The 452,302-nt window shown below is 70.7% G+C and carries 418 protein-coding genes (2 of these 418 running past the window's edge); 257 read left to right on the top strand and 161 right to left on the bottom strand.

Translation table 11 applies throughout. The features are described 5' to 3' along the window. Positions 1-371, bottom strand: partial view of a DUF58 domain-containing protein gene (locus tag AC3B5L_RS00550; RefSeq protein WP_490096051.1) — the 5' portion only. 517 nt of this gene lie to the left of the window's left edge; the window shows 371 of its 888 coding nt (coding positions 1-371); its start codon is at positions 369-371; its stop codon lies off the left edge, out of view. 31 nt (positions 372-402) lie between these two features. Next, positions 403-1,491 (bottom strand): AAA family ATPase, encoded by a 1,089-nt coding sequence (locus AC3B5L_RS00555; RefSeq protein WP_259954114.1) that lies wholly within the window; start codon positions 1,489-1,491, stop codon positions 403-405. Positions 1,492-1,810: 319 nt separating this feature from the next. Here AC3B5L_RS00555 and AC3B5L_RS00560 point away from each other — a divergent pair, with 319 nt between their 5' ends. After that, the gene (locus AC3B5L_RS00560) at positions 1,811-2,929 is read left to right on the top strand and encodes a HesA/MoeB/ThiF family protein (protein WP_366237188.1); all 1,119 of its coding nucleotides are present in this window, start codon (positions 1,811-1,813) and stop codon (positions 2,927-2,929) included. After that, positions 2,926-4,191: an MFS transporter gene (locus AC3B5L_RS00565; protein ID WP_259954111.1), complete on the top strand. Its 1,266-nt coding sequence runs from the start codon at positions 2,926-2,928 to the stop codon at positions 4,189-4,191. Before AC3B5L_RS00560 ends, AC3B5L_RS00565 begins: the two co-directional genes overlap by 4 nt. Here AC3B5L_RS00565 and AC3B5L_RS00570 read toward each other — a convergent pair. Then, positions 4,118-5,092 carry a DMT family transporter gene (locus AC3B5L_RS00570; RefSeq protein WP_280565873.1) on the bottom strand — a complete coding sequence of 325 codons (975 nt, stop codon included), beginning with the start codon at positions 5,090-5,092 and terminating at the stop codon, positions 4,118-4,120. The genes AC3B5L_RS00565 and AC3B5L_RS00570 overlap by 74 nt on opposite strands. A 214-nt stretch (positions 5,093-5,306) precedes the next feature. Here AC3B5L_RS00570 and AC3B5L_RS00575 point away from each other — a divergent pair, with 214 nt between their 5' ends. Next, positions 5,307-6,668, top strand: a complete 1,362-nt coding sequence (locus AC3B5L_RS00575; protein ID WP_259954108.1) for a trimethylamine monooxygenase — start codon at positions 5,307-5,309, stop codon at positions 6,666-6,668. Positions 6,669-6,747: 79 nt separating this feature from the next. On the opposite strand, the gene AC3B5L_RS00580 is transcribed toward AC3B5L_RS00575, so the two are convergent. Both AC3B5L_RS00580 and AC3B5L_RS00585 read right to left on the bottom strand, forming a co-directional pair. Beyond that, a complete protein-coding gene (locus tag AC3B5L_RS00580) occupies positions 6,748-7,431 on the bottom strand; it encodes a Pr6Pr family membrane protein (protein ID WP_490096052.1) in 684 nt (227 codons plus the stop codon). A 314-nt stretch (positions 7,432-7,745) separates the two neighbouring features. After that, positions 7,746-7,940 (bottom strand): hypothetical protein, encoded by a 195-nt coding sequence (locus AC3B5L_RS00585; protein ID WP_490096053.1) that lies wholly within the window; start codon positions 7,938-7,940, stop codon positions 7,746-7,748. A gap of 132 nt (positions 7,941-8,072) precedes the next feature. Between AC3B5L_RS00585 and AC3B5L_RS00590 the strand changes: the two genes are divergently transcribed. The 12 genes from AC3B5L_RS00590 to AC3B5L_RS00645 all read left to right on the top strand — a co-directional run bounded on the left by AC3B5L_RS00590 (position 8,073) and on the right by AC3B5L_RS00645 (position 20,332). Beyond that, the gene (locus AC3B5L_RS00590) at positions 8,073-8,759 is read left to right on the top strand and encodes a hypothetical protein (protein WP_490096054.1); all 687 of its coding nucleotides are present in this window, start codon (positions 8,073-8,075) and stop codon (positions 8,757-8,759) included. A 129-nt stretch (positions 8,760-8,888) separates the two neighbouring features. Beyond that, entirely contained in the window at positions 8,889-10,004 is a 1,116-nt protein-coding gene (locus AC3B5L_RS00595; protein ID WP_490096055.1) for a hypothetical protein, read from the top strand. Between the two features lie 221 nt (positions 10,005-10,225). After that, positions 10,226-11,512 carry an adenylosuccinate synthase gene (locus tag AC3B5L_RS00600; RefSeq protein WP_060922320.1) on the top strand — a complete coding sequence of 429 codons (1,287 nt, stop codon included), beginning with the start codon at positions 10,226-10,228 and terminating at the stop codon, positions 11,510-11,512. 5 nt (positions 11,513-11,517) lie between these two features. After that, positions 11,518-12,621, top strand: coding sequence for a lactonase family protein (locus AC3B5L_RS00605; RefSeq protein WP_280565881.1), 1,104 nt, complete (start codon positions 11,518-11,520; stop codon positions 12,619-12,621). A gap of 67 nt (positions 12,622-12,688) precedes the next feature. Continuing rightward, positions 12,689-14,080, top strand: a complete 1,392-nt coding sequence (locus AC3B5L_RS00610; protein WP_280565882.1) for an MFS transporter — start codon at positions 12,689-12,691, stop codon at positions 14,078-14,080. A gap of 75 nt (positions 14,081-14,155) precedes the next feature. Further along, positions 14,156-14,734, top strand: a complete 579-nt coding sequence (locus tag AC3B5L_RS00615) for a biotin transporter BioY (protein WP_280565884.1) — start codon at positions 14,156-14,158, stop codon at positions 14,732-14,734. A gap of 460 nt (positions 14,735-15,194) precedes the next feature. After that, entirely contained in the window at positions 15,195-16,631 is a 1,437-nt protein-coding gene (locus tag AC3B5L_RS00620) for a dihydrolipoyl dehydrogenase family protein (RefSeq protein WP_490096056.1), read from the top strand. 135 nt (positions 16,632-16,766) lie between these two features. After that, positions 16,767-17,069, top strand: coding sequence for a DUF427 domain-containing protein (locus AC3B5L_RS00625; RefSeq protein WP_060922325.1), 303 nt, complete (start codon positions 16,767-16,769; stop codon positions 17,067-17,069). Between the two features lie 51 nt (positions 17,070-17,120). Further along, positions 17,121-17,981, top strand: coding sequence for an ABC transporter ATP-binding protein (locus AC3B5L_RS00630; protein ID WP_259954095.1), 861 nt, complete (start codon positions 17,121-17,123; stop codon positions 17,979-17,981). After that, positions 17,978-18,661 (top strand): ABC transporter permease, encoded by a 684-nt coding sequence (locus tag AC3B5L_RS00635; RefSeq protein ID WP_025104210.1) that lies wholly within the window; start codon positions 17,978-17,980, stop codon positions 18,659-18,661. The genes AC3B5L_RS00630 and AC3B5L_RS00635 overlap by 4 nt, the downstream gene beginning before the upstream one ends. Next, positions 18,658-19,377: an ABC transporter permease gene (locus tag AC3B5L_RS00640; protein WP_025104209.1), complete on the top strand. Its 720-nt coding sequence runs from the start codon at positions 18,658-18,660 to the stop codon at positions 19,375-19,377. The genes AC3B5L_RS00635 and AC3B5L_RS00640 overlap by 4 nt, the downstream gene beginning before the upstream one ends. Positions 19,378-19,411: 34 nt before the next feature. After that, the gene (locus tag AC3B5L_RS00645; RefSeq protein ID WP_490096057.1) at positions 19,412-20,332 is read left to right on the top strand and encodes an ABC transporter substrate-binding protein; all 921 of its coding nucleotides are present in this window, start codon (positions 19,412-19,414) and stop codon (positions 20,330-20,332) included. A 157-nt stretch (positions 20,333-20,489) separates the two neighbouring features. Here AC3B5L_RS00645 and AC3B5L_RS00650 read toward each other — a convergent pair whose 3' ends face one another. Beyond that, entirely contained in the window at positions 20,490-21,725 is a 1,236-nt protein-coding gene (locus AC3B5L_RS00650) for an AI-2E family transporter (protein ID WP_490096058.1), read from the bottom strand. 62 nt (positions 21,726-21,787) lie between these two features. Between AC3B5L_RS00650 and AC3B5L_RS00655 the strand changes: the two genes are divergently transcribed. Beyond that, a complete protein-coding gene (locus AC3B5L_RS00655; protein WP_025104206.1) occupies positions 21,788-22,087 on the top strand; it encodes a chorismate mutase in 300 nt (99 codons plus the stop codon). Between the two features lie 9 nt (positions 22,088-22,096). Here the strand turns inward: AC3B5L_RS00655 and AC3B5L_RS00660 are convergent, their stop codons facing one another. From AC3B5L_RS00660 to AC3B5L_RS00675, 4 genes are all read right to left on the bottom strand, one after another. Further along, a complete protein-coding gene (locus AC3B5L_RS00660) occupies positions 22,097-23,803 on the bottom strand; it encodes a long-chain-fatty-acid--CoA ligase (protein WP_490096059.1) in 1,707 nt (568 codons plus the stop codon). A gap of 66 nt (positions 23,804-23,869) precedes the next feature. Beyond that, positions 23,870-24,412 (bottom strand): GNAT family N-acetyltransferase, encoded by a 543-nt coding sequence (locus AC3B5L_RS00665; protein ID WP_187662869.1) that lies wholly within the window; start codon positions 24,410-24,412, stop codon positions 23,870-23,872. Then, positions 24,412-25,005: a short chain dehydrogenase gene (locus tag AC3B5L_RS00670; protein ID WP_187662870.1), complete on the bottom strand. Its 594-nt coding sequence runs from the start codon at positions 25,003-25,005 to the stop codon at positions 24,412-24,414. The genes AC3B5L_RS00665 and AC3B5L_RS00670 overlap by 1 nt, the downstream gene beginning before the upstream one ends. Before the next feature lie 105 nt (positions 25,006-25,110). After that, positions 25,111-26,208: an ROK family transcriptional regulator gene (locus tag AC3B5L_RS00675; RefSeq protein ID WP_490096060.1), complete on the bottom strand. Its 1,098-nt coding sequence runs from the start codon at positions 26,206-26,208 to the stop codon at positions 25,111-25,113. 122 nt (positions 26,209-26,330) lie between these two features. Here AC3B5L_RS00675 and AC3B5L_RS00680 point away from each other — a divergent pair, with 122 nt between their 5' ends. Then, positions 26,331-27,494 (top strand): ROK family protein, encoded by a 1,164-nt coding sequence (locus AC3B5L_RS00680; protein WP_490096061.1) that lies wholly within the window; start codon positions 26,331-26,333, stop codon positions 27,492-27,494. A gap of 138 nt (positions 27,495-27,632) precedes the next feature. On the opposite strand, the gene AC3B5L_RS00685 is transcribed toward AC3B5L_RS00680, so the two are convergent. The 3 genes from AC3B5L_RS00685 to AC3B5L_RS00695 are packed head-to-tail and all read right to left on the bottom strand — an operon-like array spanning position 27,633 to position 30,814. After that, positions 27,633-28,559 (bottom strand): carbohydrate ABC transporter permease, encoded by a 927-nt coding sequence (locus AC3B5L_RS00685; protein WP_025104200.1) that lies wholly within the window; start codon positions 28,557-28,559, stop codon positions 27,633-27,635. A 2-nt stretch (positions 28,560-28,561) separates the two neighbouring features. Beyond that, entirely contained in the window at positions 28,562-29,533 is a 972-nt protein-coding gene (locus AC3B5L_RS00690; protein ID WP_490096062.1) for a carbohydrate ABC transporter permease, read from the bottom strand. A gap of 30 nt (positions 29,534-29,563) precedes the next feature. Continuing rightward, complete coding sequence (locus tag AC3B5L_RS00695; RefSeq protein ID WP_490096063.1) at positions 29,564-30,814, bottom strand: extracellular solute-binding protein; 1,251 nt, start codon at positions 30,812-30,814, stop codon at positions 29,564-29,566. Between the two features lie 276 nt (positions 30,815-31,090). Here AC3B5L_RS00695 and AC3B5L_RS00700 point away from each other — a divergent pair, with 276 nt between their 5' ends. The 5 genes from AC3B5L_RS00700 to AC3B5L_RS00720 are packed head-to-tail and all read left to right on the top strand — an operon-like array spanning position 31,091 to position 35,648. Next, positions 31,091-31,990 carry an SIS domain-containing protein gene (locus tag AC3B5L_RS00700; RefSeq protein ID WP_366237203.1) on the top strand — a complete coding sequence of 300 codons (900 nt, stop codon included), beginning with the start codon at positions 31,091-31,093 and terminating at the stop codon, positions 31,988-31,990. 25 nt (positions 31,991-32,015) lie between these two features. After that, on the top strand, positions 32,016-33,008 hold the full coding sequence (locus tag AC3B5L_RS00705; RefSeq protein ID WP_315636832.1) for an ROK family protein: 993 nt from the start codon (positions 32,016-32,018) through the stop codon (positions 33,006-33,008). Then, positions 33,005-33,946 (top strand): 1-phosphofructokinase family hexose kinase, encoded by a 942-nt coding sequence (locus AC3B5L_RS00710; RefSeq protein ID WP_490096064.1) that lies wholly within the window; start codon positions 33,005-33,007, stop codon positions 33,944-33,946. Before AC3B5L_RS00705 ends, AC3B5L_RS00710 begins: the two co-directional genes overlap by 4 nt. Then, positions 33,943-34,875, top strand: a complete 933-nt coding sequence (locus AC3B5L_RS00715) for a class II fructose-bisphosphate aldolase (protein ID WP_490096065.1) — start codon at positions 33,943-33,945, stop codon at positions 34,873-34,875. Before AC3B5L_RS00710 ends, AC3B5L_RS00715 begins: the two co-directional genes overlap by 4 nt. Then, on the top strand, positions 34,872-35,648 hold the full coding sequence (locus AC3B5L_RS00720; protein ID WP_490096066.1) for a DeoR/GlpR family DNA-binding transcription regulator: 777 nt from the start codon (positions 34,872-34,874) through the stop codon (positions 35,646-35,648). The genes AC3B5L_RS00715 and AC3B5L_RS00720 overlap by 4 nt, the downstream gene beginning before the upstream one ends. 256 nt (positions 35,649-35,904) lie before the next feature. Here the strand turns inward: AC3B5L_RS00720 and AC3B5L_RS00725 are convergent, their stop codons facing one another. The 3 genes from AC3B5L_RS00725 to AC3B5L_RS00735 are packed head-to-tail and all read right to left on the bottom strand — an operon-like array spanning position 35,905 to position 41,099. After that, entirely contained in the window at positions 35,905-38,349 is a 2,445-nt protein-coding gene (locus AC3B5L_RS00725) for a CHAT domain-containing protein (protein WP_365756764.1), read from the bottom strand. 48 nt (positions 38,350-38,397) lie between these two features. After that, positions 38,398-39,969, bottom strand: coding sequence for a S8 family peptidase (locus tag AC3B5L_RS00730; RefSeq protein WP_268777541.1), 1,572 nt, complete (start codon positions 39,967-39,969; stop codon positions 38,398-38,400). Between the two features lie 50 nt (positions 39,970-40,019). Further along, on the bottom strand, positions 40,020-41,099 hold the full coding sequence (locus AC3B5L_RS00735) for an RNA polymerase sigma factor (protein WP_490096067.1): 1,080 nt from the start codon (positions 41,097-41,099) through the stop codon (positions 40,020-40,022). 119 nt (positions 41,100-41,218) lie between these two features. Between AC3B5L_RS00735 and AC3B5L_RS00740 the strand changes: the two genes are divergently transcribed. Beyond that, a complete protein-coding gene (locus AC3B5L_RS00740; RefSeq protein ID WP_490096068.1) occupies positions 41,219-41,437 on the top strand; it encodes an SCO4848 family membrane protein in 219 nt (72 codons plus the stop codon). Between the two features lie 16 nt (positions 41,438-41,453). On the opposite strand, the gene AC3B5L_RS00745 is transcribed toward AC3B5L_RS00740, so the two are convergent. Next, the gene (locus tag AC3B5L_RS00745; RefSeq protein WP_490096069.1) at positions 41,454-42,752 is read right to left on the bottom strand and encodes an MFS transporter; all 1,299 of its coding nucleotides are present in this window, start codon (positions 42,750-42,752) and stop codon (positions 41,454-41,456) included. Positions 42,753-42,822: 70 nt separating this feature from the next. Here AC3B5L_RS00745 and AC3B5L_RS00750 point away from each other — a divergent pair, with 70 nt between their 5' ends. Further along, complete coding sequence (locus tag AC3B5L_RS00750) at positions 42,823-43,413, top strand: ArsR/SmtB family transcription factor (protein WP_187662885.1); 591 nt, start codon at positions 42,823-42,825, stop codon at positions 43,411-43,413. Between the two features lies 1 nt (position 43,414). Here the strand turns inward: AC3B5L_RS00750 and AC3B5L_RS00755 are convergent, their stop codons facing one another. The 4 genes from AC3B5L_RS00755 to AC3B5L_RS00770 form a co-directional block, all read right to left on the bottom strand. Then, positions 43,415-44,533, bottom strand: coding sequence for an FUSC family protein (locus AC3B5L_RS00755; RefSeq protein WP_268777538.1), 1,119 nt, complete (start codon positions 44,531-44,533; stop codon positions 43,415-43,417). Between the two features lie 173 nt (positions 44,534-44,706). Continuing rightward, the gene (locus AC3B5L_RS00760; RefSeq protein WP_187662887.1) at positions 44,707-45,393 is read right to left on the bottom strand and encodes a hypothetical protein; all 687 of its coding nucleotides are present in this window, start codon (positions 45,391-45,393) and stop codon (positions 44,707-44,709) included. Beyond that, entirely contained in the window at positions 45,393-46,310 is a 918-nt protein-coding gene (locus tag AC3B5L_RS00765; RefSeq protein ID WP_187662888.1) for an ABC transporter ATP-binding protein, read from the bottom strand. The genes AC3B5L_RS00760 and AC3B5L_RS00765 overlap by 1 nt, the downstream gene beginning before the upstream one ends. Beyond that, entirely contained in the window at positions 46,307-46,696 is a 390-nt protein-coding gene (locus tag AC3B5L_RS00770) for a GntR family transcriptional regulator (RefSeq protein WP_025104181.1), read from the bottom strand. Before AC3B5L_RS00770 ends, AC3B5L_RS00765 begins: the two co-directional genes overlap by 4 nt. A gap of 201 nt (positions 46,697-46,897) precedes the next feature. Between AC3B5L_RS00770 and AC3B5L_RS00775 the strand changes: the two genes are divergently transcribed. The 8 genes from AC3B5L_RS00775 to AC3B5L_RS00810 all read left to right on the top strand — a co-directional run bounded on the left by AC3B5L_RS00775 (position 46,898) and on the right by AC3B5L_RS00810 (position 55,865). Continuing rightward, complete coding sequence (locus AC3B5L_RS00775) at positions 46,898-48,091, top strand: class I SAM-dependent methyltransferase (RefSeq protein WP_280565820.1); 1,194 nt, start codon at positions 46,898-46,900, stop codon at positions 48,089-48,091. 331 nt (positions 48,092-48,422) lie between these two features. Next, positions 48,423-49,766 carry a quaternary amine ABC transporter ATP-binding protein gene (locus tag AC3B5L_RS00780; RefSeq protein WP_232089145.1) on the top strand — a complete coding sequence of 448 codons (1,344 nt, stop codon included), beginning with the start codon at positions 48,423-48,425 and terminating at the stop codon, positions 49,764-49,766. Next, positions 49,766-50,725 carry an ABC transporter permease gene (locus tag AC3B5L_RS00785; RefSeq protein WP_259951736.1) on the top strand — a complete coding sequence of 320 codons (960 nt, stop codon included), beginning with the start codon at positions 49,766-49,768 and terminating at the stop codon, positions 50,723-50,725. The genes AC3B5L_RS00780 and AC3B5L_RS00785 overlap by 1 nt, the downstream gene beginning before the upstream one ends. A 170-nt stretch (positions 50,726-50,895) precedes the next feature. Continuing rightward, entirely contained in the window at positions 50,896-51,804 is a 909-nt protein-coding gene (locus AC3B5L_RS00790; protein WP_259951737.1) for a glycine betaine ABC transporter substrate-binding protein, read from the top strand. A 221-nt stretch (positions 51,805-52,025) separates the two neighbouring features. Continuing rightward, entirely contained in the window at positions 52,026-52,721 is a 696-nt protein-coding gene (locus tag AC3B5L_RS00795) for a hypothetical protein (protein ID WP_268777533.1), read from the top strand. 182 nt (positions 52,722-52,903) lie between these two features. Then, positions 52,904-53,182, top strand: coding sequence for a hypothetical protein (locus AC3B5L_RS00800; RefSeq protein ID WP_268777532.1), 279 nt, complete (start codon positions 52,904-52,906; stop codon positions 53,180-53,182). A gap of 146 nt (positions 53,183-53,328) precedes the next feature. Beyond that, positions 53,329-54,306, top strand: a complete 978-nt coding sequence (bsh, locus tag AC3B5L_RS00805; protein ID WP_490096070.1) for a choloylglycine hydrolase — start codon at positions 53,329-53,331, stop codon at positions 54,304-54,306. A gap of 56 nt (positions 54,307-54,362) precedes the next feature. Further along, positions 54,363-55,865 carry a lipase maturation factor family protein gene (locus AC3B5L_RS00810; RefSeq protein WP_490096071.1) on the top strand — a complete coding sequence of 501 codons (1,503 nt, stop codon included), beginning with the start codon at positions 54,363-54,365 and terminating at the stop codon, positions 55,863-55,865. Positions 55,866-56,045: 180 nt separating this feature from the next. Here AC3B5L_RS00810 and AC3B5L_RS00815 read toward each other — a convergent pair whose 3' ends face one another. From AC3B5L_RS00815 to AC3B5L_RS00845, 7 genes are all read right to left on the bottom strand, one after another. Next, positions 56,046-56,813 carry an ABC transporter permease gene (locus tag AC3B5L_RS00815; RefSeq protein ID WP_187662895.1) on the bottom strand — a complete coding sequence of 256 codons (768 nt, stop codon included), beginning with the start codon at positions 56,811-56,813 and terminating at the stop codon, positions 56,046-56,048. Beyond that, the gene (locus AC3B5L_RS00820) at positions 56,810-57,649 is read right to left on the bottom strand and encodes an ABC transporter ATP-binding protein (protein ID WP_490096072.1); all 840 of its coding nucleotides are present in this window, start codon (positions 57,647-57,649) and stop codon (positions 56,810-56,812) included. The genes AC3B5L_RS00815 and AC3B5L_RS00820 overlap by 4 nt, the downstream gene beginning before the upstream one ends. Continuing rightward, positions 57,646-58,017: a DUF1048 domain-containing protein gene (locus AC3B5L_RS00825; protein WP_363588551.1), complete on the bottom strand. Its 372-nt coding sequence runs from the start codon at positions 58,015-58,017 to the stop codon at positions 57,646-57,648. Before AC3B5L_RS00825 ends, AC3B5L_RS00820 begins: the two co-directional genes overlap by 4 nt. Positions 58,018-58,019: 2 nt before the next feature. Continuing rightward, a complete protein-coding gene (locus AC3B5L_RS00830) occupies positions 58,020-58,364 on the bottom strand; it encodes a PadR family transcriptional regulator (RefSeq protein WP_187662898.1) in 345 nt (114 codons plus the stop codon). A gap of 250 nt (positions 58,365-58,614) precedes the next feature. Next, entirely contained in the window at positions 58,615-59,385 is a 771-nt protein-coding gene (locus AC3B5L_RS00835; RefSeq protein ID WP_259951746.1) for a LysM peptidoglycan-binding domain-containing protein, read from the bottom strand. A gap of 47 nt (positions 59,386-59,432) precedes the next feature. Beyond that, positions 59,433-60,071 carry a response regulator transcription factor gene (locus AC3B5L_RS00840; RefSeq protein ID WP_187662900.1) on the bottom strand — a complete coding sequence of 213 codons (639 nt, stop codon included), beginning with the start codon at positions 60,069-60,071 and terminating at the stop codon, positions 59,433-59,435. Further along, entirely contained in the window at positions 60,059-61,303 is a 1,245-nt protein-coding gene (locus AC3B5L_RS00845) for a sensor histidine kinase (protein WP_490096073.1), read from the bottom strand. The genes AC3B5L_RS00840 and AC3B5L_RS00845 overlap by 13 nt, the downstream gene beginning before the upstream one ends. 108 nt (positions 61,304-61,411) lie before the next feature. Between AC3B5L_RS00845 and AC3B5L_RS00850 the strand changes: the two genes are divergently transcribed. From AC3B5L_RS00850 to AC3B5L_RS00860, 3 genes are all read left to right on the top strand, one after another. Next, positions 61,412-62,179, top strand: a complete 768-nt coding sequence (locus AC3B5L_RS00850) for an ABC transporter ATP-binding protein (RefSeq protein WP_370428154.1) — start codon at positions 61,412-61,414, stop codon at positions 62,177-62,179. Then, entirely contained in the window at positions 62,179-64,683 is a 2,505-nt protein-coding gene (locus AC3B5L_RS00855) for an FtsX-like permease family protein (RefSeq protein WP_490096074.1), read from the top strand. The genes AC3B5L_RS00850 and AC3B5L_RS00855 overlap by 1 nt, the downstream gene beginning before the upstream one ends. A 239-nt stretch (positions 64,684-64,922) precedes the next feature. Next, complete coding sequence (locus AC3B5L_RS00860; RefSeq protein ID WP_490096075.1) at positions 64,923-70,121, top strand: DUF7927 domain-containing protein; 5,199 nt, start codon at positions 64,923-64,925, stop codon at positions 70,119-70,121. 50 nt (positions 70,122-70,171) lie between these two features. Here AC3B5L_RS00860 and AC3B5L_RS00865 read toward each other — a convergent pair whose 3' ends face one another. Further along, positions 70,172-72,712 carry a LuxR C-terminal-related transcriptional regulator gene (locus AC3B5L_RS00865; RefSeq protein WP_490096076.1) on the bottom strand — a complete coding sequence of 847 codons (2,541 nt, stop codon included), beginning with the start codon at positions 72,710-72,712 and terminating at the stop codon, positions 70,172-70,174. A gap of 122 nt (positions 72,713-72,834) precedes the next feature. Here AC3B5L_RS00865 and AC3B5L_RS00870 point away from each other — a divergent pair, with 122 nt between their 5' ends. From AC3B5L_RS00870 to AC3B5L_RS00885, 4 genes are all read left to right on the top strand, one after another. Continuing rightward, a complete protein-coding gene (locus AC3B5L_RS00870; RefSeq protein ID WP_363445202.1) occupies positions 72,835-73,365 on the top strand; it encodes an ECF transporter S component in 531 nt (176 codons plus the stop codon). A gap of 38 nt (positions 73,366-73,403) precedes the next feature. Further along, entirely contained in the window at positions 73,404-73,799 is a 396-nt protein-coding gene (locus AC3B5L_RS00875; protein WP_187662906.1) for a DUF6153 family protein, read from the top strand. Positions 73,800-73,867: 68 nt separating this feature from the next. Continuing rightward, positions 73,868-74,461, top strand: coding sequence for a DUF305 domain-containing protein (locus AC3B5L_RS00880; RefSeq protein WP_490096077.1), 594 nt, complete (start codon positions 73,868-73,870; stop codon positions 74,459-74,461). Positions 74,462-74,481: 20 nt separating this feature from the next. Further along, positions 74,482-74,661 carry a type II toxin-antitoxin system RelE family toxin gene (locus AC3B5L_RS00885; RefSeq protein ID WP_311198664.1) on the top strand — a complete coding sequence of 60 codons (180 nt, stop codon included), beginning with the start codon at positions 74,482-74,484 and terminating at the stop codon, positions 74,659-74,661. Here AC3B5L_RS00885 and AC3B5L_RS00890 read toward each other — a convergent pair. From AC3B5L_RS00890 to AC3B5L_RS00905, 4 genes are all read right to left on the bottom strand, one after another. Further along, complete coding sequence (locus tag AC3B5L_RS00890; RefSeq protein WP_187662908.1) at positions 74,658-75,992, bottom strand: threonine/serine exporter family protein; 1,335 nt, start codon at positions 75,990-75,992, stop codon at positions 74,658-74,660. The two genes, AC3B5L_RS00885 and AC3B5L_RS00890, sit on opposite strands and share 4 nt — an antisense overlap. 1 nt (position 75,993) lies before the next feature. After that, complete coding sequence (locus AC3B5L_RS00895) at positions 75,994-77,349, bottom strand: anaerobic C4-dicarboxylate transporter family protein (protein WP_187662909.1); 1,356 nt, start codon at positions 77,347-77,349, stop codon at positions 75,994-75,996. After that, positions 77,346-78,086: a Type 1 glutamine amidotransferase-like domain-containing protein gene (locus AC3B5L_RS00900; RefSeq protein WP_187662910.1), complete on the bottom strand. Its 741-nt coding sequence runs from the start codon at positions 78,084-78,086 to the stop codon at positions 77,346-77,348. Before AC3B5L_RS00900 ends, AC3B5L_RS00895 begins: the two co-directional genes overlap by 4 nt. A 97-nt stretch (positions 78,087-78,183) precedes the next feature. After that, complete coding sequence (locus tag AC3B5L_RS00905) at positions 78,184-78,921, bottom strand: SGNH/GDSL hydrolase family protein (RefSeq protein WP_187662911.1); 738 nt, start codon at positions 78,919-78,921, stop codon at positions 78,184-78,186. A 498-nt stretch (positions 78,922-79,419) separates the two neighbouring features. On the opposite strand from AC3B5L_RS00905, the gene AC3B5L_RS00910 reads away from it, so the two are divergent. The 9 genes from AC3B5L_RS00910 to AC3B5L_RS00950 all read left to right on the top strand — a co-directional run bounded on the left by AC3B5L_RS00910 (position 79,420) and on the right by AC3B5L_RS00950 (position 90,631). Continuing rightward, the gene (locus AC3B5L_RS00910; protein WP_490096078.1) at positions 79,420-80,982 is read left to right on the top strand and encodes a DUF5979 domain-containing protein; all 1,563 of its coding nucleotides are present in this window, start codon (positions 79,420-79,422) and stop codon (positions 80,980-80,982) included. A 119-nt stretch (positions 80,983-81,101) separates the two neighbouring features. Continuing rightward, positions 81,102-82,523: a sigma-70 family RNA polymerase sigma factor gene (locus AC3B5L_RS00915; RefSeq protein WP_490096079.1), complete on the top strand. Its 1,422-nt coding sequence runs from the start codon at positions 81,102-81,104 to the stop codon at positions 82,521-82,523. Positions 82,524-82,626: 103 nt separating this feature from the next. Continuing rightward, a complete protein-coding gene (locus tag AC3B5L_RS00920) occupies positions 82,627-84,723 on the top strand; it encodes a DUF11 domain-containing protein (RefSeq protein WP_490096080.1) in 2,097 nt (698 codons plus the stop codon). Positions 84,724-84,833: 110 nt separating this feature from the next. Beyond that, positions 84,834-85,931, top strand: coding sequence for a non-hydrolyzing UDP-N-acetylglucosamine 2-epimerase (gene wecB / locus AC3B5L_RS00925; protein ID WP_490096081.1), 1,098 nt, complete (start codon positions 84,834-84,836; stop codon positions 85,929-85,931). Beyond that, the gene (locus AC3B5L_RS00930) at positions 85,931-86,155 is read left to right on the top strand and encodes an LPXTG cell wall anchor domain-containing protein (protein ID WP_490096082.1); all 225 of its coding nucleotides are present in this window, start codon (positions 85,931-85,933) and stop codon (positions 86,153-86,155) included. The genes wecB and AC3B5L_RS00930 overlap by 1 nt, the downstream gene beginning before the upstream one ends. Continuing rightward, positions 86,155-87,513 (top strand): XrtP-associated glycosyltransferase, encoded by a 1,359-nt coding sequence (locus AC3B5L_RS00935; RefSeq protein ID WP_490096083.1) that lies wholly within the window; start codon positions 86,155-86,157, stop codon positions 87,511-87,513. Before AC3B5L_RS00930 ends, AC3B5L_RS00935 begins: the two co-directional genes overlap by 1 nt. Beyond that, entirely contained in the window at positions 87,513-88,106 is a 594-nt protein-coding gene (locus AC3B5L_RS00940) for an exosortase/archaeosortase family protein (RefSeq protein WP_187662918.1), read from the top strand. The genes AC3B5L_RS00935 and AC3B5L_RS00940 overlap by 1 nt, the downstream gene beginning before the upstream one ends. Before the next feature lie 76 nt (positions 88,107-88,182). After that, a complete protein-coding gene (locus AC3B5L_RS00945; RefSeq protein ID WP_187662919.1) occupies positions 88,183-88,854 on the top strand; it encodes a hypothetical protein in 672 nt (223 codons plus the stop codon). Between the two features lie 34 nt (positions 88,855-88,888). Continuing rightward, positions 88,889-90,631 carry a DUF7927 domain-containing protein gene (locus AC3B5L_RS00950; RefSeq protein ID WP_490096084.1) on the top strand — a complete coding sequence of 581 codons (1,743 nt, stop codon included), beginning with the start codon at positions 88,889-88,891 and terminating at the stop codon, positions 90,629-90,631. An 89-nt stretch (positions 90,632-90,720) separates the two neighbouring features. Here AC3B5L_RS00950 and AC3B5L_RS00955 read toward each other — a convergent pair whose 3' ends face one another. Continuing rightward, positions 90,721-91,248 carry a cytochrome C5 gene (locus tag AC3B5L_RS00955; protein ID WP_259951761.1) on the bottom strand — a complete coding sequence of 176 codons (528 nt, stop codon included), beginning with the start codon at positions 91,246-91,248 and terminating at the stop codon, positions 90,721-90,723. 153 nt (positions 91,249-91,401) lie between these two features. Between AC3B5L_RS00955 and AC3B5L_RS00960 the strand changes: the two genes are divergently transcribed. Beyond that, entirely contained in the window at positions 91,402-91,524 is a 123-nt protein-coding gene (locus AC3B5L_RS00960) for a hypothetical protein (protein ID WP_490096085.1), read from the top strand. An 8-nt stretch (positions 91,525-91,532) separates the two neighbouring features. Beyond that, positions 91,533-93,581: a S8 family peptidase gene (locus tag AC3B5L_RS00965; RefSeq protein WP_490096086.1), complete on the top strand. Its 2,049-nt coding sequence runs from the start codon at positions 91,533-91,535 to the stop codon at positions 93,579-93,581. A 69-nt stretch (positions 93,582-93,650) separates the two neighbouring features. Here AC3B5L_RS00965 and corA read toward each other — a convergent pair whose 3' ends face one another. The 5 genes from corA to AC3B5L_RS00990 all read right to left on the bottom strand — a co-directional run bounded on the left by corA (position 93,651) and on the right by AC3B5L_RS00990 (position 99,248). Next, positions 93,651-94,652, bottom strand: coding sequence for a magnesium/cobalt transporter CorA (corA, locus tag AC3B5L_RS00970; protein ID WP_187662923.1), 1,002 nt, complete (start codon positions 94,650-94,652; stop codon positions 93,651-93,653). A 290-nt stretch (positions 94,653-94,942) separates the two neighbouring features. Continuing rightward, the gene (locus AC3B5L_RS00975) at positions 94,943-95,737 is read right to left on the bottom strand and encodes an SDR family NAD(P)-dependent oxidoreductase (RefSeq protein ID WP_490096087.1); all 795 of its coding nucleotides are present in this window, start codon (positions 95,735-95,737) and stop codon (positions 94,943-94,945) included. A gap of 306 nt (positions 95,738-96,043) precedes the next feature. Beyond that, positions 96,044-97,066, bottom strand: a complete 1,023-nt coding sequence (locus AC3B5L_RS00980) for a Gfo/Idh/MocA family protein (RefSeq protein WP_490096088.1) — start codon at positions 97,064-97,066, stop codon at positions 96,044-96,046. After that, a complete protein-coding gene (locus tag AC3B5L_RS00985; protein ID WP_490096089.1) occupies positions 97,063-98,082 on the bottom strand; it encodes a Gfo/Idh/MocA family protein in 1,020 nt (339 codons plus the stop codon). The genes AC3B5L_RS00980 and AC3B5L_RS00985 overlap by 4 nt, the downstream gene beginning before the upstream one ends. Next, complete coding sequence (locus AC3B5L_RS00990) at positions 98,079-99,248, bottom strand: ROK family transcriptional regulator (RefSeq protein WP_268777504.1); 1,170 nt, start codon at positions 99,246-99,248, stop codon at positions 98,079-98,081. The genes AC3B5L_RS00985 and AC3B5L_RS00990 overlap by 4 nt, the downstream gene beginning before the upstream one ends. Positions 99,249-99,434: 186 nt before the next feature. Here AC3B5L_RS00990 and AC3B5L_RS00995 point away from each other — a divergent pair, with 186 nt between their 5' ends. The 8 genes from AC3B5L_RS00995 (at position 99,435) to AC3B5L_RS01030 (ending at position 108,883) form a co-directional block, all read left to right on the top strand. Further along, entirely contained in the window at positions 99,435-100,676 is a 1,242-nt protein-coding gene (locus tag AC3B5L_RS00995; protein ID WP_268777503.1) for an ABC transporter substrate-binding protein, read from the top strand. Positions 100,677-100,743: 67 nt separating this feature from the next. Continuing rightward, the gene (locus AC3B5L_RS01000) at positions 100,744-101,649 is read left to right on the top strand and encodes a carbohydrate ABC transporter permease (protein ID WP_101847765.1); all 906 of its coding nucleotides are present in this window, start codon (positions 100,744-100,746) and stop codon (positions 101,647-101,649) included. After that, positions 101,646-102,551, top strand: coding sequence for a carbohydrate ABC transporter permease (locus AC3B5L_RS01005; RefSeq protein ID WP_187662930.1), 906 nt, complete (start codon positions 101,646-101,648; stop codon positions 102,549-102,551). Before AC3B5L_RS01000 ends, AC3B5L_RS01005 begins: the two co-directional genes overlap by 4 nt. A 21-nt stretch (positions 102,552-102,572) precedes the next feature. Further along, positions 102,573-103,607: an NAD-dependent epimerase/dehydratase family protein gene (locus AC3B5L_RS01010; RefSeq protein WP_490096090.1), complete on the top strand. Its 1,035-nt coding sequence runs from the start codon at positions 102,573-102,575 to the stop codon at positions 103,605-103,607. Next, entirely contained in the window at positions 103,607-104,692 is a 1,086-nt protein-coding gene (locus tag AC3B5L_RS01015; RefSeq protein WP_490096091.1) for a dihydrodipicolinate synthase family protein, read from the top strand. The genes AC3B5L_RS01010 and AC3B5L_RS01015 overlap by 1 nt, the downstream gene beginning before the upstream one ends. Continuing rightward, positions 104,689-105,702 carry a hydroxyacid dehydrogenase gene (locus AC3B5L_RS01020; protein WP_490096092.1) on the top strand — a complete coding sequence of 338 codons (1,014 nt, stop codon included), beginning with the start codon at positions 104,689-104,691 and terminating at the stop codon, positions 105,700-105,702. The genes AC3B5L_RS01015 and AC3B5L_RS01020 overlap by 4 nt, the downstream gene beginning before the upstream one ends. After that, complete coding sequence (locus tag AC3B5L_RS01025) at positions 105,699-106,625, top strand: GNAT family N-acetyltransferase (protein ID WP_490096093.1); 927 nt, start codon at positions 105,699-105,701, stop codon at positions 106,623-106,625. Before AC3B5L_RS01020 ends, AC3B5L_RS01025 begins: the two co-directional genes overlap by 4 nt. Before the next feature lie 104 nt (positions 106,626-106,729). Then, positions 106,730-108,883, top strand: coding sequence for a peptidase C14 (locus AC3B5L_RS01030; protein ID WP_490096094.1), 2,154 nt, complete (start codon positions 106,730-106,732; stop codon positions 108,881-108,883). A 135-nt stretch (positions 108,884-109,018) separates the two neighbouring features. Here the strand turns inward: AC3B5L_RS01030 and AC3B5L_RS01035 are convergent, their stop codons facing one another. Further along, the gene (locus tag AC3B5L_RS01035) at positions 109,019-109,861 is read right to left on the bottom strand and encodes an SDR family NAD(P)-dependent oxidoreductase (protein ID WP_490096095.1); all 843 of its coding nucleotides are present in this window, start codon (positions 109,859-109,861) and stop codon (positions 109,019-109,021) included. 8 nt (positions 109,862-109,869) lie between these two features. After that, entirely contained in the window at positions 109,870-110,520 is a 651-nt protein-coding gene (locus AC3B5L_RS01040; RefSeq protein WP_060922906.1) for a GntR family transcriptional regulator, read from the bottom strand. A gap of 151 nt (positions 110,521-110,671) precedes the next feature. Here AC3B5L_RS01040 and AC3B5L_RS01045 point away from each other — a divergent pair, with 151 nt between their 5' ends. The 11 genes from AC3B5L_RS01045 (at position 110,672) to dinB (ending at position 124,904) form a co-directional block, all read left to right on the top strand. Next, a complete protein-coding gene (locus tag AC3B5L_RS01045) occupies positions 110,672-112,033 on the top strand; it encodes an MFS transporter (RefSeq protein ID WP_259951772.1) in 1,362 nt (453 codons plus the stop codon). A 132-nt stretch (positions 112,034-112,165) separates the two neighbouring features. Beyond that, complete coding sequence (locus tag AC3B5L_RS01050; RefSeq protein ID WP_187662938.1) at positions 112,166-113,701, top strand: ABC transporter substrate-binding protein; 1,536 nt, start codon at positions 112,166-112,168, stop codon at positions 113,699-113,701. 1 nt (position 113,702) lies between these two features. Beyond that, on the top strand, positions 113,703-114,665 hold the full coding sequence (locus tag AC3B5L_RS01055) for an ABC transporter permease (RefSeq protein WP_025104137.1): 963 nt from the start codon (positions 113,703-113,705) through the stop codon (positions 114,663-114,665). Then, entirely contained in the window at positions 114,658-115,506 is an 849-nt protein-coding gene (locus AC3B5L_RS01060; RefSeq protein WP_216353864.1) for an ABC transporter permease, read from the top strand. The genes AC3B5L_RS01055 and AC3B5L_RS01060 overlap by 8 nt, the downstream gene beginning before the upstream one ends. Next, a complete protein-coding gene (locus tag AC3B5L_RS01065; RefSeq protein ID WP_490096096.1) occupies positions 115,503-117,266 on the top strand; it encodes a dipeptide ABC transporter ATP-binding protein in 1,764 nt (587 codons plus the stop codon). The genes AC3B5L_RS01060 and AC3B5L_RS01065 overlap by 4 nt, the downstream gene beginning before the upstream one ends. Continuing rightward, a complete protein-coding gene (locus AC3B5L_RS01070; protein WP_259962652.1) occupies positions 117,263-119,479 on the top strand; it encodes a peptidase C14 in 2,217 nt (738 codons plus the stop codon). Before AC3B5L_RS01065 ends, AC3B5L_RS01070 begins: the two co-directional genes overlap by 4 nt. A 34-nt stretch (positions 119,480-119,513) precedes the next feature. Beyond that, positions 119,514-120,902 (top strand): hypothetical protein, encoded by a 1,389-nt coding sequence (locus tag AC3B5L_RS01075; RefSeq protein WP_259951776.1) that lies wholly within the window; start codon positions 119,514-119,516, stop codon positions 120,900-120,902. A 108-nt stretch (positions 120,903-121,010) separates the two neighbouring features. Next, positions 121,011-121,769, top strand: coding sequence for an SDR family NAD(P)-dependent oxidoreductase (locus AC3B5L_RS01080; protein ID WP_259951777.1), 759 nt, complete (start codon positions 121,011-121,013; stop codon positions 121,767-121,769). Then, positions 121,766-122,842: an enolase C-terminal domain-like protein gene (locus AC3B5L_RS01085; RefSeq protein ID WP_187662943.1), complete on the top strand. Its 1,077-nt coding sequence runs from the start codon at positions 121,766-121,768 to the stop codon at positions 122,840-122,842. Before AC3B5L_RS01080 ends, AC3B5L_RS01085 begins: the two co-directional genes overlap by 4 nt. A gap of 1 nt (position 122,843) precedes the next feature. Then, positions 122,844-123,647 (top strand): SDR family NAD(P)-dependent oxidoreductase, encoded by an 804-nt coding sequence (locus AC3B5L_RS01090; protein ID WP_259951778.1) that lies wholly within the window; start codon positions 122,844-122,846, stop codon positions 123,645-123,647. 60 nt (positions 123,648-123,707) lie between these two features. Then, on the top strand, positions 123,708-124,904 hold the full coding sequence (gene dinB / locus AC3B5L_RS01095) for a DNA polymerase IV (RefSeq protein ID WP_259951779.1): 1,197 nt from the start codon (positions 123,708-123,710) through the stop codon (positions 124,902-124,904). A 69-nt stretch (positions 124,905-124,973) separates the two neighbouring features. On the opposite strand, the gene AC3B5L_RS01100 is transcribed toward dinB, so the two are convergent. After that, the gene (locus tag AC3B5L_RS01100) at positions 124,974-125,324 is read right to left on the bottom strand and encodes a nuclear transport factor 2 family protein (protein ID WP_187662946.1); all 351 of its coding nucleotides are present in this window, start codon (positions 125,322-125,324) and stop codon (positions 124,974-124,976) included. Then, positions 125,317-126,066, bottom strand: a complete 750-nt coding sequence (locus tag AC3B5L_RS01105) for an SDR family NAD(P)-dependent oxidoreductase (RefSeq protein WP_259951780.1) — start codon at positions 126,064-126,066, stop codon at positions 125,317-125,319. Before AC3B5L_RS01105 ends, AC3B5L_RS01100 begins: the two co-directional genes overlap by 8 nt. A 77-nt stretch (positions 126,067-126,143) precedes the next feature. Between AC3B5L_RS01105 and AC3B5L_RS01110 the strand changes: the two genes are divergently transcribed. Continuing rightward, positions 126,144-127,118 (top strand): C-terminal binding protein, encoded by a 975-nt coding sequence (locus tag AC3B5L_RS01110; RefSeq protein ID WP_259951781.1) that lies wholly within the window; start codon positions 126,144-126,146, stop codon positions 127,116-127,118. Between the two features lie 10 nt (positions 127,119-127,128). Continuing rightward, positions 127,129-127,986 carry a fumarylacetoacetate hydrolase family protein gene (locus AC3B5L_RS01115; protein WP_259951782.1) on the top strand — a complete coding sequence of 286 codons (858 nt, stop codon included), beginning with the start codon at positions 127,129-127,131 and terminating at the stop codon, positions 127,984-127,986. A 261-nt stretch (positions 127,987-128,247) separates the two neighbouring features. On the opposite strand, the gene AC3B5L_RS01120 is transcribed toward AC3B5L_RS01115, so the two are convergent. Together AC3B5L_RS01120 and AC3B5L_RS01125 are read right to left on the bottom strand one after the other, a co-directional pair. Beyond that, entirely contained in the window at positions 128,248-129,096 is an 849-nt protein-coding gene (locus tag AC3B5L_RS01120; RefSeq protein ID WP_259951783.1) for an SMP-30/gluconolactonase/LRE family protein, read from the bottom strand. Then, complete coding sequence (locus tag AC3B5L_RS01125; RefSeq protein WP_187662951.1) at positions 129,093-129,914, bottom strand: hypothetical protein; 822 nt, start codon at positions 129,912-129,914, stop codon at positions 129,093-129,095. Before AC3B5L_RS01125 ends, AC3B5L_RS01120 begins: the two co-directional genes overlap by 4 nt. 65 nt (positions 129,915-129,979) lie before the next feature. Between AC3B5L_RS01125 and AC3B5L_RS01130 the strand changes: the two genes are divergently transcribed. The 6 genes from AC3B5L_RS01130 to AC3B5L_RS01155 all read left to right on the top strand — a co-directional run bounded on the left by AC3B5L_RS01130 (position 129,980) and on the right by AC3B5L_RS01155 (position 134,904). Continuing rightward, the gene (locus AC3B5L_RS01130) at positions 129,980-130,828 is read left to right on the top strand and encodes a Gfo/Idh/MocA family oxidoreductase (RefSeq protein ID WP_259951784.1); all 849 of its coding nucleotides are present in this window, start codon (positions 129,980-129,982) and stop codon (positions 130,826-130,828) included. A gap of 91 nt (positions 130,829-130,919) precedes the next feature. Further along, positions 130,920-131,864 carry a phosphate/phosphite/phosphonate ABC transporter substrate-binding protein gene (locus AC3B5L_RS01135; RefSeq protein WP_232089150.1) on the top strand — a complete coding sequence of 315 codons (945 nt, stop codon included), beginning with the start codon at positions 130,920-130,922 and terminating at the stop codon, positions 131,862-131,864. 5 nt (positions 131,865-131,869) lie between these two features. After that, positions 131,870-132,700, top strand: a complete 831-nt coding sequence (locus tag AC3B5L_RS01140) for a phosphonate ABC transporter ATP-binding protein (protein ID WP_259951785.1) — start codon at positions 131,870-131,872, stop codon at positions 132,698-132,700. Then, entirely contained in the window at positions 132,684-133,523 is an 840-nt protein-coding gene (gene phnE / locus AC3B5L_RS01145; RefSeq protein WP_187662954.1) for a phosphonate ABC transporter, permease protein PhnE, read from the top strand. The genes AC3B5L_RS01140 and phnE overlap by 17 nt, the downstream gene beginning before the upstream one ends. Then, complete coding sequence (locus tag AC3B5L_RS01150; protein WP_259951786.1) at positions 133,520-134,287, top strand: tyrosine-protein phosphatase; 768 nt, start codon at positions 133,520-133,522, stop codon at positions 134,285-134,287. The genes phnE and AC3B5L_RS01150 overlap by 4 nt, the downstream gene beginning before the upstream one ends. After that, positions 134,284-134,904, top strand: a complete 621-nt coding sequence (locus AC3B5L_RS01155; RefSeq protein ID WP_259951787.1) for a TetR/AcrR family transcriptional regulator — start codon at positions 134,284-134,286, stop codon at positions 134,902-134,904. Before AC3B5L_RS01150 ends, AC3B5L_RS01155 begins: the two co-directional genes overlap by 4 nt. A gap of 123 nt (positions 134,905-135,027) precedes the next feature. Here the strand turns inward: AC3B5L_RS01155 and AC3B5L_RS01160 are convergent, their stop codons facing one another. The 3 genes from AC3B5L_RS01160 to AC3B5L_RS01170 all read right to left on the bottom strand — a co-directional run bounded on the left by AC3B5L_RS01160 (position 135,028) and on the right by AC3B5L_RS01170 (position 138,594). Continuing rightward, entirely contained in the window at positions 135,028-135,465 is a 438-nt protein-coding gene (locus AC3B5L_RS01160) for a VOC family protein (RefSeq protein WP_187662957.1), read from the bottom strand. A gap of 21 nt (positions 135,466-135,486) precedes the next feature. Next, the gene (locus AC3B5L_RS01165) at positions 135,487-135,831 is read right to left on the bottom strand and encodes a TraR/DksA family transcriptional regulator (protein ID WP_490096097.1); all 345 of its coding nucleotides are present in this window, start codon (positions 135,829-135,831) and stop codon (positions 135,487-135,489) included. 228 nt (positions 135,832-136,059) lie between these two features. Next, a complete protein-coding gene (locus tag AC3B5L_RS01170; RefSeq protein ID WP_490096098.1) occupies positions 136,060-138,594 on the bottom strand; it encodes an MMPL family transporter in 2,535 nt (844 codons plus the stop codon). Positions 138,595-138,662: 68 nt separating this feature from the next. On the opposite strand from AC3B5L_RS01170, the gene AC3B5L_RS01175 reads away from it, so the two are divergent. Then, positions 138,663-139,235 carry a TetR/AcrR family transcriptional regulator gene (locus tag AC3B5L_RS01175; RefSeq protein ID WP_025104106.1) on the top strand — a complete coding sequence of 191 codons (573 nt, stop codon included), beginning with the start codon at positions 138,663-138,665 and terminating at the stop codon, positions 139,233-139,235. Between the two features lie 79 nt (positions 139,236-139,314). Here the strand turns inward: AC3B5L_RS01175 and AC3B5L_RS01180 are convergent, their stop codons facing one another. The 5 genes from AC3B5L_RS01180 to AC3B5L_RS01200 all read right to left on the bottom strand — a co-directional run bounded on the left by AC3B5L_RS01180 (position 139,315) and on the right by AC3B5L_RS01200 (position 143,625). After that, positions 139,315-139,458, bottom strand: a complete 144-nt coding sequence (locus AC3B5L_RS01180) for a hypothetical protein (RefSeq protein WP_187662960.1) — start codon at positions 139,456-139,458, stop codon at positions 139,315-139,317. Continuing rightward, a complete protein-coding gene (gene purL / locus AC3B5L_RS01185; RefSeq protein ID WP_187662961.1) occupies positions 139,458-141,785 on the bottom strand; it encodes a phosphoribosylformylglycinamidine synthase subunit PurL in 2,328 nt (775 codons plus the stop codon). Before purL ends, AC3B5L_RS01180 begins: the two co-directional genes overlap by 1 nt. Positions 141,786-141,894: 109 nt before the next feature. Beyond that, positions 141,895-142,275, bottom strand: a complete 381-nt coding sequence (locus AC3B5L_RS01190) for a PIN domain-containing protein (protein WP_280569560.1) — start codon at positions 142,273-142,275, stop codon at positions 141,895-141,897. Beyond that, complete coding sequence (locus AC3B5L_RS01195; protein ID WP_490096099.1) at positions 142,272-142,535, bottom strand: type II toxin-antitoxin system Phd/YefM family antitoxin; 264 nt, start codon at positions 142,533-142,535, stop codon at positions 142,272-142,274. The genes AC3B5L_RS01190 and AC3B5L_RS01195 overlap by 4 nt, the downstream gene beginning before the upstream one ends. Before the next feature lie 4 nt (positions 142,536-142,539). After that, positions 142,540-143,625 carry a helix-turn-helix transcriptional regulator gene (locus AC3B5L_RS01200; protein ID WP_490096100.1) on the bottom strand — a complete coding sequence of 362 codons (1,086 nt, stop codon included), beginning with the start codon at positions 143,623-143,625 and terminating at the stop codon, positions 142,540-142,542. Positions 143,626-143,724: 99 nt separating this feature from the next. Between AC3B5L_RS01200 and AC3B5L_RS01205 the strand changes: the two genes are divergently transcribed. The 4 genes from AC3B5L_RS01205 to AC3B5L_RS01220 all read left to right on the top strand — a co-directional run bounded on the left by AC3B5L_RS01205 (position 143,725) and on the right by AC3B5L_RS01220 (position 145,700). Beyond that, the gene (locus AC3B5L_RS01205; RefSeq protein WP_490096101.1) at positions 143,725-144,165 is read left to right on the top strand and encodes a VOC family protein; all 441 of its coding nucleotides are present in this window, start codon (positions 143,725-143,727) and stop codon (positions 144,163-144,165) included. 264 nt (positions 144,166-144,429) lie between these two features. Further along, a complete protein-coding gene (locus tag AC3B5L_RS01210) occupies positions 144,430-144,657 on the top strand; it encodes a hypothetical protein (RefSeq protein ID WP_187662965.1) in 228 nt (75 codons plus the stop codon). A gap of 7 nt (positions 144,658-144,664) precedes the next feature. Next, positions 144,665-145,387, top strand: coding sequence for a 3-keto-5-aminohexanoate cleavage protein (locus AC3B5L_RS01215; RefSeq protein WP_268777471.1), 723 nt, complete (start codon positions 144,665-144,667; stop codon positions 145,385-145,387). A 148-nt stretch (positions 145,388-145,535) separates the two neighbouring features. Continuing rightward, a complete protein-coding gene (locus AC3B5L_RS01220) occupies positions 145,536-145,700 on the top strand; it encodes a hypothetical protein (RefSeq protein ID WP_187662967.1) in 165 nt (54 codons plus the stop codon). Between the two features lie 324 nt (positions 145,701-146,024). Here the strand turns inward: AC3B5L_RS01220 and AC3B5L_RS01225 are convergent, their stop codons facing one another. Together AC3B5L_RS01225 and AC3B5L_RS01230 are read right to left on the bottom strand one after the other, a co-directional pair. After that, a complete protein-coding gene (locus tag AC3B5L_RS01225) occupies positions 146,025-146,402 on the bottom strand; it encodes a VOC family protein (RefSeq protein ID WP_490096102.1) in 378 nt (125 codons plus the stop codon). Positions 146,403-146,460: 58 nt separating this feature from the next. Further along, the gene (locus AC3B5L_RS01230) at positions 146,461-147,165 is read right to left on the bottom strand and encodes a helix-turn-helix transcriptional regulator (protein ID WP_490096103.1); all 705 of its coding nucleotides are present in this window, start codon (positions 147,163-147,165) and stop codon (positions 146,461-146,463) included. 82 nt (positions 147,166-147,247) lie between these two features. Here AC3B5L_RS01230 and AC3B5L_RS01235 point away from each other — a divergent pair, with 82 nt between their 5' ends. Both AC3B5L_RS01235 and AC3B5L_RS01240 read left to right on the top strand, forming a co-directional pair. Beyond that, positions 147,248-148,117: an NmrA family NAD(P)-binding protein gene (locus AC3B5L_RS01235; protein WP_490096104.1), complete on the top strand. Its 870-nt coding sequence runs from the start codon at positions 147,248-147,250 to the stop codon at positions 148,115-148,117. Between the two features lie 43 nt (positions 148,118-148,160). Next, on the top strand, positions 148,161-148,493 hold the full coding sequence (locus tag AC3B5L_RS01240) for a hypothetical protein (RefSeq protein WP_490096105.1): 333 nt from the start codon (positions 148,161-148,163) through the stop codon (positions 148,491-148,493). A 62-nt stretch (positions 148,494-148,555) separates the two neighbouring features. Here the strand turns inward: AC3B5L_RS01240 and AC3B5L_RS01245 are convergent, their stop codons facing one another. Next, entirely contained in the window at positions 148,556-149,557 is a 1,002-nt protein-coding gene (locus AC3B5L_RS01245; RefSeq protein WP_490096106.1) for an SDR family NAD(P)-dependent oxidoreductase, read from the bottom strand. A 75-nt stretch (positions 149,558-149,632) separates the two neighbouring features. On the opposite strand from AC3B5L_RS01245, the gene AC3B5L_RS01250 reads away from it, so the two are divergent. The 3 genes from AC3B5L_RS01250 (at position 149,633) to AC3B5L_RS01260 (ending at position 151,457) form a co-directional block, all read left to right on the top strand. Then, positions 149,633-150,205 carry a TetR/AcrR family transcriptional regulator gene (locus AC3B5L_RS01250; protein WP_268777466.1) on the top strand — a complete coding sequence of 191 codons (573 nt, stop codon included), beginning with the start codon at positions 149,633-149,635 and terminating at the stop codon, positions 150,203-150,205. Positions 150,206-150,321: 116 nt separating this feature from the next. Next, positions 150,322-151,188: a hypothetical protein gene (locus tag AC3B5L_RS01255; RefSeq protein WP_490096107.1), complete on the top strand. Its 867-nt coding sequence runs from the start codon at positions 150,322-150,324 to the stop codon at positions 151,186-151,188. Next, positions 151,170-151,457, top strand: a complete 288-nt coding sequence (locus AC3B5L_RS01260; RefSeq protein WP_363332254.1) for a hypothetical protein — start codon at positions 151,170-151,172, stop codon at positions 151,455-151,457. Before AC3B5L_RS01255 ends, AC3B5L_RS01260 begins: the two co-directional genes overlap by 19 nt. 20 nt (positions 151,458-151,477) lie before the next feature. Here the strand turns inward: AC3B5L_RS01260 and AC3B5L_RS01265 are convergent, their stop codons facing one another. The 7 genes from AC3B5L_RS01265 to AC3B5L_RS01295 form a co-directional block, all read right to left on the bottom strand. Beyond that, positions 151,478-151,663: a hypothetical protein gene (locus tag AC3B5L_RS01265; RefSeq protein WP_259951805.1), complete on the bottom strand. Its 186-nt coding sequence runs from the start codon at positions 151,661-151,663 to the stop codon at positions 151,478-151,480. 32 nt (positions 151,664-151,695) lie between these two features. Then, positions 151,696-151,851, bottom strand: coding sequence for a DUF2599 domain-containing protein (locus AC3B5L_RS01270; protein ID WP_363332252.1), 156 nt, complete (start codon positions 151,849-151,851; stop codon positions 151,696-151,698). Next, positions 151,848-153,149, bottom strand: coding sequence for an RNA polymerase sigma factor (locus AC3B5L_RS01275; RefSeq protein ID WP_292795953.1), 1,302 nt, complete (start codon positions 153,147-153,149; stop codon positions 151,848-151,850). Before AC3B5L_RS01275 ends, AC3B5L_RS01270 begins: the two co-directional genes overlap by 4 nt. Beyond that, positions 153,146-153,337: a YciI family protein gene (locus AC3B5L_RS01280; RefSeq protein ID WP_490096108.1), complete on the bottom strand. Its 192-nt coding sequence runs from the start codon at positions 153,335-153,337 to the stop codon at positions 153,146-153,148. The genes AC3B5L_RS01275 and AC3B5L_RS01280 overlap by 4 nt, the downstream gene beginning before the upstream one ends. Positions 153,338-153,642: 305 nt before the next feature. Then, the gene (locus AC3B5L_RS01285; RefSeq protein WP_490096109.1) at positions 153,643-154,476 is read right to left on the bottom strand and encodes a hypothetical protein; all 834 of its coding nucleotides are present in this window, start codon (positions 154,474-154,476) and stop codon (positions 153,643-153,645) included. Between the two features lie 299 nt (positions 154,477-154,775). Beyond that, positions 154,776-155,009 carry a hypothetical protein gene (locus AC3B5L_RS01290; protein WP_490096110.1) on the bottom strand — a complete coding sequence of 78 codons (234 nt, stop codon included), beginning with the start codon at positions 155,007-155,009 and terminating at the stop codon, positions 154,776-154,778. A gap of 10 nt (positions 155,010-155,019) precedes the next feature. Next, entirely contained in the window at positions 155,020-156,018 is a 999-nt protein-coding gene (locus tag AC3B5L_RS01295; RefSeq protein ID WP_490096111.1) for a hypothetical protein, read from the bottom strand. Between the two features lie 116 nt (positions 156,019-156,134). Between AC3B5L_RS01295 and AC3B5L_RS01300 the strand changes: the two genes are divergently transcribed. Beyond that, positions 156,135-156,308 carry a hypothetical protein gene (locus tag AC3B5L_RS01300; protein WP_187662976.1) on the top strand — a complete coding sequence of 58 codons (174 nt, stop codon included), beginning with the start codon at positions 156,135-156,137 and terminating at the stop codon, positions 156,306-156,308. A 12-nt stretch (positions 156,309-156,320) separates the two neighbouring features. On the opposite strand, the gene AC3B5L_RS01305 is transcribed toward AC3B5L_RS01300, so the two are convergent. Continuing rightward, positions 156,321-156,839, bottom strand: a complete 519-nt coding sequence (locus AC3B5L_RS01305; RefSeq protein ID WP_490096112.1) for a DUF4188 domain-containing protein — start codon at positions 156,837-156,839, stop codon at positions 156,321-156,323. A 70-nt stretch (positions 156,840-156,909) separates the two neighbouring features. Here AC3B5L_RS01305 and AC3B5L_RS01310 point away from each other — a divergent pair, with 70 nt between their 5' ends. Beyond that, positions 156,910-157,521: a MerR family transcriptional regulator gene (locus AC3B5L_RS01310; protein ID WP_490096113.1), complete on the top strand. Its 612-nt coding sequence runs from the start codon at positions 156,910-156,912 to the stop codon at positions 157,519-157,521. Positions 157,522-158,091: 570 nt separating this feature from the next. Here AC3B5L_RS01310 and AC3B5L_RS01315 read toward each other — a convergent pair. Both AC3B5L_RS01315 and AC3B5L_RS01320 read right to left on the bottom strand, forming a co-directional pair. Next, complete coding sequence (locus AC3B5L_RS01315; protein WP_490096114.1) at positions 158,092-159,831, bottom strand: DNA/RNA helicase domain-containing protein; 1,740 nt, start codon at positions 159,829-159,831, stop codon at positions 158,092-158,094. Continuing rightward, positions 159,828-160,163: a nucleotide pyrophosphohydrolase gene (locus tag AC3B5L_RS01320; protein WP_105949076.1), complete on the bottom strand. Its 336-nt coding sequence runs from the start codon at positions 160,161-160,163 to the stop codon at positions 159,828-159,830. Before AC3B5L_RS01320 ends, AC3B5L_RS01315 begins: the two co-directional genes overlap by 4 nt. A 67-nt stretch (positions 160,164-160,230) precedes the next feature. Here AC3B5L_RS01320 and AC3B5L_RS01325 point away from each other — a divergent pair, with 67 nt between their 5' ends. Beyond that, a complete protein-coding gene (locus AC3B5L_RS01325) occupies positions 160,231-160,644 on the top strand; it encodes a (deoxy)nucleoside triphosphate pyrophosphohydrolase (RefSeq protein WP_490096115.1) in 414 nt (137 codons plus the stop codon). Here AC3B5L_RS01325 and AC3B5L_RS01330 read toward each other — a convergent pair. The 3 genes from AC3B5L_RS01330 to AC3B5L_RS01340 form a co-directional block, all read right to left on the bottom strand. Continuing rightward, positions 160,634-161,716, bottom strand: coding sequence for an SRA domain-containing endonuclease (locus tag AC3B5L_RS01330; RefSeq protein ID WP_490096116.1), 1,083 nt, complete (start codon positions 161,714-161,716; stop codon positions 160,634-160,636). The genes AC3B5L_RS01325 and AC3B5L_RS01330 overlap by 11 nt on opposite strands. A gap of 500 nt (positions 161,717-162,216) precedes the next feature. After that, positions 162,217-163,719 carry a SulP family inorganic anion transporter gene (locus AC3B5L_RS01335; protein WP_490096117.1) on the bottom strand — a complete coding sequence of 501 codons (1,503 nt, stop codon included), beginning with the start codon at positions 163,717-163,719 and terminating at the stop codon, positions 162,217-162,219. Between the two features lie 46 nt (positions 163,720-163,765). Further along, complete coding sequence (locus AC3B5L_RS01340) at positions 163,766-164,206, bottom strand: hypothetical protein (protein ID WP_490096118.1); 441 nt, start codon at positions 164,204-164,206, stop codon at positions 163,766-163,768. Positions 164,207-164,307: 101 nt separating this feature from the next. Here AC3B5L_RS01340 and AC3B5L_RS01345 point away from each other — a divergent pair, with 101 nt between their 5' ends. Together AC3B5L_RS01345 and AC3B5L_RS01350 are read left to right on the top strand one after the other, a co-directional pair. Then, positions 164,308-164,922, top strand: coding sequence for a hypothetical protein (locus AC3B5L_RS01345; RefSeq protein ID WP_490096119.1), 615 nt, complete (start codon positions 164,308-164,310; stop codon positions 164,920-164,922). Between the two features lie 79 nt (positions 164,923-165,001). Continuing rightward, positions 165,002-165,514 (top strand): hypothetical protein, encoded by a 513-nt coding sequence (locus tag AC3B5L_RS01350; RefSeq protein ID WP_490096120.1) that lies wholly within the window; start codon positions 165,002-165,004, stop codon positions 165,512-165,514. Positions 165,515-165,518: 4 nt separating this feature from the next. Here AC3B5L_RS01350 and AC3B5L_RS01355 read toward each other — a convergent pair whose 3' ends face one another. The 5 genes from AC3B5L_RS01355 to AC3B5L_RS01375 form a co-directional block, all read right to left on the bottom strand. Beyond that, positions 165,519-166,397 (bottom strand): metallophosphoesterase, encoded by an 879-nt coding sequence (locus tag AC3B5L_RS01355; RefSeq protein ID WP_490096121.1) that lies wholly within the window; start codon positions 166,395-166,397, stop codon positions 165,519-165,521. A gap of 42 nt (positions 166,398-166,439) precedes the next feature. Next, on the bottom strand, positions 166,440-167,462 hold the full coding sequence (locus tag AC3B5L_RS01360) for a LacI family DNA-binding transcriptional regulator (protein WP_490096122.1): 1,023 nt from the start codon (positions 167,460-167,462) through the stop codon (positions 166,440-166,442). Continuing rightward, positions 167,459-169,168, bottom strand: a complete 1,710-nt coding sequence (locus tag AC3B5L_RS01365; protein ID WP_490096419.1) for an ABC transporter permease — start codon at positions 169,166-169,168, stop codon at positions 167,459-167,461. Before AC3B5L_RS01365 ends, AC3B5L_RS01360 begins: the two co-directional genes overlap by 4 nt. Positions 169,169-169,319: 151 nt before the next feature. Beyond that, positions 169,320-170,336, bottom strand: coding sequence for an ABC transporter ATP-binding protein (locus AC3B5L_RS01370; RefSeq protein WP_490096123.1), 1,017 nt, complete (start codon positions 170,334-170,336; stop codon positions 169,320-169,322). A gap of 38 nt (positions 170,337-170,374) precedes the next feature. Next, the gene (locus AC3B5L_RS01375; protein ID WP_490096124.1) at positions 170,375-171,448 is read right to left on the bottom strand and encodes an extracellular solute-binding protein; all 1,074 of its coding nucleotides are present in this window, start codon (positions 171,446-171,448) and stop codon (positions 170,375-170,377) included. Between the two features lie 216 nt (positions 171,449-171,664). Here AC3B5L_RS01375 and AC3B5L_RS01380 point away from each other — a divergent pair, with 216 nt between their 5' ends. Both AC3B5L_RS01380 and AC3B5L_RS01385 read left to right on the top strand, forming a co-directional pair. Beyond that, positions 171,665-172,318, top strand: a complete 654-nt coding sequence (locus AC3B5L_RS01380; protein WP_490096125.1) for a hypothetical protein — start codon at positions 171,665-171,667, stop codon at positions 172,316-172,318. Between the two features lie 412 nt (positions 172,319-172,730). Then, positions 172,731-174,074, top strand: coding sequence for an HNH endonuclease signature motif containing protein (locus tag AC3B5L_RS01385; RefSeq protein WP_490096126.1), 1,344 nt, complete (start codon positions 172,731-172,733; stop codon positions 174,072-174,074). A 67-nt stretch (positions 174,075-174,141) separates the two neighbouring features. Here the strand turns inward: AC3B5L_RS01385 and AC3B5L_RS01390 are convergent, their stop codons facing one another. The 3 genes from AC3B5L_RS01390 to AC3B5L_RS01400 all read right to left on the bottom strand — a co-directional run bounded on the left by AC3B5L_RS01390 (position 174,142) and on the right by AC3B5L_RS01400 (position 178,142). After that, the gene (locus tag AC3B5L_RS01390; protein WP_490096127.1) at positions 174,142-175,743 is read right to left on the bottom strand and encodes a glycosyltransferase family 2 protein; all 1,602 of its coding nucleotides are present in this window, start codon (positions 175,741-175,743) and stop codon (positions 174,142-174,144) included. Between the two features lie 129 nt (positions 175,744-175,872). Then, on the bottom strand, positions 175,873-177,375 hold the full coding sequence (locus AC3B5L_RS01395) for a DUF4127 family protein (RefSeq protein ID WP_490096128.1): 1,503 nt from the start codon (positions 177,373-177,375) through the stop codon (positions 175,873-175,875). 50 nt (positions 177,376-177,425) lie between these two features. Then, complete coding sequence (locus AC3B5L_RS01400) at positions 177,426-178,142, bottom strand: GntR family transcriptional regulator (protein ID WP_259951856.1); 717 nt, start codon at positions 178,140-178,142, stop codon at positions 177,426-177,428. Between the two features lie 127 nt (positions 178,143-178,269). Here AC3B5L_RS01400 and AC3B5L_RS01405 point away from each other — a divergent pair, with 127 nt between their 5' ends. From AC3B5L_RS01405 to AC3B5L_RS01440, 8 genes are all read left to right on the top strand, one after another. Then, positions 178,270-179,559, top strand: a complete 1,290-nt coding sequence (locus AC3B5L_RS01405; protein ID WP_490096129.1) for an ABC transporter substrate-binding protein — start codon at positions 178,270-178,272, stop codon at positions 179,557-179,559. Positions 179,560-179,569: 10 nt separating this feature from the next. After that, positions 179,570-180,538: a carbohydrate ABC transporter permease gene (locus AC3B5L_RS01410; protein ID WP_292793505.1), complete on the top strand. Its 969-nt coding sequence runs from the start codon at positions 179,570-179,572 to the stop codon at positions 180,536-180,538. Further along, on the top strand, positions 180,525-181,391 hold the full coding sequence (locus AC3B5L_RS01415) for a carbohydrate ABC transporter permease (RefSeq protein WP_085604539.1): 867 nt from the start codon (positions 180,525-180,527) through the stop codon (positions 181,389-181,391). Before AC3B5L_RS01410 ends, AC3B5L_RS01415 begins: the two co-directional genes overlap by 14 nt. Beyond that, the gene (locus AC3B5L_RS01420; protein WP_292793500.1) at positions 181,388-182,071 is read left to right on the top strand and encodes an N-acetylmannosamine-6-phosphate 2-epimerase; all 684 of its coding nucleotides are present in this window, start codon (positions 181,388-181,390) and stop codon (positions 182,069-182,071) included. The genes AC3B5L_RS01415 and AC3B5L_RS01420 overlap by 4 nt, the downstream gene beginning before the upstream one ends. Beyond that, on the top strand, positions 182,068-182,979 hold the full coding sequence (locus AC3B5L_RS01425) for an ROK family protein (RefSeq protein WP_259951866.1): 912 nt from the start codon (positions 182,068-182,070) through the stop codon (positions 182,977-182,979). The genes AC3B5L_RS01420 and AC3B5L_RS01425 overlap by 4 nt, the downstream gene beginning before the upstream one ends. Positions 182,980-183,050: 71 nt before the next feature. Further along, positions 183,051-183,674 carry a PadR family transcriptional regulator gene (locus tag AC3B5L_RS01430; RefSeq protein ID WP_187663001.1) on the top strand — a complete coding sequence of 208 codons (624 nt, stop codon included), beginning with the start codon at positions 183,051-183,053 and terminating at the stop codon, positions 183,672-183,674. A 45-nt stretch (positions 183,675-183,719) separates the two neighbouring features. Beyond that, positions 183,720-185,489: an ABC1 kinase family protein gene (locus tag AC3B5L_RS01435; protein WP_259951869.1), complete on the top strand. Its 1,770-nt coding sequence runs from the start codon at positions 183,720-183,722 to the stop codon at positions 185,487-185,489. 136 nt (positions 185,490-185,625) lie between these two features. Next, on the top strand, positions 185,626-187,584 hold the full coding sequence (locus tag AC3B5L_RS01440) for a BCCT family transporter (RefSeq protein ID WP_259951870.1): 1,959 nt from the start codon (positions 185,626-185,628) through the stop codon (positions 187,582-187,584). Between the two features lie 18 nt (positions 187,585-187,602). On the opposite strand, the gene AC3B5L_RS01445 is transcribed toward AC3B5L_RS01440, so the two are convergent. After that, positions 187,603-189,186, bottom strand: coding sequence for an SDR family oxidoreductase (locus AC3B5L_RS01445; protein ID WP_259951871.1), 1,584 nt, complete (start codon positions 189,184-189,186; stop codon positions 187,603-187,605). Between the two features lie 118 nt (positions 189,187-189,304). On the opposite strand from AC3B5L_RS01445, the gene AC3B5L_RS01450 reads away from it, so the two are divergent. Beyond that, positions 189,305-190,528, top strand: a complete 1,224-nt coding sequence (locus AC3B5L_RS01450) for an MFS transporter (protein ID WP_232089260.1) — start codon at positions 189,305-189,307, stop codon at positions 190,526-190,528. Here the strand turns inward: AC3B5L_RS01450 and AC3B5L_RS01455 are convergent. Together AC3B5L_RS01455 and AC3B5L_RS01460 are read right to left on the bottom strand one after the other, a co-directional pair. Further along, positions 190,525-191,070 carry a MarR family winged helix-turn-helix transcriptional regulator gene (locus AC3B5L_RS01455; RefSeq protein ID WP_232089158.1) on the bottom strand — a complete coding sequence of 182 codons (546 nt, stop codon included), beginning with the start codon at positions 191,068-191,070 and terminating at the stop codon, positions 190,525-190,527. The genes AC3B5L_RS01450 and AC3B5L_RS01455 overlap by 4 nt on opposite strands. Beyond that, on the bottom strand, positions 191,067-191,303 hold the full coding sequence (locus AC3B5L_RS01460) for a hypothetical protein (RefSeq protein ID WP_187663005.1): 237 nt from the start codon (positions 191,301-191,303) through the stop codon (positions 191,067-191,069). Before AC3B5L_RS01460 ends, AC3B5L_RS01455 begins: the two co-directional genes overlap by 4 nt. A gap of 128 nt (positions 191,304-191,431) precedes the next feature. Here AC3B5L_RS01460 and AC3B5L_RS01465 point away from each other — a divergent pair, with 128 nt between their 5' ends. Beyond that, complete coding sequence (locus AC3B5L_RS01465) at positions 191,432-191,878, top strand: MarR family winged helix-turn-helix transcriptional regulator (RefSeq protein WP_187663006.1); 447 nt, start codon at positions 191,432-191,434, stop codon at positions 191,876-191,878. Positions 191,879-191,947: 69 nt separating this feature from the next. Further along, on the top strand, positions 191,948-192,274 hold the full coding sequence (locus AC3B5L_RS01470) for a DUF7882 family protein (protein WP_187663007.1): 327 nt from the start codon (positions 191,948-191,950) through the stop codon (positions 192,272-192,274). A gap of 169 nt (positions 192,275-192,443) precedes the next feature. Here AC3B5L_RS01470 and AC3B5L_RS01475 read toward each other — a convergent pair whose 3' ends face one another. Then, positions 192,444-193,196 (bottom strand): SDR family NAD(P)-dependent oxidoreductase, encoded by a 753-nt coding sequence (locus tag AC3B5L_RS01475; RefSeq protein WP_187663008.1) that lies wholly within the window; start codon positions 193,194-193,196, stop codon positions 192,444-192,446. Between the two features lie 192 nt (positions 193,197-193,388). On the opposite strand from AC3B5L_RS01475, the gene AC3B5L_RS01480 reads away from it, so the two are divergent. The 4 genes from AC3B5L_RS01480 to AC3B5L_RS01495 all read left to right on the top strand — a co-directional run bounded on the left by AC3B5L_RS01480 (position 193,389) and on the right by AC3B5L_RS01495 (position 197,209). Beyond that, positions 193,389-194,324, top strand: coding sequence for a GrpB family protein (locus AC3B5L_RS01480; protein ID WP_490096130.1), 936 nt, complete (start codon positions 193,389-193,391; stop codon positions 194,322-194,324). 53 nt (positions 194,325-194,377) lie between these two features. Beyond that, the gene (locus AC3B5L_RS01485) at positions 194,378-194,782 is read left to right on the top strand and encodes an ArsR/SmtB family transcription factor (RefSeq protein ID WP_259951877.1); all 405 of its coding nucleotides are present in this window, start codon (positions 194,378-194,380) and stop codon (positions 194,780-194,782) included. Position 194,783: 1 nt separating this feature from the next. Then, positions 194,784-195,761: an SRPBCC family protein gene (locus AC3B5L_RS01490; RefSeq protein WP_259951878.1), complete on the top strand. Its 978-nt coding sequence runs from the start codon at positions 194,784-194,786 to the stop codon at positions 195,759-195,761. 95 nt (positions 195,762-195,856) lie between these two features. After that, positions 195,857-197,209: a flavin monoamine oxidase family protein gene (locus AC3B5L_RS01495; RefSeq protein WP_259951881.1), complete on the top strand. Its 1,353-nt coding sequence runs from the start codon at positions 195,857-195,859 to the stop codon at positions 197,207-197,209. Here AC3B5L_RS01495 and AC3B5L_RS01500 read toward each other — a convergent pair. The 7 genes from AC3B5L_RS01500 to AC3B5L_RS01530 form a co-directional block, all read right to left on the bottom strand. Continuing rightward, positions 197,200-197,898: a Pr6Pr family membrane protein gene (locus tag AC3B5L_RS01500; protein ID WP_259951882.1), complete on the bottom strand. Its 699-nt coding sequence runs from the start codon at positions 197,896-197,898 to the stop codon at positions 197,200-197,202. The genes AC3B5L_RS01495 and AC3B5L_RS01500 overlap by 10 nt on opposite strands. Before the next feature lie 139 nt (positions 197,899-198,037). Next, a complete protein-coding gene (locus tag AC3B5L_RS01505; protein ID WP_259951884.1) occupies positions 198,038-198,424 on the bottom strand; it encodes a DoxX family protein in 387 nt (128 codons plus the stop codon). A gap of 28 nt (positions 198,425-198,452) precedes the next feature. After that, the gene (locus AC3B5L_RS01510; protein WP_259951886.1) at positions 198,453-199,205 is read right to left on the bottom strand and encodes a ribonuclease H family protein; all 753 of its coding nucleotides are present in this window, start codon (positions 199,203-199,205) and stop codon (positions 198,453-198,455) included. 102 nt (positions 199,206-199,307) lie between these two features. Next, on the bottom strand, positions 199,308-199,529 hold the full coding sequence (locus AC3B5L_RS01515) for a hypothetical protein (protein WP_259951888.1): 222 nt from the start codon (positions 199,527-199,529) through the stop codon (positions 199,308-199,310). 104 nt (positions 199,530-199,633) lie between these two features. Then, on the bottom strand, positions 199,634-199,945 hold the full coding sequence (locus AC3B5L_RS01520; protein WP_187663015.1) for a protealysin inhibitor emfourin: 312 nt from the start codon (positions 199,943-199,945) through the stop codon (positions 199,634-199,636). Continuing rightward, positions 199,920-200,990 (bottom strand): M4 family metallopeptidase, encoded by a 1,071-nt coding sequence (locus AC3B5L_RS01525; protein ID WP_259951891.1) that lies wholly within the window; start codon positions 200,988-200,990, stop codon positions 199,920-199,922. Before AC3B5L_RS01525 ends, AC3B5L_RS01520 begins: the two co-directional genes overlap by 26 nt. A 94-nt stretch (positions 200,991-201,084) precedes the next feature. Then, positions 201,085-201,300, bottom strand: coding sequence for a hypothetical protein (locus AC3B5L_RS01530; protein ID WP_259951893.1), 216 nt, complete (start codon positions 201,298-201,300; stop codon positions 201,085-201,087). A gap of 93 nt (positions 201,301-201,393) precedes the next feature. Here AC3B5L_RS01530 and AC3B5L_RS01535 point away from each other — a divergent pair, with 93 nt between their 5' ends. Further along, positions 201,394-202,911, top strand: coding sequence for an SDR family NAD(P)-dependent oxidoreductase (locus AC3B5L_RS01535; RefSeq protein WP_187663018.1), 1,518 nt, complete (start codon positions 201,394-201,396; stop codon positions 202,909-202,911). 82 nt (positions 202,912-202,993) lie between these two features. Here AC3B5L_RS01535 and AC3B5L_RS01540 read toward each other — a convergent pair whose 3' ends face one another. Together AC3B5L_RS01540 and AC3B5L_RS01545 are read right to left on the bottom strand one after the other, a co-directional pair. Beyond that, on the bottom strand, positions 202,994-204,067 hold the full coding sequence (locus AC3B5L_RS01540; RefSeq protein WP_187663019.1) for a sensor histidine kinase: 1,074 nt from the start codon (positions 204,065-204,067) through the stop codon (positions 202,994-202,996). Between the two features lie 10 nt (positions 204,068-204,077). Continuing rightward, positions 204,078-204,749, bottom strand: coding sequence for a response regulator transcription factor (locus AC3B5L_RS01545; protein WP_259951898.1), 672 nt, complete (start codon positions 204,747-204,749; stop codon positions 204,078-204,080). A gap of 87 nt (positions 204,750-204,836) precedes the next feature. On the opposite strand from AC3B5L_RS01545, the gene AC3B5L_RS01550 reads away from it, so the two are divergent. Genes AC3B5L_RS01550 through AC3B5L_RS01565 form a run of 4 tightly spaced genes read left to right on the top strand, consistent with a single transcriptional unit; the run spans position 204,837 to position 208,017 of the window. Next, positions 204,837-205,520, top strand: a complete 684-nt coding sequence (locus AC3B5L_RS01550; RefSeq protein WP_490096131.1) for a M15 family metallopeptidase — start codon at positions 204,837-204,839, stop codon at positions 205,518-205,520. Beyond that, positions 205,517-206,638 (top strand): alanine racemase, encoded by a 1,122-nt coding sequence (gene alr / locus AC3B5L_RS01555; protein WP_363445019.1) that lies wholly within the window; start codon positions 205,517-205,519, stop codon positions 206,636-206,638. The genes AC3B5L_RS01550 and alr overlap by 4 nt, the downstream gene beginning before the upstream one ends. Further along, positions 206,635-207,585, top strand: coding sequence for a D-alanine--D-alanine ligase family protein (locus AC3B5L_RS01560; protein WP_313366513.1), 951 nt, complete (start codon positions 206,635-206,637; stop codon positions 207,583-207,585). The genes alr and AC3B5L_RS01560 overlap by 4 nt, the downstream gene beginning before the upstream one ends. 42 nt (positions 207,586-207,627) lie before the next feature. After that, the gene (locus tag AC3B5L_RS01565) at positions 207,628-208,017 is read left to right on the top strand and encodes a VOC family protein (RefSeq protein ID WP_101847682.1); all 390 of its coding nucleotides are present in this window, start codon (positions 207,628-207,630) and stop codon (positions 208,015-208,017) included. 15 nt (positions 208,018-208,032) lie between these two features. Here the strand turns inward: AC3B5L_RS01565 and AC3B5L_RS01570 are convergent, their stop codons facing one another. From AC3B5L_RS01570 to AC3B5L_RS01600, 7 genes are all read right to left on the bottom strand, one after another. Next, the gene (locus AC3B5L_RS01570; RefSeq protein WP_490096132.1) at positions 208,033-210,663 is read right to left on the bottom strand and encodes a DEAD/DEAH box helicase; all 2,631 of its coding nucleotides are present in this window, start codon (positions 210,661-210,663) and stop codon (positions 208,033-208,035) included. Positions 210,664-210,687: 24 nt separating this feature from the next. Next, the gene (locus AC3B5L_RS01575) at positions 210,688-211,188 is read right to left on the bottom strand and encodes a roadblock/LC7 domain-containing protein (protein WP_187663025.1); all 501 of its coding nucleotides are present in this window, start codon (positions 211,186-211,188) and stop codon (positions 210,688-210,690) included. Continuing rightward, positions 211,185-211,748 carry a GTP-binding protein gene (locus tag AC3B5L_RS01580; RefSeq protein ID WP_187663026.1) on the bottom strand — a complete coding sequence of 188 codons (564 nt, stop codon included), beginning with the start codon at positions 211,746-211,748 and terminating at the stop codon, positions 211,185-211,187. The genes AC3B5L_RS01575 and AC3B5L_RS01580 overlap by 4 nt, the downstream gene beginning before the upstream one ends. Positions 211,749-211,816: 68 nt before the next feature. Beyond that, positions 211,817-212,188: a roadblock/LC7 domain-containing protein gene (locus tag AC3B5L_RS01585; RefSeq protein ID WP_187663027.1), complete on the bottom strand. Its 372-nt coding sequence runs from the start codon at positions 212,186-212,188 to the stop codon at positions 211,817-211,819. 110 nt (positions 212,189-212,298) lie between these two features. Continuing rightward, entirely contained in the window at positions 212,299-213,012 is a 714-nt protein-coding gene (deoD, locus tag AC3B5L_RS01590; protein ID WP_490096133.1) for a purine-nucleoside phosphorylase, read from the bottom strand. Between the two features lie 13 nt (positions 213,013-213,025). Continuing rightward, entirely contained in the window at positions 213,026-213,685 is a 660-nt protein-coding gene (locus AC3B5L_RS01595; protein ID WP_187663029.1) for a DNA alkylation repair protein, read from the bottom strand. 102 nt (positions 213,686-213,787) lie between these two features. Continuing rightward, positions 213,788-214,825 carry an FUSC family protein gene (locus AC3B5L_RS01600; protein ID WP_187663030.1) on the bottom strand — a complete coding sequence of 346 codons (1,038 nt, stop codon included), beginning with the start codon at positions 214,823-214,825 and terminating at the stop codon, positions 213,788-213,790. A 101-nt stretch (positions 214,826-214,926) separates the two neighbouring features. On the opposite strand from AC3B5L_RS01600, the gene AC3B5L_RS01605 reads away from it, so the two are divergent. From AC3B5L_RS01605 to AC3B5L_RS01665, 13 genes are all read left to right on the top strand, one after another. Continuing rightward, positions 214,927-215,382 carry an SRPBCC family protein gene (locus AC3B5L_RS01605; protein ID WP_187663031.1) on the top strand — a complete coding sequence of 152 codons (456 nt, stop codon included), beginning with the start codon at positions 214,927-214,929 and terminating at the stop codon, positions 215,380-215,382. A 94-nt stretch (positions 215,383-215,476) separates the two neighbouring features. Beyond that, on the top strand, positions 215,477-216,565 hold the full coding sequence (locus tag AC3B5L_RS01610; RefSeq protein WP_490096134.1) for a hypothetical protein: 1,089 nt from the start codon (positions 215,477-215,479) through the stop codon (positions 216,563-216,565). Positions 216,566-216,697: 132 nt separating this feature from the next. Beyond that, a complete protein-coding gene (locus tag AC3B5L_RS01615) occupies positions 216,698-216,916 on the top strand; it encodes a hypothetical protein (RefSeq protein ID WP_187663032.1) in 219 nt (72 codons plus the stop codon). A gap of 65 nt (positions 216,917-216,981) precedes the next feature. Further along, a complete protein-coding gene (locus AC3B5L_RS01620; RefSeq protein WP_490096135.1) occupies positions 216,982-219,846 on the top strand; it encodes a helix-turn-helix transcriptional regulator in 2,865 nt (954 codons plus the stop codon). Between the two features lie 73 nt (positions 219,847-219,919). Continuing rightward, positions 219,920-220,123 carry a cold-shock protein gene (locus tag AC3B5L_RS01625; protein ID WP_025104028.1) on the top strand — a complete coding sequence of 68 codons (204 nt, stop codon included), beginning with the start codon at positions 219,920-219,922 and terminating at the stop codon, positions 220,121-220,123. A 234-nt stretch (positions 220,124-220,357) separates the two neighbouring features. Continuing rightward, positions 220,358-221,383 carry an iron-siderophore ABC transporter substrate-binding protein gene (locus AC3B5L_RS01630; protein ID WP_490096136.1) on the top strand — a complete coding sequence of 342 codons (1,026 nt, stop codon included), beginning with the start codon at positions 220,358-220,360 and terminating at the stop codon, positions 221,381-221,383. Positions 221,384-221,415: 32 nt separating this feature from the next. Continuing rightward, a complete protein-coding gene (locus AC3B5L_RS01635; protein WP_363445000.1) occupies positions 221,416-222,459 on the top strand; it encodes a FecCD family ABC transporter permease in 1,044 nt (347 codons plus the stop codon). Then, complete coding sequence (locus AC3B5L_RS01640; protein ID WP_490096137.1) at positions 222,456-223,529, top strand: FecCD family ABC transporter permease; 1,074 nt, start codon at positions 222,456-222,458, stop codon at positions 223,527-223,529. Before AC3B5L_RS01635 ends, AC3B5L_RS01640 begins: the two co-directional genes overlap by 4 nt. Next, a complete protein-coding gene (locus AC3B5L_RS01645; protein WP_136051913.1) occupies positions 223,526-224,326 on the top strand; it encodes an ABC transporter ATP-binding protein in 801 nt (266 codons plus the stop codon). Before AC3B5L_RS01640 ends, AC3B5L_RS01645 begins: the two co-directional genes overlap by 4 nt. Next, a complete protein-coding gene (locus tag AC3B5L_RS01650; RefSeq protein WP_490096138.1) occupies positions 224,316-225,272 on the top strand; it encodes a siderophore-interacting protein in 957 nt (318 codons plus the stop codon). Before AC3B5L_RS01645 ends, AC3B5L_RS01650 begins: the two co-directional genes overlap by 11 nt. A gap of 1 nt (position 225,273) precedes the next feature. Continuing rightward, positions 225,274-226,113: an ABC transporter ATP-binding protein gene (locus tag AC3B5L_RS01655; protein WP_259954923.1), complete on the top strand. Its 840-nt coding sequence runs from the start codon at positions 225,274-225,276 to the stop codon at positions 226,111-226,113. A 24-nt stretch (positions 226,114-226,137) separates the two neighbouring features. Further along, entirely contained in the window at positions 226,138-227,169 is a 1,032-nt protein-coding gene (locus tag AC3B5L_RS01660) for an ABC transporter substrate-binding protein (protein ID WP_187663039.1), read from the top strand. Next, entirely contained in the window at positions 227,166-229,244 is a 2,079-nt protein-coding gene (locus tag AC3B5L_RS01665; RefSeq protein WP_187663040.1) for an iron ABC transporter permease, read from the top strand. The genes AC3B5L_RS01660 and AC3B5L_RS01665 overlap by 4 nt, the downstream gene beginning before the upstream one ends. A gap of 70 nt (positions 229,245-229,314) precedes the next feature. On the opposite strand, the gene AC3B5L_RS01670 is transcribed toward AC3B5L_RS01665, so the two are convergent. Beyond that, positions 229,315-230,157, bottom strand: coding sequence for an alpha/beta fold hydrolase (locus AC3B5L_RS01670; RefSeq protein WP_187663041.1), 843 nt, complete (start codon positions 230,155-230,157; stop codon positions 229,315-229,317). A gap of 95 nt (positions 230,158-230,252) precedes the next feature. On the opposite strand from AC3B5L_RS01670, the gene AC3B5L_RS01675 reads away from it, so the two are divergent. Both AC3B5L_RS01675 and AC3B5L_RS01680 read left to right on the top strand, forming a co-directional pair. Beyond that, a complete protein-coding gene (locus AC3B5L_RS01675) occupies positions 230,253-230,819 on the top strand; it encodes a TetR/AcrR family transcriptional regulator (protein WP_187663042.1) in 567 nt (188 codons plus the stop codon). 87 nt (positions 230,820-230,906) lie between these two features. Continuing rightward, entirely contained in the window at positions 230,907-231,722 is an 816-nt protein-coding gene (locus AC3B5L_RS01680; RefSeq protein WP_259954928.1) for a TspO/MBR family protein, read from the top strand. Here the strand turns inward: AC3B5L_RS01680 and AC3B5L_RS01685 are convergent. Genes AC3B5L_RS01685 through AC3B5L_RS01710 form a run of 6 tightly spaced genes read right to left on the bottom strand, consistent with a single transcriptional unit; the run spans position 231,719 to position 239,579 of the window. Further along, positions 231,719-232,390: a response regulator gene (locus tag AC3B5L_RS01685; RefSeq protein WP_187663044.1), complete on the bottom strand. Its 672-nt coding sequence runs from the start codon at positions 232,388-232,390 to the stop codon at positions 231,719-231,721. The two genes, AC3B5L_RS01680 and AC3B5L_RS01685, sit on opposite strands and share 4 nt — an antisense overlap. Continuing rightward, the gene (locus AC3B5L_RS01690) at positions 232,387-234,948 is read right to left on the bottom strand and encodes an ATP-binding protein (protein WP_268777409.1); all 2,562 of its coding nucleotides are present in this window, start codon (positions 234,946-234,948) and stop codon (positions 232,387-232,389) included. Before AC3B5L_RS01690 ends, AC3B5L_RS01685 begins: the two co-directional genes overlap by 4 nt. After that, positions 234,945-235,550, bottom strand: a complete 606-nt coding sequence (gene kdpC / locus AC3B5L_RS01695; protein WP_187663046.1) for a potassium-transporting ATPase subunit KdpC — start codon at positions 235,548-235,550, stop codon at positions 234,945-234,947. Before kdpC ends, AC3B5L_RS01690 begins: the two co-directional genes overlap by 4 nt. 20 nt (positions 235,551-235,570) lie before the next feature. Further along, entirely contained in the window at positions 235,571-237,811 is a 2,241-nt protein-coding gene (kdpB, locus tag AC3B5L_RS01700) for a potassium-transporting ATPase subunit KdpB (RefSeq protein ID WP_490096139.1), read from the bottom strand. A 2-nt stretch (positions 237,812-237,813) separates the two neighbouring features. Then, the gene (gene kdpA, locus AC3B5L_RS01705) at positions 237,814-239,490 is read right to left on the bottom strand and encodes a potassium-transporting ATPase subunit KdpA (RefSeq protein WP_268777407.1); all 1,677 of its coding nucleotides are present in this window, start codon (positions 239,488-239,490) and stop codon (positions 237,814-237,816) included. Next, positions 239,490-239,579 carry a potassium-transporting ATPase subunit F gene (locus AC3B5L_RS01710; RefSeq protein WP_036292752.1) on the bottom strand — a complete coding sequence of 30 codons (90 nt, stop codon included), beginning with the start codon at positions 239,577-239,579 and terminating at the stop codon, positions 239,490-239,492. Before AC3B5L_RS01710 ends, kdpA begins: the two co-directional genes overlap by 1 nt. Before the next feature lie 281 nt (positions 239,580-239,860). Between AC3B5L_RS01710 and AC3B5L_RS01715 the strand changes: the two genes are divergently transcribed. Further along, positions 239,861-241,009 (top strand): SLC13 family permease, encoded by a 1,149-nt coding sequence (locus AC3B5L_RS01715; RefSeq protein WP_268777597.1) that lies wholly within the window; start codon positions 239,861-239,863, stop codon positions 241,007-241,009. Between the two features lie 71 nt (positions 241,010-241,080). On the opposite strand, the gene AC3B5L_RS01720 is transcribed toward AC3B5L_RS01715, so the two are convergent. Continuing rightward, the gene (locus AC3B5L_RS01720; RefSeq protein WP_268777406.1) at positions 241,081-241,674 is read right to left on the bottom strand and encodes an FMN-binding negative transcriptional regulator; all 594 of its coding nucleotides are present in this window, start codon (positions 241,672-241,674) and stop codon (positions 241,081-241,083) included. Further along, on the bottom strand, positions 241,647-242,627 hold the full coding sequence (locus AC3B5L_RS01725) for a DMT family transporter (RefSeq protein WP_490096140.1): 981 nt from the start codon (positions 242,625-242,627) through the stop codon (positions 241,647-241,649). Before AC3B5L_RS01725 ends, AC3B5L_RS01720 begins: the two co-directional genes overlap by 28 nt. On the opposite strand from AC3B5L_RS01725, the gene AC3B5L_RS01730 reads away from it, so the two are divergent. Continuing rightward, the gene (locus tag AC3B5L_RS01730) at positions 242,626-244,032 is read left to right on the top strand and encodes an aminotransferase-like domain-containing protein (RefSeq protein WP_490096141.1); all 1,407 of its coding nucleotides are present in this window, start codon (positions 242,626-242,628) and stop codon (positions 244,030-244,032) included. The two genes, AC3B5L_RS01725 and AC3B5L_RS01730, sit on opposite strands and share 2 nt — an antisense overlap. A 9-nt stretch (positions 244,033-244,041) precedes the next feature. Here AC3B5L_RS01730 and AC3B5L_RS01735 read toward each other — a convergent pair whose 3' ends face one another. Beyond that, positions 244,042-245,991, bottom strand: a complete 1,950-nt coding sequence (locus AC3B5L_RS01735; RefSeq protein ID WP_490096420.1) for an APC family permease — start codon at positions 245,989-245,991, stop codon at positions 244,042-244,044. Positions 245,992-246,215: 224 nt separating this feature from the next. Here AC3B5L_RS01735 and AC3B5L_RS01740 point away from each other — a divergent pair, with 224 nt between their 5' ends. From AC3B5L_RS01740 to AC3B5L_RS01755, 4 genes are read left to right on the top strand one after another with little or no spacing between them, the layout of a single operon-like run. Continuing rightward, complete coding sequence (locus AC3B5L_RS01740; RefSeq protein WP_490096142.1) at positions 246,216-247,277, top strand: VanZ family protein; 1,062 nt, start codon at positions 246,216-246,218, stop codon at positions 247,275-247,277. Positions 247,278-247,310: 33 nt separating this feature from the next. Beyond that, positions 247,311-247,571 carry a type II toxin-antitoxin system prevent-host-death family antitoxin gene (locus tag AC3B5L_RS01745; RefSeq protein ID WP_085604709.1) on the top strand — a complete coding sequence of 87 codons (261 nt, stop codon included), beginning with the start codon at positions 247,311-247,313 and terminating at the stop codon, positions 247,569-247,571. Continuing rightward, a complete protein-coding gene (locus AC3B5L_RS01750; RefSeq protein ID WP_187663053.1) occupies positions 247,568-247,831 on the top strand; it encodes a type II toxin-antitoxin system RelE family toxin in 264 nt (87 codons plus the stop codon). The genes AC3B5L_RS01745 and AC3B5L_RS01750 overlap by 4 nt, the downstream gene beginning before the upstream one ends. A 53-nt stretch (positions 247,832-247,884) precedes the next feature. Continuing rightward, entirely contained in the window at positions 247,885-248,589 is a 705-nt protein-coding gene (locus AC3B5L_RS01755; RefSeq protein WP_259954947.1) for a GTP pyrophosphokinase, read from the top strand. Positions 248,590-248,599: 10 nt separating this feature from the next. On the opposite strand, the gene AC3B5L_RS01760 is transcribed toward AC3B5L_RS01755, so the two are convergent. Together AC3B5L_RS01760 and AC3B5L_RS01765 are read right to left on the bottom strand one after the other, a co-directional pair. After that, a complete protein-coding gene (locus AC3B5L_RS01760; protein WP_490096143.1) occupies positions 248,600-249,943 on the bottom strand; it encodes an amidohydrolase in 1,344 nt (447 codons plus the stop codon). A 22-nt stretch (positions 249,944-249,965) separates the two neighbouring features. Continuing rightward, entirely contained in the window at positions 249,966-250,610 is a 645-nt protein-coding gene (locus AC3B5L_RS01765; RefSeq protein ID WP_187663056.1) for a TetR/AcrR family transcriptional regulator, read from the bottom strand. Between the two features lie 152 nt (positions 250,611-250,762). Between AC3B5L_RS01765 and AC3B5L_RS01770 the strand changes: the two genes are divergently transcribed. The 10 genes from AC3B5L_RS01770 to AC3B5L_RS01815 all read left to right on the top strand — a co-directional run bounded on the left by AC3B5L_RS01770 (position 250,763) and on the right by AC3B5L_RS01815 (position 261,738). Beyond that, entirely contained in the window at positions 250,763-252,427 is a 1,665-nt protein-coding gene (locus tag AC3B5L_RS01770; RefSeq protein ID WP_490096144.1) for an ABC transporter substrate-binding protein, read from the top strand. Between the two features lie 195 nt (positions 252,428-252,622). Next, positions 252,623-253,447 (top strand): ABC transporter ATP-binding protein, encoded by an 825-nt coding sequence (locus AC3B5L_RS01775; protein WP_490096145.1) that lies wholly within the window; start codon positions 252,623-252,625, stop codon positions 253,445-253,447. Then, a complete protein-coding gene (locus AC3B5L_RS01780) occupies positions 253,444-254,250 on the top strand; it encodes an ABC transporter ATP-binding protein (RefSeq protein WP_259954957.1) in 807 nt (268 codons plus the stop codon). The genes AC3B5L_RS01775 and AC3B5L_RS01780 overlap by 4 nt, the downstream gene beginning before the upstream one ends. Further along, positions 254,247-255,335 (top strand): ABC transporter permease, encoded by a 1,089-nt coding sequence (locus tag AC3B5L_RS01785; protein WP_280565244.1) that lies wholly within the window; start codon positions 254,247-254,249, stop codon positions 255,333-255,335. Before AC3B5L_RS01780 ends, AC3B5L_RS01785 begins: the two co-directional genes overlap by 4 nt. A 1-nt stretch (position 255,336) precedes the next feature. Continuing rightward, entirely contained in the window at positions 255,337-256,476 is a 1,140-nt protein-coding gene (locus tag AC3B5L_RS01790) for an ABC transporter permease (RefSeq protein WP_490096146.1), read from the top strand. Further along, complete coding sequence (locus AC3B5L_RS01795; protein ID WP_490096147.1) at positions 256,476-258,728, top strand: exo-beta-d-1,3/1,6-glucosidase; 2,253 nt, start codon at positions 256,476-256,478, stop codon at positions 258,726-258,728. The genes AC3B5L_RS01790 and AC3B5L_RS01795 overlap by 1 nt, the downstream gene beginning before the upstream one ends. Before the next feature lie 155 nt (positions 258,729-258,883). Beyond that, entirely contained in the window at positions 258,884-259,210 is a 327-nt protein-coding gene (gene fdxA / locus AC3B5L_RS01800; RefSeq protein WP_025103996.1) for a ferredoxin, read from the top strand. Further along, positions 259,207-260,556, top strand: coding sequence for an FAD-dependent oxidoreductase (locus AC3B5L_RS01805; RefSeq protein WP_197971864.1), 1,350 nt, complete (start codon positions 259,207-259,209; stop codon positions 260,554-260,556). Before fdxA ends, AC3B5L_RS01805 begins: the two co-directional genes overlap by 4 nt. Beyond that, positions 260,553-261,089, top strand: a complete 537-nt coding sequence (locus tag AC3B5L_RS01810; protein ID WP_187663063.1) for a flavin reductase family protein — start codon at positions 260,553-260,555, stop codon at positions 261,087-261,089. The genes AC3B5L_RS01805 and AC3B5L_RS01810 overlap by 4 nt, the downstream gene beginning before the upstream one ends. Before the next feature lie 22 nt (positions 261,090-261,111). Next, the gene (locus AC3B5L_RS01815; RefSeq protein WP_490096148.1) at positions 261,112-261,738 is read left to right on the top strand and encodes a superoxide dismutase; all 627 of its coding nucleotides are present in this window, start codon (positions 261,112-261,114) and stop codon (positions 261,736-261,738) included. A gap of 93 nt (positions 261,739-261,831) precedes the next feature. On the opposite strand, the gene AC3B5L_RS01820 is transcribed toward AC3B5L_RS01815, so the two are convergent. Beyond that, positions 261,832-262,098 (bottom strand): metal-sensitive transcriptional regulator, encoded by a 267-nt coding sequence (locus AC3B5L_RS01820; RefSeq protein WP_187663064.1) that lies wholly within the window; start codon positions 262,096-262,098, stop codon positions 261,832-261,834. Between the two features lie 93 nt (positions 262,099-262,191). Here AC3B5L_RS01820 and AC3B5L_RS01825 point away from each other — a divergent pair, with 93 nt between their 5' ends. From AC3B5L_RS01825 to AC3B5L_RS01835, 3 genes are read left to right on the top strand one after another with little or no spacing between them, the layout of a single operon-like run. Beyond that, on the top strand, positions 262,192-262,356 hold the full coding sequence (locus AC3B5L_RS01825; protein ID WP_280565228.1) for a DUF8730 family Cys-rich protein: 165 nt from the start codon (positions 262,192-262,194) through the stop codon (positions 262,354-262,356). Further along, positions 262,353-263,018, top strand: coding sequence for an NAD(P)/FAD-dependent oxidoreductase (locus AC3B5L_RS01830; protein ID WP_490096149.1), 666 nt, complete (start codon positions 262,353-262,355; stop codon positions 263,016-263,018). Before AC3B5L_RS01825 ends, AC3B5L_RS01830 begins: the two co-directional genes overlap by 4 nt. Then, positions 262,973-263,986, top strand: a complete 1,014-nt coding sequence (locus AC3B5L_RS01835; protein WP_490096150.1) for a rhodanese-like domain-containing protein — start codon at positions 262,973-262,975, stop codon at positions 263,984-263,986. The genes AC3B5L_RS01830 and AC3B5L_RS01835 overlap by 46 nt, the downstream gene beginning before the upstream one ends. Positions 263,987-264,090: 104 nt before the next feature. Here the strand turns inward: AC3B5L_RS01835 and AC3B5L_RS01840 are convergent, their stop codons facing one another. The 3 genes from AC3B5L_RS01840 to AC3B5L_RS01850 all read right to left on the bottom strand — a co-directional run bounded on the left by AC3B5L_RS01840 (position 264,091) and on the right by AC3B5L_RS01850 (position 267,898). Beyond that, positions 264,091-265,098 carry a LacI family DNA-binding transcriptional regulator gene (locus tag AC3B5L_RS01840; protein ID WP_187663066.1) on the bottom strand — a complete coding sequence of 336 codons (1,008 nt, stop codon included), beginning with the start codon at positions 265,096-265,098 and terminating at the stop codon, positions 264,091-264,093. A 68-nt stretch (positions 265,099-265,166) separates the two neighbouring features. Beyond that, entirely contained in the window at positions 265,167-266,828 is a 1,662-nt protein-coding gene (locus AC3B5L_RS01845) for a glycoside hydrolase family 13 protein (RefSeq protein ID WP_187663067.1), read from the bottom strand. Positions 266,829-267,001: 173 nt separating this feature from the next. Further along, positions 267,002-267,898, bottom strand: coding sequence for an SDR family oxidoreductase (locus AC3B5L_RS01850; protein ID WP_060923499.1), 897 nt, complete (start codon positions 267,896-267,898; stop codon positions 267,002-267,004). A 215-nt stretch (positions 267,899-268,113) separates the two neighbouring features. Between AC3B5L_RS01850 and AC3B5L_RS01855 the strand changes: the two genes are divergently transcribed. After that, positions 268,114-269,370 (top strand): YyaL domain-containing protein, encoded by a 1,257-nt coding sequence (locus AC3B5L_RS01855; protein WP_370429068.1) that lies wholly within the window; start codon positions 268,114-268,116, stop codon positions 269,368-269,370. 97 nt (positions 269,371-269,467) lie between these two features. On the opposite strand, the gene purQ is transcribed toward AC3B5L_RS01855, so the two are convergent. From purQ to AC3B5L_RS01870, 3 genes are all read right to left on the bottom strand, one after another. Further along, positions 269,468-270,175 (bottom strand): phosphoribosylformylglycinamidine synthase subunit PurQ, encoded by a 708-nt coding sequence (gene purQ, locus AC3B5L_RS01860; RefSeq protein WP_187663069.1) that lies wholly within the window; start codon positions 270,173-270,175, stop codon positions 269,468-269,470. Next, complete coding sequence (gene purS / locus AC3B5L_RS01865; RefSeq protein ID WP_050304938.1) at positions 270,172-270,420, bottom strand: phosphoribosylformylglycinamidine synthase subunit PurS; 249 nt, start codon at positions 270,418-270,420, stop codon at positions 270,172-270,174. Before purS ends, purQ begins: the two co-directional genes overlap by 4 nt. Positions 270,421-270,573: 153 nt before the next feature. Then, positions 270,574-271,104 carry an adenine phosphoribosyltransferase gene (locus tag AC3B5L_RS01870; protein ID WP_490096151.1) on the bottom strand — a complete coding sequence of 177 codons (531 nt, stop codon included), beginning with the start codon at positions 271,102-271,104 and terminating at the stop codon, positions 270,574-270,576. A 233-nt stretch (positions 271,105-271,337) separates the two neighbouring features. Here AC3B5L_RS01870 and AC3B5L_RS01875 point away from each other — a divergent pair, with 233 nt between their 5' ends. The 5 genes from AC3B5L_RS01875 to AC3B5L_RS01895 all read left to right on the top strand — a co-directional run bounded on the left by AC3B5L_RS01875 (position 271,338) and on the right by AC3B5L_RS01895 (position 277,338). Next, positions 271,338-272,654: an ABC transporter substrate-binding protein gene (locus tag AC3B5L_RS01875; RefSeq protein ID WP_259952930.1), complete on the top strand. Its 1,317-nt coding sequence runs from the start codon at positions 271,338-271,340 to the stop codon at positions 272,652-272,654. Positions 272,655-272,849: 195 nt separating this feature from the next. Next, entirely contained in the window at positions 272,850-273,890 is a 1,041-nt protein-coding gene (locus AC3B5L_RS01880) for a carbohydrate ABC transporter permease (RefSeq protein ID WP_187663072.1), read from the top strand. Beyond that, complete coding sequence (locus tag AC3B5L_RS01885) at positions 273,887-274,777, top strand: carbohydrate ABC transporter permease (RefSeq protein WP_259952927.1); 891 nt, start codon at positions 273,887-273,889, stop codon at positions 274,775-274,777. Before AC3B5L_RS01880 ends, AC3B5L_RS01885 begins: the two co-directional genes overlap by 4 nt. 5 nt (positions 274,778-274,782) lie before the next feature. After that, on the top strand, positions 274,783-276,213 hold the full coding sequence (locus AC3B5L_RS01890; protein ID WP_490096152.1) for a GH1 family beta-glucosidase: 1,431 nt from the start codon (positions 274,783-274,785) through the stop codon (positions 276,211-276,213). Positions 276,214-276,342: 129 nt separating this feature from the next. After that, positions 276,343-277,338, top strand: a complete 996-nt coding sequence (locus AC3B5L_RS01895) for a LacI family DNA-binding transcriptional regulator (RefSeq protein WP_490096421.1) — start codon at positions 276,343-276,345, stop codon at positions 277,336-277,338. An 82-nt stretch (positions 277,339-277,420) separates the two neighbouring features. Here the strand turns inward: AC3B5L_RS01895 and AC3B5L_RS01900 are convergent, their stop codons facing one another. Both AC3B5L_RS01900 and AC3B5L_RS01905 read right to left on the bottom strand, forming a co-directional pair. Beyond that, positions 277,421-278,230, bottom strand: coding sequence for a M57 family metalloprotease (locus AC3B5L_RS01900; protein WP_268777720.1), 810 nt, complete (start codon positions 278,228-278,230; stop codon positions 277,421-277,423). Positions 278,231-278,395: 165 nt separating this feature from the next. Then, the gene (locus AC3B5L_RS01905) at positions 278,396-278,536 is read right to left on the bottom strand and encodes a hypothetical protein (protein ID WP_490096153.1); all 141 of its coding nucleotides are present in this window, start codon (positions 278,534-278,536) and stop codon (positions 278,396-278,398) included. Positions 278,537-278,701: 165 nt separating this feature from the next. Here AC3B5L_RS01905 and AC3B5L_RS01910 point away from each other — a divergent pair, with 165 nt between their 5' ends. After that, entirely contained in the window at positions 278,702-279,373 is a 672-nt protein-coding gene (locus AC3B5L_RS01910) for a TetR/AcrR family transcriptional regulator (RefSeq protein WP_490096154.1), read from the top strand. A 14-nt stretch (positions 279,374-279,387) separates the two neighbouring features. On the opposite strand, the gene AC3B5L_RS01915 is transcribed toward AC3B5L_RS01910, so the two are convergent. Next, on the bottom strand, positions 279,388-280,044 hold the full coding sequence (locus tag AC3B5L_RS01915; RefSeq protein ID WP_490096155.1) for a GntR family transcriptional regulator: 657 nt from the start codon (positions 280,042-280,044) through the stop codon (positions 279,388-279,390). 150 nt (positions 280,045-280,194) lie between these two features. On the opposite strand from AC3B5L_RS01915, the gene AC3B5L_RS01920 reads away from it, so the two are divergent. The 5 genes from AC3B5L_RS01920 to AC3B5L_RS01940 are packed head-to-tail and all read left to right on the top strand — an operon-like array spanning position 280,195 to position 286,305. Next, positions 280,195-281,472, top strand: a complete 1,278-nt coding sequence (locus tag AC3B5L_RS01920) for an NRAMP family divalent metal transporter (protein ID WP_259952916.1) — start codon at positions 280,195-280,197, stop codon at positions 281,470-281,472. Between the two features lies 1 nt (position 281,473). After that, complete coding sequence (locus AC3B5L_RS01925) at positions 281,474-282,238, top strand: LamB/YcsF family protein (RefSeq protein ID WP_268777718.1); 765 nt, start codon at positions 281,474-281,476, stop codon at positions 282,236-282,238. 1 nt (position 282,239) lies between these two features. Further along, complete coding sequence (locus AC3B5L_RS01930; protein ID WP_187663080.1) at positions 282,240-283,040, top strand: putative hydro-lyase; 801 nt, start codon at positions 282,240-282,242, stop codon at positions 283,038-283,040. After that, positions 283,040-284,593 (top strand): 5-oxoprolinase subunit B/C family protein, encoded by a 1,554-nt coding sequence (locus AC3B5L_RS01935; protein WP_490096156.1) that lies wholly within the window; start codon positions 283,040-283,042, stop codon positions 284,591-284,593. Before AC3B5L_RS01930 ends, AC3B5L_RS01935 begins: the two co-directional genes overlap by 1 nt. Further along, on the top strand, positions 284,590-286,305 hold the full coding sequence (locus tag AC3B5L_RS01940; protein ID WP_490096157.1) for an acetyl/propionyl/methylcrotonyl-CoA carboxylase subunit alpha: 1,716 nt from the start codon (positions 284,590-284,592) through the stop codon (positions 286,303-286,305). Before AC3B5L_RS01935 ends, AC3B5L_RS01940 begins: the two co-directional genes overlap by 4 nt. 492 nt (positions 286,306-286,797) lie before the next feature. On the opposite strand, the gene AC3B5L_RS01945 is transcribed toward AC3B5L_RS01940, so the two are convergent. Together AC3B5L_RS01945 and AC3B5L_RS01950 are read right to left on the bottom strand one after the other, a co-directional pair. Beyond that, positions 286,798-288,153: a uracil-xanthine permease family protein gene (locus AC3B5L_RS01945; protein ID WP_062766125.1), complete on the bottom strand. Its 1,356-nt coding sequence runs from the start codon at positions 288,151-288,153 to the stop codon at positions 286,798-286,800. 100 nt (positions 288,154-288,253) lie between these two features. After that, entirely contained in the window at positions 288,254-289,129 is an 876-nt protein-coding gene (locus tag AC3B5L_RS01950; protein WP_370429073.1) for a phosphoribosylaminoimidazolesuccinocarboxamide synthase, read from the bottom strand. A 189-nt stretch (positions 289,130-289,318) separates the two neighbouring features. Here AC3B5L_RS01950 and AC3B5L_RS01955 point away from each other — a divergent pair, with 189 nt between their 5' ends. The 4 genes from AC3B5L_RS01955 to AC3B5L_RS01970 all read left to right on the top strand — a co-directional run bounded on the left by AC3B5L_RS01955 (position 289,319) and on the right by AC3B5L_RS01970 (position 293,838). Further along, positions 289,319-289,951: a PadR family transcriptional regulator gene (locus AC3B5L_RS01955; RefSeq protein WP_313362741.1), complete on the top strand. Its 633-nt coding sequence runs from the start codon at positions 289,319-289,321 to the stop codon at positions 289,949-289,951. Further along, positions 289,948-291,480, top strand: a complete 1,533-nt coding sequence (locus AC3B5L_RS01960; RefSeq protein WP_490096158.1) for a DHA2 family efflux MFS transporter permease subunit — start codon at positions 289,948-289,950, stop codon at positions 291,478-291,480. The genes AC3B5L_RS01955 and AC3B5L_RS01960 overlap by 4 nt, the downstream gene beginning before the upstream one ends. Before the next feature lie 148 nt (positions 291,481-291,628). Next, a complete protein-coding gene (locus AC3B5L_RS01965) occupies positions 291,629-293,113 on the top strand; it encodes an amino acid ABC transporter substrate-binding protein/permease (RefSeq protein ID WP_144881453.1) in 1,485 nt (494 codons plus the stop codon). Then, complete coding sequence (locus AC3B5L_RS01970; protein WP_060922441.1) at positions 293,110-293,838, top strand: amino acid ABC transporter ATP-binding protein; 729 nt, start codon at positions 293,110-293,112, stop codon at positions 293,836-293,838. Before AC3B5L_RS01965 ends, AC3B5L_RS01970 begins: the two co-directional genes overlap by 4 nt. A 70-nt stretch (positions 293,839-293,908) precedes the next feature. Here the strand turns inward: AC3B5L_RS01970 and purD are convergent, their stop codons facing one another. Together purD and AC3B5L_RS01980 are read right to left on the bottom strand one after the other, a co-directional pair. Beyond that, positions 293,909-295,186, bottom strand: coding sequence for a phosphoribosylamine--glycine ligase (purD, locus tag AC3B5L_RS01975; RefSeq protein WP_259952904.1), 1,278 nt, complete (start codon positions 295,184-295,186; stop codon positions 293,909-293,911). Positions 295,187-295,333: 147 nt separating this feature from the next. Further along, the gene (locus AC3B5L_RS01980) at positions 295,334-296,008 is read right to left on the bottom strand and encodes an NUDIX hydrolase (RefSeq protein ID WP_490096159.1); all 675 of its coding nucleotides are present in this window, start codon (positions 296,006-296,008) and stop codon (positions 295,334-295,336) included. Positions 296,009-296,057: 49 nt separating this feature from the next. Here AC3B5L_RS01980 and AC3B5L_RS01985 point away from each other — a divergent pair, with 49 nt between their 5' ends. Then, positions 296,058-296,426, top strand: a complete 369-nt coding sequence (locus tag AC3B5L_RS01985; RefSeq protein ID WP_187663089.1) for a sterol carrier family protein — start codon at positions 296,058-296,060, stop codon at positions 296,424-296,426. Here the strand turns inward: AC3B5L_RS01985 and AC3B5L_RS01990 are convergent. Genes AC3B5L_RS01990 through AC3B5L_RS02000 form a run of 3 tightly spaced genes read right to left on the bottom strand, consistent with a single transcriptional unit; the run spans position 296,423 to position 299,369 of the window. After that, positions 296,423-297,196 (bottom strand): heme ABC transporter ATP-binding protein, encoded by a 774-nt coding sequence (locus tag AC3B5L_RS01990; RefSeq protein ID WP_292793304.1) that lies wholly within the window; start codon positions 297,194-297,196, stop codon positions 296,423-296,425. The two genes, AC3B5L_RS01985 and AC3B5L_RS01990, sit on opposite strands and share 4 nt — an antisense overlap. After that, positions 297,193-298,266, bottom strand: a complete 1,074-nt coding sequence (locus AC3B5L_RS01995) for a FecCD family ABC transporter permease (protein WP_268777708.1) — start codon at positions 298,264-298,266, stop codon at positions 297,193-297,195. Before AC3B5L_RS01995 ends, AC3B5L_RS01990 begins: the two co-directional genes overlap by 4 nt. Next, positions 298,263-299,369 carry a heme/hemin ABC transporter substrate-binding protein gene (locus AC3B5L_RS02000; RefSeq protein ID WP_490096160.1) on the bottom strand — a complete coding sequence of 369 codons (1,107 nt, stop codon included), beginning with the start codon at positions 299,367-299,369 and terminating at the stop codon, positions 298,263-298,265. The genes AC3B5L_RS01995 and AC3B5L_RS02000 overlap by 4 nt, the downstream gene beginning before the upstream one ends. Before the next feature lie 162 nt (positions 299,370-299,531). On the opposite strand from AC3B5L_RS02000, the gene AC3B5L_RS02005 reads away from it, so the two are divergent. Then, entirely contained in the window at positions 299,532-302,981 is a 3,450-nt protein-coding gene (locus AC3B5L_RS02005) for an HtaA domain-containing protein (protein WP_490096161.1), read from the top strand. A gap of 95 nt (positions 302,982-303,076) precedes the next feature. After that, positions 303,077-303,406, top strand: coding sequence for a potassium transporter Trk (locus tag AC3B5L_RS02010; protein WP_187663094.1), 330 nt, complete (start codon positions 303,077-303,079; stop codon positions 303,404-303,406). Here the strand turns inward: AC3B5L_RS02010 and AC3B5L_RS02015 are convergent. Beyond that, positions 303,403-304,008, bottom strand: a complete 606-nt coding sequence (locus AC3B5L_RS02015) for a zinc-binding alcohol dehydrogenase (RefSeq protein ID WP_187663095.1) — start codon at positions 304,006-304,008, stop codon at positions 303,403-303,405. The genes AC3B5L_RS02010 and AC3B5L_RS02015 overlap by 4 nt on opposite strands. Before the next feature lie 151 nt (positions 304,009-304,159). Between AC3B5L_RS02015 and AC3B5L_RS02020 the strand changes: the two genes are divergently transcribed. From AC3B5L_RS02020 to AC3B5L_RS02030, 3 genes are read left to right on the top strand one after another with little or no spacing between them, the layout of a single operon-like run. Then, complete coding sequence (locus tag AC3B5L_RS02020) at positions 304,160-305,038, top strand: hypothetical protein (RefSeq protein WP_490096162.1); 879 nt, start codon at positions 304,160-304,162, stop codon at positions 305,036-305,038. Then, a complete protein-coding gene (locus AC3B5L_RS02025; protein ID WP_187663097.1) occupies positions 305,035-305,457 on the top strand; it encodes a phage holin family protein in 423 nt (140 codons plus the stop codon). Before AC3B5L_RS02020 ends, AC3B5L_RS02025 begins: the two co-directional genes overlap by 4 nt. Further along, positions 305,454-306,020: a DUF3618 domain-containing protein gene (locus AC3B5L_RS02030; protein ID WP_187663098.1), complete on the top strand. Its 567-nt coding sequence runs from the start codon at positions 305,454-305,456 to the stop codon at positions 306,018-306,020. The genes AC3B5L_RS02025 and AC3B5L_RS02030 overlap by 4 nt, the downstream gene beginning before the upstream one ends. 72 nt (positions 306,021-306,092) lie before the next feature. Here AC3B5L_RS02030 and AC3B5L_RS02035 read toward each other — a convergent pair whose 3' ends face one another. After that, positions 306,093-307,595 carry a DUF5979 domain-containing protein gene (locus AC3B5L_RS02035; protein ID WP_490096163.1) on the bottom strand — a complete coding sequence of 501 codons (1,503 nt, stop codon included), beginning with the start codon at positions 307,593-307,595 and terminating at the stop codon, positions 306,093-306,095. Positions 307,596-307,830: 235 nt separating this feature from the next. Between AC3B5L_RS02035 and purM the strand changes: the two genes are divergently transcribed. The 4 genes from purM (at position 307,831) to AC3B5L_RS02055 (ending at position 312,196) form a co-directional block, all read left to right on the top strand. Next, positions 307,831-308,943: a phosphoribosylformylglycinamidine cyclo-ligase gene (purM, locus tag AC3B5L_RS02040; protein ID WP_490096164.1), complete on the top strand. Its 1,113-nt coding sequence runs from the start codon at positions 307,831-307,833 to the stop codon at positions 308,941-308,943. A 6-nt stretch (positions 308,944-308,949) separates the two neighbouring features. Continuing rightward, positions 308,950-310,422, top strand: coding sequence for an amidophosphoribosyltransferase (gene purF / locus AC3B5L_RS02045; protein ID WP_259952892.1), 1,473 nt, complete (start codon positions 308,950-308,952; stop codon positions 310,420-310,422). Continuing rightward, complete coding sequence (locus AC3B5L_RS02050; RefSeq protein WP_187663102.1) at positions 310,422-311,744, top strand: MFS transporter; 1,323 nt, start codon at positions 310,422-310,424, stop codon at positions 311,742-311,744. The genes purF and AC3B5L_RS02050 overlap by 1 nt, the downstream gene beginning before the upstream one ends. A 215-nt stretch (positions 311,745-311,959) precedes the next feature. Continuing rightward, positions 311,960-312,196, top strand: a complete 237-nt coding sequence (locus AC3B5L_RS02055) for a hypothetical protein (protein WP_490096165.1) — start codon at positions 311,960-311,962, stop codon at positions 312,194-312,196. Here the strand turns inward: AC3B5L_RS02055 and AC3B5L_RS02060 are convergent. After that, positions 312,156-313,220, bottom strand: coding sequence for a LacI family DNA-binding transcriptional regulator (locus AC3B5L_RS02060; RefSeq protein WP_187663103.1), 1,065 nt, complete (start codon positions 313,218-313,220; stop codon positions 312,156-312,158). The two genes, AC3B5L_RS02055 and AC3B5L_RS02060, sit on opposite strands and share 41 nt — an antisense overlap. 93 nt (positions 313,221-313,313) lie before the next feature. On the opposite strand from AC3B5L_RS02060, the gene AC3B5L_RS02065 reads away from it, so the two are divergent. Then, entirely contained in the window at positions 313,314-315,131 is a 1,818-nt protein-coding gene (locus AC3B5L_RS02065; RefSeq protein ID WP_490096166.1) for a glycoside hydrolase family 35 protein, read from the top strand. Positions 315,132-315,316: 185 nt separating this feature from the next. Then, on the top strand, positions 315,317-320,500 hold the full coding sequence (locus AC3B5L_RS02070) for an endo-alpha-N-acetylgalactosaminidase family protein (RefSeq protein ID WP_490096167.1): 5,184 nt from the start codon (positions 315,317-315,319) through the stop codon (positions 320,498-320,500). A 443-nt stretch (positions 320,501-320,943) separates the two neighbouring features. Here the strand turns inward: AC3B5L_RS02070 and AC3B5L_RS02075 are convergent, their stop codons facing one another. From AC3B5L_RS02075 to AC3B5L_RS02090, 4 genes are all read right to left on the bottom strand, one after another. Beyond that, on the bottom strand, positions 320,944-321,864 hold the full coding sequence (locus tag AC3B5L_RS02075; RefSeq protein ID WP_259983445.1) for a carbohydrate ABC transporter permease: 921 nt from the start codon (positions 321,862-321,864) through the stop codon (positions 320,944-320,946). After that, positions 321,861-322,835: a carbohydrate ABC transporter permease gene (locus AC3B5L_RS02080; protein WP_490096168.1), complete on the bottom strand. Its 975-nt coding sequence runs from the start codon at positions 322,833-322,835 to the stop codon at positions 321,861-321,863. The genes AC3B5L_RS02075 and AC3B5L_RS02080 overlap by 4 nt, the downstream gene beginning before the upstream one ends. 89 nt (positions 322,836-322,924) lie before the next feature. Continuing rightward, positions 322,925-324,238 (bottom strand): ABC transporter substrate-binding protein, encoded by a 1,314-nt coding sequence (locus tag AC3B5L_RS02085; RefSeq protein ID WP_490096169.1) that lies wholly within the window; start codon positions 324,236-324,238, stop codon positions 322,925-322,927. Between the two features lie 290 nt (positions 324,239-324,528). Further along, positions 324,529-324,720, bottom strand: coding sequence for a DUF3073 domain-containing protein (locus AC3B5L_RS02090; protein WP_025104705.1), 192 nt, complete (start codon positions 324,718-324,720; stop codon positions 324,529-324,531). A 149-nt stretch (positions 324,721-324,869) separates the two neighbouring features. On the opposite strand from AC3B5L_RS02090, the gene AC3B5L_RS02095 reads away from it, so the two are divergent. Continuing rightward, complete coding sequence (locus tag AC3B5L_RS02095; protein WP_187663109.1) at positions 324,870-325,412, top strand: universal stress protein; 543 nt, start codon at positions 324,870-324,872, stop codon at positions 325,410-325,412. Positions 325,413-325,474: 62 nt separating this feature from the next. Here AC3B5L_RS02095 and AC3B5L_RS02100 read toward each other — a convergent pair whose 3' ends face one another. Then, positions 325,475-326,101, bottom strand: a complete 627-nt coding sequence (locus tag AC3B5L_RS02100) for a PadR family transcriptional regulator (RefSeq protein WP_187663110.1) — start codon at positions 326,099-326,101, stop codon at positions 325,475-325,477. Continuing rightward, entirely contained in the window at positions 326,098-326,937 is an 840-nt protein-coding gene (locus tag AC3B5L_RS02105; protein WP_187663111.1) for a DUF4097 family beta strand repeat-containing protein, read from the bottom strand. The genes AC3B5L_RS02100 and AC3B5L_RS02105 overlap by 4 nt, the downstream gene beginning before the upstream one ends. A 219-nt stretch (positions 326,938-327,156) precedes the next feature. Here AC3B5L_RS02105 and AC3B5L_RS02110 point away from each other — a divergent pair, with 219 nt between their 5' ends. The 3 genes from AC3B5L_RS02110 to AC3B5L_RS02120 all read left to right on the top strand — a co-directional run bounded on the left by AC3B5L_RS02110 (position 327,157) and on the right by AC3B5L_RS02120 (position 329,382). After that, complete coding sequence (locus AC3B5L_RS02110) at positions 327,157-328,074, top strand: MerR family transcriptional regulator (protein WP_490096170.1); 918 nt, start codon at positions 327,157-327,159, stop codon at positions 328,072-328,074. Positions 328,075-328,187: 113 nt separating this feature from the next. After that, complete coding sequence (locus AC3B5L_RS02115; RefSeq protein ID WP_187663113.1) at positions 328,188-328,571, top strand: hypothetical protein; 384 nt, start codon at positions 328,188-328,190, stop codon at positions 328,569-328,571. A gap of 4 nt (positions 328,572-328,575) precedes the next feature. Continuing rightward, positions 328,576-329,382, top strand: coding sequence for a nitroreductase family protein (locus tag AC3B5L_RS02120; RefSeq protein ID WP_187663114.1), 807 nt, complete (start codon positions 328,576-328,578; stop codon positions 329,380-329,382). A 1-nt stretch (position 329,383) separates the two neighbouring features. Here AC3B5L_RS02120 and AC3B5L_RS02125 read toward each other — a convergent pair whose 3' ends face one another. Further along, a complete protein-coding gene (locus AC3B5L_RS02125; protein WP_187663115.1) occupies positions 329,384-330,913 on the bottom strand; it encodes an FAD-dependent oxidoreductase in 1,530 nt (509 codons plus the stop codon). An 86-nt stretch (positions 330,914-330,999) separates the two neighbouring features. Here AC3B5L_RS02125 and AC3B5L_RS02130 point away from each other — a divergent pair, with 86 nt between their 5' ends. From AC3B5L_RS02130 to AC3B5L_RS02170, 9 genes are all read left to right on the top strand, one after another. Further along, a complete protein-coding gene (locus AC3B5L_RS02130; protein WP_232089161.1) occupies positions 331,000-331,374 on the top strand; it encodes a FluC/FEX family fluoride channel in 375 nt (124 codons plus the stop codon). Next, positions 331,371-331,730, top strand: a complete 360-nt coding sequence (locus AC3B5L_RS02135) for a fluoride efflux transporter FluC (RefSeq protein WP_187663117.1) — start codon at positions 331,371-331,373, stop codon at positions 331,728-331,730. The genes AC3B5L_RS02130 and AC3B5L_RS02135 overlap by 4 nt, the downstream gene beginning before the upstream one ends. Positions 331,731-331,842: 112 nt before the next feature. Next, on the top strand, positions 331,843-333,105 hold the full coding sequence (locus AC3B5L_RS02140; protein ID WP_187663118.1) for an ABC transporter substrate-binding protein: 1,263 nt from the start codon (positions 331,843-331,845) through the stop codon (positions 333,103-333,105). A gap of 4 nt (positions 333,106-333,109) precedes the next feature. Beyond that, positions 333,110-334,072: a carbohydrate ABC transporter permease gene (locus AC3B5L_RS02145; protein WP_187663119.1), complete on the top strand. Its 963-nt coding sequence runs from the start codon at positions 333,110-333,112 to the stop codon at positions 334,070-334,072. Further along, the gene (locus AC3B5L_RS02150) at positions 334,065-334,955 is read left to right on the top strand and encodes a carbohydrate ABC transporter permease (RefSeq protein WP_259952855.1); all 891 of its coding nucleotides are present in this window, start codon (positions 334,065-334,067) and stop codon (positions 334,953-334,955) included. The genes AC3B5L_RS02145 and AC3B5L_RS02150 overlap by 8 nt, the downstream gene beginning before the upstream one ends. A gap of 3 nt (positions 334,956-334,958) precedes the next feature. Continuing rightward, complete coding sequence (locus AC3B5L_RS02155; protein ID WP_187663121.1) at positions 334,959-336,014, top strand: LacI family DNA-binding transcriptional regulator; 1,056 nt, start codon at positions 334,959-334,961, stop codon at positions 336,012-336,014. 40 nt (positions 336,015-336,054) lie between these two features. Further along, on the top strand, positions 336,055-337,251 hold the full coding sequence (locus tag AC3B5L_RS02160; RefSeq protein WP_197971865.1) for a Gfo/Idh/MocA family protein: 1,197 nt from the start codon (positions 336,055-336,057) through the stop codon (positions 337,249-337,251). 211 nt (positions 337,252-337,462) lie between these two features. After that, entirely contained in the window at positions 337,463-338,050 is a 588-nt protein-coding gene (locus AC3B5L_RS02165) for a TetR/AcrR family transcriptional regulator (RefSeq protein WP_490096171.1), read from the top strand. 16 nt (positions 338,051-338,066) lie between these two features. Continuing rightward, positions 338,067-341,207 (top strand): efflux RND transporter permease subunit, encoded by a 3,141-nt coding sequence (locus AC3B5L_RS02170; RefSeq protein WP_490096172.1) that lies wholly within the window; start codon positions 338,067-338,069, stop codon positions 341,205-341,207. 96 nt (positions 341,208-341,303) lie between these two features. On the opposite strand, the gene AC3B5L_RS02175 is transcribed toward AC3B5L_RS02170, so the two are convergent. Further along, positions 341,304-342,200 (bottom strand): aldose 1-epimerase family protein, encoded by an 897-nt coding sequence (locus tag AC3B5L_RS02175; protein ID WP_187663124.1) that lies wholly within the window; start codon positions 342,198-342,200, stop codon positions 341,304-341,306. A gap of 273 nt (positions 342,201-342,473) precedes the next feature. Between AC3B5L_RS02175 and AC3B5L_RS02180 the strand changes: the two genes are divergently transcribed. Continuing rightward, positions 342,474-344,540 carry a DEAD/DEAH box helicase gene (locus AC3B5L_RS02180; RefSeq protein WP_268777687.1) on the top strand — a complete coding sequence of 689 codons (2,067 nt, stop codon included), beginning with the start codon at positions 342,474-342,476 and terminating at the stop codon, positions 344,538-344,540. Positions 344,541-344,629: 89 nt separating this feature from the next. Here AC3B5L_RS02180 and AC3B5L_RS02185 read toward each other — a convergent pair whose 3' ends face one another. After that, positions 344,630-345,169, bottom strand: coding sequence for a YaeQ family protein (locus AC3B5L_RS02185; protein WP_490096173.1), 540 nt, complete (start codon positions 345,167-345,169; stop codon positions 344,630-344,632). Between the two features lie 43 nt (positions 345,170-345,212). Further along, on the bottom strand, positions 345,213-346,304 hold the full coding sequence (locus AC3B5L_RS02190; RefSeq protein ID WP_363444870.1) for an Rv2578c family radical SAM protein: 1,092 nt from the start codon (positions 346,302-346,304) through the stop codon (positions 345,213-345,215). A gap of 74 nt (positions 346,305-346,378) precedes the next feature. Here AC3B5L_RS02190 and AC3B5L_RS02195 point away from each other — a divergent pair, with 74 nt between their 5' ends. The 10 genes from AC3B5L_RS02195 (at position 346,379) to AC3B5L_RS02240 (ending at position 356,965) form a co-directional block, all read left to right on the top strand. Further along, the gene (locus AC3B5L_RS02195; protein WP_490096174.1) at positions 346,379-347,308 is read left to right on the top strand and encodes a M15 family metallopeptidase; all 930 of its coding nucleotides are present in this window, start codon (positions 346,379-346,381) and stop codon (positions 347,306-347,308) included. A gap of 163 nt (positions 347,309-347,471) precedes the next feature. Next, complete coding sequence (locus tag AC3B5L_RS02200; RefSeq protein WP_187663129.1) at positions 347,472-348,635, top strand: acyl-CoA dehydrogenase family protein; 1,164 nt, start codon at positions 347,472-347,474, stop codon at positions 348,633-348,635. A gap of 340 nt (positions 348,636-348,975) precedes the next feature. Further along, a complete protein-coding gene (locus AC3B5L_RS02205) occupies positions 348,976-349,791 on the top strand; it encodes a GntR family transcriptional regulator (RefSeq protein WP_161973074.1) in 816 nt (271 codons plus the stop codon). A gap of 36 nt (positions 349,792-349,827) precedes the next feature. Then, positions 349,828-350,847, top strand: a complete 1,020-nt coding sequence (locus tag AC3B5L_RS02210) for an NAD(P)-dependent oxidoreductase (protein ID WP_259952825.1) — start codon at positions 349,828-349,830, stop codon at positions 350,845-350,847. Further along, the gene (locus tag AC3B5L_RS02215; protein ID WP_490096175.1) at positions 350,835-352,439 is read left to right on the top strand and encodes an FGGY family carbohydrate kinase; all 1,605 of its coding nucleotides are present in this window, start codon (positions 350,835-350,837) and stop codon (positions 352,437-352,439) included. The genes AC3B5L_RS02210 and AC3B5L_RS02215 overlap by 13 nt, the downstream gene beginning before the upstream one ends. A 22-nt stretch (positions 352,440-352,461) precedes the next feature. Beyond that, positions 352,462-353,352 carry a 3-hydroxy-5-phosphonooxypentane-2,4-dione thiolase gene (gene lsrF, locus AC3B5L_RS02220; protein WP_280569097.1) on the top strand — a complete coding sequence of 297 codons (891 nt, stop codon included), beginning with the start codon at positions 352,462-352,464 and terminating at the stop codon, positions 353,350-353,352. Then, positions 353,349-353,723, top strand: a complete 375-nt coding sequence (locus AC3B5L_RS02225; protein WP_259952815.1) for a cupin domain-containing protein — start codon at positions 353,349-353,351, stop codon at positions 353,721-353,723. The genes lsrF and AC3B5L_RS02225 overlap by 4 nt, the downstream gene beginning before the upstream one ends. Positions 353,724-353,766: 43 nt before the next feature. Further along, a complete protein-coding gene (locus tag AC3B5L_RS02230; protein WP_280569093.1) occupies positions 353,767-355,092 on the top strand; it encodes an ABC transporter substrate-binding protein in 1,326 nt (441 codons plus the stop codon). Positions 355,093-355,121: 29 nt separating this feature from the next. After that, the gene (locus AC3B5L_RS02235; protein WP_280569090.1) at positions 355,122-356,027 is read left to right on the top strand and encodes a carbohydrate ABC transporter permease; all 906 of its coding nucleotides are present in this window, start codon (positions 355,122-355,124) and stop codon (positions 356,025-356,027) included. 2 nt (positions 356,028-356,029) lie between these two features. Beyond that, positions 356,030-356,965 carry a carbohydrate ABC transporter permease gene (locus AC3B5L_RS02240; protein WP_280569088.1) on the top strand — a complete coding sequence of 312 codons (936 nt, stop codon included), beginning with the start codon at positions 356,030-356,032 and terminating at the stop codon, positions 356,963-356,965. A gap of 133 nt (positions 356,966-357,098) precedes the next feature. Here the strand turns inward: AC3B5L_RS02240 and AC3B5L_RS02245 are convergent, their stop codons facing one another. The 4 genes from AC3B5L_RS02245 to AC3B5L_RS02260 all read right to left on the bottom strand — a co-directional run bounded on the left by AC3B5L_RS02245 (position 357,099) and on the right by AC3B5L_RS02260 (position 361,093). Continuing rightward, positions 357,099-357,974 (bottom strand): siderophore-interacting protein, encoded by an 876-nt coding sequence (locus AC3B5L_RS02245; protein WP_259952807.1) that lies wholly within the window; start codon positions 357,972-357,974, stop codon positions 357,099-357,101. Between the two features lie 10 nt (positions 357,975-357,984). Further along, entirely contained in the window at positions 357,985-358,797 is an 813-nt protein-coding gene (locus tag AC3B5L_RS02250) for an energy-coupling factor transporter transmembrane component T (protein WP_490096422.1), read from the bottom strand. Between the two features lie 2 nt (positions 358,798-358,799). Further along, entirely contained in the window at positions 358,800-360,467 is a 1,668-nt protein-coding gene (locus AC3B5L_RS02255; protein ID WP_490096176.1) for an ABC transporter ATP-binding protein, read from the bottom strand. A gap of 80 nt (positions 360,468-360,547) precedes the next feature. Continuing rightward, entirely contained in the window at positions 360,548-361,093 is a 546-nt protein-coding gene (locus tag AC3B5L_RS02260) for an ECF transporter S component (protein ID WP_187663132.1), read from the bottom strand. Between the two features lie 176 nt (positions 361,094-361,269). Here AC3B5L_RS02260 and AC3B5L_RS02265 point away from each other — a divergent pair, with 176 nt between their 5' ends. The 7 genes from AC3B5L_RS02265 (at position 361,270) to AC3B5L_RS02295 (ending at position 371,095) form a co-directional block, all read left to right on the top strand. Beyond that, on the top strand, positions 361,270-364,455 hold the full coding sequence (locus AC3B5L_RS02265) for a S8 family peptidase (RefSeq protein WP_490096177.1): 3,186 nt from the start codon (positions 361,270-361,272) through the stop codon (positions 364,453-364,455). A gap of 224 nt (positions 364,456-364,679) precedes the next feature. Beyond that, positions 364,680-366,965, top strand: coding sequence for a carbon starvation CstA family protein (locus tag AC3B5L_RS02270; RefSeq protein WP_187663134.1), 2,286 nt, complete (start codon positions 364,680-364,682; stop codon positions 366,963-366,965). Position 366,966: 1 nt separating this feature from the next. Continuing rightward, positions 366,967-367,212, top strand: coding sequence for a YbdD/YjiX family protein (locus AC3B5L_RS02275; protein WP_490096178.1), 246 nt, complete (start codon positions 366,967-366,969; stop codon positions 367,210-367,212). A gap of 148 nt (positions 367,213-367,360) precedes the next feature. Further along, on the top strand, positions 367,361-368,542 hold the full coding sequence (locus AC3B5L_RS02280; RefSeq protein WP_490096179.1) for a sensor histidine kinase: 1,182 nt from the start codon (positions 367,361-367,363) through the stop codon (positions 368,540-368,542). Between the two features lie 8 nt (positions 368,543-368,550). Further along, a complete protein-coding gene (locus tag AC3B5L_RS02285) occupies positions 368,551-369,270 on the top strand; it encodes a LytR/AlgR family response regulator transcription factor (protein WP_490096180.1) in 720 nt (239 codons plus the stop codon). Further along, a complete protein-coding gene (locus tag AC3B5L_RS02290) occupies positions 369,267-369,641 on the top strand; it encodes a heavy metal transporter (protein ID WP_490096181.1) in 375 nt (124 codons plus the stop codon). Before AC3B5L_RS02285 ends, AC3B5L_RS02290 begins: the two co-directional genes overlap by 4 nt. After that, positions 369,638-371,095 (top strand): sodium/solute symporter, encoded by a 1,458-nt coding sequence (locus AC3B5L_RS02295; RefSeq protein WP_490096182.1) that lies wholly within the window; start codon positions 369,638-369,640, stop codon positions 371,093-371,095. Before AC3B5L_RS02290 ends, AC3B5L_RS02295 begins: the two co-directional genes overlap by 4 nt. Positions 371,096-371,335: 240 nt before the next feature. Here AC3B5L_RS02295 and AC3B5L_RS02300 read toward each other — a convergent pair whose 3' ends face one another. Next, the gene (locus AC3B5L_RS02300; RefSeq protein WP_268777678.1) at positions 371,336-372,253 is read right to left on the bottom strand and encodes a pirin family protein; all 918 of its coding nucleotides are present in this window, start codon (positions 372,251-372,253) and stop codon (positions 371,336-371,338) included. After that, positions 372,250-372,618 carry a GNAT family N-acetyltransferase gene (locus tag AC3B5L_RS02305; protein ID WP_490096183.1) on the bottom strand — a complete coding sequence of 123 codons (369 nt, stop codon included), beginning with the start codon at positions 372,616-372,618 and terminating at the stop codon, positions 372,250-372,252. Before AC3B5L_RS02305 ends, AC3B5L_RS02300 begins: the two co-directional genes overlap by 4 nt. Before the next feature lie 105 nt (positions 372,619-372,723). Between AC3B5L_RS02305 and recQ the strand changes: the two genes are divergently transcribed. The 13 genes from recQ to AC3B5L_RS02370 all read left to right on the top strand — a co-directional run bounded on the left by recQ (position 372,724) and on the right by AC3B5L_RS02370 (position 395,122). Beyond that, complete coding sequence (recQ, locus tag AC3B5L_RS02310) at positions 372,724-374,751, top strand: DNA helicase RecQ (RefSeq protein WP_490096184.1); 2,028 nt, start codon at positions 372,724-372,726, stop codon at positions 374,749-374,751. Positions 374,752-374,977: 226 nt separating this feature from the next. Next, the gene (locus AC3B5L_RS02315; RefSeq protein WP_259952778.1) at positions 374,978-377,041 is read left to right on the top strand and encodes an acyl-CoA dehydrogenase family protein; all 2,064 of its coding nucleotides are present in this window, start codon (positions 374,978-374,980) and stop codon (positions 377,039-377,041) included. 100 nt (positions 377,042-377,141) lie between these two features. Beyond that, positions 377,142-378,188 carry an NAD(P)-dependent alcohol dehydrogenase gene (locus tag AC3B5L_RS02320; protein WP_259952776.1) on the top strand — a complete coding sequence of 349 codons (1,047 nt, stop codon included), beginning with the start codon at positions 377,142-377,144 and terminating at the stop codon, positions 378,186-378,188. Positions 378,189-378,820: 632 nt separating this feature from the next. Beyond that, complete coding sequence (locus AC3B5L_RS02325; RefSeq protein WP_490096185.1) at positions 378,821-379,390, top strand: DNA-3-methyladenine glycosylase I; 570 nt, start codon at positions 378,821-378,823, stop codon at positions 379,388-379,390. Positions 379,391-379,520: 130 nt separating this feature from the next. Then, entirely contained in the window at positions 379,521-380,654 is a 1,134-nt protein-coding gene (locus AC3B5L_RS02330; protein WP_363444843.1) for a serine/threonine-protein kinase, read from the top strand. Beyond that, positions 380,654-386,572, top strand: a complete 5,919-nt coding sequence (locus tag AC3B5L_RS02335) for an Ig-like domain-containing protein (protein ID WP_490096186.1) — start codon at positions 380,654-380,656, stop codon at positions 386,570-386,572. Before AC3B5L_RS02330 ends, AC3B5L_RS02335 begins: the two co-directional genes overlap by 1 nt. A 34-nt stretch (positions 386,573-386,606) precedes the next feature. Beyond that, a complete protein-coding gene (locus tag AC3B5L_RS02340) occupies positions 386,607-387,596 on the top strand; it encodes an AAA family ATPase (protein WP_490096187.1) in 990 nt (329 codons plus the stop codon). Beyond that, positions 387,593-388,963 carry a DUF58 domain-containing protein gene (locus AC3B5L_RS02345; protein WP_490096188.1) on the top strand — a complete coding sequence of 457 codons (1,371 nt, stop codon included), beginning with the start codon at positions 387,593-387,595 and terminating at the stop codon, positions 388,961-388,963. The genes AC3B5L_RS02340 and AC3B5L_RS02345 overlap by 4 nt, the downstream gene beginning before the upstream one ends. Continuing rightward, on the top strand, positions 388,960-391,509 hold the full coding sequence (locus AC3B5L_RS02350) for a transglutaminase domain-containing protein (protein ID WP_490096189.1): 2,550 nt from the start codon (positions 388,960-388,962) through the stop codon (positions 391,507-391,509). The genes AC3B5L_RS02345 and AC3B5L_RS02350 overlap by 4 nt, the downstream gene beginning before the upstream one ends. After that, entirely contained in the window at positions 391,506-393,107 is a 1,602-nt protein-coding gene (locus AC3B5L_RS02355; protein ID WP_187663149.1) for a DUF5684 domain-containing protein, read from the top strand. The genes AC3B5L_RS02350 and AC3B5L_RS02355 overlap by 4 nt, the downstream gene beginning before the upstream one ends. Further along, the gene (locus AC3B5L_RS02360; RefSeq protein ID WP_280568940.1) at positions 393,104-393,931 is read left to right on the top strand and encodes a PP2C family protein-serine/threonine phosphatase; all 828 of its coding nucleotides are present in this window, start codon (positions 393,104-393,106) and stop codon (positions 393,929-393,931) included. The genes AC3B5L_RS02355 and AC3B5L_RS02360 overlap by 4 nt, the downstream gene beginning before the upstream one ends. After that, positions 393,928-394,602, top strand: coding sequence for a hypothetical protein (locus tag AC3B5L_RS02365; RefSeq protein ID WP_490096190.1), 675 nt, complete (start codon positions 393,928-393,930; stop codon positions 394,600-394,602). The genes AC3B5L_RS02360 and AC3B5L_RS02365 overlap by 4 nt, the downstream gene beginning before the upstream one ends. 58 nt (positions 394,603-394,660) lie before the next feature. Continuing rightward, a complete protein-coding gene (locus AC3B5L_RS02370; protein WP_363444833.1) occupies positions 394,661-395,122 on the top strand; it encodes a hypothetical protein in 462 nt (153 codons plus the stop codon). 15 nt (positions 395,123-395,137) lie between these two features. On the opposite strand, the gene AC3B5L_RS02375 is transcribed toward AC3B5L_RS02370, so the two are convergent. Genes AC3B5L_RS02375 through eccD form a run of 3 tightly spaced genes read right to left on the bottom strand, consistent with a single transcriptional unit; the run spans position 395,138 to position 399,141 of the window. After that, complete coding sequence (locus tag AC3B5L_RS02375) at positions 395,138-396,448, bottom strand: S8 family serine peptidase (protein ID WP_363444831.1); 1,311 nt, start codon at positions 396,446-396,448, stop codon at positions 395,138-395,140. Continuing rightward, the gene (gene eccB / locus AC3B5L_RS02380) at positions 396,448-397,803 is read right to left on the bottom strand and encodes a type VII secretion protein EccB (protein ID WP_280568932.1); all 1,356 of its coding nucleotides are present in this window, start codon (positions 397,801-397,803) and stop codon (positions 396,448-396,450) included. Before eccB ends, AC3B5L_RS02375 begins: the two co-directional genes overlap by 1 nt. 3 nt (positions 397,804-397,806) lie before the next feature. After that, positions 397,807-399,141, bottom strand: coding sequence for a type VII secretion integral membrane protein EccD (eccD, locus tag AC3B5L_RS02385; RefSeq protein ID WP_259952760.1), 1,335 nt, complete (start codon positions 399,139-399,141; stop codon positions 397,807-397,809). A gap of 155 nt (positions 399,142-399,296) precedes the next feature. On the opposite strand from eccD, the gene AC3B5L_RS02390 reads away from it, so the two are divergent. The 23 genes from AC3B5L_RS02390 to AC3B5L_RS02500 all read left to right on the top strand — a co-directional run bounded on the left by AC3B5L_RS02390 (position 399,297) and on the right by AC3B5L_RS02500 (position 420,066). Next, on the top strand, positions 399,297-399,593 hold the full coding sequence (locus AC3B5L_RS02390; RefSeq protein ID WP_259952759.1) for a WXG100 family type VII secretion target: 297 nt from the start codon (positions 399,297-399,299) through the stop codon (positions 399,591-399,593). Beyond that, positions 399,590-400,246: a hypothetical protein gene (locus AC3B5L_RS02395; RefSeq protein WP_259952757.1), complete on the top strand. Its 657-nt coding sequence runs from the start codon at positions 399,590-399,592 to the stop codon at positions 400,244-400,246. The genes AC3B5L_RS02390 and AC3B5L_RS02395 overlap by 4 nt, the downstream gene beginning before the upstream one ends. A gap of 35 nt (positions 400,247-400,281) precedes the next feature. Then, positions 400,282-400,593, top strand: a complete 312-nt coding sequence (locus AC3B5L_RS02400; RefSeq protein ID WP_490096191.1) for a hypothetical protein — start codon at positions 400,282-400,284, stop codon at positions 400,591-400,593. 24 nt (positions 400,594-400,617) lie between these two features. Beyond that, positions 400,618-401,388, top strand: coding sequence for a hypothetical protein (locus AC3B5L_RS02405; RefSeq protein ID WP_187663159.1), 771 nt, complete (start codon positions 400,618-400,620; stop codon positions 401,386-401,388). Between the two features lie 7 nt (positions 401,389-401,395). Then, positions 401,396-402,127: a hypothetical protein gene (locus tag AC3B5L_RS02410; RefSeq protein WP_259952754.1), complete on the top strand. Its 732-nt coding sequence runs from the start codon at positions 401,396-401,398 to the stop codon at positions 402,125-402,127. Positions 402,128-402,319: 192 nt separating this feature from the next. Continuing rightward, on the top strand, positions 402,320-402,634 hold the full coding sequence (locus tag AC3B5L_RS02415) for a WXG100 family type VII secretion target (RefSeq protein WP_187663161.1): 315 nt from the start codon (positions 402,320-402,322) through the stop codon (positions 402,632-402,634). A gap of 41 nt (positions 402,635-402,675) precedes the next feature. Next, positions 402,676-402,957, top strand: coding sequence for a WXG100 family type VII secretion target (locus AC3B5L_RS02420; protein WP_136052373.1), 282 nt, complete (start codon positions 402,676-402,678; stop codon positions 402,955-402,957). A gap of 124 nt (positions 402,958-403,081) precedes the next feature. Continuing rightward, positions 403,082-403,477 (top strand): hypothetical protein, encoded by a 396-nt coding sequence (locus AC3B5L_RS02425; RefSeq protein ID WP_187663162.1) that lies wholly within the window; start codon positions 403,082-403,084, stop codon positions 403,475-403,477. Beyond that, positions 403,477-404,838, top strand: a complete 1,362-nt coding sequence (locus tag AC3B5L_RS02430) for a S8 family peptidase (protein ID WP_259952750.1) — start codon at positions 403,477-403,479, stop codon at positions 404,836-404,838. The genes AC3B5L_RS02425 and AC3B5L_RS02430 overlap by 1 nt, the downstream gene beginning before the upstream one ends. Then, on the top strand, positions 404,835-406,223 hold the full coding sequence (locus tag AC3B5L_RS02435; protein WP_259952749.1) for a hypothetical protein: 1,389 nt from the start codon (positions 404,835-404,837) through the stop codon (positions 406,221-406,223). The genes AC3B5L_RS02430 and AC3B5L_RS02435 overlap by 4 nt, the downstream gene beginning before the upstream one ends. A 188-nt stretch (positions 406,224-406,411) precedes the next feature. After that, positions 406,412-407,713, top strand: a complete 1,302-nt coding sequence (locus tag AC3B5L_RS02440) for a S8 family peptidase (RefSeq protein WP_259952747.1) — start codon at positions 406,412-406,414, stop codon at positions 407,711-407,713. Positions 407,714-407,800: 87 nt separating this feature from the next. After that, on the top strand, positions 407,801-408,166 hold the full coding sequence (locus AC3B5L_RS02445) for a YbaB/EbfC family nucleoid-associated protein (protein WP_187663166.1): 366 nt from the start codon (positions 407,801-407,803) through the stop codon (positions 408,164-408,166). Beyond that, positions 408,166-408,456: a WXG100 family type VII secretion target gene (locus AC3B5L_RS02450; RefSeq protein ID WP_187663167.1), complete on the top strand. Its 291-nt coding sequence runs from the start codon at positions 408,166-408,168 to the stop codon at positions 408,454-408,456. Before AC3B5L_RS02445 ends, AC3B5L_RS02450 begins: the two co-directional genes overlap by 1 nt. A gap of 29 nt (positions 408,457-408,485) precedes the next feature. Continuing rightward, positions 408,486-408,818 carry a hypothetical protein gene (locus tag AC3B5L_RS02455; protein WP_187663168.1) on the top strand — a complete coding sequence of 111 codons (333 nt, stop codon included), beginning with the start codon at positions 408,486-408,488 and terminating at the stop codon, positions 408,816-408,818. Then, the gene (locus AC3B5L_RS02460; RefSeq protein WP_259952738.1) at positions 408,815-410,386 is read left to right on the top strand and encodes an alpha/beta hydrolase; all 1,572 of its coding nucleotides are present in this window, start codon (positions 408,815-408,817) and stop codon (positions 410,384-410,386) included. The genes AC3B5L_RS02455 and AC3B5L_RS02460 overlap by 4 nt, the downstream gene beginning before the upstream one ends. Then, a complete protein-coding gene (locus tag AC3B5L_RS02465; RefSeq protein WP_232089166.1) occupies positions 410,383-410,841 on the top strand; it encodes a hypothetical protein in 459 nt (152 codons plus the stop codon). Before AC3B5L_RS02460 ends, AC3B5L_RS02465 begins: the two co-directional genes overlap by 4 nt. A gap of 64 nt (positions 410,842-410,905) precedes the next feature. Then, positions 410,906-412,270 (top strand): hypothetical protein, encoded by a 1,365-nt coding sequence (locus AC3B5L_RS02470; protein WP_370428947.1) that lies wholly within the window; start codon positions 410,906-410,908, stop codon positions 412,268-412,270. Between the two features lie 50 nt (positions 412,271-412,320). After that, positions 412,321-413,508, top strand: a complete 1,188-nt coding sequence (locus AC3B5L_RS02475; RefSeq protein WP_490096192.1) for an FHA domain-containing protein — start codon at positions 412,321-412,323, stop codon at positions 413,506-413,508. Beyond that, complete coding sequence (eccCa, locus tag AC3B5L_RS02480; protein WP_259952736.1) at positions 413,505-417,482, top strand: type VII secretion protein EccCa; 3,978 nt, start codon at positions 413,505-413,507, stop codon at positions 417,480-417,482. The genes AC3B5L_RS02475 and eccCa overlap by 4 nt, the downstream gene beginning before the upstream one ends. A 19-nt stretch (positions 417,483-417,501) precedes the next feature. Then, positions 417,502-417,804 carry an SAV_915 family protein gene (locus AC3B5L_RS02485; protein ID WP_490096193.1) on the top strand — a complete coding sequence of 101 codons (303 nt, stop codon included), beginning with the start codon at positions 417,502-417,504 and terminating at the stop codon, positions 417,802-417,804. After that, a complete protein-coding gene (locus AC3B5L_RS02490) occupies positions 417,801-418,097 on the top strand; it encodes a hypothetical protein (protein WP_259952734.1) in 297 nt (98 codons plus the stop codon). The genes AC3B5L_RS02485 and AC3B5L_RS02490 overlap by 4 nt, the downstream gene beginning before the upstream one ends. Continuing rightward, positions 418,097-419,308, top strand: a complete 1,212-nt coding sequence (locus AC3B5L_RS02495; RefSeq protein WP_187663174.1) for a hypothetical protein — start codon at positions 418,097-418,099, stop codon at positions 419,306-419,308. The genes AC3B5L_RS02490 and AC3B5L_RS02495 overlap by 1 nt, the downstream gene beginning before the upstream one ends. Beyond that, a complete protein-coding gene (locus AC3B5L_RS02500) occupies positions 419,305-420,066 on the top strand; it encodes a hypothetical protein (protein WP_490096194.1) in 762 nt (253 codons plus the stop codon). The genes AC3B5L_RS02495 and AC3B5L_RS02500 overlap by 4 nt, the downstream gene beginning before the upstream one ends. Positions 420,067-420,075: 9 nt before the next feature. On the opposite strand, the gene AC3B5L_RS02505 is transcribed toward AC3B5L_RS02500, so the two are convergent. Together AC3B5L_RS02505 and AC3B5L_RS02510 are read right to left on the bottom strand one after the other, a co-directional pair. Further along, positions 420,076-420,552, bottom strand: coding sequence for a recombinase family protein (locus tag AC3B5L_RS02505; RefSeq protein WP_490096195.1), 477 nt, complete (start codon positions 420,550-420,552; stop codon positions 420,076-420,078). Between the two features lie 53 nt (positions 420,553-420,605). Further along, the gene (locus AC3B5L_RS02510; protein ID WP_187663176.1) at positions 420,606-421,595 is read right to left on the bottom strand and encodes a malate dehydrogenase; all 990 of its coding nucleotides are present in this window, start codon (positions 421,593-421,595) and stop codon (positions 420,606-420,608) included. Positions 421,596-421,646: 51 nt separating this feature from the next. On the opposite strand from AC3B5L_RS02510, the gene ypfJ reads away from it, so the two are divergent. Both ypfJ and pip read left to right on the top strand, forming a co-directional pair. Then, positions 421,647-422,528, top strand: coding sequence for a KPN_02809 family neutral zinc metallopeptidase (ypfJ, locus tag AC3B5L_RS02515; RefSeq protein WP_268777667.1), 882 nt, complete (start codon positions 421,647-421,649; stop codon positions 422,526-422,528). A gap of 70 nt (positions 422,529-422,598) precedes the next feature. After that, complete coding sequence (gene pip, locus AC3B5L_RS02520) at positions 422,599-423,570, top strand: prolyl aminopeptidase (RefSeq protein ID WP_370428943.1); 972 nt, start codon at positions 422,599-422,601, stop codon at positions 423,568-423,570. Between the two features lie 9 nt (positions 423,571-423,579). Here the strand turns inward: pip and AC3B5L_RS02525 are convergent, their stop codons facing one another. The 5 genes from AC3B5L_RS02525 to AC3B5L_RS02545 form a co-directional block, all read right to left on the bottom strand. Beyond that, the gene (locus AC3B5L_RS02525; protein ID WP_268777665.1) at positions 423,580-425,343 is read right to left on the bottom strand and encodes an aldehyde dehydrogenase family protein; all 1,764 of its coding nucleotides are present in this window, start codon (positions 425,341-425,343) and stop codon (positions 423,580-423,582) included. Positions 425,344-425,410: 67 nt separating this feature from the next. Continuing rightward, entirely contained in the window at positions 425,411-425,674 is a 264-nt protein-coding gene (locus tag AC3B5L_RS02530; protein WP_071327714.1) for a glutaredoxin family protein, read from the bottom strand. Positions 425,675-425,683: 9 nt separating this feature from the next. Then, positions 425,684-426,589 (bottom strand): alpha/beta fold hydrolase, encoded by a 906-nt coding sequence (locus AC3B5L_RS02535; RefSeq protein WP_187663180.1) that lies wholly within the window; start codon positions 426,587-426,589, stop codon positions 425,684-425,686. Next, positions 426,586-427,563: a cation efflux transmembrane domain-containing protein gene (locus AC3B5L_RS02540; RefSeq protein ID WP_187663181.1), complete on the bottom strand. Its 978-nt coding sequence runs from the start codon at positions 427,561-427,563 to the stop codon at positions 426,586-426,588. Before AC3B5L_RS02540 ends, AC3B5L_RS02535 begins: the two co-directional genes overlap by 4 nt. Continuing rightward, positions 427,560-428,060: a type 2 periplasmic-binding domain-containing protein gene (locus AC3B5L_RS02545; protein ID WP_259953546.1), complete on the bottom strand. Its 501-nt coding sequence runs from the start codon at positions 428,058-428,060 to the stop codon at positions 427,560-427,562. The genes AC3B5L_RS02540 and AC3B5L_RS02545 overlap by 4 nt, the downstream gene beginning before the upstream one ends. A gap of 107 nt (positions 428,061-428,167) precedes the next feature. Here AC3B5L_RS02545 and AC3B5L_RS02550 point away from each other — a divergent pair, with 107 nt between their 5' ends. Further along, positions 428,168-428,560, top strand: a complete 393-nt coding sequence (locus AC3B5L_RS02550; RefSeq protein WP_187663182.1) for an SIP domain-containing protein — start codon at positions 428,168-428,170, stop codon at positions 428,558-428,560. Positions 428,561-428,572: 12 nt separating this feature from the next. Here the strand turns inward: AC3B5L_RS02550 and AC3B5L_RS02555 are convergent, their stop codons facing one another. Continuing rightward, positions 428,573-429,028 (bottom strand): FAD synthase family protein, encoded by a 456-nt coding sequence (locus AC3B5L_RS02555; protein WP_187663183.1) that lies wholly within the window; start codon positions 429,026-429,028, stop codon positions 428,573-428,575. A 166-nt stretch (positions 429,029-429,194) separates the two neighbouring features. Between AC3B5L_RS02555 and AC3B5L_RS02560 the strand changes: the two genes are divergently transcribed. Then, positions 429,195-430,373: a glycosyltransferase gene (locus AC3B5L_RS02560; RefSeq protein ID WP_232089168.1), complete on the top strand. Its 1,179-nt coding sequence runs from the start codon at positions 429,195-429,197 to the stop codon at positions 430,371-430,373. Here AC3B5L_RS02560 and AC3B5L_RS02565 read toward each other — a convergent pair. Genes AC3B5L_RS02565 through rfbA form a run of 3 tightly spaced genes read right to left on the bottom strand, consistent with a single transcriptional unit; the run spans position 430,370 to position 433,655 of the window. Beyond that, positions 430,370-431,788: a bifunctional dTDP-4-dehydrorhamnose 3,5-epimerase family protein/NAD(P)-dependent oxidoreductase gene (locus AC3B5L_RS02565; RefSeq protein WP_259953547.1), complete on the bottom strand. Its 1,419-nt coding sequence runs from the start codon at positions 431,786-431,788 to the stop codon at positions 430,370-430,372. The two genes, AC3B5L_RS02560 and AC3B5L_RS02565, sit on opposite strands and share 4 nt — an antisense overlap. Beyond that, the gene (gene rfbB / locus AC3B5L_RS02570) at positions 431,788-432,786 is read right to left on the bottom strand and encodes a dTDP-glucose 4,6-dehydratase (protein WP_187663185.1); all 999 of its coding nucleotides are present in this window, start codon (positions 432,784-432,786) and stop codon (positions 431,788-431,790) included. The genes AC3B5L_RS02565 and rfbB overlap by 1 nt, the downstream gene beginning before the upstream one ends. Then, positions 432,783-433,655, bottom strand: a complete 873-nt coding sequence (rfbA, locus tag AC3B5L_RS02575; protein WP_187663186.1) for a glucose-1-phosphate thymidylyltransferase RfbA — start codon at positions 433,653-433,655, stop codon at positions 432,783-432,785. The genes rfbB and rfbA overlap by 4 nt, the downstream gene beginning before the upstream one ends. Before the next feature lie 152 nt (positions 433,656-433,807). On the opposite strand from rfbA, the gene AC3B5L_RS02580 reads away from it, so the two are divergent. After that, entirely contained in the window at positions 433,808-434,827 is a 1,020-nt protein-coding gene (locus AC3B5L_RS02580) for a glycosyltransferase family 4 protein (RefSeq protein ID WP_259953553.1), read from the top strand. A 9-nt stretch (positions 434,828-434,836) separates the two neighbouring features. On the opposite strand, the gene AC3B5L_RS02585 is transcribed toward AC3B5L_RS02580, so the two are convergent. Next, positions 434,837-436,177 carry a phenylacetate--CoA ligase family protein gene (locus AC3B5L_RS02585; protein WP_268777664.1) on the bottom strand — a complete coding sequence of 447 codons (1,341 nt, stop codon included), beginning with the start codon at positions 436,175-436,177 and terminating at the stop codon, positions 434,837-434,839. Positions 436,178-436,220: 43 nt separating this feature from the next. After that, entirely contained in the window at positions 436,221-438,218 is a 1,998-nt protein-coding gene (locus AC3B5L_RS02590) for a glycosyltransferase (protein WP_259953556.1), read from the bottom strand. Positions 438,219-438,405: 187 nt separating this feature from the next. Here AC3B5L_RS02590 and AC3B5L_RS02595 point away from each other — a divergent pair, with 187 nt between their 5' ends. The 9 genes from AC3B5L_RS02595 to AC3B5L_RS02635 form a co-directional block, all read left to right on the top strand. Continuing rightward, positions 438,406-439,359 carry a glycosyltransferase family 2 protein gene (locus tag AC3B5L_RS02595; RefSeq protein WP_232089170.1) on the top strand — a complete coding sequence of 318 codons (954 nt, stop codon included), beginning with the start codon at positions 438,406-438,408 and terminating at the stop codon, positions 439,357-439,359. Then, a complete protein-coding gene (locus tag AC3B5L_RS02600; RefSeq protein WP_259953558.1) occupies positions 439,350-440,069 on the top strand; it encodes a CDP-alcohol phosphatidyltransferase family protein in 720 nt (239 codons plus the stop codon). Before AC3B5L_RS02595 ends, AC3B5L_RS02600 begins: the two co-directional genes overlap by 10 nt. Further along, a complete protein-coding gene (locus AC3B5L_RS02605) occupies positions 440,066-440,683 on the top strand; it encodes an arsenate reductase/protein-tyrosine-phosphatase family protein (RefSeq protein WP_259953559.1) in 618 nt (205 codons plus the stop codon). The genes AC3B5L_RS02600 and AC3B5L_RS02605 overlap by 4 nt, the downstream gene beginning before the upstream one ends. Positions 440,684-440,880: 197 nt before the next feature. Continuing rightward, positions 440,881-441,414, top strand: coding sequence for a DUF4352 domain-containing protein (locus tag AC3B5L_RS02610; protein ID WP_187663191.1), 534 nt, complete (start codon positions 440,881-440,883; stop codon positions 441,412-441,414). Between the two features lie 75 nt (positions 441,415-441,489). Further along, positions 441,490-446,211: a PKD domain-containing protein gene (locus AC3B5L_RS02615; RefSeq protein ID WP_490096196.1), complete on the top strand. Its 4,722-nt coding sequence runs from the start codon at positions 441,490-441,492 to the stop codon at positions 446,209-446,211. A gap of 11 nt (positions 446,212-446,222) precedes the next feature. Continuing rightward, the gene (locus AC3B5L_RS02620) at positions 446,223-447,530 is read left to right on the top strand and encodes a hypothetical protein (RefSeq protein WP_187663192.1); all 1,308 of its coding nucleotides are present in this window, start codon (positions 446,223-446,225) and stop codon (positions 447,528-447,530) included. A 55-nt stretch (positions 447,531-447,585) separates the two neighbouring features. Then, on the top strand, positions 447,586-448,938 hold the full coding sequence (locus AC3B5L_RS02625; RefSeq protein WP_187663193.1) for a tyrosine-protein kinase domain-containing protein: 1,353 nt from the start codon (positions 447,586-447,588) through the stop codon (positions 448,936-448,938). A gap of 184 nt (positions 448,939-449,122) precedes the next feature. Continuing rightward, on the top strand, positions 449,123-451,747 hold the full coding sequence (locus AC3B5L_RS02630) for a right-handed parallel beta-helix repeat-containing protein (protein WP_259953562.1): 2,625 nt from the start codon (positions 449,123-449,125) through the stop codon (positions 451,745-451,747). A 10-nt stretch (positions 451,748-451,757) separates the two neighbouring features. After that, positions 451,758-452,302, top strand: the start of a protein-coding gene (locus tag AC3B5L_RS02635) for an MATE family efflux transporter (protein WP_187663194.1). The gene runs 766 nt beyond the window's last position; 545 of the gene's 1,311 nt are visible here — the first part of the coding sequence; its start codon is at positions 451,758-451,760; its stop codon lies beyond the right edge, outside the window.

The raw sequence follows: 452,302 nt of genomic DNA on the forward strand, positions 1-452,302 counted from the left end.
TAGACGACCGTGAAGTCGTCGCCGTGCCGGAGCGTCAGCACGCCGAGGGCTCCGGTCGCCAGGATCGCCAGGTCCTTCTTCGAGCGCTCGTCCGCGGCGAGAGCGGTCATCGAGCGTCCCGTGTCGACGACGAACATCACCGTGTGCATGCGCGTGGCCCGTGACCGCTTGACCAACGGGGTGCCGAGGCGGGCGGTCGCGCGCCAGTCGATGTCGCGCACCTGGTCGCCGTACTCGTACTTGCGCAGGTCCTCGAAGTCGAGGCTCCGCCCGTGCAGCAACGACGCGTAGGCGCCGTCGAGCGCGTGCAGCGACTTGCGGTTCGAGTGGATGAAGAGCTTGCTCTTCACCTGCGTGATGAGGCTGGGCATCTGGCGCGGGATCCGTGAACGTGTCGACGGGTCAGGGGGTGGGCACGGCGGCGAAGATCTGGTCGATGATCTCCTCGCTGCGGATGCCCTCGGCGTCAGCCTCGAACGTCAGCAGCACGCGGTGCCGCAGCACGAGGTGTCGCAGGGCGCGGATGTCCTCGGGAAGGACGTGGGTCCGGCCGCTGAGGAGGGCGAGGGCGCGCGAGGCCTGGAGGAAGGCGATGCTGGCCCGCGGGCTCGCGCCGTACTTGATGAAGCGGGCGCGCTCGTCCCCGATGTACGGCGCGGGATTCCGGGTCACGTACGCGATCGACACGATGTAGTTGCGGATCGCGGGGTCGACGTAGATGCGGCTCGCGACGTCCTGCAGCAGGTGCACGTCGTCCAGCGTGACGGCGCTGTGCACGTGCCGGTCGGGGTCGAGCACGCCCGAGTCGATGCGGCTGAGGATCTCGAACTCCTCCGCCGGGCTCGGGTACTCCACGATCTCCTTGAGGAGGAACCGGTCCATCTGCGCTTCGGGCAGCTCGTACGTGCCCTCCTGCTCGATGGGGTTCTGCGTCGCGATCACGAGGAACGGCTTCGGCAGCGGGTGGATCTCGCCGCCGACGGTGGTCTGGTGCTCCTGCATCGCCTCGAGCATGGCGCTCTGGGTCTTGGCGCTGGAGCGGTTGATCTCGTCGAGCAGCACGAAGTTCGCGTGCACGGGGCCGAGCACCGTCCGGAAGCTGCCCGTCGCGGCGTCGTAGATCTGGTTGCCCGTGATGTCGCTCGGCAGGAGGTCGGGCGTGCACTGGATGCGCTTGAACTTCGCCTTCACGGTGTCCGCGAGCGTGCTGGCGGCAGTGGTCTTGGCGAGGCCGGGCACGCTCTCGAGGAGGATGTGACCGCCGGCGATGAGCGCCACGAGCAGGCTGGTGCGCAGGCGCTCCTGGCCCACCATCTTCGCGGAGTACGCGTCGGAGATCGTCTGCAGCACGGAACCGGCGCGCGCCATCTCGGCGTCGGTCGGAGCGGCGGAAGCAGCGGCGGGTGCCGGGGCGGCGGTTGGCGCGGCGGACGCGGGGGGCGGCGGGGGTGCGGAGATCGTCGGCGGGGTCGGCGCGTCGGCGTCGGTCATCGGTCTTCGTCTCCCTCGGTCACACGCGGGCCCGCACGGCGCGCCCCTCCGCCGACCAGCGTAATCGCAACCTGCGCGGAGGTCGCCGCTAAGCGGCCGGATGAGTCTGCTCCAACGCCTCCATTGACATGCAACGTTTTACCCGCTGATACTTGGCTCGTTCGATACCGACCCGACTATGCGAGAGGAGGAGCTATGTCGTTCACAGTTCGGGCAACCAAGGAACGTGACATCAGCTGGGGTGTTCTCTGAGAACGCGCACGCCACCCCGTATCGCTCGGCCTCCTCGGTCGAGCGATACGGGGCCGGAAGGAACTTCATGCGACCGCAGATCAAAAGAGCGCTACCCATCTATTGGCTCGCTGACGATGTCGTCCGCATCGGCGCGCAGCAGGGGATCACGAAGGAGCTCACCGACCCGCAGGGCCAATTGCGCGTCCTGTTACCGCTGCTCGACGGCAGGCGTGAGTACCGCGACGTCCTTCGAGAGGCGTGCCAAGCCCTCGGCGACCTGTCTGAAGACGACGTGCGCGAGGGGATCCAGTATCTCGACGCAAGCGGCCTCATCGAGGACGCGTGCTCTTACGACAGCCTGCCCGTTCGGCTGGAGGCCAATCAGACGTTCTTTGCGGCCGCCGCCGAGAATACGCAGGCAGCGGCGAATCGTGCCCAGCACGTTCTCCGCGAGTCTCATGTCGTTCTGCTCGGGCTCGGAGGGGGCGGAAGCGCAAGCCTCCCGCAGCTTCTGGCGTGCGGCCTCCGTAAGCTCACCATCCTGGACTACGACGTCGTAGATGAGAGCAACCTCAACCGGCAGACTCTGTTCCGGACGAGTGATATCGGGCGGAAGAAGACCGACGTAAGCGCAGAGTATTGTCGAGCGTTCGCTCCGGACGTCGATGTCGAGGTGTTCGATCTGAAGGTCGCCTCGGTGGACGACATCGTTCGGGTCGCGCGGGGAGCCGACGTCATCATCTGCGCCATCGATGAGCCTCGGTTCATTGCCCAACGCCGTGCGAACGCCGCGGCGGTGCGACTCGGAATCCCCGTCGTCATCATGCTCACTCAGCACACCAGCGGCCGCTTCTTCTCGGTGGTTCCGCGAGAGTCCGGCTGCCTCGATTGCTTGCACATCTTCGACGAACTCAACACGGATGGCTTCCTGCGGCAGTTCCATGCACTGATGTCGCCGGCGAGAGACGCGGCGACCGCGGCGATTGCGCCGCACATTCAGAGGCTCACGTCCTTCGGCGTGGACGAGGCGATGCGCCTGATCACCGGATACGCGGCCCCTTTGGGTCTCGGCCGACAGGTCGAGGTGAACTACATCTCAGGAGCGCTCCGCATCATCATGAACTGGGATCGACACCCGGGCTGCCCGACGTGCGGATCGGGCGACTCCCAGTTCGACTACATCTTCGATGCCGACCCGCTGTGAATCCGCCTCGGCTGGGTCTCTGGCGCGTCCGCGACTATCGGGCGTGGTTCGCCGGTGACACGCTCACCCAAGTCGGCCTGAGCATCGGGGCCTTCGCCTTCACTCTTCTCGGCTACTACGTCACATCCGACGCCTTTCTCGCAGGGCTGATCGGCACTGTCTCGGCCGTCGCGCGGGCGGTGTCGACCCTTCCTGGTGGCGTTCTCGCCGACAGGTTCGACGCCCGAAGGCTGATGATCTGGTCGGGCGCGTCCGCGTTCGCAATCTACGGAGGGCTGTCGGCGATGTACGTCACGGGCACGCTGACGACAGCTGCGCTCATCGTGATCGCGGCAGGAGAGGGGCTCGTCGTGGGGCTCTTCTTCACGGTCACGGACGTCGCGCTCCCGCGCATCGTCGGGAAGCGATTCCTGGCCGAGGCATCCGCAGCCAACCAGTCTCGCGACGCAGCCATCCGGCTTGCGGCGGCACCGGTATCGGGGCTGCTCTTCGGTGTGCACCCTTCGTTGCCGCTGATCGTCTCGGCGGTCGCTCGGCTCGGAGAAGTCGGATCCGCCCTCGCGATACGCAAGGACCTCAGCCCCGAGGGCCTCGGTGACGAAGCGGGGGTGCGATCGCTCGCCGCAGGTCGTCGTTGGCTGGCGGTGTGGCGTCAACCGCGAACCCTCATCGGTCTGATCGTGCTGGTCAACTTCTGCCTTGGTGCCTGTGGAATGACCATCGTGCTCAGCCAGCAACAGACAGGCACCCCCGCGTGGCAGATCGGAACCATCCAGACCATGCAGGGCGCAGGCGTGCTCGCAGGTGGAGCCGTCGCGGGATGGATACTCCGCCGATACAGCGGGCGCGCGATCGTGCGCCTATCGATCTGCATGATCACTCTGGCGTTCACCGCTCTTCTCGTTACTCAGAGCGTTCCCGCTGTGGCGGTCATCGGCTTCGTCGCCTCGATGCCGTTGATACCTCTCAACGCCGTGCAGGGGTCGTACCTCGCGTTGATCATCCCCGACCAGATCCGCGGTCGCGTGCTGTCGCTTTCGTCCTTGCTCGGAGCGCTCGCCGGCGGTGCGGCGCCTCTGCTGGCCGGAGCGCTTCTGGAGTACGCCGGTTACTACCTTGCGGTCGGGGTGCCTCTCGCCATCCTCGCGGGGACGGCGGTGGCCGCTGCGCTCTCCAGGGCGGTCGGAGCTATTCCCCGGAGGAGCGAGTTCGACCAGGTCGAACCGCTTCCCCTGTCCGCGGGTGCCATCGCAGACGCGTGATGAGCACGCCGAGCAGGCACAGCGCGCCGCCCACGAACATGAGCGGGGTGGGCACCTCCCCGAGGATCAGCCAGGACAGCAGGATCGCGAGGGCCGGGACCACGTACGTCGTCGCGGAGGTCTTCCCCGCGGTGCTGCGCTGCAGCACGTACGCCCAGGTGGTGAAGGCGATCGCGGTGGGGAAGATACCGAGGTAGACCACCCATAGCGTTGCGTCGAGGGGCGCCGTCTGCACGTCGGCGATCAGGGCGCCGAGCCAGGGAAGCAGGGCGATCGTGCCGGCGGCCGCCCCGAGCCAGGTCAGCGTGGTGGCGTCGACCCCTGAGGTGAGCAGGTTTTTCTGCAGCAGGGTGCACCCCGCGTACATGACCGCGGCGAGAAGGGCCAGCAGGAGGCCCGTGAGGTCGGGGCCGGTGCTGCTGGTGGAGTTCATGCCGATGAGGACCACCCCGAGGAAGGCGATGGGAGCGCCGATCACGAGGGGTCGGGGGAATCCCTCCCGGAGGAAGAGACCGCTGAAGACGACGACCATGAGCGGCGCCAGGTTCACGACCATCGCGGCGGTCCCGGCGTCGAGGGTGCGTTCGGCGCTGTTGAGGGCAAGGTTGTAGATGCAGAACCATCCGACGCCCCACACGGCGATCAGCAGCCAGTGGCGGCGCTCCGGGAGACGGATGCCGTGCCGGAGCGCGATGATCGTCAGCACGAGGGTGCCCACGGCCATGCGCAGCAGCGCCAAGGCCCCGGGGTCGTAGTGCGGCCCCGCGCCACGGATCCCGATGAAAGCCGACGCCCAGAGTACGACGGTCACGCCGGCTGCGAGCAGCACGAGGGCGCCGCGCGATCGCGCCGGCGAGCCCTGCGGGTCGAGCCGCTCCGATGCCCTGATGTCCTGTCGCACCGTCCGATCCTGGCACCGGCCGCCGACATCGGCGATGCGCGGAAGCGACAGCCGTCGTCGCATTCCCGCCAGCGTCGCCGCGGGGCACTGCTAACGTCGAAGAGCAGCCACTGTCCGGGCGGGTCGAGCGTTCCGCTCCCACCGGGGAAGAACTGTCCTCCTCTCCCGGATACGGCTGCGCCCGATACATGACGGAAGAGTTTGAGGACGATACGTGACGAACAGTGAACGAGTAGCGATCATCGGCGCCGGCCCCTCGGGGATGGCGCAGCTGCGGGCCTTCGAGTCCGCGGCCCGTGCGGGGGCGGAGATCCCCGAACTGGTCTGCTTCGAGAAGCAGGCCGACTGGGGCGGCCAGTGGAACTACACCTGGCGCACCGGGCTGGACGAGTACGGCGAGCCCGTGCACTCCAGCATGTACCGCAACCTGTGGTCGAACGGCCCGAAGGAGGCCCTGGAGTTCGCCGACTACACCTTCGACGAGCACTTCGGACGGCCGATCTCGTCGTACCCGCCGCGTCCGGTGCTGTGGGACTACATCGCCGGGCGTCTCGCGAAGACGCAGGTGCGCGACCTCATCCGTTTCGAGACCGCGGTGCGCTGGGTGGAGTTCGACGAGGAGCGTGAGGTGTTCCGCCTCACCAGCGAGCACCTGCCCACCGGGCGCACCACCACGGAGGAGTTCGACCGGGTCGTCGTGGCCAGCGGTCACTTCTCCTTCCCGAACGTGCCGCACTTCGACGGCATCGAGACCTTCCCCGGATCCGTCGCCCACGCGCACGACTTCCGGGGCGCGGAGGCCCTCGCCGGGCGGGACGTGCTCGTGATCGGGTCGAGCTACTCGGCGGAGGACATCGGCAGCCAGGCGTTCAAGATGGGCGCCCGCTCGGTCACCGCGAGCTACCGGACCGCGCCGATGGGCTATGACTGGCCGGAGGGCTTCGAGGAGCGTCCGTGCGTCGAGCGCTTCGAGGGCCGTACCGTGCACTTCGCCGACGGCACCTCGAAGGAGGTGGACGCGGTCATCCTCTGCACCGGCTACCTGCACAAGTACCCGTTCCTGCCCGCGGAGCTCGCCCTGTCCTCGCCGAACAACGTCTACCCCGACGGGCTGTACCGGGGGGTGCTCTGGCAGGGCAACCCGCGCCTCGCCTACCTCGGCGCGCAGGACCAGTGGTTCACGTTCAACATGTTCGACGCGCAGGCCTGGTTCGTGCGCGACGTCATCCTCGGCCGGATCGCCCTCCCCGACGAGGCCGAGCGTGCCGCGTCCATCGCCGCGTGGCGGAAGCGGTTCGCCGAGATCGACTCGGCGGCGACGGAGATCCGCTTCCAGGCCGACTACATCCGCGACCTGCTGGAGTGCACCGACTATCCGGCGTTCGACCTCGATCGCGTCGTGGAGATCTTCCTCGCCTGGAAGCACGACAAGAAGGCCGACATCATGGGCTACCGCGACCGCGTGTACCCCTCGGTCATGACCGGGACGCTCGCCGCCGCACACCACACCCCGTGGCTGGACGAGCTCGACGACTCCCTCGAGCGCTATCTCGAGGCCGACGCGCTCCTCGTCTGATCGCCGACCCACCCCCTTCCGGCCGTCCCACCCCTTTTCGCACGTTCGCAAGGGGGTGGGGCGCACGGGAAGGGGTGGGTCACCGCCTGGCCCGACGCCGCCCGATCCCCACGACGACCGTGGCAGTGGCGAGGATGATCGCGGCGATGAGGAGCACCCAGAGTGCGACACCGCCGTAGCCGCCGTTCAACGAGGGATCGAGGAAGGGGTACGGGTACCACCACGGGTTCCCGGTCGCGGGTGCGGTCACGAGGTTCGCGCGGAGCAGTGTGTATATCACCCACACGATCGGGAAGATCGCGGCGATCCCCACGGCGCCCCAGCCGAGCGCACGACGACGCGGCGCGAACAGCACGTCGGCGAGCAGGACGAGCGGGATGACGACGTGCAGCACCTCGTTCGACCAGGCGACCGTGGCTCCCTGCGGCAGCGCGATCCCCCGGAGCAGCGTGTTGTAGACGACGCCCGTGACGATCATGTAGGTGCTCGCGCACACGAGCAGCGTCGCCAGCCACGTCGGCTCGACCCGGGCATCTCGGTGGATCAGCCCCCAGATCCCGCCGACGGCCAGCACCACCGCTGCAAGCACGTTGGAGAGGATCGTGAAGAAGCTGAAGAAGTTCGCGAACACGGTGGGCAGATGCGCGCCCCACGCGGTGTCTGCGGTGAGGGCGATCTCCAGGGTGCGCACGAGCTGCGCGACGATCGCCGCCACCGCGAGCGCCGCCGCCGCGAGTCGGATGTAAGGCCACCACCGCGTCATCGCCACCTCCGTCGCCACTGTAGCGGGATCGAAACCGTGCCTCCGCCCCGGGTGTGGGATCGAAACCGTGCCTCCGGCGACTCGGGGAGGAGCGTATCCCGTCCCGTATCGCGCTTCCCCGGCGGACAAGCTTCGGGAATGATGGTCGAGATGGCGTCACGAAGGCCACGGACCCGCCGGAGGTAGTCATGTCGTACGACATCGAAGTGTATGGAAAGCTCCGGCTCGCATCGTCCGTGGTGCAGACCGGGGCGGGTCCAGTCACAGCGAGCGAGATCCCTGGCGATGGACTCGTCCAGGTCTGCACTCATGATTCAGGGGAGTACTGCTTCATCGTCGACGGGCCCCACGACGTCGGCGGCGAGGACATGGACAGTGTTCCCACCGGTCTCCCCGGCAACGTGCGCTTCCGGTACAGAGTCGTCGTCGAAGGTTCTGCGCAGCCGCATATCGGACACGCGCTGCGTTTCGCGGATGAGCTTGCCGGGGCGGTGGGAGGGGTCGTGCACGATCCACAGGTCGTCGTGGAGGAGACGTCCGACCCTCGATACGTGTCACGGAGGACCGGGCCCAGCCGCGAGAAGTTCCTGCACGTCGAGTGGTTCCGGTGCTTCGACGAGGAAAGCCCTTCGCTTGCTCAGATGTATCTCGAGTCAGCGAAGGAGCATCTTCCGGCCGCACTGCCCACCGTGTTCGGGGTCAGCGAGCCACTACGAGGAAAGCTCGCCGAGGACGGGGTGGAAGGGGCCGACCGCATCTACCGCGAAGATAGTCACCAAAGCAGACTGGTCCTCCGGGGGCGAAAGCCCCTCATCTCGGGATTCCTGGATTCGTGGTCCGATCAGTTCGTCGCTGAACACCAGTCCGCACACCTACTCTTCGACGCGGCGGCGCTCTCCAAGCCTCGATTCGTCAGCGCCTTCGAGAGCTTCTTCGTCGATTTCGCACAGCGTTCGAGCAGCTTCTTCTCGTACGCCGAGGTCACGCAGTCCCGCTTCTCACCGACGATGGCGCTGCCGCAATGGGGTGAGTGGCCGGGGCTGCCGCAGAGCCCTCCGTGGCTGAGCTGGTTCTCCACGGAGTACGCCGACCTCGTCCGCCCGCATCTGACCGCGGGTGCGCATCGCGAGCTGAGCGGCGGCATGGTCTATCGCTCGAACATGCCCGCGACGAGCGTCAGCGCTTCATGGACGGAGCCGGGGGCCTGGGTCCCCTTCGAGTTCGTTCCTGTTCAGGCGGATCCTGACAATCACCGCAAATCGACGGCTCGCGCGAGCGAGATGCCCATCGCGCTCCTGTCATCGGACTACTTCGTCAAGGTCCGGTGACTGCGATTACTCGCACGATAGCGTCGGTGGGGCCGCTCGGAGGGCAAGCTTCCTGGCCAGTGCGAGGGGAGAAGACAGGTGTCATACGATCTTGACGTTTTCGGGAGCGTGAGATTGAGCCCTCGTGAGTTGGCGAAGATCGCCGCGCCACCGGGAATGCGCCTGAAGCGCGCCCTCGGCTGGGGGGCGAAAGACGTCAGGGCCCTCGATTCCTCGGGCGAAGTGGCGTTTTCTGTGGAAGGCCCGATGCGCGTGGAGCGTGACGACCTTCCTCTGGTCGTGGCCCGCACCCTCCCCGGATCGACGTGCGTCTATCACGTTCGCGTGCCGTACGACGTGAAGTCCGTGGGCGACGAGTTCCGTGCCGAGCCCAACGATCACCATCTTGGCGCGGCGAAGGAGTATGCGGAGGATCTCGCCACCGCGGTCGGCGGGCAGGTGGTCGATCCTCAGGTGATCTCCTCACCTGAGGACGAGGAAGCCGACCCTTCACAGCGGACGGCGGAGAAGCTCTACGTTCACCTCCGGTGGTTCCGAAGGTTTGGCGAACTCGCGGACGCCACTGCGCTTGCCGAACGGTACCTCCAAGCGGTCCGGGAGAGCTTCCCGCTCGCTGTGCCTGTTCGCTTCGGGTCGCATGAACCCTTTCAAGGACGCCTTCCCCGCGACGGTGGCGCCGCCTTCGATGCCCTGTACCGGGCGGAATGTCGCGCCGACAGCCTTGCCATGACGAGCAAGGACTTCATCTCGGCGAGCATCTCTCCATGGACCCCGATCGGTGGCGACTATCAGACGATCTCGATCGATTTCGAGCTCGACCACTTGGTGGAGTCGGACGCGTTAGGCGCAGTCGCGGGGTTCCTCGTGGATGTGGCACGTCGCGTCGGCAGCTTCTTCGCCTTCGCCGAGCTCAACGACACTCGGTTCGCGACGGCGCGTCCGCGCGGTTTCGACGGAGCGTGGGGAGGGCTGCCGGTCGACCCTCAGTGGGCCACCTGGTACGACGCGGAGTACTCCACGCTGGTCCGGCCCCGTCTCCGAGGTGGCGAGATCCAGGAGTTCCCGGAGGGGCTCATGCACCGATGGTCCACCACACCGGCAAGGGCAGACGCGATACGCCGGGGGCTCAGCACCACATGGCCGCCACCCGATCTCGTGGGCTCGGTCCACACCACACCAGGCGGTCCCCGTGGGATCGCACAGGCGAAGGTCGTGCCGGAATCGCTACGAGTCCCTTCCTCGTGAGCGGAAGTGCTGGTCCTCGGTGAGCCTTCGTCGACGAACGCGCGCCGCCGCCCGGTGCGGGATCGAAACTGCGCCTCCAGGGCCTCGGGCCGGTGTGTATTCCGTCCCGTATCGCGCTTCCGAGGGCTGTCGGAGGCCTGCCGATAGGATGGGAGAGCCCGATCGGGCCAGCTCATCCGCCGGTGGAATCCCGGCGAGAGGCATCATCCAGGGGGTTACCCATGCCAGGAATCGTGATCGTCGGCGTGCAGTGGGGCGACGAAGGAAAGGGCAAGGCCACCGATCTGCTCGGTGAGCGCACCGACTGGGTGGTGAAGTTCAACGGCGGCAACAACGCCGGGCACACCGTCGTCGTCGGCGACGAGAAGTACGCCCTCCACCTGCTGCCCTCCGGCATCCTGTCGCCCGGCGTGAACCCGGTCATCGGCAACGGCGTGGTCATCGACCTCGAAGTCCTCTTCTCCGAGCTGGAGGCCCTGTCCGCCCGAGGCATCGACGTTTCGCGGCTCAAGGTCAGCGCCAACGCGCACATCATCACGCAGTACCACCGCACGCTCGACAAGGTCACGGAGCGCTTCCTCGGCAAGCGCAACATCGGCACCACGGGCCGCGGCATCGGCCCGGCCTACGCCGACAAGATCAACCGCGTCGGCATCCGCGTTCAGGACCTCTTCGACGAGAACATCCTGCGCCAGAAGGTCGAGGGCGCCCTCGACCAGAAGAACCACCTCCTGGTGAAGGTCTTCAACCGCCGCGCCGTCACCTGCGACGAGATCGTCGACGACCTGCTCTCCTACGCCGAGCGTCTGCGTCCGATGGTCGCCGACACCGGCTACCTCATCGACCAGGCACTGAGCCGCGGCGAGGTCGTCGTGTTCGAGGGTGGCCAGGCCACGATGCTCGACATCGACCACGGCACCTACCCGTTCGTCACGTCGTCCTCGGCCACGGCCGGCGGCGCCTCGACCGGGTCCGGCGTCGGTCCCGGCGCACTCGACCGCATCGTCGGCATCGTCAAGGCCTACACGACCCGCGTCGGCTCCGGCCCGTTCCCGACCGAGCTGTTCGACGAGCAGGGCGACTGGCTGCGCAAGCAGGGCTTCGAGTTCGGCACCACGACCGGGCGCCCGCGCCGCGTCGGCTGGTACGACGCCCCCATCACCCGCTACGCCACGCGCATCAACGGCATCACCGACCTCGTGCTGACCAAGCTCGACATCCTCACCGGGCTCGAGAAGATCCCCGTGTGCGTGGCCTACGACGTCGACGGGGAGCGCTTCGACGAGGTGCCGGTGAACCAGACCGACTTCCACCACGCGAAGCCGATCCTGGAGTACTTCCCCGGGTGGAGCGAGGACATCTCGACCGCGCGCACCTTCGAGGATCTTCCGCAGACGGCGCAGGACTACGTGCTCGCGCTGGAGGAGATGAGCAACACCCGCATCTCGGTGATCGGCGTCGGCCCGGAGCGCGATCAGGTGATCGTGCGTCACGACCTGCTCGACTGATCGGCATGACACGGTTCTGGCTCGGGGGCTACGGCCCGGCGATGGAAGGCTCCGCCGAGGGGATCGGCGTGCTGGCCGGTGACGAGGGCCGTGAGGCCACGACGCTCGCCTACCGCGGACCCGTGACGCAGACGCCGTCGCCGTCGTGGTTGGCGGCGCATCCGTCCCTCGACGTCGTGTACGCGGCGCTGGAGGGCGATGCCGCCGTGCAGGCGTTCGTGCGCACGGGCGATATGGCGCTGTCCCCGCTGGGCGATCCGGTGCCGACGGGGGACGGCGTCTGCCATCTCGCGGTGTCGCCGAACGGCCAGACGCTCGTCGCCAGCTGTTACGGCGACGGGCGGGTCGTCCGCTTCGGGCTCGCCGCCGATGGCCAGCTTGTCCCGGCGAAGGAGGATGCAGCCGCGGCCCTGCGTGCCGCCCTGTTCGGCGACGGCGATCCGGACGCGGCTCCCGTCACTCCCGCCGGCGATGGCATCGCCGCGGTCGATCCGTACGGCGCCGCGGACCGCGCATCCCACGCGCACGCCGCCGCCTTCCTCCCGGACGGCCGCGTGGTGACGACCGATCTCGGGTTCGATCTCGTCCGGTTCTGGCGCCTGCAGGGTGGTGGGCTCGCCCTCGATCAGGAGGTCGTGCTCCCGCGCGGCACCGGCCCGCGGCACATGGTCGTGCATCCGAGTGGCCACCTGCACATCGTGACGGAGTACTCGTGCGAGGTCTTCACGCTCGCAGCGGCCGCCGACGGCACCTGGAGCGTCGTCTCCTCGGCTCCGGCGAGCCCCATCGCACAGGTCGGCGTGGACTTCCCCGCCGAGCTCGCCCGCACCAAGGACGGTCAGTTCCTCTACACCGCTCTGCGCGGCAGCAACACCATCGCGGCACTGCGGGTGCGTGGCAGCGGCGAGGCTCTGGAGCCCGTCGCGCTCGCCGATTCCGGTGTCGACTGGCCGCGGCATCACCTCGTCTACCAGGGCAAGCTCCTCGTCGCAGGGCAACGTTCCGACACCGTGACGCTGCTCGACCTCGATGACCGCACGGGAGCCCCGCTCGGAGTTCGGCACGAGGCGCAGGCTCCCGCACCGACGAGCATCCTCCCGCTCCGCTGAGCCTGTGCGGGGCTGCGCGTACCCCGGGCTTGACCTCAACCATTCTTGAGGTTCTAGCGTCGTCCTCATGACGACCGAGACCGGGCGCGCTGCGCCGTCCACGCCCGCCCCGCCCCGCATCCTCGGTGGCGAGTACGTCTGGATCACGATCGGCGCCTGCGCCCTCGTGTTCCTCGGCGCCTTCGAATCACTGGCGGTCACCACGGTGATGCCCGCGGTCAGCGCCGACCTCGACGGAGAGCGGCTGTACGCGCTCGCCTTCGCCGGGCCGCTCGCGACGAGCGTGATCGGCATGGTCGCGGCCGGAAACTGGTCGGACCGGCGGGGTCCCGTGGTGCCGTTGTATGCGTCCGTCGTCCTGTTCACGGTAGGGCTGCTCGTCGCGGGGCTCGCGTCGAGCATGGAGGTGCTCGTCGCCGGGCGCTTCGCCCAGGGGCTCGGCAACGGCGGGCTCATGGTGGCGCTCTACGTCGTGGTCGCCCGGGTGTATCCGACGTCGCTGCACCCGGCGATCTTCGCGGGGTTCGCCGCCGCGTGGGTCATCCCCTCCCTCATCGGTCCGACGATCGCAGGAGCGGTCACGGAGGTGTGGAGCTGGCACTGGGTCTTCCTCGGGGTCGTGGTCCTCGTCGTGCTCGCACTGCTGATGGTCGTCCCGGCTCTCCGGGGACTCGCCCGCAGCAGGGACGCGAACACGCCCTGGGCGCTCGGACGGCTGGGATGGTCGGTGCTCGCCGCCGTCGCGGTGCTCGCCCTCGACCTCGTGGGAGAGGTCCCGGTCGCCGGTCCGTTCCTTTCGGCGGTGGCGGTGGTGGTCGCGGTCGCGGCGGTGCGCCCACTCGTTCCTCGGGGCACCCTCGTCGCCCATAGGGGGCTGCCGTCGGTGATCCTGGTCCGCGGTCTGGGGGCGGCGGCGTTCTTCGGGACGCAGATCTACCTGCCGTACCTGCTCACGGATCGATACCTGCTGTCGCCGACCCTCGCCGGGCTCGCGCTGACCGGGGGTGCGCTCGCCTGGTCGGCGGCGGCGACCGTCCAAGGGCGGATGGGCGAGCGCCTGTCGAGCGTGACGGCCGTGCGGGTGGGGACGATCCTCGTGGTCGTCGGGATCGCGCTCGTCCTGGTGATCACCGTGATGCAGGCGCCCGCGCTGCTCGCCGCGTTCGCCTGGATCGTCGCCGGCGCCGGGATGGGGTTGATGAGCCCGCGCACGAGCGCTCTCGTCCTGGCGATGTCGTCCCCCGCGGAACAGGGGTTCAACAGTGGCGCCATGACCGTGGCTGACTCGTTCGGCAGTGCGCTCGCCCTCGCCGTCACGGGCTCGCTCTTCGTCGCCCTCGGGGCTGCGGCAGGGGTGGATCCGTTCGCCGGGGTGTTCGCCCTCGCCGCCGTGGTCGGGGCGGGAGCGGCCGTCCTCGCTCCGCGGACGAGGGGTGTCGACCCGGCCGCCGCGGGGTGATTTGCGCCCCGCGTGGCCCGCCCTCTAGCCTGATGAACGGTGTTCAGGTGAACACCGTTCAGGAAGGATTGACCGATGACCCCCACGACCCGCGACACCTCGGCGACCCTCGGCCGCGTCGCCGTCTTCGCCGCGCTCATCATCGTGCTCGGCACGGTCGTCGTCCCGCTGCCCGGCGGGGTGCCCATCACCGGACAGACACTCGCCGTCATGCTGGCGGGTCTCGTCCTCGGACCGCGTGTCGCGCCATGGTCGGTCGCACTCGTCCTCGTGCTCGCGGCGATCGGTCTCCCGGTGCTCGCGGGCGGGCGTGGCGGACTCGGGGTCTTCGTCGGCCCCACGGCGGGATATCTGCTCGGGTGGGTCGCCGGTGTCGTCGTCATCGGACTCCTGATGCGCACCGGCCGCCCGACCTGGTGGCGCGCCGCGATCGCGGCGTTCGTCGGCGGCGTCCTCGTCGTCTACGCCTTCGGCATCCCCGTGCAGGCCCTCGTCACCGGCGTCCCGCTCGACCTCACGGCCCTCTCGACCCTGGCCTTCCTTCCCGGCGACCTCATCAAGGTGACCGCGGCCACCCTCATCGTCATGGCCCTCCGTCGCGCCTATCCCCGGGCCTTCGCCGACCCCCGCCGCGTCCCCTCCGTCGTCGCCTGACTCTCGGGCCGCCCTTTCCGGTCCCGTCGACTCCGTCCGTTCCGTCGACTCCGTCCGTCCCGTCGACTCCGTCCGTCCTGTTCCAGATGCACGACCGTGGCACGTCTGCCGGAGGATCGCCCCGTCCGGATCGAGCGACCGTCCCCACGTCGTGCATCCGGAACCTCGGACCCGGCTCGCCGACCGGAATCCGGACCCGTACCCCGCCGGGACGAGTCCCTGGTTCCTGGTCCGGATGCACGACCAGGTCACGTCTGCCGGCGGATCGGTCCCGTCCGAGTCGCGCAGCCGCACTCGGATCGTGCACCCGGAACGTCGTCGGAAGGAACGTCGTGCATCCGGGACGGGGACCCCCGGGGAAGACGGGCATATCGGCCGACGGGAACAACTCACCCGTGACTCGACGTTCCTCATGAGCGAGACTGGGCCACGGACCGATGCGGCCACGAGAGGGGCGAGCATGACTGCTGCCGAGAAGACCGACGAATACGACCTCATCGTGCTGGGCGGTGGTCCGGTCGGGGAGAACGTGGCGGACCGTGCCGTGCAGGGCGGTCTCAGTGCGATCATCGTGGAGAGCGAGCTCGTCGGCGGGGAGTGCTCGTACTGGGCCTGCATGCCGTCGAAGGCCCTGCTCCGTTCGGCCCAGGCGCTCCGTGCCGCGCAGCACGTCGCCGGCGCCGCGCAGGCCGTCACCGGCACCCTCGACGTGCGGGCGGTGTTCGAGCGCCGCGACTCCTTCACGAGCAACTGGTCCGACGACGGACAGGTGAAGTGGCTCGAGTCCGCCCACATCGACCTCGCCCGAGGCCACGGCCGGCTGACCGGGGAGCGCGAGGTGACCGTGACCGGCCAGGACGGCGGCACCCGCGTGCTGCGCGCCCGTCACGCGGTCGCCATCAGCACCGGCTCGGACGCGGTCATCCCGCCGATCGAGGGTCTGCGGGAGGCTTCGCCGTGGACGAGTCGCGAGGCGACCAGTGCCGAGGAGCTGCCCGAGAGCCTCGCCGTGATCGGCGGCGGCGTGGTCGCGGTCGAGATGGCCACCGCGTACGCCGCGCTCGGCTCGTCGGTGACGCTCCTCGCGCGCAGCGGGCTGCTGGGCGGGATGGAGCCCTTCGCCGGGGAGCGGGTGGCCGACGGCCTGCGTGAGCTCGGCGTCGACGTCCGCACCGACACCGGCACGACCGCAGTGCACCGCGACGGCGACCGGGTGACGATCACGCTCGACGGCGGGGAGACCGTGACCGCCGCCGAGGTGCTCGTGGCGACCGGACGCTCTCCGCGCAGCGCCGACATCGGCCTCGACGTTGTCGGACTCGAACCGGGCCGCTGGATCGAGACCGACGACACCCTCCGCGTCCCCGGACACGACTGGCTCTACGCCGTGGGCGACGTCAACGGCCGTGTGCTGCTGACCCACCAGGGCAAGTACCAGGCGCGCGCGGCGGGCGACGTCATCGCCGCCCGCGCGAAGGGCGACGGCGTCGACGACGCCCCCTGGGGGCGTCACGCCGCCACGGCCGATCACGCCGCGGTGCCCCAGGTCACCTTCTCGATCCCGGAGGTCGGATCGGTCGGACTCACCGAGGCGGCGGCCCGCGAGGCCGGCACCGCCGTCCGGGCCGTCGACTACGACCTCGGCTGGGTGGCGGGCGCGAGCCTGTACGAGGACGGCTTCGCCGGGCAGGCGCGCCTGGTCGTCGACACCGACCGCGACGTCGTGATCGGGGCGACCTTCGTCGGCCCGGAGGTCGCCGAGCTCGTCCACGCCGCGACCATCGCGATCGTCGGGGAGGTCCCGATCGCCCGACTCTGGCACGCGGTGCCCTCCTACCCCACGATCAGCGAGATCTGGCTGCGGCTGCTGGAGGGCTACGGCCGCGACTCGGCCTGAGCCGGGCAATCCGATTCCGGACGCGTGACGAACAGAACGCGCAATATGTCCCAGATTGACGACCCCGCGCACAACCCGGTGCCGGATGTCGCACCCGTCTTATACGCTCGAACCCACATCCGAGGAGGCAGGACCATGAAGGCTGTACTCGCAGGAAACGTCATCGCCGAGGCCGACCAGGACGACCTCATCCGCATCGAGGGGAACTGGTACTTCCCGCCGGCATCCGTCGCGCCGGACGCCCTCGTCGAGAGCCCCACCCCGTACACGTGTCCGTGGAAGGGCGAGTGCCAGTACTACTCCGTCCAGGTCGACGGAGAGCTGCACAAGGATCTCGCGTGGTCGTACCCGCATCCGTACCCGTCGGCGTTCGACCGGGTCGGCAAGGACTTCTCCGGCTACGTCGCCTTCGCCCCGGGCGTCGAGGTCTCGGCCTAGTCCCGCACGACGCACGACCGCACGTCCGAACGACCGTCGGAGAGACACCTCATGATCGAGTTCCGCAACGTCACGAAGCGCTTCCCCGACGGGACGCTCGCCGTGGACGACTTCAGCCTCGTGCTGCCCTCCCGCAAGACCACCGTGTTCGTCGGATCCTCCGGCTGCGGGAAGACCACCCTGCTGCGGATGATCAACCGCATGGTCGAGCCGACGTCGGGGGAGGTCGAGATCGACGGGGAGAGCGTGCTCTCGGGCGACCCGGTCGCCCTGCGCCGGCGCATCGGCTATGTGATGCAGAACTCCGGGCTCATGCCGCACTTCACCGTCATCGACAACGTGGCCACCGTGCTGCGGTTGAACGGGGTGAAGCGCACACAGGCGCATGAGCGTGCTCGCGAGCTGCTCACGACCGTCGGCCTCGACCAGGCGCTCGCCGAGCGGTACCCGAGCCAGTTGTCAGGCGGTCAGCAGCAGCGCGTCGGGGTGGCCCGCGGGCTCGCCGCCGATCCGAACATCCTCCTCATGGACGAGCCGTTCGGAGCGGTCGACCCCATCGTGCGCGCCGACCTCCAGCAGGAGACCCTGCGGCTGCAGCACGAGCTCGACAAGACGGTCGTGTTCGTCACGCACGACATCGACGAGGCGTTCCTCCTCGGCGACCAGGTCGTCATCCTCGACAAGGGCGCCCGGATCGTGCAGGTCGGCAGCCCGAGCGAGATCATCGAGAACCCGGCCGACGACTTCGTCTCCTCGTTCATCGGAGCCGACCGCGGCCGCCGCGCGCTGCATCTCAAGCAGACCCCGCGCGGGACCGTGGTCGTCGACTCCGAGGGCCGCACGCAGGGAGCGATCGTCGATGCGCCGGAGGGCGTGGTCGACGGAGCAGATGCGATGAAGGCGGCCCCGTGAACTGGGTCGGCGACAACCTCGGGCTGATCCTCGAGCTCACCGCGGTGCACCTGCAGCAGAGCGCGATCGCGATCGTGCTCGGTTTCGTGCTGGCGCTCCCACTGGGGTGGGTGGCCTGGCGATATCAGCTCGTGAAGGGTCCGGTCATCGTCCTGACAGGGCTGCTCTACACGATCCCCTCCCTCGCCCTCCTGATCTTGCTGCCGTCCGTGGCGGGCTACCCGGCGCGCAGCCCGGCCAACCTCGTCATCGGCCTGACGATCTACGCGATCGCGATCCTCGTCCGCGCGGTGTCCGACGGCCTGGACTCGGTCGACCCCGCGATCCGGCAGTCCGCGGTCGCGATGGGCTACGGCGGGTTCCGCCGCTTCTGGACGGTCGACTTCCCGCTCGCAGGGCCGGTCATCCTCGCGGGCCTCCGCGTGGCGGCGGTGAGCACCATCTCGCTCGCGACGGTCGGCATCCTCGTCGGCGTCACGAACCTCGGCTACCTGTTCACGAACGGCCTCCAGCGCCGCATCCTCGCCGAGGTCTTCACCGGCATCGTCGCCGTCGTCGTCATCGCTCTGGTCATCGACCTCCTGCTCGTGCTCCTCGGGCGTGCACTCATGCCGTGGACGCGGGCGGCGGCCACCCCCGCCGCCGCGCGTCGGACGATCACGTTGAGGACGGCCGCATGAACGTGTTCACCGAGGCCTTCGCCTGGCTGTTCTCCCCCGACCGCTGGGTCGGGACGTACTCCCTCCCCGTCCTGTTCGGCCAGCATGTCTTCTACACGGTGGTCTCCGTGCTGATCGCCGCGGTGATCGCCGTACCGCTCGGCTGGCTCATCGGGCACACCGGGAAGGGGCGGGAGATCGCGGTCGCCGTCTCCGGAGCGGCCCGCGCCATCCCGTCCTTCGGACTCATGGTCCTCCTGGTGCTTCTGCTGGGCGTGCTGCGCACGCCGCTGGCGGCGATCATCACCTTCGTCGTCCTGGCGATCCCGTCCCTGCTGGCCGGCGCCTACACGGGCCTGGAGGCAGTCGATCGCCGAACCATCGATGCGGCGCGGGCGATGGGGATGACCGGCTGGCAGGTGTTCTGGAAGGTCGAGGTGCCGCTCGGCATGCCGCTGCTGGTCGGCGGCCTCCGTTCGGCGCTGCTGCAGGTGATCGCCACGGTGACGATCGCGGCCTACGTGAACCTCGGCGGCCTCGGCTGGCCGATCATCCAGGGCATCCCGCTCCGCCGTTTCGACCAGGTGCTCGGCGGCGCGATCCTCGTCGCGGTGCTCGCGCTCCTCGTCGACCTCCTGCTCGCGCTCGCCCAGCACGCCGCGGTGCCCCGCGGTGTGCGCACCCGTCCGCAACGCCGCCGCGCCCGGGCGACCGCCCCCGCGGCCGCACCCGCCTGACCCACAGCATCGTCCCCCAGAGAAGAGGAAGTCCATGTTCACCGCACGAAAGTCCCGCCTCGCCCTTGCCGGCGGCGTCGCGCTCGCCGCCGCCCTCGCCCTCTCCGGCTGCGCCAACAGCAACCCCCTGGACGCGCCCACCGACGACTCCGGCGACGGTGGGGGCAGCGACACCATCGTCATCGGCTCGCAGGCCTACTACTCGAACGAGATCATCGCCGAGATCTACGCGCAGGCGCTCGAGGCCGCCGACTTCGACGTCGACCGTCAGTTCAGCATCGGCCAGCGCGACGCCTACATGCCGGACGTCGAGTCCGGGGCGATCGACCTGTTCCCGGAGTACACGGGCAACCTGCTCGAGTACCTGGACAAGGATGCGACCGCCACGAGCCCGGACGACGTCTACGCCGCGCTGAAGGACGCGCTCCCGGACGGCCTCACCGCGCTCGACTACGCCGAGGCGTCCGACCAGGACACCTACACGGTGCTCAAGAGCTTCGCCGAGGAGAACGACCTCACCTCGATCGCCGACCTCGCGGACGTGACCACCCCGGTCACGATCGGTGCGGCACCCGAGTTCGAGCAGCGCCCGTACGGTCCGGCTGCGGCCAAGAAGGTCTACGGCGTCGACCTGGCGTTCTCGGCCACCGGTCCCACGACGCTGGAGTCGCTGCTCGCCGGCGAGATCCAGGTGGCGGACATCTACTCCGCCGACCCCGCATTCCAGACCGAGGACATCGTGGCGCTGGAGGACCCGGAGAACATCATCCTGGCCTCCAACGTCGTGCCGATCGCGTCCAGCGACGTGGCCGACGAGATCGCCGACGTCATCAACGGCATCAGCGCCAAGCTGACCGCCGAGGAGCTCGTCGCCCTCAACGTGCAGAGCACGGTCGACCAGAAGTCGGCGGAGGACATCGCGAAGCAGTGGCTCACGGACAACGACCTCATCTGAGTCGTTCCCGCGAAGCGCCCGGCCCTCAGGGCCCGGGCGCTTCGTCGTTCTCGCCCGCCGGCGTGCACAACTCCGGAGATCTCGCCCGACACGCCGCGGAGGACCCCCGGCCGACGGCGTGTCGCCCCGAATCTCCGGAGTTGTGCACGGGGCGGGGTCAGGTCCGAGCGTCCTGCTTCGGCACGACCACCTGCTTGACGATGATGAGGATCGAGGCGGTGACGGGCACGGCCACCAGAGCGCCGAGCAGGCCGAGGAGCGTGCCGCCGGCGAGAGCGCCGATGACGACGAGCGAGCCCGGCACCGCGACGGCCTTGTTCATGACCCGCGGCGTGAGCACATACGCCTCGATCTGCATGTAGACGAGGTAGATCGCGGCGAAGATCAGGGCGGCGATCGGGTTCGTGAACAGCGCGAGGATGGTGCCGATCATCCAGAACAGCACCGAGCCGACCAGCGGGATGAGCGTGACGCAGAAGGCGATGGCGGCCATGAGCGGCGGGAACGGCAGACCGAGGACGGTGTAGAGGATGAGGGCGAGGGTCGCGTTGCAGAAGGCGAGGACCACCATCCCCATCACGTAACCACCCACGGAGTCGGTGATCTGCTGGGAGATGTCGTCCGCGCGGCCGCGGTCGCGGGCCGGGACGAGGCGCAGCAGCCCCTGGCGCATGGCCGGGAGCGTCGCGACGAAGTACAGGGTCAGTACGAGCACGACGATCGCGCCCGAGATGCCGCTCGCGATGGACGCACCGACCTGCAGCGCGCCTCCGCCGATCGTCGCGAGGTTGCCGAAGTCCGACAGGAACTTCTCCACCTCCGATACGAGGTCCTGGAACTGGTCGCCGAACTGGTCGTTGAGGGTGGCGTAGATGTCGGACTTCGTGAAGTCCCGGATCATGCCGGGGACCGACTTCACGAAGCCCGCGATCTGCTCGACGACGATGGGAACGATCATCCAGAGGACGAGGCCGACGACGACGATGAGGGCGAGGATCGTCACCACGACGGAGAGCGCGCGGGACAGCCCGCGGCGTTCCAGGAAGCGGACGGCCGGGTCGAGGCCGAGCGCGGCGAACAGCGCGAGCGCGATGTAGATGAGCACGGTGGAGAGGTTGTAGAGCGCGCTGCCGATCACGAGCGCCCCGAGGCCGCCGAGCGTCACGAGGAACCCGAAGACGAACGGCCGATCGATCCGCGTCCAGAACGAGCGGCTCGGCGTGGTCGGCTCGATCACCACGGGCCGGGGCGGGCTGGGCGCCATCGGCGTGTTTCCCGGCGCCTCCACCGCGGCGCCGACGAGCGCGGCATCGACGGGGGAGGGGGCGGATTCCGGGGCGCGGCTGCCCTGGTCATCCTGCGGAGCGGAGGCCGGCGACTGGTCGTTGCTCATGAGCACACGATAGCGGTGCCCCTCGTCGGGGGCAGGGTGATCTGCGGCTCTAGAGTAGGGGCATGACTGCCGCTGAGGATCCGAAGGCCGAACTGCTCCGGCTGCGTGCGAGCATCGACAACATCGACGCGGCCCTGATCTTCCTGCTCGCGGAGCGGTTCCGCGCCACACAGCAGGTGGGACACCTGAAGGCCGAGCACGCGATGCCGCCGTCCGACCCGAACCGCGAGGAGCAGCAGGTCGCCCGGCTCCGGGCGCTCGCCGAAGACGCCCACCTCGACCCGGAGTTCGCGGAGAAGTGGTTCAACTTCGTCGTCGCCGAGGTCATCCGGCACCACACCGAGGCCGCCGAGGGACGCTGACTCCGCTCGTCAGGCCCCGCGCGCCGCGAGCAGCCGATCGCGCACCTCGCGCCGCAGCACCTTGCCGATGAGCGACCGCGGGAGGTCGTCGACGGCGGTGATGCGCCGCGGCACCTTGTAGGCGGTCAGCCGCGTACGGCAGAAGTCGCGGAGCCCCTCCATGTCCTCGGCGGCACCCTCACGGAGTACCACGGCCGCCGCGACCTCTTCGCCGCCGCTCGACCGGGGCAGCCCGACGACGGCCGCCGCCACGACGTCCGGGTGGGCTTCGAGCGCGTTCTCCACCTCGCTGGGCGCGACGTTGAAGCCGCCGGTGATGATGAGCTCCTTCCGGCGTTCGACGATGGTGACGAATCCGTCCGGTGAGACCTCCGCGATGTCGCCGGTACGGAGCCAGCCGTCCGGCAACAGGGCCTCGGCGGTCTCCCCCGGCCGACCCCAGTAGCCCTGGAAAACCTGCGGTCCGCGCAGCAGCAGCTCGCCGGGCTCGCCCGTGGGCACGTCGGCGTCGGGGTCGTCGGGATCGACGACGCGGATCTCGGTGCTCGGGAACGGCACTCCCACCGTGCCGGGCCGCCGGGTCGGACCCATCGGGTTGCCGAGCGCGACGGGGGAGGCCTCGGTCATCCCATAGCCTTCGACGAGCAGCCCCCCGGTCGCCTCCTCCCAGCGCCGCACGGTCTCGACGGGGAGGCTCATGGCCCCGGAGATCGCGAACCGGACGCTCGCCAGGTCGACGGTGCCGCGTCCCGCCGCCCGTGCCAGCTGATCGTAGATCGGCGGGACGGCGGGGAGGAAGGTCGGCGGGCTCGTGCGGGCGGCGTCGGTCACGAGGCCCAGGTCGAACGTCGGGAACAGCACGACCTTGGCCCCGATGCTCAGGGCGAACGTGAGGCACAGGGTGAGGCCGTACGCGTGGAAGAGCGGAAGCACGGCGTAGAAGGTCTCCTCGCCGTCGCGGAGCCCGGGCACCCAGGCCCGCCCCTGCATCGCGTTGGCCCGCAGGTTCGCATGGGTGAGGATGGCCCCCTTGGGAATCCCTGTCGTGCCGCTCGTGTACTGCAGGACGGCGGTGTCGCCGAGCGACGGCGCGGGCGTCCGTCGGGGAAGCCGCCGGTGGGACACGAGCTTCTTCCACGGCGTCAGGTGCCGCGCGCGCGGCGTGCCGGTCAGCTTCGCCCGGGACGCCCGGGCCTTCGGGACCGGGAGTCGCAGCAGGAGGCGCTTCGACAGGGGCATCGCCGCCGTGAGGTCGACGCTCACGATGTGGTCGACCCGGAGATCGTCCGGGAATCCCGCCACGGTGTCGGCGACCTTGTCCCACACGATCGCGACCCGGGCCCCGTGGTCCTCGAACTGGTGGCGCAGCTCTCGCGCCGTGTAGAGCGGGTTGTGCTCGACGACGATCGCGCCGAGACGCAGGACCGCGTAGAAGGCGACGACATGCTGCGGGCAGTTCGGCAGCACCAGCGCCACCCGGTCGCCCTTCGTGACCCCGAGGTGGCGGAGTCCTTCCGCAGCGCGGTCGATCTGCTCACCGAGGTCCCGGTAGCTCGTGACGGCGCCGAAGAACTCGAGGGCGGGCCGCCGCGCGTACTGCCGGATGCCGGCGGCCAGCATCTCCGGCAGCGTCTGCGTCGGCTCCTCGATGTCGGCCGGCACGCCCTCGGCATAGGAGCGGAGCCAGGGACGGGAGGACAGCGGCGCGTCGGTCATACCCTCATCCTCCGACACGGACCTGTGCTCCGCCTCCCCCTTGCGCTCACCGCCGTTCGGCGGCAGTCACCCGTCCGCGAGCATGCCCATGACGATCGCGTCGACCCATTCGCCGTCCCAGCGCAGCGCCTCCCGGCGCCGGCCTTCGACGACGAACCCGGCCTTCTCGTAGGCGCGCTGTGCCCGCGGGTTGAACGCGTACACCTCGAGCTCCACACGATGCAGCCCCACCGCGTCGAAGGCGTGACGGAGCACCGCGCGCGTGGCCTCCGTCCCGTATCCGGCGCCGAACCACCGCGGACCCGCGAGCGCGATGCGGAACCCTGCGGAGAGGTTCTCCTCGTCCAGGTCGCTGAGGACCACCTCGCCGATGTGCGCGCCGTCGTCGCGACGGAGGATCGCCCAATCCGCCCGGTCCTCCCGGTCGGCGAGCGACCGGAGCCAGGTCTCCACGCCCTCGCGCGTGAAGCGCGCGTGGGTGCCGGTCAACCGCAGCACCTCGGGCTCCTGCAGCGCCGCCCAGGTGCCGTCGAGATGCTCGGGTCCGAGCGGCACGAGGTCCAGTCGCTCGGTGGACAGCGCGGGGACGGGAGTGAGAGAGAGCGCCATCAGACGGTGAGCACCCGCCCCGTGACGATGCCCTCGACCGCGCGCACGTACGCCTGGCCGACCTCGTCGTCGGTGACCGGGCGGTGGCCGGGGAAGGTCGAGAAGTACCCGGGGGAGTTCGCCAGCACGTCGGGGGAGACCGCGTTGATGCGGATCCCCCGCGGGGCCTCGGCTGCCGCCGTGATCACGAACGACTCCAGGGCGCCGTTGGCCATCGCCGCCGCCGCTCCCGACGCGATCGGCTCTCGCGCGAGCACGCCGCTGGTGAGGGTGATCGAGCCGCCGTCGGTCACGTGGTCGAGGGCGATCCGCACGACGTCGAGCTGCGCGAGGGTCTTCCCGGTGAAGGCGGACAGGTAGTCGTCGCGGTCGAGATCGGTGAGCGGCTTGAAGGGCACGGAACCCACGGCGACCACGACGGCATCGACCGGGCCGACCCGCTCGAAGAGGCTGCGGATGGAGGCGGGATCGGTCACGTCCACGCTCTGCTCGCCGGAGCGGGACGCCCGCACGACCTCGTGTCCGCGGACGTCGAGGGTGGCGGCGACGACCCCGCCGATGCTGCCGGTCGCGCCGATCACGAGTGCCTTCATGCGGATTCCTCTCCCAGGACGGATCGAGGCGACGGACCGGCCGCCCCGCGGGATCGAGTCTCCCATCCCTTCCGGGCGGGAGGGGACGGATGACGGGCGCGTCCGTCAGCGAGGGCTGAACTCGGCGGCCACCACGCGGGTCGCCGCACCCAGCAGGACGGCGTCTTCGACCGCGCTCGGCACCACGGTGGGCCCGAGAGAGGGGTGCGAGGCGGCTCGGACCGCGGTGGCCGTCGCGTCGACCAGTGCGGCTCCGACGATCTCGTCGGGACCGCTCAGCACGATCGTCGGCAGGTCGACGGCGGCGGCGATGACCGAGAGCGACGTGCCGAGCCGCGCACCCGCGGCGGCGAGCACCTGCGTGCGGTCCGCTCCCGAGGCGTCCAGGCGCCGGGCGATGGCGGGAGCCGCGGCCCACGCGTGGACGCAGCCGTCGCGTCCGCACAGGCAGACCTCGCCGGGGTCGCCGCCCGCACCGACGTGCGCGAGCTCACGGGCCCCGATGGATCGTTCGACCGGGGCGCCGTCGTCGCCGACGACGCGGATCGCGGTGCCGATGCGGGTGCCGAGGCGGACGAGGAGGAAGTCGGTGCCGACGGAGCCGAACCGCTGCTCGGCGTCGGCCACGAGATCGGCGTCGTCGAAGAGGTGCACGGGGGCGTCGAGGATCTCCGCGAGTCGTGGCCCGAGACCGAGCAGCGCGGAGGAGCCGGTGGGCACACCGATGCCGATGCCGAGCGCGGGACCGTCGGCGAGGCTCCGCAGCTCCGCGACGAGACCGGCGACGGCTTCCGCGGCGTCCGGGGTGCGCGGCCGGTGGAGGCGGTGCGAGAGGCGACCGTCGGGCGAGGCCAGCGCCCCGATGACCTCACCGGGCACGGAGAGGTCGAGCGCGATGACCTGCACGACGCGCTGGTCGAACTCGAGCATCACGGCGGGCTTTCCCGGCCGGGACTCCTGACTGGGTCCGCTCTCCCGGATCACGCCGTCGGCGAGCAGGTCGCGCACGACGTCCGACACGGTGGGGCGGGCGAGACCGGTGAGCCGGGAGAGATCCGCGCGGCTGAGAGCCGACTGCTCCATGAGCGTGCGCAGGACGAGCGCGCGGTTGCGTTCCCGGATGCCGCGAGCGTGGCCGTTGGACGACGTCTGCGCGTCTCGTGTCCGATCGGCGGCGCGCTCTAGGATCTGGGGGTAGCGCATGATGCTCCTCCCGATCGACGCTCGGGCTGACTAAGTTCAATGAATAAACTAACGGACCGAGCGTACGGAGCGGTACGCGCGCTGTCAATCGACGGACCTCGGCCCCGAGAAGGAACTCGCAGATGTTCACCCACGACGACGCGCTGGACACCCAGGCGGCGGTTCGGCGAGCGAACCTGCGGCGGGCGCTCCAACTCGTCTTCCAGGCGTCCGGTTCGCAGACGCGCGCGGGGATCGCGCGGGCGACCGGCCTCACAGCGGCGACCGCGTCGTCCCTCGTCGCGGAACTCATCGATCACCGGCTCATCGCGGAGGGCGAGCAGGCGGTGAGCACGGGGGGCAAACGCGCGACCACGCTCAGCATCGACGCGGAGCATCATCTGATCCTCGTGCTCGTCGTGCAGCCGACCAGTGCGTACCTGGCGCTCGTCGCCCTCGACGGCTCCGAGGTCGCCCGCCGCAGCGTCTCCTACACGACGCAGACCCGCGACCGGGTGCTGGACGAGACCGTCGCCGAGGTGGTGGCCGCCTACGGCGCGCGGCTGCTCGCGATCGGCGTGCAGGTCCCGGGAACGACCGACGGGCGCACGGTGCTGGAGAGCGTGCAGCTGGAGTGGCACGAGGTGCCGCTGGCCGAGCGCTTCGAGACCATTGCGGGCGTCCCGGTCCTCCTCGTCAACGACGTGGACGCCGAGGCCATCGCGGAGGCCGGTCTCGACGCCGCCCCGTCGGGATACCGGCTGTTCATCCACAGCGGCGGCGGCATCGGCGCCGCGGTCACCCTCGACGGAGAGCTCGCGCCGGGGCCTCGCGACCGTGCGGGGGAGATCGGGCATGTGCAGGTAGTGTTCGGCGAGGCCGCGCGTCCGTGCCGCTGCGGACGCCGCGGCTGTCTGGAGTCGGCGGCCGCGATGGGACCGATGCTGGGGGAGGAGTTCTCGGACGCGCTGGACGTGCCGGCCGTCCGCACCCTCGTCTCCCGTGCGGATCAGACGCTGATCGACGACGGCGCGCGGGCCCTGGCCCGTGCCATCAAGCTCATCGGGGCGCTGCTCGATCCGATCGAGGTCGTCATCGGCGGTCCCGCGACGGAGCTCGGTCCCCGGTTCCTGGAGCGTGTCCGCGCCGAGAGCGGATATCCCGCCCGCGGCACCGCTGACGTGCCGATCCGGTATGCCGATCCCCGCGTCGCTCCTTCCGCCGGGGCCGCGCAGGCCGCCCTCACCGCGGTCCTCGGCGTGCGATGGAGCCCCGAGCAGCTCCGCGCCGGCGGCCCCCGCCCCTGACCTCTGCCGACGGATGTTCCGGCTGCACGACCCGGGTACGTTCGCACGACCGGATCCGTCCGGAACCCCTGCACGCGCGCCGCGGTCGTGCAGGTGTGCCGGACGGGAACCCGGGGGGTGGACCGGAAGCCGGGTGGTCTACTTCACGCTGCCGGCGGTGAGGCCGCCGACGAGACGCTTCTCGATGAGCATGAACAGGATGATGACGGGCAGGATCGCGACGATCGAGACGCCGAACACGTACTGCCAGCTCGTCTCGTACTGACCGACGAACTTCGTGAGCGCGACCGACAGCGGCTGGTTCTTGTCCGTCGACAGGATCACCAGCGAGGCGGCGAACTCGTTCCAGCAGGCCACGAACGTGAACACGATCGCGGTGACGATGCCCGGCCAGACGAGCGGGAGGTTGATCCGGAACAGGACCGTGAGGCGCCCGGCGCCGTCGATCTGCGCGGCCTCGTCGACCTCCTTCGGGATGCCGGCGAAGAACGAGTGCATGATCCACACCGCGAACGAGAGGTTGAAGGCCGCGTTGATGAAGATCATCGCGGTCCAGGTGTCGCCGAGGCCGAGGACGGTGAACTGCCGGAACAGGCCCGAGGTGAGCACGGCCGGCTGCAGCATCTGCGTCACGATCACGAGGAACAGGAACACCATGCGGCCGGGGAAGCGGAACCGGGCCGTGTAATACGCCGCCGGGAGCGACACGAGCAGCACCAGGAGCGTCGCGAACACGGAGATGACGATGGTCGAGACGAGGTTGTACGGCAGTGGCGTCTCGGGCGTCGACCACATCGTGAGGTAGTTCTCCCAGTGCCACTCCACCGGGAGGTAGGTCGGGTCGACCGAGCGGATCTGCGCCTTCGTCTTCACCGAACCGAAGAACATGATGAGGTACGGCAGCACGAAGATCGCGAGCACGAGGAACCCGGCGGCGGTGCGCAGGATCACCCGGGGCAGAGTCACCTGGTCGGCGGTGTAGCGGCGCCGACGGCCGGGGATCGGCGGGGTGCGTCGTCCGCGGGAGTCGGCGGTGGTCACGAGGGCGGTCTCGGTCACGGTCATGATCAGACCTCCTTCATGGGCTTGACGATCTTGACGTAGGCCGCGACGATCGCGATCACGATGAGGAAGGCGACGACCGACAGCGCGCTCGCGACGTCGACCTTCTTCTGCAGCTCGATGTACTTGAAGATCAGGGTCATGATCGTGTCGGCGCCGTAGCCCGGGATGGACCCGGTCATCACCTTGAGGATCGGCAGCGAGTTGAAGACGTTGATGATGTTGATGAGGATCGCCACGGCGAGGGCGCTGCGCAGCTGCGGCAGGATGATCGACCAGTAGGTCCTGGCGGCGCCGGCGCCGTCCATCTTCGCGGCCTCGATCGCGTCGGCGGGGACCGCCTGAAGCCCCGCGAGGATCGTGTAGGTCGTGAAGGGCAGCGACACGAACACCGCGATGACGATGGACCAGGCGAACGCCGTCGTCGGGTTCTTCGTCCAGCCGTAGCCCACCGCGTCGTGGGAGAGCCCGATGTCGTAGAGGAACTTGTTGAACACCCCGAAGTACGGTTCGAGGCTGTAGTAGAAGACCATCGTGGTCATCACCACCGACGCGGCCCACGGCACGATGACCGCCATCCGCACGAGCTGGCGACCCGGGAACGCCTTGTTGAGGATCTGTGCGAGGCCGAGCGAGATGACGACCGTGAACAGCACCACCGACACGACCCAGACGATCGTGCGGACGAAGATCGGCCAGAACTCCGGGAACGTGAAGACGGTCACGAAGTTGTCGAAGCCGACCGAGCCCTTGTCCAGACCCGAGAGCGAGATGTCCCGCGTGGAGTTGAAGAACATGACGCCGGCGGGGAACAGCACCACGCCGATGATGAGCACCAGTGCGGGGGCGATCCAGGGCAGCGCCTGGAGGAGGTCCCGGCCGCCGGGGCGACCGCGCACGGCCGTCCCGGCGTCCGGGGTGCGGGGGCGGCCGGTGGCCGCCCCCGCGAGGTTCGAGGATTCTGTCGTCTGGCTCATGGGGATTCCCGAACCTCTCCGTTCCGCGGGTCAGCCCGCGTCCACCTGGTCCTGGATCTGCTTCAGCACATCGGCCGCCGGCTGGTCCTGGATCTGTCCGAACAGCGACTTGAAGGCGCCGTCCGCGGCCGACCACTTCGGGTTGGTCGACGGGTAGAACTGCGCGTCGGGCAGCACGTCGAGGAACGGCTTGAGGGCCTCCTCGCCGGACAGCTCCTCGGCGCCGGACTTCGTGACGGGGAGGAAGCCCTCCGCCTGCACCCACGGCACGTAGACCTCGGGCGAGTAGAAGTAGTCGAGGAACTTCGTGACCGCCTCCTGCTTGTCGCCGTCGTTCTCGAACGCCATCAGCTGGTCCATGACGCCGAGGGTGAACGGCGAGCCGTCCTTCGTCGGGATCGGGACGATGGAGTAGTCGAGCTCCGGGTTGTTCTCGGCGATCTGACCGACCGTCGGCGGCAGGCCGACCTGCATGCCGATCTTGCCCTGGATGAAGATGTCCATCAGCGGGGAGCGCTGCGTGGAGCCGGGGTCGGCCTGGGTCGCCCCGGCGTCGATCATCTTCTTGATCTGCTCGGCGCCGACGAGGTTCTCCGGGGTGTCGATGGTGATCTCCGATGCGTCGCCGAAGGATCCGCCGCCGCCCCAGAGCCACACGGCGGCCTCGGCCTGTGCCTCCTCCGAGCCGAGCGGCATGCCGTAGCCCGCGACGCCGCCGCCGAGCCCGGACACCTTGGTCGCCGCGTCGAGCAGGGAGTCCCAGTCGGTCGGCGCCTCGACGCCCGCCTGGGAGAGGAGGTCGTTGTTGACGAACAGGGCGCGCGCGGAGGCGATCATCGGCAGCGCGTAGGCGGTGCCGTCGACCTCGGCGTTGGCGAGGAAGGAGTCCTGGAAGTCGGAGTAGACGTCGTCGGACACGACCTCCTCGACGGGGTAGAGCAGCTCGTCCTCGACGAAGCCCGCGAAGGGGCCGCCGTTGTAGATGTCGGGCGCCTCGCCGGCCTGGACCTTCGTGGAAATGACCTTCTCGAGGTTGTCCCACGACTGCACCTCGAGGTTGACCTTGATGTCGGGGTTCTCTGAGGTGAACCCGTCGATGACGTCTTCCCAGAGACCCTTCGTGGCGTCGGAGTAGCTGGGGACGAGCAGGTCGAGCGTACTGGCGTCGTCGCCGCCGCCGCTGTCTCCTCCCGATCCACCGAAACCGCAGGATGCGAGCGACAGCGTGGCGACGGCCGCGACCGCTGCGGCCCCGTATCGCCGTGACTTGTTCATGGGCATTGCATTCCTCACTGTGGGTGCTGCTCCAGCGGGCGGGATCCGCTCTCCGGAGAGGGGGGTGGTGCACAGTCGCAGAACACTCCACGCGACGGTGCGTGATGATCGCGCCGCCTGCGCGGTCGTGATCGTCCGAGCGGGGGCTCGGGGGAACTCGTCCTGATTATTTGTCAGGCAAACAAACAAATCAAGATGTTGCTCTCCTGGGACGAAATACTATGATCGGATAACGCCCGAAACAATCACAAGTACGCAACATCTCGTCCGAAAGGCCTCTTCATGACCGCTTCGCTGCCCGGCGCACACATGCGCGCAGAGCTCCGCTCCCAGCCGGAGATGTGGGCCACCGCCGCCGAACTCACCGCCGAGCAGGCTCTGCTGCCGGCCCGGGGTGCACGGGTCGCGGTCGTCGGCTGCGGCACCTCGTGGTTCATGGCGCAGTCCTACGCCGCGCTGCGCGAGTCGTCCGGCCACGGCGAGACCGACGCGTTCGCGGCCTCCGAGGCCTTCGTCGACCGCGGCTACGACGCCGTCGTCGCCCTCACCCGCTCCGGCACCACCACCGAGGTGCTGGAGCTCGTCGACCGCATCAAGGGGCGCACCCGCACGATCGGCGTGATCGGCGACCCCGACTCCCCGCTCGTCTCCCTCGTCGACGATGCCGTGCTGCTGCCGTTCGCCGACGAGCAGTCGGTGGTGCAGACGCGCTTCGCCACGACCGCGCTCGCCCTCTTCCGGGCGTCGCTGGGTGAGGACCTCTCCGGAGCCATCGCCGACGCGTCGGCCGTGCTCGCCGAAGACGGGGACGACATCGAGCTGCGCGATGCCGAGCAGTACACGTTCCTCGGGCGGGGCTGGACGATCGGCCTGGCCCACGAGGCCGCGCTGAAGCTGCGCGAGTCGTCGCAGTCGTGGACCGAGGCGTATCCGTCGATGGACTACCGTCACGGTCCGATCGCCATCGCCGCCCCGGGCCGGGTGACGTGGCAGTTCGGAGAGGCACCGGAAGGACTGGCCGCGGAGGTGCGCGGCACGGGCGCCCGTTTCGAGCACCGCGCGATCGACCCGCTCGCCGATCTCGTGCGCCTGCACCGGACAGCCCTCGACCGTGCCGTGGCCCGCGGGCTCGACCCCGACCAGCCGCGCAACCTCACGCGATCCGTCATCCTGGATGCATGACGCCAGCGATCCCCGGAGCCGAGCGATGACCCCGAACGACGCCGCGGACGCGATCCCCGACGTCGCGAGGGACGAGGCCGGCGAGAAGCTCGCCGCGGTGCGCACGCTCGGCGCCGGGTCGCCCGTCCTGGCCTTCGACGTCGGAGGGACGGACATCAAGTCGGCGCTGTTCGATGCGGACGGGCGGGCGCTCGGTCTCCGCCGCACGCCCACCCCCACGGCCGACGGCGACCGCACCCCCGCGCTGCTCGACCGGCTGCAGGTGCTCGCCGCGCAGCTCCGCGATGAGCATCCCGACGTGACGCCGCGCGCCGCCGGGCTCGTGGTGCCGGGGATCGTCGACGCGGCCGCCGGGATCGGAGTGTTCGCGAGCAACATGGGCTGGCGGGACGCACCGCTGCGCGCGCTCGCCGCCGAGCGACTCGGCCTCCCCGTCGCGTTCGACCACGACGTGCGCGCCGCGAGTTGGGCCGAGCACGAGCTGGGCGGCGCGCGGGCCTACGACGACGCGGTGATCCTCGTGATCGGCACCGGCATCGCCGGGGCCCTGCTCGTCGGCGGCCACCCCTACACGGCCGGAGGCTACGCCGGCGAGATCGGGCACTCCCCGATCGCCGACGGACCGGTGTGCCCGTGCGGTGCCCGTGGCTGTCTGGAGGCCGTGGCCTCAGCGGGCGCCATCGCGCGCCGCTACCGGGAGGCCACGGGGACGACCCCGGACGGTGCCAAGGACGTCATCGCCCGCGCGGCCGCCGGGGACCGGGTCGCCGCCGACATCTGGGACTCGGCGCTGGACGCGCTCACCCTGTCGCTCGCGCAGCTGACCGCCGTGGTCGCCCCCGAGGCCGTGGTGATCGGCGGCGGACTGTCGCGGGCGGGCGGCGCGCTCTTCGACGAGTTGCGGTCCCGTCTCGCCGCCCGCCTCAGCTTCCACCGCCTCCCCGCGCTCGTCCCCGCCGAGCTGTCCGGCAACGCGGGCCTGATCGGCGCCGCCCTCCGTGCCAGGGAGCTCGCATGATCCTCACCGTCACCCCGAACCCGGCCCTGGACCTCACCTGGCGGGTCGATCGCCTCGTCGCAGGCGGGACGCACCGTGCCGAGACCGGGGCGTCCCGCGCCGGCGGCAAGGGCCTCAACGTCGCCAGGGTCGCGCACGCCGAGGGGGCGTCCGTCCTCGCGCTGACCACGGCCGGCGGTCCGGTCGGCGCGGAGTTCGCCGCGGAGCTCACGGCCAGCGGCGTGCCCCATGTGCTCGTGCCCGTCGCGGCCGACACCCGTCGCAGCATCGCCCTCGTCGACGAGGCCGCGGGCGACACCACGATCGTCAACGAACGAGGGGTGAACCCCACCGATGCCGAGTGGGGCGGGCTTCTCGCGGAGATCGTCGACCGGCTTCCCGGCGCGGTCCTCGTCGTCTCCGGGAGCCTCCCCCCGGGAGCGCCGGAATCGCTCGTGCCGATGCTCGTCGCGGTGGGCGCCGACGCCCGGGTCCCGGTGATCGTGGACACCTCGGGCCCGGCCCTCCTGCGCGCCGCCGACGCCGGAGCCACCGTGCTCAAACCCAATGCCGCGGAGCTCGCCGAAGCCACCGGCATCGACGACCCCGTCGAGGGGGCTCGGTCGCTGCTGGCCCGGGGCGCCGAGCTCGTGCTCCTGTCGCTCGGGGCCGACGGCATGCTCGCGGTGACCGCGACCGATCTCCTGCACGCCCGACTCGACGAGCCGCTCTCCGGCAACCCGACCGGTGCGGGAGACGCCGCGGTCGCGGCCTGCGCCGTGCTCTCCGCGGAGGGCGAGCGTGATCCCGAGGTCATCCTCCGTCGCGCGACCGCGTGGTCGGCGGCCGCCGTGCTCATGCCGCTCGCCGGCGACATCTCTCCCCGCTGGCGCGCGCTCGAGGAGCAGCTCCGCGTGTCCCGCCCCGCCCCCGCCTCCTTCCGGAAGGACCCTTCGTGACCCTCGTCTCCGCCCGGGAGCTCGTCTCCGCGGCTGCCACCGCCGGCACCGGCATCGGTGCCTTCAACGTCATCCACCTGGAGACCGCGGAGGGCCTCGTGCGGGCCTCCGCACTCGCACAGCTCCCCGTGATCCTGCAGATCTCGCAGAACTGCGCCGACTATCACGGCGGTCTGGAGCCGATCGCCCTCGCGACGCTCGCCGCGGCACGACGCGCGGAGACCCCGGTGGCAGTGCACCTCGACCACGCGGAGCGACCGGAGCTCGTCGACGAGGCGGTGGCCCTCGGCTTCGGCTCGGTCATGTTCGACGGCGGCGCGCTGCCCTACGACGAGAACGTGGCGGTGACCGCCGAGGTCGCCGCCCGGGCGCGCGCGGCAGGGGTCTACGTGGAGGGCGAGCTCGGCGAGGTGGCCGGGAAGGACGGCGCCCATGCCCCCGGCGTGCGCACCGATCCGGACGAGGCGCGGGCGTTCGTCGCCGCGACCGGCGTGGACGCGCTCGCCGTGGCCGTGGGGTCGTCGCACGCCATGACCGACCGCACCGCCTCCCTCGACCTCGACCTCATCGCCCGGCTGCGGGGGGCCCTGCGCGGTGCCGCCTCCGACGGGACCGATGTGCCTCTCGTGCTGCACGGCTCCTCCGGGGTTGCCGACGCCGTGATCGCCGACGCCGTGCGCGCCGGGATGACGAAGGTCAACGTCTCCACCCACCTCAACGGCTTCTTCACGCGGGCGGTCCGCGAGGTGCTCGCCGCCGACGAGCGTCTCGTCGACTCCCGCAAGTACCTCGCTCCCGCCCGCGCCGCCCTCGCGGACGAAGCCGCCCGGATGCTGCGACTGTTCGCCCTGCTGCCGTCGCAGAATCCCGCTCCGGTCGCAGAGGTTCCCGGCATGGCTGCGACCTCGACGCGAAACGACGACCGGTGAAGCGCGCGGCCCGACTGCACGCGATCCTCGACCTCCTCGCGGCGGACGGGGAGGTGACGGTGGAGGAGCTGGTGGAGCGGTTCGGAGCCTCTCCGGCCACCACCCGCCGCGACCTCGACTCCCTCGCCGAGCAGCGGCTGCTCACCCGCACGCACGGCGGCGCCGTGGCGCAGACCGTCGCCTACGAGCTGCCCCTCCGCTACAAGAGCCATCTCCGCACCCACGAGAAGGAGAGCATCGCACAGACCGCGGCGGCGCTCGTGACCCCCGGTATGGTGGTCGGCCTCTCCGGCGGCACGACGACCACGGCCATCGCGGCCGCGCTCGCCGCCCGCGAGGGTCTGGCGGCGGAGGGCGGGATCACGGTGGTCACGAACGCGGTGAACATCGCCGCACAGCTCGCCACCCGGCCGGAGATCAAGGTGGTCGTCACGGGCGGTGTCATCCACTCGCGCACGTACGAGCTCGTGGGCCCGTTCGTCGAGCAGCTTCTCCGCGGGGTGCGGCTGGACCTCGCCTTCATCGGTGTGAACGGGATGGACGCGGCAGCCGGGGCGACCACGCAGGACGAGCGCGAGGCGGCGGTGAACCGGATGATGGCGGAGCGTGCGCGGCGCGCCGTCGTCGTGACCGACGGCAGCAAGCTCGGGGTCGAGGCGTTCTCCACGGTCGGCGGGCCGGAGCTCTTCGCCACCGTCATCACGGATCGAGGAGCCGACGGCGCCGCGGTCGATGCGCTGCGCGCCGCGGGGTACAGCGTCCTCCTCGCCTGAGGCGCTCCGGCCGCCCGCGGACACCCCGAGGGCCTCGGCGTCCCCAGATCGCCGAGGCCCTGCGAGAGCGTCGCGGCTGCATACCGCGACGCTCCCGAGCAGATGGTGTCCGTCTCGTCTTCCCGCTCCCCAGCGGCGTTTCCCCAGAACCGACGGCGCCTCCCTCGGGCCTCTCCCTTCGAGGCCTGTCGCTCGACACCTTCCGAAGAACAGGAGAGGGTGGGTGCGATTCTGATACCTCGGTCCGGCAAAAAAGTCAGAATCCGTTGCCGTGACACTGGAATGGGGCGGAAACCCCCGTCGTCAGCGCGGCGCTCGCCAGGGCGTCGGCGGGAGAAGCGCCGGTCGAGAGGCCGTCGTGGACCGCGGTGAGGAGCTCGCAGGCGTCGTCGTCCGGCACCGTGACCGGGGCCGCGATCACCGAGTCCGCGCCCGCGTGCAGCCAGACCCGCGTCATGCCCAGGGCCTCCTCTCCCCAGCGCACGGAGGAGCGCCCCAGCTCGCACGCCGAGAGGATCACGGTCCGCGGCACCCGGGGGATGAGGTCGACGTCGTAGCCGAAGAGCACCCCGTCGGCGAGCTCGAAGCCGGAGAACAGAGGATTGTCGACCGCATGGCGTCCGTGCGCGGCGATGTGGAGCACATCGACGGAAGCGGCCAGTGCCGTGGCGGCGGTCACGGTCGCCTCGGTGCCCTGCAGCAGGCGGGTCGCCCCCCGCGTCGTCCATGAATCCGCCGCGCGCCGGACCTCTTCCGCCGCCCGCGGTACCCGTGGTCCCGCCGCGAAGCCCACGCTCGGGGTCGAGGCGGCGGCCGTCGTGCCGTGAAACCAGCGCGAGACCGAGGTCGCGAGGGTGAACGGCACGCCGTGCATGCTGGGGAGCATGGCCCACGGCACCCCGCCGAGGATCCCGGGAACGGTGACGACGAACCGCTCGGCGCCCGCGGCGGCCCGGCGCATCGGCCCGAGCAGCTCGTCGTCCAGGACTGCGAGGCGTGCCGTCAGAGCGCGCGCGGTCACCGGCCCCATCGCGCCGCCCCGCGTGAGCGCGGCCATGTCGAGGTCGGCGCGCAGGCCGTCGAGAGCGGTCCGTACCCGCGACCACGACAGGTCGACGACGGTCGCGCCGTCCGGCCGCACCACTACCCCGTGCAGGCCGGTGCCGGTGTAGACGTAGGCCAGCACCGCCGTATCGGACGGCAGGAGCGCGGAGGTCTCGGCGAGCGTCCGGCGCTCCCTCGTCGCTCCCGAGCCGGTGGCGGACCACTGCCGCTCCCGCACCCGGTCGCGGAGCGCGCGGACGGTGGGGTCGGTCGTCCAGTCCGCCCCCGCGAGGTCGGCGCGCAGCATCCGCAGTTCTGCGAGGTCGGCGGCGAGGGCGTCGTCGTGCGGGGGGCGGACGGGGGCGACCTGCTGGCTGAGGTGCCGGGCGCGCTCGGACCACTCGAAGAGCGTCGCAGGGTCGCGGCGGCGGACCGCGGCGGCGAGCCCGGTGAACACGAGGTCGCTGGCGTGCATGGCGACGGAGGCCTGCAGGTCGAGGGCGCCGAACGACCGCTGCCACACCGACAGCAGGTCGAGCCCGGCGGCCGCGGCGCGCAGCGCCTCCCCGTCACGGCCGCGTCCGGCGGCGCGGGCCGCACGGACCTCCTGCGCACGGAGCCGCAGCGGCGTCGGGGCCGAGGCGGGGACGCGGGGGAGGCGGCCGGTGCCGTCGCGGCGGGCGCTCAGCCGCAGGGCCGTGGCCTCGGTGCGGAAGCCGCTCCGGTCGAGCTCCTGCGCCACGCGTTCCCACGCGTCCGCATCGAGGGGGCGGTCGGGCCGGATCCGCTGCCGCGCCTCCAGCTGCACCGCGGCGGCTCTGGCCGCCCAGCCGCTGCTGCCGAGGGCGGTGAAGCGTCGGGCGGCGGTGCGGGCGGCGCGCTCGGCCGCCCGAGGGTCGTGCCGGACGAGCGAGCGGGCGAGGTGGAACTCGGCCTCACCACGGGCCTGGCGCATCCGCTGTGCACCGAACTGCACGGCCACGCGGCCGAGCAGCGCCTCCGCCTCGGTGGTCAGGCCCGCGTCGCGGAGCACCTCGGCGCGGTCGAGGTCGCTGATGGCGGTGGCCAGGGCGCTGGTGGCCGCGAACGTCGACCGGGACGCGGCCATCAGGCGCAGCGCCGACACGAGGTCCCCGCCGAGCAGCGCGGCATAGCCGAGGTTGTGCGTGGCCTCGGCGAGGGAGTCCCGTTCCTCGTGCGCCTCGTAGATCGCGATCGCGCGCCGGAGGTCGGCCATGCAGGTGTCCAGACGATGGCGCTGCATCCGCACCACCGACCGGTTCATCAGACAGTTCGCGAGCGCGGTGGTCTCGGCACCGGCAGCGGTGAGGGCGTCGATCGCGGCGGTCAGGCTCGCCTCGGCCTCCTCCATCCGTCCGCCGTGCATGAGGAGGGCGCCGAGCTGCCCGCCGAGGAGGGCGACCGTCTCGGCCTGCAGTCCGTCCCTGGCCAGGGCCTCCCGGCACAGCGCCTCCGCCGCCGCGGGCTCGCCGGTCTGCGCGAGCACGTAGGCGGCCGTCCCGTCGATGCGGGCGCGGAGGTCGGCGTCGTCGGTGCGGGCGGCGGCCTTCTCCAGTTCCCGCCGGGCGCGGGTGAACTGCCGGGCGTTGGCCGCCTCGACGCCGCGTCGGTGCAGCGCGCTCGCGGACAGGGGCATCCGTCCAGGATGCCGTGCCGGAGCGGTCGTGCGGAAGGGTGAGAGGCGTCAGGACCTCTCGTGCGGCGTCGGCAGCGACGTCAGGACGGCGGCGACGGCCTTCGCGGCGACGGCGGGCTTCACACCCTGGGTCGGGACGGCGCCGAGCTGGGCGGCGACCCGTCCGGCGATGTACGGAGCCGCGAAGGAGGTGCCGCTCCACACCGCGAAGCCGCCTCGGTAGTCGTCCGGGTCGAGCGTCTCGCGCGGCAGCCCGTCGACGTCTGCGCGGGTCGCGGCCTGCGCGCCGCCGACGAAGGCCGGCGAGGTGCTGACCACCGCGGCGCCCGGGGCGTACACCTGCACCCACGGGCCGACGTTCGAGAACAGGGCCACGGAGTGCGCCGACGGGTTCAGGGCGCCGACGGAGACGTGCGGAGCCCCGTCGTCGGACCGCAGCCCGTTGTCGGCGCCGGGCCACGGCCACAGCGACGCGGGGAAGGAGGGGCGGTCGATCGCGTCGTTGCCGGCCGAGCAGACGACCACGCAGCCGAGTTCCCTGGCCTTCGCGAGCAGCTCGTACAGCGTCGTGCTGAAGAGCCCGTCGGTCGGGGTCTCGTGGTAGTAGCTGAGGGAGAGGTTCAGCACGTCGATCGGGAAGCCCGTCGTCGGATCCTCCCGATGCCGCCGGAGCAGCTCCACGACCTGCGCCACGGTCTCGAGGAGCGTGCTCTCGTCCACCACCCCGAGCGCGCCGGCGACACGGATCGACAGGATGTCGGCGTCCGGAGCGGCCTGACGCACGAGGCCCGCGATGAAGGTGCCGTGCCCGGCCACCGCGTCGATCTCGCCGTCGAGCTGCCCGTAGAGGTCGGGGTAGCGCTCCGGGTCGGCGTCGTCCGTGAAGCCCACGGGGACGCCGTCGAGCTCCACGTGCCGGGTGACGATGTCGGACGGCAGCCAGGCGTGCTCGCCGCACCCGGTGTCGAGGACCGCCACGACCGGTCGTCGTCCGCGCTTCGGAGCGGCGGCGCGGGCCGGGGCGGGACCGAGCCAGGTGACCGGCTGCCGCGCCCCGCGTCCGGGCTCCAGGTAGTCGTCGCTGCCGCCTCCGCCGGGTGCCGCACCGCGGACGGGGTTCGTCCGGGTGAACGGGTTGGTCCGGGTGAACGGGTTCGTCCGGGTGAACGGGTTGAGTCCGACCGGATCGATCGAGAGCACGTGCTCGAGGCTGGTCCGCGGCATCGTCGAGCGCGACAGACGACGCGCGCGTTGCAGCACCCGCCAGGCATCGGGTGCCACGGGGGACTCGCCCCTGGTCGGCTCATCCGGCGTGGTCAAGCGCGCCCGCAGGAACCCCGCGACACCCGGCACGAGCTCGCCGTTCCCGATCTCCCGCTCCGGCGACTCCAGCTCCAGCCGCCAGCCGAAGGAGTCGGCGGCATCCCTCAGGGCGCGCAGCTCGCGGTCGTACGCCTCCTGCTCGTCGAGGGCACGCGTGATCAGCAGGCGCTCCGGCAGGTACGCGGTGGGGAACGCTCGGATCCCGTCCACCGGTTCGGTGCTGGGGTCGAGGGCGGTCCCGCGGCGGATCGATCCCTCCGCGCGGTCCTGCCAGGTCCATCCCTGGGGCTGCTCCATCGGTCATCCTCTCCGTGGGCATCGACGGCGACGGTGCCGGCGATGCGGGGTCACAACTCGAACTGCGGGGTCTCCAGGGTGCGGGTCTCGTCGCCGACCGTCGCGGTCAGGCGCACGCGGCTGAGCCCCGACGGCACCTCGTCGAACATGAATCGGCCGGTCTCCGCCGGGGTCGTGCGGCGTTCGCGCTCGCCCTGCAGCAACACGATCTCCGCAGCGGCGGTGTCCACCCAGCCGTCGATCCGTCGTCGTCCGGACGCGGTCGTCGTGACGTGGAGGAGGATGCTCGTGCTGCCGTCGCTGAACTGGAGGGTGAGGGCGTCGGTCTCGCCGCGGACCGTGCCGAGCTGGCCCTCCACGAGGGTGAGCAGCGCGTACTCGCGGTTGAGTCCGTCCGCCGCGACCGCGGCGACCATCCGGTCGATCAGCCCGGCAGGGACCGGATCGACCTCTCCCCAGAGGCTGCGCAGGCGGGCGAAGAGCCGGGCGTCGTCCTCATCGCTCATGATCGTCCGTCCGTCCGTCCGACGGGCCGGGGCGTCGAGGAGGTCGCGGAGCTTCGCGAGGCAGCGGTTGCGGGTCGGCCCGATGCTGCCGACCGGCATGGACAGGTCGCGGGCGAGGCGCGCGTAGTCAGGGCGGTCCTCGAAGGCGATCACCCGGAGGAGACGCTGGCAGCGCTCGGCGAGGCGGCGGACCGCGGCCCAGAGCCGTCGGTTCTCGTCGTCCAGCGTGGCGTGCTCCTCGGCGGACGCCTGCTCCGGAAGGAGGGCGTCCAGGTCGTCGGCTTCCGCGGTGTCGACGCGACCGTTCGCCTTGCCGACCTTCCAGGCCTCGCGGCGGGCGGTGGTCGTGAGCCACGCGGAGACGGCCCGCGGGTCGGCGATGGCACCGTGGCCGCGCACGAGCTGGAGCCAGGTCGTCTGCACGACGTCTTCCGCGAGGGTGCGTTCGAGGCCGTAGGCGCGCACGACGTGCCACAGCACCGGCGTCATCAGCCGCACCAGGTCGTCCATCGAGCGGCCGTCGCCATCGCGCCACGCATCGAACAGGTCCGCGGCACGTTCCCAGCGTGCGCGCCCGTCGTCGGATGCCGGATCGAAGGCGGCGCCGGGGGCACCGTCGATCATGAAGCCCATTGTGATCACACCTACCAGGAGCACGGCAAGGGCTCGGTGATACATGTCGCGGTCCAAGAATTCCGACGCCCGAATCCGTGGGGCGACGACACCCTCGATAGCGTGGAGGGGTGATCGCTCTCGTCGTCGTGCTGTTCCTCAATGCCGGCTTCAACGTGCTCGTCTGGCCGCGGTTCTACAGGCGGGTCGCGAACGATCCGCGCGCCAGGGACGAGAACGGCAAGGCCGCCCCGTTCCTCCGCGTGCACGTCATCCTCATCGCGATCGCGCTGGCGCTCGCCGTAGCCTCCGCGGCGGCGGGGATCACCGTGCTCGCGGTCGCGCTCTAGCGCCCGATCCTCCGCCTCAGTCCGCCTCGTACTGGGCGGCGTGCGCGGCCCACCGAGACTCGACGGGGAGGCTGCGGAGGGCGCGATTCCCGATCGCGAGGGCGGCGGCCAGCACGCACAGGGCTGCGCAGATCAGGATGGTGCCCTGGCGTCCCGCCCACGCGAGGCCGAAGCCGGCGATGAGGGGGGCGAGCGGCATGGCTCCCATCGCAAGCACGCCGATGGCGCTGTTCGCGCGCCCCAGCAGTCGGGAGGGCGTGGCCACCATGAAGTAGCCCATCATCCCCGCGTTCAGGGCGGGGAGAAGGAGCACCGAGGCACCGAGGACGACCGCGACGGCCCACGGCGCGGACACGAACGACAGCACCACGGCGCAGAGGGCGACGACCGTGAGTCCGCCGATCGTCAGCACCCCCGCCGGGATCCGGGGCACGAGGAACGGGGCGACGACCGCGCCGACGAGCATCACGGCGCCGACCGCCGCGCTGACCGTGCCGATGAGCAGTTCGGAGTGCCCCGCCTGCTGCAGGGCGTAGACGACGGTGGTGATCGCGGCGTTGAAGCCGAGGTTGATGATCGTCATGATGAGCATGACGCCGCCGAGGTCGGGGCGGGACAGCAGCCAGCCGAATCCCTCCCGGAACTCCCGCCAGGCGTTCGGGCGGGTGGTGGGCGCGTCGAGGTCCGCGTCCTCCTCGGCACCGGTGTCGGCGATGCCCGCTCGCCTGGTCTGACGGCCGAGCGACCCGGCGGTCACGGCCGCGACGAGGTGGCAGAGGGTCATGACGGCACCGACGAGCCAGCCGCCCACGCCGAGCAACAGCCCGCCCAGGGGCCCGCCCGCGAGCTGGAGGGCGGCGTCGCGCCCCTGGTTCGCGGCCTGCGCCCGCCCCATCGCGTCATCCGGGACGATCTCCTTCAATGCGCTCTCGCCGGCGACGTCGAAGAGGCCGCTCCGTGCGGCCAACAGCACGTCGATCACGAGGAGGGTCGCGAAGGTGAGAGCGCCGCCGAGGGCGAGGAGCGTGAAGGCTCCGGCGAGCACGATCCCCAGGATCGAGCCGACGAGCATGAGCACGATGCGCCGGTGCCGGTCCGCCAGGATGCCGCCGACCAGCGTGAGCAGCAGGCGGGCCACCATGCCCGCACCTGCGATGACGCCGGCCTGCGCGGGGTCGTTCGTGATGATCAGCGCGAGCAGCGGCACGGCGAATCCGAACAGGGCAGACGCCAGGCCTTTGCTCGTGTCGCTGATGAGCCAGGTGAGGTAACGCGTGTTCCGCGACAGGCGGTGGGGGGTGGGCGTCATCGTCATGGCTCGACGATAGTTGCGCAAGACTAATTGCGCAACTATTCGTGCGGAAATGCGTGACTAGGATCGGGGAATGGCCGACGACGCGGAAACGACCTCCCGGGAGGACGCCGCCTTCATGACGTCGGCCATGCTCAAGGCCTACTCGCACCCGTTGCGCCGGCAGATCCTGCGTCTCATCGCCCGGCGGGGATTCCTGCGCGCGGCGGACATCGCGGGCGAGCTCGATGTGCCCGCCAACAGCGCCAGCTTCCACCTGCGAGTGCTCGCCGAGGCGGGGCTCATCGAGGAGGCGCCGGAGCAGGCCAGAGACCGCCGCGACCGCGTGTGGACGGGCCGCAAAGGGGCCCTCAACGTCGGCGGTCCGGAGAACCCCGTGCCCGACGAGGCGCTCGGCGGGGCCGTCGTGGCGGCGCTCGCCGAAGACCACCAGGACCTCGTGCGGCGGGTGATGGCCTGGACGCCGGAGTACGTTTCCGGCCGCACGGCCGAGGTGCACGCGTCATTCGTGCAGCGCACCATCCGCCTCACGGAGGCCGAGTTCGACGACGTGATGCACAACATCAACGACGTGCTCTCCGCCGCCGACGCCGCGCACGACGACACCGACCCGACCGGCCGGTACTGGCAGATGGACATCGTCGTCGCCGACGACACCATCTGAGTCACTCGTCGTCGTCGTCGGGGCGCTCGCCGCTGAGGATGAGGATGCGGCGGAGGTGCATCGCCGTCAGCACGCCCGGTCCCATCGAACTGCGGACGTCGAACGTGCGGTCGTCGACGCGCTCCAGCAGGAGCCGGATCGCCCGCGCCGCCTCGCCGCGACGGCGGTGCGCCGCGCTCGAGGCGGGGTCGTCCTCGGCGATGACGTCGGCGACGGCGTGGCAGGCCGCGGACAACGGCTCGGGCAGCGCGGGGTCGAGGGGCATGCCGGCGGGGCGCTCCCAGATCGTGTCGGCCGTCGCGTCGGCGATGTCGCGGATGAGGTGCGCGATCCGGTCCAGGGTGGAGAGCTGCTCGTGGATGTGGGCGGTTCCCGCGTGCCGACGGCGCGCTCGGGGGTTGTAGCGCACGCTCTCGTCGGCTTCGGCCAGGGCCGCACGGAGGTCGGCAGTGGTCTCGGCGAGCGCGGCGGCGTCGTCCGCCCACTGCGCGGTCTCCGGCGGCCAGGATTCGGAGACCGCGGAGCCGATGTCGTGCAGGTGTCCCGCGAGCTGTCGTCGGAACTGCTCCACCCGCGCCTCCGCCGATCCGATGAGCGGTGCGGGTGCGAAGAGAAGGTTCACCACCAGGCCGATCACGACTCCGACCCCCATCTGGGCCAGGTAGCCGACGGAGTAGTCGTCCGCGTTCTGACCGCCGATGATGAGCACGAACAGCGCCGCCATCGGGACGTACTCCTTCCCGACGCCGAACCAGCCGGTGCCGGAGACGAGGACGCCGAGGCCGACGACGAGGGGGATCGTCCACCACGTCGGTCCGACGGTGAGCACGATCACCGCGGCCAGACCGATACCGGTGGCCAGGCCGAACAGGGTCTGCAGGCTCGACCGCATGGACCCCATGAGCGTCGGATACATGCTCACGAGCGCGCCGAGGGGTGCGTAGTACGGATACTCGTCGGTGACTCCCGGCATGTGCGGCGCGATGGTCCACGCGAGCCCCACGGCGAGCGCCGTCTTGACGACGAGGAGCAGGCGGGCGGGTCGGACCGCCTCGCGAATGGTGCGGGCGAGGTACGAGCGGCGCTCGCGGACGCGCAGGCGGGAAAGGTCAGGCGTCACGTCATCCTCTCCTCGCGGCGGTCGGGTGGTCCTCTCTGGCGAGGATAGGGCCGAGGGCCGCCTGCGGCCACCGGGTTGCCCCGGCTCGGGCCGCCGGGTAGAGGCGGTAGGACGCGGATGCCGCGACCGCGCGGGGTGCGCAGCCGCGGCATCCGCGGATTCGGATCCTTGCGTCAGGGCGTGGCCCGACGGAACGCGAGGAACGAGATGACGCTGAGGACGGCCACGACCACGAGCCCCCAGAGCGCGAGGCCCACGGCGCCGAGGTCGAGGATGCCGAGCCACACGTCGCCCCACAGCTCGAGCCGTGTCACCAGGTACACGACCCCCACGAGGAGGAGCGCCAGGGCGACGCCGACGATGGTGAGGACCATCGGACCCCAGCTCTTGTAGATGGTCGCGCCGGTGAACCCGACCACGAAGAAGAACAGGGCGAGGGTGAAGTAGACGACGAAGGCGCCGAGCGGGCCGGCCTCCCACAGCCACGGCAGGTGGAACACCCAGCCGTTCACGCCGTAGCCGTTGGTGGCGAGCTCGATCGCACCGCCCAGGAGGAACAGCACCCCGAGCAGTGCGCTCCCGAGGATCGCGGTCAGCAGCGTCCCGATGAAGAACTCGCGCCGGGTGACGCTCATGGCCTGCGAGAACGGGAAGGTCAGCGTCATGGCCGACAGGCCGATCGCGAAGAAGTACCACAGCGGCGCCTGGCCGCCTCCGCCGTATTTGGGGGCATCGCCCGGGATCATCGCGTAGATGAGGACCGAGATCACGACGGCGGAGCCGAGGATGATCAGGGGGACCCAGACGAAGGTCTGCCGGTTGATGAGCTGCAGCCGGATGACGTTGAGTGTGCGTCGCATCAGCGGACTCCTTCCGTGGTGGCATCGGCTCTCGTGGCGCCGCGGCTCTCGGCCTTCTGGGTGAGGCGGACGATGAGCTGCTGCAGCGAGACGGGGGCGAGGTCGAGACCCGCGGCCCGCACGTCGGCGCGGTCGTCGGCGGTGAGGGTGCCGAGCACGGTGACCGAGGCGACGCGGCCGAGCTCATCCCGGTGCAGCACCTCGCGGCCGGCGGTCCAGGCGTCGACCTTGGCGGCGTCGCCGACGACGGTCACGGCGCGGTCGCGGACGGCATCGGTGTCCTCGTTCAGGAGGATCTGGCCGTTGTCGATCACGATGACCTTCTCGATGAGGTTCGCGACCTCGTCGATCAGGTGCGAGGAGAGGATGATCGTGCGCGGGTGCTCCGCGTAGTCCTCGACGAGCCGGTCGTAGAAGATCTGTCGGGCGACGGCGTCGAGCCCCAGGTAGGGCTCGTCGAAGAACGTGATCTCGGCGCGGGAGGCCAGGCCGATGATGACGCCGACCGCGGAGAGCTGCCCGCGGGAGAGCTTCTTGATGGTCTGCTTCATCGGCAGCTGGAACTCCGCGATGAGCTCGTCCGCGAGGTCCTGGTCCCAGTGCGGGAAGAACAGGCGCGCGGCGGCGAACGCGTGCCGCGGGGTCGCGTCGTCCGGGTACTTCTGGCTCTCCCGGACGAAGCAGATCCGGCCGAGCACGTGGGCGTTCTCGTACGGGTGCTCGCCGAACACCTTCACAGTGCCGGAGGACTCGAAGTTCTGCGCCGTGAGGATCGACATGAGTGTCGTCTTCCCGGCACCGTTGCGGCCGAGGAGCCCGTAGATTGAGCCTCCCTCGAGCGAGAGCGACACGTTGTCGAGCGCCCTCTTCTCCTTGTAGCGCTTGGTGAGGTTCTGCACCTCGATGACGGCGGTCATGCGGGGTTCTTCCCTTCTGGGGTGGGGGCGGATGCGGCGCGCTGCCGGAGCAGGTCCGCGAGGTCTTCCGCGCCGAGACCCAGCGTGCGGGCCTCCGCGAGGAGCGGGTCGATGTAGCGGTCGGCGAAGGCCGCGCGGCGCTCGCCGAGGAGCAGTTCCCTGGCGCCTTCCGAGACGAACATGCCGATGCCTCGGCGCTTGTGGAGCACTCCCTTGTCGGTGAGCATGGCGACTCCCTTCGCAGCGGTGGCGGGGTTGATGCGGTAGAACGCGGCGAGCTCGTTCGTCGAAGGGGCCTGCGCCTCCTCGGCCAGCGAGCCGTCGAGGATGGAGTCCTCGATCTGCTCGGCGATCTGGAGGAAGAGCGGCTTGCCTTCTTCGATCACGAGTCCTCCGTGGTTGCTGGGTTACTTACTTGACTAAGTAACCATGGGACCCGGTTCCGTGTCAACCCTCTCCTTCGCGGGCAGGCACAGCTTCGGAGATCTCGGTCGACACGCCGCCAGACGGGCGGTCCGGGCGGCGTGCCGGCCGTCAGCTCCGAAGTTGTGCACGGGGGGGCGAGGCGGGCCGCGTACAGTGGGCTGGTGCCGGAGTTCCCCTACAGTCGTCTGCGTCGCTGGCCCGACGTCGAGGCGGACAACCTCCAGGCCCACGATGCGACCGATCTGCTGCTCGTGGAGCGGACGCTCGCCCTCGACGTGCCAGGGTCCGAGACGGTCGTGATCGGAGACGAGTACGGCGCGATCTCGCTCGCTCTCACGGCGGCCGGGAGGCGCGGGATCCGTGTGCACCAGGACCTCGCGACCGGACGCCGCGCGCTCGCCCGCAATGCGGAGGAGCTCAGGATCGGTGGGTTCACCCCGCACGAACTCGACGAGAGCCTGCTCGCCGGTGCGCAACTGGTGCTGCTGCAGCTCCCGAAGGCCCTCGCCGAACTGGAGGAGATCGCGGATGCGGTCGCCCGGTGGGCTGCGCCTGACGTGGTGCTCGTCGCAGGCGGTCGGGTGAAGCACATGACTCTGGCGCAGAACGAGGTGCTGGGGCGGAGCTTCGCCCGGGTACAGGCGCAGCGCGCCGAGCGGAAGTCGCGGCTGCTCGTCGCCTCCGAGCCGCTCCCGGTGCCCGAGTCGCCGCCGTTCCCGGTCACCGCGCGGCACGGCGACCTCGTCCTCGTGGCCCACGGCGGCGCCTTCGCCGGGTCCCGCCTCGATATCGGCACCCGGGTCCTGCTCGAGGTGCTCGACCTCGACGGTTCACAACTCAGGAGAACAGAGGTGACACGCGCCGAGAACGAGCGGAACGGCGGCGAGAGCGGCCGTTCTTCCGGAGTTGTGAACGGCGGACGCCGCGTGCTCGACCTCGGCTGCGGGACCGGAGCGCTCGCCGTGTCCTGGGCGCTCGCCCACCCGCAGGACCGCGTCGTCGCCACAGACCGTTCGGCCGCCGCCGTCGCCTCCGCCCGTGCCACCGCGTCGGCGAACGGCGTGGCCTACCGGGTCGAGGTCACGCACGACGACGCGGGTTCGGCGCTCGCCGCGGGGAGCTTCGACACGGCGCTCTTGAATCCGCCGTTCCACCTCGGCGCCAGCGTGCACACCGGCGCCGCGACCCGCCTGTTCGAGGCCACCGCGCGTCTGCTCCGACCGGACGGGGAGCTGTTCACGGTGTACAACTCGAGCCTCGGCCACCGGGCCGAGATGAGCCGTCTGATCGGCCCCACCGATCAGCTCCGGCGCACCCCGAAGTTCACCGTGACGCGCACCGTCCGGCGCCCGTGAGTACGCCGCCCCGAGATTGCTAGACGCTCGTACTATCCCCCGGTCAGCGGCGGAAACCCGGGTACGTCCGTGGAGCAGGATTTGCCGCTGACCGGCCATTTCGTTACGTTGGTCTGCGGGCCTGACGGCCCATAGACCAGTCCGCGGTCACGTCCTTCCTTCGATGAGCTGTGCGGCGAAGAGGCGTGGGCGTACGGTCGATCCCCTCTGCGGCGGATCCGAAATCCGCCGCCTGTGCCGCCACAGCGAAGACGTCGAACGGCCTCGTGAGGATCACCCGGGCGTAACCGAAGCAGGCTCAGCCACCCGAAGGCCGAGCCGCAGGGGAAACGTGTCCGAAACAGCACTCGAAGCGCGCCATCTGTACAAGGTGTTCGGGAGGAATCCGAGCGCCGCCGTCCGCCGACTGAAGGCCGGGGAGAGCCGCACGGCCGTCGCCGACGCGGGGACCGCCGCGGTCATCGACGCCAGCTTCACCGTCAACCGCGGTGAGATCTTCGTCATCATGGGCCTGTCCGGATCGGGCAAGTCGACCATCATCCGCATGCTCAACGGCCTGCACGACATCACCGCCGGCACCGTCACCGTGGGCGGCGACCCGATCACGGGGATCCCGGCCGCGCGCCTGCGCGAGATCCGCCGCGACCGCATCTCGATGGTGTTCCAGCACTTCGCGCTGCTGCCGCACCGCACGGTCGCCGCGAACGTCGCCTACCCGCTCGAGCTCAAGGGGGTCGGCAAGGCCGAGCGCCAGGCCAAGGCCGAGGAGATCCTCGCCCTCGTCGGACTCGAGGGCCAGGGAGACAAGCTGCCCTCCGAGCTCTCCGGCGGCATGCAGCAGCGCGTCGGCATCGCCCGCGCCCTCGCCGCCGACAGCGACATCCTGCTCATGGACGAGGCCTTCAGCGCGCTCGACCCGCTGATCCGCCGCGAGATGCAGGAGCAGCTTCTGGAGCTGCAGCAGAAGCTCCAGAAGACCATCGTCTTCATCACGCACGACCTCAACGAGGCCATGTTCCTCGGCGACCGCATCGCCGTCATGCGCGACGGGCGCATCGTGCAGATCGGCACGCCGGAGGACATCCTCATGGACCCGGCGAACGACTACGTCGAGCAGTTCGTGCAGGACGTCGACCGCGCGCGCGTGCTCACCGCCGCGAACGTCATGGAGCGTCCGCGCCCCGTCGTCGCCGAGTCGGCCGGTCCCCGCACCGCGCTCCGCCAGATGCGGGACGCCTACATGTCGGCGACCTACGTGGTCGGCAAGGATCGCCAGCTGGTCGGCGTCGTCACCGACCGCGACGCCGTGAAGCTCGTCCGTCAGGGCGCCACGCGCCTCGACTCGATCATCAAGCCGGTGCTGCAGAGCGTCCGCGAGGACGACGTCCTCATGAACCTGTTCGTCCCCGCCGTCGAGTCGCCGCTGCCCCTCGCGGTGACGGATGCCGACGGCCGCCTCGCGGGCGTGATCCCGCGCGTCACCCTGCTCGCGGCGCTCGGTCCCGGGCCCGGAGCGACCGAGGAGATCCTGCTGCCGATGACCCCCATGCCCCAGGCTGAGATCGACGCCGTGCTCGACGACGGATGGACGGCCGAGCCCGGCCCTTCGACGAGCTCAGGGACCCAGGGTGGGTTCGGCTCAGAGGCCCAGGTCGACACGGAGGAGGTGCGCTGATGGACGGTTTCCGCATTCCTGTGGGCGACTGGGTCGCCGCCGGCGTCGACTGGATCACCGCCAACCTCGACGGCCTGCTCGACGCGGTCTCGTTCGTGGTGAGCTTCCTCGTCGACGGCCTGACCCGCCTGCTCCTCACCCCGCACTTCGCGGTCATCATCGTGATCGCCGCGCTGATCGCCTGGGTCGTGCGGTCGTGGCAGCTCGCGATCGGCACGATCCTGTCGTTCGGGCTCATCGTCGCCATGGACCTCTGGGTCCCGGCGATGCAGACGCTCGCGCTGGTCCTCGTCGCCGCCGTCGTGGCCGTGCTGATCGCGGTGCCACTGGGCATCTGGTCGGCGCGCAATGCGACGGTGCGCGCGACGTTGAAGCCGGTGCTCGACTTCATGCAGACCATGCCGGCCTTCGTGTACCTGATCCCGGCGATCGTGTTCTTCGGCATCGGTGTGGTGCCCGGACTCGTCGCCACCGTGATCTTCGCGCTGCCTCCCGGCGTGCGCCTGACCGAGCTGGGCATCCGCGGTGTCGACGCCGAGACCGTCGAGGCCGGACACGCCTTCGGAGCGACGCCGAGTCAGATCCTCCGCGGGATCCAGCTGCCGCTCGCGATGCCGACCATCATGGCCGGCGTGAACCAGGTCATCATGCTCGCGCTGTCGATGGCGGTCATCGCCGGTATGGCCGGAGCCGACGGGCTCGGGAAGATGGTCGTCGAGGCGATCTCGACGATCAACATCCCCAAGGGTGTCGAGGCGGGACTGGGCGTCGTGCTCATCGCCGTGTTCCTCGACCGGGTGACCGCCGCTCTGGGCGCGCCCGGCGAGAACCGCTCCTCGCTCCTCGGCATGCTGAAGCGTCGCGGTTCGTCCCGGCCTTCCGCTCCCGTGGCGTCGGAGCCCGCAGCCTCCGCGCCCGCCGACTCCGCCCCGACCGAGTCCGAGCTCGCCCGCGCCTGAGCGCCCCGCCCCGCGCCCCCGTCTCCGTCCCCCACCCCCTTTCGTCCGGTGCGGGATGGAAAACGGGCGCCGGGGCGCGGCTCCCGGCACGGTTTCGATCCCGGCACAGCTGTCCCGCGGCCTCGTCCGCACCTCCTGAATCACATACGGAACGCAAGAGAGAGAGTCACATGAAGAAGAAGATCCTGACCATCACCGCCCTCGGTGCAGCCGCAGCGCTCACCCTCGCCGGATGCAGCGGCGACGGCGCCGGCGGCACGAGCGGCGGCGGCGACGGTGCCGAGGACAAGGGCACCATCACCCTCGGGTTCCTGCCCTCCTGGACCGACGGCCTCAGCACCGCCTACCTCCTGCAGGACCAGCTCGAGAAGATCGGCTACACGGTCGAGATGAAGACGCTCACCGAGGCCGGCCCGCTCTACACCGGACTCGCGCAGGGCGACGTCGACATGTACCCGTCGGCGTGGCCGGAACTCACCCACGCCTCCTACATGGACACCTACGGCGACGACATCGAAGACCTCGGCACGTACTACAAGAACGCGAAGCTGACCCTCGCGGTGCCGGAGTACTCCGAGCTCACCTCGATCGAGGACCTCGCGGGCAAGGGCGCCGACTTCGACGGCAAGATCTACGGCATCGAGCCGGGTGCGGGCCTGACCGCCCAGACCCAGAAGATGATGCCCGAGTACGGCCTCGACGGCGAGTACGAGCTCGTCACCTCGTCGACCGCGGCGATGCTCACCGAGCTGAAGACCGCGACCGACAAGAAGGAGGACATCGTCGTCACGCTGTGGCGTCCGTTCTGGGCGAACGACGCCTTCCCCGTGAAGGACCTCGAGGACCCGAAGGGTGCCATGGGCGAGGCCGAGGGCCTGCACTTCCTGGGCACCACGGGCTTCGCGGACGAGTTCCCCGAGGCGGCCGAGCTGATCAAGAAGATCAAGCTGGACGACGAGCAGTACGGCGCGCTCGAAGACCTCGTGGTCAACGAGTACGGCGAGGGCAAGGAAGCCGACGCGGTCGACGCGTGGCTCGAGGAGTACGGCGACCAGTTCGACTGGACCGTCACCAGCTGACACCCGTCGCACGTCTCGAAGGAGGGTCTCCCACAGCGGGAGGCCCTCCTTCGTCGTGGGCGACCCTTTTCGCTCGCGGTCACGGTCATGGTCGCGCTCAGCTATTCCGATCGTCCGGTCTGATCGCGCTGTCCCCCGAAGGGGGGACAGCGCGCCTACGACAGCCCGGGTACTGTCCTGTACAGGCGGGATGTTGAACTCGATACAAGAAGAGGTATCTGATGAATCGACAGAACCGATTCCCGCGCGTCGGTATCGCGAGCGTCGTGATAGTCGCCATGCTCGCTTCCTCCGGGGGTGTGGCAGCGAACGCGTTTGAAATCGACGGTACGGAGGAAGCCGTGGATGTCGTCTCGTCCGCCGCGGAGATCCATCCGCAGGCAGATGAAGTGACGCAGGTGCCGTTGCAGCCTCTGAACGGAGCGCTCGTCTCAGCCGGGGAGGACGCAACCGTATCCGTGCCTCGCGCCTTCTCGGACCCGATTGAAATCTCGCCGGCCGGTACGTGGGGAGGGGAGCTGACGGGCCTCACGATCGGTCTGCCTGAGCAGGTTCAAAGCGCTGAGGTGTCCGTTGCACAGGACGGGAGCGCGGTGGGCGAGGGGTCAGAGGTGACCGGGGTGATTCAGGCACTTGAGGGTGGTTTGCGCATTAGCACGGTCATCACCGGCCCGGATGCGCCCGGACGCTTGTCGTATGCGCTGCCCGACGATGTGGATATCGCGATCAACGAGGACGGCTCGGCTTCATTGAGCAGAACTGCCGTGGACGACGGCACTGGGGTACTCACCGCAATGATCGGAAGGATTGGCACACCGTGGGCTACGGATGCGAGAGGCCAGCGCATCGCGACGCACTACGAAGTCTCCGGCAGCAAGCTCGTCCAGGTTGTCGATCACCATCAGGGTGGCGGTTAACGTCACATCCTTGGCAGGCGCGCTCCTTGGCTTCGGTGCGGCACTCCTTAATGTCTGCAACATCAAGAGCCGTGGTGTTTGGGTAGGGCACACCTGGGTGACTGGAGTTCTGCCCTTCGCCCCTACGGTGATGCGGTCCGGCTACTTCTGCGTGCCCAATTAGCGTGAAAGGGTCTCCTGCGGTGGAGAAAACCATGACCAATATGTTGTTAGCGGCGCTGATGGTTTTGTCCACGGGCGCCTTGATGTCGACCGACCTTCGCCATATACGAGTGGTGCACGTAACGCTGTGGGGGCTCATGCTCTCAGAAGTCGCCCTCCTCGCTCTGCTGGTCTTCGTCGATGGAGCGAGTGCTGCGGGGTGGGTGCCGCTGATCCTCTGCATCGTCGCGGGAGTGAACGTCACATTGTGGATCGGAGCTATCGTCCGGTCGTCGGGAGGAGCCGGTAGCGAGATCTGACACCCGTCGCACGTCTCGAAGGAGGGTCTCCCGCAGCGGGAGGCCCTCCTTCGTCGTGGGTGAGCCCCCTTATGCTCACGCCCGGAAGGTGGAAGCATGGCCCGCACTCGCCGACCCGCCCGGGTCGCGGAGGGGGGAAGAGACCGATGTGCACAGGACTGAGCTTCACGACCGCCGACCACTACTTCGGGAGGAACCTCGATCTGGAGTTCTCCTACAACGAGACGGTGACCGTCACGCCGCGGAACTTCCCGTTCCCGTTCCACCGGCTGCCGTCGTTGCCGACGCATCACGCGATCATCGGGATCGCCACGATCGCCGACGGCTACCCGCTCTACTACGACGCCGTCAACGAGAAGGGGCTCGGCATGGCCGGGCTCAACTTCCCGGACAACGCGCACTATCCGGCACCGGGGTCGGGGGACACCGAGGTCACGCCGTTCGAGTTCATCCCCTGGGTTCTCGGACAGTTCGAGACCGTGGCCGAGGTGAAAGAGGCCCTGCGGTCGGTGAGTCTCGTGGACATCAACTTCAGCCCGGAGTTCCCGCTGTCGCCGCTGCACTGGATCATCGCTGACAAGAGCGCGTCGATCACGGTCGAGAGCGTGCGCGACGGCCTCAGGGTGTATGACAACCCGTGGGGCGTGCTCACGAACAATCCCACGTTCGACATCCAGAGCTTCCGGCTCAACGACTATCAGCACCTCTCGAAGCGGCAGCCGGAGAACACGTTCGCCTCGGACGTGCCGATGGACCTCTACAGTCGCGGCATGGGAGGGATCGGGCTGCCGGGCGACCTGTCGTCGTCGTCGCGGTTCGTGAAGGCGGTGTTCACGCGGATGAACTCGGTGTGCGGGACGTCGGAGTCGGAGTCGATCAGCCAGTTCTTCCAGATCCTCGGCTCTGTCGCCCAGCAGCGTGGGTGCGTGCAGGTCGGCGACGAGGAGAAGTACGAGATCACCATCTACTCGTCGTGCGTCAACACCGCGACGGGCGTGTACTACTACACGACCTACGAGAACAGCCAGATCACGGGTGTGGACATGCACAAGGAGGATCTCGACGGCTCCGAGCTCGCGGCGTATCCGCTCGTGAAGGGCCAGCAGATCGCGATGCAGAACTGATCTCCGGAACGCGCAACCCCCTCATCGGCCGGCGGGTCGCGGCGTAGCCTGTGGCCGTGGACGGGTTCGCGGCGGTCGACTTCGGGTTCGCCCGCGAGGTCCTGCAGCGGGGCATCGCGGCGCTGTACCTCGTCGCGTTCGTCTCGACGCTGAACCAGTTCCGTCCGCTCCTCGGCGAGCATGGGCTCCTGCCCGCGCCCGTGCTGCTCGACTGGGTGACGCAGAAGCGCGAGCGCCGGAAGCTGCTGCACCCCACGCTCTTCACCCGCGTCCGCTACACCGACCGGCGCCTGGTGGCCCTGTCCTGGGCGGGGATCGTCGTCGCCGCGCTGCTCGTCGTCGGGGTTCCCCAGCTCGGACCGCCGTGGGTGCCGATGCTCGCGTTCCTCGCCCTGTGGTTCGGCTACATGTCGGTGGTGAGCGTGGGGCAGACGTTCTACTCGTTCGGGTGGGAGATGCTGCTGCTGGAGGCGGGGTTCCTCGCGGCGTTCCTCGGCTCGAACGACCAGCCGCCGCCGACTGTGGTGATCGTGCTGTTCTGGTGGCTGCTGTTCCGGCTGGAGTTCGGCGCCGGGATGATCAAGATCCGCGGCGGACGCGAGTGGCGCGACCTCACCGCGATGACCTTCCACCACGAGACCCAGCCGATGCCCGGGCCGCTGAGCCGCCAGGCGCATCTGCTGCCGCGGTGGTTCCACAAGCTCGAGGTGGTCGGCAACCACGTCGCGCAGCTCGTCGTGCCGTTCTCCCTCTTCGCGCCGATCCTGTCCCTCTGGCTCCCCGACAGCGCTGGCTGGGTCCCTGAGCCTGTCGAAGGGGCCGCGTGGGTCGGTGCCGTCGCCGGGGGGATCGTGATCGCGACGCAGCTGTGGCTCGTGCTCACCGGGAACTTCGCGTGGCTGAACTGGGCCACGATCGTGCTCGGGTTCTCCGCGATCGGCCTCCCCGGCATCGGGACTCCGGAGCGGACGCCGGAGACCTCGCTGCCGTGGACGGTGTCGGGCATGCCGCTGTGGTGGGTCGTGGCGACCTCGGCGGTCGGGGTGCTCTTCGTCGTGCTGAGCGTGCCCGCGGTGCGCAACCTCTTCGCGCGACGGCAGCTCATGAACGCGAGCTTCAACCGCTGGCAGCTCGCCAACGCCTACGGAGCCTTCGGCACGGTCACGCGGGAGCGGGTCGAGATCGTCGTCGAGGGGGCGGACGACGAGGAGGGCCGGCACTGGCGCGAGTACGAGTTCCGGGGGAAGCCGGGGGACGTGCGGCGGATCCCGCGGCAGTTCGCTCCGTATCATCTGCGGCTGGACTGGCTGATGTGGTTCCTGCCGCTCGGGCACTCGCTGGACGACTGGTTCTCCGTGTTCCTCGTGCGGCTGCTGGAGGCTGATGCCCCGACGCTGCGGATGCTGCGCGTCGACCCCTTCCACGGCGAGCGGCCGCGGTGGGTGCGAGCCGTGTCCTACCGCTACCGCTTCACGACCCGCGCCGAGCACCGTGCCGACGGCGCGATCTGGGTCCGGACGGGTCGCCGTGTGGTGCTCGGTCCGGTCGGCCTCCGCTGAGGTCGCAGATCCGCACGAGGTCGCACGGATTCCGGGCGAAGCTGCGACCTCAGCGAGAATCTGCGACCTTACGCAACCCGACGCGACGGAACGCGGCCGGGAGAACACGCGCCGAGCGCGGCGAAACGCCCCGGCCGGGGAGAGTCCCCGGTCGGAGCGTTCCGTCTCGCTGGACGTCGATCAGCTGACCTTCTTCCGGTAGGAGATGATCGCGAAGACGTAGGCGACCGCGAGGATCCCGACGCACCAGGCGAGCGCGACCCAGATGTCGGACCCGACCGGCTCCCCCGCGAACAACGCCTGGATGGAGTTGACGATCGAGGTCACCGGCTGGTTCTCCGCGAACCACTGCACCGGAGCCGGCATGGTGTCGGTCGGCACGAACGCCGAGCTGATGAACGGGAGGAAGATCAGCGGATACGAGAAGGCGCTCGCCCCGTCGACGGTCTTGGCGTTCAGGCCCGCGATGATCGCCAGCCAGGTGAGCGCCAGGGTGAACAGCATCAGGATGCCGATCACTCCGAGCCAGGCCCAGACGCTCGCCCCGGTGCGGAAGCCCATCAGGAACCCGACGCCGAAGATGATCGCGAGGGTGATCGCGTTCGCCGTGAGGGACGTGAGCACGTGGGCCCACAAGACGCTCGACCGGGCGATCGGCATGGAGTGGAACCGCTCGAAGATGCCGCTCTGCATATCGGTGAACAGCCGGAACGCCGTGTAGGCGATGCCCGACGCGATCGCGATGAGCAGGATGCCCGGCAGCAGGTAGTTCACGTAGTTCTCGGCGCCGGTGCTCTGCTGGAGCGCGCCGCCGAAGACGTACACGAACAGGAGCATCAGGGCGATCGGGGTGACCGCGGTGGTGATGATCGTGTCGGGGCTGCGGAAGATGTGCCGCATCGAGCGGCCGGTGAGCGTCGCCGTGTCGGCGGCGAAGTGCGTGGTCATGCTGCATCTCCTCTCTGGACTCGGGTCCCTGAGCCCGTCGAAGGGTGGGTCCCCGAGCCCGTCGAAGGGTGGGTCCCTGAGCCCGTCGAAGGGCCGATGAGGGTGAGGAAGATCTCCTCGAGGGTGGGCTGCTTCTCGACGTACTCGACCTTCGCGGGCGGAAGGAGCCGCTTCAGTCCGGCGAGGGTGTCGTTCGCGATGATGCGGCCCTCGTGCAGGATCGCGATGCGGTCGGCGAGCTGCTCCGCCTCATCGAGGTACTGCGTGGTGAGCAGCACGGTCGTGCCGCCGCTCGCGAGTTCCTTCACGACGTCCCACACCTCGATGCGCGACTCGGGGTCGAGGCCCGTGGTCGGCTCGTCGAGGTAGATGACCTCGGGGTCGCCGACCAGGCTCATCGCGATGTCGAGCCGGCGTCGCATCCCGCCGGAGTACGTGCCGACCTTGCGGCCCCCGGCCTCGGTGAGCCGGAAGCGTGCGAGGAGCCGGTCGGCCACCGCACCCGGGTCGGGCAGGTGCCGCAGCTTCGCGACGAGCACGAGGTTCTCGCGTCCGGTGAGGATCTCGTCGACCGCGGCGAACTGCCCGGTGAGGCTGATCCTCTCCCGCACGCCGAGCGGGTCCGCCGCGACGTCGATGCCCTGCACCGACGCGGCGCCGGCATCCGCCTTCAGCAGCGTGGAGAGGATCCGGACCATCGTGGTCTTGCCCGCGCCGTTCGACCCGAGGAGGGCGAAGATCGATCCCCGCTCCGCCTCGAAGTCGACGCCGCGCAGCACGTGCAGGTCCTTGTACGACTTCTCGATGCCGCGGACGGAGATCGCAGGCGTCGTCATGATTCCTCCTCCTTCTTCTTCGCGTCGTCGAACGCCTTGATGAGGCGTGCGCGCTCCTTGTCGATCCACTGGCGACCGCCGTACGCCGCGGCGTAGTTCTCGGCGAACTCGACCGGGTCGTCGCCGACGATCGCGCTGACCGGGGTGCCGTCGATCGCGGCGCGCTCCCACATGTCGGCGATGTCGAGGAACATCTTCACGATGGTGTCGCCGTCGGTGAGGCCCCCGTAGTAAAGGTTGTAGCGCTGCTGGGCCTTCGCCATCTCCCGGTACGGTTCGGGGAGGGCGTTGATGCGGGCCTGCGCCTGCTTGTACAGCTTCTTCTCTTCGAGTGATCCGGTGATCGCTTCGATCCACTTCGCGGCCATGCTCAGTTCTCCTTGTTCTCGGTGTCGCGCTTTTCCAGCTGTTCGATGTGCGTCTTGAGGAAGCTCCAGGTGGTCCAGAACTCCTCGAGCTCCTGTCGGCCCTGGGCGTTCAGGGTGTACACCTTCCGGGGTGGGCCCTTCTCGCTCGGCACCTTCTCGACGTCGACGAGGTTCTTCTGCTCGATGCGCACCAGGAGTGCGTAGATCGTGCCCTCGGCGATGTCGGTGAACCCGTGGTCTCGGATCCGTGCGGTGATCTCGTATCCGTAGGCAGGCTGCTCGGCGAGGAGGGCCAGCACGATGCCCTCCAGGGTGCCCTTGAGCATCTCGGTCATCTGCTTGCCCATCGGTACCCTCCTCTCGTTCCTGTGTCTTCTGTTCGGTACTCAGTGTTGCTGGGTACCGGTACAAAGTAACACTGAGTACTGGTACTTAGCATCACCGAATACTGAACTTTCTCCTCCCTCTTTTCGCCGAGACCCCGGGTACGCGGCGAGACCCCCGCGTGGCGACGCGAAGACCCCGGGGTCTCGACGACAACCCGGGGTCTCAGCGGGACGGGGGGAGCGGGACGGGGAGGGGGACGGGGGGAGGGGGCTAGGGGAAGAGGCGGCGGAGGAGGGGGAGGTCGTCGTCGTGGAGCGCTTGCGAGATCACGGCGGCCGTCTCGGGAGGCATGTCCTTCTCCAGGCGCTGCCACAGCCACCTCGCGGCGCCCAGGTCGGCGGTGGCGACGGCGGTCGAGAACGCCGCCACTCCGTCGTAGTACGCGATCGTGGAGGAGCCGGGCGCGGCGTTGTACGGCCCGTAGATGTCGACGAACGGAAGAGTCGGGTCCGGACGGAGGTAGAGGACGTCGCCGGGTGCGATCGGCTCGAAGCCGCGCACATGGTTGAAGCTGCCGACAGTGACGTAGTCGACGCAGAAGCGCTCGCCGATCGCGATCAGACTGTCGCCGGACTGCACCTCGTACGAGAAGATCCGCCCGTCCGCATCCAGGGTGACGGGTCCGCCCGCGAGCTCCGACGCGCCCATGTCCACGAGCTCGCCGAGGAGCTTCGCGTGCATCGGGGAGCCGTCGTCGCTGCCGATGGTGATGAACGCGTTGGTGGTGCAGTCCCCCGGTCCGCCGGCGGGAACGCTGATGCCGTCACCCAGGTCGACGAGTTCGTCCTCGGCCGTGTCCTCGGCTTTCAGGGCCGCCGGGCTGGGGGTCGGCGACGGTTCGACGGCGAAGCGCTCCGACGCCCACGAGGTGACGTCGAACACGGCGGACGCGGCGCTGACCACGACAGGAGCGGCCGCGACGATCAAGCCGGCGACGGCGACGGCGACGACGGCGGCGGTGATCGTGGTGGAGCGCTTCATCCCGGTCAGCATGGCATCGAAGCGCGCCGAGCACCAGGGCGGAAGCGTCAGCCGCGGAGATAGGCGAGGACGGCGAGGACGCGGCGGTGGCCGCTGTCACTGGCGGCCAGCCCGAGCTTGGCGAAGATGTTGCCGATGTGCTTGCTCACTGCGGTCTCCGTTACGAACAGGCGTGCGGCGATGGTGGTGTTGTCGAGGCCCTCGGCCATGAGCCCGAGCACCTCACGCTCCCGCGGAGTGAGGGTCTGCACGGGGTCGTCGGCGCGACGCCGGCTCATGAGCTGCGAGATGACCTCGGGGTCCATCACGGTCCCCCCGGCGGCCACCCGGCGCAGGGCGTCGACGAACGCGGCGACCTTGCCCACGCGCTCCTTCAACAGGTAGCCGAGGCCGTCCGCCCCCGCCGCGAGGAGCTCCCCCGCGTAACGGTCCTCCACATACGCCGAGAGCACGAGCACCGGGAAGCCCGGGCGGCGGGCTCTCGCCTCGGCCGCGGCCTTGAGCCCCTCGCTGGTGAAGGTCGGCGGCATCCGCACGTCGACCACCGCCGCATCGGCCTCGTCGAGGAGGGCGAGGAAGCCCTCCGCGTCCGGCACGGCGCCGATCACGTCGAAGCCCTCACTGCGCAACAGGAGCGCGAGGCCCTCCCGCAGCAGGGTGTCGTCCTCCGCGATCACGATCCGCATGGCAGCTCCGTTCGCAGGATGGTGGGTCCCCCGGCGGGACTCGACAGGTCCATCGTGCCCTCGAACGCCTCCACCCGGCGTCGGATCCCTGCGAAACCTCCGCCCGGACGCTCGACCGCGCCGCCGACCCCGTCGTCCTCCACCGCGATGAGGAGCAGCTCGCCCTCTCGCTCGACCCGCACCGTGGCGCGGGTCGCGGCGCTGTACTTGTTCACGTTGGTCAGCGCCTCCGCGACCACGAAGTACGAGGCCGACTCGACCGCTGCCGGCACCCGACCGACGTCCGCGGCGTCGAGCGTGCACGGGACGACGCTGCGCCCGGCGAGCGAGGCGAGCGCCCCCTCGAGACCCAGTTCGTCGAGGATCGGCGGACAGATGTCGTGCACCGTGCGGCGGAGGCCGGCGAGGGCATCGGTCGCCGCGTCCTGCGCGCGCCGCAACGGCTCGAGCACGTCGCCACCCGTCTCCTGGGCGCGCTCCGCGATCCCCAGCATCATCACGACGTTCACCAGGCGGTTCTGGGCGCCGTCGTGCAGGTCGCGCTCGATGCGACGGAGCTCGGCGGCATGGGCGTCGAGGGCGGCCGCGCGGCTGAGAGTCAGCGCGTCGACGCGGGCGGCGAGGCGCGACTTCTGCGGCGTCGCGAGGAGCTTCGCCGAGACGAACGCCACCAGCCGGGCGACCACCGGCACGAGGAACAGCGCGGCCACCGCATAGGCGAGGGCGACGAGCGGCATGGTCCACGCCAGCTCCCACGACGTGACCGGGTACGGTGAGCCCACCGGGTCGTCGGCCGGGGCGAACTGCCAGTACCAGGTGACGGCGAGGCTGTTGACGGCGGACAGGGGCAGCGCGAGCGTCAGCAGCGACAGCCACATCACCGGGAAGGCGTGCACCGTGAGCCACAGCGCGTCTCGGGCGGTGGCGCGGGAGAAGGCGTAGCGGAGCCGTTCGTCGATCGTCGCGCCGCGCGGCAGCGTGCGCGTGAGCGGGGGGAGGTCCTCCCCGCGCCGGCGTCCGATCCGGCGGCGCGCCCGGTCGCTCCAGGCATGCAGCACCTGCACGACCTGCGGGAGCAGCAGCACCCCGCCCGTGATGAGCATGAGCGGCAGCAGCACGAGGATGACGCAGAACAGCGCGAGGGACACGACGGAGGCCCCGAGTTCGACGGCGAGGAACCGCGCATCGGGCAGCCATCCACGCAGCCAGCGGCGCATCCATCCGTCGTTCACCCTGCAAGTCTGCCCGAGCGCCCCGCGGCCCGCGGTAGAGCCAGCTCCACCATCGATGCGGCACCGTGCGGGATGGGAGCCGTCGCGCGGCTTTCCTACCGTCGAAGCATGACCTCCCTCTCCTCTGCGCCGCTCGTCGAAGCGGCCCCCGCCGAGGCCCTGCGCCTCAGCGGCCTCGTCAAGACTTACGGTTCCGGCAGCACCCGGGTGACCGCACTCCGAGGCATCGACCTCGCCATCGCGCGGGGCTCGTTCACCGCGATCATGGGGCCGTCCGGTTCCGGCAAGAGCACACTGCTGCACAGTGCCGCTGGTCTCGACCGCCCGACCAGTGGCACGGTGCACCTGGGCGGCACCGAGATCTCCGCGCTCACGCCCCGGCAGCTCACGGCCTTCCGCCGCGACCATGTGGGCTTCGTCTTCCAGGCCTACAACCTGCTGCCGGCGCTGAGCGTGGAGGACAACATCACCCTCCCGCTGCGCCTCGGCCGCCGCCCCCTCGATCACGGCCGGCTCGAGACGCTGCTCGACGCGGTGGGGCTCACCGACCGTCGCCACCGTCGCCCTGCCGAGCTCTCCGGCGGACAGCAGCAGCGCGTCGCGATCGCCCGAGCCCTCATCACCCGCCCGCACGTCGTGTTCGGCGACGAGCCCACCGGGGCTCTGGACTCCCGCACCGGGAAGCAGGTGCTCGACCTCCTCGCGCACACCGCGAAGGAGCTGCATCAGACCGTGATCGTCGTCACCCACGATCCCGTGGTGGCGTCCCACGCCGACCGGGTGATCTTCCTCGCCGACGGGGCGTTCGCCGGACATCTCGACGGCGGCACCCCGCAGCAGATCACGGATCGCATGAGCACGCTGGGGGAGTGGTGATGTCGGCCGCGCCGCTCGGGCTCGGACGGATCGTCCGCGCCGACCTCCGTCATCATCGCCGCAGTCTGGCCGGGGTCTTCGTCGCCATCTTCGTCGCGAGTGCGCTCGTCACCGGACTCGGCGTGCTCGTCGAGTCCGGCATCCGCGGCGGCCTCGCCCCGCAGCGCTACACGGCGGCCGAGGTGGTCGTCGGGGCGGTGCAGCAGGTCGACGTGCCGGAGGACCTGCCGGTGCCGCTGCGTGAGCGCGCTTCCGTCCCCGCCGACGCCGCGCGCGAGATCGCTGCGCTTCCGGGCGTCGAGGCCGTGGTCGCCGACGTGACCGTGCCTCTGTCGGTGCCCGGCGGGACGGCCCCTGCCGTGGTCGAGGCGCACCCCTGGTCCGCGACGGCACTCACCGGCTTCACGCCCGCGGAGGGGCGGGAGCCCGCCGCCGACGACGAGGTCGTGGTGGTCTCCGGAGCCGGGCACGCCGTGGGCGACTCCCTTGCGCTCGCCCACGGCGGCATCGCGGCGACGTACACGGTCGTCGGTGTGGTCTCGGCGGAGAGCCTGCCGGAGCGCGCGGTGTCGGTGTTCCTGACGGACGAGCGCATCCGCGACCTCGACCCGCACGACGGGGCCCCGCAGGCGCTCGGCGTGTTCGTCGACGGGGACCCCGAGCGCACGGCGGTCGCGATCCGCGAGGCGTTCCCGGATCTGGTCGCCCGGACCGGAGACGCCAGAGGAGACGTGGAGTTCCTCGACTCGGCGGCGGCGCGCACCCTGCTCATCGCTATCGGCAGCGCGTTCGTCGGCACCTGCATCCTCGTCGCCCTCTTCATCGTCGCCGGCACGCTGTCGCTGTCGGTCCAGGCGCGTCGCCGCGAGTATGCCCTGCTCCGCGCGGTGGGGGCGACCCCGTCGCAGGTGCACGCCCTCATCGCGCGGGAGACGCTCGCGGTCGCCGTCGTCGCCGCGCTGCTCGGGATCGCCCCGGGGTGCCTGCTGTCCTCCGCACTGCAGGCGGCGTTCGTGGCCGGAGGAGTCATCCCCGGCGACTTCGCCCTCGCGCTGAGCCCGTTCCCGGCGCTGAGCGCACTGGTGCTGGTGCTCGGAGCGGCCTGGGGAGCGGCGCGCATCGCGGCCCGGCGGCCCGCCCGCCTCGATCCGATCGAGGCGCTGCGCGAGTCCTCGACGGGCCAGGGCCCGATCGGCCTGCCCCGCATCATCACCGGCATCGTGTTCGCCGCCGCCGGCGTCTCGGTCTCGACCGTCCCGCTGATGCTCCGCGGCGACGCAGCGGTCGGCGCCTCCGCCGGTGCCGCGATCATGCTCATCGTGGCGCTCGCGCTCCTGGGACCGTGGCTCGTCGCCCTGTGCGTGCGCCTCGTCGGGCCGGTGCTGCGTCGTTCGTCGGCCGCGGGCTTCCTCGCCGCCGCCCACACCACCGCGGGCAGTCGGCGGATGGCGGCCGCGATCCTCCCGATCGCCCTCGGCATCGGGTTGGGTCTCGTGCAGATCGGCGGGCCGGCGATCGTCGCGGACGAGGCCGCGACCCAGGCCCGGGCCGGGGTCACCGCCGACCTGCGTGTGGCCGCTCCGGCCGGGCTCTCCCCCGACGCCGTCGGCGCGCTGCGCGACGAGCCGGGGGTGACGGCAGCGACCGGCGTGGTCGTCAGCACCGCGGTGCTCGACTCGCTCGACATCGAAGGTCAGATCGAGCGCACGGAGTACGTGCTCCAGGGCGTGGACCCGACGACCGCGGACGGCCTGCTCGACCTGCGGGTGCAGGAGGGGTCCCTCACCGCCCTCGACGGCGGTGCGACCATCGCGGTGAGCGCCGATGCGGCGCACACGCTCGGCCTCGACGTCGGAGACCCGGTGACGGGCGTCCTCGGCGACGGGGCGCCGCTGGAGGCGACCGTGGTCGGCATCTACGAGCGCGGTCTCGGGTTCGGCGATCTCACCATGGCGGTCGACCACGTCCGCGCGCACACCTCCGCAGCGCTCGACTCGTTCGCCCTCGTGTCGGTGGACGGTGACGCGCCGGCCGACGTCTTCGCCGCCGACGGTCTGCAGGTGGCCCCCGGCTCGGGTCAGAAGCCCAGCATGACCGGGGCCGTGTCGCAGCAGGGCTGGGTGAGCCTCATCGGTCTGCTGGTCATCCTCGGGTACATCGCGATCGCCGTCGTGAACACGCTCGTCATGGCGACGGGGGAGCGGTCCCGGGAGTTCGCCCTGCTGCAGCTCATCGGCGCCTCCCGGGGACAGGTGCGCGCCACGATGCGCACCGAGGCGATCCTGATCGCCGCCCTCGCGATGGTCTTCGGCGTGCTGGTGGCGATCCCGCCGCTGATGGGGATGAGCTACGGCATCTCCGGGCAGCCGCTCCCGGCGATGCCCGTGCTCGGCTCCCTCGCGATCGTCGGCGGCATGGGCGCACTCGCCCTCGTCGCGCTGCGGGTCGCGACAGGGGCCGCGCTGCGCCGCCGCCCGATCGAGGAGATCGGCTCTCGCGAGTAGGCCCGCGACCACCGGAGGGCGCATCGGGACCCCGGTGCGCCCTCCGGCGTGCGCCCGGGGTGAAAAGGAGGGGTGAATTCCCCCGGTTCGGTCGGGGGCCTCCGCGGCAGCCGGGCAGGCTGGCGGAGGCCCGGACCGAGTCCACCCTGCCCGAAAGGGTGCTCGGCGGTCGCCTGAGGGGGCGGGGGCTTCCGTGTGCGCGGATGCGTGCCGGAACGCGATGAATGGGGAGAGCAGTCATGGGATTCCGTGTTGCCCGCAAGGACCGCACGTCCGATGGCCTTCCGCCGGAGCGGCGCAGCCGCTGGCGGGGCCGGACGAAGAGGCTGATCGGCGGTGCCGTGAGCACGGCGCTCGTCGCGTCGTCGATGATCGTCGTCGGCGGGACGCTGACCGCCGCGCCTGCCGCCGCGGCAGAGCCGTTCCTCTGCACGCCGGGAGCGGTGTACGTGCAGAGCGCCACCGAGGTGCGCGAGTTCGCCGTGAACGAGCAGGGCGGAGCGCCAGGCGACGGCGGCACGCTCAGCTCCATCAACCTCGGCGCGAACCACTCCAACAACGCCCTCGGCCTCTCGTCGACCGGACGGTACGCCTACACGGTCACCAACGCCGCCGGTACCAAGACGCTGGCCAAGCACGACCGCGTCACCGACACGACGGCGCAGACGACGTTCACGCTGAACTCCTCGGTGCTGCGCGGCGCCGTGCACCCCGTGACGGGCGTCTACTACTTCGCCAGCGGCACGGTGAACGGCGCCATCAACCTCTACGCGTGGAACGAGAACGTCACGCCGCAGAACTACGTGCAGGTCGGAACCCTCCGTCCGACCGCGGGCAGCAGCGCGTTCGGCGCCAACGGCGACATGGCCTTCAGCGCCTCCGGCCAGCTCGTGCTCGTCGCCGACAACTTCATCTACTCCTCCGACCTCCCGGCCACGCTCGAACCGAGTACCGCGACGATCGATGCCAAGCAGGTGCACGACATGGGTGCCGGCGTGCAGGGCAACGGCATCGCGTTCGGCAACCTCGGCCACATCTTCGTCTCGGTCTCCGGTGGTGGCAACCGCATCATCGAGGTCGACCTGCCCCGCGGGCAGACGGTCAACACGACCCAGCTCGGCACCTTCTCGCCCACCGACATGGCGAGCTGCACGTTCCCGAACACGCTGACCCTGAAGAAGGATCTCCCCGAAGGCCGTCACGCCGGGACCGACCAGTTCGGGCTCCGCGTGCAGTCGCCGGTCGGCTACCAGGTCGCCCAGACCGACGCCGTCACCCGTGGCGACCGCTCCGGTCTGCAGCCGGACTACGTCGGCCCCGTGTTCACCAACCAGGGGGACACCTTCCGGCTGTCCGAGTCGGCGGCGGGCTCGACCGACCTCACGAAGTACGACGCCTCCCTCGTCTGCCTGCAGGTGAACGCCGACGGCTCGACCACCCCGGTGGCCGTCACCGCCGACGGACAGGTCACCCAGCCGTCCGGCCCGCTCGGCACCGACGTCACGTGCACCTACACGAACGTCCGCCTCGCGCCGGACCTCGCTCTCCGCAAGACCTCCGACCCCGCCGACGGCACCGCCGTGCAGCCCGGCCAGCGACTGACCTACACGGTGCAGGCCGAGAACACCGGCAACACCCGCCTCGACCCGGTCACCGTGACCGACGACCTGTCGGGTGTGCTCGCCAACGCCGAGTACCAGGGCGACGTGGCCACGGCGATCGACGGCGACCCGGTGTCGTCCGGCGCCGCCACCGTCACGGGCGACGACCTCGCCTGGACCGGTGCCCTCGAGCCCGGGCAGGTGCTCACGATCACGTACTCCGTCGTCGTCGACGAGGGCGTGGAGGGCGAGCGCATCGCCAACCGCGTCACCGCATCCGGCACCCCGCCCGGGGGGCTGCCTCCGATCACCCCTCCGGCCGTCACCACCGAGCACCCCGTCGCCGGCTTCGAGGTCGCGAAGACCTCCGATCCCGCCGCGGGCACCGTGGTGGAGCCGGGCCAGACCATCGAGTACACCGTCACGGGCACGAACACCGGGGCGACCGTCCTGAACCCGGCGACCGTCACCGACGATCTCTCCGGCGTGCTCGCGAGCGCCGCCTTCAACGACGACATCACGACCACGGTCGGCGGCACCACCGTCACCACGGGCGGCGCGACCCTGACCGGGAGCGCCCTCGCCTGGACCGGAACGCTTCAGCCCGGACAGACCGTGACGATCACGTATTCGGTGACCGTGGGCGACGACACCTCCGGCGAGATCCTGCGCAACAGCGTGACCGGATCGGGCACTCCCACCACCCCGAACCCGGGCGACCCGACCGGGCCGCAGGTTCCGGGTGACCCCATCGTCCCGCCGACGGTCACCACCGAGCACCCCGTGATCGGCTCCGGCTTCACGATCTCGAAGTCGGCCGACCCCGCCTCCGGCACGGCCGTGTCCGCCGGTGACACGATCACCTACACGATTACCGGCACCAACACGGGCGACACCGACCTCGATCCCGCGGAGATCGTCGACGACCTGTCGGGCGTGCTCGGCTCCGCCGGCTACAACGACGACGTCACGGCCGACCGCGGCTCCGTGCGGGTCGCCGACGCCACCCTCACCTGGACCGGCGCTATCCCGCGCGGGGAATCGGTCACGATCCGCTACACCGTGACGGTGGACGCGGGTGTCGAGAAGGCCCTGCTGCACAACGTCGTCACCGGATCGGCCACGCCGCAGATCCCGACCGACCCCGCCGACCCCTCCGGGGCGAAGACCCCGGGGACCCCGATCGTCCCGCCGGCGGCGGAGACGGAGCACCCCGTCGTCGACACGGGCTTCGAGGTCACGAAGTCGGCTGACCCGGCCTCCGGCACCGCCGTCCGCGCGGGTGACACGATCACCTACACGGTCTCGGGCGTCAACACCGGCAACACGGTCCTCGACCCCGCGACGATCGTCGACGACCTCTCGGCCGTCCTCGCGAACGCGGAGTACGGCGGCGACGCGAAGGCCTCGTCCGGATCCGTCACGCTCTCCGGCACCACCCTCACCTGGACCGGGACGCTCGCTCCCGGCGACCGCGTCGACATCACCTACACGGTGACCGTGGACGAGGATGCGACGGGCGTGCTGCTCCGCAACACGGTGTCCGGTGAGGGCACCCCGCTGATCCCGACCGACCCGACCGACCCGGAGAGTCCGACGACGCCGGGCACCCCGGTCGAGACCCCGCCGGCGACGACGGAGCACCCCGTCGCGACCCCCGGGTTCACCGTCACCAAGACGGCGGACCCGGCGACGGGCACGCGCGTCGACCCCGGCACCGTGATCACCTATACCGTGACCGGCCGCAACACGGGCGACACCGTCCTCGACCCCGTCGAGATCGGCGACGACCTGCGCGCGGCGCTGGCCCACGCGTCGTACAACGACGACGTGTCCGCCACCCGCGGCGATGTCCGCGTGGCCGACGGCGCCCTGTCGTGGAACGGCGTGCTGCGCCCCGGCCAGGACGTCGTGATCACCTACTCGGTGACCGTCGACTCCACCGCCGGCGGCGAGACCATCGCGAACACGGCGACCGGAGAGGCGACCCCGCTGATCCCCGCCGACCCGAGCGACCCGGAGAGCCCCACGACTCCCGGCACGCCGATCACGCCGCCGCCGTCGAGCACGGAGCACCCCGTGAACGAGCCCGGCTTCGCGTTCGCCAAGACCGTTGACCCCGCCGCCGGTACCGCTGTCGATCCCGGTGACGTGCTCACCTACACGCTGACGGCCGCCAACACGGGCCAGACGTCGCTCGACCCGGTGACGATCACCGACGACCTGTCCGGCGTGCTGCCGTACGCGACGTTCAATGCGGACGCCGTGGCGAGCATCGCGGGTGCCGCTGCGGCTCCCGCGACCCTGGACGGCACCGAGCTGTCGTGGACGGGGGCGCTCGCGGTCGGCCAGACCGTGACCGTCACCTACTCCGTGACCGTGAGCGCCGACGGCGTCGGCACCGTGATCGAGAACGCGGCGTCCGCGACGGCGACCCCGCCGGGAGGATCCACGATCACGCCGCCGCCCGGTGTCACGACCAACCCGGTCAACGAGCCCGGATTCTCGGTCTCGAAGAGCGTCGACCCGGCTGCGGGCACGGCGGTCGACCCGGGCAGTGTCCTCACCTACACGGTGACCGGCGTGAACACGGGGGAGACGGCTCTCGACCCTGTCACCGTCACCGATGACCTCTCCGGTGTCCTGGCGCACGCCGAGTACAACGACGATGCGACCGCGACGATCGGCGGCACGGTGACCACCGCGCCGACGGTGGCCGAGGAGGGGCTGTCGTGGACGGGTGCGCTGCAGGTCGGCGAGACCGTCACGATCACCTACTCGGTGACTGTGCGGGCGGATGCCGGCGGGTCCGTGATCGAGAACTCGGCCTCCGGCTCGGCGACCCCGCCCGGTGGCGTGCCGCCCATCGAGACGCCGCCGGCGACGACCGAGAACCCCGTGAACGAGCCGGGCTTCGAGCTGCACAAGTTCGCCGACCCCGCCTCCGGCACGCGTGTCGACCCGGGCAGCGTCGTCACCTACACGGTGACCGGCGTGAACACGGGGGAGACGGCGCTGGCTCCGGTCCGCATCGTCGACGACCTTTCGGGTGTGCTCGCCCACGCCGCCTACAACGGCGACGCGACGGCGACCCTGAGCGACGGCACCGCCGCGACACCCGTCGTCGCGGGAGATGAGCTCACCTGGACCGGTGACCTCGCGGTCGGCGAGCGCGTCACGATCACCTACTCGGTGACCGTGCACGGCGACGCCGGCGGCGTGATCATCGCGAACACCGTCGAGGGCACGGCGACGCCTCCGGGTGGCGCCGAGCTGACCCCGCCGCCGGTGACGACGGAGAACCCCGTCGGCACCCCGGGCTTCGCGTTCGTCAAGACGTCCGACCCCGCATCCGGCTCCGCCGTCGCGACGGGCAGCGTCGTGACCTACACCCTCACCGGCACCAACACCGGCGAGACGGGTCTGGACGAGGTCGTCGTCACGGACGACCTGGCCGGAGTGCTGCGGCACGCCGACCTCCGCGGCTCGGCGACCGCCACGGTGGGTGACCGTGCGGTGGCCGCGCCGACGATCGACGGCACGACGCTGCGCTGGACCGGCAGCCTCGCGGAAGGGGAGCGCGTCGTGATCACCTATGCGGTGACCGTGCACGCCGACGCGGCGGGAGCGACGCTGCGGAACGCGGCCACGGCGTCGGCCACGCCTCCCGGCGGGGAGACGATCACGCCCCCGACGAGCACGACCGAGAACCCGGTGCTGACGCCGCTCGCCCTCACGGGTGGACAGCTGGCGCCGTGGGTCCTCGGGCTCGCGATCGCCCTCCTGATCGGCGGTGCCGTGCTGCTGCTGGTGCGCCGACGCCGCCTGCAGAGCTAGCGGTTCCGCCGGAGAGCCCCGCCCGTCGTCTGCGACGGGCGGGGCTCTCGTCATCCGCGGAGGAGGCCGTGCCGGGCGGCCTGTTCGAGCGCCTCCGTACGGTTGGCCGCGTCGAGCTTGCGGTAGATGCTGCGGAGCTGCGTCTTCAGGGTGTTCGGCGAGACCTGGAGCTCCGCGGCGATCTCGGGCAGCGGCGCCCCGGTGGTGAGCGCGTGCAGCACCACCTGCTCCCGCGAGGACAGCCTCGGGCGGGCGGCGAACGACGGCAACGCGGATCGGGCGGGCAGCGGCGCGCCGCCGATCGGAGCGAGGTCGGCGCGGACGGCGGCGAAATCCTCGGCGCTGAGCAGCGCCAGCGGGGTGCGCAGTCCGCGGTCGGCGAGCTGGGCGTTCAGCGCCTCGGTCACGGCCTGCGCGGCGGCGGGACTGACCCGGTGGAGGGCGGCACTCTGCACCGCCGCGGCCTCCGCGCGCTCGCGTGAGGTCGTCGGCTCGAGGCGCGTGTGAGAGAGGAGCCGCGCCGCCTCGGGCGCGCGACCGTCGATCAGGGCGACCCTGGCCCGTTCCAGAAGGGTGCCGAAGCGGTCCGCCCCGGCGTCGCGCTGCTTGATGCCGCGCGCGGCGCGGATGTCGCCGAGGGCGAGGTGGAGCAGGATCCGCGGGCGGCTCAGCGCCTGGCGGGCCGGCGGAGAGCCGGCCTCGCGTCCGCGCAGTCGGGCGAACGACTCCAGTCGCTCCAGTCCGCCCGCGGCATCGCCCTCATGCAGCGCGATCCAGGCTTCGACCGTCGCCATCGTCGTCCAGTGCTCGCTCGTCGCCCGGTGCGGGAGGAAGGCGCGCGCGTGGTGCTTGGCTGCGGCGAGGTCGCCGTCCTCGACCGCCAGCATCGCCTCGGCGACGCGGTAGAACGTGCCGCGGTAGCCGTCCAGCTGCGCGGGATCCCACGAGCCGTCGCGGATGATCTCGACATAGTGCCGGGCCTCCGGCAGATCGCCGTTGAGGGCGTGGATCCCGCCGAGGAGGCTGACGGCGTGGAACGCCTTCCCGCTGCCCTGCGACGCCGCGAGGGCGGCGGCCTCGTCGAACAGGCGCACGGCCTGTTCCCGACGGCCGCCGTAGTAGAGCGAGATGCCGAGGTGCGTGCAGAGCAGCGGCATCTCCATCGCGTACTGCTCCCACTGGGACTCGGGTGTCTCGGTGAACAGAGCCAGCGCGCGGGCGGCCACCTGCCCCGCCCTGTCGGGCATCCCGATCACGCGCAGCGCCGCACTCTCGGCAGTCCAGATGAACAGGCGCTCCGTCGGAGAGAGCGTGTTCCGACGGGCGTTCGCGGCGGAGATCGCCATCCGCAGCAGCTGCAGTCCGCGCACCCGCCGGAGCCGGTTGGCATTGAGGCAGATGCCCAGGAGCATGGCCACCAGCGGCTCCTGCTTCAGCCGGGCGAGAGGCAGGTCGCCCAGCAGCGCCACGACCCGGCGACCGTCGTGGTCCAGGAGGTGGCTCCACCCGGACATGATGACGTGGGCCGCGAGGTGGAGGTCGTCCTCCTCCATCGCGAGGCGCAGTCCTTCGAAGGGGGCGCCGCGGCGCAGGGCGCCCTCGATCGCGAGGCGTCGGAGCACGCGGATCTCGGCGGGGAACCGCCGCAGGAGGTCGTGACGCAGCAGGGTGCGGGCCGGCGCGGCGATCGTGAAGGTCCGGCGCCCGGAGTCCGTCGACCATCGGCCGAAGCCGAACGCCTCGGCCTCGTCGAGGGCCGTGCCGATGTCCGGATCGCTGCTGAGGGCCTGCGCCAACGGCAGGTCGACCGTGTCCGTGATGCTGATCCGGATAAGACCCTCCAGGACGCCGGCGCCGAACGTGCCCTCCTCCATGCGGCTGCGGAGGTAGTCGTCGACCGCCGCCGTCGCGACCTCCACGATCGTCGTGCCGTCGGGGGCACGGCCGCGGAGAGCGACGGCACGCACGACCGCCGCGAATCCCTCGGTGGCCGCCCGCACGGCGACGGCGATGTCCTCGTCCACGTCGAGAGCGCGGCGGATCTCGTCGGTGTCGAACGCGAGGTCTTCCGGAGAGATCAGCGCGGTGTCGATCACGAGGCCGATGCCGTCGCTGTCGAAGGGACTGGGGCGATTCGTGGCGACGATCAGGCGGACGTGCGACGGGACGGCGACCGTGCGGCAGAGGTCGAAGACCGCATCCCGGTCGAGCGCGGCGGCGTCGTCCAGGACGATGACGACAGGCTCCTCGTGATCGCACAGGTAGTGCCCGACGGCGGGCCAGCCGTCCCCGGTGGCCGGATCGGTGCTGCCTGCGCCCGTGTCCGTGTCCGTGCCGCGCAGCACCCGCAGCAGCGCAGATGCCAGTGCCGGGCTCGTCGCCAGGGCCGGTGTGACCGTGAGCCACACGACCCGGGCGGAGCAGGTGAAGGCCCAGCCGACCAGGGCGGTGGTCTTCCCGGAGCCCGCGGCGCCGCGCAGCAGCGTGAGCGGAGCCCCGGCATCCAGCACCGCGTTCAGCCGCGGACGCCCGATCACGTGCGCGGAAACCCGCGGAAACCTCGTGTCCCCTTGCGCGCCGAAAGTCGGCATCGTCCCTCCCCAGGTACGCATCCCCACCCCTACGATATCCAAACCCGCACGGTGCAGGACGCTGCGGAGCGAGGGGCGCCGGGAGTTCTAGGCTCGGAGGAGTGAGTGGTCCGATATCGCCCGTGTCCCGCCGTGTGCCGACCAGCGCCCTGCTCGTGAGCGCAGCCCTCGGCGCGGTTCAGGCCCTCGTCTTCCTGGCTGTCGTCCCGGTCACGAGCGTGCTGGCCGCCGCCTCCCCTCCCGCGTATGCCCTGGTCGCGGCCGTGCACACCGCACTGCCCTTCCTCGCCCGCGTCGTCACCCGGGTCCCTGGCATGGCGACGCTGGCCGCCTTCGTGACCGGGGTGCTGACGCTCGCGGTGTCCCCCATCGGGCTGCTCGGGGTGGTGCCGCTCGTCCTCGGCGGCGCGGTCCTCGACCTCGCGCTGCCGTTCCGGCGCGACGCCGCGGTCCGCCCGGGTCGTGTCCTGCTCGCCGGCGCCGTGACCGGGGTGGTGCTCTTCCTCGTGGCCCTCCCGGTGTTCTCCCCGGAGCACCTCGTCCCGCCGGTGCTCATCGCCACGCTGCTCGGCCGGGTGCTCGGGGAGCTCGCGGTGGCGGGAGTCGTCCTCGCCGTCCGCCGGCTGCTGCGTCGCGCCGGCGTCGCCCGCTGACTGCGGTCCACTATACCCCCACCGGGTATAGTGGACCCATGGCCGGTCGTCGCGTGCTCCAGAGGGCGCTGCTCGTCGTCCTCCTCGTGGGCGGCATCGTGCTCGGGCTCCTCGGCATGCACGCGCTCGACACGCACGGCACCCCCGGAGCGCACGCGATGGCGGGCCACGCGGCACCGGTGCCCGCGCACCCCTCGGCGTCGGCGGCGCATGCGGTGTCCGTCGCCGAGGCGGCCGTCGCCCCCGACGACTCCGCGGGGGATGGCGGCGCGGCCTGCGTCCTCGCGCTCCTCGGCGGACTGCTCCTGGTGCTGCGCCCCATTCGCGCGGCCGTGATCGCTCCCCTGCTGCGCGCCCTCCGCGTGCGCGCGGGAACCGCCGCCGCCCCTCTCCGTCCCCCCTCACTCCACGTCCTCTGCATCAGTCGGACCTGATCGGCGCTGGTGAGCGCCCGGGCTCCGCGACCGCGGACGCCCTTCCGACAGACAGAGATGAGAGAGAAATGAAGAATCGAACCGCTGCCGCCGCCGCCCTCGTGCTGGTCGGAACCCTCGCCCTCGCGGGATGCGCCTCGGCCGCACCTGCGGGACCGGCTGACCACTCCGGTATGGATCACTCCACCTCGGACGCCCCGCTGGCCGGAGCGAATGAGGCCGATGCGATGTTCGCGTCCATGATGATCGTCCATCACGAGCAGGCCGTCGAGATGTCGGACATCGTGCTCGCGAAGGATGACGTCGACCCACGGGTGACCGACCTCGCCGAACGCATCACGGCCGCTCAGGGCCCGGAGATCGAGCAGCTGCAGGGATGGCTCGACGACTGGGGTGCCGAGGCGGGTGACCCCGCCGAGATGGACCACGGTGACGGCATGATGAGCGACGACGACCTCGCCGCGCTCGAAGCCGCCGCGGGCCCGGAGGCGTCCCGGCTGTTCCTGGAGCAGATGATCGCCCACCACGAGGGCGCGGCCGAGATGGCCGAGACGGAGGTCGCGGACGGCGAGAACGCCGACGCGGTCGCCCTTGCGCAGGACATCGTCGACGCGCAGACCGCGGAGATCGCGGAGATGAAGGAGATCCTCGCCACGCTCTGATCGGCACCGGGTCCCGACGTATCCAGGCCGTCATCGAGCTCCTCTCCGAAGACCCGCGGCCCCCCGCAGCACGCAAGCTCACCGGCCGACCGGAGTGGCGGGTGCGGACGGGGGACTACGGGGTGCTCTACCGGATCGAGGACGGGATCCTGACGGTCGTCGTCGTGCACGCCGGCCACCGTCGCGAGGTGTACCGCTAGCGATCGCGGCGGCGCAGGCGGCGCAGCGGGGCAGACAGGCGGTGCCAGAGCGTCGGCGCGGGCTCTTCGTCCTCCGCGGGCGGCGGGGCGACGGCGAACTGGACGAACTCCTCCGCGCCGTGGTGCACGACGCGGTAGAGCGCCGTGCCGATGAGCACACCCAGGGCGATCGACATGACGGAGACGAGGGCGGCGGTGAAGTCGGCGAGACCGTTGTCGGTCGCCACCGCCTCGGTGAGTCCCACCAGCCCGGCCGCTCCCGGCACCAGCAGCCAGAACGCGGGGAGGAACGTGAGCTGCGACGGGGCCCCGTGGCGCAGCCCGGCGATCCAGAACACGACCGGCGTGACGGCGACCGCGCCGACGAAGCCGCCGACCGCCGGGTCGATGAACTCCGTTCCCGCCCATTGGCCGAGGTAGGCGACGACCAGGGCGAGCAGCACCCACCCGAATGTGGACGGCGGGGAGGAGAAGTGCAGGTAGTTGCCGAGTGCGAACACGAGGATGCCCAGCAGCGGCACCCACCAGGGCAGGTAGGACGAGGAGGCGTCGAGCGCCTCGTACGAGTCGCTCGAGACGCCCACCACCGCGCCCGCGGCGAGGATGCCGAAGGCGAGGAGGGCGAGCTGCACGAACCCGTAGATGAGGCGGGACGCACCGGAGATCATCTGCCCGGCTGCGAGCTCGACCGTCGCCGTGGTGAGCACGCCGCCGGGGAGGAAGGTCACCAGCGGCGCGATCAGCAGCCGGATCGGGTCGCCGATCTCGATCACCTCCGCGAGCAGGAACACCGCGGCCGCGCACACGAAGGCCGCGGCGATGGGCATGACCAGCTGCAGCGTGGGGGAGCGCACGAGCTTGAGCAGGCCGATCCCGAACCCGAGCACGAAGGCGACGAGCGCGCCCTGCCAGGTCGGCGCGAGCAGGAGCGCGAGGCCGGTCGTGAGGATGGCATGCCCGAGCGTGCGGGTGAACCAGCCGAGCCGCGGGCGCATCGCGCCGATCTCGTTGAGCCGCCGGATGCCGTCCAGCGGGTCCACGGCGCCGGTCTTCGCCTGCGCGATGAGGTCGTACAGCGCGGCGATCTGGTCGAAGCGGAACGAGGCGTTCGTGGCCGACCGGAACGCGACCCGCTGCTCCTCCGCGTCCCCCGTCTCCACGATGATGATCGTCGGCAGGACGACGAAGTCGGCGCCGTCTCCCCCCGATGCCGTGGCCACCTCGGCGATCGTGTCCCGGATGCGGTCGACGGACTCCGCCGATGCATTCATGCCCTGAGCCAGTCCCAGGAGGAACTGCCGCAGCGCCGACCGGTCGACGACGTCGGTCATGTCACGTGAACAGGAACGACAGCGCCACCCCGACGACGATCGCCGTGCCGACGTAGACGAGGTTCGGCAGCTGGAACGAGTGGTCGATGACGAACTTGCCCATCTTCGTCGTTCCGGTCTGGTCGAACGCGACCGTCGCCACCTGGCTGCCGTTGGCGGGCAGCGTGTAGATGCCCATCGCCGCCGGCCACAGCCCCACCAGCAGGGAGGCGGGCAGACCGATCGTGATGCCGATCGGGACGATCGCGTTCGTGGCGCTCGATTGGCTGGTCGTGAGCATGGCGACAGCGAAGAGCGCCAGCGCGAACAGCAGAGCGCCGAGGAAGGCGGACGATCCGGAGACGACCGAGCCCAGCCCGTCGACGATGAGGGTCTGGTTCGCGGCGACGAACGTGTTGGCGAGCCAGGCGATGCCGAACAGGGCGATGGCCCCGACGATGCCCGCGGGGAACGTGGACTGCTTCGGCACGTCGGCGGCCTTGACCTTGCAGAACACGAAGATCAGCGCGGCGATGATGCCCATGACGACCTCGATGATCACCGTGACGCTCAGGCGGAGCGGGTCGCCGTCGTCATCGGTGCCGATGACCGGACGGAGGTTCTCGAACAGGCCGAAGAAGACGATCACCGCGACGCCCGCGAGGAACAGCGAGGCCGAGAGCACGGCGGTCGGCGGGAGCTTGTTCTCGTGCGCGTCGACGGTGGGCGGCTTGATCTGCCCCTCCGCCAGGCGCTTCTGGTACTCCGGGTCGTCCTCGAGGTCCTTGCCGTGACGCATCATGACCAGGGCGGCGACGAGCAGGCCCGCGATCGAGGCCGGCCACATGATGAGGAGCAGGCCGCCGAGGTCGACGCCCTGCGGCGCGAGCAGCACGACCATCGATGCGGTGGCCGCGGAGACCGGCGAGCACAGGATGCCGACCTGCGAGGCGACGGCCGAGACCGACAGCGCCCGCTCCGGCCGGATCTTCTGCTGGTAGGAGACGTCGTAGATCACGGGCAGCAGCGGGTAGAAGATGTTGCCGGTCCCCGCGCCGACCGTGAAGAGGAACGACATGGCCGGCGCGAGGAAGACGACGGACTTCGGGCGTTTGCGGATGACCTTCGCGGCCACCGACACCATCCAGTCGATGCCGCCGGCGGCCTGCATGGTCGAGGCCGCGGTGATGACCGTGATGACGATGAACACCGCGTCGACGGGGGCGTTGCCGGGGGCCTCCCCGAACACGAACACGAGCACCGCGACGCCGACGAGGCCCCACACGCCCAGGCCGATCCCGCTCGTGCGGGTGCCCATGAAGATCGCCAGGACGACGACGATGAGCTCGGCGACGAGGATCCAGACGCTGTCGTTCACGACGACGGCCCCTTCACGATCGGCGCCGCCCCGGTGAGGACCTGCACCGGCAGCTCGGTCTCGACGATATTCCCGTCGGCCGCCTCGACCTTCAGCGCCAACGCGTTCTCGACCGGGCTGACCGCCGTGACGAACTCGCTGTTCTCGAAGTGCAACGACTGCAGGTTGCCCACCGCATACCCGGTGGAGAGCTCGCCGCTGAGCAGGGAGGCGTGGAAGAGCGGCCGTCGCTGGTCCTCGGCGTCGTAGTGCGGACAGAAGCTGCCGTGCAGGAACCCGAGACCCTCGGGGAGCACCTGCAGCGTGGGCCCGTAGCTGTCGGTCGTGCCGCCCTCGAACCAGCAGATGCCGCCCGCGCTGCCTCCCGTGAACACGACGTTCGACGAGGGGTCCTCCCACATCTCGCGCATGATCTCGTCGAGGCCCTGACGCTTCCAGACGTCGAGCATGTTGGCGGTGTTCCCGCCGCCGACGTGGATGACGTCGAAGCCCTTCACGAACCCGGCCAGGTCGTCGACGGCGCGATGGAACAGCGGCAGGTGGTGCGGCGCGCATCTGTCGGAGTCGTACGTGGAGTAGAAGCTCACGATGTAGGCGGTGTCATCGCCGGTCGCGGTGCCGACGAAGAGGACCCGAGGCCGCTCCTTGCCGGTGAGCTTCAGGATGTACTCGTGCGTCGGATCGTTCCGACGTTCCATCATGGCCTTGCCGGCCCCGGTTGCGACGACGTGCGACATGCCCCCACCTCACTGTCGAGTGTGAATGCGCTCAACCTAGCGTCGCGCCGTCACCGCCGTCCAGAGCGGTCACCCTGGCCGGGTGAATCCGCGCCTCTCAGCCGAAGACGCGAGCCGTGCCGACCATGCCTTCCAGGAGGGCGGCTGTGCGGGCGCGCGGTCCCTCCGGCGCGATGCCGAGGACGCGGGCGAGCTCCAGGGCGAGAGCGGCGTGTCCGGCGGCGCTGGGGTGGAAGGGGTCGTTCATGAGGCCCCACGGCATCCCGCCACCGCCCAGCTCTGCGAAGTGCGCGTACTGGTCGACGAGGATCACGTCCTCCGCGGACGCGACCCGACGGACGGCCTCGGCGAAGTCGGCGATCCGCGCCCGCTCCGGCGCGTTGCGGACGTCGATGGCGGGCGGCGTCTGGAGCACCGGGATGGCGCCGATTTCGCGCACCCGGCTCACGAAGTCATGCAGGGAGGCGGCGTAGTCGTCCGGCGAGATCACCGGTCGGGGCCCGCCGTCCGAGGCGTCGTTGGTGCCGACCATGAGGGTGACGACATCCGGCTGCCAGCCCGCGACCCGACGCTCCCAGTCGTCGAGGATGTCGACGATCCGGTTGCCGCTGATCGCGGTGTTGAGCACGATGTCGCGGACGCGCTCGAGCTCGCCCCTGATCAGCTCGTGGAGGTGCTCCTGGTAGCTGCGCCCGCCCTGGGTGTGCACCAGGCCGTGGGTGATCGAGTCGCCGGTGATGACCCAGTTCAGCGGTGCCGGGTCGCGGAGCGCGTCGGCGAGGCGGCGGAGGTCGTCGTCGGCGGTGGCAGGGGAGGCGGAGGGGGCGATCGGCACGTTTCCGAGCTTATCCGGCGTAATGCTCAGGGGCCGTTCCCGTCCTGTTTGCCGAGGGGCGAGGCTGGGCATGTGAGCGCGGACGGGATCCGTGGCCCAGGACGTCGTCGAATCCCCAACCCGACGACGTGGAGAAATCGAGTCCCTCGTGCGGCGGGCTGCTCCCCCGGCCCGCCGCACAGCCCCGGTCTCGGGGCGTTCCGTCGGCCCATTCCGGAACGCCGATATACGCGCGGCTGCGAACACCTGCGATGCGCCGCATGAGGGGTACCGTCGTTGGCGGCCTGTGCGAGGGAGGGGAACCTTGCGGGCCGGGGGAGAGCTCCGCGGCATCGCCGCGGGCGGAGAGAGTGCGACGCCGCGCGGCGTGGAGACACGTGCGGCGTGCATCGTCGCGTTCCGCAATCCTGCGGAACGCGCGTAGTACGTCGGGCCCCGCCGTGTCTCATCTTCGACCGTGCCCACGTCGCGTGTGCGCGGCTGTCACCGGAGGAACACATGCTGACCCATTCGCCACCCGTCCGACCCCGCTCGGGACGGAGCCGCATCGCCCGCCGCGTCGCCGCCGTCGCCATGATCGTCGGCGGATTCGTCGGAGCCCTGCTCGTCCCCGTCGCGGCGACCGCGGCCCCGCCGTACACGACCGGCGCGACGGTCGAGTCCCTGGCCTTCACGGAGACGGCCGTCGCCAGCGGCACGAAGGCCGAGCTGACCGGCACCTGGTCCCTGCCGGACAACCCGGTCGCACCTGCCGGCTTCGTCGTCGAGCTCCCCGAGGGCCTCCGTGGGCTGCCGGACACCTTCCCGTTGCTCGACGCGACGGGAGCTGAGGCGGGACGCTGCGTGACGACCGCCGCGCAGCTCGTCTGCGACATCGACAGCGCTTACCTCGAGGAGCACCCCGTCGGTCTCTCCGGAGGCTTCTCCTTCTGGGCGACGGTGACCACCGAGGTGAGCGAGACCACCACGGTCACCTACGACTTCGGTGACGTCACCGCTTCCGTCGATGTGAAGCCGGACCCTTTCATCTGCACGACCGACTGTGACTTCCGAGGCCGCGCGGACTTCAAGAGCGGGGAGTACCAGAACACCTCGGACACCATCGCGTGGGACGTCGCCGTCGGGGCGGGAGCGAAGGGCATGGCCGCGGGTCAGGAAGTCGTCGTCACCGACGTCATCGGCTCCGACCAGGAGCTCCTGCGCGAATCCGCCGCCGGGGAACGCTACCCGTCGCTGTGGGTCGCCACCGGTCTGCAGACCCTCCCCAGCGGTCTCGTCGTCCCGGGGCCGGTCACCGAGGTCGCTGCCGCCGACTACACCGTCTCCGCCGACGGGACCACCGTCACCTTCACCGCCGTCGAGGGCGGCTTCTACAACGTGCACTACCTCTCGCGGGTGACCGACGACGGTGCGGCCGGCACCTACCGCAACGCCGCCGAGATCCGGGTCGGCACCGAGACATCGTCGACGGTCACGTCGGAGGTCACCCGCCACGGCGGCTCGGGGACGGGGAACGGTACGCGCGTCGGGCGCTTCACGGCGCTGAAGACCCTCAGCGGTCCGGCGGCCGCGACCGAGCGGATCCCCGCCGGGACCCGGTACGTGCTGGAGTACACGTACCCGGCGGGGCCGGGCTTCCCGGCGGGCTCGGGGGTGCTCGATCTCGAGGCCGGATCGCCGGTGACGAGCCCGGCGCTGCCTGCCGGCGCGGAGGTCAGGGTCCGCGAGCGGGCGCCGGAGCCCGTGGCCGGCACCGCCTGGGGCACGCCGGTGATCAGCCCGGAGCGGTTCACGGTGGGGGACGAGACCGTCACCGTGAGCGTGCAGAACCCGGTGGCCGTCGTGCCCCCGCCGCCCGTTCCAGCCACGCCGAGCACGCCGGCGACGCCGAGCACGCCGGCCACGCCGAGCACGCCGAGCACGCCGGCGGGCACTCCCGGGGGCTCGCTGGCCACGACCGGCGGGGGGATCGCGACAGCGGGTCTGCTCGCCGGGGTGCTGCTTCTGGGGATGGGAGGCGCGCTGGCGGCCGCGCGACGCGCACGCCGCGGGAACCGCTGATCGCACGCGCCGGGCGGGGTGCGGCCGACATCCGCCGGGCCGTGCCCCGCGTCGGCGTGAGAACGCACGGGTGAGGTCTGTCACCTCACCGACACAGGCCCTCGGGGGAAGGGAACACCATGAGCGACGAACGCAGAGACGAGGAAAGGGAACGCGACGCGGACCTGCTGGACCGGGTCCGCGGGGGTGACGAGCAGGCCTATGCGGAGCTGTGGGAGCGCTACGCACCCGCGGCGGCGGCCGTGGCCCGCAGCTACTGGTGGTCAGCCGATGCCGACGACCTCGTCGCAGAGTCCTTCACCCGCATCTATCAGGCGATCCAGGCCGGGAAGGGGCCGACGGCCGCGTTCAAGCCGTACCTGTTCGCCACGATGCGCAATCTCGCCATCAGCTGGGGCCGCGCCCGTCGCGAGGTGCCCATCGAGTACATCGAGGCGGTGGAGGACCCGAACAGCACGGATGCCGCGGCCGACGCCGATTTCGACGCCTCGCTCGTCTCGCAGGCCATCCTGGCCCTGCCGGAGCGCTGGCAGGATGTGCTGTGGTTCGGCGAGGTCGAGCACCTCTCCATGCACGAGATCGGCAAGCGCCTCGACATCAGCGAGCGCGCGGCCGCGGTCCTCGCCTTCCGTGCCAGGGAGGGGCTCCGGCAGGCCTGGATCACCGCGCACGTCGCGGCCCGCCCGCCGGCCTCCCGGGAGTGTCAGTGGACGATGGGGAAGCTGGGCGCACACGCCCGCCAGCGCCTCACGCCCCGGGACACGGCCCGTGTGCACGCCCACCTCGACGAGTGCGCCGACTGCCGCGCCAAGGCCGAGGAGGCGCGTCACGCCAGCTCGCGCATGCTGTCCGTCCTCTTCCCCGCCGGCATCACGGTGGGGGCCGGTGCGCAGATCTGGCAGTCGCTGACATCTGCCGGACTGTCCGCCAGCGCCGCCCCGCTGCCGCCCGCGATCGCCGCTCCGGTCGCGGGTATCGCTGCGGCGAAGGCCACCATCGGTATCGTGGCCGCGGTCGCCGCGAGGACCCTCGCGGCGACCGTCGCCGCCACGGTGGTCGGGGGCACCGCCGTGGTCGCGGCGCCCGCCGCCACGGAGGTCGTGACGTGGAGCGTACCCACCCCGGCCCCATCCCCGGAGGCGACATCCGCCCCGGCGGCGACGCCGGTCGCGAGCCCTCCGCCGTCGGCCGCGCCGGAGCCGTCCGCTCCGGCAGCGCCGCCGCCGGAGCCGGAGCCGGAACCCGTCCCCGAGGCGAGCGTGCCGAGCGCTCCTGTCCTCATCGACGTGCCAGGACAGGTCTCACGCACCGAGCTGCTGTCCGTGACCGTGGCGTGCGAGGTCGGTGCCGACCTTACGGTGTCCGCCTACGGCGCCACCCTGGCGGCGGGGACGTGCGCGGCGAACGAGCGATGGCAGGCGAGCTTCCGCGTCGACGCCTATCCGGTGCCCGCCGGGACCGCAGTGACCCTGAGTTTCGCGCAGTCCAACATCGCCGGGATCTCCGGCGCGGCGAGCGCGGAGGTGGTCATCGTGGATTGATTTCGGAACCGCGCGTAATCACCCCCGCGGATCGCTGTCCTGTAGGAGTCCGCCATCTCCGGATACCAGCGGATGAAGAGATCGAGATTGGAACCACATCGCCATGAGGAAACGATCGGGCGCCTTCGTGCTCGGATTGCTGCTCGCCCTGGGCGCCGTCGCTGCCGCGGCACCCGCTGACGCCGCGACGGGAGCCGCGACCATCGTCGACGCGAACACCGGCCGGTTCACGCTGCCGGACGGCACGATCGCCACCGCCACACTCGCCGGCGGCTCCCGCATCTTCGGCGGCGAGGGTAAGACGCTGAGCTCCTGGAGCGGCACGGACGCCATGTACGCGGCCGGTGTCTCGGCGAAGGACCTCGCGACGCTCGACGTCCACTCGAACGCGAACTGCGGGACGTCGTCGCGCTGCGGCGAGGGGCAGCTCACGATCACGTTCGATCGCCCGGTCGACGATCCCGCGATCCACATCGCCGAGTTCGGCGCCGGGACCGGCGGTACCGTGCTCGGCGGGATCTCGGTCGCAGACGGCATCCGTTTCGCCTCCGCCGACGGCGGCGCCACCCGTGCGGTCGTCTCCGACGGCGCCACTTTCGTGGACGGAGGCGACGGCTACTCCCGCGGCGACATGAGGATCTCCTGCACCGCGGCCTCGCGCCCCGGCGGCTGCGGAAGCTTCACCGTCCCGGGCACCAAGATCACCCGGATCGTCTTCGATGTCGCCCGCTTCGCCCTCGGCGGCACGCAGACCGCAGCGCTGGACGGCTACGCCCTCGGGGTGACCGCCACCGCCACGCCGGACCCGAAGGTCGCCGGACTCTCGATCGCCAAGGTCGTCGACAAGGCCGCGGCCGCACCGGGCGACGTCCTCGACTACACCATCACCGTCCGGAACACCGGCGAGGCGGAGGCCCGACAGGTGCCCGTGACCGACACGCTCCCTGCCGGACTGCGCGATGCGACGGCCGATCAGGGCGGCGTGGTCGCCGACGGCGCGGTCGCCTGGACGATCGACGCCCTTCCCGCCGGCGGCACGAGCACCCTGCACGTCTCCGGGACCGTCGACCGCGCAGGCGCGGGCACCACCCTCGTCAACCGCGCCGTGGTGGAGAACCCCGCCGGTGTCCCGGCCGAGACGCCGGCGCCCACGTCCTCCACGCCGTGTGCGGACGACGCGAGTGTCGCCTGCGCCTCCACGGTCGTCGCCGCCCTGCCGGCGTTGTCGCTCGCGAAGACCGTCGACAAGCAGGTCGCCGGCCATGACGAAGCGCTGTCGTACACCCTGGTCGTCGGCAACGCCGGGACCGCCCCGGCGACCGATGTCCCCGTGACCGATGTCCTTCCGCCCGCCTTGACCGCGGTCTCTGCCGATCAGGGCGGCGTGGTCGCCGACGGCGCCGTCCACTGGACGCTCCCCGAGGTCCCGGCCGGCGGCGAGGTCGTGCTGCACGTGACCGGCACGACGCCGGGAGGGCTCGACGAGGCCCAGCTCGTGAACCGCGCCACCGTGCAGAACTCCGCCGCTGCGCCGAACGGGACGCCCGCGCCGACGGTGACCACCCCGTGTCCTGACGACCCGCAGCAGGCATGCGCCCTGACCGCGGTGGCCCCGCTCGCCTCGTTGGAGATCGACAAGACCGTGGCGCAGTCCGCCGCGCCGGCCGGGTCCATCCTCGACTACACGATCACCGTGTCGAACGTCGGCCCCGGTGCCGCGACGCAGATCCCCGTCGTCGACGACCTGCCCGACGGTGCGCGGTTCATCGCCGCCTCGACCGGGGGCGTCGCCGTGCAGGACAGGGTGGGCTGGGTGGTGCCGGAGCTCGGCCCCGGGGAGTCGGCCACGATGACCCTCCGCGCGCAGCTGCCGCGGGACGCCGAGGGCACCGTCGTCAACCGCGCCACCGTCGCCTATGACGAGTCGATGATCGCCGGCCTGCGGGCAGCGGCTGTCCAGGCCGGGATCGCCGTTCCGGACGACCTGTCCGGCCTGCCCGCGCTGCCGCCGCTGTCGGCGACGCACGCCTGCGCGGACGACGCGCAGTGGTCGTGCGCGGCGACCGTCGTCCGTGCCCCTGCCGCTGCAGGGCTCGCGCAGACGGGCGGCACGCCGCTCTCCGTCCTCCCCGCGATCGCGCTGCTGGCGGGTGGAGCTCTGCTCCTCATCGTCTCCGCGCGTCGCGCGACCCACCGATAACCACTGATCGCGTCAGCCACGGGGGACCTGCCTCCGGGGGCTGATCGAGGTACCCAGAAATGCACTTCTCACAGTCCACTTCGTCCGTTCCGCTGCCGAAAGGCTCCGTCATGATCGTCTTCGGGACCCGTCCCGAGATCATCAAGCTCGCTCCGCTCGTCCGCGAACTGGGAGATGCCGCCTTCGTCGTCCATACCGGGCAGCACTACGACCCGGGGATGTCCCGGGTGTTCCTCCGGTCCTGCGGGATCGAGCGCGTCGATCTCCAGCTGCATGTCGGCGGTCTCCCGCGCGCGGCGCAGATCGGGCGCGCCGCCGAGCAGATCGCCGAGGCCATCACCCGCTTCGAGCCGCGGTACGTCGTGGTCCAGGGCGACACGAACGCGACGTTCGCCGCCGCTCTCGCCGCGAATGCCGCAGGGGTGCGCCTCGGGCACGTCGAGGCGGGACTGCGGGCGCACGATCGCCGGATGCCCGAGGAGCACAACCGGGTGATGGTCGACCACATCGCCGACGACCTGTTCGCGGCGACGGCGGCGAACCGTGCCAACCTCCTCGCCGAGGGCATCGACGAGGAGCGCATCCGCGTCACCGGCAATCCGGTGGTGGAGGCGGTGCGCGCCCAGCGTGCGGGCGCGGCCGGCGATGCGGACGAGCTCGCGCGGCTCGGATTGACGCCTGCCGGCTTCGTCCTCGCCACCCTGCACCGTCAGGAGAACGTGGACACTCCGGAGAACCTCCTGGCCACCCTCCGCGCGTTCAACGCGATCGCGGCGTCGGGGTGGCCCGTCGTGTTCCCCGTGCACCCGCGCACCAGGGCGATGCTCACCACGTTGGACGCCACGCACCTCCTGGACGCGCTGATCGCCGAGGAACCGCTTCCCTACGAGCGGTTCCTGGCGCTCGCCGCCCACGCCGCTCTGCTGGTCTCCGACTCCGGCGGCATCCAGGAGGAGGCGACGGTGATCGGCCGCCCCGTCCTCGTCGTGCGGGACTCGACCGAGCGCCCCGAGGCGCTGGGCGCCTTCACCCGGCTCGTCACCCCGCAGGAGCTCGCTCCGGCCGCCTCCGCTCTGCTCGGCGCGGTGGAGCCGACCCTCGCCCGACTCGCCACCCTGCCGTCCCCCTTCGGCGACGGGCAGGCCACCGCGCGCATCGCGGCGCACATCCGCAGCACCGTCGCCTCGACCCGCACTGAGGAGTCCTGATGTACAGCAACGCCCTGACCACCCCGCTTGCCACGGTCGGCGCCCTCGCCGTCACAGGTCCGGAATCGATGACCACCTGGGTCATGGCGGCGGGCATCGCGGTCACCGTGGGGGCGGGGCTGCTCCTGCGCACCCGCCTGCTGCGGCGGTCGGCACCGGCTCCCCGCCCGATCCGTCGGTCCGTCGCGCCGGAAGAGGACCCCGCGCCGGAGAGGACACCCTGATGTTCCCGGTGCTCAACGCGTTCACGGTCCTGCTCGGCGTCGCGTTCGTCACGTACGTCCTGTTCATCCTCATCCCCTATCTCCGTTATCCGAAGACCACCCCGGGCGATCCGGCGAGCTTCGAATGGCACTTCTTCATCCCGTGCCGGGACGAGGAGGCGGTGATCGATACGACCGTGTCGCGGGCGCGGCGGGATTTCCCCGGCGCCCACGTCTGGGTGATCGACGACGACAGCGAGGACGCCACGGCGTCGATCGTCACCCGATGGGCCGAGGCCGACGGGCACGTGCATCTCGTTCAGCGCCGTCGCCCCGAGGCGCGGACCGGCAAGGGCGACGCACTCAATGCCGCCCATCATCAGCTCCTGGCTTGGCTCCCCGCAGACGCCGACCACGATCGGATCGTCGTCGTCGTCATCGACGCGGACGGCGAGATGGAGCCCAACGCCCTCGAGATCTGCGCCGCCGACGACATCTTCGGCGACGAGAGCGTGGGGGCAGCGCAGATCGCGGTCTGGATGAAGAACCGCGACGACCCGAAGCCCTACCCGCACGGCGGGCGGTTCGCCAACACGTTCGCGCGGTTCTTGCTGCGGATGCAGGATCTCGAGTTCCGCACCACCATCGCCGCGATGCAGTCGCTCCGGGCGAAGACCGGGACCGTGGGGCTGGGCGGCAACGGCCAGTTCACCCGGCTCTCCGTGCTCGATGCGATCGGCGACACCTTCGGCGAACCGTGGCACGGCGCCCTGCTCGAGGACTACGAGCTGGGCGTCCATGTCGTGCTGGCGGGCTACCAGGTCCGCCACGTCTACGACACGCACGTGAACCAGGAGGCGCTGCCCTCGATCCGCCGTCTGCTCACGCAGCGCACCCGGTGGGCGCAGGGGAACATCCAGTGCGTCAAGTACATCCGCGAAGTGGTGAAGTCGCCGTACGTCGACAACGCCGGGGTCATCGAGACCGTGTACTACCTCGTGCTGCCCTTCCTCCAGATGCTCGGAGGGCTCTCGTTCCTCATCCTGTTCGGCGCCCAGGTCGGGTACTGGGTGCAGCAGCCGGAGCTCTTCCAGGTCGCGCTCGGCGACACCCTCGGCGTCCTCGGGCTGCTGTTCGCCTTCTCCGTCGCCCCGTTCGCCGTCTGGGGGTTCGTCTACAAGATCCGCTGCGAACCCCAGGCGAGCTGGCTGACGGCGCTGGGGTGGGGGCTCGGGGTGTGGCTCTACGTCTATTACATGTACATCTGCATCGCGCGGGCGTTCCTGCGCATCGTCCGGGGCAAGAACGGATGGGCCAAGACACGCCGCAATGCGGAGGCCCACGTCGTCGTCAACGGATCCGTCGCCGTGGAGGCCTGATGACCACCGTCACCGAAACCCTGCCCGCCCTCCGCGCCCGTCGACTGGATCGGGTGTCGCCGCCGAACCGTGCCGCGCGGGTGGTCGTGGCCCTGCTGATGCTCGCCGCGGGCGGAGCGCTCCTGGCGGTCAACACCTCCTTCCGCGCCGTCGAGGCGGTCGTCGCGACGTGGCTGCTCTCGCCGTTCGTCGAGGGCCAGCGCGCGGCGATCGGCGAGCACTATCTCGTCTGGACCCCGACCGGAGACCTGATCGCTCTGCAGATCACGGTCGAGTGCACAGCACTCCTGATCGGGCTCCCGCTCACCGTGGTCGCCGCGGTGATCCTCGCCTTCACCCGCGTGCGGTGGAGCCGGCTGTTCGGCGGGCTCGCAGCCATGTGGGGCATCGTCTTCGCGGTCAACATGCTGCGGCTCGTCCTGATCGGCTGGGCCACCCAGACCTGGGGTCTCGATCCGGGCTACAAGGTGAGCCACGTGTTCGTGGGTTCCCTCGTCGGCGTCCTGGGGTACGTCGTCGGACTCGTCGTGATGCTCCTGATCATCGGCGTCCGTGCCCCGCAGCGCCGGAATACTCGCCGTCCGCGGGCGTAATCGACCCCCGTCCCCACCGTCTCATTCGCGGCGAAGCACTCTGCTCGTCGTGTCCACATCAAGAAAGAGGCTCATCATGAAGAGCATCCTCAAGACCGCGTGCAGCGCCGGTGTCGGCCTGCTGATCGTCGGGGGCTCGCTCCTCGGCGCGCAGGGGGCCATGGCCGCCGACCAGCCCGACTCCACCGACGGCGCATCGAGCGGCGGCATCTCCTCGGTCCGCAGCACGGAAGACGTCGACGGTCAGGCCTCGACCCGCGGCTACCTGGGTCGAGCCACCCAGACGGCCGCGACGGGCGTGACGCCGGGGTCGGAGATCAAGGAGGGCGCGATCGTGCAGCTCGTCAACGACGAGCAGATCGACGGCGTCTACAAGGTGATCCTGCCCGTGCCGGCGCACACGACCTTCGCGTCGGCGACCAGCGGCGGTCAGCTCGTCGGCGGGAACGTCGTCTGGACGTTCAACGTCACGCACGACGGCGGCACCAGCATCGTCACCCCGATGGCGACGTTCACCGTCGACGCCGACTACTGGGGTCCGCAGATCACCAACAGCGCCAAGGTGCTCTACACCGGCGGCGTCTTCACCGACGACCACCGCTTCACCTACAACTACAGCCACACCTTCGCCGAGCGTCCGCCGGTGCCGGTGGCCGATCCTGCCGTCGGACTCGCGGGTGCCGGTGTGATCGCCGTCGGTGCTGCCGGCGCGTTCGCGCTGCGTCGTCGTCCCTCGGCGACCCGGTGACGGGCGCCGGACAGACACGGAGGAACAGAGACCTGTGAAGAAGACATCCTTTCTTCGGGGTGCGCTGACCGTGGGGGTGCTCACCGCTCTGGCGGCGGGCGCCCTCGCGGGTGCCCCCGCCGCCTCGGCGGCCGACGTCAACGGCTGGAGCGGATCGGGAGACACCCGCACCGCGTCGGCCGCCGGAGCGACGGCCCGCATCACCACCACCGACAAGGTGCAGATCAAGAGCTCCGGTGACGTCGTCAATCTCGCCACCGTGCGCGACGGCGGGGAGCTCGGGCTCAACGTGATCGGCCTCAACGAGGGCTACCCCTGCAAGAACGGCATCGAGTGCGTCCGCGGGAACGTCGTGGTCGACTTCGGCCAGCAGGTGACGAACCCGAAGATCACCCTCGCCAACCTCGGCGGTGACGTGTACTCCATCGGCGGCGTCGTGCAGTCCTCGGCGAAGTACACGCTGAAGACCTCCGGGGTGAGCCTCAGCGCCGTGAGCGGCAACCTGGACGTGACGTCGAACACGATCACCTCGACCTCCTTCGCCGCCAAGACCGGCACGGTGCAGGTCAACGGCACCGTCTCGAAGGTGGAGTTCCAGCTCAGCATGCGCTCGAAGGGCGCGTTCCTCGGGCTCGTGCCGACCTGGACGAAGGTGCCGAGCGACCTGCACAGCATCGACATCGACGTGGACACGCCGACGGCGCCCGCGCTGACGGTGGACAAGAACGATCACCGCGACAGCGCCGTGATCGGCGACCAGCTCTCGTACGACATCGTGGTGCGCAACACCGGCACCGCTGCGGCGAGCAACGTCGTCGTCAGCGACGACCTGCCGGCCGGGCTCACCGGTATCACCGCCTCGTACACCGCTGGCACGACCGGTCAGGTGTCGGTCACCGGGCAGCGCGCCCAGGGCACGATCCCATCGCTCGCTCCTGGCGCGTCCTCGACGATCACCGTGAAGGCGACCGTCGGGGCATCCACGCCGATCGGGAACCTGCGCAACAACGCCTGCGCCGTGGGAACCGCCACGAACCAGGCCTGCGACTGGGACGACACCACCATCACCAAGAAGACCACGCCCGTGCTGACGATCAGCAAGGACGACGGTCAGGGTGATGTGAAGCTCGGACAGGACCTGACGTACGACATCGTCGTGCGGAACACCGGCGACGGTGCGGCCACGAACGTCGTGGTCAGCGACCGGCTCCCGGCCGGTCTCGACTTCGTCTCGGGCAGCGGCCCGTCGGGTGTGACGGTGAGCGCCTCCGGGCGCACCGTGACCGCCAACCTCGGCACACTCGAGGCAGGGCAGTCGGTCACGCTGAAGGTGAACGCCAAGGTCAACCAGTCGGCTCCTCCCGGGGCGCTGACCAACCAGGCCTGCGCGGTCGCCGGTAACGCGGCGAACGTCTGCGCGACCGACACCGACACCGTCAAGCGTGAGTTCTTCCAGTACACGTTCAACTCGAACCCGACCGACCCGACGCCGGGCCAGGCCGTGACGTACCGGATGGAGTTCGGCAACAACGGCAACGTCGACTCGGCGAACGCGGAGATCGCATACACGCTGGCGGGCATCCTCGACGATTCCAGCTGGAACCCGTCGAGCGTGACGGCCAACCGCGGCACCGTCACCGTGAGCGGCGACAGCATCGACTGGAAGGGACCCCTCGCCTCGGGTGAGACGGTCGTGATCACCTTCACCGGTGTCTGGAACGGGAACGGCGACGGTTTCGCCTTCCCCAACGTCACCTACTACGGCAGCGCGCGCTAGCCGGAACTCAGGCGAACGCGCGGGTGCAGGCCCATTCCTCTGGGGTGGCCTGTGCTCGCGTGTTCGCCTGTTTCCGCGCGTCGGCGGGGTCAGTCGCGGTCGGCGCGGCTGATGAGGTCCATCAGCTCGTCGAGCGTGTCGACGTCGATGACCTCGGTGCCGTCGGGCTCGCGCACCTCGATGCCGTCGACCTCCAGCTCCTCATCGAGCTGCACGAGGATGCGCGACTCCGGGAACTGCCGGGGGGCGACGAACGCGAGCAGCACGGCGTCCGCGAACACCACGACCGACGTGGCCTCGAGGTCGTCCCGCAGGTCGACCTGCTCGACCACCGGCTCCTCGTCCACCGCATCCTCGATGTCGAGCGCGACCTCCTCGACGATCGCCCGCCACCGCTTCTCGCTCATCGAGAGCACGCGCGCGATGGCCGCCACGAGCTCGTCCGGATCCATGTCCTCCGCGCTCTCGTCGCCGTCGAGCTCGGGGTCCACGTTCACGTTCACGACGGTGCCGGCGGCGTCCAGGCTCGCCCGTCCGTAGACGAGACCGTTCTCGGAGACGGGGTCTTCGAGCAGACCGCTCTCGACGATGCGGGACAGGAGGATTTCGAGCGCCATGCTTCCAGTCTCGCGCATCCTGCCTTCCGCGGCCCCTGGTTCTTCCGCGACCTCGGCCCAGGGTCGCGCGTAATCGAACACCCCTTCGCGCCTCTTGTTCACTGGACCATCCCGACTCGACGGCCCAGGGCCGCGTTCGAAAGGCAGGCTGCTGTGATCCGTCCCCTCTCCCGCGGCATCGGCGTGGCGCTCGCCGTCGGTGTCGCTCTCGCCCTCGCGATCCCGTCATCCCCGCTCCCGGCGGCTGCGGAGGTCGCCCCCGACACCCCGCCCTGAACTGGGTCGTGAACACCGCCCCCGGCGGTCCGAGCGAGGAGACGCTGCGTGCGGCCATCGCCGACGCGGGAGGGACGTTCCTGATCTCGTACCCGGAGATCGGGGTCACCGTCGTCCGGGCGCCCGAGGGCGGGTTCGCCGCGCAGCTCCGCGACCTCCCGTGGGTGCAGTCCGTCGGTCCCACCCGCACGTCGACCACGCCCGACCGCCTCCCCGACCCCGCCGAGTCCGCGGCAGGCGTCACGGAGGAACCCGAGGCGATGCCTGCCGAGGGCACCGCGTGGGACACGGTCGCCGTCGGCGCGACGACCCCGGGCGGCGCAGGTGTGGTCGTCGGGGTCGCGGACAACGGCATCGATGCGGGGCACCCCGACCTCGCCGACCGCATCGACCCCGCTCTCTCGGTCGGCTGTGGCATCAACGGCGTCCCGGACACCCGACCGGCGGCGTGGGCTCCGGAAGCGGGACTCTCCGGGGCCCACGGAACCCACGTGGCAGGCAGCATCGCGGGCGCTGCCGACGGCGCCGGCATCCGGGGGATCGCCCCGGACGCGCGCGTCGCGGCCATCAAGGTCGACAACCAGACAGGGCACATCTACCCGGAGGCCAGCATCTGCGCCACGATGTGGGCGGTCCGGCACGACATCCCGGTCGTGAACCACAGCTACTACGTCGACCCCTGGTACGTCTGGTGCGCCGGCGACGAGACGCAGTCCGCCGCGCTCGAAGCCCTTCGGCGCACGTATGCGTACGCGCATGAGCAGGGCGTCGTCAGCGTCGCCGCCGTGGGCAACGAGGCGCAGGACCTCGCCACCATGACCACCGACGTCGTCAGCCCCAATGACGGTGCACCCGAGCCGCGGCCGGTCGACGCCTCCTGCCTGAAGGCCCCGGCCGGGCTGCCCGACGTGATCTCGGTCGCCGCCGCCGACCAGGACGAGACCAGCGGCGCCGTCGTCATGGCCCGATTCTCCAACTACGGAGCGGGCACGGTCACCGTCACCGCGCCCGGCGTCGTCTGGTCTGCGGTGACCCGTCAGGACGACGGCTCGATCTACGCGCTGTTCCCCGGCACCTCCATGGCCTCTCCGCACGTCGCGGGGCTCGCTGCGCGGCTGCTCGCGGCCGACCCGACGCTCACCCCGGACGAGGTCACGCGCCGTATCACGGAAACGGCCGACGGGGTCGCGGACGAAGGGCCGGACCGGATGGGCGCAGGCCTCATGGACGCCGACATCGGCGCCTCCGTCCCCGCTGTCGGCGTCTACTCCCGTGTCGCCCTCACCGGCCAGCCGTTCCGGGTGACGGGCAGCGGGTATCCGCCGCGGAGCCGTGTGGAGCTTCGCGTGGGCACGGCCACCATGCCGGTGCAGACCGACGGGCAGGGACGGTTCGCGACCGTGTTCCCCATCCCGGCGGATGCCCCTGCGGGCGTGAGCACTCTGACCGCCGGCGCGGCCCGTGCGCCCATCGTCATCCGCACTTCTCCGGCTGCGCCGACCATCCTCACCCCGAAGGCCGGAGCCACGGTCGCGGCGACCACCACGACGATCTCGGGTACCGGCGTCCCGGGCTCGCGCGTCCGCGTGCACGTGCGCGACGGGGAGCTCACGCCGTTCCTGCGGTTCGTGACCGTGCGCGACGACGGCACCTGGACGGTGGACGCGCCGCTGACGCAGGGGACCTACGAGGTCGTGGCGAGGACGATCATGGGTACCGACACCTCGGCCACCACCGCGCCGATCCGGTTCTCGGTGCACACGAAGTCGGCGATCGGCTACTCGGTCGAGCTGTCCCCGCAGCCGGGAGCCGCGCAGGACACGCTGATCGTCCTGGACCTCGCCAACGCCGGGGCGGTGGGAGGACGGGCTGTCGTGGACATCGATCTGACGGCGTTCGCGGATGTCGAGGTCCCCGTGCCGCCGGTGGGCGAGGTCGAGCGGACGGCTCGGGGGCTGCGGTGGACCCTCACGCTGGACTCGGCGCAGAAGGCCCAGCTGCAGATCTCCGCGACCTCCGGCGACGACCCGGCGTTCCCCGTGATCGCTGTTCGATGAGACAGGCGGTCACGCCGGTTCAGGCGCTTTCCGGAAGCGATGGCCTGAATCGGCGTGACAGCCTGCGCGTCACAACCACTTCTTGTACTTGAACACCCCGAACAGGCCGACGGCGAAGGCAAGCATCGCCCCGATCGCCATCGGATAGCCGAACGCCCAGTGCAGCTCGGGCATCACGTCGAAGTTCATGCCGTAGACGGTGCCGACGAGCGTGGGTGCGAAGATGATGGCCGCCCACGAGGAGATCTTCTTGATCTCATCGTTCTGGGCCAAACCCGCCTCCGAATGCCGCCGGGCGACGAGGGCCGACTGCACCGTGAGGGCGTTCTCCAGGATCGCCCGGAACGAGTCCACGCGCTCGTTGACGCGGATCGTGTGGTCGAGCACGTCGCGGAGCGAGCGCTGCAGCTCCTCGTCGATCCGGTACTTCTCCGACCCGCGGCGCAGCCACTCCAGCATGCCGCTCAGGGGGTGCACGGCGCGCTGGAAGTTGATGACCTCCCGGGAGAGCTCGTAGATGCGGCGGGAGAGGGCGTCGTCGTCGCTGTCGCCGAAGAGCTGGTCCTCGATCTCGTCGATGTCGTTCTCGAGGCCGGCGACGACGGGCTCGTACTCGTCCACGACCTCGTCGAGGATCGCGTAGAACACCGCCTCCGGTCCCATCGCGAGCAGCTCCGGGTTCGCCTCCATCCGGCGGCGGACCGCGGCGAGGTTCGGCGACTCGGCGTGGCGGATCGTCACCACGAAGTCGGGGCCGATGAACAGGTGCAGCTCCCCGAACTCGATCGACTCCTCCTTGTCGCGGTACCGGGCGGGGCGCAGCACGGCGAAGAGGGTGTCGCCGTAGCGCTCCACCTTCGAGCGCTGATGCCCCGAGAGCGCGTCCTCGACGGCGAGCGGATGCAGATCGAACTCCCTGGCGACCGAGGCGACCTCCTCGGGACTCGGTCGATACAGACCGATCCACGCGATCCCGCCGGCGGCATCCAGCATCCGGTAGGTCTCGTCCAGGTTCTTCGGGGTCTCCACGCGACGTCCGTGGACGTACACGCCGTTGTCGATGAGCGCCATGATGCGGCTCCGTTCTCGCGGGTGCACGCAGACCAGGGTCTGCGTGCGGATTCGTCAGGGGGCGGGAGACGCCGCCGATGACTGCGAGGCGAGAGGCACGGACGCGGAGCGGGAGCTCAACGCGCAGATGCAGGGAAGCGCGACGCAGCGAGGGCGGCGTCGTTACTATCGTCGGACATCGCCATCACCGCCTCTCCGTGCTTCTCCGGGGGCCAGCTTACCCCTCCGTTTCGAATCGCCCGAATGGCCCATTCCGACCGGAGATGCCGCCACGTGCGCGATTCGAAGGATCAGGGGATGATGGCGTCGATGTAACCGCCGTCGACGCGGACCGCGGCGCCCGTCGTCGCCGAGGCGAGCGGGGACGCGAGGTACGCGACCATGTTCGCGATCTCCTCCGGCTCGATGAGCCGCTGCAGCAGGGACTGGGGGCGGTGCACGCGCATGAACTCACGCTGCGCCTCCTCCCACGGCAGCTGCGGATCCACGAGCGAGTACACGAAGTCCTCCACGCCGCCGGTGTGGGTCGGGCCCGCGAGCACCGAGTTCACTGTCACGCCCGTGCCGGCCGCCTCCTTCGCGAAACCCCGGGACACCGCGAGCAGCGCGGTCTTCGACATCCCGTAGTGGATCATCTCGGCGGGGATCACGACCGCGGAGTCGCTGGCGATGTCGAGCACCCGACCCCAGCCGCGCTCGGTCATGCCGGGCAGGGTCGCGCGGATGAGCCGGACGGCGGCGAGCACGTTCACCTCGAAATACCGCCGCCACTCGTCGTCGGAGATGTCGAGCGCGGGGGTCGCTCCGAAGATGCCGAGGTTGTTGACGAGGATGTCCACGTCTCCGGTGGCGGCGAGGACCGCAGCGGCCCCGTCCTCCGTGGTGACGTCGCCCGGCGCTGGGACGAGGTTCCGGTCCGGATCCTCCTCCTGCAGCGTGGCGATGACCGACGACACGGTCTCGGGGTTCCGGCCGTTGACCGCGACCCGCGCTCCCGTGTCGGCGAGGGTCGTGGCGATGGCGAGTCCGATGCCCTGAGTGGAACCCGTGACGAGGGCGGTTCTCCCGGCGAGGTCGATGCGCATGATGTCTCCTTCGTGTCGCTGCGGCCTCCGGTGCAACACCCGCGGTGCCGGATACATGCCCCTCCGCCGGCACCCCGGTCCGGGAGAGGCGGTACTCGACCATGCGCGCACCGTCTCCGTGCGGGACGAGAAGCGCACCCGCGGGTCCCGAGTCAGGTGCGGGACGGGAAACGGGCCGGGGACGAGAGCGGGAGGCGCGGGTTTGATCTCGCACGGGGGACTCGGGGGGGGGTGCGGGATGGGAACCGTGCCGGGGGCGCGTGCGGGAGGGGCGTTTTCGATCCCGCACGTGCGCACGCCCCGGGGCTAGAGGGGGATGGGGGTGCCGGCGCGGGACGCGGACTCCTGGGCGGCCTTCACGATCTCGACGGTGCGGATGCCGACACCGGCGTCGGGCTGAGGCTGACGGCCCCCGCGGACGGCCTGCACGAACTCCTCGAGCAGCAGGGCGTCGAGGTCGGCCCCGACCGGGGTCCAGGTCTCTCCGTGGGCATCGTGCCCGGCCACGCCCTTCGCGAAGGGGCTCACGGTCACGGTCCCGCGCTCTGCCACGACCTCGAGGGTGAGGCCGCCCCAGGTCGCCGAGCTCATCGGCCAGCTCCACGAGCAGTCGATCGTGGCGACCACGCCGCTCGGATACTGGATCGTCACGAGGCCCCCCGTCTCGACCGCGAGGTCGCGCTCCCCGTGCAGGATGCTGTTCGACACCGCGCGGACGGTCTGCGCGCGCTCTCCCAAGAGCTCGTCGAGGAGGTCGGCGCAGTGCACGACGTGGTCGACCAGGGCACCGCCGCCGGCGAGCTCGGGGTCGGTGAACCAGGTCCGGTCCTGCGGCAGCTTGCCGTTGTTGATGCCGGTGACGCCGAGGATCGCCCCGAGGCGTCCGCTGCGCAGCTCGGCGACCGCATCACGCACCGCGGGGGAGAAGCGCACCGGGTACGCCACCATGAGCAGCACGCCCGCCCGGTTGCAGGCGTCGCGCATCGCGATCGCGTCCTCGACGGTCGTCGCGAGCGGCTTCTCGCACAGCACGTGCACGCCGGCCGCGGCGGCCTGCTCGACGAGGGCGCGGTGACGGGAGTTCTCGGCGGCCACCACGACCGCGTCGGGGCCCCACGCGAAGGCGTCCTCGTAGGTCTCGACGTAGGCGACCCCGAGCTCCGCGGCCAGAGCGGCGCCGCGCGGAGCGTCGTCCGGGGCGGAGGCGCCGTCGGGGTCGGCGGCGATCAGCTCGACGTCGGGCATCTGCTGCAGCGCGTGCACGTAGCTGAGGGCGTGCGTGTGCGCGAAGGACAGCACGGCGATCCGCAGCGGGCGGGGAGCGGTCATCGGGTGGCCTCCTCGGCGACGGCGACGGCGGGGGACGAAGCGGGGAGGGCGACCGGGGCTCTTGAGGCGATCGAGGCGTAGGCGGCCTCGGCGACCGCGACCGCCCGGATCCCGTCCTCCGGGGTGACGGCGGCGTCGCGTCCCTCCGCGATCGCGGCCACGAAGTCGGCGATCTCCGCGTAGTACGGGCTCTCCTCCGGTGACATCGGCGGCAGGTAGTCGGTCGCGCCCTCGACGAGCACGGCGTCGGTGCGCAGCGTGTGGTCCTCGGCGCTGTCGTAGCGCAGGCGCCCCTCGGATCCGGCGACCTCGACGCTCGTGCGGAAGGGCATGCCGGGCTGCACCCAGCTCGCGTGCACGTGGCTGATGACCCCGTTGCGATGGGTCAGCACGACGTGCGCCGTGACCGGGGCCGGCACACGGTCGTCGACCGTCGGCGGGTTCTGCACGGCGTAGACGCTGTCGACCGGGCCGGCGAACCACAGCGCCTGATCGATGTCGTGGATCATGAGGTCGCGGATGACGCCGCCCCCGGCGCGCTCCGAGAAGAACCACGGGGCCTGGGGCGCGGCGCCGAGGCGACGGAAGCGCTGCACGGCAGGGGTGCCGATCTGCCCGGCGTCGATGCCGGCCTTGATCCGGGCGTACTCCCCCATGTAGCGCACGACGTGGGCGGGGAACAGCCGCACTCCCGCGGCGGCTGCGGCGGCGGTCACCTCGGCGGCGGCCTCCGCGGTCGCGGCGAGCGGCTTCTCGCAGATCACGTCGAGCTTGCGGGCGATCGCGCGCAGGGCGAAGTCGGCGTGGGTGCTGCTGGGGGTGACGATGTCGACGACGTCGACCTTCTCGAGGAGCGCGTCGACGTCGGCCACGACCTCGAAGCCGTACTCGGCGGCGATCTCCTCGGCGCCCTCCTTCGAGGTGACGAAGCCCTGCACGCCGAGCGCCCGCCAGGCGTCGGCGTGCACGCGGGAGATCCCGCCCGCGCCGATGAGTCCGACCTTCAACGTGCTCACTGCTTCTCCTCGGGGTCGTCGCCGGCCGCGGGGTCGTGCGGCAGGGGGGTGATCGGTGGGGCGGGCATGTCCTCGATGCCGTAGATGTCGCCCGGATGCCGCTGGAACGCGTGCACGACGGCGCCGTGGGCGGCGGCTTCCGCTCCCAGCCGTGCCTCCGCGACGGGCACCTGGAACGGCAGTCCGAGGTGGCCGGGCAGAGCGGCGCGCAGGGGGTCGAGCAGCTGTTCGTGCGCGGCCGAGAGTCCGCCGCCGATCACGACCATGGCGGGGTCGACCGTCATGATCAGGGTCGCGATCCCATGGGCGAGTTCATCGATGAAGCCGTCGAGCTCCTCCTGGGCGGCCTGCTCTCCGGTGCGCGCCAGGGCGAACACCTCGGCGGCCGTCGGGGCGGTGCGCCACGAGATCTGCCCGGTCTCGGTGTTCAGGCCACGGAACGCCAGGCGGCCGATGTCTCCCGCCGCGTTGTGGATGCCGCGTCGGGGACGGCCCCCGAGGATGAGGCCCATGGCGATGCGGTTGCCGACGGACAGGTAGATGACGTCGTCGACGAGCTGCGCGACGCCGAGGTGGTGCTCCGCGACGGCCGCGAGTCGCACGCCGTTGTCGACGGCCACGGGGCAGCCGAACGCCTGACGCAGCTGCGAGCCGATGTCGATGCCGGACCACTCCGGGATGACGACCGAGGTGGTGACCCGTCCGTCGTCGTCGACGATGCCGGGCAGGGAGACGCCGATCGCCCGCAGACCGGTCCGCGGCAGCGAGAGCGGGGCGAGAGTGCCGCGGACGTCGTCGATCACCGCGGCGAGCTTGGCCGGGCCGTCCGGCTGCTCCGCGACGCCGGGGAACGCCCGCTGGGCGATGACCACGCCCGCGAGATCCGCGACGACGACCCGCACGCTCGCGACCCCGATGTCCACGCCCACCACCACACCGGCCGCGGCGTGGAAGGAGTAGCGGCGGGCCGGGCGCCCCGCGCCGCCGCCGTTCTGCGCGGGAGCGTCGACGAGGAGTCCGGAGTCGGAGAGCACCGCCACGGCGTTCTCCACGGAGGTGCGAGAGACCTCGAGCGAGCGGGAGAGGTCGCTGACGGTCGCCGGCCCGGCGTCCCGCAGCCGGAGTGCGGACCGCGCCACGATCGAGAGCGGACTGGTCGCGCCCATCGGGTCCCTCCTTCGTCTCCGCCGTTGGTGCGATCAAATTAGCACACCCGATTCTCAGATCGGGGATTGTTGTTCACGGCCGAGAAACACGGCCGAAACAAGGCTCTGAGAACTTGTGCTTGACGAATTATCCAAAGCCAATGTCATAATGAACCGTACTCAGCACGGTTTACGCAAAGGAGCACCATGCGCGTCAGCAAGATCACCGGCGTCGTCGCGGGAGTCGCGGCCGCCACCCTGTTGGCCGGATGTTCGGCCGGCGGAGGCAACACCGCAGAGGGCGAGCAGGACATCACGGTCTGGCTCTACCCCGTCATCGCCGACGAGGCGATGCACAAGGACTTCTGGGACTCGACCATCGAGGCGTTCGAGAAGGAGAACGAGAACGTCAACGTGAAGTACGAGATCTTCCCGTGGGCGAACCGCGACGAGGCCCTGCAGACGGCGATCGCCGCCGGGAAGGGACCGGACGTCGTCTACCTCATCCCCGACCAGCTCGCGGCGTACCAGAAGTCGATCGCGCCGCTGAACGACCTGCTCAGCGAGGAGCGCCAGGGCGACCTGCTCCCCAACGTCAAGGAGTCGGTCACGCTCGGCGGCGACATCCTCGGCGCCCCGATCCTCACCAGCGCGCAGCCCCTCATCTGCAACGCGGCCGCGTTCGAGGCCGCCGGCGTGACCGAGTACCCGGAGACCTGGGACGACATCGCCGAGATGGCCCCGGCCTTCGTCGACAAGGGCATGTACGCCCTCAACTACCCGGCGTCGGCCGAGAACACCCTCAACCTCACCTACTACCCGCTGCTCTGGCAGGCCGGCGGGGAGGTCTACACCGAGGACGGCGAGGTCGGCTTCGACAGCAAGGCCGGCGAAGAGGCGCTCACCTTCCTGACCGACCTGGCCGAGGAGGGCGCGCTCGACCCGGAGGCACTCACGACCAACGTCCCGCTGGAGCAGACCGCCATCGCCCAGGGCAAGGTCGCCTGCACCTGGAACAACGCCGTGACCGAGGTCGCGCCGTTCTGGGGCGAGGAGAACGTCAAGGTCCTCGCGCCGCTGACCGATGAGGAGTCCGTCGCCTACGGCACCGTCGGCTCGCTGTCCGTGCTCAAGGGCTCGAAGGCCCCCGAGGCCGCAGCCGCGTTCGCCGAGTTCGCGACCGGCGCCGACGTCGTCGAGCCGTACCTCAAGGCCGCCGGCTACTTCTCGGCCCTCAGCACCACCGAGCCGCTGTACGCCGACGACCCGCTCCTCGGCGAGGTCGAGAAGTACGTCCCCGACACCACGGTGGGCGAGCTCGACGCCAGCTCCCGTGCGCTCATGGGCGTGCTCTCGCCGGAGATCCAGGCCGCCCTGCTCGGCCAGAAGTCCCCGGCCGACGCCCTGAAGGACGCCGCGGCCGCCGCAGCCCCGCTGCTGCAGAAGTGACACCCCGGGGGCGTGCGGGTACCCGCCGCACGCCCCCTCTCTCCGCCCCCCACGTGAGGAATCGACAATGACGACGGCCACCACGGCGCCGAAGCCCGCAGGACGGGTCGCCCGGGTGCTCGCCCGACGGGAAGCGCGCGTCGCATTCCTGTTCGTGCTCCCCGCCTTCCTGCTGTTCATCGCCTTCCGCTTCGGCCCGAGCATCGCGGGTGTGGCGCTGAGCTTCTTCGACTACGACATCTCCGGCGAGATCGCCTGGCGCGGCCTCGACCACTTCCAGCGCCTCGTCGCCGACCCGCTGTTCTGGCGGGCGCTGGGGACCACCCTCATCTACACGGTCTTCGCCGTGCCGATCGCGCTCGTGCTGTCGACGATCATGGCCCTCGGCGTGCGCCGCGCCTTCCGCGGCGCCCGGTTCTTCCGCTCGATCTTCTTCCTCCCCGTCATCACCTCGCTCGTGCTGGCCGGCTCGATCTTCGTCTGGATCTTCTCCGCCAACGGTCCGTGGTCCGCCCTGATGACCCCGCTCGGCCTCGGCGGCTCCTGGCTCGGCAGCACCGTGCTCGTGATCCCCGCGATCGTCGTCGTCGGCGTCTGGTCCCGGTTCGGCTACGGGATGATGATCCTCATCGCCGCCCTGCAGGACGTGCCGCGCGAGCTGGAGGAGGCGGCGCTGGTCGACGGCGCGAACGCCTGGCAGCGCTTCCGGTGGATCATCCTCCCGCACCTGCGCCCGACGTTCTTCTTCCTCGCGGTGATCGAGACGACCGCCGCCTTCCAGGTCTTCGACGTCATCTACGTGATGACCCAGGGCGGCCCGGCGAACGCCAGCTACTCGCTCGTCTACATGCTCTACGACCAGGGCTTCCGCTACTTCGACTACGGCTACGCGGCCGCGGTGGGCGTGGCCCTGTTCATCATGACCCTCGTGGTCGCCCTCATCCAGCGCCTCGTGATCGGAAAGCAGAAATGACCGCCCTCCTGCAGCCGCCGACGCAGACGACGCCACCCGCGACGCGTCCCGCCGCGCGCAAGCGCCGCTCGTTCCGCGCGCTCGAGCCGACCGGCTGGGGCATCGCCGTCCGCTGGATCTGGCTGAGTCTCGCCGGCATCCTCAGCTTCTTCCCCTTCTATGCGATGGTCGTGCTGAGCCTGAAGCCGGGCATGGTCGTCGAGCTGCCCGGCTCGCTGATCCCCTGGAACGACATCTCCTTCGAGGCGTACGAGCAGGTGCTCGGCGGACAGAACATCCTCGTCTGGCTCTTCAACACGCTCGTCTACTCGCTCGTGTCGGTCGTGGCGGTGCTGTTCCTCTCCGCGCTCGCCGGCTATGCCTTCGCCAAGAAGCGCTTCCGCGGCAAGGAGGTCATGTTCTGGTCGTTCCTGGCGATGGTCATGGTGCCGTTCCACGTGACGCTGATCCCGACGTTCATCCTCATGGCGAACCTCGGCGGCATCGACACCTACTGGGGCCTCATCCTGCCGACGCTCGCGAACGCGCAGGCCGTGTTTTTGATGCGCCAGTTCATCCAGGGCCTGCCGGACGAGCTGTTCGAGGCCGCCCGCATCGACGGCGCCGGCGAGTTCCGCATCTTCCTGCGGATCGTGCTGCCGCTGTGCAAGCCGATCCTCGCGACGCTCGGGATCTTCGTCTTCCTCTGGCACTGGAACGACTTCCTCTGGCCGCTCATCATCGCCAAGTCCAACTCGATGTTCACGCTCACCGTGGGCATCTCGTCGCTGCAGCAGCAGGATGTGCCGCTCAGCACCATGCTCGCCGGCTCCGTCGTGGCGCTGCTGCCGATCTTCCTCGCGTACCTCATCGCTCAGCGGTACGTGCAGGAGGGCGTCACCGGCACCGGGATCAAGGGCTGAGAAGAAGGGAACCGCACCACCATGACGCAGTACGCATTCGCCTCCGAGGCCGAGCTCGAGGAGGCGCTCGCCACCCCGAGCGAGGGGCTCGTGGCCGACCTCGCTAAGGGCTCCGGAGACCTCGTGATCCTCGGCGCCGGCGGCAAGATGGGCCCGACCCTGGCGATGCTCGCCCGGCGCGGCCTGGACGCCGCCGGCCGCACCGACGACGCGGTGTACGCGGTCTCCCGCTTCGGCGACGCCGCCATCCGCGAGCGCCTGGAGGCCGCGGGGGTGCGCGTCGTGCCGTTCGACCTCATCGAGAACGACGACCTCTCCGGTCTCCCCGATGCCCCGAACGTGGTGTTCATGGTGGGCGCGAAGTTCGGCGCCGCGACCAACGCCTCCTGGGCCTGGGAGGTCAACGCGGCTCTGCCCGACCGCATCGCCCGCCGCTACCGCGACAGCGCGATCTCCGTGCTCTCCACCGGGAACGTGTACCCGTTCGTCCCCGCCTCCTCCGGCGGCGCCGACGAGGAGACCACGCCCGCGCCGATCGGCGAGTACGCGCAGTCCTGCCTCGGACGGGAGCGCGTGTTCGAGTTCGGGGCGCAGGAGCGCGGCACCAAGGTCGCGATCATCCGCCTGAACTACGCCGTCGACCTCCGCTACGGGGTGCTCGCCGACATCGGCAGCGCCGTGCACGCGGGGGAGCCGGTCTCGGTCGCCACCGCCAACGTCAACGTGATCTGGCAGGGCTACGCGAACGAGGTCGTGCTGCGGAGCCTCGTGCACGCCTCCACCGGCCCCTTCGTGATCAACCTCACGGGACCGGAGCTGCTCAGCGTCTCCTCGATCGCCCACCGTTTCGGCGCCCTGTTCGAGCGGGAGGTCGAGATCGTGGACGAGCCGATGCCGACCGCGCTGCTCAGCGACGCCCGGCGCTGCATGGCCCTGTTCGGCTACCCGTCCGTCTCCGCCGAGGAGCTCATCCGCATGCAGGCCGGCTGGATCCGCGACGGACTGCCGATGATCGCCAAGCCCACCAAGTGGGCCGTGCGGGACGGGAAGTTCTGATGACCGACGCCGCTGCGCACACGGCGACCGTGCCGTCGCTGCGCCCTGAGGCCGCTGCGACCCTGGCCCGCGGCGCCGTGATCCCGGCCCATCCGCTCGCCCTCACCGCCGAGCGCACGCTCGACGAGCGGCGGCAGCGGGCGCTGTCCCGCTACTACCTCGACGCCGGGGCCGGCGGCCTCGCCGTCGGCGTGCACACGACGCAGTTCGAGATCCGCGACCCGGAGCACGCGCTCTTCGAGCCGGTGCTCGCACTGGCCGCGCAGGAGATGGACGCCCGCGGCGACGCGACCCTCGTGCGCATCGCCGGAGTGGCGGGCGACACCGCGCAGGCGGTCGCCGAGGCGGAGCTCGCCCGCTCCCTCGGCTACGACGCCGTGCTGGTGAGTCCCCGCGTCGCGGGTGCGGACGAGCGTGCCCTGCTCGACCGCGCCCGCGCCGTCGGCGAGGTGCTGCCGCTGGTCGGCTTCTATCTGCAGACCGCGATCGGCGGGCCCGTGCTCGACCGCGAGTTCTGGCGGGAGTTCGCCGCGATCCCGTCCGTCGTCGCCGTGAAGGCGGCGCCCTTCGACCGCTATCGCACGCTGGAGCTCGTGCGCGGCGTGGCCGCCTCGGGACGCGCCGACGAGATCGCGCTGTACACCGGCAACGACGACGCGATCGTCGCCGACCTGCTCTCCGAGTTCCATGTCGACTCCCCGTCCGGGCGGCGCACCCTCCGGTTCGTCGGCGGGCTGCTGGGCCAGTGGGCCGTCGGCACGCATGCGGCCGTCGCGCTGCTGGAGCGTGTGCACCGAGCCCTCGCGGGAGACGCGGAGGCCTACCGGGAGGTGGGACGCCGTGCCTCGGACATGGTGGACGTGAATCAGGCCGTTTTCGATCCGGGCAACGACTTCCACGGGGTCATCGCCGGGGTGCACGAGATGCTCCGCCAGCAGGGCCTCCTCGAGGGCATCTGGTGCCTCGACCCGGCCGAGGGCCTCTCCCCGGGGCAGGCGGAGGAGATCGCCCGTGTCCGGCAGGCGTACCCGGAGCTCAACGACGACGCGTTCATCGCCGAGAACCTCGAGGCCTGGCTGCGATGACCGCCGCCACGAGCGCTCCGACCGTGGTCGCGGTCGTCTCCGCGGAGCTGTTCGCCGAGTTCTTCTCGCCCGAGGACGCGGCCCGGCTGGAGACTGTCGCGGCGCGGCTCGGCGGGACGTTCGCGCGGGTGGACCGGCTCGCGGATGCGGTGCTCGACGAGGCGCGCGTCGTGGTGACGAGCTGGGGCGTGAGTCCTTTCGACCACGCGGTGCTCGCCACGCTCCCGAAGCTCGAGCTCATCGCGCACACTGGGGCCACGATCAAGCCCTTCGCGACCGACGCGCTGTTCGACCGCGGCGTGCGGGTGACGCAGGCCGGGGCGGGGATGGCCCGGTCGGTGGCGGAGGTCTCGCTGACCTTCACGCTCGCCCTGCTGCACCGGGTGCCGGAGATGCACGACGCGCTGCGCGCCGGCGACGGCTGGTGGGACGCGGAGGCCGTCGGGGTGCAGCACGAGATCCTCGGCGCGCCCATCGCGGTCATCGGCGCCTCCCGGACCGGGCGGGCGTACCTCGACCTGCTCCGTGCCCTGGGCGCCGAACCGCTGCTCGTCGACCCCACGCTCGACGCGGCCGAGGCGTCGTCCCTCGGGGCGGAGCTCGTGACGCTCGACGAGGCGCTCCGCCGTGCGCAGATCGTCGCCGTGCACGCCCCGACTTTGCCGGAGACGCATCACCTCCTCGGAGCGCGTGAGCTCGCGCTGATGCCGGACGGTGCGGGCCTGGTCAACACGGCGCGTTCCTGGCTGGTCGACGAGGCCGCCCTGCTCGCCGAACTGCGCCGTGGCCGGTTGAGTGCCGCGATCGACGTGTTCGACGAGGAGCCGCTGTCCGCGGAGAGTCCCTTCCGCTCGGCGCCGCGCGTGCTGCTCACCCCGCACCGCGCGGCCGGGACCAGGGAGGGCCGGCTGCGGCAGGGACGGATCGTCGCCGACGAGCTCGACGCCTTCGCCGCGGGGCGGCCGCTCGAACACGCCGTCGACCGCGCCCAGCTCTCCTCGATGGCATGAGCGCCGTGGTCGTGCGGTCGGCGCGTGCGGAGGACCAGCCCGCCCTCGCGGCACTGTGGGCGGCCGCCTTCACGCCGCCCCTCGCGCCGGACCAGTGGCTCGTGGACGACGAGAGGCTGAGCCACACGCTCGTCGCGGAAGACGACGAGGGCGTGTGCGGGTCGATCTACGGACTGCCGAAGCGCCTGCGGGAGTCGGACGGCGGGGTGGCGCGGGTGCACGCGATCGGCAGCGTCGCGGTCGCCGAGCGGGCTCGCGGTCGGGGACTGGCCCGCCGGCTCGTGGCCGCCACCCTCGACGCCGCCGGCGACGCCGACTGGGCCCTGCTGTTCACCGGAACCCCCGAGGTGTACCGGTCGAGCGGCTTCACGACCTTCTCGATGCCCCGCACGATGTCCGGGCCGTGGGCGGCGTCGGCGACGGCCGTGGAGCCCGCCTCGGTCGCGCAAGGGTCCGTGGGACTCGGTGTCCTCGGCCCGCTGCGCGAGGTCTACGAGCGCTCCCGCACCGGTGGGGTCGTGCTCGCCCCGGTGCGCGGCGACCGCGACTGGACGATGGCGGAGGTGCGGCTGCGGGGCGCGACGCTGTACCGGCTTGCGGAGGCGGAGGCGACGGTCGGCTACGCGGTGGCGGAGGTGCGCGACGGCGTCGGGCTGCTGCACGAGAGCGCGACCGATCCCGCCGTGGCCGATCCGGACGCGGGGCGTCGCGCGGTGCTGGAGGCCGTGGCCGCGGACTGGGCCGCGGCGGGCGTCCGCACCTGCGAGCTGGCCGTCCCCGCGCTCGCCGCAGAGGAGCGCGCCGTCCGCGCGTTCGCTCCGGCGGCCGTGTGGCAGGACGACCGCACCGGGATGATCCGCCCGCTGCGCCGCGAGGCCCGGGTGGACGGCATCCGCCACTTCACGGCGGGCGACTACTTCTGAGCATCCGCTCGGAGAGCGCTGGGGATCGGGGACTGATCGGTGACCGCGATCCGGCCGAGGGCCGGACGCCTGACCGCGGCGAGGACGCCGCAAGGAGGATGAGCATGACCCAGCTGGACACCACCACCGAGACCGCGGCGATGCGCAGTCGACGGATGCTGCTCGCCGGTTTCGGCGCCGCCGCCCTGGGCGGGGTCGCCGCGATCGGCGCGCCCGCCGCCGCCCAGGCCGCGGGACCCGCCGTGCCGCAGGAGTCGTCGGGCTCGAAGAACGTCGCGCATGGAGGCGTCGCCACCGCCCTCGCGACGCGCAAGGGCAAGGACGGCGACCTCGTGCGCACGAGCGGCTACGCGACCCCCGGAGACGGCGGCGACGGGCTCTACCGCTTCGTGAAGAAGGACGCCCCCGCGGCCAACGGCGGCACGGTGCTCGCGGGTCCCAAGGGCGGCGCCTGGGTGCTCGTGCACGACGGCACGGTCGACTTCCGGAAGTTCGGCATCATGGACGCCTCGGCGCCCGCGGACGACGCGCTCGACGCGATGGTGGGCGACGCCCGGGTGCGGCGCGTGGAGGCGCACACCGACCTCAACTTCGTGCGTCGTCATAAGTTCTCCCGGTCGAACATCGCCTTCGACTTCGGGCACCACCTCATGACGACCGAGGGCATCGAGAACGCCGGGAAGGACGACCCCTTCGCGGCCGTCATGTTCTTCCGCGGCGAGGTGACCGACGCGGTGCAGGAGGCGAAGCTCGGTGAGGACGTGCCCGACCTCGCCGACATCTTCCCCGTCGCCGACTCGTCGTTCTTCGCGGTCGGGGAGTGGTACGCCGCCGAGGTCAACGCGCTGTCTGGTCGCTGGGAGCGCGAGCTGCAGCGGCTGGTCCAGGTGACCCAGATCGTCGACGGTCGGCACATCCGCGTGAACTACAAGAACGGCTGGCCGCTCGGCAAGGACCGCACGATGACGTGGCGGCACGTGAAGCCGGTGCAGGACGTGACGGTGTCCAACCTGAAGTTCCTCGGCAAGGGGACGGACGAGTACACGGGGTCGCACCCGCTGGCCTTCGAGTACGCGGTGCGCTGCGACGTGGACCACATCGACGGCACGGCGACCTTCTGGCCGCTGATCCAGCGCCGGTGGAACACGTACTTCACCACGGAGAGCTGCACCCTGAAGAACCCGACCTCCGTCACGTGGGGTGGCGCCGGCTACCTGACGCAGCAGATCTACTGCCTGTACGGATACGTCGCCAACTGCCACACCGCCAACGCCCGGCACCTCAACGACTTCACCGCGAGCGCCTACTGCCTCGTGGAGAACTGCCACGGCGACGGCGACGACCAGGGTCCGTTCGTCACGCACGGCCAGTACGAGCACGACCTCACCTACACGGGCAACTCCGGTCTCATGACGTTCGCGAACTCCGGGGCGGCGTGGGGATCGGCGGCCAAGCGCATCACCGTCCGCAAGCACGTGTGCTCGTGGTTCGTCGCGCGGGTGCGCATCACCGACCTGACGCTGGAGGACGTGCAGGTGATCGGCAAGCCCTCGCTCTCGGGCTCCGGGATGCTGTGGATCAACGCGGACGGTGCGCAGCTGCGCGGCTGCACCGCCTCGGACACGCTCATCATCACCCAGGCCTCCGACAACTCCGCCCGGCCGACCGTGATCGCCGACTCGCACTTCACGTTCGTCGCTCCCGGCGAGCTCACCAACGCGACGGTGAAGACGCCCGTGACCTTCGTCGATACCGTGCTCGACCGGGTGGGCGGCATGAAGATCAACGGGCCGGGTGCGGTCACCTTCCGTGGCTCGACCCTCACCGCGCCGGACGACGCCGCCCCCATCTCCTCGGCGACGGCGAAGCTGCGCATCGAAGGCTCGACGCTCCGCAACGCCCGCATCGCGGCGACCTCGAAGGACCGTCAGGCCGTCGAGATCGCGGGATCCGAGGTGTCGGCGAAGGGCGGGACGACGGTATCGCGGTCGGGTGCGGGCGAGCTGCACCTGACGCTCGCCGACAGCACGTTCCGGGCCGAGGGGTCGACCACGCACGTCGCCGTGACGAGCGGCGCGACCCATTACCGCGCGGTCGGCAACCGGTTCGAGGGCGGCGCCCTGGAGCTCCGCGACGACGCGTTCGGGGCCGGCTCGACGCTGCTGCACACCGGCAACGTGGAGGCCGGCGTCACCCGCACGGCGTTCCCCGGCGAGGGCGACCGCGTCGTCGACACCGCCAACCTCGTCGTCGGCTGACCCGCCGGGCACGACTTCGGAGCTGCGGCGCGACCCGCCGCCTCCCCGGCCCCGCCTACGGCGTGTCGTCGGGGATCTCCGAAGTCGTGCCCGGGCGGTGCCGGGGGCTGTCCGGGTTCAGCGGGACTGACCTCCTCAGGCCTCGGACACACCCACGAGCTCGGCGCTGCGCTGCCAGAGGGCCTCGGCGAGAGCGGGATTGTTCACCTGCGGGTTCACGCGGGTGCTGAGGACGCGCTCGTCGTAGTAGCCGCCGGAGATCCAGGTCTCGCCGGGCGTGCCCTCCAGGAACCAGCGCAGCGTCGCGCCGCCGCGGTCGCTGCCGATGAGGACGAGGCGGCGCAGCGGGGTGCGGTAGACGAGGCGCATGATGCTCGACGACTCGGCGGCGAAGTTCGTCGCCACGGTGCCGGGGTGGAAGGCCACGGCGCTGAGCCTCTGCGCATGGAACTTCCCGTGCAGGCTCTTCGCCATCAGGACGTTGGCGAGCTTGGCGTCGCCATACGCCTTGTTCGGGGAGTACCGGCGGGTGTTGTCGAGATCGTCGACGTCGAGATGCCCGAAGAGGCGATGGGCGACGCTGGAGGTGTTCACGACCGCGCCGCGGGCGGCGAGGAGCTGCGGGAGCAGGAGGTTCGTCAGCAGGAACGGGGCGAGGTGGTTCACCTGCATGGTCTTCTCGTGCCCGTCGACCGTGGGGGTGCGGTCGCCGAAGATGCCGCCGGCGTTGTTGGCCAGCATATCGATGCCCGCCGCTCCCACGGCCTCCGCGAGCTGCGCGGCGAGCGCACGCACGTCGTCGAGGCGCGCGAAGTCCGCGGTGAACCACTCCGCGCCGGTCTCCTCCGCCACGGCCCGCATCTTGTCGGGCGAGCGGCCCACGAGGAGCAGGCGGTGCGGGGACCCGGCGAGCTGGCGGGCGGCGGCGGCGCCGATCCCGTCCGACGCTCCGGTCAGCACGATGGTGCGTGCGGCCACGGCGGCGCTCACTCGGCCGACGGCGTGATGCGGCGGACGGCCCTGGTCACGTGCTCGGCGATCACCGCGCGCGCCTGCTCCGGATCGCCGGTCGCGATGGCGTCGACGATCTGCTGGTGGCTGCGCACGTGCTCCTCCTGCTCGGCGGGGTCGAGGGCGGAGTTGGCCGCCTGGATGAACCCGGCGATGCGGCCGCGGAGCTGGGCGCTGAGCTCGTCGAGGAACCGGTGCTCGGCGAGGTCGGCGAGGGTCTCGTGGAAGAGGCGGTCCTGGCGCAGGACCTCGGCCACATCGCCCGGAGCCGCAGCCGCCATCGCCTGGATGATGGCTTCCAGCCGCGCCGCCGACTCGTCGTTCCACCGCTCCTGCACCCGGATCGCCATGAACTGCTCCAACACGATCCGCAGGCTCGAGATCTCCTCCAGGTCCTGCGCGCTGAGCTGGGCGACGCGGGCGCCGCGGCGGGGCTCGCGGGTGATGAGGCGCTCCTCGGCGAGCCGGGTCAGGGCCTCGCGCACGGGGATGTGGCTGACGCCGAGACGGTCGGCGAGCTTGCGCTCCACGAGGCGCTCGCCCGGGGCGAGCTCTCCGGAGTGGATCGCCGCCCGGAGCTCGTCCGTGACCTGCTCGGCGATGTTCTGATCCGACACGCTGCGCATCCGGGGCCCTTCTCGATCTCGCGCGGCCCGGTGCTCGTCGAGCGGGGCTCCTTCGCTCGGTCGATGCTATGGCATGAGTCCGGGACTGGACAGGAGCCGCGCGGTGCTAGATGCTATAGCAAAACCCGAAAACGATGACGAAGGAGTTGTCATGTCCGGCAGAGAGACGCTCGCGCAGGCGCGCGCCGCGGAGGACGCGGTGGGAGCCGCCGCCATGAAGAAGGCGATCTGGAGGCTGGGTCCGTTCCTCGGACTGCTCTACCTCGTCGCCTACATCGACCGGAACAACGCGGGCTTCGCGAAGCTGGAGATGACCGCCGCCCTCCAGATCACTGAGGCCGCCTTCGGCTTCGCGGCGGGCATCTTCTTCATCGGCTACCTGCTGTTCGAGGTGCCGAGCAACCTGCTGCTGGAGAAGTTCGGCGCCCGCAAGTGGATCGCGCGCATCATGATCTCGTGGGGCATCGTCGCCGCGCTGACCGCCTTCGTGCAGGACGCGACGCAGTTCGCGATCGCGCGCTTCATCCTCGGGATCGCGGAGGCCGGATTCTTCCCCGGCGTGCTGCTCTACCTCACGCTGTGGTTCCCGCGGCAGTACCGCACGCAGGTGCTCGCCGTCTTCGTGCTCTCGAACCCGATCGCCAACGCGGTCGCCGCGCCGCTGTCCGGCTGGATGCTGGAGCTGCACGGGCTGTGGGGGCTCGAGGGCTGGCAGCTCGTCTTCCTGCTGCAGGGCGTCCCGGCCGTGCTCCTCGCGTTCGTCGTGTTCTTCTGGCTCCCCGACCGCCCCCAGGACGCGCGCTGGCTGAACCCCGCCGAGCAGCGCTGGATCACCGACACGCTCGCCGCCGAGACCCAGGCGACCGAGCAGCGGCACGGACGTCTTCGTCTCGGCGAGGTCTTCCGCAACGGGCGCCTCTGGACGCTCATCGTGCTCTTCTTCGGTGTCGTGTTCGGTGCGTACGGGCTGGGGATGTGGCTGCCGACCATCGTGAAGAGCATGGGCGACTTCTCGAACTCCACCACGGGGTGGCTCGTGGCGCTGCCGAACCTGTGCGCGGCCCTCGTGATGCTGCCGTGGGAGCGCGCCGCCCGGAAGCAGGGCAACATCCCGCTGCAGATCGGCATCACGCTCAGCATCACCGCCCTCTCGCTCATCGCAGCGGTCGCGGCGCAGGGCACGCCGGTGCTCGCGCTCGCAGCGCTGTGCGTCGGGATGTCGGCGCTCTTCTCGACCACCCCGCTGTTCTGGAGCCTGCCGCCCATGGTGCTCACCGGCACGGCGGCCGCGGCCGGCCTCGCCTTCATCAACTCGGTCGGCAACCTCGCCGGCTTCGCGGGACCCTACGCGATCGGCTGGATCAGCGAGACCACGGGGTCGGCGGTGTGGGGCCTGCTCCTCATCTCGGGGCTCACGCTGCTCGGGGCGACGATCGCCTTCGTGCTCAGCCGCCGCACGGACTTCACGACGGCGCCCGACCTCGCCGTCGAGGCGTCCACGGCCCGGCGATGACCGGGCCGGGTCGGCGGTCGTGACGAGAACGTGACCCCGCCGGCCCGGTTCGCTCTAGACGCCTCTCCGCTTTTGCTACATGCTATAGCGCAACACCCTTACCCGAAGCACCACCCGACCTTGGAGGCACCCATGTCGCGTCGTCGTGTTCGGCTCGGCGGAGCAGCAGTGCTGCTGACCGCCGCGCTCATCACCGCTGGTTGCAGCACCTCATCCACCCCCGACGGCCAGGCGCAGGAGGGCGGCACGCTCACCGTCGCCGCCGCGCAGGGCATCCCGCAGCTCAATCCCGCCATCCGTACGTTCGCGTGGGAGGAGGTGCTGTTCCCGCTGCTGTGGAACGGCCTCACCACGACCGACGAGTCCGGCGAGGTCGTCGGCGATCTCGCCGAGAGCTGGGAGGCCTCCGATGACCAGAAGACCTGGACGTTCACCCTCCGCGACGGCGTGACGTTCTCGAACGGTGAGGACTTCACCGCCGACGACGCCGTGGCCGCCTTCGACTACTACCTCGACCCGGAGACGGCGACGCAGGAGAAGAACAAGATCTCGATGGTCACCGACGTCGCCGCGCCGGACGAGAAGACCGTCGTGGTGACGCTGTCCGAGCCCATCGCGACCTTCCCCGCGGGCATCGTCTGGGTGAAGATGATCGACGTCGACGCGCTCGACACGATCGACAAGGAGCCCATCGGCACCGGGCCGTACGTCGTGGACGCCTTCACGCCCGACGACAGCCTCACCCTCGTCCCCAACCCGGAGTACTTCGGCGAGGCGCCGGCGCTCGACGAGATCACGATCGTGAAGGCCGCCGAGTCCACCGCCGCCGTCACCGGCCTCCGCTCCGGCGACATCGACGTGCTGTGGTCGGTGCCGCAGGGGGATGTGGCGGGTCTGGAGGGCGGCGACATCGCCCTGGTGAAGCCCGAGAACCCGAGCCAGTGGCCCTCGTGGGAGATCGACACGACCTCGCCGCCCTTCGACGACGTGCGCGCCCGGCAGGCCCTGGCCTACGCGATCGACCGCGAGGCCATCCTCGACGCCGCCTACTACGGCCAGGGCACGGTCTCGCCGACGAACAACGCGCTCGGCGAGGTGAACCCGTGGTTCGGGGGCGAGCTGACCGACTACTCCTACGACCTGGACAAGGCGAAGGAGCTGTTCGCCGAGGCCGGGGTGACCGAGGGCAGCACGCTCACCTGGTGGGGCGTGGCCGGACAGTACCCGGAGTGGAACACGAGCGGCGAGATCCTGCAGGCGAGCCTCAAGGAGATCGGCATCACGCTGAAGATCGACAACAACGACATCGGCACCTGGGTCGACGCGTTCTACCCCGCGGGCAAGAGCTATCCCGGGTACATCGTGCCGAACTTCCAGTCCACCCCGCCCGAGCCGGCCTACTCGCTGAACTTCTACCTGGAGGGGCGGTGCGAGTGCAACTGGGTCGACCCCGACTTCCAGACGGCGTTCGCCGACGCCGTCGCCGAGCCGGACGAGACCGCGCGGGCCGAGAAGTGGGGCACGGTGCAGACCATCATCAACGAGCAGGTGCCGCTCATCGTGCCGCTGCAGTCGACGGTCGTCACCGCCACCAGCACGGCGGTCGACGGTGTGTGGGTCGAGGGCGGCGGACAGCTGCACCTCGAGGGCGCGCAGCTGAAGGGCTGACGTGGTCCTCTCCGTCCTCCGGCGGGTGGCGATCAGCATCGCGATGCTGATCGCCACCTCGCTCCTCGTCTTCGTCGTGCTCCGGCTGCTGCCGGGCGACCCCGTCATCACCCGCCTCGGCTCGACGCCGGGCGTGGATGCCGAGACCATCGCCCGGCTCCGGGAGGAGGCCGGCCTCGACGCCCCCGTCATCGAGCAGTACCTGCGGTGGATCGGCGGCGTCTTCACGGGCGACTTCGGTCAGTCCTACTTCAACCAGTACTCGGTGACGGAGCTCATCGCGCAGCGCCTGCCCGCGACGCTGGAGCTCACGCTCATCGGGGTGCTGCTGGCCGTGCTCATCGCCACCCCGGCTGCCGTGTTCGCCTCACTGCGTCCGCTCGGCGTGGTCGACAGGGTGCTCACCGCGATCTCGACCGCGGGCATGGCCCTTCCGCAGTTCCTCATCGGCATCGTGCTCATCGTCGTGTTCGCCGTGCAGCTCAAGGTGCTGCCGGCCCGCGGCTACACGCCGTTCGCGGAGGACCCAGCCGAGAACCTCGTGCGCATGATCCTCCCCGGCCTCACCCTCGCCTTCGCGGCGGCGCCGCTGCTCATGCGGTTCCTCCGGGCCTCGATGGTCGAGGTGCTGGACGCCCCCTACATCCGCACCGCGAAGGGCAAGGGACAGTCGGCGAGTGGCGTGGTGCTCGGCCACGCGCTCCGCAACGCCCTGATCCCCGGACTCACCATGCTCGGCCTGATCGTCGGCTACACCCTGGGCGGCGTGGTGATCGTGGAGTACGTGTTCGGCGTCCCCGGACTCGGCTCGCTCGCGATCGACGCGGTCTTCAAGCGGGACTACGCGGTGCTGCAGTCGGTCGTGCTGCTGATCTCCGCGATGTTCATCCTCACCACGCTCATCGTCGACCTCCTCTACGGGGTGCTCGATCCGCGTCTTCGTGCAAGGAGCAGCCGTGGCTGACACCCTCACCCTCGCGCTGCGCTCCGCGCGTCCCCGCCGACGGGTCGCCGTCGCCTCCTGGATCCCGCTGGGGCTGCTGGCGATCATCGTCCTCGCCTGCGTGCTCGCCCCGCTCCTGGCCCCGTACGACCCCGCGGCCCAGTCGTCCGACCGGTTCGCCGGTCCCTCGGCCGCGCACCTCTTCGGGACCGACGAGCTGGGCCGCGACCTCTTCAGCCGCGTGCTCTACGGCGGCCAGCTCACCGTGTTCATCGCCGGGGGCGCGACGCTCGTGGCCATGGTCCTCGGGATCGCCTGGGGTATGGCGGCGGCGTTCGGACGCGGCTGGGTCGATGAGATCCTCATGCGTCTCGCCGACACGGTCATGGCGATCCCGCAGATCCTGTTCGCGCTCGTCTTCATCTCCGCGTTCGGCGCCGACCCCGTCAAGCTCGCCGTCATCATCGGGGTGCTCCTCACGCCGACCACCGCGCGGCTCGTGCGGTCGTCGGTGCTCAGCGAACTGCAGGAGGACTACTTCACGGCCGCTGTGGCGTTCGGCTCGACCCGGCGCCGTCTGCTCTTCGCCGAGGTGCTGCCGAACGCCAAGGGGCCGATCGTCGTGCAGGCGGCCATCAACGCCGCCAACGCGATCCTCCTGGAGGCGTCGATGAGCTTCGTCGGGCTCGGCATCGCGCCGCCCGAGGCCACCTGGGGCACGCTCGTGCAGCAGGGCTACCAGAAGATGTACCAGTCCATCGGGTACGTGCTGTTCCCCGCCCTGTTCATCTTCGTCACCATCTGGCTGCTCAACGTGCTCGCCGACCAGTTCGGCGGCGATCGGAAGGGGAGGGGCCGATGACCGACCTCACGCCCGTCCTGCAGGTGCAGGATCTCACCGTCTCCTACGGCGACGTCATGCCCGTCCAGGGCATCACGTTCGCGGTGCGGCCCGGTGAGCGCATCGGCCTCGTCGGCGAATCCGGCTCCGGCAAGTCGCTCACGGCGCTGTCGATCATGCGGCTGAACGACGGGGCGACCCTCGGCGGCAGCATCCGGCTGCGCGACCGCGAACTGCTCACGCTGAGCCCGCGGGAGATGACCCGCGTGCGCGGAGGCGAGATCGCGATGGTCTATCAGGACCCGATGTCGTCGCTGAACCCGGTCCGCACGATCGGGCACCAGCTCGTGGAGGCGATCCGGCTGCACGACCGGGTCTCGGCGGCGGCCGCCCGCGCGCGGGCCGTCGAGCTGCTGACCGAGGTCGGGGTGCCGCTGCCCGAGGAGCGTCTGGGCCAGTACCCGCACGAGTTCTCCGGCGGGATGCGGCAGCGCGTCATGATCGCGATGGCCATGTCCTCCCGGCCCGCCGTGCTCATCGCGGACGAGCCGACCACGGCCCTCGACGTGACGACGCAGTCCCGGATCATCGACCTCCTCGATCGGCTCGCGGAGGACCACGGGACCGCGGTCGTGCTCATCACGCACGACCTCGGCGTCGCCGCTGGGTTCTGCGAGCGCATCCACGTGATGCGGCACGGGCGCGTGGTCGAGGAGGGGCCGGTCGACCGCATCTACACGGCCCCGGAGCATCCGTACACGCAGGCGCTGCTCGGCGCGGTCGTCGACCTCACGGTGGACGTGCAGCAGCCCATCCGCACCGCCGCGGAGGTGCTCGAACGCGGGACGGAGCCGCTCGCCGAGGCCGGGTCGATCAGCGCCGTGGATCGGGCGCGGGAGTCCAGCGACGTGCTGGTGGACGTGCAGGGCGTCTCGAAGGTGTTCACGCTCGGCTCCGGGCGTCGGGTGACCGCGGTCGACGACGTGTCGTTCCAGATCCGGCGCGGCGAGACGGTCGGGCTCGTCGGCGAGTCGGGCTCCGGCAAGTCGACCGTGTCGAAGGCCGTGCTCGCGCTCGGCGGCATCGACGGAGGCACGGTCGTCTTCGACGGGCAGCGCCCGCACGACCTCCGCGGCGAGGAGCTGCGGCGGCTGCGCAAGCGCATGCAGATGGTGTTCCAGGACCCGTTCTCGGCCCTGAACCGGCGGCAGACCGTCGCGCAGATCATCGAGGCGCCACTGCGCGCCCACGGCATCGGCACCCGGGCCTCCCGCGCCGAGAAGGTGCGCGAGACCATGCACCGCGTGCGTCTGGACGAGGAGTTCGCGCACCGGCTGCCGCGCTCGATGTCCGGCGGGCAGTGCCAGCGCGTGTCCATCGCCCGGTCGCTCGTGCTGGAGCCGGAGTTCCTCGTGCTCGACGAATCGGTGTCGGCGCTCGACGTGTCGATCCAGGCGCAGGTGCTCAACCTGCTCCGGGAGCTGCAGACGGAGCTCGGCCTCACCTACCTCTTCATCAGCCACGACCTGGCGGTGATCCGGTACATGTCCTCGACGGTCGCCGTGATGCAGCAGGGCCGCATCGTCGAGATCGGGGCGCGCGACGCGCTCTTCGCGAACCCGCAGCACGAGTACACGCGCGGGCTCATGGCGGCGATCCCCATCGCCGACCCGGTCCTCGAGCGCCGACGGCGCGCGGAGGCCGCGGCGCTCTGGCAGGCCCAGGGCGGGCAGACGGGCGCGGTCCCTGCCGCGCTCGCAGGACGAGGAGGACGACGATGATCACCATGGATCAGGAGACGGGGCCCTCGACGGACGCCGCGGGCGCCGGCGCGGCGGTGCGGTCGACCGGCCGCCGCGCGCTCATGGCCGGGCTCGGCGCGGTCGCGCTCGGCACGGCGGGCGTTCTCGCGAGCACCGCACCGGCGCAGGCCGCGCCGGTCGCCGCCGGCGCCAAGGACGTCACGCGAGCGGAGTCCGTCGCCGACCTGGCCCGTCTCCGCGCCCGCGACGGCGAGGTGGCGGTCGTCGCCGGGTACCGGAAGCCCGGCGACGCCGGACTGCTCGTGTACGTGGGCAGCGAGAACGCGAAGACCAAGGTCAACGGCGGCACCGTGATCGCGGGGAAGCACGACACCCGGTGGGTGCTGCAGCACGACGGCACCGTCGACTTCCGGGTCTTCGGTATTACAGGACCGGAGAAGCCGGCCGACGATGCGCTCGCGGCGATGGTGAACGATCCCCGCATCCGCCGGATCGAGGCGAGCACCGACCTCCTGTTCCGGCGTCGGCATCGCTTCACCCGGTCGTACGTCGAGATCGACTTCGGCGGACACGTCATCACGACGGACGGCATCGAGAAGAACACCCACGACAACCCGTTCGGTGCCGTGATGTTCTTCACCGGAGTGCCGAAGGACGTCACGGTCGAGCACGCGCTGGCCGAGGCCTGGCCGGAGTTGACCGACGCGGTCGCCGTGCCGGACGCGTCCCGGTTCCCCGTGGACTCGTGGTGGGCGGTGCAGTGCGACCCCGTCGCCGGAGGAGGGGCTGATGAGCGCGAGCTGCAGCGGTTCGTGCAGGTGACGCAGCAGATCGACGGCACCCACATCCGCATCGATTACCTCAACGGCTGGCCGCTCGACACGGGGCGGAAGCTCATCTGGCGGCAGATGGCACCGGTCGCGGGCGTGCGGATCGCGAACATGCGGTTCCTCGGTGCCGGTCCCTTCGACGGTCCCACCGACGGCTCCTTCCCCGACTCTCGCGAGCTCACCGGCTCCCACCCGATCGCCTTCGAGTACGCGATCCACTGCGACGTCGCCGACGTGCACGCGAGCCGCACCTGGTGGCCCGTGATCATGCGGCGCTGGAACACGCACTTCACGACGGAGCGCTGCTCGGTCGAGAACCCGCCGACCGTGTTCTACGGCGGTGCGGGGTACCTGACGCAGCAGATCTACAGCCTCTACGGCCGGGTGAGCGACTGCACGTCGTCGAACGCCCGGCACCTGAACGACCTCACCGCCAGCGCCTACTGCCTCGTCGAGAACTGTCATGGCGACGGCGACGACCAGGGCGGCAATCCCTTCACCACGCACGGCCAGTACGAGCACGACCTCACCTTCATCGGCAACTCGGGGCTGATGGACATCGCCAACTCCGGCGCGCAGTGGGGCACGGCCGCCAAGCGCGTCACGGTGCGCGATCACGTCTGCTCCTGGTTCGTCGCCGGGACGAAGATCAGCGATCTGACGCTGGAGAACGTGCGCGTCATCGGCCGCTCGACCTTCGATCCGCAGGCGACCATGACCATCAACGCCGACGGTGCGCAGGTGCGCGGGTGCACCGCGGGACTTCTGGCGATCGGACAGCGGTCGCAGCGCTCATCGCGGCCGACCGTCATCCAGGACTCCACCTTTGCGCTGCCCAAGGATCAGGTGCTCGTGCAGACCCCGGTCACGGCTCCCGTCCGCTTCGTGGACTGCACGATCACCGGGATCGACGGGGTCAAGGCGCGCGGGTCTGGGCCGGTCGAGTTCGTGGACTGTCGTCTCAGCGGCCCGGCGGCCGGCGCCCCGTTCGAGGTCGGCGCATCGAAGGTGACGATCCGCGGCGGATCCGTGCGCGACGTGCGCCTGACCGCGACAGCGGTGCGGGATCAGCTCATCGCTCTGGACGGGGTAGAGCTGTCCACGGAGCGCGCGGACGGCGCTCTGCTCAGCAGGGCCGCAGGCGCCGGCGTCGTCACCTGGCGGGTGAGCGGGGTGACCTCGACGGTGCCGAAGGGCGCTGCCCACCTCGACATCGGCGCGGGCGTCAATCACGCCCGCGTCACCGGCAGCCAGTTCGTCGGCGGACGACTGCGGCTGGCGAACGGTTTCGCCGAGCCGTCGACGCTGCTCTACAGCGACACCGTCGAGCGCGGCGTCGAGACCGCACTGCCGGAGGCCGGACCGCGCGTCGTCATCGCCGACGTGCTGACGAGCGCGTGACGGACGGCATCATGGACATCAGGGAGGACCACGCGTGAACGACACGGCAGCGGCGACGCACCTCGGAGACCGCATCCGCATCCCCCGCACGCAGGCGCGCATCGGCGTCGCCCGGCGCGACATCACGCCGCCCGTCGGCATCCGCGCCAAGAACTGGGGACCGGCCGACTGGGAGCGCTCCGAGGGGGCGCACCGGCCGTTCGAGCTGACCGCGCTCGCCGTGGTCGCCTCGGACGAGCGGCCGCGGGTGCTGCTCGCGGTGGACGGCACGTGGTGGCGCCGGGTCGCCGATGAGCAGGGCGTGCGCGGGGCGATCCTCGACGGTCTGGGCCTCGAGCCCGATCAGCTGATGCTCTCCCTCTCGCACACCCACGCGGGGGCCGTGCTGTGCGCCGCGGACGCGCATCTGCCGGGCGGCGAGCTCATCCCCGGGTACCTGGAGGCGCTGTCCGCCGCGGGAATCGCGGCAGGGCGGGAAGCGCTGGAGACCGCGCGACCGGGACTGATCGAGTGGACCACGGGCACCTGCACCCTCGCGGCGGAGCGGGAGCTCGACCTCGACGGCCGCGCTCTCGTCGGCTACAACCCTCAGGGCACCGCCGACGACACCGTGACGATCGGCCGGATCAGCATCGACGGGGAGGTGCGGGCGACGCTGGTGAACTACGCCTGCCATCCGACGACCCTGGCCTGGCAGAACCGCGAGGTGTCGCCGGACTACGTCGGCGCGATGCGCGAGGTCGTGGAGGCGGCCACCGGTGCACCGTGCCTGTTCGTGCAGGGAGCCTCGGGCGAGCTGGCCCCGCGGGAGCAGTACACCGGCGACGCCGCGGTGGCCGACCGGCACGGACGTTCGCTCGGGCACGCGGTGCTCGCGGCGCTGGACGGCTTGCCTGTGCCCGGTGAGGAGCTGACGCTGGACGGGGTCGTGGAGTCGGGTGCTCCGCTCGCGATCTGGACCGGGACTCCGGCGGACGGCGGCGAGGAGGCGGCGGGAGTCGTCTCGGCGGTCGAGCTGCCGCTGCGCGACCTGCCCACCCTGGACGAGCTCGCCGAGGAGTGGAAGGACATCGACCCCCGGTCGCGGGAGGAGCGTCTCGGACGGGCCCGGAACCTCCGCGACGGCTACATCGAGGGGCCGACGGTGTCGCATCCGGTGTGGGCCTGGCGGCTCGGTGACGCCGTGATCCTGGGGCATCCGGGCGAGGCGTATTCCCGGCTGCAGACGACACTGCGGGAGCGGTTCCCGGAGACGCCGATCGTGGTCATGAACCTCACGAACGGTCCGGGCTTCGTGTACCTCCCGACCCGCGAGGCCTACGACCGCGGTGCCTATCAGTCGTGGCAGACGCCCCTGGCCCCCGGTGCCCTGGAGCTCCTGGAGTCCCACGCCGTGTCGTTGGTGGCCGGACTGCGGGGGTAGCCCCTTTCGAATCGCCCACTTTGCTCCATTTCCGGCCGAAATCGAACCAGTTGCGCGATTCGAACCGGATAGAGTTGCTATAGCAAATCCCCGAGGTAGAGGAGAGACATGACCGCGCGCCCCGTCGCCATCGTCACCGGAGGCTCGGCCGGCATCGGCTGGGAGATCGGACAGCGACTCTCCGCGGACGGCTACCTCGTCGTCGCGACCGACCGCGTCCCCGGGCTCACCGCGGGTGAGAACCCCGCCGAGATCCTGTGGCGGGAGCTCGACGTCACCGACCACGCCGCCGTCGACCGGGTCTTCGGCGAGATCGAGGCGGAGCTCGGGCCCATCGAGGTGCTCGTGAACAACGCCGGGATCCAGCGTCATCGCGGGATCGAAGACCTCACGTGGGATGAGTGGTCCGCGGTCGTGGACGTGAACCTGCACGGGGTGTTCTCCGCGCTCCAAGCTGCAGGGAAGCGGATGCTCGACCGGGGTGAAGGCCGCATCGTCAACATCTCCTCCATCTCCTCGCGGGGCTCCGCGGGGCGGGCGCCGTATGCCACGACCAAGGCCGCCGTCATCGGCCTCACCTCCACGGCCGGAGCGGAGTGGGCGTCGCGGGGTGTGCGCGTCAACGCGGTGGCCCCGGGCTATGTCGACACCGGGGTGTTCCGGCAGGGCGTCGAACAGGGGACGCTGAGCCTCGACACGATCCTGTCCCGCATCCCCGCGAAGCGCCTGGCCGACGCGAGTGAGATCGCCGCGGCCGTGAGCTTCCTCGTGTCGGACCAGTCGCGCTACATGAACGGTCAGACGCTGTACGTCGACGGCGGCTTCATGGTGGACTACGGCGTGCCCCTCGCGAAGAAGCCCGAATGACCACCGTCGCCCGGATCGACACGGCCACGGCGGTCCTCCCCCTTCCGGCACCGCTGCAGCTCGGTGCGATGACGGTCACGCGACGGGAGTATTCCGCGGTGCAGGTGACGGCGGACGACGGCACCACCGGGGTCTCCTACTGCCTATCGCGCGAGGCCCCGATGGCGGAGATCCTCGAGCGCCTGGTGGCTCCGCACGCAGTGGGGCTCGACGCCGACGACCCGGCGGCCGCGTGGGACCGGATGCTCCGCGGCAGTGCGATCGTCGGACGGGTGGGGCTCGTGCGGCGGGCGATCGGTCTCGTCGACATCGCCCTGTGGGACATCGCGGCCCGTCGTGCCGGCGTGCCGCTGTGGACCCTGCTCGGCACCGGTGACGCCCCGCGGGAGGGGATGCTCGTCGCCGCGTATCCCTCTCCGCAGCGGACGCCGCGGGAGGTCGCCGATGAGGTGCTCGCGCAGGCGGACGGCTGGGCGCAGGTGAAGATCTCCCGCATTCCCGATCCGGCATACATGCGCGAACTGCTCGCGATCCTCGGCGCCGAGCTGCCGTCCGCGACCGGTCTCGTCGTGGACGTGGGCTTCGGCTGGCCCGATGCGGAGGCTGCCGTGGCGGAGGTCGCGCAGTGGGGCGACCCGCGCCTGGCCTGGCTGGAGGACCCGCTGCTCCCCGAGGACGCGGCCGGCGTGGCCCGGATCCGCCGGGAGACCGGATTGCCGGTGGCGGTGGGCGACGAGGTGACGGACCCCGCCGTGCTCCGGGCTCTCGTGGAGGTCGGCGAGGTCGATGCCCTCCGCCTCGACGTCGTCGCGATCGGCGGCATCACGCCCGCCAGGGAACTCATCTCCTGGGCGGCAGAGCGCGGCGTCCCGGTGTCCGGACACGTATACCCCGAGGTCACGGCGCACCTCGGCATCCAGGTGGAGACCTTCGCCCGCGGGGTGAACCCCTACGACCCCGCGCCCTCGTTCGTGACGGGCGGTCCGGAGTTCGCCGGGACCGTGACGCCGCCTGCAGCTCCCGGGCTCGGCTTCGGCCTCGATCCTGCCGTCTTCCGATTCGAGAGGGACTGACATGACACCTTCCCCGCGTAGCGTCGTGGTGACCGGCAGCGGCAAGGGCATCGGGCGCGCGGTCGCCGAGCGGCTCACCGCCGACGGCTGGATCGTGGTCGGGCTCGAACGCTCGCCCGGCTCCGGCACCGTCGAGGACGGCATCGTCGCCGAGGTGGTGCTCGGCGACGCCTCCGACCGCACGGCTCATCAGCAGGCGGCCGCCGCGGCGCGCGCCAGGGCTCCGCTGGCCGGCTGGGTCAACAACGCCGGCATCACGAAGCGCACGCCGCTGCACGAGCTCGACGAGACGGTCGTGCGCGAGATCGTCGACATCAACGGCTTCGGCTACCTCTGGGGCTGCTCGACGGCCGTGTCCGCGTTCCTCGATCAGGGCGTGGCGGGCGCGATCGTGAACATCGGGTCGATCCACGGTCGATCGAGCTTCGTGGACCACGCGGCCTACGAGTTCACGAAGGGTGGCATCGACGCCCTGAGCCGCAGCGTCGCGGTGACATATGGCGGATTGGGCATACGGGCGAACACCGTCGCGCCGGGCGGCGTGCGCACTCCGCATCTGGAGGCACAGATCGCCAGGGCCGCCGACCCCGAGGCGGAGGAGCGGCTGCTCGCGGAGGGCCCGCCGATGGGACGCATCGCCCGCGCGGAGGAGGTCGCCGCGGTGACGGCGTTCCTCCTCTCCGACGAGGCCCCCTACCTCTCCGGCCAGTCCATCGCCGTCGACGGAGCCTGGACCGCGTCGTTCGGGGACATCGCGCTCGACCCCGCGCTGCGGGAGCGGTTCAAGGCGCCGCCGGCTTCCTGAGCGCGCCCACGCCGATGTCCCCGGTCCGTGCGACGATCCGCTCGTCGACGGGAGAACGGGATGCGCGGGGAAGCGACGGTTCTGCACGCCGATCTCGATGCGTTCTACGCCTCGGTCGAGCAGCGTGATGCGCCGGAGCTCCGCGGGCGCCCGGTGATCGTCGGCGGCGGGGTCGTGCTGGCCGCGAGCTATGAGGCGAAGGCACGCGGCGTCCGCACGGCGATGGGCGGACGGCAGGCACGAGAGCTGTGCCCCGACGCCGTCGTCGTGCCGCCGCGGATGGAGGCCTACTCCGCCGCCAGCAAGGACGTCTTCCGCATCTTCCGCGACACCACCCCGCTCGTGGAGGGTCTCTCGATCGACGAGGCGTTCCTCGAGGTCGGCGGTCTGCGTCGCATCGCCGGCACTCCCGAGGCCATCGCCGTCCGGCTGCGGGAGCGGGTGCGCGCCGAGGCGGGCCTGGCCATCTCGGTCGGCGTCGCCCGCACGAAGTTCCTCGCCAAGGTCGCGAGTGCGGTCAGCAAGCCCGACGGACTCCTCATCGTCGAGCCCGACCGGGAGGAGGAGTTCCTGCTGCCGCTTCCCGTCGAGCGGCTGTGGGGCGTCGGCGCCGTGACGGCGGAGAAGCTGCACCGGTACGGCATCCGCACGGTCGGCCAGCTCGCGGAGCTCGAGGCGGCGACGGCGGAGCGGATGCTCGGGAAGGCGACCGGAGCGCACGTCCATGCTCTCGCCCGCCTGCGGGATCCGCGCCCCGTGGACACGACGCGGCGCCGCGGGTCGATCGGGTCGCAGCGCGCGCTCGGGACCCGTCCCCGGTCGGCCGACGAGCTCGACGTCATCCTCACCCAGATCGTCGACCGGCTCGCGCGGCGTCTCCGCGACGGCGGCCGCGTGTGCCGGACGGTCGTGCTGCGGCTGCGCTTCGGCGACTTCACGAAGGCCACCCGCTCGCGGTCGCTTCGGGCGCCGACCGACCGCACCGCCCTGCTGCTCGCCGTCGCCCGCACGCTCCTCGCCGCGGCGCAGCCCGAGATCAGCGGTCGCGGGCTCACCCTGCTCGGCCTCTCGTTCACCCAGCTCGATGCCGCGGACAGCGTCCCGCCCGAGCTGCCGATCGACTGGGGCGACGAGTCCCGTCTGGACACCGTGCTCGACACGCTCCGTGACCGCTACGGCTCCGCCTCGGTCTCCCGCGCCGCCCACCTCGGCCGCGACCCCGGTTGGTCGTCCCCGGTGCTCCCGGAGCACCACTGACCCCTTTCGAATCGCCTGAATGGTCCCATTTCGGCCGGAGATACAGCCGATCGGGCGATTCGAAGCGGGTCAGGCCTTGAGCATCGACGCCCGCGAGATCACGCCGTCGACCACGTCGAAGGTCGCGATGGTCTCCGTGGCGACGCCGGCGTTGATGACCTGCTCCTGCGCGACGACCCAGCGGGAGCCGAACAGGACGCTCGTGTCGATCACGCAGGAGAGCTCCGGGTTCTGCAGCCGCGGCTCATAGAAGGCGCGGATGGCGGCCGATCCGACGAGAGGCTCCGGCGCCACCCCGGTGACCACGGCATCGTCGGCATATGTCGCGACGAAGGCGTCGAGGTCGTGCGCGTTGAAGGCGTCCAGCTGCGCCTGCACGGTGTCGAGAGCGGAACGGTCGAGGGTGGTGCGGTCAGTCAATGCGAACTCCTCCGTTGACGTCGTAGGTGGCTCCGGTGATGAAGCGGGCGCGCTCCGAGGCGAGCGAGGCGATGATCCAGGCGACGTCCTCCGGCTGACCGAAGGCGCCGAGGGGGATGCCCGACTCGAGCTTCGCGCGGCCTTCACCCTGGAGCTGATCGGTGATCGCGCTGGCGACCGGTCCGGGGGTGACGGCGTTGACGCGGATGCCCTCGGCGGCGAGGTGCCGGGCGAAGCTGCGGGTGATCGCGAGGATCGCCCCCTTGCTGGCCGCGTAGTGGATGCCCGTCTGGAGTGCGCCGACCTGCCCGGCGATCGAGGCGATGTTGATGACCGAGCGGTCGCCGTCGGCAGCCCGGAGCAGGGGGAGCGCCGCGCGGGTGAGCAGGAAGGTCCCGCGGGCGTTCGTCTCCAGGACGAAGTCCCACTCCTCGATGTCGATCTCGGGATACGGCGTGTACGGGCACACGCCGCCGTTGTTGACGAGGACGTGCAGGTCGCCCCAGGCGTCCGTGATCTCGGCGATGAGCGCGGCGATGGAGTCCGGTTCGCGGAGGTCGAGGCGCGACACGTGGACGTCCGGGGAGCCCGCCGCGCGGCACTCCTCCGCCACGCGGACGGCTTCGGCCTCGCGTCCGGCGTAGGTGATCCAGAGGGCGACGCCCTCGCGGGCGAGTTCGAGGGCGGCGGCGGTTCCGATGCCGGAACTGGCGCCCGTGACGAGTGCGCGGCGAACAGTCATGCCTAAACGCTATAGCAAGAAGCGGTCTCGCGACAGCGGCTGTACGCGAGCTTGCTAGATGCTATAGCATCGCATCCATGACCGCGCCGCTCATCCTCGTCACCGACTGCGACCTCCCGGGAATCGTCATCGAAGACACCCTCCGCGCCGCTGGCCTCCGTGCCGAACGGGCCGCCTCCGGGAGCCCGGACGACATCGCCGCCGCCGGAGCCGACGCCGAGGCGCTGGTCGTGCAGTGGGCGCGCATCGACGGCCCCCTCATGGACCGCCTGCCGAACCTCCGTTTCATCAGCCGGGTCGGCATCGGCTACGACATGATCGACGTCGAGGCCGCCACGGCCCGCGGCATCGCCGTCGCGAACACGCCGAGCTACTGCATCGAAGAGGTCGCCGCGCACACCGTCGCGATGATCATGACCCAGGCCCGCGGCCTCTCCGCCTACGACCGGGCCGTGCGCGACGGCGTCTGGAAGGCCGTCGACGCCCGGCCGCTCGCCGTGAGGCCGTCCTCCACCACTGTGTCGGTGCTCGGGTTCGGGCGCATCGGATCGATCGTCGCCCGCGGATGCCGGGCGCTCGGCTTCCGCGTGCTCGTCGCCGACCCGTACGCTCCCGACGACGCCGTGCGCGACGCTGGCTGCGAGCCCGTCGACATCCCCTCGGCGATCGCCCGCGCCGACATCCTCACGCTGCACGTGCCGCTGACGGACGAGACCCGCCACCTGATCGACGCCGCGGCCCTGGCGACGATGAAGCGCGACGCCGTGATCGTGAACACCTGCCGCGGCCCGCTCATCGACGAGGACGCCCTGGCCGCGGCGCTCCGCGACGGGCGGCTCGCCGGTGCCGCCCTCGACGTCTTCGCGGAGGAGCCCCTCCCCGCGACCTCCCCGCTGCGGGCGCTCGACACCGTGCTCCTCACGCCGCACGCCGCCTGGTACTCCCCGGAGGCCCTGGCGGATCTTCCCGTGCACGCCGCCGAGAACGTGATCCGCTCGCTCGCCGGCGAGGCCGTGCCCATCGTCAACCCGGCCTTCGCCGCCGCGCGCTGAGAGGACTCCCATGGAACTGCTGCGACTCGGCGAGATCGGCCACGAGCGCCCCTACGTCCGCGATGACGAGGGCGTGGTGCGCGATCTCGGATCCCTGACCCGCGACATCGACGGCGCCTTCCTCGCCGCGGACGGCATCGCCCGCGTGCGGGCGGCGCTCGCGGACGGCTCGCTGCCGCAAGCGGAGACGACGGGACTGCGCGTCGGCGCCCCCGTGGCGCGGCCGACCGCCGTGATCTGCATCGGACAGAACTACGCGGCGCACGCGGCGGAGTCCGGCGCCGAGCCGCCCGCGCACCCGGTGGTGTTCTTCAAGCACCCGAACACGGTCGTGGGGCCGGACGACGTCGTGCTCCTGCCGCCGGGCGCCGAGAAGGTCGACTGGGAGGTCGAGCTCGCGGTCGTCATCGGCCGCACGGCGCGGTATCTGCCCTCCGTCGAGGCCGCGCGCGACGTGATCGCCGGCTACACCATCTCGAACGACGTGTCCGAGCGCGCGTATCAGCTCGAGGTCTCCGGCGGACAGTGGTCGAAGGGGAAGTGCTCCGAGACGTTCAACCCCCTCGGCCCCGCGCTGGTGCCCACCGACGAGGTCGACCCCCAGGCGCTGCGCCTGCGGTCCTTCGTGAACGGCGAGCCGCGGCAGGACTCCTCCACCGCCGACATGATCTTCCCCGTGCTGCAGCTCGTGCACGAGCTCAGCCACTACCTCGTGCTCGAACCAGGAGACGTCATCAACACCGGCACCCCGCAGGGCGTCGCGCTGTCCGGGCGCTTCCCCTATCTGCAGGACGGCGACGAGATGACCATCGAGATCGAGCGGCTCGGCCGTCAGCACCAGCGCACGGAGCGGGTCCGGCTCGGGTGAGGCCTGTGCCCGGGGCACGGTTCCTTTCGCTGAGTGCAACCGTGTCCCGGGTAGAGGCCTCTCCCGGGCACCCCGCGGCCACAGGCATCCGCGCCGGCTCAGGCGGGTGGAGGGGAAAGGCGCCTGATCTCGCGCGAGCGCCTGTTGCCGCGAGCGCCCGCGGGCTCAGGCGTACGCGTGGGCTCAGGCATCCGCGCCGGCTCAGGCGGGTGGAGGGGAAAGGTGCCTGATGTCGCGCGAGCGCCTGTTGCCGCGAGCGGGTCAGCCGGCGAAGGGGAGGACCGGGAGGCCGTGCACCCCGGGACGCACCGCGAAGACCGACCCCGCGGCAGTGCCGTGATCGGGCAGCAGGCCCTGCGCGGAGGTCGTGATGAAGAGCGTGCCGAGGTCGTCGCCGCCGAACGTGCAGGCACTGACCTGGGGCACCGGCAGCACGATGTCCTCGCGCACGGCCCCGGACGGCTCGAACCCGCGCACACGGCTCCCGCCCCACAGCGCGACCCAGACACTGCCGTCCGCGGCGACCGTGAGGCCGTCGGGCACGCCGTCGTCTTCGGGGATGTGCGCGAACACCCGGCGTCCGCGGAGGTCGCCCTCGGCCACGTCGAACACGTCGATCCGGCCGGTGTCGGTGTCCACGTAGTAGACGCGGCGGCCGTCCGGGGAGTAGCTGACCCCGTTGGACGAGGTCACGCGGGGGAGCACCGTGGTCACGTCGAGCGCGGCGTCGATGCGCAGCACGGTCCCTGCACCTTCGGTGGAGTCCGTGGACATCGATCCGGCCAGGAGTCGTCCTCGCGGGTCGCAGCAGCCGTCGTTCATGCGCACCGCGCCGTCGTCGAGGAGGGTCGCGGCGGGACGGGCCTCCGCGTCGGGGCCGTCGGCGAGGTACAGGGTACGCGCGCCCACCGCCACGAAGCCGCCGGACGTCCGCGGACGGAAGAACGCGAGGTACTCGTCGTCGACGTGCTGGCGGACGATGTCGTCGCCGCGGAGGGTGAGCAGGTCGCCCGCGTCTCCGTCGACCCAGCGCAGCCCGCCCCACCCGGGCCACCAGACCGGGGCTTCCGCGTGGACGGCGACCGGGCCGGTCACGTTCTCGGGAGTCATGCGCCCTCCGCCGTCCGCCGCGGGTCGGTCACGGGCAGCGGCTCCGGAACGGGGCCGTCATGATCTGCCGCTGCGGCACGGGCGGACGGAAGCTCCTTCGCGACCTGCTTCTCGAGCACGGTCACGGCCTCGTCGGAGAGCAGGATGAGGCCGTCGAGCTCCTCGCGCACCCGCTTGTACGCGATGTTCCGCTCGGACTGCGTCGCCGACTCGTCCACGGCGACCTTGAGGAGCTGCTGCGCACGGTCGAGGCGCTTGCGCTCGGCCTCGGTGAACGTCGAGTCGCGCAGCCGACGGGCGTCCTTCTCCGCGATCTCGAACGCGACGGCGTAGTCGCCGACGGCCTGCAGGTACTCCGCGATCTGCTGCTCCGAGAGCGTCGCGTCGGCGGAGGCCGGACGCAGCGCGTCCGCGGTCTTCTTCGCGCGGAGGAAGGCGGCCGTCAGCGGCTGGCGGCCGTCGCTCATCGCGGGGAAGGCGATCAACTTGGCGACGTCGAGCTCGTAGTCGAGCCAGCGCGCGGTGATCTCGTCATGCTCGGCGAAGAGGCGGGCGAGCAGGTCGTCGGGCGCCACCGACGCGGTCGTGTCGACCACGGTAGGACCCTGGCGCTTCGCCTGCCGTCCGGCCGCGCGCGCCTCGATCTCGGCCGTCTTCAGCTGCGCCTTCATACGCAGCGTCTCCAGCCGGCGCTCGTGCCGACGCTTGGAGCTGCGCTCCCAGGCCTTGGCGGCGCCGCCGGCCATGCCCATGATCGGGAAGATGAGCCACCAGTAGTCACCCGCGAAGTTCCAGAAGCCCCGGATGAACTCGTCCATGATGGGTTCAGCCTACTGCGCGACGGCGGGTCGCCGGGGGCCCGCACGAGAGGGAGGGCGGCCGCATGAAGAGCGTCGGCATCGTCGGGATCGAGAACAGCCACGCCGCGGAGATCGTCCGCTTCCTCAACGTCGAGGCCCCGGACGTGCCCGTGCGGATCACGGCCCTCGTGGCCGGGGAGCCGGAGCGCACGCGGGAACTGGCCGCGCTCGGCGGCATCGAACGCGTCGTCGACGAGGCGGGCGCGCTCCTCGGCACGGTGGATGCGCTCATCGTGACCGCCCGCGACGGTGTCGATCATCGCGCCATCGCCGTCCCCTTCCTGGAAGCCGGGGTGCCGGTCTGGGTCGACAAGCCCCTCGCAGCAGCGGTCGCCGATGCCGACGCGATCCTCGCCGCCGCGCAGGGTGGGCAGGCGCCCGTCACCTCATCGTCCACGCTCCGCTGGCTCGCCGACACCGCGGAGCTCGTGGCGGAGGCCGGCCGCATCGGGGAGGTCCAGGCGGTCACCGTCACAGGGCCTGCCGATCCGGACAGCCCGTACAGCGGCATCTTCTTCTACGGCATCCACATCGCCGATCTCGCCCAGGTTCTGCGGCGCGGCATCGCGGAGGACGTCGAGGTGCAGTTCCTGCCCGCGGGTGTCGTCGCCCGCTACCGGGTCGACGGGGTGCCCGTCACGCTGGAGTTCGTGCGGCCGGACGGCGATCGCCAGGTGCCGTTCCGGGCGACCGTCGTCGGCCGACGGGGCATCGCCAGCCGGGAGATCCCGATCGGTCCCGGGTACGTGCAGCCCGGCGTCCGTGCCTTCGCCCGGATGCTCGAGACCGGTGAGCCGCCGGTTCCCGCGTCCGAGATGCGCGCTCCGATCGCCGTGCTCGACCAGATCGCCGAGGTCCTCGCCTCCCGCTGACCCGGGCGGCGACACCATCCGTTCACGAAGCGTTCGGATACGGGTACGGCGGTCTCGTAATTCCCCGTCACCTTCGGGAGTTGGAATACCGATGGTCTCGGAATCCCGGGGCCTCACCTCCCGAAAGGTCATCATGCGCCGCTTCACCCTGCCCGCCGTCGGCCTCCTGGGCGTGGCCGCCCTCGCCCTCACCGGATGCCAGACCCCCACCGCCGATGCGGCCCCCGCCGACCCGGACGCCCCGATCACGATCGCGACCATCCCCGTCGGCGACGACCCTACGGCCGAGAACCCCATCGAGGTGTTTGGCGCGCTGCTGGAGGAGGCCACGGGCCGCGAGGTCGAGATCACCGACGTGCCCGACTACCTCAGCGTGGTGGAGGCCATCCGCGCCGACCACGTCGACATCGGGATCATGAGTGGATTCCCGTCCGCGCTCGCCGTGAACACCGGCGAGGTCGATGCCCTCGTCGCGTTCGAGGGCGACGGCAAGCCCGTATCCACCTGCGTCGTGCTCGCGGACTCGCCCGTGCAGACGCTCGAGGACCTCGCGGGGAAGACCGTCGCGTTCGCGGATCAGGCCTCCAGCTCCGGATACTTCATGCCGGTCTACATGCTGCACGAGGCCGGGTTGGAGCAGGGCGACGACTACGAGGCCATCTTCGCGGGCGGCCATGAGGGCAGCTTCGCGGCCCTGGAGCAGGGGCAGGTGGATGCCGCGTGCACCGCCGTCATGCTCACCGAGCTCGGCGCGCCGATGTTCCCCTTCGCGGACGGCGAGTGGCGCGCGGTCGGCGAGAGCCCGGCCATGGACGTCGCTGGCGCCGTCCTCGGTCGTCCCTCGCTCGACGCCGCGACACGCAAGGCCATCCAGGACGGTATCGCCGCCGTGTTCACCCCCGAGAACGCTGAGAAGCTGGGCGCCTTCGGGTCGTTCGCAGCCGCCCCGCAGACGGTCGACCCGGACGACAGCGCGTTCGAGTCCTTCGCCGAGATCGCGGCCGTCGCGGGCGTCGAGCTGAAGGACCTCCAGTGACGGGCATGAGCGTCGCCGTGGCTGCCCGGCACCAGGACGACGGGCGCACGCCGACGGCCGAGGTGCGCCAGGCGCTGCCGCTCGTCAGCGTCCGCGGTCTGCGCGTCGCCTACGACACCACGACGGTGCTCGACCGCGTCGATCTCGACCTCTTCCCCGGCGAGATGGTCGCGCTGCTGGGAGCGTCGGGCTCAGGGAAGTCGACGCTGATGAGGAGCCTCACCGGATTCGCGCCCATCGCCGCGGCCTCCGCGCGGGTCGCCGGACACGACGTCACGAATCTGGCGCGCGGCGAGCTGCGCACGCTGCGGTCCGAGGTGGGGCAGGTCTTCCAGCAGTTCAACCTCATCCCGCGCCTCAGCGTCCTCACCAACGTGCTGACCGGGGCGCTGCACACCGCGGGACCGCTCAATCTCGTCGGCGGATTCACGAGCGCGGATCGCCGCCGGGCCCTCGACCTGCTCGACCGTGTCGGGATCGCGCACAAGGCGGCGGCGCCGGCGCGGTCGCTGTCCGGCGGCCAGCAGCAGCGCGTGGCGATCGCCCGCGCGCTCATGCAGCGCCCGAAGCTGATCCTCGCCGACGAGCCGGTCGCCTCGCTCGACCCGAAGCTCGCCGACTCCGTGCTCGGACTGCTCCGCGAGATCGCGGTGCAGGACGGGATCCCGGTGCTCGTGAGCCTGCACGTGCTGCCGCTCGCCCTCGCGCACAGCGACCGCATCGTCGGTCTGCGGCACGGAGAGATGCTCGTCTCCGGCGTCACGTCGCAGCTGGACGTGGCCGCACTGGAGGCCCTGTACGACGACGAGGAGCACGCCGATGACCACGACCGTTGAGCGCCAGGACCGGACCGTACGCCCCCAGCTCGAACCGGCGGAGCGCGCCCGGCTCGAGAGCGCCTTCCGCGTCCCCCGCGCCCGCTTCCTTCTCGGCATCCCGGTCGCGGCCCTTCTGCTGATCTGGTCCTTCGCCGGGGCGGGTTTCGACTTCGTGAAGCTCGGCGACGGGGCCGTCAACATGGGGGAGTTCCTGTCCCGGCTGTTCCCGCCAGACTTCTCGAAGATCGGCACCATCCTCGCGCTGCTGCTGGAGACGTTCCAGATGGCCGTCGTCGGCACGGTCCTCGGTGCGGTGCTGTCCCTGATCGTCGCGTTCGGGGCGACGTCCACCCTCGCACCACGGTGGCTGTACTACCCGACGCGCTGGATCATGAACATCATCCGCTCCGTGCCCGACCTCGTCTTCGCCCTGATGTTCGTCTCGGCGGTCGGACTGGGGCCCTTCGCCGGCATCCTCGCCATGACGCTCGGCTCCATCGGGTCGATCGGCAAGATCTTCGCGGAGGCCATGGAACAGGTCGACCGCGGTCCCGTCGTCGCGATGGAGGCGGTCGGCGCCTCGAAGCGTCAGGTGATCCAATACGCGGTGCTCCCCCAGGCCGCACCCCTGCTCACCTCGTACACGCTGCTGCTGTTCGAGGGGAACGTCCGCGGCGCGACGATCCTCGGTCTCGTCGGCGCCGGCGGCATCGGCCTGGAGCTGACGACCGCCATGCGCATGTACGACTACGGCCACCTCAGCGCCATCATCCTCTGCATCATCGTGCTCGTCACGCTGATCGACCAGGGCAGTGCCCTCATCCGAAGGAGAATCACATGACCACGATCGACACCGGTCTCATCCTCAGCGCGCCGGTCAACCTGCGCGACCTCGGCGGCATCGCCATCGACGGCGGGGTGCTCCGTCCGGGTCTGGCCATCCGTACCGACGACCTCGCCTATGTGACCGCGGAGGTCGCGGACGAGCTCCTCGCAGGCGGGCTGACGGCCATCATCGACCTGCGCTCGCCGCTCGAGGTCGCGGTCACCGGCCGCGGTCCGCTCGGCGAGCACCCGGTCGCGTACCACCACCTCCCGCTGATCGCCGATGTCGGCGCATCGATGGACCGGGAGCAGCCCGCGCTGACGCACGAGGCCATGGGGCTGATGTACCTGCGCATGGTGGAGGGCGCCGCGCCGCAGCTCGTGACCGCGCTCAACGTCATCGCGCACACCCCGGGAGCGACGGCGTTCCACTGTGCGGCGGGGCGCGACCGCACGGGAGTCCTCGCAGCGATGCTGCTGCTCGCCCTCGGGGCTGGGGACGACGACATCGTGGCCGACTACGCGCGCACCGGCGACAACATGGTCGCGATCATGGCCCGCACCGCTCCGGTCATGGGGGCGATGTGGAAAGCGCTCGGCTTCGACCTCGACGCGCGGGACGCGTCGTCGGCGCTGCTGGAGGGATCGATGGACGTGTCCATGCGCAGCCTCCTCGACACGCTCCGGGCTCAGCACGGCGACCCGCTGGCCCCGCTCCGCGCGGCCGGGCTGTCCGACGCGACCATCGTCCGGTTGCGCGAGCGGGCGCTCGGGGCATGACCGTCGTGACGCCTTCGGGCGTGGGGCGCCGCCGCCCCGGACGTCCGCGCGACGAGGACATCGATGCACAGATCGTCGCTGCCACGCTGGACATCATCGATGCGGGCGAGGATGTGACGGTCGCGCGGGTCGTCGCCCGGAGCGGCGTGAGCCGGGCGGCGCTGTACCGGCGCTGGCCGTCACTCACGACGCTGATCGCTGCGGCGCTCGACGTGGGCCGGGAGGTTCCGCCGGAGTACCCGATCGATGCCGACCTGCGCGAGATCCTCCTCACCGGCCTCGGGCTCGGCGCGGAGGGCGTGGCCCCGTCCGCGCCCGGCTATTCCGAGGAGCGGTTCCGTCAGCGCATCCGTCTCGTCATGTCCGATCGGGGTCTGCAGAAGGCCTACTGGGAGTCGCACGTCTCCCGCCGTCGGGTTCCGCTGCAGAACGCGCTGCGCGCCGGTGTTGTGCGCGGCGAGCTCCGGGCGGATCTCGACGTCGAGGCCTGCTTCGACGCGGTGGCCGGTGTCGCGTACTACCAGCTGGTCGTCCGCGGCGACCGCATCAGCGACCCGGCCGTCGTGGCTCGCCTGCGCGCCGCCATCGAGGTGATCTGGCGCGGCATGGTGGCCTGACGGCGACCCACGCGCGGTCCCGAGAGGCACAGCTTCGGAGATCCGGGCCGACACGCCGTCGACAGGTTCCGTTCGACGGCGTGTCGCCTGCGGTCTCCGAAGCTGTGCCCGGCCGACGCGGGTTCAGGCCTGCGTGAGGTCCTGCGCGAGCATGAGGATGATGCCGCTGGGGCCGCGGAGGTAGGTCAGTCGGTAGATGTCCCGGTAGTTCGCGACGCCGCGCAGGGGATGGAACCCGTGCCGCGCGGCGATGGCGAGGGAGGCGTCGATGTCGTCGACGGAGAAGGCGATCCGGTGCATGCCGATCTCGTTCGGCCTCGTCGGCTCCGTCTCGATCGCGTCCGGATGGATGTACTCGAAGAGCTCGATCTGCCCGCGCCCGTCCGGGGTCTGCAGCACGGCGATCCGCGCGTGGTTCCCGTCGAGTCCGACCGCGGTGGACGCCCACTCGCCGCTGACCTCGTCCCGTCCGACCACGGACAGCCCCAGGTCGGTGAAGAAGGCGATGGTGGCGTCGAGGTCGCGCACGGCGATCCCGATGTTCTCGAGGGCGATGGCCATGCCCGCGATGCTACTCCGGCGTCAGCGACCGAGCTTCTCGGCGCAGGCCACGCAGTATTCCGCGAACGGCCGTACCTCCAGGCGCTCCGGCGGGATGGGCTTGCCGCAGTGCGCGCAGATGCCGTAGATCCCGGCGTCCATCCGCATCAGCGCCTCGTCCACCTGGCGGAGCTCCGCCTGCGCCGCCTCGGCGAGCCCCGACAGCCGGGACCACTCCGACGAGAGCGTCACCCCCTCCGGGTCGTGCTCGTCGTCGTCGTTCGAGCCCTCGCGATCGTGCATGAGCTCCGCGAGGGTGGCCGCCGTCGCCGTGACGCGAGCCGCGGCCTCGGCGCGACGCTCTTCCAACAGCGCTCGCAGATCCATCCGCCCACTCTAGGCCCGGCGACGCTCGCGTCGTCGCGGGTCCAGGCGTCCGCGCCGATTCAGGCGCCACCGGCAGCAGGCGCCTGAACTCCCGCGCCTGCCTGTCCTCTCCTGAACGCCTGCGCCCGCGACGGCGCGCGCAGGGTCAGGCATCCGCGCGGCATCAGGCGACACCAACAGCAGGTGCCTGAATCCGCGCGAACGCCTGAACCCGCGCGTGACCGCGATTCAGCCGCGGGTGCGCGGAGCCTCCACGGTGGGCACGGAGTCGGTGCGCACGCTGGGGTGATCCCGCTCCAGCGCCGCGCCCTCCATGTCGACGTTCGGGATGATGCGGTCGAGCCACTTCGGCAGCCACCAGGCCGAGCGTCCGAGCAGGTGCATGAGCGCGGGCATCAGCAGCATCCGCACGACAAACGCGTCGAGCAGCACGCCGAACGCGAGGCCGAACCCGATGGACCGGATGATGGTCGACTCCGAGAACACGAACCCGCCGAACACCGACACCATGATGAGCGCGGCCGCGATGACCACCGAGCGCCCGGCCCGGAACCCCTGCGCCACGGCATCGCGCGCGGAGGCACCGTGCACATAGGCCTCGCGCATCCCCGACGCGAGGAAGAGCTGGTAGTCCATCGCCAACCCGAACAGGATGCCGACGAGGATCACCGGCAGGAAGCTCAGGATCGGACCGGTGCTGTGCAACCCGATGAGGTCGGCGCCCCACCCCCACTGGAACACCGCGACGATGAGCCCGTACGTCGCGAACAGCGACAGCACGAACCCTCCCGTGGCGATGAGCGGCACGAGCAGTGAGCGGAACACGACGATCATGATGAGCAGCGACAGTCCCACGACGACCACGAGGTACAGCGGGAGCACGCTCGCCAGGGCCTCGGAGATGTCGATGTTCGTGGCAGCCTGCCCGGCGACGCCGAGGGTGATGCCGCCGTCGATCTCGGGGAGACCTCGCAGATCCTGCACCAGTTTCTCGGTGGAGGCGCTGTTCGGGCCCTCGGCAGGAAGCACCTGGAAGGCGAGGAGCGTGTTGTCGTCGGAGGTGGCGATGGGGGCGACCGCCACCACGTCGTCCTGCTCCGCGATCTTCTCGGCCACGGTCACCTGGGTGGCCAGCAGGTCGTCGTCGCTCACGGCGTCGTCGAGGGTCGCGGTCACCAGCAGCGGCCCGTTCGCGCCCTCGCCGAACTGCTCGTCGACGGTCTGGAACGCGCGGTAGCTGGTGGAGTCGGCGGGTTCGCTCGACCCGTCCGGGAGGCCGAGGCGCATCGACATCGCGGGGATCGCGATCACGAGCAGCGCGACGACGCTGACGAGCGCGGTGACGACGGCGCGCAGCGTCGACATCCGGCGCACGGGCTTCCCGGCCGCGTGCTCCTGGCCGATGGTTGCCCGCGCCTTGCGACCGAGCAGGCGGGTGCCGACGAGGCCGAGGATCGCCGGGGCGAGGGTCACGGCCACGAGCACGGCGACGGCGACGCAGACGGCGCCCACCGTGCCCATGAGGCCGAGGAACGGCACGCCCGTCACGTTGAGGGCGAGGAGCGCGACGATGACGGTTGTCCCCGCGAACACCACCGCGGTCCCGGAGGTGCCGGTGGCCAGACCGATGGACTCGCGCACGGGCGACCCGGCCAGCAGCTGCTTGCGGTGCCGGTTCACGATGAAGAGGGAGTAGTCGATGCCGACCGCGAGCCCCAGCATCACGCCGAGGACGGGAGTGACCGAGGCCATGTCGACGACGCCGGAGAACGCCAGGGACGCCGTGACGCCCACCCCGACGCCGACCACGGCGGTGACGATGGGCAGGGCCGCACCGATCAGCGAACCCAGCATCACGATGAGCACGACGGCGGCGAACGCGAGACCGATGGCCTCGCCGACGCCGAAGATCTCCGGCACGCCCTGGGCGATGTCGGTGCCGAAGTCGACCGTGACGCCGTCGATCTCCTCGTCCTGGAAGTGGGCGATGGTGCTCTGCTTGGTCTCTTCGGCGAGCTCCAGGCGCGGGTCGACGAAGGAGACGTTGACGATGGCCGTGGAGCCGTCCTCCGAGACGACGCCGATGCCGTCCGCGAGGTCGAGGAGGGTTGTACCGAGCTCCAGCTGCTCCGCGTTGTCGGCGAGCTCGTCGCGGTTCGCGTCGATGGTGGCCTGCTGGGCCTCGAGCTGCGCGAGCTGGGCGTTCAGCTCCGCGAGCTGCGCGTCGAGCGCGGCGGTCTGCTCGGGCGGCGCGCCGGCGGCCTCGGCCTGAGCCCGCGCGCCTTCGAGCTGGGTGATCCCGGCGTCGAGTTGTGCCCGGCCATCGTCGAGCTGGGCCTGGCCGGCGTCGAGCTGGGCCTGCCCGTTCTCGAGCTGGGTCCGGCCGTCGGTCAGCTCCTTCGCCTGCTCATCCTGCTGCCGCTGGGCGTCGAACGGGTCGACGACGGAGGCGACGCCGTCGAGGTCTTCCGCGCTCGCGGCGAGGTCGGAGATCGCCTGCTTCTGCTCGTCGGTGAAGGGCTCGCCGTCGTCCGTCCGATAGACGACCGTCCCGGTGCCGCCGGCGGTGTCCGGCAGCTTGTCGGCGAGCTGATCGGTGACCTCGCCGGAGGCGGTGCCGGGGATGTCGAAGCTGTTGCTCAGCGTGCCGCCGAAGGTGAGGAAGGCGCCGACGCCGAGCCCGAGGATGACCACCCAGGAGACGATCACCGTCCACGCCCTGCGCGCAGCGAAAGAACCCAGACGGAACAGCAGTGAGGCCACGTGATCTCCTTCAGACGAAAAGAGCATACGGCACGTCTCGTCTAGGGATCTGTGGCTATCCTGAACGCATGGTGAACGAGCATCGCAGCGGCCCTGTGCGCAGCACCGCGGCCCGCGAGGCGATCCTCGACGCGACGGCCCGGCTCTTCCACAATCAGGGGTACGACCGGCTCACGATCGAGGGCATCGCCAAGGAGGCCAAGGTCGGCAAGCAGACCATCTACCGCTGGTGGCCGTCGCGCGGTGCCCTCATCGGGGAGTGCCTGGCCGAGGGACGCCTCATCCCCGTGGACTTCGTCGTGCCCGACACCGGAGACCTCTCCGCCGACGTGGAGACCTGGCTGCGGAGCGTGCTCTCCATTCTCGAGAAGCCGCAGGGCGGGGTGCTGCTGCGATCACTCGTGGCCGCGGCGACCGAGGACGCCTCGGTCGGCGCGCACCTCGGGGAGAGCCTCGGGGTGGAGAAGTACCTGTCGGAGCGCCTCCGCGGGGGCATCCGCGACGGTCAGCTGCCGGAGGACGCCCCAGTCGAGCAGCTCGGTCGCGCGATCCTCGGGGCCATCATCGTGGAGTCCCTCGGCCGCGAGGCCCACGATCCGGGTTCCGTCGTCGCCCTGACCCGCTACCTCTTCGCCCGCTGAGGTCGCGGATCCGCACGAGGTCGCATGGGTTCCTGGAATCTCTGCGACCCGGGTGCGAATCTGCGACGTAACGCCCGGATCAGCCGAGGAGGATGGTGAGCACGGTCGCGCCGCCGCCACCGAGGATCAGTGCCACGATGACGGTCCACGCGATGATGCGGATGCGCCGGTTGCGCTTCTCGCCGAGGTCGCCGTAGTCCTCGCTGAGGCCGTCGCCGCTCATCAGGCCACCGGCTCCGTGACGGTCGGACCGAAGTACGACGGCAGCGTGGCCTGCGAGCGCTCGCGGAGCTCGGCGGCCGAGACGGTGAAGACATCCTGCACCTCGAGCTGTGGCTCACTGTCCGTGACGCCGATGCGGGCGACCGGGTAGCCGCGGCCCTCGCAGAGACCGCGGAACTTCACGTCGTCCTCGCGGGGGACGGTCACGAGCACGCGGCCGGTCGACTCGGAGAACAGGGCGGTCGCGGCGTCCACGCCGTCGCGCTCGATGATCTCGTTCAGCCAGACGCGGGCACCGACGCCGAAGCGCATGACACCCTCGGCCAGGGCCTGCGCGAGACCACCCTCCGAGAGGTCGTGCGCCGAGGAGATGAGCCACTCGTCACGGGCCGCAGCGAGCAGGCCGGCCAGGCGCTTCTCGCCCGCGAGGTCGACCTTCGGCGGGCGGCCGCCGAGGTGCTGGTGCACGACGTCGGCCCACGCGGAGCCGGAGAGCTCGGTCGAAGTCGTGCCGAGCAGGTAGATGTTCTGCCCCTCGTCCTGCCAGCCGGACGGGATGCGGCGGGAGACGTCGTCGATGATGCCCAGCACGCCGACGAGCGGCGTCGGGTGGATCGGCACGTCGCCGGTCTGGTTGTAGAACGAGACGTTACCGCCCGTGACCGGGGTGCCCAGCTCGTAGCAGCCGTCCGCGAGGCCGTCGACGGTCTGCCCGAACTGCCACATGACCTCGGGGTTCTCGGGGGAGCCGAAGTTCAGGCAGTCGGTGATCGCGGTCGGCACGGCGCCGGTGACGGCGACGTTCCGGTAGGCCTCGGCGAGCGCGAGCTGCGCGCCCGCATAGGGGTCGAGCTGGCAGTAGCGGCCATTGGCGTCCGTCGAGACCGCGAAGCCCAGGCCGGATTCCTCGTCCACGCGGATCATGCCGGCGTCGTCGGGGAAGCTCAGGGCCGTGTTGCCGAGCACGTAGTAGTCGTACTGGTTCGTGATCCAGCTCGTGTCCGCGAGGTTCGGGGAGGCGACGAGGGCGAGGAACTGTTCGCGGAGCGTCTCCGGGTCGTTCGCGCGCGGCAGGTTCTCGGCGGCGTCCGCCTGCAGGGCGTCGATCCACGTCGGGTAGGCGACGGGACGGTCGTAGACGGGGCCGTCGACCGCGACGGTCGAGGGGTCGACGTCGACGATGCGCTCGCCCTGCCAGTCGATGATGAGGCGTCCGTCGCCGGTGACCTCGCCGAGCACGGAGGTCTCGACCTCCCACTTGTTCACGACGGCCAGGAAGGCGTCGAGCTTCTCGGGGGCGACGATCGCCATCATGCGCTCCTGCGACTCCGACATGAGGATCTCCTCGGCCGTGAGCGTGGGGTCGCGCAGCAGCACGTTGTCGAGGGAGACCTTCATACCGCTGTTGCCGTTGGCCGCGAGCTCGCTCGTCGCGCACGAGATGCCGGCGGCGCCGAGGTCCTGGATCGCCTCGACGAGCTCGCCGCGGTACAGCTCCAGGCAGCACTCGATGAGCACCTTCTCGGCGAACGGGTCTCCCACCTGCACCGCGGGGCGCTTCGTGGGGCCGCCGTCGGCGAACGTGTCGGAGGCCAGGATGCTCGCGCCGCCGATGCCGTCGCCGCCGGTGCGGGCACCGAACAGGACGACCTTGTTGCCGACGCCGGTGGCGTTCGCGAGCTTGAGGTCTTCGTGGCGCAGCACGCCCACCGCGAGCGCGTTCACGAGCGGGTTGGCCTGGTAGACGCTGTCGAAGACGGTCTCGCCGCCGATGTTCGGAAGGCCCAGGCAGTTGCCGTAGAAGCTGATGCCGCTGGTCACGCCGTGCACGACGCGGGCGGTGTCCGGGTGGTCGATCGCGCCGAAGCGCAGGGCGTCCATGACCGCGACGGGGCGGGCGCCCATCGAGATGATGTCGCGGACGATGCCGCCGACACCGGTCGCCGCGCCCTGGAAGGGCTCGATGAACGACGGGTGGTTGTGCGACTCGGCCTTGAAGGTGACGGCCCAGCCCTCGCCGACGTCGACGACGCCCGCGTTCTGGCCCATGCCGACCATCAGGCGTTCCTTCATCTCGTCGGAGACCTTCTGGCCGAAGCGGCGCAGGTAGTTCTTGCTCGACTTGTAGGAGCAGTGCTCCGACCACATCACCGAGTACATCGCCAGCTCGCCCGAGGTGGGGCGGCGGCCGAGGATCTCCTTGATGCGCGCGTACTCGTCGTCCTTGAGCCCGAGGGCGCCGTACGGCTGCTCCTTCTCGGGCGTCGCGATCGCGTTCTCGACGGAGTCGGGGACGTGCTGGGGGGAAGGTGCAGGGGCGGTGGTCACGCGCACTCCAAAGGAAGGGGCCGGCGGGGCGTGTTCAGTCTACCGGCGCGGTCGGGGCCGTTCTCTCGTGCGCGCAGTCGCACGGCGTCGGGGTGGGAAGGCGGCGGCGTCATGGCAGCTCGGCGAGGCTCAGGCCCTGTGCGCGTGCGGCGGCCGCCAGCTCACGGTCGAAGGTGAGGAGCGCAGTGACCACGTCGCCGAGTTCGAGCGCGGCGGCGAGGTGGAGAGCATCCAGAGTGCGGAGCCCTGAGCCTGCCTGGATGGCCGCGGTCAGCGTTTCGTCGTCGACGGAGACGAGCGCGACGCGGTCGAGGAGATCGACGACGGCTGCGCGGTCGAGGGAACGGCGGTCGGCGATCGCGTGCAGCTCCACGGCGAGGAGGCGCGAGGAGACGAACTCGCTGCCGTCCGCGAAGGCGCGGACGACCGCTTCCGACCCCTCTTCCTCGATGAGTGCCTTCGCGGCCGCTGAGGTGTCGAGGTAGATCACGACCGGTCGGCCCGAAGCTCGCCGAGGATCTCCGTCACGGACAGCGAGTCCGGCATGGGGGCGTGGCGGAGCGGACCGTTCGCGCGGGGCAGCGTCACCCGCCCGTTGGCGATCATGCGCGTCCAGGCCGTCTCGGCGGGCGGCGACAACTCGGCGATCGGGCGCCCGCGGTCTGTCACCGTCAGGTGCTCTCCGGCGGTGACGCGCGCCAGCACCCGCGCGGTCTGCTGATTCAGTTCGGTCTTCGACACGGTGCCCATCTCCTCAGGGTAGATCCAAAGTAGTAGAACTACTAGTTCTTGGATTCGTGGGTCCAGTGAACCAGCGCTCGGCGACATTGCGAGGCCGGGCGGACGGAGCTCCCCGAACGTTCTGGATAACTCCCCCACAGGGCAGCGTCAGGAGGAGGAGTGCGCTGCCGCGAACCGCTGCGCCAGCATCCCTGCCCGCCTCGCGCAGCGCCTCGGGCCCGACCACCGTGAACGGTGCGTCGAACCGGGCCACCGCGGCGAGCACACCCGTCCACGACCAGGAGCCGACCATAAGGCGGCACGAGCCGTCCGACAGGGGCACCACCTCGCCGTCGCCGACCCACGGCATCACCTCCCGCGCGGGCAGGTCGAGGTCCACCTCGCCCGTGCACGGCCAGCGGTCCTCGGTCGTCGAGCCCTTGGCGCGGGCGGCGAGGAAGGTCTGGGCGTCCGCGGCGGGCAGAGGTCGCGGCGTGAAGGTGGGCCCGGTCGGCGTCCGGGGCCGCAGTCGATCGAGGCGGTACGTGCGCCAGTCGGCCGCGTCGAGGTCCCAGGCCAGCAGGTACCAGCGGCCTTCCCGCGCCACGACGGCATGGGGCTCCGTGCGCCGGGGCGGGCGGTCCCGTGCGGAGCCGTAGTCGAATCGGAGCACCTGTCGGTCGCGCACGGCCGCGCTCGCCGCCTCCAGCACGGCCGGGTCCACGCGGATCTCGGCCGGTGCGCCGGTGAAGCGGATCCCGTCGATGCGGTGGCGCAGGCGTGAGGGCATCACCTGGCGCACGGTCGCGAGTGCACGCTGTGCGGCCTCGGTGACTTCGACCCCGGTCGCGCTCGCACTCTGCAGGGCCACGGCGATCGCCACGGCCTGATCGTCGTCGAACAGCAGCGGCGGCATATCCGATCCCGCTTCGAGGCGGTAGCCGCCGTACGGGCCCTTGCTGGATCCGATGCGGTAGCCGAGCGCGCGCAGTCGATCGACGTCGCGGCGCACCGTCCTGGGTGTGACGCCGAGACGGTCGGCGAGTTCCCCGCCCGGCCAGTCCCGTGTCGCCTGCAGCAGGGACAGCAATGCGAGCATGCGCGAGGAGCTTCCGGTCATGGCTCCATTCTGTGTGGAGAAGCGGACAGAAACAGACCTCTACTGCTGTGAAGGTGGGGTCACACGGCACGATCGGCGGGCCGGGACACGGAGGACACCATGACTCTCACGACCACCACCCACCTCAACTTCCGCGGCACGGCTCGGGAGGCGCTCGACTTCTACGGGTCGGTCTTCGGCGGCGAGGTCACCGCGGCGACCTACGGCCAGTTCGGGATGCCGGAGGGGGTTCCCGGGTTCGACAAGGTCGTGTTCGGGCAGCTCGACGGACCCGTGCGGCTGATGGCGTACGACATCCCGGGTGCGGACGACACCGCTACGCCCTCGGGAGCCACCCGCCGCGAGAACGGGATGACGATCACCGACCGCTCCTTCTTCCAGTCGCTGCGGGCGGATTCCCTCGCGGAGCTTCAGCCCGTGTGGGATGCCCTCGCCGACGGCGCGACGGTGGTCGAGCCCCTCGCCGCCTCCGCGTGGTCGGCCGGCTTCGGCATGCTCACCGACCGCTTCGGCGTGACCTGGGTCCTCGACGTCGCCTGATCCCGTCGGACACTCGACCCGGCCCTGTGCGGTCGACCCGGCCCCTTGCGGTCGTCCGCAAGGGGCCGGAACGCACCGAACGGGGTGGGTCAACGAGCGTGGTCGACCCGGCCCCTTGCGGTCTACCCGGCCCTCTGCGGTCGTCCGCAACGGGCCGGGATGCGCGGAAGGGGGTGGGTCGGCGCCTGCGGGCGACACGACATGTCAAGGGCCTCTTCGCTGTCGGTCGCCTCACGTAGAAAGGAGGGAGACGAAAGGCAGGGCATGGCCGCAGGAGACATCGAGACGTTCTCGCGCAACGGCATCTGGTTCAACCGGATCCAGGGCGAGTCGCACACGCTGGGCAGCAGCTTCGAGTCGATGGAGGAGGCGGTGAAGGTCGGCCGCGGGGCGGCGACCGCGCGCCAGGTGCAGCACTTCGTCCGCACGGAGGAGGGGCCGTCGGAGGACGTGGCCCCGAACGAAGCGCACCCGCGCGACCTCATGTGGTGAGGCGCGGATGATCCTGCAGGCCTGTGTGAACGGCGCCAGAGACGTCGCGGAGCACCCCTGGCTGAGCGCCGACGAGACTGTGGTCGCCCAAGACGCCGCGGCGGCCGTCGATGCCGGGGCTGCGGAGATCCACGTGCACCCGAAGGACGCCGCCGGCCGCGACTCCCTCGCGCCCGAGGATGTGCAGCGGTGGCTCGGGGCCGTCCGCGCCGCGGCGCCGGGAGTGCCCGTGGGCGTGACGACCGGGGCCTGGGCCGAGCCCGACGTGTCGCGAAGGCTCGAGGCCATCGGAGGCTGGACGGAGCTCCCCGACTATGCCTCCGTGAACTGGCACGAAGACGGGGCCGACGATGTGGCCGTGGCGCTGGGTCGACGGGGCATCGGCGTGGAGGCGGGTATCTGGGACGCGGCGGGACTCGAGGCGTGGCGGGTCTCCCCGGTCCGCGGCGACTGCCTGCGCGTGCTCGTGGAGCTTCCGGCGGAGGCGGCCGACGTCGTCCGTTCGCACGCTGAAGGTCTGATCGCGCACGTGGCTCGCGAGGAGCCCGACCTGCCGATCCTGCTGCACGGGGAGGAGCTGTCGACCTGGCCCGCCCTCGACCTGGCCGCGGAGTTCGGCCTCGACACGCGGATCGGCCTGGAGGACACACTCCTCCTCCCAGACGGCTCCGAGGCTCCGAGCAATGCCGCCCTCGTCCGCGCCGCCCGCGCCCGCCTCCCGCGCCCCTAGCCACGCCGCGTCCCTCCTTTCGCGTGAGAGTGCAGGAACGTCCCTTCGGCCACCGGATTCGGGGCGTTCTTGCACTTCTGACCGCAGCGAGGTGGCGATCCTCTGCTACATACCGTCGCTGGAGCACGACCGCCCCTACGCTGGAGCGATGTTCGCCGGTACCTCCGTCCTCTTCCTCCTCGTCTACCTGGTCGTCCCGCTTCTCGCGCTGCTGCTCCTGTGGCTGATCATCTACTCGGCGGTCCGGGCGGCGCTGACCGCGCATCGCCGCGCGCTTGCCGCCGAGCGCACCACCGCGCCGGATACTCTCTGACCCTTCGCCTCCAGCGACCTCGACGGCCTCATGCGTCGTCGCTGAAGTCCCGGTGCAGGCGCAGAACCGTTCCTCCCGTCGCCGGCTCGGGCACGTTTCTGCCCTTCTCTGCACGGGTTCCCGTCCGGGACCCCGGTGCGAGCGCAGAAGCATCCCTGATCCTGATCTCGCCTCGACCGGAACGGTTTCGCACTCCCCACCGGGTGCGCCCCGTTGGGCGCCGATACGGGATCAGAAACGGCCTCGACACCGCCCGCCCCGGAACGTCTTCGCACTCTGCACCCGCGGGAGACCGCACGAACGGGCCGCACGAACACCCCGGACTCACGCGGTGCTCCACCCACGCCAGTCGGGACGGTCGACGACGCAGAAGCGGTTCCCCTCGGGGTCTTCCATGATGATGTAGTCCGCGTCGTCGGGGCGGCCGTCCCAGTGCACCTCCCGCGCTCCCAGTCCGGCGAGGCGCTCCACCTCCGCGGACTGGTCCTCCGCGTAGATGTCGAGGTGGATGCGCGGCGGAAGCACACGCTCCGAGTGGTGCGCGTCGAGCGCGATGCACGGTGCGTCGGCGTCGCGAGGTGTGAGCACGACCCAGTCGTCCTCCGCGGGGTCTCGCTCGACGTAGTCGAGGGCGGCCTTCCAGAACGCGGTCTGGGCCGGGAGGTCGTCCACGCGGATCACGATCGACACGATCTTCAACATGCGGCGAGGGTACGGCGAGCGAAGGCGTCCGCGGAGGGGCTTGCGCCGCCGTGTGCGATCAGCTTCCGGAACGGCCGAAGTCGCTCGTGAGCCACTCCTCGACCGAAGCGAACGGGAACTCCCGGGGCGCGAACACCCCCGGCAGCGCCCGCACCTCCCGCATCCGGTCGAGCCGGAACAGCCGCCAGTCGTCGCGGTCGATGTCGAAGCCGACCACATACCACCGCCCTCCGCGGAAGATATGGCGATGCGGCGCGATCACCCGCTCTGAAGCGCGATCGTGCTGGTCGGTATAGGTGAAGGCGACGCGAGCATCCTGAGCGACCGCGTCGGCGAGCGTCCCGACCGCACCCCACTCTGCGGGCACTGACTCCGCGCGCAGGATCTGCGTGGACAGCGCCGTCGCCGCGGCCCGTCGCCGGAGGCCAGGCGGGAGGACCTGTTCGATCTTCCCGCGGGCGACGGCGGCGGCCGGGTCCTCCGGGCTCCACGCTTCGAGGACGAGCAACCCGGTGATGATCGTGGTGACGTCGTCGGCGTCCAGGAGCAACGGCGGAATGCGCGTCCCCGGTCGCAGGCGGTAGGCCGCGCCGGGACCGGGGCGGGAGAGCACGTCGTAGCCGAGGTCGCGCAGGCGCTGCGCATCACGGCGGACCGTCCGCGGGCTCACCGCGAGGCGGGCGGCGAGGTCGGGCACGCTCCACTCGCCGCCGGTCTGCAGGAGGGACAGCAGATGGAGGGTGCGGTGCGAGGGGGCGTCCACGGCTCCATCATCGCGCGAGATGCGGCCGGAATCAGGCCGTATCCGTCCGTAGCGTGGAGCGACACCGACCGAGAGGACCCTCATGCGCATCGCTGTCACCACCCCGAACGGCCACGTCGGGCACCACCTCACCCGGATGCTGATCCGCGCCGGTGTCCGTCCCCTCCTGCTCACCAGGGACCCCGATCGCATCGCCGCCGACCTGCGCGCGTACGTCGACATCGCGCAGGCCGACTCGCAGGATCCCGAGGCGATCGTCGCCGCGACACGAGACGTCGATGCCCTGTACTGGGTGGATCCGTCGGCGTTCTCCGACGACCCGCTCGCCGACTACGCGCGTGCGACCGAGGCCCTGGTGCAGGCCGTCCGGGCGAACGGCGTCCGGCGGGTGGTGTTCCAGAGCAGCGTCGGGGCGGAGAAGCGGCACGGCGTCGGCGAGATCGACGGCCTGGCCGGCACGGAGGTCGCGCTCGACGCCCTCGACATCGACGTGACGCATCTGCGCTGCGGCTACTTCTTCACCAACCTGCTGCTCGACGTCGAGTCACTGCGGGCAGGGACGCTCGCCACCGTGCTGCCGCTGGACTTCCGGATGCCGTGGGTGGCGCCGCGCGACATCGCGGAGGTCGCCGCCCTCACGCTGCTGAACGGGGAGTGGAGGGGGCGGCGGGTGCAGGCCGTGCATGGACCCGCGGACCTGGGCTGGAGCGAGGTCGCCGCGATCCTGACGCGCGAGCTCGGGCGAGAGGTGACCGTGCAGCGCATCGACGACGAGGAGATGCGCCAGGGGCTCCGCGCCGCCGGGATGCCGGAGGCGATGGCCGAGGCCGTGCTCGGGATGTCGACCGGGCTCCGCGACGGCTTCGTGGCGGAGCAGCCGCGGTCCGTCCTCTCGACGACGCCGACGACTCTCGAAGCGTGGGCGCGCGAGGAGCTCGTCGGAGTGGTGTGACCGGCATCCTGCCGGAACCGGTCCCGTCCGATATGGTGCGGCCATGGAGACCACATCCGAGGTGACGCACGAGACCGATGACGGGGCGCGGTCGGGGACCGCGCCCGAGACCGATGAGGTCGACCTCGCGGAGCGGCGACGGCTGGCCGTGAACAGCTTCGGATGGATCGCCGCGTGGGGTGTGTCGGTCGTGGCCCTGATCGTCGGCATCAGTCTCACGGGAGTCGGGACGGTCGAGCACATCGTCGAGTACGACGACAGCTACGACGTCTTCACGCGAGAGGTCTGGCCCGCGGGTCTCGTGCTCCTCGGCGTGGGCGCGCTCGGCATCATCGCCACCGCCCTCGCCACCACGGTCCTCACGCAGAGGCGCTGACCCCGGACGGAGAACGCCCCCGCCGTTCGGGTCGGCGGGGGCGTCGGTTCCATGGAGTCGCGTTACTGCACGGACCAGCCTCCGTCGGAGGCGAGGATGGCGCCGTTGATGTTCACGGCGTCGTCCGAGAGCAGGAAGGTGATCGACGCGGCCAGGTGCTCGGCGGTCGCGACGGTCGGGATGGCCTGCTGGAACGGGGCGAGGCGGCCGGAGCCGTACTCGGACATGTTCGGCGGCATCGGGATACCCGTGGCGACGCCGCCCGGGGCGACGGAGTTCACGCGGATGCCCTTCGTCCCGTACATGAAGGCGGCGGACTTGGTGACCCCGATGATGCCGTGCTTGCTGGCCGTGTAGGCGTTGCCAGAGGCGTTGCCGCGCAGACCCGCCTCGCTCGACACGTTGAGGATCGCGCCGCGACCGGCCTTCTCCATGACGGGGATGACCGCGCGCATGAGCTTGAACGGCGCGGTGAGGTTGATCGCGATGACGCGGTCCCACACGGCATCCGGGGTCTCGCCTGCGGGTGAGAAGTCGTCGTTGATGCCGGCGACGTTCGCGAGCCCGTCGATGCGGTCGCCCGCGGCGGCGAGGACGGCGTCGATCGCGTCCTGCTTCGTGAGGTCGCCCGCGACCGTGACGATGTCGGCGTCCGGCAGCTCGGCCTTGAAGGCGTCGAGCTTCTCGGCGGCGATGTCGCTGGCGATCACGCGACCGCCTTCCCGGGCGATGCGCGAGGCGGTGGCCTTGCCGATGCCGGAGGCGGCGCCCGTGACGATGACGGTCTTGCCGGCGAAGCGGCCCGCCGTGACCTTCTCGGTCCAGCCCTCGGAGGCGTCGTCCTCGGGAATCTCGCCGTTGTTCGCGGCGCGCACGAGGTCGTCGACGACCGACTGCGGGAGCTGGCCCTGGCTCATGGCGACGAGCTGCTGCAGGGGGAGTCCGAGCACGGGGGTGAGGAGTTCGGGGTCGGCACCCGTCTGCTCGAAGAGGCCCCGGATGAGCGGGCCGCCGGTGGGGTCGTTCATCCAGTCGCCGATGGTGGAGTGTGCGGTGAGGGCCATGCTCTTTCTCCTTGCTCGGGTTTCGCAACGGTGCGTCTACTTATGTTCCAGTGTACGCCTGAGTACGCTCGAATGGTGCCCCGTCCTCGCAGTGAGAAGGCCCGCCAGTCCGTGCTGGAGGCGATGCGTCGTGCGCTCGCCGCAGACGGGTACGAGGCCGTGACGATCGAGGGTCTCGCGGCTGAGGCGGAGGTGTCGAAGCAGACCATCTACCGCTGGTGGCCGTCGAAGGCCGCGATCCTCGGCGAGGCGCTGCTCGAAGGGGCGGTCCCTGGTTCGGATGTCGTCGTACCGATGACGGATGACCTCGGCGCGGACCTGCGCGCATGGTTCACAGCGGTGTCCGCGGGGCTCGCCCGGCCTGAGGGTGTGTCGCTGGCGCGGGCGCTCATCGAGGTGACGGCGGCCGACCCGGAGCTGGGTCTCGTCTTGAACGAGCGGCTGGCGGCGCCGATTCGGGAATGGGTCTCGGAGCGGGTCTCTCGCGGGCGCGCGGACGGCGACGTGCGGGCCGACGTGGATGCCGCCGCGGTCGCGGACGAGTTCATCGCGATCGCCTCGTACTCCGCCCTGATCGGGCAGCCGTTGAGTGCGGAGCGCGTGGAGGAGACGGTGGTGCGGTTGCTGCGGGGGATCGCGGCGAGCTGAGTCTCTCGCTGGATTGTTGTGCGGCGCGACGGTCGCGGTTCTCGATGCTGCACTCGTCGGATGCCCTAAGTCGAGAATATCGGTTGTGACCTCATATGTATGCTTTCATGTGTCGCATGACACAGCAAATCCGATCCAGTGGCGTTCTCCTCGCGGCTGGACTCAGTCTTCTTCTCGCTCTTCTTCCGGCGACTGCGCAGGCGGCCGTCCCGGGTGAGTCGAGCGACGTGGCGGATGTTCTCGAGGACGCTGAGACGGCTGCGGTAGGAACTCCGACGCCGTCGGACGTCGAGTTGCCGATGCTGCAGGCGGATGGCGCTGAAGCATCGGTCATTCTGAATGGAATCGACTCGGAAGTCACTTTGGGTGGCTCTGAGCGGGCAGAGATATCCGTAGCGGACCAATACGCCATCGCCGAAGGCGACTCCGTCACCTACGCAGTCAGCTTCCCTGAGGAAGGGGCAACGAGATTCTCCGCAATCCTGTCTGCTCCGCCGGCGAAGTCTCCGGAGTGGACCTTCGAGAGTGGCACTCAGCTGCTGCTCCTCGACGACGGATCGGTGTCGGTTTCGGATGCTGATGGCTTCTTGGGCGGTATCGAAGCTCCTTGGGCCATCGATGCAGCGGGTCGGTCGCTACCTACGCACTATGAGATCTCAGGTTCAACCCTCATGCAGATCGTCGACACCACTGGAGCGAGCTTCCCCGTCGTCGCGGATCCGACGGTGCAGTTCTTCGGACCGTACATTCAGGTCCACCTGAACAAAGCTGAGAGTCGCACAGCGATCGGCGGCTACGCAGCGTGTGCCGGAGTGTTGAGCAAGTCTCCTGTGCCGTTCGCAAAGCTCCTCCAGGTCTCCTGTACGACAGTCGCCGCGATCGGGGCGTCGCAGCTGGTGGGCAATCGATGCATCTCGATCCACTACGTCGTCGGTGTCGGTGGGCCGGCGGGTGTGTGGTGGCCGTGGGTGAGGAACTGCTAGAGGTGGACATCATGCTTTTTGTCGCGGTGGGCGTAGCTCTTCTCCTCTGGGGGACGTTGGTGGGGCGGGTCGGCAGGAAGCTCGGCACTCTTCTCGCCATCGTTCCCGTTCTGGTGTGGTTCGGGGTCCTTGCGTGGTTCGGCTCGTCGGGCAACCTCGACAGCCCGGCCGGAGATGCGCTACCGGTGTACCTCGTGATCGGGCTCCTTGCCTTTACGATCGGCGTCAACCTCACCGATCGCTCCGTGTCCGGTAGCGGGGCCGAGTGAGCAGAGCTGTAGACCCTTGGTCACTCTTTTCGGAGGAGGGTGCTTCCGAAGCCGAGGAGCATGGGGCATGCGCCGAGCAGGCCGGTCAGAGCAGCAGGTGCGAGGTTGCCGGTCGTGTGCTCCGCGTCTGAGATGTAGCCCTCAGCAATCGCCATGACGATGGCGAGGGCGATGACGCCGGCACCGACGCATCCAACGCTGACCATTGCTCGTCTCGTTCGTTGCTTCACAATCGCTCCTACGGGTTGCATCCTGCGGCCAAGACGTCGCTGTACCTTACGTCAGGCCGCCACGCGTCGAGGTTCCATGGCGACTTGAACGGGGCGATGCCGACGTGGGACCGAAGCTGGGTATAGAACTCGTTGCCCTCGTACCAGGAAGGGGCGCGGGTCACGTCGACGCCGAGGCGATGTCGTCCGCGTGCTGGGAGTAAGACCGTCGCTCGCGTTCCGTCGGAGCGGCACGCGCGGCAGCGCGAAACGCGGAGCTCGCTTCTTCGACGCGCTTGAGGCGTTGCAGGAGGTCTCCCCGAACCGCTGAGTAGAGGTGGTGTCCTCCCAGCGAGCTCTCGAGCGCCTCCGTCAGCGCGAGGGCTTCGGCCGGTCGTCCCGCGTTCGCGACGGCGACCGCACGGTTCAGGCGGACGAACGGTGATGCATCCACCTGCTCCAGCACCCCGTACATGTCGGCGATGCGGGCGTGGTCGATCTCCATGCCCGGGTCGGGGCGGACGTACTCGGCCGCGACGGTGGCGCGGATGAGGTGCCGTCCGCCGTGGATGCCCGCCCGTGCTGCCTCCTCGACGGCGTCATCGAGAAGCCGCAGCCCCTCCTCGATCTCGGAGACATCCCACAGTTCGCGATCCTGTTCGTCGAACGGCACGGACAGGCCGTCGGGCGTCGTGCGTGCTGCGCGGCGGGAGTGCTGAAGAAGAAGGAGGGCGAGAAGCCCCGTGAACTCGAGTCGAGCCGGGGAGTCCGCGGGGAGCAGCTGCCGGCAGAGCCGAGCAAGGCGGATGGCCTCGGCGCTCGGATCAGTCTGGAGCGTCGGATCGGAGTAGCCGATGGTGAACAGGGCGGACAGGACCTCGCAGACGCTCGCGCTTCGACTGTCGAGCTGCGCGGCATCCGGAACGCGGTACGGGATGTTCGCGTGCGCGATCTTGGCCCGCGCCCGCACGAGTCTCTTCTCCATCGTCGCGGGTGCGACCGCGAAGATCCCGGCGAGCTGTTCGATCGACACGTTCAGGACAGTGCGGAGTGTCAGCGCCGCGCGGGCTTCCAAGGTCAACGCGGGGTGGCAGGCGGTGAAGATCAGCTTCAGCCGCTCGTCCCCGTGCGGGAACGCGTCCTCGTGGTCGTCGGTTTCCGGGGTGTTGTCGACGCCACCGTGCGGCTCGTGCTCCAGTCGAGCCACCGCCCGGCGCTCGGCGTCCGCGTGCCGGACGAGGTCGATCGCGCGTCGGCGCGCGACGGTCGTGACCCAGGCGGCGGGGTTCGCCGGAACCCCGTCGCCTGGCCACCGCTCGACCGCTCGAGCCAGAGCGTCCTGCACGGCGTCTTCGGCGAGAGTCCAGTCGTGGACGGTGCCGATCACGCTCGCGACCACGCGGCCGTACTCGATCGATGCCACGTGCCGCACGGCGGCCATGGCATCCGGAAGCGCGCCCGGCGGCTCCTCCGGTGTGGTCACATCGTCGACCCGAGCGGCCAGACGGGACGCACTTCCACCAGGCCGAACCGGGCCATCGGGTGTGCGGCGGCGATCTCGATCGCGGCGTCGAGGTCGTCGGCGTCGATCACGTCGAACCCGGCGATCCATTCGCGGCTCTCGGTGAACGGTCCGTCGGCCACGATCCGCTCGCCGGCTCGCACGCGCACGGTGTGGCGTCTTCGACAGGCCGCAGACGGTCGCCCAAGACGTAGGAGCCGCTGTCCTGCAGCGACGCCACCCACTCCCCGGCGTTGTCCTCGGCCTCGACATAGGGCTCAGCGGTCGGGTCTGTGCAGATGAAAAGTACATAGCGCATGTGTTCTCCTCAAGGTCTTTCTACATCTACTTACCCAGACGACGGATGACCACCAGCCCGCAGGACACCGGTCCGGAAAATGGCGGATCGCGCCCAAGGCACTGAAATCCGGCTCCGGGGCGGGGCTGAACAGCCTGGTTCCCTCCTCGTGATGCGTCAACGACTCCGAATGCGCTGCAGGTCCGCATCGGTGACATCCTGAAAGCCGATCGACACGGGCGCGAGGCGAGTGGTGCGTGCCTTGCCACTGTCGTCCGTGTAGTCGATGGACGGGCTCATGACGCGGAAGTCGAAGTCCCCTTCACACGCAAGTTCCGCTGTGACGGTGCGTGACCGGGTGTCCAATGCGACCTCGTCTGTGTGGACGTCTGGTGAGCCCGGGTCGAAGCGCTGGACCGACGCCACCGCATCAGGAACGGGGAAGTCGGCCGCGGTGCACCTGGGCATCCCGACCACGTCCGCACCGGCATCTTCGGAAGCGAAATCGTCGGGCGGCGCGCCCCTCAGCGCCCAGCTGCCAACGGGAACCTGAGTGATCGTCGACGAGCCCGCGAAGACGAGGCCGACCGTACGGAACGACAGCCCGGCGGCGGGAACGTCGACAGTGAAGGTGACGTTCCCGAGTGTGTCCCCGTTGGCACCGTCTCCGCGGATGACGGTGAAGCCGCCCGGCGCGATCGACAACTCGTCCGAGAGCACGATGCCGGTGAGACCCGTCCAGATAGCGTCGTCGGGCGCGGCCACGAAGATCAGGTTGACTGGATACGTCGCGTGGGTCGGCTGGACGATCGTCGCGGATGTCCGTGCGAAGGAGGCAGTCGACGGTGTCGTTTCCTCGGGAGAGCAGGATGCCAGGACCGCGAGGAGGCTCAGTGTGAAGATGCTCCACAGGCTGAGCGTGGCGACGAGGTTCTGACGGCGTTGCGAGACCATCGAGAACCTCAAGCGGTCGACTCCGGGCGGCTCATCAACGAAGATCCGGGCGCCCACGTCGCTCCTGCTCGACATCGTGACGAGAGTTGTGTCGAAGTTGGCGGTAGGCCGCTCTTCCCATGAAGTACATGGCGTACCCTACGCCGCCGACGACGACGAACCAGAAAAGGATAACGGTGACCGCGAAGACGTTTCCGAACATTGAGGTTCCTTCGTGCCGCAGCGCTGGCGGCGCTCGATAGGTGGAGACGGATGTGCCACTTACGCGGATCCCGGTAGATCCCCTTGTGGCTGCCCAGGCCAAGTTGACGGTGCGGCGGCAGCGTCGCGCTCTCGTACAGCAGCCCGGCCGTGGCTCACGGCGCGGGGCCGGGCGGCGTGCCATCCTGGCGCGCGTTGCGATATCGCTTCATCATCGCGCCGAACCACACAGCGGCGCCCGCCGCCGCAGTCGCTTCAAGCGCCGGAGCGAGCTGCGGCACGGAGTTCGCTCCCACGAGCACCGCGAGGAACCAGCCCCATACGCACAAGGTCGCGATGAGATGGCTTCGCGGTCGTGTGATGGTTGAGAACCACGTGACGGGCTTCATCGGCTGTTCCTCATCGGCAGGGTCCGCCGCGGTAGGTATCGACCCACCAGACGAGACCGGGGACGACATAGGGTTGGGTCGCCGTCACCTGCACACACTTCTTCGGGCGGGACTTCTCAGCGATGCCGGCGTTCCACACCAGTGATCCCGCGGCGAGGAGGCAGACGGGTGCCATGGTCCCGCACGCGAGTCCTCCGAGTGCGCCAAGGCCTTTGTCATAGATGATGGCCGTCTCCGCTCGGTTGAATCGCATGCGGTATTGGAAGAAGTTGGGGCGGTCGAATGTCGGGTCCGCGATGATCGGATACGCGTAGTCGCCGCTGCCGTGTTCGACCACCTGGACCAGAGCCGATCCGGATGACTCGTATCGTGTCGGCACGTCGATACCGTCCGCATCCCGTGCCCAGGGCGGCGCGACATCGGCGACGATCTTCTCGACCGGGGTGGTCACGCCAGTGTCTGGGTCGGCGATCTCTTCCGTCGTATACGCGATCGCACTCCCGTCCTGCTGGATCTCGACTGACACCCCTCCGCCGAAGTCGTACTCGAAGCGCTCGGTCTGCGAGGCATCGCTGATAATCGCGCTCGCGCGAATCTCCTCCTCGCCAGCGATGACGTTGATCGATGGCGTGTTCGCGTCGCCGAGATAGGTCACTGACCCGTCCTCTCCGACGCTCGCGTCATCAAGGTGGTCAGCGCCGGGAAGCGACACGGACATCGTTTCCTCGCCGTCGGGCAAGAGGACGGAGATCCCGTCGTCCGGTACCGCGGCAATCGTGGCCTTTCCGCCGCCGTCGAGGGTGGCCACGATTTGCCCGGAACTCTCGGTCGTTTGGGCAGCGGCGATGGGCACGGGCGCGACCTCCGTGACCAGCGCGACGATCTCCTCGGTCGTGAGGTCAGTTGCGTCCGCACCGGTATCCGCGGAGGCCGCCGGGACGGCTGCGAGGGATGATGAGCCGACGATCGCAGTGGTGAGCAGGCTGGCGAGCATGAGGTGTTTGCGCACGTTCTCTCCGATCAGATCAATTGCCCGCCTGTGACCAATTGAAGACCTCATACGACGGCGTATGCAATATATTCGAGGGACCCGCTCGGGAGCATGCAGAGCGCTAGGATCCAGGCATGGATGCGTCGTTCTTCAGCTGGACCGGGTTCGCCATCACCGCAGCGGTCGCGGTCGTGATCCTCGTGCTCGCGTTCGTGCTCGTGCGCGGGGCGGCGCGAATGATCGCGCGTCGCCGGAGCCGTGGACGGGGGCGCATGCCATCCGCACCTCGCCGTCCGTCCGGACGTTGAGCGCGACCTGCCTCACGCCGTTGGCTTGTGCGCGGGCGCTGCCGCGGGGGCCCCTGTCTTTCCGTCCGTGAATCGCGCCTGCGCACGGTCGTGGCGTCGCGGTACGGGAACGTGCTCCGTCGCGGCTGCGAGGCCCATGCGCTTCGTCGAGACGTACACGCTCTCGGCGGTGTCGACGAGAAACGTCTCGTGCCACACGCCGACCGCTCCCGGAGCCTTGCGAGCAGCGCGGTTGAAGGCGGTCCAGGCCGGACGGTGCTGCTGTTCCGGGTTCGAGGCATAGGCGTAGAGCTTGTCGACGGACGACCAGAACTGCACGACGTAGGGCCCGCCCGATCCGAGGAGGAGCTGGTAGCCGAGCAGGCCGGAGTCTGGCTCGGTGCTGAGCTCGCGGAGCATGCGCGGCATGGCGACGAACGCCGGCAGCCACAGGTCGGGTCGCCACCAGCGGTTGATCTGCATCCCGATGTGGAACACGACGAGCTCGCCCTCCTGGCGGTGGGTCATGCGGCCCGTGACGACTTTCGGCATGGCGACTCCTCGATTGGATAGCGATGCTATCCATAATGGATAGCGCTACTATCGAAGTCAAGAGGTGGCCATGAGAATCTCCGAACTGTCGGCCCAGACCAGCGTGACCGTGCCGACGATCAAGTACTACCTGCGCGAGGGGCTGCTGCCCGAGGGCGAGCGCACCTCCGCGACGCAGGCCGCGTACGGCGAGAAGCACGTGGAGCGGCTACGCGTCATCCGGGCGCTGCTCGACGCCGGCGTGAGTATCGCCGAGACGCGACGGGTGGTCGCGGCGCTGGATGATCCGCCCGCGAGCCCGCACGAGCTGCTGGGGACCGCGCACGCCGCGATCACCCCGCCGGCCGATGACTCATTGGACCTCGCCGGCGCCGAGGCGCTCGCTGCCCGGCTCGGGTGGAAGCCCGGGATGTGCGACCCCGCGGTGCTGCATGCCGTCGCGCGAGCGTTACAGGGGCTGGAGCGCGTCGGGTTCACCGTGCCGGAGGCGGTGATGGCGGAGTACCTCGCGAGTGCGCGGCGGATAGCGGATGCGGAGATCGCGGGGGTGCCGGGGGAGTCTGCGGAGGCTGCGGTCCGCTACGTGGTGCTGGGGTCGGTGCTGGTGGAGCCGTTGTTGTTGGCGTTGCGGCGGGTGGCGCAGCAGGTGAGCTCGGGCGAGCGGTTTGGCGAAGGCCCATGAACCGAAAACTCGGCCTCCCTGAGCGCATCTCTCGGAGAGAGGTTCCTGCATTCAAAAAGCTCCTGCCCCTGGCTCAAGGGCTACGACTCCCCTGCGCTCAGTCGCGAGCCGCTCAATAAGGGGCCTGAGCTCTCGCCTGAGGTCCCCCAGATACACCGCATAGAAATCGGGGGACGCGGCGCTCAGTTCGAGATACCTGTTGCACGCCCGCGTCATCTGGGACAGCGGAACCTGGGGGGACTCCACCTGTCGGACTCGATCGCGGGTTGCGCGTATTTCCGATCGCATTGACGAAACGCTGGCGTTGGCTCTAGCGAAATCGGCCAACTGCTCAGCGCCAGGGATCACCGGCTCGGGGCCTTCTGCGATTGCTCGCCGGCGATGAAGCTCACCTATGAGCGATTGAATCGCGCGTTTCTCATCTAGCCGAATCTTCAGCAAGTAGGTGGCCAGGGCTATGAATACGGTCAGCAGAGCCCCGATGCAGGCAACAAGGACGTCAGGAATGAACGAATCCCACATGCCGATACAGTGTCAGACGCGGCCACCTATGTCACTAAGCCGACCGAGTCAGTTACCCAGAGCGACGCGTACGTAAGCTCGCAGCGCCGGATCACACACATAGATGTACGTTCCACGCATGCCGCGCGTGAGCAGTACCCCATATACGTTTCGGATGAACGTCAGCAGGTCATCGTCCCCAAACGAATCCTTCAGATGGCCGGTGTTCTCCTTGCCCTTCTTGTCGCGATAGCTCTCGCGACAGGCGACGATCCGACCCGTTGCAGGGTCCAGGCGTAGGTCTGGCCCAATGATGACGCCGGCGTAGTTGAGGTCGTACCCCTGAACGGTGTGGATGGAGCCAACCTCTTCGAGCGCTCCCTTTGAGTTGATCCAGTCCTTGTCGGTTCCGTTCCACCGCAATCGCTCACCATCGAGTTCAATGTCGAAGGAATCCGGATCCTTCCGCGACACCCATTCCCACGCGTAGCCGGCGACAAGTCGGGAAAGACCGACCTCAGCATCCTTCTGGCGGATGGCTTCGCGCATCTCTCCGAGGTCGTCGAAGAGGCGGAGTTCGTACTCGCCGAGATCCGGTAGCGACGGCGCTTCGCTCCGAAGAAGGGCCCGGACAAATTCCACATAATCTGCGCCAGCCTGGACCCGCATCTGGGTGGTCAGACGGAAGAAGCGGTGCTCGTCCTTCGCTCGGGACACCTCCGCGCTGAGCGTTGTCGGGGAAAGGTCATGAGGCCGCACGCTCTGCTCGCCGTCGACGAGCAGGAGCTGATGCTTGCTCCGGGCCTTGATCCAGTCGAGCTGGGTGTATCGAGGATCGTCGCTCCCGAACAGCGCCTTGTTGATTTCGCGGAACTTCTTGTTTTGCACGCCCGATGCTTGGTTGGCCCGCTGCCCGAGACGATGGGTCTCATCGACAAGCACGAGGTCGTATGGCTGATCCGATTCACCCAGCTGGAACGGCGACATCACCATCGAAGCGTCGAGCTTGGGCGTCCTCTTGAAGACCTTCTTCACCGACATCCGCAGAGACTGTTGAGGAATCACGAGGGCCATTCGAAGTGTCCTCAGCAGATCGCGATTCTCCGGGACGAAGAACTCCGAGAACATCGAGTCCGGCTCGATGCCGTCCTGGTCTCGGTAGTCACGGATATCGGCGAGCAGCTTCATGAGAAAGATCGCGATGATCGTCTTTCCCGTTCCGGGGTTGCCCTGCACAACGAGGGTCGATCGAGCGCCCGGGTCCTGGAGATCTTCGAGAAGCCCCTCCAGGATGTCCATGATCGCGATGCCCTGGTCCTCGGTGAGAGCTTTGAACGGCGACAGCTTGAAGAGGTCCGAGTTCTCGATCTGCGGGATGCTCCGAGAGAAAAGTCCCTCTGCTCGCAATGCCTCAAACACGTCACGGAAGGACTCGCGGTAGATATCGCGGTCGTAGTACTGCGCGTCAGTCAGGCCGTCGTTGCCATTGAGGAGGCGATAACGTCCGTCGCCCGAGAACCACCGAATGAGATGCGATTCAAGGTCGAGGCACACTGACTTGTTGAACCTGTGGTTTACGACGACGCGAATCGACTTGAGGGACTCGTTCCGTTTTGACCCAGAGAGATGTTGACGCATCCGCGTGGCCGCACTCACGGTCTCGCCGACGTAGAGTCCGGGCGAACTGCGGCGGGCGTCCCCCTCGATCACGTACACCACCGGCCAGTTTGTGTGCCGGGCGTCGTCACGCGCCCACGTATCAACAGCGTCACGACGGAACGGGAGGCGCTGGATGCTGAACTCCGTCACTCCGCCGCCTCGGAGAGCTTGGTGTACTTCGTCATGCGGCCCTTGGCGAGCTCGACGGGGTACTTCGCCTTCGTAGACTCCAGCTTCTTCAGGACGATCTCATCGAGGTCGACGCCGATCTTGTTCGCGAGATGGATGCAGTACGTGATGACATCCGCGAGCTCTTCTTCGACGTGTTCTTGGTCGAAGTCAGGAGACCATTGGAAGCACTCGAGAAGCTCACCGGCCTCGATCGCGATGCTCTTGGCGAGGTTCTCTGGCGAGTGGAACTGGTCCCAGTCTCGTTCCGCGACGAAAGCACGAAGGGCGGCGAGAGTCTGCGGCGACGGCATGATGCGACGCTAGCAGGGTCACAGTAGGTACCCCGAGGACACTCCCTGTTAGCTTGCTCTCGGAGGCATGGTGAGCGAGAGCCGCGTTATCGAGGTCGTTGCAGCTGTCATCGAGCGTGATGGCCTGATCCTTGCGTGCCGCCGTCGACCTGAGAAGGCGGCAGGGGGAAAGTGGGAGTTCCCTGGGGGCAAACTCGAAAAGGGTGAGACACACAGCGAGGCTCTGGTACGAGAGATACGCGAAGAGCTCAGCACCTCCGTAGAGGTCACCGCCCCGCTTCGAACGGATGACACAGTGGTTGGCGAAAGCACAATCCGCCTCATTTGTCTTCACGCAAGGTTGCTCGGAGAGCCACCGACCCAGAGCCTCGATCACGATGAACTGCGCTGGGTTCGTCGTAGCGATCTGCCGGGTCTCGACTGGGCCGCCCCGGACCTGCCATCTGTCGCGGAACTGGCGGCCGGGTCGCCTACTCGATGACCAAGAACCCCTCGTCGTCGCGGACGATCAGGACGATTCCCAACTCGGACAATAAAGTCTCGAGATGTGAGATCGGTCGGCTGGGAAGCAAGATGACCGGAACTGCAGGCCTGCCGGACTCCCGAGCCAGGCGCGAATAGTCGAGGACTTGCCCTATCGCGGTGCGAACGTATTCACGGGCAGGCGATTTTTTCGCTTCGACGACCCAGCCTGACTCCGAGACATAGAGATCGGGCTCGATCGTGGCTCCGGCGGAGCTCAGGCGAAGGCGCTGAGGAGTTTCACCACGGGACTTAATCCACTGCCCGAAGTCGTTCTGCAGCTCGAACTCGATTCGGGAGACGACGCGCTCACCAGGAATCACGGGTGCGCCCATGAGATACGACGATGACGCGGGAGGCGTCCATGACGAGGTCTGTGCACTCTCCGTGAGGGGCGTGGATGGCGCGTCGAGTGCTTCCACATCAGCGTCAACTGGCACGAGCTTGAAGATGATTCCTTCGCGAAGATTCCCGTCAGAGTCGGGGATCGTCTCGATACTGAACGCTGGCTCGCCTGTTGTGAACTCGCCGACGTAGGTGACGTAGGTGCCCTGTTTCGTGAGTAGGCGGATAGGGCGTTCGTTCTCGGCCGCGTCCCGAAGTGCGGCGTTGCCACGCACGAACACTTGAGGACCCCGCTGGCCTTCGCCCGTGTAGAGAAACGAGCCATCCTCCTGCAATCCTTCACGCGCGTTGTATCCGTGCCTCGCACCGCTCTCCGGGCTGGTGATGAGGAGGATGTCAGGCATCGACCGCGGCGTGATGATTCCGCCCTGTTCCTGGCCTCCGTAAGCGGCATGAATCTCTCGTCGCAGCACTTTGTCGCCGATCTCGAGTGTCCAGAGCGCCGGATCGGAGGGTCGGAGCCGCCGCCCGAATCGAGCCCGCACAGCGTCAGCCTGACTGTCCTCGAGTTCCCATCGAGCGAGGCCTTCGGGGAGCCTGCCGTATCGCTCACGAAGGAAGCCGCGGATGCGCTTCTGGCTGATGTTCAGTTCGAGCGAGAGTCGGGCCGGCGTCGTGGTGCTCACGCGAGGCAGCATATCGATATGCTGCACTGCTCATGCGTCGCAGCAGCGTCCGCGATTATCCGCGACTTCGGAGTGCTTGGCGGTCAGCGGTGGCTGCGAAGGTGGGCGTGCACCTCGGAGGGCGCGGGCAGAGTCGTGCGCTTCGTCGTCCCGTCGAATTGCCGCGTCGATGGTAGTCGTGCGTATTGCGCGCGAGTGCCGCGCCCTGGCGTAGAACTCCGGTAATTCTCCTGCGCGGAACTTCAGGGGTAGGACCTCGTGCACCTGCAATAGTGGCTGTGCTGTTTCGGATTAGCATGCGTTGCCATGCGGCGTTTCATCGCGCGCCCGCCTGGCGTCAATGGTCGGCCAAACAGCTAATCAGCACCCGCTATTGCAGCGACGCCTCCGGCAAGGCCGATGACATCACGGATGTCCATGCCACGAGCCGAAGTGCAATCGTTCTATCTCCCGAGTCGGAGCTACAAGCGTCGCGTCGTAGTTCGTGTGTCCGCTTGCGGCTAGTGGAACCCGCCCGTCAACCGCCCCCGCATCCGCGAACTGCTCTCGTTCATCCCAACGATCTCCAGCGTCTTCCCCAGCGCCTGATATTTCGTCTCGATCGCATCCAACGCCGCAACGGTCGACGCATCCCACACATGCGACCCGGACAGATCCACGACCACCCGCTCCGGATCCTCCGTATAGGAGAACAACGTCGTCAGATCATTGCTCGACGCGAAGAACAGCTCCCCCTCCACGACATACGTCACCACATCGCCCGCGGGTCCCAGAACCCGACGAACCGAAACGAAGTGCGCCACCCGTCGCACGAACAGCACCGACGCGACCAGCACCCCACCGACGACCCCCACCGCCAGGTTGTGCGTGATCAGCACCAGCACCACCGTCGCCACCATCACGAACGTCTCGCTCTTCGGCATCCGCTTCAGCGTCGACGGCCGCACGCTGTGCCAGTCGAACGCGCCGATCGCGACCATGATCATCACGGCCACGAGCGCCGCCATCGGGATCGTCCCGACGAAGTCGCCGAACACCACGACCAGCAGGAACAGGAAGATCCCGGCACAGAAGGTCGAGATGCGGGTTCGCGCGCCCGACGCCTTCACGTTGATCATCGTCTGACCGATCACCGCGCACCCGCCCATGCCGCCGAACATCCCGGAGAGCACGTTCGCGACGCCCTGCCCCCACGACTCGCGCGTCTTGTTCGAGTGGGTGTCGGTGATCTCGTCGACGAGCTTCGCGGTGAGCAGCGACTCCATCAGCCCGACGAGCGCGACCCCGAGCGCGAACGGCGCGATGATCGTGAACGTCTCCCACGTCATCGGGACGTTCGGGATGAACAGCGACGGCAGGCTGCGAGGTAGCTCGCCCTGATCGCCGACCGTCGGCACCGAGATCCCGAAGGCGAGCACGACGCCCGTCACGATGATCACAGACACGAGCGGCGCCGGCACGATCTTGGTGAGCTTCGGCATCACGAGCATCACGACGATCCCGAGCGCCACCAGCGGATACACCAGCCACGGCACGTCGATGAGCTGCGGGAACTGCGAACTGAACACGAAGATCGCGAGCGCGTTCACGAACCCGACCATGACGCTGCGAGGGATGAACCGCATGAGCTTCGCGACGCCGAGCACCCCGAGGACCACCTGGAAGATCCCGGCGAGGATGACCGTCGCGATGAAGTAGTCGAGCCCGTACGTCGGCGCGACGGGAGCGATCACGAGCGCCACGGCTCCGGTCGCCGCGGTCACCATCGCCGGTCGCCCGCCGAGGAATGCGATCGACACCGCCATGATGAACGACGAGAACAGCCCCACCTTCGGGTCCACCCCGGCGATCACCGAGAACGCGATGGCCTCGGGGATGAGTGCGAGGCCGACGACGAGCCCGGCCAGCACCTCGCGGGTCAGCAGTCGCGGGTTCTTCAGCGCATCGAGCACGGAGGGGTGGGCGCGATAGCGGGCGCGGTCGTCGACCGTCGTTGCAGACATGGAGCTCCAGGGGAAGGCGCCTCAGAGAAGAGGCAGACGTTTCAGCCTAAGGCGGACGCTGGACGGCCAGATGCGCGAGTGCGAAGCTCACCGGCATCGGCAGTGCGAAGCCGAACCTGATGTCAGGGGCAGCAAGAAGTTGAGCAGCGATTGCGAGCGTTCTTGTCAGCGTACGGAACGAGGCCAGCAGCAAGAGCACCGCGCTCCGCGCCAGACAGGCAATCGTCCAAGGAATCTGAAGCCACCGCAGACAACCGCCGGCGGACCGGGGGCGGTCGTACGTGCTCTCCGCTGCGACCATGCACAGCAGCTTCAAGATATCCAGGCCGACGGAGCTCCACGCCTCTGGCGTGCGCCCCGACGGTGAGGCGAGTTCAAGGAGCCCCATGCTGATATCGAACAACGACTCGAGATGAGACTCGATCCAAGGGACGATGCCAAGGAAGCGAACGACGACGCGGACGAGAGGCGAATAGGTGAATTTCACACCTACATGTGCGCGGCAAAGACCCGCTGGTGTGCAGCGCCGCCTGAAGATGCTCACTCTCCCCGTCGAGAACTCAGCACCCCGTGCGAGATATCGCTCTGATGCAAGCCCTCCGCGCCACCGTCGCTAGCCTCGAAACGGGCGGCTACGAAATCGGAGGAGCGTTCAGCATGCAGTGGGGTTGGAATCCGGACTCGGTCGCGGCGATGACGACGATGCTCGCGGCCGCCGCCGCAGTCTTCGCGGGCGTGTATGCCTGGCGCGCGCACAGGCTCGAGCGGGCCCGCGAGGATCGCGCGTCGGCGGCGATGAAACGTCAGCAGGCCGAGATGGTCTCCGCGTGGACTGTGATCCAGCAAGGGGAGAACGGCGAGAACTACGTCGAACTGCGGGTTCAGAATCTCGGGTCCGCGCCGGTGTACGAGGTGACGCTCGGCATACAGCTCGGGAGCGTCTGCTCCTACGCGGCGAAGACGCGAGTGGTTCCGCCGAGCGGGCGGAATCCGATGGAGGTCCGGCTCACCGAGCGGGGGCTCGAGCGCTGGCTCACCTGGGCCAAGGGCCCCGCGCGGAAGCTCGCGCCGTATGTGGAGTTCACGTTCTGCGACTCGGCGGGAGCGTGGTGGTTCCGCGATACGCGAGGCGCCCTGGTCGAGATCGAATCAGATAAGAACTATCTCTACGACGAGTCGAAGACGAGAGTGCTCACGCCGTAGGCGTCGTCACCCCGTGCCCCTTCCGCCCACCCCACACATCCGCCAGGATGAACACGACCGCCCCGAAAGGAGCCGCCGCATGTCGTCGCTCGCCCCGTCCACCTCCCCGGACACGGCATCCGCCGCACTCCCCGGCGCCGTGGTCATCGCCGCGATCCGCCGCGTCCTCCTCTGGTCGCTGATCACCGCGTTCCTCTACCCCGTGTTCATGACCGCGAGCAAGGGCATCTGCCCCGGCGGCGTCGACGCGAACGGCGGATTCATCGATTCCGCGGGCCAGCCGGTGGACGAGGCGCCGCAGTGCATCCAGCTGACGCTCGCGCCGAGCCCCCTCGTCTACGTCGCCATCGCCGTCATCGTGCTGCTCGCGCTCGGTCGCGTGATGAAGGCGGCCGATGAGCGCGCGGCGCTGCGAACCCTGGAGTGGACCCTACGAGGAGTCGGACTGTTCGTGGTGGTCGCGATCGTCGTCTCGCACGTCTGGTTCGCGCTGATCCCGATCGAGCAGTTCACCGGCGACTCCTGGAGCGTGTTCAGCCCGTTCCCGTTCGGCTCGATCGACGTCGAGGTGACGCCGATGACCACCTCGTGACGGCTTAGCCCCGCCAGTCGATCCCGACGCCGGCGATCCGTCGCCCGGCCTCGTCCGCGGCGACGGGCTCTCCGACGTCCGCCCCGCGCTCGAGCGAGACGGCGGAGTGCACGATGGTGTCCGCATACACGTGCACGAGGTTGTAGCCCTGCGCGGCGTCCTGTCCGCGCGTGGCACCCACGGGCTGCGCGAGGTCCTGACCGTACGCGCTCGACGAGGCGACGGCCACGGGGATCCCGGCGAAGGTACCGAACGACGGATGGTGCACATGCCCCGACAGGATGCCCCGCACGTCCGACCCCCGCAGCACCGCGGCCAGCGCGTCCTGATCCCGCAGCTCGACCGTCACGGCGAGGTCGAGCACCGTCGGCAGGGGCGGATGGTGCAGGAGCAGCAGCGTGCCCTGTGGTGCCGCCGTCGACAGCTCTCCCTCCAGCCACTCCAGCTGCGACGACGGCACCTCCCCCCAATGCGCGCCGGGCACCGTCGAATCGACGACGATGACGCGCATCCCCCCGAACCACCGCACCTCGACGATCGGCTCGTCACCCGCCCCCGCGAGTCCGAGCTCCGATCGCATGGCACGGCGGTCGTCATGGTTGCCGGACGCCCACACGACCTCGCAGCCGAGCGCGTCGGCAGCGGGCGTCACGAGCTCGCGCAGTCGCTTGTAGGCAGCGGCATCGCCCCGGTCCGTCAGGTCGCCTGTGAACAGCAGCGCGTCGGGACGGAGCCCCGAGGAGACGAGCCGGTCGAGCATCTCCGCCAGGTTCGCATCGGCGTCGGCCCCGCTGCCGTATAGCGGCGACCGCTCACCGGGCAGGTGCGTGTCGGAGATGTGCACGAAGGTGTGCGACGGGCGGGGGTGTTCGGTGAGGATCATGTCTCTTCCTGGTCGGCGGACGAAGGCAGGTCGGGGCAGATGTCAGACGGCGGCGGCCGTGGAGCCGGGGACGAGCGTTCCCGTGAACGAGCGGCGCACGAGCGTCTCCGGCTCGTCCGCGGTGAGCAGCTGCTGCATGGTCTCGACGGCGGCCGCGGCCACCGCCTCCACGGGGATCCGCAGGGTGGTGAGCCCGAGCAGATCGGCGCCGGGCAGGATGCCGTCGCACCCGGTCACGCTCACGTCCTCCGGCACGCGGAGCCCGGCCGCGCGGGCGGCGCGCATGACGGCGAGCTGCCGGTAGTCCGAGGCGCACATGACGGTGGTCGCCCCGGCGCGCACGGCGGCGAGGGCTTCGTCGACGCCGTCCTCGGGACGCGCGCCGGCGGAGATCATCGTCACGGCGACGCCCGCCGTGGTCAGGACCTCCTGCATCGCGAGCGCGCGCAGGTGCTCGGGGTACGACGCGTCGGGACTTCCGGCGAGCACGACGACGCTCCGATGCCCGAGCGCGACGATGTGCTCCGCGAGCAGACGTCCGTGGCCCTCGTCGTCGTAGTGGGCGGTGTGGATGCGGCCCGCTGACTCCACGCGCCCGGCACGGAGGATCGGCACCTGGTCGGCGAAGGGCTCGAGCTGCGCCGCGGAGATGCCGCCGGTGGCGACGATGAGTCCCGCGACCCGCATGCCGAGCAGCCGGTGCAGCGCATTCACCTGCTTGGCGCCCTGCTCGTCGGCGCCGATCGTGACGGTCACGAGGTCGAGGCCGCGCTGATGCGCCTCCTCCTGCAACCGGGAGAAGAGGAGGCCGTACGCGGGGTTGCTCGCGTCGCGCAGCATGAGGCCGACGGTGCCGGTGCGTCCGGCGGCGAGCTCAGCGGCCATCGTGTTGCGCACGTATCCGAGCCGCTCGGCGGCTTCCAGGATGCGCTCCTGCGTCTCCGGCGCGAACCGGCCCTCGCCCTTCAAGGCTCTGGTCGCCGTGGCTCGCGACACCCCGGCCGCCGCGGCGACGTCGCTGATCGTGACCCGCAGGGCGGGCGTCCCGGCATCCGCCCCGCTCATGCGCGCCGCTTCCGTCGGCGGGGCGCTCCGGCGCGTGAACCTCGTCCATACACGAGATACATGGTGACACCCATGATGATCATGAGCAGCACGGTGTAGACGAACGTGATGGGCATCGCGTCGAGGTTGTTCTCCCCGCGCGTGCTCTCCTGGATCGCGACGCCGAGCGGCTTGTACAGCGGGTGGTAGAGGAAGATCGCGGCGTCGTAATCGTCGAGCAGGCTGTTGAAGTTCAGCGCCGTGATCGCGGCCGCGGTCGGCAGCACGAGCGGGATGAGCACGCGCCGGAACGTGGTCAGCGAGCGGGCTCCGAGGATGCGCGAGGCGTCTTCTAGCGAGTCCGGCACGGACGCGAACCCGGCCTTGAGCAGCCGCAGCGCGAACGGGATCTTCACGCAGATGTACGCGACGAGCAGCAGCACCGGCGTCCCCGTGAGCACGATGTTGCCGACGAGCGGCTGCGGGGCGTCGAACGCCATCACGAAGGCCAGTGCGATCAGCACGATCGGCAGGATCCACGGGATGTGCAGCACGTATTCGATGGCCGTGGTCAGCAGGTTGCGGTGCTTCTGCATCATCCGCGCCACGAACAGCAGCCCGCCCACCACGATGACCGCGGCGAGGGCGCTGTAGACGACGCTCACGATGAACGGCCGGAGGGCCGCCGCGCTGGAGAACACGGTGATGTAGTTGTCGAGCGTGAAGCTGTCGATCGTGATCGACCCGGCGAGGATGCTCCGCGCGTCCACGAACGAGAAGATCACGATGAGCACGACCGGGATGAGGTAGATCACCCAGAGCAGGTAGGCGACCACGTGCACGACAACGTTCGCGAACGGGTTGCGGATCCGCTGCTTCTGGATCGGCGTCGCCACCTTCGCCACCGAGAAGTACACACCCGACTTCTCGGCGCGGTTCATGATCGCGAGCAGGATGATCGTCGCGACACCGAGCACGATCGCCAGCAGCGCCGCGATGTCGCGGGTGATCGGGCTTCGTGACAGGTCGATGATGAGGGGTGCGACGGTCTGGAAGTCCGGACCGCCGAGCACGAGCGGCGCGGTCAGGGCCCCGAGACCGATGAGGAACGTCAGCACCGTGACCGCGAAGAGCATCGGCTTCATGACCGGCAGCACGATGCGGCGCAGGATCGTCCATGTCGAGGCGCCCATGAGCTTCGCGGCCTCGATCGACGCGTAGTCCACCTTGCCGAGCGACGAGGACAGGAACAGCATGTGGTTCGTCGTCGTCGCGAACGTCATCACGAACACGACCGCGAAGTAGCCGGAGAACCAGTCCCGGTTCATGTCCGGCCAGATGTTCACCATCAGATTCGTGATGAAGCCGAACTTGCCGTAGATGAAGTTGTAGCCGGCCGCGAGCACGATGCCGCCGTAGATCAGGGTGGTGGCGTAGCCGAGCCAGAGGAGCTTCGCGCCGCGCACCTGGAAGTACTGCGTCACCAGCACGATGAACACCCCGACGACGTTCACCGTGACCGACAGCGTGATCGCGAGGAGGAAGCTGTTGCCGAGCGTCTTCAGCGCGCGCTCGCTGCCGAGCAGCTTCTCGACGGCACGGATGCTGAACTGCCCGTCCGGGAAGAAGGTCGCGGCGAGCAGCTCGGCGTTCGGCAGCACGAGGAAGGCGGCGGCGAACCAGATCACGACGATGCCGGTCACCCAGGCGAGCGGCGAGCGGAGCATCGCGCGCACGCTGCCCGGCCGTCCGCGGCGGAGGCGGGGCTTCGTCGCGGTGCCCGCCTCGGCCGCCTCGGTCGTCAGCGCGCCGGGGGTGTCGGTCATCGCCGCGGACGGCGGAGGCACCGGGCGGGAGTCGTTCTGCGGAGCGCTCATGTCACGCCGCCGGGTACTGCAGGATCCACCGCGGATCGACGTCGATGCGCACGGCATCACCGACGTCCCAGCGGTGCGCGCTCGCCGCGGCCGGCACGCTCACCCGGAGCGTCGCGTCGGCAGCCGACACCGTATAGACGCTGTGACTGCCGTGGTACGTGCGCTCGGCGACGGTGCCGTCGAGTGACGCCGTGCCGCCGGCGGTGGCCTCGGACGGCGCCAGGTGCAGCTTCTCCGGCCGCACGTAGCTCTCGGCCGTAGCATCGAGGCCAGCGCCGATCGCGATGAGCTGCGCGGGCGTGAGGCGGTTGTTCTCGCCGATGAACCGGCAGACGAACGGCGTCGCGCTGCGGTCGTAGATCTCCTCCGGCGTGCCCACCTGCTGCAGGGTCCCGGCGTCGAGCACGGCGATCCGGTCGCTGAGGGTGAGCGCCTCCTCCTGGTCGTGCGTGACGTACACGGTGGTCACGCCGACCTCGTGCTGCAGCTCCTTGAGCTGTTCGCGCAGCTGCACGCGGAGCTTGGCGTCGAGGTTCGACAGCGGCTCGTCGAGCAGCAGGATGCTGGGGGTGAGCGCGAGCGCCCGGGCGATGGCGACGCGCTGCTGCTGACCGCCGGACAGTTCCGCCACGTTCTTCTCGAGCTGCGACGCGGCGAGCCCGGTGCGGTCGGCGACCTCGTCCACGCGCCGCCGCTGCTCGGCCTTCGACACCTTCTGCACCGAGAGGCCGAACGCGATGTTCTCCCGTACGTTCATGCTCGGGAACAGCGCGTAGTTCTGGAACACCATGCCCACGCCGCGCTTCTCGCTCGGCACCCGGGTCACGTCGCGACCGGCGATGTGGATGCGGCCGCCGGTGGGCTCGATGAACCCCGCGAGCGTGCGCAGGGCGGTGGTCTTGCCGCATCCGGACGGACCCAGGAGGGTGAAGAACTCACCCTCCTGGATCTCCAGATCGAGGTGCGAGACCGCACGGTGGTCGCCGAACACGACCTCGACGTCGTCGAAACGGATCATCGTCTTCTCTCTCTGCCGGAGCGGCGGGACGGCTCGGCTCAGCCGATGTACTCGAGCGTGACCTTCTCGACCCAGGCGCCGAGGTTCTCGCTCACGAAGCCGAAGTCGATGTCCTGACGGTCGAGCGTGCCCATGAGCTCGACGACCTCGGGGTTGGCCTTCTCGACCGCGCCCTCGTTCACCGGCATGGCATTGAACTCCGCGGCGAACTCGCCCTGGACCTCGGCGCTGCCGAACCAGTCGATGAACTCCTGCGCCTTCTCCTCGTTGTCCGTGCCGTTGATCTGCGCGATCTGCTCGGTCACGTAGGGGACGCCGTACGCGGGAACGATCATGCCCGTGCTGGTGCCGTACTCCTCGTCGCGGGCGGAGATGCCGCTCGACGGCAGCACGCCGTAGTCCACCTCGTCGCGGGTGATGCGGGCGTAGAGGTCGGTGCCCTCCACAGCGGGGGAGCCGTTGGCGTAGTACGACTTCACCAGGTCCCAGCCCTCGTCGCTCACGCCGAGGTCGCCGTCCTCGTCGAGGTGACGGGTGAGCATGCTGGCGAGCACGAGCTGCGGGGTGGCCTGGCCGAGCGCGGGGTTGACCTCGTAACGGCCGGCGAACTCCTCGTCGGTGTACAGGTCGTCCGGGTCCGCCGGAGCGTCGCTGATGCGGTTCTCGTCGTAGACCGTGACGATCGCCTGCTCCACGAGCGGCCAGAACGCGCCGTCCTTCGGGTCGCCGGCGTCTGCGGGGACCTCGCCGCTCCAGCTCGGTTCGTAGGCCGTGATGGCCTCTTCCGTCTTGAGCTGCTCGAAGAACATGTTGTTCAGGCCGAAGACCACGTCGCCGACGGGGTTGTTCTTCTCCGCGATGATGCGGTTCGTCAGGTCGGCGCCGCCGAGGCCCACGATCTCGATGTCGATGCCCGCGTCCGCCGCCTTCTCGGTGATCCACTCACCGCGGCCGTCGCTGTTCGAGTTCGTGTAGACGATGAGGGTGTCGCCGTCGCTGCCGCCGCCGTCGCCCGCGTCTCCGTCGCCGCCCGCTGTGCATCCGGTGAGCGCGATCGCCGCCGCGGCCGTCAATCCGATGAGCGCCCAGCGCCTCTGCTGCCTGTCGGCCATGTTCGTCCCTTTCTCGCCTTCGAGGTGTGTCGATGCGACACTACCGGTTCTTGTGGTGAAGGCACAAAGATTGTCTGGTTTCGTGAGCGCGGTCGCGCGTCCGCATTCAAGGTAGGCGCGCGGCGTGAACGCGAGGATGCGACGAGGTGAACAGGTGCGATTCGTGAATGTCATCCATTAGTTGACGCTCACGAGCTCGGCCCATAGGCTCGCTTCATGGATGGATCATCGACCAGCGGCTTGTCGCTCGCCGACCTCGCCTCCCTCGTCGACGCTGGCGGACGAGAAGCGCCGTCTCGCTCGGATGACGAGGTTCTGATGATCCGTCAGGCCGACGAGTTGGTCCGGCGTTCGCGTGAGCGCTTGCAGGAGTCGGTCTCCACCGCGCGCTCGCATGGCGTCTCGTGGCAAGAGATCGGCGCCACGCTCGGCGTGAGCCGACAAGCAGCGTTCAAGCGATTCGGCACCAAGGGTGAGGCAGGGATGATGGCATCGCCCGTGACAGACCTCTCGGATCGCACGAGCGCGGTATTCGCACACCTGGATGCCGGCGACTACGAGGCTGTGCGAGCACACATGACGTACGCCTGCGGTCGCGCGCTGACCAAGCGCAAACTGATGAGCGTGTGGGACCAGATCCGGAGTGACACCGGCCGCCTCGAAGCCTGCGTCGATTCGACGGTACAGACGGCGGACGGCAGCACGCCGCTGAGCACGCTCGCCAACCGACACCTGAGTAACGGAGCGATCGTGCAGGTGACCCTGCACCACGAGGCCGGAGAGTGGATCGGCCGCGTTGCCTACAACGGCTTCGGCAAGATCACGGGCATCCTCATCGCCCCACCGGGGTCTCGCGACCTGCCGTTCTAGACTCGTTCCACACCTGCGGCGACCTCGTCTCGCTTGTCGCGGATTCCAACCCTCCTGTTCCTGCGACGCAGTTCGCTGCGGACGACGCCGGTCGCGTAGCGCGGTCAGCCCGCAGCGCGAGGGACCGATGCCATGACCGGGCGGCTCCACCTCCTGCCAGGGCAGGTTCTCGTGGTGCGACCCCACCCCCTCTGTCCTGCTCGGGATGCGTGATGTTCGTCGCGTGCTGATGCCCACGCGCGATCGTCGCACCGATCGACACGGCCCAGGCAATCTTTACCGCCGCGACTGCCGCCCGGCCCCGCTCTTCGACGTGTAGGGGCGGGCAGGAGGAGCGGCAGACCGCGGCAGAATGCCGGCATGCATTCGAACATAACTTCGAAAGTTGAGGCCTGCCGAGATAGAATGAAGCATGTCGAAAACGTCCGGACTGCGCGAGGCGATGGATCGCCTCGACGAGGCGTGGGGCGCCGCGGGCGATGTCGCCGAACTCTCCCGCGTGCAGCTCGTCGAGGTGGCCGACGCGATCGGACTTCTGCAGCGCCGGCTCGATGCGATCCACGTCGACGTGGCCGCCGGCATCGCCCGGGAGTCGCGCGCGGAGCTCGGGGCCGACAGCTTGGCGAAGCAACGCGGGTACCGCACGGCGGCGAAGCTCATCGCCGCGACGACGGGCATCTCGACGGCGGGGGCGCAGCGCCTGGTGAAGGTCGGAGAGGCGACCGCGCCGCGGAGCGATCTGCTCGGCGCACCGCTGCCCGCGCGGTATCCGCTCCTCCGGGAAGCACTCGCGTCGGGTGTGCTCGGAGCGCCGGCGATCGGTCTCCTCGTCGCTCTCCTCGATCGCTGCCGCGTGGCGGCCGGTGTGGAGCGCATCGCCGAGGCGGAACGCGTGCTGACCGCCGCAGCCGAAGGGCTCGAGCTTGATGCGGTGCGCAAGCTCGTCCTCCGCGCCGAAGCGTGGCTCGACCCCGACGGCGTAGCGCCGCGGGCGGAGGAACAGCGCGGTCGGCGCGGACTGCGCATCTTCGAACGTGACGGCATGGTGCATCTGCACGCGCAGCTCGATGCCGAGTCCGCTGCGCCGGTCGTCACCGCGATCCGCGGGCACGTGTCTGCCGTGTTCGCCGCCCGCCTCGAAGCCCCCGATGCGGAGTCGCCCGACGCGGATCGGCGCTCCGTCGCGATGATCCAGGCCGATGCGCTGTCCCTCTTCTGCGCGCACGCGCTCGGGTGCGAGGGCGATCGGGTGCCGCTCGCCGGGGCGACGGTGATCGTTCGGGTATCGCTGGACGATCTGCAGGCGGGAACCGGGTCGGCGACGGTCGACGGGCTCGACCAGGTGATCGACATCGGCGCCGCGCGGCGGATGGCGGCCAGCGGGGGCGTCCTCCCCTGCGTCCTCGGCGGTGCGAGCGAGGTTCTGGACTGGGGCCGCGAGAAGCGCCTCTTCACCCGAGCCCAGCGGCTGGCCCTCGCCGAGCGGGATGGCGGGTGCGCCATGTGCGGGCTCCCGCCCGGGATGACGAAGGCTCACCACCTCCGCTGGTGGCAGCGAGATCGAGGTCCGACCGATCTCTCGAACGGGATCCTGCTCTGCGAGACCTGCCACCACCGTATCCACGACAACGGGTGGGAGATCGTGATCGAGGGTTCCGGCGTGACCGGCCGACCGTGGTTCCTTCCGCCGCGGTGGGTCGACCCTCAGCGCACACCGCGGCTGGGCGGACGGGCGCGCTTCGATGTCGCAGCGTGACTGGGATCGCGCGGGCGTCAGCGCGTGTGGAGGGATCTGCTGCGTGGACGGATCTGTCGGTGGGGGATCAGCGGCGAAGTCGGGAGCGGACGCGGCGGGCGGCTCGTGCGAGGGCGTCGCGCCAGGCGCCGCCCGGCCACTCGCGGCGCAGCCGCAGGCTGCCGTCCTCGTTCCGTACGAGCTCGACCCGACGGCCCGCGAGAAGCGGGGACCTGCCGAGGTGTGCCGTCACGTCGGGCGCCGCTGTCAGCGGGGCGGTGAACATCCACCCGGCGTAGCGGACGGCGACGGTGAGGTCGGCGTCGCGAGCGCCGTCCTCGCGGAACGCCTTCATCGGGTCCAGGGCGATGGGCACCGCGTCGAGGCGCTTCGGGCGTCGGCCGCCGATCTTGCGCTCCGAGCCTGCCGTCGACTCCGGCGCCTGTCCGGGGGTCGGCGTATCCCGCGCGACGAGGTCGACGCGGTCAGCGCGACGCTCCTTGCGAGCGTTGAGCAGCCCGGAGGGGAGGTCTTCGGTCGCCGACGGGGGCAGGGAGACCAGCCGGTCGGCGGAACCGACGGTCTCGAACACGAACGCCTCCTCGCCGTCCCGGAGCAGACGGACGCGCACGGTGAGCTGCAACCCGCCGCGCGACCAGCGCGCCGCGGTCACGGTGGCCGTGCAGGTCGTGTCCGCCTCGAACGCGGCGAAGGCGAGCAGGTCATCCCGGCGGTCGGCGCGCAGCAGAGCCGCCCGGATGCGCTGCGGGAACGACAGCCCCGCATCCACGCCGGGGCCGAATCGACGCTGCGCGAGCGGCACCACCACGTCCAGCAGGCGGTCGCGGTACTCCGTCGGGTACTTCACCATCCGTCGTCCGGCGATCCGGTTGAGGATCTTGCCGCGGAACCAGTGCCGCAGCAGCCGGTCGCGCACCTTCCCGGGCTCCGTGTTCGCCTCGACGACATCGAGCACGGTCTCCAGGTGCGGGAAGTACGACTCGGGGTCGATGCGCGACGAGCTCGCACTCCCCGGCTCCTTCACCCACGCGTAGCAGGGCTCGCTCGCGAGCACCGAGATCGTGTCGGCGGCGAAGTACGCCTGCATCACGAAAAGGTGGTCCTCGAGTCGCACCTTGCCATCCGGGAAGCGGATGCTGTGCTCGCGGAGGAACGCCGTCCGGAACATCTTGTGCGGCGTCAGCATCTCCAGGATCGGGTCCTCGCCGAGCACCGCGTGCGGGATGTCGCGCTGGAAGATCTTGGCGGGCAGCTTCCGTCCGATGCCCACCTCCTTGCCGACCACGACGTCCGACCCGTGCTCATCGGCGTAGTCGCACAGCCGCTCGAGTGCGCGCGGGTACAGCCAGTCGTCCTGGTCCACGAACTGCACGTACGTCCCTCTGGCCTCCTCGACGCCGCGGTTGCGCGGAGTACCGGGCCAGCCGGAGTGCGGCAGCGACAGCACGCGTACATGAGGGCGATCCTTCGCGATGCTCTCCAGCCGCGCGGCCGTCTCCTCCCCGGAGCCGTCGTCGCAGAGCAGGACCTCGAAGGCCTCCCGGTCCAGCGTCTGGGCGTCGAGCGAGGCGATGAGGTCGTCGAACGACGCCTTCGGCCGGAACACCGGCACCACCACACTCACCCGCACTCGGCTGCCCGCCGCCTCGTGCCCGGTCGTACTGCTCATGGACGCCGTCCCCCCTGTGGTCGTACCCGGCTCGAATCTCCCCCGCCGGAGGTTCCAGCCAACCATCCCTTCCTGTGGAGCGCGCCAGGCTCGCGGCGGTCGCGGGTGTATGCCGGTGCCGCGGAGGAGTCAGCGCAGGGTGAGACCGATCTCGAACGAGCGCCGCCAGGGGAGGGTCAGCTCCTCGATCCGCACGTCGTCGGCGGGCAGCATCGACTCCAGCAAGCCCGTCAGCTCGGCGCGGATGACGCGCTCCGCCGTCGCGACCTGCGCATCGTCGGCCATCGGATAGATGTCAGGGAAGAGGGACGGCCCCGCATCCGTGCGCACCACGGCCTGGTAGGCGAAGTCGTCGAGCAGGCGTGTCAGCAGGGCGATCCGCGCGGCGCGGTCGTCGAAGGAACCCGAGGCCCGACCGACGACGCCGGCGGCGGCCACCGCGACGACGCTGCCGAGCGTGTTCCCGGCGGTGTTCCACCCGCCGAAAGCCTCCAGGCGGCCGAGCAGTCCGGCCTCGGCGAGCGCGCGCACGAGCGCCTCGTCCGCGCCGTTCGGGTACCGCACATCCGCCAGGGCGACGTGCTCCCCGGCGTCCAGACGCTCCCGCACGAGAGCGACCGTCCCCGCGACGGCGTCCGCATCGACGACCTCGGGCCGCCCGCGGAACATGTCGTGCCGGTCGGGATCGGGGGCGTGCAGCACGAGGGTGACGTCGCCTCCGGTGGCGACCTCCTCGGCGCCGGCCGCGCGGATCTGCCGGCTCGCCGACGCTGCGAGCGACATGTTCTCGTACGGCGGGACGCGCTCCATGCCGTCGGCGTCCGCGCACGCCACCGAGAACGAGGCGATCACCCCGGCGTTCGCCGCCAGGGCCCGGGCGACGAGCGCGGCGCCCACCTCGTCGGCACCGGGGTACATCAGCACGCGACGGCCCGACGGCAGCATCCGCATCCAGTGCCGGAGCCACACCTGCTCCGCGCTGCCCGCCGCGAAGGGGGCGGTGTCGTCGGCGGTGATCGCCAGGAAGTCCAGGGTCTCGTCCTCCACGAGGCCCAGTGTGGAGAGGTTCACGATGTGGTTGCGCAGCCGTCGAGACGAGTAGTCGGAGACGACCTCGGCGGGCACCGGAGTCAGGTCGTCCAGCGGCAGCACCTCGGTCTCGCCGAGCAGTCGGTGCGCGTCGCCGCCGAGTGCGTGGATCTCCTTGCCGTGCTCCGTCCAGTAGGTCGGCTCCTCGGCGGCGGAGTAGGAGTTGCTCGCGCGGGTCACCAGCGACACCGCCGAGATGGGCAGATCGGGCCGCATCCGCCGCACCTCGCGCAGCACGTCGAGGCGCGCCAGCACGTCGCGGGTGGTGTCGTCGCTCGTGCGGCTCGCGATGAGCCCGCCGTAGAGGAGCATGTCCACCGAGACGACCAGGTGCACCGTCGCGGGGTCGGCCGCCCGCTCCCGCAGCCACCCGCCCAACGCGTCGGCGTCGCCCGCGGTCCGGTACGAGGGGAGGATCTCGGCGGGCGGGACGTCGAGGGTCACTCCGGCGACGGCCGCGACGTCACCCGGGAGCTTGACGTTCACCGGCCGATCGTCGAGGGGGAGCAGCGCGATGCGCGGGCGGAGGGTCGGGTCGGACACGAGGAGCCTTTCGTCGGTGAAGGGGATCGCAGGTCGGGAGTCGTCGGGGATCAGGGACGGGCGATGGAGACGAGGTACGAGTAGCGGTCGCCGCGGTACACCGACTCGGCGTACTCGATCGGGCGGCTGCGGGCGTCATAGGTCGTGCGCTTCACGAGGAAGGCGGGGGAGAACGGCGGCGTCTGCAGCGCGGCGGCCTGCTCCTCGTCGAGCACGACCGCGTGGATCTCCTGGTCGGCGCGCACGGCGGTGATGCCGAACCGGGTGCGCAGGTCGTCGTAGAGCGAGTCGCCCACGATGCCGTCCTCCAGGCCCGGCACGGCGTCGGCCGCGATCGAGCAGACCTCCAGGCAGATCGGGATGTCGTCGGCGGTCCGGACGCGGCGGATCCGCACGACGGGGGACTGCGGGCTGAGGTTCAGGGCGTACCCTGCGGTCTGCCCGGCCGCCGCGGTGCCGACGTCGACGGAGAGGGAGCCCGGTCGCATGTTCCGGGCGAGCATGTCCTCCGAGAACGAGGTCAGCTCGAAGGCCTTGCTGATCCGCGAGGCGCTCACGAACGTGCCCGCCCCCTGCAGCCGATACACCAGTCCGTCCCGTTCGAGCTCGTCGAGGGCGCGACGCACGGTCTGCCGGTTCACCTCGAGCGACTCCGCGAGCTCGCGCTCCGTGGGCAGCTTCTCGTGGGGTGCGAGGCCCTGGTCGATGACCTGCTCCAGATGCCGCCGCACGCGTTCGTGCTTCGTGACGCCCTCGATCGCCGACATGATTCCCCCTCGTTTGGACTAACCCAATCTTGACGATCACCCCGGTTTGTGTCAATGTCTCCTCTCAGCGGTTCTTAATTGGTCTATTCCAATCCTTTGCACGGTCAACGATGAGCGGAGAATCCCCATGCACGTGAAGCACAACATGCGCCGACGCGTCCTGGTCGCCGGGGCGCTGGGCACGGCGACGGTCGTCGCCCTGAGCGGCTGCGCCGGCGGCGGCGGCGACGCGGACCGCCCCACCGAGATCACGTTCTCGTACCTGTGGGGAGGAGAGGAGGCGAAGGCGCTGGAGGCGATCATCGCCGACTTCAACGCCAGTCAGGACGACATCGTCGTCAAGGGCGTCTCCAGCCCCGACACCCAGAAGCAGCTCACGTCGATGTCGTCGTCGAACGGCTCCTTCGACATCTCCGACAACTTCGGCAACACCGTCGGGGCCTGGGCCTCGAAGGGCATCCTCGCGCCGCTCGACGACGCGATCGCCGCCGAGGACATCGACGTCGACGACTTCGTCCCGAGCGCCATGGAGCAGATGACCTACGACGGCACGATCTACTCGCTGCCGATCGCGATCCACAGCTTCCAGCTCCTCTACAACCCGCAGCTGCTGGAGGAGGCCGGGGTCACCCCGCCGACGACGATGGACGAGCTCGCCGCCGCCATCCCGAAGCTCACCAAGAAGGACGCCTCGGGCAAGATCACGCAGCTCGGTCTCGGCTCGGCGAACGACAGCACCACCCTCACGACCCTCGGCTACGCGTTCGGCGGCAGCTGGGACGGCGAGGACGGCCCGACCCCCGCGGAAGGCGGCAACCTCGAGGCCCTGCAGTGGTACCAGGACAACGTGATCGAGCCGGTCGGCGCCGATGCCATGGCCACCTTCGTGTCCGGACAGGGCGAGTACCTCTCCGCACAGGACCCGTTCTTCAGCGGCCAGGTCGCCATGATCATCGACGGCGAGTGGCGGTCGGCCAGCGCCGCCAAGATCGCCCCCGACTTCGAGTGGGGCGTGACCGCGATCCCCGCCGCCTCGCCGGACCTGGAGAACAGCACGCAGGTCACCGCGAGCACCCTGTTCATCCCCGCGAACTCGAAGCACAAGGAGGAGGCGGCCACCTTCCTCGCCTACCTCGTGAGCGACGAGCCCATGGAGAAGTTCGCCGTCGCCCTCGGCAACCTCCCGGGCCGCTCCTCCCTCGCCGGCAGCGCCGCGTTCGACGAGCTGCAGGACTTCGGTGTCTGGGCGGAGGCCGCGTCCTCCCCGAACGCGAAGTCCCTGGCCAGCCGTCCGTACAGCGCCGAGTACGCGACGGACCTCGCGACCGCGTTCGACGAGGTCGTGCGGCTGACCGCCACCCCGGAGGAGGCGATCGCGACCGTCGAGGAGCGCATGGCCTCCTACACCTCGAAGTGAGCCGGTCCTCGTGACCACGGCAACAGCACCCCGGGTCCGGCAGGAGAACGCTCCTGCCGGACCCGGCGCTCCCGTCCGGCGGCGCCGCAGCCGCCGGACCACGATGATCGGCCTGGCTTTCGCGTCGCCGTTCATCGTCGGCTTCCTGTTCCTGTTCGCCTATCCGATCGCGGCGTCGGCGTACTACAGCTTCACCGACTTCAACCTGTTCCAGGCGCCCGAGTGGGTGGGACTGGACAACTACACCCAGCTGTTCGCCGACGGGGTGTTCTGGAAGTCCCTCGCCAACACGGCCGTGCTCACAGTGTTCGGCGTACCGCTCGCGATCGGCATCGCCCTGGCCGGTGCGCACCTGCTGAACACCCCGGTGCGGGGCCAGCCGCTGTATCGCGCGCTCGTGTATCTCCCGTCGATCGTGCCGGTCGTCGTCGGCGGCTACCTGTGGCGCTGGCTCCTGAACGCCCAGTACGGCTTCATCAACCACTTCCTCTCGTGGTTCGGCATCGAGGGACCGGCCTGGCTGCAGCAGCCGGAGTGGACGAAGCCCGCCATCATCCTCATGTCGCTGTGGACCGTGGGCGGCACCATGATCATCTACCTCGCCGCCCTGCAGGAGGTGCCGAAGGAGCTGTACGAGGCGGCCGAGCTCGACGGCGCGGGGGCGTGGCGTCGCTTCACGAACGTCACCTGGCCCACGGTCTCCCCGGTCACCCTGTTCCAGGTGATCGTGAGCATCATCGGGTTCCTGCAGATCTTCACGCAGCCCTACATCCTGTCGCAGGAGCGCCTGAATCAGGCGGGGTCGGGCCCGGGGCAGTCGATGCTCTCGTACGCGATGTACCTGTACCAGAACGCCTTCGTGTTCCTGAAGATGGGCTACGCCTCCGCCATGGCGTGGACGCTGTTCATCGTCACGCTCGTCGTGAGCCTCATCGTGCTCGCGACCTCGAGGAAGTGGGTCCACGATGGCGCACGCTGACATCTCCGCTCCGGTACGCCGCCCCCGTCGCACCCGCCGCACGCTCCGCCGCGTCCGGCAGCAGATCGCGGTGACGCTGCTCGCGCTGCTGTTCCTGTTCCCGTTGCTGGTGATGCTGTCGACGGCGTTCAAGACGCCCGGCGACGTGTTCTCCTCGCCGCCCACCCTGCTGCCCGCCGAGTGGACCACGGCCAACTTCGCCGAGGCGTTCGCGCAGATCCCGGTGTGGCGCTACCTCGCCAACACGCTCTTCGTCTCGGGCATGAGCATCCTCGGCACGGTCATCTCGTGTCCGCTCGTCGCCTACGCCCTCGCGAAGGTGAAGTGGCGCGGTGCCCGGCCGCTCCTGATCCTCGTGCTCGCCACGATGATGCTGCCGCCGCAGGTCACGCTGATCCCGCTGTTCCTCGTGTGGAACGGGCTGGAGGCGACGAACACCTACCTCCCGCTCATCGTCCCCGCGTTCCTGGGCACGCCGTTCTTCATCTTCATGATCCGGCAGTTCCTCCTCGCGGTACCGGACGAGCTCATCGAGGCCGCCCGTCTCGACGGCGCCTCGGAGTTCCGCACCTACGCGACGATCGTCCTTCCCCTGGCGCGTCCGGCCATCGTGACCGCCGCGATCTTCCAGTTCGTCTGGGCGTGGACCGACTTCCTAAATCCCCTCATCTACCTCAACGACCAGTCGACGTACACGCTGTCGATCGGTCTGTACGCCTTCTTCGGGGAGAACGACGTGGCCTGGGGGCCGCTCATGGCCGCGTGCGTGATGTTCACGCTCCCGGCCGTGGCGATCTTCCTCCTCGGTCAGAAGTTCTTCATCGGCGGCGCCAGTGCAGGAGCCCTCAAGTGACCCACGATTCCCTCGCTCTCCTCCGCGGCCGGCTCGTCGCCTCGGTCCAGGCGTCCACGGGCGCCCCCGCCAGGGACACCCACGTCATCGGTGCGCTCGCCGAGTCTGCGCTCCTCGGCGGCGCGAGCGGTCTGCGGCTCAACGGGCCGGAGGACATCCGCCGGGTGCGTCCGGTCACCGACGTGCCGATCATCGGACTCCACAAGATCTGGAACGGCGTCCGCAACGTCATCACCCCGGAGCTCGCGCTCGCCACGGGACTCGCAGAAGCTGGAGCCGACATCATCGCGGTGGACGCCACGACGGAGCAGCTCGGCACGGACTTCCGGCTCATCGGGGAGATCGCCGCGGCGACGGGGCGACCGGTGATGGCCGACGTGTCGACGGTCGCGGAGGGCGAGCGCGCATGGGCGGCGGGGGCAGCGGTCGTCGGCACGACCCTGTCCGGCTACACCCCGCACTCGCCGCGCCAGGACGAACCGGACCTCGACCTCGTGGCCGCGCTCGCCGCCGCGGGGATCCCGGCCATCGCCGAGGGGCGCTACCAGACCCCTGCGCAGGTACGAGCGGCCTTCGATGCCGGAGCCTTCGCCGTCGTCGTGGGTGGGGCGATCACCGATCCCATCGCCCTCACCCGCCGCTTCGTCGCCGCGACGCCGGCCGCCACGGAGCGGGCGTGATCGTCGGGGTCGACATCGGCGGCACGAAGATCGCCGTCGCCGGGTTCCGGCAGGAGCCGGACGGCGGGCGCCGTCGCGTCACCGCCGTGCGCACCCTGTCCACTCCGGCCAGGGAGGGCGGCGAGGCCATCGTGCGGGCGGTCGTCGATGCGATCGACATGGTCCGCGGTGCGGAGCGGGTCGCGGCGGTCGGTGTGGGCACCGCCGGGGTCGTCGATCAGGACGGCGGCATCACCTCGGCGACCGATGCGATCAGCGGCTGGGCGGGCTTCCCGCTGCGCGCGGCGCTCATCCACGCCCTCGATGTGCCGGTGGCGGTCGTGAACGACGTGCACGCGGCGGCGGTCGCGGAGGCCGCGGCAGGGGCGGGTCGGGGAGCGTGCGGGCTGTTGATGGTCACCGTCGGCACCGGCATCGGCGGAGCCGTCGTGCTCCCGGACGGTCTCCGCGCGGGCGTGACCGGCACGGCGGGGTCGGTCGGGCACACCGAACTGGTCCTCCCTCCGGAGCTGGCCGGGCGTCGCTGCGGCTGCGGAGGAGTCGGACACGTCGAAGCCGTCGCCTCCGGCCCCGGGCTGGAGCAGACGTACCGGGAGCGCACGGGCACGGCGCTCACGCTGCGGGAGGTGGACGCGGCCGCTCGCGCCGGTGACGCGGTCGCCGAGGAGGTGATCGCGGAGGGGGCGCGGTTCCTCGGTCGCGCGCTGGCCGGGGCGCAGGCGCTTCTCGACGTCGAGGTGATCGCGGTCGGCGGCGGTGTGGCGGCCATCGGGGAGCGCTATCTCGCCGAGGTCGCCCGCGCGTACCGGGCGGCGGCGATGCCGGGGCCGACGGCAGCCCGCGTGCGACCCGCGGAGCTCGGGATCGATGCGACCGTCACCGGGGCTGCGCTGCTCGCGCCGGTCTGAGTCCGGATTCCCACCCCGCGCTCAGCGTTAACGATATATCGTTGAGTATCGTTCACGACTGGGAGGTCATCATGAACAACGCATTCCCCTCCACCCCGTTCGGCGGGAACAGCAACGGCAGCAACAGCGGCGATTTCGTCGGCGGCCTCGGCAATCTCTTCGGCGGCTCGCAGGGTCCGGCCGGAGCGCTGTTCGAGGCGATGGACCAGCTGCGCAAGTCGTTCGAGTCGCGCCCCTCCGGCGGATCCCGCATGGCCCGCGGTGACGTGCGCGCCGCCGTCCTCTCGCTTCTCGTCGAGCGACCGATGCACGGCTACCAGATCATCAACGAGATCGCCGAGCGCAGCGGCGGCACCTGGAAGCCGAGCGCCGGTTCCGTCTACCCGACGCTCCAGCTCCTCGCCGACGAGGGCCTGATCGAGGCCGAGGAGCAGAACGGCCGCAAGACCTACGCTCTCACCGAGGCCGGCCGTGCCGTCGCCGCGGAGAGCACCGAGACCCCGCCGTGGGTGCCGTCCTCCGACAAGGACCGCAGCCGCGACGCCCGCTACAGCGCCCTGCCCAAGGCCGGGGTCGACCTCGCCGCCGCGGCCGCGCAGGTCGGGCGCAGCGGCTCGCCGGAGCAGGTGCAGCAGGCCATCGAGGTGCTCGACGAGGCCCGCCGTAGGCTGTACACGATCCTCGCCCAGGACTGACCGCGTCGTGCGGCGTCCGGCGCGGAACGGCGGAAGGATGACGCGATGACGGCAGCGGCGGCACAGGGTCCTCACCGAGCCCGGTACCGCCGCATCCTGTCCTTCGCGAGCCGTGAGTTCGTGGCGATCTGGTGGTTCGAGCTCGTCCTTCCGCGGTTCGGGCTGCGTGGTGTCGCCGAGCGTACCCGCGCCCGCCGCATGCAGCGGTTCGCGCGGCGGTTCCATGCGCTCGCCGTCGATCTCGGCGGCCTCATGATCAAGGTCGGGCAGTTCATGTCCTCGCGCCTCGACGTGCTGCCGCCCGAGATCACGGCGGAGCTGGAGGGGCTGCAGGACGAGGTCCCGGCCGTGCCCACGCCGCAGATCCGGGCGCTCGCGGAGGCCGAGCTGGGCATGCCGCTCGAGCGTGTGTACACCTGGTTCGACGACACCCCGGTTGCGGCCGCATCCCTCGGCCAGGTGCACCGCGCCCGCCTCTCGTCGCTCGATGCCGAGGACACCGGGCTCGACGAGGTCGTGGTCAAGGTGCAGCGCCCTGGCATCGACGAGATCGTCGCCGTCGACCTCGCCGCCCTCCGCCGGGTCGCGCGGTGGTTGACCCGGGTCCGGATCGTCGCCGACCGGGTGGACACCCCCGCCCTCGTCGAGGAGTTCGCCGTGACGAGCCTCGAGGAGATCGACTACCTCCACGAGGCCCGCAGCGCCGAGCGGTTCCGCGAGAACTTCGCCGACGACCCGCGTGTGGCCGCCCCCGAGATCGTCTGGGAGCGTACGACCCGCCGGGTGCTCACGCTGTCCGACGTGACCGCGATCAAGATCAACGACACCGCGGCTCTCCGAGCGGCAGGCATCGACCCCTCCGCGGTCGCGGATGCCTTCGCCGAGGTCATGTTCGACCAGGTCTTCACGCACCGGTTCGTGCATGCCGACCCGCACCCCGGCAACATCTTCGTCACGCCGGTCCCTTCGACGAGCTCAGGGACCCAGGGCGGCTCAGGAGCCCAGAGCGGCTCAGGAGCCCAGGGCGGCTCAGGGGCCCAGGGCGGCTCAGGAGCTCAGGGGGGCTTCCGGCTCACGTTCATCGACTTCGGCATGATGGCCGAGGTCTCCGACAACCTCCGGCAGGGACTGCGGACGCTGCTCATCGCGGTGACCGCGCGGGACAGCCGGGGCCTGGTCCGCGCCGCGAAGGAGATCGGCGTGCTCCTGCCGACCGCCGACACCGGCGAGCTGGAGCGGGCGCTGACGGCCCTCTTCGCGCGCTTCGGGGGGATGGGCTTCGCGGAACTGAGCCGCGTGGACCCGCGGGAGTTCACCGACTTCGCCGAGGAGTTCGGCGACATGGTGCGCCGGCTCCCGCTGCAGCTCCCCGAGGACATGCTGCTCCTCATCCGGGCCGTGTCCCTCACCTCCGGCATGTGCAGCGCCCTGAACCCGGCGTTCAACGTGTGGGACGCGGCCGAGCCGTATGCCGCGCGGCTGCTCCGGGACGAGTCCGGCACCCTCATGCAGGACATGGCGGAACAGGCGATGGCGAACGCGGCCACGACCTGGCGGCTCCCGAAGCGCATCGACGACATCATCACCCGCGTCGACGACGGCAATGTGTCCTTCGACACCTCCCGCCTGGAGCGGCGGCTCGACCGGCTGGAGGGCATCGCGCGACGGATCGCCTCCGGGGTCCTGTTCGCGGCGATGCTCGTGGGCGGGGCGCTGCTCGTCGATCCGCTCCCACCGTTGGGCATCACGCTGCTGTGGGTGTCGGTGCTGCCGCTGCTCGGCGCCCTCTTCCTGGGTCGCCGCCGCCCCCGCTGACCCCGCGCTGACCCCGCGCTGACCCGCCCGACGGCCCCGCGAGAACAGGCGCTCGCGCGGGATCAGGCGCTCTCGTGCGGGAGCGCCTGATCTCCCGCGTTCGCCTGAGCCCGCGCAGGTGGAAAGATGGTCTCTCATGGACATGCCTGACGAGAAGCCCGCCGAACGCTCCGCAGGATCGACCCGTCCGCGCACCGACGCCGTCGTGACCGGGACGCACCGCCAGGCCGCGAAGGCCTCCGAGACCGCGCGCAAGATCGTCCGCGACATCACGACGGTCCCGCCGCGCAGCGTGCACCCGGCGCTCGTCCCCGGGGTCTCGGTCGAGGAGACGGGGCGCACCTACCGCACGGACCCGCTGGTCTTCGGCGTCGCCGCCGCGTTCGCCCTCGCCTTCATCGCCTGGGGCGTGTTCGCGGGGGACAACCTCGCCGGCACGACCAGCACGGTGCTGGCCTGGGTGGTCGAGTACTTCGGCTTCTTCTTCACGACGATCGCCACGATCATCCTCGTCTTCATGCTGTTCGTCGGGTTCAGCAAGTACGGGCGCATCCCCCTCGGCCGCGACGACGAGGAGCCCGAGTTCTCGATGTTCTCGTGGATCTCGATGCTCTTCGCGGCGGGCATGGGCATCGGCCTGGTGTTCTGGGGCGCCGCCGAGCCGCTGACGTTCTTCGAGAACCCGCCGCCCGGCACCGTCGAGGCGAACACCCTCGAGGCCATGCACACCGCGCAGACCCAGGTGCTGTACCACTGGGGCCCGCAGGCCTGGGCGTTCTACGCGCTCGTCGGTGGAGCCATCGCCTACGGCGCCTACCGCCGCGGTCGTACGCCGCTGATCTCGTCGATCTTCGCCCCGCTGCTGGGCGAGAACCGCACGACGGGTCCGGTCGGCCGCACGATCGACATCTTCTCCATCATCGTGACGCTGTTCGGCACGGCCGCCTCGCTCGGCCTCGGGGCGCTGCAGATCGGCCACGGCGTCGAGATCATCAGCGGAGCCGGACCCCTCGGCAACGGCATCCTCATCGCGGTCATCGCCGTGCTCACGGCGTGCTTCATCGCCTCCGCCGTGTCGGGCGTCTCCAAGGGCATCCGCGCGCTGTCGAACATCAACGCCGTCGTCGCCATCCTGCTGGCGTTCTTCGTCTTCTTCGTCGGTCCGACGCTGCTGATCCTCAATGTCATCCCGTCGGTCGCGGTCCAGTTCCTCGGTGACCTGCCGACCATGATCGGCCGCTCCGCCTCGCAGGGTGAGGCCGCGCAGGCCTTCCTGTCGAGCTGGACGATCTTCTACTGGGCGTGGTGGATCTCGTGGTCGCCCTTCGTCGGGATGTTCATCGCGAAGATCTCGCGCGGCCGCACGCTCCGTCAGTTCGTGTCGGTCGTCATCGTGGTGCCCTCCGCGATCTCGCTCGTGTGGTTCGCGATCTTCGGCACCACGGCCATCCAGCAGCAGATGGACGGCGCGGGCCTCGTGGTCGACCCGCCGGAGGAAGTGCTGTTCGGGGTACTGGAGAACCTCCCGTTCCCGCTCGTGACCAGCATCGTCCTGATCATCCTCATCGCGATCTTCTTCATCACCGGCGCCGACTCCGCCTCGCTCGTCATGGGCACGCTGTCGCAGCAGGGCCGCCCGGAGCCGTCGCGCTGGGTCGCCGTCGTCTGGGGTGTGCTCGTGGGCGTCATCGCGGCGGTGCTGCTCGTCAGCGGGGCCGAGGGCAGCGGACTGCAGTCGCTGCAGAACGCGACGATCATCGCGGCGCTGCCGTTCGCGATCATCATGGCGTTCATGATGATCGCGTTCATGAAGGATCTCCGGCGCGATCCGCTGATCCTGCGCGACCGGTATGCTCGCGCCGCCGTCCGGCACAGCGTCATGGCCGGGCTCGAGGAGTACGGCGACGACTTCGCCCTCGTGCCCGTCGAGTACGACCACTCGGAGGACGACCTCGCCTGGATCGACGAGGACACCGTCGACGACACGCTCGCCGAGGTCTACGAAGCGGCGACCGAGGCGATCGACATCATCCCGCCGGCCGAGGTGGACGCCGCCGTCGAGGCCGCGATGGACGCCCCCGCCGACAAGGACTGAGCGCGAGAGCTCAGGCGCTCACGCCGGGTCAGGCACTTCCGCGCGGAAGGCGCCTGAACCGGCGTGATCGCCTGACTCGGCGGCCGCGGTGATCCGTGCGGCCATGCCGGAGAAGATGAGTCCGTGGAAGGGCAGCACGGCGAGCCAGTACAGCCGGCCGAGGAGGCCGCGGGGGAAGAACACGGCGCGCTGTTCGTAGCGGGCGCCCTCGCCGTCGGGCACCGCGCGCAGTTCGAGCCAGGCCTCGCCCGGCACCTTCATCTCCGCGCGGAGCCGCAGCAGATGGCCTTCCTCGGTCTGCTCCACCGCCTCCACGCGCCAGAAGTCGATCGCATCCCCGACCCGGGCGGCGGTACGGCTGCGGCGTCCGCGGCTGAGGCCCACGCCGCCGACCACGCGGTCCATGAGCCCCCGCACCGCCCAGAGCAGTGGCGACGAGTACCAACCGTTCTCCCCGCCGATCCCGAGGATGACGCGCCACAGCTCCGCGACGGATGCGCGCGTCGCGACCGACCGCTTATCCGTGAAGACGGTCCGTCCCGCCCAGTCGGGGTCGCTCGGCAGCGGGTCGCTCGGCGCTCCGGACACCTCGGCGTCCTGCCAGCTCGTCTCCACGGCGTCCGCGTCCACCCGACCGAGGGCCAGCGCCACAGACCGGCGATACGGCGTGAGGCCGCCCTCGGGCCGCGGGATGAGTGCGTCGACGGCATGATCCTTCATGATGCACTCGTTCTGCAGCGAGGCCACCAGGGGCCGGGCGATGGAGCGCGGCACCGGCGTGACGAGGTTCACCCAGTGCGACGCGAGCTCCGGCGTCAGCACAGGAAGGGCCGCGATGGCGCGCTGCCGCAGTCCGGCCTCCACCGCGTACCCGTTCATCATCTGGCCGTAGCGCAGCACATCCGGTCCGCCGATGTCGACGGCGCGATTGACACCCGCGTCGACCCGCGCCGCGCCGAGCAGATAGTGCAGCACGTCGCGGACGGCGATCGGCTGGATCCGGTTGCGCACCCACTTCGGCGCCGGCATGTACGGCAGCACGTCGGTGAGGTGCCGGATCATCTCGAAGGACGCCGAGCCGGAGCCGATCACCACGCCCGCCTGCAGGACGAGGGTGGGCACCCCGGACTCCAGGAAGATCTCCCCGACGTGGACCCGGGAGCGGAGGTGCGGGGAGAGCTTCACGTCGTCCGGGTGCAGGCCGCCGAGGTAGACGATCCGCCGGACCCCGGCTCGGGCAGCCGCCGTGGCGACGGTGGTCGCCGCGCGCTCGTCGCTCTCCTCGAAGCCCGTGCCGGCCGACATGGAGTGGATGAGGTAGTACACGACGTCGACGTCGTCCATCGCGGAGGCCACGGCGTGCTCGTCGTCGGCGGACCCCTCGAAGATCTCGCACTCCTCGCCCCAGCCGAAGGAGGCCGCACGAGCGGCATCTCGCGCGAGGACCCGGACCCGGTAGCCGGCGTTCAGCAGGCGCGGTGTCAGGCGGCCGCCGATGTAGCCGGTGGCGCCGAGCACGAGCGCGCGCGGCGCGGAGCCGTCGCCGCGCGGGATCGCCCGCAGGGCGTCCTCGCGACCGGTGGGCTGGGTGAGCTCGCTCATGCTCCGAGCGTAGATCCCGGGGCCGACACGCGGAACGGGCTTGCGCCCCCAGCATCGCGCCGTCACGACATGCTCGCGAGCACCCCGGAGACACGGTACGGTCGTATCCGTGACTTCAATCGAATCGATTCGACGAGCACCCGCGGACGTCGCCACCCGTCGGGCGCGCATCGCCGTCTCGGCGCTGTTCCTCACGAACGGCGCCCTGTTCGCGAACATCCTGCCGCGGTACCCCGAGATCAAGGCCGCCCTCGGCCTCGACAACCTCGGCTACGGTCTCGCGCTCGCCGCCTTCCCCGCCGGCGCGATCGCGGCCGGACTTCTGGCGGCCACGCTGATCCGTCGCTTCGGGTCGGCGCGCATCGCGGTCATCGGCACCGTCCTCACGAGCCTCGGTCTGCTGTCGGCGGCGCTGTCTCCGACCGGCGTCCTCTTCGCGATCGCGCTCTTCGTCGGCGGAGCCTCCGACGCCATCACCGATGTCGCGCAGAACGCCCACGGCCTGCGCGTGCAACGGCGGTACGGGCGCTCCATCATCAACTCCTTCCACGCCATCTGGTCCATCGGCGCGGTGCTCGGCGGAGTGATGGCGGCGGGCGCGATCGCGCTGCAGCTCCCGCTCGCCGTCCACCTGGGGATCTCGACCGCGGTGTTCGCCACGGTCGCCCTCGTCGCCCTCCGCTTCTGCCTTCCGGGCCGCGACGACGAGACGGAGGAGGACGCCGTGGCGGAACCGGTGGAGATCTCCGGCGCTGTCCGTCGCGGCATCCCGGCGCGGACGGTGGTGGCCGTGATCGCCCTGACCCTCATCGCGATGGCCGGCGCCATCGCCGAAGACGCCGGCAACTCGTGGGCCACGCTCTACCTCGGCGACTCCCTGGGGGCGGCAGCCGCGGTCGCGCCGCTCGGGTTCATCGCTCTCGTCGGCGCGCAGTTCGTCGGGCGTCTGCTCGGCGATCCGATGACCGACCGCTTCGGACAGCGCTGGGTGGCGCGGGTCGGCGGCCTCATCGCCGCCCTCGGGATGACCCTCGCTCTGCTGTTCCCGAGCGTGCCCGGCACGATCCTCGGGTTCGCGGCTGTCGGCTTCGGCATCGCCACCCTCATCCCCGCCGCGATGCATGCCGCCGATGAGCTCCCGGGGCTGCGGCCCGGTGTCGGGCTCACCGTGGTGTCCTGGCTGCTCCGGCTCGGCTTCCTGCTGTCGCCGCCGTTCGTCGGATGGCTGGCGGAGACGCAGAGCCTTCGCGCAGGGCTCGTGGTGGCGCCGGTCGCGGCGCTCGTGGCGGTGCTGCTCGCAGGCTTCCTGGACAAGCGGCGCCCGCGGAACGCGTCGGACTAGGCCGGCTCGTCCACGAGGTCGGCGCCGCTGTGCACGGCGTCCGCCTCGGCGGCCTCCTGGATCGCGGCGGTCATCCCGACGAGGAACCGCATCACGACCACGCGCTCGTCGTCGGAGAGGTCGTCCACGAGGGAGAGCATCCGGCGGTGCATCGCCCCGAGCGTCGCCCGCACCTCGTCGTCGCTGCTCACGGTCGGCACGACGATGCCGGCGCGACGGTCGGTGGGGTGGGGTTCGCGGCGCGCGTGCCCGCCCTTCTCCAGCCGGTCGATGAGTGTGGTCGTCGACGCCGTGGAGATGTCCAGCGTGCGGGCCAGGTCGATCGGGCGCACGATGCGTCCCGCCTTCTGCTCGCGCAGCAGGAACCGGAGGGCGACGAGGTCGGTCTCGTTCATCCCCATGGACGCGCGCGTGCGGGCGCGCATCGCCGTCTCGGCGCTGCGGTAGCGCCGCAGCATGTTGAGCACATCGACCGTGGTGGCGCGCTCGCTGTCGGGGTACCAGTACCCGGAGGCGTGGAACTCGCCGGTGCTGTCGGTCACGCGACCTCTCCTTCGTCGCTGGAACCGGCCTCCCGCTCGAGCATCTCCATCGCGCCGGTCTCGACCTCTGCGGGGACGATGCGCAGGAGCCCGCCCGTGATCGCGTCGGTCTCGGCGCTGATGATCTGCTCGATCCGGCGTCGCGAGACGGAGGGGAAGAGTTCCTCCAGACGGGCGAGCAGATCGGCGTAGCGGATGTACGACGCCTCCTCGAGACTCAGTCGCTCCGGCATGGCATCCTTTCGGGGGCAGACTTCCATCTTCGCATCTCCGGAAGTCCTGGTCGCCCCCGAATATCGCTAGTCAGCCTTACTGTCAGTCAGTCGAGGTACCATGGGAAGCGGGGAAGGAGGATCTCTGCATGGGGAACATCAGTACCGACGTCACGACCTCGGCGCTCGCGCGCGATGTCGACGATTTCCGTCGCGCCGACGCGCAGTTGAACCGCCGTCTCGCCGCCCGCCGCGAGCCCAACGATACCGACCGCGCGGCGATGCACTTCATCAGCACGGCGCCCGTCGAGAAGCCGGTCACTCCCCGCGATCTCGCCACGTACCTCGGCATCAGCACCGCCGCCGTCACGAGTGTCGTGCGACGGATGTCCGAGCGGGGGCAGATCGTCGTCGCCCCGCACCCCCTGGATGCCCGGTCCAAAGTTCTCCGTCCTTCGCTCCGTGATCTGCACGGTCACGGGGATGAGCTCACCCAGCGGGTCGCCGCCCTGGAGGAGGAGTTCTCCCCGGAGGAGGCCGCGGTGATCTCCCGCTTCCTGCGTCGACTCACCGACGAGCTCGGCGACCTTCCCTGATGGATTTGATTTAACTAGTTAAACTAGTAAACTATCCTCGTCCAGGTTTTCTGCCACGAGGAGAAGAACATGGGAACCCTCACCTACGCGAACCTCGCCGACCCGATCGAGATCGACGACGAGCTGCTCGCCCACCTTCGCGCCGCCACCGTGACCAAGCTGCGGCGCAACGAGCCGTTCGCGCTCACGGTGCAGACCGGCGCCGACCGCACCGAGACGCTGTGGATCCACGCGTCCATTCCGATCCGCTTCGTCGTCGAGACGTCGGTCACGCTCCAGCGGCCGCTGTTGGCCCGCCTCATGCAGGCCGCGGGCTCGACCGGCGGACTCGACCTCACCGACCCCGAGCTCTCGCTCGATGCGATGTCGCGCGAACTGCACGCGATGTCCGCCTGATAACGGAGGGGTGCACAACCTGCCTCATCGCCTCGGGATCCTCCTCAAGGGCTCTCGGATTCCCGGACGGTGACGGCTACGGCGAGAACGGAGCGGGGGCTCTGGATCGCCGACCGCGGCATCCGGCCGCCGGGATTCGGGTTCCCGGCAGCCGGATGCCGTTTCTTCGTCAGAGGGCGGTGTAGCCGCCGTCGACCAGGTGGTAGCTGCCGGTGATGAAGCTGGCCGCGTCGCTCGCGAGGAACACCACGAGGTTCGCCACCTCGTCCGCCTGGCCGAGGCGACCGATCGGGTGCTTCGACACGAGGAAGTCCTTCGCCTCGTCGCCCATGTTCGCCAGGAGCGGGGTGTCGATGAAGCCGGGGCCGACCGAGTTCACGCGGACGCCCTGCGCCGAGTACTCCAGAGCGGCGGTCTTCGTCATTCCGACGACGCCGTGCTTGGCGGTGACGTAGGCGGGGGAGCCTGCGAAGCCGACGCTGCCGAGGATCGAGGCGATGTTCACGACCGAGCCGCCGCCGTTGGCGAGGATCGACGGGATCTGCGCCTTCATGTTGCGGAAGACCGCGTTGAGGTTGATGGCGATCACCTTGTCCCACGCGTCTTCCTCATAGTCCGCGGTGGGCGCGGTGGCGCCGCCGATGCCGGCGTTGTTGACGCCGATGCGGAGCGGGGCGAGCGAGTTGGCGAGCTCGACCGACGAGGCGATCCAGGCCGGGTCCGTCGCGTCGCCGACCGACGCCTCCGCGGTGCCTCCGGCGGCGCGGATCTCCTCGACGACCGCGTTCGCGTTCTCCGCGTTCAGATCGTTCACGACCACCGCCGCGCCGTTCTGCGCCAGCAGCAGGGCGACCGAGCGGCCGATGCCGCTGCCCGCTCCTGTCACGATCGCCGAGCGGTTCGAGACGTCGTACTGAGCCACTTTCGGGCTCCTTCCCGGGCGGGCGCGGTGCCGGGAGATCTTCTCGGACGGTCCGTCCTTCCCTCCAGCCTACGCCGGGAATACCGGTGTGGATTCATGTGAATGGAAATGCTCGGCCGCCTGGCTACGCTGTGGGGACCGTCTGCCGCGGGAGTGCCGACTCCGGCGGGACGAATCCGGAGGAGGCGACCAGTGGATCCGCTCGCAGATGAGTCCGAAGGCTCTCCGGGGGCGGACGCGTTCTCGCCCCTCGCCCTGGTCGTCGTCGGGGAGGATGACGGCGTGGTCGTGCGCCGTCTGCGTGCGGCGCGGCCGGATGCGGTCGTGACGGGTCTCGGGCCCGTCGATGCGGCCACCGTGGCGCACGCCTCCGCGACGGCGCATCTCGTGCTCGGCATCGGCGAAGTGTCCGCCGGCGCGTGGTGCGACGCGGTTATCGCGGAGGGCGACGAGGACGGCCTGTCCCGCTTCTTCGCCCGAGCGGCGGAGGTCGAGGAGCGCCGGAGGGCTCGGCGACTCCCTCCGGACACGCCGCCGATCCTCGAGTCCTGGTCGCCGCGCTGGGCGGCGGATGCGGCCCGCCTCGGCGCTCGGATCGCCGCGGCATTCGACGGTGTCCTGGTGCGCGTCGATCACATCGGCTCGACGGCCGTGCCCGGGCTGCGCGCCAAGCCGATCATCGACCTCCAGGTGGGGGGGCGCGACCTCGCGGACGCGGATGCCGCGGAGCAGCGCCTCGGGGACGCCGGCTTCGTGAACGTGCAGCGCATCGTGCCGGACGCGCCGGGCGTCTCCCGGGACAACGCGCGGACGGGCGGCGATCCGGACGAGTGGTCGAAACGCCTGTTCGCGAGCGTGGACGCCAGGGCCCGGGCGATCGTGCACGTGCGACGCGTCGGGGCGTCGAACTGGCGATACGCCCTCCTGTTCCGAGACTGGCTGCGGGCGGACCCGGAGGCGCGCGACGAGTACGCGGCGCTCAAGACCGCTCTGGCCTCCGCGCACCGGGGCGACTGTGACTTCGACGGCTACGCGCGGGCGAAGGACCACTGGTTCGACCGGGCGCAGGGGGAGATGGAGGCCTGGGCGCGGGTGACCGGGTGGGTGCCGGGCGGCCGTGGGGCGTGAGTGCCGCGAAGCACTCTTGACACGCTCGCGACGCGGGTCTAACGTACAACCAAATGGTTGCACAAACGGAGTTGAGCGAAGCGGAGGTCGACCGTGTGTTCCACGCACTGGCGACGTCGACCCGGCGGGACATCCTGCGCCGGACGATCGAGCGGGAGCAGTCCGTCTCGACCCTCGCCTCCGAGTACGAGATGTCGTTCGCCGCGGTCCAGAAGCATGTGGCCGTGCTCGAGGCGGCGAACCTCATCGTCAAGCGCGCCGAGGGACGCGAGCGGCTCGTCCGCGCGAACCCCGAGATGATCGCCCGCGCCAGGGCGCTCCTCGCCCGATACGAAGAGCTGTGGCGGTCGCGCATCGCCCGGCTCGACGATCTCCTGGCCGAGCCGTCCCCGCCCGCGGGGAAGCCGGCCCCCAACGACCCCACCAGCAGTCAACGCACCGAATCGCAAGGAGACTGACATGCCTGTCACGGACATCATCACGGATGCCGAGAACCTCACCATGACCGTCGTCGCCGACCTCGCCGCGCCCGTCGAGCGCGTCTGGGCCGCCTACACCGACCCGCAGCAGCTCGAGCGGTTCTGGGGTCCTCCCGGCTGGCCGGCCACCTTCACCCGGTGGGACCACACCGTCGGAGGCCGAGCCGTCTACACGATGAACGGTCCCCGCGGGGAGAAGGCCTCCGGCACGTGGGAGTTCCTGGAGATCGACGCGCCGCGCAGCTTCACGGTGCTCGACTCGTTCGCCGACGAGGACGGCACGCCGGACGCGAACCTCCCCTCCATGCGCATGACGTTCACGTTCGAGCCGACGGCCGAGGGCACGCGCATGGTCAACACGAGCCACTTCACGTCCGCCGAGGCGCTCGAGCAGGTCGTCGCGATGGGCGCCGTGGAGGGCACCCGGATGGCCATGGCCCAGCTCGACGCCGTGTTGCAGGACCTCCGCGACTACGCCCAGGGCAAGGGCACGCGGGTGGAGCTGCTGGACGACACGCACGTGCGCATCACCCGCCTCGTCGAGGGTCCGCGCGAGCTGGTGTGGCGCGCCCACTTCGAGCCCGAGCTCATCCGGCAGTGGATGCTCGGCCCGGACGGGTGGGAGATGACCGAGTGCGTGTCGGCGACCGAGGTCGGCCAGTCGTACCGGAACTCCTGGGCGCCCGTGGGCGACACGGAGGGTGAGCCGTTCGGATTCGAGGGGGAGGCGCTGCTGATCGACGCCCCGAAGCGCGCCGTCACCACCGAGCGGATGCAGGGCATGCCGACCGAGACGCTCAACGACCTCAACCTCTACGAGGAGGACGGCGCGACCCTCGTGACGGTGCTCATCGAGTACCCCGACAAGGAGACGCGGGACATGATCCTCGCCACCGGCATGGCCGACGGCATGGAGGCCTCGTTCGCGCGGCTGGAGCGGGAGCTGCTGTCCGTCTGACGCCCCGGCACTCGCGCCGGAACAGGCGGTTCTCATGGAGAGCCGCCTGTTCCGGCGCTTCTGCCTGTGCGAAAGCGGGATAAAGTGGCGGCACGATGAGGATCACGCGCCGTACCCTGCTCCTCGGCGCCGGAGCCGGTGCCGTCTCGGTGCTTCTCGCCTCCTGCACCCCGGAGCCGGAACCGACGCCGACCCCCACTCGCACGCGCGAACCGGAGCCGCCGCCCGGTGTCCCCGCCCCGAGCGGCAGTATCCGCAGCACCTGGACCACCGACCCCTTCGCCCGGGGTGCCGCGAGCTTCACTCCCGTGGGGGTGCTCGTCGCGACCCGCACGGCGCTCGCGCAGCCCGTCGACGACCGGCTCTTCTTCGCGGGCGAGGCGACCGACGACGAGGCGCCGGGTACCGTCCGCGGCGCCCTGCGGTCGGGCCGCCGTGCCGCTCGGGAGCTCACCGTCGCTGCGGAGGACGGCGAGCGGGTGGCCGTGATCGGCGCCGGGATCGCCGGGGCGACCGCCGCCGCGCAGCTCGCGGAGGACGGCCTGCAGGTGACGGTGTTCGAAGCGCGCGACCGCGTCGGCGGCCGGATCCTCTCCCGCACGGGCGACGACTGGCCGGTTCCGGTGCAGCTCGGCGCGTGGCTGTTCGGCGACGCCGACGCGGAGCTTCTCGATGCGATCGACGAGGGGGACATGGACCTCGTCGACCTCGACGGGGCGCGGTGGCGCTCGGCCGAGGGCGATGTCGACCCCGTGGATCCGCAGCCGGTGGAGACCGCGGTGACCACGGCACAGGCCGCCCCGCAGGACTCCTCGGTGGCGGACGCCCTGGTGGCGGCCGGCATCGACCCGGAGGATCCCGCGACCGCCGCCCTCCTCGCGCTCCTCGCCGCACGCACGGGCGCCGACGCCGCCGACCTGTCGAGCTGGTTCGCCCCGCCGCTCCCCGACGCAGCGCTGCAGGGCGTCGGCGACGATCTGACCCCGTTCATCGAGAGCACCTTGGACGGGGTGAAGGTCGGGCTGAGCTCCCCGGTCACCCGTCTCGCGTGGGACGACACCGGCGTGAGCGTGCGCCTCGGCACCGGCGAGGCCCTCTCCTTCGACCGGGTGCTGCTGACGGTGCCGCTCGGGGTGCTGCAGGAGCAGGGCATCGAGTTCGATCCGCCGCTGCCGTTCGACAACCGCGGCGCCGTGTCCGCGCTCGGCATGGGCGCGATCGAGACGGTGTGGCTGCGATGGGACGAGCCGTTCTGGGACGGCGACGAGGCGATCTGGCACGCGGTCGGCGAGGACATCGCGATCCCCACGTGGATCAACCTCCGCCCCTCGACCGGCGAGAACGTGCTCGTCGGGATCGTTGGAGGCGCGGCGGCGCGGGAGTTCGCGGAGCTCGGGGAGGCCGAGGCCGTCGAGGCGGCGCTCGGGTCGCTGGCGCTCTACGCCTGAACCGTCTCACGTGCGGCCTCGGCCGGGGCGCTGTCCTCGGGCGGCGGCTCCGTACGAGCGCGGTCCCACGGGTCCGGCAGGCGGCTGATGAGCACGAGCGCGGTCGCCACCGTGGCGAAGACGGCCAGCGCGATCGCGCAGGAGAGCGTGAACTCGACCGGACCGCTGACCTGCCGCGGGTCGAGGAAGTAGTACGGATACCAGCCGATCAGCGGTCCGCGGATGAGTGTCGCGACGCCCCACAGCACCGGGTACGCCAGGGTCACCGGGATCACCCGCCACGGCACCGCCCGATGCCCGGGGGCCAGGGCCCAGGCCGCGACGGTCACCGCGGGCAGCCAGAAGTGCAGCACCTGATCCGACCACGGCACGTCGATGCGGATCCCCCGGACTCCGGCCTGCCAGACCAGGATCGCGAACACGAGTCCGGCGGTGATGGTCCAGGTGAGCACGAGCGCGAGCGCCACGGTGAGCCACCGCGGATCGCGGGCTCTCCGCAGCGCGAGGACTCCGGCGATGGTCAGGAGGACGACGAAGGCGATGTTCGACTGATTGGTCAGATACGCGAAGAAGTTCTGGCTCGCGATGGTGTTCGACGCGAGTCCCCACGCGAGGCGGTGGATCAGCGCGATGAGGCAGACGGCGGCGGCGGTGAGCCGGAGCAGGCCGAAGACGGTGCGCTTGTTCACCGTCGCCTCGTCCTTTCCGCCATCCGCCGAGTCTACGGAGCCGACCCGGGGTGACGCCGCATCAGGCCGTCGCGCGGGTTCAGGCGCGGGCGGGCGTGGGGGCCTGTTCTCGCGGGAATGCCTGTTCTCGCGGGGTCGGTCAGCGCCGCGGGGCGCGCGTGGACCACAGAGTCAGCGCGATGAGGGCCGGCTGGAAGAACAGACGCACGAAGCGCTTCATATCGGTGTCGAGGCCGAAGCCGTCGCGATGATGCATCCACTGGGCCACGTTGCCGGGGAACACCGCGGCGAAGAAGAGAGCGGCGACGGTGCCGACCGAGCGACGGCGGCGACGGGCGAGAAGGAGAGCGGAGCCGAGTGCGACCTCGGCGACGCCGGACGCGAGCACCGTGGTGTCGGGATCGAGCGGCAGCGATTCCGGCACCTGCGCCTGGAATTCCTCGCGGGCGAACGTGAGGTGGGAGACGCCGGCGAACACGAGCGAGGCGCCGAGGAAGATCCGGCCGATGGTGCGGGGAGTCGACATGGTGCGAGTGTACGCCTCGGGGTCTCCGTCAGATCAGGCGGCGAAGTGCTTCTTCGAGGGTGATGCCCTGCGCTTCGGCGCGGTCCCGGAGGCGCGCGTGCTCGTCGGGGGACAGCGGTAGCTGGAGCACGATGGGGTCGTCCTGCGCGAGGTCGAGTCCGTCGAGGAGGTCGGAGGTCTCGGCCCACAGCGGCTGGGCGAAGTCCGCCTCCGCGACGGGCGCCGAGGTGCGGGACGGGGCCGCGGAAGTGGGCGACGGTGCAGCGGCTGCAGCGGCGACCGGGGCGGAGGCCGCGACGGCGGCTCCGGCGTCGGTCGCGCGGGTGAACCCGGGGCCTCGCCGCGGCTCCTGCTTCTGCTGATAGGCCTTGGCGGCGGCGTTCGCGCGCTCGTCGGCGGCCTCGTTCAGGGGGTGACCGGCGTGGCCCTTGACCCAGGAGAACTCGACGTCGCGACCGCGCATGGCCTCGTCGATCCCCTCGAGGAGGTCGCGGTTCAGCACGGGCCCGCCATCGGACTTCCGCCAGCCGCGACGCTTCCAGCCGGGCATCCACTTCGTCACGGAGTCGATCACGTAGCGGCTGTCGCACTCGATGAGCAGCTTCTCGTCGGTGCCGGCCGTCGCCTGGAGCAGCTCGAGGACAGCACGGAGCTCGCCCTGGTTGTTCGTGCCGTGCGGGGAGCCGCCGGCGGCCCAGTTCGCGTCGTCGATGTACCAGGCCCAGCCGTTCGGGCCGGGGTTGCCCAGGGCGGAGCCGTCTGCGGCGGCGGTGATGGTCATCCGTCCACCGTATCGCTGGCCGCGGACGGACTTTCGCGCCGAGGTCGCACGGAACCTCCGGGAACCTGCGACGGGAGTGGGAGAGTGCGACGCCGTGCGGGGTCAGTCCTCGGGGTCGGCGTTCTCGGTGCTCTCGGCCTCGGGAGCGGGTGGGGCGACGGGGAACACGATGGAGCTCACCGAGGAGGGGGTGTCGAGGCCGAGGGTCAGCGGGTCGAGCGCCGGCGCGGTGTCGAGCGTGTCTGCGGCCGAGGTCTCGAGAGGCTCAGAGGGGAGTCCCCACTGCTTCTCTTCTTCCTCGGGTCGCTGCTGGAAGAGTCCCATGCGTCCATTGTGACCCCCGGTCGGCCCGAGGTCGCCGTTTCCCACCGAGGTCGCAGGGATCCGGCGGGCTCCTGCGACGGGAGTGCGAATCTGCGACCGCGGGCTCACGCGTCGCGAGCGGCCTCCCGCACGGCATCGACGAGGGCGCGCCACGGACCGTCCACGGCGGAGTCGGGCAGCTCCCGCTCCCGGCGCTCGGACGGGGTGCGGGCGCGGATGCTCCACACGAAGCGGTCCGCCCCGGGTTCCGTGTCGACGTCGTCATCCCAGGGGCAGCTGTCGATGAGGCCGATCCATTCCTCGGCGTCCGGCGGCTCGGCCTCCACACGCCACTGGCGACGGATGCCGGCGAGACCTCCCGAGCGCACGACGGCGATGACGACGGGGGCGTCAGGCGGAGTCGGGTCCTCGGTCATCCTCATAGACTCCCACGGTCGTCCACGCGCGTCGAGCGGCGGCGACCGTCTCCTGATCGACCGTGGCCGCTGCGGCGACCGTGGCGTCGGCGAACTCGGTGAAGTTCGCGGTGCTCGACAGCCCGCCGGTGAGTGCCCGGTACCAGACTGTCCCGGCGCGCTCCCAGGCGTTGCCGCCGAGGTCGAGGGCGAAGAGGGCGAAGGCGCGGTTCGGGATGCCGGAGTTGATGTGCACGCCCCCGTTGTCCTCGGTGGTGCGCACGAATCCGCTCATGTGGTCGGGCTGCGGGTCTTTCCCGAGTTCATCGTCGTCGTAGGCCGTGCCCGGCGCGATCATGGAGCGCAGGGCTGACCCTTCCACCGCATCGGTGAAGATCTCCGCTCCGATGAGCCAGCTCGCCTGGTCGGCGGACTGCCCCAGGGCGTATTGCTCGGTGAGGGCGCCGAACACGTCGGCCACGGACTCGTTGAGTGCGCCCGGCTGCCCCTGATACTCCAGGTTCGCCGTGTGCTGCACGACACCGTGGGCGAGCTCATGTCCGATCACGGTGAGCGAGCCCGTGAAGTGCTGGAACACCTCGCCGTCGCCGTCGCCGAACACCATGCGCTCGCCGTCCCAGAAGGCGTTGTCGTAGTCGACGCCGTAGTGGACGGTCGCGTCGAGAGGAGCGCCGGCGTCGTCGAGCGAGTTGCGGCCGAACGCGGAGAGCAGCATCTCGAACGTCGCGCCCAGGCCGTCGAAGGCCTCGTTGACCGCGGTGTCGACGACGGGCTCATCGTCTTCCGTGCGGACCACGGCCCCCGGGAGCTGCTGCGTGTTGCCGGCGTCGCTGATCGTGCGGTTCGGCGCATCGGAGAGCTGCGCGACGAGGTCGCCGTTCTCGTCGATGGAGAGGTCGATGCGGGCGCGGAAGGGCGGGCGCCCGGCGGTGAGCGTCTGCCGGGCGGCGGCGGCGGCCTTGGGGAAACGACCCGACTCGGCCAGGCGCGCGAGCAGGTAGGAGGGGACGACGCCGGGGTGCGGGAAGGATTCTGCGCTGCTCATGCGTCGACCCTACGCCGGGGATCGGACAGAGCAGGAGACCCGCTGCCGTTCCGCGAGGACGGCGGGAGCCATGGCAGCGGTGGTCGCGCGAGTGCTAGTCGCCGGATTCCCCACGAGGCGCACCGGGTCCTCGACGTGCCCCGATGAGGAGTAGCACGATTCCCAGCACCGCCAGCAGGATGTTCACGCCGAGGTACACGGCGCCGTCGGCGCCGCCCGCCCGGACGACCGAGAAGGATGCGACCGTCCCGATGACGGCGAGAGCGAGGCACACGAAAGCGACGATCCTCAGCGTGCCGGCCTTCCTCATCTCATCCCTTCCGTCCGGACCCAGCGTAGCCGCGCGGCGCCCGGCACCCCACACGGCAGGAGACCCCCAGGACTGTCGCGTAAAATCGGCCTAATGACCGACGCGCCCGACGCCACTCCCGACCTGGGCCCCGGCATCGACCCCGACGACCTCGCCACCACGCTGCGCGTCCTCGCCGAGCTGCACACGATCGACAACGAGCACCCCGACTTCGTGGCCGTGCGCCACGCGACCGCGGCGATGTTCAAGGCGGTCAAGCGCGTGCGGCGCAAGGAGATCCGGGACGCGATCGCCGAGGCGGACAAGGCCGTCGTCGCTCGCACCGCCACCGGCGCTCCCGACCGCATCGACGACGAGACGCGCGGCAACGATCTCGCCACGAGCGTGGTGGACGCGCCCATCGCCGGCGAGCTCCTCAAACCCCGCAACTGCTACATCTGCAAGCAGCCGTACACGCTCGTCGACGCGTTCTACCACCAGCTCTGCCCTGACTGCGCGCGCTTCAGCCACGGCAAGCGCACCGCCCGCACGGACCTCACCGGCAAGCGCGCTCTGCTCACCGGCGGCCGCGCGAAGATCGGCATGCACATCGCGCTGCGCCTCCTCCGCGACGGCGCGCACACCACGATCACCACCCGGTTCCCGCGCGACGCGGTGCGCCGGTTCTCGGCCCTGCCGGATGCGGGCGACTGGCTGCACCGGCTGCGCGTGGTCGGCATCGACCTCCGCGACCCGGCCCAGGTGATCGGGCTCGCCGACTCGGTCGCCGCGCAGGGGCCCCTCGACATCCTCATCAACAACGCCGCCCAGACGGTCCGCCGCTCGCCGGGAGCCTATTCGCTGCTCGCCGACGCGGAGCTCCAGCCGCTGCCGGACGGGCCGCTGCCAGAGATGGAGACCTTCGGGCACACCGTCGACCCGCACCCGCAGGCGCTGCAGGCCTCGGTCGATTCGCACCCGCTGCTGTCGGTGGCCGCGCTCGGGGGCACGGTCGCAGAGCAGGGGGGACAGGCGCTCACCGCGGAAGACCTCGCACGGCTCGCGATGGCACCGGGCTCGTCCTCGCTGGAGAAGCACGCGGACGGCACGGCGATCGACGCGGGCGGACTCGTGCCGGACGTGAACCGCGTCAACAGCTGGGTGCAGTCCGTGGATCAGGTCGATCCGCTGGAGATGCTCGAGGTGCAGCTCGCCAACACGACCGCGCCGTTCCTGCTCATCAGCCGGCTGCGGGCGTCGATGGCCGCGTCGCCGTCGCGCCGGAAGTACGTCGTGAACGTCTCCGCGATGGAGGGACAGTTCTCCCGGCGCTACAAGGGTCCAGGCCACCCGCACACGAACATGGCGAAGGCCGCGCTGAACATGCTGACCCGTACGAGCGCGGGGGAGATGCTGGAGACGGACGGCATCCTCATGACCGCCGTCGACACCGGCTGGATCACCGACGAGCGCCCGCACTACACGAAGGTCCGGCTCGCAGAGGAGGGCTTCCACGCCCCGCTCGACCTGGTCGACGGCGCCGCCCGCGTGTACGACCCGATCGTGCGCGGCGAGGCCGGCGAGGACATCCACGGCGTCTTCCTCAAGGACTACGAGCCCAGCCCCTGGTGACGCCCGTTCGACTCCGTTCGAATCGCCTGAATGGTTCTATCCGGAGCCGAAACAGGGCGAATCGCGCGATTCGAAAGCCGGGTCAGCCGGGATAGGGGTGCGGGAACCAGACGGTCACGATGAGGCCTCCGCCGGTGCGGGGGGTCAGCACGAGGGTTCCGCCGTGTGTCTGGGTGATGCGCTGGACGATCGCGAGGCCGAGGCCCACCCCGGCGTGCTCCGCTCCCCGCGTGCGCTCGGTGCCGCGCTGGAAGGGTTCGACGAGCGTGGCGACCTGGGAGGCGGGGAGCTCCGCACCGGTGTTCTCCACGACGAGGGCCACCGCGTCCGGGAGGGAGTGCGTGCGCACCGCGACGGAGCCGCCGCCGTCGCCCCGGTTGTGGACGATCGCGTTGGCGACGAGGTTCATGACGAGTTGCGGCAGCAGGGCGGAGGAGCCGAGCACGGTCGCCGGGACGCCGGAGACCTCGACCTCGACCCCGCGGCGGTCGGCGAGCGGGAGGAGGGCCTCGACGGACTCCTCGGCCAGCAGCGACAGGTCGACGAGGGTCCGCGGGAAAGTGCGCTGATCCGCCCTGCTCAGCAGCAGCAGCGCCTCGGTGAGGTCGATCGCCCGCGTGTTCACCTCGCGGAGCCGGTCGATGAGGGCGTCGACGTCCCGGTCGGGATCGGTGCGGGCCACGTCGAGGAGCGTCTGCGAGATGGCCAAGGGGGTCCGCAGCTCGTGCGAGGCGTTCGCGGCGAAGCGCTGCTGCTCGGAGACGTGCGCCTCCAGCTGCTCCAGCATGGTGTCGAAGACGTCGGCGAGGTCGCGGAACTCGTCGCTCGGGCCCTCCATGCGGATCCGGTGCGACAGCGAGCCCTGGGCCGCGAGCCGGGCCGCGTCGCCGATGCGGTCGAGCGGGGCCAGCATCCGGCCGGCGAGCAGCCACCCGCCGCCGAGACCGATCGCGAGCAGGGCGACCATCACCATCGCGGCGACGGGCACGAACGCCCGGATCAGATCCGAACGGTTGGGGACGAAGAACTCGACGACGGGGATCTGCACATCCGGGACGTACCGCAGGAGGTAGAGCGCCACGGCGCCGAGCAGCAGGAGGCCGGAGACGACGACGATGCCCGCGTAGCTCAGCGTCAGCTTGAGGCGGACGCTCATCCCCCGCCGCCTACGCATCCGGGTCGGCCCCGATCCGGTAGCCGACGCCGGGCACCGTGAGGATCAGCCACGGCTCGCCGAGGCGCTTGCGCAGCGAGGAGACGGTGATGCGGACGGCGTTCGTGAACGGGTCGGCGTTCTCGTCCCACGCCCGTTCCAGCAGCTCCTCGGCGCTGACCACACCGCCCTCGGCGTCGACGAGCACCTCCAGCACGGCGAACTGCTTGCGGGTGAGGGCGACGTACCGGCCGTCGCGGTAGACCTCGCGGCGGAACGGGTCGAGACGAAGACCGGCGATCTCCAGCACCGGCGGTCGCGCGCGCTGGCGGCGGCGATCGAGGGCGCGCAGCCGCAGCACCAGCTCCCGCAGCTCGAACGGCTTGGTGAGGTAGTCGTCGGCGCCGAGCTCGAACCCGGAGGCCTTGTCGTCCAGCCGGTCGGCGGCCGTGAGCATGAGGATCGGGATGCCGCTGCCCGAGGCGACGATCCAGCGCGCGATGTCATCGCCGGACGGCCCCGGCACGTCGCGGTCGAGGATCGCGATGTCGTACGCGTTGATGCTCAGGAGCTCGAGCGCGGTGTCGCCGTCGCCGGCGATGTCGGCCGCGATCGCCTCGAGCCGCAGCCCGTCGCGGACCGCCTCGGCGAGGTAGGGCTCGTCCTCGACGATCAGCACACGCATGGCAGCGATCCTACGCAGTGCGGCATATCGGCGGTGTATGGAAAACGCCATACGCCCTGGCAACCGCGTCCTCTCTTCACTGGAAGCATGAACGACCTCCACACCCCCCGAGCCGTCCGGGCACGGCGCCGTCGGCGGATCGCCACCACGGCCTCTGTGCTGGCACTCGCCGTGGTCGCCGCCGTCGCCGTGCAGCAGTCGCTCTCGGCCGCGTTCGCCGAGACCGCCCCGATCGTCACGCCCGCCACCACCGGCTCCTCCGGCTCCGACACCGATCCGCATCCGCCGACCACCGGATCGGTGCTCGCCCCGAGCGAGGCGGACGGCGTGATCCGCGACGGCGATCAGCCGACGGTCTTCGACGTCGACAGGATCGCCGTCGGCAACCTCGACCCCGCGCTGCTCGACGCCCTCCAGCGTGCCGCCTTCGATGCCGAGGCCGACGGGGTCACCTTCGTCGTGAACAGCGGATGGCGGTCGGCCACGCTGCAGGAGCAGCTGCTCCGCGACGCCATCGACGACTACGGCTCGGAGGAGGAGGCGCGCCGCTGGGTGGCGACCGCCGAGACCTCGGCGCACGTCTCCGGCGACGCGGTCGACCTCGGTCCGCTCCCCACCCTCGACTGGCTCGCCCAGCGCGGCTGGCGCTACGGGCTCTGCCAGACCTACGCCAACGAGTCCTGGCACTACGAGCTGCGACCGGAGGCTGTCGAGGACGGCTGCCCCGCACAGTACGCCGATGCCACCGAAGACCCGAGGATGCAGCGATGACCGCGGTGCTCGCGGAGGGGGCGACCCTGTCCCGCCTGCACGCACCGACCCTGTCCACCCTTCCGGGCGCCGTCGCCGAGAACCTCCGCCGCGTGCGGGCCGCCGCTGCGGTTCCCGTCATGGCCGTGGTCAAGGCCGACGCCTACGGTCACGGCATGGTGGCGGTGGCGACCGCCGCCGTGGCCGCGGGAGCTGAGTGGCTCGGGGTCACCGACGTCGCCGAGGGGGTCGCGCTGCGCGAGGCCGGCCTGCGGGTGCCGATCCTCGCCTGGCTGCATCCGGCGGGCATCGACGCGCCGCTCGCGGCCGCTGCGGGGGTCGACGTGGCCGTGGGCTCCGTCGAGGAGCTGCGCCAGCTCGCGGCCGATGCCACAGCTTCCGTGCGGGTGCACCTGCACCTCGACACCGGGATGGCGCGCGGAGGGTGCCCCGTGGAGGACTGGGACACTCTGCTGCGCACGGCGAGGGCGGCCCGTGGACGGATCGATGTCGTCGGGGTGATGGGGCACCTCCCCTGCGCGGACGCCGCGGATCCGCGGGCGAACGCGGCCGCGGTGCTGCGAATGCGCCAGGGGAGGGACGCGGTCCTGCGCGCCGGGTTCGGACCGCTGCTCGTGCACCTCGCGGCGACGTCGGGGGCTCTCACGGACCCCGCCACGCACTTCGACATGGTGCGGGTGGGGGCCGCCCTCGTGGGGATCGACCCGTCCGAGACGGTGTCGTTGGTCGGGGCCTCCCGGTTCACCGCGCCCGTGGTGCACAGCGCCGCCGTGCCGGCCGGAACCGTCGTGGGCTACGGGGGCACGCACACCACGGCGACGGCCACGCACCTGAGCGTCGTGGGCGTCGGGTACGCGGACGGCATCCCGCGGGAGGTCGGGCCGGGTGCAGGGGTGGAGATCGGAGGGGAACGGCACCTGATGGTCGGGAGGGTGTCGATGGATCAGATCGTCGTCGACACCGGGGGGAGGGCGTTCCCGCGGGGAGCGGTCGCGACGGTGTTCGGGCCGGACGGCGGCGCAGTGCCGTCGGTGCAGGAGTGGGCGCGGTGGGCGGGCACCATCCCGCACACCATCGTCACGGGCATCGGCCCGCGAGTGAGAAGGAGCGTGGCATGACGATGAAGGTCCTGGTCATCGGAGGGGGACAGAACCCGGAGCACGAGGTGTCGCTCGCGTCGGCGGCGGCGGTCGCCGCGGCGCTGCGGTTGGGGGGACACGCCGTCACGACCGTGACGATCGACCGCGACGGCGTGTGGCGCGCGGACGGCATCCCGCCCGGCGTGAGTCCGGCGGCATCGTTGCAGCAGGCCCTGCCGCTGCTCGCGGCGAGCGACGTCGTGTTCCCGGCCGTGCACGGGGCGCTCGGGGAGGACGGCGCCCTCGCGGCGCTGTGCGCGCTCGCCGGGGTCCCCGTGGTCGGCTCCGCGCTGGGGGCGGGGGCGATCGGCATGGACAAATGGGCCACGAAGCTGGTGGCCCAGGCCGTGGGGCTGCGGACCGCCAGGGGGCGACTGGTCGCCGCGGAGGACATCGGCGATGTGGAGTTCGACGGCGCGGTCGTGGTCAAGCCGGTCACGGCCGGCTCGAGCCACGGCGTGAGCCTGGTGACGGAGGAGGGCGACCTGCTCACGGCGCTGCGGGGGGCAGCGCGGTTCGACCGGCGGATCCTGGTCGAGGAGGTCGTGCACGCACGGGAGATCGACGTCGCCGTGCTGCGGGAGAAGGGCGGGGTGCGGTGGGCCGCCCCGCCCCTGGAGATCCACGCGCCCGGGCTCTTCGACACCGCGACGAAGTACGACGGCACGGCCCGCTTCACGGTTCCCGCGCAGCTCGATACAGCCGCCACGACGGCGCTCAAGCGCGCGGCGATCGCGATGTTCGATGCCCTGGGGTGCGACGGCGTCGCCCGGATGGACTTCTTCCTCACGGACGAGGGCCCTGTGCTCAACGAGGTGAATACGATGCCGGGGCTGACCGCCGCCTCCCAGGTGCCGCGGATATTCGCGGCGGCCGGGGTGGACTACGTCGACCTCGTGGGCAGGCTCGTCCGAGCGGCCGTGTGAGAGGGGCTCGACACGGCGCGTGCGGAGGCGGATGCTGGGGGCATGGCAGCCTTCACAGCGGAGAACGCGTTCAGCGGTTTCAGCGTCGACGACATCGACGCGGCGAAAGAGTTCTACGGCACGACCCTCGGGCTCGACGTCGAGGTCAACGCGATGGGGTTCCTCGATCTGCGCCTGCCCCGCGGCGGGTCGATCCTCGTCTACGCGAAACCGAACCACACCCCGGCGAGCTTCACGATCCTGAACTTCCCGGTGGCGGACGTCGACGCCGCGGTCGAGGAGCTCAACGAGCGCGGCGTGCAGACGAAGATCTACGGCGACGACGAGTTCCCGTCGGACTCCCGCGGCATCGTCCGCGGGAACGGGCAGGGGCCGGACATCGCGTGGTTCCGCGACCCGGCGGGGAACGTGCTCGCTGTCATGCAGGCCTGACGGGGCCCGCCTCGCTCACAGCCGGTCGACCGCCGTCACCGTCACGACCGCCTCGCCGGCCTCGTCCGACGCGGCGAGGTCGACGGTGGCGCTGATGCCCCAGTCGTGGTCGCCGACCGGGTCGTCGATGATCTGCCGCGCCGTCCAGGCGGTCGGACCCTCGGTGAGCAGCAGCATGCGGGAGCTGCGGGCGTCCGGTCCGGTGCCGATGTCGTCGTGCTCGGCGAAGTACGCATCCAGCGCGTCCGACCAGGCGGCGGCGCCGAACGACGGGTCGAGCTCGGCCAGCGCATCCACGTCCTCACGCGCGGCGAGCTGCACGCGCCGGAAGAGTTCGTTGCGGACGAGCGTGCGGAAGGCGCGGGTGTTGCTCGTGAGGCGCTTCGGTGCGGGCGGGACGATCGGCTCGTCGGTCTCGCCGCGGGCGGCGGTCCCTGCGGTCAGCTCGCTCCACTCGTCGAGCAGGCTGGAGTCGATCTGGCGCACGAGCTCGCCGAGCCAGGCGATGAGGTCGTGGAGGTCCTCGTCCTTCCGCTCCTCGGGGATCGTCTGGGAGGCGGCGCGGTACGCGTCCGACAGATACCGCAGGACGACGCCCTCGGAGCGGGCGATCTTGTAGAACGCGACGTACTCGCCGAACGACATGGCCCGCTCGTACATGTCACGGACGACGGACTTCGGGTGCAGGGCGAAGTCACGGATCCACGGTTGCGCCGCGCTGAAGGTCTCGAAGGCCGCGTCGAGGAGCTCCTCCAGGGGCTTCGGGTGGCTGATCGCCTCGAGGAGCTCCATGCGCTCGTCGTACTCGATGCCCTCGCGCTTCATCGCGGCGACCGCCTCGCCCCGCGCGAGGAACTCCTGCTGGCTGAGTACGGCGCGCGGATCGTCCAGCGTCGCCTCGACGATCGAGATCATGTCCAGCGCGTACGACCCCGTCCCCACCTGGGTCCCTGAGCCCGTCGAAGGGTGGGTCCCTGAGCCTTCCTGGGTCCCTGAGCCTGTCGAAGGGTGGGTCCCTGAGCCTTCCTGGGTCCCTGAGCCCGTCGAAGGGTCCAGCAGATCGAACGCCGCGAGGGCGAAGGGGGACAGCGGCTGGTTGAGCGCGAAGTTGGGCTGCAGGTCGACCGTGAGCCTGACCCCCTTCGGTGCTCCGGGCACGCCCGTGTCGAACGTCTCCACGACGCCCGATTCCCGGAGCGTCCGGAAGATCGCGAGGGCGCGGAGGGCGAGCGCACGCTGCCGGGCGCGCGGCTCATGGTTGTCGAAGACGAGCCGGCGGACGTTCCCGAACACATCGCCGCCCCGGGCGATGACGTTGAGCAGCATCGCGCTGGTGATCTGCATGTGCGAGGTCAGGGTCTCGGGCGTCGCATCGATGAGCTTCCGGAACGACGGCTCTCCCCACGACACGAACCCGTCCGGGGCCTTCTTGCGGATGATCTTCCGCTTCTTCTTCGGGTCGTCGCCGGCCTTGCGGATCGCGGCGAGGTTCTCGGTCTCGTGCTCCGGGGCCTGGGCGACGACGGTACCAGCGGTGTCGTAGCCCGCGCGTCCGGCCCGGCCCGCGATCTGGTGGAACTCCCGCGCGTTGAGCTGGCGCATCCGCGTGCCGTCGAACTTCGTCAGCGCGGTGAGCAGCACGGTCCGGATGGGGACGTTGATGCCCACGCCCAGGGTGTCGGTGCCGCAGATGACCCGGAGGAGACCGCGCTGGGCGAGCTGTTCCACGAGTCGGCGGTACTTGGGCAGCATGCCGGCGTGGTGCACGCCGATGCCGGCCCGGAGGAAGCGGGAGAGCGTCTTGCCGAACGCCGTCGTGAAGCGGAAGCCGCCGATGAGGGCGGCGATCTCGTCCCGCTGCTCACGCGTCGCGACCTTCGTGCTCGACAGGGCCTGGGCCCGCTCCATGGCGGCCGCCTGCGAGAAGTGCACGATGTAGACCGGGGCCTGTCCCGTGTTCAGCAGGTCGTCGATGGTCTCGTGGATGGGCGTCGTCTCGTAGAAGAAGTGCAGCGGGACCGGGCGCTCCACTCCGGTGACCGAGGCGGTCTCCCGTCCTGTGCGACGCGTCAGGTCGGCGGCGAGGGTGGTGACGTCGCCGAGGGTGGCGGACATCAGCACGAACTGGGCCTGTGGGAGCTCGAGGAGCGGCACCTGCCAGGCCCACCCGCGGTCCGGGTCGCCGTAGAAGTGGAACTCGTCCATGACGACGAGGCCCACGTCGGCGGCATCACCCTGCCGCAGGGCCAGGTTCGCGAGGATCTCGGCGGTGCAGCAGATGATGGGGGCGTCCGCGTTCACGGCGGAGTCTCCCGTCACCATCCCCACGTTCTCGGCGCCGAACACCTCTGCCAGCGCGAAGAACTTCTCGCTGACGAGGGCCTTGATCGGCGCCGTGTAGTAGCTGCGGCGGCCGCCGACCATCGCCGCGAAGTGGGCTCCGACCGCGACGAGCGACTTTCCGGTGCCCGTCGGCGTGGACAGGACGACGTTCGCGCCGGAGACGATCTCGATGAGCGCCTCGTCCTGCGCGGGGTAGAGGCGGATGCCGGTCGACTCCGCCCATTCCACGAACGTCAGGTAGACCGCGTCGGGGTCCGCCGCGTCGGGAACGAGAGAGGGTTCGAGCCGCGGCGTGGGATTCATGGTGCTTCGATCATCCCATCTGCGTCATGTCGCCGATCCCGTGACCCCGAGCGCGGTGAGCAGCTCGTACGCCGTGGAGCGCGCGTGCACGATCACGGTCCCGAGCTGCGACGACGAGGCCGACACCGAGAGCAGGAGCTGGCCATACGGCGCGAGGATGAAGCTCAGCAGGGCCATCTGGTTCTCTCCGATGGACAGCGACACGATGGCCGACAGGGTCGGCTCCGTCCCGCCGGCGATGATCTCGGCTTCGGCTCGCGCGACCCCGAACAGGGAGCCGTTCATCGCCGCGAGCTGCTCGCCGCCGTCCTGGTCGACGCCGAGCGAGGCGATGTGGAGGCCGTCGGCCGTGCCGAGGACCGCGGTCGTCAGCTCCGGGAAGCGCTCCTCCAACTGCTGCAGACGGGTCTGCGCCGACGGGCCGACGATGCGCGACCACAGGGCCCAGTTGCCGGCGACGTCGGGGTGCATGCGGGACGGATCGGGCGTCGCGGCGGCGTCGTGCCGCCGGGCGGGTCCGGTCATGGCTTCTCCTCCGGAAGATCGAGAGCGGCGCCGGCGACACGCATCACGCTGTCGCGGTCGCGCGCGTCGGCCGCGAGGACGCGCGAGGCGGGGATGCCGTGTCGCGCGAGGGGGGCGGCGAGCGCGCGCCGGATATCGCCGATCGCTCGTCCGGCGGTGTGGCTGACGGCGATCACGACGCGATGCTCCTCGCCCGCGAGAACGTCCAGCCACTCGTCGGCGTCGGCGACGAGGGTGTCGCGGTCGCCGCGCAGCCAGAGCAGCACCCGGGTGCCCGGGATCGAGACGCGCTGCCGTGCCGACGCGAAGCGCTGCTGCCCCGGGATGCCGATGAGCGCGATGGAGACCTCGGGCGTCGGCCGCCAGGTCCCGTAGTCGAGCCCGACCGTCGTGGTGGTCTTGCCGTCACCGCTCGCGAACGACATCGGCACGTCGGTGTCCACCGGCGCGACGTCGCTCAGAGCGCGGACCGCGGTCGTCTTGCCCGCGCCCACCGGACCGGCGAAGATCACCCGGTACCGCTGAGGCAGGTCGGTCCGTCGGCGCCGGGGGCGCCTCATCGTCCGCTCCCCGGGACCGGTCTTTCGCTGTCGCCCTCTCCCGAGGCCGCTCCCCACGGCCTCATGGATCACGCGCCGAGGGCGGCGACCCGGCGGTTCACCGAGGAGCGCAGCAGGGCGAGGTTCGTGGCCTGCCGATCGGCGGCCAGGTAGATGAACAGATCGTCGTCGAGCATCTTGAGCAGGTGCAGCTGCGTGTTCAGCGTCAGCAGCATGTCCTCGAGCTCGCCATCGATGCCGAGGGCATCGATCGTGCGCTTCTTGTTCTTCACGATCTCGCTGTTGAACGCGCTCGCGACCTCGAGGTCGAAGTCCGGACGGACGGAGCTCGAGGCGAGCGGCAGTCCTGATTCGAGGTCGACGATCGACGCCCCGATGAATCCGTTGATGTCGCGCTCGATGTCCGCCAGAAGCGTGTTGAGCTGATCTTGCGTGGCCATGGTTCTCCCCAGTCGTCTTCATCGCGCGCAGCAGCGACCGCCCTGTGCGGTCGTCCCCGGCGCCGCGCGACCTGTGAAGTGTATAACGTTACTCGACGAGGGGGCCAGTCTCAGACCGAGGTCGCTGCGCGGAGGGCGATGCGGACCATGTCGCCGAACGTCTGCTCGCGCTCCTGGGCCGTGGTCTCCTCGCCGGTGACGATGTGGTCGCTGACCGTGCAGATCGCGAGGGCGCGGCGCCCGTGGAACGCGGCGAGCGTGTAGAGCCCTGCCGCCTCCATCTCGACGCCGAGGATGCCGTGCCGCACGAAGGGCTCCGTGAGCTCCGGCCGGGTGCTGTAGAACTGGTCGCTCGAGAACAGCGGCCCCACGTGCACCGTGGACGACACCGGCTCCGACTCGCTCGCCTCCACCGCCGCGCGCAGCAGGGCGAAGTCGGCGAGCGGGGCGTAGTCGAGGCCGTGGAAGCGCACGCGGTTGATCCCGGAGTCGGTGCTCGCGCCGTTGGCGATGATGATGTCGCGGACCGCGAGCTTCTCGGTCAGCGCGCCGCAGGATCCGACCCGGACGATCGTCTGCACGTCGTACTCCGTGAACAGTTCCGTCGCGTAGATCGCCATCGACGGCTGCCCCATCCCCGAGCCCTGGACGGAGACCCGATGCCCCTCCCAGGTGCCGGTGAAGCCCAGCATGCCGCGCGTCTCCGAGTACAGCTCGGCGTCGTCGAGGAAGGTCTCGGTGATCCACTTCGCCCGCAGCGGATCGCCGGGGAACAGGACGACGGGGGCGATCTGACCGGGTTCCGCGGCGATGTGGGTGCTCATCCGCTCAGCGTACTCAGCCCTCGCGACGCCGGACGATCTCCCCGATCCAGAGGGGCGCGAAGGGCGAGGTGCAGCCGGGGGCGGTGGGGTAGTCGGCCAGCACCTGGAGCCGTTCTCCGATCTCCACCGCCCGTCCCCGCAGGTCCGGATGGAAGATGCCGATGTTCGCGAGGGTCTCGTTCATGGCCCACTGCAGGCGCGGCGGGGCCTGCTGCAGGTCGCGGTCGATCAGGTCGAGCAGGTGCGGCAGGTCGAGACCGTCGGCGTCCTTCGTCACGCGGACCGTCGTGAGCGACCACGCGGCGGCGGCGACGGTGGGATCCGCGTCGTCGAACCAGCGCCGGCGCAGCTCCTCGGCGAGGGGCGACTTCTTGAGCACGTAGTTCACGAACCAGTCGTTCACCTTGGGGGGCCGCGTCTCGCGCAGCATCGTGTCGAGCTCGTCGGCGGTGAAGTCGGCCGGACGGCACACGAGCAGGGCCAGAAGCCGGGCGGACGTCTCGCCGGTCGCCCACAGCTCCCGCGCCAGGGCCTGGTCCGTCTTGATGCGCTTCGCGAGGGCGCGCATGCGGCTCAGGTTGATGCCGTGGTCGTCGCCGCGCTTCTCGTTCGCCGCGCGCTGCTTCGGGTCCTCCAGCGCCGCGAGCTCCGCCAGCGCCTCTTCGACTGTCATCCCGCCAGGGTAACCCCCGCCGACCCACCCCTTTCGGTGCGTCCCGGCCCGTTGCGGACGCACAGAGGGGGCCGGGAGGTGCGAAAGGGGGCGGGTCGGTACTCAGTCTTCGTCGAGGAGCTCGCCGCGGATGCGACGGAGGTCTTCCATGAGGGAGCCGATGAGGATCCAGTGCTGCGAGGAGGGCGGACGGATCACGAGCGGAGCGGTCAGCGCGGGGATGGCGGAGGTCAGCGGTTCGGGCTCCGGAGAGGGCGCTGTGGTCTGCACCGCGAGACGCACGTCGTGCCCGGCCCGGCGGAGCTGCTCGGCGATCGCGGCCACCGCGGGCTCCTCGCCGAGCCGGTCGTCGTAGTGGTCGAAGTAGGCGCGGGTCATGCCGATGGTCTGCGTGACGATGGGGGAGAGCCGGTCGAGCAGCGCCCTCAGCTCCTGCAGGTCGGCGCGATGGGTCGAGCGCCGGGGGTTCAGCGTGAGCGACTCCTCCCCGGCGGCGATCGCGGCTTCGGCGGCGTCCTTCATGGGTCGCAGCAGCCGCACCTCGAGCATGAGCTCCTGCAGCCGCGCCGGAGTCTGCGGGGCGGGCAGGGCGTCCGCGAGGCGGTCGAGGCTCGCGGCGAGCTCCCGTCCGAGCAGCCCCACATCCCGCCGCGCCGGCTCGACGAGCACCGGCGGCACGATCAGCGCATTCACGACGATGCCGATCACCACCCCGATGAGGGTCTCCCCGATCCGGGCGATCGCGTACTCCGGACTCGACGACCCGAGCGCCAGCACGAGCATCGCCGAGATCGCGACCTGGTTGCCGGTGCCGGGGGACGCCCGGAAGATCCATGCCACGAGCATCGCGACGACGATCGCGAGCAGCACGATCCAGCTCGGCGAGCCGAGGAGCAGGCCGAGGCCGACGGCGATCACCACGCCGACGATCACGCCGATGCTGCGCTCCAGCGCCTTCGACAGCGACTGGTTGACGCTGGGCTGCACGACCAGCAGCGCGGCGATCGCGGCGAACACCGGCAGCTGCCCGGGGAAGACCAAGCCCGCGATCAGCCACGCGGCGATGGTCGCCGCGGCCGACTTCACCACCTGCAGCAGGGGGGAGCGCTGGGAGGCGCGGATCGCGGCGGGGATGCGCATGACCTCCACGGTAGTCGCGCCGATGTCAACCCCATCGCCGATCTCGCCCGCAGCGGGCTGAATGGAAGCACACGAACGACGAACAAGTGAGGAGCATCCCCATGGTGCAGATCATCGAGACCATCGACGTCGACGTTCCCGTCCGCACGGCGTACAACCAGTGGACGCAGTTCGAGAGCTTCCCGAAGTTCCTCGACGAGGTCGTCTCCATCACGCAGATCGACGCGACCCACACGCACTGGAAGGTGAACGTGGGGGGCGCGGAGCGTGAGTTCGACGCCGAGATCACCGAGCAGCACCCGGATGAGCGCGTCGCGTGGAACAGCGTCGGCGGCGAGACCGAGCACGCGGGCGTCGTGACGTTCCACAAGATCGACGAGAACACCACGCGTGTGACCGTCCAGCTCGACTGGGCGCCGGAGGGACTCCTGGAGAAGGTCGGTGCCCTGGTCGGCGCCGGATCCCACGCGGTGAAGAAGGACCTGAAGAACTTCAAGGAGTTCATCGAGGGCCGTGGCGTCGAGACCGGCGCCTGGCGCGGTGACGTGGACGCCTGACGCATCCTCTTCGAGGCCCGGATCGCTGCGCGCGGCCCGGGCCTCGTCGCGTGTGAGGGCTGCGGGCGTCGGAGGGGCGTGCTTGCATGGGCGCATGGACACGAGGGAGCGTCTGCGCGGCGAGGGGCGTGCCGTGCTCGCGACCGTGGTCTGCTTCGTCGGGGGAGCTCTCGCTGGGGCGCTGCTCCTCGCCGGCCCGCCGCGGCCGCTGACGGGTGAGGGAGGACTGGCGCTGCCCGCTGCGGGGGTCGCCGGCGGTGTCGCGGCCCTGGCCTTCGTCGTCAGCACTCTCCTGCACCGTCGCGATGAGGCAGCCGCGATGCCGCGCTGGCAACGGGTCGTGTCGCGCCTCTCGGCCGCCGCCCTCACCGTCGCGTTCGGGGCGGTGACGGCGATGGGTGTGCTGCTCACGGCCGAGGTGCTCGCGGCGGGCCTGCGCGGCCTCGCGCTCGGAGCCATCGGCGGCGGGCTGCTCACGGGGGTCGCGGCCGCGGTCGGCGGACGACTCGCCTTCGGTGCGGGAATCGGGCTCCGGACCGCGGACCTCGCCGGGCTCCTGTTCGGGTTCCTCGTGATCGGCACGCTGTTCGCGATGGTGACCGCCGTCGACCCCCGGTGGTGGGAGGAGAACTTCTCTCAGCTCGGGGTGGGGTGGGCGTTCAACGGCACCCTCGTCGTCGCCGGGCTGCTGATCGCCACCGTCGGCTCGTACATCGGTCGCGATCTGCATCGGCTGCTCGGGGACCACGCGCTGTCCCGGATCGCGACCGTGGTCGTGCTGTGGGCGGCGGCCGGGCTCGCTCTCGCCGCGGTCGGGCTCCTGCCGCTGTATCGAGCCCCCGTGCCGCACGACATCGCAGCCGTCGCGGCACTGCTCCTCTTCCTCGGGGCTGCCGCGGCGACGACTTTGATCGTCCCCGGTCGGCCCCTGGCCCTCGTGGTGACCTCCGTCGCCGTCGGGGTGCTCGTGGTCGGGGCCGTGGTGCTGTGGTGGCCGCTCGGCTTCTTCCCGGTGACCGCGGTGGAGGCGGTCGTCGTCGGGCTCGGACTGCTGTGGATGACGACGCTCGTGCGGGTGCTCGCGATCCTCGTGCCGGAGGGGGCTCGTCCGTCCGCGCGGCGCTCGCTCTGGGAGGGCAGGCGTTCGCGCGGGCTCAGGCGGGTGGGTGGGCCAGGAGCCTGATGCGGCGCGGGGGCCTGCGTCGGCGTAGGGAGGTGGGCGGGAAGAGGGCGCGGAAGATAGGGCATCCGTCCGATGTCGAGGGGGCACCTCAGAGCGGAGTGTAGGGATACACCGAACCGTCGAGGAGACATCATGTTCGAGCACCCCTCCCTCATCCATCAGGTCACCGTCTTCGAGCAGGAGCAGATCGAGCGCGCGGTCGCCCGGCGCCGGATGCTCATCGAGCACGCGGACCAGATCGTGCCGCGTCCTGCGGGTCCGCTGCGCCGGCTGCTGCGCCTCGGACGCGGGCGAGCGTCGGCGCCGCAGGCTCCGCGCACAGCGGCGTGCGATCCGGCCGTCGCCCGATGACGGACGGCGTCGTCCTGTCCTTCCCCGGCCCTCCGGATGTCCGCGGGCAGTGGCACGATGGGTCCATGGCCCCAGCCCCCACCGCCGCGATGGTCGGGCGTGATGCCGAGCTCGCCGGGATGCGCCGCCTGTTCGACGGCGTGCGCCAGGGTGTGCCCGCCGCGCTGCTCGTGGAGGGCGAGGCGGGTATCGGCAAGTCCCGGCTGGTGCGGGAGTTCAGCGCCGAGATCGCGACCGCGGCCGACGTGCACGGGGGCTGGTGTCTCGACCTCGGCACCTCGCGCGCCCCGTTCGGCCCGCTCGCCGGCATCCTCCGCTCGCTCGTGGAGCGGCTGGGCGCGGAGCGTGTGCGCGAGGCGGTCGGCGTGGGCGTCGAGGCGCTCGGCATGCTGCTGCCCGAGCTCGTCGACGCCCCCGCCGCTCGCGACCACACCAGCCCCGAACGCCTGCGCGACGCGATCGCCTCCCTCATCGAGGCCGCCACGGAGCTGGCGCCGCAGGTCATCGTCGTCGAAGACCTGCACTGGGCCGACGACTCGACCCTCGCGATCCTCTCCTTCCTGCTGCGCACGCTCGACCGCGGCCGCCTCCTGCTGCTCATCACCTGCCGCACCGACGATGTGCGCCGAGGCGACGCGGTGAGCCGGTTCATCGGCGAGGCCACGAGGGCGCGACTGCTCGAACGGATGACCGTGCCGCGACTCGACGACCAGGCGGTCGGCGAGCTGGTCGCACAGATCACGGGACGCGCGCCGACCGCGACGGCGCTGGAGCGGCTGCAGGTGCGCGCGGAGGGCGTCCCCTTCTTCGTCGAGGAGATCGCCGGGTGCGCCCAGGGCCCCCTGCCGGAGAGCCTGCGCGACCTGCTGCTCGCCCGCTTCGACCGCCTCGGTGACGACGCGCGCCGTGTGGTGCAGGTGATGTCCGGCGCCGAGCGGCCGCTCACGGATCCGCTGCTGCTGCGCCTCGTCGACCTTCCGGAGGATCGTGTCGAAGACGCCGTCCGTGAGGCCGTGCGCAGCGGCATCATCGTCGTGGGCGAAGACGACTACCGGTTCCGCCACGCACTGCTGCGGGAGGCCGTGCACGGCGATCTGCTCCCCGGCGAGAGGGCGCGGTTGCACCGGGCCTACGCCGAGGCGTTGGAGGAGGGCGGGGGCGACGACGCGGCGGCGTCGGCCTACCACTGGCAGCTCGCGCAGGACGATCGTCGTGCGATCGCGGCCGCCGCCGACGCCATGCGGCAGGCGAAGGCCCAGTACGCCTTCGCCAGCGCGGCGCGGTTCGGCGAGCTCGTCCTCGAGCTCTGGCCGCTCGTGCCGGACGCGGCGGAGGCGACGGGCTTCGCGCGTCTCGACCTCCTCCACGTGCTCGGGTCGGTCCTGCGCAACGCCGGCGACGGGGAGCGCGCGCTCGCGGTCGCCAACGTCGCGCTGAGCGAGGTCGACGCGGCGACGGTCGACCCGCGACTGCACGCCCGGCTGCTGCGCAACAAGGCGCTGTACCTCGTCAACCTCGGGCGTCTCGGAGCCGTCCCGTTGCTTCAGGAGGCGCTGGCGCTCGCCGAGCGGGTCGACGACGACGTGTTCCGTGCGGAACTGCTGAATCAGCTCGCGAGTCGTCGCATGATCGCGGGTGACCGGGAGGAGGCCATCCGCCTCGCCGACGAGGCGGAGCGCCGGGCGGCGGGCGCCGCGACGACGGACCAGCTCTCGATCGCCGCGAACGTCCGTGGCGGGTCGCTGGCGCACCTCGGACGGGTCGCGGAGGGGGTGCGCGAGTACCGACGGGCACGCGACCTCGCCGCCGGATCGACGGCCGAGATGCGTTACCGCGTCAACTACTCCGACCTGCTGACGCTGCTGGGCCGCTATCGGGAGGCGGTCGCCGTCGCGGAGGAGGGTCTGCGGCGAGCCCGTGAGCTCCGCGTCGAGCGCACCTCGGGCTCGATCATGGCGCAGAACATGATCGTGCCGCTGCTGGAGCTCGGGGAGATCGACCAGGTCGAGGACATGCTGGCCCGCGATTTCCTGCAGGGCACGCTGCGCGTGTTCCGGATGTACGTGAGCATGACCCGGGTGCGGGTGCTCGCCTGGCGGGGCCGGGCCGCGGAGGCCGCCGAGACCCTGCAGGAGTGGCTGCCGGCGTTCGAGGAGACCGGAGTCTCGGAGCGGCAAATCTGGTACGACCGGATCACGATGCAGGTCGCCGTCGCCGAGAGTCAGGGCGACCTCCGCGGAGCGCTCGACGTGATCCTGGCGATGCTGGAGGACGAGCGTCCGGCGTTGCTGCATCAGCGGCGGCTGCTCCTGGAGGCGGGGGCCCTCGTGACGGCGCTGCGTGCGGGCGGCGCGGACGTCGAGGCGGCGGTCGCGGCGGTGCGGACGGCGTGGGAGGTACAGCCGCCGGAACTCCAGGACGACGCGTGGTCGACGGTGCTGCACGCCCTTCTCGAACCGGAGCCGGCGGTGGTCGACGAGGCGCTGGTGTGTGCGGACGGGGACGACGTTCCCGTGACGTTCCGGGTGGTGCTCCGGCTCAAGCGGGCCCGGCTGCACGTCGCCGCCGGGGAGCGCGCCGAGGCGGCTGCCGTGCTGGCAGCGGCGACGGCGATCGCCGAGCGACTCGGCCACGTGCCGCTGCAGAAGGCACTGACACGGTTCGGCGATGCGTCCGGGGTACGTCCGACCGCACCCCGCGAGGCTGACGCGGAGCAGCTGACGGCCAGGGAGCGGCAGGTACTCGCCCTGATCGCTGAGGGCCTGAGCAACCGCCAGATCGGGGAGCGCCTGTTCATCAGTGTGAAGACCGTCAGCGTGCACGTCTCGGCGGTGCTGCGCAAACTCGGTGTCAGCACGCGCACCGAGGCGGCACTCGCCCATCGCACGGCCGAAGAGGCGGCATCCGGTCAGTCGGCCGTGGTAGCGTGACCGAGCATGCATGTCGGATCATCGGCATGATGCAGGCCGCGCGAGCGGCCGGTCAACAGAAAGTAGAAAACACATGGCCACTGGCACTGTGAAATGGTTCAACGCAGAGAAGGGCTTCGGCTTCATCGCTCCCGATGACGGCACCGAAGACCTCTTCGCCCACTACTCGGCTATCGCCGGCTCCGGTTTCAAGGAGCTCCGCGAGAACCAGAAGGTCGAATTCGACGCTGAGCGTGGCCCCAAGGGCATGCAGGCGGCGAACATCCGCGCTCTCTGAGCGTGCGCTGACTTCCTGAAGCCGGCCGGATCCGTACGGGTCCGGCCGGCTTTTTCGTTGCCCCGACACCTTCGAATCGCCCACTTTGCGGCATCCGGGCGCCGGATGGGACAAGGTGAGCGATTCGAAACGGGAGTGAGGCAGTCCTAACCTCCGTGTTAGATTAGGCGAGGCTTACCAAAGGCCGGACGCTCTCGCGTCGACACCCCATCTCCCATCCCGAAGGGAACGCCTGTGCGCACCTCTCGACTTCTCGCCCTCGGCGCGGCCGCCGCGCTCGCCGTGACGCTCTCCGCCTGCTCGTCCTCCGCGCCGGAGTCGACCGCGTCCGCCGGGAGCAACCCGGCCTCTGACGACGCGTTCCCCGTCACCATCGAGCACGTCTACGGCGAGACGACCATCGACGAGAAGCCCGAGCGCGTGGCGACCATCGCGTGGGCGAACCACGAGGTGCCGCTGGCCCTCGGCATCGTCCCGGTCGGCATGAGCAAGGCCACCTGGGGCGACGACGACGACAACGGCATCCTCCCCTGGGTCGAGGAGAAGCTCGACGAGCTCGGTGGCGAGACCCCGGTGCTCTTCGACGAGACCGACGGCATCGACTACGAGGCCGTGGCCGACACCGAGCCCGACGTCATCCTCGCCGCCTACTCCGGCCTCACGCAGGAGGAGTACGACACGCTCTCCAAGATCGCCCCGGTCGTCGCCTACCCCGACGTCGCGTGGGGCACGTCCGTCGACGACATGGTCGAGATGAACTCCAAGGCCCTGGGGCTCGAGGCTGAGGGCGAGGCCCTGATCGAGGACCTGCACGCCGACGCCGACGCGGCCCTCGCGGCCAACAGCGCGCTCGAGGGCAAGAAGGTGCTGTTCGCCTACTTCGACCCGAGCGACCTGAGCCAGATCGGCTACTACACCGCGGCCGACACGCGCCCCGGCTACCTGCACGACCTCGGCCTGCCGCTCCCCGCGATCGTGGAGGAGAACGAGGACAGCGACCAGTTCTACCTGCAGGTGAGCGCCGAGGAGGCGCAGAAGTTCGACGACGTCGACGCGCTCGTGACCTACGGCGACGACTCCACCCTCGCCACGCTGCAGGCCGACCCGCTGCTGTCGAAGATCCCGGCCATCGCGGAGGGCCGCGTCGCGATCCTCCCGGACGCCACCCCCATCGCCGCATCGGCGAACCCGTCGGCGCTGTCGATCCCGTGGGGTCTCGAGGACTACCTGGCCATCCTCGCCGCGCCGCTCGCGAAGTAAGCTCCGCGTCCGCCCCCCAGCGGAGAGTCGTCGTGATCTCAGCACCCGTCCTCGCGCCGGACGCCGCCACCCTGCGGCGTCCGGCGGTGGTACGCACCCTCTGGCTGCTCGCCGGGGTCGGTGTGATCCTCGTGCTCGTCGTGCTCTCGGTGTCGTTCGGGGTGCGGGCGGTCACCCTCGACGACATCCTCGCGGCGCTCTCCGGGCAGTCGGACACGATCGCTCAGGCCGCGGTCGTCAAGCGCATCCCCCGCACGGTGCTCGCGCTCCTCGTGGGGGCGGCCCTCGCCCTCGCGGGAGCGACGATGCAGGCCGTCACCCGCAACCCCGTCGCCGACCCCGGCCTCCTGGGGGTCTCGAACGGCGCCTCGTTCGCGGTCGTCCTCGGCATCGCGTTCTTCGGACTCAGCAATCCCTACGGGCAGATGGCCTTCGCGATCGTCGGCGCCGCGGCGGCCGCCGTGTTCGTCTACACCGTCGGCTCCCTCGGCCGTGGCGGGGCCACCCCGCTCAAGCTGGCCCTCGCGGGGGCGGCGACCTCCGCCGCGTTCGCCTCGCTCATCAGCGCGGTCATGCTGCCGCGGGTCGACCTGCTGCAGACGTTCCAGTCGTGGCAGATCGGCGGCGTCGGCGGGGCGGAGTGGCCGCGGATCGCGATCACCGCGCCGGTCCTCGCGGTCGGCGCCCTCATCTGCTTCCTGTGCGCACGGGGCATGAACTCCCTCGCCCTCGGCGACGACATGGCCAAGGGGCTCGGCGAGCACGTGCTGCGCACCCGGATGCTGTCGGCCCTCGGTGCGGTCATCCTGGCCGGCGCGGCGACGGCGATCGCGGGGCCGATCGGGTTCGTCGGGCTCATCGTCCCCCACATGTGCCGGATGCTCGTGGGCACAGACCACCGCTGGCTGCTGCCGTTCTCGGCCCTCGCCGGCGCCGCGCTGCTCACCGCGAGCGACATCGTCGGACGCGTGATCTCGCCGTCCTCCGAGGAGATCCAGGTGGGTATCATCACGGCGATCATCGGGGCGCCGTTCTTCATCTGGATCGTCCGCCGACAGAAGGTGCGGGAGCTGTGAGCACGACCGAGCACACCCTCGTCCGCGGCGACGAGTCCGCCGCCGCCCGCACCGCGCGTGTCATCGCCGGCCGCCGGGCACGCCACCGCCGTCATGCCGTGGTCACCGTCGCGCTCGGGGCCGTCGTGGTCGTGCTCTTCACGGTGGCGCTCATGGTCGGCAACACGTTCTACCCGCTCGACGAGGTCGTCCGCGTGATCCTCGGCGAGACGGTGCCCGGCGCCTCGTTCACGGTCGGCGACCTGCGCCTGCCGCGCGCCGTCCTCGCCGTCCTCACCGGCCTCGCGTTCGGTATGGCGGGCGTGACGTTCCAGACCATGCTGCGCAACCCGCTCGCCTCGCCGGACATCATCGGCATCTCGAACGGGGCCGGCGCCGCCGCGGTGTTCGGCATCGTCGTGCTCTCGCTCAACGGCCCCGCCGTCTCACTGCTCGCGCTCGTCGGTGCCCTCGTCACCGCGCTGGCGATCTACCTCCTCGCCATCAAGGCCGGCTTCGCGGGCACCCGCCTCATCCTCATCGGGATCGGCGTCGCGGCGATGCTGCAGAGCGTCATCTCCTACCTGCTGTCCCGGGCCGCGAACTGGGACATCCAGACCGCGATGCAGTGGCTCACCGGCAGCCTCAACAACGCGTCGTGGGAGCGGGTGCTGCCGATGGCGATCGCCGCCGCGATCCTCGTGCCGCTGCTGCTCTCGCAGGGCCGGGCGCTGGGCACGCTCCAGCTCGGGGACGAGTCCGCCGCGGGGCTCGGCGTGCGGGTCACCGCCACGCGCCTCGTCTTCATCCTCGGCGCCGTGGCCCTCCTCGCCTTCGCGACCGCTGCCACCGGGCCGATCGCGTTCGTCGCGTTCATGGCGGGACCCATCGCCGCGCGGCTCACCGGTCCCGGTGCCACGCTGCTGCTGCCCAGCGGCCTCGTCGGCGCGGTGCTCGTGCTCGGCGGCGACCTCATCGCCCAGTTCGCGCTCGGCGCGCGGTACCCGGTCGGCGTGGTCACCGGCGTCGTCGGCGCGCCGTACCTCATCTACCTGCTCATCCGCACCAACCGCACCGGAGGCTCGCTGTGACCGCCGCCCACCGCCTGTCCGCCGAGGGGGTCACCCTCTCCTACGGCGACCGCACCGTGGTCGAGGGCCTCGACCTGCAGATCGCGCCGGGGAAGATCACCACGATCGTCGGCGCCAACGGCTGCGGCAAGTCGACGCTGCTGCGCGCCCTCGCCCGCCTGTTGTCGCCGGGGGACGGGGAGGTCGTGCTCGACGGGAAGTCCATCCACGCCCGCCCCACGAAGGAGGTCGCGCGCATCCTCGGCCTGCTGCCGCAGTCGCCCGTGGCCCCCGAGGGCATCGCCGTCGCCGACCTCGTCGGTCGCGGACGTCATCCCCACCAGCGGGCGCTGTCGCGGTGGAGCGCGCACGACTACGAGGTCGTCGCCGACGCCCTGGACGCGACCGGGATCAGCGACCTCGCCGACCGCAGCGTGGACGAGCTCTCCGGCGGTCAGAGGCAGCGCGTCTGGATCGCGATGGCCCTCGCGCAGGAGACCGACATCCTGCTGCTGGACGAGCCGACGACGTTCCTCGACGTCGCCCACCAGGTCGAGGTGCTCGACCTGCTCACCGACCTCAGCGTCGCGCGCGGCACCACGATCGTCATGGTGCTGCACGACCTCAACCTCGCGGCGCGCTACGCCGACGAGCTGGTCGCCATGAAGGACGGTCGCGTGCACGCGATCGGCGCCCCGCAGGAGATCGTCACCGCCGAACTCGTGCAGGAGGTCTTCGGCCTCCCCAACCAGATCACCATCGACCCGGTCTCCGGCAAGCCGATGGTCACCCCCATCGGAAGGCATCATGTCCGCTGAATCCACCACGACCGAGCGCCCGACCTACATCCTCACCCGCGCCGAGGTGCGCGGCGTCGACCGCGTCTCCCCGTCGTTCGTGCGGGTGACGCTCGGCGGCGAGGAGCTCAGCGAGCTGGGGACGCCGGGGGAGGTGTACGACAGCCGGGTCAAGCTCGTCTTCCCGCCCGCGTCCGGCGTGCTCGCGGAGATCGACCGGTCGACGTACGACTGGTGGGGCTCGTACCTCGCCGTCCCGGAGGAGGAGCGCGGCTCGATGCGCACCTACTCCGTGCGCGAGCTGCGGGTCGCCGACGACGGCCGCACCGAGGTCGACATCGACTTCGTGCTGCACCTCGAGCCCGGACTCACCGGTCCGGCCTCGCGGTGGGCGAGCACCGCCGCGGTGGGTCAGGAGCTGTGGCTGGTCGGCCCGCGCCGCGGCGTCGTCGCGCACGGCGGGGCGGAGTACGCGCCGGGGGCGGCGACCTCGGTGGTTCTCGTCGGGGATGAGACCGCGGCCCCCGCCATCGCCCGCATCCTGGAGGACGCCCCGCGCGACCTCCGCGGCGTCGCCTTCATCGAGGTGCCGTCGCCCGCCGACGTGCTCGCGATCGACGTGCCGGCCGGGGTCGACGTGCACTGGCTCCCGCGCGACATCGGCGAGCCGCACGGCCTTCGCCTCATCCCCGCGGTGCTCGAGTATCTGGGGGATGACGACGCCGGGGACGAGATCCGGGTCACCGACATCGAGGGGGAGGACCTCCTGTGGGAGACCCCCGAGTACTCGAGCCTGGGGGAGGAGATCCCCCGTGAGGACGACCGCGCCGGCCGCTACTTCTGGATCGCGGGCGAGAGCGGTGTCGTGACGACGCTGCGACGGCACCTCGTGAAGGACCTCGGCGTCGATCGCACGCAGGTCGCCTTCATGGGCTACTGGCGCCGCGGCGTCGCGATGCGGGGCTGAGATGACCGAGGCCATCGATCGCCACAGCCTGGAGGGGGAGTCCCTCGTCCTCGGCTACGGCCGCACCCGGGTCGTGCACGACGTATCCCTGCGCCTCGCGCCGGGCCGGGTGACCACGCTGATCGGACCGAACGGCAGCGGCAAGTCGACCGTCCTCCGCGCTCTCGCGCGGCTGCACCGCATCGAGGCGGGGACCGTGCGCGTCGGCGGCGCGGAGTCGCGCGACGCCGCCGCCCTCTCCGCCAAGGAGTTCGCGAAGACCGTCGCGATGCTGTCGCAGTCCCGGCCGCACCCGTCCGGGATCGAGGTCTCCGACGTCGTCGCCTACGGCCGCCACCCGCACCGCGGACGGTTCTCCGGCGTGAGCGACGCCGACCGAGCGGCCGTGGCGCGCGCCCTCGCCCTCACCGGCCTCTCCGCCATGGCCGCCCGTCCGGTCGACCAGCTCTCCGGAGGCGAGCTGCAGCGCGTCTGGCTGGCGACCGCACTCGCCCAGGACACCGGGGTGCTGCTGCTCGACGAGCCGACCAACCACCTCGACCTGCGCTACCAGGTGGAGACCCTCGACCTGGTGCGGGAGCTCGCCGACGACCACGGCACCGCGCTCGGCGTCGTGCTGCACGACCTCGACCACGCCGCCTCGGTCGCCGACGACGTCGTGCTGATGCACCGCGGCCGGGTCCACGCGGCGGGGGCGCCCGCCGAAGTGCTCACCGGCGAGAACCTCTCGCACGTGTACGGCCTGCGCATCGACACCGCCCTCGACGAGGAGACCGGGCTGGTGCGGGTGCGTCCGCGCGGTCGCCACCACGGTCGCCTCCGCGCCCCCTCCGCCTCCTGATCCCGACCCCTGAAGGAACCACCGATGAAGAAGACCTCCCTCGCCGTGCTCGCCCTCGGCGGCGCCCTCACCCTCGCGCTCGCCGGCTGCGGCACCACGCAAACGCCGTCCGCCGAGGGATCGGACGCCCCGACCTCGACGAGCGCGGGCTGCACGGACGACACCACGAGCACCTCGACCGGGGCGGTCTCCGTCACCGACGACCTCGGCCGCACGGTCGAGCTCGACACGCCGGCCGAGCGGATCGCGGTGCTCGAGTGGCAGCAGATCGAGGACGCCCTGTCGCTGTGCGTGACGCCGGTCGCGGTGGCCGACGCCGAGGGGTACAGCACCTGGGTCACCGCGGAGGAGCTGCCGGAGGGCGTCGTCGACGTGGGCACCCGCCAGGAGCCGAACCTGGAGACGCTGTTCGGCACCGACCCCGACCTCGTGATCGTCGAGGTCAGTGCCGCGGACGACCCCATCGTCGCGCAGCTCGAGGCCTACGACGTGCCCGTGCTCGCGACGATCGGCGCCGATGCGAAGGACCCGATCGCCAAGATGCTGAACACCTTCGACCTCATCGCCCAGGTCACCGGCCGCGGGGAGCGGGCCGACGTCGTCACCGAGGAGTTCCAGGAGCACCTCGACACCGCGAAGGCCGAGCTCGCCGACCGCGACCTCGCCACCACCGACTTCGTGTTCTTCGACGGCTGGGTCGACGGCGGCAACGTGGCGCTGCGTCCGTTCGGCCAGGGTTCGCTCGTCGGCGAGGTGGGCGAGGAGCTCGGGCTGACGAACGCCTGGACCGGCGAGGTCGACCCCGTGTACGGCCTCGGGCAGACCGATGTCGAGGGCATGACGACGGTCGGCGACGCGAACCTGTTCTACACCGGCACCGCGGACCCGGATTCCGAGAGCTTCGTCGACGCCCTCGCGGACAACCCCGCGTGGACCTCGCTCCCCGCGGTGGCGGAGGACCGCCTGACCGCGTTCCCGGCAGGTATCTGGACCTTCGGCGGCCCGCGCTCGACCGCGCAGATCATCGACGGCTACCTCGAGGTGCTCTCGAAGTGACGGAGACCCTCCGCCTCGACGACGCGACGGCGACCGCGGAGCCTGACGCCCCGGCGTCCGCCGTCCGCGTGGGGGCGGAGGGTCGGAAGCCCGCGGTGTGGACGGGCGTCGGCGTGCTCGTCGCTCTCGCCGTCGTGCTGGTGGCGGTCGCCTGCTGGCACCTCACGCAGGGCACGAGCGGCGCGGTGTTCGCCGACGCCGACGTCCTCTGGGGATCGCGGGTGCCGCGGCTCGCCGCCGGCGTCGCGGTGGGCGTGGCCCTCGGCGTCGCCGGCATCCTGCTGCAGTCCCTCGCCCGCAATGCCCTCGCGTCACCCGACACGCTCGGCGTGACCGCCGGGGCCTACCTCGCCGTCACGGCGCTCGCCGCGTTCGGGATCGCCGTGCCGGTGTGGGCCTCCGGGGCGGTGGCGTTCGCGGGCGGCATCGTCGCCGCGGGCATCGTGCTCGGACTCGCCGGAGGGGCGGGGTCGTCCACGACCCGCCTCATCCTCGCGGGCTCTGCGCTGGCGCTCGCCTTCCAGGCCGCGACCTCGACCCTGCTCATCCTGTTCGACGAGGAGACCAAGGGACTGCTCGCCTGGGGGAGCGGGAGCCTGTCGCAGCTCGGACTCACCGCGTTCCTGCAGGCGGCTCCGGTCGTCGTGGTCGTCACGGTGCTGGCCCTCGTGCTCGCGCGGCGCCTCGACATCCTGTCCCTGGGCGACGACACCGCCTCGTCGCTCGGCGTGCCGATCCGGTCGACCAGGACCATCGGGATCCTCCTCGCGGTCACCCTCACGGCGGTCGCGGTGACGCTCGCCGGGCCGATGGGCTTCGTCGGGCTGTGTGCGCCGGTGCTCGCGCGGCTGCTGACGCGGGTGGTGCCGAGCCTGAACCGCCATCTGCTGCTGATCCCCGCGTCGGGGCTCCTCGGCGCCCTCGTCGTCATCCTCTCCGACGCCCTCCTGCGCGCGCTGATCGGCGCGGAGGCCGCGATCCTCATCCCGACCGGCGTCGCGACGACGCTGCTCGGCGCGATCGTGCTCGTGCTCATGGCCCGACGCCTCCGCGACGCCGGTCCCACGCGCGAGCCTCCGCGGGTGCGCTTCGGGGTGCGCAGCCGCCTGCGCTTCCGGATCACCCTCGCCCTCGTCGCCCTCGGCGTGGTCGGGGTGCTGCTGCTCGGACTGCTCGCCGGGCACACCTGGCTGCTCACCGGCGACATCGCGCTATGGCTGCAGGGGCAGGCTCCCGCGCCCATCGCCTTCGCCCTCGACGAGCGCGCGCCGCGGATCGTGGCCGCCGTGGTCGCCGGCGCGGCGCTCGCGCTCTCCGGCGCCGTGATCCAGGGGGTGAGCCGCAACCCGCTCGCCGACCCGGGCATCCTCGGCGTCACCGGCGGCGGCGGGCTCGGCGCGGTGCTGGTGATCACGAGCATCACGTCGTCGACGGGCGGGATGATCGCGGGAGCCGTCACCGGCTCGCTGCTCGCCTTCGCCCTCGTCTACCTGCTGTCGTGGCGGGGCGGCCTGAACGCGGACCGTTTCCTGCTCATCGGCATCGGGGTCTCGTACTTCACGGTCTCCCTCACGACCTTCTTCCTACTGCGCTCGAACCCGTGGGACACCCCGAAGATCTACACCTGGCTCTCCGGGACGACGTACGGGCGGGTGTGGGAGCAGGTCATCCCGCTGGCGATCGTCCTCGTGATCGCGGTGCCGTTCGTGGTGATGAGTCGCCGGGAGCTCGACGTGCTGTCGCTCGATGAGGACACCCCGCGACTGGTCGGCATCCGGCTGGAGCCCGTCCGGTTGACGCTGCTGCTGGTGGCGGCCGTCCTCGCGGCGCTGAGCGTGACGGCGATCGGGGTCATCGGCTTCGTGGGGCTCGTGGCGCCGCACGCGGCGCGGGCCCTGGTGGGCGCGCGGCACTCGCGAGTGATCCCGACGGCGGTGCTCCTCGGCGGGCTGCTCGTGGGCATCGCGGACACGATCGGCCGGACGGTGATCGCCCCCGCGCAGCTTCCGGCGGGTCTCGTGGTCGCGCTGATCGGTGCCCCGTACTTCGTCTGGCTGCTCTGGCGCTCCCGCTGACCCGCTTCGAATCGCCCGAATGGCCCCATCTCCGGAGGAAATGGGGCCATTCGGGCGATTCGAACGAGGGTTACCGGGCCAGGAACTGCGTCAGGGCGGCGTTGACCTCGTCGGCGTGGGTCCAGAGGAGGCCGTGCGGGGCGCCCTCGACCTCGACGTACTCGGCCTCGGGCACGGCCTGGCGGAAGCGGCGGGCGGTCGCGTCGATCGGCAGGATGTTGTCCTTCGTGCCGTGCAGGATCAGCGTGGGCTTGGCAGCGGCGGCCACGGCCTTCACGTCGTCGCGGAAGTCCTCGATCCAGGTCGGGACCACGGCGTAGGCGGCGACCGGGGCGCTGGTGACGGACAGGTTCCAGTTCGCGTCGACGACCTGCTGGCTGATGCGCGTGCCGAGGTTCTCGTCGAGGTTGTAGAAGTCCTTGTAGAACTGGGTGAACCAGGAGTAGCGGTCGTCCTTGGCGGCGGTCTCGATCCCGTCGAAGACCTCCTGCGGCACGCCCTCGGGGTTGTCGTCGCGCTGCACGAGGAAGGGCTCGAGCGACGCGAGGAAGGCGAGCTTCGCGACGCGCTCGTGGCCGTAGCGGCCGACGTAGCGGGCGAGCTCGCCGGTGCCCATGGAGAAGCCGACGAGCACGACGTCGCGGAGGTCGAGGGTTTCGAGCACGGTGTTCAGATCGGCGGCGAAGGTGTCGTAGTCGTAGCCGGAGCCGACCTTGGAGGACTGTCCGAAGCCGCGGCGGTCGTAGGTGATGACGCGGTACCCCTGGGCGAGGAGCTCGCGGGTCTGGCGCTCCCAGCTGTGCCCGTTGAGCGGGTAGCCGTGGATCAGCACGACGGGCTGACCGCTGCCCTGGTCTTCGTAGTAGAGCTCGATCGGGGTGGTGTTCTCGGTGCCGACGGTGATGTAACCCATGATGTGTTCCTTCCGATGCCGGTGAGAACGATCGTTCTCGCCTGATGTGATCAATCTAGAGAACGTTCGTTCTCATGTCAAGTAGACTTCTGGACATGACCGAAGACGAGGCGCGCGAACGCATCCTCTCCGCCGCGGAGGAGCTCTACTATCGCAAGGGCTATGCGGCGGTCGGCATGGACGAGCTCCGGTCCGCCGCCGGGGTGTCGCTGCGGCGCCTCTATTCGCTGTTTCCGGCGAAGACGGACATCGTCGCGGCGGTGCTGACGCGGAAGCACGCCGAGTGGGAGCAGGGGCTCACCGCCGCCGTGGCGCAGAGCGGCGACGACCCGCGCGCCCGCCTCCTCGCGGTCTACGGCTACCTGGAGGACTGGTTCTGCAGCGACGGGTTCCGGGGCTGCGCCTTCATCAACGCATTCGGAGAGCTCGGGGGCACGAGCCCCGAGGTCGCCGGCATCGTCCGCGCGCACAAGGCGTCGTTCCAGCAGTACATGGCGGAGCTCGTCGCGGCGACCGGCGCCCCGGTGGGCCTGGCCGCCCAGCTCTCGCTCCTCGCCGAGGGGGCGCAGAGCACGGCGGCGATCGGTGCGGACCCGGAGGCCGCCGTGCACGCGCGCCGCGCCGCCGAGGTCCTGATCGACGCCGCCCTCGCTCCGGCCTGACGCCTCCACTCGCTAACCTGGTTAGCGAAACGAAGGGGCACTGTCAAGGCCACTCCCTTCCGTCCCCGTCCGGCGTAGGGTGCGGGCATGGAGACCTCGACGAAGGGCATCGCCCGCCAGAGCCTCGTGATCGCCGCCGCCGTGTTCATGCTGATCGCCGCGGCCATCGGCGCCGGCGCCTTCGGCGGTGACTCCGTCGATGAGCTGCAGAACGGCGCGCTCTCGGCCCAAGGCTCGTACCTCGCCCCCGCCGGACCGGCCTTCTCGATCTGGTCGCTCATCTATGTGGGACTCCTCGCCTACACCGTGTGGCAGGCGCTCCCCGCGCAGCGCCGCGACGAGCGACAGCAGGCGGTCGGCGGCTGGATCGCCCTCTCGATGGTGCTCAACGGCCTCTGGCTCGTGACCGCGCGCTACCTGACGCTGTGGCTGACCGTGCTCGTGATCGCGCTCCTGCTCGCGACGCTCGCCCGCGTCATCGTGCTCCTCGGCCGGTTCCCCGCCCGCAATCTCGCTGATCGCCTCCTCACCGACGGGGCCAACGGCCTGCACTTCGGCTGGGTCACCATCGCGACGGTCGCCAACACCGCCGCCTGGCTCACCCAGACGGTCCCGGAGATCGGAGCGGGTGCCCCCGACGCCTGGGCCGTCGCCGTGCTCGTGGTCGTGCTGGTGATCGGCGCCGCATCGGCCTGGTTCACCGGACGCCTCGCGCCGGCGCTCGCGACCGCCTGGGGTCTGAGCTGGCTCGCGGTCGGGCGTCTCACGGGCGAGCCGGAGAGCACGCCCACCGCCGTCACCGCGATCATCGTGGCCGTCCTCCTCGTCGTCGTCGGCGTCGTGGCGGTCCTCCGTCGGCGTCGCATCGCGGGCACGCACGACCGCGCGCCGCTCGGTCGCTAGAGGACCAGCCGGTAGCCCATTCCCGACTCCGTCAGCAGGTGGACGGGCGTCGAAGGCTCGCGCTCCAGCTTCTTGCGGAGCTGGGACATGTACAGCCGCAGGTAGCCGGAGTCGGACACCTGGGCACTGCCCCAGATCTCCTTGAGGAGATCCTGCCGGGTCACCAGCGCGCCCGGATGCCGCGCGAGGTGCTCGAGCATCCGCCACTCGGTCGGCGTGAGGTGCACCCGGGTGCCGGCGCGGGTCACGGTCTTCGTGGCGAGGTCGACGACGACGTCCCCGAACGCGACCACGGACTCCCCGTTCGCGGCGACCGCGCGGCGGGAGAGCGCCCGCAGCCGGGCCAGCAGCTCGTCGACCTGGAAGGGCTTCGTGACGAAGTCGTCCGCCCCGGCGTCCAGCGCCTCCACCTTGTCGGCGGAGCCCGTCCGCCCCGACACCACGATGATGGGCACGCTCGTCCAGCCGCGGAGGGCCTGGATCACCTCGATGCCGTCGAGGCGGGGCATGCCGAGGTCGAGCATGATGAGGTCGGGATGGCTCTGCGCTGCGGCGGCGATCGCGGCGGCGCCATCGGCGGCCACGACGACCTCGTAGCCGTGCGCCGCGAGGGTGATCCGCAGCGCCCGCACCATCTGCGGGTCGTCGTCGGCGATGAGGAGCTTCACTCCGTCCCCTCCGTGTCGGAAGACCCTGCGGCGAGCGGCAGGGAGATGACCATGGTGAGTCCGCCCCCTGGGGTGTCCTCCGGAGTCAGGCTACCGCCCATGCCCTCCGTGAAACCGCGCGACAGGGCGAGCCCGAGCCCGAGCCCCGCTGTGTTGTCGGTGTCGCCGAAACGCTGGAACGGCTGGAAGACGGCATCGCGGCGTTCCGGCGCGATGCCCTCGCCGCGGTCGATGATCCGGAGCTCTGCCCGATCCCCCAGCCGGCTGCTCGACACGAGCACGCGACTGCCGTCGGGAGCGTGACGGTGGGCGTTGGCGAGCACGTTCACGAGTACCCGCTGCAAGAGCACGGGGTCCGCGTGCAGCGGCGGCAGGTCGGGGTCCAGGGCGAGCTCGACGTCGGCGGGGCCGAGACCGAGCTCGTCCACCGCGGCGAGCACGGGGCCGGCCGCGTCGATCCGCTGGGCCGAGACCGCGAGCACTCCCGCCTCCACGCGGCTCACGTCGAGGAGATCGGTGACGAGGGCGGAGAGGGTCGCGAGGCTCTCGTCCGCGGTCTCCAGCAGCTCCGCGCGGTCCTCCGCGGACAGGCCGTGCGCGCCGCGGAGCCCGCCGATCGCGGCGACCGCCGAGGCCAGCGGCCGGCGCAGGTCGTGACTGACGGCGGAGAGCAGGGCGCTGCGGACCTGGTCGGTCTCGGCGAGGGCTTCCGCCTCCCGCGCGGTCGCGCGGAGATCGGTGTGCTCGATGGCGGCGGAGAGCTGGGCGACGATCGCGTCGAGCAGTCGGCGCTCCGGACCGGCGATCGGCTCCCCGTTGAGCTCCAGCACGGCGCGCGGGCCGCCACCGGACGCGACCCCGACCGGGATGGTGGTGGCGCGGCCGTCCGGTACCGGCTCGCCGTCGCTGGCCAGCACCTCGCCGGAGGGGGTGAGCAGCCGCACCCCGCTCAGCCCGAACGCCTCCCGCGTGCGGCTGACGAGGGCGAGCACGGCGTTGTCGCCGCGGAGCACGTTCCCGGCGACGGCCGCGAGGAGCTCCGCCTCGGCGGTCGCCCGCTGCGCGGTCCGCGCCCGGCGGGCGGCCTGGTCGACGATGAGGCTCACGAGGATCGCGATGATGACATAGAGGGTGAGCGCGAGCACGTGCAGCGGGTGCGCGATCGTGATCGTGAACAGCGGGGCGACGAAGAGGAAGTCGAGGGTGATGCCGGAGAGCACCGCCGCGAACACGGCGGGACGGATGCCGCCGATGAGGGCGACCACCACGACGAGCAGCTGGTAGGCGAGCACCTCCGCCGTGATCGACTCGGGGCTGCGGACGGTGAACATCAGCCAGGACAGCAGCGGGCCGAACACGAGGGCCACGCCGAAGCCCAGCGCCTGCCGACGCCAGCCGAGCGCACCGCCGGTGATGCGGGGGAGGGCGAGCCGGCCGCCCGCCGCGGCGTGGGTCACGATGTGCACGTCGATGTCGCCCGAGCGGCGGATGACCTCGGCGCCGATCCCCGGCCCGGTTAGGGCGGCGGCGAGGCGGCCGCGCCGGCTCACCCCGATCACGAGCTGCGTGGCGTCGGCACTCTGCGCGAACTCGACGAGCGTCGCCGGGATGTCGTCCCCGACCACCTGGTGGTACGTGCCGCCGAGGGACTCGACGAGGGAGCGCTGCGCGGCGAGAGCGCCGGGGGTCTCGTCGCGCAGTCCGTCCTGGGCGGTCACGTGCACGGCGAGCAGCTCCCCGCCGGCGGAGCGTGCGGCGATGCGGGCCCCGCGGCGCAGCAGCGTCTCGCCCTCCGGGCCGCCGGTGAGGGCGACGACCACCCGCTCGCGCGCCTGCCAGGCTCCCGCGATGCCCTGTTCCGCGCGATAGCTGCGGAGCGCGCTGTCGACCTCGTCGGCGAGCCACAGCAGGGCGAGCTCCCGGAGGGCGGTGAGGTTGCCGAGCCGGAAGTAGTGCGAGAGGGCGGCGTCGACCCGCTCCGCGGGGTAGACGAGACCTGCGGCGAGCCGGTCGCGGAGCGTCTGCGGTGCGAGGTCGACGACCTCGATCTCGTCGGCGGCGCGGACGACCGCGTCCGGGATGGTCTCGCGCTGGGCGATCCCGGTGATCTTCTCCACGACCGCGTTCAGCGACTCGATGTGCTGCACGTTCACGGTGGTGACGACGTCGATCCCCGCGTCCAGCAGCTCCTCGACGTCCTGCCAGCGCTTGGGGTTCCGCGAGCCGGGGGCGTTCGTGTGCGCGAACTCGTCCACCAGAGCGATCTCCGGGGCGAGGGAGAGCACCGCATCGAGGTCGAGCTCGGAGAGGGTGACCCCGCGATGGGCGTCCTCGCGCCGCGGCACCTCGGGAAGCCCGGAGGTGAGGGCGGTCGTGGCCGCACGGCCGTGGGTCTCCACGATCGCGATGACCACGTCGCGGCCTTCGTCGCGGAGCCGCCGACCCTCGGCGAGCATCTCGAAGGTCTTCCCGACGCCCGGCGCGGCGCCGAGGAGGACGCGCAGTCGTCCGCGGCGGTTCCGGTCCGTCGCGGGGCGCGGCGGCCGCTCTGCGCTCATGCACCCTCCCGGTCGTCGAGTGCGAGATTCAGCTCCGCGACGTTGATGCGCTCCTCGCCGAGGAACCCCAGGTCCCGCCCTTGAATCCTAGACTCCACGAGGGCCCGCACCTCGTCTTCGGACAGGTCGCGGGCGGCGGCCACCCGCGGCACCTGGAGCAGGGCGTACGCGACGCTGATGTGCGGGTCGAGGCCGGAGCCGGACGCGGTCACGGCATCCGCGGGGACCGCGGACGGATCGACGCCCTCCCTCGCGGCGATCTCGGCCTTCCGTGCGGCGATGGCGGCGACGAGGTCGGGGTTCTCCGGCCCGAGGTTGCTGCCGCCGGACGACGCCCCGTCGTACCCGTCGCCGGCCGCCGAGGGGCGGGACTGGAAGTACTCGGGCAGGGCTTCACCGTCGGCATCCGTGAAGGACTGGCCGAGGAGCGCGCTGCCCCGGTCGGCGGGGAGTATCGAGCCGTTCGCCTGCGCGGGGAGGAGGAGCTGGCCGATGCCGGTGACCAGCAGCGTGTACCCGACGCCGAGGACGAGGGTGAGGACGAGCATCGCGCGGACGGCGACACCGGCGGTGCGCATCGTGGTGCGGGTGGTGGACGACATGGCGTTCCTTTCGGGCCCGGTCAGAAGCCGGGGAGGAGGCTGACGAGAAGGTCGATGAGCTTGATGCCGACGAACGGGGCGATGACGCCGCCGAGGCCGTAGACGAGCAGGTTCCGCTGCAGGATCTGCGAGGCGCTCGCCGGCCGGTACTTCACGCCGCGCAGCGCGAGCGGGATGAGGAACACGATCACGATGGCGTTGAAGATGATCGCGCTCGTGACCGCGGAGGCCGGGGAATGCAGCTGCATGATGTTCAGCGCCGCGAGTCCGGGGAACACCCCCATGAACATCGCCGGGATGATGGCGAAGTACTTCGCGATGTCGTTCGCGAGCGAGAACGTCGTCAGCGCGCCGCGGGTGATGAGCAGCTGCTTCCCGATGCGGACGATGTCGATGAGCTTGGTCGGGTCGGAGTCGAGGTCGACCATGTTGCCGGCCTCCTTGGCCGCCGAGGTGCCCGTGTTCATCGCGACGCCGACGTCGGCCTGGGCGAGCGCGGGAGCGTCGTTCGTGCCGTCCCCGGTCATCGCGACGAGACGTCCGCCCTCCTGTTCCCGGCGGATGAGGTCGAGCTTGTCCTCCGGGGTGGCCTCGGCGAGGTAGTCGTCGACGCCGGCCTCGGCCGCGATGGCCTTCGCGGTGAGGGGGTTGTCTCCGGTGATCATGACCGTGCGGATGCCCATGCTGCGCAGCTCGTCGAACCGCTCTCGGAGGCCGTCCTTGACGATGTCCTTGAGGTGCACGACCCCGAGGATCCGCGCGTCCACAGCCTGGGTCCCGGAATCGGAGTGGGTCCCTGAGCCTGTCGAAGGGCCTGAGTCCGGCTGGGTCCCTGAGCCTGTCGAAGGGCCTGAGTCCGGCTGGGTCCCTGAGCCTGTCGAAGGGCCCTGCACCGCGACGACGAGGGGCGTGCCGCCGCCCGAGGCGACGTCGTCGGTGAGGGTCGCGAGCTCGGGGCCGGGGGTCTGCCCCAGCCAGGCCGCCACGGCCGAGGCGGCACCCTTGCGGATCTGCGTGCCGTCGGCGAGGTCGAGACCGCTCATGCGCGTCTGCGCCGTAAACGGGACGACGACGGCGTCCGCCGGGGCCTCCACCCGGATCCCGCGGGCGGCGGCGAGTTCGACGATCGATGCGCCCTCCGGCGTCGGGTCGGCGAGCGAGGAGAGGGCGGCGGTGCGCAGCAGCTCCTCGGCGTCCACCCCGGTGAGCGGCAGCACGGCGTGGGCGCGGCGGTTGCCGTGGGTGATCGTGCCGGTCTTGTCGAGGAGCAGCGTGGTGACGTCGCCCGCGGCCTCCACCGCCCGCCCCGACATCGCCAGCACGTTCCGCTGCACGAGCCGGTCCATGCCCGCGATGCCGATGGCGGAGAGGAGCGCGCCGATGGTGGTCGGGATGAGGCAGACGAGCAGGGCGATGAGGACGGGGATGCTCACCGGCGACGCGGCGTACGACGCGATCGGGTTCAGCGCGAGGACCACGACGACGAAGACGATCGACAGGCTCGCGAGGAGGATGTTCAGCGCGATCTCGTTCGGGGTGCGCTGTCGGCTCGCCCCCTCGACGAGGGCGATCATGCGGTCGACGAACGTCTCGCCGGGCTTCGACGTGATGCGCACGACGATCCGGTCCGACAGCACCCGGGTGCCGCCGGTGACAGCACTGCGGTCGCCGCCGGACTCGCGGACGACGGGGGCGCTCTCGCCGGTGATGGCCGACTCGTCGACCGTCGCGATGCCCGCGACGATGTCGCCGTCGCCCGGGATCAGTTCGCCCGCGGAGACGATCACGAGGTCGTCGCGCTGCAGCTCCGCCGACGACACCGTCTCCGTCTCGGGCTCCTGGGTCCCTGAGCCTGTCGAAGGGCCCACCACCCGCCGCGCCATCGTCTGGGTGCGGGTGTTCCGCAGGCTCGCGGCCTGGGCCTTGCCGCGCCCCTCGGCGACCGACTCCGCGACGTTCGCGAAGAACACGGTCAGCCAGAGCCAGAGCGCGATGCCCCAGGTGAACGCCGCCGGGACGGGGGTGCCGCCGGAGGAGGCGGGCCCGCCGAGGAAGGGCTCCGCGATCGCGAGGACGGTCGTGAACGCGGCGCCGACCCAGACGAGGAGCATCACGGGGTTGCGGACGAGCGTCGCGGGGTTGAGCTTCCGGACGGCACCGGGGAGCGCCTGCACGAGCTGGGCGCCGCCGAAGGAGCGCGGCGGACGGGCGGGGACGGCAGGGGCGTCCTGCTGTTCGGGAGGGGTGGTGAGGAGGGTCATGGTCACAGTCCTTCGGCGAGCGGTCCCAGTGCGAGCACGGGGAAGTAGGTGAGGGCCGTCACGACGACGGTCACGGTGAGGAGCAGGCCGACGAACTGCGTCCGGTGGGTGGGGAGCGTGCCGGTCGTGGCCGGCACCCGCTCCTGCGCGGCGAACGACCCGGCGAGAGCCAGCACGAGCACGATCGGGAGGAATCGCCCGAGCAGCATCGCGACGCCCAGGGCGGTGTTGAACCACGGAGTGTTCGCGGTGAGCCCCGCGAACGCGGAGCCGTTGTTGTTCGCGGCGGAGGTGAACGCGTAGAGCACCTCGCTCATGCCGTGCACGCCCGGGTTGAGGATGCTCGTGGACTCCACGTCCTCGCGGATCCCGGGGATCGCGAAGCTCAGGGCCGTGCCGCCGAGGACGAGCGCCGGGACCACGAGGATGTAGAGGCTCGCGAGGGTCATCTCCCGCGGTCCGATGCGCTTCCCGAGCCACTCCGGGGTGCGGCCGACGAGCAGCCCGCCGACGAAGACCGCGACGATCGCGAGCACGAGCATCCCGTACAGACCGGAGCCGACGCCGCCCGGAGCGACCTCGCCGAGCATCATGTTCAGCATCGGCATCATGCCGCCGAGCGCGGTGTACGAGTCGTGCATCGAGTTCACGGCCCCGGTCGAGGTGAGCGTGCTCGCGCTGCCGAAGAGGGTCGAGCCGAGGATGCCGAAGCGCTGCTCCTTGCCCTCCATCGCCGCGCCGGCGAGCTCGGGGGCGGAACCGCGTCCCGCCAGCTCCAGGGCCGAGAGCGCGGCGAGCGAGGCGAGGAACAGGGTGCCCATGACCGCGACGATCGCGTAGCCCTGCCGGTGGTCGCCGACCAGTCGGCCGAACGCGCGGGGGAGGGCGAACGGGATCACCAGGATCAGCAGCACCTCGAGGAGGTTCGTCCACCCGGTCGGGTTCTCGAAGGGGTGGGCGGAGTTCGCGTTGAAGAAGCCGCCGCCGTTGGTGCCGAGCAGCTTGATGGCCTCCTGCGACGCGACCGGACCGCCGGGGATCGTCTGCGTGCCGCCGGAGACCGTGGCGACGTCGGTGAAGCCGTTCACGTTCTGGATCACGCCGCCCGCGAGCAGGGCCACCGCGCCGATCAGGGCGAGCGGGAGGAGCAGCCGCCCCAGACCGCGGGTGAGGTCGACCCAGAAATTGCCGATCGTCGCGGAGCCGCGGCGTGCGAGACCGCGGATGAGGGCGATGGCGATGGTGAGGCCGACCGCGGCGGAGACGAAGTTCTGCACGGTGAGGCCCGCGAGCTGCACCGTGTAGCCCATGGTCTGCTCGGGCGAGTAGGACTGCCAGTTGGTGTTCGCGACGAAGGAGGCGGCGGTGTTGAACGCGAGTCCCTCCGGCACGGCGGGCAGGCCCAGCGAGGCGGGGAGGAAGGCCTGGAGCCGCTGCAGCCCGTACACGAGCAGGAGCCCGACGAGGGAGAACAGCAGCACGCTGCGGGCGTAGGCTCGCCAGGTCTGCTCGGAGCGGGGGTCGACCCCGATCACCCGGTACAGCCCGCGCTCGACGCGGAGGTCGCGCCCGGAGGTGTAGACGTGCGCGATGTAGTCGCCGAGGGGGCGGTAGAGGAGCACGAGCACGACCACGACGGCCGTGATCTGGAGGACGCCGAAGAGGACCGTCGCGTCCATCAGAAGCGCTCCGGGGCGACGAGCGCCACGACCAGGTAGACGACCGCGGCGACGGCGAGGACGGCGGCGAGGATCTCGAAGACGATCATGCGCGGTCCACCGCCTTGGCGATGAGGGACACGAGGGCGAACAGCGCCAGGGTCAGCGCGAGGTAGATGATGTCGAGCACGTCCTCGATCCAACTGCGCCGCCCGGCCGCATCCGTCGATCCTCACGGTTCCCCTACGCCCGTCCCCCGGATGCATGCGGGTTGCTCACACCTCCTGCCTTCGAATCGCGCACCTGGTCCCCAACCCGCCGCCGATGCAGCCAGGTGCGCGATTCGAAAGGGTGGCGCCGGCCCTATGCTCACGAGGTGGGGATCGGACGGATGCGGATCGGCGTCGGCGCGGGGATCGTCGCCGGGCTCGTCGTGATCGCGCTCGTGTGCGTGCTCACGGGCTTCCTGCCGCGCACGGATGCCGGTGCGCTCGGGGCGCGGATCGCGCCCGTGCTGGGGTTCGTCGTCGCGATCACGATCGTCGCCGAGCTCGCCCGTGATGCGGCGGTGTTCGACGTCGTCTCGCAGCGCCTCGCGCGCTGGGGTCGCGGCCGCGTGGTGGTGCTGTGGGCGCTGGTGGTCGTGCTCGCCGTGGTGAGCACCGTGTTCCTCTCGCTCGACACGACCGCCGTGATCGTCACCCCGGTCGTGGTGGTCCTGGCGCAGAGCATCGGCGTCTCCCCGCTGCCGTTCGCCCTGGCCACCGTCTGGCTCGCCAACACCGCGTCCCTCGCGCTGCCGGTCTCGAACCTCACCAACCTGCTCGCCGCGCCCGCGATGGGGGACGGCCCCGGGGCGTTCATCGCGCTGAGCTGGGCGCCCACGCTCGTGGGGATCCTGGTGCCCGTCGCGATCCTCACGGTCCTGCATCGGCGCACGGTCTTCGGCGCGTACGAGACGCCCGTGGCGCGGCGCCCCGCCGACCCCCTGCTGTTCTGGAGCGCGACCGGCATCCTCGTGGTGCTGATGCCGCTGCTCGCGCTGACCCCCGACGTGTGGATCCCCGCCTCGGTCGCGGCTCTCGCCTTGATCGCGCTCTTCGCCGTCCGTCGTCGCCGGGCCCTGCGGCTCTCGCTCGTCCCGTGGCAGGCGCTCGCGCTCGCCGCGTCGCTGTTCGTGCTGGTCGAGACCGCGCACGCACAGGGGCTGCTCGACTTCCTGACCTCGGCGACCGCGAACGGCGACTCTCCCGGCGACCTGTTCCGGCTCGCCGCGCTCGGGGCCGTGAGCGCGAACGCGATCAACAACCTCCCCGCCTACCTCGTGCTCGAACCCGCGGCAGGGGACCCGGTCGCCCTGATGGCCCTGCTGATCGGCGTGAACCTCGGTCCGCTCGTCACGCCGTGGGCCTCGCTCGCGACGCTCCTCTGGCACCATCGCGTGACGGCGCTCGGGGTCGAGATCCGCTGGGGCCGCTTCGCCCTCTGGGGGGTCGTCGCCGCGGTGCCCACCGTCGTCCTGGCCACGCTCGTCCTCTGACCCCGTTTCGAATCGCGCGCTGTGCTGCACATCCGCCCGAGATGGAGCACAGTGCGCGATTCGAACGGGGGTCACACGCGACGCATCTCGGCGGCCAGCGCGGGGTGGGCGGCGTCGAAGCGGGCGGCGATGCGCTCGCGCACCTCGGGGGCCTTGTTCTGGCTGAGCTTGGCGCGGGCGTCGAACCGGGTGACCCGGAGCCGCAAGCCGACCGTGCCCTTCGCGGCCCTCCGGGTGCCCGGTTCGTCCTCCGCGAGGCTCCGCCCGTGGGGCTGCCCACCCTCGAAGTGGTCGGTGAGCCGGGTGAGCATGGCGTAGTTCTCCTCCGCGGTCAGGATCTCGGGGGTGCCGGAGAGGTGCGCGGTGACATGGTTCCAGGTCGGGACGAGGTCTCCCGGCGCGTACAGGCTCGAGGACACGTAGTCGTGCGGCCCCTGGATGATCACCAGGACCTCGTGTCGTCCGAGCTCGTGGAGCTCGTCGTCCGGGCGTCCGAAGTGGCTCACGAGCACGATGCCGTCCTCGTCCTCGTCGAGCAGAACGGGGTAGTGCGAGGCGACGAGACCGGTGGAGGTCGGCGAGACGAACGTCGCCCACGGGTGCGCGCGGATGAGGCGCTTGACCTCCTCCGGGGCGGTCATGAGGTAGCGGGGGGTGTGACGCATGGCGCCTCCTGTCGGGTGGGGGTGGGGGTGGGGGCGGGAGGAGAACTGCGGGTGCGGACGGCGAGTCCGGCGCACACGACGACCGCGAGTCCGCCGAGCACCGTGGCCAGGCCGACGTCCTCGTGGAAGAGGAAGGCTGCCCAGGTGATGCCCATGACGGGCTGCACGAGCTGGATCTGGCTCACCTGTGCCATGGGGCCGATCGCGAGGCCGCGGTACCAGGCGACGAATCCGAGGAACATGCTGACCGCGGCCAGGTAGGCGAACGCGAGCCAGGCGGTGGGGGTGGCGACGGGCGGTGCGGCGACCCCGGCGGCGATGGCCACCGCGAGCATGACGGGAGCGGCGAGCACGAGTGCCCAGGAGATCGTCTGCCAGGCACCGAGCTCGCGCGCGAGCAGGCCGCCCTCCGCGTAGCCGACGGCCGCGGCGATCACGGCCCCGAACAGCTGGAGGTCGGCGGGGCGGAGCGCGCCGGGCGTGCCGTTCTGCAGCGTCGCGAAGACGAGGGCCGCGGCGGCGCCGAGGAGTGCGAAGACCCAGAACGAGGGGGACGGGCGCTCCCGGGTGCGCAGCACGACGGCGACCGCGGTCGCGGCCGGCAGGAGACCGATCACGACCGCGCCGTGACTCGCGGGCGTGGTGATCATGGCGAACGAGGTCAGCAGGGGGAAGCCGGCGACCACTCCGAGGGCGACGACCGCGAGTCGCGCCCACTGGACCGGGCTCGGCGGCTGCTGGCGTGTGACGAGGAGGACGAGCGCGGCGAGCACAGCGGCGACGACCGCGCGGGCGGAGCCGATGAACAGCGGCGAGAGTCCGCCGCCGAGCGCGATCCGGGTGAACGGGAGCGTGAACGAGAAGGCGACGACGCCCAGGAGGCCCCAGGCAGGACCGGCGGCGCGGGATAGCAGTGTTCCGTTCGGACGGATAACGCTACTGTGTTCTTTCATGAGTCAGGATAGCACCGCACGTATCGTGGCCGGCCTCCGGACGTGGATCGCCGCCGCCGCACCCGGCGCCCGCCTCCCCTCGAACCGCGCGCTGACGGCCGAGTACGCGGCGAGCCCCGTGACCGTGCAGAAGGCGGTGCAGCAGCTCGTCCGCCTCGGGCTCGTCGAGGCGCGGCCCGGCGTCGGCACCTTCGTGCGCGCGGCGCGCACGGTCCTGCCGGCCGACTACGGTTGGCAGGCCGGGGCTCTTGGCGCGGCCGCCGTGCGCCTGGACGGTCTCTCCTCGGCGCAGCGCCCGACCTCGCCGGACGCGATCGGGTTGCACTCCGGGTATCCCGCTCCGGATCTCCTCCCCGAGCGGCTGGTACGACAGGCCCTGGTGCGCGCCTCCCGGACCGCGTCCGCTCTCACCCGCTCGCCCGCGGCCGGCGAGCCCGGACTGCAGGAGTGGTTCGCGGCGGAGCTGGCCGCGGCGGCCCCGGCCGGGATCACGGTGCCGACCGCCCGCGACGCCGTCATCATCTCCGGGAGTCAGAGCGGACTGAGTTCCATCTTCCGGGCGGTCGTCGGCGTCGGCCGGCCGCTGCTCATCGAGTCGCCGACGTACTGGGGTGCCCTGCTCGCGGCGGAGCAGGCGGGGGTCGTGCTCGTTCCCGTCCCCTCCGGTCCGCAGGGTCCGGATCCGGACGCGGTCGACAGAGCGCTCGCCGAGACCGGAGCCCGGGCGTTCTACGCGCAGCCCACGTTCGCGAACCCCACCGGTGCGCAGTGGCCGGCGGCGACCGGGGAGGCCGTCCTCGACGCGGTCCGTCGCCGCGGGGCCTTCCTCATCGAGGACGATTGGGCGCACGACCTGGGCATCGACGCCGAGCCCCGTCCCGTGGCGGCCTCCGACCACGACGGTCACGTGGTCTACCTGCGCTCGCTGACGAAGAGCGTGTCGCCGTCCCTGCGGGTGGCGGCGGTGATCGCGCGCGGTCCCGCCAGGGACCGCATCCTCGCCGATCGCGCGGCGGAGTCGATGTATGTCAGCGGCCTCCTGCAGGCGGCCGCGCTCGACGTGGTGACCCAGCCGGCCTGGCGCACGCACCTCCGCGGCTTCCGCGAGCAGCTGCGTTCGCGGCGCGATCTCCTGCTGTCGTGCCTGGCCGCGCAGGCGCCGACCGCGCTGGTGGAGGCCGTGCCGGTCGGCGGGCTGAACCTCTGGCTGCGGCTGCCGGACGGCACCGACGCCGCCGCGGTCGTCCGCGAGTGCGCGGCGCGCGGCCTGGTCATCGCGCCGGGGAGTGAGTGGTTCCCCGCCGAGCCGTCGGGGGCGTACGTACGGCTCAACTACGCGAGCGCCGACCCGTCCCGCTTCCCCGAGGCTGCGGCGATCCTCGGCGCGATCCTCGCCGGAACCTGACCGTCGCCGTCAGGACTCGGACGGCGGCCCGGCAGGGCGGTGCGCCCGGCGCCCGGCCACCACGACGGGCCGCCCCGCCCTCTCCTGGCCGGGCAGTGGACGCGAGCGCCGGCCGTAGATGAGTTCGGACGAGTCGAGCAGCCACGGCACCAGGGTGATCGACACCCCGTGCACGAGCATGAGCTGGTTCGCGAGGCGACGGGCGCGCCGGTTGTGCAGGAAGTTCTCCCACCAGTGCCCCACGATGTACTGCGGCAGGTAGACCGTGACGACGGAGGATCCGTGCTTCTCGCGGTACTGCCGGATGAACTGCGTCACCGGCTGCGCGAACGAGCGGTACGGCGACTCGACGATCACGAGCGGCACCGGCACGAGGTGGTCCGCCCACTCCTGCTGCAGACGCGCGGCGTCCTCCTGGGAGACGGCCACGTGCACCGCGAGGGTCTTGTCGTGCTTGGCGGCGATCGCGTAGTCGATGGCCTTCATGACCGGCTTCTGCAGATGGTTCACGAGGACGATGGCGACGTCGCCCGAGGCGCCGAACCGGGTGGTGTCGTCGATCGCGATCTCGTGCTCGACATCCCGGTAGTAGCGCTTGACGCCGATCATCAGGAACGCCAGCACCGGGATGGCGAAGAACACGAGATAGGCGCCGTGCGTGAACTTCGTGATCGTGACGATGACGAGCACGAGCACCGTCAGCGTCGCCCCGGCGGAGTTGATGAGCAGCCCCACCCGCGCGGAACGCCGGTCCGCGGCGCCGTCGCCGCTCGGGGGGACGGGTGCGCGCAGCAGCCGTCGCCAGTGCCGCACCATGCCGATCTGGCCCAGGGAGAAGGAGACGAAGACGCCGATGATGTACAGCTGGATCAGCGTCGTCAGCCGCGCCTGGAACACCACGAGCACGGCGATCGCGGCGATCCCGAGGAGGATCATGCCGTTGGAGAACACGAGCCGGTCGCCGCGGGTGTTCAGCGACTTCGGGGCGTAGCCGTCGCGGGCGAGCACGGCGCCGAGCAGGGGGAAGCCGTTGAAGGCGGTGTTCGCCGCGAGGAGCAGCACGCAGGCCGTGGCCGCCTGCACGATGAAGAACGGGATGCTGCCGCCGCCGAACGTCGCCGCCGCGATCTGCGCCATCAGGCTCGGCTGCGGGGTCGTGCAGTCGAAGCCGATGAGGTCGCAGGGGTTCTCGGCGTAGTGCACGCCGGCGATGAGGGCGAGGGCGGTGAGGCCGGAGAACAGGCAGATCGCGATGGTCCCCATGAGCACGAGGGTCGACTGGGCGTTGCGCACCTTCGGCGCCCGGAACGCCGGGACGCCGTTCGACACGGCCTCGACTCCGGTCAACGCGGAGCAGCCGCTGGAGAACGCCCGGAGGATGAGCAGCAGCACGGCCGCCTGGCTGAGGCTCTCGGCCTGCACGGCGAACTCCGCGCTGGACGCGATCGGGGCGTCGCCGAGCGCCGTCCGGACGAGCCCGGTGACGATCATGACGCCGACCGAGCCGATGAACACGTACGTGGGGATGGCGAACACGAGCGAGGCCTCGCGCACCCCGCGGAGGTTCACGATGATGATGAGCACGACGAAGCCGACGGCGAGCTCCACGCGAAGAGGATCGAGATCCGGCACCGCCGAGATGATGTTGTCCACCCCGGAGGCGACCGACACCGCCACCGTCAGCACGTAGTCGACGAGGAGCGCTGCGGCCACGATCACCCCGGGGACCTCGCCGAGGTTCTTCGACGCGACCTCGTAGTCGCCTCCGCCGGAGGGGTACGCCTTGATGAGCTGCCGGTAGCTCAGCACCACCACGAGCAGCAGCACGACGACCGCCGCCGCGACGAGCGGGGTGAACGACAGGAACGTGAGACCGCCGATGAGCAGGATCATCACGAGCTCCTGCGGGGCGTAGGCCACCGAGCTCAGCGCGTCCGAGGCGAAGATCGGCAGCGCCATGCGCTTGGGGAGGAGCTGCTCGTCGACCTGGGCGCTCGTGAGCGGGTCGCCGAGCAGGATGCGCTTGGCGCGCGGCGGCGCGTCCGGGGTCGGCCTCGTTTGTTCTGACACGTCCGGCGACACTACGCCGACCGCAGCCGCCCTCACGCGATCCTCACGGAATCCCTACGGCGCGGTGGCGCTCCCTCACGGAATCCTCACGGCCTCCCGGTATCCTTGCGTCGGTGGGGGATCAGGTGGTTCTGGGGGTCATCGCCGTGGCGATCGGCCTCGCTGCGGGCGTCGTGCTCTTCGTGCCCTTCGTCGCGATCAGCTACCGCCGCCGCGGACGCCTCTCGCTCGGACGCACGCTGCTCTGGCTCGCGGCGCTCGTCTACTTCTGGGCCATCTGGACGTACACGCTGCTGCCGCTTCCCGACCCGGACACCATCCGCTGCGTGGGGGCGATCACCGACCCGATGTCCGTCGTGCGCGACGTGCAGAAGGCGTTCGCCGCTCCGGGCAACCCGCTGCGCCAGCCCGCCCTGCTCCAACTCGTGTTCAACGTGCTGCTGTTCGTCCCGCTCGGAGCGTTCCTCCGCGTGCTGGGCGGCCGCGGCCTCCCCACCGCCCTCGTGGTCGGGTTCGGTCTGTCGCTGCTGGTGGAGACCACCCAGCTCACCGGGGTCTGGGGGCTGTACCCGTGTGCCTACCGCTTCTTCGACGTGGGCGACCTGATGACGAACACGACCGGAGCGGTCGTCGGCTCCGTCCTCGCGCTCGTGGTGCCACGGTCGCTGCGCGGAGTTCAGGCCCGTGCCGACGCCGATGAGCCCCGTCCCGTCACGCGCGGTCGTCGCGCGCTGGCGATGCTCTGCGACGGGCTCGCGAACGGCTTCGTCGTCCTCGCCGGGGGCGTCGCGGTGCAGCTGTGGCTCGAGTACGTCGTGCAGGACCGCCAGGCCGTGCTCGACGGCACCCTCGCCGGCACGGTGAGCACAGCGACCGCCTGTGCCCTGTGGCTCGTGATCATCCTCGTCACCGGCCGCTCGGTGGGAGACCTCGCCGTGCAGCTGCGCTACACCGGGTCGCGACTGCCGGCGGCGCTCGCCCGGCTGCTGCGCTGGGCGGGCGGCATCGGCGGACTCACGGCTCTCGGGATGCTCGGCGGGGTGTTCGACGCGCTGTCCTCGCTGCTGATCCTCGTCGCGATCGTGCTGCTGTTCACCACCCGCCAGGGTCGTGGGCTTCCCGGCCTGCTCTCCGGCCAGCACCTCGAGGACGCCCGCGTCGCCGCGAAGAGTTGAGCCCATTATGTACATAAGAGGTATTCTGTACACATGAACACTCTCAGCCGCAGCGTGCCGTCGAAGGACCTGCGCGATCAGCTCGCCGACGTTCTCGGCGGTGTCGCGTACGGGGCGGAGCGGGTGGGGGTGACGCGTCACGGCAAGCTCACCGCGGTCGTGATCGGCGTCGACGACCTCGAGCTCCTGGAAGAGCTCGAGGCTGCGCGAGATGCGGCGGAGTTCGGAGCGGCGAAGGCGGCGGACGACGGGGGTCGAGTCTCGCTCGATGACCTCCGTGCGGAACTCCCGTGACGCGGTACCGCGTCGAGTTCACCACCGCAGCGGCGAAGGAGGTCCGCAAGCTGGATCCTCCGCTCCGTCGGCGCATCCTCGCCGGGATCTCCGACCTCGAACGGGAGCCTCGTCCGCACGGCGTCCGCAAGCTCGCCGGGTTCGACAACGCCTGGCGCGTGCGGATCGGCGACTACCGTGTGCTCTACGAGGTTGTGGACGAGCGGGTGCTCGTCACCGTGGTCCGCGTCGCCCACCGGCGGGACGTCTACGACCTCTGACGGCATCTCGAATCCACAGGGGTTTCCGATCACGGATCGATAACGTCGTCCTCATGAGCGTGATCCCGGTCGACGAGCACCTGATCTCCGAGGCGAAGGAGCTCCGCGACCAGCTGCAGCGTTTCCTCCGCGAGTACGAGTTCGGGATGCGCGAGGTGGAGACGAAGATCTCGATCCTCCGCGACGAGTTCACCCACGACCACGCGTACAACCCCATCGAGCACGTCAAGAGCCGACTGAAGTCGCCGGACAGCATCGTCGAGAAGATCGCCAGGAAGGGCATCGACGACCCGGACTTCGATCGCATCCGCACGGAGATCACCGACATTGCCGGCGTGCGGGTGACGTGCAGCTTCGTCGCCGACGTCTACCGCCTGTTCGATCTGCTGACCGCGCAGGACGACGTGACCGTCCGCACGGTCAAGGACTACATCGCGAATCCGAAGCCGAACGGGTACAAGAGCCTGCACGCCATCATCGAGGTCCCCGTCTTCCTCTCGACCGGGGCGCTGGCCGTACCGGTCGAGGTGCAGTTCCGCACCATCGCGATGGACTTCTGGGCGAGCCTGGAGCACAAGATCTACTACAAGTTCTCCAACCAGGTGCCCGCGCACCTCGTCGACAGCCTCAGCGATGCCGCCGATGCCGCCGCCGAGCTCGACACCCGCATGGAGCGGCTGCACCGCGAGGCGCACGGCGTGCCGCAGCGACAGCTCGCCCCGCCTCCTCCGCCTGCGCCGCGCGTCGTCGAGGTCTGAGCGCCCCGCCTCAGGCGAGGAACTCGCGGCCGGCCGCGGACATCGCGGTGACCCCGACCTCGATCGTCGGATGGATCTCCGGCGCGAAGAAGGGTGAATGGTTGGTGGGGATGTCCTTCTCCACGGTCCCCGCCGCAAGAGCCTCGGCGAATCGGGCGGGGTCGACGCCGCCCCAGAACCAGAACACGAGCGGGACCTCGGCGTCGCGCGCGAACCAGGAGACGTCCTCGCTGCCCGTGAACATGCCGGGGTCGACGACGGCCGAGTCCCCGAGCGCGCGACGCAGCGCCGAGGAGACCCGCGCCGTCGCCTCCTCGTCGTTGATCGTGGCGGGCAGCGTGTGCTGCGTGTGGATCTCGGGCTCGCGCTCGGCACCGGACGCCATGGCCTCGGCGCGCACGATCCGTTCGACGCTCTTCAGCACCTTCTCGCGCGCGTCCTCGTTCGGATAGCGGAGGCTGAGCTCCAGCTTCGCCTCGGCCGGGATGATGTTGTTCTTGAGTCCGGCGTGGATCGATCCGACGGTCACCACGGCCACGCCCTGCGGGTCGATCTCGCGGGAGGCGATCGTCTGCAGACGCATCACGGTCGCGGCCGCCATCACGACAGGGTCGATCGTGGCGTGCGGGCGGGAGCCGTGGCCGCCGCGGCCGTGCAGGGTGACGGTGAGGCCGTCGGAGGCGGCCATCTGGGTGCCGCTGCGCACGCCGATGATGCCCGCCGGGAGCGGGGTGACGTGCTGACCGAGCACCACGTCGGGCTTCGGGTAGCGGGCGAGCAGGCCGTCGTCGAGCATGGCCCTGGCGCCGGCGCCGTACTCCTCCGCGGGCTGGATGAGCACGACGAGGGTGCCCGACCACTCCGCGCGGGTGTCTACCAGCTTCTCCACGGCGCCGATCATCGCGGTGACGTGCATGTCGTGGCCGCAGGCGTGCATCACGGGCACGGTCGTGCCGGCCGGATCGACGCCCTTCGCGGTGCTCGCGTACGCCAGACCCGTCTGCTCCTCGACCGGCAGCGCGTCCATGTCGGCGCGTACCCACACGACCGGCCGCGGGAAGTCCTCCTCATGGGTCCCTGAGCTCGTCGAAGGGCCATCCTGGGTCCCTGAGCTCGTCGAAGGGCCTGAGCCCTGGCTCCCTGAGCTCGTCGAAGGGCCTGAGCCCTGGGCCCCTGAGCTTGTCGAAGGGTTGCGCAGCACGCCGACCACGCCGGTCACGCCGACCCCCTCCTCGACCTCGAGCCCCAGGTCGCGCAGGTGCTGGGCGGCGATGCCCGCAGTCCTGGTCTCCTGGAACGACAGCTCCGGATGCTGGTGCAGATCGATGTAGAGCGCTTCGAGGTCGATGGCCATGCGCCCGAGCCTAGCCGGGAGGTCAGGGCCGCGCGTAGGACTCCAGGGCCGGTCCCGGATGCAGCACGCCGTTCACGATCGCGCGGATCGCGAACTCGCTCGCGGCGCCGAGGGGGACCACTCCGGGGTGCAGGAGCCACTGGAGCTGCAGCCCGTCCATCACGGCGAGGATGGCGGCCGAGGCGGCGGCGATGGTCGCGGGTTCGGTCACGCCCTCCTGCGCGCAGAGCTCGCCGAACGCCGCCGTCACCTCCCGGCGCAGGGTCGTGTAGCGATCCTCGAAGTACTCGCGGCCGGGGTGGTCGTCGGTCACCGACTCGGAGGACAGGACCGTGTAGGCCTGCACGATGCCCGGCCGCTTCTCGTTGGCGAACGCCGTGCGGACGAGGTGGAGGAAGAGCTCCGGCCCGTCGGGGATGTGCTTCTCGGCGAGGTCGGCCACGTCGGCCTGATCCCGGTAGGCGAGCACCTCGAGGAGGAGCTTCTGCTTCGAGCCGAAGTGGTGCAGGACGCCCGCGTGGGTGATGCCGACCTGTTCGGCGACATCGGCGAGGGTGCCGTTCGTGGAGCCCTTGTTGCCGAAGATCTCCACCGCCGCCTTGAGGATCTGCTCGCGCTTCTCCCGCGTGGCCGGGCGCACCCGGACCGTGTGCACATCGTCCGTCATGAGCCCACCTCCCCTCGTCGCACTCTGCTTGCCAACCAACTTACTCCTCGGTAACCTCTCCACAGCTTACTTTCTCGACAGTAAGCAAAGCGCGGTCGGAGGCGATCCGTCGGCCGCGTCGCCGCACAAGGACCCGTGCCCAAGGAGAAGCAATGAAGCTCACGAAAACCCTGATCGCCGCCAGCGCGGTCGCCGTCCTCGGCGTCTCCGCGCTCGCCGGATGCTCGTCCGGAGGGGGCGACGACGCCGCCACGGGCGAGGCCGTCGCCCTCACCATCGCCAAGCCGGACGGCGCCATCACCACCGAGTCGAACAACCCGTACGTCGGAGACTCGTCCGCCTCGAAGTACGGCTACGGAAAGGTCATCTTCGAGACCCTCGGCCTCGTCAACCAGACCGGAGACCGCGGGGTCACCCCCTGGCTCGCGGAGAGCATCGAGTGGAACGACGACTACACCGCCGTGACCGTCGTGCCCCGCCCCGACGTCACCTGGAGCGACGGGGAGCCGTTCACCGCCGACGACATCGTCTACTCGTACGAGCTCGTCTCCACGCCCGCGCTGGACACGGCCGGTCTGAAGTTCGAGGGCGCCACCGTCGACGGCGACGCGGTCACCCTGACGTTCGGCGAGTCGAAGTACGTCAACCAGGCGCGCGTCCTGCACGTGCCGATCGTTCCGAAGCACATCTGGGAGAACCTCGACGACCCCGCCACCGATCCCGTCAAGGGCGACGACCTCGTCGGCACCGGCCCCTACGCCCTCTCCAACTGGTCCACCGAGTCGGTCACGCTCACCGCGCGCGACGACTACTGGGGCGGCGACCTCGCCGTGCCCGAGCTGCACTACGTCTCCTACGGCGACAACACCGCGCTGACCACGGCCCTCGCCCAGGGCGAGGCGGACTGGGCGCAGGCGTTCATCCCGCAGATCCAGGAGCAGTTCCTCGACGCCGACCCCGAGCACAACAAGTTCTGGGCCGCCCCGACCACCGGCTCGGCGACGCTCTTCATGAACCTGCAGCAGAAGCCGTTCGACGACCCGACGTTCCGCCAGGCCCTCGCCTGGGTCATCGATCGCGACGCCTACGTGGACATCGCCCGGGAGGGCGCCAGCGAGCCGGTCTGGTCGGTGACCGGACTGTCGTCCATCCTGGACGACGAGATCCAGCCCGAGTTCGAGGGCCAGGAGTACGCCGTCGACGCCGAGAAGGCGCGGGATCTGCTGGAGTCAGCCGGGTACACCTGGAAGGACGACGCGCTGATCGATCCGGACGGCACCCCCGTCTCGTTCACGCTGTCGGTGCCCTCGGGCTGGAGCGACTGGAACACGGCACAGGAGCTCATCGCGGAGGATGTGACCGAGGCCATCGGTGCCGAGGTGAAGATCGACATGCCCGACTGGGGCGGCTGGCAGGTCCCGCGTGACGAGGGCACGTTCTCCGCGATCATCCACTGGCTGGAGGACAGCGGCACCGCTTACGGCCTCTACACCTCGACCATGGACCCCCGCTGGATCTCCTCGGAGGGTATCGCCGGGTTCAACTTCGGCCGCTTCGAGGACCCGGAGGCCACGGCGGCGCTGAACAGCTACGCCAACGCATCGTCGGACGAGGAGCGCACCACCGCCCTCACCACGCTGCAGGAGATCTTCGTCGAGCAGGTGCCCGCCATCCCGCTCGGCGCGCACCCGCTGCTGGGGGAGTTCAACACCCGGAACTACGTGGGCTGGCCCTCCGAGGAGGACCCGTACGCCTCGGCCGATCCGACCCAGCAGAACATCGCGCAGATCCTCACCAAGCTGGAACTCGCCGACTAGGGCTTCGACAGGCTCAGCCACCCACGGCGGGGCTTCGACAGGCTCAGCCACCCACGGCGGGGCTTCGACAGGCTCAGCCACCCACGGCGGGGCTTCGACAGGCTCAGCCACCCACGGCGGGGCTTCGACAGGCTCAGCCACCCATCTGGGTCCCTGAGCCTGTCGAAGGGCCCGCCCCCCACGAAGGACACCCCCATGTCAGATCCCCTGCTCACCGTGCGCGACTTCTCCGTCGTGTACGACGTCGACCCGCCCGTCGCGGCGGTGAAGAACGTCACCCTCCAGCTGCAGCGCGGCGAGATCCTCGGCCTCGCCGGCGAGAGCGGCTGCGGCAAGACGACGCTCGCGTACGGCGTCCAGCGGCTGCTGCGCGCGCCCGCCGTGATCACGAGCGGCAGCGTCACCTTCCACGACGTGACCGGTGTCGACATCGACATCAACGCGCTGGACGTCGACGCGATGCAGCGATTCCGCTGGGACAAGGTGTCGATGGTGTTCCAGGGGGCGATGAACGCCCTCAATCCGGTGGCGACGGTCGGATCGCAGCTGGAGGACGTGTTCGAGATCCACCGACCCGACATGACCCGGAAGCAGCGCCGAGCCGAGGCGGAGGAGCTGCTCGAGATCGTGAAGGTCGGGCGTGAGCGTGCTCGCTCCTTCCCGCACGAGCTGTCCGGAGGCATGCGGCAGCGCGTCATGATCGCGATGGCCCTGGCGCTGCGGCCGCAGCTCATGGTGATGGACGAGCCCACCACGGCGCTCGACGTCCTCGTGCAGCGGGAGATCCTCACGCAGATCTCGCAGCTGCGGCACGAGTTCGGGTTCTCGGTCGTCTTCATCACGCACGACCTCCCCCTCCTGCTGGAGATCAGCGACCGGATCGCGATCATGCGCGAGGGAGAGATCATCGAGCTCGATACGGCAGAGCGCATCTGGACGCAGCCCGAGCACGAGTACACGAAGACCCTGCTGTCGTCGTTCCCCCGGCTGACCGGGGAGAGAGGAGTGCTGGTGCGATGACCACCCTCGAATTCCGTCACGTCACGAAGGCGTACAACGTCCGAGGCGCCGGCCAGATCAAAGCCCTCGACGACGTGAGTTTCACGCTCACCTCCGGGCAGACGATCGGCCTGGTCGGACAGTCTGGCAGCGGCAAGTCCACGATCGCGAAGATCCTCACCCAGCTCGAGACCCCGACCAGCGGTGAGGTGCTGCTCGACGGCACGCCCATCCCGCGCCGCGGCAGAGGCCTGCGGAAGTACCGTCAGCAACTGCGCATGGTGTTCCAGGACCCGTTCGCCTCGCTCAACCCGTACCACTCGATCCGCTACCACCTGGAGCGGCCGATCCGCCTCGACGACGTGGTGCCCAGAGCGGAGACGGAGGCCGAGGTGCGCCGGCTCCTGGAGCGCGTGCGCCTCGACCCGGATGCGGTGATCGACCGCCGACCGCACGAGCTCTCCGGCGGGCAGCGCCAGCGTGTCGCCATCGCGCGGGCGCTCGCCTCCCGGCCGTCGCTCCTCGTCGCCGACGAGCCCGTCTCCATGCTGGACGTCTCCATCCGGCTCGGGGTGCTCACCCTCCTCGCCGATCTGCAGCGTGAGGAAGGGCTCGGCGTGCTCTATATCACCCACGACCTCGCCACCGCACGCCACTTCAGCGACGAGATCATGGTCCTCAACCAGGGCCGGGTCGTCGAGTACGGCACGGCGGACGACGTGATCCTCGATCCACAGGACCCCTACACCCGCGCTCTGCGCGCCGCATCGCCCGACCCGGAGAAGCACTTCGCGTCGGCGGCATCGAACGGAGGTGCGCGGTGAGCACGGCTTTTCCGCAGCTCGACGACAACGACCTCATCGCGCAGGGCGCACGGGAGGCGGGGACGACCGCGACGACGGTGGACCGCGGGACCCGGCGCGTGCCCTGGCGCTTCTTCGCCGGACGCGCCGCGTTCTACCTCTTCACGCTCTGGGCCGCGATCACCATCAACTTCTTCCTGCCGCGGCTGATGAAGGGCGACGCGGTGACGTCCTACCTCGCCCGCAACCGCACGGTGAGCCCGGAGGCCGCCGACGCCCTGCGCATCCTGCTGGGGATCGACACCGACAAGAGCCTCTGGCAGCAGTACCTCGAGTACTGGGGCATGCTGCTCCGCGGCGACCTCGGCATCTCGACCCTGCACGGGCTGCGGCCGGTGGCCGAGGTGCTGGGGGCGGCGTTGCCCTGGACACTGGGGCTGGTGGGCATCGCGACGATCATCTCGTTCGCGCTCGGCACCGTCGCCGGCGCCATCGTCGGCTGGAAGCGCGGGAGCAAGCTCGACGCGATCATCCCGGTGACGACGTTCTTCAACACCATCCCGTACTTCTGGCTCGGCCTCATCGCGATCGCCATCTTCTCCTCGACGCTGAAGTGGTTCCCCTCCTCGCATGCCTACGACAAGGGGCAGTCGCCGGAATGGAGTCTCGACTTCATCGGGCAGGTGATCGCGCACGGCACCCTCCCGGCGCTGACGATCGTGGTCGCATCGCTCGGCGGTTGGGTGCTGGGGATGCGCAACATGATGCTGACCGTGCTCGACGACGACTACATCACCGTCGCCCAGGCCAAGGGCATGCCCAACCGACGCGTGCTCTGGGCGTACGCGGCCCGCAACGCCGTGCTCCCGCAGATCCAGAGCTTCGCGCTGTCGATCGGCTTCATCGTCGGCGGCACGATCGTCATGGAGATGGTGTTCAGCTATCCGGGTGTCGGCAAGCTGCTGCTCGACGCGACCAACGCGAAGGACTTCGCGCTCATGCAGGGCGTGTTCCTCGTCATCACGCTGTCGGTGCTCGTGGCCAACATCCTCGCCGATGTCGTCTACGCCTACCTCGACCCGCGCACGCGCCAGATGGAGTCCTGACATGACCGTTCCCACCACCGCAGCCCCCGACGGCTCGCGCGTCCCCTCCGGCATGCCGGAGACCGCCACCCTGCGCACGCCCGCCGACCGCGCGCCGGCGCGCCGGACGTTCCGATCGCAGCTCGCCCAGGCGTTCGCGATGTTCCGCAACCCGAAGTCCATCGCGGGGCTGATCATCCTCGGGGCGTTCGTGCTCATCGCCGTCCTCGCTCCGTGGATCGCCCCGTACGGGCCGACCCAGAAGGACCGCTCCGCGCTCCGGCAGCCGCCGTCCTGGGAGCACTGGCTCGGCACCACGCACATGGGCGAGGACGTCCTGAGCCAGATCATCTACGGCACGCGCGGGGTCATCGTCGTCGGCTTCCTCGCCGCCTTCATCGCCACGGCGATCGCGATCACGATCGGCGTCATCGCGGGCTATGTGCGCGGGTGGCGGAGCGAGTCGCTGTCGGCGCTGACGAACGTGTTCCTCGTCATCCCCGGCATCCCGCTCATCATCATCATCGCCTCCCAGTTCGACAACCCGCCGCTCATCGTGATCGCCGCCGTGCTCGGGCTGACCGGGTGGGCGTGGGGAGCCCGCGTGCTGCGCGCCCAGACCATGTCGCTGCGCAACCGCGACTTCATCCAGGCGGCGCGCGCCAACGGCGAGCCGCTGCGTCGCATCATCACGGTGGAGATGCTGCCGAACCTCCTCGCGCTCATCGCCTCGAGCTTCGTCGGTACCGTGACCGCCGCGATCCTCGGGCTCACGACCCTGGCGTTCATCGGCGTGATCCCGGTGAGCAACCTGAACTGGGGGACGATCCTGTTCTGGGCCCAGCAGAACGGCGCGTTCCCGCGGCTGTGGTGGTGGTATGTGCCGGCCGGGCTCTGCATCGCGATCATCGGCGTCGCGCTCTCGCTCATCAACTTCGGCATCGACGAGTACGTCAACCCGCGCCTGCGCTCGGCGGGAGAGCGGGCCAGGGCGATGAAGAAGAAGGGGCTCAACGTGAACGACGCCGTCACGGCCGTCCGCAGCGTGCCCCTGCCGGAGAAGAGTCCCGATCCCGTATCGTCGGCGACTTCGCCGGGCGCTTCCGGCACCACCGACTCCTCGAACACCGCGACACCGCACACGAACCAGAACACGAAGTGATGACCTCTCAGACTCTGACCACGCAGCTCCCGTACCAGGACCCCGCTCTCTCCATCCCCGAGCGCGTGGCCGACCTCCTCAGTCGCATGACGCTCGAGGAGAAGGTCGGGCAGATGCTCCAGCTCGACGCTCGCGATGACATCGACGACCACGTGCTCCGGCGGCACGCGGGCTCGATCCTGCACGCCTCGGACGAGCGTCTGCGGCGGGCTGCCGTCCTGGTCGCGCAGACCCGACTCGGCATCCCGCTGCTCGTGGGCGAGGACTGCATCCACGGTCACTCCTTCTTCCCCGGGGGCACGATCTACCCGACGCAGCTCGGTATGGCGGCCTCGTGGGACCCGGCGCTTGTCGAGCGCGTGGCGCGGGCGACGGCCGAGGAGGTCGCCGTCACCGGCATCCACTGGACGTTCTCGCCGGTACTCTGCATCGCCCGCGACCTGCGCTGGGGGCGGGTGGGGGAGACCTTCGGGGAGGACCCGTTCCTCATCGGGGAGCTGGCTTCGGCCATGGTGCGCGGCTATCAGGGTGACGGGCTCGACGACCCCACCGCGATCCTCGCCACGGCCAAGCACTTCGCCGGCTACTCGGAGACGCAGGGTGGACGCGACGCGAGCGAGGCGGACATCTCCCCGCGCAAGCTGCGCTCCTGGTTCCTGCCGCCGTTCGAGCGGGTCGCCCGCGAGGGCTGCCGGACGTTCATGCTCGGCTACCAGACGACGGACGGGGTGCCCATCACGCTGAACGAGTGGCTGCTCAGCGACGTGCTCCGCGGCGAGTGGGGCTACACCGGCACGCTCATCACCGACTGGGACAACGTGGGCCGGATGGTGTGGGAGCAGCGGGTGCAGCCCGACCTCACGCATGCGGCGGCCGCCGCGGTGCGCGCAGGGAACGACATGGTGATGACCACGCCCGGGTTCTTCGAGGGGGCGCTGGACGCGGTCGCCAGGGGGCTGCTGCCGGAGGACGCGTTCGACGACGCGGTCTCCCGCATCCTTACGCTGAAGTTCGAGCTCGGACTCTTCGAAGACCCCCGGCTGCCCCGCGACGACGTGTCCGCCGTGGTCGGCAGCGCCGCGCATGCGGAGCTCAACCTCGAGATCGCGCGCCGCTCGCTCGTGCTCCTCGAGAACGACGGCCTGCTGCCGCTGGACTCCGCGGAGCCGCTGCGGGTGGCGGTGACCGGGCCGCTCGCGGACGACGCGCAGACGCAGCTCGGCGACTGGGCGGGCGGCTCGGGTCAGGCGGGCTGGCTCGACGGACAGCCCCGCGAGATGATCACGACCGTGCTCGACGGCCTCCGCGCGGTGGACGCGTGGACGGTCACGCACACGCGCGGCGCCGACATCCTCACGCTCGCCGACGACCCCCGCGGCACGCACTTCCCGGACAACCAGCCGCGTCCTCCCGTGGTGCAGCCGTGCCCGCCGGATCCCGCGCTGATCGCGGAGGCGGTGGCCGCCGCCGAGGCCGCGGACGTCGTGGTCGCGGTGGTGGGCGATCGCATCGAGCTCGTGGGTGAGGGACGGTCCACGGCCACGCTGGAGCTCATCGGCGGTCAGAACGCCCTGCTCGATGCGCTCATCGAGACCGGGAAGCCCGTCGTCGTGGTGCTGCTGGCGTCCAAGCCTCTCGTGCTCCCGTCTTCGGTGCAGCGCGCGGCGGCCCTCGTGTGGGCGGCCAACCCGGGCATGCAGGGCGGACGGGCGTTCGCCGACATCGTCACGGGTGCCGTGGAGCCCTCGGGGCGGCTGCCGATCTCGTTCGCGCGGCACGTCGGACAGCAGCCGACCTACTACAACCAGATCCGCGGCCAGCACGGCGACCGCTACGCCGACCTCACCCAGGCGCCCGCGTGGGCCTTCGGCGAGGGCCGGTCGTACACGACCGTGGCGTACGCGGACCTGGAGCTGGAGCAGACGGAGCTGCGCCTCGGCGACACCGTGGTGGGGCACGTGACCGTGACGAACACGGGGGACCGGCCCGTCCGCGAGACCGTGCAGGCCTACGTGCGGGACGAGGTGACGAGCGTGAGCTGGACCGACCGTGAACTGAAGTCCTTCCGGCAGGTCGAGCTCGCGCCGGGGGAGAGCGCCCGCGTGCGGATCGAGGTCCCCGTCGCGGACTGCACGATCGTGACCGCCGCCGGCGTCCGCACCGTGGAGCCCGGTGCCTTCACGCTCCTCGTCGGCCCCAGCTCCCGCGAGGAGCACCTCCTCCCCGCCCCCTTCGAGATCTCCCCGTCCTGATCCCGAGACCCCGCTTCCCCGCCGAGACCCCGTCGTATCCGCGCGGCGGAGGCGGGGTCTCGGCGCGAGGCCGGGGTCTCGGCGCCTCGATTTGACCTCAAGTGCACTTGAGGTTTTACGGTGGAGGGCGTGAGTGGGACAGAGAAGAAGTCGCGATGACGTACGTGATCGCGCTGCCGTGCGTCGACCTCAAGGACAAGGCCTGCATCGACGAATGCCCCGTCGACTGCATCTACGAGGGCGAACGGTCGCTCTACATCCACCCGGATGAGTGCGTGGATTGCGGGGCGTGCGAGCCGGTGTGCCCCGTCGAGGCGATCTACTACGAGGACGACCTCCCCGACGAGTGGCAGGACTACTACAAGGCCAACGTCGAGTTCTTCGACGAGATCGGCTCGCCCGGCGGCGCCGCCCGCACCGGGCTCATCCGGCACGACCACCCCCTCATCGCCGCGCTCCCACCGCAGGAGGTGCACGAGTGACCCCGCGCATCGCCATCGTCGGCGCGGGCCCCGCGGGCATCTACGCCGCCGACCTCATCCGGGCGCAGGTGCCGGAGGCGGCCATCGACCTGTACGAGAAGCTTCCCGCCCCGTACGGGCTCGTCCGCTACGGCGTCGCCCCCGACCATCCGCGCATCCGCAAGATCATCGATGCGCTGCACGACGTGCTCCTCCAGCCCGGCATCCGGCTGCGCGGCAACGTCGAGGTCGGCGTCGATGTGACGGTCGACGAGCTCCGCCGGGCGTACGACGGCGTCGTCATCGCGACCGGAGCCGACCGTGACGTGACGTTCGACGTGCCGGGAGCCGACCTTCCCGGATCGTACGGAGCCGCGGAGTTCGTGGCCTGGTACGACGCGCACCCCGACGTCGCCCAGGGCTGGGGTCTGGAGGCGGAGTCCGTGGCCGTGCTCGGCGCAGGCAACGTCGCGCTCGACGTCACACGCATCCTCGCGAAGCACGCCGCCGCGCTGCAGTCGACCGACACCCCCGACCACATCCTCGACGCGCTCGCCGCGAGTCGGATCCGCGACGTGCACCTCTTCGCCCGCCGTGGCCCGGCCGATGTGCGCTTCTCGGCCCTGGAGCTGCGCGAGCTGGGCGAGCAGCACGACGTGGAGGTGATCGTCGATCCCGCCGATCTCGAGCTCGACGACCACGCCGCCCGCATGCTGGAGCAGTTCTCCCAGCGCCGCATCATCGTGCGCACCCTCACGGACTGGGCGGAGCGTCCGTCCGCCGGGGCCTCCCGGCGCATCCACCTGCACTTCCGGCATCGACCCGTCCGCGTCCTCGGTGCGGACCGCGTGGAGGGCATCGAGTTCGAGCGCACCGCGTCCGATCCGCTCGGCCGCATGGTCGGCACCGGCGAGCTCGTGCGCTACGAGGTCGGCGCCGTCTACCGGGCGATCGGCTACCTCTCCTCGCCCGTGCCCGGTGTGCCGTTCGACGCGGCACGGGGCATCGTGCCGAACGCGGAGGGGCGGGTGCTCGATGCCGACGGCACGCCCGTCCCCGGCCTCTACGCCACCGGCTGGATCAAGCGCGGGCCGATCGGACTCATCGGCTCGACCAAGTCCGACGCCGCACAGACCGTGCAGCATCTCGTCGAGGACCTCGCTGCCACTCCGTCCGCCCGCATCGACCGGGACCCGCCCCTGGACCTCCCCGGCGTGGTGGACTGGGAGGGTTGGTTGCGCATCGACGAGGCCGAGCGCCGCGCCGGAGCCGTCCGCGGCCGGGAGCGCACGAAGCTCGTCGACCGCGCAGCCATGCGCGCCCACGCGACCCCCACCCCCATCCCTCTCGAGGAGAGCACCCGATGACCCGCGACCCGCACACCACCCCGCACCCCGCCGCTCCGGTGCCCACGCCGGTCGGAGAGGGGCTCAAGGCGGCGTTCCGCACCCACCCCGCCGGTGTCGCCATCATCACGGCGCAGGGTCCGGACGGCCCCGTGGGCCTCACCGCGTCGAGCGTGTCGTCGGTCGCCGTCGATCCGGCGGCCATCGTGTTCTCGGTGACCAGGGCGACCGGAAGCGCCGGGGCCATCCTCGGCGCGGAGACCTTCGTCGTGCATCTCATCGACGACGAGCACTCCGCGCTCGCCCAGAGCTTCGCGGTGAGCGGTTCCGAGCGCTTCACGCCCGAGCAGGGCTGGACGACGCTGCCGACCGGGGAGCCGCACCTGGCGGAGGCCAGGGTCGCGTTGCGCTGCCGAGCGATCCAGACCGTGCCCGTCGGCTCGTCGACCGTGGTGATCGCCGAGGTGCTCGAGGTGCTCGCGGGCCGCCCCGCCCGCCCGCTCGTCTACATCGACCGCCGATTCCACGCCCTGTCCCACGACACCGCCCTCTGACCCCGTCACGAAAGGAACAACCATGTCCACTCCGTACACGCTCCCCGAACTGCCCTACGACTACTCCGCGCTGGAGCCGCACATCTCCGGCAAGATCATGGAGCTGCACCACTCCAAGCACCACCAGGCCTACGTGACCGGCGCGAACACGGCGCTGGAGCAGCTCGCGGCGGCCCGGGACAGCGGCGACCTCGGAGCGGTGAACAAGCTCGAGAAGGATCTCGCGTTCAACCTCGGCGGCCACATCAACCACTCCGTGTTCTGGCAGAACCTCTCGCCGGAGGGCGGCGGGGCTCCGGAGGGCGAGCTCTCGGCGGCCCTGGTGGACTCCTTCGGGTCGATCGACGGCTTCCGCGCGCACTTCACCGCGACGGCGCTCGGCGTGCAGGGCTCCGGGTGGGCCGTGCTCGCCTGGGACTCGGTGGGGGCCCGCCCCGTGATCTTCCAGCTCTTCGACCAGCAGGGCAACGCGCCGCTCGGCGTCATCCCGCTGCTGCAGCTCGACGTGTGGGAGCACGCCTACTACCTCGACTACCTCAACGTGCGGGCGGACTACGTCAAGGCGTTCTGGAACCTCGTGAACTGGCCCGACGTGCAGCGCCGCTTCGAGACGGCGCGCACCGCGACCGCGGGTCTCCTCGTCCCCTGACCCCCTCTTCGCCGACCCGGCCCCTTGCGTGCGCCCCGGCCCGTTGCGATCGTCCGCACCGGGCCGGGGTGGCCGCAAGGGGCCGGGTCGTGTTCAGGCGAGGGTGAGGAAGAGCTTCTCCAGGTCGGGGAGCGGGACGGCGTCGTCCTGCGCGGGGTCCTCGAGGCAGGTCTTCATGGCGGAGGCGATGATCTGGAACCCCGCCTTGTCAAGGGCGGAGGTCACGGCGGCGAGCTGCGTGACGACGGCCCGGCAGTCACCGCCGCTCTCGACCGCGGCGATCACGGCGCCGAGCTGTCCCTGTGCGCGCTTGAGGCGGTTGGCGATCTTGCGCTGCGTGTCGATGTCGACGGTGGTCATGGTCACTCCCTGAAGGCCGGCTGTGCGCTCCACTATACCCCCGGGGGTATAGTGTCTGCATACCCACCGGGGTATCGAGTGAGGAGAGAACACATGTGTCGAGCAGTCCGTTGCCGTACCTGCGGGAAGACCACCTGGGCGGGGTGCGGTCAGCACGTCGACGCCGTCCGCCGCACCGTGCCGGCGTCGGACTGGTGCACGGGCCATCCGAAGGACGAGGCCAAGGGCGGTCTCCTGGCCCGGCTGTTCGGCCGATGAGCGCGCCACTCCGCGTCGTCATCGTCGGCGGGGTCGCCGGCGGCATGTCGGCGGCGACCCGGCTCCGACGCCTCGACGAGTCCGCGGACATCGTCGTCTTCGAGCGCGGTCCCGAGGTCTCCTACGCCAACTGCGGTCTGCCCTACTACGTGGGCGGCGTGATCGAGGAGCGCGGCGCCCTCCTGCTGCAGACCCCGGAGTCGCTGCACCGCCGCTTCCGGCTGGACGTCCGCGTCCGTCACGACGTCGTCGGCATCGACACCGCGCGCAAGACGGTCGAGGTCGTCGATCTCGACAGCGGCCACCGGAGCACCCACCCGTACGACCGCCTCGTGCTCGCCACCGGTGCCCGGCCCCGCGGCGACGAGCCGACCGGAGCCCTCCCCGCGCGGAGCCTGCGGACCGTGGCGGATGCGGATGCGATCGAGGCCGCCCTCCGCCCCGGACTGCCGGTGGTCGTCGTCGGCGGCGGATACACGGGACTCGAGGCCGTCGAGAACCTCGTCGCCCGGGGCGCCGCGGTGGCCCTGGTGCAGCGCGGTGCCCAACTGCTCGGGCCGCTGGATCCGGAGATGGCCGCCCCCTCGCGGCCGAGGTCCGGCGCCGCGGGGTTGACGTGCGACTCGGCGTCGAGGTCGTGGCCACGGCCGCGGATTCCGTGACCCTGAGCGACGGTGCCACCCTCCCTGCGGAGTTCCTCGTCGACGCCTCCGGGGTCGTGCCCGAGGTCGGACTCGCCCGCGCCGCCGGGATCCGTCTTGGCGAGACCGGCGGCATCGCGGTCGACGAGGCCTGCCGCACCAGTGCCCCGGACGTCTTCGCGGTCGGCGACGGCGTCGAGAAGGCCGACCTCATCGGCGGTGGTGCGGCACTCGTGACCATGGCCGGTCTCGCCAACCGCCACGGCCGGATGGTCGCTGACGTCATCGCGGGGCGGGAGGAGTCAGCGCGCCCCGCGCTCGGCACCGGCATCGTGCAGGTGTTCGGCCTGGCCGCCGCGAAGACCGGATGGAGCGAGAAGCAGCTCCGTGCCGCGGGCCGCGACTTCTACGCCGTGCATGTGCATCCGGCGTCGCACGCCGGCTACTACCCGGGCGCGGAGACCCTCTCGATGAAGCTCCTTGCCGACCCCGCCACCGACCGCATCCTCGGGGCGCAGATCGTGGGTCGTGACGGCGTGGACAAGCGGATCGACGTCATCGCGACGGCGCTGCACGCGGGCGTCACCGCCTCCGGGCTCGCGCACCTCGAGCTCGCGTATGCCCCGCAGTTCGGCTCGGCGAAGGACGCCGTGAACATCCTCGGATACGTGGCCGAGAACACCCGCAGCGGCACCACGCCGACCCTCCAGTGGCACGAGCTCGACGACGCCCTGCAGGCGGGCGCAGCCCTCATCGACGTCCGCTCCGCGGGCGAGTATGCGAACGGCGCCATCCCCGGCGCGCGGAACATCCCGCTCGACGAGCTGCGCGACCGCCTCGACGAGCTGCCGGACGGGCACCTCGTGGTTCACTGCCAGGTCGGTCTCCGGGGGCACATCGCCACCCGGCTGCTGCGGCACCACGGGCGCGAGGTGCGCAATCTCGACGGCGGCTACCGCACCTGGCGGGACGCGACCGCAGGCTCCTGAGCTCGACGCGTTCACAACTCAGGAGAACCGGCGCACCTGCGCCCGTCAGGGCCGGAACCGCGGTCTCTGCGCGCCGTACTCCTGAGTTGTGAACGCCACCCGGCTCAGACGAGCCGGGCGGTCGTGCCGCGGACGTTGAGCTCGTACGGCAGGGCGGCGGGCGGGCGCACGGCTTCCGGGTCGGTGAGCTTCGCGAGGACCGCGTCGGCCGCCCGTTCGCCCTGTCCGAGCGGGAACTGGTCGACCGTGGTGAGGCGAAAGAACTCGCCGAGCTCATGGCCGTCGATGCCCACGATGGACAGGTCCCCCGGCACCGCGAAGCCGAGGTCGCGCGCGGCGAGGAGCGCCCCGATCGCCATCTCGTCCGACGCGGCGAACACCGCGGTGGGACGCGGCCCCGGACGCCCGAGGAGCTGCTTCGCGGCGCGGTAGCCGCCCTCCACCGTGAAGTCCGCGGGCTCCAGGAACGCGGGGTTCAGGGGGATGCCGGCCGTGGCCAGTGCCCGCTCGAACCCGAGTCGTCGGTTCGTGGGGATGTGGAAGTCGATGTCGAACTCGGGGTTCGCGCCGATGTGGGCGATCTCGGTGTGGCCGAGGCCGAGCAGGTGCTCCGTCGCGAGCTGCGCCACGGCGACGTCGTCGACCGTGAGCGTGTCGAGCTTCGGATTGGGGCCGCCGATCGCGATGACGGGTAGGCCGAGGTCGAGGAGCTGCTGGGTCTCGTCCTCGTCCAGCTCGATGGACACGGCGATCACGGCGTCGACCCGCTGGCGGCGCAGGAACGTGTCGAACACGTGGCGGCGCACGTCCTTGTCGGCGGTGATGTTGTAGAGCGTGATGTCGTAGCCGGCCCGCATCAGGGCCGCGGAGACCCCGGACAGCACGGTGCTGAAGAACCAGCGGTCGAGGAACGGCACCACGACTCCGATGTTGCGGGTGCGCCCCGACGCGAGGCTCGAGGCGCGGGAGGAGACCACGTATCCGAGCGAGGCAGCGGCGGCCTGCACGCGCTCGCGCGCGGACTCCGACACGTGCCCGCGGCCGCTCAGCGCGCGGGAGACCGTCGCGGTGGAGACGCCGGCGAGCCGGGCGACCTCGTCGATGCTCGCCATCGTCGTTCCTTCGGATCGGAGACGCCCGTGCCGCGCCCCGGGTGGAGCGCGCCACGGGCGCCGCGGTGTCAGGCCGTGGTGTACCAGACGGCGGTGTCGACCGGGACCTGGGCGCCGTCGAAAGGCTGGCTGCGGAGCAGGACGACCGCGCCTTCCGGAAGGTCGAGCGGAGCCGTGCCGAGGTTCGCCAGCACGTGGACCTCACCGCGACGGAAGGCCACGGCGTCGGGGCCGGCGTCCTCCCACACCAGCGACCCGGTGCCGAATCCGAACTCGCGACGACCGGCGAGCAGGCGCTTGTACAGGGCCAGGGTCGACGCCGGGTCGACCTCCTCGACGTCCCGGGCGTAGGCCGCCCAGTCCGCGGGCTGCGGGAGCCACGAGAGTCCGGTGTCGTTGAAGCCGAACGCCGGGGCCTCCGCCTCCCACGGCAGCGGCACACGGCAGCCGTCGCGGCCGTAGCGCTCGCCGTTCGTGCGGAACCAGGTCGGGTCCTGACGGTACTCGTCCGGGATCTCCATGGCCTCGGGCAATCCGAGCTCTTCACCCTGGTAGAGGTAGGCGGAGCCGGGGAGCGCGAGCATCAGCGTGGTGGCCGCGCGGGCGCGGGCGAGGCCGATGGCCGTGTCCGGCTTGTCCGGGGTGTTCGGGCCGATGCCCTCGCCCTGCGGGTTGTCGATCGTGAGCGCCAGGCGCGTGGCGTGCCGCACGACGTCGTGGTTCGACAGCACCCAGGTGCTCGGTGCACCGACCGCGCCGAAGGCGTCCAGCGACTCACGGATCACGTCGCCGAGCGCCTTCGCGTCCCACGCCGTCATCAGGTACGGGAAGTTGAAGGTCTGGTGCATCTCGTCCGGACGCACCCAGAGCGCGGTCTCCTTCAGCGTCGGCATCCAGGCCTCGCCGCAGAGCGCGCGGTCGCCGTCGTACTCCGCGAGCACCTTGTGCCAGTCGCGGTAGATCTCGTGCACGCCGTCCTGGCCCCAGTACGGCACGTTCGACTCGCCGCCGCCCATGGAGTCCGCGTCGGTGGGCGGTGTGTAGTCGGGGAGGCCCTCGGTCTTGATCATGCCGTGGGCCACATCGACCCGGAAGCCGTCGACACCGCGGTCGAGCCAGAAGCGCAGGATCGAGCGGAACTCCTCCTGCACCTCCTCGTTGTTCCAGTCGAAGTCGGGCTGCGTGGCGTCGAAGATGTGCAGGTACCACTGACCCGGCGTGCCGTCGGCCTCGGTGACGCGCTGCCACATGCCGCCGCCGAACACCGACTCCCAGTTGTTCGGGGGCAGTTCGCCGTTCTCACCGCGGCCATCGCGGAAGATGTAGCGTGCGCGCTCCGGGCTCCCCGGCGCGGCCTTGAGCGCCTCCTGGAACCAGGGGTGCTGGTCGGACGAGTGGTTCGGGACGAGGTCGACGATCACGCGGATGTCGCGGGCGTGGGCCTCGGCGAGCATGAGGTCGAAGTCGGCGAGCGTGCCGAACAGCGGGTCGACGTCGCGGTAGTCGGCCACGTCATAGCCGGCGTCGCGCTGCGGGCTCGTCATGAACGGGCTGAGCCAGATCGCGTCGACGCCGAGCTCCTGCAGCGAGTCGAGGCGACTCGTGATGCCGGGGAGGTCGCCGATGCCGTCGCCCGACGCGTCCGCGAAGGAGCGGGGGTAGATCTGGTAGATGACGGCGCTGCGCCACCACTCGGAACCGGGGGCTGCGATCTGTTCGAGCTGTGCCATGCGATCAGGCTACTGCAAACGCTTACAGTCCCGCCACCACAGGTATCGAAACGGTTCGGCGATCCCTTTCGCCCTCTCCGCCGACCCACCCCTTTCCGTCCGACCCACCCCCTTGCGGACGGCCGGAAGGGGCCGGGAGGAACGGAAGGGGGTGGGTCGACAGGGGATGAGAGTCAGGGGGTCGGCATGCCGCCGTTGACGTTCAGGGTCTCGCCGAGGACGTAGCTCGACTCCGGGGAGGCGAGGAAGACGTACGCGGGGGCGAGCTCCGCGGGCTGACCCATCCGGCCGAGCGGAGTGTCCTGGCCGAACTGCGCGATCTTCTCCTGCGGCTGCCCGTCACTCGGCTGCAGCGGGGTCCAGATCGGTCCGGGAGCCACGGCGTTCACGCGGATGCCCTTGGGTGCGAGCTGCTGGGCGAGGCCCTTCGTGAACGCGTTGATGGTCGACTTGGTCGACGCGTAGTCGACGAGGATGTCCGACGGCGAGTAGGCCTGGATCGAGGTCGTGTTGATGATCGTCGACCCCGCGGGGAGGTGCGGCAGGGCGGCCTTCGTGATCCAGAACATCGCGTACACGTTGGTCTTGAACGTGTCGTCGAACTGCTCGTCCGTCACGTCGGTGAGGGACTCCTGGAAGACCTGCTTGCCGCCGTTGTTGACGAGGATGTCGAGTCCGCCGAGCGCCGCGACGGCCTCGGCCACCAGGGTCCGGCAGTACTCCGGGTCGCGCAGGTCACCGGGGATGGTGGCCACGGTGGCACCCGCCTCGCGGAGGATCCCGGCGATGCGGCTGGCGTCCTCCTCCTCTTCGGGGAGGTACGAGATCGCGACGTCGGCCCCCTCGCGAGCGAACGCGATGGCGGTGGCCGCGCCGATGCCGGAGTCGCCGCCTGTGATGAGCGCCTTGCGTCCGGTCAGTCGTCCGGTGCCGCGGTACGACTCCTCGCCGAGGTCGGCCTTCGGGGTGAGGTCCGCGTCGAGACCGGGCTCGCGCATGTGCTGCTTCTGCGGCTGGATGTCGGCGTAGAGCTCGACCGGGTTGGTGAAGGTGTACTGGTCGCGGGACATGGGGTGTCCTTTCCGGGAGGTCGGGGACGGGAGGACCATCGTGCGCCTCGCGCTCCGGGTCCGGCAAACGCCTTGCACGCGTCCGGTCGCTTTGGTACACGCGCATGTGGCCGAAAGACACTTCCCCTCGAGCCTCCTGTCATGACAGGGTGGCGAACATCCCCCCGTGTCGCTCGCGGCATGTCCCCCGGGGGTCCTGCCGTCGAGAGGTCGTGATGTCCGCTTCCGCCCGCCGATCCGCGCCCTGGGCGGTCGTCGCCGCCCTCGTCGTCGGCGCCGTGCTCGTCGGTGCCGCCCCCGCCGTGTCCGATGCGTTCGGCACGCGCGTGCAGCCTCCCGCGGACCCGGTGAACGACCCCGCCGCTTCGGTCGCGCTCGCCTACGAGTTCCTCGACGCCCGGGTCGACGAGTTCTGCGACGGCGAGGGCCGGTGCCTGCCGCGCAGCTACGAGGGCGGATTCTTCACCACGCCGTCCTGGGACTTCACGCCCTCCTTCGTCTACGACGACGCCCTTGTCGTCATCGCCTACACCGCCCGCGGTCTGCCGGACGACCTGCGCCGCGCGCAAGCTGTCGCGGACACCCTCCTCTTCGTGCAGGAGAACGACCCGGTCGCCGACGGCCGCGTCCGCACCTCGTACGAGCCGCACGGCATCCGCCAGGGGCGCATGGAGATCACGGGGCCGGGCACCTTCACCGGCAATCAGGCCTGGGTGGGCATGGCGCTCGCCCGCCTCTTCCACGCCACCGGCGAGACGCGGTATCTCGACGGCGCGGTGCGCATCGCGGAGTGGATCCAGGACAACACCGCCGACATGACCCGCGCGCCCCACGGCTACACCGGTGGACAGACCGATGCCGGGGTGCCGCTGGAGTGGAAGTCCACCGAGCACAACAGCGACATCGCCGGGTTCTTCACGCAGCTCGCCCAGCTCACGGGCGACGCGGTGTGGGCGGAGCGGGCGGCGGTGGCCGCAGGCTTCGTCGCGGCGATGCAGAGCGCCGACGGGCACGTGGACACCGGGACGCTGCTGGACGGCAGCACGATCAACACCCGCCCGATCCCGCTCGACGCGCAGACGTGGAGCCTCCTCGGCACCGGGGACGCCCGGTACGGAGCGGCCGTCGACTGGACGCTCGCGCACCTCGTGGCCCAGGACGGTCCCTACCGAGGCCCGTCGATCAGTGACGTGGACGTGTCCAAGGTCTGGTTCGAGGGCAGCGGACACCTCGCCCTCGCGCTGCAGGAACGCGGGGCCCCTGGTGACCAGGCGCGCGCGGAGGAGCTGCTGGCCGACATCCGACTGGTGCAGCGCGACGCGGCGAACGGCGACGGCAAGGGCATCGTGGCGACTTCGACCGACGGACTCGACTCCGGCTTCGGCGACCTCTACTACGCGAGCCTGCACACCGGCACGACGGCCTGGTACCTGCTCGCGGCCGTGGGCGACAACCCCTTCCGTCTCCCCTAACCTCGTCCGTCGACCCGGCCCCTTGCGGTCGACCCGGCCTCGTCAGTGCGCCCGCAAAGGGGTGGGACGCTCGCAGAGGGGTGGGTCGACGGAGAGGTCAGGCGGCGACGCGGGCGACGGCGGCGATCGCGCTCGTGAAGAAGTCGAGACCGTCCACCCCGCTGCGCATCGCGACGGCGGTGTCCGGACCGAAACCGGGCTCCGTGGCGTGCTCGGGGTGCGGCATCAGTCCCACGACGTTGCCGGCCTCGTTCGTCAGCCCCGCGATGTCGCGCAGCGAGCCGTTCGGGTTCACGCCGGCATAGCGGAACGCCACGAGACCCTCGCCCTCGATGCGGTCGAGCGTCTGCTCGTCGGCGATGTAGCCGCCGTCCGCGTTCTTCAGCGGGATGATGATCTCCTGGCCGGTGCGGAAGGCGTTGGTCCACGCGGTGTCGGCGTTCTCGACCGTGAGCTTCTGGTCGCGGCGGACGAAGTGCTGGTGCCCGTTGCGGATCAGGCCGCCGGGGAGCAGGTGCGCCTCGACGAGCATCTGGAAGCCGTTGCAGATGCCGAGAACGGGCATGCCCTTCGCGGCAGCGTCCTTGACCTCGCTCATGATGGGCGAGAGCGCGGCGATGGCGCCGGCGCGCAGGTAGTCGCCGTAGCTGAAGCCGCCGGGGAGGACGAGGGCGTCGACGCCCTCGAGGTCGTGCGAGCCGTGCCACAGGGCGACCGGCTCGGCTCCCGCGATGCGGACGGCGCGCTGCGCGTCGACGTCGTCCAGCGAGCCGGGGAAGGTGACGACGCCGATGCGGACGGTCACTCCGCCACCTCGACGCCCACGACGTCTTCGATCACGGAGTTCGACAGGACCTCGTCGGCGAGGCGACGGGCCTCGGCGAGGACCTCGTCGGTGACCTCGCCCTCGACCGTGAGCTCGAAGCGCTTGCCGATACGGACGTCGGTGAAGCCCTCGACGCCGAGGCGGGCGAAGGCGCCGGAGACGGCCTTGCCCTGCGGGTCGAGCAGTTCGGGCTTGGGCATGACGTCGACGACGATGGTGGGCATGACGGCTCCAAGAGTCGCGGGCGGACGGGCGGTTTCAGTCTACCGGCTCGCCGATGCTCCGCCGAGACCCCGGGCTCCCGTCCGGACCCCGCCCTGCGCCCGCCGCTACACCGGGGTGTCGGCGGGAAACCGGGGTCTCGGCGTCAGAGGGGGTCAGGAGTGGAAGACGGTGTGGAGGTCGCCGATCGCCTCGCGGCCGCCGAGGCCGTCGATCTCGAAGAGCACCGAGATGCCGGCGACGTGGCTGCCGAGGCGCTCGACGAGCTCGCGACCGGCGGCCAGGGTGCCCCCGGTCGCGAGCACGTCGTCGATGAGGAGGACGCGGGAGCCCGCGGGCAGATCGTCGTGCATCTCGATGGTCGCGGTGCCGTATTCGAGGGCGTAGTCGACGGACGCCGCGGGCCGGGGGAGTTTGCCGGCCTTGCGGATCGGGATCAGTCCGACGCCTGCGGCGATGGCGGCCCCCCCGGCGAGGATGAAGCCGCGAGCCTCGATGCCGGCCACCACGTCGAACCGTCCCGCGAAGGGCTCGATGATCGCCTCGGTCGTCACGCGGAGGGCCTCGGCGTCGGCGAGGAGCGGCGTGATGTCGCGGAAGATGATGCCGGGCTCCGGGTAGTCCGGGATGCTGCGGATCAGGGATTCGGCGCGGGTGAGGGCGGGGGAGAGGGTGGCTTCGGGCACCGGACAAGGGTACGCCGCGTTCACAACTCCGGAGAATCCGTGGGCTCCGGGCCGACAGCGGTCGAACGGCGGCATCGGATCCCGATTCTCCTGAGTTGTGAACGGGGACCGGCGGGCACCCGGCACCCTTGACATCGTGGGAGCGCTCCCATAGAGTTCACGGAAGTCTGTGGGAGCGCTCCCACGACTCACCCACGCACCACCACCCGCACGAACCCACAAAGGAGTGAACCGTGAACTCACGTGCCCGCACCCGGATCCTGGCGACAGCCGCCGTGGCATCCGTCTCCGCTCTCGCCCTGGCCGGCTGCTCCGGCAGCACCGGCGGCGACGGCGACACCGGCGGCAGCGCCGACGAGAAGGTCACACTGACCGTCACCACCTTCGGCACCTTCGGCTACGACGACCTCTACGAGGAGTACGAGAAGGCGCACCCGAACGTGACGATCGAGGCCACCAACATCGACACCGGCGGCAACGCCCGCACCGACGCCTTCACCAAGATCGCCGCCGGCTCCGGCCTCAGCGATATCGTCGCGATCGAGGAGGGCTGGCTCGGCGCCATCATGGACGTCTCCGACACCTTCGTCGACCTGCGCGACTACGGCATCGAGGACCGCAAGGACGACTGGGTCGACTGGAAGTACGGTCAGGCCACCGACGCCGAGGGCCGCGTCATCGGCTACGGCACCGACATCGGCCCGAGCGGCATCTGCTACAACGGCGCCGCCTTCGAGGCCGCCGGCCTGCCCAGCGACCGCGAGTCCGTCGCCGAACTGCTCAACGGCGACTGGGAGAACTACTTCCAGGTCGGTGCCGACTACACCGAGAAGACCGGCAAGGCCTGGTACGACCACTCCGGCTTCGTCTGGAACGCCATGGTCAACCAGCTCGACGAGGGCTACTACACCGCCGACGGTGAGCTGAACGTCGAGGGCAACGACGAGCTCCAGGAGCGCTTCGAGCTCCTCGGCGCCGCGACCGAGGGCGGTCAGTCCGCAGCGCAGACCGCGTGGGACTGGAACGGCGGCAAGTCGTTCGTCGACGGCACCTTCGCCACCTTCGTCTGCCCCGGCTGGATGCTCGGCGTCGTGCAGGGTCAGGTCGAGGCCGGCGGCGGCGACGCGTCGACCGGCTGGGACTTCGCGGACGTGTTCCCCGGCGGCGCGGCCAACTGGGGCGGCGCGTTCCTGTCGATCCCGGAGTCCTCGGAGCACAAGGAGGCCGCGGCCGAGCTCGCCGACTGGCTGACGCAGCCCGAGCAGCAGGTGAAGCAGTCCGCCGCCGCGGGCAACTTCCCCTCGACCATCAAGGCGCAGGAGTCCCTCGCCGACGAAGCCACGCCCAACGCGTTCTTCAACGACGCGCCGACCGGCGCCATCCTCGCCGAGCGTGCCAAGGGCGTCGTCGCGCAGTTCAAGGGCGCCGACGACTCGGTGATCCAGGAGAACGTCTTCGGCCCGGCGCTGAGCGCACTCGACCGCGGTGAGACCGACACGCAGGGGGCCTGGGACCAGGCGATCGGCCTGCTGAACGACCTCGTCGGCTGATCATCTCGCTTCGACAGGCTCAGCGACCCAGAGTGGACGCCCAGCGCCCCGAGTGGACGCCCAGCGCCCCGAGTGGACGCCCAGCGACCCAGAGTGGACGCCCAGCGCCCCGAGTGGACGCCCAGCGCCCCGAGTGGACGCCCAGCGCCCCGAGTGGGTGGCTGAGCCTGTCGAAGCCCGGCAAAGGACACGCCCATGACCCTCACCGCCCCGCCGGCGGAGCCGCAGGCCGCCGCCCCCGTGGCGGCGGACGCTCCGCCGCGACGCTCCTGGCGCACCCGCGTCTCCCGTTTCGACCACCGCGCCTCGCCGTACTTCTACATCTCCCCGTTCTTCCTCCTCTTCGGGCTCATCGGCCTCTTCCCGCTGCTGTACACGGTGTGGGTCGCGGTGCACGAGTGGGATCTGTTGAAGGGGGAGGGGCCGTTCGTCGGCTTCGGCAACTTCGCGGCGATCCTCGGCGACGGCATGTTCTGGAACTCCATCCGGAACACGCTGAGCATCTTCCTGCTCTCCGCCATCCCGCAGCTCGCCGTCGCCCTGGTGATCGCGTACCTGCTGGACCGCGGACTGCGGACGCCGACGTTCTGGCGGATGAGCGTCCTCATCCCCTTCGTGGTGACGCCGGTCGCCGTGGCGATCATCTTCTCGAGCATCTTCAACGAGGCGGACGGGCTGGCCAACAACCTCCTCAACCTCGTCGGCATCGCCGATCAGCAGTGGAAGCACGACACGTTCCTGTCGCACATCGCGATCGCGGTCATGGTGAACTTCCGCTGGACCGGCTACAACGCCCTCATCCTCCTCGCCGCGATGCAGGCCGTGCCGCGCGACCTCTACGAATCGGCCGCCCTGGACGGTGCCGGGGCCGTGCGGCGGTTCTTCGCCATCACGATCCCCACCATCCGTCCGACGCTGATCTTCGTCATCATCACGGCGACCATCGGCGGCCTGCAGATCTTCGCCGAACCGCGTCTGTTCGACGTCTCCACCGCGGGCGGCATCGGCGGCAGCGATCGGCAGTTCCAGACCACGGTGCTGTTCCTCTGGGAGCTGGCGTTCTTCCGCCGGAACCTCGGCGAGGCCTCGGCCGTCGCGATCCTGCTGTTCCTCCTCATCGTCGCGATCGGCCTCATCAACTTCCTGATCTCCCGGCGCATCGCCACCGGAGACGCCCCGAAGAACCGCGCGGCCCGACGCCGCATCCGCCCGACCGGAAAGGAGGAGGCGCGATGACCGCCACCCAGGCCCTCAGCGTGCCGGAGCGGATCCGTCGCCGGCGCGGCGCCGCGAGCGGGAGCGCCGGCCTCGGCAGCCGCCCCGGCTTCCTCACCTACGGGCTCCTCGCCGCCTTCGTCATCGGCGGCGCCTACCCGCTGTGGTGGTCGTTCGTCGTGGCGAGCGGGACCAACGCGACCCGCGGTGAGACCCTGCCCCTCATCCCCGGCGGCAACTTCCTCGCGAACGCGGCGAAGGTGTTCGATGCGATCCCGTTCTGGCTCGCGCTCGGCAACTCGTTCCTCATCTCGACGATCATCACGATCTCCGTCGTCACGTTCTCGACCCTCGCCGGCTATGCGTTCGCGAAGCTGCGCTTCCGCGGGCGGGACGGCCTCATGGTGTTCGTGATCGCGACCATGGCCATCCCCACGCAGCTCGGCATCATCCCGCTGTTCATGCTCATGCGCGAGCTCGGCTGGACGGGGACGATCGGCGCGGTGATCGTGCCGACCCTCGTGACGGCGTTCGGGGTGTTCTTCATGCGGCAGTACCTCGTGGACGTCATCCCGGACGAGCTCATCGAGGCCGCCAGGGTCGACGGCGCGAACCAGTTCCGCACGTTCCTCACCGTCGGGGTGCCCGCGGCGCGGCCGGCCATGGCGATCCTCGGACTGTTCACGTTCATGACCGCCTGGACCGACTACCTCTGGCCCCTGATCGTGCTCTCCCCCCAGAACCCGACGCTGCAGACGGCGCTCAGCCAGCTGCAGTCCGGCTATTACATCGACTACTCGATCGTGCTCACCGGCGCGGTGCTCGCGACCCTTCCGCTCCTCGTGCTCTTCGTGATCGCGGGGCGGCAGCTGGTCAGTGGCATCATGGCGGGCGCGGTGAAAGGATGACCCCTATGACGCGTGCCTTCCCCTCGGACTTCCTCTTCGGCGCGGCGACCGCGGCCTACCAGATCGAGGGTGCCGCCTTCGAGGACGGACGGACGGCATCCATCTGGGACGCCTTCTGCCGGGTGCCCGGGGCCGTGGTCGGCGGCGACGACGGGGATGTGGCGTGCGACCACTACCACCGGTATCCGCAGGACGTCGCGCTGATGAAGCAGCTCGGGCTGCAGACGTACCGCTTCTCCACCTCGTGGTCGCGGGTGCGCCCGGACGGCGGCGCGGTCAACCAGGCGGGGGTCGACTTCTACAGCCGTCTGGTCGACGAGCTCCTCGCGGCCGACATCCTGCCCTGGCTCACGCTGTACCACTGGGACATGCCGCAGGCCCTGCAGGAGGTCGGCGGCTGGACGAACCGCGACACCGTCGACCGCTTCCTGGAGTACGCGGGCACCATGCACGACGCCCTCGGCGACCGCGTGAACGTGTGGACGACCCTCAACGAGCCGTGGTGCTCGTCCTTCCTCTCCTACACCGGGGGCGAGCACGCCCCGGGGCACACGAGCATCGCCGAGGGACTGCTGGCCTCGCACCACCTGCTCCTCGCGCACGGTGCGACGGTGCGCGAGCTCCGCGGTCGCGATGCCTCCCTCAACCTCGGCATCACGCTGAACCACACGGTCGCCGATCCCGCCGACCCGCAGAACCCCGCGGACGTGGACGCCGCCCGGCGGCTGGACGGCCAGTTCAACCGCTGGTTCCTCGACCCCATCTACCGCGGCGCGTATCCCGCCGACACCGTGGAGGACATCCGCGCGGTGGACCCCGACGCGGTCGCGCGGTTCGAGGCGGCCGTGCACGAGGGCGACCTCGACACGATCGCGCAGCCCATCGACACGCAGGGCGTGAACTACTACCACGGCGACCTCGTGTCCGGCACGGGGCCCGACGACGCCCCGGTCTCCAGCGGCCCGGAGACGGCGCACGTGACGCGGAGCCCGTACCCCTCGCACGAGGGCATCCACGCGGTCGAGCGCGGGCTGCCCCGCACCGCCCAGGGCTGGGAGGTCCAGCCGGAGGGACTCACGCGACTGCTGCAGCGGTTGTGGACCGAGTACGCCGAGCCCGCGGGGGTCGTGCTCTCGGTGACGGAGAACGGCGCGGCCTATGACGACACGGTCGTGGTGGCGGACGGGGAGACCCGGGTGTCCGATGCCGACCGCACCGCGTTCCTGCGCGCGCACCTCGACGCCGTGCTGGACGCCAGGGACAGCGGTGTGGACGTGCGCGGCTACTTCTACTGGTCCCTGTTCGACAACTTCGAGTGGGCGTGGGGGTACGACAAGCGCTTCGGGATCGTCCGCGTGGACTACGACACCCAGGAGCGGACGGTCAAGGATTCCGGCCGCGAGTACGCCCGGATCATCGCCGCGCGCTCCCTCTGATCCGTTCGAATCGCCCGATTGGCTCCATCCGCGGCCGAGATGGGACCAATCGGGCGATTCGAAGCGGGGATTTTCACGGGCGGGGGTCCGCGTGGATGAGAATGGGGCGATGGAAGAGAGCAAGCGATGATGTCGCCCCGGGCGACCATCGAGGAGGTCGCGACGGCCGCCGGCGTGTCCCGGTCGACCGTGTCGCGGGTCGTCAACGGGTCGACGGCGGTCAGCCCGGAAGCGCTCGCCGCCGTGCGCGCCGCGATCGACGAGCTCAACTACGTGCCGAACCGGGCCGCGCGCTCCCTCGCCTCCCGGCAGACGCACGCGATCGCCCTCATCGTCCCCGAGGACACGTCGCGCTTCTTCGGCGACCCGTTCTTCGCAGCGATCGTGGCCGGCATCACCGGCGCCCTCCGCAGCTCCGACTACCTCCTGAACCTGCTGATCGCGAGCGACGACCCCGGCGACAAGATGACCAGCTTCGTGCGCAACGGTGGCGTCGACGGTGCTCTCATCGTGTCGCACCACACGAGTGACGCTTTCGTCGACCGGATCGCCGACGCGGTCCCCGTCGTCTACGGCGGCCGCCCGGTGCGCCGCGCCGAGGGGGACTACGTGGTCGACGTCGACAACGTCGCGGGAGCGCGCGAAGCCACGCGGCGCCTCGTCGACATCGGACGCACCCGCATCGCCACGATCTCCGGCCCGCTCACGATGCCCTCGTCGACCGACCGCGTGCAGGGGTTCCGCGCCGCGCTCGCCGCCGCCGGTCTCACCCCCTTCGCGGAGGAGGAGGGCGACTACAGCGAGGCGAGCGGAGCCGACGCCGCCCGCCGGCTGCTCGCGGAAGGGCGGCCGGACGCGATCTTCGTCGCCAGCGACCTCATGGCCCGAGGGGCGCTGACGGCGCTGCGGGGCGCCGGGGTGCGGGTTCCCGAGGACATCGCGCTCGTCGGCTTCGACGACTCGTCGGTGGCGCTGACCACCGATCCGCCGCTGACGACCATGCGCCAGCCCATGTACGCCCAGGGCGAGGCGATGACGCAGGTGCTGCTCTCCCGGCTCGCGGGGGAGGATCCGCCGCGCACCACGATCCTGCCGACGGAGCTCGTCGTCCGCGGTTCCGCCTGAGCCGCGTCGACCCCGGACACGGGTGAGGCCCGATCGCGGACGACCGGGCCTCGGTGGTGCCGGAGCGAGTCCGACGAGAGGGTCAGTTCCCGTAGAGGGAGACGACCCCGGTGCGGTCGGCGGTGGTCATCGAGAGGTCGTCCGAGCTGCCGTTGCACTGCGGGTAGTGCATGATCGACGACGAGTCGTACGGGGTGAGCGGACGCCAGTTGTTGTCCTCGAAGCAGGTGCCGGCCTCCGGACGGGTGTGCTCGTGGCGGAAGCCGAGCACGTGGCCGAGCTCATGGCCGAGCACGTTCGTCGGCGTCCACGCTCCGGCGCTCCAGATCGAGTCGTCGATGAGCACGTTCTGCTGCCGGGCCGGCGTGCTGGGGAAGAACGCACGGGCGATGTACTGCGTCGTGGCCACCGGCTCGACGGAGAAGACGACGGCGTTGTTCCGCGTGGTGCAGTTGGCGTCCGCGCTGCTCACGTACCGGAAGTCGATCTTCGAGGACGCGGACTCCCAGAGCGCGGCGCCGCCCTCCATCGCCCGGACGACGTCGGCGTGACGGCTGCCGAACTTCGTGCTCACGCAGTAGGTGAGGTTGGCCACCTGCGACGCCGACCACTTGTCGTCGATGTTGTTGACCGTGTTGACGATGAGGCCGTCGTTGCGGGTCTCGGGGCCGATCAGCCGGTCGTAGAAGGCGCGCAGCTCCTTCTTTCCGGAGATCACCTCGTCGCCGTTGACGACGTAGGCACCGTCCACGTCCCGATAGGTGGACGACGCGAACTCCTGGTACGAGGGCGCGGAGTCGTCGGGCGACGCGGCCGTGGCGGGGATGACCGCGCTGAGGCTGAGCGCGGCCGCCGCGGTGGCGGCGAGCGCGAGTTTTCTGGTGAATCGCATGGAAGATCCTCTTCGATCTGAGCGGTGCCGCGCGCCCGGTGGGCGAGCGGTCTCCGGTCCGGACGGTGAGCATCGCTGCCACCGAGGGGCCGAAGCCCGCTCACGCTAACCGCGCCGTTTCGACGGGGTCAAGGCGCGACACGGCCCGTCGTGCGCTTTCTGCACTCAGGTCAGGAATCCGCCCGAGGGGTCACCGCCGAAGGTCCCGTCGGCGCTCGGCCGGACGTCGGCACCGGTGGTCGACGACCGGGCCTGGTCCTCGGTCCGTCGTCGTATGCCGGAGGTCGAGGAGGGCCACGGACGCATCTCCGCCTCCCCCTCCATCGGCTGGAGACGCGTCCGTGGCTGCTGCGGCGAACCCCCGCGCCGCGAGTGCTCGCACCCTCCATAGGTTGAACGAGCATTCAGTGATTAATCTATCCCGAGACGGCCCGTGAGGGAATTCCGCCGGACCCGAAAGGTGGATGCCGTATGGCGCGATCGGATGAGCAGAATCGTCTGGCCCGCGAACGCGCCAGGGAGAACATCCTCCAGGCGGCGATCGAGGTCTTCAGCGAACGTGGCGTCGCCGGGGCGGGCATCGCCGAGATCACCCGTCGCGCCGGAGTGGCGCAGGGGCTGGTGAACTATCACTTCGGCGGCAAGGACCAGCTCGTCGCCGCGGTGATCGACCGCTGGTTCGAGACGGTCCTGGCCTTCGCGCAGGTCGAGGGCACGCCCGACGAGATGCTCGCCGCCATCATCGACGGGGCGATCGGTGCGACGGCCTTCGCGATGCCCTTGCAGCGCGCGGTGCTCGCCATGCAGCAGCAGCCACTGACGCATCGCCTGTTCGCGGAATCGGAGCAGCGCTATGCCGAAGGCGCGACGGCCGCGGAGGACGCCGTGCGCGCCGTCTTCCGCGCCCGAGGTGCCGAGGACCCGGCCCTGGAGGAGGTCATGCTCCGCAGCACCCTGGAGGGGGTGTTCGTGAAGTACTGCGTCTTCGGCGACACGTATCCGCTCGAGGACGCGCGGCGCTGGCTGCACCGCCGGTACGGGCTGCCGGAGCCGACCGCCGCGCTGCCGGGCGTGCCGGCGTCATACCGGGGGGAGGAGCCCCGCCCCCGCGCGACCGCGGCGCTCCGGACCGACACCACCTGAGCCGCGGACCCCGCTCAGCCGAGCTGCATCCGCGCGAAGGCGCCGAGCACGACCCGCTCCGACTGCACGAGGTACCGCTCCAGCTCCGCCGCTCCGGCCTCGGCACCGCGGGTCAGGAAGGTGTCGAGCACGGCGCGGTTCTTCCGGACGAACGGCTCGTGCAGGGCGCGGGGGTCGTCGATCTTGAGGAACGCGAGGCGCAGCTCCGCCGCGACGTTCCGGTAGGTGCGGGCGAGGCGCGGGCTGTCGGCGAGGTCGACCAGCGCGACGTGGAACGCCATGTTGGCACTGCCGACCGCGCGCCAGGCGGACGTGTCGTCGGGGGGGACCCCGGCCACGGCGGCCTCGGCCGCGGCGACCGCATCGGTCATGCGCTGGACGGCGGGATGCTCCGGTTCGGACTGCCGGAGAGCCGTGCACTCGATGACCCGGCGAGCCCGGTAGATGTCGATGACGTCGGCGATCGAGGGTGAGGCCACGGAGACGCCGCGGTGCGGGATGTGCTCGACGAGTCCCTGTTCCGCGAGCACTCGGAACGCCTCGCGCAGGGTGTTGCGGGACACGTCGAAGCTCTCCGACAGCGCCGACTCGGACAGCCGGGAGCCCGGGGCGACGTCGCCGTCGATGATGCGCTGACGGAGCACGTCGGCGAGCGGGCCCTGCTGGTTCATGCCTTCATCGTAGGGGCCCGTCTCCGAGCGATGATCACACGAAAGCAACCGCGCTGTAGCACGACGGAAACATGATTGTTGAACAATCTGGTTCTGTCCGTTCTACACTGGGGGTCACCCGACACCCACCAACGACGATGGGACCCCCCTATGTCCGAGCAGTCCGCCCCCGCCCTCACCCCCGAGGACGAAGCCCGCGCCGCCCACGCGAAGAAGCGCGCCGGCCGCAGTGCCGTCATCGGCGCCATCTTCCTCATGGCCACGAGCGCCATCGGTCCGGGGTTCATCACCCAGACCGCGACGTTCACCGCCCAGATGGGAGCCGCCTTCGCGTTCGCCATCCTCGTGTCGATCCTCGTCGACATCGCGGTGCAGCTGAACATCTGGCGCATGATCACCTCGTCCGGCAAGCGCGCCGGCGAGCTCGCCAACAGCGCCATCCCCTTCTCCGGCCATGTGATCGCCGTGCTCGTCGTCATCGGCGGGCTCGCGTTCAACATCGGCAACATCGCCGGTGGCGGCCTCGGCCTCAACGCGCTGCTCGGGATCGACCCGAAGATCGGCGGCGCGCTCACCGCGGCCCTCGCCATCATCATCTTCCTCGTGAAGAAGGCCGGGAAGGTGATGGACATCGTGCTCATCGTCCTCGGCATCGCGATGATCGTGATGACGCTCGTCGTCGCGTTCATCGCCCAACCGCCGGTCGGCGACGCCCTGCGCCAGACCTTCGTGCCCGACCAGCTCAACTTCGCCACCATCACCACGATCGTCGGCGGCACGGTCGGCGGCTACATCACCTACTCCGGTGCGCACCGCTACCTCGACTCCGGCCACGTGGGCCCGCAGTACGCGAAGCCCGTCATGCGGGCCGCCGCCAACGGCATCATCGTGACCGGCATCATGCGCTACGTGCTGTTCCTCGCGATCCTCGGCGTGGTCGCCTCCGGCGTGGCGCTCGACCTCTCCTCGCAGGCCGCCAACCCGGCCGGCCAGGCGTTCGGCGCGGTGCTCGGCGACGCGGGTCTGCGGATCTTCGGCGCGATCTTCTGGGCCGCCGCGATCAGCTCGGTCATCGGGGCCGCCTACACCTCGGCGACCTTCCTCTCGACGTTCACCGCCAAGCTCCGCGGCGGCTGGCCGCTGCAGCTCGCCACGGTCGCGTTCATCGTCGTCTCCCTCGGCGTCTACCTCGCGATCGGCACGGCCCCGGCCGCGATCCTCGTGTTCGTCGGCGGCTTCAACGGCCTGATCCTGCCCATCGGCCTGACGGTGTTCATGTACATCGGCTGGTTCCGCCGCGACCTCCTCGGCGACCGGAAGTACCCGATGTGGCTGCTCATCGCGGGCACCGTCGTGACCGCGCTCACCTGGTACATGGGCGCCGTCTCGATCGGCCCCATCTTCGCCTTCCTCGGAATCGGAGCATGACATGGCGACCATCGACCTGAACTCGGACCTCGGCGAGAACGTCCCCGACCGGATCGTCAGCGACGACGCGAGCATGCTCGAGATCGTCACGAGTGCGAACGTGTCGTGCGGATTCCACGCCGGGAGCCCGGAGGGCATCCGCGAGACCCTCGCGGCGGCGGTCGCCGGCGGCGTCGTGATCGGTGCGCACCCCGGGTACCGCGACTACGAGAACTTCGGGCGCACGAAGGTCGACATCGACTCGGCCACGCTGCAGGCACATGTCGAGTACCAGCTCGGTGCCCTCCTCGGGCTCACCGCGGCGGTCGGCGGGCGGGTCTCCTACGTCAAGCCGCACGGGGCGCTCTACAACACCATCGCCCGCGACGAGCGGCAGTCGAAGGACGTGGTGGCGGCCATCACGGCGATCGACCCCTCGCTCGTGCTGCTCGGCCTCGCCGGCGGCGTCGTGCTCGACGTCGCCGAACGGGCGGGGCTCGCAGTCGCGGCGGAGGCCTTCGCCGATCGCGCCTATCAGCCGGACGGTCAGCTCGTCTCGCGCACCGAGGAGGGGGCCGTGCTGCACGACCCCACCGCGGTGGCGGAGCGGATGGTGCGCCTGGCCGCGGAGGGTATGATCCGGGCGATCGACGGCACCGACGTCGCCGTGTCCGCGCAGTCGATCTGCGTGCACGGCGACAGCCCGGGATCCGTCGCGATGGCCGCGGAGACGAAGCGGCTGCTGCAGGCGGAGGGCATCACCATCGCCCCGTTCGCCGGAGTCTGACATGGCGGTGCTCGCGACTCCCGCCCAGCTCGCCGACGCCCGGGCCGCCCGTGCGGCGCACCGCGCCGGTCACTCCGCGCCTACCAGCGGCGTCGCCCCGGGGCTGACCCAGGCGAACCTCATCGCCGTGCCCGCGGACTGGGCCTTCGAGACCCTCCTCTATGCGCAGCGCAACCCGAAGCCCTGCCCCGTCCTCGAGGTGATCGAGCAGGGCGAGGTGGAGTCGCGGCTCGCGCCGGGCAGCGACATCCGCACCGACATCGGGCGCTACCGCATCTGGCGGGACGGCGAGCTCGTCGAGGAGGTGTCCGACGCGACGGCGGCGTGGGCCGAGCATCCCGACCTCGTCGCGTTCCTCATCGGCTGCAGCTTCACGTTCGAGACGGGCCTCGTCGAGGCCGGGATCCCGATCCGTCATCAGGAGCTCGGACGCAACGTGCCGATGTACCGCACGGCGGTGGACTGCACGCCAGCCGGGCGCCTCCGCGGCGAGATGGTGGTCTCGATGCGTCCGATCCCCGCGGACCGCGTGGCCGACGCCGTGCAGATCTCCGGGCGCACCCCGGCTGTGCACGGCGCGCCGGTGCACATCGGCGATCCGGCGTCGCTCGGCATCGCCGATGTGATGGCGCCCGACTTCGGCGACGCCCCCGAGATCCGCCCCGGCGAGATCCCCGTGTTCTGGGCGTGCGGTGTGACCCCGCAGGCGGCGATCATGGCGTCGAAGCCGCCGTTCGCCGTCACCCACGCCCCGGGGTACATGTTCGTCACCGATGTTCCGGATGCGGAGTACCGGGTCTGATGCGCATCCTCACGGCCTCCGACAGCGCGCTGCTCGTCGAGGCGGACGACCTCGAGCAGGCCATGCGGCTGAATCTGGCGTGGAGCGACATGCCCGGTGTGCTCGAGCGCATCCCCGGCGCCCGCACCGTGCTCGTGCGGTTCGATCCGCACCGCACCTCGGCTGCCGCGCTCGCGGAGGCGCTCGCCGCGACCGAGGTCGACGCGGCGGCCCTGCCCGATGCGGGGGAGGTCAGCATCCCGGTCCGCTACGACGGGGAGGATCTCGACGAGGCCGCGGCGCTCCTCGACGTCTCGGCGGAGGAGCTGGTGGCTCGTCACCTCGCCGCGGACTGGCGCGTGGCCTTCTCGGGTTTCGCTCCCGGCTTCGGCTACGCCGTGAGCGGCGACCCCCTCTTCGACGTGCCGCGGCGGTCGTCGCCGCGCACCCGGGTGCCCGCCGGCTCCGTCGCGCTCGCCGGGGCGTTCAGTGGCGTGTATCCGCGGGAGAGCCCGGGCGGCTGGCAGCTCATCGGCCGGACCGCCCTGGAGATGTGGGACATCGACCGCGACCCGCCGGCCCTGCTCGCGCCGGGTCGACGCGTGCGCTTCGTGCGTGCGGAGCGGGAGACCGTGGCGGCGTCGCCTATGGGGGTGGCCGACGCGACGCGTGTCGACCGCCGTGCGGGCGGTCCGGCGGTCGAGGTCGTGCGATCCTCGCTGCAGCTCCTCGTGCAGGACGCGGGTCGCCCCGGCTTCGCGGCCCTGGGCGTCTCGGCCTCCGGCGTCGCCGATCGTGTCGCGATGCACGCGGCGAACCGGGCGGTGGGCAACACCCCCGCCGCGGCCGTGCTGGAGAGTGTCGGCGGAGCCGTGCTGCGCTTCCACGGTGCGGGAGTGGCCGCGGTCACCGGCGCCACGGGCCCGCTCACGCTCACCGACGCCGATGGCACCGAGCGCACGCTCCTCCCCGGGGTGCCCTTCGCGACCGTCGACGGCGATGAGCTCACGCTGGGCCACCCCGACCGCGGACTCCGGTCCGTGATCGCGGTCCGCGGAGGGCTCGCTCCGGCCGCGGCGCTCGACAGTCGCGCGACCGACACGCTCGCCGGGCTGGGCCCCGCGCCGCTGTCCGTCGGCGACCTCCTCCCGATCGGAGATGCCGCCGTGGCCGCCGTCGAGCCGGATCCGGTGCCGCGCGCGCTTCCCGCGGCCGGAGAGCTGGTCGCGCTCGAGATCACCCTCGGGCCGCGCGACGACTGGTTCACCGCCGCCGGCGTCGACGCGCTCACCGCGCAGGAGTGGACGGTCACGCCGCGCTCGGACCGCGTGGGCATCCGACTGCAGGGCGACGTGCCCCTGGAACGGGCGGTCGGCGGCGAGCTGCCGAGCGAAGGCGCCGTGACCGGGGCCATCCAGGTGCCGCCGGACGGGCAGCCCGTGCTCTTCCTCCCCGATCATCCGCTCACCGGCGGCTACCCCATCATCGGTGCCCTCACCGATCGCAGCCTCGACCTCGCCGCCCAGCTCCCGCCGGGTGTGCGGGTGCGCTTCACCGTCAAGGAGACCTCATGACCACTGTGCTGATCGCCAACCGCGGCGAGATCGCGGTCCGCGTGATCCGCGCGTGCGCCGAGGCCGGCTACACGTCGGTCGCCGTCTACGCCGACCAGGACGCCGACGCCCTGCACGTGCGGCTCGCGGACGAGGCGATCGGCCTGGGCGGCGACACCGCGGCGACGACGTACCTGTCGGTCGAGGCGCTGATCGACGCGGCCCGCCGCAGCGGTGTCGATGCCGTGCACCCCGGCTACGGCTTCCTCTCCGAGAGTGCCGCGTTCGCGCGAGCCGTCGAGGACGCCGGACTCGTCTGGATCGGACCCTCGCCGGAGAGCATCGACGCACTCGGTGACAAGATGACCGCGCGTCGGATCGCCCAGCGTGTGGGCGCCCCGCTCGCCGCCGGCACGGATCAGCCGTTGTCCGGACCGCAGGAGGCGGTGGCGTTCGCCGAGGAGCACGGCCTCCCGATCGCGATCAAGGCCGCGTTCGGTGGCGGCGGCCGAGGGCTCAAGGTCGTCCGCGAGCTGTCCGAGGTCGCCGACGCGTTCGACGCGGCCACCCGTGAGGCGACGGCGGCATTCGGCCGCGGGGAGTGCTTCGTGGAGCGCTTCCTGGAGAGCCCGCGACACATCGAGGTGCAGGTGCTCGGCGACGGGCGCGGCGGCGTCGTCGTCGTGGGCGACCGCGACTGCTCCATGCAGCGGCGCAACCAGAAGCTCATCGAAGAGGCTCCCGCGCCCGGCCTGACGGAGGCGCAGCGGGCGGCGTTCCATGACGCGGCGCGGGCGATCTGCGCCGAGGTGCAGTACCGCGGCGCCGGCACGGTCGAGTTCCTCCTCGCCGCGGACGGCACGATCTCGTTCCTCGAGGTGAACACCCGGCTGCAGGTCGAGCACCCCGTGACCGAGGAGGTCACCGGGACCGACCTCGTCCGCGAGCAGTTCCGGATCGCGTTCGGCGAGGGACCGTCCTTCACCGACACCCCGGCTCCGACCGGGCATGCGTTCGAGTTCCGCATCAACGCCGAAGACCCCGGCCGCGGATTCCTGCCCAGCCCCGGACGGGTGGATGCCCTGCGCATCCCCGGCGGACCCGGCGTGCGGTGGGACAGCGGCATCGAGGCCGGCGACACCGTGCAGCCCGCGTTCGACTCGATGATCGCGAAGCTCATCGTGCACGCGGAGACCCGGGACGCGGCGCTCGTGCGGGCGCGTCGAGCGCTGCGGGAGCTCGCCGTCGAGGGTCCGGCGACCGTGATCCCGTTCGACCTCCGCGCCATCGACGACCCCGCGTTCGGAACCGCGACCTTCGCCGTGCACACCCAGTGGATCGAGACCGTGCTGCTCCCGGCGCTGGAGTCGCAGCCGCGCCCCGCGGTCGCCCCGGTCTCCGGGCTGCAGCGCTTCCCGGTGGAGATCGACGGCCGCCGAGTGATGCTCGGTCTGCCCGCGGAGCTGCTGGCCGGCATCGGCCGTCCGGCGGGAGAGGCCGCTGCACCCGTGTCTGCGGCGGACCCCTCCGAGCTCCGGGCTCCCGCGCCGGGCACGCTCGTGCGGTGGCTCGTCGACGACGGGGCCGAGGTGGCCGAGGGAGACCCGGTGGCCGTGCTCGACGCGATGAAGATGGAGACGACGGTCACCGCGCACCGCGCCGGCACCCTCACCCCTCGCGCGGACACCGGCGCGACCCTCTCCGCCGACGCCCTCCTCGCCACGATCGCCTGACCCCGGTCCCGTCCCGTCCCGTCCCGTCCCGTCCGGCATGCGGAGTGCGAATACGTCCCTCCCGCGCCCTTCGGACGACCCTTTTCGATCCCGCGTCCTCTGCTCCGGGAGCGTCTCCCACATGCAGGTGCGATAACGTCCCTTCCGCGTCCCTCCGACGCCCGTTTTCGATCCCGCAGCCGCTGACCCGCACCGCGTGGGCCGGACGTGCGCGCACCGCGGCGAGCCGGCACGTTCCCGTCGGGGGAGTGCGAAAGTGCACCTCCCCCCGCCGCGGAACGCCCCATTTCGATCCCGCACTCGAGGCGGGCGAGCAAGTCCCATGAGAGTGCGAAAACGCCCCCTCCTCGTGAGAGGAAGGGGCGTTTTCCATCCGGACCGCGAGGTCCCGGGGTCGCGTCCCTGCCGGCGAACCGGTGCGAGTGCGAAATCGGGCTTTCGAGGGGTGCGGGAGGAACGAAACCCGTCCCGCACGCACCCCGGGGCGGGACGTTACGCGGGGTCGCCGCCGAGGGGGCCGACGGGCTCGAGGGGCTTCGGGTCGTCGGCACCGGTCTTGCGTGCCCGGGCGATGAGGTTGCCCAGGTGGTAGATGAGCAGCGCCGCGACCGTACCCAGCACGATCCCGCCGAAGGCGAAGTCACCGAGCTGCATCGTGAACCCGGCGATGCCGATCACGAGGGACACCGCGGCGGTGTACTGGTTGACCGGCCGGGAGAAGTCGACGCGGCTGTCCACCCAGATCTTGATGCCGATGATGCCGATGAGGCCGTAGAGCGCGGTCGTCGCCCCGCCGAGCACGCCCGCGGGGATCGAGTTGAACACCTCGCCGACCTTCGGGGAGAAGGCGAGGAGGATCGCGAACAGACCCGCCACCCAGTACACGGCGGTGGAGTACACGCGGGTCGCGGCCATGACGCCGATGTTCTCGCCGTAGGTCGTGGTGCCCGAGCCGCCGAAGCCACCCGCGATGGTCGTGGCGACGCCGTCGGCGATGAGCGCGCGGCCGGTGTGGCGGTTGATGGCGGGGTCCTCGGTCATGGTCGCGACACCGCGCACGTGGCCGACGTTCTCCGCGATGAGCACGAGCACGACGGGCAGGAACATCGCGATGGTCGACCAGGTGCCCGGCTCGACGAAGTCCGGGAACTGGAAGTGCGGGAGGCCGATCCAGGGGGCGTCCGCGATGAGCTCGGCGGGGGTCTTGTCGCCGCGGAGCGGGTTGGGCACCTCGAACGAGCCGTTGAACGCGGCCCAGATGAAGCCGACGGCGACGCCGAGGAAGATCGAGATCCGTCCGAGGAAGCCCCGGAAGAGCACGGCGAAGAGGATGATCGCGACGAGGGTGATCGTGGCGGTCACCGGGTCGAGCGCGAAGTTGCTCCAGGCGGTGGGGGCGAGGTTGAAGCCGATGAGCGCGACGATGGCGCCGGCGACGACCGGGGGCATCAGGGCGTCGACCCAGCGCAGGCCGACGAACTGCACGACGAGGCCGACGACCGCGAGGAGCACGCCCACCGCGACCACGCCCGCGAGGGCCGAGCCGGTGCCGCCCGCCGCGACGGCCGCGGTGATGGGGGCGATGAAGGCGAACGAGGAGCCGAGGTAGCTGGGCAGCTGGTTCTTCGTGATGAGGAGGAAGAGCAGCGTGCCGATGCCGCTGAAGAGCAGGGTCGTCGACACCGGGAAGCCGGTGAGCGTCGGCACGAGGAACGTGGCGCCGAACATCGCGACGACGTGCTGCGCGCCGATGGCGATGGTCGCGGGCCAGGACAGACGTTCCTCGGGGGTGACGACGGCGCCGGGCTCGACGGTGCGGCCGTTTCCGTGCAGCTTCCACAAAGCCATGCGGGCTCCTCAGGGTTCGGGATCGGGGGCGGAGTGCTGGAGCAACACTACCGATTCCTGAGTTTTCCCTGTGCGCCTCGCGGTCGCGGGGAGCGCGGTGTCAGGCGCCGAGGCGGTCGATGAGCTCGCGGTACCGGGCGGCCGTCCGGGCGACGACCTCGTCGGGCAGCACGGGGGGCTCGCCCTGCCTGTCCCAGTTCGCCGCGAGCCAGTCGCGCACGATCTGCTTGTCGAAGCTCGCCATCCGCTCGGCAGGCGTCGACCCCGTGCGCCAGGCCTCAGCGTCCCAGTACCGGGAGGAGTCGCTCGTGAGGACCTCGTCCGCGAGGCGGAGGGTGCCGTCGGCGTCGGTCCCGAACTCGAACTTCGTGTCGGCGAGGATGAGGCCCTTCTCCTCGGCGATGGCCGCGGCCCGACGGTAGATCGCGAGCGAGGCGTCGCGGAGCTCGGCCGCCCGGTCCGCCCCGACGAGCTCGACGACGCGGTCGAACGTGATGTTCTCGTCGTGCTCACCCATCGGCGCCTTGTAGGCCGGGGTGAACAGTGGCTCGGGCAGACGGTCGCCGTTCTGCAGCCCTGCCGGCAGGGCGATGCCGCACACGGTGCCGTGCTCCTGGTACTCGGCCCAGCCGGAGCCGGTGATGTACCCGCGCACCACGCACTCGATCGGCAGCATCTCGAGCGACTGGGCGAGCATGGCGCGATCGGCCACCTCCTCCGGCAGGTCGCCGTCCGTGAGGTGATTCGGCACGTCCAGCTGGGCGAACCACCAGCGGCTAAGGCGCGTCAGCAGGGCGCCCTTGTCGGTGATGCCCGGGGAGAGCACGACGTCGAACGCGCTGACGCGGTCGGACGCGACGACGAGGATGCGGGTGTCTTCCGGGTCCTCGGAGGCGTAGAGGTCGCGGACCTTCCCGGAGTAGAGGTGTCGCCACCCGGGGATGGCCTGCGCGTTTCCTGCGGACGGTGTGCTCACCCGCCCATTATCCCGGTGATGCGTGCTCTTCCGCGCCGAGACCCCGCGTTCGCGTCGAGACCCCGGGGTGAGCGCGCCGGGACCCCGGGGTCTCGCCGGAAAGACGGGGTCTCGGCGGAGGAGGGGCGGGTGTATAGTCCATGTGGACTATTCGTGCGGGGCAGGGGACAGGGCATGAGGGGGAGAGGCGTGGGGAAGAGCAGGGATGTGGTGGCGGGACTCACGCCGCTCGGCGTCATGGTGCTGGCACTGCTCCGCGAGAGCGACATGCACCCGTACGAGATGGTGCGCCTGCTCCGCGCGCGTCACGACGACCGGCTCATCACCGTCACCAACGGCACGCTCTATCACACCGTCGCCCGACTCCAGCGGGCGGGGCTGCTCGACGAGGTCGGCACGGACCGCGAAGGCAACCGGCCGGAACGCACGACCTACACCCTCACCGACGCCGGACGGGAGGCGGTGGTCGCCTGGGTGCGGCGCTCCCTTCCCCGCATCGACCGCGAGACCGACGCCCGCGTCGCGCTCGCCGAGTCGCACAACCTCGACCGGGACGACGCCGTCGCGCTGCTGCAGGAACGGCGTGAGGCCCTCGTCGCCTCGTACGCTCTCCACCACGACGGCCTCGCCGCCGCCCGCGCCAAGGGCGTCCCGCCGCAGGTCCTCGTCGAGATCGAACGGCAGGAGGCGCTGCTCGACGCCGAGCTCCGCTGGCTCGACTCCCTCCTCACCCGCCTCGACGGCGACGAGCTCCGCTGGGGCCCCGACGCCTTCGACGACACCGACCGCTACCGCGCCCAGCGAAAGGCTGCACAGCAATGACCGATTCCCGTCAGACCTCGGGACCCGAGACCGGGCCCTTCGCCGCCGGTCACGCACCGAAGAGTCCGTGGCCGGCGCTCTGGGCGCTCGTCATCGGGTTCTTCATGATCCTCGTCGACACCACGATCGTCTCCGTCGCGAACCCGGCGATCAAGGCCGCCCTCGACCCCGACACGAACAACCTCGACAACGTCGTGTGGGTCACCAGCGCCTACCTGCTCGCCTACGCCGTCCCGCTGCTGATCACCGGACGACTCGGCGACCGCTTCGGGCCGAAGAACATCTACCTCATCGGGCTCGCGGTCTTCACCCTCGCCTCGCTCTGGTGCGGACTGTCCACCACGCTCGAGGGCCTGATCGCTGCCCGCGCGGTCCAGGGGCTCGGCGCCGCATTCATGACGCCGCAGACCATGGCCGTGATCACCCGCACGTTCCCGCCCAACCGCCGCGGCGCGGCGATGGGCCTCTGGGGCGCCACGGCCGGCGTCGCCACTCTGGTCGGCCCCCTCGCCGGCGGTCTGCTCGTCGACGGCTTCGGGTGGGAGTGGATCTTCTTCGTCAACCTCCCCGTCGGCGTCATCGCCTTCGTGCTCGCCTGGATTCTCGTGCCGAAGCTGAAGACGCACCCGCACCGGTTCGACCTCGTCGGCGTCGTGCTCAGCGCTGTCGCGCTCTTCCTCATCGTCTTCGGGCTGCAGGAGGGCGAGAAGTACGACTGGGGGACCATCGTGGGGCCGATCTCGGTCTGGGGGCTCATCATCGCGGGCGTCGTGGTGCTCGCGCTCTTCATCGTGCAGCAGGCGCGCACCCGCAGCGAACCCCTCGTGCCGCTCGCGCTCTTCCGTGACCGCAACTTCTCCGGCGCGAACGTGGCGATCGCCGCGGTCGGCTTCACCGTCACGAGCATGTCGCTGCCGATGATGTTCTTCCTGCAGACGGCGCGCGGCCTCACCCCCACCGAGGCGGCGATGCTGCTGATCCCGATGGCCGTGCTGTCGGGCGTGCTCGCCCCGGTCGCCGGGAAGATCCTCGACCGTGTCGACCCGCGCCTCATCCTCGTCCCCGGCCTGATCTGCGTCGCGGCTGCCCTGGTCTGGTACTCCGCCCTGACCACGATGGACACCCCCATCCTGATGTTCCTGCTGCCGTCCGCCCTGATGGGCATCGGCAACGCGGGCATGTGGGGGCCGCTGGCGACCACGGCCACGCGCAAGCTGCCGCCGCGGCAGGCCGGTGCCGGCGCGGGCATCTACAACACCACGCGCACCATCGGGTCGGTCATCGGCTCCGCGTCGATCGCCGCGTTCATGCAGTCGCGGCTGGAGGCGAACCTCCCCGGTCTGGCCGACGCTCCGGCCGGCACGGGCAGCGGCGCGCTGCCCCCGCAGGTCGCGGAGGGCTTCGCGGCCGGCATGTCCGAGACGCTGCTGCTCCCCGCCGGTGTGATCGTCATGGCGCTGGTCGCCTCGCTGTTCCTCCGTGGGCAGGATCGGAAGGACGAGGCCGTCGCCGCGACCCCTCCGGCGTGACCGCGATGACCCCGACACGCCGGTATCCACGCGGCTTCCGGCAGTGTCGGGCGTCTCTCCGAGATTCCGGTGCGCGGGAGGTGCAGGGTTAGGGTGGATGGTCGGCGGCCGCCGGGCCGCCCTTCCGAACCCCCGAGGAGCACTCGACGTGAGCCGCCATCCATCCTCTCCGCCGAGCCGTCTGCGGCGGTTCGGCCGCACCGCCGGCGCGACCGCTCTCGCCGCGCTCGTCGCCGCCGGGGCGCTGCTCGCCGGAGCCGCGCCCGCCACCGCGGCCGACGACGGCGAGACCTACGTCATCGGCACCGACACGACCTTCGCGCCGTTCGAGTTCACGAACGAGTCCGGCGACCTTGTCGGCATCGACATGGATCTCCTGCGCGCGATCGCGGAGGACCAGGGCTTCGACGTGGAGATCCGCCAGCTCGGTTTCGACGCCGCGGTGCAGGCGCTGCAGTCGAACCAGGTCGACGCCGTCATGGCCGGGATGTCGATCACCGAGGAGCGCCAGCAGACCTTCGACTTCAGCGACCCGTACTTCACGAGCGGCGTGCAGCTGGGCGTGCTCGAGTCCAGCGACATCGAGTCCCTCGACGACCTCGACGGCAAGACCGTCGCGGTCAAGACCGGTACCCAGGGGCAGACCTTCGCCGAGGAGAACGCCGACGAGTACGGCTTCCGCATCACGCCGTACCAGGACACGACCGACATGGTCGACGCGGTCAAGGCGGGTCAGGCCGTCGGCTACTTCGAGGACTTCCCCGTGCTCGCCTACGGCATCCAGCAGGGGTCCGGCTTCCGCCTCGTCGGCGAGCCGGCGCTCGGTGGCGAGTACGGCTTCGCGGTGAACAAGGGCGAGAACGCCGAGCTCCTGGAGATGTTCAACGCCGGCCTCGCCAACCTGCAGGACTCCGGCGCGTACGACGAGATCGTGGACACCTACCTCGCGACGGGTGACGACGCGCAGGAGGCGCAACCCACCGACATCATCTCGGTCGCGGTGAAGTACTGGCCGGCCCTGATGCAGGGTCTGTGGCTCACCATCCTCGCCACGATCGTCGCGGTGATCGCGGCCTTCATCCTCGGGATCATCTTCGGCTTCGGGCGCCTGTCGAAGTTCGCGCCGTTCCGCTGGATCGCGACCGCGTACGTCTACGTCTTCCGCGGGACCCCGATCCTGATCCAGGCGTTCTTCGTGTTCTTCGCCATCCCGCAGCTGATCCCCGACCTGAAGTTCGACCCGTTCGTGGCCGGTGCGATCACCCTGTCGCTGAACACCGGTGCGTACATGACCGAGATCATCCGCGGCGGGATCCAGGCGGTCGACCCCGGTCAGGCGGAGGCGTCGCGCTCGCTCGGTCTCAGCCACTGGAAGACGATGCGGAAGGTCGTGCTGCCGCAGGCGTTCCGGATCATGATCCCGTCGTTCGTGAACCAGGGCATCATCACGCTGAAGGACACCTCGCTCATCAGCGTCATCGGTCTCGCCGAGCTGACCTTCGTCTCGCGTCAGATCATCGCCTCGACGTATCTCTCGGCGCAGGTGCTGACGATCGTCGCCATCATCTACTTCGTCGTGATCACGCTGCTGACGCTGCTCGCGAACCGCCTGGAGAGGAAGGCCAACGCATGAGCAAGATCGAGGTCAGGGACCTGCACAAGTCCTTCGGCGACAACGAGGTGCTCAAAGGCATCGATCTCACCGTCGAGGACGGCGAGGTCATCGCGGTGATCGGCCCGTCCGGGTCGGGCAAGTCCACGCTGCTGCGCTGCCTGAACAAGCTCGAGGAGCCGACGTCGGGGCACGTGATCATCGACGGGGTCGACCTCACCGACAAGAGCGTGAAGCTGGACGAAGTGCGCCAGCGCATCGGCATGGTGTTCCAGCACTTCAACCTGTTCCCGCACATGACCGTGCTGGAGAACATCACGCTCGCCCCGGTCGAGCTCGGCCGCATGACGAAGGCCGAGGCCCGCGACCGCGCCCGCTCGCTGCTCGAGCGCGTCGGCCTGTCGGAGAAGGCGGACGCGAAGCCCGCGTCGCTCTCCGGCGGTCAGAAGCAGCGCGTGGCCATCGCCCGTGCACTCGCGATGGACCCGGAGATCATGCTGTTCGACGAGGCCACCAGTGCCCTCGACCCGGAGATGGTCGGCGAGGTGCTGCAGGTCATCCGCGATCTTGCCGAGGGCGGCATGACCATGGTGCTCGTGACCCACGAGATGGGCTTCGCGCGCGAGGTGTCCGACCGGACGGTCTTCATGGACGGCGGCGTCGTGGTCGAGGAGGGCACCCCCGCCGACCTGTTCGGCGCCCCGAAGAACGAGCGCCTCCAGGACTTCCTGTCCAAGGTTCTCTGACCCCGGCTTTCGATTCGCGTGAATGGCTGCATTCCCGGTCGGGATGCAGCCATTCGCTACGTGAAGCGGGTCAGCGGGCGACGCGGGCAGCGATGTCGGTGCGGTGGTGGGAGCCCTCGAGGCGGATGCGGCCGATGGCGTCGTAGGCGCGGGCGCGGGCGGTGCGGAAGTCCGGGGCCACAGCGACGACGTTCAGCACACGGCCGCCCGTCGCGATGAGCGAGCCCCCGGGTGCGTCGGGGCTGGCGGTCGCGGCGTGCACCAGACGGACGCCCTCGACCGCGGCGGCGTCGGTCAGGCCCTCGATCGGACGCCCGGTCTGCGGCGCCTCGGGATATCCCTCGCTCGCCAGGACCACGGTGATCGCGACCTCATCGCGGAACACGGGCTCCGGCTGGTCCTCGAGCGTGCCGGACGCGGCGGCGAAGAGGAGCTGGGACAGCGGGGTCTCCAGCCGCGGCAGCACGACCTGGGTCTCCGGGTCGCCGAAGCGCGCGTTGAACTCGATCACGCGCACGCCCTGCGGGGTGAGGATGAGGCCGGCGTAGAGGAGCCCGATGAACGGGGTCCCCTCGGCATCGAGCTGTCGGACGACCGGGAGCGCGACGTCGCGGGTGACCTCCTCGACGAACGCCTGCTCGCTGCCGAACTGCTCCGCGAGCCAGGGCAGCGGGGAGTACGCTCCCATGCCTCCGGTGTTGGGGCCGGCGTCGCCGTCGAGGGCACGCTTGAAGTCCTGTGCCGGGCTGAGGGCGCGCACCGTGTCGCCGTCGCTGAGGAAGAACAGCGAGACCTCGGGGCCGGACAGGAACTCCTCGACCAGGACGGGGCCGGCCGGGAGGTACTGCTCCGCGTGGGCCAGGGCCTCGGCGCGGTCGGAGGTGACGATGACCCCCTTGCCCGCGGCGAGTCCATCGGCCTTGACCACGTGCGGGGCGCCGAGCTCCTCGAACGCGGCTTCGACGTCGGCGACCGTGGCAGCGCGGACCGCGCGGCCGGTCGGCACACCGGCGGCGTCCATGACGCGCTTGGCGAAGGCCTTGGAGCCCTCGAGCTGCGCGGCGGCCTTGCCGGGGCCGAAGACGGGGATGCCGCGGCCGCGGAGCTCGTCCGCGACGCCTGCCACGAGCGGAGCCTCCGGGCCGATGACGACGAGGTCGATCGCGTGCTCGTTCGCGAAGGCCGTGACCGCGGCGCCGTCCAGCGGGTCGAGGGCGACGGGGGTCGCGTCCTGCGCGATGCCGGCGTTGCCGGGGGCGACGAGGATCTCGTGCGCGGTGGACTCGGCGCGCAGCGCCAGGATGATCGCGTGCTCACGGGCACCGGAACCGAGGACGAGGATCTTCACGCGTCCAGCCTATCGAGGCACGTGCGCGGGGTTTCGGCCGGTCCCGCGTTCACAACTCAGGACGATCGGCGCGGCAGCCGGGATCCGACGGCATATCCGGACCGATCCGCCGCGGTTCTCCTGAGTTGTGCACGGAGGTCGGGAGGGTCAGAGCGCGATCGGGCGCTCGTCCGCGGTGTCCCAGGGCACGGTCCAGCCGGTCGCGTCGAACAGCGCGTCGAGAACCATGGCGGTGAAGCCCCACACGATCGTGCCGTCCACGTCGAAGGCGGGTCCGCGGAAGGTGCGGCCGGCACGGGACAGGGTCGAGGTGAAACGGGTCGCCGGGTCGAGGAGCTGGGCGACGGGGACGCGGAACACCTCGACGGTCTCCGCGTGGTCGACGGCGACGACGCGGGACGGCGACTGCCACCAGGCGAGCACGGGGGTGACGAGGTGGTTGCTGGCAGCGAGGGGGATGACGGGGAGCGTCGCGAGCACCTCCACGCCGGCAGGGTCGAGGCCGGTCTCCTCCTCGGCCTCCCGCAGCGCCGTGGCGACCGCGTCGGCGTCGGCCGCTTCGGCGCGTCCGCCGGGGAAGGAGACCTGGCCCGGATGCGAGGAGAGCGTCGGAGCGCGACGCTGCAGCAGGACGTCGAGATCGCGTGCGACCGCCGCGTCCACGGTCGGTGCGGGGATGTGGTCGAGGACGCCGAAGAGGATGAGCACGGAGGCGTCGTGGGCGCCGCCCGGGTCCGCGAGCGGAGGGATCGGCACGCTCCAGGAGTGGTCGGCCGCGGCGGCGAGCAGCTCGGCCCGGGCGCCCTGCGGATGCATGCTCATGTCCTCGAGCTTATGACCCGGTCCGGGGCGGCGGATCTAGGGTGGGGGGATGGCCAGGAAGATCGACATCGTCGACGGGCGCGCGGCGCTCGGTGCCGTGCGCGACGCGGAAGCCGCGGGGACGAAGCCGGCGCGTGCGGAACTCGCGACCGCGGTGCGCTACCTGCTGCAGCTGCTCGACGAGAAGGCCCCTGGCAACAGCGTCGAGGTGCGGGTCCCGCCGTTCGGAGCCGTGCAGGTGATCCAGGGGCCGCGGCACACACGCGGCACGCCGCCGAACGTCGTGGAGATGGACGCGGCCACCTGGATCGCGGTCGCCACCGGCGCCGAACCGTGGGCGGACGCCGCGACGGCCGGGCGCATCCACGCCTCGGGCACGCGCGCTGACCTCACCGGCGTGCTCCCATTGCGTCCCTAGCGGCGGGCGACGACGAGCGGCACCCCGGTGCGCGGGTGCGGGAAGACGTCGACGGGCTGCCCGTAGACCTCCTCGATCCGCGCGGCCGTGAGGACCTCGTCCGGCGTGCCGGTGGCGGCGACCCGCCCGTCGGCGAGCAGGGTGACGCGGTCGGCATGCGCGAGCGCGGCGTTCAGATCGTGCAGCACGATCGCGACCGCGACCCCGGCCTCCGCCTGGGTGCGGACCACGCGCATCACGTCTTCGTGATGCTTGAGGTCCAGCGCCGCCGTGGGCTCGTCGAGCAGCAGGATCCCGGTGCTCTGGGCGAGCACGCGGGCGAGCGCCACCCGCGCGCGCTCACCGCCGGAGAGCGAGGGGACGGACCGCTCCCGCAGCGCCGCGACCTCGGTCGTCGCCATCGCCGTGGCCACGGCGCTGTCGTCCTCGGCGGCGGCCGGGGTCCGCGCCCACGGGGTGCGTCCCATCCGCACGACCTGCTCGACCGTGAAGGGGAAGGTGACGGTGTTCTCCTGCAGCAGCACGGCCCGGTGCCGGGCGAGGTCGCGGGGGCGGGTCGCCGCCACCGGACGGCCGTCGAGGAGGACGGTGCCCGAGACCGGAGCGATGTCGCCGGAGAGCACGCCGAACAGGGTGGACTTGCCCGCGCCGTTCGGCCCGACGAGGGCATGCACCTCCCAGGCGTGGATGTCGATGGCCGCGTCGGCGAGGATGGCGCGTCCGTCCCCGACGCGCACCGTGAGCCCGCGGCCCTGCAGCCGGAGGCTCACGCCCACCCTCCCGACCGCCGCCGCGTCCGCACGAGGAGCCAGAGGAAGAACGGGCCGCCCACGAGCGAGGTGATCATGCCGATCGGGAGGTCCGCGAGCGGCACCGCGGTGCGGGCCACGAGGTCGGCGACCGCGATGAGGAGGGCGCCGCCGAGGGCGGAGGCGATCACGAGCGGCAGGTGCGCCGGGCCGATCAGCATGCGCATGAGGTGGGGGACGACGAGTCCGGCGAAGCCGATGATCCCCGCGAAGGCCACCGCCGCGCAGACGAGCAGCGCCACGGTGACGATGACGACCATCCGCAGCAGCTCGACCGGGACGCCGAGATGCCGGGCGGTGCGCTCGCCGAGGGCGAAGAGGTCCAGGCCCGGCGCCACGATCAGGGCGACGACGATCCCGATCGCCACGAGCGGCGCGACGAGCTGGATGTTCGACCAGAGCGCGCCGTTCAGCGAGCCGAGCTGCCAGAACACGATCTGCTCGCGCGTCGAGGTCGTGCCGAGGAAGGTGAGGAAGGCCATGCCGGCGCCGGCGATGGCGTTGATCGCGATGCCGGTGAGCAGCAGGGTGACCACTTCGGTGCGGCCGCCGGAGCGGCTCAGCAGGTACACCGAGAAGACGGCCACGAGGCCGCCGAGGAAGGCGAAGGCGGGCGTGGTCCACATGCCGAAGGTGGCCAGGCCGAACGTGATGCTCGCCGCCGCTCCGAGCGCCGCGCCGGACGAGACGCCGACGACGCCCGCGTCGGCGAGCGGATTGCCGAAGATGGCCTGCATGAGCACACCGGAGACCGCGAGCGCGGCGCCGACGAGCAGGCCGAGGACCAGCCGCGGGAGGCGGAGGTTGAAGATCACGCCGTCGTCTGTCGCCGCAGCCGCAGCCCCCGTGGTGTCGATGCCGAGACCGCGCAGGAGCACGCCGACGAGCGCGGTCGGCGACAGGTCGTACTGCCCGCTCGTGATCGACGCCACGCAGGTGACGAGGAGGGCCACGACGAGGGCCACGACGACCGCCGCGAAGCGCAGTCCCCGATGCCGGGTCGGCGTCGGGGTGACGACCTCGCCGGTCACGAGGCGGGTTCCGGCGCGTACAGGGCGCGCGCGAGGGCGCTGATCACGTCGGCCGACCGGGGGCCGAAGCTGAGGATCTCGGCGTCCGCCATGTCGATCACCCGGCGATGTGCGCCCGCCGGGGTCTCGGCGATGGCGGGGATGCGTTCGATGAGTCCGTCGACGCCGCCGACCGATTCCAACCCGTCCGTCATCATCACGAGCACGTCGGGCTGCGCGGCGACGAGCGCTTCCGCGGTCATCGGCTTCATGCCCTCCCAGCCGATCTCCTCGGCGACGTCGACCCCGCCGACCGCGTCGATGAGGGAGTCCGCCCCCGAGTCCTCGCCGAAGATGTAGTACACGTTGGCGCTCCCGCGCACGTACAGGAACAGCATGCGGGCCCTGTCCGCCTCGGCGGGCGGGGTGACGGCGGCGATCTCCGCGATGGCGGCGTCGAGCTCGGCGTCGAGGCGGGCGATGAGCGCCGCACCGCGCGTCGGGACGCCGAGGGCCGTGGCGATCTCCGTCACGAGCGCGTCGGTGGTGTCGATCCGTCGGTCGCTGGAGATGACGACGACCGCGATTCCGGCGTCCCGCAGCTGCTGGCGGACCTCCTTCGGGCCGATCGTGGTGTCGGTGAGCACGACGGTCGGGGCCAGTTCGAGGATCGCCTCCGGGTTGAGCGTGTGCCCGGTCTTGGTGACGACCGGAAGGTCCTCGGTGCCGGGGAACTGCGTGGACGCGTCGCGCCCGACGACCTGATCGCCGAGCCCGAGCGCGAACACGGTGGCGGCGATCGTGCCGGAGATGTCGATCGGGAGGATGCGATCGACGTCCGTGATCTCGACCTCGTGGCCTTCGCTGTCGGTCGCGGTGACCGGGAGCGCCGGGGCGGTGTCGTCATCGACGGGGACGACCGCGTGACTCGCGAGGCACGCGGTCGAGGGACCCGTGGCCGCGCGCACATCGGCGACCAGGTCGAGATCGGCGAGAGGAGTCGACGCCTGCGGGCACGCCTCGTCGACGGGAGGTGTCGACGCGGGGTCGGAATCCGGTCCGGCACAGGCGGCCAGTCCGAGAGCCAGCGCGGCGGCGAGGAGCAGGGCAGAGGCGCGTCGCATTAGGCAAGGCTATCCTAAAACTTGACGTCCTCGCCGACGCCCCTCTACGCTCGGGATCGGCGGCTTGCTTAGCCAAGCCTAACCAAAGTCCACTTCGCCCGACTGCCGTGCGGTACCGCCGGGAGCGCACGATCGATCGCGCCCCGCGGGCCGCGGAGAACCGTGAACGCCACAGCACATACCCCCTCAGCGAGCACACGCCTGCGCGTCCTGCTCGCCGCCCTCGTCTCCTTCGTCCTCGTCGCCGCCGGGGCGATGGTCAGCCCGCCGGCGCACGCTGCCGCGGCGACCGTCACCGCGACGGTGTCGTCCGCCGACACCACCGGCCTCACCGTGCAGGTGCGGGCCGAGGGTCTGCCGGACGTGACGGGCGTCTATGCCGCACTGATCGTGTCGGGCACCGAGAGCGGCGTCTCCGCCGGTGGTGGCTACGCCGCGTTCGCGCTGCCCTTCCCGAGCGTGCAGCAGGGGGCCGCCTCCTTCACGCTGCAGGCGCCCGTCGCGTCCCTGGACCGCACGAAGACGTACGAGGTGCTCGTCTGGCAGCAGCACTCCGCGCCGACAGCCGCCACGATCTACGGCCGCGGCGACGTCACGGTGACGCCTGCGCAGTGGGACACGGTCTTCGGAACGACGCCCGTCGAGCCGGGCGAGACGGAGCCGGGCGAGACGACTCCGGGTGAGACGGATCCCGGTGAGACGGAGCCCGGGGAGACGGAGCCCGGGGAGACGGAGCCCGGGGAGACGGAGCCGGGCGAGACGGAGCCGGGGGAGACGGCTCCGGGCGAGACCGAGCCGGTGCCCGCCGAAGCCGCCATCGACGTGTTCCTCGCCGACGGCACCACGCCCGCTGCGGGTGCTCGCCTCCAGGCGGGTGACGAGATCGTCGTCAAGGGCACCGGATACGACCCGACCGCGAACGTCGGCGGGCGCGGCGTCCCGATCCCGTCGAACCTGCCCCAGGGCACCTATGTGGTCTTCGGCAACTTCGCCGCGACGTGGCAGCCCTCGCAGGGGGCGCCGTCCTCGGCGCGTTCGGTCGGTGCACAGGCCTGGGCGCTCGCCGAAGGCGTGCTGACCCAGGTCCCGGCGCAGTACCAGGGCGCGATCCGCGCACAGTGGGTGGACATCACCCCCGAGGGCTCGTTCCAGGTCACGCTCACGCTGAAGGACACTCCGGCGACGCCCGGCTCGTACGGCGTGTACACCTACCCGGCAGGCGGTGTCGTCAACGCCGACCAGGAGCGCCGCGTCGCTCTGGACTACCGCGTCGCCTCGGGGCTGACGACCACCGTGAAGGCGGCGACGGCCGATGACGGCCTCACGGTCACGGCAGCGGCGACGAAGCTCGGCGCCGTCTCGGGCGCCTACGCGGCACTGATCGAGAAGGGCACGGAGGCCGACGTCACGGCCGGAGGCGGCTTCCTCGCGATGCAGTACGTGCGCGGCATCACCGGTGGGGGCTTCAGCGTCGACCTGACCGCTGCGGCGACAGCGCTGGACCGGTCGAAGGCCTATGAGGTGATCGTCTGGCAGCAGCACACCATGCCGAATGCGAACACGATCTACGCGCGCTCCACCGTCACCGTCACCGACGCGCAGTGGAACGCCCTGCTGCCGTCCCCCGGGCCGTCGGTCACCGCCGCCGTCACGGGAGCCTCGGCCGCGGACGGGCTCACGGTGAAGGCCACCGCCGCCGACCTCGGCGCGGTCACCGGCGCCTACGTGGCGCTCATCGAGACGGGGACCGAGGCTGACGTGACGGCCGGCGGCGGCTTCCTCGCCATGCAGTACGTCCGGAACATCGGCTTCGGAGCCTTCGCGGTCGACCTGAACGCGGCGGCGAAGGATCTCGACCGGTCGAAGACGTACGAGGTGATCGTGTGGCAGCAGCACACGATGCCGACCGCCGACACCATCCACGCGCGGGGCGCGATCACGATCACCGATGCGCAGTGGCGCGCACTGCTCGGCGAGAAGCCGACCGAGCCGAAGCCCCCGGTCACGCCGAAGCCCCCGGTCACGCCGAAACCCCCGGTGACGCCGACGAAGCCGGCTGCGACCGTCCCCGGCGGGTCGCTGCGCTGGGCCATCTCGTCCTCGTTCACGAACTACATCACCGGCCCGATCGCCCAGGGTGCGATCGCCGTATCCGGTGGCGCCACCCGATCCGGCGGTCAGTTCCAGTTCGGGCAGACCGTCGGCGGCGATTTCGACGCGACGTCCGGGCGCGGCAGCGTGGTCTACCGCGGCGCGGTGCGCTTCACCGGCCACCACGGGGTGCTCGACGTCACCGTCGCCGATCCGATGATCCGGATCACCTCGGCGTCCTCCGCCACGCTGTTCGTGACGAGCGGGGGTGCGCAGGTGCCGTTCGCGACTCTCGACCTCTCCCGCGCGGTCCGCACCGCGGCCGGCGGCGCCGTCACCTACACGGCGGCACCCGCCGCCCTCACGGACGCCGGGCGCGACCGCGTCCTCTCGGGATACGGCACCACGCTCAACCCCGTCTCGTTCACGATCGGCTCCGTCGCCGCCGCGCCCTCGGGCACCACGGGAACGGTCGCGGCGGCAGCGGTCGCGCCGAAGGCCACGCTCCCGGCGACCGCGCCGACGGCCACCGGCATCGAGGTCGACGAGAAGAACCTCGCCGCGCTCGCCGCCGGGAAGCCGGCCACGGTCTCCGCCTCCGGGTTCCGTGCGAACGAAAAGGGCATCACGGTGGTCGTGTACTCGACCCCGGTGCTGCTCGGCACCGTGACGGCGGATGCGTCGGGTGTCGCGACGTGGTCGGGTTCCCTCCCGGCGACGCTCGCGGACGGCGACCACACGCTCACTTTCCAGGGCTCCGTCGATCGCGGCCTCTCGTTCACCCTCGCCAGAGCGACCACGGAACTCGGGGTGTGCACGGTGGAGGGAGCGACCCTGCACTGGGGCTACAAGGAGTCGTTCCGGACCTACATCGAGGGCATCGCACGGGGTGGCTGGACGCTGACCGACGTGACGTACGAGTACCCCGCCTTCGTGTGGTCGAACGGCACCGGGTCGCTGGACGACGAGGCGGGCGCGGGGCTGGTCACGTACGGCGGCAGCATCGCCTTCACGGGCCACGACGGGGCGCTGAACACGACGCTGGCGAACGCGCGGGTCGAGCTCGCGGGCGACACCGGCTACCTCGTGTTCGACGTGACCGGGACCACCCAGGACGGAGAGGCCGTGGCGCAGCAGGGGGTGCGTCTCGCGGAGTTCGCCCTCACGGACGCCGCCGTCACCGACGGTGCGCTGACCCTCGACGACGTACCCACGACACTGACCGCGGCCGGTGCCTCCGCGTTCGGCACGTATCAGGCGGGCGAGGGGCTCGACCCGGTCTCCGCCGTGATCCCGGTCGACGATGCGTGCGGCGCTCCTGCGGAGGAGGAGTCCGAGCCGGAGGCTGAAGCCGATGCGGCGGTGACCGCGATCAGCGCGCCGGTCGCCTCGGACGAGGCCCCGGTGTGGCCCTGGATCGTGGGCGGTCTGGTCGTCGTCGCGCTCGCCGCGACGGGCGGGGTGCTGATCGTGCGTCGCACCCGGAGGGGGGAGCCGGCCGAGACGACGACCGAGGTCTGAGACCGGCGGCTAGCGGAACCGCCCTCCCCGGTCATCCGGGGAGGGCGGTCTCGCATGCGGATGCGCACGGCTGCGGAGGGTGGGACAATGGAGGCATGCCCTCCCACGACACCCATCAGACCGTCGAAGCGACCGTGCGCCGCGTGCCGCGGTACGGCGTGCTCATGGGCATCGGGGTCGTGCTGGGCGTCATCGCCGCCGGCATCCTCACGATGGTCGGCAGCTTCGAGCAGTCGCAGGCGCTCGACGTCGTCTATCCGCCCGGTCAGGTCTTCGGCTTCCTCCTGCTCTGGACCGTGCCGATCGGTCTCGCGCTCGGCGGCGTGGCCGGTCTGGTGCTCGAGCGTCTCGCCCGCCGCCACGACCGCGTCGTGACCGTCGACCGGGAGACCGTCGTCGACGACGGCACCACGGACCGCGACTAGGCGAGCTCGGCGATCACGGGGCGGATCGCGGAGTCGAACGCCACGACGTCCCGGCGGAGCCCGTCCGTCACCGCGACCGTGAGGTCGCCGATCCACCAGATCCCGCGCTGCGACAGAGGCAGCACCTGCACGTTGAGCTCGAAGGAGTGCGCGCGGCGCCCGATGTCGCGCTCGAACTCCGCGATCGCGCTCGCGTACGCCCGGTAGGCGTCCCCGCCGGTGTGGCTCTTCATCGACCCCACGTACCGGTCGTGTGCGGCGGTGGCATAGCGGAGCGCGGTGCCGGCATGCGGTCGGATCGCCGACGAGAGCGCCTCGGCGCCGGTCGCCGGGAGGGCCACCAGCGTGTCGAAACCGTCGATCAACTCCAGCGGGACGCCCGAGTGATGAGCCCGCGGCTCCACGGTCATGTCCCAGTAGCCCTGCCACTGCGCCTCGACCTCGGGCGGGGCGTCCACCGCGTCGGGTGCGCGGACCGACAGGTCGCGGAGGGACGGCAGATCCAGGGGTGCCCGGATGCCCAGCAGCTGGCGCAGGGCGAGCGCGACGAGCACGGGGACGCTCGCGTCTTCGCGGATGAGCCACTGCGGCTTGTCGGCCATGGCCCCATCGTAGGCGGGTGCAGCAGCCGTGCGGAGCCCCGGCACGGTAATGCCCGCGGAGAGCCGCGTCAACCCTCGCTGTGATCGCCGGATCCAGGGGTAGACCTGCTGACACGTCGGCGGCCGTCGGCGGGAGTCGAGAGGAAGAACGATGTCGCAGAGCAATGCAGAAGGTGCCGCGGGCAGCGGTACGACCGAGTCTCCGGGCCCCGTCCGGACCGCCGCGCACGAGGCCGCAGGCGTCGCCGACGAGGCGAAGAGTCAGGCGGCGGGCGTCGTCGAGACCGCGAAGGCCGAGGCCGGTGCCGTCGCCCATGAGGCCAAGGACCAGGTTCGCGACCTGTACCACCAGACCAAGACCGAGCTGTCGGAGCAGGCGGCGGTGCAGCAGCGCCGTGTCGCGGACGGGCTCCGGTCCGTGGGCGGGGAGCTCGGCACGATGGCCGAGCGCTCGGACGGCGGTGTCGCCGCCGACCTCGTGCGCCAGGCGTCCACCCGGATCCAGGGCATCGCGGGCTGGATCGGCGACCGCGACCCCGGTTCGCTGCTCACGGAGGTGAAGTCGTACGCACGGGCGAAACCCGGCACGTTCATCGCCGTGGCGGCACTCGCCGGTCTCGTCGCCGGCCGGCTGACCAGAGCGCTCTCCGAGGGCGCTGCCGAGTCGGCCTCCTCGGGGTCTGGTTCCGCCGGGTCCGGCTCTTCGTCGGCCGCTGGGGCGACGGCAGCCGCCGTTCCACCGCGTCCCGTCGTCCCCGCGGCGACCACGCCCGGGGCGGTTCCCGGTGGTGCGGGCGCGGCCGGTGTCGCGGGAGGCGCGGGAGTCGCCGAGAACACCACCCTCGGTCAGCCGCCGCTGCCGACCGATGGCACGGTCCCCGGAGCGCCGGACGGGATGAGCGGTATCGACGCCGGCACCGCGCCGTGGGGCGTCACACCGCACGGCGAGACGGTGGATGACGGGGACACTCCGCTCTACGACCGGACGGATGCCGCCACCCGCGGCTCCGATGAAGAGGGACGACCATGACCGACCCCATCCCCACACCTTCGGAGCAGAAGGCCGAGACCACATCTCTCGGCGATCTGCTCAGCGAGGTCACCACTGATCTGTCGACCCTGATGCGGCAGGAGCTGGAGTTGGCGAAGGCTGAGCTCAAGCAATCGGCCACACGCGCCGGCCGGGGGGCGGGCATGCTCGGCGGGGCCGGATACGGCGCGCTCATGGCCGTGTTCTTCCTGTCGGTGGCCCTCTGGTGGGCCCTCGGCGCCTATGTCACCGGTCTCGGCTGGTCGGCCGTGATCGTCGCCGTCATCTGGGCGGTGATCGCCCTCGTCCTGTTCGTGATGGGACGCAAGCAGTTGAAGAGCATCGAAGGGGCTCCGCGCACCGTGGACACCCTCAAGCGCATCCCTGATGCGGTGAAGAGGAATGAGGAGAACAAATGAGCGATTCACCCGACGCGATCCGCGCCGACATCGAGCGGACCCGAGCGGAGTTCGGCAGGGACGTCGACGCTCTCGCCGACAAGGTCACCCCCTCGAAGGTCGTGCACCGGCAGACGCAGAAGATGAAGGGCGCTGTGCGCTCGGCCGTCGACCGGGTCATGGGCGCCGCCGATGACGCCGGGGACCGGCTGGGGGACGCCTCCTCCTCGGTCGCCGATGCCGGGCGGCACACCGTCGCCAAGGCGCAGGGGAATCCGCTGGCGGTGGGCCTCATGGCCTTCGCCGCCGGCCTCGTCGTGGCCGCCGTCATCCCCGCCTCCTCGAAGGAGAAGGAACTGGCCGAGGACATCAAGGAGAAGGCCCAGCCTCTCGTCGATGAGGCGACCGACGTCGCCAAGACGATCGGACAGGACCTCAAGGAGCCGGCGCAGGAAGCCTTCGCCGCCGTCAAGGATGAGGCCGCCGGCGCCGCAGCCCACGTCCGTGACGACGCGACCCACGCCGTCGACGAGGTGAAGGGCAGCGCTCAGGACGCTCGCGACAACGTCGCAGGCCAGAGCTGACCGCACGGAACCCCGTTGCACGAGGGCCCGGTCCGATCCGTCGGACCGGGCCCTTCGCGTCGCGGGCGAGCGTCAGTTCTCGATGCCGGTGCTTCCGGGTGCGGAGTCTGCGTGGGTGGCGGACCGACGGCTGAGCAGGATCCCCGCTGCGAGCGCCAGCACCGCCCCGGTGGCGAGTCCGATCAGACCGCCGGGGTCGCCGCCGGTGGCCGCGAGGCCCGTGGTCGGCGGCGAGGGCGGTGCCGGCGGCGTCGAGGGTGACGGCGGTTCCGTCGTGGTCGGCGGCGTGCTCGGGGACGGCGGGGAGAGCGTGGCCGGGTTGGTCAGCTCGACAGCCACGACCGACCCTGCGCCGATCGTGAGCTGTGCTCCTTCGTCCGTCGTGGTCACGCCGTCGCCGCGGAACTGCGGGATTCCCCACACGACGCCGGGGACGGCATCCGCGGTGTGCTCGGACAGCGTCACGACCGTGCCGACGGGAATCCGCCCGACGCTTCGGTCGGTGCCGTCCACGGGCAGCGTGAGGGTACCGGTGACGGGGCCGTCTGCTCCGGGGTACGAGTAGTCGACGGCGAATGTCGCGCCGGCCGGGACGAGGGGTGCGGCCGCGCCCGTGATCCGCTTCGCGACCGAGAAGCCGCCGAGACCGTCGCCTTCGCCGTCGCCTCCGGCCAGGCTCGCGGTGACGGACGCCGTGGTGGTCGTGAAACTCGACCCGGAGACGGTGTTGCTGAACACCTGTCCGGTGTGCGCGTCTGCGGGCAGGCGCGTCTGGTACGAGACGCGATAGAGGCGGTCAGGCTCCGCCGGCGCGGCGAAGACCACTGTGAACGAGGAGCTGTCAGTGTCCGGGGTGAAGGCATAGTCCGACCCGGCTGTGAGGGTGCGGAAGTCTGCGGCATCGAACAGGCCGCCGTTCCAGGCGTCCACGGCGACCGAACCGATCGCCACGGTGCTCGGCAACACGCTCAGCCCCGGGGTCGCGGTGTCGGTGAGGGTCGGGCGCTCGCCGCTGAGCAGGCGTCCCGGCACCCAGATGTACCACTCGATCGTCCCGTCGGCGGTCTGCACGCCCGACTTGGTCGCGTCCGTCGGGGCCGGCTCGGAGCGCTGCGGACCGACGCCGCCACCGGGGATCTCCACGGTGATCGGGCCTCCGTCACCGGTGGTGAAGGTCACGGTGTCGTCTTCCGTGGTCTCCTCCGCCTTCATCTGGAAGAACAGGGTGCCGCGGACGTTGTCGTGCGTGAGGACGTAGTCGCTCAGCGTGCACGTGATGGCGGTCGCCGCGACGGTGCACGTGCCGACGGTGGCGCCGTCCGGGGCTCGCAGCGGGAAGGACGAGGTGACACCGACGAAGCGGGGCGTCGTCGGAAAGGTGAGCGAGAAAGTGTCTCCGGGCTGCGCGCTGTCGGGGACGGCCCACGTGGCCTCGAGGCGGAGGGTGTCGTACAGGTGCACCTCACCTGTCGGCTCCACCACCGTCGCCGAGGTGATGGCGTCCCACTCCGCGGCGTGCGCCGTCGGCGGCACGGCGAGCCCGACCAGCGCAAGGAGGGCGATGGTGCTGCTCACGCCGACAACGCTCCTCCCCTGTCGTCGCTGCGTTCTCCTCTTCTGCGCGCGCACTGTCCACCTCTCCTGTTCTTTCCGGGAACCCCGGACACCGGACCCGCCTGCTTCGGCGATAGACTCTCACATGCGCAGATGATTACGCCACATATGAGGACTGATATGTGCAGATCGCGGCGGGTGAACCGGGAAGGAGGCGGCGAGCCGAGTGGTCGGCCGCGGGCGGTAGGCTGTTCGAGTGGCTGCCTCCCCCACCAACCCCTATTCCGAAGCCGGCGTCGACACCGCGGCGGGTGACCTCGCCGTCGAACTGATGAAGTCCTCCGTCCGTGCCACGCACGGCCCCGAGGTGCTCGGCGGTGTCGGCGGATTCGCCGGCCTGTTCGACGCCAGCGCGCTGCGGGACTTCCGTCGTCCGCTGCTCGCGACCAGCACCGACGGCGTCGGCACGAAGGTCGCCATCGCGCAGGCCGTCGACAAGCACGACACGATCGGCCAGGACCTCGTCGGCATGGTCGTCGACGACATCGTGGTGGTGGGCGCGAAGCCGCTCTTCATGACCGACTACATCGCCTGTGGCAAGGTCGTCCCCGAGCGGATCGCGGACATCGTGCGCGGCATCGCGGAGGCGTGCGCGGCGACGGGCACCGCCCTCGTCGGAGGTGAGACGGCGGAGCATCCCGGCCTCCTCGGTCCGCGCGACTACGACGTCGCCGGGGCGGCGACGGGCGTGGTCGAGGCCGACGCCATCCTCGGCGCCGAGCGCGTGCAGGACGGCGATGCGGTCATCGCGGTCGCCTCCAGCGGCCTGCACTCCAACGGCTACTCTCTCGTGCGTCACATCATCACCCGCGCCGGGATCTCCTACGGTGACAACGCCGCGGACTTCGGCTCGACCTGGGGCGAGGCCCTCCTCGAGCCGACCCGGCTCTACACGCTTCCGCTGCTGCGCCTGATCGAGGCCTCCGGCGGAGTCCACGCCCTGAGCCACGTCACCGGCGGGGGTATCGCCGCCAACCTCGCCCGCGTGCTGCCGCAGGGAAGCTGGGTCGAGGTCGACCGCAGCACGTGGTCGCCGAGCCCGGTCTTCCGTGTGCTGAGCGACATCGCCGGTTCCACGCTCGAGTCCGCCGAGGGCACCTGGAACCTCGGCATCGGATTCCTCGCCGTGGTGGCGGCGGACAAGAAGGACGCCGCGATCGCGGCGCTGAACGCCGAGGGCATGCCCTCCTGGCAGGTCGGCACGGTGGGCTTCGGCCCGCGTCCGGCCGGCGAATTCGAACAGGGCGCCAAGGGCGTCGATGGTGGAGCGGTGCGCCTCGTCGGCGCCTACGCGGACGGAGCGAAGTAAGAGCCCATGTGCGGCATCGTCGGAATGGTGGGCTCTGCCCCGGTCAATCAGGACATCTACGACGCCCTCCTGCTGCTGCAGCATCGCGGGCAGGACGCGACGGGCATCGCGACTGCTGAGGCGAACGGCGTCATGCACAACGCCAAGGCTCAGGGGATGGTGCGCGAGGCGTTCCGCACCCGTGACATGCGCGGCCTGCTGGGCAACGTCGGCCTCGGCCACGTCCGCTACGCCACCAAGGGCACCGCGTCCAGCGAAGAGGAGATGCAGCCGTTCTACGTGAACGCGCCCTACGGCATCATCCTCATCCACAACGGCAACCTCACGAACACGCGCGAACTCGCCGCCGACATGGCACAGCGCGACCGTCGGCACCTGAACTCGTCGAGCGACACCGAGCTGCTGCTCAACGTGCTCGCCGGTGAGCTGCAGGCCACGACCTCCACGGTCGACCTCGACCCCGACCGGATCTTCGAGGCCGTCGCCCGCACGCATGACCGCATCGAGGGCGCGTACGCCGTGATCGCCGTGATCGCCAACTACGGCCTGCTCGCGTTCCGGGATCCGTTCGGCATCCGTCCGCTGATCCTGGGGCGTCGTCCTTCGACCGTCGTCGGCGCTGAGGGCAAGGACGAGTGGGTCGTGGCGAGCGAGTCGCTCGTGCTCGAGAACGGCGACTACGAGGTCGTGCGCGAGGTCGAGCCCGGAGAGGCCGTCTTCATCACGAACGACGGCGAGCTGTTCTCCCAGCAGTGCGCCACCGCCGCGACGCTCGCACCCTGTGCGTTCGAGTACGTCTACCTCGCCCGTCCGGACTCGGTCATGAACGGCATCTCGGTGTACGAGTCGCGCCTGCGGATGGGCGACAAGCTCGCCGACACGATCGCGAAGCACGTGCCGATGGACAAGATCGACGTGGTCATGCCGATCCCCGACTCGTCCCGTCCCGCGGCCATGGAGGTCGCCCGCAAGCTCGGCATCGAGTACCGCGAGGGCTTCTACAAGAACCGCTACGTCGGCCGCACCTTCATCATGCCGGGGCAGGCGGTGCGCAAGAAGAGCGTCCGCCAGAAGCTCAACGCCATGTCGACGGAGTTCCAGGGCAAGAACGTGCTCCTGATCGACGACTCCATCGTGCGCGGCACCACCTCGAAGGAGATCATCCAGATGGCCCGGGATGCCGGAGCCGCCTCGGTGACGTTCGCCTCCGCCGCCCCGCCGGTCCGGCACCCGCACGTGTACGGCATCAACATGCCGTCGCGGCACGAGCTCATCGCCCATGGCCGCACGATCCCGGAGATCGCGGAGGAGCTGGGCTGCGACCACCTCGTGTACCAGGAGGTCGACGACCTGAAGGCCGCGATCACCGAGGGCTCCGCGCTGGAGGACCTCGACATGAGCTGCTTCGACGGCCGCTACGTCACCGGCACCGTCACCGACGAGTACCTCGCCTGGGTGGAGGGGTCGCAGACCTCTTGATGTCCGGGTCCCTGAGCTCGCCGCAGGGCCGACCCCTCTGGCAGGGGCGCGCTCTCGCGTTGATCGGGATCGTGCTGGTCGCGTTCTCGCTGCGGTCGGCCGTCGCCTCGCTCTCTCCGGTCCTGGACCACGTCGCCGAGGACTTCCCGGTGGCCCCCGTGATCGTGGGGTTGATCGGAGCGGCTCCGCCCGTCTGCTTCGCGCTGTTCGGGCTGCTGACCCCGCTGTTCGAGCGCCGGTTCGGGCTGGAGCGGATGGCGGTCGCGGCGATCGTGCTGATGGCGGCGGGCATGCTGCTGCGCGGCCTCGCCCCCGACTCCTGGAGTCTGCTCGCGGCGACCGCGGTCGTGTTCGCCGGCGTGGGGTCGGGCAACGTCCTGCTGCCGCCGCTGGTCAAGAAGTACTTCGCCGACCGGCTCGGCGTCATGATGACGGCGTACTCCACGACGCTCGCGGTCTCGACCTTCCTGCCGCCGCTGGTCGCCGTCCCCGTCGCCGACTCGCTCGGGTGGCGGATCTCGCTGGGTATGTGGGGCGTGGTGGCCGCACTCGCCCTCGTGCCGTGGGTCACGCTGCTGGTGCGCTCCCGCGGCGACGACCGCCCGGTGCCGACGGAGCTCCTGGTCCCCGACCCCACCGACGGCGTGGACGATGTGCGCGACGCGGTCGCCGCCTCGACGGGGCCGATCACGACCCAGTCGGCGAGCCCCCGCGTCTTCGGCCGGCTCTGGCGACTGCCGCTGGCGTGGGCGCTCGCCCTCGTGTTCGGCACGTCGTCGACCATGGCCTACGTCGCCTTCGCCTGGCTGCCGACCATCCTCGTCGACCTCGGCGGCGTGACCCCGGCGACGGCCGGCTTCCTGCTCTCGCTCTTCGCGCTGGTCGGCCTGCCGTGCTCCATGCTCGTGCCGGTGCTGGTCGTGCGGTTCCAGGCCACCCGCCCGCTCTTCTTCGTTGCCGTGGTCGCCGGCCTTGTCGGGCTCGCCGGCCTGCTGCTCTTCCCGACCGTCGCGCTGCCGCTGTGGGTCGCGATCTTCGGGCTCACCGCGATCATGTTCCCGCTGAGCCTCGTGCTCCTGAGCATCCGCGCCCGTACGCCGGAGAGCGCCGTCGCCCTGAGCGGCTTCGTGCAGAGCATCGGCTACGCGATCGCGGCGGTGTTCCCGCTCCTCGTCGGCCTTCTCCACGACACCAGCGGCGGGTGGCAGGTGCCGCTTCTCGTGGTGGCGGGGGTGCTGGTCGTCTCGGTGCCGGCGGGGATCATCGCGGGTCGCCGCCGCACAATCGAGGACGAGTGGGAGCGCCGCCACGGCCGCTGGTGACGATCCCGGTCAGAGCGCTCGTCGGTGCGGCGCGGCTGCGCCAGTACGATCGGATGCGCTGTCCTCCGAAAAGCGGGCAGCCTGGCGTTCCTCTGCGCTGTATGGTGACATGTGAAATGTCAGTCGTTAGTGACGACGGAGGACTCATGACGCAATCGGTTCTCTCAACGCGCGAAGATGTGGGAGTCGCGCCAGCGAGGGTGCGGAGATGGGCGATGCTCGTGCTCGCACTGGCTTACATCGCGTTCGCAACGTACTACTATCTCGGACCGGCAAAACCGACAAACGAGGTCGTCGTCGTCGTGGGGCTCTCGGTCTTGTGGAGTGCATGGCTCGGCATGCTTTTGGTGACGCTGATCGCTCGGCCGCGGACACGTGCCGACCGACTGGCAGGTACTGCGGCACCGATGTTCATCGTTGTCGCAGGGGCTTTGAGCTTTCTGGCGTCGTGACGCGAGGTGGGGCGGTCGAGGAGCGCACGATGAGCTGCGGGTCGGTGGAGGGCATCTCGCCGACCGGGTCGTGGCCCTCGATCTGGGTGATGAGCCGCAGGGCGGCAGCGCGGCCCATGGCCTCGAACGGCTGACGGACGGTCGTCAGGGCGGGGGAGGCGTACGCGGCGAGGGCGATGTCGTCGACGCTCACGACGGAGATGTCCTCCGGCACGCTGCGCCCGGCCTCGTGCAGGGCGCGGATGAGGCCGAACGCCATCTCGTCGCTGCTGACGAAGACCGCGGTCGCCTCAGGGATCGCGGCGATGGTGCGCCCGGCCCGGTACCCGGACTCCGGGGTCCAGTCCGCCGGGATCACCGGCGGCGGGACGATGCCGCGCTCGCGGAGCGTCTGCTCCCAGGCCTCGCTGCGCTGCTGCGTCTCCGTCCAGTAGTCGTCGCCCGAGACGTGCCACACGGTCTCGTGGCCGAGGTCGAGGAGGTGCTCCACGGCGAGCCGGGCGATCGCGCGCTGGTCGACCGCGAGCGGGGCGTCCTCCTCCAGGGAGGTGCGCTCGCTGCGGGTGGCGGGCGTCCGTTCGGTGCGCGCCCGCATCGCCGGTGTGTCCAGGGCGATGGGCACGCCGAGGATGATGCCCTCCGCACCCTGCCGCTCCAGGCGGTCGAAGGCCTCGAGGAAGGCGTCGTCCGAGGCGTGGTCTGCCACCGCGGCGGTGGTCACGGTGTAGCCGTTCGCCGCCGCGGCCTGTTGGATGCCGACGCCGAGCGCGGCGGAGGAGTAGCGGTCCGTCGAGACGACGATCACGCCGAGCACGCGCGTGCGTCCCGATGCGAGCGACGCGGCTGCGGCGTGCACCCGGTAACCGAGTTCCTCGACGGCGGCCAGCACCCGTCGCGCGGTGTCGGGGCGGACGTTGTCCTGCCCGGACATGACGCGCGAGACGGTCTGCGTGGAGACACCGGCGAGGCGGGCGACGTCGACCTGGCTGGGGGCGCGGTCGTCTTTCGGGCGGCGAGGGGACATGCCCCAATGGTAGCGATCCATCGGCGGAAAACCAGGGAGCACGGACCTCGGCGATGCGATAATGTGAACGCAAACAATTCAGCTGGGAGTGCAATGTCCGACCTTCTCGCCGCGGCTTCCGACGGCTCGACCACCGCCGTCGCCGCGCCGGCAGACGCCGCTGCCTCCGGCGCTTCTGCCCTGTCCTGGCGCGAGGGGGAGATCCTCCGCGACGGTGTGCCCCACCGCATCCTGTCGGGCTCGATCCACTACTTCCGCGTCCACCCCGACCAGTGGGAGGACCGCCTGCGCCGGCTCGCCGCGATGGGCGCGAACACGGTCGACACCTACGTCGCCTGGAACTTCCACGAGCGGGTCGAGGGGGACATCCGCTTCGACGGCTGGCGCGACGTCGAGCGCTTCGTGCGGCTGGCCGGCGAGGTCGGCCTCGACGTCTTCCTCCGACCGAGCCCCTACATCTGCGCGGAGTGGTCCAACGGCGGGCTGCCCTTCTGGCTCACCGGCAGGGTCTCGGCGCTGCGGACGAGCGATCCCGCGTTCCTCGCCGCCGTCGACGCCTGGTACGACGCGCTGCTCCCGCGGCTCGTGCCCCTGCAGGCGGCCTACGGCGGGCCGATCGTGGCGATCCAGATCGAGAACGAGTATGGATCGTTCGGCAGCGATGCCGCCTACCTCGCCCACCTGCGTGACGGGCTCCGGCGACGGGGCATGGTGGAGATGCTGACGACGGCCGACGGGATCACTCCGGACATGATCGCGCACGGGAGCGTGCCGGGTGCGATGACGACGTTCACATTCGGCACCGGGGTGCCGGTGGCGGCCTCCCTGCGTCGGCACGGGGAGGCGCTCATGTGCAGCGAGCTCTGGGGCGGCTGGTTCGACCACTGGGGCGAGCGGCACCACGTGCGTTCGGCGGAGAGCATGGGCGGGACGATCCGGGAGCTCCTCGACGAGGGCGGCTCGGTCAGCCTCTACATGGCGCACGGGGGCACCAACTTCGGCCTGTGGAACGGTGCGAACCACGACCTCGTGCTGCAGCCCACGGTGACCAGCTACGATTCCGATGCCCCGATCGGCGAGGACGGCACGCTCGGGGAGAAGTTCCATGCGCTTCGCGCGCTCTTCGCCCCCTTCCACGCCGACGGACTGCCGCCCGTGCCCGACCAGCCGCGGCGGCAGTCCGCGACCTCCGCGCCTCTGGAGCGGCGAGCGAGCCTGCTCGACGTGGTCCGGGCGACCCCTGCCGCGGGCGGGCTCTCGCCGCGCCCGCTGACCTTCGAGCAGCTCGGAGCGGAGGACGGCCTCGTGGCCTACGAGGCCGACGTGTCGTTCCCGGACGAGGCGACACTGACCGTCGACGGCCTGCACGATCGTGCGGTCGTCTTCCTCGACGACCGCCGCCTCGGTGTGCTCGAGCGGGACGGCGAGACGTCCCTCGCTCTCCCGGTGGACGGCGGCTCCGGTCGGCTGGCGCTCGTCGTCGAGAGCCTCGGGCGCATCAACTACGGGCCGTACACCGGCGAGGGCAAGGGCATCATGCGCGGCGTGATGATCGGCCGCCGTCTCGTGAACGGCTGGACGCATCGCCTCCTGCCGCAGACGGCACCGGCGGTGGACGCCGCTGCCGTGGGCGGGGTGGACGGCCTCGCCGTCGCCGCGCTGGACGTCGCCGAACCCCTGGACGCGTGGCTCGCCTTCCCCGGTGGCGGCAAGGGCCTGGTGTGGCTGAACGGATTCCTGCTCGGACGCTACTGGAGCGTGGGCCCGCAGGAGACGCTCTACGCCCCCGCGCCGTTGTGGCGTACCGGGCGCAACGAGATCGTGGTGCTCGACACCGACGGCCTCGGTGCGACCGTGGAGATCCGGGAGGCGCCGTCCTTCGGGGAGACCGAGGAGTTCATCGGCTCCTGAGCCGCACTCGGGCCTCGGGTGGTGACCTTCGGCCGATGTTTGCGCATACTTGACGTTTGACTCTTGTCTTAAGCCACAAGCTCGCTCTACGGTGATAGCGCAAACATCGGTTTGGATCGATGATCCATCTGCGACGCACAGGGGCGTCCCTTCCTCCGGCCGTCGCACCGTTCGAGAGGCAAGACGTGTCGACACCTTCCCGACCGCCGCGCACCGCCGTCGCTGTCAGTTCCCTGCTGGCGACGGCTCTCGCGCTCGGCGGAGCGCTCCTCCCTGCGACCGCGGCGCAGGCCGCCGATCTCGTCCCCGTCCCGCACGCGGACTACCGGCTGCACGCGGTGTCCAGCGAAGCCGATCCGTATCCGGCGCCGCCTTCGCTCGACGGCACGGCTCTCGGCGCCTTCGACGGCGACTACTCGACCCAGTGGACGTCGCGGTACTCGGCCAACGCCCCCTTCCCGCACTGGATCGCGCTCGATCTGCAGCGGCCCCTCTCGGTGAAGGCGCTGGACTATTCGGTCAAGCGCGGGCAGAGCGTCGCGGCGAAGACCGTCGAGGTGTACGTCACGGATGACGCCGACGCCGCGCGCACCTCGCCCGCCGACGGGGGATGGGGCGCCGCCGCCGCGGCCGCGACGCTGCACGCGCCCACCGCGAACGACGAGAAGCAGCGCATCACGCTGGAGACCGCGAAGGACGGCCGGTACGTCGCCCTCCTCATCATCGACGCGCAGGGCACCACGGGCGGCGGCGCCGGCGAGATCCAGGTGCTCTCCGACGAGGAGCTCCCGCCGATCGTGACCGAGCCGGAGACGCCGGAGCAGCCGGAGCCCGGGGACACCGTCGAGATCGCCGCGGGCGGCACCACGGCTACCGTCTCCTCCGCGTTCCCGCAGATCCTCGGCTACCGCGTGGGCGATGAGCGCCTCGGCGGCCAGAAGGGCTCCCCGCGCACCTGGGCGGTCAACGGCACCGCCTATGCGTCGACCACCACCTCCACGGCGACGGCGACCGGCGTCGACTACGTCTCGACCCTGACCGGCATCGACGTCACGGTGCGCAGCAGCATCCGCGTCGCGGCGAACGGCACGGTCGAGTTCGCCGTGACCGGAGTCGACGGCTCCGCTGCGGTGAACACCCTGGCGCTCCCCGACAACGCCTTCCTCTCCGCGACGGCCGCGGACGGCGCCGTCCTCGACCGCACCGTGATCAGCCCGAACAGCACGACGAACGCCGATGAGCACATCGCTGTGGGGCCCGCGACCGCCACCGGGACGAAGGGCGCGGCCTTCGCCTTCCTCGGCGACGGGACCCTCGCCGGCAGCGTGATCACGAACGCGACGACGCAGGCCTCCGGCGGCACCGCCTCATGGAACACCCGGCTCACGACGCGGGTGACCGCGGCCGACGGCCGGACCGCGGAGATCGGCTCGAACACCTGGCTCATCCATCCGACCACCGCCGTCGACAGCCGGGTGACGACCTACGCCCTTCCGAAGGTCACGGTGCTCCTCACCGCCGATCGCAACGGCGACGAGACCGTGGACTGGCAGGACGCCGCGATCCGCTACCGGGAGGTCGACGCCCCGCGCCTCGGTGCCGACCGGGTCGCCGACCGCGTGATCAGCCGCATCCCGTTCAACTTCGCCTCGAGCGCCACGAACTACTTCGACCTCGTGCTCGACAACACCAAGCGCATCGCGAACCAGACCGACGGCCTCGGACAGTGGGTGCTCAACAAGGGCTTCGGCAGCGAAGGACACGACTCCGCGAACACCGACTACGGCGGGAACTACAACGAGCGCGCGGGCGGCCTCGCCGACCTCAACCGTCTCGTCGACGAGGGGGCGAAGCTCAACGCCGACATGAGCGTGCACGTCAACGCCACCGAGATCTATCCGCAGGCGGACGCGTTCGACGCGGCGATCCTCGACGGCACACCGCCGTACAAGCCCGGCTGGAACTGGCTCGACCAGTCGTACTACATCGATCAGCAGACCGATCTCGGCACCGGACGCGTGCTCGACCGCTTCCAGCAGCTGCGGGACGAGGTGCCGGGGCTCAGCGGCGTCTACATCGACGTGTACTACTCCAACGGCTGGGTGGCCGAGGAGCTCGCGGACGAGCTGAACGCCATGGACCTCGAGGTCGCGACCGAGTGGGGCGACAAGTTCGTCGACAGCACGGTCTGGTCGCACTGGCCGAACGACCTCGCCTACGGCGGCAAGGACAACAAGGGCATCAACTCCACCATGGTGCGGTTCATCCAGAACGCGCAGGCGGACGTCTGGAACGACGACGCCCTGCTGGGCCAGCAGCGTCTCGTCGATGCCGAGGGCTGGGTGGGCAACCGCAACTGGGACGGCTTCATCGGCAACATCTGGTCGCAGAGCCTGCCGACGAAGTTCCTGCAGCACTTCGACCTGCAGACGTACGCGGCGGGGGCCGAGGCGACCTTCACCGACGACGTGACGGTCCGGATCGACGGTGGTACCCGCGTCATCACGATGGACGGCGCGACCGTCCTGCGGGGCGACTCCTACCTGCTGCCGTGGCAGTCGCTGGAGTCGAGCGCCGAGTCGGGTTCGCCCGTCGACGCGGACAAGATGTACTTCTTCACGGCCTCCGGCGGTGAGAAGACATTCGGGCTCACGGATGCCTTCCGCGGCAACACGACCTTCGACGTGTTCGCACTCGGCGACCAGGGGCGCGAGAAGGTGGACACCGTCACCGCGGTCGACGGGAAGCTGACGCTCTCCGGCGAGAAGGGGGCGGCTTACGTCGTCGTGCCCCAGGGTGGGGCGCAGCGGGCGGCGATCGAGTACCGCGACGCGGGCCTGGCCGATCCCGGGTTCAACTCGGGGTCGCTGGACGGCTGGAACCCGCGGGGCGACGTGACCATCGAGCGCACGGACCTCGGCGCGGCGAAGAACGCCTCACGGGGCGACAACATCGCGGTGTTCGGCTCATCCGCGTCCGCGATCTCGCAGACCGTCACCGGCCTCACCCCCGGGAAGCGCTACGCGTTCTCCGCGCAGGTGCAGATCGATCCGACGGCCACGCGCGGCGTGAGCGTCGCGGTCGACACCGGCGCCGGCGTCGTCAGCCGCACCTGGAACCTCTCGCCGACATACAACTACATGCGCGCCGACTCCAAGGCCGGGCAGTACTACCAGCGCGGATCGGTGTCGTTCCTCGCCCCGGCCTCCGGAGAAGTGACCGTCTCGGTCTCGGCGGTCGCCGGTGACGCGGCGGTGCGAGTCGACAACGCCAGGGTGATGGCGGACACGACGGCGCCGACCGCCGCGGGCACCGTGTACTCGAACGACTTCGAGGGCAACCAGCCCGGGTGGGGCCCGTTCGTGAAGGGTGACGCCAACGGCATCGACGACCCGCGTACGAGCATCTCGCGTCGGCACGACCCGTACACGAGCAGCGACTGGCGCAACACGGCCAAGCCGTTCGACACCGGAGCCACCGCGGGCCTCGCGGTGGACTCCACCCTCACCGGTGAGCACTCGCTGATGTCGCACTCCGAGAACTCCGGCGTCGTCTACCGGACCGACCCCACGCTCGTCCCGCTGCAGGCCGGGCACACCTATCGCATCGGGTTCGACTACCAGGCCGGAGCGAGCGGAGCGTACCGCTGGCTGACCGGTACGGACGCCGTGATCGACGGGGAGATCTCCTCGACGACCCTGCGTCGCACCCCTGTCGTGCAGGCGCTGGAGACCACCGCGTTCCGCGAGGACGTGATCGTGGGTTGCGGCGACTACACCTGGGTCGGTCTGGAGCGCGTCGGCGGGCCGGACGTCGACTTCGTCCTCGACGACTTCACGGTGACGGACCTCGGCCCGACGGACGGAGGCACCCCGTGCGCCACCGTCGCCGGCGAGGCCGTGACCCTGAGCCCCGGGGCGCAGACACCCTTCACCACGACCTTCACCAACAGCGAGGACATCCTGGCGGAGAACGTCGGCGTGCAGCTCGACCTCCCGGAGGGCTACACCGTCGAGGTCGCGGACGGCTCCTCGAACCTGTTCACGAAGGTCGCCCCCGGCGAGAGCGTGACGACGGACTGGCTGCTGACGGCACCGGCGTCGGCCGCGGGCTCGCCGGTGAGTATCGGCATCGCCGCCACCTACCTCGTCGACTGCGACGTGCGGACCGTGCAGACCGTGCAGGAGGCCGCTGTCGCGTCCCGCGCCCGCATCCCGAACGCGCAGATCACCGCGACCGCGAGCTCCGAGGAGACCGCGGGTGAGGACGGCACGGCGGCGAACATGCTCGACGGCAACGCCGGGACGTTCTGGCACAGCCGCTGGAGCACTGACGCCGCCGCGTATCCGCACGTGCTGACGTTCGACCTCGGTTCCGAGGAGACGGTCGACGGCATCTCCTATCTGCGTCGCGGCGCGAACCAGAACGGCCCCATCAAGGGCTTCCAGGTCGCGGTCTCCACCGACGGGCAGACCTTCACCGACGTGGCCGCGGGGGAGTGGAAGAACGTCGCGGAGTGGCAGGACGTCGACTTCGCGGCGACGACCGCGCGATACGTTCGGGTGACGGCGACCTCGTCGATCTCGGGCACGCCGTTCGCGGCCGTGGCGGAGATGGCGGTGTACGGCACCACCGCCCCGCAGGCGGGGCACGCACCGGAGGCGCGACCCGAGGACGACCTCGGGGTCTGCGCTCCGGAGACCGATCCTGCGTTGACGCTCGGCGCGGATTCCGTGCGGGCAGGGGAGACGGTCGAGGCCGTGCTCTCGGGCTTCGCGCCCGACGCCGCCGTCTCGTTCTGGCTGGACGGCGTGCGGCTCGCGGACGCGACGGTCGATGCGCACGGCGCGCTGACCACCCGGGTCCTCATCCCCGCGGATGCGACGGTCGGGAAGCACCGCTTCCTCGTCAAGGACGCCTCCGGTGCGGAGGTGGCCGGTGCGGCCCTCAAGGTCAAGAAGGCGAAGCCGGCGAAGGTGCCGGTCCTCACCCCGTCGGTCGGCACCGCGGCGGCCGGAGACTCCCTCCGCGTGCAGCTCCGCGGCTTCGACTCCGAGTCCGTCGTGCAGCTCTGGCTCCACTCGGAACCGGTCAGGGTGGGCGAGGTGACGATCGCCGCCGACGGCAGTGCGGTCGCGACCGTCACCATCCCGGCGGCCACACCCGCGGGCGCCCATGCGCTCGTGGCGACGGACACCGAGGGCGCCGAGCTCGCTCGTGCGGATCTCGCGGTCACCGCCGCGGCGACGGCCGGTGGCGGGGCGCTGGCCACGACGGGTGCGGAGGGGATGACGTGGCTGGCGGTCACCGTCGGTGCGCTCGCCCTGAGCGCCCTCGGTGCGGGGCTCTGGCGACGGCGACGCAGCTGAGTACCTCTGCTGCACACGAGAGGCCCGGGGTTCGCCCCGGGCCTCTTCTGCACGCGGCGGGGAGTTTGCCGGTTCTCCACGGGTTGCGGTTCCGAGGCCGGAGAGCGTGCCTCCGGTCCCCGATACTCGAGGGGTAGCCACGAAAGGAGCCGCACATGCCGAACGTACTCATCCGCGATCTCGACCCCGGCGTGCATTCCGTGCTCACCGCGCGAGCGCAGGAGCCAGGACGCTCACCCCGGAGAGCATCGTCGCCGCCGTGCACGAGGGGTGCGCCGGGCGGTGATCGTCGTCGACGCCGCGATCGTCGTCGACCTGGTCTGCACCGGAATGTCGACCCGAGTCTTGCAGGCGCGGCTGGAGGACGAGTTCCTGCTGCCCCCTCCTCACGCACGACCGGAGGCTCGCGCGGGCGGCCTCCGGTCTGTGCGCGGTCGAGGTGCCTAGCCCTTGACGGCGCCGGCGGCGAGACCGGAGCGCCAGTACTTCTGCAGCGTGAAGAACAGGGCGATGAGCGGGATCACGCCGAGCAGCGCCCCGAGCATGACGGCGCCCTTGTCGGGGGAGAAGTAGCTCATCATGCCGTAGAGGCCGAGCGTGACCGGCTTGAGGTCGGGGCTGGAGATCATCATGAGCGGGAGGAGGAAGTTGTTCCACGTGGCCACGAAGATGAACAGGAAGATCGTCACCATCGCGGGGCCGAGCAGCCGCAGCACGATCGTGAAGAAGATCCGGGCCTCACCGGCGCCGTCGATGCGGGCGGCCTCCAGCAGCTCCGTCGGCACCGACGACTGCGCGTAGACCATGCCGAGGAAGACGCCGAACGGCGAGACCGCCGAGGGGATGATGATCGCCCACACCGTGTTCGTGAGGCCGAGCGCCTGGAACTCGATGTACAGCGGCACCGTGAGCAGGGCGACGGGCAGGAGGAGCCCCGCCATGATGATGCCGACCGCGAGCTTCTTCCCGGGGAAGGCGAACTTGGCGATCGCGTAGCCGGCCATCACGGCGAACAGCGTGCCGATGATCCCGGCGCTGAGCGAGTAGAACAGGGAGTTGCCGACCCAGCGCCAGAACAGCCCCTGGGTCCAGCCCATGAGGCTGTCGTAGTTGGCGGCGAGGTTCGGCTCGGCGAACCAGAATCCGAACGTCGAGGTGAGGTCGGTGTTGTTCTTCGTCGAGGCCACCACGAGCCAGAACACCGGCACGAGGAAGTACAGCGTCGCGACGACGAGGGCGATGATGCCGAACGTGCGGGCCGCGGGACCCGGGGCGATGGACGGAGGAGGGGCGTCCGCCGCCTGCGGCCTACGAGAGCGCCGCTTCGTCGGCGGAGCCACGGTGACGAGTCGTGTGGTGGTCATGCGTCGCCCTTCCGCCGCTGGAGCAGTGCGTACACGATCGCGAGCACGCCCGCGATCCCGGCCATGAGCAGCGAGTACGCCGACGCCGGACCGCTGCCCGACGGCGACAGCTCGCCCATCATCGTGTTGTAGGTGAGCATCATCGGCGTGAAGTCCTTGCCCATCCAGGAATTCGCGGCCTCCAGGATGACCGGCTCGTTGAACAGCTGGATCGTGCCGATGATCGACAGCAGCACCGCCAGCAGAGCGGCACCGCGCACGAGCGGCACCTTGATGCGGGTCGCGATCTGGAAGCCCGTCGCACCGTCCAGACGGGCGGCCTCATAGAGGTCGCGGGGGATGGCCTGCAGGGCGCTGAGGAAGATGAGCATGTTGTAGCCCGTGTAGGTCCACGTCGTCATGTTCGCCATCGAGAAGAGGATCGTCTGCGGCGACATGAGGTCGGTCCCCTCCGGCAGATACGGCAGGAAGGGCGACACCTCGGGCGTGTAGAGGTAGAGCCACATCATCGCCGCGATGATGCCGGGGACCGCGTACGGGAGGAAGAAGGCGAGGCGGAACAGGGCGGGGCGGCGCACGATGAACGAGTCCAGCAGCAGGGCCAGGGCGAGGGCCGCGATGATCATCACCGGGATCTGGAACGCCGCGTAGAGCACGACCCGTCCCATGCCGGCCCAGAAGGCGCCGTCGGTCGCCGCCGCCGCGAAGTTGTCGAGGCCGACGAAGGTGTCGACGAGCTCGCCCCCGCCGTACAGACCGCCGACGGCGGGCACCTGCGCGAAGAACGACGACCGGACCGACACGATGATGGGGATGAGGAAGACGACGGCGAACAGCAGCGCGAACGGCGCCATGAACAGCCACCCGGTCAGTCCCTCTCTTCGGATCCGCGATCGACGGGTCGACGGGGCGACGGGACGGCGCGCGGGAGGGAGCGGCGCCGCTGCCCTCGTCTCGGTCACTGTGGCCATGATGTGCCTCTCGCTCTCACGACGACGGCGGAGTGCACGATCGCCCGTGCACTCCGCCGTCGTTCATCCGATGATGCCGTCCGGTCCGCTCATTCCACGACCGGGAGGCCGAGGTCCTTCAGCGACGCCACGGCCGTGTCCTGCGCCGTCGTGAAGATGTCGGCGACCGTGGCGGTGCCGGCGGCAGCCGCGGCGGCCGTCTCGTTCATGTTCGCCAGGGTGGAGAATCCGGGGGCGTACGGGAAGTCGGGGTTGAGGTTCTCGGTGGCCGTGCCGAGTTCGGCCAGCACGTCCTGGCCGCCGAACTGACGCAGCATCTTCTCCGGGGTCTCCACCTCGCCCTTCGCGGCGACGACGAGGCCCTGGGAAGCGAGGTCGTCGACCTGCGTGTTGAACCAGTCGTTGAACTCCATGGCGGCCTCGGGGTTCTCGCAGCCCTTCATGACCGAGACGCCGGACCCGCCGTCGGGGCCGCTCATCGCCCCGGCGCCGAAGTCGGGGAGCTGGGCGACGCGCCACTGCCCCTCGGCCGGAGTGCCGTCCAGGGAGTCGAGGAGGAAGCCGGCCTCCCAGGCCGCGCCGACGTGGCCGATGAGGCTGCCGTTGTTCAGCGCCGCCGTGAACCCTTCACCCCAGCGCTCGGTCGCGAGTGTCTGCTTGCCGTCGAGCAGGCCCTGCCAGAAGGCGGCGACCCGCTCGGAGCCCGCACCCTCGGCATCCACCTTCCACTCCTCGCCCTCCGTGGAGAACCAGGTGTCACCGGCGGCGGCAGCCTGTCCGGAGAGCCAGTTCTGCGCCTCGTCCGGTGTGAACGCCGTGACGAACTTGCCGGCGGCGGCGGCCGTGGCGGAGGCGGCGGTCAGGTCGTCGAGCGTCGCCGGGGCGTCGAGGCCGAGCGCCTCGAACTCGGCGGTGTTGTAGAAGTAGACGAGGGGTCCGGTGTCCTGCGGGAGGCCCACGGTGGCGTCGCCCACCCGCATGCCGCTGAACGCTCCGGCCGAGTAGTGGTCCTCGTACTTCTCGGCCTCCGCGGCGACGTCCTCCAGCAGACCCTTCACGTAGAGCTGGGGCACCTCGGAGTATCCGGTCTGCGCGAGGCACGGGCCGTTCCCGGCCTTGATGTCGGTCTCGAGCTTGAGGATCATGTCGCTGGCCTTGCCGTCGAACTTCGTGGCCTTGACCTGGATGTCGGGGTGCTCCTCGTTCCAGCGGTCGACGATCTCGGCGACCGTGGTCATGCCCTCGCCGTCGGGGAGGCGGTGCATGTACTCGATGGTGACGGGCTCTCCGCCGGCGTCGCCGCCCCCGGAGGCGGCCGGGGCGCAGGCCGCGAGTCCGAACGCCGACACCGCGCCGAGGGCGACGACCGCGGCGACGCGGGGGGTGCGTGAGGTGGGTGCCATGCTGTTCTCCTCTTTGAGGTCATGTTCCTGCGGATCGCCCGAAGCCGGGACGCGGCGAGGGTGCGCCGTCGATCACATGCACATCAAATCAGAAAATGTTTGCGCTCACAAGACGCGGATCAGCGGAATTGCGTCGGATTACCCTGCCCTGGAGGGAGCGCTGACATCGCGAGAGCCTCCTCGTTCCGGCGGCAGGCCGCGCGGTCGGGACGAGCGATCGGGGCGTCGCATCGCCGCCCGGGAACGACGAAACACCCGCACGAGCCGTGCGGGTGTTTCGAACCGAGGGGCTAGGCCTTCTCTAGTTCGTCTTCGTCTTCGTCCGCGTACTCGTCGGCCCACTTGTCGACGTAGGCGTCTTCGTCGGAGTCGCTCGAGTGCGCGAGCTCGCGCTCCAGCGCCGAGTAGTTCACCGACGGACTGTACGCCTTGAGTTCGCGGGCGATCTTTGTGTGCTTCGCCTTCTGACGGCCACGGCCCATGCCTGAGACCCCCTCACGAGTTAAGCTGCGGGCAGACAGGCGCCCGAGTCATTCACGACACCGGCTCGAGGCCGGTAAGAGTAGCATTCAGGATAGCACGCGGGGAACAGACCCTGGCCGCGGCCAGGCCGGCGAAGGGAGCGATCTCCATGACCGACAGCACCTCCACTCCGTCCGACGAGGCCACGCAGAACGCCGCTCTGCAGAAGGCTGTCATCGTCGGGATGCAGCTCGACCAGGACCCGCACGTTCTCGATGAGGCCGTGCGGTTCGCCCGGCTGCTGAACGCTCCGCTCGTGGTCGCCCACGTCGACATCACGCGCTTCGTCACCTACGAGGATCCGGACGGCTACGTGCACTCCGCCCCCATCGACATCAACTTCGACGCGGGCGCCGCCGAGTTCGAGGCCGTCGAGGCCGCGGCTGCCACGATCCTCGCCGGGAAGGGGGTCACCTGGACGGCGCGACAGCTCGTCGGCGACCCGGCCCTGGCCATCAAGCAGCTCGCCAACAAGCTCGACGCCCAGCTCATCGTGGTCGGCACCCGCAAGCGCGGCATCGGCGAGTCGATCCGGGAGTTCTTCACCGGCTCTGTGGCCGCCCGGCTGGCTCATCGCCAGCACCGTCCGGTGCTCGTCGTGCCCCTGGGGGAGTCGGTACCGGACGAGCAAAAGGAGATCTGGCCGGAGTGACCCGGACGCGACGAGGCCCCGCCGATGGATGTCGGCGGGGCCTCGTGCTGTGTGATGGAGGCTCAGGAGTCCGGCTGGCTCAGCGCGACCGTCACGGTGCGGGCGGCCTGATCCAGCGCGTTCTCGAGGTCGGTGACCACCGACGCCGGGAGGACGCCGCCCTTCGCGACATGGGTGCGCAGGTCGGTGCGGACCCGTGCGCGGAAGGCGTTCACGACGGCGTCGGCGCGGTGCAGCTCCTCGCGGCTGGTCAGCCGCGCATCCTCGCTCGCGGTGCGGGGCCGCGACTTCGCCGCCGCCCGGTCATCCTTGGTGGCCGTCGCCAGATCGGCGCGGAGGCTCTTCATCGCCTCCTGTACGCTCTGGCGCACCTCGTTGGCGATGAGGCGGACGGTGTCGGTGATGCCCGCCTCGATGTCGGCGAGGTCGTTCTCGCGGGAGGCGAGCTCGGCGCGCCCGGCCTCGGTGATCGCGTAGATCGTGGTGCGTCCGTCGACCGTCTTGGTGACGAGTCCCTCCTCCTCGAGCTTCGCGAGGCGCGGGTAGATCGTGCCGGCGCTCGGGGTGTACGTCCCGCCGGTGCGGTCCGTGAGGGACTGGATGATGCCGTAGCCGTGCTGCGGGGACTCCGCGAGCAGCGACAGCAGGTACAGGCGCAGATCGCCGTGGGAGAAGACCGCGGGACTCATGCTTCCCACTCCGGGTCGTTCTCGATCGTCTGCGGAGCGCGGCGGAGGACCGTCACCCCTCCGGAGACGGAGTTGGCGCGGAGGTCCACGAAGCGCCCGGCGAGCTCGCCGGACGTGCCGTTGTAGGTGCTCGGGCCGGAGGTGCTGCGCTCGACGCCGTCGATGAGGAGACGACCGCTGAGCGAGCGGATCACGTAGTTCGCCGCGAGGGACTCGTCGAGCCGGACGGTCGTGCCGCCGGAGACCGAGTTCACGGTGATCGTGTTGACATCGCCTGCGGCGTCCACCAGCGTCGAGCCGGAGACGATGTCGACCGTCGCCTTGCGGATCGCTCCGGTGACGGCCACGTCGCCGGAGACGCTGTTGGCGTTGATCGAGCCGGTGAGGTTGCGCACCTGTACGTCGCCGGAGACGGAGTTCACGCTGAGGTCGCCGATGAGGGTGTCGACGATGATGTCGCCGGACACGGTGTTGAGCCGGGTGTCGTTGCGGATCCCCGACACGAGGGCGCCGGCGCTCACGACGCCCAGGGTCAGGGCGATGGAACGCGGGACGGCCACGCTCACCTCGGCGCGCGGGCCGCCGGAGCCGAAGTTCCGGAACACCTCGAGGAAGTTGTCCCAGCCCAGCTGCGGGTGGTCGATCTCGACCTCCCCGTCGCGGGATTCGATCCGGAGGTCCTTGGTGGTGACGCCGTGCACCTCGATCCGGATGCCGGGTTCGTCGTGGGCGATGACGTCGACCTGTCCGCCGACGAGGCCCACCTTGAGCCGGGTCGCGGAGGCGATGTCGATGACGCGTTCCTCGCCGGGGGCGATGAGCCACTTCTCGGTCATGTCTGCTTCTCCTGTGTCGAGGGATTCACGATATATCGTGTTGCCGTCACGATAACACGATATATCTCGATTCCGACACCCCCTCTCTTCTTCGAATCGCCTGATTGGCCCCATCTCCGCCGGAAATAGAGCCAATCACGCGATTCGGAGGCGGGGTTGACCTTGACGTAGCGGCAACTTCTACGGTGGGAGGAGACCTGACACGGAAGGGGAGGGCGGATGGAATCGCGGGACTGGTCGATCCAGGAGATCGCGCGGCTGACGGGCACGACGAGCCGGACGCTGCGGCACTACGACGACATCGGGCTGCTGCCGCCGTCGCGCATCGCGGCCAACGGCTACCGGCACTATGACGCGGCGGCGCTCGTGCGACTGCAGCGGATCCTCCTGCTGCGCGAGCTCGGGCTCGGGTTGCCGCAGATCGCGGAGGTGCTGGGCCCTTCGACAGGCTCAGGGACCCAGGGTGCGGGCTCAGGGACCCAGGGTGCGGGCTCAGGGACCCAGGGTGCGGGCTCAGGGACCCAGGGTGCGGGCTCAGGGAACCAGGGTGCGGGCTCAGGGAACCAGGCGGCGGCCGAGGCGTCGGCCCTGGAGACCCACCTCGCGCTGCTGCGCGAGGAGCAGACCCGGCTGGCGCGGCAGATCGCGTCGGTCGAATCCACCATCACGGCATTGAGAGGAGGTGAGAACCTCATGGCAGAGAACATGTTCGACGGCTTCGACCACACGCAGTACAAACAGGAGGTCGAGGACCGCTGGGGGACGAAGGCCTACGCCGACAACGACCGCTGGTGGCGCGGGATGAGCGACGCCGAGCGCGCCGACTGGCAGCAGCGCGTGTCCGATCTCGGACGCGACTGGATCGCCGCGGCGGAGAGCGGCATCGATCCCGCGTCCGCCGAGGCGCAGGAGCTCGCGCGTCGTCACGTCGCCTGGCTCACGGGCATCCCCGGCACTCCGGCCGCCGCCCTCCGGAAGGGGCCGGATGCCGCAGCCAAGGCGTACGTCATCGGACTCGGCGAGATGTACGTCGCGGACCCGCGCTTCGGTGCGAACTACGCGACGTCCGCGGGCGGCACGCAGGGTGCGGAGTTCGTCCGCGACGCGCTCCGCATCTACGCGGACGCCGCCCTCTGATCCGTCGAGCGGCCCCTTTGCGTGCGACCCACCCCGGTGCGGTCGTACTCAAGGGGGCCGCTCGTACGCAAGGGGGTGGATCGGGGGAGGAGGGGAGGGCGTAGGGTCGTGCCATGACGGGGCGACGGAAGCGCGAGCGCGACGACCGCCCCGCGTCCGGAGTCTTCGCGGCGGCGGCGACGGCCTATGCGGCGAACTGCGCCCTCGGGGCTGCGGTGGCGGGACGGCTCATCGACACGCGTCGTTTCCGCTGGGTGCACCACGCGCTCTACATCCTGACCTGCGCGACGACCGGACTCGCCGTCGTCGTCGGTCTGGCCACTCGCACGCCGCGCAGCCGCCGCGCCGCCCTGGCCCTCCTCCCCGCTGCCGTCCCGCTGGCCGCGATCCCCTACGCCGGGACGCACACCCGGCGGCACCCGCTCGTCGCCCTCACGGCAGCGCCCTTCGTCCTCGCGGGCCTCGTGGTCTCGCGCCTCCCCTCCGACCGGAAGTGACCGTATGGAACTCCTCGACGCCATCCGCCGCCGCAAGACCACGAACGGAGCGTTCCTCCCCGACCCGGTCTCCGAGGAGCACCAGCGCATCCTCCTGGAAGCCGCAGGTCGCGCACCGTCGCAGCTCAACAGTCAGCCGTGGCGCTTCGTCGTGATCGAGAACCGGGACACGATCGACGAGATCGCGCGCATCTCCGGCGAGAGCATGACCGAGGCGATGTCGAACGGCACGTTCTTCGAGCGGTACAAGCCCTACTTCCGCTTCAGCCAGGAGGAGATGGAGGAGAAGCGCAGCGGCATGCTGTTCGACAAGCTCCCCGCGCCGCTGCGCCCCTTCACGTCGCAGGTGTTCACGAAGCGCGGCCAGACGCTGATGAACACGTTCGGGGTGCCGAAGACGCTGGGCGCGGAGAACCGCAAGCTCGTGGCCGGGTCGCCCCTCCTGCTCGGCGTCATGCTCGACCGCAGCGAGTACCGGCCGGGGCAGCTGTCGTCGTTCTACTCCGTGTTCAGCATGGGCGCGGCCATGGAGAACGTCTGGCTGACCACGGTCGAGCTGGGCATGGGCATCCAGTTCATCTCGTTCCCGATGGAGGTGCCGGGGCGCTGGGACGAGATCGTGCGGCTGCTGCGGGTGCCCGACGACCTGGAGCTCATGGCCGTCTACCGGCTGGGCTACCTGCCGCCGGAGCAGCGCCGCCCGGCGATCGACTGGTCCAGCAGCCAGCGCAAGCTCGTGTCGCAGTACGTGTTCCGTGAGGACTGCGACAGCCCGCAGCAGGGTTGGGACGCCCCGCCGACCCGGTCCTGAGTCAGGAGCCGCCGGCCGTCCGCGGCATCTGCTCGAGGTCCTTCAGAGCAGGCCCCTCGATGCGGGTGCCGTCCGCGGCGAACCGCGACGCGTGCAGCGGGCAGTCCCATGTGCACTCGGCGTCGTTCCAGTCGAGGACGCCGCCGAGGTGCGGGCACACCGCGCTGACCGCACGGGTCACGCCGTCGACGGTGGAGATGGCGACCGGGCGGCCGCCGCGGTTCGCCACCACGCCCTCGCCCTCCGCGGGCTGCGGCACCGGGACCGGCGTGGTCTCGGCCTCGACCCAGCCCTTCGTGGCCGCGGCGGCCACCTTCGCTCCCTCGACGGCGCCGCGCGCGAGGTCGGCGGGGACGGTCAGACGGGTGCCGAGGCGCAGCATCCAGGACGGACGCTCGCTGCGCTTCGTCCCGATGATCTCCTCGGTGAGCCGCAGGGCTGCGGCGGGCGCGTTCGACAGCCCCCACTTCGCGTACCCGGTGGCGATGCGGATGCGACCGAGGCCGCGCGGCAGAGCACCGACGAAGGGGATGAGGTTGTGCGACTGGTAGTCCTGCGCGGACCAGCGGTGCGTCTCCTCCGCGTCCGGGAAGTGCAGCCGCGTCCAGGCGACGAGATCGTCGATCGCGGCGGTCTCGCCGTCGGAGCGGCCGACCGGATGCCCGTTGCCGCCGACGACGAGCTGTGCCGTGGCCGCCGGACCGTCGGCAGCCGAGACCGGGCGGATCGACCGCGTGGGGCTGTCGGCGGAGATGAACGTCCCCTCCGGCACCCCGCCGGAGACCCGGAACGAGACGCAGTACGACCGCATCCCGGCGACCTTGGAGAAGTACAGACCGCGGTCGAGGATCGGGGTCCCCGTCGCGAGGACGATGTGCTCGGCGAACATCGGGCCGGCCGTGGTCTCGACCCGAGGCTCCGGGAGGGCATGCGCCCCGGTCACGCGGACGTCGGTGTGCAGCGTGCCACCGCCCGCGAGGAACTCCTTCGCGAGCGCGTCGGCCACCGCGACCGGGTCGATCGTCACCTGGGAATCCAGTGCGACCGCGCCCGCGACGGGGAACGGCGTCGACAGCTCGCCCGCGGTGAGCAGACGCGTCGGCAGTCCCGCCTCCCGTGCGGCGGCGTGCTGGGCCCGCACCGATTCGTGCCCCTCAGGACCCTGGGCGTAGGTGTGGTCGGTGCGCTCGGTGTAGCTGAGGCCGGCGCTGTCCGCGAAACCCGTGAGCCACTCCATGCCGGCACGGTTGGCGTCGACGTACGCCTGGACGAGCGCGGCCGGATGGTGCCTGCGGATCGTGGCGAGCTGCTGCCCCTGGAGGAGGGAGAGCTTGCCCGTGTTGCCGCCCGTCGACAGCTCCGCCACATCGCCTGCATCGACGACGACGACGTCGAGTCCGGCGCGGGTCAGGAGCACCGCGGTCGAGAGTCCCGTGAGGCCTGCCCCCACGATGAGCACGTCGTGCTGCGCGCCGGGATCGAAGGGAGTGCCGTGGGGTGCGTCCTGGTCGACCTTCCAGAGTGGCTTCATGCCGACAGTCAACGCCTGTCCCCGTCCCCGCCCCAACGCCTTGACATCCGACGGTCGCGCTGTCATGCGCGACTACAGTGGCCAGCGTGAGTCTCCGTCGTGTCCTGCTCGTCGCGCTCGGCGGCACGCTGGGGACGGCGGCGCGTCTGGGCCTCGGGCTCCTCCTCCCCGACCTCGGCGGGTTCCCCCTCGCGGTGCTACTGGCCAACGTGCTGGGCGCCCTGCTCATCGGCGTCGTGGCGGCGCGGCTCCCGGCCTCAGCGGAGCTGCGGCTGCTCCTGGGCACCGGGGTCCTCGGGGGGTTCACGACCTACAGCGCCTTCATGACCGGGACGCTGGCCCTGTGGGCGTCGGCACCGCTCCTCGCCGCCGCGTATGCCGCGGTCAGCCTCGCCCTCGGCCTCCTCGCGGCGTCCGCGGGGCTCCGGCTGGGGCGCCCGCGCCGGGGAGGGGCGACGTGAGTCCACTGCTGTTCCTCGCCGCGGCGCTCGCCGGGGGCGTCGGCGCCGTCCTGCGCTATCTCCTCGACCTCGGTGTCGCCCGGCTCGTCGGCCGGCGGTTCCCGTGGGGGATCCTGGCCGTCAACCTCACCGGCTCCTTCGCGCTGGGGCTCGTGACGACGGCGCTGCCGGGGGCGGCGTTCGTGCTCGGCGCGGGCCTGCTCGGGGGCTACACGACCTTCAGCACCGCGATGCTCGATGCGGTCGCGCTGTGGCGGGACGGTGAGCGCGGCGCCGCGGTGTTCGACGCGTTCGGCATGCTCCTGCTCGGTCTCCTCGCCGCGGGGCTGGGGCTGGCGCTGGGATCCGCGCTCTAGATCGGTGCTTGCGAAGAACGGACGCGGCGCGCTACTCTCACTGCTAATCGTTTAACGCTAAACGGTTAACATCGCGCATCGCCTTCTCGTGCACCCGTCAAAGGAGACCTCGATGCCCCGCACCTCCCGCCGCGCCCTGGGCGCTCTCGCCGCCTCCGCGGCCGCCGTCCTGGCGCTCTCCGCCTGCTCCTCCTCCGCGACCGGGGAGTCCTCGGGCGGCGAGATCACCCTCAGCTACGCGATCTGGGACGAGAACCAGAAGCCCGCGATGGAGGACATCGCTGCCGCCTATACCGAGGAGCACCCGAACGTCACGATCGAGATCCAGGTCACGCCCTACAAGGAGTACTTCACCAAGCTCCAGACCGCGGTGACGGGAGGGTCGGCCGCCGACGTGTTCTGGATGAACGGGCCGAACTTCCAGCTCTACGCCTCGAACGGCCAGCTCGCGCCGCTCGACGACGTGGACGCCTCCGACTACCCCCAGGGCCTCGTCGACCTCTACACCTACGACGACGCGCTCTACGGCGCCCCCAAGGACTTCGACACCGTCGCGCTCTGGTACAACAAGACGCTGTTCGACGCCGCCGGAGTGGAGTACCCCAGCGCCGGCTGGACCTGGGACGACTTCACCACCGCGGCCGCGAAGCTGACCGACCCCGCGAGCGGCCGGTTCGGCGTCGCCGCGAGCCAGTACGGCCAGGAGAACTTCTACAACTCGATCGCACAGGCCGGCGGCGAGGTCATCTCCGCGGACGGCACTGAGAGCGGCTACGGCTCGCCCGAGGCTCTCGAGGGCGTCGAGCTGTGGACCGACCTCATCGCTGACGGCTCCTCGCCCACGGCGCAGCAGATGACGGACACGAACCCGGAGGACTTCTTCCTGTCGGGCAAGGTCGCCATGTTCCAGAACGGCTCCTGGGCCGCCATCGCCTACGCGGACAACGCCGACATCGGCGACAGCGTCGACGTGGCTCCGTTGCCCGCAGGCCCGGAGGGCAATCAGAGCGTGATCCACGGCGTCGGGAACGTCGCGAACGCCAAGAGCGCGCACGTGGAGGAGGCGAAGGACTTCGCCGCCTTCGCGAGCGGCGAGCAGGCGGCGAAGATCCAGGCCGAGACCGGGACCGTGATCCCGGCGTTCAACGGCACGCAGCAGGCCTGGGTGGATGCGCTCCCGCAGTACGACCTGCAGGTCTACATCGACGCGCTGGAGACGGCCGTCCCGTACCCGGTGTCGAAGAACACCTCCGCGTGGACGAGCATCGAGAGCGAGGTGCTGTCCCAGGTCTGGTCCGGAGCGGTCTCCCCGAAGGAAGGCCTGCAGGATCTCGCCGCGCAGATGCAGACCGCGCTGGACGCCGAGCAGGAGTGACCGGATGACCGTCCTCGCGCCTCGCGCGGTCGCCCCCGCCGCCGGGCGGGCACCGGAGGCCCCGTCCTCCGGTGTCCGGCGGCGGCGCCGGACACCCGGTGCCTCGCCGTGGTGGGCCCTCGTCTTCCTCGGGCCCACCGCCCTGGGGCTGGCCGTGTTCTACCTGTGGCCGACCGTGCGCACGCTCATCATCTCCTTCACGAAGTCCGGCCCGTTCGGCGGCTCCGAGTGGATCGGGTTCGAGAACTACGTGCGGCTGTTCCAGGACCCGGAGCTCCTCGGCGCTCTGCGCAACACCGCGGTCTACACGGTGATCGCGCTGATCGGCATCCCCCTCGCGGTCGGGATCGCCGCGCTGCTGAACACCACCGGCCTCACGGGCCGCAGCGCCTACCGCACCCTCTACTTCATCCCCGTCGTCACCATGCCCGCGGCGATCGCCCTCGTCTGGCGCATGATCTACAACGGCGACTACGGCGTCCTGAACGCCGCCCTCGGCACGGTGGGCATCGACGGGCGGAGCTGGCTGACCGACCCGAACACCGCGTTGATCGCGATCGCCGTCGTCGGCATCTGGGCGGGACTGGGGACCAACATCGTCATCTTCCTCGCCGGACTCCAGGGCATCCCGGACACGATCATGGAGGCGGCCGACCTCGACGGGGCGGGCCCCGTGCGGAAGTTCTTCTCCATCACGATCCCGCTGCTGTCGCCGTCGATCTTCTTCGTCAGCGTCATCAGCGTGATCGGGGCTCTGCAGGTGTTCGACCTCATCTACATGATGCTCGGCCGCAGCAACCCCGCGATGCCGAACACCCGCACGGTCGTCTACCTGTTCTACGAAGCGGGTTTCCTCGACAACGACCGCGGGTACGCCGCCGCCGTCGCCTTCCTCCTGCTGCTGATCATCCTCGTGCTGACGATCGTGCAGTTCCGGCTGCAGAAGAAGTGGGTGCACTATGAGTGACGTCTCCCTCGACACCCGCGCGGTCGTCGGCGCCGCCCCCGCACGATCGCGGACGGCCGGCACGCCCCGGAACCGCGGACTGTGGATCGTGCACGTCGTGCTCATCGCCGGCGCCGCACTCATGGTGTTCCCGTTCGTCTGGCAGCTGCTGACCTCGTTCAAGACGCTGTCCGACTCGGTGCAGGTGCCGCCGTCGTTCCTCCCGCGCGAATGGGTGTTCACGAACTTCGCCGAGGTCTTCGACTCGATGCCGTTCGGCCAGATGTTCCTGAACTCCGTGCTCCTCACCGTCGGCCGCACGGTCGGGCAGGTCGCCCTGTGCACCATGGCGGGCTACGCGTTCGCGCGCATCGCCTTCCCCGGCCGGAACGCCCTGTTCGTCGTGTTCCTCTCGGTGCTCATGGTGCCCTCGCAGCTCTACCTGCTGCCGCAGTACGAGATCATCCAGGCGCTCGGCTGGCTGAACACGTTGCAGGCGCTCATCGTGCCCGGCATCTTCAGCGCCTTCGGGACCTTCCTGATGCGCCAGTTCTTCCTCTCCATGCCGGCCGAGCTGGAGGAGGCGGCGCGGATCGACGGGGCGAATCCGTGGCAGACCTTCTGGCGGATCATGGTTCCACTGGCGAAGCCTGGCATCATCGCACTTGTGGTGTTCACCGTGCTGTGGTCCTGGAACGATCTGCTGTGGCCGCTGATCGTGACGACCGACCCGGCGAAGATGCCGCTGTCTGTCGGACTCTCGCAGCTCGTCGGCATCCACGGCACCGATTACCCGGTGCTCATGGCCGGCGCCCTGCTGGCGACCCTGCCCATGCTGGTGACGTTCATGATCCTGCAGCGGCAGTTCATCCAGGGCATCGCGTTCAGCGGGACGAAGGGATGAGACATGGCACAGCGTGAGCACGCCCCCAGTCGCCGACCGACGCTGCGGATGGTGGCCGAACGTGCCGGGGTGTCGACCGCGACCGTGTCGTACGTCTTCTCCGGCCGCGCCGGTGCCAGCGGGGCCGGCGTGGCCGAGGCGACCGCGGCCCGGGTGCTCGCGGCCGCGGACGAGCTCAACTACCGTCCGAACACGGCGGCCAGGGCGATCCGCACCGGTCGCAGCGGCATGGTACAGCTCTCCCTCCACATGCTGAGCGATCCGTGGTCGCTGGCGGTGGCCGACGCCGTGAACGCCGAGGCGAACAAACACGGGCTCACGACGCTGATCCTCGCCGACGGCGACTGGCACGCGGCGCTCGACCGCGTCGAGAGCGACGTGGCATACCTCGACGGCGTCGGGCTGGACGAGGAGGACGCCCGACGGCTGGGCGACCTCGTCAAGCGCGGCCAGCGGCTCGTGGTGTTCTCGGAGCATCTGGAGCCGGACGGGTTCGACGTCATCCGCTCGGACGCGATCCCGGGGTGCGAGCTCGCGATGGACCACCTGCTGGAGCGGCACGCGGCCATCGGCTGCATCGCCGCGGAGGGCGCCGTCCGCCTCGCGGCCACGCAGGTCACGCGGTACACGCCGTATGTCGAGAAGCTCGCGGCTGCCGGCATCTCCCCGGACCCGGCATGGACCGTGACCTATGCCGAGACGCAGGCCAGCGCGTTCACCGCCGCGATCGAGCTGCTGTCGCAGGAGAACCGCCCGGACGCCGTGTACGCGACGACCGACTTCGCTGCGATCGCCGCGATCAACGCCGCCCACATGCTCGGGCTCCGCGTGCCGCACGACGTCGCGGTGGTCGGCGTCGGGAACACCCCGGACGCCCGGCTCATCGCCCCCACCCTCACCACCGTCGGCCCGACGGACTTCTACGAGCGGCAGGCGCGGATCATCGTCGAGAAGGCGCTCGAGAGCGACCCCTCACCCGGTGCGCTGCACGAGTTCCCCTGGGCCCTCGTCCCCGGCGGCTCGACCGATCTCGACGCCCCGGCAGCCCGCGGCCGCTGAGCCGCCCCCTCTTCTTCCCCCCTTTCACGAAGGACTTCTGTTGGACCTCCACATCGGCATCATCGGCTTCGGCGCGCGCTCCACCCTTCAGGAGGAGGTGCATCGGCCGGGCCACGGCTCCCGTATCACCGCCGTCTGCGACCTCGCCCCGCGTGCCCGCGAAGACGCCAGGGCGCTCGTCCCCGACGCCCTCATTACCGACTCCCTCGACGAGCTGCTCGCGTCCGGGGTCGACGCGGTCATGGTGCTGACCCCGGACGACACGCACGCCGCGCTGACCATCCGGGCGCTGGAGGCCGGGGTGCCCGTCTTCTGCGAGAAGCCCCTCGCGATCGACCTCGCCGACGCCGACCGCATGCTGGAGACGGCGCGACGGACCGGGACCCGCCTCTACATCGGCCACAACATGCGGCACATGCCCGTGATCACGCTCATGCGCGGGCTCATCCAGGCCGGGCGCATCGGGCAGGTGAAGGCCGTGTGGGTGCGGCACTTCGTGGGGCACGGCGGCGACTTCTACTTCAAGGACTGGCACGCCGACCGGAGCCGCACCACCGGACTCCTCCTGCAGAAGGGAGCGCACGACCTCGACATCATCCACTGGCTGGCGGGGGCGTACACCGAGCAGGTGGCGGCGATGGGCGGCCTCAGCGTCTACGGCGACATCACCGACCGGCGGGACCGCACGGGGGAGCGGATGCCCGACTGGTTCAGCATGGACAACTGGCCGCCGACCGCGCTCACCGGACTCCACCCCGTGGTCGACGTCGAGGACATCTCGATGGTGAACCTGCGGCTCGAGGGCGGGATCTTCGCCTCGTACCAGCAGTGCCACTTCACCCCGGACTACTGGCGGAACTACACCGTGATCGGCACCGAGGGGCGCATCGAGAACTTCGGCGACGTGGCCGGCAGTGAGGTGAAGCTGTGGAACCGTCGGCATGCCGGGGCGGCCGACGCGGACGAGGTGTTCGTCGTGCCCGAGGTGCCCGACGCCGGACACGATGGAGCCGACGCGCTGCTCGTGGCCGAGTTCCTCCGGTTCGTGCGGCACGGGGGTCTCACGGCGACCTCTCCCGTCGCGGCGCGCGAGGCCGTGGCCGCCGGCATCCTCGCCACCGCGTCCCTCCGGGGTGACGGCTCCGCGATCGCCGTCCCCCCGCTCGACCCCGATCTCGTCGCCTACTTCGAGCGCGGCCAGACCCCCTCCTCCGCCCCGTCTTCCTCCGCCGCCTGACCCCGCCCCCGCCCCCACCCCGGTACGTTTTCGATCACGGGAGGAGGTTCCCGCCCGTGAGAGCGCGAAAAGGGACCGAGAACGGGGGTGCGGGGTGCGGAAGTGATCCGGCACGGCGGGGAGACAGGAAAGAAGCGGGCGGCCGTTCTCAGGGAGTTCACACCGGAGCGAATGTACAAACGTACATGTACGGGTGTCCAGGGGGTGAGCGATGGTGGAGAGCGCGCGTCGGCGGCGTGACCCCGAAGCGCGTCGTCGGGAGATCGTCACCGCGACGGCCGAGCTGATCGTCGAGGTCGGAGCCGACGCCATCACGCATCGGATGGTCGCCGCCAGAGCCGGAGTGCCGCTCGGGGCGACCACCCAGTACTTCGACACCCTCGACGACCTGCGCACCGCCGCCTTCCGAGCGCTCGCGGACGAGATCGAATGCCGACTCGACGGAGTGCGGCAGACCCTCGCCGAACGGGGAGCCGGGGCCGACGTCATCGCGGCGCTCGTGTACGACAGCATCCACGACGGCCACGCTGTGCAGGCGGATCGAGCCGTGGTCACGGCAGCCGTGCACGATCCGCGTCTGCGCCAGCTCGCGCGTCACCTGTCCGACCGCCTCGTCGACCTCCTGGAGCCGACCTATGGCGCCGACCGGGCCCGAGCGGCGATGATCTTCATCGACGGCGTCATGTGGAGCACGCAGATCCGCGACGTCGATCTCGAACAGTCCTTCCTCGAATCCGCACTGGCGCGGATCCTCGGAGAACCTCTCTCCCTCTCATCCGCAGCGACCGCCACCCCCTGACACCGAGGACCCCGCCTTGTCGAAACTCGCCATCCTCAGCCTGAAGAACCGCGCCCTCATCGCGCTCGTGACGATCGTCGCCGCGGTGTTCGGCGGGCTCGCGCTGACCAACCTCAAGCAGGAGCTCATCCCGTCGCTCGAGCTGCCGGCGCTCGTGGTCATGACCACCTACCCCGGCGCCTCGCCCGAGGTGGTCGAGAACGACGTCTCGACGCCGATCGAGTCCGCCATCCAGGGCGTGCCCGACCTGGAGTCGACGACCGCGACGAGCACGACCAACGCCTCGATCGTGCAGGCGATGTTCTCGTACGGCACCAACCTCGCGACCGCGGAGCAGAAGATCCAGCAGGCGATCAACCGCATCTCCTCGCAGCTCCCGGAGGACGTCACGCCGCAGGTGCTCTCGGTGTCGATCGACGACTTCCCGGTGATCCAGGTCGCGGTCACGGGCTTCGAGGACGCGGACAACGCCCAGGCGCAGCTGGAGAGCGTCGCGATCCCCGATCTGGAGGACGTCGACGGGGTGAACGCGGCGGAGATCGTCGGCGGCGTCGGGCAGCGCATCACCATCACCCCCGACCTCGCGAAGCTCGCCGCGGCCGGTCAGAGCAGCGAGGCGATCAGCACCGCGCTGCAGCAGAACGGCACCCTCTTCCCCGGCGGTGAGATCACCGAGGACGGCGAGACCCTCACGGTGCAGACCGGCGCCAAGATCACCTCGGTCGACGAGATCGCCGCCTTGCCTCTCGTCGGTACCGCGGTGACCATCGGCGACGTCGCGACGGTGGCCCAGGTGTCGGACCCGGTGACCTCGATCTCCCGGGTCGACGGCGAGGATGCCCTGTCGATCTCCATCACCAAGCTCCCCGCCGCCAACACGGTCGAGGTGTCGCAGGGGGTTCTGGCCGCGCTCGACGAGATCGGGGAAGCGCTCCCGGACGCCGAGTTCACCGTCGTGTTCGACCAGGCGCCGTTCATCGTGCAGTCGATCGACACCCTCGCCACGGAGGGTCTGCTCGGCCTCGTGATGGCCGTGCTCGTGATCCTCGTGTTCCTGATGTCGGTGCGCTCGACGCTCGTCACCGCGATCTCGATCCCGACGTCCGTCCTCATCACCTTCATCGGGCTGCAGGCATTCGGCTACTCGCTGAACGTGCTGACCCTCGGGGCGCTCACGATCGCGATCGGCCGCGTGGTCGACGACTCCATCGTGGTGATCGAGAACATCAAGCGCCACTACGTCGGCGACGCGGACAAGGGCGATGCGATCCGTCTCGCCGTGCGCGAGGTCGCCGCGGCCATCACCGCGTCGACCATCACGACCGTGGCAGTGTTCCTGCCGATCGTGTTCGTCGGCGACATGGTGGGCGAGCTGTTCCGTCCGTTCGCGATGACGGTCACGATCGCCATGGTCGCCTCGCTCTTCGTGGCTCTGACGATCGTGCCGGTGCTGGCGTACTGGTTCCTCAAGCCCGGCAAGCCGCTCCTCGACGAGAGCGGGAACGCGATCGACCCGGAGGACCCGGCGGCCCCGCCGACGCGGCTGCAGCGCGGCTACCGCCCCATCCTCGGCTGGACGCTGAAGCACTCGGGCATCACGGTGGCGCTCGCGGTGGTGGTCCTCGCCGGGACGCTCGCCGCCGCCCCGCTGATGAAGGTGAACTTCCTCAGCGACTCCGGTCAGAACACCATGACCGTGACGCAGGACCTCGGGCCGACCGCGAGCCTGCAGGCGAAGTCCGATGCCGCTGCCCCCGTCGAGGAGGCCCTTCTCGACATCGACGGCATCGAGCATGTGCAGGCCTCCATCGGGTCGAGCGGGTCCGCGCTGCGCGACGCGTTCTCCGGCGGCGCGGGGATCACCTACTCGGTCCTCACCGACGGCGACGCCGACCAGGAGAAGCTGCGTGCCCAGGTGCAGGATGCCATCGACGGCCTCGGCGACGAGGTCGGCGAGGTCAACGTCGCGGCGTCCGCCGGTTTCGGCTCCAGCGACATCGAGATCACCGTGACGGCGGCGAACGGCGACGACCTCGCCACCGCGACCTCCGCCGTGGTGGAGGAGCTCGACGGCCGCGAGGGCATCGGGCAGGTCACGGACAACCTCGCCGAGGCCCTGCCGTACATCGCCGTGGTCGTGGACCGCGAGGCCGCCGCGCGGGTCGGGCTGTCCGAGGTCGCCGTCGGGTCGATCGTGTCCAACACGATGCGTCCGCAGCAGATCGGATCGGTCGAGATCGACGACACCGCGCTGACGGTGTACCTCGTCAACCCGGGGCCGCCGACGACCGCCGCCGCGCTCCAGCAGCTCGCGATCCCCACCGCGGCGGGCATCGTGCCGCTGCAGGACATCGCGACCGTCGAGCAGCGCAACGGCCCCACCTCGATCACCACCGAGCAGGGACGCCGCACCTCGACCGTCACCGTGCCGCCCGCATCGGACAACCTCGCGGTCGCCACGCAGTCGGTCACCGAGGCGCTCGCCGCGGCGGACCTCCCGGACGGCGCCTCGGCCGAGGTCGGCGGCGTCGCCTCGCAACAGGCCGACTCGTTCGCGCAGCTCGGCCTCGCGATGCTCGCCGCGATCCTCATCGTGTACGTGGTGATGGTGGCGACGTTCAAGTCGCTGCGGCAGCCGCTCCTGCTGCTGATCTCGGTGCCGTTCGCGGCGACCGGAGCCATCCTGCTGCAGATCGTCACGGGCGTGCCGCTGGGCGTGGCCTCGCTGATCGGTGTGCTGATGCTCATCGGCATCGTGGTGACGAACGCGATCGTGCTCGTCGACCTCGTGAACCAGTATCGGGAGAAGGGGCTGTCGACCGCGGATGCCGTGATGGCGGGTGGGGAGAAGCGTCTGCGCCCGATCCTCATGACAGCGCTCGCCACGATCCTCGCCCTCACCCCGATGGCGCTGGGGATCACGGGGCACGGCGGGTTCATCTCCCAGCCGCTGGCCATCGTGGTGATCGGCGGACTCGTCTCCTCCACGGTGCTGACGCTCATCGTGCTGCCGACGCTGTACAACCTCGTCGAGGGGGCGCGGGAGCGCCGCCGGGCCCGCAAGGGCGAGCACCACGAGGATGCCGCCCCGGTTCCGGTCCATGCGGACGGCACACCGGTCAGCCGCCGAGAGCTGCGCGAGAACCACGGCGAGTAGCCGAGCGTTCACAACTCAGGAGAAAGGCCCCGATTCCGTCGGTGAGACGAGGATCGGGGCCTTTCCGCGTGGGTTCTCCTGAGTTGTGAACCGCGGTCAAGCGAAGGAGAGGCCCCACTCCAGCGTCCAGGTCTCGCCAGAAGCCAGACGGCGCACCCCGAGGCCGCTGTTGAACGCGTCCGCCGGAGCGGTCATCGGCTCGATCGCGACGGCGAGCGGGGTTCCGGGGTAGTTCGTCGCGGTGTACACCTGCACGAAGTCGAAGCCCTCGCCCTGCCAGAGCGTGACGGTCCGGCCGTCGGGCGCGGTGAGGGTGTGCCGCACGCGGCCGTCGGGGTCGCGCACGAGGTCCGTGAACCCGGTGTCGAGCGAGACGTCGCCGACTCGGACGCCCTCGCGCAGGTCGGGGTCGGCGGGACGGGTGCCGGTCGGGAGCATGCGGTCATCCGTCTCGAACACGGTGTGGGCCGGGACGCGGAGGACGAGGTCGTGCGGGTCGACGTCGCCGATCGTCGGGAACGGGTGCGTGCCGAGCGCGACCGGAGCCGCCGATTCGGACCAGTTGGTGAGCGTGTGCGTGACCTCGATGCCGTCCGCGGTGAGGACGTAGGCGACGGACGTCTCGATCAGGTACGGGTAGCCGGTCTGCGGGAAGACGGTCGCGCGCAGGGTCGCGGCTCCCTCCGTCTGCTCGACCGCGTAGGCGGTGTAGCGCAGGAGCCCGTGGCTGGCGGTGGTGGTCTTCGGCTCGCTGATCGCGAGCTGACGGACGGTGCCCTCGTCGTCCCAGCGGCCATCTCGCACCCGATTGGGCCACGGTGTCAGCACGACTCCTGAGCACGACGGCGTCGGGACGTCGAGCGGGTAGGGCGAGACGAGGTCGACCTCGCCGATGCGCAGGCCACGGAGGGAGGCGCCGACCTGGGCGATCTGCGCGGTCACGTCGCCGAGGCGGAGGTGGACCTGGGTGCCGGTGGGAGAGACGGAGTTCACCTCGACATCGTAGTGCCGCAGGCCGCCGGAGTGCGGGGGTCTCCCAGGGTCGCCGGGTAGACTGGGGCGGTCGGCTTCGGACACCCGCGCAGGGCGCGGACGTTTTTCAGTGTGTGAAGTGTGAGTCCAGGGGCCGATGGTGCGCGTCGATCGACGCGAATCAACCATCACAGGAATGGCCCCGGCCGCAGATCGTCCGGACTCCGCTGGATCGGAGTGCTCGCGCGTGCGCGCAGCGCTGTTCTCGTGCGAGAACGCAAGAAGGACACCCGAATGCCCAAGAACAAGAAGCCCCGTGGCGGTCGCGCCGCCGCGAACTTCGAGCCGCGCTACGGCGCCAAGAAGACCTCGTTCCACGACCGCCACCGACCGACCGGTGGTCGGGACACGGCCCGCGACGAGCGTCCCGCTCGCGAGGACCGCGACTCCCGGGTGACCGGCGGGTACGACCGCCGCCCCGGCAGCCGCAGCCCCGGCCACCGCGGCTATCGCCCGGAGGAGACCGAGTCCGGTGCGCCGAAGCGTCGGTGGAGCTCTCAGGAGCGCGCCGGCCGCGACGAGGCCCGCAGCATCCGCAACCGTGCGGAGTCCGGACGCCGCGAGGCCCCGCACCGCCGCGACGACCGCGCAGGCGCCGGCCGGTTCGACGACCGCTCCGAGCGTCCGCGGTACAACGACCGCGCAGGGGCCGGCCGCTTCGACGACCGTCCGCGGCGCGACGACCGCGGCGGCTCGCAGCGACAGGGCTTCCGCGACGGCGACCACCGCGACGGGGGCCGCCCGCGCTTCGACGATCGCCGGAACGAGCGTCCGCGCTTCGACCGCGACGACCGTCCGCGGCGCGATGACCGCGGGGGCGACCGCGCCCGCGGCAACGACCAGGGGGCCGACCGCTCCTACGACGCCGCCCGTGCCCGCCGCGCCTTCGACCGCGACCGCACGCAGCGCTCCTTCGAGGGCGGGCGCGAGCGGCCGTCGACCGGCGGGGCCTACCGTACCGAGCGTCCGCGTCGGGACGAGCGCCCCCGCCGGGACGAGCGTCCGACCCGCAACGACTGGAACGCGAAGCCGAAGGCGGCGTTCGAGCAGGCCGACGACGTCGTCCACGAGCGCCTCGAGGCGCAGGCCGTGCAGGCCGTCGAGGTCGAGGGCATCACGTTCGCCGATCTCGGCCTCGGCTCGAACATCACCGAGACCCTGAACGGCATGGGGGCCGCGACGCCGTTCCCGATCCAGGCGGCGAGCATCCCCGCCGTCCTCGAGGGGCGCGACGTGCTCGCCCGCGGCCGCACGGGCTCCGGCAAGACCATCGCCTTCGGCGCGCCGCTCGTCGAGCGGGTGCTGAAGTCGCAGGCGGGCAAGCGTCGCGAGTTCGGCCGCTCGCCGCGCGCGATCATCCTCGCCCCGACGCGCGAGCTCGCGCTGCAGATCGACCGGACCATCCAGCCGATCGCCCGGAGCGTGGGCCTGTTCACGACGCAGATCTACGGCGGTGTGCCGCAGGGTCGTCAGGTGGGCGCGCTGAAGAAGGGCGTCGACATCGTCATCGGCACCCCCGGCCGCGTCGAGGACCTGATGAACCAGGGCAAGCTCGACCTGTCGGACTGCCGGATCGCGGTGCTCGACGAGGCCGACCACATGTGCGAGCTCGGGTTCGTCGAGCCCGTCCAGCGCATCCTCCGCCGCACGGCCGAGGGCAGCCAGAAGCTCCTGTTCTCCGCGACGCTCGACCGCGAGGTCGCGGCGCTCGTGGACGAGTTCCTCGTCGACCCCGCCGTGTTCGAGGTCGCGGGCGAAGACCAGGGCTCCAGCACGATCGAGCACCGGGTGCTCGTCATCGAGCACCGTGACAAGGCCGACATCCTCACCTCGCTCGTCGACCGCGAGGGCAAGACGCTCGTCTTCGCCCGCACCCGTGCCTACGCCGACATGCTGGCCGACCAGTTCGACGACGCGGGCATCCCCGCGGTCTCGCTGCACGGCGACCTCAACCAGGCCAAGCGCACGCGGAACCTGGAGAAGCTGACCTCGGGCCGGGTGAACGTCCTCGTGGCCACCGATGTGGCCGCGCGCGGCATCCACGTCGACGACATCGACCTCGTGGTCCAGGCCGACGCGCCGGACGAGTACAAGACGTACCTGCACCGCTCGGGTCGCACCGGTCGCGCGGGGCGCTCGGGCCGGGTCGTCACGCTCATCACGCGGCAGCGCCAGCGTCGGATGACCGAGCTGCTCGGCCGCGCCGAGATCGAGGCGCCGTTCGAGCAGGCGCGCGTGGACGACGACGTGATCGAGGAGATCGCGGGGCGCGTGCCGTCCGCCGCGGAACTCACCTCCTGACGCGTTCGGGATCAGAAAGGCCCCGGAGACTTCGGTCTCCGGGGCCTTTTCGCACTCCGCACCGGGAAGGTGCGCGGGCAGCCGGGGTGTCAGGGGAGGGTGTGCTCGTGGAGGGTGGTCGTCAGGGACGTGCCGTTGAGGTCGAGGTAGAGGACGCGCTCGGTGACCGTGAGGGTCAGGGTGTTCCGGCGGGCGAGGTGGGGCGTGGCGCTGTCGATGAAGCCGGGGTCGAAGCTGTACACCCGGATGTCCTCGGAACGATGGATGCGCTTGTCGGCCCACGGCGCCATGACCTTGGCCGGGTCGCGGTGCGTGTAGACCACTGTCCGGTCCGCGAGGCGGGAGGCGTGATGCAGCCGCGCGGCATCGGGAGCGCCCACCTCGATCCAGACGGTGACTCGGCCCGTGAGGTCGCGCACGAGCACCGCGGGCTCCTCCGTGTCGGAGACGCTGCCGCCGAACGCGATGCCCTCCGCGAACTCGAGCCCGTAGGCGAGGACCCGGGTGAGCATGTACGCGTCGGTCTCGGACGGATGCCGGGCGGCCCGGAGCGAGACGTCTTCGTAGACCCCGCGATCGGTGTCGGCGAGCTGCATCTCGAACGTGTGGACTGTCGAACCGATCGCCATGATCCTCGAGCCTACGCGGAGCCGCGCCCTCCGGCCGACCGGGTCAGAACAGCATCGGCTGCGGCGGGGCGGCGGCCGCGCGGCCGCTCGGCGTGAACATGACCGGCCCGGCCGGCGGCGTCTCCGTCTGGACATGCCCTTGGCCCGGGCGGGACCCGCGCCGCGGATAGTCGTCTTCGTGCCGGCCGTCGAGCCCGTGCATCCGGATGAGGGGGCGAGCGCGCTTGGCGAGCCACTGCCGGTACGGCTTCGGTGCCTCGACGGAGGCCCCGGGATAGAGCCCGCGATACGACGACACGAGATCGGGACGGTTCTCACCGAGCCACTGGAAGAACCACGGCTTGACCCCCGGACGCAGATGCAGGGCCCCGTAGATCACGCTCCGCGCTCCGGCGGCCTTGATACGGCGGAGGGCGTCGTCGATCGCGGGAAGGGAGTCGGTCAGATGCGGCATGATCGGCATGAGGAACACCGTGACGGGGAAGCCGGCGTCGGCGAGCGCGCGCACCGTGTCGAGGCGGGCCTGCGTGGTCGGGGCGCCCGGCTCGATCGCCTTCTGCAGCGCGTCGTCGTACATCGCGATCGACATCTGCACGTCGACCGGCACACGCTGCGCCGCCTTCTTCAGCAGCGGGATGTCCCGACGGATCAGCGTGCCCTTCGTCAGGATCGACATCGGGGTGCCCGACGCCGCCAGCGCCTCGATGATGCCGGGCATGAGGGCGTAGCGCCCCTCGGCCCGCTGGTACGGGTCGGTGTTCGTACCGAGGGCGACCGTCTCGTGCTGCCAGCTCCCGCGGCGCAGCTCCCGCTCGAGCACCTCGACGACATTGACCTTGACGACGATCTGGGTGTCGAAGTCCGCGCCGCCGTCGAGGTCGAGGTACTCGTGCGTGCCCCGGGCGAAGCAGTAGGTGCACGCATGGGAGCAGCCGCGATAGGGGTTGATGGTCCAGGCGAAGGGCATGCGCGACGCCCCGGGGACGTGGTTGAGCGCTGACTTCGACAGCACCTCGTGGAACGTCATGCCGGCGAACTCCGGTGTGGTCACCGTGCGGAGGACGCTCGAACGGTTCTCGAGGCCCGGCAATGCCGCCTCGTCGCTGTCCGCGAGTTTCTGTCCCTGCCACCGCATCCTCCCAGTCGAACAAAGAATCGAATCGAAGTCAAGTGAGTGTGGCACTGATGTTCGAATGGAAGAATGGGGGCATGCCCTCCTCGCCGTACGCTCAGCATGCGGCGCCGCGCTCCCCGATCTTCGGACCCGCCCTGCCGGTCGGGCTGGCGGTGACCGCGATCGGCGTGGTGCTCTCGCTCACCGGGGCGGCCGCGACCCCCGTGGCATCCCCACCGCTCCCGCGCCCCGTCGCGGTGATGCAGGTACCGACCGTGCAGAACACGGCGACCCCTGCGGCGGACCCCTGCGCCGACCCCGTGGTGCAGGCTGCGATCGCGGCCGGGGACGACGCCGCCACCGTCGCGGGGTTCGGCGGTGGAGCGCGCTTCCGTGAGGCGGTGATCGCCGGTAATGCACCCTGTGTCTCGCTCAGCGATCCCGCCCGGATCTGGGTCGTGATCAACAAGGGGCGTCCGCTCGAACCCGCCGCCTACGAACCCGAAGGACTGAGCCAGGTGCCGCTGCAGATGACGACCCCGTCGGGCCGGGTGCGCGCGGAGGTCTCCGACGCCGCCGGGCGCATGGCGGACGCCGCCGCGGCGGCCGGGGTCGGACGCATCGGAGCGAACAACGGCTACCGTTCCTACGGCCTCCAGGTCGCGACATACGGTGCGCACGTGCGGGACCAGGGGCAGGCGGACGCGGATGCGGGCTCGGCGCGACCGGGTCACAGCGAGCATCAGACCGGTCTCGCCCTCGACGTCGTGGCCTGTGATGACGGCTGCGGCGGTCTGGACGGCTTCGGCGCGACGCGTCAGAGCGAGTGGGTGGCGGCGCATGCCTGGGAGTACGGGTTCATCGTGCGCTACGAACAGGTCGGCACGCCCGTCACCGGGTACGCCCCGGAGCCCTGGCACCTGCGCTACGTCGGCACGGAGCTCGCGGCGGCGTATCACGAAGGCGGCTATCACACGCTGGAGGAGTTCTTCGGGCTCCCGGCGGCGCCCGATTACGACCACTGAGTCGGCGGGGCAGGGGTGTGATCCGCTCGCACTGAGGCATTCCACAAAGGCGATACCCAGTCCCACCCACGATGGGATGCATTCTCACAATCGCCTGCCCTGCCCCGTGTTCCCGCCGTAGACTCGCCGGAGCAACGACGCACGACACGTTCGGGAGGACGGCATGGAACGCGACATCTACGAAGAGGATCACGAGGCATTCCGCGACCTCGTCAAGGATTTCGTCAAGCGCCACGTCACGCACGAGGCGATCGAGAAGTGGGACGCCGCCGGCGAGGTGGACCGCGCAACGATGCGCGCCGCGGGTGAGGCCGGCATCATCGGGCTCTCCGTGCCGGAGGAGTTCGGCGGCGCCGGAATGCTGCAGGACTACCGCTTCCGCGCGATCGTGAACGAAGAGGTCATCGCGGCCGGAGCGGGATCGCTCGCCGGGGCCTTCGGCATCCAGGACGACCTGGCCGTGCCGTACCTCGTGCACATGGGCACGCAGGAGCAGAAGGAGAAGTGGCTGCCCCGCATGGCCACCGGTGAGGTCGTCGGCGCGCTCGCCATGACCGAGCCCGGCGCCGGCTCCGACCTCCGCGGCATCAAGACCACGGCGAAGAAGACGGACGGCGGCTACATCGTCAACGGCGCGAAGACGTTCATCTCATCGGGCGCGACCGCCGACCTCGTCGTCACGTTCGTGAAGACCGGCGAGGGCAACCGTCCCGACGCGTTCAGCCTCGTGCTCATCGAGAAGGGCATGGAGGGATTCGACAACGGCAAGAAGCTGTCCAAGATGGGCTTCCACGGCCATGACACCGCCGAGCTGTCGTTCAGCGACGTGTTCGTGCCGGAGGAGAACCTCATCGGCGGCGTCGAGGGCAAGGGCTTCATCCAGCTCATGATGAACCTGCCGCTCGAGCGCCTCTCGATCGGCGTGGCCGGAGCCGCCGCCGCGCAGGCCGCGTTCGACTGGACCGTCGCGTACACCAAGGACCGCGAGGCCTTCGGGGAGCGCATCATCGACTTCCAGAACAGCCGCTTCACCATCGCCGACATGTCCGCCACGGTCGACGCGCTGTGGGCCTTCATCGACCGCGCGCTGCTGGCCTACAAGGACGGCAGGCTCTCGGCGGAAGAAGCCGCGAAGGTCAAGTTCTGGGCGACCGAGCGTGAGTGGGAGGTGCTCGACGCCGGCGTCCAGCTCCACGGCGGCTACGGCTACATCACCGAGTACCCCATCGCCCGGGCCTTCCTCGACGCCCGTGTGCACCGCATCTACGGCGGCACGAACGAGATCATGCGCGAGATCGTCGGGCGTCAGATCGCCGGCAAGCGCTGACGCAGGGCCCGCGCGGCGGGCCGCAGGAGAAACGCACCCTCGGAACATCCCGAGGGTGCGTTTTCCGTCTGGGGGCGGATGAGTGCGGCCCCACTTGTATCGACGAGTGGCGTCGGCGGGGACGGCCGGCCGTGCGGTGCGCCGGTTCCGGGATCGACGCCCTGTGAAGAAAAGCCTGATGGTGAGCGGATAATCGGGATCCGGGCCAAGGGGCCGACTTTCTTCTGACTTGTCTCTTCAGGGGATACATGTGCTGGTCCATGATCGATACATGTCCGGACAGGCAACGTCCGGCTCGAGGACGCCGATGTCCTCGCACCCGCTCACCGAAGAGGCCGGAATGTCCACGCTCACCCTGCCGCAGCTCGACCGTACGTCGACGGCTCCGATCTGGTTCCAGATCATGCGCGCCGTTGAGGGGCAGATCGCCCAGGGCGCCTGGGCGCCCGGGGACCGCCTGCCGAGCGAGAGCGAACTGCGCGCGCACTTCGCCGCCTCCCGGACCTCGGTCCGCGATGCGCTGTCTCGTCTCGAGAGCGCCGGGATCATCTCCCGGCAGCAGGGCAAGGGCGCGTTCGTCGAGCGTGCCCAGGGGCCGTCCGCCTGGACGCTGCCCTCCGCGCCGAGCCTGCTCGGCGAGTACAGCGAGGACGGACGCAGCGCCCTGAGTTCCGAGATCCTCCGCGGAGGGATCGAACCGCTGCCGTCCTGGGCCGCCGCGGTGGTCGGTCGCGACTCGCCCGACGGCATGGGCTTCGTGCTGGAGCGCGTGCGCGCCGTCGGCGCCCGCACGGCCGTCCACGTGATCAACTACCTGCCCACGCGCTTCGTCGGTGTCCTTCCCGACCTCCGCGACCCCCGGGCCAGCCTTTACGCCGCGATCTCCCGCGTCACCGGCGTGCGGATCGCGCGCATGCACCGCACGATCGAGGCCGTCTCGGCCGACCGGATGCTCGCGGGACTGCTCGAGGTCGAGCCGGGGCATCCGATCGTCGTGGTCGAGGCCGTCGCCTACGACCAGAGCGGGCAGCCCATCGACATCTCCCGCGCCTCCGTGCGGACCGACCGTCTGCGCGTGAGCGTCGACACCGGCTTCGACGCGGCGGGCATCTCGAACGAGACCGCTTCCGGCCGATACCCGGCCGCGCTCCGCTGACCCCTTCCCCGTCCCTCGATCCCCCGGGAGCCCTGCATGACCGACCACCGCATCCTCGTCATCGGCGATAGCTACATGACCGCCGAGGTCTTCACCCGCGCCTTCCGGGAGCGGGGGATCGAGACCGACGCGGTCACGATGGCGATCGCGGAGCCCACCTGGGACACCGCCGCGATCCGCGAGTTCGAGGGCGATCCGGCCGAGGTCGCCCGGCTCGCCGCGGGGTACGACGTCGTCGCCTTCCACGCCGCCCCCGTCACCGCCGAGGTCATCGCGGCCCTGCCCGACCTCCGTCTCCTCGGCTGCGCGCGGGGCGGCCCCGTGAACGTCGACCTCGACGCGGCCCGCGGAGCCGGCGTCCGCGTGACGACCACGCCGGGCAAGAACGCCGACGCCGTCGCGGATCTCACCATCGGCTTTCTCATCTCTCTGGTGCGCAACGTGCCGGCCTCCCTTCAGGACGTGGACGACCGGGTGGCGGACGGGCGTCCGCTCGCCGAATCGACGTTCGAGGGCGCCCGGTGGTTCGGACGCGAGGTCAAGGGGCTGCGCCTCGGGCTCATCGGCTACGGCAACGTCGCCCGGCTGGTCGCGGCGCGAGCTCGCGCCCTCGGGGCCGTCATCACGGCGTACGACCCCTTCGTCGATCCCGAGACGGTGACCGATGCGACGATCGTGGGCGACCTCGACGCGCTGCTCTCCGCCAGCGACGTGGTCAGCGTGCACGCCAGGGCGACCGCCGAGAACCGGCACCTGATCGGCCGGGCGCAGATCGAGCGGATGCCGCGCGGCGCGTTCCTCATCAACACCGCCCGCGAGTCGCTCGTCGACGAGCACGCACTGCTGGACGGGCTGCGCTCCGGACAGCTCGCGGGCGTCGCCCTCGACGTCAACGAGCCCGACGGACCGTGGCGAGAGCTCGTCGCGGAGCCGAACCTGGTCCTCACCCCGCACCTGGCCGGAGCGACACACGAGACGCTCGCCCGCGGTGCGGACATGCTCGCCGCGGAAGTCGAGCGGTTCCTGGCAGGAGGTGATCTGCGATGGGAGCGCTGACCGACGTCTTCCTGGCGATCGACGCCGGGACCGGCTCCGCACGCGCCCTGGCCTTCGACATCGAGGGCCGGCTCGTGACCCACGCCGCCCGGGAGTGGACCCACCGCGCGATCCCGGGCCACCCCGGCGGCACGGCCTTCGACACCGCGAACGGCTGGGCGGCCATCGCCGGCGCAGTCGCCGAGGTCGTCGCGCGGCTGAACGGCCGCCGCGTCGCCGCCGTCGCCGCCTCCAGCATGCGTGAGGGCTTTGTGCTGTTCGACGAGGCCGGCACGGAGATCTGGGCCTGCCCGAACACGGACGGGCGGGCCCGCGCCGAGGCCGACGAGCTCGTGGCGGAGGGCGTCGCGGACGAGATCTACCGCACCGCCGGGGACTGGGTGTCGATCACGGCACCGGCTCGGCTGCGCTGGATCGCGCGCCACCAGCCGGAGGTCCTCTCCCGTGCGCGCCACCTCGGCATGCTGAGCGACTGGGTCACCACACGGCTCACCGGCGTCTTCGTCACCGAGCCGACCTGCGGGTCGAGTTCCGCCCTCTTCGACCTCCACGCGCGGGTATGGTCCGCCGACCTTGCGGATCTCGTCGGCATCGACCGGCGCATCCTGCCCCCGGTCGTCGCGGCCGGCGAGGTCGTCGGCGCTGTGACGCCCGCGGCGGCGGCCGCGACGGGGCTGCCCGTCGGCACCCCGGTCGTCGCCGGCGGGGCGGACACACAGCTCGCCCTCCACGGCATCGCGGCGCGAGAGGGGACTCCGACGATCGTCGCCGGGACGTTCTGGCAGACGACGGCCGTCGTCGCGGAGCCCCTCGTCGACCCGGATCGCCGTCTGCGCACCCTCTGCCACGTCGACCCCGGCACCTGGATGATCGAGGGCATCGGCTTCCTGTCGGGACTCGCCATGCGCTGGTTCCGGGACGCGATGTGCCCCGACGCGGCGGCGCTCGGACGCGCGGAGGGCCGCTCCGCCTTCCGCATCATGGAGGAGTGGGCCGCCGACGTCCCGGTCGGTGCGAACGGCGTGGTCGCCACGATGGCGAACGTCATGCAGGCCGACGCGTGGCACCACGCCGCGCCCGCGTTCGTCGGGTTCGACATCAACGACGCCGCCGGGTCGTCCCGCGGGGCGTTCATCCGGGCGATCGAGGAATCCGCGGCCATCGTCGCCGGCGCGCACCTCGAGATCCTCTCCGCCCTCACCGCGGGCCGCGCGGTCGCGGACGGCACCGTGACGTTCACCGGTGGGTCGAGTGCGGGAGCGCTGTGGCCGCGGATCATCGCCGGCGTCACCGGCCTGGACACGCGCGTCACCCCCGCCCCCGAGGCCACGTCATACGGTGCCGCCCGCCTGGCCGCTACCGGTGTCGGCGCCACGCTCCCGCCCATGGGCGACGCCGAGCGGGTCGAACGGGTCGATCCCGCCGAGCACGAGCAGTACCGCGCGGTCACCGAGCGCTGGCACCGCGTCTACCGCGACGTCCTGGCGATCTCGAGCCCCGACCTCCCTCCGCTCTTCACCCCGCCGGGGGCGGCCCGCGGCCCCCTCGACCCCTCCACCCCCCGCCTCTCGCCCGTCGGTCACGCCGGCTGACGACAACACGAAGGAGACCTCCATGGCAGACCTCGACGGCAACGCCGACGCCAAGCAGTTCCACGTCGGGACGCCCGGCGTCCGGTTCACGCAGAACATCCGTGGCGCCGCCAACCTCGATTGGGGCATGCAGAACCGCCTGTCACGAATCCTCGATCCGGAGACCGGGCGCACGGTCATGCTCGCCTTCGACCACGGCTACTTCCAGGGGCCGACATCGGGACTCGAGCGCATCGACCTGAACATCGCGCCGCTCGCCGCGCAGGCGGACGCGCTGATGGGCACCAGGGGCGCGCTGCGCACCTCTCTTCCGCCGGCGACGCGTGCCGGGCTCGTGCTCCGTGCCTCCGGGGGGCCGTCGATCCTCAAGGACCTCTCGGACGAGTACACGGCGATGGCGATGGAGGACGCCGTCCGTCTCAACGCCGATGCCGTGGCCGTGCAGGTCTTCGTCGGCGGGGAGCACGAGAGCCGCAGCATCCGCAACCTCACCACCCTCGTCGATCAGGGGTACGCGGCCGGTATCCCCGTGCTCGGCGTCACCGCGGTGGGCAAGGAACTGGTCCGCGACGCTCGCTACCTCGGACTCGCGACCCGCATCATCGCCGAGCTCGGCGCGCAGCTGGTCAAGACCTACTACTGCGAGAAGGGCTTCGAGGACGTGGTGGCCGGATGCCCGGTCCCGGTCATCATGGCGGGCGGCAAGAAGCTCCCGGAGCTCGACGCGCTCACCATGGCCTCCCGTGCCGTGCGGGCCGGGGCGGCCGGCGTCGACATGGGCCGCAACATCTTCCAGAGCGCCGCCCCCGCCGCGATGATGACCGCCGTCCGCGCCGTCGTGCATGACGACCTCGACCCCGCCGACGCCTACGAGCTGTTCCGCGCGGCGACCGAGGCCCCGGTGCCCGCATGAGCGCCGACGTGCTGCGGACCGCCGATGCCGCGCTGCGGTTCGGCGACTGGGGTCCGGGATACCTCGCCCAGGGGGAGGACGCGGCGTTCGGCGTCGTCGTGCTCCGCCCGGGGGACGAGTTCGCGAATCACCTCCACGAGCACCACACGGAGTCCTTCGTCGTGATCGAGGGCCGCGCGGAGATCTGGCTCGACCGCGACACGTGTCGGGTCGTCTCCGCCGGCGACGTGCTGCGGGCCGAGCCGCACGAGGAGCACTTCGTCCGCAACCCCTTCGACGAGACCTTCCGTGCGGTCTTCGTCAAGACCCCCTGGGTGGACGGCGACAAGGTCGACCGCCCCTGGACGCCGGGCCCCCGCTCCGGCGACTGATGTTCCCCCCTCACCCGAGAAGAACCACCGAAAGGACACCACCATGAGCAGGCAACGACGCCCCTCTCCGACCGCGCGCCTCGTGCGCCGTGCCCTTCCCGTCATCGCCCTGGCATCCACGGCGGGCCTCGTGCTCGCCGGCTGCGGCGGGGACGCGGGAGGCGCCTCCGGCGACGGAGGCGACAAGACCCTGAAGGTCCTCATCGCCGCACCCCAGGAGGGCGCGGGGGCCATCCTCGAGAAAGACTTCGAGGCCGCGACCGGCGTCGAGGTCGAGGTCGAGGTCGTCCCCTACGACCAGATCCAGACCAAGGCGATCCTCGACGCGCAGTCCGGCACCAACAACTACGACGTCATCCAGTACTGGTACACGTCGGTCGGTGCCCTTGCCGACGCCGGGGCGCTCGCCGACATCACCGACTGGGTCGAGTCCGACGAGGACATCGACTCCGGCGACTTCATCGAGGCGATCTTCGGACCGTACTCGCAGTACGAGGACGCCACCTACGGTCTGCCCATCGACGGCGACACGCACGTGCTCTTCTACAACAAGGCGATCTTCGAGCGGAACGGCGTCGAGGTCCCCACCACGTGGGATGAGTACGTCGAGGTCTCGAAGAAGATCACCGACGCCGAGAAGGCGAACGGCGTCTACGGCAACGCGCTGCTCGGCTCGAAGAGCGCGTTCAACATCGGGTCGACGTTCTTCAACCGGCTCGCGACGATGTCGCCCGACCCGATCGACCCGCAGATGCCGCAGCTCGACACCGAGTACGCGGTGGCCGCCGCGCAGTCGATGCTCGATGCTTCGCCGTCGGCCCTCCCCAGTCCGCTGGAGATCGGATTCGAGCAGGCGCTGCCACAGTTCCTGTCCGGGTCGGTCGGGATGATCGAGTTCTGGACCGACCTGGGCGTGTTCGCGCAGGACCCGGAGCAGTCGAAGATCGTCGACGGCTGGGGCGTCGCCCCGCTGCCGGTGGGCCCCGAGGGCAAGGTCTCCGGAGCGCTCAACGCGGGATGGGCGATGGGTATCAGCCCCAACGCGAGCGACGAGGACCTCGCGAAGCAGTTCGTCGCGTTCGCCTCGTCGAAGGAGACGAACGAGAAGCTCATCACGACGACCGGCTCCGGTGTCGACCCCACCCGCACCTCCACGCTGGAGAGTCCGGAGTACGTCGAGTTCGCCCCCGAGGTCTCGGCGGTCGCCGCCGAGGTGCTGCCCAACGCGCAGTCCTGGCCGACCTCGCCGCAGGCGCCGGAGATGATCCAGTCGCTCAGCGACAACCTGGCGCTGATGCTGCAGGGCGGTCTCACCGCCGAACAGGCGATGCAGAACACCTGGGACACCTGGCAGTCCCTGGCCGACTGACCCCGTCGTCGAACCCGAAAGGACCGCTCATGTCGCACCCCGTCGCCTCCCGGCGCCGCGCCCGACGCGCGTCGTGGACGGGACGCGCCCTGCTCGCGCCCGCCGTCATCGCGATCGCGATCATCGCGATCTATCCGCTCGGCTACATCATCGCCGCCTCCTTCTCGGAGTCGTCGCTGGGCCGGCCGTTCACCGAATGGGTCGGGTTCGACAACTTCGCGGCGCTGCTGGGGGACGGGGTCACCCTCCCGTCCCTCGGCAGGTCGCTGCTCTTCGCCATCCCCTCCGCCCTGATCGCGCTCGTGGCGGGGCTGGTCGTCGCCCTGTCGCTGGACGCCGCGGTCAAGGGCGGCCGCGTCATCCGGGTGCTGCTCCTGCTGCCGCTGATGACACCGCCGGTGATGGCCGGCGTCATCTGGAAGCTCATGCTGGCTCCCACTGGCGGACTGCTCAACAACATCGGGCAGTCGTTCGCGCCCGGGTCCGAGCCGTTCCTGTTCCTCGGCTCCAGCCCCGCGGCGATGATCTCCGTGATCATGGTGGACGCCTGGCAGTGGACGCCCTTCTGCGTGCTGCTCGTGTTCGCCGCTCTGCAGACCCTGCCGACCGAGGTGTACGAGGCCTCCCAGGTCGACGGTGCCGGGGTGTGGCAGACGTTCTGGCGCATCACGTTCCCGCTCGTGCTCCCGAGCCTCATCACCGTGCTGCTGCTCAAGCTCGTCGTCTCGTTCAAGGTCTTCGACCTCGTGTTCATCATGACCAGCGGCGGACCGGGCTTCGACACCACCGTCAGCAGCTTCCAGATCTATCGGACCGGGCTGCAGACGTTCGACGTCGGCGCCGCCGCCGCGCAGACCATCGCCTTCCTGGTGCTGGTCACCATCGTCATCCTGCCGCTCAACGCCGTGCGGCAGCGGCTGCACAGAGAGGGCTGACCATGTCGCTCACACTCCGCTCCACGGATCGGGTCGACGAGAGCGCGACCGTCACGCTCGTGGTTCCCGACGCCCGCCGTCGCCAGCGGCGCCGTCGGACCGCGAGCATCTCCCGGCCCGGCCGGCCGTCCGCCACCGTCACGGCGGCGAAGGCCGTCGTGATCGTCGTCGCGATCGCCCTCGCGCTGCTGCCCGTGCTGTACATGGTGAGCATGTCGTTCAAGAGCCCGGACGACATCCTGTCCACGCGCATCCTCCCGTCCCGCCTCGCGTTCGAGAACTGGGTGGCCGCATTTGAGAACTGGCCGATCCTCACCTACCTCCGCAATTCGATCGGGGCGGCGGTCGGGGCGGTGATCGTGTCGCTGCTCGTGGCGATCCCGGCGAACTACGCGATGGCCCGGTTGCGGGCCGGCGGGAAGCAGACCCTCGGGCTCATCGTCTCCGCATACGTCGCCCCGCCGATCGTGGCGATCATCCCGCTCTTCGTCCTGGTGCGCACCGCGGGGCTCATGGACTCGGTGATCGGGCTGGGCATCGTCGAGGGTCTGCTGCTCACGCCGGTGGCGGTGTGGCTGCTCGACGGGTTCTTCCGCTCGATCCCGTTCGAGGTCGACGAGGCGGCGCAGATCGACGGATGCGGTCCGCTGCGCACCCTCTGGGCGGTGATCCTGCCGCTCACGGCCCCGGGCATCGTGGCGGTGTCGATCATCGTCTTCATCCTCGCGTACAACGACTTCCTCATCCCGCTGCTGCTCACGCAGAGCGTGGACTCCCAGACGCTCCCCGTGGGTATCGCGCTCATGCAGGGCGGTCGAGAGGTGATGTTCGGGCAGATGGCCGCCGCGAGCCTCTCCGGGCTGATCCCGATCTACCTGCTGGCGCTGTTCCTGCAGAAGTGGCTCGTCGGCGGGCTCACGCAGGGCAGTGTGAAGTGAGCGGGTGCGGGGCGATGTTCCCGCATCCCGTGTCCGGTCTCCGAGCACGACTTCGGAGATTCCCGACGACGCGCCGGGGCGGCATCGTCCGCCCCGGCGTGTCGTGTCTTAGCTCCGAAGCTGTGCCCCGGGATTACGTGCGGGGCTCCGCGGCGGCCTCGCGGGCGGCCTTCGAGGCGGGGGAGGCGGCACCGATCTTCCAGTAGCCGCAGAAGCTGACGGCGTTCCTGTCGACGCCGCGCTCGCCGACGAGCTGCTTGCGGACGCCGGAGGCCAGCGCCTGCTCTCCCGCCGCGTAGGCATGGAACGGCGCGGCGGGCAGAGTGGTACGAGCGAGGGTGTCCAGAGCGAGGGCCCCGGGCGGAATCTCCTGAGGCCGCACGACCCACACCACCTCGAGCCCCGACGGGTGCGCGAACTCCAGGGCGTCCTCCGCGGACGGGACTTCGATGATCGCCGTGCCCGAGGAGTCGGTCGGCAGGGAGGCGCTGATCGACGCGATCGCGGGGAGGGCGGTCTCGTCGCCGACGAGCACCACCCGGTCGGTGCCCCGCTCGGGGTTGAACGTCAGGCCCTCGTCGATGATGAGGACGTGCTCGCCGGGGGTGCACGTCTCCGCCCATCGGGACGCCGGACCGGCGGTGCCGTCGGCCGCCGAGCCGTGCAGGACGAAGTCGACGTCGAGCTCGGCGCCGATCTCGGCCGTGGCCGGGCGGTAGGCGCGCACGGTGTAGTTGCGCATCACGGGGCGCTCGCCGTCGGGGATGCGGAGGAACTTCAGGTACCCGAACATCCGGTTCGCCTTCGCGGGCACCCGCTCCAGCCCCGCCTCGCCGCCGATCGGCAGGAACAGCCGGAACCACTGGTCGTAACCCATCGGGCGGAAGCGGTCGATCTCGCCGCCGCCGAGGGTCACCCGCACCCAGTGCGGCGCGAGCCGTTCGGTGCGGAGAACCGTGAGGTGCAGGAGCTCGGCCGTCTCCGGCTTGACCATCTTGCTGAATGCCATGGGGCACCTTTCAGGGGAGCTGCCAGGGGAAGAAGACGACGAAGATCGCGGTCGACACAGCGAGCGTGACCACGGTGAAGACGGTGTCCCTCGTGCGGAACGCCACGAGGTGCCGCTCGGTCCGCGTCGGATGCGCGCCGAACGCTCGGGAGTCCATCGCGAGGGCGACGCGCTCCGCATGCCGGATGGCGCCCGCGAGCAGCGGGACGATGTACCCCCAGCCGCGGGCGATCCGCGCGAAGGGGCCGCGGCCGCCGTGGTAACCGCGCACCCGGTGCGCGGCGCGGATGACGGCGAGCTCGTGCCCGAACCGGGGCACGAAGCGGAAGGCGGCCAGGGCCGTGTACCCGATGCGGTACGGCACGCGCAGCTGCTGCACGCTCGCACGCACGAGATCGGAGCCGCTGGTGGTGAGGCCGCCGACCAGCGCGAGCGCGACGATCGATCCGAGCCGGAGCGCCGTGGCGAAGCCGATGAGGAGGGCGCCTCCGTAGAGGGTCCAGTCGCCGATCGTCACGACGGGGGCTGTGTCGGCGACCAGGGCCGCGTCGACCCACAGCGAGAAGCCGACGCCGATCGCGAGCATGCCCGCGGGCAGACCGAGCAGGAGCAGCGCGAGGAGGCGGCCCGTCACCCGCGCCCCGACGAGGATGAGGACGTACGCGAGCACGAGGAAGGCGGCCGGGGTGGCCAGGTCGCGCACGAAGACGAGGAGCAGCATCGCGGGGGCGAAGCCGGCGACCTTCGCCAACGGATTGAGGCCGTAGAGGAACTGCCGCCGCGAGGTGGCCGCGAGCGGCGCATACGGATCGAGCGTGGACATCGTCACGGTGTCACCTCCCACCCGGCCTCGGCGAGCACCCGCTGCAGGGCGGGGACGTGCAACCCGGCGGAGGGGAGGATCGCGGGATCGGAGAACAGTGCCGCCGTGGGGCCCGCGGCCCGGACCCGCCCGTCGGCGAGGACGACCGTGTCGGTGGCGTGCTCCGCGACGAGCTGCAGATCGTGGGTGACGATGACGACGGTCGTGCCGTCCGCCCGGAGACTCTCCAGCAGGTCCAGGAGCTCGGCGGCCCTGGCGCGGTCCTGCCCGAAGGTGGGCTCGTCGAGGGCGAGGACGGGAGGACGGGTGATGAGGGCCGTGCCCACCGAGAGTCGTCGCTTCTCGCCGCCGGAGAGGAGGAACGGGTGCACGTCGGCCTTGTGCGTGAGCCCGAACCGCTCGAGCATCTCCGTCACGCGAGCGCTGACCTCGGCGTCCGGCACATGGCGCAGCCGGAGCCCGTGGGCGAGCTCGTCGAACACGGTGGCGGCGATGAACTGGTGCTCCGGGTTCTGGAACACGAAGCCGATCCGGGCCGCGAGATCCCGGGGGGAGGCGGTGCCCGGGTCGATGCCGTCGACGGAGACCCGGCCCTTCGGCGGGGGCACGACCCCCGCGAGGGCCTGGATCAGCGTGGTCTTGCCCGCGCCGTTCGCCCCGACGATCGCGGTGAGACTCCCCGCGGCGATGTCGAGGTCGACCCCGTGCAGGATCTCGGTGCGGCGCCGCGAGACGGTGAGGCCGCGCGCCCGGATGATCGGCTCCCGGTCGACGGCGGGAGGAGCGTCGGCGAGGATCGAGGACGCGCGGGCCGGACCGGCAGGCAGGGCCGCGGCCAGTGCCTCGGGCGTCAGCGGCAGCGGGTCGAGGACGATCCCCCGGTCGCGGAGGCGCAGCGCAGCGAGCGTCGCGGCGGGCAGCCAGACCCCCATCGCCACAAGCTCGTCGGCATGCGCCCGGATGGTCTCGGCGGCCGGACCGTCGAAGACCACCCGGCCCTCGCGGTCGAGCACGACGGTGCGCGTGACGAAGCGCATCGCCGCATCGAGGTTGTGCTCGACGAGGAGGATCGCCCGGTCGCCGGCGGCCACGACCTCGGTCAGCGCCGCATACACGTCGTCGATCCCCTGCGGGTCGAGGTTCGCGGTCGGCTCGTCCAGCACGATGAGAGGGGAGCCCATCGCGAGGGCGCAGGCGATGGCGAGACGCTGTCGGCCGCCGCCGGACAGGTGGTCCGGGTTGTCGTCCCGGCGCTCCCACAGGCCCACCCGCCGCAGCGCATCCTCGACGCGGGCCCGCACGGTGCCGAGCGGGAGCAGGAGGTTCTCGGGGCCGAAAGCCACCTCGTCGTACACCGTCCCCGTGACGATCTGGGCGTCAGGGTCCTGGAAGACCATGGCGACGTGCGTGCTGAGCGTCGCGGTGTGCGCGGTGGTCGTGTCGACACTGCCGGCCTCGACGGAGCCGGACATGGTCGCGGGGAGCGCGTGCGGGATGAGGCCGTTGAGGGCGAGCGTGAGCGTCGACTTCCCGGAGCCGGACGGGCCGAGCAGCAGCACGACCTCACCGGGGTCGATGTCGAAGGTCACGTCACGGGGCGACGGATGCGCGGCATCCGCGTGGGTGAGGGTGAGCTCGCGCACGCGGAGGAGAGGCGCGGATGGGCGCACGGCAGGTCCCGGGTTCGACGGAGGGTGTGCCTCTAACTTAGCTGAGCCTTACCTGTGTTGCCAGCAGGGCACGTGCGCGATCAGCGGCGTGCGACGCCGGCGGTGCGCAGCGCCGAACCGATGGCGAGGCCGATCGCCGTCCAGGCCACCGGGCCGAGCACGGAGATCGTCAGGTACAGCAGCTGGGCCCAGAGCGGCAGGACGGCGAGGTTCGCCGCGAAGAACACCGCCACCGCCACGACGACGCCGATCACGACCGCCGAGACGAAGAACCGCCAGGCGCCCCAGGAGCGATAGCGGGTGAGGGCGGCGACACCTTCCTGGATGAGGCCGAACAGCAGCGCCGTGCCGATGAACCGCAACGACCACGCCGGGTTGAAGGCGCTCGCGATGAGCGCGGCGAACACGTGCGTGATGAGTGCCACGAGCGGCAGCCGCAGCACCTCCTGCGCGATGATGCCCGGCAGCACGTGCGAGCCCAGCACGAGGCCGTAGAGGAACAGCAGCGGGCTGGCCAGGAGGAGGGGAGTGACCCATCCGGCGATGCCGCCGAGGATGCCCGTGGCGACACCGATCGCTGCGCAGATCAGCAGCACTCTGGTCGACAGGACGGAGGTACGGGCCACGTCTCCAGCCTACTGGCGACATTCGGAGACCCGGCCGTCGTCCACCCTGACCGATCGGCGCAATCGGGATTCGACCATCGTTCAGTTCTCGATCCGGCGCCGAGGAGCGGGTCTATCGTGAGCCGCGGTGCGGCAACGAGGCGGCATCGGGATCATCGGATCATCAGGAGCGAGATATGGGTCGAACACCCCTTCGGATCGCAGCAGCCACCACCCTGGCGACGCTGTTCATCGCATCGACGGCAACCGCAGGCTACGCAGCGACCGGGGAGGTGACGCACCCCGTTCCGGTCGCGGGGACCCCCGGGCACTACATCGTGATCATGAAGGCCGATCCCCTCGCCAGCTACGAAGGCGACGTCAAGGGACTCAAGGCGACGAAGCCCGACGAGGGCGAGCAGCTCGAGACGCAGTCGCAGGACGCGCGGCGGTACGTCAAGCACCTCGAGTCCGAGCAGAAGAGCCTCATCAACGACGTCGGCGTCACGCCGGACACGACCTACCAGGTCGTGCTCAACGGGTTCAGCGCCGACCTCTCGGGTGAGCAGGTGGACCAGCTCCGTGCCTCGAAGGACGTCCTGGGGGTGTATCCCGACGAGATCCGTCACCCCGATGCGCAGACCTCCACGGACTACCTCGGCCTCGGCGACGACCGCAAGGGCCGTGGCGGGGTGTGGCAGCAGACCGGAGGCGTGAAGAAGGCGGGCGAGGGTGTCGTGGTCGGCGTGATCGACACCGGCATCGCTCCCGAGCACCCCTCGTTCGAGGGCAAGAAGCTCAAGCAGCAGAAGAAGCAGAACAGCCGCCACAAGGGCACGGATCCCTACACCGACGGCACCTACGTGTACTTCGACAAGTCCGACGGCGGACAGTTCCGCGGCGCGATGGTCGACGGCCAGGACTGGGACGAGCGCGACTACTCCACGAAGCTCATCGGCGGGCAGTACTTCTTCGCGGGAGCGCAGGCCGCCGGGTTCGACTTCCAGTACGACTACCTCTCCCCACGCGACGGCGACGGCCACGGCTCGCACACCGCGAGCACCGCCGCGGGCGACTTCGGAGTGGAGGCCGCGGTCGAGGGCGTCGACTTCGGGACCATCTCGGGCGTCGCGCCCGCAGCGAAGGTCGCCGCGTACAAGGCCTGCTACGTCGGTCCGGACACGACCGTGACCACCGATGACATCTGCGCGCTGAGCGACCTCGTCGCCGCGATCGATCAGGCCGTCGCCGACGGTGTCGACGTGATCAACTACTCGATCGGCGGCGGCGCCGCGAGCACCGTGATGGCCCCGGAGGACCTCGCGTTCCTCAACGCCGCGGCCGCCGGCGTCTTCGTCGCGACCAGCGCCGGCAACGACGGTCCCGATCCGGTCACCGCCGACCACGCCTCGCCGTGGTACACGACGGTCGCCGCCTCCACCATCCCGACGTGGGAAGGCACGGTGCAGTTCGACGGCTTCGAGGAGGCCGGGGCATCGGTGAGCGTGCCGTTCGGGGAGAGCGTCTCCGGGCCCTCCATCGCCGCCGTGGATGCCGCGGCGCCCGGTGCGGTGGATGCGCAGCTGTGCCTGCCGGGCACCCTCGACCCGACGAAGGTCGCGGGGCACATCGTGGTCTGCGACCGCGGCGGCAACGCGCGCGCGGAGAAGTCCCAGGTCGTGAAGGACGCCGGAGGCATCGGCATGGTGCTGGTGAACGTGCCCGGTGGCGCGGACTCGCTGGACAACGACTTCCACGCGGTGCCGACGGTGCACCTGAACGCCGTGCACCGCGCAGCCGTGCTCGCCTACGTGCAGGGCGGTGTCGATCGGCCGATCACCCTCGTCGGTGAGAACACCACCGGGGTGACCACCCCGACCCCGCAGATCGCCGGCTTCTCGAGCCGTGGGCCGGTCCTGGCCGACGGCACGGACGTCCTCAAACCGGACATCGCCGCTCCCGGCGTCGCGATCCTCGCCGCCACGCACAATGCCCCGGGTGAGGACCCGACCTTCGGCATCCTCTCCGGGACCTCGATGGCCTCCCCGCACATCGCGGGCCTCGGGGCGCTGTACCTCGGGGAGCACCCGAGAGCGACTCCGGCGGAGATCCGTTCGGCCATGATGACCACCGCGTACGACACGGTGCTGCCCGACGGCTCGAAGAACACGGACCCCTTCGAGCAGGGTGCGGGGCAGATCGACGCGAAGCGCTACCTGAACCCGGGCCTGCTGTACCTCAACGGCTTCAAGGACTGGGCGGCCTTCCTCGACGGGAAGGGGCTGTCGGACTTCCCCGGCATCGACCCCATCGACGGCAGCGACCTGAACCAGGCATCGATCTCCATCGGCTCCCTGGCCAGCGCGCAGACCGTCACCCGCTCGGTCACCTCGACCGAGAAGGGCGTGTTCACCGCGAAGGCGTCGGTCCCGGGCGTGAAGGTCACCGTCACTCCCTCTCAGCTCGCCTTCGACAAGCCGGGACAGACGAAGACGTTCACGGTCACGTTCGACAGCACCACCGCTCCGGTCGAGCAGTGGGCCACCGGCTCCCTCACCTGGACGAGCAAGAAGAACACGGTGCGCTCGCCGATCGCGGTGTTCCCGGTCACGGCGGATGCCCCGGCCGAGGTCACCGGCAGCGGCGTCGACGGCAGCACGACGGTGGACATCATCCCCGGTCTCGACGGCGATCTGGCACTGGGCGTCTCGGGCCTCACCCCGTTCCAGCTGCTCAGCGACCCGGACAACCCCGTCGAGGGGCACTCGGGGAACGAGAACTCGGGGGACGCGAACAAGGATGTGTCCTGGATCGTCGACGTGCCAGAGGGGGCCACGCTCTCCCGGTTCGATCTCGACTCGTCCGACGACGAGGGCAGTGACCTGGACCTCACCGTCTACCGCTTGGTGAGCCCCGACGACCTGCGCTACTACGAGCGCTGGCAGTCGGCCACGGGCTCGGCCGACGAGCAGGTCACGATCCCCACGCCGACTGCGGGCACCTACCTGGTCGTGGCGAACGTGTACTCCACCACCGGGCCGATGACGTGGGACATGACCTACGCCAACGTGCTCCCGGACGGGGAGGGCTCGTTCACCGCGACGCCGAACCCGATCGCCGCGGTCCGCGGGCAGGAGACGAGCTACGAGCTGAGCTGGACCGGTCTGACCGCCGGGACCCGCTACCTCGGACTCGTCCAGTACGGGGACTCGGCCGTGCGCACCGTGGTGACGGTCACGACGCCCGCGGAGGTCGCGCCGACGCCGACCCCCGCTCCGAAGCCGACACCGACTCCGGATCCGTCGCCGACCCCGGATCCGACTCCCGCGCCGGAGCCGACCCCGGAGCCGACCCCGCCCCCGGAGACCGACGCCCCCGGGTGATCCGGGATCGTCTGCACGACTCAGGCACGGCCGCACGACGGAATCCGTCGGGCGGCCGTGCCGTCGTCTCCGGGTCGTGCGTCCGGTCGGAGCGGGGACTGCCGGGCATCCGTTCGTCGCATGGCCGCCGCCGCTCGTCGCAGCGTGCCCGGATCCGGGTGCGACGGCGGGACGCACTCCCTACCGTGGGGAGACGCAATGATGCGCCCCCAGAGGAGAACCCCATGACCGCACCTTCGTCGCGCCGCCGCGACGGCGCCGGGCTCGTCGACGACGACCCCGTCATCGAGACCGACCCGAACCTCCCACCCGTCGCCCTCTCCGCGGAGCACGAGGCCAAGAGCCGCCGCTGGACCCTGCCGAAGATCCTGCTGTGGACGGCCATCGCCCTCCTCGGCGGCGTCGCCTGGGTGATGCTCGCCATCGTGCGCGGCGAGACTGTGAACGCGATCTGGTTCGTGTTCGCCGCCGTGTGCACCTACCTGATCGGCTACCGCTTCTACTCGAAGGTCATCGAGCGGTACATCACCCGCCCCGACGACCGCCGGGCCACACCCGCCGAGGTGAAGCAGGACGGCAAGGACTACGTCCCCACCGACCGCCGGGTGCTCTACGGCCATCACTTCGCCGCCATCGCCGGCGCCGGCCCGCTCGTCGGCCCCGTGCTCGCGGCGCAGATGGGCTACCTCCCCGGCACCATCTGGATCATCGTGGGCGTCGTGCTCGCGGGAGCCGTGCAGGACTACACGGTGCTCTTCTTCTCGATGCGTCGCGGCGGCCGGACCATCGGCCAGATGGCGCGGCAGGAGCTCGGCAAGATCGGCGGCACCGCGGCGATCATCGCCTCGCTGCTCATCATGCTCATCATTGTGGCGATCCTCGCGCTCGTCGTCGTCAACGCGCTCGGCGAGAGCCCATGGGGCGTCTTCTCCGTCGCGATGACCATCCCGATCGCCCTCTTCATGGGCGTGTACCTGCGCTACCTGCGTCCCGGCAAGGTGACCGAGGTCTCGATCATCGGCTTCGTGCTGCTGATGGCCGCGATCATCGGCGGCGGCTGGGTCGCCGGCACCGAGTGGGGCCAGGCGATCTTCCACCTCGACCGCACCACGATCGCGTGGGGCATCATCATCTACGGGTTCATCGCCGCGGTGCTGCCGGTCTGGCTGCTGCTCGCACCCCGCGACTACCTCTCCACGTTCATGAAGATCGGCGTCATCGTCATGCTCGCCGGCGCGATCATCCTCGTGCGGCCGGAGATCTCGGTCCCTGCGGTCAGCATCTTCGGCGAGAACGGCATGGGTCCGGTGTTCGCGGGTCCGCTCTTCCCCTTCCTCTTCGTCACCATCGCGTGCGGCGCGTTGTCCGGATTCCACGCGCTGATCGCGTCGGGCACCACGCCGAAGCTCGTGGAGAAGGAGCGGCAGACCCGGTTCATCGGCTACGGCGGCATGCTCATGGAGTCGTTCGTCGCGATCATGGCCCTCGTCGCCGCGATCTCGATCGACCAGGGCATCTACTTCGCGATGAATGCTCCCGCCGCGGCGACCGGCGGCACGGTCGAGGGAGCGGTCGCCTTCGTGAACTCGCTCGGGTTGACCGGGGTGAACCTCACTCCCGACATGCTCACGGGCACGGCTGCGGCGGTCGGCGAGGAATCGATCGTCTCGCGCACCGGTGGCGCTCCGACGCTCGCGCTCGGCCTCGCCCACATCATGCAGCAGGCCCTCGGCGGGCAGGCGCTCATGGCGTTCTGGTACCACTTCGCGATCATGTTCGAGGCGCTGTTCATCCTCACAGCGGTGGACGCCGGAACCCGAGTCGCGCGCTTCATGCTGCAGGACTCGATCGGCGCCTGGTTCCCGAAGTTCCGCGACGTCTCCTGGCGTCCCGGGGTGTGGATCTGCACCGCGATCATGGTGGCCGGCTGGGGAGCGATCCTCATCCTCGGCGTCACCGACCCGCTCGGCGGCATCAACACCTTCTTCCCGCTGTTCGGCATCGCGAACCAGCTGCTCGCGGCGATCGCGCTCGCCGTGGTGCTGGCCATCGTCGCCAAGCGTGGTCGCAGCTACTTCCGGTGGCTGTGGATCATCGCGCTGCCGCTCGCCTTCACCGCGGTCGTCACCATCACGGCCTCGCTCTACAAGATCTTCTCGCCGGTGCCGGCGATCGGGTACTGGGCGAACCACTTCCGCTACCTGGAGGCGCTGAACTCCGGTGACACCACGCTCGGCGCACCGGAGGTGCTGCAGGCCGTCATCCGCAACACCGCGGTGCAGGGCACGCTGTCGATCATCTTCGTGGTGCTCGCGATCATCGTCATCGTCATGGCCGTCATCGCGACTGCGAAGGCGATCCGCAACGGCGGCGGCGAGAACACCGAGGACCCGCCCGTGCCGTCGCGCCGCTTCGCCCCGGCCGGGTTCCTCCCCGACGCGGAGGAGCGCGAGCTGGAGAAGCAGTGGGAGCCGATCCTCGCCGAAGAGCGCGCGGCGGCACGGCACTGAGATGACCCACGCGATGGATCGGACGGATGCCGCGACCTCCCCGGTGCGGGCGCTGTGGAGCGCCGTCGGCCGGGTCGGCCGCGGCATCCGCTGGTACATGACGACGCTGATGGGCGACACCGCGTACGCCACGTACGTCGCCCATCACCGTCGGCATCATCCGGGCGAGGAGCCGCTGACGGAGCGGCAGTTCTGGCGTCAGCGCATGGACGACCAGGACCGCAATCCCGGTGCCCGCTGCTGCTGACCCTTCGACAGGCTCAGGGACCTTCGACAGGCTCAGGGCCCTTCGACAGGCTCAGGGACCTTCGACAGGCTCAGGGACCCAAGGTGGGTCGCTGAGCCTGTCGAAGCGCGGGTCGCTGGGCCCGCCCGCACGTCCCTAGGCTGAGCGCATGAACGACGTCGTCCTCGCCGCGATCCTCGGCGCGCTCGGCGGCATCGCCCTCACGGCGCTGCTGCTGCTCGCCCGGCGGTTCGCGCGCGGGTCCGCCGACCTCGGCAGCGAGGCGGAGCAGGGGGCGCTGCGGGCGCTGCATCAGGCGAGTCTCGCCGCCCCGCACCTCCGCGGCGGATTGACCGGGCCGGATGCCGTCAAGGCCGCCCGGCACCTGCGGGCCCTGCTGGGCAGCGCCGCGGTGGCCATCGTCGGCGAGGACGACACGGTCACCCTCGACGGCGCCGCGGACGGGCTCGAATCCGCCGCCGTGCGCATCGCCGCCCAGGTGCGCGCGTCCGGGCGGCGACAGGTGTTCCCCGCGCCCTCGCGGACGGACGACCTGGAGGCGGTCGGCGCGCCCATCCTCGTCGACGGGGTGACGGTCGGGGTGGTCGTCGCCTTCGCGTCCCCGGTGCGGGCCGCGCTCGTGCGGGCGGCGGAGGAGGTCGCCGACTGGTGCGCGGCGCAGGTCGAGCTCGGCGGACTCGAGGCCTCCCGCACCCAGCTCGCCGAGGCGGAGCTCCGGGCTCTGCGCGCCCAGATCTCCCCGCACTTCAACTACAACGCCCTCACCGCGATCGCCTCGTTCATCACGACCGACCCGGACCGAGCCCGGGACCTCGTGCTCGAGTTCGCCGACTTCACCCGCTACTCCTTCCGTCGGCAGGGAGAGTTCACCACCCTCGCGGAGGAGCTGGGCAGCATCCACTCCTACCTCGAACTGGAGCGCGCGCGGTTCGGCGAGCGCCTGCGGGTGACGCTGCAGATCGCGCCGGAGACGCTCGCGACGGTCATCCCCTTCCTCTCGGTGCAGCCGCTCGTGGAGAACGCGGTGCGGCATGGCCTGGAGCCGGGGGAGGGCGGGGGCGAGATCCGCATCACCTCCCGCGACGACGGCACGCACACCGAGATCCTCGTCGAGGACGACGGCGTGGGCATGGACCCGGACGGACTGCGCGCCCTGCTCACGGCGCGTGAGGAGGGCGGTCACGTGGGTCTGCGCAACGTCGACACCCGGCTCCGCCAGGTCTACGGCACCGGGGGAGGTCTGGTCGTGGAGACCAACGCCGGCGCGGGTACCCTGGTGCGCATGCGAGTCCCGAAATCGCAGCCCCTCCACGACCCGGACGACGACTGAGGAGCGGCATGATCGACGTCCTCGTCGCCGACGACGAGCAGCCGGCCCTCGACGAGCTCGTGCACCTGCTGCGCGCCGACCCGCGCATCGGCGAGATCCTCACCGCGGGCAACGGCGCCGACGCGCTGCGTCAGCTCTCCGCGCGCGCGGTGCGGATCGCCTTCCTCGACATCCATATGCCCGGCCTTCTCGGCACCGAGCTCGCCCGCGCGCTCCTCGGTCTCGCGGAACCGCCCGCGGTCGTGTTCGTCACCGCCGACGAGGCCCGCGCGGTCGAGGCGTTCGAGCTGCGCGCGGCGGACTACCTCCTCAAGCCCGTCCGGCGGGAACGGCTGCGGAGCGCCGTGGACAGGGTGGTCGCGCAGGAGGCCGCGCCGCGCGGCGAGGACGAGGTGCTGCCGGTGACCGTGGGCGCGTCCGTGCGGTTCGTGCGGCGCAGCGACGTGCGCTGGGTGCAGGCGCAGGGCGACTACGCGCGCCTGCACACCGAGGACGACGGGCCCGGCCATCTCGTGCGCATCCCGCTCTCCGAGCTCGAGACGCGGTGGGCGCCGGCCGGATTCCTCCGGATACACCGTTCCACCCTCGTCCGGATCGACGCGGTGACCGAGGCGCGGCTGTCGGGCGGGGAACCCGTCGTGGTCGTCGGCACGGCCGTGCTGCCGGTGAGCAGGAGGCTCGTCGCGGCGGTGCGGGAGGCCCTGGTGCGCGGAGAGGGGGCCGGATGACCGAGGCGCCGAAGCGGGTACGGGTCACCGCGGACACCCCGCCCCGCCGCTCCTCCGCCGCCACGCGGGGCATCGCGCTGCCCGGAGCCCCGGTCGCGGAGGCAGACGCCGTCTACGCCCGTGCCCTGATGCGCAGCCAGCTCCGGCTCGCCCTCGGCACCGTCGCCGGCTTCGTGCTGGTCGTCGTCGCCCTGGCGCTCGGGATCGCGCTCATCCCGGAGATCGACGCCGTCGTCCTCGGCGGGCTGCCGCTGTCGTGGCTCCTCCAGGCCTTCGCGTTCTACCCGGTGATCCTCGTCTTCGCGGTGCTGTACGTGCGCACGGCGGTCCGCAACGAGCGGCGGTACCGCGCCCTGCGGGACCGCGAGTGAACGCCGTGCTCGACCTCGTCGGGGTCGCCCTGGTCGTGATCGCCACCCTCCTCATCGGCGTGTACGGGCTGCGGGTGTCGCGCACGACGAGCGACTTCTTCGTGGCGTCGCGGACGGTGCGTCCGGTCTGGAACGCCTCGGCCATCAGCGGCGAGTACCTCTCGGCCGGCACCTTCCTCGGGCTCTCCGGGCTGGTGCTGCTGGACGGCGCCCGCGGGTTCTGGTTCCCGATCGGGTACGCCGCGGGGTACCTGCTCGTGCTCGTCTTCGTGGCCGCGCCCCTGCGCCGGAGCGGGGCGTACACGATCCCCGACTTCGTCGAGGCCCGGCTCGGCTCGACCGCCGCGCGCCGCGTCACCAGCCTCGCGGTCCTCATCATCGGCTGGCTCTACATCGTGCCGCAGCTGCACGGCGCGGGCATCACTCTCGTCGTGGTCGCCGGGCTGCCGGAGTGGGTCGGCGCCGTGACGATCGCGGTGCTCGTGGCGGCGGCGGTCGCCGCGGGCGGCATGCGCGCGATCACCTTCGTGCAGGCGTTCCAGTACTGGCTCAAGCTCACAGCGCTCCTCGTGCCGGTGGTGTGCATCGCGTTCGCCCTGAGCGGCGGGCCGCACGACTTCGACCCCGCCCTCGTCTTCCCCGCCGAGGCCGGGCCGTCCGGCTTCGACGCCTACGAGACCGCGTCGCTGCTGCTCGCCCTCCTCCTCGGCACGATGGGGCTGCCGCACGTCCTGGTGCGGTTCTACACGAGCCCGACCGGAGCCTCCGCGCGGCGGACCACCGTGATCGTCATTGCCATGGTGAGCGCGTTCTACGCCGTGTCGAGCGCGATGGGGCTGCTGGCGCGGATCGCCGCCCCCGACCTCGCGCAGCCGGGGATCGCCGACACCGTGGTGCTGCAGCTCCCGTCGCGGGTGTTCCCCGGACCGGCCGGCGAGCTGCTGACGGCCCTCATCGTCGCCGGGGCCTTCGCCGCGTTCCTGGCGACCTCGGCCGGACTCGTGGTCTCGCTCGCGGGGGTCATCAGCCAGGACGTCTTCTCCGGCTCCGTGCGCTCCTTCCGGCTGTCCGCGGTGCTGTGCGCACTCGTGCCGCTGGGGGTCGCGCTGCTGACGGTTCCCGCGGGGCTCGTCTCGAGCGTGGGAGTGGTGTTCGTCGTGGCGGCGTCGACGCTCTCGCCCGTGGTGCTGCTGGGCGTGTGGTGGCGGGGCCTCACCGCGCGCGGGGCGGTCGCGGGCATGGTGTGCGGCGGTGTCGCGACCGGGCTCGCCCTGCTCGTGCACGCCGCGGTGGACGGGGTCGGCATCGCGGCACCGTACCTCGCGCAGCCCGCCGCCTGGACGATCCCGCTGGCGACCGGGGTCACGGTCGCCGTGTCGCTGCTCGACCCTCGCGGGCCCTCGCCCCGCACGGACCGCTTCCTCGCCCGCGTGCACACCCCCGACCGCGCCTGAGTCTCCTTCTGCGTCCCGAACAGGCGATCACGCGGGTTCAGGCAGGTGAAAGCCAATCGAGCCTGAGCCCGCGCGAGTGCCTGAAGGGCGGGGAGGGTCGGTGTGGTGGGGTCAGGAGGCTCCAGCGCGGGGGCAGGCACTGGCGTGAGAGCAGGCAGGGAGCACCAAGAGTGCCTGTGTTGGCGGGAGTGCCTGAATCAGCGGGAGTGCCTCAGCGGGAGGGGCTGTGCGGGAGCGGGATCAGAGGGTGCGGCTGCGCGGCATCAGGCGCACCGGAGGGAGCGGCGGCGCGGGGATGCGCTGGTCATGCCCCTCGACGACGCCGAACCGGGGGGACGCGGCCTCCCAGTCCTCGCGGGCGGCGACGATCTCGTCGTGGGAGCGCCCGGCGAAGTTCCACCACATGACGATCTCGTCCTCGAACGGCTCACCCCCGAGGAGGAACAGCAAGCCGCCCTCACTGCTGGTCACCTCGACGCCGTCGCGGGAATCACCGAGATAGAGCATGTCGTTGCGGGTCATCGCGTGCTCCGGGACGGCGGCGTCGCCCTCGACGAGGAGCAGCGCGTGCTCCCACTCCGGCCGCAGCGGCAGGCGCACGGTGGTTCCGGCCGGCACGACGATCTCCGCCCCGACGATCGGTGTGTGCACGGTCGCCGGCGAGTGCACGCCCGCGAACTCGCCGAGCACGACCGTGACCGTGGCGTCCGATCCGGTCGCGGACGGCAGCGTCGTCGTCGGCAGATCGGTGTGCCGCTCGAAGCCGCCGTCGCCGTGGCGCGCGGACTCCGGGAGAACGACCCAGAACTGCAGCGCGTCGAGCGGGACGGGGCCGTCACCGACGGAGTACTCCGAATGCGAGATGCCGTTGCCGGCGGTCATGAGGTTGAGCTGTCCGCGCCGGAGGTCGGCGTCGCTGCCCAGCGAATCGCGGTGCCGGATCTCGCCGACGAGCGGCCAGGTCACCGTCTGCAGACCGATGTGCGGGTGCGGCTCGACACGCATCCGGGTCTCGGCCGGGCCGAACCGGTCGAGGAAGCACCACGCGCCGATGGTGGGGAGGTTGCGATGCGGCAGCACCCGCAGCACCTCCATGCCGCGCACGCCGCCGAGCGGGACCGCCCGCGGCTCGAGGACGATCCGGCGCTGCCCGATCATTCCGCCCTGCCCGTGGGGTCCTCGTCCGCGCCGGTCGACTCCTCCTGCACCGGGGCGTCCGCCGTCGAGCCCGGGCGCTGCGGCCAGCGGATCTCGGCGCCGGGCACCTCGTGCGTCTGGAGGTACTTCGCGATGTACGGGCAGAGCGGCACGATCGCGTCGCCCGCCGACGCCACGTCGGCCAGTGCCGCCGCGGCGAGCTTCCCGGCCAGGCCCTGGCCCTGGAAAGCGGGGTCGATCTCGGTGTGCAGGAACCGGATCGCGCCGGGGCGGGTGTCGAACTCGGCGAACCCGGCCAGCACGTCATCGGAACGGATCTCGTAGCGGGAGGCCTCGTCGTTGCGGGTCACGGTGATGTCGGTCATCGGATGCTCCTTCCGGCGTCTGGAACCAACCTACGCCCGGGATCGGGGGTGCGGGCCTGTGGACGTCGCCGTGCCGCTGTCCGTCGGGGTGATTACGCTGGAGGGATGCCGCAGACTCCCCGTGATCCGTACGACGGATGGATCCCCGAGCCGGACGCGGCATCCGACCAGCCCTGGGACGACGGGTGGGAGCCGACCGAGCCGCCGGAGCCGATGGACTGGGAGCCGCAGGGCGCGGGCTTCGAGCCGCCCCTCGACTGGGGTCCGGGCCCGACGACCGCGGTGACCACCGTGCCGGCAGTCCGCCGCGCCACGCCCAGTCGGTATGCGACGGCCCGCGAGGCATTGCACACCGTGTTCGGCTACGAGGACTTCCGCGGCGACCAGGCGGCCATCGTCGAGCAGGTCATCGGCGGCGGCGACGCCGTCGTCCTGATGCCCACCGGCGGCGGCAAGAGCATCACGTACCAGGTGCCGGCACTCGTCCGCGAGGGCACCGGACTGGTCATCAGCCCGCTCATCGCGCTCATGCACGACCAGGTCGACGCGCTGCGCGCCAACGGCGTGAAGGCCGCGTACCTCAACTCCACCCAGTCGATCGAGGAGCGCCGCGAGGTCGAGCGCGCCTACGTCGCCGGGGAGCTCGACCTCCTCTACGTCGCCCCGGAGCGACTCTCGGGCGCGCAGACGACCTCCCTCCTGCAGCGCGGCACGCTCAGCGTCGTCGCGATCGATGAGGCGCACTGCGTGTCGCAGTGGGGTCACGACTTCCGGCCCGACTACCTCGCCCTCGGCGACCTCGGCGAGCGGTTCCCCGGCGTGCCCCGCATGGCCCTGACCGCGACCGCGACGCGGGCCACGCACAAGGAGCTCACCGAGCGTCTGCACCTCGACACGGCGAAGCACTTCGTCGCGAGCTTCGACCGCCCCAACATCCAGTACCGGATCGTCCCGAAGGTCGACCCGCGCAAGCAGCTCGTGCAGTTCATCCGGTCGCAGCCGGAGGGCGCGGCGGGCATCGTCTACGCCCTCAGCCGGAAGTCCGTCGAGCAGACGGCGACCTATCTCGCCGCGCAGGGTCTCGACGCGTTGCCGTACCACGCGGGCCTGCCCGCCGAGGTGCGGGCGGCGAACCAGTCGCGCTTCCTCCGCGAAGACGGCGTGGTGATGGTGGCGACGATCGCGTTCGGCATGGGCATCGACAAGCCCGACGTGCGCTTCGTCGCCCACATCGATCTGCCGAAATCGGTCGAGGGGTACTACCAGGAGACCGGCCGCGCCGGCCGCGACGGCGAGCCGTCCGTGGCGTGGATGGCGTACGGGCTCGGCGACGTCGTTCAGCAGCGCCGTCTGATCGATCAGAGTCCCGGAGACCGCACGTTCAAGATGCGCATGGGGCAGCACCTCGACGCGATGCTGGCCCTGTGCGAGACGGTGGAGTGCCGCCGACAGAACCTCCTCGGGTACTTCGGTCAGGACTCGCAGCCCTGCGGCAACTGCGACACGTGCCTCGACGACACGGCGACCTTCGACGGGCTCGTCCCCGCGCAGAAGCTGCTGTCCACGATCGTGCGCCTCAAGCGCGAGCGGAATCAGGCCTTCGGCGCGGGCCACCTCATCGACATCCTCCGCGGTGCCTCGACCGAGCGCATCCGCCAGCAGCGGCACGACGCCCTCGCGACCTACGGCATCGGCGCCGACCTCTCCGACCAGGACTGGCGGAGCGTGGTGCGCCAGCTCCTCGCCCGGGGCATCCTCGTCGCGCAGGGCGACTACGGCACGCTCGCGCCGGGGGAGGCGGCGGCCGGGGTGCTGCGCGGCGAGACCGCGGTGCCGCTCCGGAAAGACACGATCGGACGCCCGTCCTCGCCGTCCCGCGCCCGGAAGGCGAGTGCCGCCGACGCCCTCGACGCCGGAGACCGGGAGCTGTTCGAGGCGCTGCGGGCCTGGCGGGCCGAGACCGCGAGGGAACAGGGCGTCCCGGCGTACATCGTCTTCGGTGATGCCACGCTGCGTGCTCTCGCGGAGCATCGGCCCACGTCGCACGCCGACCTCGACGGCATCACCGGCATCGGTGCGAAGAAGCGCGAGGCCTACGGCGACGGCGTGCTCGCCGTCATCGCCGGCTCCTGACGTCGACCCACCCCCTTCCATTCGAGCCACCCCTTCGCGGACGCCCGCAGGGGGCCGGGGCGCACGGAAGAGGGTGGGTCGACGGGCCGAACCTGTCGCGAGCCGACAACGACGGGCGCGGACGGGGCGGCGGGGGGTTGGAGGATGCGGACAGGGGACTTCGTGTCGTTTTGTCGCACACCTACCATGAGAGGCATCCACCTTCGTCTCTCCGAGAGGAACGCTCATGGTCGACGCCGCCGTCCGCCCTTCGACGACACCTGACCCGCGCGAGAGCGCGACCGCCCCGCGGATCGATGTCGCCCGCCTGAACGACGCCCTGATGGGCACCTGGGGCGACGTGCGCCGCCAGGCCCGCGAGATGATCAAGGACTCGGCGTTCTGGCGGAAGGATGAGCTCGGCAAGGACGACCACCGCGAGCGCGTGCTCAGCCAGCTCCACCTCCTCGTCGACAACAAGGCCGTGCACCGGGCGTTCCCGAAGCGCTTCGGCGGCGAGGAGAACAACGGCGGCAACATCGCCGGATTCGAGGAGCTCGTCGCCGCCGACCCGAGCCTACAGATCAAGTCGGGCGTGCAGTGGGGCCTCTTCGGCTCCGCGATCCTGCAGCTCGGCACGAAGGAGCACCACGACAAGTGGCTCCCCGGTGTCATGGATCTGTCGATCCCCGGCGCGTTCGCGATGACCGAGATCGGTCACGGCTCCGACGTCGCCGCGGTCGGCACCACCGCCACCTACGACCCGGAGACGGAGGAGTTCGTCATCCACACGCCGTTCCGGGGAGCTGTGAAGGAGTACCTCGGCAACGCGGCGCTGCACGGCATCGCGGCGACGGTGTTCGCGCAGCTCATCACCAACGGCGTCAACCACGGCGTGCACTGCTTCTACGTGCCCCTGCGCGGCGAGGACGGCGTGGATCTGCCGGGCATCGGTCGCGAGGACGACGGTCTCAAGGGCGGACTGAACGGCATCGACAACGGCCGGCTCTCCTTCGACCAGGTGCGCATCCCGCGCACGAACCTGCTGAACCGCTACGGCGACGTCGCCGCGGACGGCACCTACTCGAGCGCGATCGACAGCCCCGGCCGCCGCTTCTTCACGATGCTCGGCACCCTCGTGCAGGGACGCGTCTCGCTCGACGGCGCCGCTTCCTGGGCCTCCGCGCTCGGTCTGCACATCGCGATGACCTATGCCACGCAGCGTCGCCAGTTCGATGGTGCGGACGGGCAGGAGGTCGTGCTGATGGACTACGGCAAGCACCAGCGCCGTCTGCTCCCGCGCCTGGCCACCACGTACGCGCAGATCTTCGCGCACGACGAGTTCCTGCAGAAGTTCGACGGCGTCTTCTCCGGCCGCACCGACACCCCGGACGACCGGGAGGACCTGGAGACGCTCGCGGCGGCACTCAAGCCGCTGTCGACCTGGCATGCGCTCGACACGCTGCAGGAAGCCCGTGAGGCGTGCGGCGGCGCCGGCTTCATGTTCGAGAACCGGCTCGTCGGGCTCCGTGCCGACCTCGACATCTACGTCACGTTCGAAGGCGACAACAACGTCCTGCTCCAGCTCGTGGGCAAGCGGCTGCTGACCGACTACGCGAAGCAGTTCCAGGGCAAGGACGCCGCGGCGCTCGCGCGCTACGCCGTGGGGATGACCGCCGGCAAGGTGTTCCACGGCGCCGGCCTCCGTCAGCTCGGTCAGGCGGTGACCGACTTCGGCCAGGTCGCCCGGTCGGTGGAGCGCGGACTGCGCGAGGAGCAGCAGCACGACCTCCTCGCGGGCCGCGTACAGCAGATGGTCGCCGACATCGCGACCCGGCTGCGTGCCGCCGGCAAGGACAAGGTGCTCGGGGCACGGCTGTTCAACGAGAACCAGGCCGAGCTCATCGAGGCGGCCAGGGCGCACGGCGAGCTGCTGCAGTGGGAGGCCTTCACCGACGCCGTCCACGCGATGGACGACGCCGAGACGAAGAAGGTCATGACCTGGCTGCGTGACCTCTTCGGTCTGCAGCTCATCGAGAAGCACCTCGCCTGGCACCTCATCCACGGGCGGCTCTCCACCCAGCGGGCGGCGGCGGTGTCGAGCTACATCGATCGGCTGTGCGCGCGGCTGCGTCCGTACGCGCTCGACCTCGTGGATGCCTTCGGCTACGAGCCCGAGCACGTGCGGGCTCCCATCGCGAGCGGTGCGGAGAAGCAGCGGCAGGACGAGGCCCGTGCGTACTACGCCGACCTCGAGGCCACCGGTCAGGCGCCCGTCCTGGAGAAGACGCTCAAGCGGCAGAAGCGCTGAGCGATCGGCCCGGGCCGTCCCCACACGGCCCGGGCCGTCCGGACAGCGGATTCATCGACGGAGGCGGATAGTCTCGGCGAGTACCGACCCGAGGAGCATCATGTCGACCGTCACCGCCTACGCCGCCCCCGCCGAAGCCGCCCCGCTCGAGAAGACCGTCATCGAGCGTCGAGAGCTCGGCCCGCACGACATCCTCATCGACATCGCCTTCGCCGGCATCTGCCACTCCGACATCCACACCGTGCGCGGCGACTGGGGTCCGCAGCAGTACCCGCTCGCCCCGGGACACGAGATCACCGGAACGGTCGCCGCGGTGGGCGCCGAGGTCACGAAGCACGCCCTCGGCGACCGCGTCGGCGTCGGCTGCCTCGTGAACTCGTGCCGGGAGTGCGTGTACTGCCTCCGCGGCGACGAGCAGTTCTGCACGCAGGGCGCCGTCGGCACCTACGGGGCGGTCGACCGCGACGGGACGATCACCCAGGGCGGCTACTCGCAGCAGGTCGTCGTCACCGAGGACTTCGTGCTGCGCATCCCGGACGCCCTGCCCCTGGACGCGGCGGCTCCGCTGCTGTGCGCGGGCATCACCACGTACTCGCCGCTGCGGCATTGGAAGGTCGGCCCCGGCACGCGCGTCGCGGTGGTCGGACTCGGCGGCCTCGGTCACATGGGGGTTCAGATCGCACACGCCCTCGGCGCGGAGGTGACCGTGCTGTCGCAGACGCTCTCGAAGCAGGACGACGGCCTCCGCCTCGGCGCCGACCGCTACTTCGCGACGAGCGACCGGGAGACCTTCCGTGACCTGCGCGGCTCCTTCGACGTGATCCTCAACACCGTGAGCGCCGTCATCGACCTCCGCTCCTACCTCGGGCTGCTCGACGTGGACGGCACCATCGTGTGCGTGGGTGCTCCGGCGGAGGCCCTCGCCCTGAACGCGGGGTCGCTGATCGCCGGACGACGCTCCATCGCCGGCTCGAACATCGGTGGCATCAGGGAGACCCAGGAGATGCTCGACTTCTGCGCGGAGCACGGCATCACCGCGCAGATCGAGGTCATTCCCGCGTCGGCGATCAATGAGGCGTACGAGCGGGTCCTCGCGTCCGACGTCCGCTACCGCTTCGTCATCGACGCCGCCACCTTCGCCGACTGACCCCGCCCGGTCCCGGGTCCGTCCCCGCCTCACCCGGTGCCGGATCGAAAGCGCACCCCCGTTACCCTCGCGAGGCGTGATTTCCGTCCCGCTCTCGCTCTCGCTCCGGTCTTGGTCCCGCTCCCGTCCGGTGCGAGATCAAAAGCGCACCTCTGGTGCGCTCGCGAGGCACCTCTTTGAGCCCGCTCCTGTCCGAGCCGCCCTGGAGCGGTCCTGTCTTTCCGTCCGGCCCGTTCCGTCCGGCGCGGCGGAGGCGTCTTCCTGATCCCTCTCGGAGGACCTCGGTCCGCTGCCTCCGCGGTCGGTGTGGGAGGGGAAAGGTGCCGGAGTTCCGTGTCGGAGGGTCTGTTTTGATCTCGCGTCGGAGGTGCGCGGCATGGCGGGATGGGAAAGGTGCCGGAGTTCCGTGTTGGAGGGTCTGTTTCGATCTCGCGTCGGAGCTGCGGGTGCGGGATGGGATAGGTGCCGCGGATCTGCATCGAAGGGCCCTTTTCGATCCCGCGTTGGAGGAGTGCGTCGTGGCGGGATGGGGAACGGGCCGGGGCAGGCGGGGGGAGGGGCGGAATTGAACTCACACGAGGGGATGCGGGACGGGGCGGGAGGGCGTCGGTGGGGGCGGATACGGTGAGGGGATGACCTCCCTCCTCCTGGGGCCGGACTCCCGTGCGCGCTGCGCGTGGGTCGGCGACGACGCAGAATACCGCCGCTACCACGACGAGGAGTGGGGGACGCCGCTGCACGGTGACCGGGCGCTGTTCGAGAAGATGGCACTGGAGGGGTTCCAGGCGGGACTGTCGTGGATCACGATCCTGCGCAAGCGTCCGCGGTTCCGGGAGGTGTTCGCGGGCTTCGAGCCGGAGGCGGTGGCGGCGTTCGACGACGCCGACGTGGAACGGCTGATGGCCGACAGCGGCATCATCCGCAACCGTGCCAAGATCCTCGCGACGATCGGCAACGCCCGGATCGTGCAGTCGATGGCCGACGGCGAGCTCGACGCCCTGATGTGGTCGTTCGCCCCGCCGCCCTCCGCGGCGCGCCCCCGGTCGTTCTCCGAGGTCCCCGCGGTCACACCGGAGTCGACCGCACTGAGCACGGAGCTGCGCCGGCGCGGGTTCCGCTTCGTCGGCCCGACGACGATGTACGCGCTCATGCAGTCGGCGGGCATGGTGGACGACCACATCGAGGGGTGCTGGAAGGCCTGACGTCGCGACGGAAAAGAGAGCGGGGCCACGGTCCCTCGCCCGATATACTCGGCACATCGGGGGATCTCCCGGCGCACGACGCCGGGTGGCTGCAGGCGCGCGGTCTCCCATCAGACCGTGAGGAGCAGGAGTGGCAACGCGCATGGCCGCGACACCGCCGACGCTGGCGGGGTACAGCTACGTGCGTCCACTCGGGTCCGGCGGGTTCGCCGACGTGTTCCTCTACGAACAGGACATGCCGCGTCGCGTCGTCGCCGTCAAGGTCCTGCTCGCGGATGCCGTGAACCCCGAGGTGCTGCAGACCTTCAACGTGGAAGCCGACATCTCGGCGCGACTGAGCGCCCACCCGTCGATCGTCACGATCTACCAGGCGTCCATCTCGGCGGACGGGCGGCCGTACTTCGCGATGGAGTACTGCCCCGACACGATGAGCGCGCGGTACAAGAAGGCCCCGCTCCCGCTCGCCGAGGTGCTGGACATCGGCGTGCGCATGGCCGGCGCGCTGGAGACCGTGCACAGGGCCGGGCTGCTGCACCGCGACATCAAGCCGTCGAACGTGCTCATCAACTCACTCGGCGCGCCCGTGCTGGCCGACTTCGGCATCGCAGCCGCCGTCATCGAGGAGGGTGAGGGCGAGACCATCGCGATGTCCGTGCCCTGGAGCTCCCCCGAGGTCCTCCAGGAGCGCGTGTCCGGATCCATCCCCAGCGAGGTCTGGAGCCTCGGCGCGACGCTCTACACGCTGCTCGCCGGCCGCAGCCCGTTCGAGCGCGCCGACCGCGGCTCGAACTCCCGCGATCAGCTCACGGACCGCATCATCAAGGCGCGGTATACGGCGGTGCCCGTCGCGGGCATCCCCCCGATCATCGACGACCTCTTCGCGAGCGCCATGCACCGTGACCCGGCGAAGCGGCCGGCGAGCATGGCGGAGTTCGCGGAGAAGCTGCGCTGGGCGCAGTACGAGCTCGGCATCTCGCCGACCGCCTTCGAGGCGGCGTCGGCGGAGTGGGCCGCGGCCGCGCCGGTGAACTTCTCGGACGCGACCGTCCGCGGTCCTGTCATCACCACGGTCGCGCCCGACTCCCGGAGAGCCGCGCGTGCGGCCCGTCCGCAGGTGGCACCCCGCGAGCGGGACGACGTCCCGGCGAGCACCCGCGGCCGGACCCGGTCGCCCCTGGTCGTCGGCATCGTCGGCGCGGTGATCGGCGCGGCCGCCATCGCGGGGATCGGCACCGCGGCCCTGTTCCTCACGGGGATCCTCTGATGGCGGCAGGCAACCGCACCGGCGCCGATGCCACGACCCCACCCCGGGGCAGGCTGATCGCGCTGATCTCGGGGATCCTCGCACTCGTGGTCGTCGTGGCACTCGCGGTGACGGCGCAGGGGTATCAGTCCCAGGAGGTGCCGCGCCTCGAGCCGGCCGTCTGGGTCATGCGCGACAGCGGACAGTACGCGCGCGTCAACACCGAGCTCGCCGAGATCGACACGGTCCGCGACGTCGACGACCCCGAGGCGGTCTGGCAGAGCGGCTCCAGTACGGTGCTCTTCGCCCAGGGGAACCGGCAGCGGTGGGACGTCGATGCGGCCAGCCCCTCCGATCTGCTCGCCGACAGCTCGGAGGAGGGCACGCCGCTCGCCTCGCAGCCGACGCCCGCCGGGACGCGCGACGTCCTCTCCGCCGGGGTCTACGTGGCCTACCGGACCGACACCGGGCAGGTGTCCGTGTCGACCCTGGCCGCCGGGGCGGGGACAGCCCTCGTCGACCCGTTCGCGGAGGTCGAGGTCGAGGAGGGGGAGGACCCGCCGACCTACACCGCCGACGCGATCGGCCTCTCGCCGGACGGCCTGCTCGTCCTCTACTCCGCGGACGAGGGGGCTGTCCGCCGGTTCGACATCGACGAGCACCGCTTCCTCGGAGACGAGTCGCCGGTGGCCGACGCGCCGGAGGCGGGCGAGGGTCTGGCGATCGCGGTCGTCGGCGAGCGCTGGGCGATGCTGCAGCCGGGGTCGGGGGAGCTGTGGCTCTCCGGGCGCGATGAGGTCGTCGCCCTGGACGTCGTCGAGGACGCACGCCTGCAGCGCGGGGCCGCCGAGGGCGACGCGGTGCTCGTCGCCGATTCCGACGGCCTCGTGTCCGTTGACCTCTCGTCCGGCGAGTCCGATCGCGTGGCGGAGGCGTCCGGCGTCCCCGCCGCACCGGTCTCCGTCCGCGGGGAGACCTACGCGGCCTGGCTCGACAGCGGCGGCGGGACGCTCTGGAGCGCGGGGGAGACCACCCCGCTGCAGGTCCCTGACGAGACGCTCGACGCGGCCGCCATCGAGCCGGTCTTCCAGGGGAACGGCGACCGCGCGGTGCTCGTCGAGACCGGGACGGGGCTCATCTGGACCGCTCCGGACGGCGTGCTGATCCCGCTCGAGCAGTGGAAGATCGAGGACGACACGGAGCAGCAGGAGGGCACCATCGTCGTCGAGGACGTGGCGGAGCAGCTGCCGCCGGTCGCGGTCGACGACGCGTTCGGCGTGCGCGCGGGGGAGCAGGTCATCCTGCCCGTCCTGCTGAACGATCACGATCCGAACAAGAAGGACGTCCTGACGATCGACCCCGAGTCGGTCTCGGCAGGACTCAGCGACCCTGCGTTCGGGGACCTCGCGCTCGTGGCGAACGGGCAGTCCCTGGTCGTCGATGTGAAGGCGGGCTCCGGCCAGGCGAGCTTCACCTACGCCGTGACGGACGGCGCGGCCGTCTCGCCGCCGGCGACCGTGACGCTGACGGTCGTCGATCCCGGCGTCAACTCGGCCCCGGTCTGGTGCGGCGTCGAGGCCTGCACGCAGGACTGGCCCGCGCCGCAGATCCTGGCCGGCGGCAGCACGATCGTCTCGGCGCTCTCCGGCTGGGTGGACCCCGAGGGCGATGCGTTCATCCTGAGCGACGCCTACGAGACGGACTCCTCGGCGCCGGTGATGGTGGCGCCGACGGACGACGGCCGGGTCGCGATCCGGCACACCGATCCGAACGCCGCGGACGCCGTGATCCCGATCACGGTCGTGGTGCAGGACGTGCACGGCGCGACCGCGGAGAAGACCCTCGAGGTCCAGGTCAGCGGCAGTCCCGCGCTCCAGGCATCGGCTGTCGCGGTGACCGCGCGCGTCGGCGAGCGGCAGTCCATCCGGATCTCCGATCACCTGTCCGGAGGCTCCGGGTCGTATCGCCTCCTGGACGCCGTCCAGACCGCCGCGACCGCGCAGGGCTTCGAGGTCACCCCGAACGCGGCCGCGGGCACCGTGGAGCTGACCGCGGCGAAGCCGGGCCAGTACGTGGTGACCTACACCGTGCAGGACGTCACCACCCAAGCCGAGCAGTCCGCCGTCATCCGCATCACGGCGGTCGACGGCTCCGCGGCGCTCGCCATGGCACCCCTGACCGCGTTCGTGCGCGAGGGTGAGGACACGACCGTCGATGTGCTCCGCGCCGTGCAGAACACCAGCGGACGCGTGCTGCTGCTGTCCGACGCCGTGAGCTCCACACCGCAGCTCAACGTGCGCGTGGTCGGCAACGAGAGCCTGCGGGTGAACGGCACGACCGAGGACGGAGAGCCCGGTCTGATCGGCACGGCCACCGTCACGGTCGCGGATGGCGCGGGCGGGGCGGTGCAGGGCACGGTGAGCGTGTTCCTCACCCCGCCGTCCACCGTCACCCGCCCGATCGTCTTCCCGGACGCGGTGACGGTGCGCGCCGGTTCGCTCACGCGCATCGAGGTCGCCGCGAACGACGTCGCGCCACGCGGGGAGCCGCTCCTCGTGCTCCCGGAGGTGACGGGATCCGGCGAGCCGGACGAGCTCGTGTTCGCCGACCGCAACGCTCTGCGGTACCTGGCACCGAAGACGCCCGGCACCTACCGGCTGACGTATTCGGTCTCGCTCGAGCGGAACCCGTCGCTGTCCGACGACGGCGTCGTGACGGTCACGGTCGTCCCGCCCGGAACCAACCGCGCTCCCACACCGATCACCCTCACCGGTCGCGTCCTCAGCGGCCAGACGGTCACCGTCCCCGTGCCCACGACCGGGATGGACGGCGACGGGGACCGCGTGGTCCTCTCCGGCGTCGATCAGCCGAAGAAGGGCGGCGGCACGGCGACCATCTCGGCGAACGGCGAGGCGATCGTGTACCGGGCGCCGGCAGGCGGAGTGGACGGCGGACAGGTGTCGTTCCGCTACACCGTGCGGGATCCGCAGGGCGAGGAGGGCAGCGGCGCTGTCCGCATCGGCGTCCTCGACGCGGATGTCGACGACGCCGCTCCGGTGACGTTCAGCGATTACGTCCGCGTCGAGGCAGGATCCCGCACACCGGTCGTGCTGGACCCGCGCTCGAACGACCTCGACCCTGCGCAGAGCGAGCTCGAGATCACCGCGCTCGTGCCGAACGCGCCCCCCGTCAAGGGCAATCCGCTGTACGAGCGGCTGAACGCGCTGATCGATTCGGACACCTCCCTGAAGGACGGCCGCGTCGTGCTGCGCGCCGGGGAGACGGCGGGGACGAACTCGTACTTCTACACCGTGAGATCGACGCGGACCGGGAGCACGGCGCAGGGCCTCATCGTGTTGACCGTCACCGAGGGCACGGTCGCCGATCAGCCGGTCATCGCGGACACCGTGCTCACGGCGCGCGACCGTGACGATCTCGCGGACGGCGGTGTCGATGTCGTGACGGACCGGGTGCGGTGGCCGTCCGGCGACGTCTCGTCCCTGCGCCTGAGCCTGTGGGGTGAACAGTCCGGATACACGGTGCGGGGCAACCGGATCATCGGGGAGGCGCCGAAGGAGGGCGCGCTGGTCCCCTTCCAGCTCACCGGCACCGCCGCGGGCGGACGGGACGTGGCCGCCTACGGCTTCCTGCGGATCCCGGCGTTCGACGATATGCAGGTCCAGCTCGTCCCCGGCGCGACACCGGTCGTCGTCGACGAGGACGCGTCCGTGTCGTTCGCGGTGCAGGACTACCTCGATCTGCCGTCGTCGGATGCCGTGGAGATCGGCTCCGGCGCCTTCACTGCTCAGCGGGCCGCAGCGTCGTGCGCGGCCGACGGTCCGCGCAAGGCGGAGTACCGCGCCGGTCGCGAGGCGCCATGGTCGGACACCTGCCTGATCCCGGTGCGCCTGGAAGGTCAGAAGCGCTGGTCCTTCGTCGACGTGCCGGTCAGCATCCGTCCCTCGGAGCCCCAGCTGCTGCTCTCCTCGATCTCGCACACGATCGCCCCAGGGGCCACCGAGAGCGTCGACCTCTACGCCAACATGGCCGCCTGGGAAGGCGGACGCGAGGGCAACGCGGGCTCCCTCGAGTACCGGATCGTGTACTCGGGGTCGGCGTTCGTCGTCACGCAGAGCGGGGCGAAGCTGACGATCGAGGCGCGCGCCGATGCACGACCCGGCAACACCGAGAACGTCAGCGTGACGGTGCCGCAGTACGGTCAGCCGTCGGCCTCCGTGCGCCTGGTCGTCGGCGCGGCCCCGCCCGACGCTCCACGGGGGGCCACCTTCACGAAGCAGTGCGTCGTCACCAGCGCCAACTGCTCGATCGACGTCGTCGACGTGGCCGGCGAGTACGACCCCTTCGACGGCAAGCCGGGCTCCGGCTTGCGGCTCATGTCGCTCGGGGCAGGCGCGCGCTGCGACGTCGCCTCCATCTCGACGACCGGCACCAAGACGATCACGGCGAGCTGGCCCCGCGGCGGCCAGGCTCCGGGAGGACAGTGCGTGATCCCGTTCGTCGTGGCCGACGCCCAGGGGCGGACCGGCACGGGAACCCTCACGCTCGACCTGCAGGGCTTCCCGCAGGCGCCGGCGAGCGTGACCACCGTGGGCTTCACCCGCTCGACCGTCGTGCTGGAGGTGCCGCTCGGGGAGGCGCGGCGCGCCCACCCCGGGGTGTCCGGCGTGACCATCCTTCAGGACGGGGCCGCGGCCAACGCCTCCTGCAGTCCGGCCGGTGCCGTGTACCGCTGCACGGTCAGCGGTCTGACCAACGGCGCCCCGCACACCTTCACGGCGGCCGCGGTCAACGCCGTCGGCACATCGGCGTCCACCTCGCCGCACACGAGCTGGGCCTACGCGGCTCCGGTCGTCGCGAACGCGACGGCCACGCCGGAGTATCGACCGGGTGTCTCGGACCGCGGGCGCGGGGCGGTCAGGGTCTCGATCGACGCGGCCGACGACGCCGTCTCGTTCCGGATCGAGGAGACGGGCGAGGTCATCAACCGCACGGGGGCGACCACCACCGCCGACATCGCGCTGTCGCCGGGAGCGCAGACCCTCACGATCGTCCCGATCAGCCAGTTCCAGCCGCCGACCGGCGGCGGGAACGAGGGTGGTGGCTTCCGCACGTCCGTGACGGTCGCCGGCTCCGTGTACTTCGACCCGGCGGCGACACAGGCGACCGCGGTCTCCAACACGGCGGTGAACGTCTCCGGCATCGCCGCGCAGGCCAACGGCAGCGCCAAGGGCGTCCAGGTCACCTACGTGGCGTGGCGGTCCGGCAACGTCAGCTGCACCGCGAACGGGGACGGCTCGCTGTCGGTCTCCGGCGGAGAGGTGCGCTCCGAGTCCCCCTCTCTGCAGGGGTTGCGGCCGTACCAGCTCTACTACGTCAAGGCGTGCGCGTCGAACGGCTACGGTGTGGCGGAGTCGTCCCCCACGAGCGTCTTCACGTTCACGTTCGTCGACGGCCCCGGTGGCGACACCACCTACACGGTCGCGAAGGACCCGCGGCGCGACGGGAACCGCTACGACTACGGCCTGGCCTCGGCGCCGCGCATCGACGTGGAGAACGGCTTCGTGCCGCAGTACTACCTCTACGGGCAGTGGGTCGGCGACTTCGCGCTCACCCCGGATTCGTCCCCGGGTCAGGTCCGCGCACGCGCCTGCCATGCCACGCAGACCGGCTCCTGCTCCGGAGAGGTGAACATCACCGCGACGACCGCACCGACCGTCGTCAACGCCGTGTTCCAGCCCTGCATGCCCGTCGTCGAGGGTGATGTCGTGACGGTGTCCGGCGCGGCACGCGGCTCGTACATCCTCGAAGTGACGCCCCTGGTCGACACCCCCGGCACCTTCGACGTGAAGCTCACGTGGACCGGCGCCTTCGCCACCCTGACCCCCATCACGCATCGCGTCACGGGCCTGTGCCCCTGATCGCCGAGCGTCCCGACACGAATACTCTTTCCCTATGCCAGCCACCGCAGCCGCCCCCGTCACCCTCGCCCCCGAACAGGCCTCCTGGTTCGCCGAGACGTTCTCGATCCTGACCGGCAACGTCGAGCAGGCGATCCTCGGCAAGCGCCACGTGGTCGAGCTCGTGCTCGCGACCGCCGTCAGCGGAGGCCACGTCCTCCTGGAGGACTATCCAGGGACGGGCAAGACGGCGCTCGCCCGCGCCGTCGCCCAGACGGTCAACGGAACGAGCAGCCGCATCCAGTTCACGCCCGACCTGCTTCCGGGTGACGTGACCGGCATCACGGTCTACGACCAGAAGGAGGGCACGTTCGAGTTCCACGCGGGGCCCGTCTTCGCGAACATCGTGCTCGCCGATGAGATCAACCGGGCGAGCCCGAAGACCCAATCCGCGCTGCTGGAGGTCATGGAGGAGGGCACGGTCACGGTCGACGGCGTCACCCGTGCGGTCGGCTCCCCGTTCCTCGTGATGGCGACGCAGAACCCCATCGAGCAGGGCGGCACCTACCGGCTCCCCGAGGCGCAGCTCGACCGCTTCATGATCAAGACCTCCATCGGATACCCGGACGAGGCGGCGACCATGCGCATCCTGCAGGGCGCCGGTCGCCCGAAGACGGTGCTCGACGGCATCGTGGACACCGACACGATCCTCACGATGGCGGAGATGTCGCGCGGCGTGTACGTGAACCCGCTGGTGTCGGACTACATCATGCGCATCGTCGATGCCACGCGCCGGGCGTCCGAGGTCCGTCTCGGTGCCAGTGTGCGCGGCGCCCTCGCGCTGTCCCGCCTGGTGATGACGTGGGCGGCCAAGAACGGACGCACGTTCGTCACCCCCGACGACGTGCGCGAACTCGCCGTCGTCGCCCTCGCGCACCGCCTGGTCCTCGAGCCGGAGGCCGAGTTCGACGGGGTGACGGCCGTGGCCATCGTCGGGCAGATCCTCCTCGACGTCGAACCCCCGCGCGAGAACGGCACTGCGTGACCTTCAGCACCGAATCCCGCCTGACGCGGACGACCGCGGGCACGAGCACGTCGACGCGGACGTCCACCGTCACGCGTTACGACCGCACGCGCCGCGGTCCCGTGCGCGGCGCGGTCTTCGGCGCGCGTCGCGTCGCCCGCTCCGTGGGCCGCGCGACCAGGGCCACCGTCGGCTGGGTCCGCGAGACGGTGACCACGGCGGGCATGCTCGTGGCCGTCGCGGTGGTGCTCGGTGTGCTCGCCGGGCTGCTGTTCGGCTGGGTGGAGGCCTGGGCGGTGGCCACGATCGCGCTCGTGCTGCTGGTGGCCTGCGTCCCGTTCATCCTCGGTGCCCATGACTACCGGATCGATCTCGTGCTCGATCGCGACCGCGTCGTCGCGGGCGCCGAGATCGGCGCGACCCTGGACGTCCGCAACAACGGCGAGCGCCTCTCGCTCCCCGGTGTCGTGGACGTGCCGGTGGGCGAGGGCCTCGTCGAGGCGCACGTCCCGCTGCTGCGGCCGGGGGCGCATCATCGGGAAGAGCTGACCATCGCCGCGCACCGCCGCGGCGTCATCGACGTGGGCCCCATGACCATCACCCGCGGCGACCCGATCGGCATCCTCCGCCGCGAGCTCCGGTGGCCGGACGTGCAGCGCATCCACGTGCACCCCGTGACCGTGCGGCTCCCCAGCACCAGTGCGGGACTGATCCGCGACCTCGAGGGCACGCCGAGCACCACACTGGTGGACGCCGACCTCTCCTTCCACGCGGTGCGCGAGTACGTCGTCGGCGACTCGCCGCGCCACATCCACTGGAAGTCCACGGCGAAGACGGGCACCCTCATGGTGCGGCAGTACGAGGAGTCCCGGCACGCGCGCATCGCCGTCATCCTGGATCTCGACCCGGAGTCGTACGCCGACGACGACGAGTTCGAGAACACCGTCAGCGCGGCCGCCTCACTGGCGCTGCAGGGTGTGCGGGACGGCAGGGACGTGCTGTTCTCGGTGAGCAACGAGATCCCGGAGCACGGCCGCGCCGAGGTGCTGTCGATCCGTACGCTGCCCACGGTCACCCCCAAGGCGCTCCTCGACGCGACCTCCACGATCGATCAGACGGCGCGGGTGATGAGGCTCGAGGCCGTCACCGCTCTCACGGCGCAGTCGTACCCCGACCTCTCGATCGGGTTCCTGCTCACCGGGTCCCTCTTGCCGATCGAGCGCCTGCGTCACGCGGCGGTGAAGCTCCCGGCAGCCGTGGAGGCCGTCGCGGTACGCAGTGAGCTCGGCGCGCAGCCGACGATGCGGACGGCCAGGGAGCTCGCGGTGATGACCCTCGGTGCGCTGGGCGACCTCCCCCAGATGCTCGCCCGCGGAGCGCTGCGGTGAGCGCGGCCGCGCCGAAGCGCGGACGCGCGCGATCCGGACGGGGGTTCGTGCCGTCGGCGCTCCTGCTCTGGTCGTTGGGATACGTGCTCGCCGGTGTGCTCCTCGCCACGGCGGCCGCCTGGCCCGTCTACGAGTCGTCCCGAGCCCTCGCGGTCGGGATCATCGGCGGCCTCCTCGGCATGGCGGTCGCCGTCGTCGCGCGCGTCCTGCGCTGGGGAACGCTGCTCGCCGCGGTCGCCGCGGCCGGCGTGTACCTGCTCGTCGCGGTGCCGCTCGCGATCCCCGCCGCCCTCACCTCCGTGCCCGCGTTCCTCGGCGGTGTGCGGGATGCGGTGCTCGGGGTCGTGCTGGGCTGGAAGCAGATGCTCACGCTGAATCCGCCGCTGGGGGAGTACCAGGCGGTCCTCATCCCCTTCCTCGTGGTGATGCTGTTCGGCTCATTCGTCGCCACGCTGCTCGTCTGGGGCGGGGGCAAGCGGGCGGCGGCGGCCGTCCCGGTGGTGGTGGCGATGAGCGTCTTCGGCATCGCCTTCGGTGTGAGCGGGACGTCCTCTCCCGTGACGGTGGCGGGAATCGAGCTCCCCGCGCCGCGCGAATGGCTGGTCGGGGTGGCGGTCTTCGTGGTGTCGCTGGTCTGGCTCGTCGGGCGCACGCGCCTGCAGCGCGCCGCCGCGCTGCGCAGCGTGGCGGCGGCGAACATCTCCCGTCGCGCGACCCCCGCCTGGCTCACCGTGCGCCGCCACCTCCTCTCGGCGGGGCTGGCCGTGGTCGCCCTGGCCGCGGGCTTCGCGATCGCCCCCGCCGCGGCCGGCTGGTCCGACCGCTCCGTGCTCCGCGACGAGATCGAACCCATGGTCGTGGTGCAGGAACAGCCGAGTCCGCTCAGCTCCTACCGGTCCTGGTTCTCCGGCGACACGCTGGACACGCCCGTGGTGCAGCTGGAGGGCGACCCCGGCGCCGTGGACCGCCTCCGCCTGGTGACCCTCGACGCGTACGACGGCGAGGACTTCCACATCGACGCCGACGACCGCTTCAGTCGTCTGCCGCGCTCCGCCCTCCCGGGCGCCGGCCGGGTGACGCTGGAGGTGACGATCGGCGACGCCTACCGCGGGATCTGGGTGCCGGCACCCGCCGGACTCGCGGAGGCGCCCGGATTCTCCGGGGAGCGTGCCGATGCGCTCGCCGATGGCTTCCATGTGAACGCCGACGGCGACACCGCGATCACCGTCGCCGATGCGCCCGGTGGCGGGGAGGGCCTCGTGCCCGGTGACCGCTACTCCGTGCTGATCGATGCGCCGGAGAAGCCCGGCGACATCACGGCCCTCCAGGGCGGCCGGTCGACCCTCGACGCCGATCGATACCCCGCGCTCGTCGAGTGGGCGGAGATGCAGGAGCAGCCGCGCACCGGCGCCGGCTACCTCGAGCTGATCGATCGCCTCCGGTCGCGGGGCTACCTGAGCCACGCGCTGCTCGAGGATGCCTCCGCTGCGGGGTGGATCGCGGCGCTCCAGGCGTCCGAGGGGTACGCGTTCGCGCCCAGCTACGCCGGACACTCGGCCGCGCGCATCGAGGAGCTGTTCACCGAGCTGACGGAGCAGGAGCGGCGGGCCGGTCCCGACGCGGACCCCGAGCTGCTCGTGTCGGCGGTCGGTGACGACGAGCAGTTCTCCGTGGCCGCGGCGCTCCTCGCGCAGCACTGGGGTCTCGAATCCCGTGTGGTGCTGGGCGCACGACTCGCGACGGCGGAGGAGGTCCCGGGGATCCCGGCCTGCACCGAGGTCTGCACCGGCGCGAACATGAGCGCCTGGGTCGAGGTGCGTGCGTCGGGCGACGAGTGGATCCCGGTCGATGCGACGCCGCAGTACGCGATGCTGCCGAGCGCCATCACCGAGGGAGAGCAGCTGCCGGAGCACCCGACCGTTCCGGAGCAGCCGCGGTCCGAGGCACTGGACCCGCCGCAGGCGCAGAGCGACGCGAACAACGACGCGCCCCCGCTGGAGGAGCCGGGCTCGGAGGTCCTCGCCTTCCTGCTGCCGATCCTCACCGGGGCCGGACTGGGTCTGCTCGCCCTGCTCCTGCTGGCCCTGCCGTTCCTCGTGCTCCTGGTCGCGAAGAGCCGACGTGCCCGCGCGCGCCGCACGGCCCCGGACCCCGAGGTCCGGCTCGCCGGCGCCTGGGAGGAGCTCGCCGACGTGTACGCCGACCACGACGTGCCCATGGTCGCGCAGGGCACCCGGACGCAGCGCGCACAGTCGAGCGGTCGTGCGGCCGCGCAGCGGCTGGCCGCTCTCGTGGACCGCGCCGTCTTCGCCGAGCACCCGCCGACTCCCGACGACGCGACGGCCGCGTGGGCGATCGTGGATGAGGAGCGAGCGGAGCTGGCGAAGACGGGGACGCGGTGGCAGCGTCTGCGCACGCGTGTGCGGCCGACGTCTTTCGTCGCGAGGACGCGCTCCCTGCGTCTCCCCGGCTTCGGCGCGCGACCCACGCTCGGTACGCTCGGAGGGACCGGTTCACTGGATGACCGGAAGAAGGGGGACTCATGACCGCGCCCGCGGACTCCGGTCCGGCCACGATGCTCGCCATCATCGTCGGACTCGGCCTGCTCGTCGGCCTGGCCGTCTACGTCTGGTACGCCCTGGCGCTCTCGCGCCTGTTCCCCCGCATCGACGGGGAAGGGTGGAAGGGATGGGTGCCCGTCCTCAACGAGGCCGAGATCCTCGCCCGCGGGGGAGTGCCCGCCTGGTCGGTGGTCTTCTACTTCATCCCGCTCGTGCAGCTCTACGGCATCTACCTCAAGGTCGTCGCCACGCATCGCATCAACCGGCGGTTCGGGCGGGGCGCGGGGATGACGGTCCTCGCCATCCTCCTGCCGCCCGTGTGGGCGACCATCCTCGCGTGGGGCCCGGCGCCCTATCCGGAGGGGGACCGACTCGCGGCGCTCCAGCCGGGTCCGCGCCGCAGCGCTCCGCCTTCTGCGGCTCCGGCGCGTGATGCGTCGGGCTACACGATCCCCTCCCTCGCTCCGGCGGGGAACGGATCGCCGGAGGCGCCGTCGCTGATCTTCCCGGACTACGCCGCGCCGCCCGCGGTCGCTCCGACCCCACCCCCGGGTGCCCCGCCGACCGCGGGTGCGCCGCAGGGCGAGCCCGCGGCACCGAGGTCGTTCGCGCCGCCGGTGTTCGCTCCGCCTGCCGCGCCGCCCGCTCCGTCGTCCTCGACGCCGTCTCCGTCGTTCGCACCACCGGCGCCGCCCGCGCCGTCGCCCGCGGCTGCTCCCGTTCCGCCGGCTGCGCCCGTTCCGCCGACTGCCTCGATTCCGCCTGCTGCCCCGGTTCCGCCGGCGGCGCCCGTGCTTCCGCCCGCGGTGGCTCCGACACCACCCTCCCCGGCCGCACAGCCGACGCCCTCCGCTCCCGCGCAGCCGACGACCGGCATCATGGCCGCGATGGGCGACGTACCGCCGGCCGCCCCGCAGCCCGCGCCGGCCCCTGCTCCCTCCGTGGACTCGCCGCCGAGCGAGGAGCCCGCTGCCCCCGCGCCGGCTCCGGAGGCGAACCGTGTCGTCCGACCCGTGCCGCCCTCGTTCCGCGACGGCGGTCAGCCCGAGGCCCCGCAGATGCCCACGATCCGCCCTGTTCCGTCGATGACGGCTGCGGCACCCGCGGCGGAGCAGAGCGCGCCGGCGCCTGCCCCCGCGACAGAGGCGCTCGCGGTCCCGGGCGGTCTGGTCCCCGACGTCGACAAGACCGTGGTGACACCGCGCCCGACCGACGACGACCTCGATGCCACGGTGGTGGTCGCCCGCAAGCGCGGCGTGCGGCGGGTCCTCGTGCTGGACGACGGTCGCCGGTTCTCGCTGTCCGGTGCGAGCGTCGTGATCGGCCGGAACCCCACAGGCGAGCCGGGCGAGCAGCGGCTGGCCATCCCGGACACCACGCGCACGCTGTCGAAGACCCACGCCCGCCTGGTGGTGCAGGAGGACGAGTGGCGACTGACCGACCTGCACGCCACCAACGGCGTCGTGGTAGTCGCGGACGACGGCTCGGAGACCCTCCTGGACGCCGGGGAGAGCGTGGTCGGCACCGGCCGGTTCATCCTGGGCGAAGTGGGCATGCACGTCGTCGCGGAGCGCGATTCGTGACCGTGGAATCCGTCGTCCTCCGGGTCGCCGCGCTGACCGACACCGGGCTCACGCGGACGGCCAACGAGGATGCGGTGCTCGACGCACGCCCGGTCTTCCTGGTCGCCGACGGCATGGGCGGTCACGACGCCGGTGACCGCGCCAGTGCGGCCGTCGTCGCCGCCTTCGAGCCGTTGCGGGGGCGAGCGGTCGACGTCGGCGACATCAGCGACGCTCTGAGCCGTGCCACGGCCGTGGTCGAGGCGATCGCCGCCGCGCACAAGCGCGGCGCAGGCAGCACCGTGACGGGTGTGGCCCTCGTGGAGCACGAGGGCGCGCCGCACTGGCTCGTCTTCAACGTCGGGGACTCCCGGGTCTACCGGCACCACGGCACCGAGCTGGCGCAGCTCACGATCGACCACTCCCTCGGGCAGGAGCTCGTCGATGCCGGGGAGCTCCGCCCCGAAGACCTCGCCTCGTTCTCGCGCCGCAACGTCATCACGCGGGCGGTCGGCGCTCCGGACAGCACCGCGGACAGCTGGCTCCTCCCCGTCGTCGACGGTGAGCGGCTCCTGCTGTGCTCCGACGGGCTCACCGGCGAGGTCAGCGACGAAGCCATCCGTGCGACGCTGACCATGAACGGCCGTCCCGAGACAGCGGCGGCGGCTCTGGTGCGCCGCGCGCTGCAGGGCGGCGGACGCGACAACGTCTCGGTCCTCGTGATCGACGTCGTCTCCGGCGGCGCGCGGACCCGTGCCGACGACGCGACGGGCGGACGGGCCGCGGTGTCCGCGCTCACCGACTCGATGCTCGACGGCACGACCGTCCCGGTACGGGCGCGATGAGCGGCGACGAGGTCGAGGAGACCGTCATACTGACGCGGCGGGACCGCCGGCGGGCCGAAGCGGCCGCCGACCCGGTGCCCCCGGCGGCCGATGACACATCGTCCGCCGTCGACGAGGCGACCATCGTGGTGGATCGCGCGAAGACGGCTCCGGCTCCCGACCGGACCGACGATGCCGCAGTGGACGCGCCCGAAAGCACCGTCGCCGATGAGCCGGACGATGCCGGGCCCGAGGACGCCGCGGGTGAGGCCATCGACGACGCGACCGTGGTCGTCGATCGGTCCGCACCTCCGGCGGCCGACGCCCCCGAGGACGCCACCGTGGCGGTCGCGCGTCCGGCTCGACGCCTGCGGCGGAAGAAGGGTGCCGCCGCAGCAGGCGACGGCATCGCACCCGAGACCGCCGGGCCGCGGTTCACGGTCGATTCCTTCGCCGCCCCGGACGGTGCACCGGCCCCCGCGATCTACAAGCCCCGACCGGCACCCCGCACCCCCGTCGCCCCGCCCGTCGTCGTCGGGGCGGCCGCACCCACGCGGGTGGTGGAGCCCGGGCTGCCCTCCGTCGCCAAGCAGGCGCAGCGGTGGAGCGTCTTCACCCTCGCTGCGACCGTCGGCGCGAGCGTCGTGTCGGTGGCCGGTCTCGTGGTGCTGGGCTTCGTCGTCTTCGGCTGAGGAAGCAGGCGCCGTGCGGTCCTCGCTAGGGTGGGACGTCGGTGGAGGGGACGGACGGATGGATCAGGGTGTGAAGCGGTCGGCGACGACGAGCAACACGTCGCGCAGGCCACGTGTCGCCGGCGTGTTCGCCCTTGTGTTCGGTGCTCTGACGACGATCGTCGCGATTCCCTCGCTCGTCGCGGCGGGGACCGACCCTGGATTCCTCTTCGCGGGTCTGGTGGCTCTGGTCGTCGCAGCGGTGTCGTTCCTCTTCGCCGGCTTAGCCTTCCGGTTCGTCCGGGAGCCGTCGACGACGCTCACCGCGATGACCCCACTGCTCTGGCTCGTCGCGGCGGCGCTCTTCGTCGGTGTGCTGGGCAGCATGGGGGCCTTCGTCTACGGTCAGGTCGTTCAGAACCAGCAGAGCGCGGCCGTCGGGCTGCTCCTGCTCCCGTTGGCGGGAGGTGTCATGATCACCGGTGCGGTGCTCGTGGGGGCGGTCGTCAGGGCGCGACGGGCGGCAGCCGCCGGCCGGTGAGTCGGCCTCTGACTCTCAGACCTCGGGCTCGGGGCGGTCGAGGAGGCCGCCCTGTCGTTCGACGTCGGCCGCCGCGTCGGGCGGGGACTCCCGGCGTCGCCGGAGCACGATGAGGATGCCGAGGACCCCGAGCAGGGTCGCTCCGGCGATCGCGGCGATCAGCGCCACCTCGCGGGTGAGGATGAAGGGCGGCACGCCGTGGTCGGGGTCGACGCTCACGACCGGGGGTCGCACCGCGCTCTCCGCGGTGTCGAAGAAGGGGCTGACGGGCCCGCGCGTGGTGGGGTCGGGGAGGAGCTGGATGGCGGCCGACGGCCGGATGAAGCCCCAGCCGTTCACGTCGTCGCGGTTGTCGGCATCGGCGCGGAGTGCCGTGGCCGTCAGTCGATACGCCCACCCCGCCGGAGGATCGTCCGGGTGTGCCTGGGCGACCAGCGCGGCCGCCGCGCTCACGTAGCCGGTGGCGAAGCTCGATGCCGGGGCGTCGGAGGCGAACAGGCAGTCGCCGCCGCCCGTCGCCGCGGTGAGGACATTCGCGCCGGGGGCCGTGACGCCGACCTGCGGCCCGTGGATCGAGCTGTCGGTCGCGAGGCCGTTGGCGTCGGCCGCGCTGACGCCGAGGGCCTGTTCGTAGGCGGCGGGATACCGGGCTCCGTCTTCCGCCTCGGGGTCGGAGGCCCTGTTGCCGCCGCTGGCGACGACGAGCGCTCCGACCGCAGCAGCGTGCTCTACCGCCCCGCGCAGCGCAGGCGAGTCCGTCTCCTGTGACGACGAGACGTTGATGATGTCCGCGCCGTTGTCGGCCGCCCAGTTGATGCCGTCGGCGAGGCGCTGGGCGCTCGGGCCCCACCCCTTGTCGACGTCCTGCGGCGAATCGCTGCGGAACGCGCGCACGGACAGCAGGCGCGCGTCGGGGGCGAGGCCCACGACACCGGAGCCGGAGACGGGCTGCGCCGCGATCTGCCCGGCAATGGCGGTGCCGTGCCCGGTCAGATCGCTCAAGCCGTCAGCGCGTTCCCCGTCGCCAACGAGGTTCACACCGCCGACGACGACACCGGCGAGGTGCGGGTTGCCGGCGTCGATTCCGGAGTCGACGACCGCCACCACGATGCCCTTCCCGGTGGCGAGACGGTTCGCATCCTCCGCCCCGAGGGCCGTGAGTGCCGACGGCGCCTCCGCAGCGAACACCACGGTGCCGGGCTCGCAGGCACCGGTCGCCATCGACACGATCGTCGTGGGGGCAGCCGGCGCGGCCACCGCGGCGGCCGGCGTCCCCAGCACGGCAGCACCCACCACGAGGGTGGCGAGAGCGGCACGGCGGCGCATCACTCGTCCCCGGAGCCGGGCGACTCTCTCGCGGCCTCGGTGGTCAGCGCCGGCCCGGCGGCGAAGAAGTCGATCCACGCGCTCGGCACCCGTCCGACGTCGCCCGGGGTGTAGCCGAGCTGGGCGAGCGGGCCGCTCGCCGCGTCTTCGGCCGACTCGTCCAGGACGGCGCCCGGAATGGCGTAGGCGGTGCCGGACTCGTCGACGAGAACGGCCATGCCCACCGCTTCATCGGACGGGCCGCTCGTCTGCACGAGGGCCCCGCCGCCGACGGTGACGCCGACGCGGTCGCGACCTTCCGGCAGCTCGGTGCTGGTGGACCCGAGGACGGTGCGGGCGTCGTCACCCAGGACCGCGCACGGCGTCTCGTCGGATGCGAGCGGCGTCAGCGGAAGCGTGGGCCAGTCGTCGCCACCGGCGTTCGGCACGGTGGGCACGTCGGCCACTTCCGCCGGCGACACCTCTTCCTCGTCCGTGCCGGCCTCCTGCGCACTGCCGAGCAGGTAGAGCTGGTACGCGAGCGGGCTGAGGCGCGCGAGCTCTCCGGTCGCGAGCGCGACGTAGCGCTCGTCCGCGGGGCTGCCCTGCACGTGCACGATCGTGCCCGCCGTCAGGTCGGTCCCCGGCACCTGGGCGCCGACGGCGTTCAGCCGGATCGGCTCCAGATCGGCGCCGCTCTCGAAGAGGTTGAGCCAGCGCCCGTCGACCTCGATGACGTCGCTGGTGCCGAGGCCGACCGCGCGCAACACCGCGTTGGCGTCGTCGGCGGGGACGGCGTATCGCAGGCCGCCGGCGATCACGAAGAGCTCGTCGCCACGCTGCACCACAGCGCCCGTGCCCGTCGACGGTGCCGCGATCGGCGTCCCCGAAAGCGAGACGGCGGTGCCGGCGGCGTCGTCGACGCACGCCGTCCATGCCGTGTTGATCAGGGCACGCGGGGTGGGCAGGTCGTCGGGCGCGCCGAGGATGCCGATCGAGCCGCCGACCGGGATGCCGTCGAGGGCGGCCTGATCCGTGCGCACGACCTTGAACTCGCCGGCGGGGATGAGCAGGCGGGCGCTGGCGGTGTTGATGACGGGGTACAGCGTCCCCTCGACCGAGACGTAGCGGGCGCCCGTGTCGGTGGCGACGATGAGGCGGTTGTTCTGCCAGTCGCCCGGGAGGCCCGGCTGCATGATGCCCCAGAACACGCCGACGAGGATCACGCCGACGGTGAGGGCGATGCCCGCGATGACGGCGCGCAGCGGCTTGGCGGGTTCGAGCTCCTTGCCGCCGGGGGCGCCGCCGGTGAAGGCGGAGAGGAGTCGTCGTCGGCTGAAGCCCTGGGCCTCGATCAGGTCTTTCTTGGTCGCCATCGGTCAGACGAGCCCCGCCGTGATGACGCCGAGCGGGAGCAGGAGGGCGAGCGCGACGACCTCGACCGTGTCGCCGAGTCGCGTGAGGCGGAGGCGGGCCTTCGGCGTGAGCAGCGTGAGACCGATGAGGACCACGGTCGCGACCACGAGGATGAGCAGCATCCAGGTGCGCACGTCGGGGAGGGCGAGAGCGACGGTCACGCCGGTCGCGGCGAGGCCGATCGCCCCGATCGTCATCAGCACGAGCACACCGAGACGGGCGTGCATCTGCCGCGACTGGAACATCATGCCGACGAAGGCGAGCACGCACAGCACGGCGCCCGTGACACCGCTGGCGGCGACGAGCGGGGTCGCGATCAGGGCGGCGAGGCCGAGCGCGGCACGGAGCGCGATCAGCGTGCGGGTACCGGCCGCGGCGCGACGCTTCACCTCCTCGGCATCGATGGGCTGCGGCGCGGAGAACATGTCGGCATCACTCTGCGGCGAGATCACCCGGATGCGGGTGGAGCTCAGGGCCAGCCAGGGGATGCCGTTCGCGAGCAGCGCCGTGGTCGCGAGCATCAGGGCGTACGAGGCGAGCGGATCGCCGAAGACCGCGGCCGCCGTGGCCGTGATCCCGACCGAGGCGCCGAGGGCGATGGGCACGAGGTGGATCTCGGGCTTGTCCTGGGTGACGGCCAGGCTGAGGCCTCCGACGACGACGAGTCCGAGCCCGAGAGCGGCGAGCGGCCAGCCCCAGATGCTCTGCGCGGGGACCGCGAGGTAGCCCGCGAGCCCGCCGTACGCCGCGGCGGTGAGTCCGAGCGCATGACCGGCCTCCGGCTGCCGCAGCCGCATCAGCACCGCGGCCGCGACGCTGAGCACGACCGCGCCCGATCCCGCGATGATCGCCGGGAGCAGAGACGTCGGCGGCGTCGCGACGAGGAGCACGGCGCAGAGGGCGAGGAAGGTGAGGCTGACGAAGAGGGCGGTGCGGGAGCTGTCCGCGGGCGTCCAGGAGTTGTGCTGCTCCGCCGTCGCGTCGATCACGGCTTCCACGACGTCGTCGTAGATGCGCGGCTCGCGCATGAGCCCGCCGCGCACCAGGGTCAGCAGCTCGCCGTCGTGCACGCCCTGGGCCGCGGCGCCGCGAGCGGGGTCGAGGGGTGTGCCATCCGCCCGCTGCAGCGCGTATCCGCCGTGCGTGAGGGTCGGATCCAGCACGCCCAAACTCCGAGCGAAGCCGGGGATGATCTCGACCAGGGGGACCTGCGATGGCACCCCCACGTCGAGCCTGCGGTCGTCGCTGACCACGGAGATCCGCAGCACGGTTCCTGCCACGGTGCCGCTCTGGCTCATATCGGTGGTGTCCCCCCACGTGTGCGATGCTCTCCCGCCGCAGGCGTTGCGGGGGTCCGGCCCGGACTCACTCTAGTTGACAGGCCAGATACTATCTGTTGCGAACGCGTGGACGAGCGATGGCGGCGTCGCGCGACCGGAGGAAGGCGGGGGAGATGTCGGAAGAGATGAAGATCGGCGGCTCGCAGATCGAGGCGCTGGTCGGTGAGCTCCGTGGGGCGCGCGACGAGATCGCGCGACTGCTCGGCGACCTGCAGGCGAGCCTGGACCGGCTCGCAGGTGAGTGGAGCGGCGAGGCCCATCGCGCATATGCGCACGCCCAGGGGCGCTGGAATGCACTGATGCAGGAGATGCAGGACGAGCTCGACCGCGTGCAGCGACGGACCGGGGACTCGAACGACGTCTTCGCGAACGCACAGCGGTCCACCAAGAGCTTGTGGAGTGAGGCATGACGAATCACGATTCGACGCATGAGCGTCTGGGAGCCCTGCGCGCGGCGGACCCCGAGATCTGGACAGTGTCCGACGATGATGGGCTCGTACAGGTGTCGGTCGGGGCCGACGGTGCGTTCGACCTGCTGCGCCTGTCGCCGCAGTGGTGGCGATCGGTGCGCGCGGAGGATGTCGGTCCGCTGATCCTGCGGCTGTTCCGTGCGAGCGAGGCGTCCAGGAATCAGACGAAGGTGGAACTGGAAGAGGAGCTGGGGCACCGCGCCTCAGCGGGCGAGACCGCTCCCACCGTGGAGACGCCGAGAACGCAGGGCCGCGCCGCCCTCAGCGCTCGGCTCGGCAACCTTCTCGCCGCGTTCTCCGAACTCGACGACTATCGGCGATCCGTCGAAGCAGCGACGCGCGAGTCGATTCAGCTGCGCAGCCCGTCGGGAAACGTGACGCTCGAGCTGGTCGGCGGGACTCCTCGCGCCCTGGACGTCGACCCCTACAACGTCCAGTTCACGCCCGAACAGACTCTCGCGTCCGAGATCGTCGGACTGTTCCAGGAAGCGGACCATTGGCTGCGTGATCAGCGTGACCGCGTGCTCGGTGACCTGCCGGAGCTCGAGGCGGTCGTGTCATCCGTCCGCGCCCGCACCCACCCCTCGCACTGACCACCCCTGCACCCGCATAGCGACGACGGAGGACCATGAGTTACGAAGACTATGAGGCGGCGCTCGAAGATCTCGAGGCGGACTCGAAGGTGTGGAGCGACCTGTCCACGACGTACGGCGAAGTGGCCGGGATCGTCGAGGAGTGCGTACTGGCCCGATTCGAGATGGACGGAATCGGACACATGGTCGGTGCCGAAGAGAACTACAACACGGCGCAGGACACGATCTCGACGCTCGTCGACGATGCCAAGATCGCGCTCCAGGCCGTGTCGGACAAGCTTGTCCAGACGAAGCGGAACTACGAGGCGGCCGACGGCTACTCGCAGTGGTTGCTGGATCAGGGCTGAGCCGGAGCCTCGGAGAGGAACAACATGGAGTTCATCACACCCACCGACCAGGGTTCGTTCGACGACCTGGTGCGCAACGTCACCGACGGCATCGCCGAGACCGGCCAGAAGCTCACGGAATGCAACGAGGCGTACGACGCCAAGAAGGGCGACATCAGCCTCTGGGATAAGTTCCTCGACTGGTTCAAGAACACCATGAACGAGGTCAGGGAACGTCTCAACGACGCCATCGAGAAGTACAACGAGTTCGTCGCCACGATCGCCGACTATCTGAGTCCCGGCAATCCGTTCGCGATGTACGCGAAGCACGACAAATGGATCACGGTCAAACAGAAGATCACCGGCTCGAAGACGACGATCGAAGGTTCCTACCTGCGCGCGGACAGCACGTGGAAGGGCGACCCCGGCGATGGCTACGGTGACCTCGCGGAACGGCAGAAGGCCGCGATGGACACCCTGGCGGGGTACACGGACTCGATGATGGACTTTCTCAACGAGTACGCGGAGAAGATCCTCAACGCGTGGATCGACTTCGGTGAGCGGATGATCACCTACATGCTCGACCAGGTCGACGCGGCGTCCGAGTTCATCTCGGCAGACCCGCTGAAGTGGCTCGACATCGTGCCGAAGATCGTGAATGTCTGCACGAACCTTGCGCAACTCGCGGTGGACATGACGGCGCAGCTGGCCCGGAACTTCACCGCATCGAAGAGCACCGCCGACTCGCTCAAGCAGGGGATGGCCAATCTCTACGGCTTCCCGAACGGCACCTGGCCGGCTGCCGTCATCTACTGAGGTGATCATGCACGAAACCCGCATCCGCCGTGCGCGGAAACTGCTCGCGTGGACGGGGGCCCTCTGCCTGGCCGCCTCCATGAGCGCGTGTGCTCCGGCGTCGCCGGTGCAGCCGATCGCGACAAGCATCGACGACCTGCAGGCAGAAGCCACGGTCGAGAACTTCTTCGAACTCCTCGAGGACGGAGATGCGCGATCGGCGGCGTTGATGACCGACCTCGACGTCGACATCGACGCCGACGAGGCGCTGCTGCTCGCCGACGAGGTGTACTCGTCTGTCGATTCGAGGCCTGAACTCGTCGAGGTCACCCGGGCGGAGACGGTCGCGGACGGCGCGCAGGTACAGGTGCGGTACCAGGTCGGAGACGACACCAGGGACGAGACCATGCACCTCGTCCGCATCCCGAAGGAGGGCACGGTCCCGGAGCATCGCCTCGTCCATCTGTCGTCCGAGACGGTCGGGGTGGACATGTCGGGTGCGGAACGGCTGCCCGACGGCACGGAGTACCGCATCAACGGCGTGGACGTGACCGCGGCGATCGTCGCGGCAGTGCAGAATGCGTCCGCCACGGGAGGGACACCGCGCGTGCTGGCGTTCGGTGGCAGCTACCCGATCGACGTCGTGGTTCCGGGTGGCGACGGATTCACCGACACGTTCCTGCTCGAGGTCCCCACCTTCGTCGGTGGCGATTCAGCCGGCGAAGGATTCGCGGACTTCGTCCGTCAGCACGGGTTCTGAGTGGTGAGGGCACTCATTCATCGATCGAACATAGAAATTTCCATACGGATCTGTCCAGGCCGTTGGAAATGGGCACCGACCTGCCTTAGCCTATGTGCGGAAACAGATTGGTCGGGGGTTGTTCCGAAGTCGTCCCGTATCGGGAAGGCGCTCCCCCGCGTGTGTCCTCATGGGGACCGGAGGGAGTGAGTAATGGCTGATGTCATCTCCGCAGAAGAGGGGGCTCTGCGTCGCGGAGCCCAGGCCGTGCGGGAGACGAAGTCCGGGATCGATCAGCAGACCAAGAAGGTCCGCGGTGAGATCGAGCAGCTGCGCGGGTTCTGGACGGGTGCGGCTGCCGCATCGTTCACCACGCTGATGTCGCGGTGGGACGAGCAGGCTCGTCAGCTCAACGAGGTCCTCGTGACGCTCGAGGATGCCCTCGCCGGCACCGAGCGCGACCAGGCCGCGACCGAAGAAGCTCACCAGCAGACCATCTCGGGCCTCGGCTCGATGATGGGCGCCTGAGCGCAGACCGCAGAGATTTCAAGGAGAACATGATGCAGTCGATGTCCGTTCGCCCGGAGCAGGTCAACGCTCTCGCGGCGCAGATCCGCAGCGGGTCGCAGGGTATTCGTTCCGAGCTGGACCGCCTCGAGTCCGAGGTCGGCAAGCTGCGTGCGGCGTGGGATGGTGCCGCGCAGCAGGCCTACGACCAGGCGCAGGCCAAGTGGAACCGCTCGCTGAGCGAGATGCAGCAGCTGCTCACGCAGATCGCCGGGAAGACCGAGGAGATCTCGGGTCAGTACGTGCAGACCGACAAGTCGGCTGCGGGGCGCTTCGGCGCGTGAACCCGGGGCGCGGGTCTGGCGCAGAGATGCGTCGGGCCCGCGCCGTCTGCTGTGCTTTTCGGTGAGCCACCGGACGGTACAGCAGGCGTGACGGGATCGCCGGAGGAAAGAAGAGGGGGCGTCGATGACCATCGGAATCGACCTTGATCAGATACTCGCTGAGATCAAGCGCATTCAGCGGGACATGCAGCAGCTTCCTGCTGCATCCGAGGTCGCCGTCTCGGAAGGTGGCGTGTCGGAAGCGACCGCGGATTTCCGCTACGCCGTCAAGCGTGTCGCCGACGGCATGGGCAAAGCGACACAGAACTCGATCGTCGCGCTGAACGACGCCAACGAAGCCATGCGTCTCGCGGTCATGGCCATCGCGGAACAGGATGCAGCGATCGCCGACGAAGCGAAGCTCATCCTCTCCTTGTTGGATTCCGCCGTGGAGCAGGCTCCGACGACGCCCCAGCCGACGCCCGCAGGGGCGCAGACCTCGGAGACCTCGACGGATGAGCCCGAGGAGATGGACTACTGATGAAAAGCGGACGACACCTGGTCGCTGCCGCGATCGGCGTGGTCGCGATGAGCGTCGCGGTCGCCGTGCCGGCGACAGCATCGGATGCGTCCGAGGGCGGGCTGTGGTATTTCAACCGGGGCAAGGTGCAGGCCGCACAGGACGCCGGCCTCGACGGTTCCGGAGTGACGATCGCCGTGATCGACACCCAGGTGAATCCGGATGCTCCCGGTCTGCGGGGCGCTGACCTCCAGGTGCGGGAGGAGTCGTTCTGTTTCGACGAGTCGGGAAAGCGGTATGACGCGATCTCCTCGGACTATGTCGCGGCGAATCACGGCACGAACGTCGCCTCGATGATCCTGGGCACGGGAGAGGCGGTCGGCGGCACCCCCATCAAGGGTGTGGCGCCGGGCGCGACGGTGCTCTATTACAACTCGATGATCACCACCAGCGCGCCGGAGGGGAACGACGTCGAGTCCACCTGCCTGCAGGAGAACGGCGAGCTGATCAATGATGATCTGAGCGATGAGGGAATGCGCCGCCCCTCCGGCCTGGCAAAGGCGATCTCGGCGGCGGTGGACGACGGTGCGGATATCATCTCGGTTTCGCTGGGCGGGCTGGTCGACGCCGCGGATTCGGTGGCGAAGGCTCATGCGGCCGGAGTCGTGGTGTTGGGTTCGCTGCCGAATGTGGGCGGGGTCGGTGACTGGCCTTCGAGCTACAACGGTGTCGTCGCCGTGCAGGCGTTCGGCCCCGATGGCAAGATCCAGTACTCGACGTACGATCCGGTGCTCGCCGAGCCCTCGCCGAATCTGAGTGAGGACGTGAAGGTGGCGTCTCCGGGGCTGGAGATCATCGCGCAGGGCACCGCGGACTCGTGGGACGCGCAGCAACTGCGTTCGGGGACCTCGTTGGCGACGCCGATCGCGGCCGGCTTCCTGGCGGTCGTGAAGCAGAAGTACCCGGAGGCGACGTCCAATCAGCTCATCCAGAGCATGATCCACAACACCGGGACGAAGGGCGAGCACGAACCGAAGTGGAACAACAGCGGCGGGTACGGGGCGATATCGCTCTCCGGCATGCTGGCTGTCGATCCGACGAAGTACCCGGATGTGAACCCGCTCTGGGACGCCGACGATGAGAACGCTGTTCCCCAGCAGGCCAACGTGGACGAGGAAGCCGCACTGCTCGCCGCGAGCGCTTCTCCGCAGCCGACGAGTGAGGCGGGCGATGATGCGGGTACCGCGGGGACGGATCTCGTACCGCTGCTGATCGGCGGTGGGGCCGTGCTCGCCATCCTCGTCATCGGCGGAGTGGTACTCGCCGTGGTGCTGACGAGCTCATCACGACGACAGAAGACGCAACAAGGGGGAGACCGATGACTGGACCGTACGAAACCGAGCTCAATCGCATTCGCGGACTCGAGGACTGGCGCATCCCGAAAGCCGCTTCCCTGCAGACGGCGCTCAACTCCCTCGTCGGTGCACTGGGCACCGTGCTGGATTCGTCGGCGTGGAAGGGCAGCTCTTTCGAAGCCGCACGAGAGTCGCTGGGGAAGCTGCAGGAGAACTTCCGCATCCTCGAAACTTACGTCGGACAGCTCACCACGACGATCGAGAACGCGAACACCTACCGTCGCAACGCGGCATCGACGGAGCTTCCGTCGACCAGGATCGACCCGTTCTGGGCGAACGCCGCCAAGGTCGGTTCCGTCGTCGTGCACCCCGTTCTCGGCCCGCTCGCCGCGGACAAGGCGCTCGATGTGATCGGCGGCTTCCTCGGCAACAAGCGTGAGGAAGAGGCGAAGCGCATCGTGCAGCAGATCGAGTCGGCCCTCGCGCCGTCCGCGAAGTCGCTCACGGCCGCGTCCGCGACACTGTCGGAGTTCGACCCGCGGGTCGCGGTTCCCGCACCGCCGCAGAAGCCGGTGGACCCGGGCACGGATGTCACCGCTCCGCACATCTCCTATCCCGGAGGCGGAAGCTCCCCCGGCGGCTCCAGCCCGGGTGGCGGAGGCCATCCGGGAAGCGTGAGTCCGCCTGCCTCCCCTGGCGGTGGACAGATCGGCGGGGTGAACCCTGGTGGCTGGGAGCCGACACCTCCCGGCGGCGGCTGGGAGCCCACCCCTCCCGGCGGCTGGGAGCCGACCCCTCCCGGTGCGGGCGGCGATGATCCCTCGATCGACTCTCCCGGCGGCGGCCTGCTTCCGGGCGGGCCCGGTGGCGGTTCCGGCGGTTCCGGTGGTCCCGGCGGCTCCGGTTCCGGCTCGCTTCCCGGCGGTGCCCTTCCGGGCGGGGTCTTCCCCGGCGGTGGCGGGGGACTCGGCGGCATCGTGGGCGGTGGCGCCGGTGCGGCGGCGATCGCGGCGAGCTCGAAGATCGCCGGCTTCGGCAGCATGGGCGGACTCGGCGGTGCCGGCTTAGGGCCGGGCGCAGGCGCTGGGCTCAAGGCCGGTGGCGGTCTGCTCGGTAACTCCGCCGTCGGTGGTGTCGGCGGCGTCGGTGGAGCAGGAGGTCCCGGCGGTATGGCCGGTGCCGGCGGCGTCGGCGGGGCGGGTGCCTCGGGCACCGGGTCCTCCGGCGCGGCAGGTGCCGGTGGCCGACCCGGCATGGGCATGATGGGCGGCGCCGGTGGCGCCGACGAGGAGGAGAAGGCGAAGCGTTCGGGCCTCGGTGGTCCTATCGCGCCGAAGCTGGAGGACGACGAGGAAGCTGGCCCCCGCGCCAAGGGCGCTCGCGCCGGATCCCGCGACGAGCCTGCCAACTGAATGACGCCGCTCTGGTCCGAAGAGGCCGGGCGCGGCGACCGCGTCGGATGAGTCCGGGGAGTTCGGGGTGCCGCAAAGAAGGGGGACCAATGGGGGGTCGAGGTAGCCGTCGTCATTCGACACAGACCTCGCCGTCCGCCACAGGATCGATGCGGCGAGTGTCTCGCGGTCTAGCCGCGGTCGTCGGCGTGGCCGGCTTTGCGATGGCGGCCCTAGTGCCGTCGGCGGCGGTGGCAAAGACGGCGGACTCGGGCTTGTGGTGGTTCGATCGTGGCCGGATTCAGGAAGCCCACGATGCAGGCTTCGATGGTTCCGGTGTCAAGGTGGCCGTGATCGACAGTCAGATCAATCCGGATGCGGTCGGTCTCCGCGGGGCGGACGTGACGGTCCGGGAGCCGTCGTACTGTCTGGACGCGTCAGGGACGCCGTATCCGGCGGCCTCGACAGATTACGTGGCCTCGCATCATGCGACGAACGTCGCATCGATGATCGTGGGAACGGGGGAGGCGCCCGCTGGCGGCGCCCCGGTGAAGGGCGTCGCGCCCGGGGTGGAGATGCTGTTCTACACTGCGCCGGTGGCCGACGGTGTCCTCGACGACGAGGGTGAGGATGCTGAGTGTCTGCAGGAGGGTGGCAGCAAGTTGGCGGCGGACAACCGGACAGGGCTGGACCATGCCGTCTCGGACGCAGTGGCTGACGGGGCGGACATCATCTCCATCTCCTCCGGTGGCATGGACGCATCGAAGGGCATCGCGGAGGCTTACGCCAACGACGTGGTGGTGGTCGCCAGTATGCCGAACGAGGACGGGATCGCCTCCCCGCCGGCCAGTCTGAACGGTGTCGTGGCCGTGCAGGCGTTCGGTGAGGACGGCAAGATCCAGAACGGGCAGTACGGGAAGCCGAACGTGAGTGACGACGTCATCGCCGCCGCCCCGGGAATCGGTCTGTTGCTGCAGGGCGCGTCGGACTCGTGGGAGGCGCAGTCGCTCGGATCGGGGACGTCGTACGCGACGCCGATCGTGGCGGGGATGCTGGCGGTCGTGAAGCAGAAGTATCCGGAAGCTACAGCGGGGCAGCTGATTCAGAGTCTCATCCACAACACGGGCACGAAGGGCGAGCACGAGCCGAAATGGAACTCCGGCACGGGATACGGCGCGGCGTCTCTTGCCGGGATGCTGGCGGTGGATCCAACGAAGTACCCGGATGAGAATCCGATCTTCGATGCCGATGATCCGAACGCCTCCCCGTCACTTGCGATGGTGAACGAGGTCAAGGCGGCACAGGATCGGGAAAATGCGACAGCGAGTCCACGACCCTCTTCCGCGCCCGGCGGGGCCGAGCAACCATCGGATGTGTCGGCGATGCCGTGGGTGATCGGCGGCGGGATCGTCGTCACTGTTCTGGTTGTGGGCGGGATCATCCTCGCAATCGTCGTGGCGCGCAACTCACGACGACAGACCGCCGCGCAAGGGGGAAAGCATGAGCAGTGAGCGCAATCGGTCACTCGACTCGTTGTGACCGAACGGAGGGGGAAGAAGATGCCGGAGGGAAATGACGTTCTCGCGTCTATGGAGGCGTTGAACGCGAAGATCGATGCGCAGATCGCGCGTTCGCGTGTGCTCGCGGAAGAAGCGGCGCGGGTGTCTGCCGAGGCGACGCAGACCACGGCGACGGTCACGTCGTCGGACGGTCGGGTCACGGTGGTGGCGCAGCCGACCGGGGCGATCGCCGAGGTACGGCTGTCGAGCGCCGTCGACGATGCGATCGCGCTCGGCGCGACGATCACCGACACGATCGCTGCGGCTCAGCGCGCGGCGGCCGACGCCGTGGTCGAGTCCCTGGCGCAGACGCTCGGTGCGGATTCCGGGCTGGTCGACGCTGTCCGGCGGGACGTCCAGGTCGCGTTTCCGGCCCCGGGCGACGACACCCTCGGGTACCGCTGATGGCGACGATCGAGGTCAACCCGTCCCGCCTGGCCGCGGCTGCGCGCTCCATCGGCGATGCGTCCGCGAACATCGACGCGGCCCTGGAGCAGCTCGTCGGGATCGCCGGCGTGCTGCGGGATTCGTGGTCGGGGGAGGCCCAGTCCGCGTTCGACTCCGCGCACGGGCGCTTCGACCTGTCGATGCGGGAGCGCAGCGCCCTCGTCGAGGCCATCGCGACCACCCTGGACGATCTCGCGACGTCGTACTCCGAGACGGACCTGGCCGGCCAGCGCGCACTCGGGGGGTAACTGAACATGACGATGTCGGGAGGATGGAAATGACCACGGGAGCGGCGAACCAGCAGATCGTCGTCGACGCGGATCTGCTGCAGGCTCATGTGCGGGCGCTCTCGGATGCCGCGGACATCCTGCGCGGCGCCGCGGCGAACGCGGCCGGCGGCGTGGGCGGAGAGGCGTTCGGTGCCCTGTGCACCCCCCTGCTCGGCCCGGCGGTGTCGGCACTCGCAGAGGCATCCCGGTCGACGCTCGCGACGGCGAGCGCGCTCTCGGCACTGACGTCTGCGGCTCTCGCAGCCACTGTCGGACAGTTCCGCGAGGTGGAGGAGACCGCCGTGACGACGTTCCGCGCGATCGAAGGACAGGCCCTGTGACCGCGGTCGCCGCGATCAGCGGCCAGGTGCGATCCGGGTCCTGGGCAGCGGGCGCTGCGGGCTACACGTCGGCGCAGGCCGATTGTGCGAGCATCCCCGGCATCGCCGGTCTGCTGATCCAGTACATCCAGCCCCTCCGCGAGTGGTTCGACGATCTGCTCGGCGACCCGGGCACCGTCGGCGCCTTCGCGGCGCGCTGGGAGGACGCGGAGCGCGCGCTCGGCAGGACGCACGCGATGCTCAGCGACGCTGATCGTCGGCTGGTCGACCTGGACGGCCGCACGGTCAGGGCGTTGCGCGAGCGCTTCTCCGATGTGCTCTCCGTGAGCGAGGACGGCGTGCAGTGGACGGGCGCGACTGCGAGCGCCGTGCGTGCGGTCTCGCACATCATCGAGTCCACCCGCGTGCTGATCTGCGACTTCCTCGGCCGTCTCAGCCGATTCGCCGAGGACCTCTTCGGATGGTCGGTGAACCCGCTGTCGAAGCTCAAGGACCTCGAGCGGTTCGCGAACTCCGCCGCGGAGTTCGTCACGGTCGGCGGCGCGCTCGTGAAGAACCTCATCAGCGCCGTCGTCTCACTCGCGGAGCTGCTGTACAAGCTCGTCCCGCTGGTCGGCGACGCGCTGCAGCGGCTCCGCGGAGTGATCGCCGACATGATGCCCGTGCTCGGGGGGCTGTTCGGCGGCCCGCTCGGAGTCCTCGGCGGCAATGTGCTGGACGACTTCCTCGACACGGACGTGAATGTGCGGGAGATCGACCCGGATGACCTGAGCGGGAGGGCGCTCCTCGCGTGGATCGAGGCGCACGAAGTCACCAACCTGCGCTCCCTCTCGGATCTCGTCGCGGTGAACACGACGACGGACGCCATGGGCGGTCAGGACGCGACGGTCATCGACATCAAGCAGGTGCGGGCGGCGGACGGTTCGACCCACTGGGTGGTGTCGCTGCCCTCGACGCAGCCGTGGGAGTTCGACGGGCCGCACGGTGCGATGAACGACCGCGACAGCAACCTGGCTCTCATGATGGACAACCCGGTCTTCCGTGGACAGTATGAGCGCGCGGTCCTGCAGGCGATGAAGGAAGCGGGGATTCCCGCCGGCGCTGATGTCGTCCTGACCGGTTTCAGCCAGGGAGGCATCATGGCGGCCAACCTCGCTGCCGACCCGACCTTCCCTTACAAGCCGCTCGCGGTGGTGACGAACGGTTCACCCGTCGACAACTTCGCGGTGCCGCCGCACGTCCCCGTCTATGCGTTCCAACACGCATCGGACGTCGTGCCGATGACCGATGGAAGCGCGGTGGCGGTGCCCGGACTACCCGGGCTGGCCCCCATCGACGTCCCGCACACGCCGATCACGGTTCTGCCGCCTAACATGCATCAGATCACGCTCCCCGACCCGCCAGGAAAGCACCTTTTCGATGCGCACGACAATGATGCGTACGCGGAATCCGTCGCCGCGTGGGAACGACACTATCGGTCTGAGAACGATGGCGAAGACCCCTGGGATCTCGCCGGACTCGGGGGGCAGGTCATCGACCACCAGGTGTATTCGGGGGTGGAGCATTGAGGCGTCATCGCGCTCTTGCTGCCGCCGCGCTTCTCGCAGGGGCGGTCTCTTCCCTTACCGGTTGCTCGCTCGTAGCTGGCGATCTGGCGGACGACGAGGTCGAGGAGATCCCGGCGGCGCTGTTGGCCTCCGATGTCGGAGTCACCGAGGCGTTTGCAGAGAAGGCGACGAGCGGACTCTCCTTCGAGCTGTCGGTCGGCGTCTATCTCGATGATGCGGAGTTCACCGAGTCGGACCTCGCGTCGGTTCTTCAGATCATCATCGATGAGAACGATCTGCCGACCGATGACATCGAGCTTGCGGTCCGTGACGTCGACGGTGCGGCCATCGACCTCGAATCGATGATGGAGCGGCTGGTCCCGGGAGTCGTCGACACGTCTGTGTATGGGCACGTCACGCTCACGACCGACGGCGCACGCGAGATCATCGACGCCGTCGGAGCGGGGGCATCGTGATCCCCCGAAGTGCCTGCGGCGGCGCCGCGCGGCGAGAGCCTCGCGCAGTGGATAGGGTGCAGGTGTGTCAGTCGAGATCGTAGAGCGGCGTCGGATCGTCCTCCAGAGCGAAGATCGTCGCATCGACCTCTCCCTGCCGCTCGACGAGACGCTGGAGGACGCCCTCACCCTGAGCGGGATCCCCGACGCGGACCGGTTCGTCACGATCGGCCCCGGGGGATACGAGATCCCCGGCGACACCGAGTGCGAAGACCTCGTCGACGGCGGCCTCTATGCGTTGATCGACCGCACGGCTCTGGCTCCGCAGGCGCGCCCGGCGGAGAAGGCGACGGACCAGACGCGCGCCGACCACGGCGCACGGTGGTGGCTGCTGGCCGTGAGCGGGATGCTGCTCGTCGCGGTCTTCGCCCAGGGCGCCGTCGATCCACTGATCCGGCTTCTCGTCGCCCTCCTCGTCGCGGCCGGTGCGATCGGTGGCGCTGTCGCGTGGGCGCGACGAGACTCCGCGGCGGGAGTGCGCGGCATCCTCGGGGTGCTCGCGCCGGTGCTGCTGTCGTTCGCGGCCGGCGTTCTCCTCATCCCGGCCGGGCTGGAGGACGCGTCGCACCTGTCGACCGCCGCCGGGTTCCTCGCGGCGGGTGTCACCACCGCGATCATCGCCGTGACGGCCAGGGCTCGCCCGATGCGCGCCGCGGCCGGGACGGCGACGGTGCTGCTCGTGGGCCTCGCCGCCGTCTGGGGCCTGGCCCTGCTCCTGCGGTGGGGGGAGGCGGAGGCCGCCGCCGTCTCGCTCGGCCTCGTTCCGCTGGGCCTGCGTGCCCTCCCGAGCAGCCTCGTCAACCTGCCCGAAGGCTACTTCATCGACTACAAGCACTTCATGACCAGCCGGTGGACCGTGCGCGGAGCCATCCCCGAGTCGGTCGGGCTGCTGCGTCCGGAGCGCATCACCGCCGTGGTCGACGATTCCTCCGCGCGCCTCATCGCGGGCACCGCCGTGCTGAGCATCGTGGCCGCGGCGATGGCTCCTGTCGCGTTCCTGCGGCCCTGGCCCGATGACGCGTTCGTGGTATCCGGCGGGATCGCTCTCCTCTGCTGCCTCGCGCTCGCCCTGCTGCTCACGCCGCGGCACACCACCTCGCGCCTCCTCCGGTGGTTCCCCCGTGCCGCGGCCGCCGTGGTCTGCCTCGTCGCCGGCATCCAGGTCGCGGCGGCCCTCGGGAGCGGCTTCCACCTGCTCGGAGCGGCCCTGCTGTTCCTCGTCGGGTTGGCGGCGGTGGCCGTCGTCATCCCGGTGTCCAAGGGCGCGAAGTCGCTGGTGTGGTCGCGGGTCGGAGACGCGTTCGAGTGGCTCGCCGTCGCGCTCGCCCTACCGTCGGCCCTGCTCTACGCGAATGCGCTCTCCCTGGTTCGTGGAATGATGGCCGGATGAGCGGGAACGGCCCATCACAGTCCTGGCCGAGCGGGGGTCCGATCCCGCCGATGGCGCCCGGCGGAGACCGTCCAGGGGAGATCCCCGCGCTGCCGCCCGCACTGATCGCGGCGCCGCCGGGCGTCGACGGCACGCCGCTCCGCCAGACGCCCGCGCCGCCCACGCCGATCGCCTCGTCGCGACGTGCCGTCCCGCGACCCGCCGAGGGACTCGGCCCCGCCTTCCGTGGAGCACCCGCCGGCACGATCCAGCGGATCGCCGCCTTCACCCTCGACGCGGCCGCCGTGTTCCTCGCGTCCGCCGTCGTCCTCGTGCTGACCCAGAGCGTGCTGCTCGCGGGCCTCACCGTCTTCGAGCTCGCCCTGTTCCTCTGGGTGCTGGAGGCGCGGACCGGCCTCACCCTCGGCAACGCCGTGCTGCGCCTGCGCAGTGCCCGCGCCGACCGGCCGTGGTCCCCGGGGATCGGGCGCCAGTTCGTCCGCGGCATCATCACCGGCGCCGGCTTCCTCGTGGCTGTCGGCAGCTGGGTCGTCGTCGCCTCCAGCGCTTGGGATCGCGGCGGCAGACGGCAGTCCTGGGCCGACCGCGTGGCCGGCACCGTCGTGGTCGCCGTGCCCGCCAAGGCGGCCGTCGAGGCTCCGCCGACTCCTGCCGCGGTGGAGGCCGCTCCGCTCGCTCCGCCGCAGGTCGTGCCGCTGGTGGCGTCGCCGTCTGTCGTGGACGAGGACTCCCAGCCCACCGACGCCCGCGCGGCCTCCCGCCGCACCGAGACCCCGGAACCGGCGGCACCCGGATCGGATCGGCCGCTCTTCACCGTCGCCCCGGCGCCCGGGTCGCAGGCGGGTGCCGAGGCCCCGGCCCCTGCCCCCGAGACCGGGGCGCTGCTGCTCATCTTCGACACGGGTCAGCGCGTGCAGCTCGCCCTCCCCGTCGCCGCGAACCTCGGGCGCGGCCCCGTCGCCAGCGCCCACGACGACCGCCTCATCGTCGTCACCGACCCCGACGCGTCGGTCTCGAAGACCCATCTGCGCATCGAGCACTCCCGCGGCCGCACCTGGGTCACCGACTTCGGTTCCACGAACGGCTCCGACGTCCGCAGCGACGACGGCCAGACGACCGAGCTGGTCGCGGGCGAGCGCGTGCTCCTCGACGACGCCGACCGTGTCCGCATGGGCAACCGCAGCTTCACCATCAGCCTTCTGCTGGGCACCGACAGCAGCGCCGGAGAGAGAGCATGACAGGACCCCGTCTCGCCCCGCCCCGTGTCCCCTCCGGGAGGCTCCCGGTCCAGGCCCCGCCGGAGCTGCAGCCGAACGACGGCGGCATCGGGATCCTCGGGTCGCTGCTGCCCATGCTCGGCAGCGTCGGCGCGATCGTCATGGTCACCATGTCGAACCAGTCCGTCACGGGTCTGCTCACCGGCGGCATGTTCCTGCTGTCCTCGCTCGGCTTCGTCGCCGTCAACGGCTGGCGGCAGCGCTCCCAGCGGCAGGCGGCCACGCTCGGTGCCCGCCGCGAGTATCTGGCGTACCTGACCGAGTTGCGGCAGACCGTCCGCGTCGCCGCCCGACAGCAGCGCCGCTCCGCGAACTGGCACCTGCCCGCCCCGTCGACCCTGCCGTACCTCGCGGAGGAGCGCACCCGCGTCTGGGAGCGCGGCGTCAACGACCCCGACTTCCTGTCGGTCCGCGTGGGCGTCACCGATCAGCCGCTGTGCGTCACGCTCGAAGCCCCGGAGCTCCCGCCACTGGCGCAGCTCGACCCCGTCGCCGCCTCGGCCGCGCACCGCTTCATGCTGACGCACGAGGTCCAGAAGAACCTCCCGCTCGGCGTCACCCTCCGCGACTACGCCCGCATCGAGATCACCGGCGACGAGGACGAGACCCGCGCGCTGGCGAGAGCCATGCTGCTGCATGCGGCCACCATGCACGACCCCGACGTGCTGCAGATCGTCATCGCCGCGGATACCGGCGTGCTCCCGCAGTGGGAGTGGGCGAAGTGGCTGCCGCACACGCATTCGCGCACCGTGCGGGACGGCCTCGGCGCCGCCCGCATGATCGGCTCGCAGCTGTCCGAGCTCGAGGACATGCTGCCGCCCGAGGTGCGGGAGCGCTCGCGCTTCGCCCGCGACGGCTCCGGACCGAAGACGCCGCATATCGTCATCGTCACGGACGGCGCCACGACATCGTTCAACGACGCCCTCGTCACCGGCGACGGCGTGCAGGGCGTGACCGTGATCGACCTCCCCGCCCGCTGGGGCGACCTCGACGACCCCAACGCCCTGCGCATCGCTTTCGAGACCGGCGGTGCCAGCACACGCGCCGAGCTCGTCAGCCTGCAGGTGCCCGCACGGCCGTTCGAGGCCGATGCGATCACCATCGTCGAGGCGGAGGCGACCGCCCGTCGGCTCATCGCCCTGTACTCGGGCGGCACCGCGATCGCCAGCAAGAAGAGCGCGACCGGCCAGGCCGAGCTCGTCGAGCTCCTCGGCCTGCCCGACGTGCGCGACCTCGACCTCGACGCCGCGTGGGCACCGCGCCTGGAGCGCGACCGCCTCCGCGTGCCGATCGGCCAGACCGAGGACGGCAGCCCGCTCATCCTCGACATCAAGGAATCGGCGCAGCAGGGTATGGGCCCGCACGGGCTCATCATCGGCGCCACCGGCTCCGGGAAGTCGGAGGTGCTCCGCACGCTGGTGCTGGCCCTCGCGATGACCCATTCGCCGGAGCAGCTCAACTTCGTGCTCGTCGACTTCAAGGGTGGGGCGACGTTCGCCGGCATGGCCGACATGCCGCACGTCTCGGCGATCATCACGAACCTCGGTGAGGAGATCTCCCTCGTCGACCGCATGCAGGACGCGCTCCAGGGCGAGATGGTGCGCCGACAGGAGCTGCTGCGGGCCACCGGCCCGTTCGCCAACGTGGCCGACTACGAGAAGGCGCGTCGCGGCGGACGCACCGATCTGGCGCCGCTGCCTGCCCTGCTCATCGTCGCCGACGAGTTCTCCGAGCTCCTGTCGGCGAAGCCGGAGTTCGTCGACACGTTCGTCAACATCGGCCGCCTCGGCCGCTCGCTGCAGGTCCACCTGCTGCTGTCCTCCCAGCGGCTCGAAGAGGGAAAGCTGCGCGGCCTCGACACGCACCTCTCGTACCGCATCGGTCTTCGGACGTTCTCGGCGGCCGAGTCCCGCACGGTCCTCGGCGTGCCCGACGCCTATCACCTGCCCACCCAGCCGGGCGCCGGCATCCTGAAGTCCGACACCGAGACGATGACGCAGTTCCGTGCCGCGTACGTATCTGGCCCGCCGCCGCGTCGTCGCCGGCGGGCGTCGTCCGGCGGCTCCGGCCAGAGCACCGGCTCGACGGCGGTCGAGCTGTTCACCGCCGCGCCGGTGTGGCGGGCGGAGGCACCCGTGGACGAGCCGGAGGTCATGGTCGACGCCGAACCGGAGGAGAAGCGCAACACCTTCGAGATCGCGGTCGAGTCCATGAAGGGACGCGGCCCCGCAGCGCACCAGGTGTGGCTGCCGCCGCTGGTGACGCCGGCCACCCTCGACCAGCTCTTCGGCGACCTCGTCGAGGACCCGTCGCTCGGGCTCGTCTCCCCGCGCTGGCGGGGTGCGGGGGCGCTCACGGTCCCGCTCGGCATCGTCGACGTGCCGCTGGAGCAGCGCCGCGAGAACCTTGCGGTCTCCCTCGGCGGCGCGGCCGGCCACATGGCGATCGTCGGCGCGCCGCTGAGCGGCAAGAGCACGCTCGCGAGGACGACGGTGGCGGCCCTGGCTCTCACCCACACGCCCCAGGAGGTGCAGTTCTTCGTCATCGACTTCGGCGGCGGCAGCTTCACCGGCCTGCAGGACTTCACGCACATCAGCGGCGTCGCGACCCGCTCCGAGCCGGACGTGGTCCGCCGTACGGTCGCCGAGGTCACCAGCCTGCTGAACGCCCGCGAAGTGTACTTCCGGCAGCACGGCATCGACTCGATCGACGCGTACCGTCAGCGCCGTGCGCAGGGTCTCACCGACGACGGCTATGGCGACATCTTCCTCATCGTCGACGGCTGGGGCACGCTGCGCGCCGAGTTCGAGATGCTGGAGCCGCAGATCCAGGCGATCGCCGCGCGGGGTCTCACCTACGGCGTCCACGTCGTGATCACGGCGGCGCGTTGGATGGAGATCCGGGCGAACATCAAGGACCTCATCGGCACCCGCATCGAGCTGCGCCTGGGCGACCCGACCGACTCCGAGGTCAACCGCAAGGCGGCGGAGAACGTCACGGCCATCCCCGGCCGCGGCCTCAACGACCGCGGCCTGCAGATGCTCACGGCGCTGCCCCGCGTCGACGGGGTGGACGACGCGTCGAGCCTCGCCGACGGGATCGACGACCTCGTGGCACGGGTTGCGGCGGCGTGGCACGGACCGGCAGGGCCCAAGCTGCGGCTGCTGCCCTCGCGCATCAGCCATGCCGATCTGCGCGCCGTGGCGGCCGCGCAGTCGCCGGACGGCACGGAGCCCCGCGAACTCCTGCTGGGCATCGATGAGGCGAACCTCGCCCCGTTCTCGATCGATCCGGTCGCCGAGCCGCTGCTGTACCTGTACGGCGACGCGGACTCCGGCAAGTCGTCGATGCTCCGCGGCGTCGTGCACGAGATCACGCGCCTGTACGGGCCGACCGAGGCGAAGATCTTCGTCGTCGACTACCGTCGTGCCCTCCTGGGCGAGATCCCGCAGGAGTACCTCGGCGCCTACCTCACGTCGCACGAGATGACGGAGGGCGGGATGAACGAGCTCGCCCAGTTCTTCCGCAGCCGCATCCCGGGACCCGACGTCACGCCCGACCAGCTCCGCAGCCGGTCGTGGTGGAAGGGCGCGGAAGGGTTCGTCCTCATCGACGACTACGATCTCGTGGCGACCTCGCAGGGCAACCCGGTCGCGGTCCTCGCACCGCTGCTCGCGCAGGCGGCCGATCTCGGCCTTCACGTGATCCTCACCCGCCGCACCGGCGGGGCGAGCCGCGCCGCGTACGATCCCATCATCCAGCGCATGACCGACCTGGGTGCGACCGGCATCCTGCTCTCGGGCAGCCCCGAGGAGGGCCAGCTCATCGGCAAGGTGAAGGCGGTTCCCGCGATCCCCGGCCGTGCGCAGATCGTCAGCCGCGATCGGGGCCTCGTCTCCGCGCAGCTGCTGTGGGTGCCGCCGAGCTACGAGTGACAACCGAGGAGAGACCGAGATGACCTTCGAACCGACGCCGGCCGCAGCGCCGATGGTCCCACCCGTGCTGTACCTGCCCCTGAGCGTGACGTCGACGCCGGAGGAGCAGCTCGTCGAGATCCGGGAGCTGAAGGACGGGCGGCGTGCGCTGCTCGCCTACACCGCCCTGGACCGGCTGCTGGAGCTCGCCGGCGAGCGGCAGCCCTGGGTCCTGGTGCGCACCGAGGAGCTCGGTCAGATCAAGGAGGCGCAGCCCTACGACGTCGTCATCTTCGACCTCGACGTGCCCGCGTCCTACCGCCGGAACGGAGCCATCGCATGAGCCGCATCGCGATGGACCCGGAGGTGATGGCCGTCCATGCGGACATGCACGAGGAGGCGGTCGAGCTCATCGAGACGAAGCTCTCCGGCATTCCGACGGCCGTCGACGGCGGACTCGCCTCCGACACGGTCGCCGCCATCATGCAGCGGGTGGGGGAGGGCGTCGACGCCCTGTACCGGATCAACGGCACCCTGGGAGAGATCGTCCGCGCCATCGCCGACGACGCGGAGACGAACGAGCAGGACGTGATCGACCAGCTCGACCCGGTCGCGACCATCGTCGAGGACCTCTGATGACGATCGACACGACCACGTACGGCGACGCCGACCAGGTGCAGGCGGCCGCGGACTGGCTCGACCCCGACCTGAAGGACGCCGCAGACGTGTCCTCCAACGTCACGACCTTCATCCCGACCGGCGTGCGCGGGCACTGGTTCGGCGAGTCGGCGGACGACTACGTCACGATCCTCTCGCGCACGACCGACGCCGCGAAGGAGATCAAGGACCTCGCCCGTGACGCCGCCGAGAAGCTCCGGTCGTACGCCGGGCAGCTGCGGCGCATGAAGGAGGACTTCGCGACGCACCGCGACAATGCGCGGGCGGCGGGGCTTCCGGTGAACGGCATGATCATCGGCCGGCCGGTGTCCCTGATCCCGGTGTGCCCCACGTCGAGGGACGACCCCTACTGGGACGAGTGGCAGGAGCACCTCGACCGCATCGAGCTGTACAACGAGATCGCCGCCGACGTCGGCTCCTGGTGGGGCGAACTCGAGGTCTGGATCAGCGAGAACCTCGACGGCTTCCTCGGGACCATGCCGAGCCAGTCCACGGCGGACAGGATCCTGTCCGGTCTGCGGGAGGCGAGCGGCGAGGTCCCGAAGATCTACCTCGAGGGCCAGGGCCTGGCGTGGGCGGAGACGGCGGCCGAGCTCACCTCCCACGCGGAGGACCTGCGTCTCGGAGCATCGGACTTCGTTCGCGAGCTGCGCTCCGGCAATCCCGCCGTCAAGGCCGCTGCCGAGGCCGCCAACCCCACCGGCATGCGGTGGGCGGCGGACGAGGCCGAGGATCTGGCCCGCGGACTCTCTCGCGCGAGTCGGGCGGTGCCGTTCATCGGCTGGGGCGTCGACGCCTGGAATCTGGGCTCGGCGATGTCGTCGGGCGACGACCCCTCGTCCACCGCGGTGGAGATCATCGGCGGTGCGGCGGGTGGCGCGGCTGCGGCTGCCGGTGTCGCCGCGCTCGCGGCGGCCGGTGTCGTCACGCTCCCGGTCTGGGGCACGGCGGTGGTCGTTGGCGGGGCCGCGGTGGCGGTCGGCGCCGGTGCGGTGTGGGCTTACGAGAACTGGGTCCCGCAAGACGTCCGGGAGTCGATCGACGCCGGCATGGCGGATGCGTGGGACGCCACGACGGACTTCGCGGAGGACGCCTGGGAGAACACGACCGACTTCGTGGGCGACGCCGGGCACAACATCGGCAAGGCGTGGAAGGGACTGTTCGGGTGACAGGTCAGCAGCAGTCGACCTCTCCGGAGACGATCTGGGTACCCGGTCATCCGGGGTGGGAGGGGCAGCAGCGCGCGACCACGGCGCTCACGGTGTTCGGCGTCGTGTTCGCCATCGTGGTCCTGCTGTTCAGCCTGATCCTGTTCGCCGATCCGGCTCCGGCGATGAAGGCCCTGGGGATCGGTGTGCTCGCGGCCGTCGCCGTCGGCGTCTGGCTGATGGTGGCCCACGCCCGCGTCTCACGGGTCCGGGTCGTCCGGCCGGTCGTCGACGGTTCGGTGATCGCGTTCGGCGGGGCCGCGGGGATCGTCTGGCCGCTGCGCGCCCTCGCGCCGGTGGGGGCCCTGCTCCTCGCGGCGTGGGCATGGAGCATCTTCACGGTGCCCGCGGACCGACTGCCGCTCCTCACCCTGCTCCTCCTCCCGGTGGTCGCGCTGATCATGACGATCGCCGGCATCCGGTCGTGGTTCCGGGCTCCCTCCGCCCATCGCCTGACGCTGCGCCCGGACGGGCTGCAGCTCCGGATCCCGCGCAACAACGTGGCCGTGGCATGGGAGGAGGTCGTCAGCGCCGGCGTGGAAGGCAACCGCGTAGTACTGCGGACGTCGACCGCTCAGCCGTCCTCGTGGGCGGCGGCCGATCTCGCCAGCGACCCGGTGCTCCTGGCCGAGCTCGTCACCTTCTACGCGAACCGTCCCGACGTTCGTGCCGAGATCGGCGCGGGCACGCTCGCCCGTCTGCGGTCCGGGGACTTCTAGCGGCGCCTCTCAGCGGGCGCCGGCGGCGTCGGCAAGATGACGCGCCTCGTGGCCGAGGACCTTCACGATGATCCCGTGTCGCCGGAGCTCGGCGACCGTGCGGGCGCCCTCCTCGGCGTCGAGCCCCAGGGCCCGGATGTTCGCCACCACGACCACGTCTCCGGTCCGGAGCGTCGAGATGAGCCGCGCGAGGCGGTCGTTCCAGCTCTCCAGGATGTCCGGCGCCGGGTGACGGAAGCCCTCGATGGGCACGCCGAAACGGGCGAGGTCGGCGCGCTGCTCGACGACCGACGGCATGCCCTCACGAGCGACGACGAGGCCGACCAGGCGGGAGCCCGCGGGACGCGCGGTCCAGAAGTTGCGGTTCTGCTGCAGCTCCGTGAAGCACTTCGGGCACTTTGCTGCGTCGTGCGGGAGGTGGAGCGGGCTCGTCAGCGCATCGTCGAGAGACGGCGTCGTGCCCGCCGGGTCCATCGTGTCGCTCATCCCGCACCTCCGCCCTCTATTCTGCCCTGCCGGGGCGTCCCGCGGCCACCGGATCAGAGCAGTCCGAGGGCACGGACCGCCTCCCGCTCCTCCACGAGCTCCGCGACCGAGGCGTCGATGCGCGTGCGGGCCCAGTCGTCGATCTCCAGGCCCTCCACGATGCGCCACTCGCCGTCGACGGACTGCACGGGGAACGAGGAGACGAGCCCCTCCGGAACGCCGTACTCTCCGCGCGAGACGACGGCGGCGGAGGTCCAGTCCTCGGTCCCGCGGACCCAGTCGCGCACATGGTCGATCGTCGCGCTCGCGGCGGAGGCGACGGAGGACGACCCGCGGACCTCGATGATCTCCGCGCCGCGCTTGGCGACCCGGGGGATGAACGTCCGGTCCAGCCACGCCGGGACGTCGCCGACGATCCGCTCCAGGGCGTCCTGCACGGGCTTCCCGCCGACGGTCGCGTGCGACACGTCGGGGAACTGCGTGGCCGAGTGGTTGCCCCAGATCGGTACCCGCCGCACCGTGTGCACGGGGGCGCCGAGCGTCTGCGCGAGCTGGGCCCGTGCCCGGTTCTCGTCCAGCCGCGTGAGTGCGGTGAATCGGTCGGCGGGCACGCCGTCGGCCGCCGCCGAGGCGATCAGGGCGTTCGTGTTCGCGGGGTTGCCCACCACGGTCACGCGGACCCCGGGATCGGCGTTCGCGGCGATGGCGGCGCCCTGGGGCCCGAAGATGCCGCCGTTCGCGGCCAGCAGGTCGCCGCGTTCCATGCCCGGACCGCGGGGGCGCGCGCCCACGAGCAGCGCGAGGTCGCAGCCGTCGAAGCCGACCGCTGCGTCGTCGGTCACCTCCACGTGCTCGAGCAGGTCGAAAGCGCCGTCCTGGAGCTCCAGCGCCGCGCCCTCCGCAGCGCCGAGTCCCTGCGGGATCTCCAGCAGCCGCAGCCGCACCTTCTCGTCCGGACCGAGCATGTCGCCGGCGGCGATGCGGAAGAGGAGCGCGTAGCCGATCTGTCCGCCCGCGCCGGTGATGGTGATCGTGGTGGCCATGCCACGAGCCTACGTCCGTCAGGGTGTCGGCGCGCGGAGTACCCTCGACGCATGACGTTCAATCCCGACGCCGACCTCTCCCGCAACACCACGCGCCGCCGCGGACGCACGGCGGCGATCGCGGGCGGCACCGGCATCGGCGTGCTCGGTCTCCTCGCCCTCATCGCCGGCCCCCTGCTGGGCATCGACCTCAGCGGACTGGTCGGTGGCGCGCCCGGGGGCGGCAGCGAGCCCGCCGGCGGTTCGGCCATCGAGAACTGCGACACCGGTGCCGACGCGAACGCGAACGCCGAGTGCCGGCTCGCAGGCGCTCAGCTCGCACTGGACGCGTTCTGGGGGGACAACGTCGAGGGCTACCGGGCTCCGCAGAACATCGTCGTCGACGGCGCGACATCCACGCAGTGCGGAACGGCCTCCAATGCCGTGGGGCCTTTCTACTGCCCGCCGGAGGAGACCGTCTACATCGATCCCACCTTCTTCCAGCTCATGCAGGAGCAGTTCGGGGCCTCGGCCGGAAACCTCGCGCAGCTCTACATCATCGGGCACGAGTGGGGGCACCACATCCAGAACATCACCGGGACGATGGACCAGTACCCGAACAACGGCACCGGTCCCGGCAGCAACGGCGTGCGCATGGAGCTGCAGGCCGACTGCTACGCCGGCGGCTGGCTCGGCCGCATGACCGAGCAGACCGACGCCGACGGCGATCCCTACCTGGAGAAGCCGACGGAGACGCAGATCGAGGACGCCCTGAACGCGGCGGCCGCGGTCGGAGACGACCACATCCAGGAGCAGGCCGGCATGGTCAATCCGGAGAGCTGGACGCACGGCTCCAGCGCGCAGCGTCAGCGCTGGTTCGCGGAGGGATACCAGAACGGGCTCGACGCGTGCGGGCAGGTGTTCACCCTTCCCGCCGATCAGCTCGACCCGTAGGCCCGGTGATCCCGCCGTTGTCAGATAACGTGGACTCGGCAGGACCGCACGACCGGTTGGGGGACCGAACATGACGAACACCGAAGGGCTCTATCCGCCCATCGAGCCGTACGAGACCGGGGTGCTGCTCGTCGGCGACGGGCACCGCGTGGCCTGGGAGATCAGCGGCAACCCCGAGGGCAAGCCCGTGGTCTTCCTCCACGGAGGTCCGGGCAGCGGGACGTCGCCGTGGCAGCGGCAGTTCTTCGACCCCGAGGCCTACCGGATCGTCCTCCTCGATCAGCGCGGATGCGGTCGGAGCACGCCGTCCGCCGCGGAGCCCGATGCCGATCTCCGGCACATCACCACCGCGCACCTCATCGCCGACCTCGAGCTCCTGCGCAAGAACCTCGGCATCGAGAGCTGGCAGGTGTTCGGCGGGTCCTGGGGGAGCGCCCTCGCGCTGGCTTACGCTCAGGCCCACCCGGATGTCGTCTCCGAGCTGATCCTGCGCGGCATCTTCACCCTGCGTCGCGCCGAGCTCGAATGGTTCTACGAGGGCGGGGCGGCGGCGCTGTTCCCCGACCTGTGGGAGGACTTCATCGCGCCGATCCCGGTCCTGGAGCGCTCGCGGATGATCGAGGCGTATCACCGGCGGCTGTTCGATCCGGACTCGGCGGTCCACGAACCGGCGGCCCTCGCGTGGGCGGCCTGGGAGGCGGCGACCGTCACCCTGCGCCCCGACCCGGAGCAGATCGCGGCGATGGCCGATCCCCGCCGGGCCGTCGCCTTCGCGCGCATCGAGAACCACTTCTTCGTGCACCGCGGCTGGTGGGCCGAGGGACAGCTGCTCGCCGGGATCGACGCCATCCGGCACATCCCGACCGTGATCGTGCAGGGCCGCCACGACGTGGTCACGCCGATGATGACGGCGTGGGACCTGCACCGGGCTTGGCCGGAAGCCGACTTCCAGGTGGTCGACGACGCGGGCCATTCCGCCGCCGAACCCGGCATCCGCGCGGCTCTCCGCGCCGCGACCGATCGGTTCCGGCCCGAGGCCTGACGCGTCCCCTCAGGCGCGGAGCGCGCGCATCAGGGTCTTCACGAGGCCGACGGCGCCGCCGTCCGCGCGATGGCGGGTGAGACCCTCGCTCACGGCCGCGCCGGTGCGGGAGGAGACGAACCACGGCGGCTTCGGGAGGATGGTCAGGCGTCCGCCGCCGTTGGCCACGGGCAGCGAGCGCGGGAACGGTCGGAAGGGGCCGCGCAGCACGGAGCGCTCCACCCGATCCAGCAGCAGGGCATTGTGGACGACGCCGATGCCGCTGCCGACGTCGTCGATCGTGCCGCCGGGGAAAGCGCCCCAGGTGAGGGTCGGGGTGATGAACCCGAAGGCGGTCCACCCGTTGATCGCGATCGAGCCGTAGTGCAGGGCGGTGAGCGCCCGCTCGAACCCGCTGCCGAGCGCCTTCTCGGTGGCCGGGTCGATGAGCAGGTTCGCGCCGAGCGTGCCCTGCAGCTTCTCGTTCGCGTGCGCGACCGCGGCGTCGAGGAACTCCTGGCCGGTGCCCGGCAGGCTCACCACGCCGAGGACCGGGGCGAAGTACTCCGTGCTCTCCAGGGCGGCGGGGTCCTCATCGCCGTCGATCTCGACGAGGAGCCGGTCCCCGAGCACGAGCGCGTCCGGGTAGTCGTCCGTGGCGGCCTGCATGCGGGAGGGGGCGCCGGGGTACCAGATGGGGCGCTCCGGAGCGGTAGCGTAGGCGTGGCGCAGCGCGGCGCGGAAGTCGTCGGCCTGGTCCCAGTCGGCGGAGAGGATGACGACCTGCCCCGCGATGCAGTTGTGGCCGCTGTTCTGCAGCCGCATGGTCGCGATGTGCTCGGCCTGATACGCGAGGTCGGCGGCCGTCCACTTCCCGGGCACGACGATGATGGGGGAGACCCCGCCGAGCTCGGCGGTGATGGGCTTCTTCAGCAGCGGGCGGTTCTCGCGGCGGCGGCGCTTCGTCGCCGCCGCGCCCTCACCGGAGGACGGCCCCCAGACGATGGTGTCGAACGTTGCCGCCGAGCCGGTGATGTGCACGTGCGCGAGGCCCGGGTGCTGGGTGAGATACGCGCCGGCCGCCGGGCCCCCGCGCACGATCCGCAGCAGTCCGGGCTCGATGAGCGGGGCGAGCGCGCGCTTGTAGACGGGGACCAGGGCGTCCTGCGTGGGGTTCACCTTCAGCAGGGCGGTGCGGTTGTGGGCGAGCAGTTCGTACAGCACGTCCAGCACGGGGATGGAGGTCACGTTCCCGGCGCCGAGCACGAGGCCCACGCCGCCGGACACCGTCGGCGTGCGCTGGGCCAGACCCGCACCCGCCCTGGCGGCGTTCGGCGTGGTCCCCGGCTCGAGCCAGACCTCGCCGGTGAATCCGGACAGCAGGAACCGGTCGATGCCGGTGAGAGGGAAGGCATGCACGCGTGCCCGGCCACCGGGCGCCCGGTCGACCCGGATGCCGTCCAGTGGATTGGCCCCGTTCGCGATCCGGGTCAGCGTGGCGATCGAGGCGTCGAGCGCCCCGAGGACGCTGTACGGACCGCTCAGCCACTCCTCGCCGCGGAGCGGATGCCGCGCGTCCAGGCCCTTGGAGGCGGCGGCGGTCGTCGCCCAGTCGTCGGCCGTCGCGGCGACGCTCGTGCGGACCTGCCGGAGCAGCGTCGCGCGCTGCGCCACGGTGAGCGCGGTCCACACCGACGTCCCGGTCTGCAGGTCGGCGACGGCGGCGTCGAGCCGCTCCGCCTCGCCTTCCCCGAGAGCGGGAACGGCAGGCGCTGTCGTGGGCGCAGAAGTCATCGGCGTCTCCTTCGAACGGGCTTTCAGCTTAGGCGTCCGCGCGGAGATCCGCCGAGTGGCGAGACGATCAGATGAGCGAGAGCTCGCGCAGCTTCGACTCCACGTCGGCGTTCGACGGCTCGACGTGGTGCGAGGCGTCGGGGTAGACGACGACGGGGATGTTCGTGCGGCCGGAGATGTCCTTCGCGATGTCGGCGGCGTCGGGGTCGGCGACCAGGTCGACGTAGGTGTACGCGACGCCGAGCTCGTCGAGCTGCTTCTTCGTGCGGATGCAGTCGCGGCACCAGTCGGCGCCGAACATCGTGATGGTGTCGGAGGCGGGGTTGGTCATGCCTCCAGCCTACGTCCGTGGGGGAGGGGCGGCTCCGAAGAAGCCCGCCAGTGCGGCGGCGAGAGGTTCTGGCGCCTCCTCCGCCATGTGGTGCCCGCTGTCGATGCCGTGGCCGCGGACATCGTCGGCCCAGTCCCGCCAGATGCGGAGAGGGTCGCCGTAGAGCTCTTCGAGATCGTCGCGTTCCGACCAGAGCACGAGCGCGGGCATCGCGAGTCGGCGCCCGGCGGCGCGATCCGCCTCCTCGTGTGCGCGGTCGATCGTGAGACCGGCGCGGTAGTCCTCGAGCATCGCCCGGATGACCGACGGCTGCCGCACCGCGTGCAGGAACTCGGCATGGTTCGCCGCGCCCATCGTCGCCGGGTCGGCCTTGGGGGCGTACCAGGCCTCCGGGTCCGCGCCGATGACGCGCTCCGGGATGTCCGGCTGGGCGAAGAAGAACCAGTGCCACCAATGCACGGCGAAGGTCGCGTCGCAGCGGCGAAGGTGCTCCGAGATCGGCAGGCAGTCCAGCAGCGCGACCTGTTCCACGGTCTCCGGGTGATCGAGGGCGAGCCGGAGCGCGACGTAGCTGCCTCGGTCGTGCCCGACAAGGCGGAAGCGCTCGTGACCGAGTCTCTCGGCGACGGCGCGGATGTCTCGGGCGACGGCACGCTTGGAATGGGCCGAGTGATCGGAGGTGGGCGCCGGGCCGCGGGAGCGTCCATAGCCGCGCAGGTCGGGGCAGATCACGGTGAAGCCGCGCTCGACGAGCAGGGGAGCCACCCGATGCCACGTCGCCGAGGTACGGGGGTGACCGTGCAGGAGCACCACGGGCGGTCCCGAGCCACCGTGACGGACGAGGATGTCCGCCTCGGAGGTCGGGATCCGAGTGGTCGTGAAGCCGGGGAACAGCGCCTCGTCGGCGGCGCTCATCGCCCGGGGTCCGCTTCGGCCGGCAGCTCCTCGACCGGGATGATCACGACGTCCTGCACCTTCCAGTCCAGGTCGGCGATGCCCTCGGACGCGGCGGTCAGGTCGGCCGTGCGGACGGCCCGGTGATGCGGCACCACGAACGCCTCGATGTGGAACACCTGGCCCTGATCCCGCATGCGCACGGCAGCCTGATCCACCCAGGGGCGGCTGCGCAGGTAGGAGACGACATCGCGGGCCAGCGGATGCGGCTCCGCGCTGTCGAACGTGCGGGCCCGCTGATCCATGAGATCGACGATCGCCGTCTTCGTGTTGCGGAAGCCGTCCCAGATGATGCCGAGCGAGATGAAGAGCGCCGCGGCGCCGTCGAGCCACCAGATTCCCGCGCCCACACCGAGCACGCCGACGATCGAGGCGACCGTCGTCTGCCAGTCCGCCTTCGCCATGTCGGCGTCGGCGTAGAGCAGCTTGTTGTGCAGGACGGGAGCGAGCTTGGCCTTGGCCGGACCGTAGAAGAACACCGGTCCGACGATCACGACGGCCATGACGGCGACCATGAGCCAACCGAGCCAGATCGTCTGCCCGAACAGCTGCACCGTGCCGATGGTCGGGTGCTCCCCCCGGAGGAGTCCGGCGACGGCCTCGACGGCGAGGTTGAGGCCGACCGCGAGGAGCGCGACACCGGCGACGAGGTGCCCGACGCCCATCACGCGGTGCAGGCCGTAGGGGTGCTTCCGGGTGGGGCGGCGCCGCACGAACACCAGGGCGAGAAGGAACGCGAACTGCGGGATCAGGGACAGCATGTCCTCGATCCACGCGGTGCGCATCGCCTGGGACTCGCCCACGACGAGCGCGATCACGGTGATCGTGATCGAGGTGTAGACGATCGTGAGGATCTCCCAGCGCACGGCTTTCCGGGTCGCCTGCTGCTGTTCGTCGGGGAGCTCGGTACGCCCGAACCGCTTCGTCTCGGTCATCGGTCGACCTCACCGTCGAGGTACGTCTCGAGGGCCGAGAGGAATGCGTTCTCGCCCAGGGGGACGAGCATCACGAGCTCCCGACCGCCCGCGCCCTCGATCCCGGGATAGCCGCGGGTCACGCCCGCCTTGTCGATCCACGGGGTGTCCGGGGTCAGGCCGCCGGCGACGAGATCGAGGTCGCCGGTCTCCAGCATGCCCACCAGGCTCTCCTCGGTCGCGACCGTCCAGGTGACGTGGGCGTCCAGGCTCGCGGCGAAGCCGTCGACGAGGGCGACGACCGGCCCGTGGGGCCGGCCGCCGTCTGTCTCGACCAGGCCGGGGTCGGGCGAGGTGCCGACCCGCAGCTCTCCGCCCGTGACTCGGTCCAGGGTGCCGTCCGGGTCTGCGGGGACCGTCGCTCCGCACCCGCTCAGGGCTGCGGCCACGATCAGGCCGACCAGGGCGCCGACCATGCGGCGTCCGGCGGGCGTGCGTCGAATCCTCTCACTGCTCACGGACTCAGGATGACGCGTGGCGCCGTCCGGGTAAAGGTGTTGACGAGCGCCGTCGCGGAGGACTAACGGCTCTTGATGGTAAGGGTAGCCTTACCTATAGTGGAGGCATGAGCATCGCGTGCGAGCACCTCGAGGATCCGGACTGGGAAGCGATGGAGGGAGCCGTCCTCATCGCCGGGGACGCCGCCGATGTCGGAGCCATCGCCCGCGTCGCGTCCCGGCTCCCGTGGGATGCGCACGGCGTCATCCTCATCGAGGCGGCGGCCCGTATCCAGTTCCGGCACATCGACGTCCCCCAGGGGGTCTCGGTCCGCTGGCTCCTGCGCGCCGAGGGGCCGCGCGCCCATGCCCGCGGCGAGCGTCTCGCGAACGCCGTCTACGCGTGGTGCCTGGAGTGGACGTGCAGTGAGCCCCCGGAGCACTGGACGGTGTGGCTCGGCCCGCACACCCCGCCGCACGTGGCGCGGATGGCGCGCAGCCTCCTCGGCGTCGCGAACTGACCGACGCCGGCTTCAGCGGGTCGCGCCGACCACCGACGCCGTGGCGTTCGCGGTGATCGCGTCGAGCGCGCGGCGGAGCGCCGAGCTCGACGTGTGCGCGGTGTACGGGAAGTAGACGACCTCGACGCCCACCTCCGCGAACTCGCTCTCCAGCCGCAGGCCCTTCTCGGTGCCGCGCCAGTCGTCGCCCTTGAAGAAGTGCGTGAAGCGCACGTCGCGCCAGGAGTCCATCTTCGACGGCGTCGTCTCGACGTAGACGTCGTCGACGAAGGAGATGTGCCGCACGATCTCGGCACGCTCGGCGGTCGGGATGACCGGCTCGATCCCCTTGACCTGACGCAGCATCTCGTCGCTCACCACCCCGGCGATCAGGATGTCGCAGTGCTGTTTGGCGTGCCGCAGCAGATTGAGGTGCCCGACGTGAAACAGGTCGAAAGCTCCGACGGCATAGCCGATACGCGTCCCCATGATCTCCCCAGATCGATCATTCCCCAGTCGAACGGATCCCCACCCGTTCGTCGCGACTCCCACAGCCGCAGACGACACTTTAGCAGGAACATGTCCTGCGGCCCATAGGAACCCATGGAACGATGGATGCCGGAGCCGATGGGGCTGCGGAACGAAGGGGACCACGTTGGGGGCAGGGGTCACGGTCATCGTGCCGACGTACAACGAGCGCGACAACGTCGCCGAACTCGTGGAGCGGACGGCGGCGGCATTGGCGGGACGGGACGCCGAGATCCTCTTCATCGACGACAGCACCGATGACACCGCGGCCGAGGTGGAGCGCCTCGCGGCCGACGCCCCGATCGCGGTCCGGGTGCTCCATCGCGCGGACAACGTCGGGGGCCTCGGCGGGGCGGTCGTCGTCGGCCTGGGGGCCGCGAACGGCGACGTCTGCATCGTGATGGACGGCGACCTCCAGCATCCGCCGGAGCTCCTGCCGACCCTGCTGGACCGGTACGCGGACGGCGACGCGGACGTCGTCGCCGCCTCCCGCTACATCGGCGGCGGAGACACCAGCGGCCTCGGGACGGCCGTGCGCTTCGGCGTCTCCCGCGCCGCCACCTGGCTGACCCGCGCGATGTTCCCGCGGCGGCTCGCCCGGAGCACCGATCCGATGACCGGGTTCTTCCTCGTCGACCGGCGGCGACTCGATCTCGCTGCCCTGCGGCCGCAGGGCTTCAAGATCCTCCTGGAGATCCTCGCCCGCACCGATCTGCGGATCGCGGAGGTCCCGATGGAGTTCGGCGAACGCCGCCACGGCACCTCGAAGGCGAGCCTCCGGCAGGGGGCCACGTTCATCGCCCACCTGGCACGGCTGCGCTTCGGAAAGATGTCCCTGTTCGCCGCGATCGGCGTCCTCGGCGCCATCGCGAACCTCGCGATCATGTGGGCGCTGACCGCCGCGGGCGTGCCCTACGTGTGGGCGGCGATCATCGGCGCCGAGGTCACGATCGTGGGCAACTTCCTGCTGCAGGAGCGGTTCGTCTTCGCGGACATGCGCACCGACGCCCGCAGCGCCGCGGCACGCTTCGCGGCCTCGTTCACGTTCAACAACGTCGAGGCGGCCCTGCGCATCCCGGTGATGGCGCTCATGGTCGAGACGTGGCACATCTCCAGCGTGCTCGCCACGGCGCTCTCGCTCGTCGTGGCGTTCTTCGCCCGCTTCCTCTTCCACTCGCTCGTCGTGTACGCGCCCCGTCGGCGACGGGAGGAGCGGGAGGCGGCGGGTGAGCCGGAGCCGGACACCGCGACCCTGCGCATCATCCGCGCCATCGACGCGGAGGCGATGAAGCCGGGCGAGCTCTAGGCGTCGTCGGCGGACAGGTAGTCCGCGAGGGACGCATCCGCATCCCTCGGCGTCCAGCCGGTGGCCGTGATCCGGGCGAGGTCCAGGACGCTGTTGCGCGGACGCGGCGCGATCGGTCCGGCCTGGTCGGCGAAGTACTCCTCCGTCGTCACCGGGGTGACCGCGGCCGGGTCGTGCCCGGTCAGCCGGTAGACCGCGCGCGCGATGTCGGCCCAGGAGCGCGGTTCGCCGCCCCCGGTCACGTTGTAGAGCCCGAACGGCGCCGAGACGTCGAGCAGGTGCCGGATGGCCGCGGCGAGGTCCGCCGTGAAGGTGAGCCGCCCGATCTGGTCGCCGACGACCCGCGGCGCGATGCCCCGCTCCGCCAGCGAGGCCATCGTCCGCACGAAGTTGCGGCCGTCGCCGATCACCCAGGAGGTCCGCAGGATGTAGTGACGGGGCACGGTCGCGACGATCGCGTCCCCCGCCGCTTTCGTCTGCCCGTAGACACCGAGCGGCCGGACCTCGTCCGTCTCGGTGTAGGGGCCGTCCTTCGTGCCGTCGAACACGTAGTCGCTGGACACGTGCACGAGCGTGAGGCCGTTCTCGGTCGCGATGCGGGCGAGCGCGGACACGCCCGTGACGTTCGCCGCCCAGGCCTCGGCCCGCCCCTCCGCGGTCTCGGCGTGGTCGACGGCCGTGTAGGCGGCCGCGTTGATGATCGTCCCGTAGTCGCGCCAGCGCCGTGCGACGGCCAGCTCGGGGTCGCGGAGGTCGAGCGTCTCCCTGGTCGTGTACTCGACGTGCTCCGCGTCCCCGAGAGCCGCCCGCAACGCCAGGCCGAGCTGACCGGACGCCCCGACGACGAGGGTCTTCCGCGGGCCGATCGGGGTCACGTCGGCCAGTCGAGGATGCGCCCGGTCCTTCGGGGAGATCTCGACCTGGTCGAGCGGGATCGGCCACGCGATGGCCGCCGTCTCGTCGGCGAGATTGAGGAAGGAGTACGCCGCGTCCGGCGACCAGTGGTCGTTCACCAGGTAGGTGTAGGCGGTGTCCGCTTCGAGCGTCTGGTACGAATTGCCGACGCCGCGAGGCACGAGGATGGCGCGCGACGGGTCGATCTCCGCCGTGAAGACGCGCCCGAAGGTCTCGCCCGCCCGCAGATCGACCCAGGCGCCGAAGATCCGGCCGGTGGCGACGGAGACCCACTTGTCCCACGGTTCGGCATGGATGCCGCGGGTGGTGCCGATCGCGTCGTTGAACGAGATGTTGTTCTGCACGGGACCGAAGTCCGGAAGGCCGGCGGCGACCATCTTCTCGCGCTGCCAGTTCTCCTTGAACCAGCCGCGGGCATCACCGTGCACCGGGAGGTCGACGAGGAGCAGGCCGGGGATCGGCGTCTCGGTGATCGTGAGCGCCTTGCCGAACGCGGTCATCACTGCCCCCGGGCGGCGTAGAACGACTCCGTGGCGTCCTTGGCCGGCGCCCACCAGTCCTCGTTCGCGCGGTACCACTCGATGGTGGAGGCGAGGCCCGACTCGAAGTCGGAGAACCGCGGCGCCCAGCCGAGCTCGGTGCGCAGCTTCGTGGAGTCGATGGCATAGCGCAGATCGTGACCGGCGCGGTCCGTGACGTGGTCGTAGGCGTCGGCGGGCTGGCCCATCTGCGTGAGGATCAGCTCGACGACGGACTTGTTGTCCTTCTCGCCGTCGGCGCCGATCAGGTACGTCTGGCCGATCTCGCCCTTCTCCAGGATCGTGAGGACGGCCGAGGAGTGGTCGTCGGCATGGATCCAGTCGCGCACGTTCTGTCCGGCGCCGTACAGCTTGGGTCGGATCCCGCGCAGCACGTTCGTGATCTGGCGCGGAATGAACTTCTCCACGTGCTGGTACGGGCCGTAGTTGTTCGAGCAGTTGGAGATCGTCGCCTGCACGCCGAACGAGCGCACCCAGGCGCGCACGAGCAGGTCGCTGCCGGCCTTCGTGGACGAGTACGGCGACGAGGGGTTGTACGGCGTCTGCTCCGTGAACCGTGCCGGGTCGTCGAGCTCGAGGTCTCCGTACACCTCGTCGGTGGAGATGTGGTGGAACCGGCGATCATGCCGACGGGCGGCCTCCAGCAGCGTGTACGTGCCGATGATGTTGGTGTCGAGGAACGGCCGCGGGTCGTGCAGCGAGTTGTCGTTGTGGGACTCGGCGGCATAGTGGACGACCGCGTCGGTCCGGGCGAACAGGCTGTCGACGAGCGCGGCGTCGGCGATGTCCCCCTCGACGAGTTCGACCCGGTCGGCGGGGAGACCAGCGAGCGAGGCGCGGTTGCCGGCGTAGGTGAGCTTGTCCAGCACGGTCACGTGCGCGTCCGTGTGCGCGACCACGTGGTGCACGAAGTTCGATCCGATGAAGCCGGCGCCGCCGGTCACGAGCAGGCGGGTCATCGAGCGCCCCTTTCGAGCAGTCCGAGCAGGTAGGTTCCGTAGCCCGACTTCACGAGGGCTTCCGCGCGCGTCCGAAGCGCCTCGTCGTCGAGGAAGCCCTGACGCCAGGCGACCTCCTCCGGCACGCCGATCTTCATCCCCGTGCGGCGCTCCATCGTGCGCACGTAGTCGGCGGCGTCGGTCATCTGGTCGAAGGTCCCGGTGTCCAGCCACGCTGTCCCGCGGGGGAGGACCTCGACCTGGAGCTTGCCCCGTTCGAGGTAGGCCCGGTTCACGTCCGTGATCTCGTACTCCCCGCGAGCGCTGGGCGCCAGGTTGCGAGCGATCTCGATGACGTCGTTGTCGTAGAAGTACAGGCCGGGCACCGCGTAGTTGCTCTGCGGGGCGGCGGGCTTCTCCTCCAGGGAGACGGCCTGGCCGTCGGCGTCGAACGCCACGACTCCGTAGGCTTCCGGCTCCGCCACCCAGTACGCGAAGACCGCGCCACCGTCGATGTCCGCGAAGCGCTTGAGCTGCGTGCCGAGGCCCGGCCCGTAGAGCAGATTGTCGCCGAGGACCAGCGCGACGCTGTCGTCGCCGATGAAGTCCGCGCCGATGGTGAACGCCTGGGCGAGGCCGTCCGGCGACTCCTGCTGCGCGAAGGACAGGGAGACGCCGAACTGGGAGCCGTCTCCCAGCAGCCGCTCGAAGTGCGCGGCGTCGTGCGGCGTCGTGATGATGAGGATCTCCCGGATCCCGGCGAGCATCAGGGTCGACAGCGGGTAGTACACCATCGGCTTGTCGTAGACCGGGATCAGCTGCTTCGAGACCCCCAGCGTGATGGGGTGCAGCCGCGTGCCCGAGCCGCCCGCCAGAATGATGCCCTTCATATATGTCCCCCTCGTGAAACATCGATGCTCGTGGCGGCGTCACTGAGAGGACGGCCATCCCCTGCCGTCCGACGACCCCCACAGTCGTACGCTCGACTCTAGCGGAGAACTCGCCCTTTACACCGCCCGGGCCGAGGTCCATAGTGGGCCTCGTGGGATCCGAGGACAGCCCGGCGCTGTCCGTCACCTGGGCGCACCGTGCCGAGCAGTCGGCATCCGCCTGGGCGCGCGCACACGCCAGGGGAGAGGTTCCGAGCGTCTGGCCCTACGGGCTGGACGCTCTTCGCGACCACGCCGTCGTGGAGGTGGATGAGCTCCCCGACCCCGGCCGGATCGCACGGCTCCGCGCACGCGCCGGCGTCGGCCCGCGGCCCCGTGCCGGGTTCGCCATCGCGTGGGACGAGAACACTGCCTATCGTCTGCAGATCCTGCGGCCGCGGACGCGGTACGCCGCCGGCGTCATCTGGCTCACCGACATGGCGGCGGCCGGCGCTGCACCCGGTCGACTGGTGGCGATGCTGCGGGCGGCCACGGCGCTCTGGGTGCTGAGCGAGGCACAGGTCGTGCCCCTGCAACGGCTCCTCGGGGCCGACGCGCCCCGCATCTTCGTCGTGCCGTTCGGGATCGACCACGAGTTCTTCGGCGCGCAGCCACCCGCCGCCCGACCCCGGATCGTCAGCGCCGGCAACGATCGCGACCGGGATCCCGCGACGCTGTACGCCGCGCTCGCCCTGGTCCTCGCTGCGCGCCCGGGAGTCGATGTCGTCGTGCAGTCGCCCTCCGCGCTGCCGCCTCCGGAGGGCGTCCGGCTCGTGCGTCGGCTGCCGCACACGGAGCTCCGCGATTTGTACGCGACGGCGAGCGTCGTGGTGACCGCGACCCGCCCCAACCTGCACGCGTCAGGGATGACGGTGGCGCTGGAGGCTCTGGCCACGGCCCGCCCCGTGGTGGTCTCGGACACCCCTGGCATGCGCGATTACGTCAGCGCCCGCACCGGTGTCCTCGTCCCGCCGGAGGAGCCGGAGGTGCTGGCGGAAGCGCTGCTCGGAATGCTGGACGATCCCGACCGCGCCGCCGAGCTGGGTCGGCAGGGCCGGATCGAGGTCGAGCGCCGCTTCACGACCGCGACGATGGTCGACGCCCTCGTCCGCGGTCTCCGAGCGGACGGCTGACGTCGACGCTCAGACCGAAGGGGGCACGTCGCTGATGATGTACTTCGTCTTGCCGCCCGTGTAGGGCAGGGAGTCGACGAAGTCGGTGCGCACCGGCACCTCGTTCGCGATCCGCTCCTGCAGTGCGGCGACCGCGCTCTCGATCTGACTCCGCGCCTCCGCGCCGTCACCCTCCACGACGCGGATGGTGATCGAGTGATCGGCGAGCTGGTGGATCTGGAAGAGACGCACGGCTTCCGGGTGTGCGGCGAACATCCCCATGAGGCGGTGCGCGAGCACGGTACCGCTGGGGAGACGGATCATGTCCGTCGTCCGCCCCTGAGGCTGCTCCATGAGCGGGAGGGCACTGCCGCAGCGGCAGGGTTCCGATCGCAGGATGCCCTTGTCGCCGGTGCGATACCGGATCAGCGGGAAGACCCTGTTGCGCAGATCCGTGATGACGAGGTCACCCAGCTGGCCGGGGGCTGCGGGGGCCCCGTCCTCGTCCACCACCTCCACCCGGCGGACGTCGGCGAAGACGTGGAGACCGTCGCGATGAGCGCATTCCCCGGCGATCCATCCGAATTCGGAACCGCGATACTCGTCGTGGACGGGAGCGCCGAAGACCGACTCGAGCCGTGCGCGGACGGAGGCCGTGAGCGGCGCCGCCGTCGTCGCGATCGCCTTCGGGATGGGGACGCTCAGCTTCCGGCGCTCCAGGAAATCGGCGAACTCCAGCATCGCTCCGACGTACCCCTCGATCAGGCGCGGTCGCGTCGCGGTGAGTCGTCGATGGAACGCTTCCATCGTCTGCTCCGAGATCAGACCGGCGTCGAGGTAGACCTGAGTGGTGGGCCACCAGGCGAGGTCGTTCTTGATGGTCGCCAGCCGCCCGAAGTTCCAGCGACCGACCCGGGCGAGGTCGTCGTACGGCTCGATCCCCCACCAGGAGTACATCCTCCAGCTCAGGGCCAGCGCCGGCACCCTGGCGTCGTGGAGGGTGGCGAGGGGCTCTCCCGTGCTGCCGCCCGTCAGAGCAGGTCGCGCACTGGCTTCCGTCGCCTCGGGCGTGCGCATCTCCGCCGCGTGCTGCTTGACGGTCGCCCGGTCGAGGATCGGCAACGACGCCCAGGCTTCCGGATCGGTCAGGGAATCCGGGCGGACGCCGAGCTCCCGGTAGCGGGCGCCGTAGAACGCGGAGGAGTCCATGGCGAACGCCGCGATGTCCCGAGCGAGCCTGTTCTGCATACCGGCGAACTCGGCCGGGGCCAAGCGCTCGTTCGAGAGGAGTTCACGGTGGAAGGCTCCCGCTCTCGCCCGTACGGTCGCGGCCTTGGCGCGGAAGAACGCGCCCTTCAGTGATGCGGACATGGATGGAGCCTCTCGTCATTGAGCGGGCGGGTGGGAGGGTGGGTCAGAAGCGGTGGCGGCGCCGACGCTTGTGTGCGACGCCCTCGCGGAAGGCGTCCCGGTGGGCACGGCCGGCGTCCGCCCATTCGCGGCGGGAGAGGTCGGGTGCCCCGGTCAGCGTCGATGCCGCCCGCCAGGCCTCGACCACCGCTGCGGCGTCGAGGTCGCCGTCGTACAGGAGCACCCACTCGGCGCCCACTTCGCGCGCCAGCGCCTCATTCGCCTCGTTCCGCGGCACCAGCACGGGCCGTGCCATGGACAGGGCGGCGAGGACGCTGCCCGAGTTGTGCATGAAGCGGTAGGCCAGAACGATCAGCTCGGAGGAGGTGGCGAGCTGGACGAGCTCGGCATCGCTCAGGAAGTCGAGGTGCAGTTCGACGGCGGGGAGACCGGACGTCCGTTCACGGAGGTCGTCGCCGAGCTCGGGGGTGGAGGGGCGACCGCCGATCTTCAGGCTCAACGTCGGCTCGATCGTCACCGCCTCCGCATAGGCGTCGATGAACCCTTCGAGCCCTTTGTAACGACGCACCCCGCCGAACGATCCCAGCCGACCGGGCACACGCTCGGCGGAGGGGAACGCGGCGTACCAGTCGCGGTAGTGACCGTGCAGGATGAGGCTGTGCGGCGTGCCCGGAGGGAGCGGCGTCGTCTCGTTGATGACGATCCGATAGTCGGTGTGCCGATCGATGGACCGCAGCAGCCACAAGCGTGGCGCGTTGTCATCGGGAAGCTCGATGTTGTGGACCGTCCGCACCACGGCGATACGTCGAGACAGGCGGTGCCTGGCGACGAGGGCCGCCGTGAGGAGGAACTTGCCGGTGGACTTCCACCAGGTCGATCCGTGGAGCTTGGCCTCGGGCCAGTGCCAGTGGAAGGCGTCGTAGCGGCCGAAGAGGGCGGTCTTCCACGAGAACCGGAGATGCTCCAGGCCCTCCGTCGTCCCCAGGGCCTCGTCGAGCATCTTGTTGTACGGATTCGTCGTGGGGCGCGGGGCGCCGAGGGACTGCATCACGCGGATGCTCGACGCGGATTCGGTCATCGTGTTGTCCTCCGAGGGGCGACGGTATTCGTCGTAGCGGCGGCCGAGAGCGGCGGCGATGGTGCCGCGACCGCGGTGGATCAGGCGGGTGCCGCGGGCGTGATGGGCGATGTTCGAGGTCGCGGCGCCGAAGGCTCGACGTGCTGCACCGACGACGATCCGGGCGATCCCACCGATCAGGGAGCGCACCCGGAGCAGACCGCGGCGCAGCCTCCCTCGGGTGAGCTGCAGGTCGATGCGGGTACCGGCATTGGCCGAGCTGAACGCCCGCTGCGCCGCCCACGCGCGGCTGAGGCGCGCGGCGACGACGAGGTCCTCGGTCTCGGACTCGTTGCACCAGACGATGCGGCCGCCTCGGCCGACGAGTTCGCGGGTGAAGAGCGTGTCCTCGCCGCCGCCGAGCCCGAGGGACGGGTCGAAGCGCACGCCGAAGCGGCGCACCGCTCGGAGGTCGAGCAGCAGGTTCCCCGCCGCGGCGACCGAGAGCACGGTCCCGGTCGGGCGGGGCGGACGACGGAACGTGCCGGATGCGAGCAGCCAGGGATCGACGTCGTCGTCGAACACGGAGATGACGCGGCCCATGACGGCATCCGCGTCGAACGCGCGCCAGGTGGTGATCAGCGCCGAGAGCCAGCCGGCACGGGGGACCTCGTCGTCGTCGATGAAGGCGAGCAGGTCGCGGTCGGCGCACTCGTCCAGCAGCCGGTTCCGCGCGGCCACGATGCCCGGCGTCGGCTCGACGACGTACCGGACGGGCAGGGCGGCGTTCGCGGCCACCTCGCGCGCGGAGCCCGCGGCGTCGTTGTCGACGACCAGCACCTCCACGTCCACGCCGAGGTCCGCACACTCCGCGATCCGGTCAGGGAGTGCGCGCAGCAGCGCCGCCAGCAGCTCCGGCCGTCGGTAGGTGGGTACGCCGATCGTCACGGCGATCGCGTCGCCCGTCCCCGGTCCCCTCGTCATCCGCCTCATCCCCATGGCAGTCGTGCGCCTGTCTCCCCGCGCCGGCTCATCGTACCGTGAACGACGGGTGCGCCGAGCCGCCTCTGGCGTATAGTCGGTGTCCTGGGAGTCGACGCCGGTCGCGACTCTGGGGAATTCGACCGGCGACCCGAGCGGACCGTGTGGGCGGATCCGGGGGGAGGATCGCGTGTCAATCGTGCACGGACGGCTGGCCGTCGTCGTCGTGAACTACGCCTCGGCGCGGCTGCTCGAGCGCAATCTGGTGCTCGTGGAGCGCGAGGCTCGTGCCGTCGATGAGGAGGCCCTGGTGGTCGTCGTCGACAACTGGGCCGGTGCCGCGGAGCGCGAGGCCGCCGTCGCGGTCGCAAAGGCGCACGGATGGACCCTCATCACCCCCGAGACGAACAGCGGATTCGGCGGCGGCGTCAACATCGGGGTCACGCGGGCGCTCGCCGACGGCGCGACCGACGTCCTCGTGATCAACCCGGACGCGCACATCGACCGTGTGTCTCTGGGGCGCCTGGCCTCGGTCACCTCGGCCTCGCGCACGACCCTCGCCTCGCCGGTGATCACCGACTCCGAGGGACGCACCTGGTTCGCCGGCATCGACCTCCTGCTCGACGACGGCACGATGCGGGCGCGTCGCAAACGCCGGGCGGACGACGCGCGCCCCTACGAGCCGTGGCTGAGCGGTGCCTGCCTGTGGATCACCCGCGAGGTGTGGGCGCTCTCGGGCGGCTTCGACGACGAGTACTTCCTCTACTGGGAGGACGTCGACTTCTCGCGCCGTGTGGTCTCGGCCGGCGGGACGCTCGTGCTCGTCGAGGAGGCGACGGCCGTGCACGACGAGGGCGGCACGCAGCGCGCCGAACCCCAGCTCGCGAGGGCGAAGTCGGAGGGCTACTACTTCTACAACATCCGCAACCGGATGCTGTACGCGGTCCGGCACCTCGACGACGAGGCCGTGCACCGCTGGCGCCGGTCGATACCCCGTACCGCCCGCGAGGTGATCCTCCGCGGCGGCCGCCGACAGCTGCTGCATTCCGCCGCTCCGCTGCGCGCCTACGTCCGCGGGGTGCGCGAGGCCAGACGGATCGCGCGCCTGTCCGGCACGGAATCGAAGGGAACGTCATGGTCGTAGACGCCTACCGTCAGCTCGCCAGGGCGCAGAAGGGCCATGCCCGCGGCGCCCCCGCCTACTCGGTCTACGTGAACCGCAGGCTCGGACGCGTGCTCGCCGCGCTGGCGTTCCGGCTCGGCCTCACGCCGAACCAGGTGTCGATCATCAGCGCCGTCCATTCGTTCGCCGCCATCGGCCTCATCGCCTTCGCCCCGGTCACGGTGCCGCTCGGGCTGCTCATCGCGCTCCTCCTCGTCCTCGGCTATGCGTGGGACTCCGCGGACGGTCAGGTCGCGCGGCTCCGCGGCGGCGGGAGCCCGCAGGGCGAGTGGCTGGACCACTTCATCGACACGCTCAAGATCGCGTCGCTGCACCTCGCGGTGCTGATCGGCCTGTACCGGGTCCTTCCGGAGTCGCCGGCGCTGCTGCTGATCCCGATCGTGTTCAGCATCGTCGCCTCGACCACGTTCTCGGGCATGCTCCTGAACGACCTCCTCAAGGGCAAGCACGCCGTCGCGTCCACCCATGAACGCGGCGGAGGGACCCTGCGACGCTCGCTCGTGCTGCTGCCGACCGACTTCGGGCTGGTCTGCCTCGTCTTCGTCCTCTGGGGCTGGACGCCGGGGTTCCTCGTCGCGTACAGCGCGCTCTGCGCCGCCGCGGTCCTGTTCCTCGCGCTCGCCGCGGTGAAGTGGTTCCGCGAGATCGGAAGGCTCGGTGACCCGGCATGACCGGCGGCTCGATCCTCATCGTGTGCGCGGCCAACGTCTGCCGGTCGCCGCTGGCCGAGCTGGAGCTGCGGCGCCGGCTCGGGGAGGGCTCCTCGCTCTCGGTGCGCAGCGCCGGCGTGCGCGCCAACGACGGAGACCCGATCTGCGCCGACGTCGCGTCGCGGCATGCCGACGAGGACTGGCGGGCACGGGCGCAGGCGCATCGAGCCCGCGAGGTCACCCGGGAGATGCTGGCCGCAGCCGACCTCGTGCTGACCGCCTCGCGCGATCTCCGGGGGGAGCTGGTGCGGGCGGCGCCGGAGCACCGCGAGCGGATGTTCACGCTGCGTGAGGCCGCGCACCTCGGCGTCGGGTTCGCGCCCGGCGGCTCCGATGTCATCGCCGACTACGTCGCTCACCTCGACCGGGCACGGACGCGTGCGGTGCCCCTCAGCGGCTCGCCGGGTCGCGGCGGCGGGCTCCGGCGTCTCCTCGGTCGTCGCTCCGTCGAGGACCCTGCCTCCATCGCGGATCGGCACGGGAGCCGGGGTCATGCCGGCACCCTCTCCGAGGTCGAGCAGGCCGTCGACGCGATCGGCGGGCAGCTCGGGAGACAGCGCCGACACTCCTCCTGATCGGGAGGGTTGTGGTTTTCCACGGTCCGCACTACCATTAGCCGACGCCGTGTTCTGCATGGCTGGGGGGAAACCGGAGCCGAGGGGGCTCCGGCTGGGGATCTGGGTTCTGGGGAGCTGCAGTGTTCACTGTTTCAGCATGCCGTTCTGGGGACGGCTCATCACGCGCACGCCGTGCGCTTTTCATCGCGCCCGTCGTGGCGCTCGCGCTCGTGTTCGCCGGATGCACGGCGGCACCGGACACCGCGGCGTCGCCGGAGCCCGAGGGCACCAGCACGACCGACTGGACGCCGCCGGCCGATCCCGACGCCCAGGGGCCCACCGAGGCCCCCGCGCTGACCGAGGAGAGCGGTGCGCTGGACGCGGAGATCGCGCTGTCCACCGACATGGTCGTGACCGTCGACGACATCTCGACCACCGAGGTCACCCCCGAGACGCCGGGCGAGTATGCCGGCTCCGCCGTCGTGGTGACCGTGAAGGTCGCCAACGACTCGAAGCGGGCGCAGAGCATCGACTCCGCCGTCGTCAGCCTCGTCACGGACGACGGCGACGTCGGGGTGGCCACCACCGCGGGTCCGAACGAACCTCTCCATGGAGAGCTGGCCGCCGGCGACGAGGCCACGGGAACCTACGTCTTCATGCTCGACCCCACGAAGGGTCGCGCCGTGAAGATCAGCGTGAACTACGCCGCCGGCGAGCCGGTGGCGACCTTCGCGGGCGAGCTCTCCTGAGCCGTGGGCGCGACGACTTTCACCGCGTCTCGTACGTGACATTTTCGAAGAAGAAATCTGGGGCTGGGGAGCAACATGGGTAAGACATCCACTTCGAGGCGGGCGCTGAGCGCACTCGCGTCGGTCGTGACGGCGGCGCTGCTGATCACGGGCATGACCACGCTGGGGGCGACCGGGGCCGCGGCGGCGGATTCGCCGTCGACGCCGCCGCCGCTGCTGCAGCGGAACGACGACGTCGTGACGTCGGACCCGATTCCGACCGTGCAGATCGACAACGGCTACGTGTGGTCGCAGACCACGATCGGGTCGACCGTCTACGCGGTGGGCAAGTTCGACAACGCCAGGGCGCCGCTCGCCGTACCGGGGACCAGCCTCACCGCCCGGTCCAACGTCCTCGCATACGACATCAACACCGGTCAGCTGCTCTCGTTCGCACCGCAGGTGAACGGCGTGATCAAGGCCGTCGCCGCCTCGCCGGACGGCAGCCGCATCTACATCGGCGGCTCCTTCAACTCCGTCAACGGCCAGACGCGCTGGAACTTCGCCGCGCTGGACGCCGTGACCGGGCAGCTGGTGCCCGGGTTCTCGCCCTCGATCGGCGGCAGCGGCGTGTACGCCCTCGCCACCTCGGGCTCGAGCGTCTACGTCGGCGGTCTCTTCACGCAGGGCAACGCGACCCCGCGCAAGAACCTCGCAGCCTTCTCGGCGACGAACGGCGCGCTGCTCAGCTGGGCGCCGCAGACCGACCTCCAGGTCGACGCCATGGTGATGGACCCGGCGGGTCAGAACGTCATCGCGGCCGGCCGCTTCTCCCAGGTCAACGGCGACCTGACGATGCGCGGCACCGTCGCGCTCGACAAGACGACCGGCGCGGTGGACAGCGGATGGGCGCTGCCGCAGACGGTGAAGAACGGCTCGAACACGGGCGCGAACTCGGGCAAGGCGGGGATCTTCGGCCTCGCGGCCGACGCCAACGCCGTGTACGGCACCGGCTGGGTCTACGCGGATGCGGCCACCGGCAACCTGGAGGGCACCTTCGCGGCCGAGGCCGGAAGCGGTCAGGTCCGCTGGATCGCGGACTGCCTGGGCGACCACTACGGCGTCTACTCGACCGGCAAGACGGTCTACACCACCAGCCACACCCACGCCTGCAGCACCATGGGCATGCACCCCGAGCAGAACCCGCGCACGCACCGTTACTCGGAGGCGTACACCGCCGACGCCCGCGGTCTGCTGGGCAACCAGCCCGCCGCCGGAGGCACGTACAAGAACTGGGCCGGGACACCGGCGCCCTCGGCCTACGCCTGGACGCCGGACTGGGCCGTGGGCGTGACCACGGGCATGGGTCAGGCCGGACTCTCGATCACCGGTGCGGGGAACATGATCTCGATCGGCGGCGAGTTCCGCTCCGTGAACAACGGCCGCTTCGAGGGACTCGTGCGGTTCTCCACCAACCCGCCCGGCGGCGCGAAGGACGGCCCTCGGCTGTCGGGGGCGAACTGGACCGGCACGGCGCAGTCGTTCATCCCTGGACGCGCACGGATCTCGATCCCCGCGAACTGGGACCGTGACGACCTCACGCTGACCTACGAACTGCGTCGGACCGGCACCACCGCCCCGGTGGCCACCGCCACCGCCCGCGGTACCTGGTGGGACCGCCCCTCGGTGAACCTCGAGGACAAGACCGCAGCTCCCGGATCGACGCAGGAGTACACCGTCGTCGCGAAGGACAGCGCGGGCAACTCCGTCTCCAGCCAGGCGATGAGCGTGACCATCGCGGCCGGTGCCGTGTCGAACTACGTCAACGCCGTCACGGCGGACGGCCCGCAGCTCTACTACCCGCTCGGCACCGCCGCGCAGGACTGGGCCGGGTCCAACACCCCCGTGTTCGGCACGGGCGTCACCGCCTCGACCTCCGGGGTGGAGAACACGGCGACGGGCGCCTCGACCTTCACCGGGACGAGCGCGGGACGCGTGGCCTCCGGGAGCAAGATCGCCGCGCCGTCCGAGTTCTCGACCGAGCTCTGGTTCAAGACCAACACCACCAGCGGCGGCAAGCTGATGGGCTACGGCGCCGCGGCGTCGGGTGAGTCGACCAGCTACGACCGTCATCTCTATATGACGAACAACGGGCGTCTCGTCTTCGGCACGTACAACGGCAGCACGCAGACCGTCCAGAACGACGCCGCGCTCAACGACAACGAGTGGCACCACGCCGTCGCGTCGCAGAGCGCGGAGGGGATGAAGCTCTACGTCGACGGCAAGCTCGTGTCGTCGCTCGCGGGGGCCACCACGGCGGAGAACTACACGGGATATTGGCGTATCGGCGGAGACAACCTCGCCGGATGGCCGTCCGAGCCGAGCTCCAAGTACTTCAAGGGGGCGCTGGATGAGGTCGCGGTCTACCCGTTCGCCCTCACGGCGACCCAGGTGAAGACGCACTACGGAATCGGCAAGGGCTTCCAGGCCCCGACCGCTGCCTTCACCGCCACGCCGACCGACCTCGCCGTCGCGTTCGACGCGGAGGCTTCGGCGCCCGCGGGCTCGGCGACGATCGCCGGCTATCGGTGGGACTTCGGCGATGACTCGGCGACGGCCACCGGCAAGACGACGAGCCACACGTACGAGGCGTCCGGCACCTACACGGTGGCGCTGACCGTCACGGACAGCAACGGACTCGCCACCACGGCGGAGAAGCAGGTCGTGGTGAAGGCACCGAACGTCCTGCCGACGGCGGCCTTCGAGACGACGGCGAACGGGCTGTCGGTCTCGGCCGATGCGTCCGCCTCGACGGACTCCGACGGCTCCCTCGCCTCCTACGCATGGAACTGGGGGGACGGCACCACTTCGACCGGTCAGGTCGCGACGCACGTCTACGCCACGCCGGGCACCCGCACGGTGACCCTGACGGTGACCGACGACCGCGGCGGGAGCGCGTCGACCACACGACAGGTCGAGGCGACGCATGCCGACCCGGTCGCCGCCTTCACCGCGACCGCGTCGGGGCTGAGCGTCAACGTCTCGGCAGCCGGATCGAGTGCGTCCGACGGCGCGACGCTGTCCTACTCGTGGAACTGGGGCGACGGGTCTCCCGCCGGTTCCGGGGCCACGGCAGGCCACACGTACGCCGCGGCCGGCGCGCATGACATCACCCTCACCGTGACCGACAGCCTCGGCGCGTCCAAGGCCGTCACGAAGACCGTGACCGTGACCGCGCAGGTCTTCGCCGCGTCCGACGCGTTCGGTCGTGTCGTGTCCAGCGGCTGGGGCGCCGCCGACAAGGGCGGCACCTGGGCGCCGATGAGCGGCTCCGCCGCGGCGCTCTCCGTCGGCGACGGCGTGGGCAAGGTCAACCTGGCACCCGGTGACACCAGGGAGATGCTGCTGCAGGGCACGTCCCTTCTCGACACGTCCGCGCGGATCACCTACACGCTCGCCTCCGGGCCCTCCTCCGGGGCGGCGTACGAAGGTCTGGGCGCACGGCGTTCCGGGTCCTCGGGCTACCGGGCTCTCGCCTGGCACCGTCCTGACGGCACCACCTGGCTCGTGATCCACCGCAACGGCACGGCGATCGCCAGCACCGCCGTCTCCGGTCTCTCCTGGAGCGCGGGCAGCTCGTTCTCGCTCCTGATGGAGACGACCGGGTCGTCCACCACGACCATCCGCGCCAAGCTGTGGGCGGCGGGGTCGGCGGAGCCCGCCAACTGGCAGCTCACCACGACGGACGCGACGCCGGCTCTGCAGGTCGCCGGTGCCCCGACGGTGTTCTCCTACCGGTCGGGCAGTGGCACCGGCACCAACCTCGCCAGCTTCGACGACTTCACGCTGAAGAACCTCGGCACGCCGGCGCCGGAGCCCGAGCCGCAGCCCGAACCGGAGCCCGCGAACGTCGCTCCCACCGCCGCGTTCACCGCGACCGCGACGAACCTCACGGTCGCCGTGGACGGCAGCGCCTCGACCGACTCCGACGGCACGATCGCCTCGTACGCGTGGGACTTCGGCGACGGGACGACCGGCACCGGTGCGACCACCAGCCGCACCTACACCGCGGCGGGGACCTACACCGTCACCCTCACGGTGAAGGACGACAAGGGCGCCACGCACACCACCAGCAAGCCGGTGACCGTGACGGCGCCTCCCGTCGACCCGCAGCCCGAACCCGAACCCGAGCCGCAGCCGGCTCCGGTGGCGGACGACGGCTTCGACCGCACCGCGGGGCCCGGCTGGGGCACCGCCACGGTCGGCGGGGCGTGGACGATCGCCGGCGGCTCGCAGGCGGCGGCGACCGTCGCTGACGGCCAGGCGAAGCTGAACCTCATCGCCGGCGACACCCGGCATGCGACGCTCAACACCACGTCCGTCGCCGATGCGGTGCTCGAGACGCAGTTCCGGGTCGATCAGGCCCCGGCCGCGGGTGGCGCCTACGTCGGCGTGATCGCGCGGCAGTCGGCGGCCGGGAAGTACTTCGTCCGCGCCTGGCTGCGTCCTGACGGCACGGTCTGGCTCGTCGTGCACCGCGAAGGGACCGTCCTGCGCACGCAGGCCGTGCCCGGACTGGTGTGGGCCGCGAACACCTCGTACAACCTCGAGGTGTCCGTGACGGGGACGACGTCGGCGACCCTCTCCGCCAAGTTCTGGCCGACGGAGACGACGAAGCCGGCAGCCTGGCAGATCACCACGACCGACGCGGCACCCCTGGGTGCGGGTGCGGTGGGACTGAGCGGCAACCGCTCCGGCAGCGCGACCGCGCCGCTCGGCGTGTCGTTCGATTCGTTCCGCGTCACCGCACCGCAGTAAGATCCTGACGCATGGCCACTGCTGTCCCGATCGCGCTCCTCGCCTTCGGTGGAATCGCGGCAGTGGCCATCGTCGTGTTCGCACTCCGGCTGCTCCCGCGTACCGCCTTCGTCGTGTGGGCGGTCGTGCTGTTCTTCGTGCCTCTCTGGGTAGGGGTGAACATCAGCTTCTACTGGGCGGCGATCACCCTGCTCACCGTCCTGCTGATCATCGTGAACTGGTCGGTGGTGCCGTTGCGGGCGGCCGATGCCTGGGTCGCCGCGTTCGTCCTCGTCGTCGTCGGGTTGTACGGGTTCGGCACGGTCGACCTCGCCTCCCTCGTGGCATCGCTTCTCGAGTGGGTGATCCCCTACATCTGGGGGCGCGTGGTGCTCGCTCGCGTGACGACCGAGTGGATCACCTCGACGATCGCGGTCGTGGCCATCGTGGCCGCCGCTCTCGCGGTCGTCGAGTTCCTCACCTCCTTCAACCCCTTCGTCCTCATTCCCGGATCCGGCGTGGTGTACGACACATGGAGCCCGCTGCAGGAGCGCGGCGGGGTGCTGCGTGCGGAGGGGGCGTGGGGGCACTCGATCGCGCTCGGCGCCGCGCTGGCGATGTCCTCCGCGTTCGTCGTGGCGACGCGATGGCGACTGTTCCCGAAGATCACCGGCATCGTGCTCATCGCCACCGCCACGGTCTTCACGTTCAGTCGGGCGGGCCTGCTCACACTGGTGTTGACACTCGTCCTGTCCACCTTCCTCATCGTCGGGGTCTCGACGCGCTTCCGGGTGACGGTGGCCGTCGCCGGGGTGATCGGCACCGCGATCGTCATCCCCGTCATCGATTCCGTCTTCGGTGCCGCGGGGGACGAGGCCGGAGGCAGCGCCGACTACCGCACGGACCTGCTGGTCCTCCTGGAACAGGTGCAGCTGTTCGGGAACCCCGGCGACTGGCATTCCCTCGTCTCCGGCGACTACTACCTCGGATACTTCGCCCGGTCGGTGGACAACGCCCTCGTGCTCACGCTCCTCCGGTACGGGTACGTGCCGACCCTGCTCATCATGGCGGCCGTCGTCTGCGCGGCGCTGATGGCCGTGCGGCGCTCGACGCGGAGTCCCGCCGCCCTCGCCGTCGTCGGACAGCTCCCGAGTCTGGTCGTCGTCGCCCTCATCACGCAGTACAGCATGTTCCTGTGGTTCTGCGTCGGGCTCGCGGTGACCTGGGCGCGCGACGCCGGAACGCGATCCACCACCGCGGAAGAGGCCTTCCTGCGGGATCTCGGGACGGCGTCACCGCCGGCGACGACCGGACCCGCTCCACAGGTGCGGCAGACGTGAACGGGCCGTGCAGATGGCTCCTCTAGAATCGAGACCTCAGGGGGAATGGGGAGTCATGGCCGAGAGCCGGGTCAGCCTGCGTGTCATCGCGGGCTCGCTGCGCAAGTTCTGGTGGTTGATCGTGCTGTGCGGCGTCGTGGGCGCCGCGGGGTCGTACGGATACGCGTCGCTGCAGACGCCGTTGTTCCAGGCGACGACCTCGCTGTACTTCGCGCTGAACCAGGGCACGAGCGCCTCGGACCTCAACCAGGGCTCGGTGTACACCCAGAGCCAGATGCTGTCGTTCGCCCAGCTGGCGACGAGCTCGCGCGTGCTCGATCCGGTGATCGAGGAGCTCGAGCTCGACACGACGCCCCGCGCGCTCGCGAGGGACATCGAGGTGACCATCCCGCAGAGCACCGTCACCCTGCGGATCACCGGCATCACGGACGACCCGGAAGCTGCGGCCGAGCTCGCGAACGCCGTCGCCGAGCAGCTCATCACGGTCGTCAAGGACGTCGCTCCGAAGGATCCGCAGGGCGAGTCCACCATCACCGCCGAGGTCATCGACGACGCCGTCGTCCCCGAGTTCCAGTTCACTCCGAGCAAGCCCAGGGACGCGGCCCTCGGCGGTTTCCTCGGAGGCGTGCTCGGCCTTGCGGCCGCCGTGCTCATCGGTGTGCTGGACACCCGTGTCCGCAACGAGGAGGCGCTGACGCAGGCCGGCGGGGATCCCGTGCTCGGCGTCGTCTCCAAGTCGCCGCTGCTGGAGGCGCGGGGAATCGCCGTCGCCCAGGAGCCGCTCGGCCACACCTCGGAGGAGTTCCGCCGCATCCGGTCGGCGCTCGCGTACGCGAACGTGTCGTCCCGGGTGAAGGTGCTGCTGGTGACCTCCGGTATGCCCGCCGAGGGCAAGTCGACCGTGTCGGTGAATCTCGCGATGACCCTCGCCGCGCTCCGTAATTCCGTCCTGCTCATCGACGCCGACATGCGCCGCCCGCGTGCCCACGAGCACGCCGGCATCGACGGTTCGGTCGGACTCACGAGCGTCCTGCTCGACGAGGTGGAGTTCGAGGTGGCCAAGCACCGCGTCGCGGACACCACGCTGGACATCCTCCCTGCCGGGACGATCCCGCCGAACCCCGCCGAGCTGCTCACGTCGGCGCGCATGGCACAGCTTCTCGACTTCGCCGCGGCGGACTACGACTACGTCGTGATCGACTCGCCCCCGACGCTGAGCGTCGCGGACGCCAACCTCCTGGCCACCCAGACGGACGGTGTCATCCTCGTCGTCGACGCCACCAAGACGCGGCGGGCGGCACTGGCGAAGAGCATCAAATCGCTGGAATCGGGCGGCGCCCGCATCCTCGGCACGGTCCTCAACCGTGCGCGTCCGGACCGGCATCGCAGCGAGTACTACAGCGAGTGAGCGACCCGCCGTCCTCCCGGGGGAGGCGTGCAGCATATCGGCGGAAGGGCTCGAATCGTTTGCCATCGTCCAGACGGGCGGTTATTCTTCATGGGTTGCGAGGGGGGCTCGCACTTTGTCGCCGGGGTTGAAACTGCGGCGAAGCGTGGGTGATCGTGTATTCCACCCCAGAAACGGTGACATCGTGTCCTTTCCGTTCCCTGTTCGTCTCTCATCGCCAGCGGCGCCACGGCGTCGCCATCGCCTGCTCGCGGGTGCCCTGGGCGTCGCCGTCGCGCTCTCCGGAGCGCTGATCGCCGCACCGGCCTCCGCGGCGGTCGCCGCCGCCTCGCCTTCGGCCCGACCGGCGGCAGCGTCTGCGGGTCCCCTCCTCTCCGACCCGATGAACCGCGCCGTCGCCTCCGGCTGGGGCGCCTCTCCCGTCGGGGCCTGGCGTGTGGTCGAGGGTGCGTCGAGCGTCGGGAACGGGCAGGCGATGCTCGCCAGCCGGAAGCCCGGGATCACGGCGCGGGCGACCGTGGCCGGGGTGACGGCGGCGGATGTGTCGAGCCGCTACACGGTGACGGTCCCTGCCCTCCCCGTCGGCGGTCCGCTCTACCTGGCCCAGGCCGTCCGCATCGTCGGCAAGGACTCCTACGGTGTGCGTCTCCGCGTGCACCCCGACGGCTCCGCCTACGTGTCCGTGGTCCGGATGACCGACCTCACCACTGTGCAGAACCTGAGCGAGCGACGACTCCCCTTCCCGGTGACGACGGGCATGTCGCTGCGCGTCGCCCTCGACGTGACCGGGACCAGTCCGGTGACGCTCGCGGCCAAGGCCTGGGCGGCAGATGGGGACGAGCCGTCCGCGTGGCAGGTGACGCACGCCGATTCCTCGGCCACGCGGATCACGGCCGCGGGTGGTTACGGCTTCGCGCTGTACACGTCCTCCGGAGCGAAGGCCGCCGTCCCGCTCGCGATCGACGACGTGCTCGCGGCCGCGCCCGCGCCGGTGGCGACTCCCACTCCGACGCCGACGCCGACGCCCGCCCCCGCGCCGAACCCGGCTCCCGCGCCGAACCCGGTTCCGGTTCCCCCGGTGACGCCGACCACCCCGGTGACACCCGCTCCACCTGCCACCCCGGCCGGTGTCCGCGGGAAGCCGGGCGCCGCCGCCCCGGGGTCGCTGTCGTACCCGGCACCCGCCACCGCGATCTACGCGGCGCCGGGCGGATCGGACGGCGCTGCCGGTACGAAGAACTCGCCGGTGCGCACGATCGCGGCCGCGCTGCGGCTGGTACCGAACGGCGGCACCATCGTGCTCCGCGGTGGCACCTACCACGAGGAGATCGTCGTGCCGCCGCAGAAGCGCGTCACGATCCAGCCCGCTCCGAACGAGGCGGTCTGGATGGACGGCGCGAAGACCGTCACCGGCTGGAAGCCCGCAGGCAAGACCTGGACGGTCGACGGCTGGGGGACCGCGCTCGACTCGAGCCCCACATACACGAAGGGAGCGCCCGACAACACCCAGCCGGAGTGGCGCTTCGTCGATCCCGCGCACCCGATGGCCGCGCATCCGGACCAGGTGTGGGTCGCGGGCGTGCAGCTGCGGGAGGTCGCCTCCGCCGCGCAGGTCGTCGCCGGGACCTTCTTCGTCGACGATCGGGCGAAGCGGCTCGTGATCGGCACCGACCCGACGGGCAAGCCCGTGGAGGCGAGCGTGCTCACCCAGGCGCTCTCGATCCGGTCCGCCGGATCCGAGGTGCGCGGCATCGGCATCCGCCGGTACGCCACCAGCGTGCCCCAGATGGGGACCGTCATCGCCGCAGCGAGCGACATCACGCTCGCCGACGTGACGATCCGCGACAACTCGACGACCGGCTTCTACTCCTGGGCGCCGAGGACGACGTTGACGCGCGTCTCGTTGATCGGCAACGGTCTCCTCGGTGGCGGCGCCTCCCAGGCCGACGGCTTGAAGGTGAAGCAGATGCTCTCGGTCGGGAACAACGCCGAGCGCTTCAACCACTCCCCGGTGTCCGGCGCGTTCAAGGTCACCCGGACGCGCGGAGTGACCGTCACCGACAGCGCGTTCACGGGTAACGCCGGTCGTGGTCCGTGGTTCGACGAATCGGTCATCGACATCGTCTTCACGGGTAACGACGTGATCGGCAACACCGGTCACGGTGTCATGGTCGAGCTCTCGGAGCGGGCGGTCGTCGCCGACAACATCATCGCCCGCAACGGCGACTTCGGGCTGTTCGTCCTGAACTCCGGCAACGTGAAGATCTGGAACAACACCTTCGTCGGCAACGCCAACCGGAACGTCAGCATCGGTCAGGACGGTCGCCGAGCCTCCGACCCGAACGCGGCGGGCCACGATCCGCGCACGCGCTTCGCACCGCTGGCGCCGTGGATCGTGCGCAACACCGTGATGTCCAACAACGTCATGGCGGAGAGCGCGGGCAACTGCCTGGTCTGCGTACAGGACTACTCGACCACCTTCACCGGTGCGCAGATGATGTCGAGCGTGAACGGCAACCTCTACCACCGCACCGCCCCCGGCACGCCCCGATGGTTCTCGGCCTGGTCGAAGGGATCCGTCTCGCGGGATCCGGCGGTGGCAGACACCCTCGCGGCGTTCACCGCGGCGACGGGTCAGGACCGCCGCTCGCAGTTCGTGCAGGGAGCCTCCGTGGTGTCCGCCACGTACGTGCTGGCCCCCGCGCAGGCGCAGCGGCAGGCCGCAGTGGCGGTCCCCGTGCCGGCGGATATCGCCTCGGTATCGCGACTCCCCGGCAACAGCGCGACGCTGGGAGCCCTGCCGCGGTGACGATCTAGGTATGGGTTCTCTTCTCGCTGTCGGCGCCCGCGCGCTGACGATGGTCATCGCGCTGGTCTGCGGCGTTCTCACGACGCGGATGATCATCGGAGACGCGGGCGTCGGCAGCTTCGCCCTCTACACGCTGCTCACGACGATCCCGTCGCTGCTGACCTTCACCGATCTCGGCAGCGGCGCCGTGCTCGTGAACGCCGTGGCCACGAGCGACGACGTGAGGACGGACGAGAAGCTCCGCTATCAGCTCACGTCGGTCGGCCGGGTGCTGCTGATGTTCGCGGCCTCCGCCATGGCGATCAACACCGTGCTCCTGGCCACCGGTGCCTGGGAGATCGTGTTCGGCGATGCCGGAGGAGAGCCGGGGGCGTCGCTGGCCGCCTTCTTCTGCGTGACGATCTTCTGTCTCGGTATCCCGCTGGGCATCTGGGCGCGGATCATGCTCGGGCAGCGCAAGAACCACATCGTGATCCTGCTGCAGGGCCTCATCTCGCCGCTCACGCTGGCCGGAGTGTGGCTGCTGCTGACGTTCGGTGGCGAGAATCTGCATTC

The sequence above is a fragment of the Microbacterium sp. C-MGS6 genome, from assembly GCF_058140415.1.

What these genes read in the sequence shown, in the direction of transcription:
- AC3B5L_RS00990 (WP_268777504.1), bottom strand. Translation starts at nt 99,248, where the DNA reads ATGGGCGCGACCAGTCCGCTCTCGATCGTGGCGCGGTCCGCACTCCGG.
- AC3B5L_RS02205 (WP_161973074.1), top strand. Translation starts at nt 348,976, where the DNA reads ATGTCCACGCTCACCCTGCCGCAGCTCGACCGTACGTCGACGGCTCCG.
- AC3B5L_RS00600 (WP_060922320.1), top strand. Translation starts at nt 10,226, where the DNA reads ATGCCAGGAATCGTGATCGTCGGCGTGCAGTGGGGCGACGAAGGAAAG.
- AC3B5L_RS01960 (WP_490096158.1), top strand. Translation starts at nt 289,948, where the DNA reads ATGACCGATTCCCGTCAGACCTCGGGACCCGAGACCGGGCCCTTCGCC.
- kdpB (WP_490096139.1), bottom strand. Translation starts at nt 237,811, where the DNA reads ATGACCCTCCTCACCACCCCTCCCGAACAGCAGGACGCCCCTGCCGTC.
- AC3B5L_RS01670 (WP_187663041.1), bottom strand. Translation starts at nt 230,157, where the DNA reads ATGGGTTACATCACCGTCGGCACCGAGAACACCACCCCGATCGAGCTC.
- AC3B5L_RS01110 (WP_259951781.1), top strand. Translation starts at nt 126,144, where the DNA reads ATGACCGCGCCGCTCATCCTCGTCACCGACTGCGACCTCCCGGGAATC.
- AC3B5L_RS00935 (WP_490096083.1), top strand. Translation starts at nt 86,155, where the DNA reads ATGTTCCCGGTGCTCAACGCGTTCACGGTCCTGCTCGGCGTCGCGTTC.
- AC3B5L_RS02200 (WP_187663129.1), top strand. Translation starts at nt 347,472, where the DNA reads ATGGAACGCGACATCTACGAAGAGGATCACGAGGCATTCCGCGACCTC.
- AC3B5L_RS02195 (WP_490096174.1), top strand. Translation starts at nt 346,379, where the DNA reads ATGCCCTCCTCGCCGTACGCTCAGCATGCGGCGCCGCGCTCCCCGATC.
- AC3B5L_RS02050 (WP_187663102.1), top strand. Translation starts at nt 310,422, where the DNA reads ATGTCCGGGTCCCTGAGCTCGCCGCAGGGCCGACCCCTCTGGCAGGGG.
- AC3B5L_RS00850 (WP_370428154.1), top strand. Translation starts at nt 61,412, where the DNA reads ATGACCTCCCTCTCCTCTGCGCCGCTCGTCGAAGCGGCCCCCGCCGAG.
- AC3B5L_RS02055 (WP_490096165.1), top strand. Translation starts at nt 311,960, where the DNA reads ATGCTCGTGCTCGCACTGGCTTACATCGCGTTCGCAACGTACTACTAT.
- rfbA (WP_187663186.1), bottom strand. Translation starts at nt 433,655, where the DNA reads ATGAAGGGCATCATTCTGGCGGGCGGCTCGGGCACGCGGCTGCACCCC.
- AC3B5L_RS01915 (WP_490096155.1), bottom strand. Translation starts at nt 280,044, where the DNA reads ATGAACCAGCAGGGCCCGCTCGCCGACGTGCTCCGTCAGCGCATCATC.
- AC3B5L_RS02305 (WP_490096183.1), bottom strand. Translation starts at nt 372,618, where the DNA reads ATGACCGACATCACCGTGACCCGCAACGACGAGGCCTCCCGCTACGAG.
- AC3B5L_RS02555 (WP_187663183.1), bottom strand. Translation starts at nt 429,028, where the DNA reads ATGGGGACGCGTATCGGCTATGCCGTCGGAGCTTTCGACCTGTTTCAC.
- AC3B5L_RS00560 (WP_366237188.1), top strand. Translation starts at nt 1,811, where the DNA reads ATGCGACCGCAGATCAAAAGAGCGCTACCCATCTATTGGCTCGCTGAC.
- AC3B5L_RS01610 (WP_490096134.1), top strand. Translation starts at nt 215,477, where the DNA reads ATGGACACGAGGGAGCGTCTGCGCGGCGAGGGGCGTGCCGTGCTCGCG.
- alr (WP_363445019.1), top strand. Translation starts at nt 205,517, where the DNA reads ATGACCGCGGTGCTCGCGGAGGGGGCGACCCTGTCCCGCCTGCACGCA.
- AC3B5L_RS01945 (WP_062766125.1), bottom strand. Translation starts at nt 288,153, where the DNA reads ATGGCTTTGTGGAAGCTGCACGGAAACGGCCGCACCGTCGAGCCCGGC.
- AC3B5L_RS00825 (WP_363588551.1), bottom strand. Translation starts at nt 58,017, where the DNA reads ATGGCCGCGAAGTGGATCGAAGCGATCACCGGATCACTCGAAGAGAAG.
- AC3B5L_RS01730 (WP_490096141.1), top strand. Translation starts at nt 242,626, where the DNA reads ATGAGTCAGGATAGCACCGCACGTATCGTGGCCGGCCTCCGGACGTGG.
- kdpC (WP_187663046.1), bottom strand. Translation starts at nt 235,550, where the DNA reads ATGTCGTCCACCACCCGCACCACGATGCGCACCGCCGGTGTCGCCGTC.
- AC3B5L_RS01180 (WP_187662960.1), bottom strand. Translation starts at nt 139,458, where the DNA reads ATGAGCGGCGACGGCCTCAGCGAGGACTACGGCGACCTCGGCGAGAAG.
- AC3B5L_RS02455 (WP_187663168.1), top strand. Translation starts at nt 408,486, where the DNA reads ATGACCACGGGAGCGGCGAACCAGCAGATCGTCGTCGACGCGGATCTG.
- AC3B5L_RS02240 (WP_280569088.1), top strand. Translation starts at nt 356,030, where the DNA reads ATGTCGCTCACACTCCGCTCCACGGATCGGGTCGACGAGAGCGCGACC.
- AC3B5L_RS01675 (WP_187663042.1), top strand. Translation starts at nt 230,253, where the DNA reads ATGACCGAAGACGAGGCGCGCGAACGCATCCTCTCCGCCGCGGAGGAG.
- AC3B5L_RS02540 (WP_187663181.1), bottom strand. Translation starts at nt 427,563, where the DNA reads ATGACCGAGACGAAGCGGTTCGGGCGTACCGAGCTCCCCGACGAACAG.
- purF (WP_259952892.1), top strand. Translation starts at nt 308,950, where the DNA reads ATGTGCGGCATCGTCGGAATGGTGGGCTCTGCCCCGGTCAATCAGGAC.
- AC3B5L_RS02225 (WP_259952815.1), top strand. Translation starts at nt 353,349, where the DNA reads ATGAGCGCCGACGTGCTGCGGACCGCCGATGCCGCGCTGCGGTTCGGC.
- AC3B5L_RS02270 (WP_187663134.1), top strand. Translation starts at nt 364,680, where the DNA reads ATGACCGCACCTTCGTCGCGCCGCCGCGACGGCGCCGGGCTCGTCGAC.
- AC3B5L_RS01910 (WP_490096154.1), top strand. Translation starts at nt 278,702, where the DNA reads ATGGCGCGATCGGATGAGCAGAATCGTCTGGCCCGCGAACGCGCCAGG.
- AC3B5L_RS01755 (WP_259954947.1), top strand. Translation starts at nt 247,885, where the DNA reads ATGAGCGTGATCCCGGTCGACGAGCACCTGATCTCCGAGGCGAAGGAG.
- AC3B5L_RS00840 (WP_187662900.1), bottom strand. Translation starts at nt 60,071, where the DNA reads ATGCGGATCGTGATCGCGGAGGACGACACCCTGCTGCGGGAGGGCCTC.
- AC3B5L_RS01215 (WP_268777471.1), top strand. Translation starts at nt 144,665, where the DNA reads ATGATCCTGCAGGCCTGTGTGAACGGCGCCAGAGACGTCGCGGAGCAC.
- AC3B5L_RS00725 (WP_365756764.1), bottom strand. Translation starts at nt 38,349, where the DNA reads ATGCCCCTGTCCGCGAGCGCGCTGCACCGACGCGGCGTCGAGGCGGCC.
- AC3B5L_RS01235 (WP_490096104.1), top strand. Translation starts at nt 147,248, where the DNA reads ATGCGCATCGCTGTCACCACCCCGAACGGCCACGTCGGGCACCACCTC.
- AC3B5L_RS00995 (WP_268777503.1), top strand. Translation starts at nt 99,435, where the DNA reads ATGCGCGTCAGCAAGATCACCGGCGTCGTCGCGGGAGTCGCGGCCGCC.
- AC3B5L_RS01165 (WP_490096097.1), bottom strand. Translation starts at nt 135,831, where the DNA reads ATGGATCTGCGAGCGCTGTTGGAAGAGCGTCGCGCCGAGGCCGCGGCT.
- AC3B5L_RS01515 (WP_259951888.1), bottom strand. Translation starts at nt 199,529, where the DNA reads ATGGGACTCTTCCAGCAGCGACCCGAGGAAGAAGAGAAGCAGTGGGGA.
- AC3B5L_RS02065 (WP_490096166.1), top strand. Translation starts at nt 313,314, where the DNA reads ATGTCCGACCTTCTCGCCGCGGCTTCCGACGGCTCGACCACCGCCGTC.
- recQ (WP_490096184.1), top strand. Translation starts at nt 372,724, where the DNA reads ATGCCGCAGACTCCCCGTGATCCGTACGACGGATGGATCCCCGAGCCG.
- AC3B5L_RS01435 (WP_259951869.1), top strand. Translation starts at nt 183,720, where the DNA reads ATGACGGCAGCGGCGGCACAGGGTCCTCACCGAGCCCGGTACCGCCGC.
- AC3B5L_RS02120 (WP_187663114.1), top strand. Translation starts at nt 328,576, where the DNA reads ATGGAACTCCTCGACGCCATCCGCCGCCGCAAGACCACGAACGGAGCG.
- AC3B5L_RS02490 (WP_259952734.1), top strand. Translation starts at nt 417,801, where the DNA reads ATGAGCCGCATCGCGATGGACCCGGAGGTGATGGCCGTCCATGCGGAC.
- AC3B5L_RS02230 (WP_280569093.1), top strand. Translation starts at nt 353,767, where the DNA reads ATGAGCAGGCAACGACGCCCCTCTCCGACCGCGCGCCTCGTGCGCCGT.
- AC3B5L_RS01205 (WP_490096101.1), top strand. Translation starts at nt 143,725, where the DNA reads ATGACTCTCACGACCACCACCCACCTCAACTTCCGCGGCACGGCTCGG.
- AC3B5L_RS00900 (WP_187662910.1), bottom strand. Translation starts at nt 78,086, where the DNA reads ATGTCGCACGTCGTCGCAACCGGGGCCGGCAAGGCCATGATGGAACGT.
- AC3B5L_RS01030 (WP_490096094.1), top strand. Translation starts at nt 106,730, where the DNA reads ATGACCCAGCTGGACACCACCACCGAGACCGCGGCGATGCGCAGTCGA.
- AC3B5L_RS00855 (WP_490096074.1), top strand. Translation starts at nt 62,179, where the DNA reads ATGTCGGCCGCGCCGCTCGGGCTCGGACGGATCGTCCGCGCCGACCTC.
- AC3B5L_RS02550 (WP_187663182.1), top strand. Translation starts at nt 428,168, where the DNA reads ATGAGCATCGCGTGCGAGCACCTCGAGGATCCGGACTGGGAAGCGATG.
- AC3B5L_RS02000 (WP_490096160.1), bottom strand. Translation starts at nt 299,369, where the DNA reads ATGCGACGCGCCTCTGCCCTGCTCCTCGCCGCCGCGCTGGCTCTCGGA.
- AC3B5L_RS02250 (WP_490096422.1), bottom strand. Translation starts at nt 358,797, where the DNA reads ATGTCCACGCTCGATCCGTATGCGCCGCTCGCGGCCACCTCGCGGCGG.
- AC3B5L_RS01760 (WP_490096143.1), bottom strand. Translation starts at nt 249,943, where the DNA reads ATGGCCATCGACCTCGAAGCGCTCTACATCGATCTGCACCAGCATCCG.
- AC3B5L_RS02100 (WP_187663110.1), bottom strand. Translation starts at nt 326,101, where the DNA reads ATGAGTCCCGCGGTCTTCTCCCACGGCGATCTGCGCCTGTACCTGCTG.
- AC3B5L_RS01905 (WP_490096153.1), bottom strand. Translation starts at nt 278,536, where the DNA reads ATGCGTCCGTGGCCCTCCTCGACCTCCGGCATACGACGACGGACCGAG.
- AC3B5L_RS01105 (WP_259951780.1), bottom strand. Translation starts at nt 126,066, where the DNA reads ATGACTGTTCGCCGCGCACTCGTCACGGGCGCCAGTTCCGGCATCGGA.
- AC3B5L_RS02275 (WP_490096178.1), top strand. Translation starts at nt 366,967, where the DNA reads ATGACCCACGCGATGGATCGGACGGATGCCGCGACCTCCCCGGTGCGG.
- AC3B5L_RS01490 (WP_259951878.1), top strand. Translation starts at nt 194,784, where the DNA reads ATGCCTGTCACGGACATCATCACGGATGCCGAGAACCTCACCATGACC.
- AC3B5L_RS02185 (WP_490096173.1), bottom strand. Translation starts at nt 345,169, where the DNA reads ATGGCGATCGGTTCGACAGTCCACACGTTCGAGATGCAGCTCGCCGAC.
- AC3B5L_RS00620 (WP_490096056.1), top strand. Translation starts at nt 15,195, where the DNA reads ATGACTGCTGCCGAGAAGACCGACGAATACGACCTCATCGTGCTGGGC.
- AC3B5L_RS01505 (WP_259951884.1), bottom strand. Translation starts at nt 198,424, where the DNA reads ATGTCGACTCCCCGCACCATCGGCCGGATCTTCCTCGGCGCCTCGCTC.
- AC3B5L_RS01655 (WP_259954923.1), top strand. Translation starts at nt 225,274, where the DNA reads ATGACCGAGGCCATCGATCGCCACAGCCTGGAGGGGGAGTCCCTCGTC.
- rfbB (WP_187663185.1), bottom strand. Translation starts at nt 432,786, where the DNA reads ATGACCCGCCTGCTCGTGACCGGCGGCGCCGGCTTCATCGGATCGAAC.
- AC3B5L_RS02140 (WP_187663118.1), top strand. Translation starts at nt 331,843, where the DNA reads ATGCCCCGCACCTCCCGCCGCGCCCTGGGCGCTCTCGCCGCCTCCGCG.
- AC3B5L_RS02115 (WP_187663113.1), top strand. Translation starts at nt 328,188, where the DNA reads ATGACGGGGCGACGGAAGCGCGAGCGCGACGACCGCCCCGCGTCCGGA.
- AC3B5L_RS02165 (WP_490096171.1), top strand. Translation starts at nt 337,463, where the DNA reads ATGGTGGAGAGCGCGCGTCGGCGGCGTGACCCCGAAGCGCGTCGTCGG.
- AC3B5L_RS02430 (WP_259952750.1), top strand. Translation starts at nt 403,477, where the DNA reads ATGAAAAGCGGACGACACCTGGTCGCTGCCGCGATCGGCGTGGTCGCG.
- AC3B5L_RS01625 (WP_025104028.1), top strand. Translation starts at nt 219,920, where the DNA reads ATGGCCACTGGCACTGTGAAATGGTTCAACGCAGAGAAGGGCTTCGGC.
- AC3B5L_RS02395 (WP_259952757.1), top strand. Translation starts at nt 399,590, where the DNA reads ATGACGAATCACGATTCGACGCATGAGCGTCTGGGAGCCCTGCGCGCG.
- AC3B5L_RS01140 (WP_259951785.1), top strand. Translation starts at nt 131,870, where the DNA reads ATGAGCGTCGCCGTGGCTGCCCGGCACCAGGACGACGGGCGCACGCCG.
- AC3B5L_RS00750 (WP_187662885.1), top strand. Translation starts at nt 42,823, where the DNA reads ATGGCCGACGACGCGGAAACGACCTCCCGGGAGGACGCCGCCTTCATG.
- lsrF (WP_280569097.1), top strand. Translation starts at nt 352,462, where the DNA reads ATGGCAGACCTCGACGGCAACGCCGACGCCAAGCAGTTCCACGTCGGG.
- AC3B5L_RS01400 (WP_259951856.1), bottom strand. Translation starts at nt 178,142, where the DNA reads ATGTCGGCGATCGAGGGCGTCACGAAGCACGAACGCGTGCGGCGGCAT.
- AC3B5L_RS01605 (WP_187663031.1), top strand. Translation starts at nt 214,927, where the DNA reads ATGGTGCAGATCATCGAGACCATCGACGTCGACGTTCCCGTCCGCACG.
- AC3B5L_RS01485 (WP_259951877.1), top strand. Translation starts at nt 194,378, where the DNA reads ATGGTTGCACAAACGGAGTTGAGCGAAGCGGAGGTCGACCGTGTGTTC.
- AC3B5L_RS02150 (WP_259952855.1), top strand. Translation starts at nt 334,065, where the DNA reads ATGAGTGACGTCTCCCTCGACACCCGCGCGGTCGTCGGCGCCGCCCCC.
- purS (WP_050304938.1), bottom strand. Translation starts at nt 270,420, where the DNA reads ATGCCCACCATCGTCGTCGACGTCATGCCCAAGCCCGAACTGCTCGAC.
- AC3B5L_RS00920 (WP_490096080.1), top strand. Translation starts at nt 82,627, where the DNA reads ATGAGGAAACGATCGGGCGCCTTCGTGCTCGGATTGCTGCTCGCCCTG.
- AC3B5L_RS02060 (WP_187663103.1), bottom strand. Translation starts at nt 313,220, where the DNA reads ATGTCCCCTCGCCGCCCGAAAGACGACCGCGCCCCCAGCCAGGTCGAC.
- AC3B5L_RS01985 (WP_187663089.1), top strand. Translation starts at nt 296,058, where the DNA reads ATGGCCAGGAAGATCGACATCGTCGACGGGCGCGCGGCGCTCGGTGCC.
- AC3B5L_RS01545 (WP_259951898.1), bottom strand. Translation starts at nt 204,749, where the DNA reads ATGCGTGTGCTGATCGTCGAGGACGAGCCCTACCTCGCCGAGGCGGTC.
- AC3B5L_RS01440 (WP_259951870.1), top strand. Translation starts at nt 185,626, where the DNA reads ATGGACATGCCTGACGAGAAGCCCGCCGAACGCTCCGCAGGATCGACC.
- AC3B5L_RS01920 (WP_259952916.1), top strand. Translation starts at nt 280,195, where the DNA reads ATGTCCGAGCAGTCCGCCCCCGCCCTCACCCCCGAGGACGAAGCCCGC.
- AC3B5L_RS00955 (WP_259951761.1), bottom strand. Translation starts at nt 91,248, where the DNA reads ATGGCGCTCGAAATCCTCCTGTCCCGCATCGTCGAGAGCGGTCTGCTC.
- AC3B5L_RS00735 (WP_490096067.1), bottom strand. Translation starts at nt 41,099, where the DNA reads ATGATCGACGGTGCCCCCGGCGCCGCCTTCGATCCGGCATCCGACGAC.
- AC3B5L_RS01560 (WP_313366513.1), top strand. Translation starts at nt 206,635, where the DNA reads ATGACGATGAAGGTCCTGGTCATCGGAGGGGGACAGAACCCGGAGCAC.
- AC3B5L_RS01120 (WP_259951783.1), bottom strand. Translation starts at nt 129,096, where the DNA reads ATGACTCCCGAGAACGTGACCGGCCCGGTCGCCGTCCACGCGGAAGCC.
- AC3B5L_RS00615 (WP_280565884.1), top strand. Translation starts at nt 14,156, where the DNA reads ATGACCCCCACGACCCGCGACACCTCGGCGACCCTCGGCCGCGTCGCC.
- AC3B5L_RS02155 (WP_187663121.1), top strand. Translation starts at nt 334,959, where the DNA reads ATGGCACAGCGTGAGCACGCCCCCAGTCGCCGACCGACGCTGCGGATG.
- AC3B5L_RS01025 (WP_490096093.1), top strand. Translation starts at nt 105,699, where the DNA reads ATGAGCGCCGTGGTCGTGCGGTCGGCGCGTGCGGAGGACCAGCCCGCC.
- AC3B5L_RS01770 (WP_490096144.1), top strand. Translation starts at nt 250,763, where the DNA reads ATGAAGCTCACGAAAACCCTGATCGCCGCCAGCGCGGTCGCCGTCCTC.
- AC3B5L_RS01010 (WP_490096090.1), top strand. Translation starts at nt 102,573, where the DNA reads ATGACGCAGTACGCATTCGCCTCCGAGGCCGAGCTCGAGGAGGCGCTC.
- AC3B5L_RS01255 (WP_490096107.1), top strand. Translation starts at nt 150,322, where the DNA reads ATGACACAGCAAATCCGATCCAGTGGCGTTCTCCTCGCGGCTGGACTC.
- AC3B5L_RS00695 (WP_490096063.1), bottom strand. Translation starts at nt 30,814, where the DNA reads ATGCCCATGAACAAGTCACGGCGATACGGGGCCGCAGCGGTCGCGGCC.
- AC3B5L_RS01070 (WP_259962652.1), top strand. Translation starts at nt 117,263, where the DNA reads ATGATCACCATGGATCAGGAGACGGGGCCCTCGACGGACGCCGCGGGC.
- AC3B5L_RS02625 (WP_187663193.1), top strand. Translation starts at nt 447,586, where the DNA reads ATGGCCGAGAGCCGGGTCAGCCTGCGTGTCATCGCGGGCTCGCTGCGC.
- AC3B5L_RS01405 (WP_490096129.1), top strand. Translation starts at nt 178,270, where the DNA reads ATGCACGTGAAGCACAACATGCGCCGACGCGTCCTGGTCGCCGGGGCG.
- AC3B5L_RS01650 (WP_490096138.1), top strand. Translation starts at nt 224,316, where the DNA reads ATGTCCGCTGAATCCACCACGACCGAGCGCCCGACCTACATCCTCACC.
- AC3B5L_RS01415 (WP_085604539.1), top strand. Translation starts at nt 180,525, where the DNA reads ATGGCGCACGCTGACATCTCCGCTCCGGTACGCCGCCCCCGTCGCACC.
- AC3B5L_RS01135 (WP_232089150.1), top strand. Translation starts at nt 130,920, where the DNA reads ATGGTCTCGGAATCCCGGGGCCTCACCTCCCGAAAGGTCATCATGCGC.
- AC3B5L_RS01525 (WP_259951891.1), bottom strand. Translation starts at nt 200,990, where the DNA reads ATGAGCAGCGCAGAATCCTTCCCGCACCCCGGCGTCGTCCCCTCCTAC.
- AC3B5L_RS01765 (WP_187663056.1), bottom strand. Translation starts at nt 250,610, where the DNA reads ATGACGGACGATGTGCACACGGTCCGGGTGCGCCCGGCCACGCGGGAG.
- AC3B5L_RS02325 (WP_490096185.1), top strand. Translation starts at nt 378,821, where the DNA reads ATGACCTCCCTCCTCCTGGGGCCGGACTCCCGTGCGCGCTGCGCGTGG.
- AC3B5L_RS02415 (WP_187663161.1), top strand. Translation starts at nt 402,320, where the DNA reads ATGGCTGATGTCATCTCCGCAGAAGAGGGGGCTCTGCGTCGCGGAGCC.
- AC3B5L_RS00980 (WP_490096088.1), bottom strand. Translation starts at nt 97,066, where the DNA reads ATGACCGCTCCCCGCCCGCTGCGGATCGCCGTGCTGTCCTTCGCGCAC.
- eccCa (WP_259952736.1), top strand. Translation starts at nt 413,505, where the DNA reads ATGACAGGACCCCGTCTCGCCCCGCCCCGTGTCCCCTCCGGGAGGCTC.
- AC3B5L_RS01725 (WP_490096140.1), bottom strand. Translation starts at nt 242,627, where the DNA reads ATGAAAGAACACAGTAGCGTTATCCGTCCGAACGGAACACTGCTATCC.
- ypfJ (WP_268777667.1), top strand. Translation starts at nt 421,647, where the DNA reads ATGACGTTCAATCCCGACGCCGACCTCTCCCGCAACACCACGCGCCGC.
- AC3B5L_RS01615 (WP_187663032.1), top strand. Translation starts at nt 216,698, where the DNA reads ATGTTCGAGCACCCCTCCCTCATCCATCAGGTCACCGTCTTCGAGCAG.
- AC3B5L_RS00940 (WP_187662918.1), top strand. Translation starts at nt 87,513, where the DNA reads ATGACCACCGTCACCGAAACCCTGCCCGCCCTCCGCGCCCGTCGACTG.
- AC3B5L_RS01445 (WP_259951871.1), bottom strand. Translation starts at nt 189,186, where the DNA reads ATGAGCGAGCTCACCCAGCCCACCGGTCGCGAGGACGCCCTGCGGGCG.
- AC3B5L_RS01925 (WP_268777718.1), top strand. Translation starts at nt 281,474, where the DNA reads ATGGCGACCATCGACCTGAACTCGGACCTCGGCGAGAACGTCCCCGAC.
- AC3B5L_RS00605 (WP_280565881.1), top strand. Translation starts at nt 11,518, where the DNA reads ATGACACGGTTCTGGCTCGGGGGCTACGGCCCGGCGATGGAAGGCTCC.
- AC3B5L_RS01150 (WP_259951786.1), top strand. Translation starts at nt 133,520, where the DNA reads ATGACCACGATCGACACCGGTCTCATCCTCAGCGCGCCGGTCAACCTG.
- AC3B5L_RS02245 (WP_259952807.1), bottom strand. Translation starts at nt 357,974, where the DNA reads ATGGCATTCAGCAAGATGGTCAAGCCGGAGACGGCCGAGCTCCTGCAC.
- AC3B5L_RS01815 (WP_490096148.1), top strand. Translation starts at nt 261,112, where the DNA reads ATGTCCACTCCGTACACGCTCCCCGAACTGCCCTACGACTACTCCGCG.
- AC3B5L_RS01570 (WP_490096132.1), bottom strand. Translation starts at nt 210,663, where the DNA reads ATGAATCCCACGCCGCGGCTCGAACCCTCTCTCGTTCCCGACGCGGCG.
- AC3B5L_RS00580 (WP_490096052.1), bottom strand. Translation starts at nt 7,431, where the DNA reads ATGACGCGGTGGTGGCCTTACATCCGACTCGCGGCGGCGGCGCTCGCG.
- AC3B5L_RS00875 (WP_187662906.1), top strand. Translation starts at nt 73,404, where the DNA reads ATGGCCGGTCGTCGCGTGCTCCAGAGGGCGCTGCTCGTCGTCCTCCTC.
- AC3B5L_RS01795 (WP_490096147.1), top strand. Translation starts at nt 256,476, where the DNA reads ATGACCTCTCAGACTCTGACCACGCAGCTCCCGTACCAGGACCCCGCT.
- AC3B5L_RS02485 (WP_490096193.1), top strand. Translation starts at nt 417,502, where the DNA reads ATGACCTTCGAACCGACGCCGGCCGCAGCGCCGATGGTCCCACCCGTG.
- AC3B5L_RS00835 (WP_259951746.1), bottom strand. Translation starts at nt 59,385, where the DNA reads ATGAAGCGCTCCACCACGATCACCGCCGCCGTCGTCGCCGTCGCCGTC.
- wecB (WP_490096081.1), top strand. Translation starts at nt 84,834, where the DNA reads ATGATCGTCTTCGGGACCCGTCCCGAGATCATCAAGCTCGCTCCGCTC.
- AC3B5L_RS02110 (WP_490096170.1), top strand. Translation starts at nt 327,157, where the DNA reads ATGGAATCGCGGGACTGGTCGATCCAGGAGATCGCGCGGCTGACGGGC.
- AC3B5L_RS02410 (WP_259952754.1), top strand. Translation starts at nt 401,396, where the DNA reads ATGCACGAAACCCGCATCCGCCGTGCGCGGAAACTGCTCGCGTGGACG.
- AC3B5L_RS02085 (WP_490096169.1), bottom strand. Translation starts at nt 324,238, where the DNA reads ATGGCACCCACCTCACGCACCCCCCGCGTCGCCGCGGTCGTCGCCCTC.
- AC3B5L_RS01970 (WP_060922441.1), top strand. Translation starts at nt 293,110, where the DNA reads ATGAGCAAGATCGAGGTCAGGGACCTGCACAAGTCCTTCGGCGACAAC.
- AC3B5L_RS01465 (WP_187663006.1), top strand. Translation starts at nt 191,432, where the DNA reads ATGGGGAACATCAGTACCGACGTCACGACCTCGGCGCTCGCGCGCGAT.
- AC3B5L_RS02365 (WP_490096190.1), top strand. Translation starts at nt 393,928, where the DNA reads ATGAGCGGCGACGAGGTCGAGGAGACCGTCATACTGACGCGGCGGGAC.
- AC3B5L_RS01200 (WP_490096100.1), bottom strand. Translation starts at nt 143,625, where the DNA reads ATGACCGGAAGCTCCTCGCGCATGCTCGCATTGCTGTCCCTGCTGCAG.
- AC3B5L_RS02375 (WP_363444831.1), bottom strand. Translation starts at nt 396,448, where the DNA reads ATGCGCCGCCGTGCCGCTCTCGCCACCCTCGTGGTGGGTGCTGCCGTG.
- AC3B5L_RS02340 (WP_490096187.1), top strand. Translation starts at nt 386,607, where the DNA reads ATGCCAGCCACCGCAGCCGCCCCCGTCACCCTCGCCCCCGAACAGGCC.
- AC3B5L_RS00555 (WP_259954114.1), bottom strand. Translation starts at nt 1,491, where the DNA reads ATGACCGACGCCGACGCGCCGACCCCGCCGACGATCTCCGCACCCCCG.
- AC3B5L_RS01510 (WP_259951886.1), bottom strand. Translation starts at nt 199,205, where the DNA reads ATGACCATCACCGCCGCCGCAGACGGCTCCGCCCTGGGCAACCCCGGC.
- AC3B5L_RS02125 (WP_187663115.1), bottom strand. Translation starts at nt 330,913, where the DNA reads ATGAAGCCACTCTGGAAGGTCGACCAGGACGCACCCCACGGCACTCCC.
- AC3B5L_RS02585 (WP_268777664.1), bottom strand. Translation starts at nt 436,177, where the DNA reads ATGTCCGCATCACTGAAGGGCGCGTTCTTCCGCGCCAAGGCCGCGACC.
- AC3B5L_RS01715 (WP_268777597.1), top strand. Translation starts at nt 239,861, where the DNA reads ATGCGGATCGGCGTCGGCGCGGGGATCGTCGCCGGGCTCGTCGTGATC.
- AC3B5L_RS01385 (WP_490096126.1), top strand. Translation starts at nt 172,731, where the DNA reads ATGTCGAAAACGTCCGGACTGCGCGAGGCGATGGATCGCCTCGACGAG.
- AC3B5L_RS02495 (WP_187663174.1), top strand. Translation starts at nt 418,097, where the DNA reads ATGACGATCGACACGACCACGTACGGCGACGCCGACCAGGTGCAGGCG.
- AC3B5L_RS02435 (WP_259952749.1), top strand. Translation starts at nt 404,835, where the DNA reads ATGACTGGACCGTACGAAACCGAGCTCAATCGCATTCGCGGACTCGAG.
- AC3B5L_RS01245 (WP_490096106.1), bottom strand. Translation starts at nt 149,557, where the DNA reads ATGGCCCTCACCGCACACTCCACCATCGGCGACTGGATGAACGACCCC.
- AC3B5L_RS01380 (WP_490096125.1), top strand. Translation starts at nt 171,665, where the DNA reads ATGGATGGATCATCGACCAGCGGCTTGTCGCTCGCCGACCTCGCCTCC.
- AC3B5L_RS01155 (WP_259951787.1), top strand. Translation starts at nt 134,284, where the DNA reads ATGACCGTCGTGACGCCTTCGGGCGTGGGGCGCCGCCGCCCCGGACGT.
- AC3B5L_RS02605 (WP_259953559.1), top strand. Translation starts at nt 440,066, where the DNA reads ATGACCGGCGGCTCGATCCTCATCGTGTGCGCGGCCAACGTCTGCCGG.
- AC3B5L_RS02030 (WP_187663098.1), top strand. Translation starts at nt 305,454, where the DNA reads ATGAGCGATTCACCCGACGCGATCCGCGCCGACATCGAGCGGACCCGA.
- AC3B5L_RS01080 (WP_259951777.1), top strand. Translation starts at nt 121,011, where the DNA reads ATGACCGCGCGCCCCGTCGCCATCGTCACCGGAGGCTCGGCCGGCATC.
- AC3B5L_RS01780 (WP_259954957.1), top strand. Translation starts at nt 253,444, where the DNA reads ATGACCACCCTCGAATTCCGTCACGTCACGAAGGCGTACAACGTCCGA.
- AC3B5L_RS02535 (WP_187663180.1), bottom strand. Translation starts at nt 426,589, where the DNA reads ATGAGCGCCGCCGACGAGGCGCTGTTCCCCGGCTTCACGACCACTCGG.
- AC3B5L_RS01125 (WP_187662951.1), bottom strand. Translation starts at nt 129,914, where the DNA reads ATGGACGAGTTCATCCGGGGCTTCTGGAACTTCGCGGGTGACTACTGG.
- AC3B5L_RS00975 (WP_490096087.1), bottom strand. Translation starts at nt 95,737, where the DNA reads ATGCGCATCGACCTCGCCGGGAGAACCGCCCTCGTCACGGGTTCCACT.
- AC3B5L_RS01735 (WP_490096420.1), bottom strand. Translation starts at nt 245,991, where the DNA reads ATGGCGCTGCCGATCTTCGCCTCGGACGCGCTGAGCTCGGTGGCCTAC.
- AC3B5L_RS01820 (WP_187663064.1), bottom strand. Translation starts at nt 262,098, where the DNA reads ATGACCACCGTCGACATCGACACGCAGCGCAAGATCGCCAACCGCCTC.
- AC3B5L_RS02390 (WP_259952759.1), top strand. Translation starts at nt 399,297, where the DNA reads ATGTCGGAAGAGATGAAGATCGGCGGCTCGCAGATCGAGGCGCTGGTC.
- AC3B5L_RS00880 (WP_490096077.1), top strand. Translation starts at nt 73,868, where the DNA reads ATGAAGAATCGAACCGCTGCCGCCGCCGCCCTCGTGCTGGTCGGAACC.
- AC3B5L_RS02565 (WP_259953547.1), bottom strand. Translation starts at nt 431,788, where the DNA reads ATGACCGCGTTCGGCAAGGCGCTCACGATCACCGAGACGCCGATCCCC.
- AC3B5L_RS00700 (WP_366237203.1), top strand. Translation starts at nt 31,091, where the DNA reads ATGACCGCTTCGCTGCCCGGCGCACACATGCGCGCAGAGCTCCGCTCC.
- AC3B5L_RS02095 (WP_187663109.1), top strand. Translation starts at nt 324,870, where the DNA reads ATGACCGACAGCACCTCCACTCCGTCCGACGAGGCCACGCAGAACGCC.
- AC3B5L_RS01335 (WP_490096117.1), bottom strand. Translation starts at nt 163,719, where the DNA reads ATGTCTGCAACGACGGTCGACGACCGCGCCCGCTATCGCGCCCACCCC.
- AC3B5L_RS00830 (WP_187662898.1), bottom strand. Translation starts at nt 58,364, where the DNA reads ATGGGCAAGCAGATGACCGAGATGCTCAAGGGCACCCTGGAGGGCATC.
- phnE (WP_187662954.1), top strand. Translation starts at nt 132,684, where the DNA reads ATGACCACGACCGTTGAGCGCCAGGACCGGACCGTACGCCCCCAGCTC.
- AC3B5L_RS02320 (WP_259952776.1), top strand. Translation starts at nt 377,142, where the DNA reads ATGTCGACCGTCACCGCCTACGCCGCCCCCGCCGAAGCCGCCCCGCTC.
- AC3B5L_RS02300 (WP_268777678.1), bottom strand. Translation starts at nt 372,253, where the DNA reads ATGATCGGGCAGCGCCGGATCGTCCTCGAGCCGCGGGCGGTCCCGCTC.
- AC3B5L_RS01065 (WP_490096096.1), top strand. Translation starts at nt 115,503, where the DNA reads ATGACCGACCTCACGCCCGTCCTGCAGGTGCAGGATCTCACCGTCTCC.
- eccB (WP_280568932.1), bottom strand. Translation starts at nt 397,803, where the DNA reads ATGGCGACCAAGAAAGACCTGATCGAGGCCCAGGGCTTCAGCCGACGA.
- AC3B5L_RS01580 (WP_187663026.1), bottom strand. Translation starts at nt 211,748, where the DNA reads ATGAGGCGCCCCCGGCGCCGACGGACCGACCTGCCTCAGCGGTACCGG.
- AC3B5L_RS01220 (WP_187662967.1), top strand. Translation starts at nt 145,536, where the DNA reads ATGTTCGCCGGTACCTCCGTCCTCTTCCTCCTCGTCTACCTGGTCGTC.
- AC3B5L_RS02265 (WP_490096177.1), top strand. Translation starts at nt 361,270, where the DNA reads ATGGGTCGAACACCCCTTCGGATCGCAGCAGCCACCACCCTGGCGACG.
- AC3B5L_RS00610 (WP_280565882.1), top strand. Translation starts at nt 12,689, where the DNA reads ATGACGACCGAGACCGGGCGCGCTGCGCCGTCCACGCCCGCCCCGCCC.
- AC3B5L_RS01320 (WP_105949076.1), bottom strand. Translation starts at nt 160,163, where the DNA reads ATGCCGTCGCCGCAGACTCTCGCCGCCCTTCGTGCTTTCGTCGCGGAA.
- AC3B5L_RS02315 (WP_259952778.1), top strand. Translation starts at nt 374,978, where the DNA reads ATGGTCGACGCCGCCGTCCGCCCTTCGACGACACCTGACCCGCGCGAG.
- AC3B5L_RS01600 (WP_187663030.1), bottom strand. Translation starts at nt 214,825, where the DNA reads ATGCGCATCCCCGCCGCGATCCGCGCCTCCCAGCGCTCCCCCCTGCTG.
- AC3B5L_RS00670 (WP_187662870.1), bottom strand. Translation starts at nt 25,005, where the DNA reads ATGAAGGCACTCGTGATCGGCGCGACCGGCAGCATCGGCGGGGTCGTC.
- AC3B5L_RS00745 (WP_490096069.1), bottom strand. Translation starts at nt 42,752, where the DNA reads ATGACGATGACGCCCACCCCCCACCGCCTGTCGCGGAACACGCGTTAC.
- AC3B5L_RS00820 (WP_490096072.1), bottom strand. Translation starts at nt 57,649, where the DNA reads ATGACGACGCCTGCGATCTCCGTCCGCGGCATCGAGAAGTCGTACAAG.
- AC3B5L_RS01210 (WP_187662965.1), top strand. Translation starts at nt 144,430, where the DNA reads ATGGCCGCAGGAGACATCGAGACGTTCTCGCGCAACGGCATCTGGTTC.
- AC3B5L_RS00865 (WP_490096076.1), bottom strand. Translation starts at nt 72,712, where the DNA reads ATGCCGACTTTCGGCGCGCAAGGGGACACGAGGTTTCCGCGGGTTTCC.
- AC3B5L_RS02615 (WP_490096196.1), top strand. Translation starts at nt 441,490, where the DNA reads ATGGGTAAGACATCCACTTCGAGGCGGGCGCTGAGCGCACTCGCGTCG.
- AC3B5L_RS01585 (WP_187663027.1), bottom strand. Translation starts at nt 212,188, where the DNA reads ATGGCCACGCAAGATCAGCTCAACACGCTTCTGGCGGACATCGAGCGC.
- AC3B5L_RS01300 (WP_187662976.1), top strand. Translation starts at nt 156,135, where the DNA reads ATGGATGCGTCGTTCTTCAGCTGGACCGGGTTCGCCATCACCGCAGCG.
- AC3B5L_RS02290 (WP_490096181.1), top strand. Translation starts at nt 369,267, where the DNA reads ATGACCGAGGCGCCGAAGCGGGTACGGGTCACCGCGGACACCCCGCCC.
- AC3B5L_RS01090 (WP_259951778.1), top strand. Translation starts at nt 122,844, where the DNA reads ATGACACCTTCCCCGCGTAGCGTCGTGGTGACCGGCAGCGGCAAGGGC.
- AC3B5L_RS01020 (WP_490096092.1), top strand. Translation starts at nt 104,689, where the DNA reads ATGACCGCCGCCACGAGCGCTCCGACCGTGGTCGCGGTCGTCTCCGCG.
- AC3B5L_RS01370 (WP_490096123.1), bottom strand. Translation starts at nt 170,336, where the DNA reads ATGATCCGTTTCGACGACGTCGAGGTCGTGTTCGGCGACCACCGTGCG.
- AC3B5L_RS02620 (WP_187663192.1), top strand. Translation starts at nt 446,223, where the DNA reads ATGGCCACTGCTGTCCCGATCGCGCTCCTCGCCTTCGGTGGAATCGCG.
- AC3B5L_RS00765 (WP_187662888.1), bottom strand. Translation starts at nt 46,310, where the DNA reads ATGACCGCCGTCATCGAGGTGCAGAACCTCACCAAGCGCTACAAGGAG.
- AC3B5L_RS00665 (WP_187662869.1), bottom strand. Translation starts at nt 24,412, where the DNA reads ATGGCGCTCTCTCTCACTCCCGTCCCCGCGCTGTCCACCGAGCGACTG.
- AC3B5L_RS01595 (WP_187663029.1), bottom strand. Translation starts at nt 213,685, where the DNA reads ATGACAGTCGAAGAGGCGCTGGCGGAGCTCGCGGCGCTGGAGGACCCG.
- AC3B5L_RS00685 (WP_025104200.1), bottom strand. Translation starts at nt 28,559, where the DNA reads ATGACCGTGACCGAGACCGCCCTCGTGACCACCGCCGACTCCCGCGGA.
- AC3B5L_RS01355 (WP_490096121.1), bottom strand. Translation starts at nt 166,397, where the DNA reads ATGATCCTCACCGAACACCCCCGCCCGTCGCACACCTTCGTGCACATC.
- AC3B5L_RS01195 (WP_490096099.1), bottom strand. Translation starts at nt 142,535, where the DNA reads ATGGGCACCGTGTCGAAGACCGAACTGAATCAGCAGACCGCGCGGGTG.
- AC3B5L_RS02180 (WP_268777687.1), top strand. Translation starts at nt 342,474, where the DNA reads ATGCCCAAGAACAAGAAGCCCCGTGGCGGTCGCGCCGCCGCGAACTTC.
- AC3B5L_RS00590 (WP_490096054.1), top strand. Translation starts at nt 8,073, where the DNA reads ATGTATCTCGAGTCAGCGAAGGAGCATCTTCCGGCCGCACTGCCCACC.
- AC3B5L_RS02025 (WP_187663097.1), top strand. Translation starts at nt 305,035, where the DNA reads ATGACCGACCCCATCCCCACACCTTCGGAGCAGAAGGCCGAGACCACA.
- AC3B5L_RS01620 (WP_490096135.1), top strand. Translation starts at nt 216,982, where the DNA reads ATGGCCCCAGCCCCCACCGCCGCGATGGTCGGGCGTGATGCCGAGCTC.
- AC3B5L_RS02080 (WP_490096168.1), bottom strand. Translation starts at nt 322,835, where the DNA reads ATGGCCACAGTGACCGAGACGAGGGCAGCGGCGCCGCTCCCTCCCGCG.
- AC3B5L_RS01825 (WP_280565228.1), top strand. Translation starts at nt 262,192, where the DNA reads ATGTGTCGAGCAGTCCGTTGCCGTACCTGCGGGAAGACCACCTGGGCG.
- AC3B5L_RS02505 (WP_490096195.1), bottom strand. Translation starts at nt 420,552, where the DNA reads ATGAGCGACACGATGGACCCGGCGGGCACGACGCCGTCTCTCGACGAT.
- AC3B5L_RS00630 (WP_259954095.1), top strand. Translation starts at nt 17,121, where the DNA reads ATGATCGAGTTCCGCAACGTCACGAAGCGCTTCCCCGACGGGACGCTC.
- AC3B5L_RS01325 (WP_490096115.1), top strand. Translation starts at nt 160,231, where the DNA reads ATGGTGAGCGAGAGCCGCGTTATCGAGGTCGTTGCAGCTGTCATCGAG.
- AC3B5L_RS01845 (WP_187663067.1), bottom strand. Translation starts at nt 266,828, where the DNA reads ATGGCACAGCTCGAACAGATCGCAGCCCCCGGTTCCGAGTGGTGGCGC.
- AC3B5L_RS00650 (WP_490096058.1), bottom strand. Translation starts at nt 21,725, where the DNA reads ATGAGCAACGACCAGTCGCCGGCCTCCGCTCCGCAGGATGACCAGGGC.
- kdpA (WP_268777407.1), bottom strand. Translation starts at nt 239,490, where the DNA reads ATGGACGCGACGGTCCTCTTCGGCGTCCTCCAGATCACGGCCGTCGTG.
- AC3B5L_RS00660 (WP_490096059.1), bottom strand. Translation starts at nt 23,803, where the DNA reads ATGACCGACGCGCCGCTGTCCTCCCGTCCCTGGCTCCGCTCCTATGCC.
- AC3B5L_RS01890 (WP_490096152.1), top strand. Translation starts at nt 274,783, where the DNA reads ATGACGCGTGCCTTCCCCTCGGACTTCCTCTTCGGCGCGGCGACCGCG.
- AC3B5L_RS01840 (WP_187663066.1), bottom strand. Translation starts at nt 265,098, where the DNA reads ATGGCGAGCATCGACGAGGTCGCCCGGCTCGCCGGCGTCTCCACCGCG.
- AC3B5L_RS01930 (WP_187663080.1), top strand. Translation starts at nt 282,240, where the DNA reads ATGGCGGTGCTCGCGACTCCCGCCCAGCTCGCCGACGCCCGGGCCGCC.
- AC3B5L_RS01680 (WP_259954928.1), top strand. Translation starts at nt 230,907, where the DNA reads ATGGAGACCTCGACGAAGGGCATCGCCCGCCAGAGCCTCGTGATCGCC.
- AC3B5L_RS02015 (WP_187663095.1), bottom strand. Translation starts at nt 304,008, where the DNA reads ATGGCCGACAAGCCGCAGTGGCTCATCCGCGAAGACGCGAGCGTCCCC.
- AC3B5L_RS02335 (WP_490096186.1), top strand. Translation starts at nt 380,654, where the DNA reads ATGGCGGCAGGCAACCGCACCGGCGCCGATGCCACGACCCCACCCCGG.
- AC3B5L_RS00945 (WP_187662919.1), top strand. Translation starts at nt 88,183, where the DNA reads ATGAAGAGCATCCTCAAGACCGCGTGCAGCGCCGGTGTCGGCCTGCTG.
- AC3B5L_RS01530 (WP_259951893.1), bottom strand. Translation starts at nt 201,300, where the DNA reads ATGAGGAAGGCCGGCACGCTGAGGATCGTCGCTTTCGTGTGCCTCGCT.
- AC3B5L_RS00680 (WP_490096061.1), top strand. Translation starts at nt 26,331, where the DNA reads ATGTTCACCCACGACGACGCGCTGGACACCCAGGCGGCGGTTCGGCGA.
- AC3B5L_RS01040 (WP_060922906.1), bottom strand. Translation starts at nt 110,520, where the DNA reads ATGCGCAGCGTGTCGGATCAGAACATCGCCGAGCAGGTCACGGACGAG.
- AC3B5L_RS02285 (WP_490096180.1), top strand. Translation starts at nt 368,551, where the DNA reads ATGATCGACGTCCTCGTCGCCGACGACGAGCAGCCGGCCCTCGACGAG.
- AC3B5L_RS00760 (WP_187662887.1), bottom strand. Translation starts at nt 45,393, where the DNA reads ATGCGACGCACACTCAACGTCATCCGGCTGCAGCTCATCAACCGGCAG.
- AC3B5L_RS02425 (WP_187663162.1), top strand. Translation starts at nt 403,082, where the DNA reads ATGACCATCGGAATCGACCTTGATCAGATACTCGCTGAGATCAAGCGC.
- AC3B5L_RS01900 (WP_268777720.1), bottom strand. Translation starts at nt 278,230, where the DNA reads ATGCGATTCACCAGAAAACTCGCGCTCGCCGCCACCGCGGCGGCCGCG.
- AC3B5L_RS02590 (WP_259953556.1), bottom strand. Translation starts at nt 438,218, where the DNA reads ATGACGAGGGGACCGGGGACGGGCGACGCGATCGCCGTGACGATCGGC.
- AC3B5L_RS01115 (WP_259951782.1), top strand. Translation starts at nt 127,129, where the DNA reads ATGGAACTGCTGCGACTCGGCGAGATCGGCCACGAGCGCCCCTACGTC.
- AC3B5L_RS00930 (WP_490096082.1), top strand. Translation starts at nt 85,931, where the DNA reads ATGTACAGCAACGCCCTGACCACCCCGCTTGCCACGGTCGGCGCCCTC.
- AC3B5L_RS01720 (WP_268777406.1), bottom strand. Translation starts at nt 241,674, where the DNA reads ATGCGTCACACCCCCCGCTACCTCATGACCGCCCCGGAGGAGGTCAAG.
- AC3B5L_RS02475 (WP_490096192.1), top strand. Translation starts at nt 412,321, where the DNA reads ATGGCGCCCGGCGGAGACCGTCCAGGGGAGATCCCCGCGCTGCCGCCC.
- AC3B5L_RS01430 (WP_187663001.1), top strand. Translation starts at nt 183,051, where the DNA reads ATGAACAACGCATTCCCCTCCACCCCGTTCGGCGGGAACAGCAACGGC.
- AC3B5L_RS01565 (WP_101847682.1), top strand. Translation starts at nt 207,628, where the DNA reads ATGGCAGCCTTCACAGCGGAGAACGCGTTCAGCGGTTTCAGCGTCGAC.
- AC3B5L_RS01045 (WP_259951772.1), top strand. Translation starts at nt 110,672, where the DNA reads ATGTCCGGCAGAGAGACGCTCGCGCAGGCGCGCGCCGCGGAGGACGCG.
- AC3B5L_RS01710 (WP_036292752.1), bottom strand. Translation starts at nt 239,579, where the DNA reads ATGATCGTCTTCGAGATCCTCGCCGCCGTCCTCGCCGTCGCCGCGGTC.
- AC3B5L_RS02525 (WP_268777665.1), bottom strand. Translation starts at nt 425,343, where the DNA reads ATGACTTCTGCGCCCACGACAGCGCCTGCCGTTCCCGCTCTCGGGGAA.
- AC3B5L_RS00710 (WP_490096064.1), top strand. Translation starts at nt 33,005, where the DNA reads ATGATCCTCACCGTCACCCCGAACCCGGCCCTGGACCTCACCTGGCGG.
- AC3B5L_RS02370 (WP_363444833.1), top strand. Translation starts at nt 394,661, where the DNA reads ATGGATCAGGGTGTGAAGCGGTCGGCGACGACGAGCAACACGTCGCGC.
- AC3B5L_RS00640 (WP_025104209.1), top strand. Translation starts at nt 18,658, where the DNA reads ATGAACGTGTTCACCGAGGCCTTCGCCTGGCTGTTCTCCCCCGACCGC.
- AC3B5L_RS01005 (WP_187662930.1), top strand. Translation starts at nt 101,646, where the DNA reads ATGACCGCCCTCCTGCAGCCGCCGACGCAGACGACGCCACCCGCGACG.
- deoD (WP_490096133.1), bottom strand. Translation starts at nt 213,012, where the DNA reads ATGAGCACCCACATCGCCGCGGAACCCGGTCAGATCGCCCCCGTCGTC.
- eccD (WP_259952760.1), bottom strand. Translation starts at nt 399,141, where the DNA reads ATGAGCCAGAGCGGCACCGTGGCAGGAACCGTGCTGCGGATCTCCGTG.
- AC3B5L_RS01015 (WP_490096091.1), top strand. Translation starts at nt 103,607, where the DNA reads ATGACCGACGCCGCTGCGCACACGGCGACCGTGCCGTCGCTGCGCCCT.
- AC3B5L_RS02420 (WP_136052373.1), top strand. Translation starts at nt 402,676, where the DNA reads ATGTCCGTTCGCCCGGAGCAGGTCAACGCTCTCGCGGCGCAGATCCGC.
- AC3B5L_RS01290 (WP_490096110.1), bottom strand. Translation starts at nt 155,009, where the DNA reads ATGAAGCCCGTCACGTGGTTCTCAACCATCACACGACCGCGAAGCCAT.
- AC3B5L_RS00915 (WP_490096079.1), top strand. Translation starts at nt 81,102, where the DNA reads ATGAGCGACGAACGCAGAGACGAGGAAAGGGAACGCGACGCGGACCTG.
- fdxA (WP_025103996.1), top strand. Translation starts at nt 258,884, where the DNA reads ATGACGTACGTGATCGCGCTGCCGTGCGTCGACCTCAAGGACAAGGCC.
- AC3B5L_RS01000 (WP_101847765.1), top strand. Translation starts at nt 100,744, where the DNA reads ATGACGACGGCCACCACGGCGCCGAAGCCCGCAGGACGGGTCGCCCGG.
- AC3B5L_RS01310 (WP_490096113.1), top strand. Translation starts at nt 156,910, where the DNA reads ATGAGAATCTCCGAACTGTCGGCCCAGACCAGCGTGACCGTGCCGACG.
- AC3B5L_RS02090 (WP_025104705.1), bottom strand. Translation starts at nt 324,720, where the DNA reads ATGGGCCGTGGCCGTCAGAAGGCGAAGCACACAAAGATCGCCCGCGAA.
- AC3B5L_RS02235 (WP_280569090.1), top strand. Translation starts at nt 355,122, where the DNA reads ATGTCGCACCCCGTCGCCTCCCGGCGCCGCGCCCGACGCGCGTCGTGG.
- AC3B5L_RS01305 (WP_490096112.1), bottom strand. Translation starts at nt 156,839, where the DNA reads ATGCCGAAAGTCGTCACGGGCCGCATGACCCACCGCCAGGAGGGCGAG.
- AC3B5L_RS01175 (WP_025104106.1), top strand. Translation starts at nt 138,663, where the DNA reads ATGGTGAACGAGCATCGCAGCGGCCCTGTGCGCAGCACCGCGGCCCGC.
- AC3B5L_RS02210 (WP_259952825.1), top strand. Translation starts at nt 349,828, where the DNA reads ATGACCGACCACCGCATCCTCGTCATCGGCGATAGCTACATGACCGCC.
- AC3B5L_RS01225 (WP_490096102.1), bottom strand. Translation starts at nt 146,402, where the DNA reads ATGTTGAAGATCGTGTCGATCGTGATCCGCGTGGACGACCTCCCGGCC.
- AC3B5L_RS01375 (WP_490096124.1), bottom strand. Translation starts at nt 171,448, where the DNA reads ATGGCCGACAGGCAGCAGAGGCGCTGGGCGCTCATCGGATTGACGGCC.
- AC3B5L_RS00890 (WP_187662908.1), bottom strand. Translation starts at nt 75,992, where the DNA reads ATGACCGACGTCGTCGACCGGTCGGCGCTGCGGCAGTTCCTCCTGGGA.
- bsh (WP_490096070.1), top strand. Translation starts at nt 53,329, where the DNA reads ATGTGCACAGGACTGAGCTTCACGACCGCCGACCACTACTTCGGGAGG.
- AC3B5L_RS01540 (WP_187663019.1), bottom strand. Translation starts at nt 204,067, where the DNA reads ATGAGCGTCCGCCTCAAGCTGACGCTGAGCTACGCGGGCATCGTCGTC.
- AC3B5L_RS01460 (WP_187663005.1), bottom strand. Translation starts at nt 191,303, where the DNA reads ATGCCGGAGCGACTGAGTCTCGAGGAGGCGTCGTACATCCGCTACGCC.
- AC3B5L_RS01830 (WP_490096149.1), top strand. Translation starts at nt 262,353, where the DNA reads ATGAGCGCGCCACTCCGCGTCGTCATCGTCGGCGGGGTCGCCGGCGGC.
- AC3B5L_RS01855 (WP_370429068.1), top strand. Translation starts at nt 268,114, where the DNA reads ATGTCCGCTTCCGCCCGCCGATCCGCGCCCTGGGCGGTCGTCGCCGCC.
- AC3B5L_RS01660 (WP_187663039.1), top strand. Translation starts at nt 226,138, where the DNA reads ATGAAGAAGACCTCCCTCGCCGTGCTCGCCCTCGGCGGCGCCCTCACC.
- AC3B5L_RS02510 (WP_187663176.1), bottom strand. Translation starts at nt 421,595, where the DNA reads ATGGCCACCACGATCACCATCACCGGCGCGGGCGGACAGATCGGCTAC.
- AC3B5L_RS01240 (WP_490096105.1), top strand. Translation starts at nt 148,161, where the DNA reads ATGGAGACCACATCCGAGGTGACGCACGAGACCGATGACGGGGCGCGG.
- AC3B5L_RS02600 (WP_259953558.1), top strand. Translation starts at nt 439,350, where the DNA reads ATGGTCGTAGACGCCTACCGTCAGCTCGCCAGGGCGCAGAAGGGCCAT.
- AC3B5L_RS01895 (WP_490096421.1), top strand. Translation starts at nt 276,343, where the DNA reads ATGTCGCCCCGGGCGACCATCGAGGAGGTCGCGACGGCCGCCGGCGTG.
- AC3B5L_RS01885 (WP_259952927.1), top strand. Translation starts at nt 273,887, where the DNA reads ATGACCGCCACCCAGGCCCTCAGCGTGCCGGAGCGGATCCGTCGCCGG.
- AC3B5L_RS02020 (WP_490096162.1), top strand. Translation starts at nt 304,160, where the DNA reads ATGTCGCAGAGCAATGCAGAAGGTGCCGCGGGCAGCGGTACGACCGAG.
- AC3B5L_RS01350 (WP_490096120.1), top strand. Translation starts at nt 165,002, where the DNA reads ATGTCGTCGCTCGCCCCGTCCACCTCCCCGGACACGGCATCCGCCGCA.
- AC3B5L_RS01810 (WP_187663063.1), top strand. Translation starts at nt 260,553, where the DNA reads ATGACCCGCGACCCGCACACCACCCCGCACCCCGCCGCTCCGGTGCCC.
- AC3B5L_RS00790 (WP_259951737.1), top strand. Translation starts at nt 50,896, where the DNA reads ATGAAGAAGAAGATCCTGACCATCACCGCCCTCGGTGCAGCCGCAGCG.
- dinB (WP_259951779.1), top strand. Translation starts at nt 123,708, where the DNA reads ATGCGCGGGGAAGCGACGGTTCTGCACGCCGATCTCGATGCGTTCTAC.
- AC3B5L_RS01390 (WP_490096127.1), bottom strand. Translation starts at nt 175,743, where the DNA reads ATGAGCAGTACGACCGGGCACGAGGCGGCGGGCAGCCGAGTGCGGGTG.
- AC3B5L_RS02215 (WP_490096175.1), top strand. Translation starts at nt 350,835, where the DNA reads ATGGGAGCGCTGACCGACGTCTTCCTGGCGATCGACGCCGGGACCGGC.
- AC3B5L_RS01160 (WP_187662957.1), bottom strand. Translation starts at nt 135,465, where the DNA reads ATGGCCATCGCCCTCGAGAACATCGGGATCGCCGTGCGCGACCTCGAC.
- AC3B5L_RS01980 (WP_490096159.1), bottom strand. Translation starts at nt 296,008, where the DNA reads ATGAGCATGCATCCGCAGGGCGCCCGGGCCGAGCTGCTCGCCGCCGCG.
- AC3B5L_RS00795 (WP_268777533.1), top strand. Translation starts at nt 52,026, where the DNA reads ATGAATCGACAGAACCGATTCCCGCGCGTCGGTATCGCGAGCGTCGTG.
- AC3B5L_RS01360 (WP_490096122.1), bottom strand. Translation starts at nt 167,462, where the DNA reads ATGAGCGGGGCGGATGCCGGGACGCCCGCCCTGCGGGTCACGATCAGC.
- AC3B5L_RS01470 (WP_187663007.1), top strand. Translation starts at nt 191,948, where the DNA reads ATGGGAACCCTCACCTACGCGAACCTCGCCGACCCGATCGAGATCGAC.
- AC3B5L_RS00655 (WP_025104206.1), top strand. Translation starts at nt 21,788, where the DNA reads ATGACTGCCGCTGAGGATCCGAAGGCCGAACTGCTCCGGCTGCGTGCG.
- AC3B5L_RS02405 (WP_187663159.1), top strand. Translation starts at nt 400,618, where the DNA reads ATGGAGTTCATCACACCCACCGACCAGGGTTCGTTCGACGACCTGGTG.
- AC3B5L_RS01085 (WP_187662943.1), top strand. Translation starts at nt 121,766, where the DNA reads ATGACCACCGTCGCCCGGATCGACACGGCCACGGCGGTCCTCCCCCTT.
- AC3B5L_RS00675 (WP_490096060.1), bottom strand. Translation starts at nt 26,208, where the DNA reads ATGCGCTACCCCCAGATCCTAGAGCGCGCCGCCGATCGGACACGAGAC.
- AC3B5L_RS02280 (WP_490096179.1), top strand. Translation starts at nt 367,361, where the DNA reads ATGAACGACGTCGTCCTCGCCGCGATCCTCGGCGCGCTCGGCGGCATC.
- AC3B5L_RS01575 (WP_187663025.1), bottom strand. Translation starts at nt 211,188, where the DNA reads ATGACCGGACCCGCCCGGCGGCACGACGCCGCCGCGACGCCCGATCCG.
- AC3B5L_RS01130 (WP_259951784.1), top strand. Translation starts at nt 129,980, where the DNA reads ATGAAGAGCGTCGGCATCGTCGGGATCGAGAACAGCCACGCCGCGGAG.
- AC3B5L_RS02010 (WP_187663094.1), top strand. Translation starts at nt 303,077, where the DNA reads ATGCCCTCCCACGACACCCATCAGACCGTCGAAGCGACCGTGCGCCGC.
- AC3B5L_RS01935 (WP_490096156.1), top strand. Translation starts at nt 283,040, where the DNA reads ATGCGCATCCTCACGGCCTCCGACAGCGCGCTGCTCGTCGAGGCGGAC.
- AC3B5L_RS02190 (WP_363444870.1), bottom strand. Translation starts at nt 346,304, where the DNA reads ATGCGGTGGCAGGGACAGAAACTCGCGGACAGCGACGAGGCGGCATTG.
- AC3B5L_RS01050 (WP_187662938.1), top strand. Translation starts at nt 112,166, where the DNA reads ATGTCGCGTCGTCGTGTTCGGCTCGGCGGAGCAGCAGTGCTGCTGACC.
- AC3B5L_RS02450 (WP_187663167.1), top strand. Translation starts at nt 408,166, where the DNA reads ATGGCGACGATCGAGGTCAACCCGTCCCGCCTGGCCGCGGCTGCGCGC.
- AC3B5L_RS00690 (WP_490096062.1), bottom strand. Translation starts at nt 29,533, where the DNA reads ATGAGCCAGACGACAGAATCCTCGAACCTCGCGGGGGCGGCCACCGGC.
- AC3B5L_RS01550 (WP_490096131.1), top strand. Translation starts at nt 204,837, where the DNA reads ATGAACGACCTCCACACCCCCCGAGCCGTCCGGGCACGGCGCCGTCGG.
- AC3B5L_RS01345 (WP_490096119.1), top strand. Translation starts at nt 164,308, where the DNA reads ATGCAAGCCCTCCGCGCCACCGTCGCTAGCCTCGAAACGGGCGGCTAC.
- AC3B5L_RS01850 (WP_060923499.1), bottom strand. Translation starts at nt 267,898, where the DNA reads ATGTCCCGCGACCAGTACACCTTCACCAACCCGGTCGAGCTCTACGCC.
- AC3B5L_RS02105 (WP_187663111.1), bottom strand. Translation starts at nt 326,937, where the DNA reads ATGACCGAGAAGTGGCTCATCGCCCCCGGCGAGGAACGCGTCATCGAC.
- AC3B5L_RS01745 (WP_085604709.1), top strand. Translation starts at nt 247,311, where the DNA reads ATGAACACTCTCAGCCGCAGCGTGCCGTCGAAGGACCTGCGCGATCAG.
- AC3B5L_RS00910 (WP_490096078.1), top strand. Translation starts at nt 79,420, where the DNA reads ATGCTGACCCATTCGCCACCCGTCCGACCCCGCTCGGGACGGAGCCGC.
- AC3B5L_RS00645 (WP_490096057.1), top strand. Translation starts at nt 19,412, where the DNA reads ATGTTCACCGCACGAAAGTCCCGCCTCGCCCTTGCCGGCGGCGTCGCG.
- AC3B5L_RS00625 (WP_060922325.1), top strand. Translation starts at nt 16,767, where the DNA reads ATGAAGGCTGTACTCGCAGGAAACGTCATCGCCGAGGCCGACCAGGAC.
- AC3B5L_RS02075 (WP_259983445.1), bottom strand. Translation starts at nt 321,864, where the DNA reads ATGACCACCACACGACTCGTCACCGTGGCTCCGCCGACGAAGCGGCGC.
- AC3B5L_RS01365 (WP_490096419.1), bottom strand. Translation starts at nt 169,168, where the DNA reads ATGCTCCGCTCGCCGCTCGCCTGGGTGACCGGCATCGTCGTGATCTGG.
- AC3B5L_RS01495 (WP_259951881.1), top strand. Translation starts at nt 195,857, where the DNA reads ATGAGGATCACGCGCCGTACCCTGCTCCTCGGCGCCGGAGCCGGTGCC.
- AC3B5L_RS01690 (WP_268777409.1), bottom strand. Translation starts at nt 234,948, where the DNA reads ATGAGCGCAGAGCGGCCGCCGCGCCCCGCGACGGACCGGAACCGCCGC.
- AC3B5L_RS02355 (WP_187663149.1), top strand. Translation starts at nt 391,506, where the DNA reads ATGACCGCGCCCGCGGACTCCGGTCCGGCCACGATGCTCGCCATCATC.
- AC3B5L_RS02400 (WP_490096191.1), top strand. Translation starts at nt 400,282, where the DNA reads ATGAGTTACGAAGACTATGAGGCGGCGCTCGAAGATCTCGAGGCGGAC.
- corA (WP_187662923.1), bottom strand. Translation starts at nt 94,652, where the DNA reads ATGGCGCTCATCGACAACGGCGTGTACGTCCACGGACGTCGCGTGGAG.
- AC3B5L_RS00860 (WP_490096075.1), top strand. Translation starts at nt 64,923, where the DNA reads ATGGGATTCCGTGTTGCCCGCAAGGACCGCACGTCCGATGGCCTTCCG.
- AC3B5L_RS00730 (WP_268777541.1), bottom strand. Translation starts at nt 39,969, where the DNA reads ATGGAGCAGCCCCAGGGATGGACCTGGCAGGACCGCGCGGAGGGATCG.
- AC3B5L_RS02145 (WP_187663119.1), top strand. Translation starts at nt 333,110, where the DNA reads ATGACCGTCCTCGCGCCTCGCGCGGTCGCCCCCGCCGCCGGGCGGGCA.
- AC3B5L_RS01880 (WP_187663072.1), top strand. Translation starts at nt 272,850, where the DNA reads ATGACCCTCACCGCCCCGCCGGCGGAGCCGCAGGCCGCCGCCCCCGTG.
- AC3B5L_RS00785 (WP_259951736.1), top strand. Translation starts at nt 49,766, where the DNA reads ATGGACGGTTTCCGCATTCCTGTGGGCGACTGGGTCGCCGCCGGCGTC.
- pip (WP_370428943.1), top strand. Translation starts at nt 422,599, where the DNA reads ATGACGAACACCGAAGGGCTCTATCCGCCCATCGAGCCGTACGAGACC.
- AC3B5L_RS01520 (WP_187663015.1), bottom strand. Translation starts at nt 199,945, where the DNA reads ATGACCGAGGACCCGACTCCGCCTGACGCCCCCGTCGTCATCGCCGTC.
- AC3B5L_RS02530 (WP_071327714.1), bottom strand. Translation starts at nt 425,674, where the DNA reads ATGACCAACCCCGCCTCCGACACCATCACGATGTTCGGCGCCGACTGG.
- AC3B5L_RS00815 (WP_187662895.1), bottom strand. Translation starts at nt 56,813, where the DNA reads ATGACCACGCACTTCGCCGCCGACACGGCGACGCTCACCGGCCGCTCG.
- AC3B5L_RS01535 (WP_187663018.1), top strand. Translation starts at nt 201,394, where the DNA reads ATGACCGACGCGCCCGACGCCACTCCCGACCTGGGCCCCGGCATCGAC.
- AC3B5L_RS01940 (WP_490096157.1), top strand. Translation starts at nt 284,590, where the DNA reads ATGACCACTGTGCTGATCGCCAACCGCGGCGAGATCGCGGTCCGCGTG.
- AC3B5L_RS00705 (WP_315636832.1), top strand. Translation starts at nt 32,016, where the DNA reads ATGACCCCGAACGACGCCGCGGACGCGATCCCCGACGTCGCGAGGGAC.
- AC3B5L_RS01265 (WP_259951805.1), bottom strand. Translation starts at nt 151,663, where the DNA reads ATGGTCAGCGTTGGATGCGTCGGTGCCGGCGTCATCGCCCTCGCCATC.
- AC3B5L_RS01775 (WP_490096145.1), top strand. Translation starts at nt 252,623, where the DNA reads ATGTCAGATCCCCTGCTCACCGTGCGCGACTTCTCCGTCGTGTACGAC.
- AC3B5L_RS01790 (WP_490096146.1), top strand. Translation starts at nt 255,337, where the DNA reads ATGACCGTTCCCACCACCGCAGCCCCCGACGGCTCGCGCGTCCCCTCC.